This window comes from Polaribacter glomeratus, from assembly GCF_002954665.1.
In the GTDB taxonomy this organism is placed as follows: Bacteria; Bacteroidota; Bacteroidia; order Flavobacteriales; family Flavobacteriaceae; genus Polaribacter; species Polaribacter glomeratus.
In genome coordinates this window covers 574,427-1,035,799 of the sequence record NZ_MSCM01000002.1, presented here as the reverse complement: position 1 = coordinate 1,035,799, position 461,373 = coordinate 574,427, and the positions used below count along the sequence as shown (strand labels likewise).

Here is a 461,373-nt window from a genome sequence, read left to right as displayed (position 1 = left end):
CTCTTCAGAAAAACCAGTAAGTATTTATACTTTTTCTAATTTTTCGAATGGTAAAAATAATTTCTCTGCGATTAACAAAAAACTAAAATTAGCCAATTTGAATTTCGTTTTTGTAGATGGTGTTGCTATGGATTTAAATCAGTTTTCTGTTGATTTTACAAATCTAGGCAAAACACCAACGGCATTTATTTATGATGATTATAAAAGGTATCAAGACCAAAATTTACTAAAGGGTTTTTTACTTAAAAACGATCCAACTCGCTGGAATTTGCAATGTTTACCGCCAAATTTACAGCCGTAAGCATATTTTAAAATCAACAAAAACAAGAGACTTCATCACAATTTATGTATTTGTAAAAAATCACTCTAAATTTATATCGTTTTCGTAATTAAATAAGCGATTATTACCAAAAAGCAAGGTTCTTTATTTTTGCTTTTTTGTAAATTCACGAAATAAATTTTAGAAGAAATGTCTGATTTACCAAAAATTACAAGATTTAACGATAATGTGCTGTCTAAATATCAAATTTACAACAGTATTTTTATTACACTTCCTTTCGACACCATAAATAATACAGGTGTTTTACTACCTCTTTTTCATAAAATTTGCGAAAATGGTTTTCAACAAGGATTAAATCCAACAGAAATTGTAGAAAAATTTTTTAATAAATACTTAGAAAATCCTACAGAAAAAGGTAAAAAAGATTTACTCTTTCAATTTATTCAATATATAGAACGTCAGGTAGTTTTGTTTGATGCTGTTGAAGACGCCGCTTTTCCTACGGTAAATAACATGGATGGTTTGGGTACACTTAGAAACTCTGAAGAAACTGCGCTTTTAAGTGGCAAAAAAGAAGATTTAAAAAAACATCTAGAAGACTTTAAAGTACGTGTTGTTTTAACGGCACATCCTACTCAGTTTTATCCTGGTTCTGTTTTAGGAATCATTACAGATTTAGATACAGCGATTCAAAATGATGATTTGCTACTTATCAAAAATCTTTTAGCACAATTAGGAAAAACTCCTTTTTACAAAAAATCTAAACCTACTCCTTTTGATGAAGCGGTAAGTTTAATTTGGTATTTAGAAAATGTATTTTATCATTCTGTTAGTAAAATATACAACTATATTCAGCAGCACGTTTATGACGGCGGCCCAATGCAAAACGAAATTATAGATCTTGGTTTTTGGCCAGGAGGCGATAGAGACGGTAATCCTTTTGTAACTACACAAATTACCTTAGATGTTGCCGAAAGATTGCGTCAATCAATTTTAAGAAATTATTACAGAGATGTTAGACGTTTAAAAAGACGTTTTACGTTTGATGGTGTTCAAGAAATTTTAGCAGGATTAGAGAAGCGTTTGTACAAACACGTTGTAAGAAGTTATGCAAAAGTTAATTTTTCTCAGAAAATACTTTTAGAAGAATTGTATGCTGCCAGAGAAATTGTAGTGAACAAGCATCAATCTTTGTTTGTAGAAGAATTAAATGACTTTATTAACAAAGTTAGAATTTTTGGTTTTCATTTTGCAACGTTAGATATTAGGCAAGATAGCAGAGTGCATCACGATGCGTTTACGCAAATTGTAACAGACTTAATTGAAACTGGCGACACTACATTCCCTAAAAATTATCATCATTTATCAGCCGATGAACAAATAGATATTTTATCGTTGGTAAAAGGAACGATAGACCCTTTAATTTTGTCTGATGAAATGTCTGTAAAAACAATTGAATCTATTTATGCTTTAAAAACAATTCAACAAAGAAATGGCGAACGTGGTGCAAACAGATATATCATCAGTAATAACCAAAGTGCACTAAACGTAATGCAAACTTTTGCAATGCTAAATTTATGCGGCTTTGAAAACGAATTACCGGTTGATGTAATTCCGCTTTTTGAAACGGTAGATGATTTAGAAAATGCAAGCGATGTAATGCGCACATTATATACAAATAACACGTACAGATATCATTTATCAAAAAGAAAAAACAAGCAAACAATTATGTTAGGTTTTTCTGATGGAACAAAAGATGGTGGTTATTTAATGGCAAACTGGGGTATTTTTAAAGCGAAAGAAGCTTTAACAAAAATTTCTAGAGAGTTTGATATTGATGTAATTTTCTTTGACGGACGTGGTGGACCACCTGCAAGAGGAGGCGGAAAAACACATAAATTTTATGCTTCTTTAGGACCAACAATTGAAGATAAAGAAATACAGTTAACCATACAAGGACAAACAATTAGCTCTAATTTTGGAACTTTAAACTCATCGCAATACAACTTAGAACAATTAATAAGTTCTGGTATTAAAAACGAAATGTTTAACAAGGATCAAATAAACGATAAAAACAGAACTATTATTGAAGATTTGGCAGTTACAAGTTATAAAACATACGTAGATTTTAAAAATCATCCGCAGTTTTTACCGTATTTAGAAAAAATGAGTACGTTAAAATATTATGCTAAAACCAATATTGGTAGCAGACCAAGTAAACGCTCAACTTCTGATACTTTAGATTTTGCTTCTTTAAGAGCAATCCCTTTTGTTGGCAGCTGGAGTCAATTAAAACAAAATGTACCTGGTTTTTATGGTGTAGGAGCTGCCTTAAAAAAATACGAAGAAGCTGGTAGATTTGATGAAATTGTAGAATTTTACAATGCATCCGATTTCTTTAAAACCTTGCTAGAAAACAGTATGATGAGTTTAACAAAGTCGTTTTTTGGTTTAACAGCTTACATGGCAGACGACCCTGTTTATGGTGAATTTTGGAATTTAATTCATGAAGAATACCTAACCACAAAACGTTTGTTATTAAAACTGGCGGGTCATACAGAATTGATGGAAAATCATCCGGTAGGAAAAGCATCGATAGCAATTAGAGAAAACATTGTTTTACCTTTATTAACGATACAACAATTTGCGTTAAAGAGAATTCAAGAACTTCAAAAAACGGAAGGAAATACGGCAGAAATTGAGGTTTATGAAAAAATGGTGATGCGTTCTTTATTTGGGAACATAAATGCGAGTAGAAACTCGGCATAACAACAAAAAAACTTATTTATAGAAAAATGCAATCAAATTTTTGGTTGCATTTTTTTTATTTCTTTATTTCATCTAACTTTAAATAAAAATAAGATAGCTATTTCAGTTATTATTGCTGAATCATAAATTCATGAAAAACAACTTTTAGACGTCAATAAACAAAGCCTTGAACAAATTCAATTTTAAGAAAATGAAAACAATTAATCTAGTTTTACTATTTTTTATTTTACTGTCATGTAATGGTAAAAATAATGAAACTCAAAAAGGGCAAACTATTATAACATTAGAACTAAAAGAAGGTAATTATTCTTTTTTTGAACCTATTGAAAATACAATACAATTCTCATCTCAATATGAAAAATATCCAAAATATTATCAAGATTTAATGAGTAATTCTCATTTTGATTTAAAAGACTCTCTCATTATTTCTACTTTAAAAACAAATTATTTTTCATATATTTTTGAATTATTTAAAAAGGATTATTTAAGTAAAGAAGAATTCATGCGAATAGGTATTGATTCTCTTAAATATCAAAACACTCCCAAAGACAATAAACTTTTGGTTGGTATTCAATTTAAAAAAGATCGCCAAATTTTATATGTAGATCAAAATAAAAACGGAAATTTTAAAGACGAAAAACCTATTATTTTTAAATCAGATTTCAGAAATCATGATTCTGACAGTGTAGATTTGAAAAATATTCCTAAAATAGACTATAGTTATTGGGCCGAAGAGGAAGGTGTTATTACTCGTTTTAAACGAAAAGCAATTATTTATCCCTCTTTAAATGATTACAGATTTTCTGAAACGAATGATGAAATTTCAAAAAAATCTAGGCTGTTACTAAAGTTCAAAGATTATTGGGAAGGAAATGTTGTTTTAGATGAGCTCGAATATGTTTTTATTGTTCAAGGTACTTCCAGAGGTAATTTTTCGCTTTACATAAAACCATCAACACAAAATTTTGATGATAAAAATCCAATAATAAATCAAAATTTTAAATACGAAATAAAAGATTCCATAAAACTTGGAAATAAAGTTTTTGTTTTAGAAGATATTTCTAACGATTTAAATAATCTAAAAATTAAAGAAATTAAAGGTAAAAAGTTTATTTACGGGAATAAGATTGGTCAGAAATTAAAAAATTTAACTTTAAAAAAAGAAAAATTAGCAGATATTTTAAAGAAGAAAAAATACACACTAATAGATTTTTGGGGAACATGGTGCAAACCTTGCAGAGAACAAATACCAACTTTAAAAGAATTTTTTAATAAAAATAAAGGCCAAATTAATTTAATAAGTATTGCTTACGATAAAAATTTGAATGATGTAATTCAATATACAACCAAAAACGAAATGGATTGGCCGCAGTATTTCTATAATAGAAGTAATGGAAAAGGTATCATTAAAGATCTTCGAATTACATATTACCCTACTTTACTATTAGTTGACAATGAAATGAATATACTTTATAAAGAAAGTGGCACAAGTAATTTTAAGGAGTTGAAACGTATTATAAATTTAAAAAAATAAAATTTAAGTATTTATAGGCAATACTTTTTTTATTGATTAAACAAAAAATATTGTTGCAACGATTGTCTAACTTACTCAATGGATATTAAAAGCTTAAGTTATTTTAATATCTTTAAATTTTAAATTATGAAAAAACAAATTTTAAACATTGGTAAGGCTCTTAATAGAGTTGAACAGAAAGTGGTTTTGGGAGGTTTGGTTCTTTTAGGAAAGTGTTGGGTATCATGCAAAGGCGGTGGAACTTACGAAGCTTTAGATTGTGACGGCTGGGCCGTTGGTGTGTGTCAGCCATTTGATGGATTTTCATCGTGTTCATGTTGGTAGTAATCTATAAAATAACAGGGGTTAAAAAATCCCAGTTTCCATTATATAATTAACTTAATTTTAAAGCTCTAACATGAAATTTAGATATATTATTTGTGTAATAGTTTTTTCATTATTACTTCATTGTAAGAAAAATACGTTGCCAAAAAAAGAGGCTTTAAAATCAAACAGTTTTATTGAAAATAGAGATTCTAAATTAAATAAAGTTGTAATTACTGGAACTACTGATGATATTATTGCATTTGAATACCTTAGCATTATGAATAGTACTTATCTATTTGGAAGACCACATTTAGATGCTACAAAAGAAATTTTTGCTGATTCATTACATATGGTTTTGAATTCAATAGATAAACCATTGTTTTCAGAAGTTGTTCTAGGAGGTGGTAAAGCATTTTATCGTGGTTTTATTTTTCTGATTCCAGGAGACACAATTAGCATCAAAATAAAAGATGGAAAAGTATTGTTTTTTGGTAAAAATGCGATACAAAATAATTATTATTCAGAAATGAATCGTCAAACGCCTGAATATCAAAAAAACCCTTATACAGGTAATCTAAATTTGTACAAAGAAAGTATAAAGTCTATTTACAATAAAAGAATTGCTTTTTTAAATCAATATGTTAAAAAGAATAACATTCAATCTAAATATTTTATTAATACTATAAAAAGTAATCTAAAGCATGAATATTTATATTCTCTTATCAATCCTGTAAATGTTAAATCAAGTAGAGATGGCTATTACTTTAATGAATTTGATGGATTAATGCCAATAATTCAAAAAGAAACGATTAAAAATTCAGAAGTTATTTTTGATTTGTCTAATTATTTTGGAAAAATATCAATTGAAGAATTCAAAGATGTAATTGCCCTTAATAATAGTACGTACTTTAAAAATAATATTAATCCATACATAAGATATTATTTTCTCGACTCAAAATATTTACCCTATTCAAAAGAAAAGTTCTTAGCAGAAAAAGAATTTATTCAAAAAAACTTTGATGGTGAAATAGAAAATTATGCCATTGCAAGAATGATAAGAGATTATCATTTAAAAGGGTTTGGAAATAGTATAAATAGTATTGAACTCTTAAAAAGTACTATTGATGAGTACCAAGAACAATTTACAAAACCATCTTATATTGAATTTATGAATGGTATAAAAGCAGATTTAGAATCGTATGATTTTAAATTATCAGAATCCGCTTTAGACTCTAAATTTATTAACAATATAGGAGACACTTTAACTTTACGAAAAATTTTTGCGCGATCTAAAGAAAGAATAAAAGTTGTTGATTTTTGGGCAAGTTGGTGCCCACCTTGTATAGAACAAATTAAAGAAGGCAAACCTTTTAAAGATAGACTTTTGGTTGAAAATAATGTTGAGTGGATATATATTTCGCCTGAAAAAGATTACAAAAAATGGTTAGTAGCTAATAAAAAATTTGAAAATGTATTAAATTTTAACAACTCTTTTTTTCTGTTAAAAGGGCGCAAATCTTCTTTGGCTAGTTTTTTTAAAGTGAATGAAATACCACAATATGTTATTTTTAATAAAGAAAATAAAATCATCTTAAATAAAGCTCCTTCTCCTTCTGATGAAGTCATTTTTGAAAAAATTATTGATGAAATATATAATAAATAGTTTTCAGAAAAATATAATTGAAAAATTAATGGATAAAATTATAAAGTATTTGGTAAGTTGATAAACTTGCAAAGTTCATCTTAATTTTAACGTTGTTTTGTATCAAATGTTGCGTTTTTGTGAACGAAGAATTTCCAACAGAAATTCAGAAGTTGGCAAAAAAGCGATAAGCTTTAGTTTATGTAAATACAGCAATATTTTACACACGGTGATGGCAACTGTAATTTTTAAATCAGAGAATATTTTTTAAATCTTGTCTTCCAATTATTGCCATAATTTCTAGAATATTATTATTTACTTTGTAATAAATACTATCTGAACCAGAAACACAACGTCGATATCCTATTTTTATATAGTCGACGGCTTCAAAATAAAATGGATTTTCCGCTATAATGTCAAAGTTTTCAAAGAAAGAATCGAAATATTTATCAGCTTGAATCATTCCGAATTTTTCAACTCCGTATTTATGCATTCTTATTAAGTCTTCTTTCGCTAAATTACTTATTTTATAATTAGGCATTAAATCAACGACTTTGATTCCGCTAATATTTGTTCTTTACTCAAATTCGTAAATCCGCTATTTTCAGCTTTCTCCAATTTAGCACTAATCCAGTCAATTTGTCTTTGTTGTTTTCTTGCTTGTCTAATTAAATCGTTTACAAGTTCACTTTTAGTAGAATACTCTTTTTTATCAACTTGATTTTTTAGCCATTCATCATTTGGTTGAGTGAACGAAATACTTTGTCTTCCCATAATATTTTATTTTGGTGCTAATTTACACCAAAAAAATCAATTTAGCAGATTTAATGTTCAACCTGAGTTTCGTCATTTTTATAGTTGCCAACGGCTTATATGGCAGACGACCCTGTTTATGGTGAATTTTGGAATTTAATTCATGAAGAATACCTAACTACAAAACGTTTGTTATTAAAACTGGCGGGTCATACAGAATTGATGGAAAATCATCCGGTAGGAAAAGCATCGATAGCAATTAGAGAAAACATTGTTTTACCTTTATTAACGATACAACAATTTGCGTTAAAGAGAATTCAAGAACTTCAAAAAACGGAAGGAAATACGGCAGAAATTGAGGTTTATGAAAAAATGGTGATGCGTTCTTTATTTGGTAATATTAATGCGAGTAGAAACTCGGCTTAGTATAAAATTAAAATTTTAATATAAAATGCGAGCAAATTATTTTGCTCGCATTTTTTTATTCGGCTAGATTCTTTATCTTTAAAGAAAAAAAATGCTAGTTAAAGTTTATGGTTCTGCCGTTTTCGGTATTGAAGCCACCACAATTACCGTCGAAGTTAATATAGATAAAGGAATTGGCTACCATTTGGTTGGCTTGCCAGACAAAGCAGTTAGCGAAAGTTCGTATCGGATTTCTGCCGCTTTAAACAACAATAATTACACGCTTCCTGGTAAAAAAATCATCATAAACATGGCGCCTGCGGATATCAGAAAAGAAGGTGCTGCTTATGATTTAACTTTGGCTATGGGGATTCTTACCGCTTCCAATCAAATAAAATCTACCAATATTGATGAATATATTATTATGGGCGAGCTTTCTTTGGATGGAAGCTTACAACCTATAAGAGGTGCTTTACCTATTGCCATAAAAGCGCGCGAAGAAGGTTATAAATATTTTATTTTACCAAAAGACAACGCTAAAGAGGCTGCTATTGTAGATAATTTAGAAGTTTTAGGAGTAGAAAACATCATGGAAGTTATCAATCATTTTAATGGTGATAAAAAAATTGAACCCACAATTGTAGACACAAGAGCTGAATTTTATAAAAATATCGATTTTCCAGAGTTTGATTTTTCGGATGTAAAAGGGCAAGAATCTATAAAACGTTGTATGGAAATTGCAGCTGCTGGCGGGCATAATATTATTTTAATTGGTCCTCCGGGTTCAGGAAAAACAATGTTAGCAAAAAGATTGCCAAGTATTTTACCACCAATGACGTTGCATGAAGCGCTAGAAACCACAAAAATTCATTCTGTAGTTGGTAAAACAAAAAACAATGGCTTATTATTTCAAAGACCTTTTAGAAGTCCGCATCACACCATTTCTGATGTTGCTTTAGTTGGTGGTGGCCAATATCCGCAGCCAGGAGAAATTTCTTTATCGCATAACGGCGTTTTATTTTTAGATGAATTACCAGAATTTAAAAGATCGGTATTAGAAGTAATGCGTCAACCTTTAGAAGATAGGGATGTTACAATTTCTAGAGCAAAATTTACGGTTACCTATCCTTGTAGTTTTATGTTGGTAGCAAGTATGAATCCGAGTCCGAGTGGATATTTTAATGATCCAAGCTCACCCATGACCTCTTCTCCGCAAGAAATGCAACGTTATTTAAGCAAGATTTCTGGCCCTTTACTAGATAGAATTGATATTCATATAGAAGTAACTCCTGTTCCCTTTGAAAAATTGACTGAAGAACGAAAAGGAGAATCTTCTGTCGTTATTAGAGAAAGAGTTACAGCCTCTAGAGAAATACAATCCGAGCGTTTTAAAGATTTTGAAAACGTGCATTACAATGCTCAAATGAATGTGAAGCAGATTCGAACATATTGTAAATTATCTACAGAAAGTTTATCGCTTTTAAAAACTGCCATGGAAAAATTAAATCTTTCTGCAAGAGCGTATGACCGAATTTTAAAAGTTTCTAGAACAATTGCAGATTTAGCAAATACAGAAGATATTTCTCCAGATCATATTGCAGAAGCCATACAATATAGAAGTTTAGATAGAGATGGTTGGTTAGGGTAAAACTATTTATATTTGCTTTTTATGAAAAAACATTTTTTATTCCTACTTTTTATATTTGCTTTTTTATCAAATTTAAATGCACAAATTACTTTAACGCATAATGTTGGTAACACACCAATTAAAACTGATTGGGTTTCTTGTGAAGATGAAGAATATTGGGCAAGAACTTTTACGCTTTCTGAATTTGGAATTTCAACCAATGAACAATTTATATTAAAGTCAGGACAATTTGCTATTAGCAATGCACAAGAAGGCGCAAGACTTATTTTAAATGTTTATAGTATCGATGATAACTTCCCAGATTCAGAGCCTAAAATAATGAGTTATGGCAACTATTTAGAAACACCTTTAATTGGAGACACACCAAAAATTTTAACTATTAATTTTACTACTCCAATTGTAGTTACTTCTGGGATAAAAAAAATTTTAATAGAAGTTACTCAAATGAATATCAGTACAATTGGAGTAAAAAAGGTTCTTATAGCTGGTACAAGTCAAGATAATGATACTTCTTGGTTTAAAGGTTGCACAGATGTTTATCCATATAAATCTACAGAAAACCTAAATGTACCAGTTTCAAATGCTAATTTTTTTATAAATGTTACTGGAGAAAAAAGAAGTATCATTAACACAAACTCTAATGTTATTTTATCTCATAATATTGGAGATAATGTTATTAAAACAGAAATGTTTTCTTGTACTTCTAGTTATTTATATTGGGCTAGAAAATTCAATTTATCAGAATTTGATATAGGTGAAAATAAGGAATTAATTATAAATACAGGTAATGTTGGTATTACAGGTGCAGGATGGTTGGCAACACTTCAATTTAATATTTATAAAGTAGATGAAAATTTTCCAAATTCCTTTTCAAAAACCGATTTAATTGGTAGTAGTCAAATAGTTGAATTATCTCCTTTTTCTTGGAGTTCTACAAGTTCTAGAATTATTACAATTCCGTTTGATAATCCTGTAACCGTTCCTTTAGATGTTAAAACTATTTTAGTTGAGGTACATAAAGGAATAAGTTATGGAGATGCAAATGCCTTTATTGCTGGCACTGAAAGTGATAACGACTCTTCATGGTTTAAATCTGAAGGTTGTGAATCATCAACATACCAAACTACAAAAGAAATGAGGTTGGCAAGACCTAATGCTAACTTTTATATCACAGTAAATGGCCAAGCAAAAACAATTTTTCCTTTTACAATTACCAATGATAATACTTGCTTAAATTTTTCAAACAATTTTAGTTTAACAAATCTATCAGAAATAAAATCTGTGATTTGGAATTTTGATGACCCAAGTTCTGGTGCAAATAACTCATCAATTGCTGTGGATGTGAATCATCAATTTTCATCCGCAGGCGTTTACAATGTTACTGCAACGGTTGTTCATACTGATAATACAAGCTATACAATTCCTAAAAAAATAGAAATTTTTGATGCACCAAATATCAACACTTCAGTATCTCTAAAACAATGTGACAATGCTGATATTAATGGTTTTAGTTTCTTTAATTTGAATGAAGTAAAAGAAGAAATTATTACAAATTCTGATGCTTATACAATTACTTTTTTTGAAGAAAAAATTGATGCAGAAAATAATGGAGTTTCCATAACCAATGTTACAACTTATAAAAATGAAATAGTTAGTGTTGATAAAATTTGGGCAAGAGTAGAAAATGATAATGGTTGTTATCGTGTAAGTGAGGTTAACTTGCTTGTTTCTACAACTCAAATCCCAACAACTTTATTAAATAGTTTTTATGAATGTGATAATGGAACAAGTTCTACAGACGGAATTGCAATTTTTAATTTTAGTTCAGTAACAACAGAAATTGAAAATTTATTCCCAATAAATCAGCAGTTAATTATTAAGTATTATAGAAATGAAGCTGATGCTTTATCCGAAGAAAATTTTATAACAGATATTACAAACTATCAAAATATCGGCTATCCAAATCAGCAAAATATTTATATTAGAGTTGATAGTAAATTTGATAATGATTGCTTGGGTTTAGGTGCTCATATTTCTTTACATGTAGAAAAAGTTCCTGTTGCAAATCCTATTATTATAAATCCAGCATGTGATAATGATAGAGATGGTTTCTTTTCTTTTGACACCTCAACTTTTCAAAATAATATTATTGGTAATCAAACCAACGTAACTATTAGCTATTTTGATGAAAACGGAACGCAGCTTTCCAGTCCTTTGCCAAATCCATTTGTTACAAAATCTCAAAAAGTTACTGTAAAGGTAGAAAATACAACTTCTAAAGATTTTGATGGAAAATGTAATGACGAAACCATTCTAAACTTTGTGGTAAACTCAGTTCCTATTGCAAATACAATAACTGCTCAAGAAGAATGTGATGACGATTTTGATGGAATTATAAGTTTTAATACGGCAACAATTGAAAGTACAATTCTTGGAAACCAAACCAATTTAATTGTAAAATATTTTGATGAAAATGACGTTGCTTTACCAAGTCCGTTACCCAATCCATTTTACACCGCTTCGCAAACTATTACGGTTCGTTTAGAAAATCCTGTTTATGATGTTTGTTTTGAAGAAACAACAATCGATTTTATTGTACGAGAAAAACCAACTGTAAATTTAATTCCAGAAGATATAATCTGTATTACCAATAATTCTAATTTAGAAGTTAGAGTTGACAACCCAAATGCAGATTTTACGTACACTTGGAGAGATATAAATGGACTTGTAGTAGGAAATTCAGCAACTACAACTATTAAAAAAGGAGGCGTTTACAAAGTAATTGCTACTTCTGTGTTTGGATGTAATTCTGAAGAGCAACAAATTGTAATTAAAGAATCTTCTATTTCATCAATTACTATAAATGATGTTTTGGTGCAAGATGATTCTGATAATAATTTTATTAAAGTTAAAACTGATAATTTAGGTTTAGGCGATTATGAATTTAGACTTCTAGATATCAATTCTACTATTATTTATGATTATCAAAGTGATCCCAATTTTGAAAATTTAGGAGGAGGAATTTATATTTTAGAAGTAAATGATTTAAATAATTGTGGCTCGATTCCTTTTGAAATTTCCTTAATTAGTTTTCCTTCTTTTTTTACCCCAAATGGTGATGGTGATAATGAGTATTGGCAAATTAAAGGACTTGACAATAGTTATTACAAAAGCGGAATTATAAACGTATTTAATAGATATGGCAAGCAAGTTGCAACCTTTACAATAAACGACCTTGGCTGGGACGGAACCTATAATGGAAAAAACCTACCCCAAAATGACTATTGGTTTCAGGTGGTTTTGATTAATCAAAGTGATGAAGTAAAAAATAGAAGTGGTAACTTTAGTTTAATTAGAAAATAGTTAAAAAAACAACGGAATTACAAATTGATAATACAAAATTAATAAAACCACTGCTATTAGGTTTAAAACGATTCCTGCTTTTACCATTTGATTCACTTTTATATAACCACTTGCAAAAACAATTGCATTTGGCGGTGTTGCCATTGGCAGCATAAATGCACAACTACTTGCAATCGTAACCGGAATTAATAAATTTAAAATAGGAATATTTAAACCAATAGCAATACCTGCAACAACTGGCGCCATAACAGCAACCAAAGCAACATTACTCATTAACTCTGTCATAAATAACATTAAAACGATTAGTAACGAAACTGTTGCTAAAACATTAAAATTCCCTGCAGCAATTGTATCGGTAACTAGAGCAACCAAACCACTAGATTCCATAGCATTTGCAAGTGCTAAACCACCACCAAAAAGCAATAAAATTCCCCAAGCTAACTTTTCTGTATCTTTCCATTTTAGGATAAAATTTCCTTTATTAAAATTCATAGGAATTGCAAATAAAGAAACCGCACCAATTAAACTGATGATAGTATCAGATAATTTTAAATCAGGAAAAATACTGTTGATAATTGTTCTTGTAACCCATAAAAAAACGGTGATTGCAAAAATTAATAAAACTCTTTTTTCTTCTTTAGATATTTTACCAAGTTTCTCCACTTCATCCGTAATTAAATTTGCGGATGATGAAAATAGAATCCCTTTACTTGGAAACATCAATTTTACCAACACAAAATATACCGCAACAATCATAAGTATTGAAAACGGTAAACCAAAACTCATCCAAGTTAAAAAAGAAATTTGAATGTTGTATTGATTTTCTAAAAGACCTATTAAAACCGAGTTTGGTGGTGTACCAATAACAGTAGCAATTCCGCCAGCATTTGCTCCAAAAGCGATACCTAACATAATACTTAGCGCAAAATTTTTATCTGCTTTTGTAAAGCCATCTTTATCATCAATTAAAAGTTTTATTACTGATATTGCTATTGGCAACATTACCACTGTAGCTGCCGTATTACTAATCCACATGCTCATAAAAGCAGTTGCAATCATAAAACCCAACACTACTTTATTGGGGGTTGTGCCTGTAAATTTTACAATATTTAAAGCGATTCTTTTATGCAGATTTACTTTTTCTAAAGCCAAAGCCAATACAAAACCTCCGAAGAATAAGAATATAATCGGACTTCCATAATTTGCGCCAACAGCATCAATTTCCATGACTTTTAAAAGCGGAAATAAAATTAATGGCAACAAAGCAGTAACAGCAATATTTACGGTTTCTGTAATCCACCAAATTACCATCCAAAGTGCAACAGCAATCACGGCATCTCCTTTTTCTGATATCAAAAAAAATGGAAGATTTATAATGATAAAAAATAATATTGGACCCAGAAGGAGTCCTATTTTTTTGGTTATGTGCATTTTAGATTGAATAATTTTTGCGCTAAAGTAGCAAAAGTCTTAGAAACTTTTTTAATAATTTTTTAAAACAGCTAAAATTATTTAACTTACTTTTAATCAGGGAAATAAAGCCGTGTAAAAACGAAAAGCTGCGTTAAGGATAGAAACGGCATCCTTTTTTGTTTTTTCAAAAAAGATATAGTGGATAGCCTGTTAAAACGCCCAAATTCTTGATACAATTTTTCCGTAAAAAAGTACTCAACATAAAAAAACCTTCTCAAATTAATGAAAAGGTTTTGTTTTTATAAAATTCCTAAATCGCCTAAAAAGGCTCTTTCTAGAATGACAGTTAACGTTTATAAATTGCGGTTATACTAGTAACCAACAACTAAAAACCAACAACTATTTAGTATCTGTAATGTTCTGGCTTAAATGGCCCTTCTACAGTTACACCAATATATTTTGCTTGGTCTGAACGCAATTCTGTAAGCTCTACTCCTATTTTTGCTAAGTGTAAAAATGCTACTTTTTCATCTAAATGTTTTGGTAACATGTACACTAAGTTTTCATACGCATCTCTGTTTGTCCACAATTCTATTTGCGCCAACGTTTGATTTGTAAATGAATTAGACATTACAAAACTTGGGTGACCTGTTGCACAACCTAAGTTTACCAGACGACCTTCTGCTAAAAGAATAATATCTTTACCGTCGATTACATACTTATCAACTTGAGGTTTGATGGTATCTTTTGTATGACCATGGTTTTTGTTTAACCAAGCCATGTCAATTTCATTATCGAAATGCCCAATGTTTGCAACGATAACTTTGTCTTTCATTGCTTCGAAATGGTGCCCTTGAATAATATCTTTGTTACCTGTAGTGGTAATAATAATATCAGAATTTGCAATAACAGTTTCTAATCTTTTTACTTCAAAACCATCCATTGCTGCCTGTAAAGCACAAATAGGATCGATTTCTGTAACCGTTACAATAGAACCTGCACCTTTAAATGAAGCTGCTGTTCCTTTACCAACATCACCGTAACCACAAACCGTTACACGTTTACCTGCTAACATAATATCTGTTGCTCTACGAATTGCATCTACTGCAGATTCTCTACAACCATATTTATTATCAAACTTAGATTTAGTAACAGAATCGTTTACGTTTATTGCTGGCATTGGCAAAGTTCCTGCTTTAACTCTGTCGTACAATCTATGAACTCCTGTTGTAGTTTCTTCTGATAAACCATTGATTCCTGCAGCTAATTCTGGATAACGATCTAAAACCATGTTTGTTAAATCTCCACCATCATCTAAGATTAAGTTTAATGGTTTTTTATCTTCACCAAAAAATAAGGTTTGTTCTATACACCAATCAAACTCTTCTTCGGTCATGTCTTTCCAAGCATACACTTCTGTTCCTGCAGCAGCAATTGCAGCAGCAGCTTGATCTTGTGTAGAAAAAATATTACAAGAACTCCAAGTAACTTCTGCTCCTAAAGCTTGTAACGTTTCTATTAAAACAGCCGTTTGAATCGTCATGTGTAAACATCCTGCAATTCTTGCGCCTTTTAAGGGTTGGCTGTCTTTAAATTCTTCTCTCAAAGCCATTAATCCTGGCATTTCTGCTTCGGCCAAATTCATTTCTTTTCTTCCCCAATCTGCCAAAGAAATATCTTTCACTTTAAAAGGGATATAAGTAGCGGTTTTTGTGCTCATATTTTGTATATTTAAATTCTATTTTTTGCGACTGCAAAGTTACAACATCCATTTTAAAAATTATGGCTCTTTACAAAACATTAACGATTGGCAAAACAACTAAAGTCCTTATTTGGAAGATAGAAGAATCTATTGACGAATTACAAAAAGGAATTATTTTATCTAAAAATAGTAAAACCAGATTGGATTCTATGAAGTCTGATTTGCATCAAAAAGGTTTTTTAAGCATCAGACATTTACTAAAAGAAATTAATTTAACGGATGCTGATATAAATTATGATGAATTTGGGAAACCTCATTTAACCAACGGAAGGCATATTTCCATCACTCATTCTTTTACTTTTACTGCCATTATTTTTTCTGATGAAACTCCTGTAGGAATCGATGTAGAAAAACAGCGTGAGAAAATCTTAAAAATTGCGCACAAATTCACGCCAATTGAAGAATACAAAACCATTGCAAATGTTGATGCTTTAATTAGTAAACTAACCATTGTTTGGGGCGCAAAAGAAAGCTTGTATAAAATATACGGAAAGAAAAAACTGCTTTTTTTACATCACATTTATGTGCATGATTTTAATTTTGAAGATCAAAAAACTATCGGGGAAATCCGTTTTGACGGGGAATTAACTTCTTACAAAATCGAGTTTTTAGAGTTTGAAGGATTTACATGTGTTTTTGGGTATTAAAGGTTCAAGATTTAAAATTCTAAATTCAAAGTTGGGGTTTTATAAAATTGTGTTTTAAACGATAGGAGAAATCTCCATTATATTTTAACTTGATTTTCTAAGTGCTCTCTATTTCTATTGTAACGAAAAAAAACATCGAAATTAAAATGAACTTCTTACTTTTGACTTTTTATAAATCTCTATAAAATAAAATGACAGAAATTTTTGATTTCTTTTTTGGTCAATATAAAACCTATTCAACCACCGAAACTACTTTAGAAATTATTGCCGTAATTTTTGGTTTCTTATCCGTTTGGTATTCTAAAAACAATAAAATTTGGGTGTTTCCAACAGGAATGATTAGCACTTCTATTTTTGTATATCTGCTCTTAAAATGGGAACTTTTAGGCGATATGATGATTAACGGATACTATTTTATTATGAGCGTTTATGGCTGGTATATATGGACTCGTAAGGTAGATGAAACGCATGTTACTCCTATTTCGAGAATTACTCCTAAAGAGAAAAAAACATCCATTTATATCTTTTTTGCAACCCTTCTATTTGTATTTATCGTTTATAATTATTTTGAAAAATGGACTTCTTGGGTTGCGTATGCAGATACTATTACCACCGCAATTTTCTTTGTGGGCATGTGGTTAATGGCAAAACGTAAAATAGAAAATTGGTTATTTTGGATTGCGGGAAACATCATTTCTGTACCTTTATATTTTTATAAAGGATTTACTTTTACCAGTTTTCAATATTTAGGATTTACATTTATAGCAATATTTGGTTATTTAGCATGGAAAAAAAGCTTAGACAAAACCCAGTTAACATCGTAAAAGTTGTTTTATTTGGTCCAGAATCTACAGGGAAAACGACACTCTCAAAACAATTAGCACGGTATTACAACACGGTTTGGGCACCAGAATTTGCAAGAGATTACCTGCAAAAAAAATGGAATAATGAGCGTAAAACTTGTGAAGCAGAAGATTTAATAGAAATTGCTATCGGGCAAATGCGATTAGAAAATAAATTGGCTAAAAAAGCTGATAAAGTTTTAATTTGCGATACCGATTTGCTAGAAACAAAAGTCTATTCAGAAGAATATTATGGAGGTTTTGTAGATGAAAACTTAGACAAAGCTGCGAAACAAAATAAATACGATTTGTATTTATTAACCTACATAGACACACCTTGGGAAGAAGATGATTTACGAGACAGACCAGGTTTGCGTTTAGAAATGTTTACCGCTTTTGAAAACGCTCTAAAAAAACATAATTGCAATTATCTTTTATTAAAAGGTGATAAAGAAACTCGATTAAAAAATGCAACAAAAGCGATTGATAAAATTATTGCGGATAAAGAAAATCTAAGTTCATTCTCTGATTCTTTGATAATTTAAACTTGCGTATTTTTTATCAAAATTTAAGTAATTTTACAATTCTTATTAGTATTAATTAAGAGGAAGAAAGATAGCTATTTTTCTCATCTCTAGCGTCTTTGCAAAAAAAATGAACACAGAAAACATCCTAAAAGAGTTAAATTTTAAAGCCATCAGAAGTTCTGGTGCTGGTGGGCAACATGTAAATAAAACATCTTCTAAAATTGAATTAACCTTCGATTTAGAAAACTCCTTTGCTATTTCTGAAGTAGAAAAAGAACTTTTAAAAACCAAGCTTTCATCAAAATTAACAAAAGAAAATGTACTGATTGTATTTTGTGAAGAAACACGTTCTCAACATCGAAATAAAGACCTTGCTATTAAACGTTTTTTAACGTTAATCAAAACAAATTTACGACGCCCAAAAATAAGAAGACCCACAAAACCAAGTAAAGCATCTCTTAAACGAAAATCGGAGAGCAAACAAAGAAATTCTGTAAAAAAAGCTTTGAGAAAAAAGCCGAAACCCGATTAAATAAAAAAGTCACTTTTTTGTTTCCTATTAAAAATTTCCAACTTAATTTTGCAGCGTTCTCATAAAGGGGTGCTTTTTTTAGTATTCAGTTTGCAGTTGCGGTTTACAGTGAAAACTTTAAACTTAAAATTTTAAACTTTGAATTAAAAACGGCTGAGATCATACCCATTGAACCTAGAACAGGTAATGCTGTTTAGGAAACGAGCTTGCTAAAAAATCTGGTAGATCTTTTTTAGCGAGTGCAGAAGCGGCAGCTTCAACAAACTAATTATTCAATATTAATCACAAGAATAATTACCTCTTTTTATTCGTTTTAAATTTTTTTAAAATGAAAAAAAACATCTTTTTTTTATTCTTGTTTACAAGTATACTTGTAAACGCCCAGACATTTACACTTAAAGGAAAAGTAGTAGATCAAAACAATGAATCTTTACCAGGAGCAACTATTTTGGTTAAAGAAGCTAAAAAAGGAACATCCGCAGATTTTAATGGAGCGTTCAGTTTAATTCTTCCAAAAGGGAAGTACACAATTCAAATTTCATTTATTGGTTACAAAACGGTTTCTAAAGAAGTTTCTTTTATCAAAAACGATGAAGTCAAATTTACTTTATTACCAGATTCAACAGTTTTAGAAGAGGTATTGGTTTCTGCAGTTCGTGTAAATGCAGATGTACCTGTTACGTTTTCTAACTTATCAAAAAAGGAAATTGCAAAACGTAATTTAGGGCAAGACATTCCTATTTTACTAAACTACATGCCTTCTGTGGTTTCATCAAGCGATGCTGGAGCAGGAGTTGGTTACACGTACATGAGCGTGCGTGGTTCTAATAGCGAACGAATTAATGTAACTGTAAACGGAATTCCTTACAACGATGCAGAAAGTCATGGAACTTTTTGGGTTAATTTAGGCGACTTTGCTTCTTCTACAGAAAACTTGCAATTGCAGCGTGGTGTTGGTACATCTACAAACGGATCTGGTGCTTTTGGCGCAAGTTTAAATATTTTAACAGATGCTGTTTCTGAAGAATCTTTTGGAGAAATTTCTAATTCTTTTGGCTCTTTTAATACAAGAAAACACACGGTTAAATTTAGTACAGGAAAGGTTAACGATCATATAGAAATTGCAGGTCGTTTGTCTAATATTTATTCTGATGGCTATGTAGATAGAGCTTTTGCTGATTTAAAATCGTACTATTTGCAAGGAAGTTATACAGATGAAAACACATTGATAAAAGCAATTACTTTTGGAGGAAAAGAGAAAACATACCAAGCTTGGGAAGGATTAACGAAAACTCAATTAGAAGAAGACAGAAGACAGAATCCGTATACCTATGATAATGAGACAGACAACTACGAGCAAAATCATTATCAATTGCATTGGAATGAAAAGCTAAATGAAAGTTGGTCTACAAACGTTGCTTTAAACTACACAAAAGGTTCAGGATATTTTGAACAATTTAAAGAAGAACGAGATGCTCCAGATTATGGTAATTTAATTAAAGACGAAACAGATGTAATTGTAAGACGTTGGTTAGACAACGATTTTTATGTTTTTAACTTTAACACGAATTATAAAACTGATAAAGTTAATTTTATAACAGGAATTTCTTATTCTCATTATACTGGAGATCATTTTGGAGAAGTAATTTGGGGAGAAGATTTAGCGCCAAATGTAAATATTAGAGATCGTTATTATTTTTCTGATGCTAAAAAAACAGATTTTTCTGCATTTGCAAAAGCAACTTTTAGTATTACCGATAAATTATCTGGTTATGCAGATATACAAGGACGATTTGTTAGCTATCAAACAGCAGGAATTACAAATGATATTGTTCCTATAAATGTGGATGCAAACTTTAATTTCTTTAACCCTAAGTTTGGATTTACATACAAAATCAATGAAAGCAATAATCTTTATACCTCTTTTGCCGTTGCAAATAGAGAACCAAATAGAAACGATTTCGAAAATGGCGTTACTACTCCAGAAACCTTACATGATTTTGAACTCGGTTGGCGTTTAAAAGATGAAAACATCAAAATAAACACCAATATTTATTATATGGATTATAAAAATCAATTGGTTTTAACGGGTGCTTTAGATGATGTTGGGCAACAAATTAGAGCAAATTCTGAAAGCAGCTATAGATTAGGTTTAGAAATTGATGCAGACATTCGTTTAAGTGAACAATTTTCGATTAGACCAAATGCCGCTTTTAGCACAAATAAAAATAGAGATTTCTCCATTTTAAGAGACGGTAATAAGACACCACAATCTTTAGGAGATACAGATATTTCTTTTTCTCCTGATGTAATTATTGGAAATATGTTTACCTATATGCCATCAGAAAATTTACAATTTACATTTTTAACAAAATATGTGGGTCAGCAGTTTATGAGTAATTTTAGCAGTGCCATTTCTGATACCGATGTTTTAGATAGCTATTTTACATCAGATATAAATATAGTTTATGAGTTAAAAACAACTACAGTTTTTAAATCGGTAGTGTTTTCTGCTTTGGTAAATAATATTTTTAATGCAGAATATGTAGACAGAGGTTATTATTATACATATGATGACGATTGGTCTGATCCAAATGCTATAACTACGTTAGATGGTGCAGGATATTATCCGCAAGCAACAAGAAACTTTTTAGTTGGTGTTACTTTAAGATTTTAAGAAAAAACTATTTTTTAATCATATTTGATTAAAATTGAGTTAAAAAACAAATAAAACGAGGGTTTTCTGCCGAAAATCGCTCGTTTTTTCGTATATTGTAAATTCATGAAAAACCATTGTACTTACAATAAAAAAAACATCCTAGTTTATAATTTTGATTTTTTGATTATTCAAAGTCATGTTGGTAAACTTATCCCTACTGTTTTCTAGTTTTTTTATCTCACATTTTTTTTAAGAAATTACACACATTTTAATACTAAATTCTTAATTAAAGAGTGTCTTGCACTTTTTAAAACCTACTTATGAAAATATTTCACATTAAGAGAAAAATTCAATATCAAAAATACTATTCTTCTGCAATGGGAATGTTAAACTCAAGAGTTACATACATCAAAAAATATTTTTTAGGCATTCCGTTTAAAACAATTTATACGCAAAGAGTTACTTATTACGGAGAAATTAAAAAGAGTGATGACTGCAACCTATTTATTTAAAATTAACTTATAAAAATAATCAAAATAATATATGAGACAACTTAAAATTGTTAAACAAGTAACCAACCGTGATTCAAAATCTTTAGAGAAATATTTTCAAGAAATTAGTAAAATTGGGCTTATTACTGCCGATGAGGAAGTAGAATTAGCTTTGAAAATAAAAAAAGGTGATGATAGAGCGTTAAACAAACTTGTTAAAGCAAATTTAAGATTTGTTGTTTCTGTAGCTAAGCAATACCAAGGCCAAGGTTTAAAACTATCCGATTTAATAAATGAAGGTAATTTAGGTTTGGTAAAAGCTGCAAAACGTTTTGATGAAACTCGAGGTTTTAAATTTATTTCGTATGCCGTTTGGTGGATACGCCAGGCGATTATGCAAGCTTTAGCAGAGCAATCTAGAATTGTACGTTTACCATTAAATAAAATTGGAAGTATTAATAAAATACGAAAAATATATGCTAAACTAGAGCAAAATGAACAGCGTATGCCTACTAACAAGGAAATTGCAAAACAGTTAGACATGACTGAAACAGAAGTAGCAATGGCTTTAAAAAATTCTGGCAGACATGTTTCTATGGATGCGCCTTTTAGAGAAGGCGAAGACTCTAATTTATACAACGTATTGCAGTCTGATGAATCTCCAAGACCTGACAAAAACTTAATGAAACAATCTCTAACCATAGAAATCGATAGAGCTTTAGATACGCTTTCTAGTAAAGAAGCCAACGTAATAAAAATGTTTTATGGCATCAACCTGCCATCTGCTCACAGTTTATCAGAAATTGGAGAGATATTTGATTTATCAAGAGAAAGAGTTCGTCAAGTAAAAGAAAAAGCAATTAGAAATTTAAAATCTAAGTCGAGAACACATCTTTTAAAATCTTATTTAGGATAAAAATTTGTCTAACAAAGAATCAATAGAATATAAAAATGTACTTAATTTAAATCCCAAGTGTAAAACTTGGGATTTACCTTTCTATAAAGGATGTTTTCCTGCTGATACTCTCTTCAAAAAAAGTTAACTTCGTTACTCTATTATATGCATGAATTAGAAATCAGCATATCATTTTAAGCTAAGATGAAAGATAGAAGTCAAAATTTTAAAAATGCAAAAAAACTATTAAGTATTGGAATACTATGAAAATATTTAGGAAGAATAAAACCTTAGTCCGTTTGTTAAAATATTTAACGAGCTTTATATTTTTAGTGTTTTTCTTACTATTCCTGTTATTCTCATTAGTCTATTTAGATGTATTCGGGCGTTTGCCAGACAACAAAAAATTGTCATCTATCATAAACGAAGAAGCTTCTTTGGTTTATTCTTCAGATACCATAATTATCGGTAAAATCTTTGCAGAAAATAGGACGAATATTAAACTAGAACAAATTCCTAATCACCTAAAAAAAGCATTAATTGCTACAGAAGACAAGCGGTTTTATTCACATTTAGGCTATGACAGCAGAAGCTATTTAAGAGTTTTATTTAAAAGCATTCTGATGAGAGACCAAAAAGGAGGTGGAGGAAGTACCATTACTCAACAATTGATTAAAAATCTATACGGTAGGCAATATTCGGGCTTTTTAAATCTGCCAGTAAATAAGATAAAAGAACTGATTACAGCAAAGCGAATAGAGAAAATATATACCAAGGATGAGATATTGTTGTTATATCTTAATTCGGTACCTTTTGGAGAAGATATCTTTGGAGTAGAATCCGCCGCTAATCGTTTTTTTAACAAATCAGTTAGTGAATTAAAGGTTGAAGAATCTGCCGTATTGATTGGTATGTTGAAAGCCAATACATATTACAACCCAAGATTAAAACCCAAAAATTCTTTAAATCGTCGAAATACTGTTCTTCAGTTAATGAATAACGAACAGTATTTAAGTTATCAAGCTACAGACAGTTTACAGAAATTACCGCTTACATTGAACTATGAAAATGTGAACTTAAAAACAACAGCTGGTTATTTTGTTTATCAGGTAAAGAAAAAAGTCACTGAAATATTAGAGAGCGTTAATGAGACCAGAAATAAAAATTATAATTTAGAAACTGAAGGTTTAGAGATACATACAACCTTAAATTATAGCATTCAAAAAATTGCAGAGAAAGCTGCAAAAGAGCAACTTATTAGTAAGCAAAAGCAATTAGAGATAGAGCTAAGGTCAAATAGTATAAAAGCCAAATGGTTTAAAAAACAAGAAGGTAAATCGCTATCGTTAGAAAAAGACAAACAAAACAGAAATGCGGAGTTGTTCGATTGGGACAGCACTAAAATTATAAGTGGTACTAAGTTTGACATTCTTTGGCACTATGCAAAAATGCTTAACGCTTCGGTTCTCATTACGAATCCAAAAAACGGAGCCGTCATTAGTTGGGTTGGCGGAAACAATTTTAGGATGCTTCCCTTTGATATGGTATTATCTCATCGTCAAATAGCTTCGGCTTTTAAACCGGTTCTGTATGCTACAGCGATAGAAAACGGATTTTCTCCATGCGACTATCTTGAAAACGAAGAAAAAACTTATCCAGAATTTGAAAACTGGAAACCACAAAATGCAGACTATAGTTCAACTCCTGACAGTAAAGTTGCCCTATGGTATGCATTAATTCATTCTATGAATCTTCCAACAATTGATCTTTATTTTAAGCTAGAAAGAGAATTATTGATCAATTCATGTAAAAAATTAAAATTCCCAGAAATTACTGGTAATGCTCCCTCAATTGCTTTAGGTACTCTTGATCTGTCTCTTTTTGAAATAATAAGAGCCTACGGAACTTTTGCTAATAAAGGTGAAATGAACGATTTATATATGATAAGTAAGATTACTGATAAAGCGGGTAATATCATCTATGAAAGTAAAGAGGAAAAAGCCGAAAGAATATTTAAAACGGAAAGTTGCCAGACGCTAACTGCCATATTACAACAAGCTGTTGAGCAAGGAACCGGTTCAAATATTAGAAATAAATATGACATTAAAAGTCAACTAGCAAGTAAAACGGGAACCGCACAAAGTTATACAGATGCCTGGTTTATTGCTTACACGCCCAATATTGTTTTTGGAACTTGGGTTGGAACTTCAGAAAACTCGATACACTTCAACAGCGGAAAAGGTTCTGGCTCTTCATTGGCTTTGCCTATTATAGCAAATATTCTTAAAGAAATAGAAAAAGATACGCAATTGAAAAACAAATATCTTACTTCTTTTGATATCCCAAAAGAAATCTATTCGTCTATACAATGCCCGCCCTATAAACAAAAAGGAATTAAAGGTTTCTGGAATAGACTTTTTAAAAAGAAAACAAAATAAAAATTTGTTGCGTCTTCTAATAATTAACAGGTTGGATTAATTTTTTTTTATGAAATGAGTAAAACGCTAAACGTTTTACATAAAATAACAAAACTTAAAGCCGATACTCGTCATTTACAACAGTAACATGGCAGTGGCAACAGTTACCAATTTTTTAAAAAAATCATAAAAAAGGGGCGCAAAATTGCTCCTTTTTCTTATGATTCTATTCTACCAACAGCGCAACTCACAAACGATTTTGCTTTGTGTAAAACCGTATTTTTATCGCCAACTTCTGGATATCCCAATTTAGATAATTTTTCTTTAACTGTTTCTAAAACATCTTTTTGAGATATAACAGAAACAATCGATTTTTCAACATCAACATTAACGCTTTCTATATATTCTATACTTGTTAATCCTTTTTTAATCGTTGCAGCACATCCGCCGCATTTTAAATTTTCTATTTGAATAGCTGTTGTTATCATTTTTCTTAATTTTCTTGTTGCCATTTATTAAATCCGCCTAAAACATTATAGACATTGTATCCTTTTTCTTGTAATATTTTTGCTGATTTGCTACTTCTATTTCCGCTTCTACAATACAAATAAACGGGTTTACTTTTATCTAATTTTGCTGCTGCATCTGTAAAAAAATCATCTTCAAAAAAATTAGCAAATTTTGCCGTTTTTATAAACCCTTGTTCAATTTCTTCTGGAGTTCTAACGTCTAATAATTGTATGTCTTCTTTTTCTAACAATACTTTTAATTCTGATGTTGAAATGGGTTTTATCTCAGATTGTGAATTACAATTGATAAAAAAGAAACACATCAGTAAAAGGCTAAAAATAGTTTTCATTTTATTTATTTTAAAGTTGATGGGCAAACTGCCGCTGTTCTTTCTATAGTTGTGTTTTTAATAGCTGCATAGCCACCCGCAACATTAATTATGTTGTGAAAACCTCGTGCTTTTAAAATAGATGCGGCTATAACAGAGCGATATCCACCAGCACAATGCACATAAAAATCTTCTTTTTTAGGGAACTCAGAAATATGATCGTTTAAAAAGTCTAAAGGTGTGCTTTCTGCTATTTTAACATGCTCACTTTCAAATTCGCCCGGTTTTCTAACATCAAAAACCAATGCATTTTTGTTAATTTTTTCTTCTAAAACATCCACAGAAACAGATTGTAATGTATCAATTTCTTTATCGGCTTTTTGCCAAGAAGCAAAACTGCCATCTAAATAACCAATAACATTGTCAAAACCAACTCTAGATAAACGGGTAATTGTATCTTCTTCTTTTCCTTGTGGTGTTACCAATAAAATTGGCTGTTTTATATCTTTAATTAAAGCGCCAACCCAAGGTGCAAAACCACCATCAATACCTATAAAAATAGATTGCGGAATAAAACCTTTTATAAATTCTGATTGATGACGAACATCTAAAATTACAGCATCTGTATCATTAGCAATCAGCTCAAAATCTTTAACTGATAAAGGTTTTGCACTATTTTTAATTACATCTTCTATATTTTGATATCCTTCTCTATTTAACTTCACATTTAAAGGAAAGTATGCAGGAGGAGGCAATAAACCATCAGTAACTTCCTTGATAAACTCCACTTTAGTCATGTTTGCTCTTAGTGCATAATTGGTTTCTTTTTGATGACCAATTGTGCCAACAGTTTCTTTGCTTAAATTTTTACCACAGGCAGAACCTGCTCCATGAGCCGGATATACAATAACTTCATCTGCCAAAGTCATTACTTTAGTTCGTAAACTATCAAAAAGAAAACCTGCTAAGTCTTTTTCTGTAACGTTTCCTTTTTGTGCTAAATCGGGTCTACCAACATCGCCTAAAAAAAGTGTGTCTCCACTAAAAAGCGCATAATCATTTCCATTTTTATCTTTTAATAAATAACATGAACTTTCCATAGTATGGCCAGGAGTGTGTAAAACTGTAATTGTGATATCACCTACCTTAAAAACTTGATTATCTTTTGCAATAATTGCATCAAAACTGGTTTTTGCTGTTGGCCCAAACACAATTTTAGCACCTGTTTTTTCAGCTAACGTAACGTGTCCGCTAACAAAGTCCGCATGAAAATGCGTTTCAAAAATATACTTTATTTTTGCTTTGTTTTTACTTGCTTTATTTATATAATCTTGCACTTCTCTTAATGGATCTATAATTGCAACTTCCCCATTACTTTCTATATAATATGCACCCTGCGCTAAACAGCCAGTGTAAATTTGTTCTATAATCATATTCTTATTTTGAATTATAATTGACGTTCAAAGTTATATTTGAAACTTTACTTTTTAACTGATATGTATCAGTTCTATTACTAATTATTTGTATGCTTGATGTATGTATTTCGCATACTTTTCTTGGTGTTTTCTATCACCAGTTTTATAATATTTGACGGCATCGTTTGCTCTCATAAAAAAGTGATTGATATCTATGATTTGTAAAATTCCGCTTCTAAAAAAGTCATCTCTTACAGGCCCTTTAACTCCTGCAAAGTAAAAAACGATATTTTTTTTCTGATAATATTTAATGCGTTCTTTTAACATTTCTACCCCAGTGCTGTCTACCCTATTTATACTCTCTGCATCTAGAACTATCAATTTTAATGCCTTCCCTTTTTTATGTGCCATTTCGTCTAAATTATCTCTAAAATAGCCAGAATTTGCATAAAAAATTTGAGCATCAAATCTAAAAATTAAAATATCTTCTTCTATGATTACTTCTTCGAAACGATTTTTGTTTCTATAAAAATTTGAGTTTGGAACTTTACCTAACTCGGTAACGTAGGGTCTTGACGTTCTAAAAATCAAAACAATTAAAGACAAACCTACACCAACGGTAATTCCGTATTCAATGCCTAACAAGAGCGTTGCTAAAAAAGTGGATAACATCAACCAAAAGTCTAAATTATTGGCTTTCCATAAAAAAGCAGCCTCTTTAAAGTTTATCAATCCAAAAACAGCAACGATAATAATTGCAGCTAAAACTGTTTTTGGTAAGTGATAAAATAAGGGTGTTAAAAATAATAGTGTAATTACAACCATTAACACAGAAATTAATGCGGCCATGCCTGTTTTTGCCCCACTTTCGTGGTTAATTGCAGAGCGTGAAAAACTTGATGCTGATGGATAAGCCTTAAATAAAGAACCTACCATATTACTTAAACCTAAAGCAATTAATTCTTGGTTTGGTCTAATTCTGTATTCGTCTTGTTTTGCTTCTAAAGACTTCCCTATAGAAATCGTTTCTAAATAACCAACCATTACTAAAGTTAATGCGATAGGCAGTAATTCTCTAATTTGATCTAAATCGAAATCAGGAATACCAAAAACAGGTAAACCAGACGGAATTTCTTTTACAATAGAAACATCAGAAAAACTTTTGCCAAAATATTTCATTATTAATATACCAAGTATTACAACAATTAATGCGTTTGGTATTTTTTTATTGATTTTTCTAAAAAAAATAATTATCACTACGGATATCAAACCTATTATTGAAGTATGCCTGTTAAAGGATGAAATTTGCAACCAAATATCTTCTAAAATATACTGTATTTGATCGCTTTGAATAAAGTCTACACCTAATAGATTTCGAAATTGATTAAACCCAATAATTAACGCTACGGCGGATGTAAAACCAGTAATAACAGGCTTTGAAAGGAAATTTACAATAAAACCTAAACTAAAAATACCCATTATAAACTGTATGGTTCCCACCATTAAACCTAATAGTATGGCGATAGAAATATAACTATTAGAGCCCGCTAAAGCTAAAGTTGAAACCCCTGTTGCAACTATTAACGAATCCATCGCTACAGGACCAATAGCGACCTGTCTTGATGATCCAAAAATTGCGTACATAATTTGCGGAACTAGTGCACAATACAAACCATAAATAGGCGGCAAACCTGCAATTAATGCATACGCAATACCTTGCGGAATTAAAATAATACCAACAGTTAATCCCGCAACTAAATCACCTTTAAAAAGGGATTTATTGTAGTTGGGTAACCACTCTAAAATTGGTATTATTTTTTTTATATTCATCTATTTAAAGAAGTTTACTTTTGATTTTTAGCTATTTAGTTTTCGTAATTGGATAACTATTAAAAAATATTTTTAAAACAATTCCCCTTGATTTCTTGGCTTTGTTCTCCCTAAATGTTTGTAAGCTAATTCAGTAACTTCTCTACCTCTTGGGGTTCTCATAATAAATCCTTGCTGAATTAAAAACGGCTCGTACACTTCTTCAATAGTTTCCGTGTTTTCACTTACAGCAGTTGCAATAGTGCTTAAACCAACTGGACCTCCTTTAAACTTATCTATAATTGTCATTAAAATCTTATTATCCATTTCGTCCAATCCATGCGCATCTACATTTAGAGCTTTTAAAGCATATTTTGCAATTTCTATATTAATTGTGCCATCCCCTTTTATTTGTGCGAAATCTCTTACTCTACGCAAAAGGGCATTTGCAATTCTTGGTGTTCCTCTACTTCTTCCAGCAATTTCAATAGCTGCTTCCATAGAAATAGGAACTCCTAAAATATGTGAACTTCTCTGTATAATAGTTGTTAGTAATTCTGTTGAATAATACTGTAATCTACAGCTAATTCCAAAACGTGCGCGCATTGGTGCTGTCAGAAGCCCTGAACGCGTTGTTGCCCCGATCAAAGTAAATGGTTCTAAATTGATTTGAACTGTTCTGGCATTTGGGCCAGATTCAATCATAATATCAATTTTATAATCCTCCATCGCTGAGTATAAATACTCTTCAACAATAGGACTTAATCTATGAATTTCATCAATAAATAAAACATCACGTTCATCTAAGTTTGTAAGTAAACCAGCTAAATCTCCTGGTTTATCTAAAACAGGACCTGAAGTAACTTTAATACCAACTTGTAATTCGTTTGCTAAAATATGAGCCAAAGTTGTTTTACCTAACCCAGGAGGTCCATGAAATAATGTATGATCTAAGGCTTCACCTCTTTGATTGGCTGCTTCAACAAATATTTTAAGATTATCTAATGCTTGATCTTGACCTGTAAAATCATCAAATGAAAGTGGACGCAACTTTTTTTCTGCATCTAAATCTTCATTTGATAAGTTATCATTTTCAGGATTTAAGTTTTCGTTCATAACTACAAATATAAGAGATTTTGAAACAGGTTAAATGTACCTTTTGTTACAGAACAAAAAACCTTTCCAAATTGGAAAGGTTTTCATGAAATTTTAAACTTTATTAAGATTGCTCTTCGCCTTCTAATAAAGGTGTTGTTTGTAATACATAATCTTGACCATGTAAATAATCACTTTCATCATCATTTGGATCTACACGTTTACTATAGTCATAAGCCCATCTATGAACTTCTGGTAGTTTACCTGGCCAGTTTCCATGAATATGCTCTACTGGAGTTGTCCATTCTAACGTATTAGATTTCCAAGGGTTCTGAGTTGCTTTATCTCCTCTGTACATAGATATAAAAAAGTTTGCAATAAATATAATTTGAGCAATACCACCTACTAAAGCGAATATAGTTATTACTTTATTGATGTCGGCTAAATCATCGAACATTGGAAATGCAGTGTTTGAATAATACCTTCTTGGTAAACCTGCTAAACCAATAAAATGCATTGGCCAAAAGACACCATAAGCACAAATTATGGTAATCCAAAAGTGCCAGTAACCTAATGTTTTGTTCATCATTCTACCATACATTTTGGGAAACCAATGATAAATACCTGCATACATTCCAAATATTGCAGATACACCCATTACTAAATGGAAATGCGCCACTACGAAATACGTATCGTGAATTGCGATATCTAAAGCTGAATCTCCTAGAACCAGACCTGTTAAACCGCCTGTTACAAATGTAGATACTAAACCGATAGAAAATAACATTGCGGGGTTTAATTGCAAGTTACCCTTCCATAGAGTAGTTACATAATTAAATGCTTTTACCGCTGATGGAATAGCAATTAATAGAGTTGTAAAAGTAAACACAGATCCAAGGAAAGGATTCATACCTGAAATAAACATGTGGTGACCCCAAACAATTGTAGATAGAAAAGCAATTGCCATGATAGACATTACCATTGCTCTATATCCAAAAATTGGTTTTCTTGAATTTGTTGATATAATTTCTGATGTAATTCCTAGTGCTGGTAACAAAACAATATATACTTCCGGGTGACCTAAAAACCAAAATAAGTGTTCAAATAGAACTGGCGAACCTCCTTGATAATGCAATACTTCACCAGAAATAAATATATCTGACAAATAAAAAGAAGTTCCAAAGCTTCTATCAAAAATTAATAATAAAGCTGCAGATAATAGCACTGGAAAAGAAACTACACCAATAATTGCTGTAATAAAGAATGCCCAAATAGTTAAAGGCAATCTTGTCATTTTCATTCCTTTAGTTCTTAAATTAAAAACAGTTACAATATAATTTAAAGCACCAATTAAAGAAGAAGCTACGAAAATAGCCATAGAAACTAACCATAGTGTCATACCAGCGCCTGAACCAGGAATAGCTTGCGGTAATGCACTTAAAGGTGGATAAATTGTCCAACCTGCAGATGCTGGACCAGCTTCTACGAATAAAGAGATTACCATTATTACACTTGATACAAAGAATAACCAATATGATACCATATTTAAGAAACCAGAAGCCATGTCTCTGGCACCAATTTGCAATGGAATTAGTAGATTAGAAAAAGTACCACTTAAACCTGCTGTTAATACAAAGAATACCATAATAGTACCGTGTATTGTAACTAAAGCAAGATAAAAATCAGGATTCATTATCCCATCAGTTTGATGAGGCCCTAAAAAGGCTTCAATAATTGTAAATGATTTATCTGGCCATGCTAATTGTAAACGGAATAACATTGACATAAATACCGCAATAATCCCCATAAACATTCCTGTAACCAGAAATTGTTTAGAAATCATTTTATGATCTTGGGTAAAAATATATTTTGTTACAAACGTTTCTTTATGATGATGTTCTGACATAATCTTATTATTTGTATTGTATCTTTTAAATTAAAATTATTGAATTACTGTTGCTAAGGTTGGTTGTTCTGAAATCCACTTGTCATATTCATCTTGCTCTACAACCGTAATTTTCATTTGCATGCTGTAATGAGAAGCTCCACATATTTTATTACATAGTAAAAGATAATCAAACTGATAAACATCTTCACCTTTTGCCTTTCGTATTTTATTAATTCCAGCTGTTTTTGCTACAACTTCAGATTGTTGTCTCATTTCATCCGTAGTAAACTTCGGCGTAAAACCAAACTCTGTAACCATACCTGGAACACAATTCATTTGAGCTCTAAAGTGAGGCATGTAAGCAGAATGAAGCACATCTTGAGAACGGAATTTGAAATGTATCTTTTTCCCTTTAGGCAAATACAACTCTGTAACTTGTTTGTCGTCTTGTGCATTTTTATCATTCATATCAACACCCATAGTATTGATTCCCTGAATAAAATTAACATTTCCACGTCCGAGGGTATTATCTTCACCTGCATAACGAGCTTCCCATCTAAATTGTTGAGAATAAACTTCTATTACAATGGCATCGTCATCAGATAAATCCATAATATTGTTCCACTGCCATAACCCGTAACCTATTAATACTACTAAAACAATTGCTGGTGTAACAGTCCAAATTAATTCTAACTTGTGACTATCTGCATAAAATTTTGCTTTTCTGTCTTTATTACCCTTATACTTATAAGTAAAATAGAATATTAAAAATTGCATTGCGAATTGAACTACACCTATTAGTATAAAAGTAATATTAAATAAGTTGTCATCATGCTCCCCTTCAATTGAAGCAGATTCAGGCAACATTATAACGTTCATGTAGATTAAACAGTAAATCATCATTGCATATAAAAATGCCATGAATAACAGTGCATTTCTACCTTGTTTTGTGTTATCTTCATCTGTAGCAATGACACCTCTAAAATTCATGATTCTAGTAATCTGCCAAAAACTTACACCTATTGCAACACCTATAAAAATATAAAATAGAGCTAACATATTTATCTTTTCTTTATTTGTTTAATTTCTTTGTTTATTAATGGTGATCTGCTGATCCTTCACCTCTATGTTCAATGTTGTAATAGTGAAAATGTTCACTTTCTTTTAAGAAAGGATTCCCTTTTGGTATTGGATTCGCTTTAGCGAATGCGCTAAAAACTGTATAAATAAAAATACCTAAAAAGAATAGTAATGCACTAATTTCTGCAATACCAAAAGACCACTGAGAACCAACTGTAGCTGGCATAACCATTATAAAAACATCTATATAATGACCTCCTAAAATAACGATTCCCCCTATTACGATAAACCAAGGAATGCTCTTAAAATCACTATTTAATAATAGTAATATTGGAAAAGCAAAATTCATAACAACCATTGCTAAAAATGGTAATTTGTATTCGTTAAATCTCATTACGAAATACGTGGTTTCCTCTGGGATATCTGCATACCAAATTAACATAAATTGAGAAAACCATAAATATGTCCAAAATATTGAAAAACCAAACATGAATTTTGCTAAATCATGAATATGACTATCATTAACACCTGGTAATGCACCTTTAGAGCGCAAGTAAATTGTTACAAATGCAATTACTGTTAAAGCACTTACCAATAAACTTGCTAAAACATACCACCCAAATAATGTAGAGAACCAGTGAGGATCTAATCCCATAATCCAGTCCCATGACATCATAGATTCTGTAATCATAAATAAGAAAATAAATCCAACAGATACGTTATAATTTAATTTATAGGTTTTAAGTCCATCATTTGCAGTATCTTCCTTAATAGAATTTCTGCGGATAAACCATCGGTAGGCATTCCAAACTGCTAAATACACAATACTTCTAATAGTCCATCCTGGAGTATTCATCCACCATGATTTACCATCAATAATAGGATCATAATTTGGACTTGAGGGATCGAAAACACCTTCTGCCATCCAAGGAAACATATGATTAATATGCAATACTGAAGCTGATAATATAACTAACAACATAATAATTGACGTTGGTACTAAATTAGCAGATATCGCTTCCATTACTCTAAAAAGAACAACGGACCATGCAGATTGAGCAACTCTTTGTGATGCATAAAATACTAGAACCAATAAAGAGATACCTAAAAAGAAAAACAAGGATACATATAATGCAGACCAAGGTTTGTTTTTTAACTGATGATACACATGTTCTGCATGTTCATCATCATGGTTTTCACCATGAACTTCTGAAGCAGCATGAGCATCTTTAGTTGCTTCATGATGAACTTCTTCACCATGATTTTCAATTTCACCATGAGCAAGGGAATCCCCCTTAACTTCGGTTGCATGTTTTTCTTCTTTAACTTCTTCATGAGAAATTGCATGACCACCATCATGTGAAGTTTGTTGCGCCATAATTTCTTTAGCGTCTTCAATTGATTTTGGTGCAGTATAAAAACTGAATGCAATCCCTAGTGCTCCTAATAAGATTAGGGCAATTGAGAATGTTTTTAATTTACCTGAGAATTGATACATATCTTTCGTATTCTATCTTTTTGTAATTTATTTTAACAAATCTGCGCGCAATACTTCTACGTATTGTACAATTTGCCAGCGTTCTTTATATGTTAATTGAGATGAGTGAGAACCCATTAAATTTTTACCATGCATTAAAACATGATAAATACTTCCATCTGTAATATCTCTATCTTTATAGTTAGGAATCCCAACAAATTTCTCTGCTTCAGATAAATAACCATTTCCATCTCCTTTAACTCCATGACAAGATATACAGTAAATAGTATACATTGCTTTTCCGTTTTCTAAATTTACTTCAGAAACCTCATAAGGATTCTTTAACTCAGTTTTTGCCTTTTCATATCCTTCATTTGTATCAGGTATGTCGTAAGCAGGATGACCTCCTCTTGGAATAGAACCTGCAACCGGCCTAGAATTAACTGGATTTCCCCTTAATCCGTTCTCGCCGTCTGTGTCATAAGGCACAGATATATACATGTCTGGCATGTATTGCAATTGTGGTGTTCTTTTGTTGCTACAAGAAATAAAACTTGCAAAAACAACTAAGGCGATAATTAATTTAACATTTTTCATCATCTATATATTAGTGCTTGTCTACTATATTAATTTCTACAGCTCCTGTTTTTGATAATAAAGCTGTTAATTCAGCCTCATTATTATGTACAGGTATTTCCATTAAAAAATGATCATCTGTAGTTCTTGGATCTGGATTTTCTGCTTCTTTAAAAGGCCAAATTCTACTTCTCATGTAAAATGTAATTACCATTAAATGGGCTGCAAAAAACACTGTTAATTCAAACATAATTGGCACGAATGCTGGCATATTTTCTAACCATGAAAAACTTGGTTTACCTCCAATATCTTGGGGCCAATCTTGAATCATCATGTAATTTGTCATCCAAATTGCAAATGATAAACCTGTAATTCCGTAGAAAAAAGCAGTAATTGCTAATCTAGTTGGTGCTAATCCCATTGCCTTGTCTAGACCATGAACTGGAAAAGGGCAAAATACTTCTTCTATATGATGATGTTCTGCTTTCACAGCTTTTACTGCGTCCATTAGAACTTCGTCATCAGTATAAAACGCATGAATAACTTTTGATGATTCCATAATTATTCTTTATTATTTTTATCAGATGTACCTTCAGCACTTGCTACATTAATAGCAGGTTTAGTAGGTATACCTTGTTCGCTTCTCTTCTTGTAAAACTCACCAGAAGATTTTAATATCGTTTTTACTTCCGCTTGCGCGATAACGGGGAATGTTCTTGCGTATAATAAGAATAACACAAAAAAGAATCCTATTGTACCTATAAAGATACCAACATCTACAAAAGTAGGTTCAAAACGCCACCAAGTTGAGGGTAAATGACCTTTACTTAATACAATTGCAATAATATCAAAACGTTCAAACCACATACCGATGTTTATCGCAATAGATATAATGAATGTCCAAATAAAACTTCTTCTAATTTTTTTGAACCATAACAATTGTGGTGTTATTATATTGAATGTAATCAATGACCAAAATGCCCATGCATAAGGTCCTGTTGCAGCACCTACTGATAAATATGTGTAATTTTCGTAAGGTGATCCAGTATACCATGCAATAAAAAATTCAGTTGCATAGGCTACAGCTACGATTCCACCAGTTAAGATAATTACAATATTCATATATTCAATATGCATACGTGTGATATAGTCTTCTAGATTTGTAACTTTCCTCATAATACCTAACAGCGTTTGTACCATCGCAAATCCTGAAAAGATAGCCCCAGCAACGAAATATGGAGGGAAAATTGTTGAGTGCCAACCTGGATTGATAGAAGTAGCAAAATCCATAGATACAATTGTATGTACAGAAAGCACCAAAGGCGTTGCTAAACCTGCTAATACCAAAGAAACTTCTTCAAAACGTTGCCAATCTTTAGCTCTACCAGACCATCCGAAAGATAACAAAGAATATATTTTCTTTTGAAAAGGCTTCACAGCTCTATCTCTAATCATTGCAAAATCTGGTAATAAACCTGTCCACCAGAAAACTAATGATACAGACAAATACGTTGAGATTGCAAAAACATCCCATAACAATGGAGAGTTAAAGTTTACCCACAACGATCCAAATTGATTCGGAATTGGCAATACCCAATATGCATTCCATGGACGACCCATGTGAATGATGGGAAACAATCCTGCTTGAAAAACGGCAAAAATTGTCATTGCTTCTGCAGAACGGTTAATTGCCATTCTCCATTTTTGACGGAATAATAAAAGTACTGCAGAAATTAATGTTCCTGCGTGACCAATACCAACCCACCAAACAAAGTTTGTGATATCCCAAGCCCAACCTATGTTCTTGTTTAATCCCCAGACTCCAATACCAGTTCCTACTGTGTAAAAGATACAACCAAATCCCCAAAGCATTGCTGCTAAGGAAATATAAAATGCGATGTACCAGTTTTTGTTTGCAGCACCTTCTATAGGTTTTGCAATGTCTTCGGTAATATCGTGATAACTTTTATCACCTAGTACTAAAGGTTCCCTTATGGGTGCTTCGTAATGAGACATATTTTTATATCTTAAATTTTAATTACGCTTGGTTTGTATTCTTAACTTTCACTTGATAGATTACATTCGGTTTCGTCTGTAAGTAATCTAAAACGTTGTAAGCTCTCTTATCTTCTGCTAATGCAGTCACTTTATCCTCTTTATTATTAACATCTCCAAAAACTAAAGCTCCTGTTGTACATGCTGATGAACAAGCAGTTTCAAACTCATCTGTATCAACTGGTCTTCCTTCTTTTTTAGCTTTTAAAATTGTTGCTTGTGTCATTTGAATACACATAGAACATTTTTCCATAACTCCCCTAGAACGAACTACAACATCTGGGTTTAAAACCATTTTTCCATATTCGTTATTCATGTTGAAATCAAACTCGTTATTATTTGCATAATTAAACCAGTTGAATCTTCGAACTCTATATGGACAGTTGTTTGCACAATATCTTGTACCAACACATCTGTTGTATGCCATGTGATTTTGACCTTGTCTACTGTGAGTTGTTGCTGCAACTGGACAAACAGTCTCACAAGGAGCATGATTACAGTGCTGACACATCATAGGCTGGAAGGTAACCTCAGGGTTTTCTGCTTCAGTTTCTAAAGCTTTATATGTATCTGCGATACCTAAGCCTAATTCTTTAGCATCTTCTCTCGTCTCTACTTGCGAAGAATAGTATCTATCAATACGCAACCAGTGCATATCTCTACCAACTCTAACTTCGTTTTTACCTACAACGGGCACATTGTTTTCTGCATGACATGCAACTACACACGCACCACAACCAGTACAAGATGTTAAATCTATTGATAAATTAAAGTGATGACCCAATTCTCTATTGTGTTCATCCCATAAATCTATTGTTTTTGCCTCAACTTCTTTATGGTCGTAAGACACATAAGCAGGTTTGTTCCAACCATTATCATGGTCTTTAGGCGCAACAGTATTATAATCTTTTAAAGATGCTACTTTTAAAATATCATGACGACCTGCAATCGTTTTTTGTACTTGAGTACAAGCAAATTGATGCGTCCCTTCAACTTTATCTATTGTAACATTGTATTGAATATTATTACCACCTTTGTATAAAGGATATGCATTAACACCCACTTGCATTTCTTCTTTTAAACCAAAAGTTTTTCCAAAACCTAAAGCCAAACCTACAGAGCCTTTAGCTTGTCCTGGTTGAATTAATACAGGAACAATAACTTCTTTTCCGTTAACAGATAGCTTAGCATAATCTCCGTCAATTGCACCATTGTCTTTTACAGGATTAGTAAAACCTAAATCTCTGGCATCAGCCATAGACATTGTTAAGTAATTATCCCAAGAAGCTCTTGTAATTGGATCAGGAAACTCTTGTAACCAAGGGTTATTTGCTTGTTTACCGTCTCCTAAACCTGTTTTTGTATATAAATTCAACTCAAAACCTGTAGCTTTTTTTGCAGAACTTGATAACTGATTCCCAACTTCCGAAATTGATACTACTGATTCTAAATTTCCTGAAACTGCATTAGTTTCAGCAACACCCATACTGTAAAATCCATTATGTAAAGCTGTGTTCCAAGAACTCCCTCCTAAAATAGTAGCAGTAGCAAAAGCTTTTAGATAATCATAATATGGAGTTGTATTTCCAGACCAAGTTAATAACGTTTCTTGTACTTGACGTGTTTTAAATAATGGCTGAATAGTTGGTTGCACTAGACCATACGTTACAGAATCAAATTGAGTATCTCCCCAAGATTCTAAAAAATGTGGTGTTGGTAATGCATAATTAGAAGCGTTTACCGTTTCATTATTTTCTGTTGATAATGCTACTGACAACTCTAATTTTTTTAATCCTTCAGAAAAATCTGATGAATTTGATAAAGTATAAACAGGATCTGTGTTGTAAGAAATTAATCCTGCAATTTTACCTGCTTTCATGTCGGCAACAAATTGAGCAACTTCTGCATCATTTCCTTGACGGATATTTAGTGTATTTACAGTGTCCATAATTTCACTGCCAATTGCTTTGTTGATTGCAAACGCTATTAACTGTGCATTTTTATCATTTAATCCTGTTAGAACAACTCCTTTAGAACCAGCTTTTTTTAATTCTGATGCTAATTTTTTAATATCACCATCTACAGCAGTTGCTTTAGATGAAATATTTAGTCCGGTAACTGCATTATATAAATTTAACAATGCAAAAACTTGCTCCGAAGGTTTAACAACTATTCTTTTATCAGAATTTGCGCCTGTTAAAGACATATTGCTTTCGAACTGCACATGATAAGACATGTTACCAGTTTCTGGCTTTCTTCCGTTAACATATGCTTTTTCAAATCCTCCGTGAAAATCTCCAAGAAAATCAGCACCAAAAGAAACAATAGTTTTAGCGTTTTGTAAATGATAGTTTGGTAATGTACGCTTACCATACATCGCCAACATTGCATCTGCTGCTCCAGATTCTGAAACCGCATCATAAATAATGTGTTTCACATTTGGATATACCACACTAAATTCTTCTACAATTTTAGATGTAGAAGGACTTGCCATAGATCCTGTTAATAAAACAACAGGCTTATTTGCTTCTTTTAAAGTGTTTAATTTTGCAACAATTTCCTTATCTACATCAGTCCAAGAAATTGCTTCTCCAGCTTTTGTTGGTTCTTTTAAACGTAATTTCTCGTCATATAAGGATAAAATCGAAGCCTGCACTCTCGCACTTGTTGTTCCGTTTGCATCTTTATTTGGCATTATTTGAATAGGACGACCCTCGCGTGTTTTTACTAACACATTCGCAAAATCGTATCCATCAGCCATAGAGGTCGCATACCAATCTGCAACACCAGCGATAATATCATCTGGTTTTACAACATAAGGAATCGACTTAATCACAGGACCTTCACAAGCTGCTAATGAAGCTGCAGCTGTAGTAAAACCTACATATTTTAAGAAATCTCTACGTGAGGTAGAAGAATTTTCTAACGTTTCTTTATCCCCTAAAAACGCATCTGTAGAAATATCTTGTACAAACTCGTTTTTACTTAACGTTTCAACAATAGAACTATCTTTTAGTTCCTCAACACTTTTCCAGTATTTTTTGTTTGAAGCCATTTATATTTAGTTATTAGTTGTTAGTTTATTTGTTTCTTTAATATAAAACACAAAACTATCTTTCTTCTTTAATTAATAGTGACATTTACCACACTCTAATCCACCAAGTTGTGCAGCAGTAACTTTTTCTACTCCATACTTTTCTGCTAATTGCTTGTGAATTTTAGCATAATATTCATTTTCTTTCAATTCTACATTTGTCTCTCTGTGACAATCTATACACCAACCCATTGTTAATGGAGAATATTGGTACATCTCTTCCATTTCTTCTACAGGACCATGACATGTTTGACATTTAAGACCTTGCACTGTTACGTGTTGTGAGTGGTTAAAATACACAAAATCTGGTAAATTATGAATACGAACCCATTTAATTGGCTTTTCTATACCTGTATATTCTAAATTCTCTACATCCCAACCTGCAGCTTTGTAGACTTTTGCTATTTCTTTATCCAACTCTGCCTTTCCTAAAACCACACCATCTTCTAATTCAACTACAGTAGTTTCTGCAACTTCAGCAATATTTTTATGACAATTCATACAAACGTTTACAGAAGGAATCCCTGAATGCTTACTATGTTTTGCTGATGAGTGACAGTACTGACAATCAATTTTATTATCACCAGAGTGAATTTTATGAGAAAAAACAATTGGTTGAATTGGCTGATAGCCTTGATCTACACCAACTTTATATAAAGTTCCGAAAAGAACGTATATAGTCATCAATATTAAGAAAACAACTGACAAAGCTTTTAAGAAAGTGTTGTTTTTAACACCAATCCAAAGCTCTTGTAAGTCTCTTTTTAAATTTGACTTTGATTCGACTTTCGTATTTCCTTTTAATTCACTTACCTGCTTTAACAGGTTTGCAATCATTAAGAAAGCAACGATGATAGCAGCAGCTAAAATATAGATTAACCATTCTGGCGCACTTGAAGTAGAACCACCACCTGTGGCAGCTACCCCAGCCTCTACTACATCTGGCTTACTAATTTCGCCAACAGTTGTATAATATAAAATATCATCGATATTTTTATCTGTCAACTGAGGGAAAGCAGACATGTTAGACCCGTTGTACTCTTCATAAACTGCAATAGCATCTGCGTTACCAGAAGCTCTGAACTCTGCATTATTTTTAATCCAAGACTTTAACCAATCATTTTCTCTACGACCCTCTATCCCACCTAACATAGGACCTACTAGTTTTTTATCTAACTTATGGCATGAAGCACATAAAGATTTAAATAAACTCTTTCCTTCTTTTTGGCGTGCTTCATCCATATCCTGAGAAAAAGAAGATGCGCTAAAAGCAAAAAGTAAAAGAACTGTAAAACTTATACGAAGTATTACGGCTAGTCTATTGTGCAATTCTACACTTTTCATATTTACAAACTATTTTTAGTGTTGTGTATAAAACAGGTCAAAAAAACGCTTTTTGAACTCTTTGACAAAAGTACTACATATTGCTAAATTTTGAAAAAGGAAAAGAATGATAAATAATAATTTATACTTATTCTAAATAACGAGCTTCTGAAATTTATTCTAATCTAACACGTTACTTTTGTAAAAATATTTTTACAATGAAAAACAAATTTTATTTAGCGTCTTTTTTATTTTTATTTATAGCCGGTAGTTATTCAATTTCTGCTCAAAACACCACTAATAGCAGCACACAAGTAAAAAATTTAATGGTTAAGAAAAGAGCCTTCAACAGTAAGTTTGGTTATGGTTTTCGGGTTCAGATTTTTTATGGTGATGAAACAAAAGCAAGAAGCTTGCAAAATAAATTTAGAGGTAATTATCCTAATGTGTATACAAAACTTGATTATGATCAACCTTATTGGAAAGTTCAAGTAGGTAATTACAAGACAAGGTTGGAGGCTGATAAGGCAATGGTTAGTTTCTCTGAAAAATTTTCTGGATTAATTGTAATCCCTTTAGGGAAGTAAAATATAAAGAATCATAAAATAAAAACGCCAAAATTAAAATAATTTTGGCGTTTTTTTTATGATTTAAAAGAGGTTTATTTCAACTTCTTTTTAACTGCTATTTCTTTGTATGCTTCAATGATATCACCTTCAACTATGTCATTATAGTTTTTAAGTTGTAAACCACAATCATATCCTTTAGCTACTTCTTTAACGTCGTCTTTAAATCGTTTTAAAGAAGATAAAACCCCATCATGAACAACAATTCCATCTCTAATAATTCTAATCTTAGAATCTCTGTATACTTTACCAGACATTACCATACAACCTGCAATGTTACCAACTTTAGAGATTTTGTACACTTCTCTAATTTCAACATTACCGCTAACCTCTTCTTTCATTTCTGGAGATAACATTCCTTCCATGGCGTCTTTTAAGTCGTTAATTGCATCATAGATAATTGAGTACGTTCTAATATCCACTTCTTCTCTATCTGCAATCATTCTTGCATTTCCTTGAGGACGAACGTTAAACCCTACTATAATAGCATCTGATGCTGTTGCTAGTAAAACATCACTTTCTGTAATGGCACCTACTCCTTTATGTAAAATATTAACTTGAATTTCTTCAGTAGATAATTTTTGGAACGAATCTGTTAAAGCCTCTACAGAACCATCAACGTCTCCTTTAAGGATAATGTTTAATTCTTTGAAATCTCCAAGTGCAATTCTACGCCCAATTTCTGCAAGTGTTAATGTTTTCTGAGTTCTTACAGACTGCTCACGTTGTAACTGAGAACGTTTAGAAGCAATTTGTTTTGCTTCTCTTTCGTCATCAAATACATTAAATTTATCACCTGCTTGTGGTGCACCGTCTAAACCTAGTATTGAAACTGGTGTCGATGGACCTGCTTTTTTCATTTTATTGCCCTTATCGTCAAACATAGCTTTTACTTTACCACTATGTTTACCTGCTAGTAAATAATCACCAACATTAAGTGTTCCTGCCTGCACTAAGATAGTAGTTACATAACCTCTACCTTTGTCTAATTGTGCTTCTACCACAGTACCAATTGCATTTTTCTTAGGATTTGCTTTTAGCTCTAAAATCTCTGCTTCTAATAGTACTTTTTCTAATAAGGCCTCAACTCCTTCACCAGTTTTTGCTGATATGTCTTGAGATTGTATGCTTCCTCCCCATTCTTCAATTAAAAGATTCATTGCAGATAACTGTGTTTTAACGTTATCTGGATTCGCATTTGGCTTATCAATCTTATTAATTGCAAATATTATTGGAACCGATGCTGCCTGCGCATGAGATATTGCCTCTTTTGTTTGTGGCATTACATCATCATCTGCCGCAACTACAATAATTACTAAATCTGTTACTTGCGCCCCACGTGCACGCATTGCCGTAAAGGCTTCGTGACCAGGAGTATCTAGAAAAGCTATTTTTTGATCACCTACATTTACTGAATAAGCTCCAATATGTTGCGTAATTCCACCACTTTCACCATCTATTACATTTGCTTTTCTGATATAATCTAACAGCGATGTTTTACCATGATCTACGTGACCCATTACCGTAATAATTGGCCCACGAGTTACTAAATCTTCTGGTTTATCTTGTACATCTTCAATAGATTCCTCTACTTCTGCACCTACAAATTCTACTTTGTGATTGAATTCTTCTGCAACGATAACTAATGTTTCTGCATCTAAACGCTGATTCATTGTTACCATCATTCCTAGCATCATACATGAAGAAATAATTTGAGTTACAGGAACATCCATCATTGTAGCTACTTCACTTACTGTAACAAACTCTGTTACTTTTAAGATTTTAGTACCTAATGCTTGTGCTTCTAATTCAGCTTCAGTATGCTCTCTATGCGCATCTCTTTTATTTCTACGATATTTGGCACCTTTGCCTCTTGAAGATTTACCTTGAAGTTTCTCTAAGGTTTCTCTTACTTGTTTTTGTATATCTGCTTCTGTTGGTTCTTCTTTTTTAATCGGAGTTCTAGGGCTTGGTTTTCCTCTAAATCCTCCTGGTCTACCAACACCGCCTGTTCTTGGAGCGCCTGGTGCTCCTCTTTTAGCCGGAGCTGTTCTAGCACCAGTTGCAGGCTTACTTATACGTTTACGTTTCTTTTTCGCATCTGCATTCGCATCTTTTCTAACTTCTGGTTTTTTCTTTTTAGGTCTTTCAAATTGTTTTAAATCAATTTTCTTACCTGTAAAATTGGGACCATCAAGTTTTTTGTATTGCGTTTTTATAGCTTCAGCGTTTTCTGCCGTTATTTCTTCTGGTTTCTCATCTTTTTTAGAAGAATCTTTTTTAGAGTCATTTTTAACGTCTCTTTTAGAAGCTTCTTTTTCAATCTCAGAAACAGGCTTTTTAACTTTAGGAATTTCCGCTACGGGTTCTTCAACCTTAGGAGTAACAACAACCTTTACAGGTTCTACTTTTACCTCTTTAGCTTCTGGTACGATTTCAACTTTTTGCACAACTTCAACCTCTTTTGCTTTAGAAGCTTCTTCTACTTTTGGAACTTCTTCTACTTTTTCAGTTTTATCAGCAGGCTTTTTACCTAAATTTTCGATGTCGATTTTACCAACAGTTTTAAATTCTAATTTATCTGCTTTGGCTCTTAGAACATCTTCCTTTTTAGCTTCTTCAGCTCTCTTCTTTTCTAATTTAGCTTCAACCTCTAAACGAATTGCCTCTTTCTCTTTACGTTTTTCTTCACCAACTTCTTTAGACGCAGCTTTCTTGTTTGCGTCTTTTTCAAAGCCATCTTGTAAAACTTGATAAACATCACTAGAAATTTTAGTAGTTGGCCTTGAATCTATTTCATGACCATGCTTTGCTAAATATTCTACTGCTCTATCAAGAGAAATGTTTAATTCTCTTAAAACTTTATTAAGCCTCATTGTTTTGCCTTCAGACATATATTATTTTTTAGCCTTTAATTCTGTAAAAATATGCTTTTTACTTTAATTTTATTATAATCGATTACTCTTCGAATTCTTCTTTAAGGATTCTTTGAACATCTAATATCGTTTCTTCTTCTAGATCGGTTCTTTTTACAAGTTCTTCTACACTAGCTTCTAATACGCTTCTTGCCGTATCTAAACCAATCTTTTTAAATTCTGTAATAACCCAATCTTCAATCTCGTCCATGAACTCTGTTAACTCAACATCTTCCTCTTCTAAACCTTCTCTCTTAACATCAATTTCATAACCTGTTAATTCACTTGCTAAACGTATGTTTACACCACCTCTACCAATTGCTTTAGAAACCTCTTCTGGCTTTAAAAGAACACTTACACGTCCTTTTTTACCATTTCTAGGTTCATCATACATCTCTATTTCCATTGATGTCACTTTTGCAGGACTCAAAGCTCTAGAAATATATAATTGTTCGTTTTTAGTATAGTTAATAACATCTATGTTTTCATTACCTAGTTCGCGAACAATACCGTGTATTCTTGACCCCTTAACACCTACACAAGCTCCAACAGGATCTATTCTATCATCATAAGAATCTACCGCTACTTTTGCTTTTTCACCTGGAATTCTAGCAACACCTTCAACAGTAATTAAACCATCAAAAACTTCCGGAATTTCTTGTTCAAACAATTTATTTAAAAATGCTGGTGACGTTCTAGACAATATAATTGCTGGCTTATTACCTCTTAATTCTACTGTTTTAATAACGCCTCTAACAGAATCTCCTTTTCTAAAGAAGTCTGAACGAATTTGCTCACTTTTAGGCAATACAATTTCGTTACCATCATCATCTAATAAAATAATTGCATTATGACGAATGTGATGTACTTCTGCAGTATATAACTCTCCTTCTAAATCTTTAAATTGTTTAAAGATATTTGTACTGTCGTGTTCATATATTTTTGAAATTAAATTTTGGCGTAAAGCTAAAATAGCTCTTCTTCCTAGATCAATTAATTTCACTTCTTCAGAAACATCCTCACCAATTTCAAAATCTGGCTCAATCAATCTAGCTTCAGCTAATTCTATTTCTTCATTGTCATCTTCAGAAAAACCATCTGCAACAACAACTCTATTTCTCCAAATTTCTAAATCTCCTTTATCAGGGTTAATAATAATATCAAAATTATCATCAGAACCAAACTTACGTTTTAATGCGGCTCTAAATACTTCTTCTAAAATAGACATCAATGTTACTCTGTCTATACTCTTATTATCTTTAAATTCTGAAAACGAATCGATTAATGCTATATTTTCCATTAAGTTTTTTGCTTAAAATAAAATTTTTACTCTTGCTTCTTTAATATCTTTATACTCAATAGTTACCGTTTTTTGAACTGTAACTTTCCCTTTACCCAACGGTTTTGCTTCTCTGGCCTTCCAAGTTAAAACAATCTTATCATCATCTGCTTCTTGTAAAGTCCCTTCAATTTCATCATCATCAGTCTTTACTTTTAATATCCTGTTGATGTTTTTAATATACTGTCTTTTTAATTTTAACGGATGTACAATGTCTGGTGTTGAAACTTCTAACGAGAAATCTTCCGTTTCTCTATCTAAACTATTATCAACAGCTCTACTTATTCTAATACACTCGCTTAGAGCAACGCCATTATCGCCATCAACAACAATCTGAATTTTGTTATTAGTAGAGATTGATACATCTACTAAATACAATGATTCATTTAGTGCTAAAGCCTCGTCAATTAAATCTTTTATCTGTTTCTGATCCATATAAACCTTAAAATAAAGTATAAAAAGAGGGGACTTTTAGTCCCCTTCATTTCGTCATTTATTATGATTTTCGGTGCAAAGATACTAAATGTTTATGATTTACCAAATAGAGTTACATTCAAATATTTTTAATACCTTTAAAATCATGATTTTCTAATTTAAATTTAAACAAGATGAAAAAAATTTTAGTCCCAATAGATTTTTCTGAAAAATCTGAATACGCATCAAAAATGGCAGCAAAAATTGCCGAAAAAACAGGTAGTATTGTATATCTATTACATATGATAGATTTACCAACAGGCGCCATAGATATGGGTTCAAGAAGTAATTACAGCATCCCCGAAAGTATGCTATACCTCAGAAAAGTGAAAGAAAAAATTCTTGAATTTAAAGAAAATTTCTTCTCTAAAACAACAGAAGTTTATTATTCAATACGGTTTCAAAACCCACACCAAGGAATTCTAAAATATGCAGAAAAAATTAATGCTGATATTATAATTATGGGCTCTAAAGGCCTCTCTAATTTTGAAGAAATACTAATTGGCTCTAATACAGAAAAAGTTGTAAGAACTTCTATAAGACCAGTTATTGTTGTAAAAAAAGACAGTAAAAAGTTTAAAATGAAGAATTTAGTTTTTGCTTCAAGTTTTAAAAATGAGGATAAGAAAGAAGTTTTTAGAAAATTTCTTGATTTTGCAAACCAATTTAACAGTAAAATACATCTATTAAAAGTAAATACGGCCTCCAATTTTGAAAGTACTCAAAGCGCTCAATTAAAAATTAAAGAATTTATTAAGGATTTCAAACTACCAAAGCATTCTATTAATATTTATAATGATGTTTCTATCGAAAAAGGAATTTTAAATTTCTCGAAAGAGATTAACGCAGATTTAATTTCTTTAAGCACAAATGGAAGAAGTGGACTATCTCATTTATTTTCTGCAAGTGTTACTAAGAAATTATCAAAAAAAGCTTTAAAACCTATCTTGACCATCAAAGTTTAGTGTTAATGTGATTAAAAAAATTAATTTGATTTTATATTTTCAATAAACTCATCAACCGAAAAACCTTTATCAACAGAAAAACTCCCAATTTTTGTTCTTCTTAAGGCTGATAAATGAGCACCAGAATTTAGTGCGTTTCCAAAATCAAAAGCTAAAGAACGAATGTAAGTACCCTTACTACAAGTGACTTTAAAATCTACATTAGGTAAATTAATATTTGTTATTTCAAATTGGGATATGGTTACCGTTCTTGCCTTAATCTCTGTAGTCTCTCCCTTTCTTGCTAACTCATACAAACGTTTTCCATCTTTTTTAATTGCTGAAAAAATGGGTGGCTTTTGCTGAATATCACCAATAAATTGTTTTGTAGTTTCTTTTAATAAATCATCAGAAATATGGTCTATTGAAAAAGTCTCGTCGATTTCTGTTTCTAAATCGTAGCTTGGCGTGGTTCCTCCTAAAGTAATTGTGCCTGTGTATTCTTTAACCTGACCTTGATAAATATTAATTTCTTTAGTTTGTTTGCCTGTACAAATAATCAATAAACCAGTTGCTAAAGGATCTAAAGTACCTGCATGACCAACCTTAATGTTTTTAATATTGAACCGTTGTTTTATTTCCCAACGAAGTTTATTAACAACTTGAAAAGAAGTCCAATTTAAAGGTTTATCAATCAATAAAACTTGACCATTTTTAAAATCGTCTTCAGTCATTTATGCTGAATTTAGTGTATTATTAAGTTAAAAGAGCGTAACCAATTGCAATAGTTCCTACAATTGCACAGTAAATTGCAAAGTAAGAAAGTTTGCTTTTCTTCACTAACGAAATCATCCATTTACAAGCTAATAAACCTGCTAAAAAAGCAGCGATAAAACCTGCTGTAACAGGAATCATATCTGATGAGTGAAGGTTTAAATCTCCACTTAAAACGTCTTTTCCTATTTTTCCAAAAATCAACGGAACCACCATTAAAAAAGAGAATTTTGCAGCTTTTGTTCTGTCAACTCCTAATAAAACAGATGTCGAAATTGTTGCGCCAGACCTAGAAATTCCTGGCAACATTGCTATTGCTTGCGAAACACCAATTAAAACAGCGTTCCAAAATGAAACTTTCTTGTCGGTGTTTTTTGCTTTGTCTGCCAATAATAATAACAAAGCTGTTAACAATAACATACAACCCACCAATAATATTTTTCCTCCAAAAAAAGATTCTAATTCTTTTTCAAAAAGTAACCCTACAATTACTGCAGGAATCATAGAAATAATAATTTTTAAAGAGAATTTAAATTCCTCATTCCATTTAAATTGAAACAATCCTTTAAAAATTTCTAGAACTTCTTTTCTAAAGATTACTAGGGTGCTTAATGCAGTTGCAAAATGTAAAACTACAGTAAATGTCAAACTTTCTTCTGGCACAGAAGTGTCGCCTAAGATTGCTTTTGCCAATTCTAAATGACCACTAGAAGATACGGGTAAAAACTCTGTTAATCCTTGAATTACACCAAGAATAATTGCTTCTAAAATATCCATAACTTATTTTCTTGGATTTACAAATATTGCATAAAACTCTATTGCCAATCCTATAATTACTAAGGTTGGCGCTAAACGAATTCTTTGCCAGTTGTATATTTCTTCATTAAAAACTTCTGGATTATCACTTCCACCACCAGCCATAAAAATAAATCCTAAGGCTATAAAAACAATACCGATTAACATAATGATATAATTTTTTTTGCCAAATAAAAACTCTTTTTCTTGTATGTTTTCTTCTTGCATGATTTTAATAATGAAGTTCGTCTGTTTGTAAATTTAAAAAACGCTGTGTAGCGAAAAAGGTACTAAACCAAGTAATAATAAATGCAGTTAAAAACACACCACTAACTAAATACCCTAAAGTAAGGTAATCTTTTAAAAGTTCTAAACTAGGTATGTATTTATCTACATAATAAACTACAAAAGCTAAGCCAATTAAGGCTAAAAAAGCACCAAAAAATCCTAATTTAATACTACGTAAAATAAATGGCTTTCTAATAAAACCTTTTGTTGCACCCACCATTTGCATGGTTTTTATGTTAAAACGTTTAGAATATATAGACAATCTTATAGAGCTATTAATTAAAATCATTGCTACCAAACCAAAAAAGCTGCTACAAACTAATAACCAAAAACTAATTCTTTTAATATTTTTGGTTAATAAATTAATTAAAGGTTTGTCATAAGAAACATCTGCAACAAAAGCATTTTCTAGAAAACGTGTTTCTAATTCTTGCATTTTTTCTGGAGTTACAAAATCTGCTTTTAGGTAGATATCAACTCCGTTTTTAAGCGGATTTTCTCCTAGAAACTGCAAGAAATCTTCGCCAATTTCTTCACTATATTTTTCTGCGGCCTCCTCTTTACTTGTGTACACTGCACTTTTAGTAAACTCTTCTTCTAAAAGAGATTCTGTAAATGTTTTTATTTGATTTTGAGACACTTGGTCTTTTATAAAGAGTGTAATTGCTACTTTTTCTTTAACATGGTTGGCAACTTTTGTAGATTTTAAAAGTATCAAACCTAGAAAACCTACCATAAAAAGTACCAAAGCAATGCTTATTACAACAGAAATGTAAGAAGATTGTAACCGTCTTTTATGATAAGAATCAAACTTAGATGACATTATTTTTGCTTTTAAAAATCGCTGCAAGATAATAATTAGTAATCAGTTGACAGTAACTGTTTGCAGTATTTTAACGTATGTTCGTTAAACATTATAAAATCTAATTGGTATCAACTATTTCTTGGCATAATTCTATTAAAACACCATTGGTTGTTTTTGGATGCAAAAAAACTACTAATTTATTGTCTGCTCCTTTTTTAGGAATTTCATTTAAAACAATAAAACCCTCACTTTGCAGTCTTTTTATTTCTGATTTTATATCATCAACCGCAAAAGCAATATGATGAATTCCTTCTCCTTTTTTCTCTAAAAACTTAGCAATTGGACTCTCTGGGTTTGTAGCTTGAAGCAATTCAATTTTATTTGGTCCGCTTTTAAAAAAAGAAGTTTTTACACCTTCGGATACCACTTCTTCTTCTTTATAGTGTTTTTCACCAAATAAGGATGCAAACAATTTATTTGAAACTTCAAGATCTTTTACAGCAATACCAATGTGTTCTATTTTTTTCATTTGATAAGAATATTATTTTGCAATAATAGTGATATTATCTAATTCATACGTTCCATCAAAATTAACATTACCAGTTCCTGTATATTTAAAGGCGATAAACACTGTGCCAGAATACTTAGATAAATTTACATATGTAGAGTGAATCCAGTTTTTAAAACCCTCGCCATCAGAAACTATTTTTGCGGGTAAAACATCCCATTTTGCTAAAGTTATGTTTGTTGCTGTTCCATCCCAGTTTGCAGAAATTAGCACTTCTAAATTACTTCCGTTTGCAAAGCTATTAGAGGTTTCAAACGACAAAAACTCTTCTAAAGTTGTTTCTAAATCCACTCCTTTTGTAATTAACCAAGTAATTGTGCTAGCATCATTAGAGTTTTTAGAACCTATTCTTGCTGCTTTACTTTGCGAATAAGTATCTGAGTAAGATCGCCAAGATTTTGTACCTTCTTCTCTATAATTTTGCCAACCTGTAATTTTTATTTCCCCAGATAATGTCTCAAAATCTTCTGTTAATAAAACTGTTTTAAAATCGGCTTCAGACCGCGTTACACATCGTTCACCAATCATTTGAACATCATCCGTAGAATTTAAAACCAATACCAAAAAATTACCATTATAATCTTTAGAAACAACCGCATTTATAGTGCCACCGCCCATTGGCAAAGCTTCATTTGCGAAACTTGCAAACGAACTAGTTTCAATTAATAAATCTGCGTAACCTACTGTTTGACAAGTTTGTATTTTTCGTTGTGTATCAAAATCTTCTGTTGGGTCTACAAACGCTTTTCCTGATAAATTAGAAGGAAAAATAACTTTATTTACAGTTATAAATGTGCCAATATCAGATGCATTTAAACTTGCTAGAAAAACTTTCTTTGGTATAATTATTTCTGTGTTTTCTGAACGAAAAAAATGAGTATCAATTTGTCTTGAAGATACACTTTGTACTTCTTTTTGATCTGTTGCACTAACTTTACCGCCAATAGAAACTACACCATCGCCAGAATTTGTTTCTCCAATATACAAACCTTTTAAGCGAATATAAATTTCTCTTCCAAAGTTAAATTTATTGTAACTATTGTTTAAATTAATGGTTATTTTAATTCCTGCAGTTGGATTTTCTGGAGCATCTTGCATATAAAATTCTCTAAAATAATTCCCTTTTGCATCCGAAGAAATAACATATCCTTTTACAATAATATCAGAAACTATTTTTACAGGATCATTTCCTGAAATATATAAACTTTTTAAATCTTTTATGGATTTTAATTCTAGCTGATTATTTTGAACACTATCTAAAAGTGAATTTAATTTTAGGTTTTCTTCAACGCCTAAATTCTGCGGAACTTTAAAATTATTATCGTCTACGCAAGCTGTAAAAAAGATACTTACACATAAAGCGAGTAACAGGTTGATTGTTTTATATTTTTTCATATTCATTTATTTATTTTTTAAAAACTAATAGTTGCATTCATGTAGTAAGTTGTGCCTCTACCATACCAATATTTATTACCAAAAACAGGTTTTTCTAAAGATTTATCTGTTCTTAATTCGTTGTAGTTTGCATTTCTCCCTTGCTCAAATCCGCCAGATTTATACTCGGTATTTAACAAATTATTTACCGTTGCAAATACGCTAATATAATACCCAGCTATTTTCCAAGATTTACCTCCAACAAGGTTTATAACCTTATAATTTTCAAATTTTTCTTGTTGTAATAATTCGCTTGCAACCTCTAAATCATAATCTGGAAAGGTTAAACCATCTGCATCTGTGTAAAAATTGCTGGACCTTGTTAACGGCGCAATGTCTATAAAAGTGTTGCTAAAAAAGTTTGCCGTTGCCCCAACCCACCAATAATTGGGATCTCTATATTCAAAACCGATAGAATATGCGGTTTGCGGACCAGCTGCAATTCTATAATTTTTTAAATTGGATGTATAATCTCCTGAGCGTCCATTTTCATCAAAAATTCCGTCATTCGTAACATCAGAAGTAAGATATAAATCAGGATTATTTGCATAGGTAAAACTACCAATAGAAGCAGCTCCTTTTAATTTTATGGTAGATGTAACTTGTGCTTCCATCCCAAATTCTAGTCCCAAATGTTTCTTTTCTATACCTGATAAAATTTCTTGAACAAAAGCGGTATTATCACCGCCAACTCCATCCGCAAAATAAAAAGAGATTTCTGTGGCATCTTTTATTGAGGTATAATAACCCGTAAGCCTAGAAGTAATTATTGAACCTCTATAAATATAACTTACATCTGTAGAAAATACTAGTTCACTTTTTAAATTATCAACACTATTATTATTTTCTCTAGAATTAGAAAATGAGTTTCTAATGGTTGGCGATTGCGTTACATAGGCAACATTTGCATCTATTAAATTACGACCATTTATTTTATAGGTTGCACCTGCTTTTACACCATAATTGATAAAATTTAATGCATCAGATTCACCTAAAGAATTATTTTCAAAACGCCCATTTTGATACAAACCTTCTCTTTGATTTGTTATTTGAGAAGCATTTACTGCAGCATAAAAATCTACTTTATTGTACTTAAATTGTGCTTGTAAAAAGGCATTTAAAAAATCTGAACTTAAATTAAAATTGTATCTAAATTTATCACCAATGCCAACTACTCTATTCGGGTATAACACATCATTTTGCATTTGCATTTCTGAATCTGCAAAATTATTAATATCCAAATAACCTGTTCCGCCTAATAAATCGAGAACTTGGGCAAAGTTTTGAGAACGTAAACGCTTGTATTCTACTTTTCCGTTTATAGAAATATTTTTGTTTATGTTCGAATTGTATATCGTATTTATCGTTACTTGTTTGTCTTCATTTCTATCTTCGTACAAAACATAAGCATTATTTAACCCGATGCTTGCATTTGTTGTGTTTGCATCAAAAATACGGTTCCAGTCTAATTGCCCATTTTTTACAAAATTTTCTTGTGCAGTATAAGCGCCAGCTAAATCGTTATTTCTTAAAAAGTAACTTGGTAATGTTTGATAATAGGTAGGACTTGGATTGGAGCCACCATTAAAATCTAACCGACTATTTCCTATTTTACCAAACTGATACGATACATTCGTTTGTAAAGTAGTGTTTTCCGAAAGATCCCAGTAATGATTTAGCATTAAAATGGGTTCTACTACTTCTTTAATTCTAGAATTTATTTTTTTATCATTCAAATTACCCCAATATTCATTGTATTCAATTCCTTTTAAATCGAAAACTTCTTGCGTGTTTGGCGATGATTTACCTCTTCTATTTGGTGTAAAAATTCCTGTAAAATTAATACTGTGTTTATCGTTAATTTTCTTTTCTACGGATGCAAATAACGAATATGCATTATAAGGTGTACCTTGATTAAAACCTTCGTTTCCAGCTCTTCTACTCGCAGAAAAAGTTATAGACCAACCACTTTTAGAAATATCTGTAGTATGCGTTGCCATTACTCTGTGTTCATAACTTCTGTTAGATGAGGAATAATAAATTCTTGTTCCTGGTCTTTGTTGTGAAGCTCTGGTATCCATATTTGTAGAACCAAGAACTCCGCCAAAAGTAAAATCCGAAGGTGCTAAACCATTGCTAAATTCCTGATTTCTTAGCACATCATTTAATCCGCCCCAATTGCTCCACTGTGCTCTACCGTCGTAAATTTTATTCATCTCAATTCCGTTAATCAGAACTTTACCATTCCCAGAATCTAATCCTTTTACTCTAAAAAATGAAGAACTAAATTCGAAAGCTGCTGTTCGTAAAAAGATATCTTTTGAAGCCTGTAAAAGACCAGAAATATTATCGGCAGCACTGGCATCGTCGTTTAGTTCATCATCTGTAATTGTTATCAAGCTTAAATCTTGTTCTTCAATCATGACTTTGTACAATACAATTTGTCCTAAATCAATTGTTTTACCAGAAAGTACTACAGGAAAACGTTGGGTTTCATAACCAATTAATTTAATTTCTAAAATATAAGAACCATTTTGAATGTTCTTAATTATAAATGTGCCGTCTATGTTAGTCGTTTTAGTTAAAGTTGAATTTAAAACACTAACCACAACATTTTGAAGCGGTTTATCTGAATATCTTTCTACAATAATTCCTTTTACACTATTCTGCGCAACTATTGCTGTTATAAAAAACAAGAATAGAAGTTGTGTTAGAATAAACTTTTTCATAAAATTTTTCATAAATTTAGAAACAAGAACTGATAAAACGTAACGGGTTTCCGTAATTACGGATTAAAAAATAAAATTTTTAACGTTTAAATGTTGATTTACCACCCAAGTTTGCATCAAAAATTAAAAGCTATGAAAAAATTATTTACATTTATTACCTTCTCATTACTAATGATTTGGACTGTTTCTTCTCAAAGTAAAGAGAAAAAATACCATATTAGAACTATTGCTTTTTATAACTTAGAAAATTTATTTGACACCATAAATGATGTTACTATAAATGATGAAGCAAGCCCAATTATGGAACTAAAAGCAAATAGATCTAAAGTTTATTGGGATAAAATTGACAAACTTGGTAACACAATTGCGCAAATTGGTGCAGATATGGCAAATACAAGTCCGGCAATAATTGGAGTTTCCGAAGTAGAAAACCTTGGTGTTTTAGAAGATTTGGTAAAATCTAAACATTTAGTAAAAAAAGAATACGGAATTATTCATTACGATTCTCCAGACAAACGTGGTATTGACGTAGCTTTATTATATCAAAAAAAATATTTTAAACCTGTTTTTCACGAAGTTTTTAATCCGAATATTTATAGAGACAATTTTAAAGTTTTTACAAGAGATCAATTACTAGTTTCTGGTTATTTAGATGATGAATTAATTCACATAATTGTAAATCATTGGCCTTCTAGAAGTGGTGGTGAAGCAAAAAGTAGGCCTTTACGTGAAAAAGCGGCATATCAAAATACCAAAATTATTGCACAAATTAGAGAAAAAGATTCTGATGCAAAGATTCTTACTATGGGCGATTTTAATGACGACCCAACAAATGCTAGTTTTAAAGAAGTTTTAAAAACGAAAAGCGAAAAAAATGACGTTGGTAAATTAGATATTTACAATCCGTATGAAGAAATGTTTAGAAAAGGCTTTAATACTTTAGGCTACAGAGATAATATTAATTTGTTTGATCAGATATTAATTTCTGAATCTTTGCTAGACAAAGGCGAAAAAGATTTCTCGACCTATAAAATGTTTAAAGCCATGGTTTTTAACAAACGTTTTTTAACAATTAGAAAAGGGCAATACAAAGGATATCCATTTAGAAGTTTTTCTAATGGTGGTTACACTGGCGGATACTCTGACCATTATCCTGTTTATATGTATTTGATTAAAGTAAAGAAATAGTTTTAGACAAGTTTAGACTAAAATTTAGAAAATTAAAGTTTTATTTAACTTTCTAAATGTGAAAAAATCGAGCAAAAAAACTTTATAAAGCACAAAACCCCGCAACTTTTAAGTTACGGGGTTTTTTGATAAAAAATTATTGCCTTAGTTACGGTCTAAATTATTCTTTAGAAGATTGAAATTTATAATGTAAGTATGTGTAAGCATCTCTAGGTACAATTGTAATCCACTTTTTGTGTTTTAAATACCATTTAAAACGAATTGAGTTTACTCCTTTGGTTAAATAAGATGCAATAAAAGGATGAATGTGTAATTGTATCTTTTTATTGGTTGATTTATTACTAGAATTTAAAATAAATTTCTCTAAATCCGATTCTATTTTGTCTAATAAAACTATTGGAGCTTCTACTTGTCCATTTATATTTGGGTCGGCTTCGGTAGTTTTTATACTTAACTCTGGTCTAACCCTTTGTCTTGTAATTTGTACCAATCCAAATTTACTTGGAGGTAATATTTTGTGTTTTGTTCTATCAAAAGACATTTGTTCTTTTAAATATTGAAACAGTTTATTTCTGTTTTCAACTTTATGCATATCTATAAAATCAACTACAATAATCCCTCCCATATCACGCAATTGTAATTGACGTGCTACTTCTGCTGCTGCAATTAAATTTACTTCTAATGCAGTCTCTTCTTGAGAGCCCGCTTTATTAGAACGATTTCCGCTATTTACATCAATAACGTGTAAAGCTTCTGTGTGTTCTATAACTAGATACGCACCTTTACTCATAGAAACTGTTTTTCCAAACGAAGTTTTAATTTGTCTCTCTATTCCGTATTTTTCAAAAATAGGAGTTTCGGACTTGTGCAACTTTACAATTTTCTCCTTTTCAGGATAAATTTCTTGCAAGTATTCTTTAATTTCTACTTTCAAAGTTTCGTCATTAGTTACTATGTTTGTAAAAGTTTCATTCATAACATCTCTTAAAATAGAAGATGCTCTATTTAACTCACTTAATATCTTAGTTGGTGTGTTAGTGTTTGGTATACTTTTACACATCGTTTTCCAACGTTCTAATGAGTTTTGCAAATCTTTATCTAATTCTGCTACCTTTTTACCTTCGGCAACAGTTCTTAAAATAACGCCAAAACCTTTTGGTTTTATGCTTTTTGCTAGTCTTTTTAAACGTTCTTTTTCTTCTGGGTCTTCTATTTTTTGTGAAACAGAAACTCTGTTAGAAAAAGGAACTAAAACCAAAAATCTACCAGCTATAGAAAGCTCAGAGCTTAATCTTGGGCCCTTTGTAGAAATTGGTTCTTTTACAATTTGCACTAATAGGTTTTGTCCTGTTTTTAGTGCATTGTTAATACTACCGTCTTTGTTAATGTCTTCTTCCTTTCGGAAATTCTTTAAAGTGAATTCTTTGTACTTACCTGTGCTTACTTTCTTAAGGAACGAATTTAATGAATTTACTTGCGCGCCCAAATCGTGATAATGTAAAAACCCATCTTTTGGGTATCCTACATTTACAAAGGCTGCGTTTAAACCTGTTAACACTTTTCCTATTTTGGCTAAAAAAATATCGCCAACAGAAAATTTGTTTCCAGTTGTTTCATTATTCAATTCAATAAGTTTTCCATCTCTTAATAAGGCAAAATCAATATCAGATGAATTTGAACGAATTATTAATTCTGTTTTCATTCTGAAATGGTTTTAACACTACACTTCATTGTGTAGATGGTTTACTATTGTCAGGTATTTGCAATACCAGTGAGGTTAATTAAACCTCGATGTCAATGAACTTTTTTGTTTTTTTTTGGCTAAACAACAAACGAAAAAGTAAGCGAATGCTTACTTTTTCTTGTGTCTGTTTGCTCTAGCTCTTTTCTTTCTTTTGTGTGTAGAGATTTTTGCTCTCTTTCTTTTTTTACCACTTGGCATAATGTTCAGATGTTTTTTAAACCCTTAAGGTTTTGATTAATATTGTGTTACTTTACCGCTACTTTATTTTTTACTCCTTCTGTAAAAGTCTTAGCTGGTTTAAAAGCTGGAATATTGTGAGCCGGAATTTTGATAGTTGTATTCTTTGAAATATTTCTACCAGTCTTTTCTGCTCTTGTTTTGATTATAAAACTACCAAAACCTCTTAAATAAACGTTGTCACCATTTTCTAATGCACCCTTTACCTCAGTCATAAATGCCTCAACAGTTGCTAAAACATCTGTCTTTTCTATACCAGATTTGTCTGAAATTTTTGATACGATATCTGCTTTCGTCATGATTCTATTTTTACTATTTTTTTGTTAAATTACTTTCAAAAATGCGGATGCAAATATATGATAATTAATCAATTCCAAAAAGATATACACTTAATTTTATCTTAATTTTAAAATGTAATATTGCAATTCTATTTTTTATTCATGAAATTTTCTAACACTTTAGTTTACTGGCAGTTACAAAACAACAGGGAATTGCCTTGGCGTAAATCTAAGAATCCTTATTTTATTTGGCTAAGCGAAATTATGCTGCAACAAACAAGAGTTGCTCAAGGAATCTCTTATTATTTAAAATTTACAGCTAGTTTTCCAACTGTTTTTGACCTCGCCAAGGCGGATGAAAGCACCGTTTTAAAAATGTGGCAAGGTCTAGGATATTATTCTCGGGCAAGAAACCTACATTTTACAGCAAAACAAATTGCAAATGAGCTAAATGGCCAATTTCCATCAACTTATAAAGAAATAATTAAGCTAAAAGGAATTGGAGATTACACCGCTTCTGCAATTGCGTCTATTTGTTTTGATGAGCCAACGGCTGTTGTAGATGGCAACGTTTACCGCGTTTTATCAAGATATTTTGGTATTAAAACCGCTATAAATTCATCCGCAGGAATTAAAGAATTTAAAATTTTAGCACAAACCTTGCTTGACGAATCAAAACCAGGAACTCACAATCAAGCATTAATGGATTTTGGTGCGCTTCATTGCAAGCCTCAAAATCCGCTTTGTGAAACATGTCCGTTTGCAGATAGTTGCGTGGCTTTAGAAAAAAAATTAACCAAAGAGTTGCCTGTAAAAGACAAAAAAGTTAAGGTTAGAAATAGATATTTTAATTTTCTTGTAATAAAAACGGATGATAATAAAACAATTTTATCAGAAAGAAAAGGAAAAGGAATTTGGCAAGGTTTGTATCAATTTCCATTGATTGAGAGCGAGAAGAACATCAACAAAGAGGAAATTATTTCATCAGAAAAATTCGTTAGTTTATTTCGTAACGAAACCACTATCTCACTTTTTAATACAAAAGAAATTGTTCATAAATTATCGCATCAACATTTATATACACAGTTTTGGATTGTAGAAACGGTAACTTCATCCAAAGCAAAAATAAACTGGATAGACATTAAAAAATATCCGGTTCCTGTTTTAATTGCTAATTTTATTGAAGAATTTGAGTCTTAAAGTAATTGATATTTTTAGTACATTTGAACTGTAAATAAAAAAGCGATGGCAAGCACCGTAAACAAGGTAATTTTAATTGGTAATTTAGGTGATGATGTAAAAATGCATTATTTTGAAGGAGGCAATTCTGTTGGAAGATTTCCTATTGCCACTAGTGAAAGTTACACCAGCAAACAAACGGGAGAAAAAATTATAAATACAGATTGGCACAATATTGTTGTTCGAAATAAATTAGCAGAAATTTGCGAAAAATATTTATCTAGAGGCGATAAAGTGTATTTAGAAGGAAAACTTAAAAATAAACAGTGGGAGCAAGATGGTGTTAAACGCTACTCAACAGAAGTTCATGTAAATGAAATGACTTTTTTAACAACTAAAAAGAGTCTTGAAACCACAAATATTCCGCAACAAAAACAGCAAACTACAGCAGATAAAAAAGCTGTTACACCAGATAAAAAAGACGATTTACCATTTTAATTTTAAAACTTTAAAACTTGGACCCAGATCCTGAACCATTATTTTTATTATTTACTTCAATTAATTTTTTAACAGCAATTAACTTTATTGTTTTAATTGTTTTATTAGCAAGTTCCGCAGTTATATCCGGAACAGAAGTTGCCTTTTTTTCACTTTCTCAAAAAGATTTAAACGAACTTTCTAATGACGGAAAAGAAGAAAATATTATTGTAAAATTACTAGAAAGACCTAGAAAATTATTAGCCGCAATTCTAATAACAAATAACTTTATAAACATTTTAATTGTTTTGTTATTTGCTTCAATTGCAGACACCGTTTTTGGTGATTTCAATTACGAATTAAATCTACATTATTTTTTAATTCCGGTTCGTTTTTTAATAGAAGTTATTTTAGTTACCTTCTTAATTCTCTTATTTGGTGAGGTTTTACCAAAAGTATATGCCTCTAGAAATGCGCTTCCGTTTTCTAAAAAAATGGCGAAGTTTATATTGGTGATAAATGTTTTGCTAACTCCTTTTAGCATGCCTTTAATTTCGTTAACAAAATTTATTGAAAAAAAATTAGGGAGTAAAAATACCAATTTTTCTGTAGAAACTTTATCGCAAGCTTTAGAGCTAACATCAGACGGAGCAACTACCAAAGATGAACAAAAAATTTTACAAGGAATTGTGAATTTTGGGAACACAGAAACGGTTCAAATAATGAAGCCTAGAATAGATCTTTTTGCGCTTTCGGATACAGAAACGTATGAAAATGTTCTAAATAAAATTTTAGAAAACGGGTATTCTAGAAACCCAGTTTATAAAGATAATATAGATAATATTATAGGCGTTTTGTTTGCAAAAGACTTGTTGGCACACTTAAATAAAAAAGATTTTAAATGGCAAAGTTTAGTACGTGAAGCTTTTTTTGTGCCAGAAAACAAGAAATTAGACGACTTACTAGATAACTTTAGAGCGCGTAAAAACCATTTAGCAATTGTTGTTGATGAATATGGAGGCACAAGCGGCTTAGTTACCTTAGAAGACGTTATTGAAGAGATTGTAGGAGACATTAACGATGAATTTGATGATGAAGATTTAGCGTATTCTAGAATTGACGAAAATAATTACATTTTTGAAGGCAAAACAAGCATTAAAGACTTTTGTAGAGTTTTAGATGATGAGGACGAAGAAATTTTTGAACAAGAAAAAGGCGAAAGTGAAACGATTGCAGGCTTTATATTAGAGGTTTCTGGTAAATTCCCTAAAAAAGGAGAAAAAATATTCTTCAAGAATTATACGTTTACTATTGAAGCGTTAGATAAAAAACGCATTAAACAAGTAAAAGCAACCAGAAATGCGTAACTTTTTTCTATTCTTAATTTCACTTATTTTTATTGCTTGTAATACGGCTGTTTTACCAAAACCAAAGGCATATTTAAGTTTAGAATATCCTAAAAAAGAATATACTAAGCTAGCATTAAAAAGACCTTATACTTTTGATGTTCTAAAAAACACCACAATTATTGATGATAAAAATAATTGGTTAAAAATTGAATATCCAAACCTAAAAGCATCGATCGACATTACCTACAGACCTGTAGAAAATAATTTAACTGAGCTTTTAACAGAAGCAGAAAAGCTTGTTTTTAAACACGCTGTAAAAGCAGAGCAAATTATACCAAAAGACTTTGTAAACCCTAAAAGACGAATTTTCGGGAGTTTATATGAAATTACTGGTAATGCAGCTTCTCACATACAATTTCATGTTACAGATAGCACAAATAACTTTATAAAAGGTTCTTTATATTTTTACGTAAAACCCAACTACGATTCTATTTTACCAGCAGTTTCTTATATAAAAGAAGATATTTTACGTTTGATTGAAACTTTGGAGTGGAAAAAGCCTCTTTAATTTCTGAAGAAAAAACACTCTTCATGAAAATGCATGTTCTTTAACTTGGTACAATTTAACTTATCCATAAATTTCTAAGAAATCTATTTTCTATGGAGTTAAAAAAAACACATAGGCGCATAGCAAACATAGGTTTGTAATCTTGGTTCCTTTTAGTATTGTTTCTAGATTCTCTTTTCTCTTTCTTAAAAGAACTAAACAATCTTCATTTTCTTTAATAAAAAAGAAGCATTCATGTTTTTACAAACACCATTTTTTAAGATATAATCAAAATACAATTCATCATTTATAATTTCTGCATCAAAATAGTAGTTTTTAATGTCTAAAAATTCGTTCTCTAGCTCACATAAACTCACATCATGCGTTGCAATAATTCCTGTGGATTTCGATTTTGTTAATTTTTCTACAAACTTTTTAGAACCAATTGCTTTGTCTTTACTATTTGTTCCTTTTAAAATTTCATCTAAAATGATAAAATAATCTTCCGTTTCAATTTGATCAACAATATACTTTAAACGTTTTAATTCTGAATAAAAATAAGATTCATCCTCCGTTAGAGAATCCGAGGTTCTCATACTTGTAATAAGCATTATTGGCGAGTATTTAAAACTTTCTGCACAAACAGGTAATCCGCAGTTTGCCATTACAATAGACAATGAAATTGTTCTTAAAAAAGTGCTTTTCCCTGCCATATTTGCACCTGTAACAATAAAAAATTGTTCGTTATCAATAGTAAAATTATTATCAATTCTTTTACTAACTGCTAATAACGGATGGCCTAAATTAGTAGCTTTTATAACTCCTTGATCATCAGAAATTTCTGGAAACACAAAATTTGGGTGATTAAAATTAAAATTAGCAAGCGAATTGTGCGCATCGAAAAAAGCAACAACTTCAAACCATTTCTGCACCGTGTGTTTATAGTTTAAAATCCATTTTTCTACTTTGCAAGCATTGTAAACTTCAAATAAAAATAAACCGTTGCCAAGTAATGCAATAACATCATTATTTCTTTGATCAAAAATGTCCAAAATTTTAGAGAATTCTTTAAAAACTGTCGATGCTTTTTTCTCTTCCGTTTTAATAATTTCTCTTTTTTCTTTTAATATTTCTGATGTAAATTCTTGATTTTCAATCTCCGTTAACAATTCGTGGTATTGCCTAAAAGTATCACTAATCTTATCTGTCTCTATGTAAATTTGTTGTGTTTTTTTTATGAATCTGCTTGCTATAAATAATCCGATAAAAAACCAAATAACTAAAAAAACAAAAGAAATAAATCCGAAAGAAATAAGACCAACTAAAAACAAGGAAATTATTGAAAAGCTAACTTGAATTTTTGATGCATGTTTCGATAGAATCGAAGTGTAATTTGCAATCCAGTTTACAATAGATTTTGAGGTGTTTTTAACAACAACCAAACTTGCCAAAGCAGAAAAATGCTGCCTCCAATTTACCTTATCTGCAAGCTCTTTTATCGCAATTTGTTTTTCTAAAATGAATGTTGTTTTATTCTCCGTTAAAATAGTTGCTAAAGCTTCTTTACCCTCAATTGTAGCAGTTCTATTCATAAACTGAAAGAAAGAACCTTTACCAAACAAATCGATATCGTTACTATAAAAATGTGCCGAACTTACAAATTCTTCTCCTGTTTTTAACTGATGAAAAACGCTGTTTAAAACTTTAATTTCAGTTATATTAATATTTATTTTTGCCTCAATAATCTCTTTTTCTCTTTTTAATTTGATGTATTTCAATATCAAAAAAGTGAAAACCGAAAATCCGATACCAGCAATTATAAAGAGCTGAATAAAATTACTAAAACTTAAATAGATTAAGAAGCAAGTTGCAGAAAAAACAGTGAATCTTAAGATTCCAAAATTGACTAATTTCTTTTTTAAAGAAGAAGCTTCATTCTCAAGTTCAGTTTTTTGCTGCGTGTAAAATTCTAAAGGAGTGTTCATAAAATAATATTAATTATAGTTCGAAATTCCGCCAGTTAAACTTAAAACTTTCAAATCAGGGTATTTTTTTTTCATTTTTTCCACAGCTTTATAACTGTTAAATCCTCTTTGACAAACCATTACATAGGTTTTACTTTTATCAATTGTAATTTTATTGGCATCAAATTGATTTATATGAATAGTTTGTTGCACTTCAAAAGGCAATTTTAAACCATTTAAAACGGCAATAATTTCAAGGTTTCTAAACTCCGTTTGATGTAATAATTGCTCTTTTAACTCTTTAGCAGCTATTTGCCAATCAGGGTTTTGACCAGCACAAGCTAAATCGACATAGGTTTGAATTTTAAATATTTTAGCAATTTTATCTTTTAAAACAGTTGGTTTTAATTTCATTTTTAGCTGCGTATTTTGAAGCGAATTATAAATTAATAATTCGTTTGTTAAGGGTGTTCCAATTCCTGTAATCAATTTTAAAACTTCATTTACTTGCTGCGTTGCAATCATGCCCACAATAGAATTTAAAGTTCCTGCTTCTTCACAATTGGGAATATCTTGTCTTTCGAGCGAAGTCGAGAAATCGGGAAAAGCATCTCTTAAATTTGCTGAATAAGTTCCATCTTTTTGCAACACATTAAATGTAGCCACATACCCATCAAATTTATACAAAGAACCATACACTAATGACTTATTTTTGATGACACAAGCGTCATTTAATAAATATTTTGTTGGCAGCGAGTCTGTACCATCAACCACAATATCCACATCAGAAATCAACTCAAAAACAGTTGCTTTTGTAATTGGCTTGTTGGTAAAATTGATATCTGTGAACGGTGCTCTTTTTACTATAAATTGAGATAAAACTTCTGCTTTTGATTTACCTACATCCTCTAAACTATAAAAAACTTGTCTGTGTAAATTGGTAACATCAATGGTGTCAAAATCTATTAAATGGATTTTACCAATTCCGCTTGCCGCTAAATAAACAGCAATTAAACCTCCTAAACCGCCACAGCCAACAACCAAAACAGATGCATTTTGTAGTTTTTGTTGCCCAACTTCACCAATTTCAGATAAAGTAATTTGACGTTTAAAAAGTTGATTTTTTGTTGGTTTCATTTTTTGTCATTGCGAGGAACGAAGCAATCTCTCCATTCTACGTTCATTATTAATTAAACAGATTACTTCGTTCCTCGTAATGACGATATCACCGCCTCAAACTCTTCGGGAGTATTTATATTTCTGATAAAATCATCGTCAATTTCTACAATTTCAACATCAGAATTTATTAACACTTTTCTAGGACAAGAATATCCTTGCGCTAAATATTGCAACAAAATAGGATATGCTTTCGGTTCGTAAATCGTAATTAAAGGCTCTACAAACTCCTTGTTCTCCCCTTTAATTGCTGTGGCAACTTTACTAGGGTTTCTGTGTTTTAAAACTAATTGAATAATGGTATCATCTATAAAAGGAACATCTGTAGCCAGCACAAACCAAGCTGCATTCGGGTCTTTTTGAAACGCCGAACAGATACCGCCAAAAGGACCTAAATTCAAAAATTTATCAGAAATTTCGGCTACTTTTTCTGATGTATTACGAACAGAATAAAACGTTTCTAACTTATTATTTTCTAACAATTCTTTGGCAAATTCCTTTTGAGGTTTTCCAAAATAATTCAATTCAGATTTATCTTGGCCCATTCTTGTACTTTTTCCGCCTACTAAAACCAAGCCTTTTATAGGAGCAATTTTTTCTTGAATGAGATTGTTAATGTGGTTTGAAATTTGATCAACCTCATCAATTGTATAACAAGTGATGTTTTTTATCTGCGGATATTTTTCAAGTAAAAAATCAAAATAGTTAGTGTCTTTTGTCAATTTTATAACAAACTGAATGCGATCTAACTGTTCTAATCTTTTTAAGACGGAAGCTTCTTTCGCTTCGTCTAAAATTAAAATTTGTTTTGCTCCTTGATAATGATTTCCATTAATAAAAACATAGTCAAACTGCGCAAAATCTAAACGCTGCTGAAACTTATTTACGCTTCCAGAAGTTGTGATTTGTAAATTACCTTCGTGATGAAAAACGAATTCAGACAACTTATTTTCTTCCACATCTTTAGCATGAGAAGCATCAAAATACCCCAATTTATAATTAGATAGTTTCTGAGAAACTTTATGAACTACATCAGAAATAATTCCACAGTTTGTGCCCAAAATTGCAATTTCATTTGGGGCAAAATTATCATTATTTCGTCTTTCTAAATTTGTATGTTTTGTGTGTGTTTTAGCCATTTTTAATATCCGATTTTCCGCCTGTTTTTTCTACTAATTTCACTTCTTTAATTATCATTTTCTGACTGATACTTTTACACATATCATAAATAGTTAAACAAGTTATATTTGCGCCAGTTAACGCTTCCATTTCTACGCCAGTTTTCCCTTCAATAGTAACTTCGCACAGCACTTCTACATTTTCTGAATCTATGATTTTAATATCAATATCAACGCCATTAATCAACAAAGGATGACACATTGGTATTAAGTCGGATGTCTTTTTTACACCCTGAATTCCTGCAATGATTGCCGTTTGAAAAACAGGTCCTTTTTTAGTAATTAACTCATCATTTGTAAAATGAGCAATCACCTCTTTTCCTAAAAACATGGTTGCTTTTGCAATTGCTGTTCTTTTGGTAATTTTCTTATCAGAAACATTTACCATTTTAGGATTTCCTTTAGAATTTAAATGTGTAAAAGTCATTTAAATAGTTTTTAGTTTTAAATGTTTAATTTTTAGTTAAATTAGTTTGCGAAGTTTTAACAATAAAAGTTAAAATTCTAATTAACTCGTGAATGTCCAAAATTAATGAATTCACATCTATATTTGTTAAATCACTTTCTTTTAATAATCGTAACCAATATTTCGTTTCTCTAGCTTCTTTTTTAAGAGATAGACATTTTTGCAATAAAATCTCTTTTACTTTGTCCTGCTAAAGCCTCTTCAATATTTGCACCAATTGAAGTGCCACTTCTCAAAATTTGATTTGATATTACAAATTCTTTTTCTTGTTGTAATTGCTTGTATAGAGCAATAATTTTGAAGGAAAATTCGAAACTCTTTTTTTGAACGATACTTTCTTTCATAATCATTTTCTTGTACTAAAAACTCAAAACTAAGCACTTAAAACTAATAATTAGCGATAGCTTACTATCGGATAAACTTCTCCTTTTTTAAATTCAATTTTATCACTCGGCAACTGAATAAAAGCATCGGTTTTTACCAAACTTGCTAAATCTCCTGAACCATTTCCTAAAATTGGAAACGCCGTTAAAAACCCTTTTTCTCTTTCTAATTTTACTTGTAAAAAATAGGTTAAATTAGGTTTAAACGTAACATCTTCTCCTAAAATTGCTGTTTCTTCATTTAATTCTAATCCTACTGATTTGTAATACCAAGGATAAAAATACGCCAAACAATTTACAAAAGTAGAAATCGGATTTCCTGGAAAAGCAAATACTGTGCACGTTTTTGTAGTTCCCATCCAAAAAGGTTTTCCTGGTCTTTGTGCAACTGTATGAAATAATTTTTCAACACCCAATTCGTCTAAAACTTCTGGCAAAAAATCAAATTTACCTTTACTAACGGCGCCACTAAAAAGCAATACATCATATTCTTGTAAATAACTTTCTATTTTAGACTTCAAAACTTGCTTATCATCGGTTATATGTGCAGTTTCGGAAGGAATATTCAACCTTTCTAGCAAAGAAACTAAAGTGAACACATTACTTCTTCTAATTTGATGTTCTAACGGAATTTCGTCAACTCCTACCAATTCATCGCCTGTAGAAACAATCATTACTTTTGGTTGTTTTGCAACTTTTACAAACGATTTTCCAACCGTTGCTAAAACACCAATTTCTGCTGCTGATATTTTTGTGTTTTGAGGAATCAAAATATCGCCAACTGCACCGTCTTTGCCTTTAATATGAATATTTTGACCGTCATTTATAGCATCAATATTGATGGTTGCCACTCCGTTTTCAATAGTTACATCTTCGTATCTAATTACCGAATTTGTGTTATTTGGCAAAACTGCACCCGTCATCACTTCGATACAATTCTCTGAATTTTTAAGTGTGATTTGTTTACTTCCTGCAGCCTGAATTCCTTCAATATTAAAACTCAATTGTTTGTTTGAGCGAAGTCGAGAACTAAATTCGTTGAAATCAACTGCAATTCCATCCATAGAAACTCTGTTAAACGGTGGAAAATCTCTATCCGCAGTAATTTCTTCTTTTAAAATTCTACCAAAAGATTTTATAAACGGAATTTCTTCAACTCCGAAATTTTGGGTTGAATTTAATACGGTTTGTAAAGCTTTTTCTACTGAAATCATTTGAAAATGTGTAATTTTTTAAACCTTTCTAACCTCCAATTGTACTCATACTCTCCGAAGCACCACCATCTTTTCTATTTGCCTCTGCAATAAAACCATTTTCTGGCTTTTCTTTTACTAACGATAAAAAAAGTTCTTTTAAATCATCGTTAGATGCGCCTTCTCTGATAAAATCTCTTAAATTAAAAACACCGTCATCAAACAGACAATTTTTAAAAGTTCCGGTGGATGTAATTCTAATTCGATTGCAATCGTTGCAAATTGTTCTTGTAAATGCAGGAATAATACCAACAGTTCCTAAATGATTTTCTATTGAGTAATTTCTAGAGGTTGATGATTTTTCTGATTGAACTTCAGTAACATCAAACTCGGTTTTTATCTCGTTTAAAATCTTTTTAAAAGTCCAGTTTTCTTTCATTTCACGCTGCCCTTTTCCGTTAAAAGGCATTTCTTCTATAAAACGTATTGCAACATTCTTATCTTTGGTCAATCTTACAAAATCAACAATTTCATCAGTATTAAAACCAGATTGCACCACTACATTTAGTTTTAAGTCTAAACTACTTTGTTCAAGCAGTTCAAAAGTTTTGTAAACTTCAGGAAAAACATCTCTTCTTGTAATTTTTGCGAACTTATCTCTATCTAAACTATCAATACTAAGGTTTATTTTTTTTACTTTTTTAAGCTTTTCAATTGTTGAAATATGATGAGAAATTAAGGCTCCGTTTGTTGTAATATTAATTTCATCTAACAAATCATTGTAAGACAACATTTCTAAAAAACCCACAAAATCTTTTCGCACAAAAGGCTCACCACCTGTTAAACGCACTTTTTTAACACCTAATTCGGTTAAAACACGAACCAGACGATACATTTCTTTAAAACTGAGTAATTCTTGTCTTGGTACAATGTCTATTCCATGAGCAGGCATGCAATATTGGCAACGTAGATTACAACGATCTGTAACCGCTAACCTTACATATTCCATTTTTCTTCCAAAACTGTCTATTAATTTGCTCATTTGGTTTGCTAAATTAGCTTCTTTTAAATTATTGAGATATGACAATAATCACTTTAATTTGGTAATTTTTTGCTCAAGACTCCATATATGAAAGCTCCTAAAAGTGCTCCCGCTAATAAAATAAGCGCCGGAATTAATTTAAACCCAAGAATTACAAATATCGGTGCTGCACAAGCTCCTGAAATTCCCCAACCTAAACCAAACAAAGTTCCACCTAAAATAGTACTAACAAAACCCTCTTTTTTAGGTTTCGGAACAATTTTATTACCGTTGATGTCTTTTATCTTTCCGTGTTTAAACAATTGCATAAAAATCATAGAAATTACTACCGCTCCACCAATAATGCCGTACATATGAAAAGACTGAAATTTAAACATTTCATAAAAACGATACCACGAAATAGCTTGTGATTTACTTAGAACAATTGCGAAAAAAATTCCTAAAATTAAAAATTTGATGTTTTTCATTTTATTATATTTTTAAACTTCGACAAGCTCAGTTTGACACTCAGAATTTCAATTGACAAAACATATGTTAGCCTGAGCTGGTCGAAAACTTTTTATACTATTTAACCAAACAAAATTGGAATTATAACCCACGTAGCAATAATGCCTCCAATAAAAAAGCCAATTACAGCCAATAAAGAGGGCAATTGTAAGCTACTTAAACCCGTAATTGCGTGGCCCGATGTGCAACCGCCAGCGTAACGCGTTCCAAAACCTATAAGTAAGCCAGAAACTAAAAGAATTAAAAACCCTTTTAAAGAAAAAACCACCTCATCACTAAATATTTCATCAGGAAAATACTGATTTCCAACATTAGCAAATCCTAAATCTGTAAGTTCTTGAACCGTTTTTGGGTTCAAATCTATTGCTTGATTTGGAATTAAGTAATTAGCAGCTATGAAACCACCAATAATTAATCCAATCACAAAAAACAATGCGAATTTTTGATCTTTCCAATCTTTTTTAAAATAATCAGATACTTTATCCGCCCCAAAAATGGTGCAAATAGTTTCAAAATTTGTGGAAGCTCCAAAGTTTTTACCAAAGTAAAAATACAATAATAGCGAAATTGCTATGAGCGGACCACCAACATACCAAGCCCAAGGTTGTAGTATAAAATCCATATTTTTTTCATTTTTTTCCTCGCTACCACACTCAATAAAGAATGAAACAGAACGGATATTAATTTATAATTTATCTTTTAAATAATCCATAATTTTTTTGGTTGCTCCAAGATTTTCTTGAATATAATTTTGATTGATTTCCCCTGTTGATTTTCTATAATCTTCATCCATTTTTAGTCTATCAAAAATACTAGAAAATTCATTTTGATTGCTAATTGAAATACATCCTTTTAACTTTACTAAATCAACAGCTTCTTTAAATTTACTGTATTTGTTACCAATAATTACAGGAATCCCGAAAGTTGCAGGTTCTAAAATATTGTGCAATCCTGTGTTTAAACCTCCACCAACATATGCAACATCCGCGATAGCGTAAATTTTAGTTAAAATACCAATAGTATTAATAATAAAAACTTGATATTCTGATAGGTTTTTATCCGCTTTATCAGAAAATAAAACCGTTTTTTTGTTGATAGATTTCTGTAATTCTAAAATTGCTTCTTGCTTAATAGTATGAGGCGCAATTATAAATTTCTCGTTTTCTGATGCTTTGTTGTTAATATAATGTATTAACAATTCTTCGTCTTCGTGCCAAGTACTTCCTGCTATAATTGTGTATTGATTGTTTTTAAATTCGTTAATAAAATCTAGTGAATTATCTTGTTCTAAAATTTTAGAAACTCTATCAAAACGAGTGTCACCCGCAATGCTAACATTTTTAAAGTTGATAGCATTTAATAATTCTTGAGAAGTTTTATTTTGCACAAAGAAGTGATGAAAAGCTTGTAAGGATTTTCGCATAAATCCGCCATAAAACTTAAAGAAAATTTGGTTTTCTCTTAAAATTCCTGAAACTAAAATTGTAGGAACCTCTTTCTTTTTTAATTCGTTTAAAAAATTTGGCCAAAATTCATATTTTATAAAAATTGCCAAAGTAGGATTTACTTTTTTTATAAATTTTATTGCATTCGCCTTACTATCTACCGGCATATAACAAACAACATCTGCTAAATTATAATTTTTGCGGATTTCATATCCTGAAGGTGAAAAAAAAGTAACTAAAATTTTATATTGATTATACTCTTTTTTTAATCTTTCTATAATTGGTATTGCTTGCTCAAATTCACCTAAAGATGCCGCGTGAATCCAAATTGTATTTTCATTTTTTAATGCAGCAGTTTTAGAAAAAGTTTCTTTTCTTCCATCTACAAAAAGCCTTAATTTTTTATTAAATAAAGCGAATAGTGAAAGTAGCATTGTTGCTATAAAAACAAATATGTTATATAAGAAACTCATTGGGGTAAAAATACAAAATAGAAGTTGGTTTGTTGCTTATATTAGCAAGCATAAAAAAGTTACTTTGAAAAGAGTATGGTAATTGTAAACCTTATAAGTTTAAAGCGTAAAAGAAAATTGCACAGAAAACATTATAAGACAAAAACACTCAAACAATTGCTTGTTTGAGTGTTTTAAAATAACTTTTAAAAGTCTTAATTTCTTAAGCTTCGAATGGAGTTATAGATACATAAGACTTGTCGTTTCTTTTCTTTCTGAATTCAACAACTCCGTCTACTTTTGCATGTAAAGTATGATCTTTACCCATGTAAACATTTTCTCCTGGATTGTGTGTTGTTCCTCTTTGACGAACAAGGATGTTACCAGCTATTGCTGCTTGACCTCCAAATATTTTTACTCCTAGACGTTTCGATTCTGATTCTCTACCATTCTTCGAACTACCTACTCCTTTTTTATGTGCCATGATGTTATGGTTTTAAAATTGAATTTTTTATTTAGTTAAAGCTTCGATTAATTCAGCTTTCTTTAAAGAAGTATATCCAGAGATACCCTGTTCTTTAGCAGCATCTTTTAATTCTGCAACAGTCATAGAATTATAATCTGTTGTAGCTTCTTCTTTTACATCAGCTTTAGGAGCAGCTTCCTTTTTAGGAGCTTCTTCTTTTTTTACTGATTTTGTACCACCAGTAGCAGCAATAGACTCAATTTGAATCTCGCTTAAATACTGTCTGTGTCCGTTTTTCTTTTTGAAACCTTTTCTTCTTTTCTTTTTGAAAACGATTACTTTATCACCTTTTAAGTGACTTAAAATTTGAGCTGTTACAGAAGCTCCTTCTATAGCTGGGGCGCCAATTGTTACATTACCAGCGTTATCAAGTAAAAGAACGTTATCAAAAGTTACTTTTGATCCTGCTTCTCCTTGTAAACGGTGAACGTATACTTTTTGGTCTTTTGCTACTTTAAACTGCTGCCCTGCTATCTCTACGATTGCGTACATACTTTTTGTTTTGCGTATTAATACTTAATTAATTCATTTTCAATGCTGAAAATGCGGATGCAAATATACATATTTTTTAATATTGAACAATATTGTTTGTAATAAAATAATTTTATCTGCAAAACCCTTGTTTTATCAGCATTTAAAAGGTTATTTATCTTCTTGTTTTTTTGTCGCAATCTCGTTCTTCATTCTTCCTAAAGAAACTACTTCTTCTTGTTTACCAAATAGACGCCAAACATTATAATTATAGCCGCAAAAAATTGCAATAAATCTAATTTTTCTCCGTCTAAAATCCCCCAAAAAACAGCAACAATCGGTATTAGATAAGTTACAGAAGATGCAAATATAGGCGATGCCAAGTGCACCATTTTATTATAAAACACTTTTGCAACACCTGTTCCTAAAATTGCTAAAATAGTAAGATAACCTAGCGCCGTCATTTTAGTTTCTGTATACTCAAAGGTGCTAAAAAAGTCTGTACATGCTAAAACTATAAAAGCCGGAATTACCAGTAACAAAAAGTTGCCTGTAACAATACTTAACGCACTAATATCATGCAAATACCTTTTTACAATATTCACATTAAAAGCATATCCAACAGAACCTATTACTACTAATATAGAAAACCAATAATTTTGATTCGGGTTTAAATCTGCGCCTTTTAAAATTAATAATAAAGTACCAATTAAACCGATAATAATCCCTAAAAATTGCTGCTTTTTAAAAGAAAACCCAAAAACCAACACACCAACAATAAAGGTGTTAAAAGGGGTAAGCGAGTTTAAAATAGCCGTAATAGAACTATCAATGCCAGAAACAGCAAATGCAAATAAAAATACTGGAAAAAAAGTACCCAAAAGTGCTGTGTAAAGAATGTATTTATAATGTCTCTTCCTAATTTCTTTTAAACTCTTAAAACCTATCATCAGCAAAAAAAAACCAGCAATTAAAATACGCAAAGCACCTAATTGAACAGGTGTTAAACCAATTAAAGCTTTTTTCATCAGGATAAAAGAACTTCCCCAAACCAATGAAAGTAACACCAAATACAACCACTTTTTTTGCTGATTATTCATATGTTGGATTAATTTTTTTGCAAAAGTCCAATAATTATTCAAATACATCCTTTATTATTGATAAATTTGTATAATGAATCGATCATAAAATCTGATAACCCTTTTTTAACGTTTATCAATAATTATAAAACCCTTAAATTCTATCCCATGAAAATAAAAAAAATAATATTCTCAGTTGCAATTGCTTGTTTTATTTTAACAGGATGTCAAAAAGAAGTAAAAAAAGAAACTATTTCTTTAGCTATTTCTGGTATGACTTGCGAAATTGGTTGTGCAAAAACCATTCAATCTAAATTATCTAAAAAAGAAGGAGTTTTAGGTGCGAAAGTTATTTTTACAGATAGCATTGCAAACATTGAGTTTGATGCAAATAAAACATCTAAAGAAGATTTAATTGCTTTTGTGGGTGCAATTGCAGGAGGCGAATTGTATAAAGCCTCAGAAAGTAAAGTTAATACAAGTGCAAAAGCACATACTTGCTCTGATGCTTGCAAAGAAAGTTGCGAAATGAAAGCAGAAAAAACAGCTTGTAAAGAAGACTGTAAAATGGCTTGTTGTGCTGATAAAAAGAGCTAAATTAAACCTATTACAAACACAAAAAAGCAGACTTTAGAAAGTCTGCTTTTTTTATTATTTATAAGTTTCTAACGAGTTAAAAAGAATATCCTGTCCAAGCAAATACAGATTTATCTGCACCGCCACTTGTACCAGCTGTTAAAACAATCGTTGCTCCACCACTTACTGTATTTTTTATATCTGTAATATCTAAACCGTTTGCAATACTAGCAACCGCTGTTATTTTAGTTGCATCATCTGCATCAGATTTAGAATCTTGTAAATCAATTACATCTCCAAATTTTGCTCCAGAACCTAAAACTAAATAAGCATTTGTAACGGTAGCAGTAGCACCTCTTCTGATTTTAATTCCGTCAGACATTTCTACACCATCTGCATTGTTAATAATTGTTACACCATTAATTGTAAACTTAGATTCGTTGATATCCGAAGGAGAGTTACCATCTAAATTACCATCTGCTTCAATTCCTCTTGGATCTGAAGTTACAGCTGTATAACCGTTTTCTCTAATACCATATAAGTTAGTACAAGTACCCGCATAACCTTGGGTAAAATCGAACATATCGTCCTTAGCATTTACCACTAAAATGTTTGATGCATTTACTGTTCCTCCAAAAAACTCAATACCGTCATCATCGCCATTTAAAATAGCAATGTTAGAAATAATTGTACCAGAACCAACACCGTTTAAGGTTAAACCATTGTGTTCTGCTTCGTCATCAATTCTTGCTCCTGTAAACTCTAAAATTACGTAATTTAAAATTCCAGAATTATCTGCAGCATCAGAACCACCAAATAAAATTGAGTTTTTTACTTCTGTTGCAGCATTACTTTGTGAACCAGATTGGCGACTTAAAGGCGCATTACCGTTTAAGATAATTCCGCCCCAATCACCAGCTTTTGGGCTCGTTGCGCTAGAAGTAAATTTAATTGGGTTTGCAGCCGTTCCGTTTGCAATTAATTTACCACCTTTTTCTACCAAAATATACACATCGGTACCACCTGCCAAAGCATTAATAGTTGTACCAGCTTCAATTGTTAAGGTTGCGCCATCTTTTACTAAAAGAGCTCCTGTTAAATTATGAGCAATTCCAGATTTTATGGTTAAATCTGATGTTAAGTTTCCTGCTAAATTTTGAGGTGTAACAGTTCCTGAATCAACCGGTGTGTTATCATCTTCACTTAAAGAACATCCTGTAAATACTAAAGAAGCAATTGTTACGATTGATAAAATTGTTTTTTTCATTTTTTCTTATTAATTTGTTTAAACTATTAGTTTGATTAACTTCTACAAAGTTGAACTAACAAGGTTTATTTTACTTTAACTAAACCTTAAAGAATTGTTATTAAAATTAACTAAAACCTATAAATTGTAAGAGAAACCTATACTTAGGTTAACACCTTTTTTATAATTTCTTAACACTACATTATCACCTCCATTAAAACCTGCTCTAGATATCTGAAAGTCTGGGTTTAATAAGTTAATCGCCTTTAATTTAATACTATAATGTTTATTAAATTCATAAGAAGAAACCAAGTCTAACGTTGGAATTCCTTTTTCTAATACATTTTCAAAACCTCTTGTACCTATAGAATAAACTCTCTCGCTGAAATAATTAAATACTATTGACGAGATAAACGTATTGTCTTCAATCTTTTTGTTGATAGAAATATCTGCATTTAATAAAAATGGCGTTGCGCCTTCTAAATTACTGGTTGCATTTGTAAATTGAGCAACAGAACTTTTATCTAAATTAACATTAGACATTAACAACGAAGTATTTAAACCTGCCATAATTTCTAAGTCTTTATCTTCTATTTTGTAAATGCTTTTTCTTGCTTCTAACTCCAATCCATAAACACTTGCGTCATTACCAACATTTAAATACGTTAACGTATTACCACCAGAAGGAATTTCACTTCTAGCAATTGGGTCTTTTATAAATTTATAGAACCCAGTAACTGTTATCAATTCTGATGAAGAAAAATAATACTCATATTTAGCATCTAAATTATAATTGTCTGATGGTTTTAAATCTGGATTACCTTGTGATGAAAAACTAATATCTTGATATTTAAACGGTGCCGTTTCTTTAAACTGAGGAAAAGTATACGATTGGCTACCTGCAATTCTAACAATACTGTTTTCGTTAAAATTATATTTTATATTAAAACTTGGCAAAACATACGTTCTATCTAAGTTAGATGCGCCATCAATAGCAGATTGTGCTATATTGGTATTGTAAGTAACTAGCTGCTGAATTTTCTCAAATCTTGCACCAAAAGAAGCAATAAAATTATCACTAAATTGATATACTAAATTACCAAAAGCACCAAATATTTGTCTTTTCCCTCTATATGTAAAAGGTATAAATGCATTAGGATTATTTGCACTTCCTCTACCTGTTTCTAATTCGAAAATAGAATTGTCTATAGAATTTTGATTAAAAATGGCATCCGGGTTTTCTAAATCAATAGCAACTCGGCTAGAAAAATCATGATTAAAAATTGTTGCAGAAAACAAACGTTCTGTATATCTGTAATCTCCACCAAGTTCTAAAACACTAATGTCTTCACCTTTTTTTAATTTGTAAGAAAATTTACCGTTAGCCGCGTAATCATTTTCTTCTAACTTGGCAAAATAACGCTCATTTTCTCCTGCAGAACTTGTTTGAGGACTATAATAATCGTCTCTTAAAAGATATTTGTTCGTTCTTCTATCTGGCTCATTTCCTCTAATAAAATTTAAAGAACCTTTTGTTTCGAAATTTAATCGATCAGAAAACTTATAATTTGCAATTAATTGATTTACATACAATTCATTGTTATTCGTTTGTTGTCTTCTTTGAAACTCTAAATCGCCATCTTGCTCAGGATTGTTAAATCCGAAGTAATCACCCACAGATTGTTTGTTGTTATGTATAAATAAATGATTGTATGCAATATTATGACCAGCTTCAAACTTATAATTTAAGTTTGCCATGATCATTTGAGAAACCGTATAATCGTATTTCGTGAAATCTTGGTCTTGAAAAACCTCACCAGAACTGGTAGTTTGTTTAATGTTACCATCAATATAATTATAACTTCCATCAAAACCACCAACGATATAAAAGCTAAATGTATCGTCTTTAATATCATATTTTCTTCCTCCTGCGAAAGAGAAATTATTATTTAATTGAAAATTCTGACTTTCTGGTTTCCATGAATTACTGAAACTATACTTTGTTAAATCATTAACAGGAATTCCTAAATTTTGAGTACCAAATTTATTTGTGCCAGCAATTGTTAAAAAATCTTTAGAAACTGTTTGCGTATTTGCGCCAACAGAACCACTAATAGTAAACATGCTTCTTTTAACTAATTCTTTTGATGAAATATTGATATTTGCGCCACCAACATCACCACTTAAATCGGATGTAAAAACCTTATTGACTTCAATATTTTTTATAATACCTGTATCAAAAAAGTCTAAAGAAATATTTTTATACTCAGGATCTTCCGATGGCAAAGGCAATCCATTTAATGTAGTTGAGTTATATCTATCTCCCAAACCCCTAACAATAACATTTTTTGCTCCTTTAGAAACTCCGGCTGTTTTAGTTACTGCGCCTTCTGCGTCAGAAACTCCTTTTATAGCCAATTCTTGAGCACCAATTGTTGTTTTGATTGATACTGCTTTCTTTTGCTCTAAAATTAAAGCTGTTGCAGTTTCTTTACTTGATGTTGTCGTTATAATAATGTCATCTAAAGCAACACCTTCTTCTGCAGATAATAATTGATTAATTACTACCGTTTCACCAACCTTAATTGAAAAAGATTTCTCTATAGATTTATATCCTAAAAAACTAAAAACTACAATATGGTTTCCTGCAGGAACTTTAATAGAATAGTTACCATCAAAATCTGTGGTTGTACCTATAGTAGTACCTTTAATAAGTACGTTTGCAAAAGGTAAAGACTCATTATTCGTTTCTTTATCTGTTAACGTTCCTTTTAATGTGCCTTTGTCTTGAGCATTTATAAGTTGACTCAAAATTAACAAAGCAATACATAAAATTTTTCTCATTTTTATCGTTTAATTACTTCTGCAAAATTGTATCTACTTTGTAAACTCTATGTTATTTGTAAATTATGATTCAGTTAATAATCTGTTAAGTAATTGTTACCTAAGTTGAGAGAAAATGAGTATTTTGGTGAAAAATTTTTTAGTTAAATTTCCTTTAAGACAATGTGTTTTTAATGTAATTTTAACTAAAATTTCATAACATTAAGATAACGTCTCAAAAATAATGACTAATTAACTTTGCTTCGTTTAATATTTAAAAATAAAAATGGGAGATCCTTATATTTTAATGCTTGTTGCTTTAGCTGTTCTTGCTATCGTAGACTTAGTTGTAGGTGTTAGTAATGATGCTGTTAACTTCTTAAATTCTGCAATTGGCTCTAAAGCGATACCAGTAAAAAAGATTATGATCATTGCCAGTTTAGGTGTTTTTTTTGGTGCAGTAACCTCTAGCGGAATGATGGAAGTTGCTCGTAAAGGAATTTTTAACCCTAATATGTTTATGTTTCAAGACATTATGATCATTTTTATGGCTGTAATGATTACAGATATTCTTTTATTAGATATATTTAATTCCCTTGGAATGCCAACATCAACAACCGTTTCTATAGTTTTTGAATTATTAGGTGCTGCTGTTTGTATTTCTTTACTTAAAATTTACGCAAACGATTCTGAATCAATTTTAGATATTTGGAACTACATTAACCACGAAAAAGCATTTGAAATTATATACGGAATTCTCCTCTCGGTTGTTATCGCCTTTTCTGTTGGTGCACTTGTACAATTTTTTTCAAGATTAATTTATACTTTTAATTTTGAAAAAAGAGCAACCTATATAAGTGCTCTTTTTGGTGGTTTTGCAATAACCGCAATTACCTATTTTATTATTATTAAAGGTATAAAAGGAACTCCTTTCTATGAAGAAGTAAGTCATTTAATAGAAGGAAATACTTTCGTTATAATAACAGGAAGTTTTGTTGCTTGGTCTGTTATTTCGCAGCTATTAATTCAATATTTTAAAATTAATATTCTAAAATTAATTATAGGAATTGGTACATTCTCTTTAGCAATGGCATTTTCTGGAAACGATTTGGTAAACTTTGTTGGTGTACCAATTGCTGCTTTAAATTCTTATCAAGATTGGGTAGGTTCTGGTATTGCTGCAGACGCATATTCTATGGGTAGCTTAGCAGATAAAGTACCATCAAATGTTTGGTTACTACTCCTTGCTGGTACAATTATGGTTATTACTTTATGGACCTCTAGCAAAGCGCAAAATGTAATAAAAACAGGTATCGATTTATCTCGTCAAGGTGATGGACATGAAAAATTTCAACCAAACGGATTGTCAAGAATAGTGGTAAGAGCAGCCATGTCTATTAATACTGGTATTAGCTATTTAGTACCAAAGTCTACATTAGATTTTATAGATTCTAAATTTCTTAAACCTGTTATAAAATTACCCAAAGACAGAAAATTTGAATTGCCTGCTTTTGATATGATTAGAGCATCTGTAAACTTAATTGTAGCGGGAATCTTAATTTCTGTTGCCACTTCTATGAAATTACCTTTATCTACAACATATGTAACTTTTATGGTTGCAATGGGTACTTCTTTAGCAGATAGAGCTTGGGGCCGAGAAAGCGCTGTTTATAGAGTTGCAGGTGTAATTAACGTAATTGGTGGTTGGTTTTTAACCGCAATTGTTGCTTTTTTTGCTGCCGCCTTGGTTGCTTATTTAATTAGTTGGGACATGGTAATGATCCCTATTTTATTAGTATTAGTTGCTGTTTTAATGGGTAGAAATACTTTAATTCTTAGAAATAAATCTAAAGAAGTTAAAAAACAACAATACATAGAAAGAGAAGAATTAATTACAATTAACGGGGTAATTGAAGAAAGTGCAGATCATATATCCGAAGTAATAAACCGTGTAAATAAATTATACACAAATGTTGTAGATGACTTAACAAATCATGATTTAAACAAATTACGTAAAACAGACAAGCACGTAGAAAAATTAAATAATGAAATAGATAATTTAAAAGACGGTGTTTTCTATTTTATTAAATCTTTAGATGATACCTCTGTACAAGCTAGTAGGTTTTATATTATGGTTTTAGGCTACTTGCAAGATGTTGCCCAATCTATTAGTTATATTTCTAGAGCTAGTTTTAAACACGTTAACAACAATCATAAAAACCTTAAGAAACCTCAAATTAAAGATTTAAAAGAAATTGATGTTGAGCTATCTGCTTTATTAACAAAAGAAGCAGCTGTTTTTGAAAGCAGAAATTTCGATGATCTTAATAATCTATTAAAAGAGAAAAATCAATTATTAAAGAGCGTTTCTTTATCAATAGAGAAACAAGTTGCAAGGATTAGAACTGATGAAACAAGTCCTAAAAACACCACTTTATATTTTAGTATTTTACTAGAAACAAAAGATTTAATAAGTGCATTAATAAGTTTATTACAAACTTATGAAGAGTTTTACTTAAGCACAAAACAAATGAAAAAATAATAAGCTCATCTTCTTAATAATAAAAAAACCGTGAAGCAATTCATGGTTTTTTTATTAAAACCAAAACCCTAAATTAAACAACCAAAAATTTTGATTAATCTCTGGCGACCAACTGTATTTAATTTCTAAAGGACCTATTAAGCTGTTATAACTATAACCTAAAGCATAGCCAGACTTAATGTCTTTAAATAGGTCTATATTTTTAAAAACATTTTCACCCAATCTTCCATAATTTGCAATAAAAATGGCGTAATGATTATCTGCAAGGGCATATCTAAAATTAAACTCAGACTTTACAAAAGTATTGTTAGAAAGTTCTGCAAAATCATACCCATAAAAGGCAACAAAAGTATTTATATAATTTTGATTGTATCCGCCTAAATAAAAGTCAAAAACCTCTGAATCAGGGTTTTTTAAAGTAAAACCAGCTTCATTCGTTAACTGAAAAGTAAGTTTATCCCAAAATGTTTTTGCAAAACCTAAAGTACCTTTCGTTTGTCCAAAACTTTGAAAGTCATTATTATAATCCGAAGAAGCTAAATACCATTTAAAATTTAAGTCGGCAAAATATCCTTTTGTAGGAAAGTTTTTTTTGTCATAGGTATCTAACTTTAAATAACCATAGGTATTAAAATAATTACTTTTATCGATAATTATTGCTTGATCGTTTATCGTTATTGTAGCCGTTGTTGCTTTTATGTATTTATGTTCCGCCCCTAAACCTAAAGCAAATTTTCTATCAAAAGTGGTTTGAATAAAAAATTGATTAGTAATATCGGTATATTTTAAATTGATATTATTAACGTTCGTAAAACTAGACACTATTGGGTTGTACTTTGAGTTAGATGTAAAATGATTATACCTAGATCTAAAGCCATAACTAATATAAAACCCATTGTCTACAAAATAATTTAAGTTATACCTTAAATTATCTCCTAAAATCATATCTAGAGAAAACTTATCATTGTCTACTAATAAATGTTTTTGACTGTAATTTGCTAACAAACTAGACTTATATAAAAAATCGTAATGAACCCCCAATTTTAAACTGGCATTTTCTTTCGTTTCTTGTAAGTAAAAACTTAATAAATAAGATTGATCTATCTTTTTAATTAAATTGTACTCTATACGATCATAATTTTTGGTTGCTGATAACAGATAAATCTTTTTTGTTATTTCTCTTCTTGTAGTACTATCTCCTTCTTTTAACTTTAATTTACCTAAAACAAAAGATCTTGTATAATCTTTTGATCCGTCTATAGCAATACTAGAAATTAACAACTTTTCGTTACTTAGTTTTAATTCTTCTCTTTTTCTTTTTACCTTTTGTTTCGCCGCTAATTCTTTAAAAACTTCTGAATATTTTGCGGCTTCATCAATTCCTATTTTTAAAATTTCATCTTTTTTATCAAAATCAACCACACTAAAGTTGTTAATATCTGGATGAATATAAACATCAATTTTCTCTTTCTCTTTGCTTGTTTTATTGTACATCTGATAACTCATTATCTGATTCATAATAGCTATGGCAGAATTTAAATTTTCTTTTTTATACAACCTTCCCTCTACATCTACCCCAATAACAATATCGATTCCTTTGGATTTCATGACGCTTACAGGAAAATTATTTGCAATTCCTCCATCAACTAATAATTTACCATTTAAAACAACTGGGTTTAATAAAGTAGGAAAAGAACCACTTGCTCTTAATGCCAAGGGTAAAGAACCTTTTTCTAATATCACTTCTCCCCCAGTTTCAACATCCGTAGCAATACAAAAAAACGGAACGGATAATTTAGAAAAATCTTGATTTCCATCTAATGAATCAAATAGTTCTAATAATAAATTAAGTACATTTTGCCCTTTCGAAATTGCCCTTGGTAAACCAATAACACCTCTTTTTACAGGTAACGTAATCATGGTGTTTTCACCATATTCTTTCTCAAAAAAGGTTTCTGAATTTCTTGGTAATTGATCTCTTACTAGCGATAAAAAATCGGTTTCTTTAATAATCACTTCTATTTGATCTGCAGAGTAACCAGCAGCATATAAGCCACCAACAATAGCGCCCATGCTAGTACCGCCAATATAATCTAACCTTATGCCTGCTTTGTCAATTTCTTTTAAAACACCAACATGTGCAAACCCTTTTGCACCACCACCACTTAAAACCAATCCTATTTTTGGTTGTTTTTCTTGACCATAAAAACAGATAGAAATCAATAAAAAACAGGTTGCTATAAACTTTTTCATTCTTTTTTGGGATGATAATATTCGTGTACTTTTATAGCTCTCGCGTTGCCAATTGTTTCAATTAAATCTGCAAAAGAAGCTTCTTTTACGCGTTTTGCCGATTTAAATTTACGCAATAAAGTTGTAATAGTCTGTGCACCAACATCAGGAATTTGCTCTAACTCAGATTGTATAGCGCTTTTACTACGTTTATTTCTATGAAAAGTAATTCCGAATCTGTGTGCTTCGTTTCTTAAATACTGTGTAATTTTTAAAGTTTCAGACTTTTTATCTAAATATAAAGGTATTGGATCATCTGGATAATAAATTTCTTCCAAACGTTTTGCAATTCCGATAATGGCAATTTTACCACGCAAACCCAAAATATCTAGGCTTTTTAAAGCAGACGATAATTGTCCTTTTCCTCCATCTACAATTATTAATTGTGGCAAAGGTTCATCTTCTGCCAATAAACGCTTGTACCTTCTATACACAACTTCCTCCATAGATGCAAAATCATCTGGACCTTCAACCGTTTTTATATTGTAATGTCTATATTCTTTTTTACTTGGTTTTCCATCTTTAAAAACTACGCAAGCAGCCACAGGGTTTGTACCTTGAATGTTAGAGTTGTCAAAACATTCTATATGTCTTGGCTCTACAGAAAGGCGTAAATCTTTTTTCATTTGCGCCATAATTCTCTTTACATGCCTGTCTGGATCTACAATTTTAATTTGCTTAAACTGCTCCATTCTAAAATACTTTGCATTTCTTTCAGACAGTTCTACAATACGTTTTTTATCGCCTAAAACAGGAATAGTAACTTTAATACCCTCACCAATATTTACTTTAAAAGGCACATAAATTTCTGGCGATTGCGAGTTAAAACGTTGCCTAATTTCTACAATAAAAAGCTCTAGTAGCTCTTTATCTGTTTCGTCTAATTTCTTCTTGATTTCTGTAGTGTGAGATTGAATAATTGATCCGTTAGAAATCTTTAAAAAATTTGCGTATCCGTGTGTTTCATCAGAAATAATAGAAAACACATCTACATTATTTATAGACGGATTTACGATTGTAGATTTTGATTGATAATTGCCTAACAAATATAATTTCTCTTTAATTTTTTGCGCTTCTTCAAACTCCATTTTTTCGGCAAAATGAAACATCATTTCTTGAAATTTCTCTAAACTTTCTTTAAAATTACCTTTAATTATATTTCTAATTTCTTTGATAGAATCATTATAGTTCGCTTCGGTTTCTAAACCTTCGCAAGCCCCTTTACAATTTTTTAAATGATATTCTAAACAGACTTTATATTTGCCTTCGCTAATGTTATTTTGACTTAAATCGGATGTACAAGTTCTTAAAGGATAGAGTTCTTTTATCAAGTCTAATAAAACTCTTACGGTTCTTACAGAGGTATAAGGACCAAAATATTCTGAGCCATCTTTGATAACTCTTCTGGTCATAAATAATCTTGGAAAACGCTCTTTTTTAATACAAATCCAAGGATAACTTTTATCGTCTTTTAAAAGAACATTGTACTTTGGTTTGTACTTTTTAATTAAGTTATTTTCTAATAAAAGTGCGTCTGTTTCTGTATTTACAACAATGTGCTTTATGTTGACAATCTTTTTTACAAGAACACGCGTTTTACCATTTTCGTGGTTTTTGTTAAAGTAGGAAGCAACTCTTTTCTTTAAATTTTTGGCTTTGCCGATGTAGATTATTACATCTTCTTTATCAAAATATTGATACACTCCAGGTTCACTTGGTAAGGTTTGTACTTGAAGTTCTAAAGATGCAGACATGGTCAAAAATAACGTTTTTACACTAATAAACTAGTCTAATCTGTTGCCTAAATTTACTGAAAAACCAGAATTTGTATTGTCTACAACTTCCCAACCGTAAATAGCTGATAATTGATAAATTTTAGATATTTCCTCAAAAAAACGAGTTATGGCAGCAGTTTTTAAATTCGTTAATTGTATTGTTTGCTTAATTTTGTCAATGCTTTTCTTATTTATTTTATTTAAATCTTCTTTAGAAAAGGTGTTAAACTGACTTTGTTGTAAATCGAAATATTTTACATCTGGCGAAATGGTAATTTCTTCCTCCGGTATTTTATTAATGTAAATTTTTTTCTTTAAAGAATCTATTTGAATTTCTAATTTAGACAAATCATAACCAACCTCAACATTAGCATTTACTGTAATAATGGCTTTTTTATCAAAAGAAACATAATCGTAAAAGTATTTTTTAGAATCCGAATAATTATAAATTTCAGAGAAGTTTGCTTTAGAAACAACTAGCTTACTAATATTTTTAATCGAATTTACAACAACTTGTATCTCCTCTTTTTGATGATTTTCCTCTTTTTTATCATACCAAAATTTAGCAATGAAAAAACCGATAAAAAAAACGATAATATATTTTATAGTATGCATTTTAATGATGTTATATTTTTAGACAAAAGTAAAAAACTTCTCGATACAAATGTGATGAAAAATCGAATTCACTCTAATATAAATAGTTTTGCCTAAGTGTTTACAAGAGTCTATAAACTAGCCGTAAACACTTATAAATCAATTTCAAGCAATTAATTACATAAAGAACATATGCTCAATAACCTGGCTAATTTGTGGCTTTTTTATCTAAAAACTATGCTTCTATTTTCTTTTCTTCTTTAGGAAAAGCTTGTTTGCTAAAAATAAAAAGCAATGCTACACCAATAGTTATGTAAGCATCCGCAGGATTAAAAATATATTGAAAAAAAGTATATGTTTCTCCGCCCATAAAAGGAATCCAACTTGGTAAGTTTCCACTCCAAATAGGAAAATAAAACATATCTACCACTTTACCATGAAAAATAGAACCGTAAGGTTGGTCTGCAAACAACGTTGCTACTTTATTGGTAGAATCGTCAAAAATTGCACCATAAAAAACAGAATCTATAATGTTACCTATTGCACCTGAAAATATTAATGAAATAGCAATAATTACTGCATTGTGTACTTTTGTTTTTATAGTACCAATTAGCCAGTACATAATTGCCGTAACTGCAAACAATCTAAAAACAGTTAAGAAAAGTTTGCCCGCTTTACCACCAAACTCAAAGCCCATTGCCATACCGTTGTTTTCTACAAAATGGATTTTAAACCAATCGAAAACCACGACCTCTTCTCCTAAAACAAAGTTCGTTTTTATATAGATTTTAATAACCTGATCTAAAATAATAGTACATAAAATAGTAAGAATTGCGAGGTTCTTTTTCGACATTTTTATAGAATTTGTGCACACAAAAATAAGAATATTATTGCGTTTTTTGAGTAGTTAAGTAAATATTAGCTTTTAGACTTGTTACAGCGAATTTTTTTTGGTTTTTTTCTGATTTATTTTGATATGTTTTTTCGTACAAAATATTATCAACTTTTATTTTTCCGAGCTTAGAAGTTAGCTCAATATTTGCATTTTTAAGCGATGCATAAATACTGCCTTCATATAACTTTATTGCTGTATCTGCTTCAATTTCATGTAATTTTAAAATCCCTTCATCTATAAAAACAGCTAAACTTCCTTGATAACTTTTAGATTCTATATTAATGTTTTCTCCAAAAATTGTTACTTTTTTTCCTTTAGGTATTTTTACAACTACAGCTGCTCGTTGTAATCTTTTGGTAATAAATTTTCTAAAAATTGTTTCTTCTGTTTGTAGTTCTTCAATTACAAATGCAATCTTAACCACATTGTTTTCTGTATTTAAAAGAATATGCTGCTCATTTGGGTTTTCTGCAAACAGCGCAATTTCAATAAATTCTGAAGTTGAATTCTCTAGTATAAGATTATCTAAACCAATCGTAGAAACTTCAATTTCTTGTAAATTAGTTTCAAACTTTTTTACAGCTCTCTTTTGAGAAAAGAGTGCTATAGAAACAAATAAAAATATTATTGAAATTATTTCTTTCATAAAAAAAGCTTCTTGTAAAGAAGCTTTATAAATTTTAATTAAACTAGTTATTGAGCTCTTTTGGCATCAATACTTAATGTAGCATGAGGCACTAATTTTAAACGCTCTTTCTGTATTAATTTACCAGTAACTCTGCAAACACCATAGGTTTTATTTTCTATGCGCATTAGTGCGTTTTTTAAATCTCTTATAAACTTTTCTTGTCTAATTGCTAATTGCACATTTGATTCTTTGTTCATTACTTCAGAACCTTCATCAAAAGATTTAAAAGATGGCGATGTATCATCTGTACCATTATCTGAATTATTTTTATAAGCGCGCTCTAACAATTCTAAATCTTCTTTTGCTCTGGCAATTTTCTTATTTATAATTTCTTTAAATTCTTGCAGGTCTGCTTCTGAATATTTTACTTTAATATCTGACATTTTTCTAAGCTTTTTCGATTAATATTCTACTTTTAATGGTATCAAATTCAATTTCTGTACCATCGTTTAACACATCAACAAAAACCAATTCTTTAGTTAATGTTTCACTCATTATGTACTCTTTATTATCAGTGATTGATTGTTGTAAGTTTTGATTGTTTAAAACTGTTAATTTAATTTTATCCGTTACATCTAAACCAGCGTCTTTACGTGCATTCTGAATTCTATTTACCAATTCTCTGGCAACACCTTCTTTACGCAATTCCTCTGTAATCGTAACATCTAAAGCAACTGTTAACGAACCTTCGTTTGCAACTAACCAACCTTCTATATCTTTTGATGATATTTCTACATCTTCAAGATCCAAAGTAATATTTTTTCCATTAATAGAAAGTACAATGTTTCCAACTTTCTCTATTTTGTTAATATCTTCTTTTTTAAAGGCACCAACTGCTGCTGCAATAGCACGCATATCTTTACCAAATTTAGGTCCTAATGTTTTAAAATTAGGCTTAATTTGTTTAATTAAAATACCTGAAGCGTCTTCTAATAATTGAATTTCTTTAATATTAACTTCGTGTTTAATCAAATTAACAACTGCTAAAATCTCTTCCTTTTGTTGATCATTATCAACCGGAATCATAATTTTTTGCAATGGCTGACGCACTTTTATCTTTTCTTTAGCTCTTAATGAAAGTACTAAAGAAGATATAGTTTGTGCACTTTCCATTTTACGTTCTAAAGATTTATCAACAAAACGTTCATCATAAACCGGGAAATCTGATAGATGAATACTTTCTGATGATTCTTTACCTGTAACAGAATTTAAATCTTGATATAAACGATCCATAAAAAAAGGTGCAATTGGCGAACCTAATTTTGCAATCGTAATCATACACGTATATAATGTTTGATATGCAGAAATTTTATCTGTTTGATAATCTCCTTTCCAAAAACGTCTTCTACTTAAACGTACATACCAATTACTTAAATAATCTTGTGTAAAGTCTGATATTGCTCTCGCAGCTCTTGTAGGTTCATATTCTTCATAGAATGTATCTGCTTTATTAATTAAAGTGTGTAATTCTGATAAAATCCAACGGTCTATTTCTGGTCTTTTTTCTAACGGAATATCTGCTTCTTCATAAGCAAAACCGTCAATATTTGTGTATAAAGTAAAGAACGAATACGTGTTGTATAAAGTTCCGAAAAACTTACGTTTCACTTCTTCAATTCCTTCTAAATCGAATTTTAAATTATCCCAAGGGTTTGCGTTTGCAATCATATACCAACGTGTTGCATCTGCTCCATAGGTTGCTAATGTTGTAAAAGGATCTGTTGCATTTCCTAAACGTTTAGACATTTTATGTCCGTTTTTATCTAAAACTAATCCGTTAGAAACTACATTTTTATAGGCAACAGAATCAAAAACCATCGTTGCAATTGCGTGTAAAGTATAAAACCAACCTCTTGTTTGATCTACACCTTCTGCGATAAAATCTGCAGGAAAAGATTCATTCTCATCAATTTTTTGTTTGTTTTCAAATGGATAATGCCACTGTGCATAAGGCATAGAACCAGAATCGAACCAAACATCAATTAAATCATTTTCACGATTCATTGGTTGGCCAGATGGAGAAACTAACACAATTTGATCCACAATATTTTTATGTAAATCTATTTTCGCATAGTTTTCTTCCGACATATTTCCGACTTCAAAATCTTCATATATATCAGATTTTAAAATGCCCGCCTGAACGGCGCGTTCCATTTCTTCTTTCAATTCTTTTACAGAACCGATACAGATTTCTTCTTTTCCGTCTTCCGTTCTCCAGATTGGTAACGGAATCCCCCAATAACGAGAACGCGATAAATTCCAATCGTTTGCATTTGCCAACCAGTTTCCAAAACGACCAGTTCCTGTAGACTCTGGTTTCCAGTTAATCGTTTTGTTTAACTCGTGCATTCTATCTTTTACATCCGTAACTTTAATAAACCAAGAATCTAACGGATAATATAAAATAGGTTTATCAGTTCGCCAACAATTTGGATAACTGTGCTTATATTTTTCTACTTTAAAAGCCTTGTTTTCATTTTTAAGTTTTAACCCAAGTCTTTCATCCACAGATAAATATTTATCTTGATTTTTTAAAACTTCCGTTAAATTTTTTTGCTGATTTTTTAATTCTACTTCAAAATCAGCTTCATTTAAATATTCTGATTTTACATATTCTCCTGCAAAACCATAAATAGGATCGTTTACTTCTGATCTAAATTTTCCTTGTAAATTAACCAACGGAACTAAATTATCGTTCTCGTCTTTTACCAACATTGGCGGAATTTCTGGCACCGCTTGTTTTGCAACAATTGCATCATCTGCTCCAAAAGTTGGCGCTGTGTGTACAATTCCTGTTCCGTCTTCTGTAGTAACAAAATCACCAGCTATTACTCTAAAAGCATCTTGCGGATTGTCGTTTGGAAGACAATAATCTAATAATTGTTCGTACTTACTATTCACCAAATCTTTACCAATAAACTCTTTAATTACATAAAAAGGGATTTTTTTATCACCCGAATTATAAGAACTTAATTCCTCTGAAGTTTCGACTAGGAAACTATTTTTACCACCAAATTGTTTTCCAACTAACTTTTTAGCTAAAATTACTTTTATAGGTTCAAATGTATATTGATTAAACGTATCGACTAAAACATATTCAATTTTTGGACCAACCGTTAATGCAGTATTAGAAGGCAAAGTCCAAGGTGTTGTTGTCCAAGCGATGAAATAAATAGTTCCTTGGTTTTGTAAAAATGCCGGAAGTGTGTTTTCTATCGCTTTAAATTGTGCTACAACTGTTGTATCGGTTACATCTTGATAGGTTCCTGGCTGATTTAACTCGTGAGAACTTAAACCTGTACCTGCTTTTGGTGAATATGGCTGAATTGTATAGCCTTTGTAAATTAATTTTTTGTTATAAATTTCTTTTAAAAGCCACCAAACAGACTCCATATATTTTGGTTCGTAGGTAATATATGGATCTTCCATATCTACCCAATATCCCATTTTCTGGGTTAAATCGTTCCAAATATCTGTGTAACGCATTACTGCTTTTCTACAAGCTGCGTTGTAATCTTCTACAGAAATAGTTTTACCAATATCTTCTTTGGTAATTCCTAATTCTTTTTCTACACCTAATTCTATTGGCAAACCATGCGTATCCCAACCAGCTTTTCGCTTTACTTGGTAACCTTTCATGGTTTTATAACGTGGAAAAATATCTTTAATAGCGCGCGCTAAAACATGGTGAACTCCTGGAAGTCCGTTTGCAGAAGGAGGTCCTTCAAAAAAAACATAAGGTTCTGCACCTTCTCTTGTAGTTACACTTTTTTCAAATATGTTATTCTCTTGCCAATAGTTTAGAATTTCTTCTGCTACTTTTGGTAAGTCAAGACCTTTATACTCAGGAAATTTCGCGCTCATTTTCTATCTTTTCTAATAAGATTGCGAAATTACTGAATTTCTTGGAATTTTGGACAGTTGAAACTAGCAAAGTTGAAAAGGCTAAAAGTTATAGAAAATTGAAGTCTTAAGTTTAGTTCTCAGTTATTTTAAGCCTTAAAAATGCCATTTACATTGCGCGTTCATTTTTTATTTTTTCATACGCAGATTGTATGCTTTGAAATTTTTCTTGCGCTCCGTTTATGTGCTCTGGCCCTAAATCTTGTAATTTATCTGGATGGTATTTTTTAGCCATTACGCGGTATGCTTTTTTAACTTCGTCGTCTGTAGCCTCTTTTGCAATCTCTAAAATTTTATACGCTGCGTCAGATTCATCATAAAACATTGCCTTAATAGACTCAAAATCATTTTGATTGATATATAAATAGCCAGCAATTTTTTTTATTTCTTCAATTTCTGACGGAATTACAAATCCATCCGCTTTAGCGATACCAAACAAAAAGTGTATTAATTGTAAGCGAGACGAATGCGGCATGTGCGTTCTAATTTGAATACAAACTTGGCGTGCAGAAACTTCTTTTTTAATAATTCCTTTAAAAAGTTTAAAAGCGCTATTTGCTCGTTCTTTGCCATACATGCTAACAAACTGGTTGCGAACGTAATCTAATTCTCTTTGATCTACTTTTCCATCAGATTTTATAACGATGGAGGCCAATACTAAGAGACTCATTTCAAAGTCTCCAGAATTGGTGTTTGCATTTCCGTTATTTTGACCAACTCTTTCTTCAAGGCTTTTTCGCTCACCTTTTATATCCTCTAAAGAAACCCCATCTACAAAGCTACCAACGGCAAAGCCAATTGCTGCTCCTATTGGACCTCCTAATGTAAATCCTAAACCTGCACCTAACCATTTTGTGAAACTACCCATAAAAATTATAAAAAATTAAGTCCAAATATAAGAAAACATGCGTGTTTTAAAATAAAATATCAATTTTATTGATGTGCCTATTGTATAACTATTAATTTTCACCTTGAATTTTGCTTATTTTATTTTTATCTTTGCAATCTAAATTTATAATTATGTATCCAGAAGAATTAGTAAAACCAATGCGCGACGAATTAACTAACGCAGGTTTTAAAGCATTATATACTAGTGAAGATGTAGAGCAAGCCATCGCAAAAAAAGGAACAACTTTAGTAATGGTAAACTCTGTTTGCGGTTGTGCAGCTGGTACTGCAAGACCAGGAGCAATTGCTTCTTTAGGTGCAGATAAAGTGCCTACAAACTTAACAACAGTTTTTGCTGGTGTAGAAAAAGAGTCTACTCAAAAAGCAAGAGAATTTATGATTCCTTTTCCTGCATCATCACCTGCAATTGCATTGTTTAAAGATGGTAGCTTGGTTCATATGTTAGAGCGCCATCATATAGAAGGTAGATCTGCACAAATGATTGCACAAAATCTTGCTGCTGCTTATAATGAGCACTGTTAATATTTTTTGTAGCACCATTTTATAGTATTAAAATACAAAACTAAATCCACGTTTTTACACGTGGATTTCTTATTTTTAAGAAAACCCAACACATGGCTTCAGTACTATCTACCTACACAGAAAAAGAATTAATAAAGAAATTGAAAACGCAGAAAATAATGTTAATTATTCAAGGAATTGTTCTCTTTTTGATGGTTGTTTTTTCTGTTTTTTACACGCTAGAAAATGGCATTTCTATTAAAACCTTTTTACCTTTATTTTTTGCCCCAATGTTATTTGTAATGCTTTTTGAAATAAAAAATATTAAAAAAGAACTCGCCTCAAGAAAATAATATGAATCAAGAAAAAATTATACAAAACACCATCGAGTTTGTTAAAACCGAATTAAAAAATGCAGAAGGCGGCCATGACTGGTTTCATATTGAGCGTGTTTTTAAAAATACTGTTTTAATTTCTAAGGATGAAAATGTTGATATTTTTGTAGTTTCTTTAGGTGCTTTGTTACACGATATTGCAGATCCAAAATTTTATAACGGTGATGAAACTATTGGTCCTAAAATGGCTGCTGAATTTCTTAAAAAAGAAAAAGTTGATGCCAAAACTATTACACATGTACTTAATATTATAAAATTCATCTCTTTTAAAAACTCACTTTCTAAAACTGATAAAAAGTTTACATCAAAAGAACTAGAGGTTGTGCAAGATGCAGACAGATTAGACGCAATTGGCGCTATTGGTGTTGCGCGTTGTTTTAATTATGGCGGTTTTAAAAACAGAACGCTTTACAATCCTGAAATTCTACCAAATTTAGAGATGGCTAAAGAAGAATATAAAAAATCTGATGCGCCAACTATTAATCATTTTTATGAAAAATTGTTGCTTTTAAAGGATAAAATGAATACTAAAACTGGTAAAAAAATCGCATTAGAAAGACATCAATTTATGGAAACTTTTTTGGCGCAATTTTATAATGAATGGAATGGTGAGCTGTAGTTTTTCAGTACTCTGCATCAGAAAAAAGGCACGATATTACGCTGCTTATAGAAGTAAAAACTAAGACTCACTGATCGTTTAAAGTAAATTTTAACTTACTTTGGCTACTTCTAACGCTGTAATTTTAGATTCTAAGATAGATAACTCTTCTCCTTTTTCTATTATTTGCTCAACAGTTAAATTATCATTAGAATTTATAAAGTTTAAAATCTCTTCACTTTTAAAAGTATAGTACTCAATTGCTTTGTCTATTTTAGTTTTCATCTGTATTTACTGAATTAAATTTTTCATTTCACTTCTATACTTCGAAGCACTTTTTCCTGTAAAGTTTTTAAATAATTTATTGAAATGAGAAAAATTATTAAATCCGCATTCAAAACTTACATCTGCAATACTAGAGTTACTTTCTGCTAATAATTTAGTTGCATGCACTACTCTGTATTCGTTTACCAATTTTGTAAATGTTTTTCCTGTAGATTTTTTAAAATATCTACAAAAAGCAGGAACCGTCATACTTACCAATTCAGAAATTTCATCTAAACTTATATGTCCGCTAAAATGTTGATTAATATGATTGTAAATAACCTCTATTTTATTGCTGTCTTGCGGGCTGGTTTCAAAAGCAAAACCGTTTGCATTTAGCAGCGTATAATCATCCGTAGTAGCTAAATCATTCAAAATTTCTAAAAAAGAGACAATTCTTTGAACACCATCTAGTGCTACTAAAGCCTCTATTTTAGCACCTATTCTTTGCTTTATTTCAATATTAAATCGAATTCCTTTTTTTGCACGTTCAAAAAGCGCATCAACTGCCATCATCTCTGGAATTTTAAAAAATTCAGATCCTAAAAAATCTGGCTTAAATTGTATTAAAGTTTCAGAACCATTGGTAGTTAAACGATCTATATAACCAACATGTGGCAAATTAGAACCTATTAAAACTAATTGACTATTATTAAAATAACTAATATGATTGCCAATATGTCTTTTCCCTTTTCCTTTATTAACATACACTAATTCTATTTCTGGATGAAAGTGCCAAAAAGGGGTTTTCTTTTTTAAAAACTCCTCATGTTTTTTAACCAATAAAGAACTACCAAAATTGGGCGTTATTTTTTCTAAAGTTGGTTTTATCTGTATCATATTTAATGCAAAAATACAAAAGAACCAAATAAGTATCTATATAAATTTATCCACATTGTGTGTTATTTTAACTCTACATAAAATTAACATTAAGTTTACAGTTAAAATAAGACACAAATACACCAATTGTGTTGTTTTTAAAACTAGAGTACTATCCTAAATTTGCAGTATAAATTACTAAAAATTTATAATATGAAAACAATTAAAAGAAATGTATTAGTAGTAGTATTTATGTTAGGAACATTATTTAACTACGCAAACAATGAAAAAGATTTTAAGACAACTGTAGATGCTAAAAAAGTAAAAGTAGTATTTAAAGATGTTAAAAAAGGACAACTATTAACAGTAAAAGATAAAAACGGAGTTCAACTACATTCCGAAACTGTTTCTATACAAGGCGAATTAATCAAATTTTTTGATGTATCGTCTTTAAATAACGGACTTTACACTATTGAATTAAATAAAGAATATCTTATTATTATAAAGTCGATCACGGTTAAAGAAAATAAGGTAACTTTTATAGAAGACTCCGAAGAAATAATTTTTAAACCAATCATAAGAAACGAAGAAAGTTTGGTTTTAATTTCTAAAATCAATTTTGATAAAAAACCTATCTTAATTACCTTATTTTATGAAGGAGAAGAAATTTTTTCTGAAACTCTAAAAGATCAAGAAATAGTAAAAAGAGCTTATAGACTAGACGATAATCTAAAAGGAAATTATAAAGTTATTGTATACTGTAATGCTAAAAGTTACATTAATGAATTTAAAATTTAAATTGATTAGTGAGGTTAAATTGTGAATTTAAAAAAAACGAGCCTTAATTGGCTCGTTTTTCTTGTTACTATTTTTTGATAATAATCCTTATTTACCGGGAAAATTAGGCTTTCTTTTTTCTAAAAAAGCGGTTGTTCCTTCTTTAAAGTCGTTGGTGCCAAAACATTCTCCAAATTCTTCAATTTCTACATCAAAACCATTTGTGCCATCTTCAAAATTTGCGTTTACAGCTCTAATTGCAGCAGAAATTGCTACAGATGAATTTCGCATAATTTTACCAGCAATCTTTTCTGCTAAAGGCAATAATTCTTCTGGCGTTGTTACATGATTTACCAAACCACAACTAAAAGCTTCAGTAGCAGGAATCATTGTTGCGGTCATAATCATTTCCATTGCTTTGCCTTTACCTACCAATTGCGGCAAACGTTGTGTGCCGCCATAACCCGGAATTACGCCTAACGAAACTTCTGGCAAGCCCATTTTTGCATTGTCTGATGCGATTCTAAAATGACACGCCATTGCCAATTCTAAACCACCACCTAATGCAAAACCATTAATTGCAGCAATAACTGGCGTTGATAAATTTTCAATTAAATTAAACAACATTTCTTGTCCTTTTCTTGCTAAAGTTCCGCCTTCATCAACAGAAAAATGAGCAAATTCAGAAATATCTGCACCTGCAACAAAAGCTTTATCTCCGCTTCCTGTAAGTACAATTACTTTAATATCTTCATCGTCTTCTAAAGCTACAAAAGCTTCACTTAATTCATGAATTATTGCGCTGTTTAAGGCATTTAATTTACTAGGTCTGTTAATGGTTACTTGTGCTATATTATTGTTTTTTGCTACTAAAATGTTGTCAAATTTCATGTTTTATAGTTTAAGATAAAAAATTGTTATTTTTATATTTTTGGTAAAATTACCGTAAAAACAGTTCCAACTCCTTCTTCGGATGTAAAAGAAATTGTGCCATCATACGCTTTTATAATATTTTTAATCATAGCTAAACCTAAACCCATTCCGCTTGATTTTGTTGTGAATTTTGGTTCAAAAATTAAGTCTTTTACTTTATCTGGTATTCCTTTTCCATTATCAGTAACCGTAATTTTTACATTATTTTTTTCTGATGAAACAACCACATCAATTATTGGGTTTTCTTCACTTTCTGTTGCTTGCGTTGCATTTTTAACCAAATTTGTAACAATTCTTATCAGTTGAGTTTTGTCTAAATTGGCATATAGTTCTTTTTCTTTTGGATTGTAGCTAATAAAATCTTCGTTAAAAATCTCTAAAGCTAATTTTACAACACTAATGATTTCTATCTTTTCTTTTTTTTGAGTTGGCATCTTCGCAAAATCAGAAAAAGCAGATGCAATAGAACTCATTACATCTATTTGCTGAATTAATGTTTTACTATATTCTGCTAATTTTTCTCTAATATCTTTATCTTCAGGGTTAAACTTTCGCTCAAAACTTTGCACTGACAGTCGCATTGGTGTTAGTGGGTTTTTAATTTCGTGTGCAACTTGTTTCGCCATTTCTCGCCAAGCTTGTTCACGCTCGCTTTTTGCTAACTTTACAGCACTTTCTTCTAGTTGATCAATCATATTATTGTACGCTTCTACTAAAACCTCAATTTCTGAACTTGCTGCATTTAAGATTATTTTTTCGTTACGTTCATTTAAACGCGTTTGTTGCATTTTATCAGAAATAGTTTGTATGGATCTTGTAATATAACTAGATAATAAATATGCCATTCCAATGGCAATTATAAACATCAGCAAATACACCAAACCTAATCGATACATAAATTCGGTTAATTCGTCTTCTATTTCTGAATTGTCTTGCGTAAATTGCAATTCTAGAATACCAATTCTTTTAAATTTAGGATCATTTATATATGAGTATGATGTTTGATACCCAACACCATCATCTTCTCTACTTTTTAATATTTTATGATTTGAATTTTGAGATAGTTCGTTTAAAACAACGTTATTTAGCGGTTTTATTTTAAGCTCTTCAAAAGCATTTGTTTTGGAGGAAATTAACAAATTGCCATATAAATCAAAAATGGATATATTTAATTTGTTAATAGATGAAATTTCATAAATACGTTCTTGAAATATTTTTGATAAATTTTCTGTATTTACTAAATAACTAGTTTTATTGGTTAATTCTAACTCAATTGTTTCTTGTGTTGTGGCTTCTTTACGCTCAAAACGCTGAATATTATAATCTTTTGTTTGTTCGTCATATTGATAAACGGTAACTGCTAAAATTAAAATGGATGCCAAAAGCACCAATAAAATCATAGATAAAAAAATGCGTATTCTAAGTGATATGTTTTTAAATATTCTCAAGTAATTTAGTTTTTATACATTTTGTTTTCCTAAATAAAAGTCTTTAAAAAATTAAAGGTGATAAAAAAATAAACAAAATAAAATTCATTTTTCTCTTTACAAACAACAATAAGCGTTCCAAAAAACAAGAGGAATTCTAAATTTTAAATTCCTATTTTAAAGCGAACAAAATATACAAATAAAAAAGTCATTACAGATAGCGTAATGACTTTTAAAATTTATGAAAAATAAAATATTTTTTAGTTTACTTTAATTTTAATTGAATTATAACCATCTGCTCTTAGGCCAATTAAACCAGAAACGGTTTCTCCTTTTTTAATAGTAGCACCATTTATATTATAGTCTAACAAGTTTTGTTCAAACTTTTTATTTGCAGAAGTTGCCGCAATCATATTACCACCAGCTAAACCAGGACCAACTATAAGACCTATTGGTGTAGAACTTGTTTCTGTTTGAAAACCGTTCTGCGATTTGTTCGTGTATAAATTCATTGGTGTAAGCAATAAATACCATAAATAAGTTGCAGGTTTTTGCTTTAAAGAACTATAAACTTTATCATTATCCATGATATATAATTTAGAACCATCGTCGTATGTTAAGCTAATGTCGTCTCCAAAAACTAAGTCTTCGTTAGAATTATTTGTAATTTTAATAGCAACTAATCGTACGCCTTTTGCTACTTCTTTCTTTTTGTACTTCTTATCTAATAATTCGTATTTATACTGCAATGTAACCGATTTATCAGCAGCGCTAGAATAATAATTAATAGTACTAGGATTAATTGCTTTGTAACCAGAAGCACAACTTCCTAACAAAACAAGAACTGTTAATGATAAAATAATTCTTTTTAAATTCATTTTTTTTTATGTATTAATGTCCTGCGAACTTAATTAATTTACTAAAATTATCCTAACAAAAATACAATTTGAGCTAATTTTAGAATCATTCTTTATATCGTTAAAGGTATAAACTTACTTCTAAACTTAATAATTAATGGAATCCCTCTTGCTAAAATCCAAAGCGTAAAAGCAATCCAAATAGCCATTAATTTATAATCTAGCCAATCAAAAAAGAACAGTGTGGGTATAAAAACAAATCCTGTAGAAAGAATTAACACATTTCTTAAGTATTTCATTTCTCCCATTCCTTTAAACATTCCGTCAAAAATAAAAGTAACGGCACTAATGGGTTGCGTTAAAATCACAATCCAGAAAACATCATAAAATTGTTCTAAAACTAACGGATCTTTTGTAAAAACTTGACCAATAGAATAATAAAATAAAAAGGAAGTTGCTGCAATAGCCGCACCCATAAAAAGGCCATATTTTAATAATTTATTACTCAATATTACCAATGTTGTATACTCTTTTGCGCCTAATAATTTTCCTGATAAAATATTACCTGCACTAGAAAATCCATCAATCATAAAAGCACCTAACATCCAAAGGTTTAGGCCAATTGTGTAAGCTGCAATGTATTCTTTACCGTACCCTGTGGCAAAAGAAGTTGCAAAATATAAGGCTGTATTTAAAGCGATTGTTCTAATGAACAAATTACCAATCATTCCCATTAAATTGGGTATTTGTTCATGAAAAGGAAAGCTTATTTTTAAGGAAATCGATGTTTTTTTCATCAGCAAAACCAATGCAATTACTGCCATCGTAATTTGAGCAATTACACTTGCATACGCTGCGCCTTCTATATTCATTGCAGGGATAAATCCTTCAATTCCGTATACAAAAGCAACATCTAAAACAACGTTTAATAAAGCGCCAACAATTGCTATTATCATAGGATAAAAAGTGTTTTGTAAGCCTCTAAAAATTCCGAATACAGCAAACACAAAAAGCGAAAAAGGAAATCCAAAAATTCTAATTTTAAAATAAACAACACACGCATCTAAAACAGCACCTGATGCATTATAAAATTGAAAAATCTGTGCCGCAAACGGATAAGAAATTGCTAAAATTAATAAACTACCTAACACAACAATCGCAATTGCTTGCGCTGGCAACGATTTTATTTCATCCAATTTATTGGCACCAACATACTGAGAAATTATAGAAGAAATAGCACTTCTAATTTGGCCAAAAACCCAAATTAACATAGAAATAAATGCGCCAACAATACCTACAGCTGCTAAACTTTCTGTTGCATTTACATCTATATTACCAATAATTGCGGTGTCTGTAATAGATAACAAAGGCTCTGCAATGCCCGCAATTAAAGCCGGAATCGCCAATTTATTAATATGCTTAAAGCTAATATTAGTTTTCAAAAATATATTTTTGGTAAAGGTACATATCTAAAAAGTTTGAAGTTGCTTTACTTTCTGAAAAATGAGTAACTTTGCAACCTATAAAATTATAGTATGAAAAACATTTTAGTACCTATCGGATCTACAGAAAGTGCACAAAACACTTTACAATTTGCTATTGACTTTGCCGCAGAAGTAAATGCTAACATTCTAGTTTTTAGAGCATATAGCGTGCAATCTAAAGCGGGAGTTATGATAAATGTAAATACAATTATTGAACGCGAAACCAATTTGTATTTGCGTGCAATTGTAAATTCTGTCGATAGAAAAAATGTAACAGTAAACTTAATTTCTGCAAAAGGTTCTCTAGTAGACAGTGTGGAAGCTATTGACAATGAATTAAATGTAGATTTAATAATTGTTGGCGCTAGAAGTAATTCTATAAAAGAAGAAATTTTTTTAGGAAAAACGGCTGGTAAATTAGTTAAACAAACAGATTTACCAATTTTGGCTGTTCCTGACGGATATAAATACACACCTGTTAAAAATATTTTAATGGCGTTTAATTCAGGAATTGTAAAAAGCAAAACGGCGCTAAGACCGCTACAATTTATAGTAAAGAAATTTAATTGTGAAGTAAACTTATTACAAGTAAAAACGGCTGACTATACTGATGAAGATTTAGTTTTAAGTAAGGAGTTAGAAAATCTTAAATCATCGTTAACAATTACTGAAAATGCGACAACTTTTCAAGGAGTTTTAGAGCATTTTCAAAAGCATCAACCAGATATGTTGTGCGTTTTTAGACGTAAAAGAGGTTTCTTTAAAAAACTGTGGGAAAAAAACACCGTTTTAAAAGAAGAGTTTTACACAAATGTGCCTTTATTGATTTTAAAAGGAAAATAATTAATACTTTAAATCTGGCGGCTCGATAAAACCAATTGCTGGGTTGTAAATTTCTTTGATGTATTCTTTTATTCGAACTAAAAATTCTTCTAGTTTTTCTTGGGTAATTGTATAATCTGGATTTCTATAGTTTGATGAAAAGTTAATGCTTAAAAAACCTTGGTTTAAATTTTTGAAAGAAAATATTCCTGCTTTTAACGTTTTAGAACTATCAAAGTTTTTACTTTTTGTAAATAAATAGCCATACAATAAAACCTGAATTGCTTTATACTGCTCTTTTGTTCGTAATTGTTCAAAGTCTAGCACTTTTAATTCCGAGCTTTGCACCATTCCAGATTTATAATCAATAATTCTAATTTCGCCATTTAATTCATCAACTCGATCTACATTTCCATGAATTTTAATAGGGAAATCAATGCCATCAATTTCTATTTCTGCGGATAAGTTTTCTTCTGTAGCAATAATTTTTAACTGATTTTTTTTATCCTTTAACAGCAACTTTTCTTGGGATAAAAAGTTAGTAACAAATCTATTAGCTACTTCAAAAATTAAACGATTTTTCCCTGTAGATAAATCGCCATTTTTAAATTGGATTTTAAAATGTTTTACCACCAACTCTTTGGCTATTTTTTCCATTTCTAAAATGTCATCCGCAGTTAAAAATTGACCAATAAAAGGTTTGTACAATTCATCTAAAGTTTCGTGCACAACGGTTCCTAACGTATTGTACGCAACAGTTTCTTCTACATCATCAAATTCCTTGATTCGCAGAATTTTCTGTTTGTAAAAAGCAACAGGATTGTATAAATAGTTGGTTAAAGAAGATGGCGAAAAACCTTGTTTTGCCAATTCTTTTAAGCGTTCAAAAACCAACTCATTTTTAGCAATTTCTTTTAATTCGGTTTTTTGCGCAACTACTTTTGGCGAAACAATTTTATGAACAATATCTGTTCTCATCATTTCTAATTGTGTTACAAACCTACTTTTTTCGCCACTTCCAAAAACATCATGTTCTGTGTTGTAGAGTATAAAAATATTTTTTGCTCTTTGAATTAATCGAAAAAAATGATAGGAGAAAATAGCGTCTTTTTCTCTGTAGGTTGGCAAACCAAATTCGACTTTTACATCAAACGGAATAAAAGAATTTTGCTGACTACTTGCTGGCAAAACGCCTTCGTTTGCAGATGCTAAAATGATGTTTTCAAAATCTAAAACGCGCGTTTCTAACATCCCCATTAATTGCAATCCTTTAAGCGGTTCTCCTTGAAACGATAAACTTTCTGAACCTATTAATTGTCTAAAAAAAAGCGATAATGTTTTTAAATCTGTAAAATACTCAAATTCATTTTGCAAAGTTTTTAACTGCGTAAAAACGGTGTAAAAACGGAATAAATATTCCTTTTCTAAATCGTTTATATCCTCTTTTAAAAGGTTGATTAAATCTAAAATTCTCTCAATAAAATTTGACACAGTATCAAAGCTTTTAAAGAGATTTAAAATTACCTTTTTTACTTCTATTGGCTGATTTTCTAAAAACTTGGCAAGCAACTTTTCACTAATAAAGGTTTGATTCTCTGCTGCAATTTCTGATGTAAAATCATCAATATTAGAAATCAACCCATAAATAGATTGGTGTTTAAAAAAACGAATTACATCTTTATAATAATACTCATTAAGCATGCTTTTTTGCAATTTTTCTTGCGAAACAAACAATTGAAAAACAGAAAACAATAAACTTGTTGTTGGGATATCTTTTAAAGGATACCCCATGGTAATATTAATTGCCTTTATGTTTTTAGGCAATGAATTTAACGTAATTGGCAGCAACGTTTCATCCGCTAAAACCAGCGCTGTGTTTTTAAAATCAGGGTTTTCTTCTAAAATTTCGCCAATATATTTTATTTGAGTATTATTTTTTGCAGCACCAATAACTTGTATTTTTTTTGGTGCTGAAAATGAATTTCCTAAAGATTTAAGTTTGTTTTTTTCAAAATACTTCCACTCTTTTTTATATTTTCTGACAAATTTACCAGCTTGGTGATTCGAGTTAAAAAATGCTTCATCAATATCCCAATAAATTTCTGAATTCCCATTTTCTAAAACTTTCTGAAATAAGAATTCTTCTGCTTTATTAAGTGCATTAAAACCAATAAAAAAGAACTTTTTATCGGCGTTTTTGTCTAAATAGGTAGCTACTTTTTTAGAAGCTTCTCTATACATTAAACCTTGATACCCTATATTTTCATCCAATAAAAACTGATAAAAAGCAGTGTAATAATTATTTAGTTTCTCTAAAAAAGAATAATGATCTTTTATCAATTCCGTTTCTTTAAACGTGCCTTTTACAGACCATTTTCGCAAACGTTCAATATCTCTTAAATAGGTAAAAATCTCTTTTGTATTTATAAGATGCTGGTCAATTTCATTAAAATCTTGTAAAACGGTTAATGCCCAAGTAGAAAATGTGTCAAAAGAATCTGGATTCTTATCAACACTTTTGTAAATGGTGTAAAAATGAAATAATAACTGAATGTTATCTGCTTTTTGCACGCCAGATATTTGATGTATAAACTGCTCTATATTTAGCATTTCTGGCAAAAACCCTACAGAAATTTTGTCTTTAAAGGTTTGTTTTACAAATACTTTTGCTCTTTGTGATGGCAATATAAAAACAACGTTTTCAAACGATTTTGTAGTTTGTAAAATATCATCTAAAGTTTCAGAAATAAAAGATTGCATAGCTTTTTTTTGGTTTCCTAAATTACAAAAACTTACATTTATAGCGCTGTAATCTTTAAATTTATTTTAATGAAAAACGAATTACATGTTGTAGGTATTCAGGCGGATTTATTTTGGGAGAATCCGACGAAAAATTTAGCTTTTTTTGAAGAAAAAATAAACAGTTTACCAGAAACTACCGATCTAATTGTTTTACCAGAAATGTTTACCACCGGTTTTACCATGAACCCTAAAAAAGTAGCTGAAAAAATGGATGGAATTTCAGTTTTTTGGATGCTAAAAATAGCAACAGAAAAGCAAATTGCCATAACCGGAAGTTTGGTGATTAATGAGGGTGAAAATTATTACAATAGATTGGTTTTTGTGCATCCGTCAGGAAAAATTGAAACTTACAATAAAAGACATTCTTTTACCTTGGCTGGCGAACATAAAGTATACACTTCTGGCACAGAAAAGTTAATTGTTACCTACAAAGGATGGCGAATTTGCCCCTTTATTTGTTATGATTTACGTTTTCCTGTTTGGGCTAGAAATACCGAAAATTACGATCTTTTAATCTTTATGGCAAATTGGCCAATTACAAGAATAAAAGCTTGGAAAACACTTTTAAAAGCGCGTGCCATAGAAAATATGAGTTACGTTGTTGGTGTAAATAGAACAGGCACAGATGCTAGTAATTACGAATATTCTGGAAACTCTTTAATTATTGATTATCTGGGCGAGGAACTTTCTAGTTTGACCAAAAATGAGGTTGGAGTTATTAGTGCAACCGTCAATAAAAAAAATCAAAATACGGTAAGAGAAAAATTAGGTTTTTTAAATGATATGGATTCTTTTCATATTAATTATTCTAAATAAAATCATGGAAATTAAAAATGTAACAATTGCAGATATTGATACCGTATTTGAATTTTATAAAACAGCGTCCGAGTATCAAAAAACGAAAGACAAAGTGATTGTTTGGCCTAATTTTAAAAGAGAACTGGTAACCACTGAAATTGCAGAAAACAGACAATTTAAATTATTGATACATAACAAAATTGCATGTATTTGGGCAATTACTTTTAGTGATGCTCAAATTTGGGAAGAAAAAAATAAAGATCCAGCTATTTATATTCATAGAATTGCCACGAACCCTAAGTTTAGAGGAAATAATTATGTTGTTACAATTGTTGAATGGGCAAAAAAAATGGCATTCGAGAAAGGAATTCAGTTTATTCGATTAGATACGTTAGGAAAAAACATCAAATTAATTGAACATTATAAAAATTCTGGTTTTAATTTTCTTGGGATGTTTAATTTAAAAAACACCGACAGTTTACCCGAACATTATAAAAAAGATGCAGTCTGTTTATTTGAAATTAACTTAAACATTTAAAGTTTTAATTAAAACTAATCTATAAAAAAACCCTTCGAGATTTTTACATCCAAAGGGTTTATACCATTTTATATACTCAGAATTATTTTTAAGCTGGTATCATCCATTTAAACTCAAACTTTGTATTCGGAACTTTAATTCTCTCTGTAATTCGCTGCATTCTTTCTGGCAGTTTCATTAGGTAATCTCTTGCTTTTTCTGCTTCTGGAGTAAGGTTTGTTATTTTGTCTATTTCCCAACTTACAGTCAATTTTTTTAGAATATCAACATAATCAAAGCCAGTATACACACCGATTCTTTGCGCAACCGTAGAAAAATCATCAAACAAACTACCTTTTGCACCAAAAGATTCTCTTAAATGCAAAGCAGGCATTACAATTTTATGTTTCATCATGTGTTGAAAAGCCAACATCATTTCTGACGGATCTATCTTAAAAATCTCTTTTACAAAATGAGAATATGCCTGGTGATGACGCATTTCGTCACCTGCAATAATTTTAGACATTTTTGCTAACGATTTATGACCTTTTTGTTTTGCAATTTTTGCTACATTGTTGTGAGAAACATAGGTTGCTAGTTCTTGAAAACTTGTGTAAATAAAGTTTTTATAAGGATCAGTTGCGGTACCTATATCAAAACCATCAGCAATTAAATGCTGCGTAGAAATTTCTACTTCTCGCATATTTACACGACCAGATAAATACAAGTATTTATTTAAAACATCGCCATGTCTATTTTCTTCGGATGTCCAAGCTCTTATCCATCTTGCCCAACCATTGTCTGGTTGTTGAGAAATTCCGTCGATGTCTAATAACCAAGATTCATAGGTTGGTAAAGCTTCTTCGGTAATTGTATCACCCACTAAAACCACCCAGAAATCGTCGTGTAATTCTTTAGATAGTTCTCTAATTTCCTCTACTTCAGAAATAAATGAGTCTTTTTGTGAGTTTGGCAAAAAATCTGTTGGTTGCCATATTTTTTCTGCTGGAATTAAAAATTGATCTACAAAACTGTCAATGTTTTTTTCCAGTGTTTGCATTACTTCCATTCTGATATTCTTTATAGACATAATTGTATCATTTTAGGTGTTCTTTTATCACTTTTTCTGTTTGTGCTAATAATTCATCAAAAGGTAAAGAATCGATTTTTATTGGTTGGTGTGTTGTAATCGTAATTGGACTAAAAATTCCTAAAGGAAACTTTCCATATTTAAAAACTTTCCAAGAGTTGTGAATAGTTAAAGGTACAACAAATCCTTCTTTATTATATTTTGTAAGCACTTTTAATCCGTTTACAGCAAAATCTTTTGGTTTGCCGTCTCTGCTTCTTGTTCCCTCAGGAAAAATGACTGCCGACCACTTATTTTTATGTATCTTTTTGGCAAAATCACTTAAAGCAGAAATTGCTTGTTTTGGATCTTTTCTGTTAATCAAAGCCGCTCCTCCATGTCTTAAATTAAACGAAATACTAGGTATACCTTTTCCTAACTCTATTTTAGATACAAATTTTGGATGGTACTTTCTAAATGCCCAAATTATTGGCGGAATATCAAACATGCCTTGGTGATTAGAAACAAAAATTAGAGTTGTATTTTCTGGCAACTCTTGCTTATTTACTACGGATACTGGCGTACCTAAAATTAATAATGATTTTGTTAAAACAAAATTCATATAATCTACTACAAATTTGTGTCCATTGTAACCAAAAACTTTTAACCCAATCCATTGTAAAGGATGAAAAATAATTAAAAGTACATAAAACACCAATGCAAAAATTGATGATAAAATAAAGCTTATAATTTTCATACTTAAAACCAGTTACTCCAAGGAATTTTAGATAGTATTAGTAACAAAGCTATTCCGTAAAAAATTGCAAATGTTTTAAATTTGGCTGTATCTTCTGTTTTTTTCTTGTGTTTAGACCAACCAATTGTTATAAAAACAATTGCTAAAATCATCATTACTGGATGTTCTACGGCTAACAAACGTGCTGCTTTGTCTTTCATTACTGATGCTGCATCTGTTTTTAGCATTTGAAACCAAGGAGACATAAAATACCAGCCTAAACCTATTAATAATTGAATGTGAGCTACTATTAAAGTAAATAACCCAATTCGTAAATCTTTATCTTTAAATTGTTTTTTTTGAGTAAACCCTATGATAGCATTTACAACTGCAAAAACTAAAATTGCCAAGACTAAATACGCCCAATAAGAATGAATGTCTTTCATAATAATGTTGTTTAATTTTAATACTGTAAAGTTACTAATTTTATACATAAAAAAACCACCTCAAACGAGGTGGTTTTTTATAAAGTTTATGGTTAATTGCTTATTGTTTTACGTAAGCATTTCCTTCTTTAATAACAGCTAAACTCCAAACATCATTAGCTCCATTGTAAATGTTGTAAGAAACAATGTATTTTTGACCATCTGTTGATGAAGGGAAATTATTTAATAAAATTGTGTTTATTTTTTCCAATCGTTTAGTTTCTGGCTCTTCTGCTTTACCTGTTCTTACATCAAAATTATTATATTGACCATTACCAACTAAAGTATAATCTGCATTAGTTAAAGTATATTTTACAGTATTATCTGGAACCCAACTTATACCATCGTGACCAAATTTTATAGTTTGATTAATTACATTGTTATATTTAGCCCAGTTTGCACCGTCATAAATAAAAAACACAACATAACTTTTTACAACTCTATCATTACTATCGTATAACTTATACATAACGCCTTCGATATCACCTGCCTTTGGTGCTTCATAAGCTAATTTATTTTTTAAATAAACTGGTATTTTAACTAGGGCTTCATCTTCACTAGAAAATTGAGCTCTAGACTCTCCCATTGCTTTGTATTCATCTAGAGTAATTCCACTTGACTTCTCCCAAGTTCCATTAGAATAAATAAAGCCATCTTCTACTTCACTATTTATACCACTATCGCGTTCTGTGTATGTTAAAGACACTAAAACTCTATTATCAGGTGTAGGATATAAAGAATTTAATAATTGAAGCATTTGCTCATAATTAGATATATTAGGAAACCTTAGTCCTGCATCTGTATAGTCTTGATCGTTTGCTTTATAAGTAATTAAACTTTTTTGATCGTTTTTCTTATTGAATAACTTGAAAGTTACGGCTGCTAAAGATTCTTTACCCCAAGCAGGATACTTTCTAGATAAAAAAGCAGGCAACATTGTTTTAGCATCATTTAAGTTACTAAAATTTCCAAAATTTAATTTTAAAGCTGTATAGTCAGCATCTGATAATGTGTATACTGATTCTCCAGAAATTACTACTTCTTGAGCATCAATTTCTGCATAAATATCTTCCATTGGGTTACATGATGTAAACAACAAAGAAAGGATTGCGAAAGAATAAAATATTTTTTTCATTTTTTTAAAATTTATTAAAATTTAATTTTTAAATCTAAGCTAAAAGTTCTACCAAATCCAAACCAAACTAATGGGTCAGCAGCATCTAGAGCATCAGCTACATATTCTGTGTCTAACAAGTTGTTTACACGAACTGTAACCGTAGTATCGAATTCACCAAGGTTAAAACCATGACGGAAACTTGCGTCAAATGTACTATAGTTAGGTGCTTTCCATGCGTTACCTCCTCTTACTGAAGGAGTACTTGGATCAAAATCAGCTCTATCTAGAGGATTAATTTGCGCATACATATCTGCAAAATAATTATAATCTACTGTAATAGAAGATTTGTCCCAAAAATTGTATAACATTCCCAAAGCAGCGGTTGTTTGTGCAGCATCAGAAACTTTTAATCCATCAACAAGTAAATCTAACGTACCTCTTTGAACTTGATTTTCATCAAAAATTGGCACATCTATTAAATCGTTAGCATTCGTCCAGTCTCCTAAAGAAAGCATACCTGTAAAATTTAATTTATCTGAATACTTGTACGTAAAATCAAACTCAACACCTTGATGTAGAGCATTAACGCCTAAAAGATTTGCTGTAAAATCTTCTGAACCAGTAACTGTAGGATCTGCAGGTATGCTTCTTGAGAAACTTCTGTCATTCCATTGTGTTCTGTAAATATTTATGTTTGCAGCGAATTTCTCACTTCTAATTCCGTATCCTAATTCCATACTAAAAATCTTTTCATTTTCAGCATTTGCATTTACGTTTGTATTATTAAATCCTTGATATACTGCATCAAAAATTGCGGGTCTTTCAAAGTAACCAATGTTTGCAAATATGTTTTGAACATCATCTATTCTATAATTTGCTCCACCTTTTATACTATAACCATCTAAATTTACTTTATCAGTAGTAGCTAAGTCTCTACCAGCTTCTGTACTTAAATCATATTGAAAATAATCTACTCTTTGATATGAACTTCTTTGAACAGAAGTAGATAAAAAAGCATTAAAATCATCAGTTCCATATTCTAATTGACCAAAGAAACCTAACCAACCTACATTTCCGTCATTATTATAACCCATTTTATCACCAACTTGAAGAGCGTCACTAGAACGGTTTACATTATTTCCAACACCTCTACTATTAACATCTAAAAAGTAGTCACCTCCTAATAAATCGGTAACCTCTCTGTAGTGTCTTCCTACATAAGTTCTCCAATCTACACCAGCAATTAAGTCTAAATTATCATTTAATTTTGTTTTAAATGTAGACAATACTCCATACCATTCGTGATCATTTCTAGAAGCTCTTAAAATAGCTTCAGAACCTAAAGAACCATTTGCTCTATTTATAGCAACAATATTATCGAAATCTACGGGTTGATCTGCACCACCTAATCTTTGATTAAATAGATCTCTATTAGTACCTGCTGTACCACCTCCACCACCACTACCATATGAAGCGTATGCTGCAGTTGATAATGATGTTACATCACTAATAGTCCAATAGTGGTTTAATGATGTTTGCGATTTATGGTAAAAATTATCCTCTATATGTGTTACTTGGCCATTTTTATAACCCCAATCTGGATTAAAACGAATCCCTGATTGTGCATTTCTAATTGTAGCAATTGTACTTCTGTTTTGTCTTTGACCATGTCTTTGAGGCGAACCAAAAGTTGTAAAAGATAATTTATGACTATCGTTTATATCCTTAGAAAAGTTTACAAAATAGTTATAACCTTCAAACTGAGTACCATCTACATAACCCTCTCCAGAAGTCTTTGAAAAAGACACTGTAGAAGCAAAACCATTATCCATTAAACCTGTTGATAATGTGAAACCATATTTTTGGAATCCATTATTACCTGTTGAAGCAATAATATTACCACCTTTTTCTACATCAGAAGTTTTAGATAAAATATTAATTGTTCCTCCAATAGAAGGTACAGCTACCTTAGCAGCTCCAAGACCTCTTTGCACCTGCATAGCAGATGTAACATCTGATAAACCAGCCCAGTTAGACCAATATACTCTTCCGTTTTCCATATCATTAACTGGAACTCCGTTAATCATAACCGCAACATTTTCTGAGTTAAAACCACGCATGTTAATACGACCGTCTCCAAAACCACCACCAGATTTGGTAGCATATACCCCTGGAGTAGATTTTAAAATTTCAGGAAATTCTTGCGTTCCTAATTTTCTTTCAATATCCGACGCTTTAATTGTAGAAACCGCAACTGGGGTTTTTCTATCAATAGCAAATGATGTAGCCATTACAACTATTTCATCCAAAGAACCTGCATCTTCAGCTAATTTAATAGTACCAATGTTTGCTTTAGACGAAGAGAAAGCAACTTCTTTTCTGGTGTAACCAATAAAAGAGACTACAAGAACACCAGAATTTGATTTAGGAGTTAATGTAAAATTACCATCAAAATCTGTTGTAGTACCATTTTTAGTACCTTTTTCTAAAACACTTGCTCCTGGCAATGGTTGATTTGTTTCATCAACGATAATACCCGAAATTTTAGTTTGTCCTAAAACTGTAGCCGTTACAAAGAACAAGGCTATAAATAATAAGTTTTTAAAATTTTTCATTGTTTAATTATATGTTATTAAATTTCTGCAAAAATCTTTCTTTTACAGCACTGGTATGTTAACTTAATGTTAAATTTTAACGCGAAATTAAGATAAATAAATGTAAAAAAAAAATGCTTTTTGGTTAATTACCAACCTGTTAAATATGAACAACTTATTAACACAAAATTAAGAGCTTGTTAAATTACTGATTAACAAGGATTAAAACCTAAAAACTACTGGGTTTTTAATAGTTTTTTCGCAAGTTCTTTACCTAATTCAACTCCAAATTGATCAAAACTATAGATGTTCCATAATATACCTTGGGTATAGATTTTGTGCTCATACATTGCAACTAATTTACCTAAAGACCTAGGTGTTAATTTATCAAAAAGAATAGCATTACTTGGTCTGTTTCCTTCAAAAACTTTAAAAGGTAATAATTGATTTATTTTATCCTCATCGCCAGAGAACTTTAATTCTAAATGAACCTCTTCTTTGCTTTTACCAAAAGCTAAAGCCTCCATTTGACCATAATAATTTGCCATTAATTTTTTATGGTGATCGGTTAATCCATATAAGGATTGCTTATAACCAATAAAATCTGCAGGAATTAACTTTGTACCTTGATGCACTAACTGCATAAAAGCGTGTTGCATATTTGTACCTGTACTTCCCCAAACAATTGTTCCTGTTTGATAATCAACTTTATGTCCGTTTCTATCAACACCCTTTCCGTTACTTTCCATAATTGCTTGTTGCAAATAATCTGGAAGTTTCTTTAAATACTGAGAATATGGCAAAACAGCTTCGGTTTCTGCTAGGTAAAAATTATTGTACCAAATGCTGATAAGCGCTAATATAACAGGAATGTTTTTATCAAAATCTTCATTTCTAAAGTGGATATCCATTTCTTCTGCACCTTCTAAAAGCGCTTTGTAATTATCATAACCCACAGATAAACTGATAGACAAACCAACCGCAGACCATAAAGAAAAACGACCTCCAACCCAATCCCACATCGGGAAAACGTTGCCTTTATCAATCCCAAAATTATCTACGGCTTCTAAATTGGAAGAAACTGCTACGAAGTGTTTTGGAATGTCAAAAATAGTTGCCGATTTTAAAAACCAATTCTTTAAAGTTTCTGCATTTGTAATGGTTTCTTGTGTTGTAAATGTTTTAGAAACGATTACAAACAAGGTGGTCTCTGGGTTTAGTTTCTTGATGATTTCAGAAACATGATCTCCATCAATATTAGAGACAAAATGAGTTGTTAATTGGTTTTTATAAAACTGTAAAGATTCTACAATCATATCTGGTCCAAGATCCGATCCACCAATTCCAATATTTACAATATCAGTAATCGATTTACCGGTATATCCTTTCCACTTACCTGAAATAACTTTATTACTAAAGCTTTTTATCTTTCTTAAAGCAGTTTGTATTTGTGGTTTTATATTTTTTCCTTCAACCAAAACAGGAACATCAGAAGTACTTCTTAAAGCAGTATGCATAACTGCTCTATCTTCTGTTACATTTATTTTTTCACCAGAAAACTGACTCTCAATTGCGTCTTTTAATCCTACTTCTTTCGCTAATGCTACTAATAATTGAATCGTTTTTTTTGTGATTCTATTTTTAGAAAAATCAACCAGTAAATCATCAAATTGAATAGAAAAATCTTCTTTTCTGTTCTCGTCTTTACTTAAATCTTTAATATTGATGTTTTCAATATCTTTAAAATGATTGGTTAATTCTTTCCAAGAATTGGTTGTAGTTGGGTTGATGTTTTTTAAAGCCATTTTTTATTTTTTTGCAATCGTTTCAGTAAGTTCTTGGGGTTTTTTTACTGGAACTTTTTTATTTTCTAGTTGATATTTTAAAGGTTGTATAAACTTATAATATGCAGGTTTAATACTAGCTGGCAAATGCTCTGCTGTTGGTAACTTTTCTTTTAAAGGATCTACTTGTTTACCAAATTTCCAAAATCGATAACACACGTGCGGTCCGCCTGTATTACCTGTCATTCCTACCCAACCAATTACATCTCCTTGTCTTACATGATTACCTTTGTTTACCTTTCTTTTACTCATGTGCAAATATTGCGTAGAATAAGTGCTGTTGTGTTTAATTTTTACATAGTTACCGTTACCACCTCTTCTTTCGGATTCAATAACTGTTCCACTGGCAGTTGCAATAATTGGCGTACCAAGATTTGCAGCAAAATCAGTACCTTTATGAGGTCTTATTTTGTTACCGTAATAAGCAATTCTTCTAGTTAAATTATATCTTGATGAAATTCTATATTGAAATTTGATTGGAGCTTTCAAAAACTGACTACGCAACATATTACCTTTTTCATCATAATATTCGGCAATGCCAGATACTGAATCTTTAATATATCTAAAAGCATATAAGTATTTACCCTTGTGTTTAAAAACTGCAGACTTTATATTACCATAACCTGCAGAAATAGTATCGTCTATGAATTTTTCTTCATAAATAAATTTAAAAGAATCTCCTTTTTGAAGTGCATAAAAATCTAAAGTCCATGCATAAATATCTGCAATTTCCCAAGTTAAGTTAGGTCTTAATCCCAAACCATCCATAGTTTCAGAAAGACTTGAATTTATGACTCCTCTTGCTTCTTTTTCTACAACATTAATGGGTTTTTTAAAATGCCTTGCAGTAATTAACGAATCTTTAAAATCTACAACTGTTGCATTTATTTTATCGTGTTTATAAATAAAAATCTGAGCTTGTTCTGTAGAATCTTTGCTTGCTAAAATAAGATAAGGCTTACCTGCTCTTACTCTTCTAACATCAAAAATACCTGTAATAGAAGTTGCAATTTCATTTATCTTTGGATAATAAACGTGGTGTCTGTCTAAAATTTGACCAAAACTTACACCATTTTTAATAGTGTCTTGAATCACTTTATAATCATCTAACTTATAACCAAATTTAATTTCTGGTTTTTTCTTTTCGATTTTAACTGTAGGCTTCTTTTCTTCTTTTTTACAAGCTGAGAAACTCAAAATAAGCGCTAATAAAACTGCTATTTTTTTCAAAAATTTTATAGTTTTTTGGATAGATTTCAAAAGTACAAATAAAATTGATTTATTTTGAGTCTAAAAACTAGAAGTTGACAGCGTAGTTTTGTTAAACTTTTCTAAAAACTTTGAAAAGGATTTGCCAAACCTCTATAACCTTCCAATTCTGCTATTAAAGAACCTACTCTTAAAGAAGCTGCCATTTTTATTGGAATTTTATTTGCATCATCCGTTATCCAAAGTGTTACGCTTTCTTGCTCTTTAAAAATCCTACCCGATTGAACCAAAGGTCTAAAAATTAAAGTATTGACTTTTCCAAAATTAGTTTTTAACACTTCTTTCCCTAAAAAACGAAGCTTAAAAGGGTAAACTTGAGCATCTAAAAACAAATCTAGTTTTATTTCGTCTCCAACTTTTAAATCTTGAGTATTTGTGTTTCTTAAAAAATAGAAAGAAGACAGCATATCTTGCACATTGGTAAAAGCTACCGAAGTGTCTTTTTGTGTTGTAAAATCTTGAACGTAGGCTTTTTTAGATTCGTGATTAAAAGACGTTATTCTATGCTTTTTATAACCACCTTCATCAATCTTTCTCTTAAAAAGATAAGGCTTTACATTGTCTTTATCAAAATAAGACTCATACAAATCATCTACTTCAAAAAACCATTTAATCATACCAGAAGTCCAACCAGTACCTTTAGAGTAAAATACTTTTTTACCATTATATTCTTTCTCATTAACCTCTAAAACTGCAGTTCCAGCTCGTATAAAACCACTATAACTCATTTTATAGCGAAGCCATTCTCCACTTTTAAAAGCAACGGGTTTTTCTTGACTAAAAGTTGTTGTCAAAAAGAATAAAACAAAAAGTAATAGGATATATTTTTTCATAAAAGATCAAACTTATAAAAAAGGAATGACAATTACCGTTCCAAAAACAAAAAAAGTCGTTTCAAATAATTTGTAAACGCCTTTTTAATATAAATTTATGATTTTTAGAATGTACCCCAATTTTTCAATTCTTCTTCACTCCATAAAAAAGGATAGAAGATTCTTCGCTGGTATTTTGGATGCATATATTTTCGCCAGCTACTGCCTCCTGTTGCTTCTAAATCTTTATCTTTACCGCCTAAATACTTACCAGCAGCATGGTAATGGGCCATTACCCATTTTACATTTACTGTGTAATCGTAATGACGCATTGCTTTAATTAGATCTTCGTTTTCTTGCGTTTCTTTAGGAAGTTGTTTAAATTTTAAAGACAAATTAATATCATTATAATCTTCCATAAAATCGATAAAATCTCCCATATATTTTTTTTCAAAAAGATTTAAGAGAGTTGATTTTTGACCCGTAGTATAATTCTTACCTGCAGCTTGCCAATACAAATGATTGTATGCATTTTTAAAAGATGAATTTCTATCAATATCCGCTCTAAAACGCGCATCAATTAAATTAATTAATTCTGTGGATGCAAATTCAATTTTACGGTATTGTGCACTTTGAAATCCGCTTGCGGGCGTTAGGGTATTTCTAAATTTTAAATATTGTTCTTTTTCCATGCCGTCTGCCATCACATCAAAAGAGCTGCAAAGCATATCAAAATACCTACTGATTCTACCTAAATGCATAGAAAATTTATCGGCAGAAACTTCTTCGGTTTTTGCAACTTGATCAATTTCCCATAAAATCATTTTAAACAACAGCTCATTTACTTGATGATACATGATAAAAACCATTTCATCTGGCTGCGTTGTTCTTGGTATTTGCAAACCTAAAAGTGCATCTGTTTGAATATAATCCCAATACGTAATTGGTGTACTCCAAAGCAAACCTTCTAACATAGCATCTACAGGAACACCTAGTTTATCGTACTTTTCTTCTATCGCTTTTAAAACTTCTTCTCTTTCCATTTTCTTTTTAGATTCAAAATGATTTGTGCCAAGAACCATTATGATTTTGACTATTGGATTTGCTCGCAATTTAGAATAAAAATTGAGATTTATAGAATTACAAGTAAACTCAATAAGTTTCGTTTCTAAAAATCCTACTTTTATTTTGTACTATAAATACATAACAATTGATGCACAAACTAAAAAAACACAAAAAATTAAAATTGCAAAGATTAAAATTCTTAAAATAGGATTTCCCTTTGTTAGCTTTTCAACCAAGTTTAGTAATGCTTTTAATGGTTTGTTCATTTTTTTAAAACTTATTCTCTCTCAATTCGTTGATATAACAGTATAAAAAAATAGTTTCTCTTTTTCTTACTATTCTTTAACGCCATTTAAAGGCACGAAGCAATCTGCTAATAATTACTACTTATTTTGACAGATTGCTTCGTGCCTTACAATGACCTAACTTTTATAAAGTTCCTCTTTTAGCTTGTTCTCTTTCTATAGATTCAAACAATGCTTTAAAATTTCCTGCACCAAAACCTCTTGCGCCCATTCTTTGAATAATTTCAAAAAACAAGGTTGGTCTGTCTTCTAATGGTTTTGTAAAAATTTGTAATAAATAGCCTTCTTCATCGGCATCTATCATAATTCCTAAACCTTTTAACTTTTCGATATCCTCTTTTAATTCGTGACTAAAAGTTTCTAATCTTCCAGGAACTGCTCTGTAATATGCTTCTGGTGGCGTTGATAAAAACTCTATTCCGTTTGCTTTTAATTGCGACACAGTTTTTATAATATCATCTGTAGCCATTGCAATATGCTGCACACCTGCACCTTCGTAAAAATCTAAATACTCTTCAATTTGAGAGCGTTTTTTCCCTTTTGCTGGCTCATTAATTGGAAACTTAATTCTACCGTTTCCGTTAGACATTACTTTACTCATTAATGCAGAATATTCTGTGTGAATTTGTTTATCATCAAAAGATAAAAAGTTAACAAAGCCCATTACATCTTCATAAAACTTTACCCAAGTATTCATTTGATTCCAGCCAACATTACCAACCATATGATCTATATATTTTAACCCTGAACTTGGCGGATTATACTCTGATTCCCATTTTACAAATCCTGGTAAAAATGCTCCAGTATAGTTTTTACGCTCTACAAACATGTGCACCGTTTCTCCGTAGGTATAAATTCCTGCTCTTACAACTTCACCAAATTCGTCTTTTTCGACAGTTGGTTCCATGTACGAATTTGCACCTCTTGATATAGTTTCTTTGTAAGCTTGTCTTGCATCTTCAACCCAAAGCGCTACTACTTTTACACCATCGCCATGTTTTACAATATGATCGTTTATTGGTGATTTGCTATTTAACGGTGTTGTTAAGATAATTTTGATTTTATCTTGCGTTAGTACATAACTAACTGAGTCTTTAGAGCCGGTTTCTAAACCTTTATAGGCATGCGATTGAAAACCAAATGCTGTTTTATAAAAGTGTGCAGATTGTTTTGCGTTACCAACGTAGAATTCTACGTAATCTGTTCCTAATAACGGAAGGAAATCTTGTGCTCCTTCAAATATTTTTTCTAAACCGTAGTTTACTGATTCTATTTTTTTTGACATCTTTTTGTTTTATAGAAAAGAGAGAATAGATGCAAGAATAGAGAAAATTAGAGCTTATTTTGTAAACCCATTGTCATCTTTTAAAATTCTTGAAATTTTTCTTCAATCTTTATTTATTGATATTTATTTTTTAGACCTCACATGTTTTTAAAACCTGTGAGGTCTTTGTGTTTTAAAATTTGCGTTTAAAAATTAGCTATTTCTTAATTAAAGCCATTAGTTTTAAACAAGCTTAGCCCTGATTGAAACGACATCCTTTTTTCTTAGTTCGAGTGAATTTGCTTTTTCGCAAATTTGTATCGAGAACTCAGAAAAAAGATATAGTGGAAAGCAGGAAATATCTTCTAATGCTTATTCTCTTCCAACCAAGATTTATAATACTCTTCATCGGCAATTTTCATGGCTTCTTCTGTAACCATCAACGGCTTAAACGTATCTACCATAACCGCTAATTCTTCGGTTGCTGTTTTACCAATACTACGCTCGGTTGCTCCTGGATGCGGACCATGCGGAATTCCTGCGGGATGTAAAGAAATATGACCTTGTTCAATGTCGTTTCTACTCATAAAATCGCCATCTACATAATACAAAACCTCGTCTGAATCGATATTACTATGATTGTATGGCGCAGGAATTGAATTTGGATGATAATCGTACAAACGCGGCACAAAACTGCAAATTACAAATGCATTTGTTTCAAAAGTTTGATGCACTGGTGGCGGTTGATGAATTCTACCCGTAATTGGTTCGAAATCGTGAATTGAAAATGCATACGGAAAATTATAACCATCGTAACCAACTACATCAAAAGGATGTGAAGCATACACCATTTCTATAATTTCGCCTTGTTTTTTTACTTTGATTAAAAAATCGCCTAATTCATCGTGCGTTTCTAACTCGTAGGGTCTTCTTAAATCGCGTTCACAAAAAGGCGAATGCTCTAATAATTGCCCAAAATAGTTTCTGTAGCGTTTTGGCGTGTACACCGGCGAATAGGATTCAACAATAAAAAGTCGATTATTTTCATCGTCAAAATCTAGTTTATAAATAATTCCACGCGGAATTACTAAATAATCTCCATATTTAAAATCGATGTTTCCAAGATGTGTTCTTAATTTTCCGGTTCCTTTATGGATAAAAATAACTTCGTCTGCATCTGTGTTTTTATAAAAATAATCGGTTGTAGCTTTTTTTGGTGCAGCTAAAATAATATTACAATCTGAGTTTGTTAAAACAATTTTTCTGCTTTCTAAGTAGTCGTTTTCTGGCGGAACTTGAAATCCTCTGAAACGATACGATTGAATATTATTTGCTTTTGCAATTTTCGGCTTTACAGAATATTGTTTACGAATCTCTTTAACCATGGTTGGTCTGTGTTCGTGATAAGAATTGGTAGACATTCCGTCGAAACCAATTGTACCAAAGAGTTGTTCGTAATATAAAGTTCCGTCTTTTTTACGAAATTGCGTATGTCTTTTGGGTGGAATTTTCCCTAATTTGTGATAAAAAGGCATTTTATTAATGTATTAAAGAGTTCATAAAACAATATAACAATGCTTTTTTGAGCGCGCACTTATTATATTTTTACATTGAAAAATTGATACAATAAACCCTCATTCTGGGTTGCGCTTAATTAGGAATTTTAAATGTGTTAATAAGTCTAAATACATCTCAATCGATTTAGTTACATTAACAAAGGTACAAAAAGGAACGTATATTTTTAAAAAACCTAGTAAATAGAATTTGCGACAGCAAAAAGTTGATCTACGGGAATGAGAACTACAAAAGTAATAAGTACAAACACTAAAATTTTTAGCAATGATGATGATGTTGCGCTTTGTGTAATCAAAAAATTAGCATCGTTACCACTTGATTATAGTAAAATATCTTTTGTTTGATATATTGGATTGGAAAATTCACTTACTGAATTAGTGCTTTTTGGAATTTTGTTATAATATAAATTCAATATAAGAATAACAACAAAAAACCCTAAGCCAAAAAAAAAAGTAAACCAAATAAGTCTAATCCGAATTCATAAGGACTAAAATGAAATGAATTCAAAGCTATCATAATTCTATTTTTTATCTAAAATAAGGAAAAAAATTAAATAAAAGAGTGCTTCGTAAACTCTTAATAACTAGATAACTTACTCAATCTTTTTAATCACAGCTTTTGGTGCTTCTTTTCTTGTACCATCAAAACCATCAACTCCGCCAACAGTTGTATATTTCATTACATACTTTTTATCAGGAAAAATACGTTGAAAAGCACTTTGACACATTAAAGTGGCTTCGTGAAATCCGCATAAAATTAATTTTAATTTACCCGGATAGGTATTTACATCACCAATTGCATAAATTCCTGGAATATTGGTTTGGTAATCTAAAGCGTTATCTACTTTAATAGCGTTTTTCTCTATTTCTAATCCCCAATTTGCAATGGGACCTAATTTTGGTGACAAACCAAAAAGCGGAATAAAATGATCTGTTTCAATCGTAAATTCTTCGCCGCCTTCTTGCACCACAGAAACGCCTGTTACTTTATCAGTACCAACAATTCCTTTAACTTCGGCAGGCGTAATCATGGTTATTTTACCTGCGTCTTTTAATTCCTGTACTTTATCAACTGAATCTAAAGCACCTCTAAATTCGTTTCTTCTGTGAATTAAAGTTACTGATGACGCAATATTGGTTAAAAAAATTGACCAATCTAAAGCAGAATCTCCTCCACCAGAAATAACGACTTTTTTATTTCTATAAAATTCTGGGTCACGAATAATATATTCGACACCTTTATCTTCAAAATTTGTAATATTAGGAATTGGCGGTTTTCTGGGTTCAAAACTACCTAAACCACCCGCAATTGCAACAATTTTCGCCTGATGTTTTGTCCCTTTATTTGTAGTTACAATAAAAGAACCATCTTCTTGTCTATCAATCGTTTCTGCGCGTTCGCCAAGTGTAAAACCTGGTTCGAATTGTTTGCACTGTTCTAGTAATTTATCTGTTAAATCGCCTGCTAAAATTTCTGGATATGCAGGAATATCATAAATTGGTTTCTTCGGATAAATTTCTGAACATTGACCGCCAGCTTGCGGCAAAGCATCAATTAAATGACAACGTAGCTTTAACAAACCCGCTTCAAAAACGGTAAACAAACCTGTTGGTCCTGCGCCAATAATTAAGATATCTGTTGTAATCACTTTTTTTATTTTATTAAATAATTATAAGAAACGAAGCAACCTTCTTGTCTATAAAGAGATTACTTCGTTTTTTATAATTACATGTTTTTTATGTTGATGAGCGCGTTAGGGATTGGAGTGGCATCCTTTTTTGTTTTTTTCAAAAAAGATATAACGAAAAGCCCGACCTTTTTAGGGACCGCCCAAAGTTATACTATTGTTAAAATTTAAAAACTAATTTTCATCAGTTAGGCAACATTAATAACTTCTTGAATTTGAGGCGCGTATTTTTTTATAGTTGCTTCCACTCCGTTTTTTAACGTCATTTGATTTACAGAGCAACCCGTACAAGCGCCTTGCAATTGTACTTTTACAATAAAATCTTCTATAGAAAGCAACTTGATATTGCCACCATCATTCATTAAAAAAGGACGAATTTCATCTAGTGCTTTTTCTACATTATCTATTGTTTCTTGTGCTGTCATGTGCTTATTTTTTTACTGAACTACAACCACTCATTGTGGTAATTCTCACAACTTCTGTTGGTGGTAAATTAGAATTTCTTTTTAATAATTCTGAAACGATTTCTTTGGTAATATCTGTAAATGATTTTTCTAGAACAGTACCTTCTTGTAAAGCTACTGGATGCCCAACATCTCCTGATTCTCTGATACTTTGTACTAACGGAATTTCGCCTAAAAATTTAGTTTTAATATCGATTGCCAAGTTTTTTGCACCGTCTTTACCAAAGATATAATACTTGTTATTTGGCAATTCTTCTGGTGTAAAATAGGCCATGTTTTCGATAATTCCTAAAACGGGCACATTAATACTTTTTTGTTGAAACATTGCAACTCCTTTTTTGGCATCTGCCAGCGCAATATTTTGAGGAGTTGAAACTACAACTGCACCATTAATTGGTAAAGCTTGTACAATTGATAAATGCACGTCTCCTGTTCCTGGAGGTAAATCGATTAAAAGAAAATCTAATTCGCCCCAATTACCATCAAAAATTAACTGATTTAATGCTTTTGATGCCATCGGTCCACGCCAAATTACAGCTTCATCTGGATTTGTAAAAAACCCTAAAGACAATAATTTTACGCCGTAATTTTCTACAGGTTGCATTTTTGAACGACCATCAACTTTTACAGAAAGTGGTCTTGCTTTTTCTACATCAAACATTATATGTTGTGACGGTCCATAGACATCTGCGTCTAAAACACCCACACTAAAACCCATTTTAGCTAATGAAATTGCAACATTTGATGTGATGGTAGATTTACCAACGCCACCTTTACCAGATGCAATTGCTATGATGTTTTTGATGTTAGGAATCGCTTTTCCTTTAATTTGATTTGGAGTTTCTTTTGATTCAGGTTTTTCAACTTTTACATTGATTTTCACCTCAATTTTTTCTCCAACAGCGGTCTTAATTGCTTTCGAAATTTCTGACTCAATTTTCTTCTTTGCTTGTAAAGTTGGGTTGCTGATCGTTACATCAACAATTACTTCATCGCCAAAAGTGACCACATTTGTAACATTATTGTTTTCTATTAAGCTCTTGCCTTCCCCCGGTGCTGTGATAGTTTCTAATGCTTTGTAAATATCTTGCTTTGTAAAACTCACGTCTTATTTTTATTTAATCTTGATTACAAAGATACGCCTTAGTATTAAGAAAATAAAGTGAATAGATTGTGATTATTTATTTGTTGATAAGTGGAAGTTATAGTTTAGTAGTTTATAAAGTTCAAAGTTGTAATGTTAACTTTTTTTGTAATTATTTGTAAATTTTTTATAAATTAGGAAATATTAGGATAAAACGTATATTTGTAATTATTTGTAAATTTTACAAAAATTAGGAAATAACGTATATTATGATTGAAAAAGCACCAGAATTTGAGAAGAATGAAAAATATAAAAATCTTTCAGATGTTTATTTAAATGAAATACTTTTTATAATTGGAGATTTAAATTATAAGATTGAGGATAAATACTACTATTGGGATAAAATAAAATACTTAAAAAATGAAGACTTAGAAAGTTTTATAAATTTTGATGGAATTAAAGATCATTTTATAGGATTAAAATCTGAAGAAATTATTTGGAAAGCAATTAAAAGTAGAAGGAAATCAACACAAATAAGAAGATATCTGTGGAACTCAAATTTCAATTATATAACATTTTATTATAATATAAACATTCCGCTCCAACAAAAACTCCATTATTTAGACTTCAACTTTGGTGCAGGCTTACAAAAAGAACAGCTATTATCAGAATTAAAAAAACAACAATATTTAAAAAATGCTTTAATGGAAGAGGCTGTGTTCTCATCTATGATTGAAGGTGCAACAACAACTCGTGTAAAAGCGAAAGATATGTTACGTAAAAACAAAAAGCCAAAAACGCATTCTGAACAAATGATATTGAATAATTATAAAACGATTCAATATATAAGTGAGCATAAAGAAGAAGATATTTCTATAGAAAAATTATACGAGCTGCATAGATTGGTTACAGAAAACACTTTGGAAACTGAAAGTGTTGGTGTTTTTAGAAAAAGTAATGATGTAAATGTGGTGAATGAAATTACAGATGAAATAGTTTACACGCCACCAAAATTTGAAAACCTGGATGGTTTGATGCTATCTTTTGTAGATTTTTTTAACAATAACCCAAAAGAAGATTTTATTCACCCAATAGTAAAAGCGAGTACTTTACATTTCTTAGTTGGTTATATTCATCCTTTTGTAGATGGTAATGGAAGAACTGCAAGAGCGATATTTTATTGGTATTTATTAAAAAATGGATATTGGCTAACAGAATATTTATCGATTTCTAGAGTAATTATGCAAACTAAAGTTCAGTACGAGAAAGCTTATATATACACAGAAATTGATGATATGGATGTCACTTATTTTATTCATTATCAAGTAAAAGTTTTAATAAAAGCTTTCGAAGATTTAAAAGAATACGTTGCAAAAAAGAAAAAAGACGAAGTAAATTTATTAAAATTTTTAAAATTTGAAGGGATTAATGAAAGACAAGCTGAAATTTTATATAAACTAGAGAAAAACGGGGCAAAGCTTTTCACTATTAAAGAAATTGAAAATACATATACTGTTACAAATCAAACAGCAAGAACAGATGTTGAAGAATTAGTCGAAAGAGGCTTTTTAAAGAAAGTTGCCATCAACAAAAAGAGTTTTAATTATTGGAAAGGAGAAAAATTTAATGAAACTTTTTTATAACTCCTCAGTAGGACTCCAAAACACTTTTTCTAAATCTTGAATTTGATTATCAATAACCACAATGCCTTCGTTTTCTAGCAATTGTTGCATTAAGTTTGTGCCATCGAAATGGTGTTTTCCTGTCAATAATCCTTTTCTATTGACAACTCTGTGCGCAGGAACATCATCTAAATTATGAGATTTATTCATTGCCCAACCAACCATTCTTGCCGATTTTGCGGCGCCTAAATAAATACCAATTGCGCCGTAACTTGTAACGCGGCCAAAGGGAATTAAGCGTGTAACTTGGTACACTTTATCAAAAAAATTGTCGGTTTCTTTCATGTAGTGAAGATATAAAATTTGATGTAATAGTTATGACACAGAGTTCCGCAGAGAAAATTGGAGATTCATCAAACGCTATAAAGGCTCAAAAATAATTAAAAAAAATCTTTGTAAAATAAAGAACAGATTGCTTCGTACCTCGCAATGACGATACTAATATTTTAATCTAAACTTAATATATGTAATCGGTTTACCAACTTCTAAATATTGGTTTTCGTAGAAAGTTTGTGTTTCTGTAACTTCTTTTGGCGCACCATCGTTTTTATAAACAGTATGATTTGCATATAAAATTTCGTGTCCTTCTCCATGCAACAAACCTAACGTATAACCATGCATAAATTCTGAATCTGTTTTAAGATTCATAATTCCGTTTTCATTTAAAATATGATGGTATTTTTTTAAGAAAGTAGCATTTGTCATTCTATGCTTGGTGCGCTGAAACTTTATTTGTGGATCTGGAAAAGTAATCCAGATTTCTGAAACTTCATTTTCAGCAAAAATAAAATCGACCAACTCAATTTGAGTTCTTACAAAAGCCACATTATCAAGATTTTCTTCAATAGCAGTTTTTGCTCCTCGCCAAAAACGAGCGCCTTTTATATCAATTCCTATAAAGTTTTTATTCGGATTTTTTTTAGCTAATGCAATGGTGTATTCTCCTTTACCACAACCTAGCTCAACAACAATAGGATTGTCGTTTTTAAAAAAAGAATGCCATTTCCCTTTTAAAGAAAAATTAGTAACAACTTCTTCTCTAGTAGGTTGAATGACATTTTGAAACGTTTCATTTTCTTCGAAACGCTTTAGTTTATTTTTGCTTCCCAATATGCAGGTTTAAGACTTGTCTTCTGTTCCTTCTCTCAAGAACTTTGTACATTCTTTCATCCAATAAGCAAATAAAACTAATAAAACGCCTAAAAAAAGCCAGTTTATAGTGTTTGCAGACCACCAATTAAAATCTCCCTTGCGTAATGTGTTAAAAGGGATAAATAAAATTTCGGTAAATAAACTACCAATCCACTTAAAAATATTGCTTGCTATCATAACTTAATTATCTTTACGTTGCAAAAATAACAAAAGAAACAATGCTAGCCAATTTTTTAAACAAATCTAAACCTATTAATTTTATAGGTATACTTGTTTTCTTTCTTGTCTGTTATTTAATAGCTACTGTTTCTACTTTTTTTACAGTTGGTTTTTCTGCGGATAAACTACTACAGAGCTTTCTATTATTACTACTTTTTTTAAGTGTATTTTTCTTTTACAACTTTATACTCAATAAAAATAAACTAACTTTTGATAATTCGTATGCTTATTTTCTTTTTACACTTTTCGTAATTTGTGTTTTACCTGAATTAAGCAATTATAAAACCCTTATTTTAGTAACAATTTACTTGTTTTTTTTACGCAAACTCTACAGTTTACGTTCGTCAAAAAAAGTAATTCAGAAATTGTTTGATAGCGGCTTTTGGCTAGGAATCTTGTTTATTTTAGAACCTATTTCTATTTTATTTTTTATTCTAATTTTTACTGGTATTTCTTTACATCAAAAAATAACTTTACACACTCTTTTTACTCCTATTGCAGGTTTTATAACACCTTTATTTATTTATTTTACTTACTTTTTTTGGTTTGATAAAACGAAGGTATTTACAAGCCTTTTTGATTTTAATCTCAATTTTGATATTGAGCTTTACACCAAAACAAAATTTAGCTGGTTTTTTGTTTGCATATTTATAGCTTCGTTATTTTCTATAATTTTTAAATCAGCAAAAACGATAGGCGTTAGTAATACATTTAGAAGAAGTTGGAATTTACTAATCACAAATTTTTTAATTGTACTTATTTATTTAGCTTTATTACCTGCTAAAAATGGATCGGAAGTTCTTTTTATATTATTCCCTGCTTCTGTAATTATTACAAACGGAATTCAATTAATTAAAAAAAACAGTGTTAAGAATTTAATTTTATACGGCTTTTTAGTTGGCAGTATTTTCTTTTGTTTTTTTCTATAGTTTTTGACCAAAAGCCAAATCTCCTGCATCGCCTAAACCAGGCACAATATATCCTTTTTCGTTTAGTTCTTCGTCAATAGCAGCAATCCATAAATGGGTGTTTTCTGGAAAATGCTTATCTATAAATTCTATACCAGCTCTAGATCCAATAACTACAACTACATGTAATTCTTTGGGAGTTCCGTATTTCTTAATAGCTTCGTAAACAGCCACTAAAGATTGACCAGTTGCCAGCATTGGGTCTGCCAATAATAAAGTTTTATTCTCTATTTCTGGTGATGCAAAGTATTCTACAATAATCTCAAATTCCTCACCATTGTTTGGATGATGTCTATATGCAGAAATAAAAGCATTTTCTGCTTTATCAAAATAATTTAAAAGCCCTTGATGCAAAGGTAAACCCGCTCTAAGTATAGAACATAAAACCAAGTTATTATTTGGCAATTGTACGTTTTTTGTAGCTAAAGGAGTTTCAACAGAAACACTTAAATAAGACAGACTTTTACTTAATTCATAGCTTAAAATTTCGCCAATTCTTTCTATATTTCTTCTAAAACGTAAAGAATCTTTTTGAATTTTTTTATCTCTTATTTCGGCTATAAAAGTATTTAAAACTGAATTCGATTCGCCAATATAGTGTATCTCCATTTTAATAAATTATGGCAACAAATATAGTATTATAAAATTTGTATCTTGCAAGTGACAAAAAATCCGAATTTAAATTAAAAATGCTTGCATTAAAGTGTTGTTAACGAATAAACTAAAAAAAACAATTTTTAGCCTTATAAGGATTCCACCTTTGGTGGACTAACCAAAAGTTAGATAACCAAAGTAAAAAGAGTTTCAATAAAATTGAAACTCTTTTTTTGTGCCTCAATTTTAAAATTTATCATCAACTTTGTGCCTAATTTTAGAGCTCATTTACCTAATGGATAAAAGAATAGTAGCATTAATTGCCGTTTCTATTGCTACCCTAATTTACGGAGTAACATTTACAATTGCGAAAGAAGTAATGCCCTTATACATAAAACCGTATGCTTTTATTTTTTTAAGAGTTTCTGGCGCAACCATCGTTTTTTGGACAGCTGGTTTGTTTATTAAATCGCAAAAAGTTGCAAAAGAAGATTATAAAAAAATATTGTTTGCTTCCTTTTTTGGCATCACCTTAAACATGCTTGCCTTTTTTAAAGGATTAAGCTTAACAACACCAATAAGCGCCTCTGTAATGATGGTAACTAGCCCCATAATGGTGCTTATTTTTTCGAGTATTTTAATAAAAAAACCCATTGAAAAACAGAAAATTTTAGGAATTTTTATCGGTTTAATTGGCGCAGTTTTGTTAATTACGTATGGTAGCTCTAACAACGCAAATGCTACAAATAGTAATTTAGGAAACTTTTTGGTTTTTATAAACGCCGCTTCTTATGGATTGTATTTAGTTTTAGCAAAAAATTTAATTGCAAAATACCATCCAATTGTTTTTGTAAAATGGTTGTATTTATTTGGTTTAATTTTTGTTATTCCTTTTTCTTACAACGAATTAACAGAAGTAGTTTGGCAAGAAATACCAACAAAAATGTATCTAAATATTGGTTTTGTAGTCATTTTTACAACCTGTGTAACGTATCTTTTTAATCTGTATGGTTTAACAAAATTAAGACCAACAACGGTTAGTGTTTTTATTTATCTACAACCAGTAATAGCAACTATTTACGCCTTAATTGTTGGTAGTGATTCTCTAAGTTTAGTAAAGATTTCTGCAACAATCATCATCTTTTTTGGCGTGTTTTTAGTTACCAAACAAGTAAAAAACACTACTAAGTCTCTAAAAACGTAAGCAGTAATTTACACTGATCAATTCCACGAAATAAAACTTATATTTGCCCCTCATTTAAAACAACGATTGCATGATTCAATCTATGACAGGTTACGGAAAATCTGTGTTGCAACTGCCAACAAAAAAAGTAACCATAGAAATAAAATCCCTAAACAGTAAAAATTTAGATTTAAACGTTCGAATTCCTTCTTATTACAAAGAAAAAGAATTAGATGTTCGTAAAAAACTAGCCAGTGCTTTAGTTAGAGGTAAAATAGATTTTTCAATTTATGTAGAAATGACTGCGGATGAAACTTCTACAACAGTAAACAAAGCGGTTGTAAAACAATACGTAGAGCAACTAAGAAGCATCTATTCTATTGGCTCAAGTGATGATGTCGAGTTATTAAAAATGGCAATATTAATGCCTGATGCCCTAAAAACTGAACGCGAAGAATTAGATGAAAACGAATGGAACCTCATTAACCAAAATATTGATTTAGCAATTAAAGAAATTGTACAATATAGAATTGATGAAGCTGGTTCTTTAGAAATCGATTTTAGAGAAAGAATTACCAATATTAAAAAATATTTGGAAGAAGTATATTCTTTTGATGCAGATAGAATTGAAAACGTAAAAGCGCGTTTACAAAAAGCTATTGATGATCTAAAAGTAGAAACAGATCAAAATCGTTTTGAACAAGAATTGATTTATTATCTAGAAAAACTAGATATTAATGAAGAAAAAGTGCGTTTGGCAAATCATTTAGAATACTTTTTACAAACTTTAGAAACTGAAGATTCTAATGGAAAAAAACTAGGTTTTATTGTGCAAGAAATGGGACGAGAAATAAATACAACAGGTTCTAAAGCTAATTTTGCACCAATGCAAAAAGCGGTAATTCAAATGAAAAACGAACTTGAGCAAATTAAAGAACAGATTTTAAACGTACTTTAATTGGTTTTTAGTTGATCGTTTTTAGTTATTAGCAAAAACCATCAACCAAAAACCAGCAACCAAAAACTAAATTATATGTCAGATTTTAAAGGAAAATTAATTGTGTTTTCAGCACCTTCAGGTTCTGGAAAAACTACTATCGTTCGCCACTTATTAAAACAAGAAAAACTTAATCTAGAATTCTCTATATCAGCAACTTCTAGAGAACCAAGAGGCTTTGAAGAAAACGGAATTGATTACTACTTTATCTCTCTAAAAGAGTTTAAAAACCACATTAAAAGTGATGCATTTTTAGAATGGGAAGAAGTTTACAGAGATAGTTTTTACGGAACTTTAAACAGTGAAATTGAACGTATTTGGGCACTTAAAAAACACGTTATTTTTGATATAGATGTTGTTGGTGGTTTACGAATTAAAAAGAAATTTCCAGACGAAACACTATCGGTTTTTGTAAAACCACCAAGTGTAGACGAATTAAAAATACGTTTAAAGAAGCGTAAAACAGAAAGTGAAGAAAAAATTAATATGCGTATTGCAAAAGCTTCTGTAGAATTAGCAACAGCACCGCAATTTGATAAAATTATCAAAAACTACGAATTAGAAGTTGCTTTAAAAGAAGCAGAAGAGTTAGTTGCTGATTTTTTAAATAAATAAAAAAAGACTGAAACCTGGAGGAATAAAATTTAAAGAAAGTTAAGCTAAATTTTCTTATTTAAACTTTAGAATTCCTGCTTCAAACTTAATAGCATGAGTAAAATAGGATTATACTTTGGCACATTTAACCCAATTCATATTGGTCATTTAATCATTGCAAATCATATGGTTGAACATTCTGATTTGGATGAAATCTGGATGGTTGTTACACCTCATAATCCGTTTAAAAAGAAAAATTCTTTATTAGACAATCACCATAGATTTGAACTTGTTTACAAAGCAACAGAAGGTTATAAAAAAATTAAACCATCTGATATTGAGTTTAAATTGCCGCAACCAAATTACACGGTTTTTACATTAGCACATATTTTAGAAAATTATCCTGAGAAAGAATTTTGCCTAATTATGGGCGAAGACAATTTAAAAAGTTTTCATAAATGGAAAAATTATGAAACTATTCTAGAACATCATCATATATATGTGTATCCAAGAATTGCAGAGGGAACCGTAGAACATCAATTTAAAAATCATCCGAAAATTCATTTAGTTAATGCGCCAATTGTGCAAATTTCGTCTACAATGATTAGAAACGGAATTAAAAATAAAAAGAACGTAAAACCGTTATTAACCAAAGAAGTTTGGGAGTATATTGATGAAATGAATTTTTATAAAAAATAGTTTCGCTACTTTTACGTTGTATCTAAATATCAATAAAAACACTATTTTGTGGGAAAGCATAAAAAGAAAAAAGGTAAGTTAAAACAAAGATTAACCAATAAATATAGGTTGGTTGTTTTAAACGAAGGTACTTTTGAAGAACGTTTTTCTTTGCGTTTATCTTTGTTAAATGTTTTTGTTTTAGGCGGTGTACTTTCTTTTTTATTAATTTTTGTTACCACTTTTTTTATCACTTTTACACCCATAAAACAATATATTCCTGGTTACTCATCTACAGAATTAAAAATAAAAGCTACTAAATTAGCAATTCAGACAGATTCTTTAAAGAAAAGACTAACCATTTTACAAGATTTTACAAAAGCTTTACAACCAATTTTAACAGGAGAAATAAGAGCAGAAGTACTAGATTCTTTGCAATTATCAGAAAGTATTAAAATTCAGGATAGTTTGTTAAATGCTTCTAAAGAAGATTCTATTTTTAGAGAAAAAATAGATGTAGAAGATCGTTTTCCTATTCAGAATAATGCGTTAACAAACGTAAAAATTGTATTTTTTGCGCCTTTAACAGGTACAATTTCGCAAGGTTTTAATCTTAAAAAAAATCATTTAGCGTTAGATATTGTTGCTAAAACAAATACAGCTGTTAAGGCAATTGCAGACGGAACTGTTATTTTTTCTGGCTGGACAACTGAAACGGGTTATGTAATTATTTTAAAACATGCCTACGATTATATTTCTGTTTACAAACACAATGGTAATCTTCTAAAAGAGCAGGGCAATCTTGTAAAATCTGGAGAAGTAATTGCCAGCGTTGGTTCTACCGGTGAACTTTCAACTGGGCCACATTTACATTTTGAACTTTGGAGTGGTGGTTACGCCATCAATCCTACAAATTTGATCGATTTTTAACTATGAGCATAAAGTCTGTATTTGCAATTCCGTTTGCTAAAATTGCAACAAAAAGAGTTTTTAAGTGGGCAAACAATCCGCATAAAACACAAGATAAAGTGTTTAAAAATCTAATTAGCAAAGCTAAAAATACTGCTTTTGGTAAAGATCACGATTTTAAAAATATTGTTACTTACGATGATTTTAAAAAACGTGTAAAAGTTTCTGACTACGAAGGTTTACGATCTTATGTTGACAGAATTGTAGCTGGTGAATCTGATGTTCTTTGGACAGGAAAGCCGCTCTATTTTGCCAAAACATCGGGGACAACATCGGGCGCTAAATACATTCCTATTACAAAAGAATCGATGCCAACTCACATTAAAGCGGCAAGAAATGCTTTATTGTTTTATATCCTAGAAAAAAAAGATGCAAGTTTTGTTGATGGTAAAATGATTTTTTTACAAGGAAGCCCTGTTTTAAGTGATAAAAATGGCGTTAAATTAGGCCGATTAAGTGGTATTGTAGCACATTATGTTCCTAAATATTTACTCAAAAATAGATTGCCAAGTTGGGAGACCAATTGTATTGAAGATTGGGACACCAAAGTAAATGCAATTGTAGAAGAAACCATTAATGAGGATATGTCTGTAATTAGCGGCATTCCGTCTTGGGTACAAATGTATTTTGAAAAATTAATTGAAAAAACAGGAAAATCAGTTTCAGAATTATTTCCGAATTTTAACTTCTTTATTTATGGAGGTGTAAATTTTGAACCTTATAAGAATAAATTTGAGAGCTTGATAGGTAAAAAAATAGATTATATAGAACTGTATCCTGCATCCGAAGGATTTATTGCCTATCAAGATAGTCAAACAGAAAAAGGAATGTTGTTGCAATTAGACTCGGGAATTTTCTATGAATTTATTCCGTCTACAGAATTTTTTGACGAGAATCCTACAAGAATTTCTTTAAAAGATGTAAAAATTGGAGTGAATTACGTGATCATTTTAAATACAACTGCCGGCCTTTGGGGATATAATATTGGGGATACAGTAGAATTTACATCAACAAAACCTTATAGAATTAAAGTTACGGGTAGAATTAAACATTTTATATCCGCCTTTGGCGAGCACGTTATTGGTAAAGAAGTTGAAAAAGCGCTAAACGATTCAATTTCTAATACAAAGATAAATATTAGCGAGTTTACAGTTGCGCCGCAAGTTGATCCAGCAAAGGGTTTGCCGTATCACGAATGGTTTATAGAATTTGAAAATGAGCCAGACAACTTAGAAGAATTTGCATCCAAAATTGATGCTTCTATGCAAGCACAAAACATTTATTATTTAGACTTAATTACAGGTAAAGTTTTACGACCTTTAATCATTAGAAAAGTTAAAAAAGGTGGTTTTCATGAATATATGAAATCTATTGGTAAATTTGGAGGACAAAATAAGATTCCGCAATTGTCCGACAATAGAAAAATTGCTGATGTTTTACAGGATTTCATAATAGATTAACAACATAAAGTTACAAAATGGGAGGAGATTATTTATTTCTAGTTTTAGCAATAGGATTGGTTATTGTTTATTTTTACAACAAATACAGAAGAAGACGCTAATGAGCACAATTAGAATTACAAAACAGTTTAATTTTGAAACTGGACACGCATTATATGGTTATGACGGAAAGTGTAAAAACGTTCATGGACATTCTTACAAACTCTCTGTAACGGTTTCTGGAAAACCAATTGCAGACAGCAACAATGTAAAGTTTGGAATGGTGATTGATTTTGGCGATTTAAAGAAAATTGTAAAAGAAGAAATTGTAGATTTATTTGATCATGCAACTGTCTTTAATCAAAACACACCACATATCGAATTGGCAAAAGAGTTAATAGACAGAGACCATCACGTTATTTTAGTTGATTATCAACCAACTAGTGAAATGATGGTGATAGATTTTGCTCAAAAAATAAAAAGTAGATTGCCAAGTAACATCAAATTACATTCTATAAAATTATCAGAAACAGATACAAGTTTTGCAGAATGGTTTGCTAGTGAAAATTAATATTTTAAAAAAGTTGATAGTAAGCAAAAAAAGATTTTTAAAATACGTTTTAAACTTACGCCTCTAAAATATTAAAAATTAGCTACTTGTAAAAATATAAAATCTGTAGTTGAAAATTATTTTCAAAAAGGACTAAAACATTGATAAAAAAATGAAAATTTATTTGTCAGATAGTCAAAACTTGTTATCTTTGCACCGCTCTTAACAAGAACAATTTTAATTTTCATTTAGAGTTTTAAGAAAGTTACTAAAAAAGAGCAAATTAAGTGTTAGGCTTAAGTTCATTAACATAAAGACTGCGAAAGTAGCTCAGGGGTAGAGCATCACCTTGCCAAGGTGGGGGTCGCGGGTTCAAATCCCGTCTTTCGCTCTATTCAAAATACCAATGCTGAAGTGGTGGAATTGGTAGACACGCTGGACTTAAAATCCAGTGGTCAGTAATGGCCGTGCGGGTTCAAGTCCCGCCTTCAGTACAATAACCGTTGTTAATCTTTTGATTTTCAACGGTTTTTTGTTTTTAAGAACTTCTATTTGTACGGTTTCTGTACGGTAAATTATTAGTTGTACTTTTTCTTTTCTCAAATTTCTTGTTTTGTTATCCCTCTGTATAACAACATTCATTTAAAATATAATTCGGCTTTGAATTAAATTACAACAAAAACCATAAGAATATAATAAGGTTCTAACAATAGTTATCAGAATAGAAAAAAACTAAAAACCTAAAAAATATTCAATACAATATAGACCCCATAGGGTGCATAGGTCTGTTTTCCTTTTTCTGAATTAACCGCCAAACACTATAAGGCATCCCATAAAAACGTACATAGTTGATTTTTAAAATATTGGCTTTATAGTTTATGTACACGAAACTAAAATAATAAAAAGTGTGCCACATAAAAGAACAGACAAAACTAAAAATAAAGTAGATTTTACGTAAGTTCGTTTTATGAAGTATATTAAAATTATTGATTTCTATTTTTTGAAATAATGAGAGTTAGTTTTTTTAAGTGGCATTTATACAGGTGGATTTGATAGAACTATTGCATACCTTCGTAGCAATTAGATATATTTTCATCATTAAATTTATATCTATGATAAAGATATGTGGTCTTATTAACTTCTATATCACCAGTACTTAAACTTATTTTATAAGTACAAACGGAATTACTACAGTTCGTTTGAGATAAACCAGTAAAATAGATACATTCATCATCATTTTGAACAGGATAAAAGGAGTAAAGCAAATATTAATAATACTGATTTTTTCATAACATTTTTATTTAAACACGAATTTAGTAAAATTATTTGGTGTATTGATTGCATTATTTTTGTTGATCTCTTTATTTTAAAAACCAATTCCAATAAATTCAATATTATTATCAGCAATTATTTTATTTACTGTTTCAATATACTCAAAATAATCTTGAAACAATTCTAAAGTAACACTAATATTATTTCCATTTTTATCGGCATAATTTAAACTTGTTAAAATGTTGATGTTTTTATTAAGTTCTGGTTTTGCCTTTAATAGCATAAATACACCGTCTGTAATATCTTTGAGGTATAATTCCATAAATTGAGAATATCCACTTAAAAGAGAAATTCTAAACCCTTTATTTCCTTTATCGATTAATAATAATGCTTCTGTAAAATTTGAATTTGTATTCATCTAATAAGTTTGCTTTTATACTCTTAGGCTTAATTGATTATGATATACTTTTGATTTATAACCTATGTTTTTTATCTGATTAGAATTATAAAATCGGTTTCTTACTTGTTTGTATAAATGTGAAATTATATCACTTTCATATTTTGTATGATATGGTTTTGAATTATTAAGAAGTAAACTACAAACTTCTGCAAACCTCTTTTTATCGAATTCTCTTAAATATTTTAACGTGGTGGTTTTTATGTATTTTGAACCCTCTTTTTCTTTGCTTAAATCTAAACCGGTTACACTACATTTTTTAATATTGTTTAGGGTGCAGTTTCCAATTATATATACATCTGAAATTGCACACAGTTTTACTATTTTTTTTGGTGTGGAAATTGCACACGGTTTCAGTAGTTCGTTTAGTTTTTCATCTATGATAAAATTAAGTTTACTATGGATATTGTTTTTAGTTTTATCTAATAATCTAAAATAATCAATCTTATGTTTACTAAATAAGTTTCTACTGCATTGTAAAGACTTAATCCATTTAATTGTATTTAGATATTCATTAAGTTTAAAATGTTCTTTATTCGTTAGATTTTGAACTTTGCTTGTAATATCTAATATCAATACTTTTTTAAATTCTAATCTTATAACGTCTGCTAATGTTTTATAAGTTTCAACCTTTAATAAATCTGCATAAGTTTTGATCCCTAATGTTTTTATATACTTACTTTCTTTGCTCTTAACTTCAAATCTAAAAGTATTATTGTCTACATATTGTGAAAACTGAAAACCCTTAGCATAGAACTTAATTTGCTTGTATTTATTTGCTTTACCGTCTTTATGATGTTTAAAACTAATTTTACTAAATCTTAGAGAATCACTTGAATTTATAAACTCGTTTTTTTCGTGGTATATGGCACAAGATATTAAATCTCTAATATCAATTGGACTAATTGCATTTAAGCCAAATTCTAAATTTAAAATATATAATTCACTTGCAGGAAACTTAAAAGTATTTTTGATTTCCGTTAGTGTTTTTATACAGTCTAAGGCGGTAAAATCATTTGCATTATGCAGATTGTCATTAAAATAATAATGTGGCTTAAATAGTATTTCTAACTTAGTGAAAACCTCATCTTTGGTATAAAAACAAAATAGAATTTCTTTGTAGGATTTGATATATGTAGATTTTATATTTTTATTTTCCTGGTCTAATTTATTACTGAATTTCTGAATATTAGAAAACGTTTTTAATAACGGATTTTTATACAAAGTTTCTGCAAATTCAATATCATAAGACAATATTTTTAGAAAGTCTGTCATAAATTTGTATTTTTGATTGTAGGGTATGCGTTGCCACAATTACCCCAACATTTTGAACACAATAAAAGAGGACGTTGAACATCCTCTTTTATTTGTTTCTATAAGTTTTTAATTAATAGATCTAAATTTCTTGTGAAGTAGTTTTCAAAATAATAGACTGTTAAACACTCTTGATTATCTTTAAAAACAAATAGTATTAGGTGCTGATAACGACCTCTACAACCCCAATAAACATTTTCTCTATTGGTTGGAAATAAACCTGTTAAATTAGGTTTAAACCATTTATTTTGTATTCTTTCTTGACACCAAAACAAAGGTTTTGATTTTGCAAAATCTCTACTTGCGGAAATATTAAGTTTGCTTGAAAGTTGAGGTTTTAAGTTTTGTGAAATTAAAGAATAATGAACAGTAGTTTTAAAATACTTTGTAGCCTTGTATTCGTATTTTTTATGTTGCGTTGCCATACAATTATTTTTTAAGTTTAATAATTGCATTTTCTACTTCAGAACGTTTGTAAAGTACACGTCCTCCAATTTGATACTTTGTGAGTATACCTTTTTTTGTGAGATTATGAACCGTACTTAAATCACAATGTAACATTTCATCTGCTACATAATTACGTGTGATAAATTGAGTAGGTTCTTTTGGTTGGTAGAATTTTTTTAATTCTTGTAATTGATTTTTTACACCGTTGATAATTGCGTTCTGAAGTTGCTCTGGTGAAATACTAATAAATTGTACTTGTTGCATCTTGTTAAATATTTATAATTAATATTCAGCAAAATTGCATTGCTTTAAAGGTGTTGAAAGATTACTAACTTTTAACTAACTAAAAGTTTTTATCTAATTTATTTGTAATGTATTGAGATAGAGTGGTTTTTAATGTGTCTAAAAATTTAGTATCGTTTTCTCTTGTGTTAAACTTAGTAATTGCTTGGTCTATATTTTTAAGTTCAATATTGAATACTTGTTCTACTGCTTTATATATATCTTCTTGATTACCTTTTAGATTTCCGTTTTCAATTAGTGCCTTAAAAAGTTCTATTAATTCAGATTTTGTACCAAACCATTTTAAATTTGTGTTTTTGTAATTATTTATATTTGTTTTTTTTGTTTCTAAATTTTTTGTTGGTAATCTATTAAGTTTGATATTTAAGTTTTCTAATAAATATTTTTCTTGTTTCAATTCTTTTTCTATCCGTTTCTTTTCAATCTCTGAATTAATAAAAAGTTCGTTAGTTATAAATCTATGATTGGGATTTTCTTTTATTACTATCTCTTTTAAAACATCATCACTCAATTTAGTAGTAAAATTATTATAATAATCTTTCTCTTTGATAATCTCTTTTAAGTCCGTAATAATTAAGGTTAAAAAATTTTGCTCATTTTCTGTTTCGTTTTCTCTCAAAAATTTTGCTAATAATCTATTGTATTCAAATTCTTTAAACTCAATACTAACGTGTAATAATCTGTAGGTAATCTGTTCTGTCTGCGTTGCCATTTTATAATATTTTGAATATTAATTACACTTAGTTATTCATTGCTTTTATTTTCATTTTTCAAGTCCTTTAACTGTTTGCCTAGTTGGCGCACCTTTAAGCGTTTCACCGCTTCTGCTCGAATCGATTCCTGTTCTGTCTCTTCCTCCATCATCTGTTGATTTTTCTCTGACATTGCTATCACTTTTTTCTTGAACTCTGGATTGGCCTTCATTTTTCTTAATACTTGAAGTTGTAGGTACGCTTTCAATCCCGTTGTTAATTGTTTTTTCATAATCGTTTTGTTCTTTTTCTAAAATTCATAATTAACAAGCATTTTCAATAATATCCGATACAATATTTAAAGAGTAATTTATATCCGTTATTTCTTTGTAGGATAATATGCTACTATTAACTTCTATAAATAAATTACTAATAATTTCTTTGTATTGTTCGCTTACTAAATCTTTGTGTAATAATGCTTCTTTAATTTCTGTTAATAAAGTGTTTTTTTAATGATTTTGTTTTGCAAGTTCTTATAATTTAATAATTAATTCTTGCGAGTTTTTATAATCTCCTAAATATTCTTGATTGTTTTTCATTTTATTATTTTTTGATTCTGATTAGAAACGTTTTTAATGATGTTTAGTTGGGATTCTTTATTCATATATAATTTTTCCACGTACTCAATAACGTGGTAAATTTTATGTTATTTTTTCCACGTTATTAAAACGTGGTAAATATTTGTAATTATTTACTTTAAGATTTATTAACCAATACTTCAATTAAACCAGTATTAATGTAATAGTTAGATTTTCCTTCTTTTGTTTTTTCTAATAACCCTATTTTAGTAACTGCATCTAAATAATTTAATGCGGTTCTTTTGCTTACCTGCAATTCAGTGACTAAAAAATCAGTTTTAGTGTATGGATTTTTAAAGAAAATATTTAAAAGATCTTGACTATATATTTTTGGTAATTCAGTACGTAATTTCTTTTTGTACGATTGCATTAATTTTTTAATTTCAATAATCAAATCTATAGTTTGCAATGCCGTAACCTCAACACCTTTTAGTATATATAAAACTAAACTTTCCCAATCATTTTTAGTTCTTACATTTTGTAAAACAGCATAATATTCGGCTTTATTTTGTGTAATATATCTGCTTAAATATAAAATAGGAATATCTAACAAACCCTTTTGTACTAAATAGAGAATATTAATAATACGACCAGTTCTACCATTGCCGTCATAAAATGGGTGTATGCTTTCAAATTGATAATGAATAACCGCCATTTTAATTAAAGCATCTACATCAGAAAAACTATCATCATTAATATACTTTTCAAGATTCCCCATTAAGTCTAAAATTTCTTTTGGATTCTGTGGCGGTGTATAGACAACCTTACCATAACCATCAACTAATTTTGTGCCGGCTTGGGTTCTAAAGCCTGCATTATTTTCTAATAATTCTTTTTGAATAATTAAGATATGTTTGTTTAAAAGTAACTTTTCTTTTCGCACAATCTGGAATCCTAAACGCAAACCACGTGCATAATTATACACTTCTTTCGCATTATTGTTTTTGCTTTCAATCAAAATATTTTCTTTATACAAATCATCGTGCGTAGTAACAATATTCTCAATTTCACTACTGTCTTTTGCTTCTTGAAGTGTAAGCGTATCAATTAAAATATTTTCGTTTGGGATTGTTTTTGCAGTTCCCTTTAATTCTGCTAAACTTTTGTGAGCCTTAACTAATTGTTTAAAAATTTTTGATGTTTCTAAATCTGTTTTAGGTGGTAAAATTGGTAGGTTGAATTCCATTTTATAGGTTTGATACATTTTTAATGATATTTAGTTGAGGTTCTTTTTTATCCTTTAAGGCTTGCAAAGTATAAAAATCTGCTATTTGTTGTGCAAAGTCTAAACTATCTTTACCAATATAATTTAATAGCATTTTCTCTGAACTGTGAGCAGTAATACTCATTATTAAAGGCGTTGGTAGTGTACCGTATAAGTTTGATGCAAAAGAACGCCTACAAACGTGCGAAGACATTAATTCCCATTTTGCATATAAGTCGCTTATTTTTCTTTTCTGTTTATTTCCTTTACCTTTTTCGATTACAGTAATCTTACCTCCTTTTATCTGTTCGTTAATTTCTGAAAGTTTGCAAATTTCTTTAATGTGTTTATTGAATTTCTGAATTGATATTTTATAAGGTAGACCACTTTTAATAATTTCTTTTGTTTTTGCTAAAACTGGGATTGTTACGTTCTTATCTGTTTTTTGTTGTTTCAGTTCTATAACTTCTAAACCGTTTCTATTTATAAAGTTAGTTTCATCTAATTGCAAAAGATCTCCCCCTCTTTGACCAATGTTGCATCCTAACAACAACCATTTACGAGCGTTTTTAAGTGCGTCATTTAATAAAACCGTATCTTCTATTTGTTTTAATTCTTTAGGGTTTAAATAAAGTATGTTTTCATTCTTTGCCTTAGTGCTATCAATCTTTTTTAATTGTGAATTTGTTTCAACTCCATAAAATGAAGCATCATTACAAACAGTTTTTAAGTCTGCTATTTTTTTAAGGGCATAACTCTTTTGATACTTCTTCGTATTGAGTAGGTATTTTAAAAAATCCTTTGCAAATTTTACATTTACATCTTTAACTTTAAAATTATTTTGCTTTTGATAATTTGTAAGAATATTTTTTAAAGAAACATAAGCATTTACTCTACTTTTTGACAAACCTAAACCACCTTTGCCATTTTTGCGGGTTGGTGCTTCATCAATTATACTTTGTATTGCATCTGTTAATAAATCACTTTGTTTGTTTTCTGATATTGGATTGTAGAAATTATAAATTTGCTCTTTTAACCAATCATTTGAAGTTAAATCAAAATTAGTTTTATTGAACTCATTTAAAATATAGTTTGTAATTGGTTTTAATTCTGCTTTAACCTCTACTTGCTGGTTTTTTACCTTAGGGTTTCTTGAGTTGGTATCGTGTATTTTCCAATACTCTTTTTCTACTTCATATTTAATTTTAGAACTAAAAACAAAGTCTTTGCCATTTTCTCTGTGCAATAAACGTAGTGTTAATGGTGCTTTTTCTCTTTTTGAACGATATAAAAAATTGATTGTTGCCATAATGATAAGTTTGAACCGTACAAATATAATAAAGTTGTACGGTAAATGTACGGTAAATTTAAATCTGTTTCAATTTCATTCAATTTAATTAAACAACCATTAACCAATGAAAATAGGGGTTTTAATAGAGAAACAAAGGCATATCGTAATGTTAAGGGCATTTTTAAAAGCAGTAAAATAGATGATTTCAAGTCCCGCCTTCAGTACAATAACCGTTGTTAATCTTTTGATTTTCAACGGTTTTTTGTTTTTGTAAACTTAATCTTGCCAACCATTTACATGATTCAAGCCTAAAATTATTGATTTTTTAAATAATTTCACAACTTTTTGTGTTGATTCCAAGTTTACCGTATTCTTATTTCTTTAAAAAATCTAGCACACCAACTACATTATAATTTTGCACATGATAGGTTTCTATACCTAAATTTTGGGCTGCTTCAATGTTGCTTAAAGCGTCGTCAACAAAAAGAGTTTCTTCTGCTTTTAAATTACTATCATTTAAAATAAAATTAAAAACTTCTGCATCTGGTTTTCTAATTCCGATTTCGTGAGAATAGTACGTTTTTTTAAACATTTCATTAAACGATGTTTGATAATCCGCTTTAAAATCATCTAAATACTTTTTTTGATGAATGCTATTTGTATTACTTAAAAGAAAAAGATTGTACTTCGTTTTTAAATTATGTAGAAAATCAATACGCTCTTTTGGCATATCTAATATCATTTTATTCCATGCTTCTGTTATTTGCTGATGCGTTGGTTCTTGATCTGATAAATTGAATAAAGACTCTAAGAACTCATCTTCAGAAATCTTACCTACTTCAAGTTCGTAGAAAAAAGGATGTTGATACGCATGCCCTGTATTATTAACAATATTATCGATACCAATTTCTTTAAAAGCTTTGATCGTTTTAGGAACATCTAAATTCATAATTACGCCTCCTAAATCGAAAACTATATTTTTTATTTTTGTCATTTTTAAAGTGTTTTTTTTTGAGTTGAATTACTTTTAAATAGGTTCTATTGCAATAACACCTCAATTAGTATCTAGTTTAAAATTACTAAAATATTTTGTATTCTGGAAGAGTTTTGAAGATAATATAAAAAAACAACTCTTAGAAACCTTTTTTTAAACAAGTCTTTACACACTTATTCTAAAGACAAACGTTGATAGACTTTCTATAAAGCTGATTTATCTGATTCCTTCGTTTTAAACTATTTAAAAAACCAAAAAATAAACTAAATATGGCTTCTATTAGTTTAAAGCAAATAGCCCAAAGGTTAAACCTTTGGGCTATTTTAATTATGTTATTAATAAGTTAAAATTTTGTAAGAATTATTTATCTATTTTATCTAAATTTCTATTTCCAGGATTGTCTTTGTACCAATCTATAAACTGTGAACCACCTGATTCTGCCCAAGTTCCGAAAAAATTATACGCGTTTGTTATATCTATTTTCTCCTTTGGAACTTTAAAATCATGAATGATACTTATTGCCCAAGGAAAACCATTACTTGAAACAAAATTACCATCAGGATCTTTGTTGACTCCTGTAAAACTGATACTTCTATTTCCTAAGCTTGTAATATTTCTATATGGTAGATGAATTTCTTTTTCTCTTACTTTGTTAGCAATTATAAAAGGATTAAAAGGTGCAACACCTAATTCTGATGTGCTAATTGGTGTTACAAACTTCACAGAAATAGTGGTTTCTCTTAATATATTATCAACATCATCTGCTAAAATAATAACAGCATTTGCTTGATTTGCTTCAGTACCATTCGCGTTTAAGTTTATAAAATTCTGAGTTAAAACTGCACCAGTAACACTTTCTACTTTAGAGGGTGCTAAACCTTCAATTTCAAATCCTATTCCGTTAGTAAATCCGGCTCCATTTGCTTTTATATTACATATAAAATCTAATCTCACAGCCTTATTATCCGCATTTAAAACTGCAATTGCCTGATAACTTAAAGCAGCATCATTAAAATCGTAATCACCTGTAGATGGCCATAAATCTTCGAAAGCAATGGTGCCTTTTCCGTATTTACTTGGCGTAAAGAACTCAAAAGCGGCTTCTGCATCCGTTGGAAAAGCATCATCTTGATCTAAAATTCCGTCTCCATCAGTATCTGTTTGATCAATTACATCAGAGTATACCCTAAAAGTTGTTAAATCATTTATTATTCTTCCAAAATCAGTATTATTATTAGCACTTGCTCCGTATTTATATTTCCAACCACCTGTTTGAGTATCCATTATAATTAAATCTGCACTGCTAGAATTGTCAGCTAACCATAATTCTTTATTAGAATCAAAAGTCATAGAGGTTGGACTAAAAGGTAAGTTATCTGAACTTATTCTGGTACTTTGATACTTATTATTTGCATTTAAAACTAATTTATAAAGCCCAGAAAATGTGCATAAAAATAAGGTTCCATCCTCTGCAAATGCCAAATCCCCACCGTTTGTGTTATGAAGACCTAATATGTCCCAAACACCTAAATTAGCGCCTGTAGTAGGGTTGTATGTGTAAATTTTATCAGCTGTAGAAAAATACAGTAAACCATCGACCTTATTAAAATCTAATCTTGGTCCACCTCTACCTATATTTGCGACAGTTACCCAAGTATCATTTGTGATAGAATATTTCATTAAAGGATAAGGACTGCTTCTACCTATTGAGTATAATTCTTTTTTTTCTTGATCAATTGCACAAGTATAACTACCCATTGGCATGCTTGATAAATCTGTAAGAACAGCCGTTAAAGGGTCTACTTGAAATAATTGTCCTGAACCATTTACACAATATAAATAATCGGTTACATTATTTGCCGATTTAGATTTTGTTGCACTTTTAAGTCCAGAAAAATTATAATTCACTTCATTATTAACAATATTTTTTACTGATGAAGAAAATTTTAAGTTTTCATTTCTTCGGATGTAAACTTTATTATAAAATTTAGGTAAATTAATTATTTGCTTTAACACTCCATTGCGCGAAACACCTGAAAAAATTAATTTTTCTAAAACATCTGATTTAAAAACAACTTCAGTAACCATTTGTCCTGATTCATTTTCAAAAGTTTCTGTTCCAGAATTATATAATTCATCGGAATATGCATACACGTCGTATTTGGCGTATTGCCCATTATCAACAATATTAATAGTTACTGCATGATGGGTACTAAAATCGAATCCGGCAGGAATCGCTAAAGTGTTTGTAGCAGAATCTATCGGTTCAATTGCTTCTGGTGAAGAAAAGTTGCAGCCATATAATAACAAGATTGCAAAATTGATTTTTAAAAAATTACTAAATGTGTTTTTCATGATATTTGGGAGTTAAAATTGATAAGTGATTTTAAAGGATTAAATTACGACATTCTTTGATAATAACAAAAAAAATAAACTTTATGGAATTGTACTGTTTTAAGGTTATTTTACTTTGTTCTTAGCTTCTTTAATAGAACTTATAATCGCTTTATTCAAGTATCATATTTATTTCGTATACAAAAATATAGCGATTTCAAGAATAAAAAATTAAAATTAGATGACTACATTTTAGCCATCGTTTAATGGAATAAAAGTAGCGATTAAAGAAATTAAAAGTGGTTTTAGATCTGAGTTATTCTTTGATACCAGCTTACCCCGAGCGTCTTGTTCTTTTACTCTTTGTAGTTATAAACCTCGATCTAGGGATGAATTTTAAATAAAATCCCCTGAGGTTTTTCCTCAGGGAATTATTTTTGAATCTTTATAACTTATAAAAAATTAAAGACAATTATTCTAATAATCCAGAATTTCTATTCCCTGGATTATCTGTGTACCAATCTTGAAAGTTTACACCTCCAGATTCTGCCCAAGCTCCGAAGAAATTATACGCATCTGTAATCCTTATTGTACTTTTTGAAACTTTAAAATCCCCAATTATATGTATTCCCCATGGGTAACCATTCTCTGAGATATAGTTTGCATCATGTTGCTTTAACCCATCTAAGGTGCCATTAAAAATGTGATTATCCCAATTAAAAGTACTATTACTTATATAACTTGTTGCGCTCATAAATGGTAAGTGTACTTCAAATTTTCTAACCATACCTGCAGGATACCTTGGGTCATTCTGTATGTTCATGTGTACTTGATACTTCGTTTCTATATTTAATATCAAAAAAGGGTTAAAAGGTGCAACTCCTAAATCTGCAGTATTTATAGGGTCTACAAATTTAACTGAGACTTCCTCAACTTTAAAGTTAGAAGCCTCCTTTATGTAAGTACCCCATTGTAAATGTGTGAATTCATGCTCGATATTACGAACATCATCTGTTAAAATAATAACAGCTTTTTCTTGATTAGCTTCTGTTCCGTTCGCATTTAAGTTAATAAAATTTCTAGTTAAAATTGAACCTGTAACACTTTCAATTTGAGAAGGGAGTATATTGTCTAATTGAAATCCAATTCCATTAACACCTGTAGTGTTATTTGATGAAACAAGGTACGCAAAATCAAAACCTACAACTAAATTGTCAGCATTTAAAAAGACTTTAGCTTGATACTTAAAAGCAACATCATTAAAGTCATAGTCACCTGTCGATGGCCATAAATCTTCAAAGGCGATTGTACCTATATTATTATCACTAGGAGTAAATAATATAAAAGCTTTTGTGGAATCAAGTGGAAATGCATCATCTGCGTCTAAAACTCCATCGCCATCTGAATCTATATTTGCACTTTTACCAGCTGTTTTATTGGCAGTACTTTTTGCTTCTGATGAATTAAAATTCACCTCTTTATTCGCAATTTGCTTCGCAGTTAATGATATATTTTGATTTTCATTTCTGCGGATGAATACTTTGGTAAAATAAGCAGGTAGATTAATTGTCTGTTTTAAGACTCCGCTTTTAGGGACTCCAGAAAAAACTAATTTTCCAGAAAGTTCAGCTTCTGTTGGTGTTTTGCCTGATGCATCATAATATGCATATACATCGTATTTTGCATAGGCTGCATTTTCTGTAATATTGATATTTACTTTTTGATGCGTGCTAAAATCAAATCCCGCAGGAATTGATAAAGTAGTATTGGAAGTTTCACTTACTTCTACAATCTCTTCCGGAGACGACATATTGCAGCCATATAATAAAGCTACACTTAAACTGATTTTAAATAAATTAATAATTGAACTTTTCATAGCATTAGGGTTTTAGAAATAATAATTGAGTTACTTATAAAATATCAGCATCGCTGCATTTCTGACACAAAAATAAACCTCAATAAAACTAAGAAAACTAATATTAGATAAAAGTAATTTAAGTGTAGATTAATGGAATATAACTGCAGATAAAAGAAGGTTTTATTCTACAAACGCTAGTGCATCAGGCACTTTCCCTGTGCCAATAGTACTAACAATATTGAATGTTTTCATGTCTATGACAACAATTTTATTTGCATTAGAATTAGAAACAAAAGCATATAACCCATTAGGGTGTATTAAAATATTTACTGGTCTAGGAGTATGGTACAATATTCTCTCTAATAAGGTTGTTTTACCGTGAAGAACAATCGTCTTAATTTTCTTTTTAGATTGTTGATTATACACAGAAATAGTGCCTTCAATAGCATTTACAACTAAACAATACCTACCATCTTTCGAAAATTTTAATTTTAAGGGCTCATCGCCTGTTTTTAAAGTATCTACCACTTTATAAGTAGACGTATTTATAATCGTAATTGAATTTTCTTTTGTGTTTGTAACCCATATTTCTGAACCATCTGGTGTAATATCAATACCTTTTCGCCCCAATCCGCAAAAAATAATTTTAATTACTTTATTATTATTCAAGTCGATTACGCTTACAGAACCTGAATTTATATTGGTTATATACGCAATTGGTTTAGTAGGATGAATTACAACAAGGTGGCTCTTTTTTTGTTGAGTTGGTATTTGCTTTTCGATACTATCAGTTTCAATATTAAGTACAAATAAGGTGTTTCTAACATAGTCAACTACCGCAACTTTATTAGGTTCTGGATAAGCAGCAATACCATTTGCTAGTATATCTTCTTTTAAACCTACTGTCTTTTTTAGCTTATTTGTTTTTGTATTTATAACTTTAATCACGTTACCATCTGTAGCACCATAATTTGTAAGAACAACACTATTTTTATCTACAGTGGTTATTGCTTCATGAGAAAGCATATCTATTGGTATTTCTGCAATTTCTTTTCCTGTAAACAAATTAAAGACTTGAACATCTTTACTTACTTTACTTACAATGTAAAGTTTACCACTAGTTTTAATGGTATAAGATGGTAATCTTACAATCATAATTGAAATACGTAATACTAAAAAAAGTACTACAAATGATATTAATACATACTTTAAACGCTTCATAAACAACTTAAAAATAAATTAAATAAAGGCTCGACTATTATAGGTAAGTGAGCAAAAAGGGTCCAATTAATTCACAAAAGCCAAACCATCTGGCATTTTCCCTACTTTAATACTGCTAACAATGGTAAAAGTTCGCATATCAATAACCTCAACTCTACTTGCCGTAAAATTAGAAACAAATGCATACAAACCGTTTGGATGCATTAAAATGCCAACAGGACGAGGCGTATGATATAACAATTTATCTACTATATTCTTTTTACCAGGAATACTAATGTTTGTAATTTGTTTTTTTGTTTTACTGTCGTAAACAGAAATAGTTCCATCACTAGAATTAGAAACTAAACAGTGTTTTCCATCCTTCGAAAACTTTAATCGTAGAGGCTCATCGCCCGTATTTATACGATCTGTAATTTGATAATTATCCGTATTAATTACCGAAATAAAGTTTTCTTCAATATTTGTTACCCAAAGTTCAGAACCATCTTTTGTGATGTCAATTCCTTCTGCACGCTTACCAATAGAAATAATTTTAACAACAGAATCTAATTCAAGATCAATAACAGACACAGAACCAGATTTAATATTTGCCACATAAATAAAAGGTTTTTTTGGGTGATGAACCAACAAATGACTAAAGTCTTGCTGTGTTGCTATTTGCTTTTCTACAACACCTGTTTTTACATTAACGATTGATAAATCATTCCCGATATCTGTAACAACACCTACTTTATCTGGCTGCGGCAAAGATATAATTCCGTGTGGTCTTAAACTTTCGCCAAGTGCTATCGTTTTTTCTATGGTATTGGTATCCGCATTAATAACCGTTATGGTTTTCCCACCAACCTCTGGTGTACCGTAATTGGTAACGATTACTCTATTCGGATTTGTTAACGTTGTTGCTTCGTGTGGCTCTATTTCTATAGGTAGTTCCTTAATTTGTTTTCCTTCAAACAAATCAAAAATCACAACACTTTTACTTACTTTATTAACTACATATAATGTGCCTTCTGTTTTTATGGTGTAAGCTGGTTGTTTTATAAAATAAAACGCCACGAGCGATAAAAAAATCAAACTAAAAAGGATGGCTACTATTTTTAAATTTTTCATAACTGATCTGAATTAAATTGTTGAATAGCAAACTTACATGCTCTTGCTGTAAGTGCCATATAAGTTAAAGACGGATTTTGACATCCGGATGAAGTCATGCAACTTCCGTCTGTTATAAATACATTTTTAACATCGTGCATTTGATTGTTTTTATTTAGCACAGAAGTTTTAGGATCATCGCCCATTCTTGCTGTTCCCATTTCGTGCACTGCAGATCCTGGAGGCGGGCTGTTTCTATAACTTCCTACGCTTTTAAAACCGGCTTTTACTAATATATCTTCGCTAGCTTTTGTCATATGATCCATCATTGCTAAATCATTAGCACCATATTCAAAATGAACTTTTACGAGTGGTAATCCCCATTGATCTTTCTTTTTAGGATCTAAAGAAATTTTATTTTCATAATTTGGCAATACTTCTCCGCGGCCGCCCAATGAAATTTTCCATTTTCCAGGAGTTTCTAATTGTGCTTTTAATGCTGCACCAAAACCTTTTACAGGTTTAGATTCCCAATTTTCTCTTTCTCCTTTTCCTTGAATTCCGTATCCTCTAACAAAATCAGTATTTTCTGTCTTCGTATCTAAATTTTGAAACCTCGGAATGTAAATTAGGCCTGGAGTTCTGCCTTCGTAATATTTATCTAACAATCCGTCATAAGTACCATAAGTGCCTTCATTTACTACGTGATCCATTAAATTATGACCCACTTGTAAACTAGAATTCCCTAATCCTTTAGGAAAAGATGTAGAGGTAGAATTTAATAAAATAGATGCCGTTGCAATTGCAGACGCATTTAAGAAAATTAATTTTGCATAATAGGTAATTTCTTCTTTGGTAATTGCATCAATTATTTTTACTCCTACTGCTTTTTTAGTGGCTTCATCATACACAACTTCTTTTACAATTGAGTTTTCTCTAAGCGTTAAATTACCACTATCATAAGCATCTAAAAGTGTAGAAGAATTACTACTAAAATAACCAGAAAAAGGGCATCCTCTGCTGCATAAATTCCGATTCATACATTGACCTCTTCCTTCTTTATATGATGTTAAGTTTGCGAATCTACCATTTATAATAACGCGATCTGTATATTGCTCTCGTACACTCTCTTTTAAATGCTGTTCTATAGCATTCATAGGTATTGCTGGTAAAAAAACACCGTCTGGTAAGTGTGGTAGTGCTTCTAAACTTCCACTAATTCCAACATAAGCTTCAACATAATCATACCATTCTTTTAGATCCTCATATCGAATAGGCCAATCTACACCATGACCATCTTTTTTATTTGCTTCAAAATCTAAATCAGAAAATCGATAACTTTGGCGGCCCCAGGTTAAAGATCTACCACCAACTTGATAACCTCTAATCCATTTAAAAGGTTTTTCTTGAACATACGGATGCTCACTATCTTTTACGTAAAAATGTTTGTCACCAGCATCACAATGACTACTTTGAACTGGTCTTTCTTTTAACTCTTCTTTTGTTAAATGGGTTCTATGTTTAAACTCCCAAGGGTCTTTAAGTGCTGTTATATAATCGGTTACATGCTCTACATTTCTACCTCTTTCTAACACAAGGGTCTTTAACCCACCTTCTGTAAGTTCTTTAGCAGCCCAACCACCACTTATGCCAGATCCTACTACAATGGCATCAAAAGTGTTTTTTTCTGTTTGATTTTTCATCGTATATTTATCTTGTTGCCCACGCTTTTTGATTAGGCGCTAATGTTGTAATTGCTTTGTAATTAACAGGAACAGGAACGTATGCTAACAATTCTGTTGCACCAATTTCTGAGGAACAATACCCTTCTATTGTTAGTGATTTTAGAATAACAAAGAAAGAACGACCTCTTATTTTATTGTCAATTTTAGTTAACAAATCGTTATCGCCAGAGTTGATATCTAAAATTTCTATTGCTTCTATTTTTTGAGCCATTGTGCAGGCTTCAAAATTAGTGTCGTATTCGCTTAAACACGTTTCCTGCAAATCCGTTAATCCGTTTAAGAAATTATTATATTCTTTGTTGGATGAACAAGATTCCATATAATCAATAACATAAACTTGCACTTTTGCTTCTTTTGCACCTGGCGTGTCTGTAGCCGGGATGATAACAGCTACTAATTCTGAGATTAAGCTTTCATAATTTTTAAGCTGCCCTCTCTTTGCTTTTGAATTTCCATAAAAAAACTTAAATCCTGCAAAGGAAGCAACACCAACTCCGGTGAAGGCTAAAATTCCGCCAATAGCTTTTCTTCTATCCATATTTTTAATTAAACGGCCCTTTTTGAGCGTTCCCAATTTACCGATTGTGTATTTTTCATGTATCTAAAAAATCCTAAAACTACAGATAAATTCATAATAAAGAAATAATAGGGAATAAATAGAATTTTAACTCTCGTTTCTCTATTTTCTAAAAACCAACCCAATAAAGCGGCTGCATAAAACAACAGTTGCAACCAAAAGAATATTGCATACAAACCAAAAGAAAGAAAACCATCATTTGCAGCAAGTATCGTTAAAACTGGAATTAATAACACCAAACATAGAGGAGTTAAACTCCAACGTAAAACACGATGCGAAATGTATTGAAATGATAAAGTGCCGTATTTAAAAATATTTAGTAATGATCTTAATCTTACAATAGACTGAATTCCGCCTGCAGAAATTCTAATTTTACGTTTTAATTCTTCTTTTACATTTGCCGAAGCCGTTTCAATTGCATACGCTTCTGGATCATATTGTATGGTATAACCATCTTGCGCAACGCGTAATGAAATCATAAAATCGTCTAATAAAGTATCTTTTTCTACATGTCTGTACAATTTGGTTCTAATGGCAAACAATTCGCCTGCTGCACCTACAACAGAATATAATTCTGCGTCCCATTTTTTTAGTTGCGATTCGTATTTCCAATACATTCCTTCGCCGGCACCAGATGCTACATCACTTTCTTTATCAACAATTCGTTTTTCTCCAGAAACACAGCCAACTTTAGGATTCCCAAATAAGTTTACAATACGTCGTATAGATTCTTTACCCAAATTGGTATTTGCATCACTAAAAATAACGATAGGTGTTTTTACAAACTCCATACCTCTATTCATAGCGCCAATTTTACCATTTCTTGCATCTAAATGATGTACTGTTGTATTTGGATAACCTTGTAATAAATCTGGAGTGCCATCATTAGAACCATCTGTAACCCAAATAATATTTATTTTTTCCTTCGGATATTCGAGCGATAAGGTATTTTTCATTTTGGCTGCTACATAATCTTTTTCATTATAAGCCGCAATAAATAAAGTTACTTCTGGCTCGTACGTTGGATCGATTTCCAACTTTTTTCCGATTTTAAAAAAGCGTCTTATTTTAATGATGGCAAACAATAAAATACCGTACCCAACATAGGTGTACACGATTATAAATAAGAATATCCAAAATAAAATTTTTAATGTTTCCATAGGCTATTTTTATACTTTTTCCCAAGCTTTTGTTTCGTGATTATATTTTTTAAGCACTCTTGCAGGGTTACCAACAGCAACCGAATAAGAGGGTATATTTTTAGTAACAATACTTCCTGCAGCAATTACACAATTTTTACCAATGGTTACACCTGCCAAAACAACCACGTTTGCACCAATCCACGTTCCGTCTTCAATAGTAATTGGTGATGTAGAAACACCTTGTACATGAATTGGAAGACTTACATCTTCGTAATTATGATTTAATCCTGAAAGGGTAATATTTTGTGCCAAACGAATATCATTACCAATTGTAACGGGACCAATAATAGTATTGCTTAAACCTATTTTTGTTCGATCACCAATAATTACAGCACCAACACCGTTGTTAATTGCAGAAAAATCTTCGATTGTAGAATCTTCTCCCATTTCGAATTTATTCCAAGGCACAACATCCATTCTTGTTCTAGGTCTAACAATAGCTCCTTTTCCTTTTTTATGATAAAAAGGATTTACAAACCATTTTATCCATAATCTTGGTCTTGTTTGTTTCGGAATAAGAATTGACCAATGAACTAATTTTTTTAATTTTTCATTCGATTTTATTTTTTCTTTTAGTCCCATTCTCCTTATTTTTTAGTTGATTTTAAAAATTAGTAGTTATGCTATTCTTATTTTTTTTGATTCCATGTCAATTTTAAACATTCACCTGCGTATGTTTAAAGAATAATAAAAGTAACCAAAATAAACTTTTAAATGTATTCATAATATATTTTTATACTTTTTCCCAAATTTTGCTATCATGATTATACTTTTTTATTACTCTAACTGGATTGCCAACAGCAACCGAATAGGATGGTATATCTTTCGTAACCACACTTCCTGCTGCAATTACACAATGTCTACCAATCGTTACACCAGCCAAAACAACTACATTTGAACCAATCCAAGTAGCATCTTGAATCGTTACAAGTGATGTAGAAACTCCTTGCAAGTGAATAGGACGACTTATATCTTCATAATTGTGATTTAAACCTGACAACGTTATGTTTTGAGCTAGGCAAATATCGTTTCCAATAATTACTGGACCAATAATAGTATTGCTTAAACCTATTCTTGTACGATCACCAATAATTACAGGGCCAACTCCATTATTAATTGCCGAAAAATCTTCGATTGTTGAATTTTTACCTAGTTCAAATTTATGCCAAGGAGCTACATCCAAACGAGTTCTTCTTCTAATACAAGCTCCTTTTCCTTTTTTATGATAAAATGGATTTACCAACCACTTTACCCATAACCTTGGTCTAGCTTGGTTTGGGATAAGAATTGACCAGTGCACAAGTCTTTTTAAACCTTGATTTGATTTTATTATTTCTTTTAGGCTCATTTTAGTTTTAATTTAAATAACTTTAACTACTTACACTTTTTGTATTCTTCCTGGATACTTTCATCACTAATTTGTATCTTCTTCATCGACATACGTATGAGTCGTATGGCCAACATTTGCATTTACCCCACTAGCTTTAAATAAAGTAATAAAAACACCAAAGAAAGCTTGTGGTAAACTCATAAATGCATGCACCATTTCTATAGAGTAAAACCTTCTTGGTATTGAAATAGCATATGATAATACGTTAACAAGAAAGATTCCTAACCAAACATAAAAGTAAAGTTCAGGGCTTAGAAAAAAAGCAATTATTACGGCAGCAAATAAAAAGCCGTGTAAAATTAACCTAGGAGGCAGCATCATTTGAAATGCTTTATCAAAATAATCTATATTTCCTTTAATAATTAAATGCCAAAAGGCTGTTAAAAAGTCTTTTTTGAAATAATGAAACTGAGCTGATATCCATCTAATTCTTTGATTATTAAACACCTCAGATTGACTCACTTTTTCATCATAACAAATAGCATCATCTCTATATTCAATCTTATAACCCCTTTTTAATAATGTTAATTCTAGCTCTTTATCTTCCCCAGCTACAACAACATCAACATTTTTCATGATCTCTTTAAATAATTGATATGAAACTGCCATACCAGACCCAACTAACCTAGAAGACAAACCAATAGCACGATGACCTTTACTAAAGATATTGTTATTTATTTCTTCGCTCATAGCGTCCAACATTGCAAAAGCACCTTTGGTATTTTTAGCAGTTCTATGACCTTGTACCACATGAAAACCGGCGTTAAATGACTCATTTATTTTCGCGATAAAATCAAGAGCCAAAACATTATCCGCATCTAATATTAATGCTATATCATATAAGGTTTCAGGCAATTCTTCCATTGTTTTATTTAATGCTTTCGCCTTGGTACTCTTAATAAAAGAAACTTCTTTTACAATTATTGGTAATAAGTTTAAATCATCTAACGTTTTTTGTTGAAACGAATCAGCAATAACTATAATATCAAATAATTCTGATGGATAATCTTGATTTAAAGCTTTTTTAGCAACACCATAAATAACAGCATCTTCCTTATATGCAGGTATAAATACAACAAATCTATTCTTTTTGCTATTTAGTGGTTTTTTTATCTTTCTATGAAATTTTCCAAGGATTGCATAAGAAATTAGAAACAAGACTGATGCTCCCAGATAGAGCACTAAAAAGAAATTTAGTATTTCGAACACTATCATAACCGAGAATTTTTGTTGATATTATAATTGCAAATATTCCAAGTCACGCCTCTGAATAAAGCAGATAAATGGGCTGATTTGAACAAATATTTGATAGTGTTTTTTGGGAAAGAGATCGTAAAAAAATAGGTAATAGCAAGTAAAAAGGTAATCCCACTGCTATTTCTTCTTAAAAATAGCAACCTATTTCTATTCATATAATAAGTTTTTAGAACACTATTTTTACCCGTAGAAATAGATTCTTTGTGAAGAATGGTAGAGTTCGGTTGGAAATAAATTTTATATCCCGCCCGCTTAACTCTTTCCGCAAAATCAAGTTCCTCATAATACAGAAAATAACCTTCATACAACAATCCCAATTCTTCTAAAACACTTTTCCGTATCATCATACAAGCCCCATGAGGATAGCATGTTTCTGTTATTTTATTAAATTGACCTTTATCTATTTCTTTGTGCCCATAATGTCTTCCTCTAGAAGTAATAGGATTAATGGGTGATGAACCCGCGTATTCTATTATGTTATCTTCATAGAAATAAAGGATTTTTGAGCTGACAATTCCTATTTCTCTATTTGACTCCATCAATTGGACTAAGCTTTCTAAAAAGTCTGGTCGTACTTCAGTGTCATTGTTTAACAACAAAACATAATCACCTTTAGCTAGTTTTAAAGCAATATTATTGCCCCCAGCAAAGCCCAAATTTTTCTCACTTAATAGTAATTGAACTTCTGGATACTTTTCTTTGATACAATACGGGGAACTTGTAGGAGACGCGTTATCTACTATTAATATTTCAAAATTAGAATAAGTTACTTTTCGTAAAGATTCTAACATTTCACAAGTAACCTCGGGTTGGTCGTAATTTACACTTACAATAGACACCAAAGGTTGCTTACTTTTTTCTTTTTCAATACTTTCTTTCACAATTTTTCTATATTCAATTAATTAATAACATCTTAGCCAGTCTTCGTGCTGTCTTTGGATGATTTAAGGATAGCATCATAAATAGCTTTTACATTATTTGTCCAAGTATGGCTTTTTGCATATTCTATTCTTGCTTTAATTCGATCGTTTGTATTTTCTGCAATTGCTTTGTCAATTAAAGTAACATAATCTTCTTTCGTATCCGCTAAATACACATGTTCTTTAAACATTTCCATCGTTTTGGTGTTGGTAGCCACAATAGGTTTTCCCATGGCTAAATACTCATCTATTTTTCTAGGATAATTCCCAATCGTTAAATTATTTTTTAACTGCGGATTTGTAGTAACATCAAACCCCTTTACGTAATTTGGAAGTTCAAAAGCATCTTTTCTTCCCAAAAAATAAACGTTAGACATATTATGTAAATTAGAATTTTTGAAGCCCTCATCTTCGGGCCCTACTAAAACAATGCTCCAATCTTTCTTTTGTTCTGCAACATGCTCTAACAATTCGATATCTAAACGCAGTGTGGTTAAGAATCCCAAATAACCAAAAACTGGTGATGGTATGTTTTTAAACTCTTCTGGAATTGCAATAGTACCCTCTTCGTCATTAAACAAAGACACATCACATCCTTGGCCAACCATATAACTATGCGGATTGTATTGTCTGCAAAAATCTTCAAAAAACTCTGAATTGGTTAAAACCACATCTGCATTTTTTACAACTTGTGGCTCAATACGCTCGCCATGTTTTCCCCAATATGGCACTTTCACCAAGTAATCTCGCATATAATATGCGTAGGTTTCTGGCTGTAAAAGTGCTTTTAAATGCAATCCTAAAAACATAGAACTATCATTAAAAAGAATCACATTTTTAAAACCTAATTTAGCACTTGCCGCTTTTATATCATTTGCGTAACCAACAGCATTTCTTTTATTTAGTACTTTAAACAACGTATGAATTGGAACCCAATTAATAGATTCTACTAAGGTTTTTGGATATAAATTCCATAAATTTTCACCTATTTCAACTAAACTTTCTTCCTCACCATTTTTTATTCGTATTCTTTTTTGAATGGTTTCTTTGTGCTTTTGGTCTCGCATAACAGAACGAACCATTGGCGGATTTACATAAATAACACGATTGTTTTTAGAAAACTCTAAGGCTATATTTTTACAATTACTACCTATTTCAATATCCCAAGCTTGGATGCCAACTACGATAATGTCTTTACCTTTTATCATGATCTATTATTTTTTTGAATGTGCTGAGTAAATTAATTCATATTGTTTCAAATATGCTTTTGCCATATTGTTCCAAGAAAATTGTTTGCTGCGCTCTAAACCTTTTTCACAAAGTAATTTTCTATAAGCATCATCATTTAAAATTTTAATAATCCCTTGTGTAATTTCTTCGGATTTAAAAGGATCTACAATATGCGCTGCATCGCCTGCAACTTCTGGCATTGAAGATGTATTTGAAGTAATAACTGGCACATTACAAGACATTGCTTCTAACATTGGGATTCCAAAACTTTCTCGAAGCGAAGGATATAAAAAGACATCGCATTGCGCATATATTGCGGGTAAATCTGTATTTACAACATAACCTGTTAAAACGATATTATCGATTAGGTTTGTGTCGTTAATTTCAGCTAAAAGTTTATTGAGTTCAATTTTATCATAATCGAGCATTACCAATTTATGATTTGAACCCGTTTGCTTTAAAAAGTCTGAAAAAGCTTTTAGAGTTCCAATAGTGTTTTTTTTAGGATCTGTATTTCCCAAAAAAAAGAAATATGTATCGGGTAAATTGTATTTTTCTTTTACTCGTTTTAACTCATCAGAATTCGTTACCGGTTTAAAATGCTCACTTACGCCGTTATAAATAGCATCCAACTTATCATCGCCTTTAATTCCAAAGAATTCTCCTATTCTGTTTTTCTCAAAATGAGAAACCGTAATTACTTTTTTACTGTTTTTTACAACGCGAGGCACCACAAGTTTTCGGTAAATATTTCCAAATTTTTGATAAGTACTCGCACTACTTTTTAATATTTGCAGATAACTACTTTCCATATAAATAATATCATGTAAAATGGTAATTAAAGGAATATCTGTAAAAAATGGCGCGGTATTACTTGTACAATGTAAAATATCGCAACCATATTGTTTTGCTGCCTTTGGCAATGCTATTTGTTCCCAAGTAGGATAAGGCCCACCATTTAATTCTATGATTTTAAAATTTGATGTTTCTTGAAGCACAGCACTGTCTTCATCTGGTTTTACAAAGATGAAGTATTCATTTTTATGGTCTATAAGTTGAAGGTTTTTAATAAGTTCCAAAGCAACCATGTCCATGCCATGTTTCTTTTTACGAAAAATTCTTTGTGCTTCTATAGCTATTTTCATAATAAATTGTTTTAAACATTAATTAAGAAATAACTCCGTAGTCGTTTTCTAATTTGACCATAAATAACTACCTCAATCAGATAGGAAAAAAGGAACATTAGAAGAATGTAGAGAGTATATTCAATTATTTTATTGTTGATAAAACCTAGATATGATGCTTCAATAACTAGATAATGATGAGAAATATAAATTCCGTAAGAAAAAGGAGCCAAATACTTAAAAACCCCAAATAGTTGATTAAAACCAAACCAATTTAACTTGTTCCAAATAATGCCAGCAAACATTGCCAAAAAAGCAAAAACAAAATGTCTTAATTGAATAAACGGATATGCGACCAAAGGATAATCGTACTCTTTCGTAGCCTCAAAATTAATGTAAAAATTGATTCCTAAAATAGCAATGATCGCCATTAAAACATAACTGTACATTTTTATCGATTTAAAAGTATAAACTTCTCCTTTAAGGTAAATATCTGCAAACCGAACACCAATCCACCAAATTGCAAAATACATTACAATTCTATTTAAAATAAATGGATATATCAAATAAGAAATTGCGGCTACTATAGTCAAAACATTTACCCAAGTATTAAGTTTAGATTGCGGTATTTTTTTTGATAAAAGTAAAAAGAGCATATAAAACCACCATTCGTAAGAAAGTGACCAAAGCACGCCATTGCTCATATAAACAGGAGAAATTACATTTGGTTTTAATGAAATTACATCTTGTAACATAAAGAAATTACCCAAAAGTGTTCTCCATTCAGGATCTGCTAAACCTCCTTCTGTGTAGCTTTTTATAACATAGGCTAATAGAAAAATAAAGAAAAGCGGAATATAAATTCTTAAAAACCGTCGTAAAAAATATTTTTTAAAGGACTTATCTGCTGATTTTTCCCAAGAGTATTTGATAACAAAACCACTTAGAATAAAAAACATAATTACCGCCTCTGAGCCAAAACGAAAAATAAAGCCCACATTGATGCCCAAAAACATTATTTCTTGTGGTAACATATGAAAAAACACGACATATAATGCGGAAAATCCTCTTATAGCTTCTAGTTTTTGTAGCTTATTATTATTCTTCATTCGTTCTTGTTAGGGGGATTTTAAATATTTATTTAGAACTTATTTCATCTGAATTTGAGGTATGTTGTGTGTGGATAAATGTCTTATTTGCACCTTTTATTTTAAGTAGAGACAATAGCATTGTAAACATCCCTTTTGGTAAACTCGTTAAAGCTCCTAAGGTTTTTGAATTGTAAAATGATCTTGGTACCGAAAAAACAAATGATAAGATACAAGTTACCAATAAAACAACCCAATAAATAACATATAGATTTTGATTCTCTAAAAAGTAATTGGCTAGAACAAAAACAAAACTAAAAAGTAGTACTGCTCCTAATAATAATATTCTTGGTGGCTGTATAAATTGAATGGCTTTGTCAAAATAATCTACATTTCCTTTTAGAACTAAATCTTTAAGCGCGCTTAAAAAATCTTTTCTAAAATAATGAAACTGCGCAGATAACCAACGTCTTCGCTGGTTCCCAAACACCTCTGCTTTTTGAATTTTTTCATCAAACACAAGCGCATCATCTAAATAAACAATTTTACGCCCTTCTTTTAACATTTTGAGTTCAATCTCTTTATCAAATCCGCCAATAGCTGTTACGGTTGACATCAATGATTTAAAATAATTATATCTAAAAGCCATTCCAGAGCCAATAATTGCAGATGAAAGTCCTAAAACTCTGTGCCCTTTTCTGAATATATTATTGTTGATTTCCTCGCTAATTGCATCCAATATCGCCCAAGAATTATTTGTGTTTTTTGCTGTACGATGTCCTTGAACAGCAATAAAATCATGCTCGAATGCTGCATTTATTTTCTTTAAAAAATCTGGTGCCATCACATTATCCGCATCTAAAACTACGGCAATATCATATGCTCTGGTTAAAGCAGCCATTGCTTTATTTAAAGCTTTAGATTTTGTGCTCTTATCAAAACTTACTTCAATTAATTTAATAGGTAATGCTTTTAAAGCCGCTAAAGTTTCTTCTTTAAAAGAATCGGCAATAATAACTACATCATAAAGCGTTGAAGAATAGTCTTGCTCTAAAGCTAATTTTGCAACTTCAATAATAACTTGATCTTCTTTATAACCAGGCACAAGAACAGCAATTGTTTTCATGTTGCCGTTATCTGCATATATTTTCTGTTTGTAAAAAAGGCTTGCTATCGAAAATATAAAAATATACAGCGTTGCTAAACCCAATAAGGTTAGCAGAATGATTTGTATGATATTAAATAGAAACATAGTAAATATTTAGAATTAAAAAACTATTTGAAATATGATAGATTTATTTTCTGATGCTATCCCTTTATTATTTTCCTTAGTTTATTTCTCACTTTTAATGCAAATTCTCTTAAAAAAGGAAGGTGTTTTCCACTTTTAAGGTTGTACATAAATGATTCTGATTCAAATATCATTTCAAAATTTGCAGTACATAAAACTGGTTTTTTTGATATTCTATTAATTTCAATTGCTTGATTTAATTCGCTTTCAATAAATAACACATAAGGTTTAGACATGTAGGCACTCGCTTTATGACCGCCATGGTTATTTGCTTTTTGTCTGGCTGCCATATCTGGTAAATCTAGCATTACTAAATCATTATATTTTATATGGTTCGCTTCTAACCAAATTACAGTTTCTTTTCTATATTTTTCTAGTCGAGAAGTTACTATTGTACCTATTTTACTACCAGGAATAAATAATGGTGGTGCGTTTAAAATAAAATCGATGTACTTTTCTCCGTCATCATTTTGCTCTGGTAAAGGATCGGCACATAAAACGCCATCAATATCAAAACAAGCTTTTTCTAAAGTTGTATGATTCAATATATTCCATTGAAAATATCTTGGCAAAGGCACCAATTCAAAGAAATAGTCTACCATTTTCTCTTTGCCAGGAACTACATAAATAGCGCAATATTTTAAATCGAACTTACCCTCAAGATGTTTTAAACTTTCTTTAACCTCAATCATAGCAGAACCAGAGGCAATACTATCTTCTACCACTAAAACTTTTTTATGTGCTCCTGGTTCAAAAAACTGACTTCTTGCACCTGCTTTATAAATATGACCATTTAAGAAGGAATCAATATCCGTATACGGCCTATTAAGATATAGCGATAATAAATTTGCCGGAAGCATTCCGCTTCTTGGAACACCAACTATTAAATCAAAATCTCTAGGAATAATGCTTAATCTTTGAAGTATTATGTTATTTAAATCTTTTATGTTTCTGTAATTCATGGTGATTTATTTAGGGATTTATATGATAGCTATTCTATTTTAAATACTGTTTAAATGTATTTTATATTATTTTTATGTTGAAATTAATGGTGTTTGGTTTCGGTATTCAGGATCTTCGAAAATTTCTGGATTTGACATCAGTGCCATCGAAGCATAAATTAATAATGCGGTTGGCATACCACCTAATATTGCGTTTCCATAAGAAGCTAACATAACGCCAGCCATTCCAGAAATTAATGCGCTCATTTTAAATTTTGTTATGGGGTCTCGAATTACGAACATTACTTTATAAGTTGCTTTTCCCATCACATAAAATAAAACAATTAAATGAAGTGTTAAGCCAATAATACCTAATTCTGCCCATATTAAAACATACCAACTATCGGTTGCTACATTAGATAGAAATGCGTTTGGTAAAAAGCGCTGGGCTTTATCACCTGCATGACCAATACCACCGCCAAAAGGTCTAGAAGCAAGATATCCTTTTAAAATTTTTTGATTATCGAGTCTTACTTTTAATGAAGGTTCGTTTGGGTCAAAGGCGCTTCGCATTCTTCTTACTTGATCGTTTCCGTTAGCGATCATTGTAAACTTAAAAAACACAAAGATCACCGCAACAAATAGTACACCTACACTAAGTATTTTTACGTTTTTTCTTAGCACAAAAAAGGTCATAAAACCAGCAAAAGGAACTGCGATAGATCCTCGAGTACCAGATATCATCATGCCATATAAACCTAATATACCCACTGTTAAAAAGAAAATTTTTGCAAATCCTTTTTTGGCCATCGAGTATATGATAAACACAACACCAGCGTATCCTTGGTTTCCACCAAATTGACCCGCATCACTAAAAAATGAAAAAACCCTTAATTTTCCAAATAGTATATGCGTTTCTGCGCCTCCGTTGTCTAACCAAGCTTGCTCTGCATAATCTACTCCAAAAAGCATTTGTATGGTTCCTTTAAATGTTGCTAGCAAAGAAAATGCTCCCCAAAAATATAGAAATGCATCTAATTTTTTATTGTTGTCAATGAGCAAAAAAGTAAGGATTACAAAGAAAAAGAAATAGAAACCTATGCCTCTACCAGCAATCCAAGGTTCTATCATTCTAGCTTCTGGATTAACCAATTGAAATATGCAATACCCCAACCAGATAGCTGCTAAAATTGTAATATCCTTATTGGCTGGAGACCAATCTACCCGTTCTCTAAATCTAGAAAAAATAATTGCTAAAAAGGTTAAAACCATGATGCCATCGATAGCAAAACCCAACGGCAAACCTTGAACGTATCTTCCTATTCCTAGAATAACAAAATTTAAACCAATTGCTGTAAAAAATCCAATAATTGGATTCGTAAATAAAAGATATAGATAAACTGCTCCAAAAATTAGCGCAAATAAAATACCCACGCCGGCAACTTGTAATTTTGCAAGTATAAGTGCTACAAGTAAGATTCCTCCTAACAACAACAAAAGTCCCTTTGGTTTTGCTAAACCAGCAGAACCTGATATTTTATCAAAAGGATTTGTATTATTTGTAGTCAATTTATTTATTTTAAGCGATTATGTAAAACGATTATTAGTTACTTTATTAAAAAGATTTTTATAGAAAGTAATTCCACTAGAAAAAATTTCTTTGTAAGAAAGTGTTAATTCTTTGTTTAAGAAATACATACCCATCCAAATACCAATTATCGTAAATGCGATAGATGCGACTGCCACAAGAATTAAAGATTTAAAAACAAAAATTGCTATAAAATCTCCTATAACGTTTGCAGCTACCATTACAAATACTTTTATGGCATTTATATTTGGCTTGTTAATACTGTCTAGCCCAATACCTGTCATTCTATCGATTGGTAATAAAAGACCGTAAATTGAAAATACACGAACAATATCAACCACATTAAAACCTGTAATTGGGTCAACGACTAAATATTGCTGCCCGGAAAGAATTAAAACTAAATACTCTGCAAATACAAACGTGAACAAACTCATGATCACAAATAAATAGGTAAGTGCTCCTGAATATGTGTAAAATAAATCTCTTACCTCTTGTACTTTTCCTTGCACGCTTGCTTTAGACATTTTTGGAAATGCGGTAGCAACAAAACTTCGTAAAGGAATTTGTTGTAATTCAGTTAGTTTTAAAGGTATACTATAAAGTGCCACGGCAGCATTTCCCATAGGGCTTAAACTTATAATTAAAGTATCTGCACTTCTTAATAAGTTTGTCCCTATTAAAGTAAACGTGGTATATTTTCCGAAATCTAGTAATGTTTTATTGGTTTTTCCCGTTGCTTTTGTAATCAATTTTGTGCCATCCCAACCCAAAATTATAGTAATAAGAGAAGTAAACGCGTTTATAATAACTAAAGCAATAACTAGTTGATTTAACTGCATTTCGATAAAAAAGAAATTAAACAAAATTACCATAAAAAACAGCCCACTATTTATTGATTTTACAATTAATATTTTACCATATTTTCTGTCTGCCTGCAAAACAACCAACGCATTATTCCATGGAAGATTAAAAAAAGCTAATAATGGATACCATTTAAAAAACAAATTATACCCAGAGTTACTAATTGCATCATTAAAAAAAGTGTAGCACGAAACCAAAATAACTGCTATTAAAATTGTTGCTCCTAAACCAATTAAAGCATTTGATCCTATTAATTTATCTCTAGAGTCTTTGTCTGCACCAGATAAAAAACGTATTAGGCCAGTATTTGTAATACCAAATCGAAACATTTCTACAAAAGAACCACCTGTTATAAATAAAACCCATTCACCAAAAACATCTAACGTTAAACTTCTTGCTAACAAGGCAAAACCACTAATACCTAAAATTGCAATAACAAGGTTTCCTGTTAAAGACAAAAAATTATCCTCCCGAACTATTTTTTTAAGCATTTTCATTTTTGACTATTAAATTTTATTTTTTGAAAAAAACTGAAACTTGAACATCGATTTTACTTTTTCTCTTAACTTAGAACGATTTTTTGGTAAATCTCCTAATACAGATTCTATCTCATTTATGTTAACTCCGTTTACCAGTATATTAAGTTTTGAGGCACAAGCTTCTCTTAGATTAGCTACTGCAGACTCGTCTGAATCTGACCAAATTCTGTTAGAACGACAAACGAGTAGATCCAAATCGGCATTTATAATTAGTTCTGCTGGGTAATTATGATAGATAATTGCAGGCAGTTCTATGATTACAAAATCTGGTATAAAATCTAGTAAAATATTGTTTGATTCTAAAATATCGGTATAACTTTTTGCATCATAAAACTTATTATTCATCTTATAAACCTTATTTTCTGATGGTTTAAGATACGAAGACACATCCGCTAAAAAAGGATTGTCAAAATCTATACGAGAATCTGGATAGCGTAATATTTTATTTAAAATGGGCGAACTTTGTTTTTGATTAATTGATTCTTGTTTGTCATTATAATTTAACAGCAATACCTTTTTACCATCTTTTTTTAATGTCTTTGCAATATTGCCAGCTATAACCGTTTTACCTTCTAATTTTTGAGTACTAAATACAATAATTGTTTTTGGATTTTGATTTGCCTTTTGCTCGCCAAAATATTGTAATATATTTTGTGTAATGATTTCTATAACTCTGTTTTGAATAAAAGGTAAATTAATATTGCCAGGATCTAGTATTATTTTGGGCATCATTCCTAAAGATGGAAAGCCTGTTTTTTTAGTTGCACGGATAGAATTTTTAAGTGTATCGTCAAAATATTCCATCACAAAAATAATTCCTAAAGTGATAATGCCTCCTAAAAATGCAGCCGCAATAATTAGTATAGATCTTTTTGTTGGGTTTGGTGATAAAGGAAAATAAGGTGTGTCAATGGTTTTTAAATTAGATGACATTTCACTGTCTTGCAGTTTTAACTTTGCTAAATTTAATCCATGAAGAATCTCTAAATAACCTTGCTCTGCAACAGAAATCTCTCGCTCCAATCTTTTCATGTTGGCGCCTGCAGGCGCATATTCTGCGTATACTTCTTGAAAATCGTTGTTCTGACCATTTATAACTCTAATCTGTGCTTTCAAATTTTCAGATTCAACCACGTTATTCATCCAGTCTGGAAGTACTTTGGAAACGGGCAAACCATCTATTGAGTTTTGATATGTATACAATTCATCAACCCCTTTTTTAATTTCATCAATTAATAACTGCGACTGATTTTTTAAAGTTGTAATTTTTTCAATATCCGCTGCCCCATTTCTAGATTCAATTTCGGCTTGTGTTAAACCAATTTTAAAATTTAAATCGCCTAATTCTTTCTTTTTACCAAGAATGGTATTACTCTTTTGCTGTATAATTTCTTGAATGCGTAATTTTTCTTCTAGTTTTTTGGTTCCTGCTTCAACACCTGCTAATTCTGCAGTAATCTTCTTGTAATTCACCATCATATCTTCCTTAACTACAGCAACTGCTTTACTTTGTTCGTAGTAATTTATAATATTAGAGCTCTTACTAAATTCAAGAAGTCTGTCTTCTGCTTCTTTTAAATTCTCTCTGGCCTTAAAGAGTTCATTTTCAAAATATTTAACAACGGCATCAGATCTATTTTCTTTTATATGTTTATAATTAATAATACAAACTTGGTTATAAATAGCAAGCGTTTGCTGACAAATACCCGGGTCATTAACAGTGTAACTTAACTTAATTAAATCGCTACTATTTATTCTTTGAGCTTTTATACCAGAAATAGCTTTCAAGGAATAATGGTCATCTTCATCATAATTTAGCAACTCATATACAAAATTGGTATTGCTACTTTTCATTAAAGAAGTTAAATTTAAAACTGTTTGCTCATAATCTTTTCTATTTATTGACTCTGGAAACGGGGTAAGTTCAGCATCACTTTCTTGTACAGAATTATTGACTGTTGTGTTACCTTTTGCTACATATTTGTATAAGTCTTTTGGAATTTTTTTCTGAAATTCATCAAAAAGTTCTTTCGATATAAATTTAGAGTTTGCTTCTGGTAACATTAAGTGCTGTGCTAACAATCTAATTGCTACTTCCTCTTGAGTTTCTCTTGAGTTTATGATGTTTATTAAATTATCGAATGCAGTGTTTGTAGCTTGATAATTAAAGGTCTTATCCATTTCAATAGATGAACCTGTTGCAAGACCAGTATATAGTAAAGTTTCTGAAGAATACTCGAAAGATGGGTTCATTGTAAGTACAATAACCATAGTGCCAAGAAGCAACGGAACTAGTATTAACAATACCAGGTGCTTTAAAATTAATCTCACAAAATCAACTATAGTCATCTTCTTAATTTGAAAGTGTTAAGCCAAATACAAATCCAGCCATGTCTTCTAACAACTGTTTAGCTGTAATAAATTCAGACATTGCTTTTTCGTAATCTGCTTCCATATTTGCAGTCATACCATTTATCCTAACATATTCTGATATTGGTACAACGCCATTTCTAAATTCTTTTTCAACCATTTCCATATTCACTCTACCATCGCCCAAACTTCTTGATCTTATTTGAAACAATTTCTGCTTTAATATTAAATCTTGATAAAGTCTTATAACGGTTTGCCTTATTTCTTCCTTTGTAAATTCGGCCATACTTACAGCTTCTTCTACTTCTAACTTTGCTAGTTTTAGTTGATGCTTTCTATTTAAAACATCAAAAACCGGAAATTTCAAATAAAACCCTATACTATAATTAAACTGCTTGGCAGTTGTTAAAGCTGCTGTATTAGAAACACCATCGTTATTGGTAGCAAAATTACTTAAGTTACCATATCTAGAATCTCCTTGAATCCCTACGTTTCTGGTCCAATATATGCGCTCTGATGCTAATGTCGATTCTACAACTCCAATATGATGCTTTCTAAAACTAAGCATAGCGCTTCGTTTTATAGCAGAATCTATAACAACTTGAAGTGGCGGAAATTTAAACTCAATCGCTTTTGATGAATTATCTTCAAATTCTGATGTTTGAGCTTGAATACTGTTACAACAAATAACAGTTAAGCACAAAATTGATAATACATATAAAAACTTGTTCATTTTATTTGGGCTATAAATTTATACGCTGTCAGATTGAAATAATGCAGGTATTGTTCTTAAAATAAGTTTAATATCATACCAAAAAGAATAATTATCACCAACAAACTGGTCTGCATATTCATTATCTAATCGCATTCTTTCTTCTTCAGACATTTTGCCCCCTTTACCTCTTAGCTCTACTTGCCATAAACCTGTAATTCCTGGAGGTGCTAAAAATCGTTTAGATAAATCATCACCAGTTAATAGTTCTGCCTCATAAACTGGTAAAGGTCTGTTACCTACAATAGACATATCTCCTTTTAAAACATTTATTAACTGTGGCAATTCATCAATACTCGTATTTCTAATAAATTTACCAACTTTAGTAATTCTTGGATCATCAACAATTTTTACAAATGTTGAGTTGTTTTTTGCTGCTTCTCGTTTTTGAACATTAAACCAATAATCACATATTTGATGTGTATCGATATGCATAATAGGTGAACAAGTCTCGCCGTGTGGCAAAATAGTACATCTTGGACACGGAGTACCTATCGTACTATCTTCAGAATTTACTTCTTCTTTTTTATATTGATTTTTTTCTGCGGCTAGTTTTTTAAGTAATTCGTCAGATCCTGTTCGCATAGATCTTAGTTTATAAAAGTCGAATGTTTTTCTACCAACACGTTTTGATATATAATAAACTTTTCCTTTAGACTCTAGTCGTATTGCTAAAAGAATAATAAGTAAAAATGGAGATGCAACCAAAAGCACTGAAAATGCAACCAAAATATCAAAAATACGTTTTGAAACAGGCATTTTATACCCTTCTTCTTTAACTCTTGGAGTTTCTACTTTACCCTTTACCCTTTTGTGTGTGCATAAAAATTCTACACGCATTAAAATATCAGTTGATTTGGTAACAGACGGTACATAAAAATCATCAATTTGCTTTTTAAATGCAGCTTTATATACATCAACATTAAACTCTCTTGAAAGTAGTATAAACGGAATAGCATCGTATCTAGCCTGCGCTCTAATCCAATCATAGAAAAATATACCATTGTTTCCTGGTATATTATAATCGCAAATTATAGCATCTATATTTTTAGTAGCTTCTAGATATTTTGTAGCCTTAATACTATTTTCTAAGGAAGTTATAGACCAGTTTTCATAATCATCTAGCTCAAAGTAGTTTACTAAACTACCAATGTATAAAATATTCTTATTTGAAATCATTTACGTACTCTTATTAAGTTGCGATTTTTTATTTAATTGTTAAAATTTCCCGACTTTTTAATTCGCTTATTTTAAGGGAGTTTTGAAAATATTTTTTATTAAAAAATGCTTTCTATTTTACTTGTCTAGGTTTTCTGCACCAAAGACTTATACAAAACTACCATTCTATAGCATAATGAATTGGATACAGATTTTTCTTTACCAACTCTTCAAGCTCTTCTGGGTTAAATGGTTTTGTAAGATAATCTTGTGCACCAAGTCTGTAGCACTTTATACGTTCTTTACTTTCTGCTCTACCAGACAACATTACAATAGGCGTGTGTTTTGTAAAACCTCGTTGACGCACTTTGGTTAAAAATTCGTAACCATCCATTTCAGACATTTGAATATCCGAAATAATAAGATCTGGAAGGTTATCTTCTAGCCATTCAAGAGCCTCTAATGCGCTATATATTGTTATAACATCATAGTCTCTCGAAAGAAAATTCTGCAACAACATACAGATACTTATTTCATCGTCTACAACTAGTATTTTTTTCTTCATTATTTTATATATTAGGGATATTAAAATCTTTTTTCATTTGACTAATAACTTCATGTATCAAAAAATTAAGATTTGCAATTTTTAGATCTAATTCTGATGAAACAATTTCTTTTGAAAAAAGTTCGTCTGTAAGAATAAACTCTTGTTCTAATTTAGAAGTTCCAAAATAAGTTAAAAGCGGTTTAATTTTGTGAGTCAACTTTTTAATTTTTAAAAAGTCTTTTTCAGAATATGCTGTCTCAATCTCTTTTATGGATTGCGAAATTTGGCCGATAAATACTTCAACCATTTTTAAAACTTGTTCTTCGTTAGCACGACACATTTGGCTAACTACCTGTAAATCGTATAATTTAACGGATGAAGAGTCTGAGTTTGGGGGTAAATTCATAATAGTATTTATTTAGTACTACGTTTTTTAAATGTACAAATTAAAATTTAAAACGGATTTAAATAATTAGATATTAATAAATTGCTACTATTGATAGTGTAGTAAGTTGTTTGTACAACTAATTCTATAAAACATTAAATAAACAAACCTATTTTGATTTTTTTAGCGAATTTTTTTTAAAAGATTCAATAAAAAAATCAAAATAAGTTTAGGTATTTATTTTGCTCCTTACTAACTATTTTAAGCAAATTAAAATTAAATAACTGTCTTAAAGAAGCTTATCGTTTTTATTAAACCTTCATCTAATTGCACCTTTGGCGACCAATCTAATTCTTTTTTAGCAAGAGATATATCTGGTTGTCTTTGCATAGGATCGTCTGACGGTAATGGTTTGTAAATAATCTTAGATTTAGAACCCGTTAGTTTTATTACTTTTTGAGCCAGCTCTAAAATTGTAAATTCATTAGGATTCCCAACATTTACAGGTCCAGTAAAACCGTCTCTAGAATTCATCAATCTAATCATCCCTTCAACTAAATCATCCACATATTGAAAACTACGTGTTTGATTTCCTTCACCGTAAACTGTAATATCTTGATTCTGTAAAGCTTGTACAATAAAGTTTGAAACTACACGACCATCATGCGGATGCATATTTGGTCCGTAAGTATTAAATATTCTAATAATTTTAATATCTACATTATTTTGTTTGTGATAATTTACAAACAAGGTTTCTGCAGATCTTTTTCCTTCATCATAACAAGCGCGATCTCCAATAGGATTAACATGTCCCCAATACGATTCTGTTTGAGGATGTACTAATGGATCTCCATATACCTCACTTGTGGAAGCTTGCAATATTTTTGCATTAACTCGTTTTGCTAATCCTAACATATTAATAGCACCCATAACAGATGTCTTCATCGTTTTAATAGGGTTGTACTGATAATGAACAGGTGAAGCCGGGCACGCTAAATTATAAATTTGATCTACTTCTATAAAAAAAGGCGTTGTAACATCGTGACGGATTAATTCAAAATAAGGATTGTCTAAAAGATGAATTACATTCTTTTTTTGACCTGTAAAGTAATTGTCTAAACAATACACCTCATTACCTTCATTTAATAAACGCTCACATAAGTGCGAACCAACAAAACCAGCTCCGCCAGTTATAAGAATCTTTTTTCTCATGGTTTATTTATTTTATTATAATAGAATCACTATCATCTGTAGTGTTAACACCAATACAGAAATACTCAAAACCATTTCTTTTAATTTGCTCTCTATCATAAATATTTCTACCATCAAAAATAACTGGTTCGGTTAATAGTTTTTTTATGATTTTAAAACTTGGAAATTTAAATTCTGGCCATTCTGTAAGTATTGCCAAACAATCCGAATCGATTAAAACTTCATACTGTTCATCATAATACGTAATAGTGTCGCCAAAATGATGTTTTGCTTCATTATTTGCTACAGGATCGTATGCTTTAACATGGGCTCCTGCTTTTAAAAGGCTGTCTATGATATATAACGACGGCGCCTCACGCATATCATCTGTTTGAGGCTTAAAAGAAAGACCCCAAATACCGATGGTTTTACCTTTTAAATCTCCTTTAAAGTACGTGTTTATTTTATTAAATAAAACTAGTTTTTGATACTTATTAACCGCTTCAACGGCCTTAAGTACTTGTAAATCATAATTATTTTCACTTGCTGTTCTAATTAACGCTTGAACATCTTTTGGGAAACAAGAACCTCCATATCCAATTCCTGGATAAATAAATTTAGGTCCAATTCTTGAATCTGATCCAATACCTTTTCTTACTTTATTGATATCTGCACCAACAATTTCGCATAAATTAGCAATATCATTAATAAAACTAATTTTTGTAGCAAGCATTGCATTTGCTGCATATTTTGTCATTTCTGCGGATACAATATCCATGAAAATTACAGGATGACCGTTAAGTGTAAACGGGTTGTATAAACTTGTCATTAAGTCTTCTGCTCTCTGGCTATCTAGACCAACTACAATTCTATCTGGTTTTAAAAAGTCATTAATTGCAGCTCCTTCTTTTAAAAATTCTGGATTTGAAGCAACATCAAACTCAATATCAACATTTCGTTTGTCTAACTCTTCTTGTAATGCTTTTTTTACTTTTTTTGATGTTCCTACTGGCACTGTACTTTTAGTTACAACCAACATATAGTCGTTCATGTGCTTACCACAATCTCTGGCTACTGCAAGTACATATTTAAGATCTGCACTGCCATCTTCATCTGGCGGTGTACCAACTGAAATAAATAAAACTTCAGAATCCTCTAAAGCTTCAGCAATATTAGTTGTAAAACTAAGTCGCCCTTTTTTCATATTTCTAGTAATCATTTCCTCTAAACCAGGCTCATAAATTGGTATGATTCCATTATTTAGATTTTCAATTTTCTTTTGATCTATATCGACGCAAGTAACGTCAATACCTACCTCAGAAAAACAGGCGCCAGTAACAAGACCAACATAACCGCTTCCAACAATTGTAACTTTCATAATTATATTTTAGGGATTTTAAATCGTTTAAATATACAATAATATCTCAAAATAAAAAATATGAAAATAAAAACATAGACAGTATTAAAATTTTAGATACTTAAAGCCTTTATTATCAATTGTTTATTTTACCCTAAAGGTATGTTTTGAATATTTGAATCTATTTTATAGCTTTAAATAAAAACTCAATCACCTGATTATCAAATGAAGTTTAAAAAAATTAATTGCTGTTTTTATATGTCAATCTTTTATTCCTAGCGTATTAGTCAGTTTTAAAACTTATTTTGAGTCATTTATAACAATCTCTATTTCTGTGTTTTAAAATTATTATTTGAACTAAAATTATTTTAAGGTTTTTTTAAATGATTTCCTACTATTTTAGTAATTTTAAACCTTGATTATAAACAATAAACGAACTATGAATATTTCTACTTGTAAATTTTTAGGCAACAATACAAGAGCCTCTAATAAATTGTCGTTTATACTTAATGATGTTCTTGGTTCCTTAAAAACAAAAGCAGATAGACTCTCTTTTAAAGAAAAAAGCCTTGAATCAAATTCTACAAAAAAAGATATATTAAGTACAGCACAGCAGAATAATGAAAAAAAAGAAGTAAAAGATTCTATAAAAAAAGACACTACAACTAAAGCTTCTATTAACAGTTTAAAAAGTAAAAAAGTACTTGTTGTTGATGATAATATTATGAACAGGATGTTAGCAAACGTTATTTTAAAGGAATTTGAAGTGCATGTATCAGAGGCAAATGATGGTGAAGAAGCTGTAAATTATTTACAAAATAATAGCTGTGATTTAGTGCTGATGGATCTTCAAATGCCAGTTTTAAACGGTTATGAAGCATCAGAAATAATTAGACAAAAACTAAAGTTAGATATCCCAATTATTGCTTTAACGGCAAGTGATATAGAAGAAGAAAAACAAAAGTGTTTTGAGGTAGGAATGAACGATTATTTATTTAAACCCTTTAATAGAGAACAATTTATTGAAATTATTTGTAAATGGATAACTAAGTAAAAGTTTCGTTTAATACCTTTATAGAGCTTTATGAAAAATATAATTTTGTAACATAAAACTTCATCTTTATCTTCTGACAAAAAGAATTAAAAAAACTTGAATATCTTATAATTAAAAAAGGGCTGAAGAATCAGCCCTTTTCGTATCAATTTATAAATCCCCCAACTTATAATTGCTTAATAGTAATATTAAAATCACTTCTGCAAAACTACTATAATTACAACAAATAAACGACTAAGTATCGTTTATTTACTATTTAGTTACGACGAATTACACTTAAGTAATGATTAATAAAATAATTTATAAGAGATTTAACCTTTTCATTAGTTCGCTTTTATTAGATCTACTAACAGGCACAACAACTTGACCAATTAAAACACTGTTATCTTCTATATCTATAATTTCTGAGAAATTTATAATAAAAGATCTGTGCACTTTAAAGAATAAATTTGATGGTAATTTATCTTCTATCTTTTTTAAAGTAGAATGTACAAGGTAATTTTTATCATTTGTTTTAATGCTAATATAATCTCCTTTGGCTTCTATTAAATAAATACTTGCAATATTTATTTTAACTAGTCTTTTATCAACACTCACAAAAATATAGTCAGATAGTTTTTCTTCCTTTTGTAACGATTTTTCGACTGTTGAAGTAGCCACTAATTTTTCTAAAGATTTTTCGAATCTCTCTTTAGATATTGGCTTTAGTAAATAATCAACAACACTTTTATATTCAAAAGCTTCTAAAGCAAAGTTTCTATCCGAAGTGGTTAAAATAATTTTTGGTAGATTTTTTAATGTCTGAATAAAATCAAAACCAGAAAAATTAGGCATATGAATGTCTAAATAAACCAAGTCTACACTATTATTATTTAAATATTTTATAGCATCAATTGCCGAAGAAAACTCCTCAAGAACGTTTATTTGTTTTGAATTAATGCAATGCTGTTTTATAATTAGTCTGGCAGTGGCATCATCATCAATAATTATACAATCCATAATAGAAATTTGAGAGTTATTTACTCAAGTAAATATAAGTGAATTTTGTGTAAGATTTCTAAAAACTCAGGATGTAGCGCAGTATTTCCATTTTTTAATTCATTTTCAAACTCATAGGCAATCTCAAAACCTTCTTCTAAACCTAATAAACTAATTTTATGTTTTAATTTATGCACATTCGTAGAAGCTTCTGTGTATTTTTTTTGAGAAAAATTTTTAGTAAAAAGGCTAGCCTCCGCAGGAAATTCTTGCTTAATGATATCTATAAGACTCTTTTCGAAAGCCTTGTCATCGCCTACAATTTCTTTTATAAATTTTAAATTAGGTTGCTCCATTTTATCTTTTATCCTTTAAACCTTCTTGTATAACCAACGTATTAAAGGAGTTTAATTTTTTATTGATATCTACAAAAATGAAATAAAAAAAACCTGTTGTTTCATTTATTTGACAAGTCGTTTATAAATCTCTTTAAAAGGTAAAATTTTATAGTTAAAGCGTTTTTTATCTAAATAGATATCTGTCTATCAATCTGTTGGTCTAAAGAGATAAAAGTTTCTGTTCTAGACACCCCTTTTATATTTTGAATGTCCTTATTTAAAAGATGCATTAAATCTTCGTTATTTTTACATAAAACCTTAATAAAGATAGCATAATTACCTGTTGTATAGTGACTTTCTATAATTTCAGGAATTTCTTTTAATCGCTTTATAGCTGATGAATATAAACTAGAAGAATCTAAAAAGACACCAATAAAAGCAGTTGTAGAGTATCCTAAAATTTTAGGGTTAATTACCATTCTATACCCATCTATTAATTTAGATTTTTCTAATTTTCTTAATCGCTGATGAATTGCAGCTCCAGAAACACCTACTTCTCTTGCAATACTAAGAATAGGAGTTCTAGCATCCGTTACCAAGCTTTTAATAATTATTTTATCAATACCGTCAATTTTCATAGCAATAAATTTTAGCATAAAGATAAAAAAATAGAGAATACAAATATGTATTCTCTATTTTAAATATAAGATTGAAAAAATATTTTAAGCTTTCATTACAAAATCTTCCATAAATTTAGTGGTGTAATTACCCGCTACATAATCTGGATGATCCATTAATTGTCTATGAAAAGGAATGGTCGTTTTAATACCTTCAATAACAAATTCATCTAAAGCTCTTTTCATTTTATTAATTGCTTCTTCTCTTGTTTGAGCAGTAACAATTAATTTAGCAATCATAGAATCGTAATTTGGTGGTATTGTATAACCTGCATACACATGTGTATCCATTCTTACTCCGTGACCTCCAGGGGTATGTAAGGTTACTATTTTTCCAGGAGACGGTCTAAAATTATTATAAGGGTCTTCTGCATTAATTCTACATTCTATAGCATGTAACTGTGGATAATAATTTCTACCTGAAATTGGTACACCTGCAGCAACCAAAATTTGTTCGCGAATTAAATCGTAATTCACAACTTCTTCTGTTATTGGGTGCTCTACTTGTATACGCGTATTCATTTCCATAAAGTAGAAATTTCTATGCTTATCAACTAAAAACTCTATGGTTCCTGCACCTTCATAATTGATAAATTCAGCCGCTTTTACAGCTGCATTTCCCATTTGTTCTCTCAACTCATCGGTCATAAAAGGAGAAGGTGTTTCTTCTGTTAACTTTTGATGACGTCTTTGTACAGAACAATCTCTTTCTGATAAATGGCATGCTTTTCCGTAAGAATCTCCAACAATTTGAATTTCAATATGTCTTGGCTCTTCAATAAGCTTCTCCATGTACATATCGTTGTTACCAAAAGCAGCTTTACTTTCATGTCTAGCAGAATCCCAAGCGTCTTTTAAATTTTCTGCTTTATAAACAGCGCGCATTCCTTTACCACCACCACCAGCAGAAGCTTTTAACATTACAGGATATCCTGTAAGTTTTGCTAATTTTTCGCATTCTGCAAAATCGGCAATAATACCTTCAGATCCCGGTACACAAGGTACACCGGCAGCTTTCATGGTCGCTTTAGCATTTGCTTTGTCTCCCATTTGGTCAATCATCTTACCTGTTGCACCAATAAACTTAATGTTATGTTCTTCACATAAATTAGAAAATTTAGCGTTTTCAGATAAAAAACCATATCCAGGATGGATTGCATCTGCATTGGTAATTTCTGCAGCAGATATAATATTAGACATCTTTAAATACGATTCTGCACTTGATGGCGGTCCAATACAAACAGCTTCATCAGCAAATCTAACGTGTAAACTTTCTGCATCTGCCGTAGAATATACAGCAACAGTCTTTATACCCATTTCTTTACAAGTTCTAATTACACGTAGTGCAATTTCACCTCTGTTGGCAATTAATATTTTTTTAAACATCTTTAAAAGTTTAGATTTGATTAAATAATTGGATTGTTTGATTATTTAGCGTCTAAAACGCCTAAATATCTAGAAATCTAATACTCTAAAATTAAGATGGATCTACTAAAAATAATGGTTGATCATATTCTACAGGAGAAGAATCATCCACTAAAACTTTAACGATTTTACCTGAAACCTCAGATTCTATTTCGTTAAATAATTTCATTGCTTCGATAACACAAACAGTGTCACCAACGTTTATTTCTGAACCAACCTCTACAAAATTAGATTTATCTGGAGATGGTTTTCTGTAAAAAGTACCAATTATTGGCGATTTTACAATTAGGTATTTAGAATCATCATCAGCCTTAATAACTGTAACTGTTTCGCCATCTGAATGCGAAGTTACAGGAGCCGCTGCTGCTTGAGGCGCGCCAACCATTGGGGCAGCTTGCACTATGGTAGTTTCTGTACCTGTTTTAATGGTAATCTTAATATCTTCCATTTCTAACTTTACCTCGCTAGCGCCAGATTTAGCTACAAATTTTATAAGATTTTGAATTTCTTTAATATCCATGCTTCTTATTGTTTAGTTGTTTTTTTGTTTATGAATTATATGCCCATTTTAAATAGATAGCTCCCCATGTGAAACCTCCACCAAATGCTGCAAAAATTAAATTATCTCCTTTTTTTAATTGATCTTCATAATCGGCTAATAAAAGGGGTAAAGTTGCTGATGTTGTATTACCATATTTATGGATATTCATCATCACTTTTTCTGGAGCAACGCCAACTCTATTAGCGGTAGCTTCAATTATTCTTTTATTAGCTTGATGTGGCACTAACCATTGAATATCTTTTTCTGTAAGATTATTTCTGGTTAACATTTTTTCTGATACGTCTGCCATATTAGAAACCGCATATTTAAAAACCGTTTTACCTTCTTGATATACAAAATGCTTTTTATCTTTTACAGTTTGTTCTGTTGGTGGCATAATAGACCCACCAGCTTCTATTCTTAAAAAATCTCTTCCAATTCCGTCGCTTCTTAAATACTCATCTTGCAAACCTAAACCTTCATTATTTGGCTCAAATAAAGCAGCTCCTGCTCCATCACCAAATATAATACAAGTTGCTCTGTCTGCATAATCTATAATTGAAGACATTTTATCTGCACCTATTAAAAGTATTTTTTTGTATCGACCAGATTCTATATAACTAGCGGCAGTAGACATCCCATATAAAAAACTAGAACATGCAGCTTGTAGATCGTACGCAAAAGCATTTGTTGCACCAATTTCTGAAGCTACATAAGCAGCGGTTGATGCTACAGGTAAATCTGGTGTTGCAGTACCAACAATTACCAAATCAATGTCTTCTGGTTTTGTATTCGATTTTTTTAATAAATCTTCTGCGGCTTTTATTGCCATGTAGGATGTACCTAAACCTTCGCCTTTTAGAATCCTTCTTTCTTTAATTCCTGTTCTTGATGTAATCCATTCATCATTAGTATCTACATATTTTTCTAACTCTTTATTAGTTAGAATATAATCAGGAACGTATTTTCCTACGGCTGTAATTGCTGCAGTGATTTTAGTCATAAGTGAGGTTTAAAATCTAAAGTTTAGAATAGTCAAAAGTAGTGAAAAATATTTCACTTTTTTGGTTAAAAATCATCAAAAGAGATGGTTTTTACCTGAAAAACGTAAAAAAACCCTCAAAATTGAGGGTTTCGGTGTATTTTTAAAAGGATATTTTTAAACTTCTGCTGTTGTAGACTCTAAAACAACTTGACCTCTGTAATATAATTTTCCTTCGTGCCAGTGAGCTCTGTGATATAAATGAGCCTCTCCAGTTGTTGGGTCTGTAGCAATTTGTTGATCAGCTGCTTTATAATGTGTTCTCCTTTTATCTCTTCTTGTTTTAGATATTTTTCTTTTAGGATGCGCCATTTTATGTGTTTTTTTCTGTTATTAAATTCTTTAATTTATCCCACCTTGGGTCTGTATTATCTACAGTTTTCACTTCTTTTATTTGTAATTCTTTTAATTTCTTTAGTGCTTCAGATTCCATTGTACCATCCAAAACCTTTGGATGAATTCTTTTATTAGGAACTGCTAAAACAATCATTTCGTAAATAAATTGAGAAACATCTAATTCATATGCTTCATGAGGTAAAATTAAAATATCCTCATTGTCGTTATTATATTCAGGGCCAAAATTTACTACTATTGGTAATTTTGCATCTATTTCTTGATGATATAACTCATTTGATATATCACAAGGAACTTCAACAGTACCTTCTGCAGCAAATCCAAGCTCAAATAATGTGCTCTTTTTTACGAATGTTAGCAAAACTTTTATTGATGAGCTATTAAAATCATCATAATTAAAAGTTTCAAAGAACTTATTATCAATTGTATAATTGAATAGGTGTTTGCCTTCTTTTAACCCTACAAACGGTATCGTGAATTCTTTCAAACCTTTCATTATCAAACATCAATTGAGCGGGCAAAGATACAAAAAAATGTATTTCTGCAATATTTTATATCAAAAAAAGAAGAATCTTTATTTTTATTTTATAATCAACGGATTATGAGTAAGTTCTAAATACTCTTTTCTTGTTTTAAAAATTTTAATTCCGGTAAACAATGCCTCTGCAAATGAAGACGGATTTGCTTTATTTTTACCTGCAATATCATAACCTGTTCCGTGATCTGGCGAGGTTCTTACTGCATTTAAGCCTGCTGTAAAATTAACTCCTTTGCCAAAAGACAACGCTTTAAAAGGCGCTAAACCTTGGTCGTGGTAGGTTGCTAAAACGCCATCAAATTGTTTGTATGTTTCCGATCCAAAGAAGCCATCCGCAGCATAAGGACCATAAACTAACTTGCCAGTTTCTTTAATTTCGTCTATTGTTGGCTTAATAATTTCGTCATCTTCTGCACCAATTACACCTTTATCGCCACAATGCGGATTCAAAGATAAAACAGCAATTCTGGGTTTATTAATTCCGAAATCTTGTAATAATGATGCATGCATCGTTTCCACTTTGCTCTTAATTAATGCTGGCGTAATAGATTCTGCAACTTTAGCAATAGGAATATGACCTGTTATTAAGCCAATTCGCAATTCATCCGTCATTAAAATCATTAAACTTTTACCTTCTAAATTTGCTTCTAAATATTCTGTATGACCAGGAAAATTAAATGTTTCTGATTGTATATTTTCTTTGTTAATAGGTGCCGTTAACAGCACATCAATTGTATTCTCTTTTAAATGCGCTACCGCGGATGCTAATGATTTTGCAGCATAATCTCCAGAAATTTTAGTGGCAGTACCCAATTCAATTTCAACTTCTTCTTTCCAAATGTTTAAAACATTAATTTTAGAATGGTTAATTTGATTTATTGATGTAATTCCGTGAACTGCAGTTTCTATTTCTAAGGCTTTTTTATGATAGGAAATTACTTTTGTAGATCCAAAAAGTACTGGAGTACAAAAATCCAACATTCTTTTGTCTTCAAATGTTTTCAAAATTACTTCAATGCCAATTCCATTTAAATCTCCAATTGAAATTCCAACGATTATTTTATCAGATTTATCCATATAACTCTTGTAATATTGCTATTTTTGATGTCTACAAAAGTAACGAAAATTTAGGGATATGTTTACAGGAATTATAGAAACACTTGGCACAGTAACAAACGTTGTAAAAGAACAAGAAAATGTTCATTTAACCATAAAAAGTAGCATCACAAATGAACTAAAAGTAGATCAAAGTGTTGCGCATAATGGCGTATGTTTAACGGTTGTTAACATTAATAAGGACGAATACACTGTAACTGCTATTAAAGAAACGTTGGATAAAACTAATACAGGAAAATTAAAACTAGCCGACATTGTAAACCTAGAACGCGCAATGAAATTAGGCGACAGACTAGACGGGCACATGGTTCAAGGACATGTAGATGAAACCGGAATTTGCACCAACATGAAAGATGAAAACGGAAGTACACTTTGTACTTTTAAATATACCTCTAGCAAAAACAACATCACCATAGAAAAAGGTTCTATTACTATAAATGGTATCAGTTTGACGGTCGTGAATTCTAAAAAAGACGAATTTAGTGTTGCAATAATACCTTATACTTGGGAACATACCACTTTTAAAACGCTACAAGTTAACGATGTTGTAAATTTAGAATTTGATGTAATTGGCAAATATGTAGCAAGATTAACTAATTTATAAGTTCAATTTTAAAAACGGAAGGAATTTTAATGGCAACGAAACCTAGAATTAAATACTGTGAAATATGTAAAAAAGATTTCTCAACTATGTATAGAATTCAGTATGAGTTTACCAAAAAATGGATTTTTGCCTGTAAAGAATGCTTATTAAATTTAAAAAAAGAAAACCCAAATTATGTTTACGGTGGCACTTGGAAAAAATAAATCTACCTAAACTTTTTCTTCTTTTTTATGTAAGAACCGCGTTAATTTCATAGAAAGATCTAGCAAAATAATTTTGGCATTTCCATTTCTTTCTATGTGATACATGGCATCATTTAACTCTTTTTCTATCTCTAGAATATTTCCAGAATGTACAAAAGGTGCAAATTTAGAAAGGTCAAAGCTAGATTTTGTTTCCATAAAAACCAACTGATCAGACTTATAGTTTAATAAAAGTGCTTGTCTAAAGAATTGCAAACAATACTCTAAAAACCGTTTCTGAGTTTCTCTACCTGTTTTTGCTATTGTATCAGACCAAGAAATTAATTGTTGCACAACGGCTGCGTTTCCTTTGGCTCTAAAAGCAGTTCTAATCCAAGCAATAAACCATTCTTCAAAAACCAAATCAGCAGCATCATTTTGCATTAAATGCAGTGCTTTGTTAAAATTTCCTTCTGCTTGGTGCGCAATATTCGCAGCTTCGTTATCCTTAACTTGATGGTTTACCACCAATGCATTTGCAATATCTTGCTCGCTTAAAGCATTAAAATATAACGCTTGGCAACGAGACCTTATCGTATTTATAATCTGTTCTTCATTTTCTGTAATCAGCAAAAAAACAGTTTTATTTGGTGGCTCTTCAATAAGTTTTAATAATTTATTGGCAGCAGCAATGTTCATTTTTTCTGCCATCCAAATAATCATTACTTTAAAACCGCCTTCGTAACTTTTTAATTGTAGTTTTTTTACAACAGCTTCGGCTTCATCTACCCCAATTAATCCTTGTTTGTTTTCTACACCAATTTGCTGCAACCAATTAAATAAACTTCCGTAGGGTTGATCGGCAACAAAATGACGCCAATCTTCTAAAAATAAATCACTTACAGGATGTTTTTTTACAGCATCACTTGTAGTTACAGGAAATGCAAAATGCAAATCTGGGTGTTGCAATTTGTTACACTTTATATTACAAGAATCTAAAGCTTCAGAAAAATTACACAATAAAAACTGCGCATAAGCAATCGCCATTGGCAACGTCCCAGAACCTTCTTTACCCACAAATAATTGTGCATGCGGCACTCTGCCATTTTCAGCAGATTGTTGCAAATGTTTTTTAATATGTTCTTGACCTATAATTTGGTTGAAAAGCATCTACAAATATAAAAATTTGTTCCGCACTAATTCTAGAATTCAAAGCAAATTTTAAACAATTTAAATTACGCAAACGTTATCTTAAATTTTAAGTTATCAATTTTAATACCCGTAAATAAAAAAGTATTTTTGTTAAAAATATCAACAATAATGAAAACACTGAAAGATTTTAATTTCGAAAATAAAAAAGCAATTATACGTGTAGATTTTAACGTGCCTTTAAATGATAAATTTGAAGTTACAGATGCTACTAGAATTGAAGCTGCAAAATCAACTATTATTCAGATTTTAGAAGGCGGAGGAAGTTGCGTTTTAATGTCTCATTTAGGGCGCCCAAAAGGAAAACAAGACGAATTCTCTTTGCGTCATATTGTTGATGAAATTACAACTATTATTGGTGTAAAAGTAAAGTTTGTTGATGATTGTGTTGGCGCAAAAGCAGAAGAAGCGGTTGCCAATTTAGAAAACGGAGAAGTTTTATTATTAGAAAATCTTCGTTTTTATACAGAAGAAGAAAAAGGTGATGTTGCTTTTGCAAAACAACTTTCTAAATTAGGAGATATATATGTAAATGATGCTTTTGGAACGGCTCACAGAGCACACGCATCAACTACAATTATTGCGCAATTTTTTGAAGGAAATAAATGTTTTGGTAACTTATTAGCAAGAGAAATTGAAAGTATCGATAAAGTTTTAAACAACTCTGAAAAACCAGTTTTAGCAATTTTAGGAGGCGCAAAAGTATCTTCAAAAATTACAGTAATTGAAAATATTTTAGACAAAGTAGATCATTTAATTATTGGTGGCGGAATGAGTTTTACCTTCGTGAAAGCGCAAGGCGGAAAAATTGGAAACTCAATTTGTGAAGACGATAAAATGGAATTAGCGCTTGAAATTTTAAAACAAGCAAAAGCTAAAAATGTGCAAGTTCACATTCCTGTTGATGTAGTTGCTGCGGATGATTTTAGCAACGATGCAAATACACAAATTTGTGATGTTGATAAAATTCCTGATGGATGGGAAGGCGTTGATGCTGGCCCAAAATCTAGAGTTATTTTTGACGAAGTTGTAAATAAATGTAAAACTATTTTATGGAACGGACCTTTAGGTGTTTTTGAAATGGAATCGTTTGCTGCAGGTACAATTGCACTTGGTCATTCTATTGATAAAGCTACTAAAAACGGAGCCTTTTCTTTAGTTGGTGGTGGAGATTCTGTTGCCGCTGTTAAACAATTTGGTTTTGCAGAAAAAGTAAGCTATGTTTCTACTGGTGGTGGCGCAATGTTAGAAATGTTAGAAGGAAAAACGTTACCAGGAATTGAAGCTATTTTAAAATAGTTGTTGAATTGTTATTTGTGTAATCGTATAATTGTTAGATTTTAGATACACATTTATAAACCAACTACATATTTAAAACTTAGATTTAAGTTTTAAAAAATAATAGAAGCGTGTAATTGTAAAAAATTACACGCTTTATTTTTTGATTGAAATAATAGTTTTTAATTTAGCAATCAGTTTTTTTACAATTCAACAAATAAACAATTACACGTTTACACAACAATATGAAATACACAAAACTACCAAATACAGATACAAAAGTTTCTAAAATTTGTTTAGGAACCATGACTTGGGGAAATCAAAATACAGAAGCAGAAGCTTATGATCAAATGGATTATGCGCTTGACAAAGGGGTAAACTTTTTTGATGCCGCAGAATTATATCCTGTTCCTGCAAATGCAGAAACCTATGGAGGAACCGAAAGAATTATTGGAAATTGGTTACAAAAAACAGGTAATAGAGACAAAGTTGTTTTAGCAAGTAAAATTGCTGGTGGTGGCGATTATACAGCCCATATTAGAACTGGCGGATTCAACAAACAAAACATCACAGAAGCATTAGAAGGAAGTCTTAAACGTTTAAAAACGGACTATTTAGATTTGTATCAATTGCACTGGCCAGATCGTGGTGTAAATTGTTTCGGAATAAGAGATTATCCTTTTAAAACGGCTGAAAAAGAAGCAGAAAATCATTTCGAAATTTTAGAAACTTTACAAGACCTCATCAAGCAAGGAAAAATAAAAAACATCGGCTTGTCTAACGAAACACCTTGGGGAACCATGAAATATTTACAGACTTCAACCGAGTACGATTTGCCAAGACCTGTAACCATACAGAATTCATATTCTATGATTCATAGAGGTTATGAAGTAGGTTTAAGCGAAGTTTCTATGCGAGAAGATATTGGTTTATTGGCGTATTCTCCTTTAGCACAAGGCGTTTTATCTGGTAAATATTTAGACGGTAATTTACCCGATGGTGCACGAGGAACACTATTTCCAAGGTTTATTGCTAGATATAAAAATGAAGGATCAGAAAAAGCTGTGATAAAATATTTAGAAATTGCTAAAAAACATAATTTAACGCTTACACAAATGTCTTTAGCTTTTATAAATCAGTTGCCATTTGTAACTAGTAATATAATCGGAGCAACAAGAATGGATCAGTTAAAAGAGAATATAGAATCTATTTATGTACACTTATCTGATGAAATTATAAATGAAATAAATGCAGTTCATGCAGAAATTCCGAATCCTGCACCTTAGCTTGTAAGTTGGCAGTTTCAGTTTTTAGTGGGCAGTAGGCAGTGTAAAAAAAATCCGAAGTACTTATTTTACTTTGGTTTTTTTTATGGAAATAATTTATAAATATCATTACGTTTTAAAAACCGAGCGACTGTTACAATTTCATCTGAATAAAAAATTCCCAATCTATAATCTCCAATTCTAATTCTGTAGGCTTCTGGGTGACCAGATATTTTTTTTACACTACTAATTTCTGATAAATCATTAGCACTTTTAATATCAGAAATAATTTCAGCTAATTTAGTTTTCAGTTTACTATTTTTAACTTTGTTTACATCTTTTAATGCTTGTCTCAAATAAAGAATTTCCATTATTTTAATCCTTCTAAAAACTCTTCTTCACTTACCATATCTCTTCTATCTGCTTGTTGCATTAAGAGTAAAAGGCCTATATCTTCTTTTTCTTCTTTAGATAAACTGTCTAATTGTTCCTTTTCTTTATTCTTTACAAACAACTCAATAGCTTTTTCCATTAAAGCCTTTACGCTTAATCCCTCAAAAGCAGATAATATTTTTAGTTTAGTAAGAATAGAATCATCTATTTCTATTATTTTTTTCATATAAACAAGCATTCTAATGAATTACAAATATATATTATATATACAATATATAAAAATGTTTTTATAACTTTTCTACGTTATTTCCTTTAAGCTGATACTCTTCACCACTCTCTTTACAAGTTGCAAAACCTTGTTCGTTAAATTCTAATCGATGTCCAAATTCGCTCACCCAACCAATTTGTTTTGACGGATTTCCAACAACCAACGCATACGGCAAAACCTCTTTTGTAACCACTGCGCCTGCGCCAATAAAAGCAAACTCACCAATAGTATTGCCACAAACAACGGTTGCATTTGCGCCAATAGTTGCGCCTTTTTTTACAATTGTTTTTAAATACTCGTTTTTTCTGATAACTGCACTTCTAGGATTAATCACATTTGTAAAAACCATTGAAGGCCCTAAAAAAACATCGTCTTCACAAATAACACCGGTGTAAATAGAAACGTTGTTTTGCACTTTTACATTTTTACCCAAAATAACATCTGGAGAAATCACCACATTTTGTCCGAGGTTGCAACTTTCGCCAATAATACAATTGGACATAATATGGCTAAAATGCCAAATTTTTGTGCCTTTACCAATGTTGCAATTAGCATCTATAATTGCCGTTTCGTGTGCAAAATAATCCATATAAAAATTAATGTTCTAAGTTGCTATTTTCTTCTTTGCTACAAATTTCTTTTGCAGATGATGTTCCAATTCGGTCAACTCCCAAAGAAATCATCTTTAAAGCCGTTCCGTAATCTCTAACACCGCCTGCGGCTTTTACTTGCAATGGTTTTGCGTTATCTGAAATTAGTTTCATGGTTTCAAAAGTTGCGCCATTTGGTTTGTTGTCTTCGGTTTTAAAAAAGCCAGTAGATGATTTTACGAACACTTTTTTAGCAGCAGTTTCATCAAAATTAGTAAGAACAACTTCTTTTATCAATTGTGAAATTACAATAATTTCTTCTGATGTTAAGGCCGCAACTTCTATAATCCATTTTGCAACTTTATTGTTTTCTAAACACAATTTAGTGGCCGCAAAAACCTCTGCTTTAATCAGGTTAATTTTCCCTTCTTTAAAAGCCGTGTAATTCACAACAAAATCAAGTTCGTCCGCTTCTAAAGCAATTGCTTTTTTAGCTTCTTCTAACTTTTTTTCTTTGGATGAATTTCCTTCTGGAAAATCAATAACAGTTCCTACTAAAACATCCGCATTTGCTTTTAAAAGTATTTCTTTTGCTAAGGGAATGTATTTTGCACGAATCATTACTAATTTATAACCGTGTAAAATAGCTTCATTTAGTAAGTCAACTACTTTTTGTTGATTCTCTTCTTCAGAAATATTGGCCTGTGATGCTGTTTTTAAATACGTAGCATCTAAAAATTGATTGATTTTCATAAAGTCAAAAATACGGAATAATAAAAAAACCCAACTAAAAGTTGGGCTAAAATTTTAATCTACTTGAAAAGAAATAGGCAACGTATACTTAACTTTTACTGGTTTCTCTCTTTGTTTTCCTGGAGTAAATTTAGGCAGGTTTTCAATTAATTGTTGCGTTTCCTTTTTTAATTTGTGGTGTGGCGCTCTAATTTGTATGTCTACCACATTGCCTTGATTGTCAATAATAAATTGTGTCTGAATTTTATATTTTCCGGGTTGTAAACCTATTTCACTTGCCAATTGTAAATTAAAATTACGTTGTACAAATTGCTTCATTTTTTTATCAAAACAAACTTTATTTTCTTCTTTTGATAAACCTTCACAACCTTTAAAAACAGGTGCAAATTCAATGTTTATAAAAGGTACAGTTTCTATTATTTCTTCTCTTGGCTCTTTAGCTTCGATGATATCATTAGGATTTATTTGAACAACCTTTTTTATTGCTACATTAATAACTGCTTCTGTACTATCATTATTCCCTTTTTTAATTGGTTCATCAGGAATAAAAATATCTTTTTTTGGCAACTCCGCTTTAGGCTCTTCTTTAAGTTCTCTTGTAAATTGAATAATTTGATCTGGTTGCAAAACAACAATTTCTGGCGGATCAAAATCTACAACTGCAAATTTCTTTTGCGGTGTTTTGTGTTCTAAAGTTAGGTAAACGATAAAAAGCACTACTACAAGAACTAACTGTGTAAAAATGTTAGAGAATTTTTCTAATTGTTTGGTTGGTAATTTTTTTAAGTTTTTCATAATTAGAAAGTTTTTAAATGTTAAGACTTTGTTAATTCAAAGAATGTGCCATAAAAAAACAGCATCAAAAAATTTGATGCTGTTTTAACAGTCTAACTATCTTTTAAAAAATTATTTTACGTGTTTTTCGGCTACTTTTTCTAATTCATCATACCAATTTTGCCCAAATTTACGAACCAAAGCTTGTTTCACAAACTTATAAACTGGCACTTGCAGCTCTTTTCCTAACGTACAAGCGTCATCACAAATATCCCACTTATCGTAATTTACCGCAGAAAACTCGCTGTAATCTTTAACTCTTACTGGATATAAATGACAAGAAACTGGTTTTTTCCAACCTATTTCTCCTTGATTATACGCTTCCTCTATCGCACAAAGTGCTGTCTTATTTTTATCAAAAATTACATAAGCACAATCTGCACCATCTATCAAAGGCGTTTCTAACTCACCATCTTTACCTGTAACCCAAGTACCTACATTTTCTATAACCTCTATACTTTTTTTTCGTAAAAAAGGTTTTATCTTCGGATAAATTTCTTCTAAAATTGTGGTTTCTTCTTTCTCTAGCGGCGCACCAGCATCACCATTTACACAGCAAGCTCCTTTGCAGGCAGATAAATTACACACAAAATCTTTTTCGATAATATCTTCCGAAACAATTGTTTTTCCTAGTTGAAACATATTCACAAAAATAAGATTATTTTTTTCAATTTTTTAGCAATTCCGTAAAGTTAGTTGACTAGTTTTGCATAAAATTAAATTCTTTTATTATGGATTTTAACTTCAAAGAAATTTTAACTGCTTTTATGGTTTTGTTTGCAGTAATAGATATTATTGGAAACATACCTATCATTATAGATTTGCGTAAAAAAGTAGGTCATATTCAGTCTGAAAAAGCTTCTCTAATTTCTGGCTTAATAATGATCGTTTTCTTGTTTTTGGGACAAAGTTTATTACAATTTATTGGTATTGATGTAAATTCTTTTGCCGTAGCGGGTTCTTTTATTCTGTTTTTTATTGCTTTAGAAATGATTTTAGGAATTACTCTATATAAAGACGATGGCAATCATGGAGCTGTAACTGCAACTGTTTTTCCTTTAGCGTTTCCTTTAATTGCTGGCCCAGGTAGTTTAACAACATTACTCTCTTTGCGAGCAGAATTTGCTGTGCAAAATATTATAATTGCTATAATTTTAAATGTTATTTTTTTATATATCGTTTTAAAAACTTCGTCTAAAATAGAACGTTTAATCGGTGCAACAGGAATTCAAATTATACGTAAAGTTTTTGGTGTAATTTTACTTGCAATTTCTGTAAAGCTATTTACTCAAAACATAAAAATGCTTTTTATCTAAATGATTTTTGATGCTTTAATTATTGGTGGTGGTGTTTCTGGAATGCAATGTGCATTGGTTTTAGGTTCTGCTAAAAACAAAGCTTTTGCTGCGGATAAAAAAATAGCAATTATTATGCATCAACGCGCTTCTCATTTAGAAAACGCCTTGTTTAACAATGTTTTAGGACTATCACCTAAAACACTAGGAAAAGATATTTTAATAAATGGAAAGGCACATTTATCAACTTTATATCCTGCTGTTTCTCAAATTGAAAATGAGAAAGTTTTATCCGTAGAAAAAATTAATGGTATTTACACCGTTGAAACGAATAAAAATAATTATAAATCTAAAATTATAGTGCTTGCTTTAAACTATTCGAAACCATTTGCAATAAAAGGTTTAGATGCGTTTATTATTCCGCATCAAAAAGCAAACCCTGATAAAGATAGAATTCAATTAAAAAACGAAAATCATTTTATACAACAAGGCTTGTATTGTTGTGGCACAATTGCAGGATGGAGAAGTCAATTTGCAATAGCAGCAGGAAGCGGAGCTAGCGTTGCAACAGACATTCTTACACTTTGAAACGATAATAATCCTACTAAAATTCACGACAAAGTATGATGAAAATCATATTTTAAGCTGCTTTTAATCTTTAAATTTATATACGTCAAAAGACTTGGGCGCCATTGATTTACAATCGCTCATTAAATACTTGACTATCTATATTTTTTTAGAATTTTAAAAAGCTAAAAGATGGAAATTAAAAAATACCCAAAACTACAATTAGAAAATTACAGTAAAATTTTTATGCAAATAGGTTTAGTTCTTACCTTATATGTTACCTATATTTTCATGGAACACAAAACCTATGAAAAAATAGTTACAACAAATACTGTGGTTAAAACAAGTATGATTGCAGAAATGGCACAAGACATTCCTATTGTGCCAATGCAAAAAATTAAACTAACCCAAACAGGTGCGCCGCCGCCGCCGCCACTTGAAAACTTTCAAGTTGTAAAAGACAATGTTCGTATTATTGAAACTATTTTTAATTCTACCGAAACAGATGAAAACGAAGTTGTAACCAATGCTTTAATTACTACTGGCGATGTTGGTAATGTTGTTGAAGTAGCAGAGGGAGAAGAAATAATTGAAGACATCCCTTTTATTTTAATTGAAGATGTGCCTGTTTACCCTGGTTGTAAAGGAAACAACAAAGAACTTAAAGATTGTTTTACAAAAAAGGTCACAGAATTTTTTGGCAAAAGATTTGACGTGAATTTAGCTACCGAGTTGGGTTTACAAGTTGGTAAGAAAAAACTATTTGTTGTTTTTACAATAAGCAAAACAGGCAAAGTAATTAATGTAAAAGCTAGAGGACCACATCCTGTATTAGAAAAAGAAGTTGGTAAAATTATTGGTTCTTTACCAGATATGATACCAGGTAAACAAAGAGGAATGCCTGTAGGTGTTAGTTATAGCATACCTATTACATTTGAAGTTAGGTAGTAAAATAAGAAAATTACCTATAGTAGTATTTTAAAATATTAAATATACTTGTAGTAATATATTTATAAAGAACATAATTAGTAGCACTTTAAATTCATACCCCCATGAAAAAAGCAGAAGAAAGTTTCCAGGGTTCTAACGACCAAAACATCGAGTTTTTTATGACTTCACTTAGTTTAATAATTTTTATTACTAGTATCGCGTTTTTAATAGAATCGGTGTTATAGTTCAGAAAATAAATACTAAAGTATAAATTAAGAGCATAACCTATTGGTTAACTTTCTAGCATTAAATATATTTGTGGTGCTAAACTGATTAAATATTTGCCGATAAAAATAAAAACAAAAGATTACTATATAAAATTAAACAATTAGTACTTTTAAGAATAAAGATTACGAGTGTCCCCCAATGTATGATAAGTAAAGAAGCTAAACTACCACCATAGTTTAGCTTTTTTAATTTAAAATAAAAATAACGTGTGTTCTTTAAAACCTTAGGTCAACTCTTCTCGTAAGTATATATGAGAATCAAAAAGAACTCACTTAAAATTTCCCCCAATGAGAAAAGCACAAGAAAATTTCCAAAACTCAAAAGACATAAAAATCTAGGTTTTTACGAGTTCACTTAGTTTAATAATATTAATGATTAGCATCACTTTTTTAATAGAATTGGTCTTTTAGTAATTTATGTAATGCAGAAAATCTAAACTGGCAAATAAGCAGAGTTTTTACGATTTTAAGCTAAACATCTAAATTAAGGAGATTGCCTATTGATAGCCTTCGCAATATTAAATAAATTTGTAGTGTAATTATTTATGAACCCTTTAAATTCATCCCCCCATGAAAGAAGCACAAGAAAATCTAGAAGAATCCAACGATCCAAGAATCGAATTTTTTACTATTTCACTTAGTTTAATAATTTTAACTGCTAGTGTAGCATTTTTAATAGAATCAATATTTTAAAACTTTATATAATACGCATCCCCCAGAATGTTGAAAAAGCTAAATCACACCTATGGTTTAGTTTTTTAAATTTAAAACTACTTCAAGTACGATCGCAAAGTATAAATTAAGAAGTTTACCTATTGATAGCCTTTGAAATAATAAATATATTTGTAGTGTAATTATTTATAAACTCTTTAAATTCATCCCCCCATGAAAAAAGCACAAGAAAACCCACAAGACTCCCGCGATCAAAATATTAATTTTTTTAAAATTTCACTTAGTTTAATGATTTTAATGACTAGTGTAACATTTTTGGTAGAATCAGTATTCTAATTATCCCCCAGCATAAAAAGCTAAATCACACCTATGGTTTAGTTTTTTAAATTTAAAACTATTTGAAATATAATATCAATTTATAAACTAAGAAATTTACCTATTGATAGCCTTTGAAATAATAAATATATTTGTAGTGTAATTATTTATAAACTCTTTAAATTCATCCCCCCATGAAAAAAGTACAAGAATACCCCCAAGACTCCCGCGATCAAAATATTAATTTTTTTAAAATTTCACTTAGTTTAATAATTTTAATGACTAGTGTAACATTTTTGGTAGAATCAGTATTATAGAGGTTTAGAGAAAAAAATTAATTCTAATTTGAAGTCAAACGAAGGCTATCAAATCTTTAAATTATATTTATCCCCAAATATATTTTTGCAGAAAAGCTAAACGACTAAAATTGTTTAGCTTTTTTTAATTAAAACCTTACTGAAATTAATTTTTACATTCTTAATTTTAGTATTTAGTAACAAAGAATTTATGTTCTACTGAATTAGAAAAGCGAAACTAAAAGGTATATTTTTTTTCTTACTCATTTTTAAGTGCCTCAATTAATTCATCTAAACCATTCGCTTTATCAAAAAAAGCAAAGGCTCCATATTTTAAACAAATTCGCTTTAACTCTATGCTAGACGAGAAAATAAAAACCTTGGTTTCTTTCTGATTTTCTACACAGTATTTAAGTAGTTCTATACCATTGCCATCTGGCAAATTCAAATCAAGCACAACAAACTTAAAGTTTATATTGCTAAAAAAAGAAATAGCTTCTTTTAAAGATTTAGTTACATAAACTTCTTGAAACCTTTTTAGTTCTTTAGCAGCACTAACTATCTCTTTACCAATGTAAAGGTTATCTTCTAGTATTAATAAGTTCTTTAGTGTTGATTTCAATATAAGATGATATCTAAAATAAATTAAGTTTAAAAATAGTCCATTTTTAAAACTAATTATATAGGTAAAATGCTTGTTTTTAAGTTTAAATTAAACAAAACAATAATAAAGTAATTATTAAATATCTAGCGAAGTTAGCCCTTTTTGAATGGCATATTTTGTCAATTCGGGAATGGTATATAAATCTATTTTTTTCATGATATTATTTCTATGAACATCCACAGTTTTTGAGCTTAAAAACAATACTTCTCCTATTTGTTTAGACGAATTTCCTTCCGCAATTAATTGCAGCACTTCGTTCTCTCTAGCACTCAATACTGCTTTTGAAATAGCTTCACCCTTTCTAAGTAGTGGTAAAAACTCTTGATCAATATCTTTAGAAAGATATTTTTTATTTTCCATTACAGTAGTAATCGCTATGATTAATTCATCCGCATCGCCATCTTTTAACAAATATCCAAAAGCACCTGCGTTAAACATGCCTTGAATAAATTGCTTACCAGAATGCATAGAAAGACCTATTATTTTTATACCTGGGTTATTTTTATGAATTTGAGTTGCTGCTTCAATACCATTTAAACCAGGCATGGCAACATCTATAACCAAAACATCTGGCTCTAATTTTAAACATATTTTTATTGCCTCTCTACCATCCGAAGCTTCGCCAACAATACGCATGTTAGACCTTTGCTCTATAATATTTCTCAAACCATCTCTAAGTAATTTATGATCGTCAACTAATATTATTTTAATTTCGCGTTTATAGGTCATGGAGTTAAAGGTATAAAAATTTTAACTATTGTGCCTACATTTATTTCTGATACTATCGTAAACTTTCCTTGTATGTTTCTTATGCGCTCTTTAACTGTAAATAAACCAAAACCTGACCCAGAATGATTATGGTAATTATTTAATAAAGAAGTATCAAACCCAACACCGTTATCTGTTATTAGAATACCAGCACCATCACTTTCTTTATCAAAATTTAGCGTTATTAGAGATGCTTTTGCATATTTTATAGTATTGGTTAGCACTTCTTGTATACTTCTAAAAAGTAAAATTGAGCTTACATCATCTAGTTTAATAGTATTTATATTGCTGTTAAATCTACACTCTATTTTATGCGTAGCTTCTACATCGTCTAGTAACCAATTTAATGCAGCAACAATACCTAATTGATATAATACAGGTGGTGAAAGTTCGTAAGTAATTTTACGGCTATTCTCTAAAGCTTCAGAAATATGTGTTTCAATAAATTTTAAATCTTCATCAATTATTTTTAACTGCGGATTTTTTTTAAGCTCATTAATTCTCATTTTCGAAATAATTAAAGACTGGCTTAGATGATCGTGTATGTTTGAAGCAATTTCTTTTTTTTGTTTTTCTTCTAACAAAGAAGTTTCTATAGTTAATTTTTGAAGTGATGTTTGATATTCTTGAATTTCTTGTTTTGCCAACATCCATTGAGTAACATCTCTTGCAGAGGTAACAAAATAACTAACTTCATTCTCTACATATACAGGAGATGATAAAAATTCTAACCAAATAAAATGACCGTTTTGATGGCGAATTCTAAAAGTATAAGCTTCTATTTGTTCACCAATAAACACTTTTTTCTTCATTGCCGCTTTTAAAAGCTCAATATCATCTTTATGCACAATACTAAAGACTGTTTTACCTAGAAAATCTGATTGTTTGTAGCCCAATAAGTTTTCTATAGACGGACTGATGTATTTAAAAGTACTATCTGGTTCTTGCAAACAAATTAAATCGGTAGAATACTCTGTTAAAATACGATACATTTCTTCGGCTTTTTCAATTTTATCTAATACTTGCTTTTGCGATGTAATATCTTGTGTAGTACCAGCCAAGCTAACCACTTTACCATTATTGCCAAAAACTGGTTGACCAATAGCTCTTATTATTTTTTGCTCACCATTTTTAAGACAAATTCTATGTTCAATATCGTACGATTTTCCTAAACTAACAGCCTTATCAACAACGCTATTAAATAATTCTTGATCATCTACATGAACTAAATTAACCACAGCATCAAATTTAGGAGCTCCTTTCTCTGGATCAAAACCCCAAATATGAAACGTTTCATCAGACCAATCTATTTTTTGAGTTAAGGGGTTAAACAACCAACTACCAATACGAGCTAATTTTTGCGCTTCATTTAATTTATTTAAAGATTCTCTATTTGCAGATTCAGCATCTTTTATGCTTTGAATACTTTGAATACTAGCGGCAACTATCTTTTGTTCTAGTTTTGTTTGCGGAATAGCAATTGAAAATAATGCAGCAAACTCATCTCCTTTTAAAGTTTTATAATTTACTTCGGATGTAAATGTTTTCTCATTATTCCAAATAGATTCTATAAGGTTTATAAATACTAAACTAGCCCCTTCCCCAAATGTATATTGTACATTATCTAAAAACTCTTTACTACTTTTTGCCTTAAATAATTTTAAAGTAGCACTATTAACATTGTTTACTTTTACTTTTTCTAGCATTGAAAAAAAAACATCAGTGTGTTGTTCTAAATATGTTTTAATGTTAGGAATATTTAGTTCTCTAAGCTCTTCTATTTGTTTAAATACAAGGCTTAAATCTTCATTCCAGATAGAAACCGTGGCAGTATTAAATAATCTCTTATAACTGTCTTTTACCCTAAAGTGTTCTTCTTCAATTTTTTTTCGTTCGGTAATATCCATCGTAACTCCAAAAACACTTTCTTCAGATTTTTTTTCGAGTGCTACAATATATAAAGTTCTAATTTCACCAGACGGCCGCTTTATTCTAAACTCAAAAGGAGTAACTATTTCACCATTTAGTAATGAGCTAATACCTTGCTCAAGTTTATACAAATCTTCGGGTAAAACGGTTTTTGTTACATTTTCGTGACTAGGATAAAAGTTACCTTTAGTTACCCCGTAAATATTATACATTTCATCAGACCATTCGGCACGATCTAACTCCATATCCCAATACCAACTTCCAATATGGCTTAGTTTTTGCGCCTGATTTAAAGCTTTATTTAAATCATATAGCCTTTCATTTTTATGGTCTAATGCTTTTTGAATTAATTTTCTTTCGGTAACATCTTGTGCTGTTCCATAACAACCTATTACTATATTGTTAGCATCTTTTAAAACTCTACCTCTTGAAATTATATGTTTTATAGCACCATTTAAAGTATAAATATCTAGCTCTATATCATAAGGTATTTCATGTTCTATACAGTTACTAACTGCTTGTTCCATGATCTTAAAACTTTCTTCTGTATAAAGTAATTTATGCTCAGAATAATTTGGAGCCCCTAATTTATAGGAGCGTTCAAAAATATTAAACAACTCTTTAGACCATGTTACAGAATCAGTTTCAATAAAATACTCAAAACTTCCTAAATGAGACAATTCTTGCGCTTCGTTTAAAGCATTGTTTAAATCCCGTAGTTTTAGACTTTTAAGATCTAATTCATTTTGTTTTATTTTTTGCTCTGTAATATCTTGCGAAACTCCTCTTCTACCAATAATTTCATTTTTATCGTTATATATTGGCTCACCAATATTTCGTATCCAACGTACTTCGTTTTTTGAATTGGTTAACTGTAAATCAATATCAAAAGGAACTCCTTTATTTGCAATAATTACCGTTGCATTTACTAATTTTTTTCTAGATTCTTCTTCAAAAAAACTAAGAATTACATCAATTTCTGGTACTTCCTTTTTAGGATCTGTACCATAAATTTGATGAATAGCATCAGACCAAAAAATTGTATCTGTTAACTTATCGTATTTCCAATAACCTATTACAGCCATTCTACCGGCTTCTTTTAATGAGTATTCATTTTCCTCTACTAGCTCTAAAGCGCTCTGAATCTTTTGTTTAGAGAGCTCTAATTCTAATTGCGCATTTTTAGAATCTGTAATATCTTGCATTACGCCTCTTTTACCAACAATTTCGTTTTGTTGGTTAAATATTGGCTGGGCCACATTTCGTAACCAAACCTCTTTATTTTTAAGATTTATAAATTTTAATTCAATGTCGTAAGGCTTACCTTTTGTAACAATATCTATGGTTGCTTGCTCAAGTTTTTCTTGAGATTCTTTATTAAATCTTTTTAAAATATCATTTTGTGAAGGAATTCCTGCTTTAGGATTCGACTCAAATATTTGATACACATAATCAGACCAGATAACAGCATTTGTTACTAAATCGTGTTCCCAATATCCAATTTTGGCTATTTTACTTCCCTCATTCTTAGAATATTCGCTTTTTTCTACTTGCTCTAAAGCGGCTTGAATTTTTTGCTTAGAAAGTTCTAAAGCAAGTTGCGTATTTTTAGAATCTGTAATATTCTGCAAAACACCTCTTCTACCAACTATTTCATTTTTATCGTTGTATACAGGTTGCGCTACACTTCGTGCCCAAACCACTTCTTTTTTATGGTTAATAAATCTCAACTCAATATCATACGGCAAGCCCTTATTAGTAAGATCTAGTGTTGCTTGCGTTATCCTTTTTTGAGACTCTTCATCAAAAGTTTTAACGGTTTTAGATAATTGTTGAGGTCTTTTTTTAAAATCGACCCCAAAAATATTATAAATATACTCAGACCAAGTAACGATATCGGTTAGACTATTGTATTCCCAATATCCTATTTTAGCTACTTTACTTGCCTCTTTTAAGGAATAATCTCTTTTTTTAGCTAGTTCTAGAGCCGTTTGAATCTTTTGTTTAGACAATTCTAATTCAAATTGTGAAATCTTTATATCTGTAATGTCTTGTATAAGACCTCGCCTACCAATAATCTCATTATTTTCATCATAAATTGGCTTACCCAATATTCGTATCCAAGTAATAGGCTTTTCTTCAAGTTCTATTTCAAGTTCTGTATCAAAAGGGATACCTTTTTCCATACATATTTGCACATGTGTAGCTAAAAGAGCCCTCGATTTCTTTTTAAAAGCCTTTCTAATTGCTTCAAAAGCATGCTCTTGATCTAGCTCTAAATTAAAAATACGATACATTTCATCAGAAAAATACTTGGTATCTTTTTGGGTGTTAATTTCAAAAACCCCAAATTTTGCCATTACACTTCCTTCTTTAAGTAAAAATTCGCTTATCTGAACTGTTTTTAAGGATTTTTCTAACTCATTTTTAGATTGTCTTAACTCTTCTTGATCATTCTTTAATTTGGTAATGTCTCGCATTACGCCTCTGGCACCAATAATTTCGTTTTTATCATTATATAAAGGCTCTCCAATATCTTGCACCCAAAGCTTTTGGCCCTCTAAGTTATTCATTTGCAAATCAATATCGTAAGGAGCACCGTTAACGGTAAGTTCGTAGGTTGCTTTAATAGTTTTTTCTCTTGATTCTTTATTAAAACAATTAAGAATTATATCTAGCGATGGTCTACCGTGTTTTGGGTCGCTGCCAAAAATTTGATGAATTGCCTTAGACCATCTAAATTCGTCTGTTTTCTTATCATATATCCAATAACCTATTTTTGCCATTCGGCCGGCTTCTTTTAATAAGAATTCGTTTTCGTCTACTAGTTTGTCTATGTTATCTTGAACTAATTGATGTTTTTTTAATTTACGTTTTACAACTTTAATTAACTCTTCTGTATTAAAAGGTTTTACTAAATAGTCTTCGGCACCTAAATTCATACCCTTTCTTAAGTCTGCCAATTGAGCTTTACCTGAAAGAAAAATAAAAGGAATTGATTTTGTAGTGGGTGATTTTTGAAGCTCTGCTAATAACTGATACCCATTTAATTTTGGCATTAAAATATCTGAAAGAATTAAATTTGGTAGTTCTTTTTTTGCCAATTCTAAGCCTCTTTCACCATCCTCAGAATAAATAACTTCAAAACCTTCAAACCTAAGAATGTCACAAATTTCGTCTCTTATACCTTCGGAATCTTCAACTACTAAAATTTTACTCATAATTATTTGTTATTGGAATGTTGAAATAAAATATTGTTTGCTTTTGAGGGATACTTTCTACATGTATTTTTCCTTTATAATTAGAAATAATTTTTTCAACAATACTTAAACCAATTCCTAAAGATTTATTAGACTCAACTGTTTGAAACATTTCAAATATTTTTTTGTGGTATTTTTCGTGAATGCCAACACCATTGTCTTTAATTGAAAAAAGATAATCTTTTTTAGTTATTTTACAATCAATTTCAATGAAACCCATTTCTTTATCTATATGGTTTACAGCATTTTGAATTAGTATCTCAAATAATTTTTCTAACATCTTTTCATCCGCAAACAAGTTAGGTAGTTTATTCTTTATTTTTATGCTAATATGAGAAGGTTTCTCTATTTTATTTGCCACACGCTCTACAAGTGTATCCGTATAAATTAAACGATCTCTAAAACAAGCAGGTGTTATGTTTTTATAAAGTTCAATTCTCACTAATAATAACTCCATTTTTTCTATCTTATCCTGCATCAGCTCAATCATAAGACTAGAATTTTCAAAATTATTAGTTTGTGCTGCTTCTTCTTTAGTCCAAGCCAAAAGGTCTGAAACATTTCTTACCGAAGATTTTAATTCATGAGAAATTAGATGAGAATAATTCTCTAGTTCGTTTTTTTGATTCTCAAGAATAGCGTTTAGAGTGGCTGTTTTATCACTAACCTTTTGATCTCTAAGCACTTTCTTTTTAAGTTTATTTTCAACCGCATTTAACAAATTGTTAATTTCTATTGGTTTGGTTAAATAATCTTCAGCACCTAAATTCATGCCAATTCTAATATCTTCTTTTTTACCTTTAGCAGAAAGAAAAATCAATGGTATATCTCTTGTTTTCTGATGCTTTTGTAATTTATCTAACATTTCAAAACCGCTAAGATTTGGCATTAATATGTCTGAAATAATAAGATCTGGATTTTCTTTCAAGGCCATTTCAAAACCAACTTTTCCGTTTTCTGCCTTAAAGACTATATAACCCTCCATTATTAGAATATCGAAAATTTCGTCTCTTATTGCCAATGTATCTTCTACAATTAGAATTGTATACAGCATATTTTTTAAATTTTAGGAATTTTAACAGTAAAAGTGGCTCCTTTGCCAATAATACTTTGAACTTCTATTTCTGCGCCTATTATATCTATGGCTCCTTTTACAATTGATAAACCAAGTCCTGTTCCCTGAATTAAATCAACATTATTTCCTCGACTAAAAGGAATAAATATGCTTTTAAGTTTAGATTTTGGAATTCCAATTCCAAAATCTGTAATTGAAATAACAATATAATTTTCTTCGGATGAAACATTAACAATAACTTTATTAGCATCCGGAGAAAATTTTACAGCATTGTTAATCAAATTAATAAAAATATTTCGACCTAATTTTTCATCAATAAAAATAGTACCACTTTTTAATTTTTCTGTATCTATTAACTCTATTTTATGCGATTTTTGAGAAGAACTTTGTACTTCATCGATTATTTTAAGAATAAAATCTCCAAGATTTACATACAAAGGCTTGTTGCGAGTTTTACCAGCATCTGCTTGTCCTACAATTAAAATATCTTCTATTAATGCGGTCATATGCATTGCTTGAGTTTCTATTTTAGCTAGTTTTGCATCTATCATAAAAGGCGCCATTTTAGAACGGTATTTTTTAATAGATCCAGCAGCAAAAATAATTACAGACAATGGCGTTCTAAATTCGTGAGATGCTGTTGAAACAAATCTCGATTTTAATTCATTTAACTCTATTTCTTTACTTAACGATAATCTTAATTTGCGCTCTATAGTAAGCAATTCTATAGTTCGTTCTTTTACTTTTTCTTCAAGGTTGTTATTTAACTCTTTTAGTTGTTTTTGGGCTATTTTTTGTTCTGAAATGTCAATACCATAACCTATTATATATTGAAAAACAGCATCAATAAAAACAGGATAAAAATTACGCATTAAATAAACGGTTTTGCCTTCTTTCTCATATTCCTCTACCCATTCTATTTGTTGCTTTGTTTTAACAACTTTATTAAAAATATCTCGCCTACGTTGGGCTATAGAGTCATCAATCCCTCTAAGGTTACAGTAATCAAAATCAGTTTTTCCAATCATCCATTTTCTAGTTTCTTTGTCTCGAATACCATTTGGATTTATATATAAATAATTATGATCTTTATCAAAAATAGCAAGATCTGCAGGAATATTGTCTAATATTGATTTATTAAATTTTTGAACTTTTAGTTTCTCGGTTTCGTTTTTGGTAATATCCGTAAAAGAAACGCCCACCCTATTTTTAGAAATTTTCCATGCTGTAACAAAATAATATTTATCAAATTCAGCCCCATAATTTTTAAAACTAATCGTTTCGCCTGTTTTATCAACGCCAGCAAAATAAGAAAACCAACTGTCTTCTATAATATTAACTATAGAAGATACTTTTTTATTTATTAATTGCTCTTTAGGTTTACCTAGCAGTTTTGCTAGAGAAAGGTTTATATCTCTAATATAGAAATCGATAGGTTCATTGTTATTATTATAAATTAGTTCTATAATTTCTACCATTTCTGGCATAGAATCAAAGAGCGTTTTATACTCTTGATTTTTTGAAGAACTATTTTGAGTTTTTTTTAACTCCATAAGTTCCTTCTCTAATTCTTTGTACGAAAGTTTACTCATAGCTCATAGTATTTTTTAAATTAACCCCAATTAAGAGTGTTAAGTTTGGTTAAGTTAGGTCTTTAGAAGTTAAACCTGTTTTTATTTAGCTGTTAATTTTTTTAATTTCAAAGCTATTTATAAGATTACTAAGTAAATTGACTTAATTTTAATAAATAAAATATCTAAACCTTTTATTTTTTTTAATCAGCAAGCACTATTTAGGTTCGTTTTTATTTAAAAAAACCCAAAATTTAAAGGTCTTTTAATAATTTAGTTAGCTTAATAACTTGGCTCTCTAGTGTATCTATTTTACCTTTCTGATTTTCCACAAGGTTAGATAATCTTGCTGTTTTATCAATAATATTTTGATCTATAATAGATTTCTTTTTAATTTTATTTTTTACAGCATTTACCAAATCATCTATATTTATTGGTTTGCATAAATAATCTTCAGCCCCTAAATTCATTCCAATTCTAATGTCTTCTTTTTCGCCCTTAGCAGAAATAAAAATTAAAGGAATACTCATTGTTCTGGTATCACTTTGTAATTTTTTAAACATTTGAAAACCATTAAGTGGTGGCATTAATATGTCAGAAATAATAAGATCTGGACTCTTTTTTAAAGCCATTTCATAACCAACTCTTCCATTTCCTGCTTGAAAAACTACATAACCTTCCATTTCAAGAATATCGCAAACCTCTTCTCTTATAGCCAATGTGTCTTCTACAATTAATATTTTATGCATAGTGGTTTTATGTGTTTGTTTTAAATATTTAAAATTTTTACAATAAATGATGTTCCGTTACCATTGTTACTTTTAACAATTATTTTTCCTTTCATAATATCTATTGCTTCTTTTGCAATTGATAAACCAAGGCCAGTTCCCTGAATTAAATCAACATTACGGCCTCTAGTAAACGGCTCAAATATATTTTTTAATTCTGTTTTAGGAATTCCTATGCCGTAATCTGTAATTGAAATAACGATATACTCTTCTTCGGATGAAAATTGAATTGTAACTTTATTGGCATCCGGAGAAAATTTAATAGCGTTACCAATAATATTTATAAAAATATTTCGACCTAATTTTTCATCAATAAGAATATCACCATTTTTTAATTTTTCATGATCGATTGTCGAAATTTTGTGAGATTTTTTATATGAACTATTAACTTCTTCAATAATTTCATTAATAAAATCTCCAAGATTTATGTGCAAAGGTTTATATCTAATTTTACCAGCTTCGGCTTGACCAACAATTAAAATATCGTCTAGTAATTTTGTCATATGCTTTACTTGATCTTCTATTTTATGTAGTTTTTTATCCATAATAACTGGGTCCATTCTAGTCCAATATTTTCTAATCGAGCCTGCAGCAAAGTTAATTGCAGATAACGGTGTTCTAAACTCATGAGATGCTGTTGAAACAAATTTTGATTTTAATTCGCTTAGTTCTTTTTCTTTTTTTAGCGCTTCGATTAACTCTAAGGTTCTTTCATTTACTTTTAACTCTAGCTCTTTACGATACCCAACTAACTCTGTAATATCTTGTCCTACGCCTAATACACCTGTAATTTCTCCACTAATATCGCGGCGTGTACTTGAGTTTAATAAAACCATTACTCTTTTATTATCTTTAGTAAATAACGGAAACTCATAATTGGCAGTTTCTTTGCCAAGTAAAGCATCATCTAACACTTTTTTTACAGATTCTCTATAATCTTCTGTAATATAGGTTTGTACCAAATCTTTACCTAATACATCGTGTTTTGTATAGCCAGTAATTTTTTCGGATGTTTGATTCCACTCATTAACCAACCCTTTACTATCAATACCAAAAATAGGTGCATTGGCTGTTTCAATAAACTGTCTTAGCTCTTCAGCTTGCTTTATAAGGGCTTCTTTTTGCTCAACTTGTGCAGTTATATCAAATCGAATACTTACATATTTAATTATTTTACCGTTTACATCTTTAAAAGGCATAATAGTAGAAACTACCCAGTAAAATTCTTTCCCTCCTTTTTTCTTGTTTAATAAATTACCTTTAAACACACCTCCATTACTTATCGTTTTCATCATATCCATAAATAAAGCATCAGGTTGTTTACCGCTTTTTAATATTCTATGGTTTACGCCAAGTAATTCTTCTCTTTTGTATCCAGAAATTTCACAAAATTTATCGTTCGCAAAAATAATGTTGCCTTCTGCATCTGCTTCAGAAACAATAGCTGCTTCATCTAAGCAAACTATTTGTTGTTCTAATTCAACTTTAAGGTTGGCTAACTCTATAGTTCTCTTTTCTCTTTCTTTATTTCGATAGGCTTGTTCACTTTTTAGCGTTTTTTTTAAGGACTCCATATTCATGACATTAATACATTTTATTAATCAGTTTAAGTTTATAGTAGTGCTACTATATATTGAACTAATCTTATTGTCGATGAGCTCTAAAATTTTAATAGGTACAATTTTTTGGATGATTTTTACATCAAAAATTAATTGTGAATAAAATAGTAGGGAAGCGTTTAGGGTGTTTCAAAAAATACAGTAAAAGTAAATTGTGCTAGGAGTTAAGAACGCTTAAATGTACCATAAATGTACATAATTTATTGGAACTGCATAACTAATTCTTAGAAGATGTTGTAAATATTAAGAAGTATACACTCATTAAATGAATAAACACATATACTAGTAAAATTTATATATTTTTTTTAAAAAATCAATAAGCAAGCTACTTATTTTATAAAAAATTATTAAAATAAATTGTTTTAAATATTCTAAAAAAAGTTCAGAAATTATTTAAAAGTTGCTTGCATTACTTCTTTTATTAAAAAAGAGGGTTGCTCAATTTATATTTTATAGGTAATCTGTATTTAAGTTTTGGGCATTTTAACAGTAAAACAAGTTCCTTTACCAATAGCACTTTCTACACTTATTTCGCCTCCTATTATTTGTATTGATTCTTTTACAATTGATAAACCTAAACCTGTTCCTTGAATTAAATCAACGTTTTCGCCACGCGTAAAAGGTTTAAATATATTTTTAAGATCAGATTGGCTAATACCAATTCCGTAATCTGTAATTGAAATAATTAGGTTGTTTTTTTCTGATATTAATTCAACGGTAATCTTTTTAGCATCCGGAGAAAATTTTATAGCATTGCCAATTAGATTTACAAAAATATTTCGTCCTAATTTTTCATCAATCAAAATATTAATTTTTGCTAGCTCTTTAGTATCCACAAGCAATATTTCGTGAGATTTATTAGAAGAACTATAAACTTCTTCAATTATTTTATGAATAAAGTTTCCAAGATTTAATTTTAAAGGCTTATTTCTAATTTCACCCGCTTCTGCCTGACCAAAAATTAAAACATCTTCTAATAATGCTGTCATATGTAAAACTTGACCTTCTATTTTTGTTAATTTGCTCTGTATCATTTTTGGCTCCATTCTGTTCCAATATTTTTTAATAGATCCGGCAGCAAAGTTAATTACAGACAACGGCGTTCTAAATTCATGAGAAGCTATTGCAACAAATTTCGATTTTAATTCATTTAATTCTATTTCTTTTTTTAACGATTCATTTAATTTTAAAGTTCTTTCATTTACCTTAAACTCTAAATCGTTACGATAACTAACCAGCTCTGTAATATCTTGCCCAACTCCTAAAACACCCGTAATATCGCCAGCTGCATTTCTACCGGTAGTTGAGTTTAACAATACCATAATTCGATTTCCTTGTTTTGTAAACATCGGAAACTCAAAATTCGCAGTTTCTTTACCTATTAAAGCATCTTCTAAAACTTTTTTAACGGCCTCTCGATAATCTTCGGTAATATAGGTTTGTACTAAATCTTTGCCTAAAACCTCCTTTTTTGTATAACCAGTAATCTTTTCAGAAGTTTGGTTCCATTCATTAATAAGACCTTTGTTATTGATTCCAAAAATAGGCGCATTTGCCGTTTCAATAAAGTGTCTTAATTCTTTTGCTCTGTTCTCTTTCTCTTGATTTTGATAGGCAAGTTCTGTGTTTGCAAGCGCCAATTCGTCTGCTCTATTTTGTTTCTCTTTATTTTGAAAAACAAGTTCTTTATTAGCAATATCAAGTTCATCAGCTCGTTTTTCTTTCTCTTTATTTTGATATGCTAGTTCTTTGTTTGCAACCGCTAGCTCATCTGCTCTATTCTCTTTCTCTTTATTTTGAAAAACAAGTTCTTTATTAGCGAGTACCAACTCATCGGCTCTTTTCCCTTTTTCTTCATTTTGAAAAACAAGTTCTTTATTAGCAATTGCTAGCTCATCGGCTCTTTTATCTTTCTCTTTATTTTGATACGCTAGTTCTTTATTGGCAACCGCTAGCTCATCTGCTCTATTCTCTTTTTCTTTATTTTGATACGCTAGTTCTTTATTAGCAACCGCTAGCTCATCTGCTCTATTCTCTTTTTCTTTATTCTGATAATCAAGTTCCTTATTAGCAAGGTCTAATTCATCTGCCCTGTTTTGTTTTTCTTCATTTTGATAAGCAAGTTCTATGTTTGCAACCGCTAATTCTTCTGCACGGTTCTCTTTCTCTTTGTTTTGATAAGCAAGTTCTTTGTTAGCAATGTCTAATTCTTCGGCTCGCTTTTCTTTCTCTTTATTTTGATAGGCGAGCTCTGTGTTTGCAACAGCTAATTCAGAGGCTCTTTTATCTTTCTCTTTATTTTGATACGCAAGTTCTGTGTTTGCAACAGCTAATTCATCAGCGCGCTTTTCTTTCTCTTGGTTTTGATACGCAAGTTCTGCGTTTGCAACAGCTAATTCATCAGCGCGCTTTTCTTTCTCTTTGTTTTGATACGCAAGTTCTGTATTTGCAACAGCTAATTCATCAGCGCGCTTTTCTTTCTCTTTGTTTTGATACGCAAGTTCTTTATTAGCAAAATCTAACTCATCAGCACGTTTCTCTTTCTCTTCATTTTGAAAAGCAAGTTCTATATTAGCAAGCGCTAATTCAACTGCACGTTTCCCTTTTTCTTTATTTTGATACGCAAGTTCTATGTTTGCTAGCGCTAACTCAATTGCATGTTTACCTTTCTCTTTATTTTGTAAAAGAAGCTCTTTATTAGGAATAACTAATTTTGCTACACGTTCTTTTTCTACTTTTTTCACTTTATGCACTATCGCTTTAAGTTTTCGGTTGTAAATAAAGGGTTTAAACACATCGGTTAACTTAAAAAAAGCGGTTTTTTTAGCTACAGAATCAAAATACGTTAAATAAAAATAAAACACAACGCTGTAAAAAACAGTAAAAATACCTCTTGAAATTAGCCCTGTTAGTACAATTGTATTTAGGTTGTTAAAGTTCCAAAAAACTATAATTGAAAAAAATAAAGTATCAAAACTTATAACAAGAAGCATTGTTAAACAAATTTTCAAGAATAAGGGTCGTACATGTTTAGATAAAAATTGAAAAATTATTATAAGTAATAACGAGTCTAAAAATAAAGTTATGGTACTAACAAATAAAATCCAAGCACTACTATTAAAAAGGTTAGTTGACTCATAAACAGTATTAAACACATTCTCGTTAAAATTAAAACTAAATAATTTTATAAAAATTGTCATTACTATATTAATAATAAACAAAGCATATATAAGACTTCTCGTTTCACGGGCATCCTCTTTAATATAGATTATTAATAAGGCAAAAAGTGTAGCAATAACTAAAATGGAAGAACCAGGCGAAATAAGAAAGTTATCAGTATTTGATGCATAAATAGTAATCAAAAGAAATACTTGTAAGAACTGAAATAAACCCAAACAAGCAAATAAAATTCCAATTCCAAATTGTCTACGAAGGCGAAATAATAAAAGTATTATAAAGGCAACTATAGTACTCTGTAAAAACAAGGGAGCTATCTGATTATAAATCATAGTTTAAAATTATCTAAAAATAGTCATTAAAAACGTATTACACAGATAATTCATTACAATGCGTTTCAAATAGTTACATTTTTAAATAATTTAGAGTAATTGAAATTAATTTTTAAAGCTGTTTTAAGTACTACTCTTGGTTCGTTTTATGATCTAACATTAGATCTAATTAAAAACTTTATAAACTAAAAAATACTAAAAGCATTATGTAATTTATAAGTAATAATAGTTAAAGACTATTTTAAAGCACTAATTAAATAGAAACATTCTATTTAGAAATTATTATAACTACCTTTATACACAAGGTAAAACTATTTAACTCTTTTCAAAAACCTATAATCTAATAAGATTTTTTTCTCTCTAAACCGATACCTCTTTGCATGAAAATAGAACATAAATTTTTTTTAACCATGGCAATTGTAATGATTGTTTTAATAACAATCGCTGGGTTTTCTTTTCAAAGTATAAACCAATTAATCAAAAATAATAGTTTAGAGCAAGATTCACGAAACGTAATGAAAGTCTTAAACAACACCTTGTCTGCTATGCAAAATGCCGAAACTGGGCAGCGAGGCTTTATTATTACAGGAGAAGAAAGTTATCTAGGACCTTACAATAAAGGAGTTCTAGAAAGTGCACAAACAATTAATCAACTTTATGAGTTTGCAGTTAAACAGAATACACCAACACAAATCTATAAAATAGATACTTTAAAAAATTATGTGGCTTTAAAAATTGCTGAATTAGACAAAACAATTTCGTTAAAAAAGCAAGGTCAAACAGAACCGTTAATGCAAATTATTCTTGAAGGGTTTGGCAAACAAACTATGGACAACATAAGAGATGTTATTCTTAGAATGGAGAATCATATAGAAAAAGTAATCGCCGAAAGAAATAAAAAAACACAACAAAGTATCTTTATAACCAAAATATTTATTTTTTGGGGAAGCCTTTTATCTAGTCTTACTGTTATTGTTTTAATACTTATTTCTCGCAAAGATTTATTAAATAAAATTAAGTTAAAAGAAGAACTCATAGAAGCCAAAGAAAAAGCTGAAGCTATTACAAAAGATTTAAAAGAAGCGCAAAAATTAGCAAATATTGGAAGCTGGAGCTTTAATACGCTTTCCCAAAAAGCAGAATGGTCGGAAGAAATGTTTAACGTTTGGGGCTATAATTTAAAGCAAGGGCCGCCTGATGTTGATTCTCTTCGCAAAAGAATTCATCCTGATGACGTTGCGTTATTTAGCAACTCTTACAACAAAGCTGTAACACAAGGAACTCCATTTGATATTGAATTTCGAATTTATCTTCCTAATGGAAATCAAAAAACCTTGAGAACTATTTGTCAAACAGTATTGGATGAAACTGGCATAACAACCCATTTAACAGGAGCTAATCAAGATATTACCTCACAAAAAACATTTGAAAAAGCCCAAATTAAACACGAAAGAATAAAAGCAATCGGAGAAATGTCTTCTTCGGTAGCGCACGATTTTAATAATTCGCTACAACAAATAACAGGGAACTTAGAAATGATTAAATTTCAAAAAAATATTACACAGATTGCCGCAGAACGATTAAAAAACATTGAGTCTATTATTGATGATGTCGCCGAAAGAGTGAGTGCCTTACAAAAATTTGGCGATACAGAACACGATGCAAACGACGCACAACTTATTGATTTTAACAAGTTAATTAAAGAAAGTTTAAATCAATCGCGTCCTCTCTGGAAAGATAGTGTTGAAAAAAAAGGCTTAAAAATAAATATTATCACCGATTTTGAAGATATTCCCAAAATTAGCTGTAACAAAGGCGAATTAAAATTAGCTATCTATAATTTAATTAAAAACAGTGTTGAAGCTATGCCAGAAGGTGGAAACCTTACTATTAAAACGAGTAGAAAAAACAAACGTGTGTTCGCCACTTTTACAGATACAGGTGTCGGTATGAATGAAAAAACTAAAATAAAAATATTTGAACCCTTTTTTACAACAAAAGGCTTCGAATTAGGCAGAGGTTTGGGTATGAGTGGGGTTTTTACTACCATTAATAAATACAACGGTACTATATATATTAAATCATCTGAACTATCTAAAGGAACTACCTTTGAAATAGTTTTTCCAGAAAGCCAGCTAGAAGTTATTAAAATACTCCCTGAAAATGAGCAAAAAGAAAAAACTTCCTATACTATTTTGTGGGTAGACGATAATAGTTTTATAACAGAAGATATTAGTGATTTGATGGAGTTAATGGGACATAAATGTACAGTTGCAGATAACGGAAAAAGTGCCTTAGAATATTTAAATAAAAAAAAATACGATATTGTATTTACTGATATTGGTATGCCTGGCATGAATGGATGGGAGTTAATCGCTGCTATTAGAAATGATTATGGAAACAAAATAAAAATTATAACGGTATCTGGATGGGATATTGATAAAAAAACGAAAGAGAAACACACTATAGATTTTGTGCTGCAAAAACCATATACCGTGCAAGAACTTGAAATGTTATTTTTAGATTTATAATTTCATTTTAATTAAGATTGAAGATTCTAAAACAAAAAAACCAGCTGAAGAGCTGGATTTTTTCTTATGATTAAACAACATAAATTACTCTACAGTAACCGATTTTGCTAAATTTCTAGGTTGATCTACATTTCTTCCTAACATTACAGCGATATGATAAGATAATAACTGAAAAGGAATTGTAGTTAATAACGGCGTTAATGCTTCTTCTGTATCAGGAATTTCAATTACATGATCTGCAATATCTCTAACCTGTGTGTCGCCTTCAGTTACAACAGCAATAATTTTACCTGCTCTTGCCTTTATTTCTTGAATATTACTTACTACTTTTTCATAATGACCTTTGTTTGTTGCAATAACAAAAATTGGCATATTTTCATCAATCAAAGCAATAGGACCATGTTTCATTTCTGCAGCGGGATACCCTTCTGCATGAATATAAGAAATCTCTTTTAACTTTAAAGCACCTTCTAAAGCAACAGGGAAATTAAAACCTCTACCTAAGTATAGACAGTTTTTAGAGTCTTTATAAACAGCTGCAATCGATTTTACATGTTCGTCAATCTTTAACAATTGCTCAACTTGTTTTGGTATCATTTGCATTTTATCTAGATAGTTTTTAAAGACCTCGTCTGATAAAGATTTGTTAGCTTTTCCTAATTTTAAAGCGATTAAAGTTAACACTGTAATTTGAGTTGTAAATGCTTTTGTTGATGCTACTCCAATTTCTGGACCAGCATGTGTATAAGCGCCAGAATCTGTTTCTCTAGCAATAGAAGAACCAACTACATTACAAACACCATAAACAAAAGCTCCTTTAGATTTTGCTAATTTAATGGCAGCAAGTGTATCTGCAGTTTCACCAGACTGTGAAATTGCAATAACTACATCTTTATCTGTTATAATAGGGTTTCTGTATCTAAATTCTGATGCATATTCTACTTCTACAGGAATTCTTGCTAAATCTTCGAAAAGATATTCTGCAACCAAACCAGCATGCCAAGATGTGCCACAAGCCACTATAATAATTCTATTTGCATTTAAAAAACGATCGAGATTATCTTCTATACTAGACATCTTAATCATATTTTCTTCCGCTAACAATCTACCTCTAAAAGTATCTGTAATTGCTTTTGGTTGCTCATGAATTTCTTTTAACATAAAATTTTCATAACCTCCCTTTTCGATTTGCTCTAAACTCATTTGAAGTTTTAAAACAATTGGATCTACTCTAGTATCATCATTAATTTTACGAACTTTTACTCCTTTACCAATTTTAATAATAGCCATTTCTTCATCTTCTAAATAAATGGCGTTTTTTGTGTATTCTACAAAAGGAGATGCATCCGAAGCTACAAAAAACTCTGTATTATCTTTTCCTACTCCAATTGCAATAGGGCTTCCTAAACGTGCAACAACTATTTCATCAGGTTTTGTTTTATCAAAAACAGCAATTGCATATGCACCAACAACGTTTGTTAATGCCAATTGTACCGCTTTACCTAATTTACAACCTTCGTTCTTTTTAACTTCTTCAATTAAGTTTACTAATACTTCTGTATCTGTATCGCTTTTAAAAGTATAACCTCTTGTTATTAATTCTTTTTTAATGGTGTCATAGTTTTCTATAATTCCGTTATGAACAATAACTAAATCTCCCGATTGCGATAAATGCGGATGAGAATTCACATCATTAGGAATACCGTGCGTTGCCCATCGTGTATGCCCTATTCCAATAGTTCCTTTTTTTCTTTTTTCATCTTTGTCGGTAATCAGTTCTAAGTCAGATACTTTTCCTTTAGTTTTAGATAATTGCATTTGCTGACCATCATAGATCATTATTCCTGCACTATCATAACCTCTGTATTCTAATCTTTTTAAACCGTTAATTACGATTGGATAAGCTTCTCTGTATCCTATATAAGCTGATATTCCACACATAACAATTACTTTTTAGGTTAAGTTTGTTTATTTTATTAATTCTTCTTCTCTGAATATGAAATTTTTAACAAAGCTCTTTTGCTTCCATTAGCGGCATCTTGATTAAAAAGTGTAACTGCTTTTGGACTCCAGCTATAATTTGTAAAGAGTGAACTAGATAAGGGAGCATCGCTTGTATTATAAACTTTTAGCTTTAAAATTGGTGACTCATCTTGTTGACCACTTAAAAGATCAGAAATATAATCTGTGATTTTAAAAGTATATTTTAGGTTTCCACTTGAGTCTTTTCCTAAAAGTCCTCCAAAAGTAGCCTCTGAATAAGTGTCTTTTATTTGAGTTAAACCAGTTGTTAATTTACCTGCTGTTCTATACATATACAATCTGTAGGGTAATGCAGTAATATCTGCAGATTCATTTACATAAAATGTTAAAGACGCTTCGTTAATTAACCAATTTTTAGCTCTTAAATCTTCAATTTTATCAGCAATTCCGTTATTATCAACATCTGGGCCAAAAAGATCTATTGAAGCTTCACTTCCTGCTGTACCTTGTAATTTTATTTCGTTATTAACTGGATATGTTTTTTCTTCCATTTTATACAAAGCACTTCTAATTCCAGACAATAAAAAAGAATTATTTTTTCTAAACGTTTTAATTGTGTCACCGGTTTGGGTGTTGATAGCGGTATTGGTATAATAAACCTCTATAGATGGGTTTAAAACTGCAAGGCGATTACTAAAGTCAAACGAAATTAAGGAACCTTCATTCCCTGAAGCTTCAAGTATAATTCCTTTAAAATATTCGTTAAATGCATCTTGAGAGTTAAAGTTCGAAGACCCATATTCATCTAAGAAAATTTTTTTAAACTTATCTTCATTTAAAGGAATTGCAGCAAATGGAAGGGGTGTTCCAGATGCTGTAGATGTTGGGCCAGAAGTTGCAGTTGCGCTTGTATATTTTATAACATCTGTTTTAACGAGTGTTTTATTACTAGCCCTTCTTTTTATAAACATTACAGTATCTGTAGGTTTAGGAATAAATTGAAAATTAGAAACTGCATTTAAAGCATTTCCTTTTTTATTAAAAACACTATTAGAATTGTAACTATTTACTTTTGAAGGATCTGCCGGGTTTAACCTACTTAAATAAGTACTCGTTTCATATGCGTTAAAGGTAAAGGCCTTCTCTTGATTACCAACAATAGAGTCTAAGGTGTAAACTGGTCCTGTAGCGGCATTATCGGTTAAAGTAGCTTGATATGGCAATTTTATAAAAACAGTATCTATGGTAGTAACGATAGAAGTTGTACTTGTTTGGTATTTTACAATTGTATCTGGCTCAATTAAGGCTAAATTTGTACTTATTGCTATTTGAGAAATAATCGAAGCTTCTAGCTTTTCATAATCTGCACTGGCATAAACTCCTAATAAATATTGCCCAGGTTCTCTAGTAATATTATCTGCTTTTATTTTATCTACAATACTATTTGCTACCGTAATTTCTACAGTATCCACATTTGTATTAAATTTTGTATTACTTATAACATTAGATCCAATGTCTGTAAAATCCTCTTCACATGATATAATTGCTGAAAAAAAAGTCAACAAAACTCCCACATAAACACTCTTGATAATAATTTTTTTCACTTTATAAACAATTATTTAGCTGCTAACAGTTCAGCGTAAAAATTTAAATAAGACTCCTTTAAATTCTCTGATTCATATTCTAAAACTGGCATTCCTTTTTCTTCAATAAAAGAACTTAGTTCGTCAGAAATAGTTTCACTACCATGAATAATAGCATCAGAATTTTCTATTGCACTTTTTAAAATATTGGTGTGGTTTGGTACTTGTATTGTTGCTAATTTATCAGATTCTGATAAATCAAACTTCACTTTTTCTGCCAAATCTGCATTTAATTCACCTTCAAAACCGTTACTGTATAAAGAAGTTACAATTTTGCTTTCTGTAAACAGAGGCTCTTCTTTGTAAAAAACTCTTAAATAAAGAGGTAATAAAGAAGCCATCCATCCATGAACGTGAATAATATCTGGTGCCCAGTTTAATTTTTTTACAGTTTCTACAACACCTTTCGCAAAGAAGATTGCACGTTCATCATTATCAGAAAACATTTCATCGTCTTCGTCTGTAAAAACGGCTTTTCTTTTAAAATATTCTTCATTATCAATAAAATAAACCTGCATTCTTTCTTTAGGAATAGAAGCAACTTTAATTATCAAAGGCATGTCTATGTCGTTTACAACCAAATTCATTCCTGATAAACGAATTACCTCATGTAATTGATGTCTTCGCTCATTAATTACACCATATCTTGGCATAAAAATACGGGTTTGAACTCCTTTAGAATGAGCGTTTTTTGCCGAAATAAAAGCGGTAGAAGATAGTTCTGTTTCTGGTAAATAAGGAACTACTTCAGATGATACAAATAAAATTCTCTTGTCCTTCATTAATTCAAACTCTTTTTATAAGATTTGCGAAAATACAAATTATTATGCTAATATCGTGTTAAAATGGTAAGTTTGCATACATTTCCTAAAGTTTTAGAATGATAATTTTTAAGAAAAAAAACGAGTTAAAAGTATATTTACAGAGCCTAAAAGCACAAAAAAAGACCATTGGTCTTGTACCAACAATGGGCGCTTTGCATAAAGGTCATTTATCATTAATTAGTCAGGCTAAGAAGATAAATGATATTATTGTAGTAAGTATTTTTGTAAACCCTACTCAATTTAACAATACCGAAGATTTAACAAAATATCCTAAAACCATAGAAAACGACACTAAATTGCTAGAAAGTGTTTCTTGTGATGTACTTTTCTATCCATCTGTAGAAGAAATTTACAATACAAATGTAGTTGCAGATTCCTTTGATTTTGATGGATTAGAACATCAAATGGAAGGAAAATTTAGAGATGGTCATTTTAATGGTGTTGGTACAATTGTAAAAACATTGTTCGATATTGTAACTCCTCACAGAGCTTATTTTGGCCAAAAAGATTTTCAGCAATTGCAAATCATCAAAAAAATGGTAAAAAAACATCGCATCAATATAAAAATTAAAGGATGTGCTATTTTTAGAGAAGCAGACGGCTTGGCAATGAGCTCAAGAAACATAAGACTTACAAAACAACAAAGAGAAGCAGCACCTTTTATTTATAAAACCTTAAAAGAAGTTCGCAAAAAGTTTGGGTTAGAAAATGCCGATGAAGTTACCCAATGGGTAGAAGATCAGTTTAAAAAACAGCCTTTATTTAAATTAGAATATTTTACCATTGCTGATGAAAAAACATTAGAAACTGTAAAAAATAAAGAATCTGGTAAAAAATACCGGGCTTTTATTGCGATTTTTGCCGGAGAAATCAGATTAATTGATAACATTCGATTACATAATTTGTAAACAAAAAAATAGTATTTTTGCAACATGCTAGTACAAGTAGTCAAATCTAAAATCCACCGTGTAAAAGTTACAGGTGCCGATTTAAATTATATAGGAAGCATTACCATTGATGAAGATTTAATGGATGCAGCCAATATTATAGAAGGAGAACGCGTTCAAATTGTAAATAACAATAATGGTAACCGTTTAGAAACCTATGCAATTCCAGGACCAAGAAAAAGTGGCGAAATCACTTTAAATGGTGCTGCTTCGCGTTTAGTTGCCGTAGGTGATGTTTTAATCTTAATTGTGTATGCTTTTATGGAGTTTGAAGAAGCTAAAAAGTTTAAACCTTGTTTAGTTTTTCCAAACGAAAAAGACAACACACTTACCTAAAAATCTTGAATATTAAAAAAGTATTAAAAATAATAGTACCTCTCATCTTGGGAGGTTTTTTGGTTTGGTATTCGCTCTCTAAAATTTCTATAGATGTACTTCTGGGATATTTTAAAGAAGCCAATTATAGTTTTATTTTTCTTGGATTGTTCTTTGGTATTTTAAGCCATCTTTCTAGAGCGTATAGATGGAAGTTTATGCTAGAACCTTTAGGTTTTAAACCAAAATTTACCATTAGTGTTTTGGCGGTTTTAGTTGGCTATTTAGTAAATTTAGCCTTACCAAGAGCAGGCGAAGTTTCTAGAGCTACCGTAATGGCAAACTACGAGAAAATTCCGTTCGAAAAAGGATTCGGAACCATTGTTGCAGAAAGAATTGCAGATTTAATTATGATGCTTTCTATCGTTGCAATTACACTTTTTGTTCAGTTCGATTTTATTTACAATCTGCTTACAAAAAACTTTAATCCAACAAAAATTATCATCTTTTTAGCCGTTTTAAGTATTGGTTTTTTCATTTTTTCATCCTTTGTAAAAAAAGCAAAATCAGGGTTTTTGTTAAAAATTAAAACCTTTGTTGCGGGTTTAATAGAAGGTGTTACAAGCATCTTTAAAATGAAAAACAAATGGGCATTTATATTTCATACGTTGTTTATTTGGGTAATGTATGTGGCAATGTTTTGGGCAACAATACCTGCAATTAATGGTTTAAACGTTCCTTTTGGCGGAATTTTAATTGGCTTTATCGCTGGCGGGTTTTCTATTGCTGCAACCAATGGCGGCATAGGTTTATACCCAATTGCAGTTGCTGGCGCATTGGCTTTGTTTGATATTCCTACAGAACCTGCAACCGCTTTTGGTTGGATTATGTGGACCGCACAAACTGCTATGATTATCGTTTTTGGCGGTTTGGCTTTTGTATTCTTACCAATATATAATAAGAACAAATAACTTCGAATAGTTTTTTAAAAAAAATGTATCGAGAAGTTGGGCGTTCCTTTATCCTGATAAAAATCAGGACCAGGTCGCGCTTTACACTATATCTTTTTGCAAAAAAAAAAGCAAAAAGGATGTCGTTTCAATCGCTAACGCAACTATTTGCCAGCTTTTAGAACAATTTATCAACTTTAATAATTACTTATAAATTGGTATCTTTGGTAAAATGCATCGTATTATGAACCTAGAAGAAAAAAGACAAGCTTTAGCAAAATGGATTTTAGAAACTGATGAAAACGTTTTAAATGAAGTAGAAGCTGTGTATAATGTACATTGTAAAAAAGAAGAAAAAAATAAAGAAATTGTTGCATATACCGTTGATGGAAAGGCTTTAACCAAAGAAATGTATATTGAAAAAGTAAAAGAAGCTGAAAAAGGTACATTTATATCTTCAAAACAATTACAAAAGAAAATACTTTCTTGGTAAATGAGAATTAAAGTTGAATGGTCTGAGAAAGCAACATCGGATTTACAAGTTATCTTCGAAAATGTAAAAGAATTAACATTTTCAGAAAAAACAGCTTTTAATGTAGTTAATGATATTTATGAAGCCGGTTTCAATATTAATTTTGTAAATCAATATCAAATTGACGAATTTCTTGGCGATCCTTATAGAAGAATGATCATAAGAGATTATAAGATTATTTACATCATTCTAAGCCAAAAGCATATTAAGATACTTCAAATTTTTAATACTTTTCAAAGTCCTTCTAAACTTCGTAAATAATTAGCGTAAATTTGTGCAATTCGTGTCATAAAAATTCTAAATGTCAAAAATCAAAACAACTTTTTTCTGTCAAAATTGCGGAACTCAACATGCAAAATGGGTTGGCCAATGTGGTGCTTGTAAAGAATGGAATACCATTGTAGAAGAAGTAATTCATAAAGAAGAAAAACGTGTTTGGAAACAATCTACCACAGCAAAACAAACCGTAAACAAACCTTTAAAAATTGCTGATATTCAGTTAAATCCAGAAGAAAGAGTTGTTACTAATAACAACGAATTAGACACGGTTTTAGGTGGCGGATTGGTAAAAGGTTCTGTAACGCTTTTGGGCGGTGAACCCGGCATTGGTAAATCGACTTTATTGCTCCAAGTTGCTTTAAACATCCGTCAAAAAGTATTGTATGTTTCTGGTGAAGAAAGTCAGTCGCAAATAAAAATGAGAGCAGAAAGATTAGAAGGCAAAAACTCTAATTGTTTAATTTTAACAGAAACCAACACGCAACAAATCTTTAAAAATATAGAAGAAACTGAGCCAGAAGTTTTGGTCATAGACTCTATACAAACACTACACACAAGTTCCATTGAAGCTTCTCCTGGTAGTATTTCTCAAATTAGAGAAACAGCTGCAGAGTTGATAAAATTTGCAAAAGAAACTGCAACTCCGGTTTTATTAATTGGTCACATAAACAAAGAAGGAAACATTGCCGGGCCAAAAATTTTAGAACACATGGTAGATGTTGTTTTACAATTTGAAGGCGATAGAAATCATACCTATCGAATTTTACGAAGCCAGAAAAATAGATTTGGTTCTACATCAGAATTAGGAATTTACGAAATGCTATCCAACGGGTTACGTGAAATTTCTAATCCGTCAGAAATACTAATTTCTAAAAAAGACGCAGATTTAAGCGGAACGGCAATTGCCTCAACTTTAGAAGGAATTCGTCCTTTAATGATCGAAATTCAGGCATTGGTTTCTACCGCTGTTTACGGAACTCCACAGCGTTCTACAACAGGTTACAATCTAAAACGGTTACACATGATTTTAGCTGTTTTAGAAAAAAGAGCCGGTTTTAAATTAGGTGCAAAAGATGTGTTTTTAAATATTACAGGTGGTATAAATGTAGACGATCCAGCAATTGATTTAGCAGTTGTTGCAGCAATTTTATCATCCAATGAAGATATTGCCATCAATCCAAATGTATGTTTTGCTGCAGAAGTTGGTTTGGCTGGCGAAATTAGACCAGTTTCTAAAATTGACCAACGAATTTTAGAAGCCGAAAAATTAGGTTACAAAACTTTTGTAGCATCAAAATATAATAAGATTGCCAATAAAAACCATGGAATCAAATTAATCCTCGTTGGCAAAATTGAAGAAGCTTTTGCGACACTTTTTGCTAGCTAATTTTTACACGAACCAAATTAAACACTATTTTTAAAAGAGAAATACTGATAAAAAAAAAGCGAGAAATTTAAAAATTTCTCGCTTTTCTAAATTTACTATAAAATTTTATATTTAGATCACAACAAATGTTCCTTTCATAGAAACATAATGTCCAGGGAAAGTACAAATAAATCTGTAAGTTCCTGGTGCTGGTGCATCAAACTCGATTGTTGTTTCTTCACCTCCACCAATTAAATTGGTATACGCAATAACATCTTGGGTATTTTCTGGTATATAATTATTTGAAACTGCCTTAGCTGCTTCTTTACCAAATGTAGCCATGCTAACTCCGTCTTTAAGCAAAACAAAGTTATGCCCCATTACTTTTTTGTCCATTTTTCCAGTATGTTTAAAAGTAAGTTTCACTTTTTTACCTCCCTCAACCTTCAAAACTTCTTGACTATACACAGATGCATCACTAGAAGTCAACAAAATATCGTTAGACGCCTCAATGTCACTGTACAAATCAACTTTTGGTTCTGCTTTTTTTGGAACTACAACTTCGTTTTTAGGAGTTGATTCTTCCTTTTTTTTATCGTTTCCTCCACAACTTGTTAGTGCAAATAAAAAGATAAATAAAACTGATAGTTTAAATAATTTCATATTTTTTTGTTTTACGTTTATAATATTTCGTTAAACAAAAATAAGGATTATCTCTCTAAAGAAATAAACTAAAATCATAAAATTTAATTAAAAAATCTAAATCAAATCTAAAAATTGTAAATAGATATTTAAGATTTTAAAAAAAGTAGAGATTTTTTATTTCTAGAATCTGGAAACTGAGCTTTAAGTGTTTTAATCTTTGAATAATTCACATTTAATAAAGAGATTAATATTGATAAGTTATAAATATTTGCAAAATGTTTTTAGTAATAATAACCTGTTGTGCATTATGATTTAAGTTAAAATAGTTGCTCATCTTACTGAAAATCAGTAAATTGATTTAACCACAAATCATTTACAATGAGCAACATAAGTGCAAATTACGAAAGAATATTGGAAGTATTAAGAAAAATATCAAAAGAGCAACTTTTAACCTATCAAAGGCGTAAACCTAAATTAAGTGATTTAGAATTGATTTGTTTAAGTCTTACTGCTGAATTTATGAGCATAGACAGCGAAATGGATTTATTTAGACAGTTACCAAAAAGTATTTTAAATAAAATAGAGCGAAGTGTTTACAATAAAAAAAGAAGGAATTTAGTGAATCACCTGAATGAAATTCGACTAAAATTAGCCTCAAAGTTTAATGAATTTGAGGAATATTTTATTGTTGATAGTATGCCTTTAGAGGTTTGCAAACTATCAAGAAGTTCACGTTCTAAAATATTCAAGGAAGTGAGTTATAGCTATCCAGACAGAGGATATTGTGCTTCTCAATCTTCTAGTTATTATGGTTACAAATTACATGCTGTTTGTTCTGTAAGTGGTGTTTTTCAAAGTATTGATTTAAGTCCAGCTTCTGTCCATGATATCCACTATTTAAAAGATATTAGAAATCAAATTAGTGATTGTGTTTTAATAGCAGACAAAGGATATTTATCAGCAGAAGTCCAATTAAATCTTTTTGAAACATGTAATATAAAATTAGATACTCCAATGAGAAAAAATCAAGAAAACTTCAAAAAACAACCTTATATATTTAGAAAGAAAAGAAAAAGAATTGAAACATTATTTTCGCAATTATGTGACCAATTTATGATTAGAAGAAATTACGTTAATATTTTAATGTATTTAAAACTAGAGTATTATCTAAAACAACAGCGTTAACAACTATTCAATATATCAACAAATTTGTATTTAATAGAAATATAAACAATATTAAAATTAGCATTATTTAAAATGCACAACAGGTTTATTTCGTAACTTTTAAAACATCTGCAATAATGCGTTCTAATTCTTGTTTTGGTAAAGCGCCATTTGCCATTTCTGGCTTACCTTCTAAAGGGCAAAATAACATAGTTGGGATACTTCTAATTGCAAATGCCGCAGCCAATTCTTGTTCTGCTTCTGTATCTATTTTGTAAACATCAATTTTATCGCCATATTCTTCTGAAATTTGTTCTAAAATTGGCGCTAACATTTTGCATGGTCCACACCAATCAGCATAAAAATTGATTAGCACTGGTCTTTTTCCTTCAAATTTCCATTCTTTGTTTTCTTCAAAATTAAAAACCTTTTTTAGGAACGTTTCTTTTGTTAAATTTTCTGTCATAGTATAAAAATATTTTTTATCATTTCTGTGAAAATAGTCGTTTTACAACTAAAAACATTACAAATAGTGTGTTTAAGATCTTAAAAATTAATAAAAACTTGATTTCATACAACTTATAAGCTTCTATTTTAATTAAATTTGAGAAACTTTTGAAACTTAAAATTAAGAGCCAAAAATTATTTTATTCTTCTTTTGGCGTGTCTAATTTTAGTTTATTGTAAAGAGAAAAAAATCAAATAAATAAAAGCGTGAAGTACCCAAAAACTAGAAAAAACCCAGTTATAGAAACTCTTTTCGGAACAACAGTTGTAGACAACTATAGATGGTTAGAAGATGATAAAAGTGCAGATACAGAAGCTTGGGTTAAAGCCGAGAATGAAGTTACTTTCGATTATTTAAGCAAAATTCCTTACCGAGAACAATTAAAAGATCGATTGTCAGAATTATGGAATTATGAAAAAGTAGGAATCCCATCTATTGAAGGCGATTACACTTATTTTTCTAAAAATAATGGATTGCAAAATCAATCGGTTGTCTACAGAAAAAAAGGTGACGCCGAAGCAGAAGTTTTTTTAGATCCAAATACTTTTTCTGAGGATGCAACTACGTCTTTAGGTTCTTTAAGTTTTTCTGAAGACGGAAAAACAGCTGCATATTCTATTTCTGAAGGCGGTTCTGATTGGAGAAAAATAATTATTATAGATTCAGAATCAAAAATAATTAAAGAAGATACTTTAGTAGATATTAAATTCTCGGGCGTTTCTTGGTACAAAAACGAAGGTTTTTACTACTCAAGTTACAACAAACCTAGAGGAAGCGAATTATCAGCAAAAACAGATCAGCATAAATTATATTATCACAAATTAGGAACCTCACAAAAAGAAGATGAAGTTATTTTTGGCGGAGTGCCATCAGAAAAACACCGATATGTTTTTGGTTCTTTAACCGAAGATTATAAGTATTTGGTAATTTCAGCACAAGTTTCTACTTCGGGAAACAAGTTATTTATCAAAGATTTATCAGAAAATAACAGTAAATTAATTACAATTTTAGGCGATGTAAAAACTGATACACATATTATTGATAACAGAGGAAGTAAATTGTATTTAGCTACAAATTTGAACGCTCCAAATCAAAAAGTGGTTACTGTAGATGCGGCAAATCCTACTCCAGAAAACTGGAAAGATTTTATTCCAGAAACAGAAAATGTGTTAAGTACGTCAACTGGAGCAGGATATTTTTTTGCAACCTATATGGTTGATGCGGTTTCAAAAGTATTGCAATACGATTTTGACGGAAACTTACTTAAGGAAGTAAAATTACCTGGTGTTGGTTCTGCCGGTGGTTTTAGCGGAAAAACAACTGCAAAAGAATTGTATTTTTCATTTACAAATTACAATACACCTGCATCTTCTTTTAAATTCAATCCAACAAACGGAACCTATACTTCGTATTGGAAACCCTCCATCGCTTTTAATGCTGATGCTTTTAAAAGTAAACAAGTTTTTTACACATCAAAAGACGGTACAAAAATACCCATGATAATTACGTATAAAAAAGGTTTGGAATTGAATGGGAAAAATCCTACTATTTTATACGGTTATGGCGGTTTTAATGTGAATTTAACGCCTGCTTTTAGTATAACAAACGCTGTTTGGATGGAACAAGGAGGCATTTATGCTGTGCCAAATTTGAGAGGCGGAGGAGAATATGGAAAAAAATGGCACGATGCAGGAACTCAATTAAAAAAACAAAATGTTTTTGATGATTTCATCGCTGCTGCAGAATATTTGATCGCAAAAAAATATACTTCATCAGAGTTTTTAGCAATAAGTGGTGGGTCAAATGGAGGTTTATTGGTAGGTGCAACAATGACGCAAAGACCCGATTTAGTAAAAGTTGCATTGCCAGCAGTTGGTGTTTTAGACATGTTGCGTTATCATACATTTACTGCTGGCGCAGGATGGGCTTATGATTATGGAACGGCAGAAGACAGCAAAGAAATGTTTGAATATTTAAAAGGATATTCGCCAGTGCACAATGTAAAAAAAGGTGTAAAACATCCTGCAACCTTAATAACCACTGGTGATCACGACGATAGAGTTGTGCCTGCCCATAGTTTTAAATTTGCGGCAGAATTGCAAGACAAACAAAGCGGAGAAAATGTTACGTTAATTAGAATAGAAACCAACGCGGGTCATGGTGCGGGAACTCCGGTTACAAAAACCATTGCCCAATACGCCGATATTTTTGGTTTTACGCTATTCAATATGGGTTTTGATCAATTACCACATCCGCCAAAGGCGAAAATAAAAGGTTAAAATTTTATTCTGATAAAATATAAAAAGCACTAAAAGAGATTGTTTAATGCTTTTTTATATAATTGAAATTTCGATTTAAAAATTAGATTAGACTTTTCTTAATCCTACTTTATGACCAAAGAAAGCGTAATACAGAATCGCTAAATAACAAGGTAATAGAATCCAATATCCAAAAGAAGCCGCTTCTGCTAATGCATTTGCCTCGTGTATTCCTGTTGAAATTAATTCTGCTTTTCTGTGATCTACCAAGGCGCCATATAAAGGCGGAATTATTGCACCTCCAGAAATAGCCATAATTAATAAAGCTGATCCTGTTTTTGTAAATTCTCCCAAACCCGTTAATGCCAAGGGCCAAATTGCAGGCCAAACTAAAGCATTTGCAATACCCAAAGCCGCAACAAAAAGTACAGATGTAAATCCGGTAGTAAAAACGATACAAAATGACAATAAAACACCTAAAACAGCACTTGCTTTTAATGCAAAAGACTGACTTATATATTTGGGAATTAAAAAAACACCTAAAGCATACGTAGCAACCATTGCCATTAAAGTAAATAAGGTAAAAAACTTAGCCTCTTCAACAGGAATGTTTAAAGAGATTCCGTAAGAAATAATGGTGTCTCCAGCCACAACTTCTACTCCTACATATAAAAACAATGCAAAAACACCTAACCATAAATGTGGAAATTGAAAAATACTCGTTTTTGCTTTTTCTCCGGATTCTGAAGCATTTATAGGTTGCGCTTCTACATTAGGCAAAGGTGCTTTTCTGATTAAAATACCCAATAAAAATAAGACAATTGCCATTACAATGTATGGTGTAATAACGCTGTCTGCCATTGTATTTAATAAATTTTCTTTTTCTATTGCATCTACAACATTTAATTTTTCTTTGATACCGTCAATTCCTGATAATAAAATTGCCCCAAATATTACAGAACCAAGAGCGCCCGCAACTTTATTGGCAATACCCATAATAGCAATTCGTTTTGCTGCACTTTCCATAGGTCCTAAAATGGTGATATACGGATTAGATGCTGTTTGTAATAAAGTCATTCCCGCTCCCTGAATAAAGATTGCAACTAAAAAAACCCAATATGTTCTTGCTTCTGCCGCAGGTATAAATAATAGAGCACCAATTGCCATAATTATTAAGCCTAAAGACATCCCTTTTTTGTAACCTATTTTATTGATAATATAAGAAGCCGGCAAAGCCATTACAACAAAAGAAATATATGAAGCAGATGCCACTAAATACGATTGTGCATCTGTTAGTTCGTTAATGGTTTTCATAAACGGAATTAACGCTCCATTTATCCAAGTTACAAATCCGAAAATAAAGAATAAACCTGCAATAATAAGGATAGGAACTAACGTACTTTTTTGTTGATTTTGTGTCATATATAATTTATTGACTTGTTGGTTACACCATTTTATAATTTGATTATATGTACAAATGAATATATTATGTTCATAAAAATAAATATTAAAAATATATTTATAATGATGAAATTCAATGTTTTGACCTAATCAAAAATCATTTGCAATGAACAAATTATAAAAGATTTTTCTAAGTTTTAATAAAATTATAAAAAGTGTTTGTTTTACTTTGAGAAAGTTTGGTTCATTACTATTCATTTATAAAAAAACAACCGCAAAAATGGTAATCTTACATTTTAACAAAAGATTAATTTACACTTTATTTAACAACTAAAAAGAAAAAACCCTTATAAATCATTGATTTACAAGGGTTTATAAATTTAAATGTGGTCCCACCTGAACCACTTACAAACAAAATTACACTATATTAAAAACACTTAATTACATTGACAAACCCCTTTAAACACAAACAATAGCAAGCATTAACAAAGATATTGATATTTATTTAGTTTGCAATAGTTTGAAACAATTTTCATTTTACCGTACAATTATAATACAATTTTATTATTTTTGTATTGTTAAAATAATATAAGTATGGCATCAGTTAATTTTTTATACCGTTCAACAAAAGAAAAGTCAAATCTAATATTGCGTTTATTGTATCGCTACAATAGTACTGATTATGTTTTCGGAGCAAAGACAAAGTTTGAAATTGAAAAAATCTACTGGAGCAAACAGCATAAAAAAAAATCAAAAGATATTGACATCACTAATAAACAAACCGAAGTAAATACAGAACTCAACAAAATAGAAAACCACGTTTTAAAAGCTTTTAATTCTGTAAGTATAGAAACCATAAACAAAGAATGGTTACAAACTCAAATTGACTATTATTATAACCCACCTAAACAAGAACAAACACTATCTACTGAATTACTAAAATACTTTGTTTACTATATTGCTTGCAAGAAAACCAAAACTACAATTGGCACTCAAAAAAAATACAACTCTACTATGCGTTTATTAGAGCGTTATCAAAAAGAGAAAAAAGTAATTATTCAAATTATAGATATTAACGAGAAATTTAAAAATGAATTTGAAAACTATTGCATAAAAAACAACTATGCACAAAACACAATTTCTAAATTCTTTAAAACGATTAAAGGCGTTTGTAATCATTCAGATTATAATGGTATTGAAACAAGCCACCAACTAAAAGGCTTTAAAATAGAGCAACATAATGTTGAAAAAATATATTTAACCCTTGAAGACTTAACAAAAATAGAGAATATCAGTAAAGAAAAATTAACTGATAGTTTAGACAATGCTAAAGACTGGTTAATTATAAGTTGCCATACAGGGCAAAGGGTTTCAGATTTTATGCGTTTTACTGATGAGCAAATAAGAATTGAAAACGGTAAACATTTAATTGAATTTACTCAAAAGAAAACAGGCAAAAATATGACAGTTCCATTACACCCAAAGGTTTTAGAAATACTCAATAAAAGAAATGGAAAATTTCCCTATTCAATTTCAGACCAAAAGTATAATGACTTTATAAAGGTGGTTTGTGAACTGGCAGAAATTAACCAACTAACAAAAGGTAGTAAATTAATTGAAACCGAACCTGAAAGCAAAATATTTCGTAAAAAAACAGGAATGTATAAAAAACATGATTTGGTTACCTCGCATATTGGTAGACGTAGTTTTGCAACTAATTTTTATGGTAAAATACCAACAACATATTTAATTTATGTTACAGGACATAGCACCGAAACAATGTTTTTAAATTACATAGGCAAAAGCAATAAAGATTTGGCACTTGAAATAACAAACTATTTTTAACCTAAAAAATAAAGTTGTTTTTTGATGTGCATTTCGTACATTTCTTACATAAAATAAAATTGGAATGAAAAAAAATATTGTTTTAAAGCTTAATGATGAGGTTCTTTTATTTACAAAAAACATAAAATGGGATATTTCAGAAAACAAGAAATACAATTATTTAATTGTAGCATCAAAACCATTTTTTATAATTGATAAACTAAAAACTTACTTAGTAGAATACGAACCAACAGATTTTGCGAAAAAACAATTAAAAATATTATTAGAAAATTGTAATACTTTTTTAAATTTAAACAAAGATTACAATGCTATTAAAACAGATAAAACAAGTTCTATTGTTCATTATATTGATGAAGCTAACGATAAAGAATTTAAAGGGAATGTAAATAACAAAAAGCTTGTTTGGTTTACTGGTAAAACTTTATTAGAATTAAATGAAGATGAGTTTGTAAGAACATACAGAAATAAAAATATGTTTATTTATTCTCATAATTATTTTACACTTTCAATAAATGAAGTTAAAAAACTCGCATCATTAATTTTGGAATTTATCAATATAGAACCACAACAAAAAGAAATTGACAAACCAAAAGGAGCGATTCAAAACTTATTTAATTTTATCGACTTCTTACATACTAATATTGATAACTTCAATAAATACAATGACATTAAAAACGAACTAAATTTACTTAATTCTGAACGTGATAATTTAGAGCCTGAAAATAGTTTTAATGACAAATTACGATTTGATGAGATTCAAAAAGAAGTAGAGCAAAAATTTAATATTATTCATAAAAACATTATTCAGTTAATAGAAGACAAAGCAACTGAAAACAGAATTTTTGAATTTAATAGAACTCAAATTTTAGAACTAAAACAAAATTCTAACAGTAAAGATTTAGAAATACTTTTAAATTTAAGAGATAAATATTTTGCTTTCTTAGAAAAAACAAATAGTGAGTATTTTCCAAAATTTTTATTTTCAAACCTTAATAGGTTGTTAAAAGAGTTATTCGATTTTTTTGATAAAAGTTATAAAAATGAATTTAAAATGTTCGAAAGTTCAACTATTGTTAGACATTTTAGAAACAAAGATTTTACAAAAATTGAAGACATAGAACCTCAACAAAAAGAAATTAAGATACCTGATGAGGTTAAAAAAGGATTACACACCAATATTTTTAATGATAACGCCTTTGATATTTGGCAAAGTATGTTTGATGAATTTGAAATAAAAGAAAGTAGTTACTCTACTAATTTAGATTTTATGTTTAACGTGATGCAAAATCAAGAAAATAAATTTCTAATTCATAAAGCTATTAGTAAAATAAGAATGGTAGAATGGATAGATGAAGTTTATCAAATAACATTTACTAAAATAAGGTATACAAATCACAAAGCAAATTCAAATAAAAATAGATTAATTATTTTCAATCAAATAACCTCTAAATAAAACAAAGGTACAAAGTGTGCCTAAAAAGGCGCAAAACATAGTCTTTAGAGGTACAAAACCAATACAATATTTGTCATTCAATATTAAATATATTAAATATGACAAATAGTATTTTACTACAAAATGTAAGTCTTGAAGACTTAACAAAATTATTCAAAGAGATTGTAAAAAGTCAATTTGAAAAATCTAAAGAAATTTCTCAAACTCACAATCCTGATGAGTTACTAACGAGAGAGGAAACTTGTAAATTTCTACAAATCGATAGCAGTACGCTATGGCATTGGACTAACAAAGGCAAAGTTTTAGCCTATGGAATTGGAAACCGCAGATACTACAAAAAAGCGGAATTATTAGAGAGTTTAAAACCATTAAAAAAATAACAAGGTTATGAGTAGTAGAAATACACAAAACCTTGTTAGTAAGAGTTATAAGCAAGGTAAAGATACAAAAAAATGTTATAAAAAAGAACTACATAAACTTCTTTATAAAAAACCTATGAGCCGTAGAATGGTTGCTACTGAATTAGGCTTTACAGACCAAACCTATATTGTTACTCAATATATTTTTGACTGGATAAAAGAGGGCAAAGCCTATGTAATTGGTGTAATAAAATGTAGTCGTTCAGGTCGTTTTGTTCAGGCAATAACTACAAACCCTGATTTGTTCCCACAGTCGAACCAATTAAAAATGTTTTAGGTTATGGAGTTAATAAAAAACAACTTAGATACTATCATTAAGAATGAAGTACTAAAGCTTTCAGAAAACTTTGAGCATTCAGAAAAAACAACTGATGACATTTTACAGGAACTTTCAAAAAGCATCAATAAAATTGACTTTCAAATATTGGCGTTTCCTGATATTGAAAACGTAAAAAAACAAATTGAAGACTTAAAAAAGTTTGTTTATAATGAAGACGGCACTTATAACAAAGACAATAAAGCAGAATTTGAGAAATATAGAAAGTTAGATAAAGAGCTTAATAGTTATAAGCTTTCTAAAAATCATTTTTTAGTACTTTGTATTGAGCAACTTTTAAAAATAGCCAAAGCAAACAACTGGGGTTTATGCAAAAAGAACGGTTTTATTTATTTGTATAATGGCAGTTACTGGAGCGAAATAAACAAAGAGAGTTTTCAATCTTTTTTAGGTAACGTTTCTTTAAAAATGGGTGTAGAAAAATTTAAATGCAAAATACATACTTTTAAAGATGAACTATTTAAACAATTTATGGCAGATGCTTATTTGCCAACGCCAAAGACTAACAAAAAGAATGTATTAATCAATTTAGAAAATGGTACGTTTGAAATAACACCAACTAAAAGAGAGTTAAGAGGGTTTAACAGAAACGATTTTTTAACGCATCAGTTACCATTTGAGTACGAACCCGAAGCCAAAGCACCACTATTTAAAAAGTACTTAGATGAGGTTTTGCCTGATGTAGATAAGCAAAGAATATTTGCAGAATATTGTGGATACATTTTTATAAAGCCAAGTGTTTTGAAACTTGAAAAGATGCTTATTTTATACGGAACTGGAGCGAATGGAAAATCTGTTTTCTTTGAGATAATTAACGCCCTTTTAGGTAGTCAAAATATTAGTAACTACTCTTTACAAAGTTTAACGAATGATAACGGCTATTTTAGGGCAAAAATTGCGAATAAGTTAGTCAATTACGCATCAGAAATAAATGGTAAACTTGAAACCGATATTTTTAAACAAATGGCATCAGGCGAACCGCTCGAAGCTCGTTTACCTTATGGCGAACCTTTTATTTTAAATGAGTATGCAAAACTTATTTTTAACTGTAATGATTTGCCAAAAGACGTAGAGCATACCAACGCATTTTTTAGACGTTTTTTAATTATTGGTTTTGATGTAACCATACCCGAAGACAAACAAGATAAGGAACTCGCAAACAAGATAATAAACAGCGAATTATCAGGCGTTTTTAATTGGATTTTATCAGGACTTGAAAGGGTTTTAAAACAAAAGAAATTTAGTAAATGTTTGGCAGTCGATAACGCTCGAAGCGATTACGAAAAACAAAGCGATAGTGTAAAAATGTTTATTGATGAGTTTGAATATGAAACCTCGACTGATTATACAACAATTAGCGAACTTTATAGACAGTATAAAGATTTTTGTATTGAAGACGGTTTTTACAAAGTAAACAAATCTAATTTTATGAAACGTTTACGACATTTTAAAATAATTGTTGAACGCAAAAGTATTGGAAATGTAGCTTATGTTTCTACTAACAAAAATCATTTATCAAATGGAAACTTTTAAATATTCATTAGATAAAAGTAGTAAAAAGAACCTTTGCCCTAACTGTAATAAAAATACGTTTGTTTATTACGTTAATACAGAAACGGGCAACAATTTAACTACTGATTTTGGCAGATGTGATAGGGAGCAAAACTGTAATTATCACAAAGCACCACCAAAAGGCAAAAGAGGGTATTTAATACCCTTTTTAGCCTTACAGGACATAAGTATTAAAGCTTTTAAATTAGTTGATGTAAATGGCGTTATTTCTATAATACCAAAATCGCAAATACTGGAGCAAAACAAAGAAAATTGTTTTATTTCTGAATGGTATTTAAAAACCTCAACTATCAATTATCTAAATAATGAAAGTAAGTATTTTAATACTGATTTAACACCCTTTATAAATGAAGTAAGAGCCTTAAAACAACCTAAACAAGTTGAACCAAGTTATCACAGTTTACAGCTTCAAAATAAATTAATTAATCAATACAATAATCAAAAGAATGATGACAATTTAACCGCCTTTTTACTAAACAACTTTACATTTGATGAAGTTCAAAAAGCAAGTCAAGATTATTATTTAACAGGTGCAAATCTATGTTGGAATGATGCAACGATATTTTGGCAAATAGATACAAGCGAACAAATAAGAAGTGCAAAAATAATGCTATACAATAAGTATACAGGCAAAAGAATAAAAGAACCTTATAATCATATTAATTGGCTACATAAAGCCATTAAAGAGCCTAATTTTAATCTTTATCAATGTTTGTTTGGTTTACATTTAATTAATGAAGATTATCAAAAAAATATTGCAATTGTAGAGAGCGAAAAAACCGCTATAATTATGAGTATTTTTTTACCTGAATTTATTTGGCTTGCTACTGGTAGTAAAAGCAATTTTAAATTTGAACTGTTAGAACCCTTAAAAAAAAGAAAGTGTTTTGCGTTTCCTGATAAAGGCGAATTTAACAACTGGAGCAACAAGGCAAAAGAATTAAAAACAAAAGGCTTTAAAATTGAGGTAAGCAATCTACTGGAGCAAACAAGTTTTAAAAATGGTTTTGATTTAGCAGATTATTATTTTAATAGAAATTAACTATTAATTTTTCAATAGTTGATTTGTATTGATGTTTTTAATAGTTAGATTCTATTTGAATAATCAATTTTTTTCAAGTTAAAATAAAGTTCGTTAGTATCTGACGCGCGCGTATTGTTTAATTAAACTTTTACTAAATACTTAAAAAGATTATTAATGATTTTATTTGAATTTTAGGAAACCATAAAATAAAATATATTCAACTATCTGTTCGCGTGTGTAAATAAAGTACTTAGAATTAGTAAGATTTTAAAAACTTCGGGGTTATCTGTTCGCGTGCGCGTATTGTTTTGATTTTATAAATTTATTTCAGATTATGGAAACCCGTAAAGATTATTAAAAAATAGGTTATAGATTTGTTTTTTATTCTTATTCATACAGAATAATTTATTTGAACTAAAACCACTTTTAACGAGGTGGTTTTTTCTTTTTATCTTGATTAATTAATGTTTTTCAGGTTTAGGAATGTAAGAAGTGTACGAAATGAACGCTATAAAAGAACTTTATTTTTACATTTATTTTTATAGAATATAAGACTAAAAGCAATTTACAATACATAAATCGTACAAGTATTAAAACCAAAAAACCTCAACTTACTGATTAACAGATTGTTGAGGTTTATTTCTGTGGTCCCACCTGGACTCGAACCAGGGACCACCTGATTATGAGTCAGGTGCTCTAACCAACTGAGCTATAGGACCAATTTATTAGGCTGCAAATGTACTATTATTTTTAAATTATTTGCAAATAAAATTAAAGAATAATTATACCGTTCTATTCATTAACCATAAACCAAACGTTTTTAAATTTTCTTTATTAGCATCCGTAATATCCATACTTGTTAGGGTGTTAAATGCTTTCTCTGTATAGTTTTCTATTTCGTTTTTCATTAAAACAGGAATATCATTCAAATCAAAGATTCTAGTTACTTCTGCTATTTTAACGGAGTTATCGTCTAATTTTCGTTTGTAAAAATGCTGTAACTTATTTCTATCAGCCTCGCTAGAAACCTCTAAGCACTTTAAATATAAAAAAGTTTTTTTATTAACTATGATATCGCCTCCTACTTGTTTCCCAAATGTTTCTGGGTCTCCAAAGGTGTCTAAATAATCATCTTGTAATTGAAAAGCCAAACCTAAATTTAATCCAAAATCATAAATTAAATCAGCATTTTGTTCATTTGTTTCTGCTACAATTGCACCCATTTTTAAAGCAGCTGCCACTAAAACGGATGTTTTTAAACGAATCATATTTATATATTCGTCAATAGTTACATCGTCTCTAGTTTCAAAATCTACGTCTAATTGTTGACCATCACAAACTTCTAAAGCTGTTTTACTAAATAACTTTGCCAATTTATGGAAAACTACAGGCTCGTAATTTTCAAAATATTGATACGCTAAAATTAACATTGCGTCTCCAGAGAGTATACCTGTATTAATATTCCACTTTTCATGAACGGTAACTTTACCTCTTCTTAACGGCGCCTCGTCCATAATATCGTCGTGTATTAGCGTAAAATTATGAAAAACTTCTACTGCTAAAGCTGCTGGCATTGCTTTTTTATAATCCGAAGAAAAAATATCCGCAGCCATTAATGTTAATACAGGACGTATTCTTTTACCTCCTAATTGTAAAATATAATCTATGGGTTCGTATAAGTTTTTAGGCTCATGTACCCAGTTTTTAGATTTTAAATACTGCAAGAATTCTTGTTGATAGTGTAAAATGTTCAAACCTTTAATTTTTTGTAAAAATAATGTAAAGAAATTCTTCTTTTTAATCTTAATGTTAAAAAAACATTAAAACTTTGGAAACTTTTTTTGTTTCTAAAGTTTCCGTTTGTATATTTGCACTCGAATTATGAAAGATAAAATTTTAGAGAAATCGAACGAACTCTTTTTAAACCTAGGTTTTAAGAGTGTTACTATGGATGAAATTGCTAGTGCTTTGGGGGTTTCTAAAAAAACACTGTACAAGTATTTTAACAATAAAACAGCCTTAGTTAGTGCTGTTACAGACTACATGTTTGATACTATTTGTTGCAGTATTGATGCAATTTGTAAAGAAAAAATGAATCCCATAGACGAAATGTTTCACATTAAACGCGTGGTTATGGAGCATTTAAAAGATGAAAAGTCGTCACCATTGTATCAACTTCAAAAATATTATCCACGAATTTATGCTTCTTTAAAGCAAAAACAGTTTCATGTAATGCAAGAAATGATTCAAGACAATTTAAAAAGAGGTGTAGAATCTGGTTTATTTAGAAATACAATTGACATCGATTTTATTAGCAGAATTTATTTTAGCGGAATGTTAGGCATTAAAGACCAACAACTTTTTCCGTTAACAAAATATTCTATGAATACCTTAATAAGCATTTATTTAGAGTATCACTTACGAGGAATATCAACAGAAAAAGGTTTGCAACAATTAGAACAACAATTAAAAAATAATCAAATATAAATGAAGAAGTACATATACCTAATTTCTTTTTTTGCTTTTACTATATCATTAAAAGCACAAGAAAAAACGATGGAACTCTCTCTAAAACAGGCAATAAATTTTGCATTAGAGAATAGTTACAATACAAAAGCCGCTAGAAATGACATAAGATCTGCAAACGAAAAAGTTTGGGAAACAACGGCTATTGGTTTGCCCCAAGTTAACGGAAGAGTAGATTATCAAAATTTTTTAAAGCAACCTGTTTCTTTATTACCAGCAGCCGCTTTTGATAACAGAGAATCGGTTGTTCAAACAGTAGAAGATTTTTTTGACATCACTAGAGAAAGTAGCCCAAATGCACCAGACGGATTTATTCCTGTAGTTTTTGGTACAAAGCAAAACATAAATGCTTCTGTAACCCTAACGCAATTATTGTTTGATGGTTCTTATTTAGTGGGTTTACAAGCTTCTAAAACATTTTTAAAAATATCTAAACAAGCAGAAGAAAAAACAGAGCTACTAACTAGAGAAGCAGTAATAAATGCATACGGAAACGTTTTGGTAACAGAAAGTAGCATTGCAATTTTAGAAAGTAATATTACCATTCTTCAAAAAAATTATAACGATGCTAAAAAAATCTATGAAAATGGATTGAATGAAGAGGAAGATGTTGAGCAACTAGAAATTACGTTAGGAAATTTAAAAAACCAATTGAGTAGTGTGGTAAGAATGAAAGAAATCGCATATCAAATGCTTAATTTATCGCTTGGTAATCCTATAAACACAAGTTTAATTTTAACCGATACTCTAAATTCATTAGTAATAAGCAATATGGCGCTAAGTTTAGTTTCAGAAGATTTTAACGTGAACAATCATATCGATTTTAAAATTTCTGAAAACGATAGAGAAACAAAACGTTTAATGATGAAACTAGAACAAAGCAAAGCTTTACCAAGTTTAAATGCTTTTGTTAATTATGGAAGTCAAGGTTTTTCTGATTCTTTTACATTCTTCAATAGCGGCCAACAATGGTTTGATTCTTCTCTTTTGGGTGTAAGTTTAAATGTGCCTATTTTTAGTAGTTTTAGTAGAAAGTCTAAAACCGCTCAAGCTAAAATAGCTTTAGAAAATGCAGATTTACGTTTAACGGAAACTAAAGAGCGCTTAAGTTTATTAGCAGAAAAAGCAAAAAGCGATTATCAATTAAGTATTGAAAATTACACTACCGCTCAAAAAAATCTTGGTTTATCAGAAAGAATAGAGAAAAAACAACGCATCAAATTTTTTGAGGGAATTTCTTCAAGTTTCGATTTATTACTAGCACAAAACCAATTATACACACAACAACAGAATTACATACAATCTATGTTAGCTGTAATTTCTAAAAAAGCAGCATTAGAAAACGCCCTAAACTTACCAATTAAATAATTACACGTATTATGAAAAACATATATATATTAGTAGTAACAGCCCTTATTTTAAACGCTTGCGGAAACAAAAAAGAAGTTTCCATAGATCAAATTTTGGCTACAGATGATGTAACTCAAATAAACTCTAAAAAACTAGAAATTGACACAAAACTGCAAACTTTAGCTGATGATTTAAAAAAATTAAATGATAAGTTAGATGCTTTAAACAAAGATAAAAATACGCCATTAATTACAACGTTAACTATTAAAGAAGCTGTTTTTACACACTTTATAGAATTACAAGGAAATGTACAAACAAAACAAAATATTTTAGTGTACCCAGAAATGCCGGGTATTTTAAAAAGTGTTTTTGTTAAAGAGGGCGATAAAGTAAGTAAAGGTCAAATTTTAGCAACTATTGATGATGGCGGAATGTCTCAACAATTAGCACAATTAGAAGCAAATGCTCAGTTAGCAAAAACTACATACGAACGTCAAAAAAGATTATGGGAACAAAAAATTGGATCTGAAATTCAGTTTTTACAAACAAAAACAGCTTTTGAAGCGCAAACAAGTACTGTAAATCAATTAAAAAGTCAGTTATCAAAATCTACAATTAGAGCGCCTTTTGCCGGAATTATAGACGCCGTTTTTAAAGAAAGAGGAACTGTTGTTGCACCAGGACAGGGAGCAGAAGTTTTTAGAATTGTAAATCTTTCTAATATGTATATAGAAACAGAGGTTCCAGAAACATACCTTGGCAGCATTACAGAAGGCAAATTTGTAGAAGTGAGTTTCCCTGTTCTTGGCGAAACTTTAAACTCTAAAATAAGACAAGTTGGTAATTACATCAACCCAAGTAATAGATCTTTTAAAATAGAAATTGATGTACCTAATTTAAAAGGAACCATCAAACCAAACTTAACAGCAAAATTAAAATTGAACGATTATACAAATGAAAAAGCCATTTTAATTCTGCAAAGTATCATCTCAGAAAATTCTAAAGGCGAACAATTTATTTATGTCGTAAAAAATAAAAAAGAGAATAACGAAGGAATTGCTGAGCGATTAATTATAGAAACAGGCAAAACCCAAGGTGATTTTATTGAGGTGGTAAAAAATCTTACCGCAGATACAGAAGTTATTATAGAAGGCGCTAGAAGTGTGAATAACGGACAAGTTGTAAAAGTGATTAATAAATAGAAGAAAAGATGTCTAAAAAAACCAAAAAAATAGAGAAAGAATTTAAACTTTCTTCTTGGGCAATACACAATAAAACGACTATTTACGTTTTAATGTTTTTGATCCTTTATCTAGGAGTTGCGGCATATTTTTCGATGCCTAGAGAAAATTTCCCTGAGATAAACGAAACTAAAATTTATGTAAGTTCTGTATATCCTGGAAATACTGCAGAAGACATAGAGAAACTAATTACAAACCCTTTAGAAGACAAATTAAAGTCGGTAAGTAACGTTATAAAAATAACCTCAACTTCTCAAGAAGATTACTCGATTATTACCGTAGAATTTGATGAGAAAATTGACCCAAATAAAGCAAAACAGAAAGTAAAAGACGAAATAGATCAAGAAACAGCAGGCGAAGATTGGCCAACTTTTAATGGCGCAAAGGTAACTCCAAATGTTTTTGAGTTAAGCATGTCTGAAGAAATACCGATTCTAAATATTAATATTTCTGGAAACTACCCTGTTGCTAAATTAAAAGAATACGGAGAGCATTTACAAGACGAAATTGAAGATTTAAAAGAAATTAAAAAAGTAGCTATTCGTGGTGCGCAAGACAAAGAAGTAGAAGTTGCCGTAGATATTTACAAAATGATGGCTTCTAAAGTTAGTTTTGATGATATTACAAATGCTATCAATCGTGGTAACGTAACCATGTCTGCAGGTAATTTTATTACAAGCAAACAAAGAAGAACTATTAGAATTATTGGTGAAATTGACAATCCGTCAGATTTAGGAGATTTTGTAATCAAATCAGAAAACGACAATCCTATTTACTTAAAAGATGTTGCAGAAATAAACTTTAAAGACAAAGACAAAACCACATACGCAAGAGAAAACGGTGCACCTGTTGTAATGTTAGATGTTAAAAAAAGGTCTGGAGAAAATATGGTTACTGCCGCAGATAAAATTGGAGTAATTGTAAAAAATGCAAAAGAAATTACTTTTCCGTCAGACTTAGAAGTTACAATAACGAACGATCAATCTCCAAAAACGATTGGTCAAGTGGATGATTTGGTAAACAATATTATTTTTGGTGTTATTTTAGTGGTGATTGTTTTAATGTTTTTCCTCGGATTTAAAAATGCCATTTTTGTGGGTTTTGCAATTCCGATGTCTATGTTTATGTCTTTAATGATATTAGGCGCAATGGGTTACACATTAAACACTATGGTTCTTTTTGGGTTAATTATGGGACTGGGAATGCTAGTAGATAACGGAATTGTAGTTGTTGAAAACGTTTACCGTTTAATGGATGAAGAAGGAATGAGCAGAAAAGAAGCTGCTAAAAAAGGAATTAGCGAAATTGCTTTTCCGATTATTATTTCTACAGCTACCACAGTTGCTGCCTTTATTCCCTTAGGACTTTGGCCAGGAATTATGGGGCAATTTATGGTTATTTTACCTATTACATTATCAATTGTTTTAGGTTCGTCTTTATTCGTAGCAATTTTCTTCAACTCGGTATTGGTTTCTCAATTTATGAGCACAGAAGATAAAGACATGCCTGTAAAAAGCATCATCCGTTTAACAAGTATTATGGGTGTTGTTGGTTTGCTTATTTTCTTTTTTGGTGGCGCTTATAATGCCTTAGGTACTTTAATTATTTTTACCGCAATTATGTTGTGGGTATATCGATTAGTTTTAAGAAAAGCTGCAAATTATTTTCAAGAAAACACCTTAGTTTCTTTAGAAAACTGGTACGCAAAACAGTTAAAAACATCTTTAACTGGTTGGAGACCCTATATTTTGGTTACAGTAACTTTTGCACTACTTATAGCTGCATTTATGGCATTTGGTTGGTCTTTGAAAGAACAAAGAACAAAAGTTGAGTTTTTTCCAGACAACAAACCAAATCAGATTATTGTGTATATCGAATACCCTGAAGGAACCGATATCGAAAAAACGAATCAAATTACATCCGAAATTGAACAAAAAGTATATAAAGTTCTAAATCAGGATATGTATACCGACGGCGATTATAATTACATGGTAGAAAGTACGGTTTCTCAAGTTGGTGAAGGTGCAGGAAACCCGCAAACGGATGGAGGTTCATCCGCAGAAATGCCACACAAAGGAAAAATCACGGCTTCTATGCGTGAGTATAAATTTAGAAAAGGAGAAGACAGTGAAATTTTACGTCAAAAAGTGCAAGCCGCTTTAGTTGGTATTTATCCAGGAGTTTTAATTTCTGTAGAAAAAGATGCAGCAGGTCCGCCGGCAGGATCGCCAATTAATATAGAACTAAACGGCGAAGATTATGAGGAATTAATTTTTACTGCAGAAAGAATGCGCGATTATTTAAATACGCAAAGTATTTCTGGTATTGATGAGTTAAAAATAGATGTAAACAAATCGAAACCAGGAATGCAGGTTTTAGTCGATCGTAAAAAAGCAGGAGAATTAGGCGTTAGCACAGGGCAAGTTGGGCAACAATTAAGAGCTTCTATTTTTGGAAATAAAGCCGGAATTTATAAAAAAGACGGTGAAGATTATGATATTTATGTTCGTTTTAATAAAGAAGATCGCTACAACAAAAGCGCTGTTTTTAATCAAAAAATAACATTTAGAGATCAGGCTTCTGGTAAAATTAAAGAAATACCGGTTTCTGCTGTAGCTACTCAAAAAAATAGCTCTGGTTTTAGTGCCATTAAACATAAAAATGTAAAAAGAGTTGTAACTGTATATTCTGCACTTTCGCCAGGAGAGACGGATGCAGGCGCTGTAGTTGCTAGAGTTCAAAATTCAATGAAGAACTTTAAAAATTTACCTAAAACTGTTAAAATTGATTATACAGGGCAAATTGAAGAGCAAAACAAGCAAATGGCATTTTTAGTGGGTGCTTTTTTTACAGGTCTAATGTTAATATTCTTTATTCTAATTTTCCAATTTAACTCGGTTTCTAAACCTGGAATTATTATGTTAGCAATCTTTTTAAGTTTTATAGGTGTTTTTGGAGGATTGGTAATCTCTGGCGCTCCGTTTGTTATTATGATGACGATGGTTGGTATTATATCTCTTGCCGGTATTGTTGTAAACAATGGAGTTGTTTTATTGGATTATGCCGAGTTATTAATTAACAGAAGAAAACAACAAGATGGTGTTTCTGAAGAAGAGTATTTGCCGTTAGATGTGTTATTTGATACCATTGTACAAGCTGGTAAAGCGCGTTTAAGACCCGTTTTATTAACTGCAATAACTACTATTTTAGGGTTAATTCCGTTAGCAATTGGTTTAAACATTAACTTCTTTACGTTGTTTAGTGAGTTTGATGCCAATATTTATATGGGTGGAGATAATGTTATTTTCTGGGGACCTTTGGCAAAAACCGTTATTTATGGTTTGTTTGTTGCCACCTTCTTAACATTAATTGTAGTACCAATTTTATTCTTTTTAGTTACTAAGTTTAAAATGAGAATTAAAGGACAATTAAAAGCAGATAGTCAAACCGCCAAAATGGAAAGTCAGATTCAAGAAATAGGATAAAAAACTATAATTTATATAAAGAGGGTGAAGTCGTGATGATTTCATCCTCTTTTTGTATTTTCGAAATCATGTTTGAAAAGAAGAAGAAATCATACACAGTAAACGAAATTAAACGCAAAATAGAGAACTATTGTGTGTATCAAGATCGATGTCATAAAGAGGTTGAGCAAAAAATTCGCGATTTTCAATTAATTCCCGAAGCTAGAGAACTCATTCTTTTAAGTTTGATGAAAGACGACTTTTTAAACGAAGAACGTTTTTCTAAAAGTTATGCTAGAGGTAAATTCAGAATTAAAAGCTGGGGAAAACCACGAATCGTTAGAGAGTTAAAATTTAGAGATATTTCTGCCTATAATATAAAAACGGCACTTAAAGAAATTGATGAAGAATCGTATTTAGAAACTATTTACAGAATTACAGAAAAAAGAAACGAGGTAATTTCTGAGCCCAATATTTACAAAAGAAAGAAAAAGCTGATTGATTTTTTAATGCGAAAAGGTTTTGAAACTGATTTGATTTATAAAACCGTAAACGAGGTGGTTTCTTAGTGTTTTACTAAAATGAACTTCGGTTGATTAACAACAAATATTAAAAATAGTACAGTAATAAAATTACTGCTGCGCTTCCTTTAAGAAATTTTTATTGAGTGTTTTTCTATCATTCAATACCTTTTTGATTGATTTTCTTGAAACACTGTCAATTTTTGTAGAATCTAATCCTATAAAAGCAATATCTAAATCTATTTCGTCTTCAAAACGTTCTTTTAATAAAATGGAATTTATTTTAGAATTAATCGCAGAAAAGGCATTCATAATTTTATCTGTTTGTGTAGTAACTTCTTCTGCTTTAATAGCTGGTATAAAAGTCATATCTGCCAAACGTAAGGTTTCATTTTGCAAAATGTCTATGCGGGTGTTAAAAGATGCGCTTTCAAATAATATTGGTTTTATGCTGTCTTTTAAAGATTGCACTAATCCTTTTAGCTCTAGCGCATTGCCTAAAATTTCGTTCGGAGAAACTTTTTTAAACCTCGATAAAAAATTATCAACTGCTTTTAATTCTTTCCAAGTTTCTATCTGTTTCAAAAAAACTAGATCTACTTTTTCTTTAATAGTATAGTTTTTAACCGCGCTTAAAAGAGGTTTTAATTCTTGTTTTTGCAACACCTCTACTTTCTTCTTATTACAAGAAAGAAAGACAATAAAAGCCAAAAAGAATAAACTATTTTTCAAATTTTAAAAATTGATCTGTAAAAATAAGCATTTTTATATTTATGTTTTGTTAAAGTAAGTGAAACAATAAAATAATGTAAGTTGCAGTTCATTTTTACGTCTAAAATTTTACAATACATCTTATACCAATTATGAAAAACATCCTAGAAACGAGTTTAAAAAACAGCCTTTCTTATCAAGAATATTTAGACCTCGTTAAAAATCTATTAGCCGAAAATAAATCTACAGGTCCAAATCAATCCGAAGATTTAACAAATTATAGTTTGTTAAACTCAACAAGAATGAAGCGACTAGACAAAACCATTAAAATTACTGATGAAACTTCTGCACAAATTCAGAAGATTAATGAACCTACAACTTGGTTGGTACTTACCGAAGGTTGGTGTGGTGATGCGGCTCAAAATTTGCCTGTTATCAATAAAATGGCAGCTTTAAATAATAACATTACATTAAAACTAGTTTTACGCGATGAAAATCTAGATTTAATGGATTTGTTTTTAACAAACGGCGGAAGAGCAATTCCTAAATTAATTGCTTTAGATAAAGATAATAATGTAATCGATACTTGGGGACCAAGACCAGCTGTAGCTACAAAACTGGTTACTGATTACAAAGCCAAACACGGAGCCTTAGATGCTCAATTAAAAGAAGATTTACAAGTTTGGTACAACAAAGATAAAGGGATAAGCACACAAGAAGATTTTATAAAATTATTGCAAAAAAACTAAAAAAAACACCTCTTTAACTTTTAAAGGATACTTTTTAAAAACTGCAAATTTGAAACATAAGTTTGCGGTTTTTCTTTCTGTATCTTTGCAATATAAAATGTAAGTTATGTTTGTAGATTATAGTACACTACCAGAAGACGCTAAGGTTTGGGTTTATCCTTCTAGCAGAAAATTTTATCCAACAGAAATAGAAGAAATTGAGCAAAAAGTTAAAACCTTTGTAGAAAATTGGAAGGCTGATGACGAAAACTTCAAAGCTTCTTATCAATTTTTACATAATAGATTTATCATATTTGTGGCAGATGTTTCAGAAACTACCATAACAAATGCCGATATTGATGCTTCGGTTTCCTTTATTTTAGAACTACAAGAAACCTACAAAGTTGAACTTTTAGACAAAATGAATGCTTGTTTTAAACAAGGTGAATTTGTGCAGTATAAAGAACTAAAAGACTTTAAAAAGTTAGTTAAAAATAAGGCTGTAACAGGAAAAACAATCATTTTTGACAATTTAATAAACAACAAAGAAGATCTAGAAAATTTTTGGGAAATTAGCATAGAAAATAGCTGGTATAATAGATTTTTATAAAACTGTATGCTGCAAGTAAACAACGTTACTTTTGGGTATTCTAAAAAGAAAATTGTTTTAAACAATTTTAACTTCACTTTAAATGAAGGAGAACACCTTTGCGTAATGGGCGAAAGCGGTTGCGGAAAATCTACACTTTTAAAAGCCATTTATGGTTTAGTAAATTTAAAAAAAGGTGAAATTTACTGGAAAGAAATAAGGGTTTTAGGCCCTAAATTTCATTTAGTTCCAGGAATGGATTTTTTTAAATATGTTGCTCAAGATTTCGATTTAATGCCGTACACTTCCGTTTCTGAAAACATTAAGAAATTCTTGTCGCGGTTTTATCCTGAAGAAAGTGAACAACGTACGCAAGAATTATTAGAAGTTATCGAAATGAAACCTTTTGCAAACACAAAAGTTAAAAATTTAAGCGGCGGGCAAAAACAACGTGTTGCTATTGCTAGAGCTTTGGCAAATGAACCTGAACTGTTATTGCTAGATGAGCCTTTTAGTCAAATAGACAACTTTAAAAAGAACTCTTTAAGAAGAAATTTATTTACCTATTTAAAAGAAAAAAATATAGCTTGTATTGTTGCTACGCATGATAAAAATGATGCACTGTCTTTTGCGGATCATTTAATAGTACTCAGAAATAACAAAATTTTAATAAACGACACACCAAGTAAAATTTACCACAATCCAATAGAAAAGTATGTTGCTGCTTTGTTTGATGATATAAATGAAATTACTATTGACGGGAAAATTGTTTTATTATATCCTCATCAGATAAAAATAGTAGAACATTCTAACTTGTCTGCAGTAGTTCTTGAAACCTATTTTAAGGGTTCTTTTTGGTTGATTGAGGCCGAATTTAAAAATCAAAAAATATTTTTTAATAACTCTGCAGCATTGCAAAAAAGAGCAGCTATTGCACTTTCTTTTACAGAATCTCTCTAATTTTTATTTCTTTTCCATTAAAAGAAAGCGCTTTATTTTCATTGCTTCCTAAAAGGATTTTTCCGATTGGAGAAGATACCGAGATCGCAAAAAAATCATTTTCATCAACTGTTAGTTTACCTGCAGAAATACTTAAAAAATAATTGGTTGTATCTGTAAAAATAATGCTTCCTAAATGAGCAATTTTCGAGGTTTTAGTAGTGTTTATTTTTGATAAAATTTCTTTCATTTCTTGAATTCCGGCAAATTGCTGACTCGCTTTTTCCATTTCTAACTGCAACATTGCTCTTCCTGTTTCGTGCTTATCTCCAGCAGAACTCTTAGCTTCAGATTCCAACGCATTTTGATTTGATGAAATAATTTCATCAACCGTTTGTGCTCGTTTATTTACAAACGCTTCACATTGTTTAAAAAGTTCTTGTTTGATATTCATTAGGTATTTAAAAAAGCAAATCCACCATAATTTCCATGATGAGAAGTTGAAACAGAAATTGGTAATTTTTTTTCTTGCTGATATAAAAACGGAACTCCGAATTCGTTTTTTTGAACCACAACATCATCAGAAAAATAAGACAACATTTGCTGATTTGTAGCTTTGGTTTTAGAAACTTTTTCTTCTATAAAAAACGAGTCTGAAACCATTTTACTGTTTTTATTTTTAAAAGCAAAACTCTGAATGTAATATTCTGATATTGAAAATTTTATGTAATATAAATAATTTTCTATTTCTACAATTCCTTCTGATTTAGAAAGTATTTTACAACTAAATTTTTTAGGTGCGAAAAAACGTTTTTGAAACTCTTGTACATAACATTTATAAGCGGCTTCTTTCATGCTCCAAAACAACCAAACTTGCAAAAACGGATTTTCTGAATTTAAAATACTTTTTTGTTCATCAGCTGTAAATTGTTTTTCTAGAAACCCTTTTCTTTGCCAATTACTTTGGGTTTTTGCCAACTCTAAATCAACAATATCATTCCCAATCATTATGCAGATAATTTTTCTTCAATAATTTGCATCGCCGCTTTTACAGAAAGCATTTTCTCCATAGAATCGTTGTCAATTTCTATGTTAAACTCATCTTCTACATCTAAAATAACATCTACTAAATTGGCGGAATTTATTTTTAAATCATTAATAAAATCGGTTTCTTCTGTTAAGTTTTTAAAAGCTTCCTCATCTTGAATGTATGGTTTTACAATCGCTTTTAATTTTATAATTAATTCTTCTTTTGTCATTTTATTGAATATATTTTTTAAAGATAACACATGCATTTACATCACCAAAACCAAAACTTGCTTTTGCTACAATATTTATATTTTTTTCAATCATTTTAGTCGGAATTTTATCCGAAGAAATCAATGCTGTTATTTCTGGATGAATGTCTTCACAGTTGATATTCGGAAAAATAAACTGTTCTTTAATTTGCAACACAGAAGCTACGGATTCTATCGCGCCAGCTGCAGCCAAACAATGCCCAACCATAGATTTTAAAGAGTTTATGTAAGGAAAATTAGTACCTTTTCTCTGTAAAGCATTCGACCAGTTTTCTATTTCTAAACCGTCTTTTGATGTGGCGGTTAAATGGCCATTTAGTACATCAATTTCTGATGCTTTAATTTTTGAATCTAGCAACGCATCCGAAATGCATTTCTGAACTGCTTCTGGGTTCGGAGCGGTTAATGTTCCGCTATTTCTTTGTCCGCCAGAATTGATATTTCCTCCTAAAACCTCTGCATAAATGGTTGCGTTTCTTGCTAAAGCACTTTCTAAAGATTCTAAAACCAAGGCTCCTGCTCCGCTTCCTGGCACAAAGCCTGATGCCGTTTCACTCATCGGTCTAGACCCTTTTTCTGGAGTTTCGTTATGTTTGTAAGTCATCACTCGCATCGCATCAAAACCTCCCCAAGTATATAAACTACTATCGCTAGAACTGCCTACTAACATTCGTTTTGCTTTCCCGTTTTTAATGCGTTCAAAACCTAATAAAAGCGCTTCTGTACCCGTTGTACACGCAGATGAATTTGTAGTAACTTGATTCCCAAAACCTAAAATTCCGCCTAAATATGCAGAAATTCCACTTGCCATCGTTTGCACCACAGAAGTACTTCCTAAGCGTCTTACTTTTTGTTCGTCAATCAAATAAATAGACTCTCTAAATTTCTCGATTCCGGATGTTCCTGTTCCGAAAATTAAACCTGAGTCGTAGTCTAAATTTGAGTTTTCATCCACCAAAAAACCAGCATCTTTCCAAGCGTCAATTGCTGCCATGCAACCATATAAAATAGACGTACTGTTAAACCCTCTAAGTTGCAAAGGCGTTAAATATGCTAATTTTTTTTCTTCTGAAACTTCCGGAATTCCGCCAATACAACAAGAGAAACCTTTGTCTTGTAATTCTTGATGAAAAGTAATTCCTGATGTTCCTGTTTTTATGGCTTTTGTAAACGCTTCAAGTCCGACTCCATTTGGTGCTACAACCCCTAAACCTGTAATTACAACTCTGTTTTTCATTTATGCTGAATTTATTTCAGTAACTTTTTCTTATTTTTGATAAGGATTACACGGATTTTTACGAATCTGAAATGCACTAATTTTTCTATAAATTAAATCTACTTTGCGATCATCATTCCAGAAATAGTTCCTCTGCAAACCAATTCGTCTTTTGTATTGTACATTTTTACGGCACACTTTAATTTGTTAAATCTAAAATATTCTTTTTCTGAAACAACTCTTACTTTTTCATTCGGATACACAGGTAAAAAGAAATCAATTTGATTTGAGGTTAAGGCTATTTGCGGTTTTTTTTCTGATAAAATATCCTCTTTTAACAAATAAATCCCAAGGCAAACTAACCCTATTTGCGCCATCGTTTCCGTTAAAATTACACCCGGCGTTATCGGATTTTCTTTAAAATGGCCTTTGTAAAAAAACTCGCTTTCACTAAATGTATAGGTTCCTGAAACGCCATTTTCTGACACTTCTAAAAGTTCATCCACAAACAAAAAAGGCTTGCTATAAGGTAAATATTGTATGATGTTTTTTTTATCCATTTCTAATTTAAACTTTCGCCGCCATCAACTTTAATAATCGTTCCGGTAATCCACGCAGCTTCGTCTTTACTTAATAAATAAACCACGTTTGCAACATCATCCGGAGTTGTTAATTTACCAAACGGATTTCTTTTTAACGTATGATTTTTGATGCTTTCACTATCTGGAATCATATTCAAAGATGCAGTATTTGTAACGCCAGCCTGAATGCAATTGGCTCTAATTCCGAAAGGCGCAAACTCTAAAGCAATGTTTCTAGAAATAGCTTCTAAAGTAACTTTTGCCGCAGAAACTGCTGCATAATTTTTCCAAGGTTTTGTATTTCCTTCACTTGTAAAACTAATAATTCTAGCATCATCCGCAAATAGTTTATGATCAAAAATTGCTTGAAACCAATCATACAAACTAATTGCCATTGCATTAATTGTTATTTGAAAATCGTCGTTTTGTAATACTCCCTTCGTCAAGCTTAGGGTTTCATTTTCAGAAACCATTGGTTTTAAATTGCCTTTTGCAATAGAATGCACCAAGGTTTTCACTTTGCCTTTTGATCCTAATTTCTCTTTTATTTCTGATAAAACACATTCTCTTTTTTCTGAATTCAAAGCGTCTACATTAAAAGAAATAAATGCTATATTTTCTTTTCTAATTTCATCAAAATTTTTTTCATTTTCTTGAATTTGAGCTCTCGAATTTCTGTGAACAACACAAATGTTCATGCCGTGCTTAGCCAACTTTTTTGCTGTTGCCAAACCTAATCCACTAGAACCTCCTAAAATAATTGCCCACTCATTTTTATCTTGAAACTCTCTCATTTTTTATGTATTTCACTTCGAAAAACTCAGTGTAACAGTAAAGTTTACTTCTGAAATTACCACTCTAACAAAATTCTTTGTGCAGAAAAACCTGGACCAAAACTAAGCATTAATCCGCGTTCTCCTTTTGCAGGATTTCGATCCATAAAACGTTCTAAAACATATAAAACGGTTGCGCTAGACATGTTACCGTACAATCTTAAAACCTCTTTTGTATCGTCTATATTTTTACCTAAAACTCCAAATAAAGCTTCTACAGTTTGCACAATTTTTTTTCCTCCGGGATGAAATATCAAGTGATTAACGTCTTCAATCGTTAAGTTATTTCGTTCTAAAAACGGATGTACAATTGCCGGAAAATGATCTGAAATTTTCTGCGGAACTTCCTTATCCAAAATCATTTGTAAACCAGAATTTACCAAATTAAAACCCATCATATGCGTTGCATCATAAAAATGATACATGGCTTCGTCTATTATTACAGGTCCTTTATCATCTTCATAAGAAGACAAAATTACTGCGGATGCACCATCACCAAAAATAGCGGCGCTTACAATATTTGCCATCGAATAATCTTCTAATTGAAACGTTGCTGTTGGCGCTTCTACCGCAACTACTGCTGCTCTTTTATTTGGATTTGATTTTAAAAAATTCTTAGCGTAAATAATGCCCGAAACTCCTGCTGCACAGCCCATTTCTGTAACTGGCAAACGCACAATATCTTGCTTCATTCCCAAAGAATTTATCAAATAGGCATCCATAGAAGGAATCATAATTCCTGTACAACTTACGGTAATAATGTAATCTAAATCTGTGGCTTTTAAGTTGGCTTTTTCTAAGGATTTTTTTAAAGATTGTTCTGCCAATTGTACCACTTCTCTTGCATAAATATTGTTTTTATCTTCAAAAGAAGTCGCTGTAAAAACCTCTTCAGGATCCATAATTGAGTAACGCCTGTCTACACCAGCGCCTTCAAAAAGCTTCGTTACTTTTCGTTGAAAACGAGTGTCTTGATCTTGCATCCATAGTTGTACAAACGGAATGATATCTTTTGTTTCTCGGTAATATTTTGGGAGTTGCTTTGCAACCGATGTTATTTTTACTTTCATATTTTGTTATTACACAGAGAATCACAAAGCTTTTTCGCAGCGATTCTCGGAGTTTTATTTTATATCTTTTTTTGACACGGCTTTCTCGGATTTTCTCTGATTACAGAAGCCTAAATTCCTCTAATTTATTTCAACTTTGAATTTGAAACTTAAACCTTTGAACTTTTTAAAATCCATAAATATCGAAATGCCCATTTCCAAGAAATAGTAGGTTTTACATTTATTTTTTCTGACAGTTCAATTAAATCGGTTCTTTTAAATCCTCTTAAAACAGAAGTTAATCCGTCTTCGATAATCATTTTATTACTTATAAAAATAGATAATAACATAAATAAATAATACGCTAATTTATGTCTGTGTAAATCGTTTACAACAATTCCTATTTTAGTTTGTTTTAAAGTAGTACCTAAAAAGGAAACCAATTCTGGCTCTTTAAAATGGTGTAAAAATAAAGTCGCTAAAACTACATCAACCTTTCTTTTTTTAAATTCATCAGAAAAAATATCTTGGGTTTCAAAACTCAATTCTGGATATTCTATAGACAATTCATTTGCATATTCAATCGCAGTCGGGTTTGCATCAATACCAATTAACTTAAATTGATAGCCATTTTTTCTGCCAAACTTAGCAACATCTCGCAAAATATCTCCGTGACCACAGCCGATATCTATAATTGTAATTTCTTGCGATTTTGAGCTGTTTTTTAAAATTGTTATTAATCCGTTTACGGTTACTTTATTTCCTCCTAACCAACGATTTATATTTTCTAATTTATCTAAAGTATCTCTTAATAAATCGCCGCCTATAGAAAAATCGTCCATCAATTCTTCTTTGTCAGTTCTGTTTTTTGTGCTGATAAAAAACTCCATTATAATTTCATCGGTTTACCGTGCGTTTGTTTAATAATCATCGGAATTAAAAAAGGAACTCGTCTTAAAATTTGTAATAATATGTTGGCAATTGTATCTTTTCTAAATAACATTGCTATAAAATGCCCTGCTTTTAAACGCCATTTAAACTGTTGATTCCACTGTCTAAGATACTGCTTTTCGAGCTCACTTCTTGATGAAATAACACCTTCGTAATAATTTAGAATCAATTTAGATGCTATTTGTGCAGATTGAATTGCCATACTCATTCCGTTGCCACAAAGCGGATGAATCATACCCGCAGAATCGCCACACATCATCATGTGGTTTTCAATTGGTTTTTTTGTTTCAAAAGAAATCTGACTAATAGAAAGTGGTTTGTCAAATATTGGATTTGTATTTTGGAAAATTTCTTTTAAAAATTGATTTTTAAACACAACATTTTCCTGAAAATCATCAATATTTTTATACTTTTTAAAAGCTGAATAATTCGTAATATAACACAAATTAATAGCATTATTTTCTACTTTAGAAACACCGCAATATCCTCCTTTAAAATTATGAAGCGCCACTAAGTCTTGCTGAAAATCTCCTTTTACATGAATTTTTACGCCTAAATAAGGGGATTTTTTTTGAATAAAGTCACGATCCATTTTTACATCTAACAAAGAACGTTTTCCAAAAGCGCCAATCGCAATTTTTGATTTAAAGACATTGTTTTCTTTTGTTTCAACATGAAAAACATCCTCTAAAAAATCAACATTTACAACGGAATCTTGCAAAATTTTTACGCCATTTTTGATTGCTTTTTTTGATAATTCTAAATCTAACGTATAACGAGAAATCCCAAATCCGCCCAAAGGTAACTTGGCTGAAACTAGCTTATTTTTTGTAGTTGAAAGTTGAAAATTATCAATTTTTACAGCGCCAAAATCAAAAGGATTGATCTCTAAAAACCTCAAATATGGCAACACTTCATTCGAAATATATTCACCACAAACTTTGTGTTTTGGATATTCATTTTTCTCAATTAATAAAACTTTTTTACCAAATTTAGACAAATGAATGGCATTGCACAAACCTGCTAAACCGCCTCCAATTATAATAACATCAGCAAAAAAGTTGCTATTTAGTTGATTTTTAGTTTCAATAATTTTCTCCATTTATTTTAATAATTCTGCCAATTCTTTACCAACCAAACTGCCAATTGCAATTCCCATTCCGCCTAAACGCACTCCGCAAAAAACATTTTCCGAAACTTGTTTTACAATTGCTTTTTTCTGATTTCCAACACCCATAATTCCGCTCCATCTGTGTTCAATTTCAAAATTGGTGTTTGGTAAAATAGTTTCTTTTACTATTTTTTCTAATTCATTTTGAATGATTGCTGTCTCACCAAATTCGGTAGTTTCTTCGGTTTTAAAATCGAGATTTCTTCCGCCTCCAAAGAGAATTCTATCATCAATATTTCTGAAATAATAGTAGCCTTTATCCAAATGAAAAGTTCCTTTTATGTGTAAGTTTTTAATAGGTTTGGTAATCAAAACTTGCGCTCTTGCTGGCTGCACATTTTCTTGTAAAAGCTGCGAAGCAAAACCATTTGTTGCGATAAATAGTTTAGTGGTTGTAAAATTTATTTTATCGGTTTTTACTTCAATCTTGTTTCCTGCCTCAGTAAAACCGTCCACAGAAATAGTATTTACTATTTTAACACCTAATTTTTGGACTTTCAATAACAGTTCTGCTGCCATTTTACCCGTATCAATCTGACCTTCAAAATTATTTACAATGTATTGCTGATGTACTTTTTGAAAACTAAAAGCATTATCGGAAACAGAAAAAACGTCTGCTTTAAAAATAGGTTTTAACAACTGATTAATTTCCTCTTTTTGAGAGATACATTCCTCAAAAAAAGCTTGATCTTTGCACAATTCAAAGCCTTTATTTTGCTGAAAATCGATGTTCTTATCTCCTAAATTTGCACGCAATAATTGTACTCCTTTCCAGCGCTGATCTACCAAATTAAAAACCTCTTCTTCTGTGTGAGAATTTAAATCGTCAATAATTTCTGACAAACTTCCAAAACAAGCAAAACCTGCATTTTTTGTACTTGCGCCTTGTGGTAACATTCCTTTTTCAAGAATTAAAATTTTTGCTTTTGGATGCTTTGTTTTTAGCACTAAAGCGCAATTTAAACCTACAATTCCGCTACCAACAATTGTAAAATCGATGTTGGTAAACCATTCTTTTAATTCCCAATAACTGTAATTCATTTATATCTTTTTTTGAAAACAAATACTGTTTTCCATTTCTTTGTATTGGCCGTAATTTGGCATCACATTATAGTTGCATTTCTGATAAAACTTTACAGCTTCAAGTTGTCTTTTTCCCGTTTCTAAAACGCAATTTTTATAGCCTAATTCTTTTGCCCAAATTTCTAGTTCTTGCAATACTTTTTGTGCAAACCCTTGGTTTCTAAAATCCGAAGAAACAAACATTCTCTTTACTTCCGCAGCATTTTTCAATTGTGCTGAACTTGTTTCAGCATCAAACTTTTTAATTGCTCCGCAACCAACAGCTTTGTTATCAGCATAAACTACAACCACGTTTTTAATGACGTCAATATTATTAAACTGATTGTAAAAAGCGTGTTCATCGCCATCCGTAATTTTTAAATACGCATCTAAATGCTGAATCAGAATAACGAAATCTTGGTTTTCTGAATTTGTTCTTAGTATTTCTGTTTTCATTTTTATATAGGTTTCGACTACGCTCAACCAAACATTTAAACCATTTTTCTGTAAAATACAAAAAGACACTGCGCGTTAAAACTCAAACTGTAATTGCACCCAAACTGGTTCCTTTTTTTCTGTGTTTAAATTTCCGAAAGAAATCCCTAATAAACGTACAGAATTTTTTAATTTTTCTTGAAATAGCAATTCTTTTACCACCGGGAAAAACTCGCGTTTCGTTTGCATAAAAACTGCTTTTGTTTTGCTTCTGGTTTGCTGCGTAAAATCTGAATATTTAATTTTTAGCGTAATCGTTTTTCCTTTCGTGTCAGATTTTTTCATGCGTCTTTCTAATTCATCAGCAATTTTCTCTAATTTATCAATCATAAAAATTTCTGAAGAAATGTTTTCATTAAACGTTCTTTCTGCAGCAATAGACTTCTGAATTCTATTCGGTTTTACTTTGCTATTATGAATTCCTCTAACAATATTATAATAATTTGTTCCTGCTTTTCCGAAGAATTTAACTAGCTCTTCTAAAGATTTCTTCTTTAAATCATTTCCTACAAAAATACCTAAATTATACATTTTTGCGGCAGTAACTTTACCAACTCCGTAAAATTTATTGACGGGTAATTCTTCTAAAAACAGAATTACTTCATTTGGATGCACTGTTTTTTGTCCGTTTGGTTTGTTAATATCCGAAGCTACTTTTGCTATAAATTTGTTGATAGAAATTCCTGCGGATGCTCTTAAACCAATTTCATCAAAAATTCGTTGTCTAATTTCTCTGGCAATATCATTTGCAGACGGATTCCCTTTTTTATTTTCTGTAACATCTAAATACGCCTCATCCAAAGAAAGAGGTTCTACCAAATCTGTATACTCGTAAAAAATGGCTCTAATTTTTGCTGATATTTCTTTGTAACGCGCAAAATCGGTTTTTACAAAAATTAAATGCGGACATTTTTGTTTGGCTAAGTTGCTGCTCATTGCAGATTTTACACCAAATTTACGCGCTTCATAACTGGCTGCAGAAATAACACCTCTTAATTCGTTTCCGCCAACAGCAATGGCTTTTCCTCTTAATTCAGGATTGTCTAATTGCGCTACAGATGCATAAAAGGCATCCATATCTACATGAATTATTTTGCGAAAAGGAGGTTGCAATTCCATCTCCCGAAATTACAAAATGAGACCCAAATTTTACATATTTTTAAAAGTTTTGTGATTCTTTTAAATGTATTATAAATCGAATCAATTCTAAAAATATTTATACCTAAGAATTCTATGCATCAAAAAATTATGTATATTTGAATTTTAAGAAATGTACTTACGAAGTGTTTTTTAATTCAATTGATTAAAAATGACTTCTCAATATAATTTCGACGAAAAATCGAAATCAATTGAAGTGAAAGTAGAAATTTAAGTTTAGTGATAAACAAATAACAGATTGCTTCGTTCCTCGCAATGACTAGTAATTACACATAAAAAAATGGGAAATCAGAAATTATACAAAGGGTCTTTGCAAACCATCATTTTAAAATTATTAGAAACCAATGATAAAATGTACGGTTACGAAATTACGCAGCATGTAAAAGAACTTACCAAAGGCGAATTGCAAATTACAGAAGGCGCTTTGTACCCAGCTTTACACAAATTAGAAGCTGATGGTTTGTTAGCTGTAGAAGTTGCAAAAGTTGGTAACCGACTTAGAAAGTACTACAAACTCACAGAAAGTGGCACCAAAGAAACTGCCAATAAGTTGGAAGAAATGCAGGAGTTTTTAAAAACGATGCAACATTTGGTGAATCCTAAATTTAGTATGGAATAAGATGGAATTAACAACAGAGCAACTGCAAAAAGTAGAAGACTATTTGAATTTAAAAGACATTACTTATATCGATTTAAGAATGGAAGTTTTTGACCATATTATTTCTGATATTGAAGTAAAATTAGTCGATGAAAATGTAGATTTTGAAACTATTTTTTACCTAGTTACAGATATTTGGGATAAGCATTTAAAACAATCATCAAGCTTTTATTTTGGGGTTGCATACACTGCACCAAAAATTGTGATTGATAAAGCAAAAAAGTATTTTAAAAAATGGTTTTTCTTAATTCTACCAACTTATTTTATTCCTTATTTTATAATAGTAAAAACAAATACTTTTTTTACGGAAATAATAAAAAACAGTATTCATTTATTTTTTCAAATAGTAACAGTTTTGTCTTTTATGTTCTTCCTTTTATTATTATTTAAAAAATATAAAAACGAGAAAAAAACTACTTATAGTTTTATTTTAAAAACCCAAAGTTTAAATGCTTTAGTAGGTTTTTTGTTTTTAATTAATCTAAACTTCCTTGATAATGATGGGTTTATTGATGCTTCTAAATCAGGGATTTTAATGGCATTTATTTTTAGCACTTACAGCTATTTCCATTTTTATAAAAAACACCTAGAAGCCATCAAAAAACATAAAATTTCATAAACTATGGAACTTTCAACAGAACAAATACAAGAACTCTACATTTTTACTCGTAAACATTATGTAGAATATTATGATGTACAAACAGAATTAGTAGATCATTTAGCAAATGATATTGAACAAATTTCAGAAGAAAACCCTAATTTATCCTTTGAGCAAGCTAGAGATACATCCTTTAAAAAGTTTGGGGTTTTTGGTTTTATGGATATTGTAGAAAGTAGACAAAAACAATTAGGAAAAAAATACAATAAAATTCTTTGGTCTATTATGAAAGAATGGTTCACTATTCCTAAAATAATGATTACTGCCTCAATTTTTATGTTTTTTTATCTATTGATGTCTTTAAATATTAACATTCATTATTTATCAGTTTTAATGCTAATTTTAGCTTTTATTGACATTTTCTTAGCTTCAAAACTTTCAAAAAAATCAAAAAAAAGATTTAAAGACAATAATAAAAAATACCTTTTAGAAGATATAATATTTAAAGTAAGTGCTTTTAGCAGCGTCATAATTTTCTCAAATATTTTTAATTTATCAGCTTTTTTAAGATATTCAGAATCCTTATATACCAAAGTATTTGTGGCTAGTTTAATAACTTTAGCAATCTTATATTCATATATTTCTCTTATTGTTATTCCGCAAAAAGCAGAAGAATTGTTGCAAGAAACCTATCCCGAATATAAATTTATAAACAATCTGTAACAAAACACGTTTTTCAACTACTTATTAGCAATCAAACTAATTTACTAAACTTATGATTTCACACTTTTTAAAATTAGAATGGAAACAATATTTTAGGTCTGCAAATTGGCAAAAAAGTGTTTTTTTAAATATTCTTTTGGTACTCTTTGCGCTCTATTTTACGGCTTCCTTTTTAATAATTGGTATTGGAGGGTTTTACATCCTAGAAGAACAATTCCCAGATAAAGATCCACTTATTTTAGTCAATTCATTTTTGCTTTTTGCAATTGTTGGCGATCTAATTTTTAGATACATCATGCAAAAATTACCTGTAATGAACATTAAACCGTTACTAACCTTAAACATTCCAAGAAATAAAATTGTACACTTTATTTTAGTAAAATCGTCATTTTCATTTTTTAATATCATGAGTTTGTTTTTTTACATTCCTTTTTCAGTCGTTTTAATCAAAGAAGGTTATGAAGTTACCGGCGTATTAGGCTGGCTAGCAACCATGATTTTATTGATTCAGTCTGCTAACTTTTTAAATTTTTTAATCAATAAAAATAATATCGCCCTTGGCGGATTAGTAACCTTGTTAATTGGTGGTTTTCTAGTGCAACAGTATGAAGTTTTTAATTTGGCTGGTTTTGTGGGTGAAGGTTTTGATTTTATTTGCCAGAACCCAATAACCGCAATTGCATTTTTAGTTTTACTGATTGTTCTTTACGTATTAAATTATAAACAATTAAGAAACGAGGTTTATTTGGATGCATTAATATCAGAAAAAACAAAAGAAGCAAACGCATCCGATTTATCGTTTGCAGATAAATTAGGTGATTTAGCGCCCTTTATAAAAAATGATTTACGTTTAATGTGGAGAAACAAGCGCACAAAATCATCAACTTGGATGATTTTAATGGGTTTATTATATGGTTTATTCTTTTATCCGCAGCCAATGTATAGAGAAATGCAATTTATGTATGTTTTTGTAGGAATATTTTCTACCGGAACCTTTTTAATTAATTTTGGGCAATTTATTCCTGCTTGGGATTCTGGCTATTACAAAATGTTTATGAGTCAAAATTTTAAATACCATCGGTATTTAGAATCTAAATTCACAATTATGACGATTAGTGTTGTGGCTCTTTTTGTATTGGGAATTCCTTATATATATTTTGGATGGAAAGTTTTATTGGTTCATTTTGCAGCCATGATTTATAATGTTGGTGTAAACACACATGTAATTTTATATGGAGGAACTTTTAATAGAAAAAAAATAAATTTGGATGAAAAAGCGGCTTTTAACCTTCAAGGAACAGGCGCTGTACAATGGCTAATCGGTTTACCTTTAATGCTATTACCAATGGGTCTTTTTGCACTAATTGATTGGCTCGTAAGTTTCGAAATTGCAGTAGTCGGTATTGCAGGTTTAGGCTTTATCGGTATTGCTTTTCATCAAAAATTAATGGCTTTTATCACCAAAAAATACATTACAAATAAATATGTAATGATTCACGCATTTAATCAAGAAAACTAAGACACAAAATAATGATACAAACTACGCAACTTTCAAAAAAATACGGAAAAACGGAAGTTTTACATATCGATTCATTAGAAATTCCTACAGGTCAAAGTTTTGGTTTGGTAGGTAATAACGGAGCAGGAAAAACGACCTATTTTAACATACTACTAGATTTGGTAAGGCCAACTACTGGAGCAATTGTAAATCATGATATTCAAGTAAATAAAAGCGAAGAATGGAAAACATTTACAGGTTCTTTTATTGATGAATCTTTTTTAATTGGGTATTTAACTCCGGAAGAATATTTTGAGTTTATTGGCGATTTAAGAGGAATGAACAAAGCTGATGTTGCAAAATATTTAGAACAATTTGATGATTTTTTTAACGGAGAAATTACAGGAAAGAAAAAATATTTAAGAGATTTAAGTAAAGGAAATCAAAAAAAAGCAGGAATTGTTGCCGCAATGATGGGAAACCCAAAAGTGGTTGTTTTAGACGAACCCTTTGCCAATTTAGACCCTACAACACAAATTAGATTAAAAATAATTATTAAGGAATTAACTAGAAACAAACAAGTTACCATTTTAATTTCGAGCCACGATTTAACACACGTAACCGAAGTTTGCGAAAGAATTGTGGTTTTAGACAAAGGAAATGTGGTAAAAGACATCCAAACATCCACAGAAACTTTAAAAGAATTAGAAAGCTATTTTTCAGTTTAAAGAGACTATTCTTATTTTATTACTATTTTTACGCTCTTATGTATACTTTTTCCCTTAGAAAATAGTTTTATATAAGAGTTTTTAGTTTCTTTAAAATATTTTTTAATTTAGATGCATCCGTGTGAAAAAATACACTCAAAAAATAATTGTGATTCTTATTCTTTTTATTGCTGCATATTCTTGTAGCACAAAAAAAGATACTGTTATCAACAGAAATTTTCATGCGATCACCACAAAATTCAACGTTTTATTTAACGGCCAAGAAGCCTTTAACAAAGGTATTGAAGAAATAAATACGGGTTATAAAGACGATTGGTTTAATCGCTTACCAATTGAACCAATTGTTTTTGAAGAAGATAAAATAGTTTTAGAGTCTTTTAACTCGAACCCTGGAGCTGGTTTTGGAGCAGCATCTGGAGAGGAAAAAAAAGAATTAACCACTTTTGAAAGAGCCGAAGAAAAAGCCGTAAAAGCCATTCAAAAGCACGGTATGAATATCGATGGAACAGAACACAACAGACAAATTGACAACGCTTATTTATTGTTGGGAAAATCTCGTTATTACACACAACGTTTTATTCCTGCAATAGACGCTTTAAACTATGTAATTGCAAATTATCCGCAAGCGGATTTAATTGCAGAAACTAAAATCTGGAGAGCAAAAGCAAATACAAGAATTGACAATGAAGAAACTGCTATTGAGGCAATGAAATTGTTATTGATTGTTAGAGATTCTTTAGAAGCTGATTTACCAGATAAAATTAAAGAACAGGCCCACACAGCTCTAGCGATGGCGTATGTAAAAAGTGATAGTATGCAAAATGCTAAAAAGCACTTACAATTAGCAACTAGAACTTTAAAAAATAGAGCGCAAGGAGCAAGAAACTTATTTATTTTAGGGCAAATTTATAGTGATGAAAATAAAAAAGATTCTGCCTTTTCTGTTTTCAATAAATTGGCAAACTTTAAAAAAGCGCCTTATAAATACAAAATTCACGCAAATATAGAATTGGCAAAAAATTTCTCTAAAGATTCTTTATCGAACACTTTATTAGAAAGAATGCAAAAGCTGATTAAAAACAGAGATAATAGACCTTATTTAGACGAGTTGTATTATCAAACTGGTGTTTTACATCAAAATAATGACAGTATTAAATTAGCTTTAAATAATTATAATAATTCTTTAAGAGCTAAAAACGGAAGTGACAAACAAAAGACTTTTACCTACGAAAAACTAGGTGATTTGTACTTTAAAGATTCGGAATACCAATATGCCAGTGCTTATTACGATAGTGTTTTACAAGTTTCTAAAGACAGTGTAGATATTAGAATTAGACGAATTAAAAGAAAGTATAGAAACCTTTCTTCCTTAATTAAGTTCGAGAAAATTGTTACTACAAATGATAGTATTGTAAAAATTGCATCTTTATCTAAAGACGAGCAAAAACAATATTTTGAAAATTATATAGAAAAACTTAAAAAAACGGATGAAGATGCTGCTCAACTGCGTTTAAATCAAATGGCATTTGGCAATTCTGGCCCTGGTTTGCAATCGGGTAAAAAAGGTAGTTGGTACTTTTACAACAATCAATCGATGTCTTTTGGTAAAACCGAATTTCAAAAAATTTGGGGTAACCGAAGGCTGGAAGATAACTGGAGATGGTCTGAAAAAGCAACAATCGGAAGCAAAGCAACAAAGGATTCCGTACAAGTAAATACGGTAAATTTAAGATATGATTTAAATTCCTATTTAAGTACTATTCCTTATAAAACAGCAACTATCGACAGCCTAAAGATTGATAGAAATCAAGCTTTATATGAATTGGGATTAATTTATAAGGAGCAATTTAAAAATCAGAATTTAGCAAAATCACGCTTAGAAAGATTGGCTACTTTAAATCCGAAGAAAGAATTAATTTTACCTATAAACTGGCATTTGTATCAAATTTATAACAGTTTAGGCGATGCAGAAAAATCTGAAATGCATAAAAACCTGATTCTTAAAGAATATCCAGACACCAAATTTGCGCAAATAATTTTAAACCCTAATGAAATAGTAACGGAAGAAGTTGCTCTAAATAAGGTAGAAAAAGAATACAAAAAAATGTATTATTTGTATAAAGAAGGTAAATTTGAAGAAGCTGTTTTAAAGATTGATGCGTTTATTACCACCATACCAAATGCTAATTTAACGCCAAAATTTGAGCTTTTAAAAGCATATGCCATTGGTAAATACAAAGGTAAAGAGGCTTATAAAATTGCTTTAGAGTTTGTTGCTGTTAGCTATGGTAACACAGAAGAAGGTAAAAAAGCAAAAGAAATTATACTACAAATAGAAAAATAGTTTTAAATAAAATAAACCCAAAACTATGGAAAGAAACGTAATTGCTAAAAACACTGTTATTGTTGGTGATATAAAAGCGGATGGAGATTTTAGAATTGATGGCACTTTAGAAGGCAATTTAACCATTAAAGGTAGGGTTATTATTGGTGCTACAGGAAGTGTAAAAGGAAACATTATAGCTGCTGTGGCGGATATTGAAGGCGAAAGTTCTGGAAACCTAAAAGTTGAGAAAACATTAACAGTAAAATCAATAGCAAAAATTTCTGGAGACGTAGTTGTTGGCAAACTTTCAATAGAGCCCGGAGCAGATTTTAATGCAAGTTGTATAATGACAGGAATTATTAAAAAGGCCGAAAAAACGGATGGAAAAGAATCAAAATTCAAAAAAATCTTTAAATAAAGCCCTGCAACTTTCTGGAGCAGGGTTACAAATGGGACTTATCATTTATCTTGGCTTTCTTTTAGGGAAATGGTTAGACACCGTTTTTGTAACTGCTTTTTTAACACAAACAGTTACTCTTCTTGCTATTTTTTTAGCAATGTATTCATTAATAAAACAAGCTAACAGAATTAATGATTAAAACACTTTTTCTGTATACTGTAGTTTTCTTTTCTATCTTTTTAGTGTGTTTTTCTTTAAATGAAAACATACTTGAAAAACAACAGATTATTTTACCTTTTTCTTTGCGTAAAGTATACCTATTTCACTTAGGGTTTTCGCTCTTAATTTGTGTCAATTTTAAGGTCTTGTCTTCTGTTGATAAAATTTTTTCTCAACTTGGTTTTATCTATTTAGGTGCTCTTCTTTTTAAAATTTTGCTTTTCTGTGCAATCTTTTATCAACCTATCTTTAATGAAGAAAATTTATCTCAAATAGCACGATTATCGCTACTTACACCTACGCTACTTTTTTTATTAACAGAGGCTTTTTTTGTTGCTAAAATCCTAAACAAACAAGAATAAAAAAAAATCAATTAATAAATGTTTTATACTTTTGAATTATTACATACCTTTGCGCCGAATTTAGAAAGCGTATTTCAATAATGAAGATTGCACAAAAAACAGTCAAATTTCTTACAATAGTAGTATTAGCCCTATTTACAACGGTAGGTTATGCTTTAGAATCTGACACAAAATACGACAGCTCAAACGATGGTGGGCGTGTAAACACAAAAACTGAAGTTGAAGAGTATATTCTTCATCACCTTAAAGACTCGCACGATTTTTCTTTGTGGTCTTACACTAGTGTTGAAGGAGAAAGAAAACATGTTGGTTTTCCTTTACCTGTAATTTTATGGTCATCGAATGGACTTGTAACTTTTATGTCATCAGAGTTTCATCATAATGATGATGGTCATGTAATTGTAGAGAAAAACGGATTAAAATTTGTTAAAATCCATTCTAAAATTCATGAATTAGATCAAGAGGCTGCAACTGTGTCCTCTGATGAAACACACCATGCTACAAATGCACACAAAGTATTAGATTTCTCTATTACTAAAAGTGTTGTAGGAATCCTTCTTATTGGCTTCTTATTGTTGTTTTGGTTCTCAAGGTTAGCAAAACAGTACAAAACAAAGCAAGTACCAACAGGTTTTGCTAGAGTTTTAGAGCCGTTAGTTTTATACGTTCGTGATGAAATTGCAAAACCAAATATTGGTGAAAAACATTACAGAAGATTTACAGGGTATTTATTAACAGTGTTTTTCTTTATCTGGGTTTTAAATTTAGTAGGGTTAACACCATTAGGATTTAACGTTACTGGTCAAATAGCTGTTACTGCTTGTTTAGCTATCTTTACTTTAGTAATTTATACTTTTAGTGGGAATAAAGATTATTGGATGCACATGATTTGGATGCCAGGTGTACCTGTTTTATTTAGACCAATTTTAGCGGTTATAGAGTTAATAGGAGCTTTAATAATCAAACCTTTTTCGTTATTAGTACGTTTGTTCGCAAACATATCAGCAGGTCATATTGTGATAATGAGTTTAATTGCAATTATGTTCACCTTAAAAGAATCACTTGGTGTGGTCGGTGCAACAGGATTGTCTTTAGTATTATCATTTTTTATATTATTAATTGAGATTTTAGTTGCTTTTTTACAAGCATATATCTTTACAATGCTTTCAGCATTATTTATTGGTATGGCAGTAGCAGAACATTCTGAAGCTCATTAATGCAAATTTGTTTAATTTATTTTTAAATCATTTAACATGGTAACTTACAATTTAATTGGAGCAGGATTAATCGTAATCGGAGCAGGAATTGGACTAGGTCAAATTGGTGGAAAAGCAATGGAAGGTATTGCTAGACAACCAGAAGCGGCAGGAAAAATTCAAACAGCAATGATTATTATCGCTGCATTATTAGAAGGTTTAGCATTTGGTGCATTATTCTTAGGAAAATAATCCAAACAAAAACAAAAAACAACATTCTGTAACGGTTGGTTACAGAATGTGTTTTAACATCAAAACAAAGAACAAAAAATATAATTAGTTCATAAAATGGAAACTTTATTAAACGATTTTTCACCAGGTTTATTTGCAGTATCAACAATATTGTTGCTTGCATTAATAGCATTAATGGTGAAATTTGCTTGGAAACCAATTTTAAACTCTTTAGAAGAAAGAGAAACTGGTATTTCGAATGCATTAGCAGCTGCAGAAAATGCGCGTAAAGAAATGCAAAATTTAAATGCAGACAATGAAAGATTGCTTAAAGAAGCAAGAGCAGAAAGAGAAGCAATGATGAAAGATGCTAGACATATTAGCGATAGTATGATTGCTGAAGCAAAAGAAGATGCAAAGGAAGTTACATCTGCCTTAATAGAAAAAGCACAAGCTTCTATTCAACAAGAAAAACAAGCAGCTTTAGCAGAACTTAAAAAATACGTTGCAGAATTATCAATCGGTATTGCAGAGACTGTAATTAAAAAAGAATTATCTTCTAAAAAAGATCAACTTGCATTAGTTGAAGAAATTTTAAAAGAAGTTACTTTAAATTAATATTTATGAAAGACGCAAGAGCAGCATTACGTTACGCTAAAGCAATTTTAAACCTTGCAAAAGATACTAAAGAGGAATCTGCAGTATACGAAGACATGCAGTTTATTGCGGCTACTATTTCTGAAAATCCAGAGTTTGAAGTAATGTTAAAGAGTCCTGTAATAAAATCATCACACAAAGTAAAGGTGTTAAATGCTTTATTTACTGATAAAGTAAACCCAGTAACTCTTGGTTTATTTCATTTATTACAAGAAAACAAAAGAATAGAAATGTTGGCCTCTATTACAAAACAATATGCTATAATCTACGATTATCTTAAACATATACGAGTAGCTAAGGTTACTACCGCTGTTCCTTTAACAGAAGAAGTAGAAGCTTTAGTTTTAGCAAAAATTGTATCCTTAACGGGTAACAAAGCAAATTTAGAAAACGTTGTAAACCCTGCTATTTTAGGAGGATTTATTTTACGTGTAGGAGATATCCAATATGATGCAAGTATCTCTAATTATTTAAATGAATTAAGAAAGGAATTTGACAATAGTCATTACATTCCAAAAATATAAGTAAGTTGTAAGCAATATGCATTGCGCATAAAGCCTAAATAACAAAGCACAAAGCAAATTTTAAAAAGATGGCAAGTATTAAACCAGCTGAAGTATCAGCAATTTTAAAAGCACAATTAACGAACTTTGAAGCACAAGCTTCATTAAGTGAAGTAGGATCTGTATTACAAGTAGGAGATGGTATTGCTCGTGTTTACGGATTAGCGAACGTGCAATATGGTGAATTAGTAGAATTCGATAATGGATTAGAAGGTATCGTTTTAAACTTAGAAGAAGATAATGCAGGTGTTGTATTATTAGGTGCTTCAACTGAAATTAGAGAAGGTTCTACCGTAAAACGTACAGAGCGTATTGCATCTTTAAGAGCTGGTGAAGGAATTATTGGTAGAGTTGTAGATACTTTAGGAAGCCCAATAGACGGTAAAGGACCAATTGAAGGAAAAACATACGAAATGCCTTTAGAGCGCAGAGCGCCTGGAGTTATTTATAGAGAACCTGTAACAGAACCATTACAAACTGGTATTAAATCTATTGATGCAATGATTCCTGTTGGTAGAGGTCAACGTGAGTTAATTATTGGAGACCGTCAAACAGGTAAATCCACTGTCGCTATTGATACCATTTTAAATCAAAAAGAATTTTACGATGCTGGTAACCCAGTGTATTGTATATATGTAGCTATTGGTCAAAAAGCTTCTACTGTTGCAGCTATTGCAAACATGTTAGAAGAAAAAGGAGCTATGGCGTATACAACTATCGTAGCAGCAAACGCATCAGATCCTGCGGCAATGCAAGTATATGCACCATTTGCTGGAGCTGCGATTGGAGAATTTTTTAGAGATTCTGGAAGACCTGCCTTAATTGTTTTTGATGATTTATCGAAACAAGCAGTTGCTTACCGTGAAATTTCTTTATTATTAAGAAGACCACCAGGACGTGAAGCATATCCTGGAGATGTATTTTATTTACACTCAAGATTATTAGAACGTGCTGCAAAAATTATCAATGATGATAAAATTGCAAGTGAAATGAACGATTTACCAGATTCTTTAAGAGAAATTGTAAAAGGTGGGGGTTCTTTAACTGCATTACCAATTATTGAAACACAAGCAGGAGACGTATCAGCATATATACCAACAAACGTAATTTCTATTACGGATGGTCAAATTTTCTTAGATGGAGATTTATTTAACTCTGGTGTAAGACCCGCAATTAACGTAGGTATTTCTGTATCTCGTGTTGGTGGTAATGCGCAGATTAAAGCGATGAAAAAAGTATCTGGTACTTTAAAATTAGATCAAGCACAATATAGAGAATTAGAAGCATTTGCTAAGTTTGGATCTGATTTAGATGCAGCTACGATGAATGTAATCTCTAAAGGACAACGTAATGTTGAAATCTTAAAACAAGCTCAAAATGATCCTTTTACAGTAGAAGATCAAGTAGCTATTATTTATGCAGGTTCTAAAAACTTGTTAAAGGAAGTTCCTGTAAATATGGTTAAGAAATTTGAAAAAGATTATTTAGATTATTTAAACGCAAAACATAGAGATACTTTAGATTCTTTAAAGTCTGGTAAATTAACAGACGAAGCAATTGCTGTATTAGAAGCGGCAGCTAAAGAAATTTCTAAGCATTTTAATTAGAAGTTAGTGTTTAGTAGTTGGCCCATAATAGCTTACTACAAACAACTAATTACTAACAACTAATTACTAAAATATGGCAAACTTAAAAGAAATAAGAAATAGAATTACCTCTATAAAATCGACAATGCAGATTACATCTGCCATGAAAATGGTATCTGCTGCAAAGTTGAAAAAAGCGCAAGATGCAATTACGGCAATGAGACCTTATTCATCTAAACTAACTGAATTGCTGCAAAATTTAAGTGCAACTTTAGATAGTGATGCTAGTAGTGAATATTCTAAACCAAGAGAAGTTTCTAAAGTTTTAATCGTGGCAATAACGTCTAACAGGGGTTTATGTGGTGGTTTTAACTCGTCAATTACAAAAGGTGTTATTAGAACTATTAATGAAAAATATAGCGATGTTAAAGTTGATATATTTTCGATTGGTAAAAAAGGTGGTGATGTTTTAGCAAAGAAAGTAAAAGTTGTAGAAAAAAGAAATGCTATTTACGATGATTTAACTTTTGACAATGTTGCTGCCATCGCAGAAGAATTAATGGTGTTATATACAAGCGGAACGTATGACAAAATTGAATTGGTTTACAATCAATTTAAAAATGCAGCTACTCAAATTACACAAGTAGAACAGTTTTTGCCTATAAAACCTATAGAGGGTGGAGATGCATTAGCAGTTAATTCTGATTATATTTTTGAGCCCTCAAAAGAGGAAATAGTTTTAGCTTTAATTCCTAAATCTTTAAAAACGCAATTATATAAAGCGCTAAGAGATAGTTTTGCTTCGGAACATGGTGCCCGTATGACCGCAATGCACAAAGCAACAGACAATGCAAAAGATTTAAGAGACGATTTATTGCTAACTTATAACAAAGCCCGTCAAGCAGCAATTACTAACGAAATTTTAGAAATTGTTGGTGGTGCAGAAGCTTTGAAAAATTAGACAGCCGCCCAGTTAGCAAAGTAAAATGTTAAAAGCAAAAAGCGTTTAAAAGTTAAATATTTTAGTTTCAACGTTTACACAATAATATAAAGTACAAAGAGCTTATCAAATTTTGATAAGCTCTTTTTTTATATCTTGGCATAACAATTGAAATTATATACAAAAAACAAAAAAAATGAAGACACTAAAAATTTTAGCAATACTTATAACTACTACTCTACTTTCTCAATGTGGCAGTACCAAGTTTGAAGAAAATCCGCCATTTGCAATTACGTCTGCTATATATAATAATTGGACTGGTGGCGTACCAGGAAATAAAGGTATAACTGTTAACATTTCATATACTGCTCTTTATCCTATAAAATTTGATAGCATCTTCTTTTTAGAAAAAACAGCTATATTAGAAAGTAGTAAAACCAAAGACAAAAAATTTATAGCTGCTAATTTTATGACGTCAAAAAAAACAAGTGTAACTTTAGCAAAAAATGCATCCGAAGAAATAAATAATACTGTTACTGCTATTAAAAAATTTCCTTACGAATTGAAACAAAATGAAGCAATAATTAGCTACATCGTAAAAGGAAAAACGAAGTACTTTAAAGTAAAATCTATCAAAAAAGGGAAATCTATATTTTATCCTTCTACACGTAAAGACAATGATATCAAATAGTTAAAATTTAATTATTAGTGTTTACTATTTTTTGGCACACATATTGAATATATATAAGCGTAACTTATAAACTGGAAGCTTATGAAGACTCTAAAATTACTTTTCGCAATTATTATTACAGGAACTCTTCTAAATTCTTGTACAACAGTTTATCAAGATTCTTATAATGAGTATCAACCAACTTTAGAAGAAGTAGTATCTGAGTATGATTTATGGTATGTAGATTATCATAGAACTTCAGGTAACGGAGATATTCCTTTTGTTTCTAGAGCTTTTACCCTATCGTTTTTAAACGGTATTCTATACGCAAATAATAATATTGTAGCTATTGGTAGAACAGGAAATGGTTTAGGAATTGATGTTGGAACTTACAATACTTTTAATGGTCTGTTAGAAACAAATCATGATTTAAATGGTGCAAACGATTTTGAAGTAACAATTTTATCAAATAATGAAATTATATTATATAACCGAAGACAAAATGTAAGCTATTATTTAATAGGATATAGTATTAGAAATTTTAATTACGACAAACTATTTTATGAAAATATAGAGTATTTTTTACAAGAATATGAAGCTTGGGGAAAAATAGAGACTAGAGACGGAACTCCAAATAACTTTGATGATGAAAATTACCTAGAGTTTACACCAAATAACATAACAACATTTAGGAGTTCAAAAGACAACTTTGGCACACAAATTGATTATATAAGATGGAGTTATGTAGGAGGATATGAAGTGTTTGATGTTACGGGTTATGAAGACCTAAAAATTTTAACACTTAATTATGATGGTGGAGATATAGAAGAGTTCGAGTTAAGCGTTACAAATGAAAATAACATTCGTTTATATCATATAAGCTCAAAGACAACGTACGACTTTAAAGGATATGGTTTTTTACCATACTTAAAAAGTGAAAAAAATGTTAAAACCGAAATACCAACTGTAAGGAATAACAATAGAAAACGTACTAAAGTAGAAAGAAAGACAAAGGTTAGAAGATTAGAAAATATTTAAAATAAGTTTGGTTAGTTGATTTTTGGTTGGTTATTTCTCAATAACCAATTGAAAGAAGAACCGTCCTGAGGAGGACGGTTTTTTCTTTGCTTATAACTAAGAAAATAAAATAGTGTTTCGTAGCATAAAACAAGTTGTTTTTATACTTTTATGATAAGATTTATATTTTTTATAAAACTGATATTTAAAAGTACCAGTTCATAAAAAAATCATCCTAATTAAAAGATAACAAATGAGAAAAACAGCATTTATAACCGGTGCAACTTCGGGTATTGGTAAAGCAACTGCAGAATTATTTGCCAAAAACAACATCCGTTTAATTCTTTGCGGCAGAAGAAGCGAAAGATTAGATAAACTTCAAGAATTATTAAGCGATTTAACAGAAGTAACTACTCTACAGTTTGATGTTTCTAAAAGAGACGAAGTATCTGCTGCTATTGCATCACTTCCAGATAAATTTAAGAATATTGATATTTTAATTAACAATGCTGGTAATGCGCATGGGTTATCTAGCATTCAAGATGGCGATTTAGATGATTGGGATGCTATGTTAGACATTAATGTAAAAGGTTTGTTGTATGTTTCTAAGGCAATCATTCCACAAATGATAAAAAATAATGATGGTTTTATTGTAAATATAGGTTCAATTGCCGCAAAAGAAGTATATCCTAACGGAAATGTATACTGTGCTTCTAAACACGCCGTAGACGCTTTAAATAAAGCCATGAGAATCGATCTAAACAAATATAACATTCGTGTTTCCGCAATTCACCCTGGTGCTGTAGAAACCGAGTTTTCTGAAGTTCGTTTTAAAGGTGATACAGAAAAAGCAAAAACAGTTTACACAGGCTATAAAGCTTTACAAGCAGCAGATATTGCAGATATTATTCATTTTGTAATAACGAGACCTTATCATGTAAATATTGAGGATTTAGTTGTGTATCCGTCGGCCCAAGCGAGTGCAACTATTATGAATAAAAAATAGATTTAGACGCAAGTAATTTATTTAACCAATCATCTAAATTTAAAAATCAGAAGCAAAAAGTACAAAGTTTGAATAACACGAATGCCAATAAATAATAATTAGTGATTAACAAAAGACTTTTGATCAAAAACCTACTTTCTCAAAATGATGAGAATAGTTTTTATGATAAAAAGCAAAAATTATCTTTAAGTAATAAAGAAGGAAAGGCAAAGTTTCTAAAACATATTTGTGCGCTTTCCAACTCCAATCCAGAAAACAATTCTTACATCGTAATTGGTATAGAAGATGAAGAAAATAAAATTCTTGGCGTCGATTTTTACGATGATAGTAAAATTCAAAATTTAGTAAATGCGTATTTGGTAAATCCGCCTAAAATTCAGTACGAAAATGTACCTTTTCCAAGGTTACCAAGGCACAAAGTAGTTGGTTTGGTTACTATTCACCCAAATAATCAAATAACCTCTTTTTTAAAAAACACTTGGAAGTATAAAAAAGGAACCCTTTTTCATAGAAAAGGAAGTAATTCAATGCCTTTTTTGAAGACAACTTTTGAATTAAAAAACACCAATAAATCAATAGTAGAATCCATTGAAAATAACGCAAGAAACAATATTGAACTTACTTTAAACGGAGTCTTCGATTTTATAAACAATCATAAACCAGCAAACAATCCTCAATACAAAGTTTTTAACGAACAATTTGTACTGTGTTGGGCTGGAGAAAAGAAAATCATCAACCAAGAAGAATATTTTTCTAGAGTAGATATTGAGTTGATTAATGAACAAGTTAGATTGTTTTTTTCTGCTTTGGATGATGTTCAAATCAGTTATAACAGTCATTCTTTTATAATAACAGAATTTATATTATTAGGTATTGACGCCAGTGAAACGTATTATCCTTTAGAAAAAACGATCATTAACTTTAAAGATAATGGTAAACATGATATTGTTACTGAATTTTTGTTTAAGCCACCAAAATATGATGAAATCGTTATGAATCATATTTATACAAACAGCAACAAAATTATTTCTAAAATTATAAATGAGACTCCGCTTTCTGTTCTAGAACATGAGGATGTGTTTAGGTTGCCAACCAATTATTTAATCTGTTTTTTAAATGGATTTTTAGATGCAGCAAATCAACTTAAAAAGGCAAAGAATTATATGCGAAATTTAGAAGATAAAACTACATACATTAAATACAAAGAGGCGATACGTGTTATTAGAAAAGTGAAGTATGGCTAGAATTTACTTAAGGTTTTAAATAAAGAAGCCAAAAAAATTAATCGCTTTTTTAATAAAATGAATACGAAATAAAACAAATTTTAAAAATTATTCAATAATTTCGTAATCGATATCTAGTTTTCGCAAAGCTCTAAGCGCAGAACCAGCATTTTTATCTGTTACTTCTATATCAACAGCATCTCCTTCTAAGAGAATATCTGTAAGTTCATTTGACAAGCTTTCCGAAATATTAGATGAAACTTCTGCAATACATTTAGCAATCGCTCTTTTATCTGGTCGCTGAGAATCGCAAGACAATAAATTTAATTTCATAATAATCGTTTATACTTGCAATATACAACAGTTGATTTTAGATAGCACTAAATTGTAATTCTTAAACGAGTATTCAATTAAATATAACAGAATTATTAGAAGCAATAATTTAATCACCAAAAATTAAGAACTAAATAAAATCCAATTTAGAAAACGATTTATTTAAGATTGCAACGTCATCAACTTGTAACCATTTGTCTAAAATTGTAGCATAAATTTCTCTAAAATCAATTTCATATTTTAAGTTTCCGTTTTTATCCAAATCGCCCAAATTAGGCAAGTTATTATACAAACCTTGTTTCTTTAAATTTTTACCAACTACAAAAACAGTGTTCGCAGCTCCATGATCTGTACCTTTAGATTCATTTTGTTTTACACGTCTTCCAAACTCAGAAAAAGTAAGAATAATAACATCGTCAAAAGCATTGTTTTTTTCTAAATCATTTACAAAAACCTCCATGCTTTCTGCATAAATTTTTAACAATCGCTCTTGCGTATTTGCTTGATTTGCGTGTGTATCAAATCCGCTTAAACCCGCATAATAAACTTGGGTTTCTAAACCTGAATTTATAAAACCGGCAATGGTTTTTAACTGTTTCCCAAAAATATTTTTAGGATACTCTGCAACCGTTGATTTCGCTTTTGTTTTTTCTAAAATATATTTTGCTGATGATTTTGCATCAATCATAGTATTGTATAAATACCCCAAATTATGCTCGTTTAAATGCGGATCCTTATAACTCTGCACCACATTATTAAAAAAAGGTTCACGCATCGATTTATAAAATAAATTAGGATCTGTAATTGCCAAACCATTTTGCGTTCTTCCTTTCAACATTAAAGACAAACTTTCGTCAACCTCTATAGCATTGTAAGGGTTTCCTTTGGTATAATCTAAATATCTACCAACCCAACCATTTTGCAAATATTCATTACTATCACTTGCCGTTTGCCAAATATCCGTAGCTCTAAAATGCGATAAATTAGGATTTGGATAGCCCACGTTATTGATAATACTTACAAAACCTTTATCGTACAAGTTTTGTAAAGGCTGTAAACTTTTATGAAGACCAACTTCATCAGAAATTTTAAGAAGATCCTTTTTATTGATTGCAATTGTACTTCTTTGCTGATAATAAATATCATTGTTAAAAGGCACAACTGTATTTAAACCGTCATTACCACCTTTTAACTGAATAATCACCACTTTTTTATTGCTAAACGTTTTGGTTGGATTGTTCTCAAAAGCTTTTAAAAATTGCGGAACAAAAAACATGCCCGATGCAAATGTGGTTTGTTTTAAAAAATCTCTACGTTTCATAGTTTTAGGTTTGTTTTCTAGGGCGCTGTTGAGAGGTTAACAAAGTTGATATTCTGGCAAACTCATTAATTGTACACAAAAATCTTGCTTGGGCATTTGCATATTGTTCAGTAGCATTTGTGCTGTACCTGCATTTAATTTTGTGGTAATTACTTGTTGCATTAATTCTTGATGAGAACTGTTTTTATAGTTTTCATCAAAGGTTTTCCAAGCTGTTTTTGTTTTGATAAATGCTTTTCTTCGTAATTTTTTTTCGTCAAAATTAGCATCTGTAGATTCTTCGTCTCCTTTATCAGAATATGTAATTTCTGCATTATTTAGTAAAACCGATGGCAATCGCAAGCGCGTAACAATGGTATTGCTGTCAATCCAATTTCTGCCTGTTTTCCAGCCTGCCACATTTGGCGGACTCATTAAAACCTGACCTAATAATTTCTGAACTAACAAAATTTGTTGCTCTTTTTCAAAAGTAAAAGGCACAATTGTGTTAATGCCCACAATAAATTCTATTGGCGATTTTATTTTTACACCAATATTTTCATCCGCATAAAACCACTCAGAAAGCAACACAAAACGCATTAATTTTTCGATATTATACTCTTTATAAAAAACAGCTGTCATTTCTTCTACATGACTTTTATTAATCTTTTCATTTACAAAATAACTGTATATTTTTTCTGATATAAATTTAGCACATTGCTCCTTTTCTAGGATAATATCAATAATAGCATCACCATTAAAATTACCTGTTTTTCCTAAAAAAGTTTTCTCATTTTCGTCATGATCTTTTTTTCTTAGAATAACTTCTCCTTTAAAATTATGAACATAGCCTGTAAAAGCTATTGCAGATTCTTTAATATCAGTTTGTGTGTACTTATCTTGACCTAATGTAAAAAGCTCCATTAATTCGCGCGCAAAATTTTCGTTCGGGCTTTTTTTCTTATTCTGTTTGTTGTTAAGGTAATTCAACATTGCAGCTTGTTTTGAAACGATTTTTGTAAAATCGCTAAAATTGCCCAGCGCATTTGTACGCAAAACATTATTATACTCTTGAATAAATAAGATGTTTTTATTTTCGCAGACAAAATGATTTGTCCAAAACAACGTCATTTTTTCACGTAAAATTTCAGAAGGATTCATCAATCTATACACCCAGGCAACAGAAAATTCATGTACTTTTTGTCTGCTAATTTTTTGAAGCTCTCTTTGCTTTTGTTTATCCTTATAATCTTGTGCAGTTATGTCCTTTAAAAAAGAAATATCAATAGTTAAAGGAGTTATTTTCTTAGAAGAATTAAATAGCTCATTGATCACATTTTTTTTACTTTTCTTAGCCAAACGCTTCAATTCTTTTGGTGTAATACCAAAACCAATCCTGTTATATAAATGTTGTATGTGTATTGATTTCATGAGCTTTAGACTTAATAAATTAAAGATAGTTTAATTTTATAAGAAAAATTAAATCCTATAAAAACAACCTTTTAAACTTCCTTTTCACACTATTTTTAGGTATTTAGACTACTTTGCAACCAAAACTACTCTTTGTTTTTTTACGGAGTTGGCGCAAATGCTCACTATTTTTTTACTTTAACTGACATACTTGCTGATTAGATTCTTTTTTAAACAGTTATTTTAAAAAAGGCGAAAAATATGATACTTTGAGTTCATCAAAGGGCTACGTGCCTATTTTTACATTTTAAAATGATCAAAACATCAATTTATAAAATTTCATTCCTGTTTTTGCTGTTTTTGGCTTGATTTTCGCGGCTAATCTTAGTATAAGTTTAAATTAAAATGTTTGCTGCGTAAGAATTATGCGAAAAATATTTTTAAAAATTAAATAACATAGTATGATGATTCAAGTCAAAGAAAACAACACAGTGAAAGTAAATTATACAGGTAAGTTATCTGATGGACAAATTTTTGATAGTTCTGAAGGAAAAGAACCATTAGAGTTTACGTTAGGACAAGGACAGATAATACCTGGTTTTGAAAAAGGGTTGATCGATATGAAAGTAAAAGAGAAAAAAACCATTACAATTGCTAAAGAGGAAGCGTATGGAGAAATTAATAAAGATCTAATACAAGAAGTGCAAAAAAGTGAACTTCCTCAAGATATGACGCCAGAAGTTGGAATGGGTCTTGTTTCTAAAACACCAGACGGCCAAGAAATGAATTTAATGGTTGTTGAAGTTAAAGAAGAAAGTATTGTTATTGATGGTAATCATCCTTTAGCAGGTAAAGATTTAATTTTTGATCTTGAAGTTGTAGAAATTTTAGAAACTGAACTTAAAAAATAAATTTTTTATTTTTTAACCAAAGTTAATTTTAGAAATAAATTCTAAAGCATAAAAAACCCAACTTTAAAAAGTTGGGTTTTTCTATTTTTACAAAAAGCTTAGAACTTTTTAAAGATCAAATTTAATTCCTTGTGCTAAAGGTAATTCGTCTGAATAATTTACGGTGTTTGTTTGTCTACGCATATAAACTTTCCAAGCATCAGAACCAGATTCTCTACCTCCACCAGTTTCTTTTTCACCACCAAAAGCACCACCAATTTCTGCACCAGATGTTCCAATATTTACGTTTGCAATTCCACAATCTGAACCAGCATACGATAAAAACTTCTCAGCTTCCTTCATTTCATTCGTCATAATTGCAGAAGATAAACCTTGCGCAACTCCGTTTTGCTTTTCAATTGCATTTTCTACTTCACCAGAATATTTCATTAAATATAAAATAGGTGCAAAAGTTTCATGTTGTACAATTTCAAAATGGTTTTCAGCTTCAATAATTGCTGGTTTTACGTAGCAACCAGACTCAAATCCTTCGCCAGTTAAAACACCACCTTCAACCAATACATTACCACCTTCAGCTTTCGCTTTTTCGATAGCGGCTAAATACGTATTTACAGAATCCTTATCAATTAACGGCCCAACATGTTTCGTTTCATCTAAAGGATTTCCTATTTTGATTTGTTTGTAAGCACCAACAATGGCATCTCTTACTTTATCATACACAGATTCGTGAATAATTAATCTTCTTGTAGATGTACAACGTTGCCCACAAGTACCTACAGCACCAAAAACAGCGCCAGGAACCACTACTTTTAAATCTGCAGTTGGTGTAATAATAATCGCATTGTTTCCTCCTAATTCTAATAAAGATTTTCCAAAACGTTGTGCAACAGTAGTACCAACAATTCTTCCCATTCTTGTAGATCCAGTTGCAGAAATTAACGGAATTCTAGTATCCGTAGTCATCATTTCACCTACTTTATAATCTCCATTTATAATAGAAGAAATACCTTCTGGTAAATTATTTTCTTTTAAAACGCCTGCAATAATGTTTTGACAAGCTACCGTACATAAAGGTGCTTTTTCAGAACCTTTCCAAACACAAACATCGCCACAAATCCAAGCTAAAGCGGTATTCCAAGCCCAAACTGCAACTGGAAAATTAAAAGCAGAAATAATACCAACAACCCCAATTGGATGCCATTGTTCTCTCATTACGTGTCCTGGTCTTTCCGACGGAATTACTTGCCCATTTAATTGACGTGATAATCCAACAGCAAAATCACAAATATCTATCATTTCTTGAACCTCTCCATAACCTTCTTGCAAAGATTTTCCCATTTCATAAGAAACTAATTTTCCTAAAGGTTCTTTTAATTCTCTTAATTTGTTACCAAACTGACGTACAATTTCTCCTCTTTGTGGAGAAGGCATGTTTCTAAATGATTTAAACGCTTTTGTAGCTGTTTCCATCACTTTTTCATAGTCTTCTTTTGAAGTTGCTCTTACTTTTCCAATCAGTTTTCCATCAACTGGAGAATAACTTTCTATCAATTCGCCATTAGAAAAATTGTTAGAACCTGTAGAAGTTCCTTCATTTATATCTTTTAGGCCTAACGTTTTTAGTGCTTCTTTAATTCCAAAATCTGTCATTTTGCTGTTTCGTTTTTGTTGTTTATATTCGATGTACGAATTTACGAATAATTTAAGACATATATAAATTAAACAAAAACAATTAAACTTGTTAAATATTAAACAACAACGTAATGAAAACATTTCTATCTCTTTTTATCTTATTAATGCTTTTATTTGGATGTAAAAATGAAACGACAAACTCATCCGAAGAAATAAATACGGAAGTACAACAAAACGAGTTTGCAATTATAATTCATGGAGGTGCCGGCACTATTTTAAAAGAAAACATGTCTGATGAATTAGAAGCAGAATACAAAGCAAAACTTGAAGAGGCTGTAAAAGTTGGTTATACAATTTTAAAAAATGGAGGAACAAGTCAAAATGCTGTTCTAAAAACGATTCAGGTAATGGAAGAATCACCTTTATTTAACGCAGGAAAAGGAGCTGTTTTTACAAATGAAGGCACCAATGAATTGGATGCTTCTTTTATGGATGGAAAAACCTTGAATGCTGGCGCTGTTGCCGGAGTAAAAAATGTAAAAAGTCCGATTGAATTAGCCATAAAAATTATGACAGACTCAGAGCATGTAATGCTTTCTGGCGAAGGAGCATCTGTTTTTGCAAAAAAAAAAGGCTTAGAAATTGTAGATCCTAGTTATTTTTATACTGAAAAACGTTTTAAATCTTTACAAAGAATTAAAGACAGAGAAAAAACGGAACTTGATCATGATGATAAAAAAGCTGCTTTTTATGATGCTGATATAAAAAATAGCAAATTCGGAACCGTTGGCTGCGTTGCTTTGGATAAAAAAGGAAATATTGCTGCTGGAACGTCTACTGGCGGAATGACCAATAAACGTTGGGGACGAATTGGCGATGCACCAATTATTGGTTCTGGAACGTATGCAAATAACAAAACATGCGGAATTTCATCTACCGGATGGGGAGAATATTTTATTAGAACTCAAGTTGCCTACGATATTTCTGCTCAAATGGAATATCAACAAAAAACGTTAAAAGATGCAACCACAGATGTTATACAAAATAAACTAACAAAATTGGGCGGTACAGGCGGTGTTGTGGCTTTGGATAAAAAAGGCAATATGTCTTTTGAATTTAATACCGCAGGCATGTACCGAGCTTCTATGAATGATAAAGGTGAATTAATTTTAAAAATCTACAAAGAATAATCGAGCCATTTTTCTGGCAAAGACTCTAAAGAAAGTTCAATAACTTCTGATTTTAATCTCTTTTTTATGCCTAATTTTGAAATTACCGGAATCGATAAATTAATATTATTTCTTTTATTTATCAATTCTAAAACCTCTTCTATTGTTCTTTTACCACACAAAACCAAGCTATTCATCATTGAGTTCGATTCTTTTTCTAAATCAAAAAAGTCTACAAAAAACTTAGGTTTATCATCTTCATAAATTAACCATTGTGTTTCTTTTTTTCTGATAATTTCAACAACTTGTTTAGTGCCGCTAAAGGTTCTGTATGTAGAGAGTTTAAGTTTCATTATTGTAGGGAGTTAAATTTTATTATTTATTGTTTACAAAAAACAACTATTAATTAAACAAAAATAGCGACATTTTATTTAATGAAATGTTAATATTATTAAAAATCAATACCCAAAAGTACTGTTTGTTTAAGTATCTAGTTGTTTATTTCGATAACTTGTTGACTATCATTGTTGAACTCGTTAATATTTAATATAGGCGGTAAAAATTTAAAAACGATAATTAATACCTGTGTAAACAGCAATAAAATAAGGCTGAAATCCATTAGAGTTTTTATTATACGTATTTAGCTGTGTTTTAAACATTGGGTTTAATTGCAATGACCATCTTTTATTAAAAAGATATTTAAAATCTATTCCTAAATTTCCACTAAAATTAAGACCGTTTAAATTATTTGCTTCTCCTGTATTTTGAAAATTTGAGGTATTTAAAAAAACTTCATTTTTATTTAAAAATAGCGAACTAAAACCAGTAACAATTTGGGTTTCTATTTTGTTAGTTTCAAATAAATTATATTTAATTTCTAAAGGAATTTCTATATACCCAAAGTTTTGACGCATATTTCCGTTAAAACTTACAGTATTTAGATTTAATAAATTTGCATCAAAAGATTCTCTTGTAGTACTATTTAATATAAATTGACTTCCTGAATTAAAATTGATGTTAGAAGCCTTTGAATTTGATGTTACAACAGCAATATTGTTGTTTGAATACTGTATTTCTTGCAAGTGAACACCCGATTGAAAAGACCATTTATTATTGATTTTATAAGTGAATTGTACACCATAAGAAACACTTTTATTTCCTTTTGTAGAACCATCCAAATTACTATCTAGAGGAGATTTTTTTGAGAATGAATTAGAACCAATAATTCCTAAAACAGGAGAAACAGCCCATTTTTTCTGTAATTTATCTTCTTTTAATTCTTTGGTGTTTTCTGCAACAGCAGCTAATAAGTCAAGCTTTTTAAGGTGGGTTTTGTTTTCTTCTTTTTTTATGACATTAATTGAATTCTCAATTTTTTCTTCCCTATTAATTGTGTTTTTTTTATCACTTGTAATATTGTTATTTTGAGTAAAACTAATAATATCATTTAAAGAATTATCAACTTGAGGGTTTTGTTTTTTGACCATGTTGGTAAACAGTTTTTGCTGTTTTTTGTAGCTTAATAAAGTTATTTTTGTAGCTGTTTTTCTAATTTTACTTTTAATAACATTCGCAGCCGTTTCTGTGTTCTTTGTATCAACTTTGTCACTTTTAACAATAACCGTTTCTACCTCTTTTTTACGTTCTATTTCGTATTTTTCTGTATTAGGTTTTGTAACCACATTTTCTGGCAATGGTTCTATTTTATTGTTAATATAATTTACAGGAAACAACAAAAAACCCAAAATAAGGATAGCCGCAACACCACTAGACATCCACCAAATTGGCAGCACTTTTTTTTTCTTTTTTTGAAGCGTTGCTTTGGTAGCGTCCCAAACTTTTTCGTTTGGCATCACCTCAAAAACTTTTAATTTATCCTGAAATAATTTGTCTATGTTTTTCTGTTCTTTCATTACATTTAGACTGTTTTTTGTTGATGAGCTTCTAATTGCTTTTTTAAAATATACCTTGCTCTAGAAAGGTTCGATTTAGAAGTTCCTTCAGAGATTCTCAGCATTTGGGCAATTTCTTTGTGAGTGTAATCATCTAAAACATAGAGGTTAAAAACTAAGCGGTATCTATCTGGTAATTTCTGAATTAACTCTAGCAAAAAGTTTACATCAAAATCAACATTTTCAAAACTCTCCTCTTCTAAATCTAGCGTTTCTACTTCCTTACTTTTAATATATAAAGGTTCTTTTTTTCTATACTTTTGAAGTGCCGTATTTATAGCGATCCGTTTTAACCATCCTTCAAAAGAGCCTTTACTTTTATATTGTTTTATTTTATCAAAAATTGTTAGAAAACTATCTTGTAAAGTATCTTCTGCATCTTGATAATTTCTAGAATATTTTAAACAAACAGGAAACAGCTTACCAGCAAATAACTGATATACTTTAGATTGTGCTGTAAGATTTTGTTCACAGCACTCTTCTATGAGTTTTTCTAGATTGATAAGTTTAATTTACAGGAACCACTATTTCTTCAAAAGTATCTTCTCCGTTGCTATCTTTCCCTTTCCAAAATTTAAAAAGATAATCTTCTTTTTGAGTAACATTTACAACAAACTTATATTCTTCTTGTCTAATATTTAACGTACAAGCATTCTCTAAAGACAACAAAGCTCTTACTGCAACCACTCTTACTGTGTCTTGATATTCGTAGTATAAATTATCAAAAGAATAACAGCCATTATTTAAAGTATATTTAATGGCAATTGTATCTCTCTCACCAAACTTAAAACTTGCAGGTACAATGGCTTCATCAATAGGTAAAAACTCAAAAGTATAACTAGGTTCATTATTATTTAAACAAGAACTTAATGTAACGATTGCAAAACAAAAGGTTAGTATTTTTTTAAACATCATCTTTATTTTTTATTAATATATAAGTGTTGGATATCCGTTTTGACATTCTACTGATTTTGGTGAAGCGGCTAAACTACAATCCGAAATAATGCCCCATTTAATGTTGTATTCTTTTTCTGCTTCTGTATACTTTTCTATTTTTTGAAGAAATGAAACCGTGTCAATACTTTTAGAATACGGAATATATCCTTTAGGACCGCCACAAGCTTTAGCACCATAAGGAGCAAAAGTCCAATCTAAATCATTTAAGCAAGATTCTGCGTAGGTTAAGTTCTCAATTTCTACATACAAATCTATTAACGCACTATGCTCAATTTCTTGTTGAGTTAACTCTCTTTTAATAACTAATTCTTCTTTTGTTAATGATATAATTCTCCAAGCATAATTTGTTGGGTAACTATGAGTAGAAATGCTAATAAGTGTGTTTTCTAATTGAAAAGTGCCCTCGATCTCAAAAAAGGTTAAAGGTGGCGTGCCACACCAACCAGAGGTTTTTTCTTTAAAAACACCCTCTTTGTTAAAAGAAACTCCGTACGCTTCTTTTGGTAAATTAGCGCCTCTTTTAAAAGTGGTGGTTTCAGAATCGTATTCTGGGCTTACCCACGATCCATATAATAAATTATTAGTATCTATTTCTATTTCGTTGCTTTCGCAAGAAAAAAGTGTAGTTGCAATACATACAAACAAAATGATTCTTAGTTTCATGATTATATATTTTTTAGTTAGGTAAGTTTTTAGATGTTTTTTCGGTTCTTGAAATTACTTTAATTAATGTGGTTTCTATTGATGATGCATCTTGCGGCGAGTTTTCAATTCTTTTTTCTGATACTAGAATTTCATATTCAAATCCTTCTAGGTAAGTAAACCCAACAATTGAATCGTAAAAATATTCCCAGTTTTGTTGATTCTTTTCTTTGACCATCAAACATTCTTGAGAAAAAAGACCCATACAATCTACCTTTTTAGAAGCAACATATAAAGTCTTTTCATTTTCTTGTAAATTGTTATTTTCACAAGCTATTACTACAAAAAACATAGTTAAAAGAAGTAGTGCTTTTTTCATAATTTATCGTTTAAAAATATAGGCAATATCGTCAAAGGCAATACCAAAATCAATCGTTAATTCAGAATCGGTTAGTGTAATAGTTCCTTTTCTTTTATCAACAAGTAAGTAATCTACTTTATTTTCTGTACTAATATCAAAAGTGTAAACACCACCTTGATCATTTGTAAATGTTGGGGCATATAGCGTATTAAAAACATCTTTATTATTAATTGTAACTGTTTTATTATCCAAATCGAAGAACCAAGTAAACGCTCCTTCTTCATAATTTTTTGCCGGAGAAAAACCGCCTATAATTTGTACAACATTCCATTTACCCTGAATCGTGTTTTCAATTTCTGTGTTTTTTTCACAAGAAAAAAAGCACACGCTTAGCAGCAAAAAAAGTATTATTTTTTTCATTTTAATTATAGTTTATTTGAGTATTCCATCCTTCTAAATTTAAATTTACGCTAGATAAACCTTCCTTTAAAACTTTAATGTTAAAGGTAAATTCTCTCTCAACAATTGCAAAACACATTTCAGTATTTTCTAGGGATAATTTTATATTGCGTTGTACAGGATTAGATTCTAATATTTCATTAGCATCAATTAGTGCCGCTTTCCAAGAAATTCCGCTACAACCACCACTACTTATTTTTATGGTAATTACATCACCAATTAACCGCGCATCTAAAATTGTATAATTATCAGTTTCTGACTCTTTATAGCGGTTGTTATCTATAATAACCTGCTTGTTTTGTAAATCAATAACCTCTTTATTATCAGTACAAAAAATAAAAGAAAACACAAATAGTGTAAAAATTAGTGCTTTTTTTATGTTTAATTTTCCCATAAAAGAATTTCGTTAGTTGCGTATTTATCAAAATCAGGACACGTATTTACACCTGCTATTCCTCCAAATTCGCAAATTACATTTCCGGTACAATTATAAACAGCTGTTAAATTATCTGCGCAATTATTGCAAATATCAATTAAAAAAACACTTTTATTTTGATATGTATATTGTATAATTTTCTTTTTTGAGAAGAATGATGATTGCTCAAAACCTATTTTAATTTCTTTTAACCAAACCAACTCTTCAAGCGGATTTATTGTATTACAAACGGTTATTTTATCTGAATTATCTACACAGGAAACAAATATAATAACTGATAAAAAAAGATGTTTAAATTTCATTTTAATTGTCATTTTTAGGCATTCCTATTTTACCAATAAAGCAGATAGAACCGGTTTCGTTTTCTGTGATAGAAAACAAAAAAGGTTTGTTTAATGTCATTACTTTTTTTGAAGGATCTATGGATGTTGTAGAAATACCAACAGCAGTTACAGCGGCAGCTTCTGTACCTTTTTCATTTACTTCTATAAATGTTTTTTGAATTACAAAAGAAACAGAAAGGTTTTCGTTGCTAATTCCTTTAAAATTTGCATCCGCAGAAAAAGCATTGCCCAATCCTAAATCTATCAAGGAGTTGTTTAATAATTTTTCGTAAGAAAACTTAAATTTCGGCATTTTTAATACGACTTCCTTTGTAGAAAAAAGAGTATTCCATGCATACCATTTTTCAATATTTAATACCTCTAAAATATCAGAAGTTGTTTTAGATTCATTTGGCAAAAAAAGAGTCATTGTATATTTATCATTTTTGTAAGGTAGTTTTACCGCCATAAAATGCTCATTTTCATAAAAAGATAAATCATTAGTAAGATTCATCATTTTTACACTTTGTGTACTATTTTCTCCATAAAAAGGAGCGTCTTCTGTATCTTTTACATTAAAAGTATATTTCCAATCGCTTTTAAAATAGAGCGCATTTATAAGAAACATAACATCTAACGAATTTATTTTTTCTAAGATTTTAGGAATCTTTTGATTCGTTTTATCAGAAACCCAATCGTTAATAATGTTTAATGAATTAATGTCAGAAAAATCTAAATTTCTAACCTCTGCGTTGTAAAAATTCTTGTTTACGTCTAAAAAGTCTTCTTTTACTAAAAATTCTTTTTTAACCCAAATTGAGTTTGCAATTTCAAATAAGGAACCTGAAGAACTTGAAGCTAAATGATGAATAATTTCTTTATTTATCGTGTTAATTTCTGCGGCGTCAAAATTAGAATAATTTAAAGTATTTTCAAACGCTGCTTTTGTTACACCTTCAGAACCATTATAGGTCATTGCTAAAGCTAATGATAAACTAACAGGAGAAATCATCGTGTTTTCTTTCGTTTCTAGATTTGAAACTTTTTTAAAAATATCAAAAGCAAATTTATTATTCGCTTTTATAAAAGTTTCACCATTTGTAACGGTATCAAATTTTTTTTCTTCCTCAATATTAGAAGTACATGATTGAAATACAAAAACAATACATAAAAGTTTTATTAAAATTAAATTTCCCTTATTTATCATAGCATTGAGTTATTTACTTATAAGATACAAAAAGAATAAAAAGGTTGCGTATAATAATCTTATTTTTGCAATATTCTATGCAAGAAACTATTTTCAACATAAAGTCTACTGAGCAGTTTACTAAAACTGCACTTGAAGTTTTTAAACATCAGTTTAAAAACAATAAAGTGTATCGATCTTTTTGCGATTTAATTAACAAACATCCTTCTGATATAACAAAAATTGAAGAAATTCCGTTTTTACCAATTCAGTTTTTTAAGAGCAGAAAAGTACTTTCTTCTTTAAGTGAAGTTCAAGAAACATTTACAAGTTCTGGAACAACAGGTAGCATTACAAGCAAACATTTTGTAACGGATATTAACCTTTACAAAGAAAGTTATTTAAAAGGATTTGCCAATTTTTACGGAAATATTGAAGAATATACGGTGCTCGCTTTATTGCCAAATTATTTAGAAAGAGACGGTTCTTCTTTGGTTTTTATGGTAGATGATTTAATTGCAAAATCTAAAAATTTTGAAAGCGGTTTTTACCTCAACAATTTAGATGAATTAGCAAAAAAACTCATAAATCTTGATAAAAACGGACGAAAAATACTACTAATAGGTGTTTCTTTTGCATTATTAGATTTAATTGAAAAATACCAATTCAAACTTAAAAACACCATTGTAATGGAAACTGGTGGCATGAAAGGTAGAAGAAAAGAACTCATTAGAAACGAGCTGCACCAATTGTTGCAAGATGGTTTTGGAGTAGCTAAAATTCACTCAGAATACGGAATGACAGAATTATTAAGTCAGGCGTATTCTAAAGCAAATGGCATTTTTGAAACGCCGCCTTGGATGAAAATTTTAACAAGAGACACCGAAGACGCTTTAACTATTTTACCAACAGAAAAAGCTGGCGGAATTAATATAATCGATTTGGCAAACTACAATTCTTGCTCATTTATTGCTACGCAAGATTTAGGGAAAGTTTACGAAGACGGATCGTTTGAAATTATTGGCCGTTTTGATAATTCTGATATTAGAGGTTGTAATTTGATGGTGCTATAGTAGCAAAGAAAAAAGAAACTATGAAATTTAAATTATTAGAAGAATTTAAAGAGTTTGCCGTTAAAGGAAACATGATCGATATTGCTATTGGTGTTATTATTGGTGCTGCATTTAATAAAGTGGTAAATACCTTGGTAAAAGAAGTTTTAATGCCACCATTATCTTTTATGACCGATGGCACAAATTGGGAAAACAAAGAGTTTATTTTAAGAGAAGCTGTTTTAATTGACGGAACGGCAAAACTAGAACAAATTGCCATTGGTTACGGGAAATTAATAGAAGCCGGTATCGATTTTATAATTATTGCATTCACCGTTTTTCTAGTTGTAAAAATGATGAATTCTATGAAGAAAAAAGCGGAAGACCCAAAAAACAGAACAGTTGCAACACCTAAAAACATTGAGTTGATGAACAAAACCAATGAGCTTTTAGAGAAACAAAATGAATATTTAATGAAAATGCTGTCTAAAGATAAATAAAAGTTTCTGTAATTTTTTTTAATTGGTTTCGACTTTATTAAAAACAAAAACTCGATGAAAAATTTTATCACACTTTTATTATTTTCTATTTCTACTACTTTTTTTTCTCAAAATTACAATACCAAACAAGGGTTTGTGGCAGAAGGCTATGATGTTGTTTCTTATTTTAATAACAAAGCCGAAAAAGGAAATAAAGAGTTTACAACAGAATTTGACGGAGCAAAATTTAGGTTTTCATCAAAAGATAATTTAGAACTATTTAAAAAATCTCCTAAAAAATATGTTCCTCAATATGGAGGTTATTGTGCATATGCAATTGGTTTAAAAGGAGAAAAAGTAGACATCAATCCTAAAACTTTCGAAATTAGAGATGGCAAATTATACCTGTTTTACGATTCTTGGGGAACGAATACATTTGAATTGTGGAAAAAAGAAGGTGCAGAAAAATTGCAAAAAAAAGCGGATATTAATTGGATAAAAATTAGCAATAACTAAGTTGATACATCTATATAAAAAAAGCGTTGAATTTAAAATTCAACGCTTTTTTTATATAGTTTTTTTATGTTTTACTCAACACTCAATAAAAAATAACTCTTTTTACCTCTTTGTAAAAGCACATATTTATCCGCAATTAAATCTTTTGCAGTAATTACAAAATTTTCGTCTACCTTTTCTTTATTTACAGAAACAGCATTTTCATTTAACGCTCTTCTGGCATCGCTATTAGACTTTAGAAAGTTTGTTTTTGCAGCCAAAGCGCCAATCATATCTAAACCTTCTGCAATATCTGCAGCTGTAACCGTAGCTTGAGGAACGCCATCAAATACATCTAAAAACGTTTGTTCATCTAACGATTTTAAATCATCCGAAGTTGAGTTGCCAAATAAAATATTAGAAGCTGCAATTGCTTTTTCATATTCCTCGTTTCCATGAACTAAATTGGTAACTTCTTCTCCTAAACGTTTTTGTAAAACACGTTCATGAGGCGCTACTTTATGCTCTTCAATTAAAGAATTAATGGTTTCTTGGTCTAAAAAAGTAAAGATTTTAATGTACTTTTCTGCATCTTCATCCGAAGTATTTAACCAATATTGATAAAATTTATAGGCGGATGTTCTTTTCGCATCTAACCAAACATTTCCACCTTCAGATTTCCCAAATTTAGAACCATCTGATTTTGTGATTAAAGGACACGTAATTGCATATCCTTTTCCGTTTCCAATTCTTCTAATTAACTCTGTACCAGTTGTAATATTTCCCCACTGATCAGAACCACCCATTTGCAAAGTGGTTTCCATATTTTGAAACAAGTGCAAGAAATCATACCCTTGCACCATTTGATAGGTAAACTCTGTAAAAGACATTCCTTCAGAAGATTCAGAACTAATTCTGTTTTTTACAGAATCTTTAGACATCATATAATTTACGGTAATATGTTTACCAACGTCTCTAATAAACTCTAGGAATGAAATATTTTTCATCCAATCGTAATTATTTACAAGAATTGCTGCATTTTGTTCATCCGAAGAAAAGTCTAAAAAATGACCTAATTGCGCTTTTACACATTCTTGATTATGTCGTAAAGTTGTTTCATCTAACAAATTACGCTCAGAAGATTTACCAGAAGGATCGCCAATCATACCTGTTGCACCACCAACCAAAGCAATTGGTCTGTGCCCACATCTTTGATAATGAGCTAGTAACATTATAGGAACCAAGTTACCAATATGCAAAGAATCTGCCGTTGGATCAAAACCCACATATGCACTTCTCATTTCTTCTAATAAATGCTCTTCTGTTCCTGGCATGCTGTCGTGCAACATTCCTCTCCACTGTAATTCTTCAATAAAATTCTTCATTGTTACCTTAAATTGATTCAATTCTAAAATATGTTTGTTAAACTTAGCTTGTAGAAGTTTTTTTATCGATTTCTAAACCCTAAACGAAACATTGTTAAACAAGCAAAATATGCACTTTTTAACGGCGCAAAGATAAACTTATCAATGAAAAAATCATAAATTAGCAGTATGATTTTAGTTACCGGAGGCACAGGTTTAGTTGGTTCGCATTTATTGTATCATTTAAGTTTACAAAATGATGTAATTAGAGCTGTTTATAGAACAAAATCATCTTTAAAAAAGGTGAAAAATGTTTTTTCTTTTTACACTTCGGATACAACTTTATTCGATAAAATTGAATGGTTTTTAGCTGATATTACAGATGTTCCTTCTATGATTCCTGCTTTTATTGATGTAAAACACGTATATCATTGTGCGGCGTTTATTTCTTTTAATCCAAAGGATTATAGAGAAATGCGTAAAGTAAATATTCACGGAACAGCAATTATTGTAAATCTTTGTATTGATGCAAAAATTGATAAATTGTGCTATGTAAGCTCTATTGCCACTGTTGGAAGTTCGTTAAAAGGAGACCTTATTACCGAAGAAGACGAATGGAATAAAGAGCTAAATAATAGTGGCTATTCTATTACTAAATTTGGTGCAGAGATGGAGGTTTGGCGTGCAAGTCAAGAAAACGTTGATGTGGTAATTGTTAATCCTGGAGTTATTCTAGGAAGTGGTTTTTGGTCTGCTGGCTCTAGTAAATTATTTTCTCAAGTATATAACAAACTTCTATTTTATACAGAGGGAATTACAGGTTTTGTGTCTGTGCAAGATGTTGTAAAACCAATGATTTCATTAATGAATTCTGATATAAAAAACGAACGTTTTATTCTAGTTTCAGAAAACAAATCGTTTAAAGAAATTTTCTTTTTAATTGCGGATGCTTTTGGTAAAAAACGACCTTCAAAGAAAATAAAATCTTGGCAAACAACTATCTTTTGGCGAGTTGCTTGGTTCTTATCAAAAATTACAGGAAAAGAACCTTTATTAAGTAAATATTCCGCTAGATCTGCCCATGCAATTTCTGAATATTCATCAGAGAAAATAGAAAAAACATTAAATTTTAAGTTTGATAAAATAGAAAAGTCAATTGTAGAAATTTGTAAAAACTACCTTAAAGATCTTTCTTAACTTTAAATTCTTTTTTATTTAAAACCAAACTATCGTCTGTCATAAAATTTTTCTTCTCTTTTTTAAGTTTTTTCAGAGAATCATTTCTTATAGAGTCTCTTCTTGTATTTCTATCACTATAGAATTTTTTTTGCTTTTCTAAAGCGGTTTTTGCATCTTCAAAAATTTGTTGATACAAATCTATTTTAGACATATAATACAAGTTACTATTTTGAAAACGAACACTATCAATTTTAAATTGATCGTACACTAAAGGCATGTATTCAACTTTAGTTTCTAGGTTTTTATTTTTCATGTATTTAGCAGAGGAAGCAATCATCATTTCTTGAATTAAAAGCCGCATCGAGTCTCTAGGAATTAAGTCTTTCGGTTTTTCAAGAATAGTATTACTTGTGCACGAAAACAAGAATGTAAAAATTAACAAATAGCTTATTTTCTTCATTTTAACGATTAAAAGTGATACGTTTTCCTTTAATTTCATCATTAAAAACACCATTATTATAAATTAAATTTCCATTTACAAAAGTATGTGTTATGGTTGATGAAAATGTTGTTCCTTCAAAAGGAGACCAACCACATTTGTACAACAAATTGTCTCTAGAAACGGTTTGTGGTTTGTTGGCATCAATTAAAACGATATCTGCAAAATAACCTTCTTTTATAAAACCTCGTTTTTCAATTTGAAATAATTTTGCAGGATTATGGCTCATTTTTTCAACTGCTTTTTCAATTGAAATTACACCTTCTTTTACTTTCTCTAAAATTGCAACGATTGCATGTTGCACAAGCGGCCCACCACTTGGCGCTTTTAAATACTTGTTGCTTTTTTCTTCTAAAGTGTGTGGCGCGTGGTCTGTAGCAATAACGTCAATTCTGTCATCTAACAAAGCTTCCCATAAACCCAATCTGTCTGCTTCTGTTTTTACCGCAGGATTCCATTTTATATGGGTTCCTTTTTCTTCGTAATCTTTGTCTGAAAACCATAAATGATGAATACAAACTTCTGATGTAATTTGCTTTTCTTCTAAAGGAATATCGTTTCTAAAAAGATGCGTTTCTTTGGCTGTTGATAAATGAAAAACATGCAACCTTGCTCCCGTTTTCTTAGCCAATTCAATTGCTTTGGATGAAGACAAATAACACGCTTCTTCGCTTCTTATTATTGGATGATATTTTAACGGAATGTCCTCGCCATATTTCTCAATAAATTCTTGAGTGTTTTTTCTGATGGTTGCTTCGTCTTCACAATGCACAGAAATAATCATTTTGGTTGATGAGAAGATTTTCTCTAAAATTTCTTCATTATCAACTAACATGTTTCCTGTAGATGAACCTAAAAATAACTTAATTCCGGCTACTTTTTTTGGATCTGTTTTTAATAATTCTTCTAAATTGTCATTTGTTCCGCCAAACATAAAAGAATAGTTTGCATACGAATCTTTAGCTGCAATTGTAAATTTATCTTCTAATAGCACTTGTGTTGTAGCTTGCGGCACTGTATTTGGCATTTCTATAAAAGTAGTAATTCCGCCAGCAACAGCCGCTTTACTTTCTGTTGCAATAGTTGCTTTGTGCGTTAAACCAGGTTCTCTAAAATGCACTTGATCGTCTATAAAACCGGGAATTAAATATTTACCTTCAGCATCTATAACCTCTAGATTTTGCGTAGCTGCTATTTCTGATGAGATTTCTTTTATAATTTCGTTTTCAATGAGAACATCACCTAAAAAAGTAGTATTTTCATTTACAATTTTTGCATTTTTTATTAAAATAGATTTCTTCATTTTTAGTATTATTTAAAAGCAATTACACAAAGGTTTTCGCAAAGTTCGCGAAATTTACTGTTGATTTTTTTACTGTTCTAATTAAAAAAATTAAATATCCATTCTCATATTTACTAAACTTTTGGCAAATCCAAAACGTTCGTAAGCTTTTATTGCGCCAATATTGTTGCTATACACGTCTAACCTTAACTCTTTAAGGTCTTTTTTTGTTGCCCATTCTTTTAAAGATTCTAAAATTAGACTGCTAATTTTTTGGCCTCTAAAAGCCGGTTTTACAAATATAAAACCAATATAACCATGTTTTGGATTTTTATGGTATTCTTTAGAATCTTGTAATCTAATATATCCGGATGCTACTAATTCATCATTTAAAACACCAACAATTAGGTGACTATTTTTTGAAGTAATTAATTGCGGAATATTATAATAAAACAGATCACCATCTGCCAAAAAAGAATCTAAGGGTCTTTCAAATTCTATAACTCCTTGCTCAAATTGCAACAAAGTTTCTAAATCATCAAGGTTTGCGGTTCTAATAGAAATTAATTTGTTTATCATTATTTTGGCAAGCCTTTTAAACGCATTCTTATTACTCCAAAAAGTGCTTCATACACAATGTTTCCGCTCATTTTAGAAGTTCCTAAAGTTCTATCAGTAAAAATAACAGAAACTTCATTGATATTAAATTTATGTTTCCAAGCTTTAAATTTCATTTCAATTTGAAATGCGTAGCCAACAAATCTAATTTTATCTAAATTAATGGTTTCTAGTACATTCCGTTTCCAACAAACAAAACCTGCTGTTGTATCAAAAACAGGAATTCTGGTTACAAAACGCACATATTTTGATGCAAAATAAGATAAAAGCACCCTTTTCATTGGCCAATTAACAACATTTACACCTTTAGAGTATCTAGAACCAATAGATACATCTGCACCGTTTTTATGACATGCATTATACAAACGAATTAAATCTTTAGGATTGTGCGAAAAATCGGCATCCATTTCTATGATATAATTATATTTTCTAGCAATTGCCCATTTAAAACCGTGAATATAAGCGGTACCTAATCCGCTTTTGCCAATTCTTTTTTCTAAAGAAAGTTGTTTTGGAAATTCAGTAATAAGATTTTTTACAATTTCAGAAGTTCCATCGGGAGAATTATCATCAACAATTAAAACATGAAACGCTTTTTTCTGCTTAAAAGTAGCTCTAATTATGGCTTCAATATTTTCTTTTTCGTTGTAAGTGGGGATGATTACTAATGTATCAGACATAAATAAATAATATATGTAAGTAAGTAAACAAATATACATTATATAATTACTAATTTTGTGTTAATCATTACGAAATGAAAACCACTTGCAAGCAATAGAAAAAATAATTACTACCAATAGTTGGGTCACTGCATTAATATTGCTGCTTTTTATAAGTATCGTTTTATTAAAAGCACTAGATACTAATAGACTAAAAGGAAGTGTTTTTAGTTTGTTTAATATCAATTACATAGAAACAGAATCTGAAGAAATTTCAAGTTTTTTAGATCCTTTTAAAGTTGTAATGTTTCTATTTACTGTAGTTGTTTTATCGCTTTTAACTTACAGTTTTAAAACCTACAATTCACCAACAATTGCTGTAAGTTTTGCATCTTATGTTCCTGTTTTTTTAAGTTTACTATCTTATTTTGTAATAAAAAGAACTTTAGAGTACTTACTTTTTAACCTATTTTTAATCAAAAAAGAGGTGCGTTTATTTGTTGTGTCAAAAGTTAATTACTTACATACAGTTACCTTTTTATTATATGTAGCAATAGTTTTAAGCGAATACGCAGGTTTTAAACAACGCTACTTATTTTATCTTGCAGCCTTGTTATTTAGTGTGCGATTTATAATTCATTTAGTAATTAACAAAAATCTGATTTTTAATAAGTTGTTTTATTTTATTTTGTACATTTGCGCCTTTGAAATAGCACCGCTATTTCTTCTGTTTAAAATGATGTTTTAATTATAAAACGAACGCGTATGAAAGTGAAAACGATTTTAGTATCACAACCTGCACCAAAGACAGAAACTTCTCCTTATTTTGATTTATCTGATAAACAAAAAGTAAAAATCGATTTTCGATCTTTTATTCATGTTGAGGGGATTACAGTTAAAGATGTAAGACTACAGAAGATTGATTTTAAGAACTTTACTGCAATTATTTTAACAAGCAGAAATGCTGTAGACCACTTTTTTAGAGTTGCGGAAGAAATGCGCTTTAAAGTGCCAGATTCTATGAAATATTTTTGTCAATCTGAAGCCGTGGCTTATTATTTGCAAAAATACGTTGTGTATAGAAAGCGTAAAATTTACGTTGGTACAAGAACGTTTACAGATTTAACCAAACTCATAAAAAAACATAAGACAGAAAAGTTTTTATTACCTTCTTCGGATAAATTAAAACCTTTAATCCCTGCTGAATTAGATGAATTAGGAGTAAACTGGCAACGTGCAGATTTATATAAAACTGTTGTTAGTGATTTATCTGATTTAGAAGATGTTTTTTATGATGTTTTAGTGTTTTTTAGCCCTTCAGGAATCGAATCTTTATTTCATAATTTCCCAAACTTTAAGCAAAACGAAACAAGAATAGCTGCATTTGGTAATTCTACAGTAAAAGCAGTTACAGAAGCTGGTTTAACATGTAACATAGAAGCACCAACACCAGATACACCTTCTATGACGATGGCTTTAGATAAATATATTAAAGAAGTAAATAAGAAGTAATTTAGTCTAAATTATTATACTCTATTTATTAGCGTGTGATTTTATAGAAATATACCAAAAAATCGAACATTTCTGTTCGATTTTTTTTGTTTAAAACAATGTATTTACTTCAAAAAATCTACACAAAGTTTTATGGTACTTTCTAATTCTTTTGACGCCTTTTTTTCTTTCCACGGATGAGAAGTATTAAAAACATGATTTGCATTTTCAATAATTTGATATTCACTTTTTAAATTCCATTTATGCAAATTTTCTGCTTCCTCAATCAAAACAGACGTATCTGCATCTCCGTGAATTATCAGATGCGGAATTTCTATATTCTCCGTTGCTTTTTTGATGTTAAAACGTTCTTTATTTTTGATGAAATCTTCATAAAACTGATAAAAATGTGGCATCTGCTGTTTTGTTCTTCCATTTAAAACGTGTTTAACACCGTCTTTTTTCCATTGTTGTAAATCGCCAATAGTAGCAGTTCTTTTCTCAAAATCACAAACTCCTGCTAACGTAATTACTTTTTTTATACGAGCGTCTTCATTCGTTTTTAACAACACGATTCCTCCTCCTCTACTATGACCAATCAAAGAAATAGCTTCTAAATTAAGTTCTTTTTTAATATCCAAATTGTTAGAAAACCAGTCAATAACAGTTTCTAAATCATCCAATTCTTTAGTGTAATTATTATTACCAAAAGCTTCTAAATCAGAAAAATCTATTGGGTTATTAGCAGTTCCTCCGTTGTGTGAAAAATTAAATTTAATAAAGAAAAACCCTGCTTCCGCAAAAGTTTCCGCCATAATATTCCACGCGCCCCAATCTTTAAACCCTTTGTAGCCATGGCAAAAAACAACTATTTGTTTTGGTAGATTTGTTTCTTTATAAAAAATATCCACTAAAATTGGTTTATTGTGTTTTCCTTGAATAATTGTGTTTTTAATTATTTTCATATACTTTTAAATAAGTGATTTTATAATTGTAAAAACGGCGACTAAACCTGTTAAAATAGATAGAATTAAATTGATGTCTTTAGTCAGTTCACCTGTTTTTTTCTGAATTATTTTTGCAAATTTTCCGTACAAATAAAGAATATAAAACGTACCGATTAAAGAACCTACAACAAAAAATAAAACAGCGCTAGAGTTAAAACTAAATAGCTTAAAAGCATCTAAAGTGGCCACTGATCCGCAGAAAAAAGGAATCGAAAACATGTTTAAAACGGATAACGTAATTCCTGCTAAAAAGGCATTTTCTTTTTTAACAGCAGTTGTTTCAATCTTAATTTTACTTTTTTTAGATTCTCTATAAAAATAATAGGATAAAAAAATAAAAATTACAATTCCTATCTTCTCCAAAATTTCTAAAATTGATGGATTTTCTACAATATGCTTAGTTAAAAAAACAGCTATATAAACTTGCGGAATTACAACAAGCGATACACCAATTGCATATTTATTAAGTTGCTCTTTTCCGTTTTCTAAACTAATTTTTAATGCTGTCATGTTTAGCATACTTGGCGTTATTGAGCCTAAAAAAGAAAAAATAAATCCGAAAAAAAAATGTGACACTAAAATCATTATTTTAAAGTTAATAGGTTAAATAATTTTTTAAAAACTACGATATTTATGGTTCTAAATAAAAAAACGCATCAAATAAATTGATGCGCTTCTTAGATTTAAACTTACTACTGAATCTTTATACGACTCCTTGTGCTAACATGGCATCTGCAACTTTAACAAAACCTGCAATATTTGCACCTTTGATATAGTCTATGGAACCATCTTCATTTTCTCCATATTGCACACAAGAATCATGAATATCTTCCATAATATCTTTTAATTTATCATCCACCTCTTTACGAGACCAACTTAAACGCAATGAATTCTGACTCATTTCTAAACCAGAAGTTGCTACACCACCTGCGTTTGAAGCTTTTCCTGGGGCAAATAATATTTTTCCTTTTTGAAACTCGTGAATCGCCTCTGGTGTAGAAGGCATATTTGCTCCTTCTGAAACACACATACACCCGTTTGCTATTAATGCTTTTGCCTCATCTCCATTTAACTCATTTTGCGTTGCACATGGCAAAGCAATATCGCATTTAACAGACCAAGGTCTTTCTCCTTCAAAGAATTTTGCATTTGGGTATTTTTCTACATATTCACTAATTCTGCCACGTTTTTCGTTTTTAATAAACATAACGTGTTTTAGTTTTTCTGAATCTATACCGTCTTCATCATAAATATAACCTTGAGAATCTGATAATGTTAAAACAGTTGCTCCTATTTCTATCGCTTTTTCCGCAGCATATTGTGCTACATTTCCAGAACCAGAAATAACTACTTTTTTACCTTCAAAGGTGTCTTCTTTGCGCAATAACATGTTTTGTGCAAAGTAAACTGTGCCATAACCAGTTGCTTCTGGTCTAATTAAAGAACCACCCCAAGACGCACCTTTACCAGTTAAAACGCCGGTAAACGTATTGTTAAGTTTTTTATACATTCCAAACATAAAACCTATTTCTCTAGAACCTACACCAATATCTCCTGCTGGAACATCTGTATTATGGCCAATATGTCTGTATAATTCTGACATAAAAGAGTGACAAAAACGCATAATTTCATTGTCTGATTTTCCTTTAGGATCAAAATCAGAGCCTCCTTTACCTCCACCCATTGGCAAAGTTGTTAAAGAGTTTTTAAACACTTGCTCAAAAGCTAAAAACTTTAAAATGCTAGCATTTACTGTTGGATGAAAACGCAAACCACCTTTGTAAGGACCAATTGCAGAATTCATTTGTATTCTATATCCTCTATTTACCTGTATATCTCCGTTATCATCTACCCAAGAAACTCTAAAAGAAATTAATCTTTCTGGCTCTACCATTCTAAGTAAAATGTTTTTACCGTTATAAATATCGTGATTTGTAATATAAGGAATTACAGTTTCTGCAACTTCTTGAACGGCTTGTAAAAATTCTGGTTCATGGTTATTTCTTTTTTTAACCATTTCCATAAACTCTTTAATTTTCAATTCCATAATTTTTGGTGTTTTTTTTACGAATTATATAAAAATTTAACGTTGTAAAGATAAGAATTTTTGAATATCATAAAATAAAAATGATTATTCTTTTTAGTTTACAAAAATTTATATAATATTACTTGATATTTCTGTAAAAAGCAAAAAAAAACGCATCAAAAAAATTGATGCGTTTTAATTTTTAATATATCTATTTTACACAACTCCTAAATCTAACATAGCATCTGCTACTTTTATAAAACCGGCAATATTTGCTCCTTTAGCATAATTAATATAGCCATCTTCTTCTGTACCGTATTTTAAACAAGCAGTATGAATAGAATGCATTATTTGATGCAGTTTGTCATCTACTTCTTCTCTGGTCCAGTTTAGTTTCATTGCGTTTTGAGACATTTCTAAACCAGAAACACCAACACCACCTGCATTTACTGCTTTACCTGGTCCATATAAAATTTTAGCATTATGAAATACATGAACAGCATCTGCAGTACAACCCATATTAGAAACTTCTGCAATATATTGCACACCATTTTCAACTAATTTTGTTGCATCTTCTTCATTTAACTCATTTTGCGTTGCACAAGGCATTGCAATATCACATTTTACACTCCAAGGTTTTTCATTAGGATAAAATTTTGCTTCTGGAAATTCATCTACATAAGGCGAAACGATGTCGTTATTAGAAGCTCTTAAATGTAATAAATAACTTATTTTATCATCATCTAAACCTTTTTCATCATAAATATATCCATCAGGACCAGAAATAGTAACTACTTTTCCGCCTAATTCTGTAATTTTTAAAGCTACACCCCAAGTTACATTTCCAAAACCAGAAAGTGCAATTGTTTTACCTTTAAAGCTATCGTTTTTAGTTTCTAACATTTGTTTTGTAAAGTAAACACCACCAAAACCAGTTGCTTCTGGTCTAATCAAGCTTCCTCCCCAATTTAATCCTTTTCCTGTAAAAACACCAGTATGTTCATGCTGTAATTTTTTATACATACCGTACATAAACCCAATTTCTCTACCTCCGGTTCCAATATCACCAGCTGGCACATCTGTACTTGGGCCAATCATTCTCCATAATTCTAACATAAATGCCTGGCAGAAACGCATAATTTCGGTGTCTGATTTTCCTTTTGGATTAAAATCAGAACCTCCTTTTCCACCACCCATTGGTAATGTTGTTAAGGCGTTTTTAAATATTTGCTCAAAACCTAGAAACTTTAATATGCTTAAATTTACACTTGGATGTAAACGAATTCCTCCTTTATAGGGTCCTATAGCATTGTTATATTGTACTCTATGACCTAAATTTACTTGAACCTGCCCTGCATCATCTATCCAAGAAATTCTAAATGTTAAAATTCGATCTGGTTCTACCAAGCGTTCAATAATTTTAGCCGCTTCGTATTGTGGGTTTTCATTATATATAGTTTCAATAGACTCTAAAACTTCTTTAACAGCCTGTAAATATTCTTTTTCACCAGGGTGTTTAGTTTCCAAATTTGTTAAAATTTCTTTTACATTCATAATGATATAATTAATAACTTTTTATTGAATAATTTTAAGATCAAAAATACATTTTAAAATTGATTTTGAAATAAAATATCTATCGTGTTTTTTAATATTTAACAATAATTTATCCGTTTTTTACGAATCTTACTGTTTTTTTATTTGTTTAAAGTGCTTTTTTTATTATATATACATTTTAAATAAATCCTTCTGGAGGTAATTCTTCAAATGATTCTTCTATATTCGAAGTACTATTTTTTAATGAAATACCTTCTTTAAAAATAGCTGCTTTATTCTTTTCTCCATCAATAATAACTGTAAGTTTATTTTTAAAAGAAATATGTCTTAAATAAGAATCTTCAAAAATAGCTTCGTGTTTATTTAAATAATCTACATCAAAAAAACCATCATTTATAAACGGATTTATCGTTAAATACCCCACTTTAAATGAAGTTAAATTTTGAAAAAAATGAGTTCCTTGACTTGGGTCTATTCTAAAATTATTTAAACCAGATTCTACTATTATTTTTGCTGCCGAAATTTGAGACCAAAGCACCGGAATTCCTAACCAAGGATCGCTTGACCCCCAGCGCCCCGGACCTACCAAAATATAAGGTTTATCTAAAGCCACAAATTTTTTATTAATTTCTTCAACAGCATTGGCAATATCTCTTGTATTGGCAGAATTAAATGTTTCTGGTTTTACATAAACTACATCGCAAATATTTTCATATTTACCATTTCCTAAAGCAGATTCAGAATAAATTATGGTCTCAGAAATATCTAAATCTTCGGGTAATTTACTAACCGTTTCCATGCTTTCTATAATGGGTCTTATCTGTAAAAAACTAAATTCTTTTGGTTTTCCAGACGGTACATCTAGTTTTACGGCAAACTCTATTTCTATTGGGTTTCTCATTTCTCGTTGCCCAACGCGCAAGAGTTCTTGTAAAATTTCTGGCAACGGAAACGTGTTGTATTTTAAAATATTATCAAACGTAATTACACGAATACCATCATGCATTACCCCAGGTCTTATTGTATTATTTTGTAAATCGTATGTGGATGCTACAAATTTTAAAGATCCATGTTTTTCTGCTTGCCTAATAGTTACTTTCTTTTTGTTGATTGCTTCGGATGTTGATATTTTATAACTATCTGGATCTAGATCTAAACCATAAAAATGCTGTTGCGTATCTCTTTGTGTTGAGCCTGGCGAAGATAATTGTAACACTTTTTTTGGATAATAAGGCGAAAAACGCAATGTTTGACCACCTCCAACAATTATTTCTCCTAAACCTAAAGCAATATTCGCAATTCCTTCGCTTGCCTTTTCATCGCCAATTGGGTAAAAATTAATAGAACGTGCAACTCCAGAAATGTTTGGATAATATACATCTTGGTATTGTTTACCTGTAACTTCTTGTAAAATTACAGCCATTTTATCTTCTTCTATAGTATGCGCTATCGCTTTTAAATAAGATTTACTGTTTTCAAAAAAAGCAGAAGCTATAACAGACTTAATAGCATTTGAAACCATTTCAACTTTTTTGTTTAAATCAGAATCCGGAATCATATACGTTGCAAATACGCCCGCAAAAGGCTGATAATTAGAATCTTCTAACATACTAGATGAACGCACAGCAATTGGGCATTTGGTTGTTTTTAAAAATGCTTTAATATCTTCTAGCGCCCATTCTGGTAGATCTTTTGAAATAAATTCATGTAATATTTTATCATCATCTGTGCATTCTGCAGCAAATTTAATTAGTTTGTGTGTATCTATAAACTGATCAAAAACATCGGTACTTATTACAACAGTTCTTGGTATTGTTATACTTACGTTTTCAAATTTATTATATAAACTATTTCGTTTTAAAAAGGAATCTATAAAAGCCAAACCTCTTGCTTTACCGCCTAGAGCACCTTCGCCAATTCTTGCATAGCCAACAAACTCATCGTATTTATATTTATTAAATTTTACAATTACACCTCTAGATCTGTAAACTCGATAGGCTTTAATAGCGTTAATTAAAAAGTCTCTTATTTGATCATTGTTTTCAAATTCATCATATTCTATAACGCTTAATAAATCTGCTAAAGAAAAAAGGGCTCTTGATTTTAACCATTTAGAAAACTCGCTTCTTGTTGCGTGATACATCAAACAATCTTCACTAACGTTCTTTATCGCTCTTTGAAATTCACCTAAATCTTTAGCTGTTGCTAACACTTTCATTTGGGTAGGATCCCAAAACTCGAAATCTCCAAAAGCAAAGTATTTCATAATATAATTTTTTATATCAACACCCAAAGTTTCTGAGTGTTTGTATAAAAACTTCCCTTTAAGTTCTAAGGCACGTTTTTCGTTCCCTGCATTAGATGATTGAATTAAAAAAGGAAAATAACGCTTATAATTTCTTACATAATCTAAAAACAAGAATCCAGCTTCTTTGTTTCTAACACCGTCCTTATAATAATTAACATCGGATATTACACCTAATAAATTATCCTTATACTTATCAAATAAACCAATACCCTCTTCATAAGTTGTTGCTAGCAAAATTTTTGGCCTTCCGCGCATTAACATCATTTTTCTATGCTCATTTAAGCCTTCAGACATTAATCCTTGTGTTTGTTTAAGAATTACTTTATAAATAAGAGGAATGTATCTAGAATAAAATTTTAGCGAATCTTCTACCAATAAGATGGCTTTAACACCAACAACATTAATATCAACTTCGGCATTCATTCTATCTTCTGTTAATTTTATAATTGCTAAAAAAATATCTGCATTTCCATTCCAATGAAAAACAAAATCTATACTATCTGTATTTTCTTTTTGTAGCTTACTTCTTAACAGCGAAGAATGATAACTTAAAGCTGCAATTGGCACATCAGGAAATGCTTCTTTAATTTTTTTTGAGGTTTCAAAAGCATTATGATTACCAATATCTAACCAAGTAATAACAATGTCTATTTGATGAGACTCCATCATTATAATGGCTCTTTTTGCAGAATTTGCATGAATAAAATTTGGTGGATGCCTTAAATTTAAAGAAGTGTATTCATTAAAAATTCGTTCCTCGATTCTACCATCTTCTTCAAGCATATAATAATCGTAATTAGAACAAACTATTAATACCTTATTAATTCTATTTTGCATTAATTTATCAAAAGTAACCTCTTTAAATGCGTATGTTTTTAAATTAGTTAAGATATTTTCTTTCATTTTAATTCCGTTTTTATGAGGTACAATATATTAATTTTCTAGTTTATAAGTTTAATATAATTTAAGTATTCAACTCAAAAATTAGATTCAACAAAAATAAAAAGGTGTAAATTCGCCACATAATTTAGTATGTAATGTTAGATAAAGTAAAAGAGCTTATTGGTGATGTAAAATCTTTTAAGGCAACTACAAAAGACGAAGTTGAAACTTTTAGGATAAAATATTTAGGTTCTAAAGGTTTGTTAAAAGATTTATTTGCAGAATTTAAAAATGTGGATGCAGCGTTGCGTAAGGATTTTGGACAAGCATTAAACAGTTTAAAAACCTCTGCAGAACATAAAGTTGCTGAATTAACAGCCACTTTAGAGGGTTCTACCAGCGAAAAATCTTTTTATGGAGATTTAACGCGACCGTCAGAACCAATCGAGTTAGGTTCTAGACATCCAATTTCATTGGTTAGAAATCAAATTATTGAGGTTTTTAATAGAATTGGTTTTACCGTTTCTGAAGGGCCAGAGATTGAAGATGATTGGCACAATTTTACGGCGTTAAACTTGCCAGAATATCATCCTGCAAGAGACATGCAAGACACGTTCTTTATTGAGCAAAATCCTGATATTTTATTACGTACACATACCTCTTCTGTACAAGTGCGTTATATGGAAGAAAATAAGCCGCCAATACGAACAATTTCTCCTGGAAGAGTTTTTAGAAATGAAGATATTTCTGCAAGAGCACATTGTATTTTTCATCAAGTAGAAGGTTTGTATATTGATACGGATGTATCTTTTGCTGATTTAAAACAAACACTTTTATACTTTACAAAAGAGATGTTTGGGAAGTCGAAAATTAGATTACGCCCTTCTTATTTCCCTTTTACAGAGCCAAGTGCAGAAGTAGATATTTATTGGGGATTAGAAACAGAAACTGATTATAGAATTACAAAAGGTACCGGTTGGTTAGAAATTATGGGTTGTGGAATGGTAGATCCTAATGTGTTGAAAAACGCTAATATTGATCCAACAAAATACTCTGGGTACGCATTTGGAATGGGCATAGAACGTATTGCAATGTTGTTATATCAAATTCCTGATATTAGAATGTTTTACGAAAATGATAAACGCTTTTTAGAGCAATTTAAATCTGTTATATAATGAATTACTTTTCACAATTTTGGGACGAAAATAGAGATGATGAATATGCAGATTGGGGTTTCTCAACTTGGTATTTTGAAACGAATGATGCAGACGAAGTTTTAAAACAAATTACGGTTTATAAAAACGAAAAAGTTACTAAATACGATTTAGAAAATCAAGAAGATGAATTTGGTGGTTTATGCGAAGGAGCATTAACGATTGATGACTGTGATGGTGATGAAATTTCTAAAGAAGAATTTTATAAGCTTTGGTAATTATTTAATTATTAAAACAAACTTTGGTTAGGTTTACACTTAAAAACTTCACTTAAAGGCATCATATCAATACCTTATCAACTATTTTTATATTTTAAAGCCGATACTTCTATCGGCTTTTTCTTTAACATTTTTTTAACATTCGTTTAGTTCGGTTTATTACGAACCAATTGTACTTTTGCAGACTATTTTATATCAATCTAAAAAATTAGGTATTTAAAGGTAAAAAAATGAACGAAAACATTTGCAAAGAAAAAATGGCTTTGGTTGAAAAACTAGGAGTGCATTTAGAAAATAGAGAACAGTTAGCTCCTGTTGCTGCCCGTATTTTATCGTATATAATTCTTACCGGTAAAAAAGGAACCACTTTTGACGATATGGTAACTATTCTTTGTGCAAGTAAAAGTACCATCTCTACGCACCTAAATCATTTACAAGACTTAAAAAAAATTCAGTATTTCACCAAAACTGGCGATCGTAAAAAATACTTCGTCATCAATAAAGATACCATCATTCAACATGTTGATAAAATGATTAATGATTGGAAAGAAGTACGTGAATTGCACTTAGAAATAAAAAATTATAAAGACCACCAAAACCATCAGAAAATAGAAAATAAAGAAGAAAAATTCGATTTAAATTTTCATAACGATTACATAAAATTTATAGACGGTGCTTCTGCTTCTATTGAAGAATTAAGAATAAAACTAAGAGACAATCAATTCGATATTTAAACTAAAACAAAAAATGAATCATACTAAATTAATAACATTACTGGCACTTTGTAGCTTTTTAGTTATTTTAAGTTGTGCTAATAAACAAGAAAATAATGCTGGTGCTAAAGAAACACCACCTGCAACTTTTCCTGTAACTCAACTACAAGCTAAAACGATAACAGGCTATCAAGAATACCCAACAAATTTAGAGGGAATAATAAACAGTGAAGTAAGAGCAAAAACTTCTGGTTATATTCAAAAAGTATTTGTTGATGAAGGCCAAAAAGTAAAAAAAGGACAAGTATTATTTCAATTAGAAACGCAATCTTTAAGTCAAGATGCTGGTGCTGCAAAAGCGCGTGTTAACGTTGCTCAGGTTGAAGTTAATAAACTAATACCGCTAGTAGAAAAAAATATTATTAGTGCTGTTCAATTAGAAACTGCCAAAGCAAATTTAGCACAAGCAAAAGCAAATTACAGCAGCGTTTCTGCAAGTATTGGGTACGCAACAATTAAAAGTCCTATTGATGGTAATATTGGTGCAATTAATTTTAGAGAAGGTGCATTAGTAAGCACAAATGATGCTATATCATTAACTTCTGTAAGTAATATTACGCAAGTGTATGCCTTTTTTAGTCTAACTGAAACGCAATATTTAGACTTTTTACAAAATTCTGAAGGTACAAACGTATCAGAAAAACTAGCAAATTTCCCCGCAGTAAATTTAATTCTTGCAAACGGAACTATGTTTACTGAAAAAGGAAAAATTCAAACAAGTACAGGACAAATAAACAAAAATACAGGAACTGTAAGCTTAAGAGCTGTCTTTAATAATCCTACTCAATTACTAACAAACGGTAATAGTGGTACAATTCAAATTCCTATTATTTATAAAGATGCTATTGTAATTCCGCAAGCAGCAACGTATGAGCAACAAGGCAATATTATGTTATACAAATTAGGGAAAAATAATACCGTGTTAAATACAATTGTAAAAGTAAAAACTGCAATAAATCATTTATATGTTATAACATCCGGACTAGATTTAAACGATAAAATTATTGTTTCTGGTGTTGGTAAATTAAAAGACGGAATGACAATCTCTCCACAAGAAACTTCTTTTGAAGAAGCAATGAAACCTATAACAACTTTATTTAAAAACTAGAAATCCACAAATTATGTTAAAAACATTTATTGAAAGACCTGTACTTTCAACGGTAATTTCTATTATTATAGTTGTACTTGGTATTATAAGTATCACAAGCTTACCAATAGAAGAATACCCCGATATTGCACCACCAACAATTAAAGTAACAGCATCGTATGCAGGAGCCAATGCAGAAACAGTTTTAGAAAGTGTAATTATACCCATCGAAGAGCAAATAAATGGCGTAGAAGGTATGACCTACATTACCTCTACTGCATCTAATAACGGAACTGCAGAAATTACCGTTTATTTTAAGCAAGAAATGGATGCAGATATTGCTGCTGTAAACGTTCAAAATCGTGTAGCAAGAGCAAATCCTTTATTACCGCAAGAGGTTATTCAAACAGGAGTTACCACACAAAAGCAAGAAACAAGTGCTTTAATGTTTATTTCAATGTATTCTGATACTGAAAATTACGATGCTACATTTATTCAGAATTACTTAAAAATAAACGTTATTCCTGCCATGCAACGTATTAGCGGTGTTGGTGATGTTAGTGTATTTTCTCAACAAGATTATGCAATGCGTATTTGGTTAAAACCAGAAAAATTAGCCGCATATAAATTAATACCTTCGGATATCGCAGCCGCTTTAAAAGAACAAAATTTAGAAGCTGCAGCAGGCTCTTTAGGCCAAAATAATGGCGAAGCTTTTTCATATACATTAACCTACAGTGGCCGTTTTAAAGAAGTAAAACAATATGGGGATATTGTTATCAAAGCATTGGGTAATGGAGAGTTTCTTCGATTAAACGATGTTGCAACCATAGAATTAGATGCACAATCCTACTCGTCTAATGCAATGAGTTTAGGAAATCCTGCAGTATTTATGGGGATTTTTCAAACCAAAGGTTCTAATGCTAGAGAAATTATTGAAAACATTAAAACCACTTTAGAAACAGTTAAAAAAGACCTTCCAGAAGGATTAAATGTTTTTGTTCCTTATGACACAAGTCTATTTTTAAATGCTTCCATAGAAAAAGTAATCACCACTCTATTAGAAGCTTTTCTACTCGTGTTTTTAGTAGTATTTCTATTCTTACAAGATTTTCGTTCTACCTTAATTCCGGCAATTGCAGTACCTGTTTCTATTATTGGTACATTCTTTTTCTTGAATATTTTTGGATACTCTATAAACCTATTAACGCTATTTGCATTAGTGCTCGCCATTGGTATTGTGGTAGATGATGCTATTGTGGTTGTAGAAGCGGTGCATGCAAAGATGGATGAAGGCGAAAAGAATCCAAAAAAAGCAACATTAGTAGCTATGAACGAAATTTCTGGCGCTATTATATCGATTACATTAGTAATGGCTGCGGTATTTATTCCGGTAACTTTTGTAACCGGACCAACTGGTGTATTTTACGAACAATTTGGAGTAACCTTAATCATCGCAATACTTATTTCTGCAGTAAATGCTTTAACCTTAAGTCCTGCATTATGTGCACTATTATTAAAAACACATAAAGAAGATGAAGCGTTAAAAGGTAAAAGTCCCTTAAAACGTTTTTACACGCTTTTTAATCGCGGCTTTAGCGCAACCGTAGAAAGATATGGTAAATCTCTTCAGTTCTTATATAGAAAGAAATGGATACCTGTTTTACTCTTAGTTTTAGCAATTGTAGGCATTTTCTGGGCATCAAAAACAACACCAACAGGTTTTGTTCCTAATGAAGATAGAGGTATTATTTTTGCAAATATAGAATTACCCGCAGGTGCTTCTTTAGATAGAACAAATGCGGTATCAAAAGATTTATATAAAAAAATAAAAGATATAGATGGTATTGTTGCAGTAAACTTTATTAAAGGGAGAAGTTTAATTAGCGGTGCTGGTAGTAATTATGGTTTCGGAATAATAAAATTAGCGGATTGGAGTGATCGAGAAGATCCATCTTTGTCTGTAGAAGCAATTACAGGTAAATTATTTGGTGTTGTATCTACAATGCCAGAAGCAAATATTATTTTCTTCTCACCACCAAGTATTCGTGGTTTTGGAAATTCTGCCGGATTTGAAGTAAATCTATTAGATAAATTTGGCGGAGAGTTTACCGATTTAGACAAAGCTAATAAAGAATTTGCGATGGCTTTAATGAGTCATCCAGAAATTAAGTACGCACAATCCTCTTTCAATACTAATTATCCGCAGTACGAAATGGAAATTAATGTGCCTTTAGCAAAAGAAAAAGGAGTTCCTATTAATAGTATATTCTCAACTTTACAAGGGTATATTGGTGGTGTTTATGCTTCTGATTTTTCTCGATTCGGAAAACAATTTAGAGTATATATTCAAGCATTACCAGGAGACAGAGCAGATGTAGATGATTTAAATAGCATGTATGTAAGAACAGATTCTGGCGAAATGACGCCCATTACGCAGTTTGTAAACTTAAAACGAGTATATGGCCCACAATCGGTAACACGTTTTAATTTATTTAATTCTACCGCTATCACAGGGGCAACAAACGAAGATTATAGTACAGGTGATGCTATTAGAGTTATTGAAGAAGAGGTAACGAAACTACCAAGTAATTATACAGTTGCATATTCTGGTTTAACACGAGAGGAAGTAAATGCAGGAGACCAAACTACGTTTATTTTTATCTTAAGCATCTTATTTGTGTACTTCTTGTTAAGTGCGCAATATGAAAGTTATTTATTGCCATTGGCAGTAATATTCTCTATTCCGTTTGGTGTATTTGGTGCCTATTTAAGCACCAAATTTTTCGGATTAGAAAACAATATTTATTTTCAGATTGCCCTGATTATGTTAATTGGTCTGCTCGCTAAAAATGCCATCTTAATCGTGGAGTTTGCGGTTCAAAGACGAAAAAACGGAGAAACTATTGTTGATGCAGCTATCAACGGAGCAAAAGCACGTTTACGTCCTATTTTAATGACCTCGTTTGCTTTTATCTTAGGATTAATGCCATTGGTGTTAGCAAAAGGTGTGGGTTCCGAAGGAAACAATTCTATTGGTACAGGTGCTGCAGGCGGAATGTTAATAGGAACTGTTTTAGGAGTATTTGTAATTCCTATTTTATTTATATTCTTTCAATGGTTGCAAGAAAAAGTTTCTAGCAAACCAGCAGTTATCGCTCAACAAAATGAAGATTAAATATATGATATCAATTATAAAAAATAAAAGCCTTCAAAAAGGTCTCATTTTAGTTGTAATGGGTTTTACATTGCAAAGTTGTTTTGTTGCTAAAGAATATAAAAGACCAGAAATTACAGCAACAGAGAACTTGTACAGAACAGATAATTTGCCATCAGATAGTATATCTATGGCAGCTATATCTTGGAAAACCTTGTTTACAGACTCGTATTTAAAGAAGTATATCGAAGAAGGACTTCAAAATAATATGGATGTTCGTATTGCTATTCAACAAATGGTAGCTGCGCAAGCGTATGCAAAACAAGCTAATTCCAGTTTTTTACCATCCGTTAGTATCGGCGCAAATGCTACACATCAAGAACTTTCTAGAAATAGTCAATTTGGATCCTTATTTAGCGGAGGTATAGATCAGTATGATATTACTGCAAATCTATCTTGGGAAGCAGATGTTTGGGGAAAAATTAGAAGTAATAAACGTGCTTTTGCAGCAAATTACTTGCAAAATGTTGCGGCACATCAAGCGGTAAAAACAGAATTAATTGCTAGTATCGCTATTACTTATTATCAGCTTTTGGCTTTAGATGCGCAATTAGAAATCACAAAAAAAAGTATTGAATCTCGCAAAAATGGTGTGGAAACCATCAAGGCTTTAAAGGATGCTGGTTTAACAAATCAGGTTGCTGTAGATCAAAATATTGCACAATACAATAATGCAAGAGCATTAGAAGTAGATATTGAAACCGCGCTTTTTAAAACTGAAAATACATTGAGTATTTTACTAGGAAAAAACCCGCAAAAGTTTGAAAGAGGTAGCTTAACAAAGCAAACCATAGATACCGATTTAAAACTAGGTGTTCCTTCAACTTTATTAAGTAACAGACCAGATGTAATGGCTGCTGAGTATAATTTAATTCAGTCTTTCGAATTAACCAACGTAGCTCGCAGCAACTTTTATCCTTCCTTAAAATTAACAGCTTCTGGAGGTTTTCAAAGTTTAGAGTTAGATAGATTGTTAAATGTAAACTCTTTGTTTGCAACAGTTTTAGGAGGCTTAACGCAGCCTATATTTAACAAAAGAAGCTTAAAAACACAAAAAGAAGTTGCTTTAGCCCAACAAGAACAATCGGTACTTCGGTTTAAAAAAGCCTTATTAGTTGCCGGTAGCGAAGTATCTAACGCTTTATTTACTTACAAGTCCGAAACTAAAAAATTCGAGTTTAGAAAAAATGAAGTTGAGGCATTGCGCCAAGCAGAACAGCATTCTAATGAGTTACTTAAAAACGGATATGCAACCTATTTAGAGCTATTAACCGCTAGCCAAAGTGCTTTAAACGCAGAGCTTACTATAATTGACAGCCAACTAAAGCAATTAGTATCAATTGTAAATTTATATGAAGCTTTAGGTGGAGGTTTAAAGTAATTCTTAGATAAAATACCTTAAACTTTATCAAATTTGGAAGCAAGCTTTTTTCTATAAAACAGCTTGCTTCTCAACTTAAACTCTCTAAAAATCGTTCGTTTCGAGTGGATATTAAAAAAGAGTATCTTCGCAAAAAATCTAAGTAGTTTTTAGTTTATCAAAGTACAAATACGCAAACAAATTGTTTTCTTGATTATTTTTTATGAAAAAAGACATTCAAATACCCGAAGTTACCAACGTAGAAATTGCCGTTGTTTATGAATATAATGATATTTATAAAACAGATGACTGGAATGTGTATATCATCAATAATAAAAATGTTGATTTAGAAATGATTGTTATTGTTACTCAGGGTTTTTCTGATACAAAAATAACCTCTTTGTTCCGTAAAAAAATTGATGTACTACCAGCAAACTCTTTTGCTAAAATAGAACTCATTCAGCCCGAATTATTCGCACTAAACAACCGTTTTCAAGTTACTTTTTTTGAAGGAAATACCTTGTTCGAAAAAACATATCTCTTTAAAGAAAACACGATTAAAGGAGGGGCTTTGCGTACAATTACTGCGCTAAAAAAACGTGGAATTTTAGCGAGCTAGTCCTTAAAAAATGCAGCAACGCAGCACTCCAACCAAACTCTTTTAGCATTCTTATACAAATTCTAACTCCTTTTAAAAGTTAGCACAAAATTGTATTAAGTAGTCGCTTAATTTAATTAAACTGATGTACGCCTTTAGTTGAGAGTTGCCCAATTTTAACACACGCCCACCTTTATTTAGTGCATTTCATGCATGATAAAAGACAAAGTCACCTAATTGAATCATAAAACCGACAAGATTAACCACAAAGTCACCTAGTTTGATACCAAAATGGCCCAACTTAACAACAAAACCCTCAAGATCGAAGACAAAGCCACCTAGTTTAATGATAAAGCATCATAACTTAAACACAAAACATTCTTATGTTGCGCAACTTGTTTGTAAATCAACCAAAAAGTGTCTGTAAAAGCCGTTAATTAGCCCATAAAACCAATAATCAAATACATAATGGTTGTAATTGCACCGCCAACCAACGCATAAGGTAACTGCGTTTTTACATGATCTATATGATCGCTGGCGGAAGCCATTGAAGAAATAATAGAAGTATCCGAAATTGGCGAACAATGGTCTCCAAAAATCCCTCCTCCTAAGGTAGCCGCAACCACAATTGTTATATCTGCTCCATGAATTGTTGCCATAGGCACAGAAATAGCCAACATAATGGCAAACGTTCCCCAAGAAGTTCCGGTAGAAAAAGCTATGAAAGAACTAATAATGAATACAACGGCTGGTAACAATTCTGGAGACAACCACTCTTTCGTGGCATTTGCTACATAGATTCCCGTTTCTAATTCTTTACAAGCGTCGCCAATTGCAAACGCTAACAGCATCAGCAAAGCCAATGGCATTAACTCGCTAATTCCTTTTAAAGTTAACTCGATCGCTTCTTTAGGTTTCATAATTCCTTGAATAAAATACATCACCATTGCCACTAATAAAGAGGTAATTACTGCGTATAAGACGGATGACGAACCAGAACCTTCGCCAATTGCTTGCGAAGCATGATTTAAAAAGGAGGTAGATTCTTTAACCGCACTCCAACCTGTATACATTAAATTAATGGGCATCATACAAACCATAACCAAAAGCGGCACAATCATATTATACGCTTTGGCAGGAATACCTTCTTTCGGCGGAAAGGAGGTTACGGCATCCGAAACCATTGGTGTTGAATCTGGATTCATTAACTCACCGGTTTCCTTAGTTCTTTTCTCCGCTTTTTTCATCGGACCAAAATCTTTCTTAGAAAAAATCACAATAAACACCATCGCAATGGCAATCAAAGGATAAAAGTTATATTTAATAGATGCTATCATCACAGCAAATGGTTTCTCGATTCCTTGCGTTAGCAAAAGCCCCATAATGAACGCGCCCCAAGCATTAAACGGAATTAAAATGGATGAAGGCGCAGAACTTGAATCTGCTATATATGCCAGTTTCTCTCTCGGAATCCCTAATTTATCAAAAATTGGTCTGTATAAAGTTCCCACGGTTAAAGAACTAATACTCGTTTCTACAAACAACAGCAAACCAGTTACAGTTGCTAAAACCTGCACCATTACTCTGCTGTACCCTGTTTTTTTCTCTTCTAATTTTACCAATCGTCTGTTTAAAATATTGATAAAACCCTCTACTCCTCTAGAATATTGAATAAATATCAACAACGCACCAACCAATGCACTAAACATAATCGTTCTTGTATTTCCTTCGGATTGAAAAACGTTTACCATGCCTTCAATCATCCCTAAAGTACCGTCTAAAAGATTCCATCCTTTAATAATCAACCAAGAAAACCAGATTCCGAATAACAAAGCAATGTATACTTGTTTGGTTTTTAACGCTAAAATAATGGCAACAATTGGTGGTATTACTGATAGAAATCCATATTCCATAAAAAGAGTGTTTATTTTGGTTAAAGGTAATAATTTATATACATGTTATTTTGTAAATTGCTGTTCATCTTTTACAATCCAAATGTCAAAAAAATATATTCTTGCTTTAGATCAAGGAACTACGAGTTCTCGCGCTATAATTGTTGATGAAAAAGGAACTATTGTTGGCATGGAGCAGCAAGAAATTCAACAAATATTTCCTAAATCTGGTTGGGTAGAGCACGATGCTTTAGAGATTTTAGAAACGCAGTTATCAACTTTAAAAAAAGTAATCCAAAAAGCAACTATTAGCAATGTTGATATTGTTGGTTTAGGAATTACAAACCAAAGAGAAACAACTGTTATTTGGAATAAAAACACCGGAAAACCTATTTATAACGCTATCGTTTGGCAAGACAAAAGAACTGTAGCTGTTTGTGAAACATTAAAGAAAGAAGGATTAGAAAAGCATATAAAACAAACTACAGGTTTAGTAGTTGATGCGTATTTTTCTGGAACAAAAATTCATTGGATTTTAGAAAATGTACCGAAAGCAAGAAAAGAAGCAGACAAAGGAAATTTACTTTTTGGAACCATCGATTCTTGGTTATTATGGAATTTAACGGATAAAAAAGTACATGCAACAGATTACAGCAACGCATCAAGAACGATGCTTTTTGATATCAAAAACTTATGTTGGGACGATACAATTTTAGCAGCCTTAAACATCCCTAAATCGATTTTACCAGAAGTAAAACCATCTTCTTTTCATTTTGGTGATTATGTTTTAGATGGACATCAAATTCCGATTGCAGGAATTGCAGGCGATCAACAAGCCGCTCTTTTTGGACAAGCTTGTTTTAAAAAAGGCGAAGCAAAAAACACCTACGGTACAGGTTGTTTTTTATTGATGAATACGGGTACGGAACTTCAGTTTTCTAAAAACGGTTTGTTAACTACCATTGCATGGGGGATTGACAATAAAGTCTATTATGCTTTAGAAGGCAGTGTTTTTGTGGCTGGCGCTGCGATACAATGGTTAAGAGACGGTTTGCAAATTATAAAATCTGCAGAAGAAAGTGAAGCTTTTGCAAAAGAAGTTAAAGGCGAAAACCCAGTCATTGTTGTACCTGCTTTTGCGGGTTTAGGCGCTCCTTATTGGGATATGTATGCAAGAGGTGCTATTTTTGGTTTAACACGCGATACAGGTAAAAATCACTTAATAAAAGCCACTTTGCAATCGTTGGCTTATCAAACAAAAGACTTATTAGTTGCCATGCAAAATGATGCAGAAACGCCGTTAACTTCTTTAAAAGTAGATGGTGGCGCAAGTGCCAATAATTTATTGATGCAGTTTCAAGCCGATATGTTAGATGTTGTTGTTGAGCGTCCTAAAATTACAGAAACAACCATTATGGGTGCTGCTTATTTAGCAGGAATTTGCGTGGGCTTATGGAAACAAGAAGAAATTTTATCGCATCGAAAAATAGAGCAAGAATTTACACCAAAATATACATCAGAAAAAAGAGAACGTTTATATAAAAAGTGGTTGAAAGCATTAGAGCGCTCTAAAGATTGGATTGATTAATTTTAGTTTAAAAACTGTTTTACCGAGAAAAAAAGAGTGTTTGTCTAAAAAATTTCTTTTTTACGTGCTTCTACCCTTTTTTTGTAGCAAATAACTATAAATTCATACTTATGAAAACTAGAAACGTACTTTTAGGAATTTGCTTCATATTATTTACTTCTTGTGTGGTAAAATCGTTACATCCTTTTTACACCAAAGAAACCATCTCTTTTGATAAAAATTTTATTGGTGACTGGAGAGATTCAAAAAATGGAACTTGGAAAGTTGTTTCATTTATAAGTGAAATGACCAAAGACAATCCAGTTGCTAAAATGAAAGAAGATGATTTAAAAATCTATAAAGAGTATAAAAATAGCTATTATATTTTAAGAGAATTTGAAGGCAAGAAAGTGCTTTTTATTGCTACACCGTTTAAAATTAACCATCAAAAATTTTTAGATTTTTTCCCTTTAGATCATCAAGAAGATATAGATAATTTATTAGAGAGTCATTCTGTTTACACGCATAGTTTGGTAAAATATGATGTTCAAAAAAACGGTGAAATAGAAATAAAATGGCTAGATGAAGACAAAATTAAAACACTTTTTAAAGAACAAAAAATTAAAATAAAACACGAAACGTTTGGTTTAATAAATGAAGACTATTTGCTAACCGCTAACTCTAAAGAGTTACAAAAATTCGTTGAAAAATATATGGCTTCTGCCGATGTTGAAAAATGGGAAACCTCTACACAATTTACATTACATAAAGTAAATGCAAGAAACTAAATCTCTTTTAACAAAAACAAATACACACCATATAGTAGTTTTTAATACTATTTTATGGTGTTGTACTTTTCTAATACTATTGTTTCTTTTTTCTGGAAGCTCATCACCCTCAAAAATAGATTATATCTACACAGCTAGTTTTATTTTTACACTGGTAATTCCTAGTTGTATTAATTTATATTGGTTGGTTCCAAGATATCTTAAAAAGGAAAAATATGCGTTTTTTGGTGCCCTTTTTATTTTAAACCTTTTGGTTTTTGCACAACTAAATCCGTGGCTTTTTAATGTGTTGGTTGCAAACTTTTTTAGCGATTATTTCTTTATTTCTTATCATAATACCATAGAAATCTATTTTATTTTTTCGGTGTTTTTTATCCTTTCTGTTCTTGTAAAACTTGCAGAAGATTGGGTTTATTTAAATCAATTAGAAAACAAAACACTTAAAATTCAGAAACAGCAAATAGAAAATCAGTTGTATTATTTAAAAGGTCAGATAAATCCGCATTTTTTATTTAATTCTTTAAACGTTTTGTATTCGTTGGCAATTGATGAAAAAAAAGAAATTACCAATGCCATTTTACAATTATCAGATATTTTAAGGTATGCTATTTATGATGTAAATGCTGATAAAATAACGATCAGAAAAGAAATTGAATTACTTCAAAATTACATCGAATTTGAAAAAAATAGACATGTAAATGATTCTACAATTTCATTTAATTTTAAAGTTGATGAAGATTTAGAAATCTACCCAATGTTGTTATTGCCTTTGCTAGAAAATAGTTTTAAACACGGATTAAAAAGTGGTGTAAAAAATCCTTATATTGATATACAATTATCAGCCAAAAACAAGAAAATAACTTTTGAAATTTCTAATAATTTTCAAAAAAACATACATTATAACTCAAAAACAGAAACCGGAATTGGTCTAAAAAACATTAAAGAAAACCTAGCCATTATTTATGCTGATAAACATCTTTTTTCGGTTGAAAATACTGAAACTATTTTTACAGTAAAACTAACAATAGATCTAAAAAAATGAATGTAAGTTGCTTAATAATTGATGATGAACCTTCTTCGCAAAACGTGCTAAAATCATTTATACAAAAAATTGAGTATTTAGAGTTGGTTCATGTTTGTAATAATGCTTTAGAAGCTTTAGAATATTTAAAAAACAACACGGTAGATTTAGTTTTTTTAGACATAAATATGCCACAACTTTCTGGAATCGATTTTTATAAATCACTTAAAAATCCGCCAAAAGTAATTTTTACAACGGCTTATTCTGCCCACGCTTTAGAGGGTTTTGAAGTTGATGCAACAGATTATTTACTAAAACCTTTTTCATTTCAGCGTTTTATAAAAGCAGTTACAAAAGTTAAAGATTTAAATGATGTTAAAATAGATTATATCATAGTAAAGGCCGACAAAAAATTACATCAGATAAAAATAGAAGACATTTATTTTATTGAAGGTTTGGGAGATTATATTAAAGTTCATTTAAAAAATAGCTTTTTAGTAACTTATAAATCCTTAAAAATGATGCATAATTCGCTGCCAAAGTCTATTTTTATAAAAGTTCATAAATCGTTTATCATCAATAAAAATAAATTAGATTATATAGAAGGAAATTTAGCAATCATTAACACAAATAAAATACCTTTAGGACAAAAATATAAGCAAGAATTTCTTGATCATTTTAATGTTTAAATATGTCTAAGTTTTACAAAAAAATCACTTCAAAACTTCAAAAGTTTATTGAAGCCCAAAAAATATTCTTTGTTGCAACTGCACCAAATTCAGGTAGAATAAATTTATCTCCTAAAGGAATGGATTCTTTTAGAGTACTTGATGAAAACCGAGTTTTATGGCTAAGTGTTACGGGAAGTGGCAATGAAACTGCCGCTCATTTGTTAGAAAATGAGCGTATTACAATTATGTTTTGTTCTTTTGAGAAAGTGCCAAACATTTTACGTTTATATGGAAAAGGAAAAGAAATTAAACCAACAAGTTCATCTTGGAACGAATTAATTTCACTTTTTCCAATAACACCTGGAACGCGTCAAATTTTTGAAATAACAATACAAACCGCTCAAACTTCTTGCGGAATGTCGATTCCGTTTTTTGAGTTTAAAGGAGAAAGAAACGACTTAAATGATTGGGCTGCAGAACAAGGTACAGAAAATATTGAACACTATTGGAAAGACAAAAATCAATCAAGTATTGATGGTTTACCAACCAATATTCTAAAATAAAACCCTTAAATACTGCCTATCTTTTTAATCGCAACCGTAAAACTAACTAAATCGTTGTCTTTTATAACTAATTGAATTGCTTCATTGCATAATTTATCGACAGTGTCAACCGGAAAATGTAATCCTATAGCAACTTTACGTAATAACACAACCTGCAATTCATTTACCTCACCGTCAGCAACAATCATTTTTGTTAAAAAGAATAAACGCTCAATTCTTTCTTCGTAATTTACAGGAGGATTTATTGGAAATTTATCTGGATTCTCTAAAATAATTTTAAACTCTTCTGTAGTAATATGTAATTTCTTTGCCGATTTAATTAACAAAGCTTCTTCTTCTTCGCTAATTTTACCGTTTGCTTTTGCCATTTTTACAATATTGGAAAAATGACCTATTTCTTGTTTGTGCTTTCCGCTAGAATATAAATCTGATATTGACATTTAAAAATAATTAAATGGGTTAAATTATTGCTTTTTTTGTACTTTGTTGGCAAATATAATCTTTTCGTTAAACTAGCAAACATTTTTAACTTTTTCTATGCACAATTTTTCATATTTCAACAGAGAAAATATCACCAAAGAGTTACAAACCAAAGAGTTCGATGTTTTAATAATTGGCGGCGGAATTACAGGTGCAGGAATTGCTTTAGACGCAGCCTCGCGTGGAATGAAAGTTGCCTTGATAGAAAAAAACGACTTCGCTTCTGGTACAAGTAGCAAATCAACAAAACTAATTCATGGAGGTTTGCGCTACTTAAAACAATTCGATTTTTGGTTGGTAAAAGAAGTAGGCACAGAGCGTGCAATTGTACACAAATTAGCACCACATTTAGTAATTCCAGAAAAAATGATTTTACCTTTAATTGATGGCGGAACCTATGGTTCTTGGTTAACATCTATAGGTTTAAAAGTCTACGATATTCTGGCTTCTGTAGAAGGAGAAGACAAACGCAAAATGCTTACAAAAAAAGAGGCGCTAGAAAAAGAACCTTTACTGCCTAAAAAGATTTTAAATGGCGCTGGTTATTATGCAGAATACAGAACTGATGATGCTCGTTTAACAATCGAAGTGTTAAAAACAGCGTTAAATTATGATGCAAAAATTATTAATTATACCGAAGCTACCCAATTTATTTATGAAGAAAATAGAGTAGTTGGTACCACTGTAAAAGATGCGTTTTCTAGCGAAAATTACTCAATTAAAGCGAAATACGTAGTAAATGCTTGCGGGCCTTGGGTTGATGAATTACGCCAACTAAACAATTCTAAAATTGGGAAACGCTTACACTTAACAAAAGGAGTACATTTAGTAGTTGCACATGAAAAATTACCTGTAAAGCAATCTGTATATTTTGATGTGCCCGATGGCAGAATGATGTTTGCAATTCCGAGAGGAAAAGTTACCTACTTTGGTACCACAGACACCAATTTTCAAAAAGATAAAGACCATATAAAAACAAGTATTGTTGATGCATCTTATTTAATATCGGCCGTTAATAATATGTTTCCAAAAATAAATTTAACACTAGAAGATGTGCAATCTTCTTGGGCTGGTTTGCGTCCTTTAATTCATGAAGAAGGAAAATCGGCATCAGAATTGTCTAGAAAAGATGAGATTTTTGTTTCTGATACAGAACTGATTTCTATTGCGGGCGGAAAGTTAACTGGCTACAGAAAAATGGCAGAACGTATTGTCGATTTAGTTGCTAAGAAATACAACCGTCGTTTTGACAAGGAATTTGAAGACGTAAAAACAGAAAAATTAGTGCTTACAGGCGGAACTTTTAAAAACTTTAATGAAGTAAAAAGCTATACAGATGCTATCTATAATAGAATTGCAGAAGTAGATTTTTCTCAAAAAGATGCCGAATATTTAGTATATAATTATGGCAAGCAAACAGATCTTATCTTAAAAAAGTTTGATGAATTTACAGAAGAGGATCAACAAAAAAAAATGATAAAAGCAGAGGTTTGGTTTACCATAAACTATGAAATGGCTTGCAATTCTACAGACTTTTTTATGCGAAGAACTGGCAGATTGTTTTTTGACAAACCAAGTGTAGATTTATACAAAGAATATGTTACGCAACTGTTTGAAAAACAGCTTCATTTAGATGAAAAAACAAATGCAAAAAATGTTAAAATGTTAGATGAAAATTTAACATCAATTTTAACTTTCAATTAAAAAAATTATTACATTTGACACGATTTTAATATTCATAAACAAATGAAAAAATTATTTACTGCAGCCTTAGTGCTGTTTATCGCAGTTTCTTTTTCTGCTAAAAAAGTTACAATTCAAGAAAATAAATTAGTTGCTACTTTTAAAGGTGTTACAGAAAATGATTACTACAAATTTATTGATGATCAAAAAGTAGAACATTTATTTTACGATTTAGACGAAAACGTAGAATTAGGTTTAGAAGATGATGAAAACATCGGTAAAAAGTTTTCAATTACTTGGAGTTCTAAAGAAATTGATGAAATAAATAATGACGGTGATGAAACAGGCGTTAAGTTGACTGTAAAGACCATCTTAACCATTGTAAAAGTAAAATAATATCTCAAAACCGGTTGTTAAATTTAACAACCGGTTTTTCTTTTAAGTTCCTTCTCTTAATAAGGTTTTGTAAGTTTTCCTCAACTTCGTTGGATGAACTCCCAACCTGTACTTTAAAAACATATAACCATTTATTAAGTTTACTTTTAACCAGGAATTATTCTCGTATTTTCTTGCACTTACAGTAGCTTTAGATTGTATAATAGCAAACGGAATTTTAGCTTTTCTTACTCTATCGAACATTTCAAAATCTTCCATAATACAAAACTCTTCATTGTAACCTTTTAAGGTTTCAAAAGCTTTTTTTGTAAAAAAATGACATTGATCTCCACCACCAGCAAAGAAGCCATCCGTTTTTGTAAACTTGCTATTAAAATTTAACAAACGTGTGTTTTTATCAAATTGATACGCAAAAAAACCTGCTTCATTCCCTGCTTTAATTGTGTTTAATATTTGATTGTAAAAGTCATCTGGCAATTGAACATCTGCATGTAAAAACAATAAAACAGCTCCAGTTGCTTTACTTGCAGCAAAATTCATTTGTGCCGCTCTTCCTTTTTTAGTACTATTTAAAAATAAAACTTTAGTGTGTGGTTTACAAATAGATGGTGTTTCGTCAAAGGTTTCTGGAGAATTAGAAACAATAATTTCTAACAAAAATTTGTTAGCTTGTGCACTTAAAAACGACAACCTTTTTAAAAGGTTTTCTTGTTCGTTGTAAACAGGAATAATTACAGATATTTTCACTTTTTAAAATTACATTTTTTATATGAAACAGCTTTTATTTTCTTTCTTTTTTTTATCAATATTTGCGGTTAGTTCTCAAAATAAAGTTGATTATAACCAAGTTTCTCAAAATTTGCTACAAAGCATTATTGATGGAAAATCGGTTGAAAACCAAATTGATATTTTAGCTAAAAGTTCCTTATCAGATTTAGAGAATCAGCTAAAAACCGATTCGCAAAAAATTGCTTTTTGGGTAAATGTATACAATGCTTTTATTCAAATTTCATTATCAGAAAACCCCGAACTTTATAAAGATAAAGGAAAATTCTTTGGCGAAGAAAGAATTAAAATTGCAGGTGAAACCTTATCTTTTGACGATATAGAACATGGAATTATTAGAAAATCTAGAATTAAAATTAGCTTAGGTTATTTACGAAAATGGTTTGTACCAAAATGGGAACGTAAACTACGCGTTAAAAAAATAGATTGGCGCATTCATTTTGCGTTAAATTGTGGCGCAAAAAGCTGCCCGCCAGTTGCAATTTATACTCCCGAAAACTTAGACAAAGAATTTAATTTTATGACAACGGCTTACTTAAAAGAGCAGACTTCTTATAATTCTGAAACTAAAATAGCAAATTCTGTTGCTCTATTTTCTTGGTTTAGAGGCGACTTTGGAGGAATTTGTGGCGCAAAGAAAATTCTAAAAAAGTACAAGATTACATCAGAAAAAACTAAAAAACTAGATTTTAACACCTACGATTGGACTATTTTATTAGGAAATTTTAGAACAATACCAGAATAATTAATTAACCGTATTCAAGGTTTTTACTCTAATTGGTTTTGTTTTAAAAAACTCAGAAGCCTCGATACTGTAAAAACCGTTTGAAGGTGCTTTTCTATAATCCTCTACTTGGTAACCACCAATTAAATATAAATTTTCATTAAAGAAATGCATGTTTGCTTCTTTTAAATTTAAATCAATTTTATACTCTTTTAAAATGCTTGTTTTAGGTTCAAAAGTTACCATTTTACCATCTTCTTGCAAGTAAATAAATTCGTTATCTTTAGTGATTGAAGGTTTTTTCATACCTCGAAAAAGAGCTCCTTCAGTTTTCCACATTCCTGTAATCAAATTAAAAGACTCTATTTCTGCTAAGTTCTTTTTATTAAAACCGCCAAACAAATATAATTTCTGGTCAAAAACAATACCTGTAACTTCTTTTCCTTGAGTCATTTTAGTTAACAAATACCAATACCCAGTTTTTAAATCGTAAAAATGAATCTCATCAGAAAAATTAAGGCTTTTATTTTCGTTTTGTTTTATAGAACCGCCAAAAACGAGTAATTTATCTTCATATAATGCAGCTCCAAAATCTACTGCTTGATGCGGATTTGTTTCATCATTTTCAATGAATAAATCCTTTAATGAAACATGCTCTATTTGATTTGCAAGTAACTCTCTCGACTTCTTTTTAGACTGTATTTTACCACCAATTAGCATAACAGTATCATTGTAAAAAACAGCTTTATGATAGGCTCTTTTTATAATTCTATCCTTTTCTATTTGCCACTTTTTTTGCTTTGTATCATAAAATTGAATGTCTCCTAAAAAATTATTAAAACTAATAGGTTTTGGCTTGGTTAAAAATTTCATTATTTCTGCTTGAGAACTAACCTGAAGCTGACTCATTCCTTCTTTGTTTTTTTCGTATTCACTAGAAACATCGCCGCCAAAAACATAAATTTTACCTTCATTTATAACAGATCCGAAAGAGTAAACCGCTTTTGGCAACTCTTCTAATTTTTTGAAATCAATAGTATTTTTAAGTTTCCTTTTTGCGTTAATTTTTATAGCGTTCAACTGTTCTTCTCTTTCATCTAGATAAATTATGAGTGATGAATCGCTAATTTTAAATACAGTTTCTTGGTTTTCATATTTAAGATGTGTAATACGAATTGATATGCTTTTTTGATTTTGTAAATCAACCAAAAATGCACCATTTTCGTCAGTATAAATAGCCTCATCTCTAAAAAAAACGTGCGCTTTTTCTATTGCTTCTTGAGTTGAAGACGATAAAACTTTCAAAGTAATTTTTTGCGAAAAACAAATTGATGACCAAATTAAAAGGAAAAGGAAGCAAAATTTTTTCATAAAATATTTTTATTTCTTTACATCATCACTGGCGCCTTCAAAAGGAAAAATTATTCTTTTTCGCTTTCCTCAATATCTGCTGTAAGATCTAAATTTCTAATTGTTGGATTTAAAGCTGCTGTGGCAACAACCGTAACTAAAGTCATGGTTCCGCCAAAAACCACTGCTGCAACAGGGCCAATTAACTTGGCTGCTAAACCACTTTCAAAAGCGCCTAATTCGTTAGAAGAACCAACAAACATCGAGTTTACAGAAGAAACTCTTCCTCTCATTTCATCGGGTGTTTTTAATTGTAAAATTGTTTGTCTAATAACCATCGAAATTCCGTCTGCCGCGCCACTTATAAACAACGCTAACACACTTACCCAAAAGATAGAGGATAACCCAAAAGCGATCATACTTAATCCGAAAATAAATACTGAAATCAACATTTTTTTACCTGTATTTCTGTTGATAGGAATGTAGGTTGTTAAGAGCATGGTAACAATACTTCCCATAGAAATTGATGCATTTAAAATACCGAACCCTTCTGGACCCACTTTTAAAATATCTTGCGCAAAAACGGATAAAATAGCTACTGTTCCACCAAATAAAACGGCAATCATATCCAACGTTAAGGCACCTAAAATGGCTTTATTTTGAAACACAAATAAGACTCCAACTTTTAAACTTTGCATAATCGGCTCGCCAATTTTTGTGTTTAAAATAGGTTTCTTTTTAATTTGAAAAAGAAAAATAAATGATAAAACTACTAAAACAAAAACCAAACATAACGTTTTGTCAACACCTATCCAGCTAATAAAAAAACCACCAAAAAGAGCTCCAGAAACAGTTGCTGTTTTCCAAGTACTTGTACTCCAAGTTGCTGCATTGTGGTATATTTTTTTAGGAACTAAAAGCGCTACTAATGAAAAAATGGTGGGTCCAAAAAACGAGCGTAGAAATCCGCCGAAAAAAACCAATGCATAAATTGAATATAATGTGGAGTTTGTAGACCAATGACCCGTAATTGCATCAGAAGTTAAAAAGAATAAGCCTAAACTAATCAAAGAAAAAGCAGCAGTACAAATCGCTAACAAATTTCTTTTTTCTTTCTGATCTACAATATGACCCGCAAATAAAGCCATAGAAAAAGCCGGAATAATTTCCATTAAACCAATAATTCCTAGCGATAATGGATCTTTTGTAATGCTATAAACTTCCCATTCTATTACAATAAATTGCATAGACCAACCAAAAACGAGTAAAAATCTAACAAATAAAAAAATATTGAATTCTTTTATTCTAAGTGCTGCATACGGATCTCGTTTAGCCATGTATTAGCTTAATTTCATGTCCATTAAAATAGCAAATGTTTGATTGATGTCTTCCTCTTTTACAACAATTGTCATTTCATTAGTGGTAGAAATAATTTCTTGTAAAGGAATATCTGCCCAAGCTAATTGCTTTAAAATGAAGTAGTAAATACCTGATTGCGCTTGGTTTTCTTTTGGCAATTTTATAGTAATTGATGCTAAATCTAAAACACTATTGATTAAAGTTTCTGGTTCAAAAATTTCTTCTACAAAAGGTCTTAAGTTTTTACTGGTTACTATATTCGTTTCAAAAATTCCTTGGGAAACTGTTAAAAAATAATCAGAATTTTCTGAAGATTTGGTTAGAATTTTAGCAATTTCACGCAATAAAGAGGGTGTGTTTTTAAATGTAAAATCGCACAAATCAGAGCGTACAATTACATCACCCAAATCTAAAGCTAGCTTTTTTATATTTTTTCTTATGCGCAATTCGCTTGCCGGTGAAAGCCTGTTAATCGCCATCATTACAGCACCAACCTTCACATTTTTCTTTAAAACAGCAGAAACTTCTGGTAAAATAATTCTAGCTAAAGAAGAAACATTTATCAACTTTTCGTTCAAAGCTTCTTCTATAAAAGGAGTTTTTCTAATGGTACTTTCTACGACTTCTTGTATGGTTTTCATTATAAAAGTTTAAAAATATAAATAATTGTTCAAAATTAAACATTTAATCCAATTTATTCGTCAACTTTTTAAATTCTTTTTTCGGATTTTTAGCATCATACAAAACATTGTAAACAGCATCTATAATTGGAGTTTTTGTGCCATTATCTTCCTTTATTTTAAAAGCACTTTTGGTAGCGTAATAGCCTTCTGCAATCATACTCATTTCCATTTGCGCAGATTTAACTGTGTACCCTTTGCCAACCATATTTCCGAATTGCCTATTTCTACTAAAAGTTGAATAGCCAGTTACTAACAAATCGCCCAAATAGGCAGAATCATTAATGTTTCGTTTCATTTTATGTACTTTTTTAATGAAACGTTTCATTTCACGAATTGAATTGCTCATTAATACCGATTGAAAATTATCACCATATCCTAAACCATGCGCAATTCCGGCTGCAACAGCATAAATATTTTTTAAAACAGCTGCGTACTCTGTACCAATAATATCATCAGAAATCTTAATTTTTATATAATCGCTTTCTAATGCTTTCGACATTTTTGTTGCTTTTTCTTCATCTTTGCAAGCAATTGTTAAGTACGATAAACGCTCCATCGCAACCTCTTCTGCATGACAAGGACCTGTAATTACGCCTATATTTTCTAACGGAATCTCATACACTGTATTAAAATGTTCGCCAACAATTAATCCTGTTTCTGGAACAATTCCTTTTATAGCAGAAAAAATAGTTTTTCCCGCCAATGATTCTTGTAGTTTTTCAAGTTCTGTTGTTAAAAAAGCAGACGGTATGGCAAAAATTAACACATCATAATTGGCAACCATGTAATTTATATCATTCGATAAATCTAAATGATTTGCATCCAACTCTGCAGAACTTAAGTATTTTGGGTTGTGGTCATTTTCCTTAATATATCGTATTGACTGTGTATTTCTCATATACCAGCCCACAGTTTCCAAATTTTCTGTCAACATTTTAACAATGGCAGTAGCCCAACTTCCTCCTCCAAAAACCGCAATTTTCTGATGCTCGCTCATATATTTAACTTTATGCGTCAAAAGTAACAAAACTATTAACTTATAAGGATTCCTTGACTCTTTTATTATCTTTGCCCACCATAACTAAACATTTTTGAGCACATTAAAACGCTTTTTTAAGGATACTATTATATACGGAATTGCCGCTGTTTTACCACGCGCAATCAACATATTTCTAGTAAAACTGCACACTTCAACTTTAGATGCAGAAAAATATGCAGTAAATACAGATTATTATGTGTACGCTGCGTATTTAAACGCGCTTTTAACTTTTGGCATGGAAACGGCCTTTTTTCGCTTTTTTTCAAGGGAAAAAGAAAAAGGAAAAGTGGTTTCTACGGCGTTTATCAGTTTGCTAATTTCTACTTTAATTTTTCTGTTTTTAGCCTTGTTTTTTAATGACGCCATTTCTGCTTTCTTCGGATTTAAAAATCCTTTATTCTTTAAGTTATTGGTGTATACAATTACGCTAGACACGCTAGTAGTTGTGCCTTTTGCTTATTTACGCGTAACCAACAAACCCTTAAAATTTACAGTTATTAAACTCATAAATATTGGGGTTTTTGCCATTTTAAACATTTTCTTTTTATGGTTTATGCCGTATGCAATTAACAACGGAATTTCGTTACCAAATTGGCTCGTAAATTACTACAACGAATATCCTAAAGTAATTCACATTTTTGTTGCTGGTGCAGTTGCAAGTTTATCCACTTTTTTATTGATGATTTCTGCTATTTTTAAATTCAAATTCAGTTTTGACCTTAAACTCTTTAAAAGGATGTTCATTTATAGTTTTCCTATCATGATTGGTAGTTTGGCTTTTGTAACCAACGAAAACTTAGACAAGCTTTTATTAGGCGATATTTTAGGTGAAAAACAAATGGGAATTTACGCTGCTTGTTACAAGTTAGGCGTTTTTATGACTTTATATATTATGGCTTTTAGAATGGGCGCGGAGCCTTTTTTCTTTAACAATGCTCACAAAGAAAATGCCAAAGAAACCTATTCTAAAATTTTAACTTGGTTTACCATTTTTGGCGCTTTTTTCATGCTCATTGTGGTTGTTTTTATTGATTTGTTTGCAAATATTTTATTAGGCAAACCAGAATATTTCGAAGCGCTTTCTATTGTGCCAATTATACTTTTAGCCAACTTATTTTTAGGTATTTATAACATTTTATCAATTTGGTACAAACTTACAGACAAAACAAAATACGGAATGTATTTCTCTATCATTGGCGCTTTTATAACCATCGTTTTTAATATTGTAATGATTCCTGAAATTGGCTTTATGGCTTCTGCCTGGGCAACTTTATGTGCATTTGGAACAATGATGATTATCTCTTATTTTGTTGGTCAAAAATATTATCCGGTAGCGTATAAACTCAAAAAGATTTGTTATTATTTGGTTTCGGCAACGGTTTTTGGATTAGTTTCTTTTCGATTATTTAGAGGACAATATTGGTTTTCTGTATTCACTATTTTTCTTTTCTTCGGATTAATCTACTTTAACGAGAAAAAAGAAATTAAACAACTTTTAAAACGATAATTATGAAGCTAGCAATACTAGTGCTTTTATCCTTTTTATTTCTGATGTTTTCTTTTAAAACATACGCTCAGAAAAAGGAAAGTGCATCAACAAAAACAAAAGAAAAAGAAAAAAAATCTACAAAAACAACAAATGTTTCCATCCTAAAAAAGGAATTTATTATTGATGGCTTAAACGATATTTCTCATAAAATATGGTTGTATTTACCTCCAAATTATACTTCATCCGCAGAAAATTATCCTGTTATTTATATGCATGATGCTCAAAATTTATTTGATAATGCAACTTCTTTTGCTGGCGAATGGGCGGTAGATGAAACGCTTAATGAACTCTATAAAAAAACAGGTAAAAGTTTTATTGTAGTTGGTGTAGAAAATGGTGGCGAAAAAAGGATTGAAGAATATACACCTTGGAAACACGAAAAATATGGCGGCGGAAAAGGCGATATTTATATCAATTTTTTAGCAAACAAATTAAAACCTTTTATCGATAAAAATTACAGAACAAAATCCGAAGCAAACCAAACGGCTATTATTGGTAGCTCTTTAGGCGGATTAATTTCTTTTTATGGAGGATTGAAACATCCAACAGTTTTTGGTAAAATTGGCGCGCTTTCTACCTCTTTTTGGTTTTCTGATAAAATAAATGCGTTTGCAAAAGAAAACGGAAAACAAACCAACACAAAACTCTTTTTATTAGTTGGTGAAAAAGAAGGAGATACTATGGTTCCTGATACTCAAAACATAGAAAAACTATTGTTAGAAACTGGTTTTCCGAAAGAAAATATTAAAACAAAAATTGTTGCCGAGGGAAAACATACAGAGTCTTTTTGGAGAGCAGAATTTTTAGAAGTAATTACATTTTTATATAATTTATAGATACATGAACGTACAAATCATAAACAAATCGAAACACGCAACGCCAGCTTACGAAACTGAGGGCGCAGCAGGAATGGATTTAAGAGCAAATATTGATGCAGCAATCACATTAAAACCTTTAGAAAGAGCGATTGTAAAAACAGGCTTATTTATAGCTTTGCCAATTGGTTTTGAAGCGCAAGTTAGACCAAGAAGTGGTTTGGCGGCTAAAAACGGAATTACCGTTTTAAATTCACCCGGAACTGTAGATGCAGATTATAGAGGAGAAATTGGCGTTATTTTAGTCAATTTATCGAATCAAGAGTTTGTTATAAATGATGGCGAAAGAGTTGCACAATTGGTCATTGCAAAACACGAACGTGTAATTTGGAAAGAAGTAAAAGTTTTAAACGAAACTGAGCGTGGTTCTGGTGGTTTTGGAAGTACAGGCATATAATTTTATGTACATTTACTAACAAAAAATAAAATTATGATTTTAGGAGTATGCGAGTGGCTAAGTACAAAAACACAATTTTCAGCAAAAAATATTAGAATATTATTTGTGTTATTGGTTTTATTAGCTGGTTTTGGTATTGGAGCGTATTTAATTCTTTGGTTGGTAAAAATATTGTCTAAAGAATAATTACTTACAGTTTTTTGTACAATTGACTCATTTTTCGAAACTCTTTAAGCATTAAATCGAAAGGTAAAAATGTATGAGAATGGTATATATACCCTTGATTTTTATAAAACTGAAAAGCTTTTGGCTGCGCATCCATGGCATCTAACCAAATAATTCCGTAGCCTTTTTGTTTAACTTTTTCGTTTAACCAAGCAAGTATTTCTTTTCCTATTCCTTTGCCTTGCGTTTTTTGATGCAAATAAATTCGATGCAATTTTACTTGTTTTTCTGCTGATAAATTAGCTAGTTTTTCATCCCAAACAAATCTGACATTTCCCACAATTTCATTCTTATAAATCACAAAATAATATTCAGCATTTTCTACTGATAGTTCTTTTAAAATATGCGCTTTTGAATATTGTGAGTCTACATACCAATCGCCTTTATCTAACCAAAAATCACTGTAAGCTAAAGGATATACTTCTTTCATCAACTTAAAAAGAGTTGCTGCGTCTAAGCTTAAAATAGGCTTTAATTGTATGTTCTCGGATAGTGTAATCAATGAAGTTATTTATAAATTTATTGCATCAAAAATAATGAATACTACTTTTTATTTTATCAATTTTAATTATTAAAATTGTAACTAAAAAAAACTGCTGTAGATTGATTATTTCTTCAGCAGTTTTAATAATAATAGTTAGAACTTTTAATAACTATTCCTGGTTTTCAATAGCAAGTTTTATTTTCTTTTCTAGCTCATCTGCTAATTCAGGGTTGTCTTTTATCAATCCTTTTACAGCATCTCTACCTTGACCTAATTTAGTTTCACCATAACTAAACCAAGAGCCACTTTTCTTTACAATACCTAGTTCTACACCAATATCTAAAATTTCTCCAACTTTTGATATTCCTTCTCCATACATAATATCAAATTCTGCAACTTGAAAAGGTGGTGCTACTTTATTTTTTACAACTTTAACTTTGGTACTGTTTCCAATAACTTTATCGCCGTCTTTAATTTGTGTTCTTCTTCTAATATCTAAACGAACAGAAGCGTAGAATTTTAATGCATTTCCACCTGTTGTAGTTTCAGGATTTCCAAACATTACACCAATTTTTTCTCTTAACTGGTTGATAAAAATAACTGTACATTTTGTTTTAGAAATTGTACCTGTTAATTTACGCAATGCTTGAGACATTAAACGCGCATGAAGACCCATTTTAGAATCTCCCATTTCACCTTCAATCTCTGCTTTTGGTGTTAATGCTGCTACAGAATCTATTACAACAATATCAATTGCGCCAGAACGAATTAAATTTTCTGCAATTTCTAAAGCTTGCTCACCGTGATCTGGTTGAGAAATAATTAAATTTTCTACATCTACACCTAAATTTTCTGCGTAAAAACGGTCGAAAGCGTGCTCTGCATCAATAAAAGCTGCAATTCCTCCTGCTTTTTGAGCTTCTGCAATTGCGTGTAACGTAAGTGTTGTTTTACCTGAAGATTCAGGGCCATAAATTTCAATAACTCTACCTCTTGGATATCCACCAACACCTAAAGCTAAATCTAATCCTAAAGAACCAGAAGATATTGATTCTATATCATCAACAGCTACGTCTCCAAGCTTCATTACAGCGCCTTTTCCGTATGTTTTATCTAACTTATCTAAAGTAAGTTGTAATGCTTTTAATTTTGCCTCTTTATCTTTGTCTACTACTTTGTCTTTTGCCATGAATCTTGCTGAATTTTATTTTTAAATAGGGAGGACAAGTTACGAAAAGTCTTTCTTTTTTTGCACTATTTTTTTTGTATTTTTATAAAAAATTGAAAAGATGAAAAAAGAAATTATACAAACTTTAGCAGAAAATTTTGAAGATCATTCTCAAACTACTGAAAACGGAATAGAATTTTGGTTTGCAAGAGATTTGCAGCAACTTTTGGGATATTCTGAATGGAGAAACTTTCAAAATGTTATAAAAAGAGCTAAAAATATTATAATACACAAACATATTAATGGAAAAATTATAAAATGTAGTAAAAAAGTTAAACTAGGTTCAAATGCAGAAAGAAAAATTATTGACTATAAAATTGATGAAAATGCTCTAATAATTATAAAAGAGATATCGAGTAGCTTTAAATTAAACAATTTTTTTTCAATAAGGAATGAAACTGTTGTTTTACAATTAGTACAAAAGTATTGTCATGAAAAAAAAATCTTATTTGAACATCAATTCAATCTTGATAAATATTATTACGATTGTATGATTAACAACAAAATACTATTAGAATTTGATGAGCCTCATCATAAAATAAGTCCAAGACAAAAGTTAATTGATAAAGATAAAAACCTGATAAGCAAAATTAATGGTTTTTTAACTTTTAGAGTTAATTTAGAAATGGATATAATCGACATAATTTTATTTTTAGAAAAAAATGTATAACTCAATAATTACAAAAGGCGACCAAGCATTATTTGGTAAATCTACACAACAAATGAAAGCTAAATTAGGAATCTCTAATAATAGAGCTTTAGCGGATTATTTACCAACGATAACCATTAAAGCGAAAGATTTTGCAACAGAAATAACTGTTTTTAACACTAAAGAAAAAGATTTAAAAAACGAACGAAGTATTTCTGCAGAACATATTACTAATAATCGTTCTGTAAGAAAAATATTACTTGAAAGAGGTATTAAACCAGAAAATTTACCTGCAGAAGAAGACATAAAAAAATTGGAAAGAAGAGTTAATTCTGAGTCAAAAAAGTTAGGAAAAAATCCTGATAAATTATTATAATCTATATATCAAAAAAAGTGAAATTATTAATTTTAAAGAACACAAACAGTAAAGTTACCATTGATAAAGGCGAGTTAATTAGTTTTCAAAAAGAGAACCAAGAATATATTCATCAAAAAGGTAGTAAAGGTTGGCGAAATTCTGATATTGAAATGTTTCCTGTAATTGGGCCAACTTCTAAAAATAATTTTAGAATCCATACCAAAAATGGCGATGCCATTCAAGATCAGCATGGTTTGTTGCGCGAATTGGAGTATTCTCTGATTTCTTCGGATGAAAAAAGCGCGAATTTCATCAAAAAATATAAAAAAAGTACACGAGTAAAAAACAGTAAATTTCCAGCAAAATCTACTGAAGAAAATTTATTTTGGCCGTTTGATTTTACTTTTGAAAAGAATTTTACACTCGAAAATGATGTTTTAAAAATAGAATTTATTATCAATTCTAAAGAAGGAATGCCTTTTATGTTGGGCTATCATCCTGCATTTTTATTATCAAATAATGGCAACGAAACATTAGAGTCTAATAACACAAAAATTACCTTGGCTGAAATTTATAAAGCAGGTCATAATGCTTTTCCTGTTTTAAATTCTGATAAAATTATACTACAAAACAGCGACAAAAATCATTTAGAAATTAGCACCACAGGTTTTGATAATTTTATGCTGTGGACAGAAGTTGATAATATGTTATGTATAGAACCAATATCACAATATACGTCGTACACAGACCAAAAATTTTCTGAAGAAAACATGACTTTATCAAAAGGAAAAAACGTTTTTTCTGTCCAACTTAAAGTGTTATAATTTGATAAAAAAACACCGACATTTTATTATTCACAAACCTTGGGGAATGATTTCTCAATTTGTAAATCCCGCAAAGCGGAAGAAAAAGTTATTAGGAGATTTACATGATTTTCCTGCAGGAACCATGGCAATTGGTCGTTTAGATGTTGCATCCGAAGGCCTACTTTTATTAACTACAGACGGAAAAGTATCCGAAGAAGTTAGAAGTAGTACATACGAAAAAGAATACTATGTTCAAGTTGACGGACTTATTACGCAAGAAGCTGTAGAGCAATTAAAAACGGGAGTAGAGATAGGTTTTGACGGTAAAAAATACATGACAAAACCAGGAAAAGCTTTTTTAATTGACGACCCTAAATTTCCATTAAGAAGTCAGAAAATTAGAGATGAAAGACATGGACCAACAAGTTGGGTTTCTATTATTATTAGAGAAGGAAAATTTAGACAAGTTCGTAAAATGACGGCTGCAGTTGGGTACCCAACGTTGCGTTTAATTCGCGTTAGAATTGGAGAAATAGAATTAAAAAATTTAGAAATTAACGGTGTAAAAGAAATTGATGCTTTTATGTGACAAATATCACAAAAAGATAGAAATCATCTTTCTAATTTTGTTGCATGAATAATTCTAACACCACTTTATATATAGTAGCTGCTGTAATAGTTTTACACTTTTTTGCGGGTTTTGGCTATTTAATTTACAAGATGACAAAAAAGGGGGAAAAATAGTTATTTTTTCCCCTTTTTATATCTAAAAATCAAATCCTAAATAGACTTGCCAAACTCTATTTTTTGGTTTGTCTTCGTCATAAATATCGCTTTGTCCTAAATGATATCTTGCACCTAAACTAATACCTGCATCACTTTTAAAACCAGCACCGACATTAACTCCCCAATCAAAATTACTTGGTTCATATTCTTTTGTTGTATCATACAAGACAAAACCAGAATCAAAGGTTTCTTTGTGTGCAATTGAAAAGCCAATCTGTGGTCCAGCTTCTAAAAAAAAACTTTTTACAGGATACAGTTTTAACATTAACGGAACATTTATATAATCGAGCTTTTGTGTATAAGTAGCATTGCCGTCTATAATTTTATATCCTTGTTGAGAGTATAAAATTTCTGGTTGAATAGAAATATTTTCGCTAATAAAAGATTCGCCATAAACTCCTATATGAAATCCGTTTAATTTTTCGGTTTCAGAAGATCCGTCAAAACTAACGGAAGATAGATTATAACCACCTTTAATACCCGCTGTTGATTTGTTCGTTGCTTGTTGTGCATTTACTGATATTATACTTGTAATCAATAATGCGACTGTTAAATATACTCTTTTCATTTTTTTGTTATTTTATTATTATTATTTACCTCCGTTTGCTTTTAAATCTGCTAGACATTGTGCATCTAGTGTTGGTATTTGACCTCCAGAAATCATATTGGTAATTCCTTGACTATTTTCTGCAGCCCAGTACATTAAACAATCTTCTTCAATACAGTGTTTTGGATGTGCTGCGTCTTCATGATCGCTTTGTAAATTTGTTCCTAAATTTGTTAATCCTAAAATATGACCGAATTCGTGATGAATTACCGATGATTCTAACAAACTTCTTTCTGGCTCAAAAGGACTGTTACTTAAACCATGAATTGTTTCTTCATAAATTACAAAAGACGTGTTCCAATATGCAGAACCTAGAATTGAACCTTGATCTGAATCTTTAGACGATTTTCCATTTATAAACAACACCCAAACTGCAATTGTTGTATTTGTATTGTATTGCGTTCTAAATTCTTTTTCTATTGCGACTACTTCATCCAAAGTATATACTGATTTTCCTGTTGAAGGGATTTTTTTTTCAATAAACTCAACTCCTTCTGGTTTAAAAGTTCTATTATTTATAAAATTTTTAAAGTTATTTTTTGCAGTTTCTGATGGTTTAAAACCATCAATATAAGCAACCTCAACAATCATCTTTTTAAAGCTATCTGCAGATAGTAAATCGTTTGCAGAAGAACCTGTTGCTTGTCTGTTTGTTGAAACATTTGTGTTTCCGTTATTTCCGTTATCCAACAGAACATCATTTTCTGATGAACAAGAAAAAAGGATGCTACAAATTAAAACTACTTTTAAAATACTGTATTTCATTTTACTTTTATTTAAAATTTTATGACTAATATGTTTGCACTACTAGTCGTAAAATTATGATCAACTAACCAAAAACCTATTTACATTAACTTTATATCTTCTTTAAAGCCAAAGTTACAGAAGCATCGGTTTTACTTTTTAACGTAATTAGCGTATTGCTATACGTACTTATTACCCAATTATTGCTTAATGCACTTACTGTTGTATTGCTTGCAAAATTGATGTTTACAAAAGCTTCTGTTTCTGAACTTACTGTGTAAGTTCCGTTAACTTCTCCTAAAGCGGAGTTTACAACGTTTTTAGCTACTACTTTTAAGTCATTTTTAAATTCGATAGACCAATTTGCATAGTCGTTTGCTGTATTTGCACCTGCAACCACAAAAGTTTCTACCTTAAATTTTGTTCCGCTTAAAATAGCTTCTACTTCTTCTGCTGTATCTTCAGCAGCGTCTTTTTCGTCTTCAAATTGAACACATTCTGAAATTGCATTTTGAAACTCTGCATCACTTTTAATTTGTACAGTTGTTCCGTTACTTAAAGTTACGCTTATTGGATAATTTACAGCAAACAATTCATCGTCTTGTAAATTTTTCATAAACGTATACAGTTGTTTTTCTGATTGTATAACTACACTTCCTGTTTGTTCTAAACTAACACTATACGTTAACATAGTAACAGGAAATTGAATGTCTACACAAGAAATAGCATCTTTTCCTTGAGATTCTGCAGTTTCACATTCTTGTTTTAACGTATTAAATGCTGATTGCGAATTAATAGTTACATCGGTATATGCGCTTGTTCTAACTCTAATAGGAAAACTAAATGTTACCGCATCGCTATCATTATTAAATTGACCCATAATGTTTAAAACAGCTGTAAAATCTAATTTACTTAATAATGTAATTTGTTGTCCGTTTACATTTGCCGTTAGTGGAAATAATAATTCTGTACATGCATTACCATCTAAAAAATCATCATCAGAACCATCATTCATTGTTGCTCTTTGATAATTTGATGCCGTTGGAGATGTAGATGAATTTGCGTTTGGATTTGTGCCAACTTGTGAGTTTTCTTCAGATTGACAAGAAGTGAATCCTAGTATTGCTGTCAAAGCAATTGCTGATATTATTTTTATTGTTTTCATACTATTAAATTTTAGATATATTGTTTGTTATTTATATTCGTAAAACAACTTTATGTTATTTTACCCTACTTTTTTGATTGGTTAATTTTTCACCCTTCTATAAGTAAAACAACTAAACATTTATTTACCCTACCTTCGCATCAAAATCTTTTATTTTTATTTTCTAAAATCTTTTTATGACTGATAAATCTCTTTGTGATGAAATGTATTTTAACGAATTTTATACTGCTCATATACAGGCTGCTAGTAATTTTGCATACTACAAGTCTGGCGATAAAAGCACTTCTTTAGATTTAGCCCAAGAAGCATTTATAAAAATCTGGGAGAATTGCGCAAAAATAGAGTTTTCAAAAGCAAAATCTTATTTATTTACAGTAGTTAATAATCTTTTTTTAAATATCATTAAGCACAAAAAAGTGGTTTTTGAATATGCAAAAAGTAGTCCGTATTTAGATATAGATAATCAAAGTCCAGATTATTTATTAGAAGAAGAAGAGTTTAAAGACAAACTAAAAAATGCGATTGCAGATTTAACAGAAGGAGAACGAGAAGTTTTTCTGATGAATAGAATAGACGGAAAAAAATACAGGGAAATTGCAGAAATGTTAGAAATCTCTCAAAAAGCAGTAGAAAAAAGAATGTCATCCGCATTAAAAAAGTTAAGAACTAAAATTGATGGTATTTAATTGATATAAGGTAGGGTAAACTACTTTTTAGTTGTTACTTATATAGAAGCATAAAAGATGGAAGATAAAAACGACATACTAAAATGGCTAAACAGAGAAACTTCGGATGAAGATCTTGTGCGCTTAAAAGAAACGGACGATTTTAAAACTTTAGAAAAAATTGCCCATTATTCGGCGCAAATAAAAACACCAAAAGTTGATGTTAAAGAAGCGCTTGCAGCTTTAAAAACCAAAACACAAGGCACTTCTAAAAAAGGAAAAGTTGTTCAATTTAATTTTAAACAATTGTATAAATATGCAGCAGCAATTGTTGTTATATGTACTACCTCGTATTTTCTATTATTTAACAACACCTCTAGTTTTAAAACCGAGTTTGCACAAACGAAAACTTTTAATTTACCAGACAATTCTGAAGTAGTTTTAAACGCAAATTCAGAAATTACCTATTCTAAAAAGGATTGGAAACAGAGCAGAAACCTAACGTTAGAAGGTGAAGCTTATTTTAAGGTTCAAAAAGGGAAAAAGTTTACTGTAAATACAGAAATTGGACAAGTAACTGTGCTTGGAACGCAATTTAATGTAAAAGAAAGAGCAAACTATTTCGAGGTTAAAACCTTTGAAGGTTTGGTAAGTGTTGCCTATAACGGTAAGAAGATAAAGTTACCTAGAGGAACTGTTTTTAAAGTAGTAAATGGTATTGTAGATACCACAAATACTTTTGATGTAAACGAGAAATCTTGGTTGCAAAAAGAATCTAATTTTAAAAGTATTGCTTTGCGTTTTGTTTTAGCGGAAATCGAAAATCAGTTTGAGTATACAATTGAAACAAAAGATGTTGATTTAGATATTTTATATTCTGGTGGTTTTACACATACCGATATAAATATAGCACTGCAATCTATTACAATTCCGTTGCAATTATCATATAAAATTGATGGTAAAAAAATTACCATTTTTAATTATGGTTCATAAAACATATTTTTTTATAATCACATTTTTATTAACAGTAAGTGTTACTTTTACTCAGAATTCTTCTGATAAAGTGGCGCTTTCTTCTTTAATATCAGCACTTGAAAAAACCTATGATATTAAGTTTTCATATTCTGATACAGATGTAAAAAACATTTTTATTGAGCAACCCAAAAAAGGAATTTCAATAGAAGAACTCTTAACTTTTTTAAACGAAAAAACGTTTTTACAATTTAAAACTTTAGACAACAGATACGTTACAGTTTCTTTTTTAAACAAGTCCATTTCTATCTGCGGAACAATTTTAGAATCAGAATTATTAACACCATTTGTATTAGCATCCGTAAAAGTAAATGGGTATAATTTAGGAACAACAACCAACAATGAAGGCGTCTTTTATTTAAAAAATGTTCCTGTAAATGCAATGTTAAGTATTTCTTTTATCAGTTTTAAAACCATAGTAATTGCTGCCAAAGAGTTGTTTTCTAATTCAAGTTGCAAAGAATTATTTTTAGAAGAAGAAACCGAGCAATTATCAGAAATTACAATGCCAAAATTTTTAACTTCTGGTTTGCAAAAAAGTGCAGATGGAAGTGTGGTTTTAAACACAGAAAAATTCGGAATTCTTCCTGGTTTAATAGAACCAGATATATTACAAACTATTAAAATTTTACCTGGTGTAGAAAGTGTAAACGAAAGTATTTCTACGATTAATGTGCGAGGCGGTACAAATGACCAAAATTTAATACTTTGGGACGGAATTAAAATGTACCATGCTGGTCATTTTTTTGGATTAATTTCTGCTTACAATCCATTTTTAACAAAGAAAGTTGCAGTTACTAAAAACGGTACGAGTAGCGCTTTTTCTGACGGAGTTTCATCAACCATAAATATGGAAACTTCAAATAGAATTACAAATACATTTTCTGGCGGAGGAGGTTTTAATTTATTGAGTGCAGATGCTTTTTTACAAGTTCCGATAAAAGAGAATCTAGAAGTACATATTTCTGCAAGAAGGTCTTTTACAGACCTCATAAATACACGAACTTATAATAATTATTTTTCACGAAGTTTTCAAGACAATTCTATCTCTTCTAGTACTATAAATAACGCTGAATCAGATTTTTACTTTTATGATTATTCTTTTAAAGTTTTGTACGATTTAAACTATAAACATGCTATTAGAACTAATTTTATCTATATTAAAAACAGTCTAGATTATAAAGAAAAATACAGCTTTAACAATACAATAATTGAAGAAGATAGTGCTTTAAAGCAAGAAAATTTAGGTGCAAATATTACTTGGAACGCCAATTGGAATTCTAAATTTTCTACCAATTTATCTGCTTTTTTTTCTGATTATAAAATAAATTCATCCGATTATAATAGAGACACAGATCAATTTCAAACGCAGTTAAATAATGTATTAGAAACAGAGATAAAACTGAATTCTACTTATGAGTTTTCTGATGTTTTACATTTTACAAACGGACTTGTTTTTAACGAAATTGGAATCACAAATACCACCACTGTAAATGCACCAACTTTTTCTAAAACACTAAAAAATGTGTTGCTAAAAAGTGCTTTTTATTCTGAAATTGAATATCAAAAAAAGAATACGTTTGCACGTTTTGGTTTGCGTTCTAACTACTTTCATAAGTTTCAAAAACTAGTAATTGAACCTAGAATTAACATCCAACAGAAATTAAATTCAGAATTCTCTTTAAAACTAGAAGGAGAGTTTAAAAACCAAACTACCGCCCAAAAAATAGATTTTGAAGATAATTTTTTGGGCATCGAAAAACGAAGATGGATTCTTTCTGATGACGAAAAAACACCAATTATAAAGAGTAAACAAGCTTCTTTTGGTTTAGAATATTCTAAAAATAAATTTTATATAGATATTACTGGTTTTTATAAAAAAGTAGACGGAATTACCGCTGCAAATCAAGGGTTTTACAACAACACGCAAACCTTTAATTCTATTGGTAATTATGATGTAAAAGGTGTAGAGTTTTTAGTAAATAAACAAACTGATAATTTAAGTACTTGGGTAAGTTATACGTACTCTAAAAACGATTATACGTTCGATATTTTTAATCCACAAACCTTTTCTAATAGTTTAGATATTTCGCATTCATTAAGTGCTGCGTTTAATTATGATATAGCTAAAAATTTAAAAGTTTCTTTTGGTGGTGTTTTAAGATCTGGAAAACCTTATACAAAACCTATTGAAGGTAATGAAACCATCCAAAATGGAAATAGAACCATTGTAAATTATAACAACCCAAACCAAGAAAGGTTAGCTAATTTCTTTAGAATCGATTTGTCTGGAAGTTATGATTTTAATTTTTCGGAAGCTGTAAAGTCTACCATTCGTATTGGTTTTACCAACCTTACTGATAAACAAAATACCATAGATTCTTACTATGTTGTAGATAATTCTAGTACCAATAATGTAAGAAGAGTAGATAATTTTTCTTTGCCTTTTACCCCAAATTTAAGTTTTAGAGTAAATTTTTAGTATTAAAATTTATTCATTCTAATATGCGGAATTCCGTCTTCTAAATACCCTTCTCCAACTTGTTCAAAACCATGAGATTCGTAGAATTTTTTTAAATATACTTGGGCAGAAATCGTTATTTTATCAACTTTAAAATGAGTTTTTACAGCTTCAATAGAAGCTTTCATAAGATCATGACCAAAACCAAATTTTCTTTCATTTTCTTGCACAACAACTCTGCCAATACTTGCGTTTTCAAAATAATCACCTGGTTTAAAAATACGAGTATAAGCAACTATTTTGTCATTTTTTACACCAAAAACATGTACTGCTTTTTGATCTTTAAAATCTAAATCTTGATACACACAATCTTGTTCAACCACAAAAACTTCTGAGCGTAATTGTATAATTTGATACAACTCGTGAATTGTAAATTCGTTAAATAATTTTATTTTAAAATCCATATTTAAGAAATAGGTTTCTGCTTTTGAAGAAATAACAGAAAGATTAACAAGAAATTTTAGTAACTCTATTTTGATGGCGACCACCTTCAAATTTGGTAGTAAGAAAAATATCTACAAAACCAATAGCTTGTTGTAAAGAAACAAAACGTGCAGGAATTGCTAATATATTTGCATTGTTATGCTGTCTTGTTAAGGCAACCAATTCATTATTCCAACACAATGCAGCTCGTATACCTTGATGTTTGTTTGCGGTCATTTGTGCGCCATTACCAGAACCACAAATAATAATACCTAATTCTGCTTTACCAATTTCTACAGCTTCTGCCGTTGGATGAATAGCATCAGGATAATCCATAGAATCATTTGTATCTGTTCCAAAATTTAAAACTGTATACCCTTTATTCTCTAAATGTTTTATAATTTCGAATTTGTATTCTGTACCTGCGTGATCGTTACCAATTGCAATTGTCATAATTTAATTTTAAATTGTCTTTACGAGCAAGAAAAACGAAGTAATTTTTTTGTTAATTAACAGATTGCTTCATTTCATTCGCAATGACTTAGTTATATCAACAAAAGTACAGAAACTAACGGTTATCAACAGTTATAAACAATCAAAAATTCATCATTTTTAATAACCTTTTAATTTTTAACTCTTTAGCTATATTACTAAATTGTTAAGAAGTATCGGTAAAGTTTTACAAGTAAATTTGGTGAATTAAAAAATTATTATAATACAGTGAGTAGTTTAACATACACAACTTTTTTTATGAGTTTTTGATAAAAGTTTATCAACATAAAATTTACATTTTATTTACATTAAAAGGCATGTTAATTATTAAAAAAAGATGGTTAATTACTGTTTATAAGTTTTGTTAATAACTCCATTTTTTAGTTGATTTTAAACTCTTTAAATAACTCATAACATGTAGATGGTTTTTAATAACTCGTTTCTAAAAGGAAAATAGTAAAATTTTATAGTAGCTATTCACACACTATTATAAACACCATTGTTTTTTAAAATTTTAATAAAAGAAATATACTTATAATATAGAATGTTTATAACTGTTGAAAAGGTAATTTTTAAAAATTGGTTAAGCACTGTTCATTTTATTTTAAAGTCTTAAATATACTAGATTTTACAAAGAGGCATTTTAAAATACTTACCTTTAAAATAATTAATTTTCTACTAATTATAAATAACTAAAACAAATTTTATATACATATGAGATATCATAGCTTACTTTTTTACTTTTTTATATTTATAATATCTTTTACTTATGGTCAACACACCAATATTCCTGATATAAATTTTGAAGAAAAATTAATTAATCTTGGTATTGATACTACTATTGATGGTAAGGTTCTAAACAGTAATATAGAAAATATAACTAATTTAAATGTTTCTAATTCTCAAATAACAGATTTAACAGGTATAGAAGGTTTTGTTGATTTAATGCGTTTAAATTGTGATGATAATCAATTACAAAGTATAAATGTAAATACAAATATTTATTTAGAATATTTATCTTGTTCTACTAATAAATTAGAAAGTTTAGATGTTACTAATAATGTTTATTTAAAAGATTTATTTTTCTTTGGGAATCAATTAACTAGTATTGATCTTAGTAATAATACTTTTTTAAAATATATATCTTCTGGTTATAATAATTTAAAAAATTTAGATCTTAGTAATAATACTTTTTTGCAAGATTTATTATGCAACGATAATAGTTTAACTAATTTAGATATTAGTTTAAATACATCGTTGCAATATTTAGATTGTTCTAGCAATAAGTTAGTAAGTATAAATATTACTGACAATAATTTTATTCAAAATTTTTATTGTTTTAATAATAAATTAACAAGTCTAAATTTAAAAAATGATAATAACACAATTTTGGATAATTTTAATGCAACAAATAATTTTAATTTAAATTGTATTCAAGTTGATGATGTAAATTATAGTTCAACAAATTCTAGTTGGATAAAAGATGCTTCTGGGTCTTACAGCGAAAGTTGTTCAACTGCAAGTATAGCTTCTAAAGATATATTAAAAAGCATTCGTTTAATAGTATTAAAACAACAAAAGGTTAAAATAATAACACCAGTAAACGTGAGTTTTAAAATTTATAACATAAACGGATCAGAAGTATTAGAAGAAGAAAATTTAATAAAAAAGAAAACTATTTTAGATTTAAATAGATTTTCAGTAGGCGTATATATTTTACATTTACAACATAAAAACGTTCAATTTAGCAAAAAGTTTATACTGTATTAGAAGATTTGTTATTATAGTAGTTTATAATCAACTAAATTAAATTTTAAATAAACATAAGACCAACTGTACTCTAAAAATGGATAGTTTGCTTAAAGAAATTAAAATAGAGTATCACTTATAAAAAATTTGATATTAACAATATTTTTAAATGCTTTGTAGTTTAACTTAGGTTAAACCGTTTTCTTTTCTGCTTTTAAAAAATACAAAGTGTCTTTTTGAATTTCTACGGTTTGATTAGAATTATCATCTGTATTTAAAGAAGTATTTATACTAAGTACAGTAATAAAGATTCCTGCAAGAAATATAAAGGCGAATAAAGCGACAATTTTTCGTAGATTTTTCATGTTAAAAATATAACTTATTTCTATAAAGACGTTTTTTTTTAGAAATTGTTACAAAAATTTTAAGATTTTTTTAACAAAAAAACCACTTAACTATGTTAAGTGGTTTTTTAAATGAAGTTTTAAAAAGTAATTTACTCTATAATTATTTTTTTAGTTGCTATTTTTCCGTCTTTATTAATATTTAAAATATAGCTTCCTTTACTTAAATTTGAAATTGTAATTTTAGAAGAAGATATTTTTCCTTTTTTAACTACTTGGCCTAATAAAGAATATATTTTAAAGTCACTATTAAGATATTCAGAAGCGATATTAATATAATTTGATGTTGGGTTAGGATACACCATTAAAGTATTCTTAGAAACCTTATTTATAGATAATGTAGCAGGATCTAACATGTATAATTCATTTCCTGTTATACCATCATCACCTTCGAAGTATAATTTACCATTTAATACAACAATATCGTCAATATCCTTAATTGTAGTATCTAATTGCACTGAAGTAGTCCCGTTTGTTCTAAATACATAACCGTTTGTATTATCCGAAGGTTCACCTCTGTAATATATATAATCACCCAAAACAGCATAGTTTGAAGGATCATGATTATTACCACCAGTTGCTGTACTGCCTGTAATATTACTAATATTTGTTACTGTATCTGCAGTTGGGTCATATCTCCAAAGTTGATCGTTTGATTCACCTGTATCACCTTCAAAATATAAACTACCATTCCATACAAAATATTCAGCTGTACTGCCTACTGCACTTGCATTTGCAACAGCTATAGTTCCTGCTGTTGTTCCATCTGTTTTCCAGACATTTCCTAAGGCTTCAAAATAAACTTCAGAACCTATGGTTACAAAATTGCTGATTCCAGCATTATCAGCATTTCCAGTAACATCTTTAATTAATGTGTATGCATTAGTTGTAAAATCGTATTCATACAATTCAATACCAATTGTTGGATCATCTGTAGTGGTTCTTCCATAACCAATTATTTTACCATTTAAAGACGTAAATTGAGCTCCTATAAACTCTACATCTTCGGTACCAGTATTTGCTACTTTTGATTGAGTTGTGCCATCAAATTGATATAAACCGTTGGCATCTAAAGTATTTATATAGTAAATTAATCCATTTAATTCTATCGGATTAAATACAAAACTACCACCAGTTGCATTGGTTCCTGCTTCAGTTCCATCAGAGGAAAATAAAACATTTCCAGAACCTGTATTTGCACTAAAATACATTGTACCATTAAATTCAAAAAAGAAATTTGGTGAAGAATTGTCAGATCCTGATCTTAAATCTTTTACAAATGTGGTACCAGTTTCTGTACCGTCTGTAACCCATAATTCATCTCCAAGATCTGCAGCTCCAGGAGTGTTAGAACCATTTGAATCATCTGCTTGAAAATAAATTTTGTTATTAAATACAAATAAATTTTCTGGTGATGAACTTAATGATCCTGAATCGTTAATTTCTTTAACTTTAACAACTTGTGCGTTGCTTGTTAAAAATGTAATTAAAGTAATTGCTAATAGTAATTGTTGTTTCATAATATTTGTTTTAAGTTAATATTTATTGTGGTAATGTGGGTATTATTGTTCTTCTAGTGGGTGTACTTAGTGTATTTATAAATGCTAAAACAGCATCTATTTCTTCTTTATTTAATTCTAATTTTTTTAGTAAAGGTGATGTTGTAGGTAGTAAAGAATCTCTACCAATACCTATATATTTATTTTGGATAGGAGCCGGGTTTCCTAAGTTATAAAATTCAACAACATCTAATAAAGACGGAAAGTGACCATGATGCATCCAAGGTTTCGTATTGGCAACTTCTCTTATTGTTGGCGTTCTAAATTTACCAATATCTTCTTTTTTGCCGGTAACATTATACCTACCAAAATCTTCATCTTTTGTACCAAAAAGTGTTTGACCATCATTATGAAATTGATTATCAGAAAAATACCCTGTATTGTGGCAATTTATACACCTAGCTTTGGTTCTAAAAATATGCAGACCCAAAACTTCTTGGTCTGTAAATTTATCTGATTTACCAGTTATAAATTTATCAAACTTAGTTAACGGACTTTTTACTGTTCGTTCAAAAGTAGCTATGGCATACTGTATTTTTTGTAATGTAATTTCTTGATCACCAAAAGCTTTTTTAAACAATGGTTTATATCCTTCTATATTTTTTAAATTATCAACAGCATATTCTAAATCCATATTCATTTCTAACTTATCCGGAATAGGAAACCTTGCTTGATCTTCTAAACTAGACGCTCTACCATCCCAAAAAAGTTCTTTAGCGTGCGATACATTTAAAATAGTCATAGAATTTCTGCTACCTGTTTGCCTATCATGACCAAAAGATCTAGTAGAATTATCTGTCCACCCTAATTCTGGGTTATGGCAAGAAGCGCAAGCAATTTGCCCGCTTTTTGATAATCTAGGATCAAAAAACAATGTCTTTCCTAATTGTTTTTTTTCATTTGAATAAGGATTATCTATTGGATATTCTACCTCTGGTAGCACACCAATATCTTTAAAAGTAGCTTTATCAATTAAAGAATCTAGATGTGGTTTTGGCCATTTACTAGCATCTGGTTGAGAATATAATTTTCTTAAATGAGAAATATCTTTATATTCTTCTTTTTCCTTTTTATTATAAGATAAAAAAAGGAATATTGCACAAACAAAAAATAAGGACTTTTTTATCATAATTTTATTTATAAATTAATCATTTCATAACAGTTACTATTAGGCAAATCTGGTTCTGGTTGTCCAGGTAAATTATTATAAACCATTGGCAAAGTAATAATGGTACCGTTTACTTGAGAAAAATCATAGGTAATTTCAAAATCCATTCGCCATAAATTAGTTGCAGCATCTAGTATTTTATAAGTTCCACTTCCGCTAATTGGTACAGAAAAACTTTTATTATCAGAAGTTCTTATTAGAATTAAATTCTGTGCAATTACTGCCATTTTACCACCGGTTGTACTGTTTCCGTTTGTAGGAAAAAACTCTATAGATTCAATTAAAGTTAATCCTGGAGATTTTGAAGATATACCATTAACTAAACTTCTAATAGCAAAAACATTTACACCTAACCCAGTTGAACTTTTAAAACCTATTTTAAAACGATGGTGATAAATATCATCATTTTCATTATTTGGTGTGTTATTATCACTTATAAAAACTGCATTAGCAGCTGTTTTATTAACAACAACAGGAACTGAAAAAATATTTGTTGCAAACCATTCACACTTTCCAGGTATATCTGTATCAGGTCTCCAATATTCTCCTCTTAATCTGTAAAAAACATCTGATGTATTGTAAAAATTAGCTGCCGGATTTCCGTCTCGATCAATTTTAATTGGCTTATTAATTTGTAAAGACTCGTTTGTTCCTTTTTTATAATTAGGAATATCTAAAAGCGATAAAAAAGCATTTAAGGAAACATCATCATTAATGTTTTCATTTACGGTTAGTGTAAATTCTACTTCATTTTCTTTCGTAATTGGTTTTCTAACCACACTATAATTAAAAGTTGAAGGTTGGCTAAACAAAGGAATATTCTCTATATCAGAAGCAATAAATCCGTTAGGAAAAAGCACGCTAAAATTAAAAGTTTCATTTAGTTTACCACTAATTTCTTTTCTGTTAATATTAAATAAATAAGAAAACGCTGTTTCTTTAAAACCGATGGTTAGCTCTTTATTTTGTATTTGTGTATTAGGAGTTCCAAGTATAATATTAGCATCACTAACACTTGTAAGTTCTAGTTTTATTTGTGGATTTTTACTTAAATCCCATCGCTCATTTAGTTTTATAAAAATGGTGTCAATTCTTTTTTCATTGGTAAAAGACAAACTATTTATAGGTGTAATGCTATAATTATCTATACCTGTTACACTCGTATTAAAAGTAACATTTATTGGGTTTTTTATGTTGGCTGTTGTTATGGCAACTGGAATTTTTAAAGTTTTTAAATTGTCTTTTTGATATGTTGTTTTTGCTAAAAGGTTGCCATTTTTTTCTGGAAATTCTAACACATTATTGTTGCTATCTACCAACAAAAAGAAACGGACAAATGAATTATTTTCTCCATTAAATCTTTTACTATCATCATTTTCACAAGAAAAAATAACAAGTACAAGTAAACCGAAAAATAGGTGTTTAATAACCTTCATTTTGTATAATATTTTCGTTAAAATTTATGCTCGAATCTGGAATTGGCAATACAAAAAAGTTCGATGGATAGTTTAAATTACAAACACTTGCCAAACAGTCTTTATCTCTAACAACATTCTTTTTATAACGCGCCAAATCAAAAAATAAATGAGATTCAAAAGCCAATTCTCTTCTGCGTTCTAAAAAAATTTCTTGTAAAAGATTTGTTGTTGTACTTAATGCTGATAAACCAGCTCTTTCTCTAATTTTATTTACATCAATTAAAGCATCGTTTTCTTTGGTTGTTCTTGCATTTGCTTCTGCTCTTATTAAATAGAGTTCAGACAATCGTATGTAATTTGTTCCTGCATCATTTTGAAACTTTTTGGTAAAAGAATAGGGTAAATTAAGTAGCACTCCAGCAACATTTGTTAATAGATTTTGTTTGAGAAATAAATTGCCACGAATATCATTTGATGCATATAAACCTAACAAATCTCCAGAGGCTACAAATTTTGCATAATTTGTTGTGGATTCATAACCAAAATGCTCTCTAATTGAAGAGGATACAGAGTTATCACTATCTCTTGGCGCAGAAAATTCTAGTACAATTTCAGAAATTGGCAGTTCTTCTTTTTCCCATTCTGCAATATAATTTTCTTTTGTAGTAAGTGCAATGCCAGAAGTTGTAATTACATCATTAGAAAAGGTAAATGCTTGCGGCCAATCATTCATTTGCAAAGCAATTCTTGCATACAAAGCTTTTGTAGTCATTTTGTTAAATAACGCATAACTTGGTGCTGTAAAAAAATGGGTATCAGTAAATAATAAAAGTGCAGTATCTAAATCTATTTTCAATAAATCATAGGTCTCTTTCATTGTTTTTCTAAACGGAAACTCTTCGCCAATTAACAATGATTTTGTGTTATAAACAATACCTAAATGAGAAGCATCCGCAGTAAAATTATAGTTTTGTGCATATAACAAACTTACCTGGTAATGTGCAAAAGCTCTACAAACTAATAATTCTGCTTTTAATTGATTTTTATCACTTTCAGATAAAAAAGTATAGGTTTCAAAGCGGTCTAAAATTACGTTTGTTTGATTTATGATACCATAAAATTCTTGGTAGTAACCTTCATAATCAGATTGTTGCTCATCGTCATTAAAAGAATAACTATTTTCAAAAGCTGACGGAATAGCAATTGTTTTGTTAGCAACAGCGGGTGTAAATGTTAAATTACCACCTTGTAAATCTGCGTATACCAAACTATTATTAGATTGTATGGCTTCAATATCTTTGTAAACACCATTTAAAGCTTCTAAAACTCCTGTTTTTGTTGATAATTGCTCATTTATAGAAATTTGTTGATCAGGTTCTTGATTTAAAAAATCATTACAAGAAAAAAATATCAACAAGAAAAAAACGATAAAGAGTTTAGTTGTTTTCATACTAAAATGTTGTGTTTATGCCCAATGTAAAGTTTCTTGATTCTGGGTATTGATTTCTAAATTCTGCTATTCCGTTTTTGCCTTCTGGCGATATATCTTTAAACCAATAATATAAATTTGAACCATTAAATACTACAGACAAACTATTTACAGGAAAATTATATTTTTTAACAGGAAAATTATAACTTAAACTAACCGATTTTAATTTGATGTGAGAATTATCAAACAAATATTTTGTTGAGTTTGTTATTAAAGGATTGTTATTAATAATTATTGGATGAATAGCAATATCTCCAGGATTAAACCAAGCGTCTTCAAAAATATTTACATTAATGTTTCTGTTAGTCAATACATTATAATTGTCATATAAAACTCTGTCTACCAGCATATCTGCACCGTAAGCATAAGACATAATAATGTTTAAATTAAAATTTTTATAACGAATACTATTTCTTAATCCGCCATAAAAATCGTCTTGAGAATCGCCAATTGGTTTCCAATCTTTAGCATCAAATAAGCTTCTAACTTGTGCGCCGTCATAAATTTGATCATTTACATTAAATAATTCTCTACCAGTTGCTGGATCAATACCAATAAAATCAAAACCCCATAATGTTGAGGTAGAAAAGCCAATGGTTTGTGCTCTTGCATTTTCTGCCGCAGAAAAAGCAGAACCTAAACCAACCAAAGAGGTAACTTTATTTTCTATGGTTGTAAAATTAAAGTTTGCACTCCAAGAAAAGTTTTTATTTTTAACAATTTCTGCATTTAATGCAAATTCAATTCCTTGGTTATACATTGCAGCACCATTAATTTCGGCTGATGTAAAACCAGATTCTACAATTACATTTCTAGTAACAATTTGGTCTACAATTACATCTCTAAAAAAATCTGTGGTAAATTGAAACTTACGCAAGAAATTAAAATCTAAACCAACATTAAATTTTTTATTTGTTTCCCAAGTTAAATTAGGGTTTGGTGCAGAAGATAAATTAGCATAATTAAAATCATTATAACCAGCGCCTCTATTTTTTGTATATAAACCCAATGCTCTGTAAGAGCCAATTCTTGAATTACCAGTGGTACCGTAGCTAATTCTTGCGCGTAAAAAATCTATGAATTTATTATCCTTTAAAAAATCTTCTTTGCTAATATTCCAGCTTGCACCAATTCCGCCATTAAAAGCAGTGTTTCTATCATTACCAAAAGCAGAACTTTGGTCTAAACGTAAGTTTATTAAGAAGAAATATTTTTTACTAAAATTATAATTAAACTGACTAAATAAAGATCTACCAGTATTTTCTGAACTATCGTTTTGAAAATCTTTTTTGAAAGCGTTGCTAATAATAGACATTGCATTTGTAAAATCTTCAAAACCATCACCTTTTGAGTATGTAAAATCAACTTTTTCTTGTCGTAATTCAATTCCTAAAATTCCATCAAAATTATGATTTTCACCAAAAACTGTGTTGTAAGCAATGTTAGAGTTCCAGTTCCAACGTTGTGTATTTCTATCTCTTACCACACGTCTTCCTTTTACCAAACCAAAACTATCTGTTGGGTCTCTATAGAAACGAGAATCTTTATCAGTACCAAAATCTCCAGAATCATTTAAACCAGAAAAAAACCTATCTTCATCTTTTTTAGAAAAATCTAAACCAAATAATGAAGATATTTTTAATTTTTTACTAAAAGAGTAATCTGCTTTTAAACTGGTTAAAAAAGCAAAAGTTTTAGCATCAGATATATTTTGATTAGCAACTGCTATAGGATTGCCATAGTTTGCAAAAGGAGTAAAGTCGCCATTTTCATCAAACGGAGCAATATCTGGTTGTAATGCAAAAGAATACAGCTTATTTGGGTCTTTTTTTAAGGTTATTGATGGTGAAAAAACCAAAGATGCATCAAATTTATCTTTTCTATAACCTAAAGAAAAAGAAGAATTTAATTTCTGATATGAATTGTTTATTTGTGCTTCAGCCGTTTTTTGAAAACCTAAACTTACTCTGTATGTAAAGTCTTTTTTACCACCAGAAGCACTAAAGTTTACTCTATTAAAAAGGCCGTCTGTGTTTAATAAATTAAACCAATTGGTATTTATGCCGTTCCAGGGTTGCACTCCTTGTAAATTTCCGCTATTTCTATTGTATTCATTTAAAATAGTTCTGTATTGTTCGCCGTTTAAATATTTTAAACCACTAAACGCTTTGGTAATTCCAACTTGGCTGGAAGCATTAAATTGCAACGCTCCTTTTTTTCCTTTTTTTGTAGTGATTATAATTACACCATTTGCAGCATCTGCGCCATACAAACCAACGGCTGCAGCATCTTTTAAAATGCTAAAACTTTCTATATCATCTACACCAATTTTTGCTAACGGATTTAAAAAGTTTTCTGAAAGGTTACCGTCTCCGCCATCAAAAATAGTATTACCATCTAAACCAACTTCTTCTGCTAAAATAATACCATCAATAATAATTAAGGGTTGGGTAGAGGTGCCTACAACATTTCCGTTTAAAGGCGTTAAAGATCCTTGACCTCGAATATTTATTTTTACAGCCTCGCCAAGACGCGGACTTGTTTCAATAGAAACACCAGCAACTTGCCCTTCTAGTAACTCATCAAAAGAAACAACAGGTTGTTCTACGCCAAGATCTTTGGCGTTTACAGTAGCAATACTACCTACAACTTCTTCTTTTAATTTTTGCGTTCCGTAAGAAGAGGTAATTACAATTTCACTTAAATTAGTAGCACCTTCATCTAATAAAATTTCGAAATATGTTTTATTTTCTAGTGGAACCTCTTTTGTTTTAAAACCTAAATAAGACACTTCTAAAATTACAGAACCTACATCTGGATCGTTAATTAAATATTTAAACTTGCCATCGATATCTGTAACTGCTCCTTTCTTTGTTCCTTTAATTATTATTGTAGCATTCGGAATGCCAAAATTATCAACTTTACTTTTTACAATTCCAGAAATACCTCTTGTTTCAATGGCCGTTTTTTTATCAATAAATAATAGTTGTTTATTTTGTATGATGTAGTCTATATTAAGTTCTTTAGCTAGTATATTTAACACTTCTTTTAAGGGTGTGTTAGTTACATTTAAAGAAATATTTGTAGCATTATTTACTTTTTTTGCATTAAATAATACTCTGTAAGATGTCTGTTCTTCTATAGAATTTATAATTTCTTTTAAAGGTTTGTTTTTTTTGTTGATAGTAATATTTTGCGAAAATGAATGTGCAACGATTAGCATAAAAAAAACAATAAGGAAAAAAGTTTTTTTAATTTTTAAAGATATGTAAGTCGTTCTGTTCGCTATCATTTTTTATAAAAACTAAGGATTATAGATTTCTATAATACTGTTATTTTTTGTGTATTTAAAAGGTGTATCTAATTTAAATAAATCTAAAATAGTTTCAACATCTTTTTCTTTGATTTTTATTGTTCCAGTAAATTCTTGTGAACCTAAAAAAGGATACTTATTTACAATTTTAACATCATAATAACGCTCTATTTTTTTAGCAATATTGTTAAAAGATTCTTTATTAAAAACTAATTCACCGTTAATCCAGGCAGCGTAGTTGTATGGTTTTACTTGTTCTAATGTAAAATTTCTAGCATTTTTTTGCCAAGTTACTTTATCGTTTGGTTTTAGAATGATACTATTTTCTTGGTTTTCTTTTTCTGATAAACGTACAGACCCTTCTGTTAAAACACAGTTTATAAAATTATCATCTTCGTAGTTGCTTACATTAAAAGTAGTACCCAAAACCTCGATATTTACATCATTTGCTTCTACAATAAAAGGATTGTTTTTATCTTTAAAAACCTCAAAATAAGCTTCTCCTTTTAAAATTACTTTTCTAGTATTTGCAACATTAAATTGTTCTGGATACGTAAAAGTTGTTCCTGAGTTTAAATGAACAGTAGTTCCATCAGAAAGTACCACTTTAAACGTTTTTGAAAAAGGAACTTTAATAGTGTTGTAGGTTACTGTTTTAATTGCAGAATTTTTATAATAAACAAGTTCTTTGTTAGTTTGTTTACCTATAATATTGCCTAAGCTATCTTTTATGTTTTTATTGCTTTTTTCTGATATATATTCAATTTTACCAGAACTTTTTTCTAAAACAACATAGTCTTTTAGTTCAATACTTTCTTTTTTATCAGCTTTAAAGTATACGTTTGTAAGGTATCCTAAACTTGCAAATACGATTGCAATGGTTGCAACGTATTTAAGCGTTTTACTATAAAATTTCTTTTTAGGTAACGGAATCTGTGCTTTTATTAGATTCCAATCATATAAGTTTTTTGCATTAGAATTTGGTACTGACAAAACCCAGAGTTTTTTTAATTGTATAAAATCCGCTTTGTTTTTGTCAGATTTTTCAATCCAATCAAAAACTTGTAAAACTTCTTCTTCTGAAGCTTCGTTATTTAAGTATTTATATAATAAATCGTGAATCATTTTATCTTTTAAGGAGAACTACTTTAAAGTTTACATAAGTAAGTACACTTCACTTTTAAAAAACCCTAAATGAAATGTTAATTTAAGATAAAATAAAGTAAGATTGCAGGTAAATAGGCTGATAATTTTTTCTTTAAAACATTTATAGCACTAGAAAAATGAGCTTCTACAGTTTTTATAGAAATATTCATTTCGTCTGCAATTTCTTTGTTTTTTTTATTTTCAAACCTTTTTTTTCTAAATATTTCTTTGGTTTTTTCTGGCAATTCGTCAATAGAACTAAAAATAAGAGTTTCTAATTCTGTAAACGTTAAAGAATCGAATTCTAAAGATTGTAAGATTTCTAAATTTAAAAGTTTCTCTTTTTCAGAAAGTATATGGTTTGTATATTTTTGTTTTACCCTTTTATGGCGTATAATATTTAGGCATTTAGATTTAGAGTAAGTGTACAAAAAAGAAGAAATTCCGTTTACAGTTTCTATTTTCTCTCTTTGTTTCCAGAGATTCAAAAAAGCTTCTTGCGCAGTGCATTTTGCCTCATTTTCGTCATAAATAAATTGTACACAAAAACCAACAATAGTACTGTAGAATTTATAAAAAAAGTACTCAAAAGCAGCTTCATTCCCTTTTTTAAAGAGAACAAATTTTTTAAGTTCTTCATTTTCTATGTTCTTCATTTTTAACAAAAAGTAACGGCTATTATTATACGAATCTAGGTAAAATCAACAGCTTACAAAAGCATTATACAGTAATAATATAAACCTTTTACCCATTCTTAATTTACAAACTCTTTAATCTGCTTGTACAAATGATATAAAAGTTAAAGTGACAATAATAATTTATTTTTGTTTTCTAAGGTTTTACTTTTTAAAGCCCAGAATTTTATCGTTTTATCATTGTTTAAGATTTAAAGAATTAAACAAGGACAAGTTGTTTGGCTATTATAAAATAGCAGTTACTCTTTGATATATTAAAAAACAGTCTATTGCGCTTTACTGTGCTCAAAAAACCTAATTCACCACAAAACGAATCGCCTTTTCTATAATTTTTGCAGTTACTTTTCCGGTTCCAATTAACTCTCCATCTGCTTGAATAAAAGGATTTAAGTTTTTTGGAATAACTGTTATTTCTTTGGTTTTATAGGTTTCAATTTTTTTGTGATTTACTATATTTCCGTTGTATAATTTTTTGATATTGTAGATTAAATCAAACAAATTTAGATTTTTAGCAATGGTAATATCAAAAAAACCATCCGAAGTATTTATATCTTTTGTAAATTGGAGGCCACCACCAGAGAATTTGCAAATTCCAAAAAGGGTCATTAAGCAATTTGTTTCTATTTTTTTATCATCAAAAATAATTGTAAAAACAGACTTTTTATAAAATAATAAACCAGAAACTCCGGCTACCAAATAAGCAATAGCGCCAAAGCGTTTTAGTGAGTTTAGTTTGTTAACAATATAACCATCATACCCTAAACCAGCTACATTATTAAAGTAAGAAATGGAGGTAGCATCTGTTTCTAAAGCGCCAATATCTTGTAAAATTGTTTTATTTCTGTGGATGATTTCTATTGATTTTTCTACATTATTTGGAATGTTATAGGTTTTTATCCAATCATTGCCAGTACCAAGCGGAATTACCGCAATAGTTATATCAGAAGTTTTTACATACCTTTGCATCATTATTCCGTTTACTACATGATGTAGTGTTCCATCTCCACCAATCGAAATAATATTTCTAAAACCTTCTTGAATAGCGGTAGTTACCAATTCAATTTCGTGTTTAGAAAACTGTGTAAAAGCAACAGAAAAGTCTATTTTTTTGTTGGTTAATAATTGTTGAATTTCCTTCCATTGTTTAGAAAAATTCCGGTTTCCAGAAGTAGGATTTGCAATTATAAACCAAGAGCCAGCATTGTGCTTGACGAAATGAGACATAAATAATAATTTAAAAAGCCAAAATACAATAATAGTTTGATAACTATTTTTTAATAAACAATTACAGTAAAAAATTGTAATTTGGTATCATATAACAAGAAGTAAGAATTAATGACAAAAAAAAAGAAAGGTATATTTAAAAAGAAAGGGAATGTTGTAAAAGACTTAACCAGAAATATATTTAAAGTATTAAACGAAGACAGCGAAAAGTTTTATAATTACAAACAAATTGCTGCAAAATTAAAAATTTCTGATACAGATGGTAAAACTCAGCTGTTAAAGAAGTTAGCAGAATTAACAGCTACAAAAAAAGTAAATGAAATAGACCGCGGTAAGTTTCAAATTAATAAAGATAGAAAGTATTCTGTTGGTACGTTAGATATTACATCTAACGGAAATGGGTATTTTATTACCGATGACTACGAAGACGATATTTTTATACCAAATATAAACCTTGGTAAAGGGTTGCATCAAGATACTGTAAAAGCGTATGTGTATTCAAAACGAAGCGGAAAAAAATTAGAAGCAGATGTTGTTGAAATCTTAGAACGTGCAAAAACTGAGTTTGTAGGCGTTTTACAAATGAATAAAAACTTTGGTTTTGTAGTGCCTGATAGTAATAAAATGTATGCGGATATCTTTGTATCGCAAAACAATATTAATGGCGCAAAAGATGGTGATAAAGTACAAGCTACTATTGTAGATTGGCCAGAAAACTCTAAAAATCCGTTTGGTAAAATTACTACAGTTTTAGGTAGACCAGGAGATCATAATACAGAAATGCATTCTATTTTATTAGAATACGATTTGCCTTATGAATTTGAACCAGAAGTAGAAAAAGAAGCAGAAAGTTTATCCATAGAAATTACTAAAGCAGAAATTGCAAAACGTAGAGATATGCGTAAAGATTTAACGTTTACGATAGATCCAAAAGATGCAAAAGATTTTGATGATGCATTATCATTTACAAAATTAGAAAACGGTAATTATGAAATAGGGATTCATATTGCCGATGTTTCTCATTATTTAGAACCAAAAACTATTTTAGATGATGAAGCTTATAAACGTGCAACATCTGTTTATTTAGTAGATAGAGTAGTACCAATGTTACCAGAAATGTTAAGTAACGGTGTTTGTTCTTTAAGACCAAATGAAGAAAAATTAACTTTTTCTGCGGTGTTTGAAATAAATCAAAAGGCACAAATTGTTAGTGAATGGTTTGGTAGAACGGTAACCTATTCTGATCAACGTTTTGCCTATGAAGAAGCACAGTCTATAATAGAAAATTGTAAATTATCTGATGACATTCTGCCATATACAATGCCTGTTGATATTTCTATTATTGATAAAGAATATACAATAATTCCAGAAATTGTAGAAGCAACTTTAAAAATGGATGAACTAGCAAAAATTCTTCGTAAAAAAAGAATGAAAGAAGGCGCAATTTCATTTGATAGAGTAGAGGTAAAGTTTAATTTGGATGAAAACGCAAACCCTGTTGGTGTTTATTTTAAAGAATCGCAAGATGCTAATAAATTAATTGAAGAATTTATGTTGTTAGCAAATAGAAAGGTTGCTGAGTTTATAGGTTTTTCTAAAGGAAAAGCAACAAATAAAACATTTATTTATAGAGTGCATGATGAACCAGATATCGAAAAACTAGCTTCTTTACAAAACATTATTAGCAAATTTGGTTATAAAATAAATACAGATACTAAAGAATCAACATCAGATTCTTTAATCAAGCTATTAAGCGATGTTCATGGTAAAGCAGAATCGAATATGATTGAAACCTTAACCATTAGAACGATGTCTAAGGCTGTTTACACAACACAAAATATTGGTCATTATGGTTTGGCTTTTGGTTACTATAGTCATTTTACATCACCAATTAGACGTTATCCTGATGTAATGACACATAGATTGCTTCAACATTATTTAGATGGCGGAGATTCGCCAAAAGCAGACAAATATGAAGAAAAGTGTAAGCATTCATCAAAAAGAGAAGAATTAGCATCTAAAGCAGAAAGAGATTCTATTAAATACATGCAGGTTAAATACATGCAAGATCATAAAGATGAAATATTTGATGGTGTTATTACTGGCGTTACAGAATGGGGAATTTACGTAGAAATTTCATCAAATAAATGTGAAGGAATGGTTAGAATTAGAGATATAAAAAGCGATTATTATATTTTTGATGAAAAACAATATGCAATTGTTGGGCAATCTACCAAACATATTTATCAATTAGGAAATGCAGTAAAAATTAGAGTAAAAAACACAGATTTAGAACGTAAACATTTAGATTTTAACTTAATTGAAGAATAGATATAAAACACAAACGTATAAAAAATAATAATTAATACTAATGATTTTAACAACAACACCAAATATCGAAAATTTTCAAATAGTAGATTATTTAGGAATCGTTACGGGTACAGCATACAATTCTAGCTATTCTTACAAAGGAACTACAATGTCTTTTAAAGATATGTTTAATACTTCTAAATATTATGAAAACTATGAAGCAGGTGTAGAATCTTTGAAAGAAGTAGCATTTCAAAAGTTGAAAGAGAATGCTACAAAATTGGGTGCAAATGCAGTGGTAGGTATTCAATTAGATATAGAACCTGTTGCAAATTCATCAACTCTATTAGTTTCAATTACAGGTACAGCCGTAAAAGTTAAATAGATTTTAAGTTGGTATTATAATTTTAAAAATAATCACAAACAAATAATTTAAAAATGCATCAATTTGGTGCATTTTTTTTGTTTTGTATAAAATTAATTTATCCATCTTTGCCACAATAAAACACAAATTAACACTTTATACTGGTATACTTATTGATTTAAGTATTTTAAGTAAACTTTAAAATCATGAAAAAAATAATTTTTATAAGTGCTTTATTAATTAGTTTTAATTTTTTAGCACAATCTACCGTAACCAATAATCTAGGAGATTTTACAATTCTAAAAGTTTATAATGGTATTGAAGTAGAGTTGATAAAATCAAAGGAACAAAAGTTAGAAATTACAGGCGAAAAAGCTGAAATGGTAAAAATTAAAAATGTTGATAATACTTTAAAATTATCCTTACCATTTTCTTTAAAACCAGCTAACAATGCAGCAAATGGGCAGGTTTTAATAAAGCTTTATTATAACTCAGCTATTGCTATTATTGATGCAAATGAAGGTGCAACAATTACAGGAAAAGAAATTACCCAAGACAAATTAGAAGTAAATGTGCAAGAAAGAGCGTTTATAAACTTAGTGGTAAACACAAAAAGTTTGAACGTTAGAGCTTCTTCTGGGGGAATTATAAAATTAACCGGAATAACAAAAAACCAAGATGTAGTGGTAGATTTATATGGTGTTTATAATGGATTTGCTTTAAAAGCAAAAGTAAACTCAACCGTGATTGCGGGTACAGGTGCAAAAGCAGAAATTTTAGCTGGCGAAACTTTAAACGCAAAAGTAAGTTTTGGCGGTTCTATTTTTTACAAAGGAGAACCAGAAGTTATAAAGGATAAAAAAGTAATAGGAGGAATTATTCAAAAAAGAGATTAATTAAAACCTTTTCGTATCTTTGTACTCACAAAATTAAATCTTATGAATAGCTTATCTATATATTTAGGAATTGTAGGACCTTGGCAAATAGCGATTATTGTTGTTTTAGTTTTATTAATGTTTGGTGGTAAAAAGATACCAGAATTAATGAAAGGCTTAGGTGGTGGACTTAAAGAGTTCAAAAACGCTGCTAAAGAAAGTAAAGAAGATTCCGAAGAAAAAAAGTAATCTAAATTTATTTTAATAAAATTTAAAAGCTCAATTTGTATAAAACAGATTGAGCTTTTTTAATTTTAAAAAGAATTAAATTAATCTTTCTTTTTAGGTTTTTGGTTTTTCATTGCTTCACCAATTTGATTACTAGCAGTAAAACTTGCAACCATATCATTTAACATAGTACTACCTGCTTGTGGCGTATTTGGTAATAATATTAAGTTACTATTTGTGTGCTGACCAATAGATTGTAAAGTGTCATAATGTTGCGTTACTACAATTAAAGCAGAAGCTTCTTGAGAGTTGATACCCACTTTATTTAAAACCTCTACAGATTCTTCTAAACCACGAGCAATTTCACGTCTTTGATCTGCAATACCTTGCCCTTGTAAACGCTTGCTTTCTGCTTCTGCTTTGGCACGTTCTACAATTAATATACGTTGTGCATCACCTTCAAACTGAGCAGCAATTTTTTCACGTTCAGAAGCATTAATTCTGTTCATTGCTATTTTTACTTGAGGATCTGGATCAATATCTGTAACTAAGGTTCTAATAATATCAAAACCATAATCTACCATGGCATCATTTAATTCAGTTTTTACAGCAATAGCTATATCATTTTTTTTAACAAAAACGTCATCTAATTTCATTTTAGGCACTTCTGCTCTTACAACATCAAAAACATAAGAAGTAATTTGATCGTGAGGATAATCTAACTTGTAAAAAGCATCGTATACTTTTTCAGAAATAACTTTATATTGTACAGAAACTTTTAATTTAACAAAAACGTCATCTAATGTTTTGGTTTCAATAATTACATCTAATTGCTGAATTTTTAAACTCAATCTTCCTGCAACTTTATCTATAATAGGAATTTTTAATCTTAAACCAGACGAGCTAATAGTATTAAATTTTCCAAAACGTTCTAAAATAGCAGCAGTTTGTTGCTTTACGGTATAAAATGAAGCAAATAAAATGAGGCCGATAATAACTATAATAATAATTGCAATTGTTGGCATAATATTGTTTTTAAAAGTTAATAATATATTTAAGTAAAGATACTGAATTTTAATAGGTATCTATTTGACGCACTTTGTTAAAAATGTTACATTTTTTAAAAAAGAAAACCCTGCAAAAATTTCTTTATACAGGGTTTTTATGTAAAAAATTATATTTTTAATCTTGTGTTTCAACTTCAGCTTCAACTTCTTGATTGAAAGTTTTATTTAATTTTTTATTAAATTTAATCCATTTTTTATATTGTTTTTCAGAAAGCGTAGTTTTTAGGGTTGCATCCAACTTTTTATCTTCCTCTTTAAGCGTATTGCTAAGCGGTTCTAAATTTTCGTTCATTTTTTTAATAATCTCTGGTTGCTGAGAAAAATCACCACTTTTCATAGAAATTTTTTGAAAATTTTCAACCATTTCTTTTGTGCTTCTCAGTAAAAAGCTATTAATTCTAGTAATACCTTTAACTACTTTATTATAATCTGTTAATGTTTTAAAAAATAGTTTTCCTTCTTCGGATTTTAATTTTATACTCGATTTCTTAGCTGCTTTTTCAATATCATACACCACAATTCCTATGTATTTTTCAACTTCAAAATTTGGGTCTGGAGCCTTTTGTTGGGTTTGCGGTATGTCGTTTTGACGCTGTCTTTGGCCGTTTCTTTGGCCGTTTCTAAATTGAGCTTCTGCTGTAAATGCACAACACAAAACGATAAGTAAAATAAGTTTTTTCATGATTATAGGTTTTTTATTGCATTTTCAATTCTTTTAATAGTTTCTTCTTTGCCAATCATTTCTATAATATCGAACAAGTGAGGTCCTTTTAAAGCGCCTACTAAACTCAAACGCAAAGGTTGCATTACTTTACCAAAACCAATTTCTTTAGCCGTAATCCATTCTTTAATTTCATTTTCGGTATTTGCAGATGAAAAGTCTTCAATTGTAGAAATAAATGCAATTAATTGCTGCATAAGTTCTGCGGTATCTTCTTTCCAGTTTTTCTTTGATGCTTTTTCATCAAATTCTGTTGGGGCTTCAAAAAAGAAGTTAGATAATTCCCAAAAATCAGCAACAAAAACAGCTCTTTCTTTTATCGATGCAACTACTTTTTCAACGAAAACTTTGTCCTTTGTAATTCCTTTTTCTGACAAAATTGGTAGGTATAAATCAGTTAATTCTGCATCATTTTTTTGCTGCATGTATTGTTGATTAAACCACTTTGTTTTATCAGGATTAAATTTAGCGCCAGATTTACTTACACGTTTTAAATCAAAAGCCTGTACTAATTCATCCAAAGAAAAAATTTCTTGTTCTGTACCAGGATTCCATCCTAAGAAAGCCAGCATATTTATAAAAGAATCTGCAAAATAGCCTTCTTCTTTATATCCTTTCGAAATTTCGTTTGTTTCTTCATTTGTATAAGATAATGGAAACACCGGGAAACCTAATTTATCGCCATCTCTTTTGCTTAATTTTCCTTTACCAACTGGTTTTAAAATTAAGGGTAAGTGGGCAAATTTTGGAGTATACCAGCCAAAAGCTCTGTATAATAAAACATGCAATGGCATAGAAGGTAACCATTCTTCACCTCTAATTACATGGCTAATTTCCATTAAATGATCATCAACAATATTTGCTAAATGATAGGTTGGCATACCGTCACTTTTAAATAAAATTTTATCATCTAAAGTATTGGTATCAATGGTTATTTTTCCACGTATTTCATCCACCATTTCTAAAACTTCATCTTGCGGAGATTTAAAACGGATTACATAATTTTCGCCAGCATTTATTTTGGCTTTTACTTCTTCATCTGTTAAAACCAACGAATTTACAAGCTTTCCTTTTGCTCTATTATGCCAATTATAAATAAAGGTTTTGCCGTTTTCTTCATGTTCTTTTCTAAGAAAATCTAGTTCTTCGGATGTGTCAAAAGCATAATATGCCCAACTTGTATTTATTAAAATAGCTGCATATTCTTTATATAAATCTTTTCGTTCTGATTGTTTATAAGGACCAAACTTTTCGTTCTTATTTGGGCCTTCATCAAAAGGAATATTGCACCAGTTTAAAGAATCTATAATATATTTTTCTGCATTTGGTACATAACGTGTTTGATCTGTATCTTCTATTCTTAAAATAAATGTTCCGTTATTTTTTTTAGCAAATAAGTAATTGTATAAAGCCGTTCTTACACCACCAATGTGTAAAGGTCCTGTAGGACTTGGTGCAAAACGAACGCGTACATTAGATTCCATTTTCTTTGTTTTTTTGAAGTTACAAAGATAGTTTTTCTAAAAAAAATAGGCACGGATTTATAGATTATTCTGTTAAGCATTCTTAGAGAAGCTAAGAAGTTCATTTGTAAGTTAAATAGATTTTAAAAATTGGCACACGACACTTATATTTAGTAAAAGGTTTGTTACTTTTTATAGGATTAAAATACACTTCGTGTGATGTGGATTCAGAAACTAATTGATGTATTACAAGGCTTACTATACTTATTTTTATAGTTTAACATTTTTTGTTTTTTCTAAACAAATCTATTTATAAGTTAGCAAATTAGACTATACTTTAGATTAAAACACATAGCAAACAAACGAATTTGCAGATGCACAAGAAAACAATAGAACTTCAAGTGTTTATTATTTTATAACAAGATATAAATTTAGCAAAAAATAATACGTTTTTTTTTACATGAAAAATACAGGTGAATAAATTTTTAAATCATGATTTTAAGCCAATGCTAGAAAAAGCAGTAGATTTACTATTTAAATAAAACAGCATATTTTGATACTAACTAAAAAAAATATTGGTCTATTTTTAGGCCCAATCACTTTTATTGTAACACTTATTTTTTTTCATCCAGAAGGTTTATCAGAACAAGCAAATGCAGTTTTAGCATCTGCATTGTGGGTAGCTATTTGGTGGATTACAGAAGCTGTTTCTATATCTGTAACCGCGTTATTACCCATCGTTCTTTTTCCGTTAAGCGGAGGTTTATCGCTTTCTGAAACCACAGAATCGTTTGGACACAAATATATTTTTCTATTTATTGGTGGTTTTATTTTATCAATTGCAATAGAAAAATGGAATTTACATAAAAGAATTGCATTAAGTATTATAAAAGTAGTTGGTACAAATGTTACACAAATTATTTTAGGCTTCATGGTTGCCACAGCATTTTTATCGATGTGGATTTCAAATACAGCAACTGCCGTAATGATTTTGCCTGTTGGCATGGCAATTGTTTCACAGCTAAAAGACAATCCAAATACCGAAGAAAACGAAAATATGATATTTGCAAAAGCTTTAATGCTTGCAATTGCATATAGCGCTTCTATTGGCGGAATGGCCACTTTAATTGGTACGCCACCAAACTTAGTTTTGGCAGGTGTTGTGCAAGAAAGCTACAATACAGAAATTACGTTTTCGCAATGGTTTATGTTTGGATTTCCCATAAGTGTTGTTTTTTTAGTATTGTGTTGGTTATATCTTACTAAAATTGCTTTTAAATTCAAACAAAAAACATTTCCAGGAGGCAAGGATGAAATTGACAGACAACTTAAAGAATTGGGAACTTTCTCTTTTGAAGAAAAGTTGATCTTATCAGTTTTCGTTTTAACGGCATTGGCATGGATTACAAGATCTTTCTTTTTATCAAAATTTATTCTGGCAATAGACGATACAATTATTGCCATTATCGCAGCGGTAATTTTATTTATTTTACCAAGTAATAAAAAGTGTGTAAAATTATTAGATTGGCAAGATACCATTAGATTACCTTGGGGAATTTTATTGCTCTTTGGAGGAGGAATGGCATTAGCATCTGGCTTTGAACAAAGCGGATTAGCAGTTTGGATTGGTTCTCAATTAACTTCTTTAGAAACCATACCTCTAATCGTTTTACTTTTTATTTTAATAGCTTCTGTTAATTTCCTAACCGAAATTACATCAAATCTAGCAACCACAGCAATGCTTTTACCTGTTTTAGTTTCTTTAGCAGCAGCAATTGGGGTTCACGAATATTATTTATTAGTTGGCGCTACTGTCGCCGCTTCTTGCGCTTTTATGTTGCCGGTTGCAACTCCGCCAAACGCTGTTGTTTTTGGTTCTGGGTATTTAGAAATTCAGGATATGGTTAAAAAAGGAGTTTGGCTTAATATTGTTTCTATTATTTTGTTAACCTTAATTGTATATTTTGTATTGCCAATTATATGGGGATTTTCTTAAGTGTATTTCAATAAAAAGATAATTTAGTTTATAGAAAAAGTCCTCACAGGTTTTAAAACTTGTGAGGACTTTTAATTTTAGTATTTGTTATTTTGTAATTATTTTACTTGATTTTTGCTTGATTTTAACTTGAATGCAAGTAGTGGAATCTTATCGGAATACCTTTTGTTTACTCTCTGTAAAACCTTGTTAAAACTGTTTTAATGCATTTTGAAACAAATAGTAAATGGGTGAACTTAAAACTTCTTATAAATTCCAAAAGACAAGGCTATTTGTTGTGCAACATTATTACCAAAAAATGCAGCTGGTAAGCTCGCTGTAATACCCAAATCATCTGTAAACTCTCCAATTGCTTTTATGCCAATAACTCCGTATTCTTGGTCATTTACGTACAAACCCGTAGCTAAATTCGAAGCGGGTAAAACGATATCGCCATTTTTAAAAGATTTTTCGATGTCTAGAAAACCAATCAACCAAACGTTTTTAGAGATTTTACCGCCATATTCTCCTCCAATTTTAAAGTTAGAACTATAATTATTTGTTCTTAGTTTTGTGCCAATATAGGTCTGTAAATAGGATTTTTAAAAACTTTTTCCTGCTAAGAAAAGCGGAGAAAAAGTATAAGCATCATATCCTGTTTTTAATCCTGAATTGTTATCAAAAGAACCTGTATTTGCTTCTAAAGAAAGTTGGCCAGAAAGTAACCAATCTTTTTTATAAAAGTTGTGTTTAATTCCGATTTCAATATTTCCTAAAGCATTTTTTTCGTTCGTATATTCTGGGCAAGGAGCAACCAAACACGGATTTACCAAACCTTTATTCTTAATTAATTTATAAGGTAAATTAACTAGGAAGCTCGTTTTATCAGAAATACCATATTCACTAAAAAACTGAAGCGTGTTGTCAGAAATTTTACCAGCAATTGTATAGTCTGGGTTGCCAAATAAGGTGTTATAATACGGAATTGTAGAGAAAGAAATTTGTGTGTAAAATTTTCCTTTTTCTTGTGTCCACGGGCTTTGAGAAAACACAGAAATACTAATAAATAAAAAGAAAAGTTGAGTTATATTTTTCATAGTTTATCATTTTAATCTCAAAAAAATCGATTGGTTACAAATACTTAGTTGTTTCGTTTTTAATATACTTACAAATCGTTTTAACAATTTTTTGATTGCAAATCGTCGCAAAAACAGTATTTTTATTAGTTATTATGGATGGATACAATAACATAGCGCAAAAGTTACATCAATTTACTCGTAAATATTACACAAATGAATTGATTAAAGGAATTATTCTCTTTTTTTCTTTAGGATGTATGTATCTTTTTTTTACCTTATTTTTAGAATATTTTTTGTGGTTAAAACCAACAGCAAGAACTATTTTATTTTGGCTGTTTATTTTAGTGGAAGCTTTTTTACTAATTCGGTTTATTGCAATTCCTGTTTTTAAATTGATTGGTTTACGAAAGGGAATTTCTTTGCAAGATTCTTCAAAAATTATCGGCAATCATTTTCCGGAAGTTCAAGATAAGTTGCTAAATATTTTACAACTTAAAGAAAGTATAAATGACTCTGATTTAATTTTGGCAAGTATCAATAAAAAATCAGAAGAATTAGCGCCAATTCCTTTTTTAAAAGCGATTGATTTTAAGCAAAACAAAAAGTATTTAAAGTATGCAATTGTTCCGATTTTAATTTGGGTAATTAGTTTTTTTACAGGAACGAATAGTGCGCTTAACGAAAGTTTAGATCGCGTTGTAAATTATAAAACAGCGTACAATCCGCCAGCTCCGTTTTTATTTTCTGTATTAAATACTGATTTAAAGGTCATCCAAGGAAAACCTATCATAATTTCTGTAAAAACGATTGGTTCGATTGTTCCAAGTGAAGCCAAGATTTTTTTTAACAACCAAGAGTATTTTTTACAGAATACTGGAAACGCCACTTTTTCGTACACTTTTTCTGATGTGCAAGAATCCATCAATTTTTATTTAGAAGCAAACGGAGTTCAATCTCAGGATTATCAAATTGTGGTGATTGGCACACCAATAATAAAAAATATTTCTCTGGATTTAAAGTATCCTTCTTATTTGGGTAGGAGGAATGAAACCATTCAGAATTCAGGAAATTTAACAGTTCCCGAAGGAACTAATATTACTTGGAAAGTAGCAACGGTAAAAACAAATGCTGTGGCTTTTATCAGCAATCAAAAAAGAGAACTTTTTAAAAGTCTGGAGAATGATAATTTTGAATATTCAAAAAGAATTCAAAATGATATTAGTTATCAAATTTCGTCATCTAACAAAAACTTAACAGATTTTGAAAGTTTACAGTTTTCTGTGGATGTTGTAAAAGATGAAAACCCTTCGATTTCTGTAACATCAAATATTGATAGTATTTCTAGAGGAGTGGCGCAATTTGCGGGTCAGATTTCTGATGATTACGGTTTACGTAAATTACAATTGATATATTATAACGAAGAAAATCAAAATAAAACACAACCTATTGACATTGAGATAACTAAAGAAAATATTCAAACATTTTTTTATCAATTTCCCGATGGGTTAAGTTTACAAAAAGGAATTAATTACGAACTTTATTTTCAAGTATATGATAATGATGCGGTTAACGGAAATAAAAGTGCAAAAAGTAAGATTTTTAAATACAGGCAAAAATCCGAGGAAGAAGTAGAAGAGCAGTTGTTGCAAGAACAAAAGGAAACGATTAATAATTTAGAAAACTCGCTTCAAAAACAGAAAAAGCAGCAAGAACAGTTAGAGACGATTCAGAAAGATTTACAGAATAAAAAAGAGATTAATTGGAATGATAAAAAGAAGGTTGATAATTTTATAAAACGTCAAGAGCAATATAAGCAAATGATGGAGCGTCAAACCGATAAATTGCAAGACAACTTGGACGAAAAAAAGGAACCAAATGAAAGTTTGCAAGAAAAAAAGGAAGACCTAAAACAGCGAATTGAGGAATTAAAAAAAATGGATAAACAACAAAAACTGTTGGACGAAATTCAGAAGATAGCTGATAAATTAAACAAAGAAGATTTAGTAGAAAAGGCGAAAGAATTAGCGCAACAAAATAAACAACAACAGCGAAGTTTAGAAAAAACGTTAGAGTTAGTAAAGCGTTTTTATGTAGAACAGAAAACGATGCAAATTGCAAATAAGATAGAAGAATTGTCTAAAAAGCAAGAAGAACTAGAAAAGAAAGTAGCTACTAGTTTAGAGTCTCAAAAAGAAATTAAAAAGGAATTTGAGGATATTAAAAACGAGTTAGAAGAACTTAATAAGGACAATGAAAAGTTAAAAAAACCAATGGAGTTGCCAGACGTTGAAGATGAAAAAGAAGATGTTGATAAAGAACTAAAGAATATCGAAGAAAATTTAAAAGATCAAAATAGCAAAGAAGCGAAGAAAAGCCAGAAACAATCATCCAAAAAAATGAAAGAGATGAGTGTTAAAATGAAAAAGTCTATGATGGAAATGGAAGGAGAATCGATGGAAGAGAACATGGAGGATCTGCGTAAAATTTTAGAAAACTTGGTAATTTTTTCTTATCAGCAAGAACAACTAATGAATAAATTTAGCGAGACTTCAACAACACATCCCGATTTTGGTAAAGATTTAAAAAAGCAAAATGAGATCAAAAAATACTTTGAACATATTGATGATAGTTTATATGTGTTGGCAATGCGTTTGCCAAAAATATCAACTAAAATTCAGGATGATTTAGCGAGTGTTCATTATAATTTAGACCAATCTTTAGATAATTTTTCTGAGAATTTGTTTCCGCAGGGAATCTCAAATCAACGTTATGTAATGACATCCACAAATAATTTAGCTGATTATTTAAGTAATATTTTAAGCAGCATGAAAAATAATATGTCCATGAAAATGGGGAAAGGAAAGAAAGGCGGAGAAGGTTTTAGTTTGCCAGATTTGATTAAGAAGCAAGAAGGTTTGTCTGAAAAGATGAAAGAGGGAATGAAAAAAGGTGACAAAAAGGGAGAAGGTAAAGAAGGTGAAAAACCAGATGAAAATGGAAAACCCGGAGAAAAAGGCAAAAAAGGTGAGAAAGGAAAAGAAGGTAAATCGGGAGAAAATGGTCAGAAAAAAGGAGATGGCGAAGGTGGTTCTAATGATGATTTAGATGGAGAATTGTATGAAATTTACAAACAACAATCCCAATTAAGACAAGAGTTAAAAGATGCAATAAAAGAAAGCGAAAATGGCAATCCTGGAGGAAATGCAGCAGCAAAGAAGGTTTTAAAAACAATGGAGCAGCTAGAAAATGAAATACTTGAAAGAGGTTTTAATTCTGTTACACTTCAAAAAATGCAAAATCTAAATTATGAATTATTAAAATTAGACAAAGCAGCTTTAGAACAAGGAAAGGAGAAACAACGAAAATCAACTTCTAATCAGAAAGAAACTCAAAAGAATAATTTAAAACAATTAGAGTTTAAGAAGCAGTTTTATAATCAAACCGAAATATTAAATAGACAATCATTACCTTTGCAGCAAATTTATAAAAGTAAAGTTAGAGACTATTTTTCTGACATCAAGAAAGAGTAATATGGTAGAGTTTAATTACGAAACAACTTTCCAATTAGAAGACGAGAATCGCCTAGAAAAATGGATTGAAAATGTGGCTTCAAACAATGGTTATGAGGTTGGTGAAATCAATTACATTTTCTGTGATGATGAATACCTTTTAAAACTGAATGTGGAATTTTTGAAACACGATACGTTAACAGATGTTATCAGTTTTGATAACACGTTAGGAAAACTACTAAACGGAGATATTTTTATTTCTATAGAAAGAGTGTTAGAAAACGCAAAAGAATATAATGATTCTTTTGAAGATGAACTACACAGAGTGATGGTTCATGGCGTTTTGCATTATATGGGCTTTAAAGATAAGTTGGATGCCGAAATTAAGCAGATGAGAACTGCAGAAAATAGTGCTTTATTGCTATTAAACAATTGATATTCAAATTAATAAAAAATAAGTTTCACGTGGAACTATAAGATAATGAGTTTATTTTCAACAACATATGACGTAATTGTAATTGGTGGAGGTCATGCAGGTAGTGAAGCTGCAGCAGCCTCTGCAAATATGGGTGCACACACTTTATTAATTACAATGAACTTACAAAATATTGCACAAATGAGTTGTAACCCAGCAATGGGCGGAATTGCAAAAGGGCAAATTGTAAGAGAGATTGATGCCTTAGGTGGGTATAGCGGAATTGTTACAGACAAAACGGCGATACAGTTTAAAATGCTTAACAAATCTAAAGGACCTGCAATGTGGAGCCCAAGAGCACAATCAGACAGAATGATGTTTGCAGAGTGTTGGAGAACCATGCTAGAACAGACTGAAAATTTAGATTTTTACCAAGATTCCGTGAATGGTTTGTTGTTTGATGGCAACAAGATTATCGGAGTAAAAACAGCTTTAGGTTTAGAGATTAAATCAAAAACGGTAATTATTACAGCAGGTACTTTTTTAAATGGTTTGATTCATATTGGTGATAAAACATTTGGAGGAGGAAGAGCAGGTGAAAGTGCATCAACAGGAATTACAGAAGATTTAGTTTTAAAAGGATTTGAAGCAGGAAGAATGAAGACTGGAACACCTCCAAGAGTTGATGGTCGTTCTTTAGATTATTCTAAAATGTTAGAACAACCTGGAGACGAAAGTCCTGAGAAGTTTTCATATTTACCAACTACAAAATCATTGGTAAAACAGCGTTCTTGTTATTTGACATATACGAATCCTAAAGTGCATGAATTGTTGCGAGAAGGGTTTGATAGATCGCCAATGTTTAATGGTAGAATTAAATCTACAGGACCAAGGTATTGCCCTTCTGTAGAAGATAAAGTAGATCGGTTTGCTACGAAAGATAGACATCAAATCTTTGTAGAGCCAGAAGGTTGGACAACTGTAGAAATGTATGTAAACGGATTTTCAACTTCATTGCCAGAGGATATCCAAGACAAGGCAATACGCGCGATTGAAGGTTTTGAGAACGTAAAGTTTTTTAGATATGGATATGCAATTGAATATGATTTCTTTCAACCAACACAATTAAAGCATTCTTTAGAAACTAAATTAATTGAAAATTTATTTTTTGCGGGTCAAATAAACGGCACAACCGGTTATGAAGAAGCTGCATCACAAGGGTTAATGGCTGGTGTAAATGCTGCCCTAAAAACCCAAGGGAAGTCGCCTTTTATCCTAAAAAGGAATGAAGCTTATATAGGTGTTTTAATTGATGATTTAATTACGAAAGGTACAGATGAACCTTATCGAATGTTTACATCAAGAGCAGAATATAGAACTTTGCTAAGACAAGATAATGCGGATCTAAGATTAACTCCTTTGGGTTTTGAACTTGGTTTAGCCTCAAAAGAAAGAATGGATAGAGTTCTTGAAAAGCAACGAAAAACTGATTTGCTAATTAAATTCTTAGAAGAAACTAGTGTAACGGAGGCAGAAATAAATCCTATTTTAGAAGCTAAGAATTTAGATTTAATTAATCAATCGTTGAAGCTTTTTAAAGTTGCAGCAAGACCACAATTAGACTTTAGTGATTTTAAAGATTTAGAAAAATTAAAAGTTTTTATTGCAGAGAATGATATTGATTGGGAGATTATAGAACAAGCAGAAATTCATTTAAAATATTCTGGTTATATAGAAAAAGAAAAAAATAACGCTGACAAGTTAAACCGATTAGAGAACGTTACAATTCCGACTAATTTTAATTATCAAAAGCTACAATCTATTTCTTTTGAGGCTAGAGAAAAGCTAACTAAAATTCAGCCAACTTCAATTTCTCAAGCAAGTAGAATAAGCGGAGTTTCGCCAAGTGATATTTCGGTATTGTTAGTTTATATGGGAAGATAAAAATCGATATTCTTAAAATGTTCCTCGTGGAACAATTCAAAATACATGACAAAAGAAAAAGACTTTTATCAAAATTTACAACCTTTTTTAAACTGTAAAGACTACACTGTTTCTGGTGAAGTTTATAAAGTGATGTTAAATAAAGAATACGATATGTTGGTAACAACACCGGTTCCTAAAAATTTAGCTACGTATTATAAAAGCGAAAATTATATTTCTCATACAGATTCTAAAAAATCACTGTTAGATAAGGTTTATCAAATAGTGAAAAAGACCACGTTAAAAAGAAAGTTAAAACTGATTGATTCTTTTAAAACATCCTCAAAAAATATTTTAGATGTTGGGGCAGGAACTGGTGATTTTTTAAAAGTTTGTAAAAATAATTCTTGGAATGTTTTTGGCGTTGAACCCAGTTTAGATGCAAGAACTATTGCGGACAAAAAAGGAATTACTTTACAAGAAAATTTATCAGAAGTAAAAAATATACAATTTGATGTAATTACACTTTGGCATGTTTTAGAACATGTAGAAGATTTATCATCATATATTATTACGCTTAATAAGTTGCTTTCAAAAGACGGAAAATTAGTAATTGCGGTTCCTAATTTTAAAAGTGAAGACGCAAAGTATTACCAAGAGTTTTGGGCTGCTTTTGATGTTCCAAGACATTTGTGGCATTTTTCTCAAACATCAATTTCTAAATTGTTTGCATCAGAAAATATGGTTGTAGAAAAAACAATACCAATGAAATTTGATGCGTATTATGTTTCGCTTTTAAGTGAAAAATACAAATCAGGAAAAATGAATCCCATTATATCTTTTTATCGAGGTTTTGTCTCAAATTTAAAAGCAAATAGGACTAAGGAGTATTCTTCTTTGATTTACGTGCTTAGAAAGAGTTAAAAACGATTTTAAAAACCGTTAAGCGATGCGTAATAGCAAAAACATAGAAACCCTTTACTAAAAATTTAAAACCCCTTAAAGTAGTCTTCTTTAAGGGGTTTTTTATCAATAAAATCAATTATTAGTGTCCTTCGGATAGTTTTTGCTGATAAAATTGATTTTGGAATTCAAAACTTAAAATTTACTTTTTTTTACCTTGCTTCAGCATTTAGAGTACTAGGGATCTTTTATCGTCATTTTTATAATAGTTGAGGTTTTGGTTTACTATTTTAAGAAATCAGTTTTCAGAATAATCTAGCCGGAATTACTTATCAACTTACAGATGACCAAAAAGACCATCAAAAAAATGAGATGTTTAATGTTAAAACCATAAGTTTTAAAGTGTATTACAATCGGTAATTTTATTAAATAGAGTGCAAAATATTTTAAAAAAAAACAGTGTAATTATATTAAAAATAAAAGCACTTTTTATTCTACTCAAGAACAAAACGCGTAAACAATCATAGTAATTTAGCTAACTTTTAATTTCATATCTATTTTTAATAAACATCAATTTGTAAATTGTTGTTATCAGAAAATATGGTTGTAAAAAAAGCCAAAATGATATCTAATGTGTATTATACTTCTCTTTTAAGTTAGAAATATAAATCACAAAAAGAGAATCCGATAAAATCATTTTACCGGGGTTTTGTGTTAAACAGAAAAGTAAACATTAAAGTAACTAGGAGCAAAGTATGCTTCTTCTTTGACCTACTTAAAAAGAGTTAAAAACGATTATAAAACTGTTAAGTGGTTTGTAAAAGTTAATGTGCATAATGCTTTACTTGAAATTTAAAATCTCTTAAAATATTCCACTTCAAGAGTTTTTATCAATAAAACCAATTAGTTTTCTTTAAATATTTTTTGCTGATAAAATTACTTTTAAGATTCAAAGTTTAAAATATTGAATAAAAAAATCTTTCGTGTTGTCTTTACACGAGATAAATTTCTGGTTTGAAAAGTTGATAAATAGACTTTTTTGCACAACAGAAACGGAGTTGTGTGGGAATCTTTATCTGATAAAAAAGCATTAAAAATAAAATGATTTCACACGATGTATTTTCTCTAATTAAGATGTGTGTATTTTTTTGCAGTTAAGAGATAATTTAATCTTTATGCGCTTATTTAAAAAGTAAAAAAATAGCTTCTTTTAACGAAGACGTGATTATTTTTAATTCGGATTTTATCTAGTAACGAGCTTGCAACTAACACCAGAAAATTATTAAGGTTCAGAAACAAGTGAATTAAATTATATAAAATCACACTTACTAAAATATGTAAACAACTAAAGATTGTGTCTTAATAATTAATTTAAATAATTATTTCTAGAAAAGTGAGAGACAACCGTTTTGCATTTATTTTACTTTTTTTATCAATAAAAAAGATAGAATAACTGATGTCCCAATTATGACTTAAAAATTAAACATAAGTAAAAATGCTCTTTTGCATATTTAATAGTAAAAAACCTAGCAAATTGGATTTTAGAAAGTGAGTGCTTTTGACAAAGAAATTTTCTAATACAAAAATGAATTTCAAAATCAAATATTAAAAACAAAAACAAAATCAAAAACGAACTCATAACTGATTGGTCTTTGTTTTTATTAAAGTAAGTTGCATGTAAAGGTTAAGTATCTAAGTTTTGGAATAATACTTAGAAAGAATAGAAGTATTCTCTTTTACGATGCAACTACTTGCTTTAAAAAGAGCTAAAATGGATTTTAAAAACAGTTTTTTAGTCTTTTATTTATAAAACATCCAATTGCTTTAAGTAAAAATAAAAACCCTTTAAAACGTAGGTTTTAAAGGGTTTTTTTAATAAGTAATATTTATTGATATAAAAATAATGATAAGTTTTAGCTATTTAATAAATAGACTCCCCAAAGTGCAATACTAAAATAGACTGCTAAAGACATCGCACCTGCATAATCTTTTGCCAAACGCTGTCCTATCAGCAAGAAAATTAAAACAATCGCAGAAAGCTCTACACCTAATAATGCAAATTCATTTGCTTCTGAAGTGTATAATTCATAAACACCAATTAACATTAATAATCCTGCAACAATTTCTAAAATTAAAATAACAGCTAATAAAAGTGGAACGCTATTTTTTAAAGGCGAGTTTTTAAAATGTTCTTTAATAAAAGAAACATTTCCTTTCCAATCTAAAAGTTTGTCTATACCAGATTGTAAAAAGGTAACGATTAAAAAAAGTAATATTAAAACTTCTGTTGGGTAATTTGAAAGTAGATTCATTTATTTAATTTTTTTTTTGATTTGTTTATTGCTATTGAAATATTTTTTGAAAAAATGTTTTTGATTTTTGAGTTACTTCTTTAAAATTCTCTTTTGCTTCTTTGGCAAAATTAGTTAAATTTTCTGCAGTCTCGTGAGTAAATATAGATGCTTTCTTTTTTGTTTCTTCAATATTGTCATCAGTTAAAGTTTCATTTATTTTCTTTTTTGCAATTTCTAAAGCTTCCTTAGCATCCGTTACAACTTCAGTTGCTTTTTCTTTTATGTTTTCAATAAATTCTTTGTTTTTTTTATTTGTGTCGTTTTCATGCATAATGTTAGAACTTTAATTTTATAAATTTTTATTAAGAACTCTTTTTAAAAGTAGTTTCATATACTTCAATCCATTCATTAACAGTTATTTTACTTGCTAATTCATTAATTAAATTATAAGGAATTTCGTCCATTTTTTTAAACCGGATACAACTTTTACCCATGTCTAATTTTCGTTTACAATGTTTTGGATATTCGGATACAAACCAATCTAGAAGTTCTTTTTTAGCGTAAATGCCCATGTGATACAAATTTACCGAGGTCTTTTGAGAAGCAATACTCATAAAAGGTAATGGCAATTTTGGATCACAATGATAACCTTGAGGATATGCTGAATGCGGAACATAATAGCCTATCATTTTGTAATTAATACCTTCTTCAAAACCTGTAGGAAGATTTTTTTTGATGATGACTCTTAGTTTTTCAATAGCTATTTTTCTATCTTCTGGTAGTTGATTAATGTATTCTTCGGGAGTAGTTGCTTCGTAGGTCATCTTATATTTTTTGGTGGATGATTTAAAATCAGTAAGTTAACAAAATTTTAATTTAATTTTATCTACGATTGTTTGTGCCAACTTTTCATTACTTTCAACCGTCCAACCTGCAATATGCGGACTCAATAAAACATTTTCAGCATTTATTAAATATTGAAAAGCTTCTGGCATCTGGGCTGCGCTCGATGTGACATCCTTTTTAAATAGATTTTCGAAAGACGATTTTTCGTATTCTAAAACATCCAATCCTGCACCTAAAATTTTCCCAGATTGTAAAGCAGTAACTAAATCTTTGGTAATAACAGATGTTCCACGTGCTGTATTTATCAACCAAAAACTTTTTTTAAAATCGTTGATAAAACCAATGTTTACCATGTTTTTTGTAAGTTCAGTTTGTGGTGTATGTAAACTTAAAACGTCGGCTTTCTCTTGGATTTCTGATAAAGAAACCTGTTTGCAATTTTCATCTGCTACTCCTGGTTTAATATCATAACACAGAACTTCAACATCAAAACCACGGAGTTTTTTTGCGAAAGATTTGCCCATATTTCCGTAACCGATTAAGCCAATAGTTCTGCCATCTAACTCAATACCTCTGTTTTCTTCGCGCAACCATTTGCCGTTTCTAACTTCTTTATCCGCTTTATTTAATTTATTAAAAAGAGATAAAAGCATTGCTAAAGAATGTTCACCAACTGCATTTCTGTTGCCTTCTGGAGCCGCAATAAGTTCAATGTTTTTTGATGCTGCATATTTGCAATCTATATTTTCTAAACCTGCGCCAACTCTTCCAATAAATTTTAATTTTGTGGCTTTGTCAATAAAGGCTTTGTCAACAGAAAAACGGCTTCTAATGATAAAACCGTCATAGTTGTCAATTTTAGCTTCAATTTCTGGTTTTGAAGACGTATAATCTTCATCATTTGTAAAGCCTAAGTGGTTTAGTTGATCAATTAAAAGGGGATGATTTGTATCTAGGTGTAGGATTTTCATTTTTTTTCTAATTCAAGAAATTCATCATAAGAAATAATTCCTTTTTCTGGTCTGGCTTTTCCATCCAGAACTCCAATAAATTCTAAATAATTCCCATCAGGATCATCAAAATAAATAGATATTGCTGGCATCCAGGCAAAAACCATTGGTCTTTTTGAACCATCATTTAAGAAGTTTCTAAAATCTAAATTCTTATTTTTTAAAAAGTTAACGGATTCATTTATTATCCATTCAGGTTCGCACTTAAAGGCAAAATGTCTTTTAGCAATATCGCCATTAGTTTTTTCCCACAAACCCAACATCTGTTGTTTTTCTTTTCCCATCCAGAAAAAAGCCAATCTTCTATCGTCTTTTGTTCTGCACATTTCTAAACCAAGCGTATTTTGATAAAAATCAATTGCTTTTTCTAAATTCTTAACTTCAATATGTGTTTCAAATAAGCCTTTAATCATACTTTAATATTGCTCATCTTCACTAGGAAAATCTCTGCTTTTAACATCGGTAACATATTGTTCAAAAGCGCCAGTCATATCTGCATATAAATCTAAATATCTACGTAAAAAACGTGGGTTAAATTCGTGCGTCATTCCCAACATATCGTGTGTAACTAAAACTTGGCCGTCAACGCCGTTTCCAGCACCAATTCCGATTACAGGAATAGAGATTGATTCTGCTACTTTTTTTGCTAAATCTGCTGGTACTTTCTCTAAAACTAACGCAAAACAACCAATTCTTTCTAACATTAAAGCATCTTCCATTAATTTTTCTGCTTCTTCCTCTTCTTTGGCTCTAACAGTGTATGTACCAAATTTATAGATAGATTGTGGTGTTAATCCTAAATGGCCCATTACAGGAATTCCTGCATTTAAAATACGTTTTATAGATTCTTTTACTTCTCTACCGCCTTCTAATTTTATAGAATGACCGCCACTTTCTTTCATAATTCTGATGGCAGAGCGCAAAGCTTCTTTTGGGTCAGATTGGTAGCTTCCAAAAGGTAAATCTACAACCACTAAACAACGCTCAATACCTCTAACAACAGAACTTGCATGATAAATCATTTGATCTAAAGTTATTGGCAACGTAGTTTCGTGACCTGCCATTACATTAGATGCAGAATCGCCTACTAAAAGAACATCTAAGCCAGCACTGTCAAGTATTTTTGCCATCGTATAATCATAAGCGGTTAGCATAGAGATTTTTTCTCCGTTTGCTTTCATTTCTACCAAAGATTTTACGGTGATTCTTTTGTACTGTTTTTTTGCTACAGACATATTTTTTTAGAATTTAGAATTTGGGTAAAAATAAGAAATATCGTACGATATTTAACAAGTTAATATTGTAGTTGCAATATTTGCAATAAATCATAAAAATTAGCATTACATTTGGTGAATATCCTAAAAAATGCCTGAAGAAGTAAGCACTTTAAATCCAAATAAATGGATAGATAATTACGCAGATTATCTGTTTAATTATGCCGTTGTGCGCGTAAATGATAGTGATTTAGCAAAAGATTTGGTGCAAGAAACATTTTTTGCAGGTCTAAAATCTGCAAAGAATTTTGAAGGGAAAGCAACAGAAAGAACTTGGTTGGTATCTATTTTAAAAAGAAAGGTAATTGATCATTATAGAAAGATAAATTCTAATAAAGGGAAAGCTGAAGTTAGAATGAATTTTTATGCGGATGGCGATAATGAAGGAAATTGGATTGAAGAAAGAGTACCACAAAGCTGGGACAATGCATCAGAAAAAGACATAGAAAACGAAGAATTAAAAACGCAATTAGATCTTTGTATTTCTAAATTACCAGAAAAATACGCCATGGTTTTTAAAATGAAAACGATTCAAGAATTTGAGACGGAAGAAATTTGTAAGGAGCTAGACATAACTGCGTCAAACTTATGGGTTATCATCCATAGAGCAAGAACTCAGTTACGAAAATGTATGGAAGATAATTGGTTTAATAATTAGTATGATGTTCAAGAAATTTTTAATCAATTGTGATCAAGCAACAACGATCTGTGATAAGAGCCAGTATAACGAAGCTACGCTCTTAGATAAGGTAAAATTAAATATTCATTTTTTAAGATGTAAAATTTGTACGTTATATACAAAACAAAACGTATTTTTGTCATCAATGTATAAAGGTCAGGCAAAAAGTTGCAAACAAATAAAGCATTGCTTAACAGATGTTGAGAAAACAGCTCTTAAAAAAAGCATAGAAAGTAAAATATAGCATTTTTTCGGTTTTTTGAAAACCGTATTTTTTGATTTTTTGTTAGATTGAAACGGAATTTATAGAAATATAGGTTCCGTTTTTTTGTATTTTTGAACCCAGACTAGTCCGCATTTAGAAGATTCATTTTTTTAGAATGAATAAAATTATATAAAAAGCGAAAGATTTAAAAGCCTAATTAATCTTAAAAAGGATGCATTTTTTACCAGAAGAAATAGACAATTATGTTGTAAATCACTCACAACAAGAACCAGAAATTTTGCAGGAGTTAAGTAAAGAAACTTGGCAAAAAGTTTTAAACCCTAGAATGTTAAGCGGTGCTTTTCAAGGCAGAGTTTTGTCTATGATTTCTAAGTTACTAAAACCAACATCTATCTTAGAAATTGGCACGTATACAGGTTATTCTGCCTTGTGTTTAGCTGAAGGAATGGCATCCGAAGGAAAAATTATTACCATAGATAAAAACGAAGAATTAGAAACGTTACAGAATAAGTATTTTGAGAAATCTGGTTTTAGAACTCAAATAGAACAACGGGTTGGAAATGCGGTAAACATCATTCCAAAAATAGACAGGAAATTTGACCTCGTTTTTATTGATGCAGATAAATCTAACTACATAAATTACTTTCATTTAATTATTGATAAAATGAACCCTGGCGGAATTATTTTATCTGATAATGTACTCTGGAGCGGTAAAATTGTAGAAGCGTTAGACCCAAAAGATATTGATACAAAAGTACTTTTAGCCTATAATAAATTATTAAATACGGATGCTAGAATAGAAACAGTTTTGTTACCAATACGAGATGGTTTAACAATTAGTAGAGTAAAATAGTTTTAAACGTAAGCTTATTTTAGTTGGGCTTACTATTAATTTTGCTTGATAATAATGAGGTTTTGAGTAGAACTCAAAAAAGAAATTAAAATGTTATCGATTTCTTTTTATAGGTCCTGTTAAATCATCAATATTGTCTTTTACATCCGAAATACTTTTTTTAATGTCTTTGGTAAAATCAGTATCTAAACCCTGACTTTTTGCACTTTCATTAATATCTCTTTTAATTTCGTTTGTGGCATCTTTTACTTGACGAATTCCTTTGCCTAAGCCTCTCGCAATTTCCGGAATTTTATCTGCACCAAAAACCATTACAACGATTAATAGAATAACCATAATTTCTGGAGCACCAATAAATAAAAAAGTTGTATTCATAATAAGAATAAAGTTGTAACAAAGGTAAATATTATTAGTGATATAAACTTATCAAATAAAAAAATTTGTAAATTGTAGTAAAGAATTTTAAAATAGCTTTATGTTTAAAAAAATATTTTATCTTTTATGCTGTACAGTGGTTTTTATAGGATGTAAATCTTTGAGAATCAAACATAAAATTAACAAAGAAATAGCTTCTTCGTTTTTTGAAAATCAGTTTACAGGAATTTATATTTATGATGTAAATGCAGCAAAAGTTGTCTATAATTACAACGGAAGTAAGTATTTTACGCCAGCAAGCAACACTAAAATTTTTACGCTTTATACAGGTTTAGAACTATTATCAGATTCTATTCCGGCTTTTAAATATGCTGTAGATAAAGACACAATTACTATTCAAGGAACCGGAGATCCAACTTTTTTACATTCTTTTTTTAAAGATAGTACTGCTTTAAAAATGGCGAAGAATTATAAAAAAGTTAATTTAATCGTTAACACTATTACTGATAAAAAATTTGCTGCAGGTTGGGCTTGGGAAGATTTTGATAGTTATTTTAGTCCGGAAAGAAGTGCTTTTCCTATGTATGGAAATGTAGTTACTATCCAAAATGAAAACGAGTTAATAGTAACTCCTCTTTTTTTTGAAAATGAGTTAAAAATTACTGATAAAAATTACGGAAGAGAAGAGCTGGTAAATAATTTTTATTTTGGAAAAAATAGAACCCGAGAAACAGCCATTCCTATGATTATAGATACTATTTTACTAACTAATCTTTGGAATGATATTTTACCAAATAAAGTAAAATTGATAAAAGAATCAGCAATAAAACCATTCAAAATTGCCTACAGTATTCCTTCGGATACCTTATACAAAAGGATGATGGAAGTAAGTGATAATTTTTTGGCAGAACAGCTTTTAATTATGGCTTCGTCTACACTTTCAGACACTTTAAATTCTAAAAAAGCGATAGATTTTATAATAGCAAATCAGTTAAAAGATTTAAAACAAAAACCAAGATGGGTTGATGGCTCTGGGTTAAGTAGGTACAACTTATTTACACCTATTTCTTTTGTGGATGTTTTAATTAGAATGTATAAGGAAATACAAAAAGAAAGGTTGTTTTTATTTTTCCCTGTTGGTAATGCAATCCAAAATTTAAAAGACAAGCGGTTTATTTATGCAAAATCTGGCACTTTAGGAAACAATTACAGTTTAAGTGGCTATTTAATTACAAATTCTAATAAAATACTTGTTTTTAGTTTTATGAACAATCATTTTATGCATACAAATGCTGAAGTAAAAGAGCAGATGCAATTTATTTTTGAACAATTAAGAGATCAATATTAGGCTTGTTTTAAGATGTTTTGTCTAAGAAAATTACTTTAAGTTGCTTTTTAAATTTTTTGATGTTGTTTTATATCATTAAAAAACCAATTCGTTAATTATTTTTAAATTATTGAAAATCATATTATTGTAAAAAATTTCTCCCCATAAATGGGGAGAAAACTCCTTGTTTATAGGGAGAAGATAATTTCATCATTTTTAGGGATTGACACGTGTTTATATATTTTGGAACTTGAAAATATTTTAATTTTTAAAATTCATTATGAACTCTCTAACAGCAACATTACTTTTTTTACTATCTGTAACTTTTTTATCATTTGTAAAAATTGGAGACACTTCATCTAAATTAAAATTAGAAAAGAGTACTATTATTGAGATTCTCATTAAGCAAAAAAACGGATGCAGACCCTCTTCTGAATTTATGTTTTACGTAGAAACAGAGCTTGTTAAAAAAGCAAGAGGCGCCAATACGATTAATGCAAAAATCTACGTTTTAGACAGGGCTAGTGGTTTTTCTAATTTATTGGTAAGCGAAAATATTTTAGTTTCTTCCTTTAAAGGGGAAGTTTTTTTACAATATAAAACTGAAAAAAACTATTGTGGCGAGGCAACTTTACATAATGGAGACAAAATAATTGGTACTAAAGAGAAATCTTTATACTGCTTTAATGAACTTGTTAAGTTTGAATCTATTTACAGCAGTTACTTAAAATCTAAGAACAATTTATTACAGATAAAAAGCCTTTAAATTACGAAGGGTTACTTAAAAAGTATTGGTTAAATAAGTGAATTTAATTGTTATTTCTTCACCAACATTCGCTTAATCTCATTCAATTTAATTAAGGTTTCTATGGGCGTTAATTTATTTTTACTTGATCACACTATTTTTTAATAAATAATATTTCAAAAATTGTTAAAACAACTTAAAGTAAACGAGTTGAAATTTTTTAACATTTGTTGCTATAAATTATAGTAAAAAAACTTTTTTAGGCTCCACAGTTTTTTTATTGAAGTTTAATACTATTAATTTTAATTTTTTTAAAAAAGATAATAAACTGATAATCATAAATGGGTATTGACATGTATGCTTTTTGCTTTTATCTTGCAAACAGAAATAATTGCTAAATTTCTACAGAAAAAGAAAAAAAAATTCGCCTTCTCATGTTTAAATAGTTACAAGCTATAAAAAATAGGTCAAAAACAGTTGGGAGGTTTCTAATTCTAAAAACTGATATTTTAAGCAATAACAGCTAATAATTAGGGATAAAAGAACTAATTATTTAGATGTTGGTGGTTAACTCTAATGCGAAACCGAAACTAAAAATACCTTGCCTATGAAAATAACCGTATTGAAATTGAAAAACATAGTAAAAAAATTATTAAAACTAAGAAATTATAAAAAAAATAAGATTACAAAAATTTATAATCCTCTTTATCACAACTACATTTTTTGTAAGTTGTCAAGAAGATTATATTAACACATCACAAGTTTCAAATATTAAAAATTCGGCAAAAGCATTATTAGAAATTTCTTATAAGATGACAACTACAAGAGATTATGAAATAAACTCGACAACAATATCAAGTTTAGATTTATCAGTTCTTAATCCTAGTAGTGAAAAACAAGAAATAAAAATGGAATTGTTTGAAAGTGGACAACTAGACATAACTATAGAAGAATTAGATTTTAGTCAGAAAATTAGAAATCCACATAAAATATTGCTTGATGACAGTCCTAAAATTGTAAAAACTGTAATTAGTGGAAACACAATTAAGTTTTATGGTGCAAATGGCACATTATTAGGTACTGAGAATATTCCAATCCCAAATCACAGTGATTTAGTAAAAATAATTAAAGATATTGGTAAAGATTTCTCTTCAGAAGATATTAATGATGTCATTACAACAATGCAAGGACATCATCTAATTGATAATTTAGAAGAATTTATTAAAGACCTAGAACAAGATAATAATCATCTTCAAAGATCGTCTGGAAGTCCTATTACAATTATTGAGCAAGGAGACAATTTTGTAACTTTACGTATGCCTTTAAATAATATAGAACCAGCAATGAGCCAAGAATCAGTTTTATTGATAGACAAAACGTTAAATAAAATTGTCGGAACTAGAATATATAGTAATAATCAGCTTTTACAAAGCACTTTTTTTGGATATAATAAAGGAGAAGTACAATCCTTAAATGCAATAAAGACAATACAAAAAATTCAACTTTTATCTGGTAATGAAATAGACATGATAAGCTACTCCAAGATTGATGACATGGAATTTAATTTAAATTTATAAACCTATGAAAAAGATAATACAAAAAATATCACTTTTACTTATATTTACATTTAGCGCACTAAATGCTAATGCACAAGATAGAAACGTAGCATGGGTTCATGGCTTGGACGGAGATGCTAGTTCTTGGCAACATTATGAACGAATTTTTAATGATGAGCGCAAATTAAATAACCTTAGAACTACATATAATACAGATAATGGTATAACAAATGCAGCAAACCAAGTAATTAATTCTATGAATATGCGTTATGGTAATAGCGCTAGTGGTGCAAACAATCCTCAAAATTTAGGAATTGGGCATAGTATGGGAGGTTTAATGTTAAGAGATGCAGATAGAAGTACAGGAAGTGGCACTAAAAAATTTGGAGGGTATATAACCGTTACTTCACCTAATTATGGTGCACCCATTTCTAACTCTTTAATAGATGGCAGTGTAGAAAGAGCCGCTCAAAATGCTTGTAATAAAATAGCAGATGGTCCTTTATCTCAAGTATTTTCTTTACCCTGGGGTATTGTGTCAAATTTGGCAACCAATGTTTTATGCGATCAGTTTATTGACAATGATTTGGTTCAAGGCTTACAAGGTACTCCCGTTACCAATAATGATTTAAAAGTAGGAAGCCCTACCATAGATGCTATAAATGATTACGATAGTAATTTGCCTAGAATTTCTATTTGGGGAGAAGAAAATAGCCCTGTTCATTGGCGTATGATTAGCTCTAACCTGTATGGTAATGACACAAAATTTGTAAATATGGTAAACACAGCTAGAGGTTTGTATAACGGATTTTATGTATACAATACCTCACTAGCAGTTGTTACAGGTGTTGCTGGTTTTTGGAATCCTTTTGCTTGGGGATTTACTGCAACTTATATTTATAGAGCTACCCAATGGAAAAAAGGTAGAAATTGGATAGACGATAGTGAAAACATTTGGAGTTCTTTAATAAAAACCACAAGAACAGAACCACAAACTTATTGGGTAAATACTTGGATACCTTGTGCATATCCTCCAAGAATTGAAGTGGAACTAAGATCAGTAAAACGAACTCCAGATATAGATTGTGGAGAATGGAAATGGGTACAACGCACTAGAAATATTAGCGTAAATTACCCAAGTGATGGGTTATTACCTCAATATACACAAGAATTGCAAGGCATTCCTGCTGGTAATAGATATAAAGTAAGTGGGGCAAACCATTTGGAAGTTAGAAATATGACTACAGATGGGAATGGGGTAGATGAGACTGCTGTTGAGTTTAGAAGAATTTTTAATAGAACTGACTGGTTCAATACTAATTAATTTATTTTCTTATGAAATATATATCAACAGTACTAGTATTTATCATCTTTATGGCATCTTGCCATAAAGATGATAATTCTAATACACAAACAGATGAAGATGGGATTATTACTTCATTACCCTATCAATGGAAAAAATCATTACACAATCAAAACGCTGTATCTAATGGTTACATAAGTGATGCAATCTATTACAATGGTAATATTGCTATACCAACAACTAATGGTAAAAACAGTAAGTTTTTATCAATGGTTAATCCGAACAACGGAGAAATTATTTGGCAATGGAATGATAATTATTTACCTTATTCAAACCAAATAATCATCTTTGAAAAATACCAAAATAATAATTTATTAACGTATCAAACAGGTAATAAAAGTTATTGTATTAATTTAGATGATGGTACTACTCAATGGAAATTTGAGAGAAATGAACCTTTTCTTGTTCATTTATCAGGTTTAAATGCAAGCTATTTTACATTTGGACAATCTACAACCCAGTTTCAACAATATTCAGAAAAAGTTGCTTTTAAAGGCAGTTTAGAAACAGGAGAATTGAATGAGTTTATTATTCCTAATTTTACAATTAATAATATTGCGCCAGGTTATAGAATAGGAGATGTTACAAGAATAGAACCGTATATGTATAGTAGTGTACAACATTTAGTCGTTACTTGGCAAGAACCACAAAACGTAAACTCTATTAATGATTGGCAAACTTATTTAGGTTTATATAATTACGAAACTAATGAATGGGTGTATGAAAAAAAAGAAATGAATGAACCAAATATTAATGGTGTTGTTCTAGCACCACCTGTAATTTATCAAGGTAAATTTTACGCAAATATTGGGCATCAATTAGTTTGTCATGATATCGCAACAGGTAATCAAGTTTGGGTTAGAGATTTTCCACAAGATTTTCTTTTTTCAGGTTTTATCATAGAAGATGATAAAATTATAGCGAATAATGAAGACACTAATACCTATTGCTTAAACCCAGAAAATGGAAATATTATTTGGAAAACAGAAAGTTCTGGAACAAGTGGTAGAATGAGTTATTTAAACGGTATTGTTTATTTTGTAGGCGGATCTACAGGTAAATTACATGCTATAGACGTTAATACAGGTAAACATGTTTGGAAAATTAATGCTGGTAATTTAGAAGAATCTAGTACCAATAATTTTAAAACAAATGCTGTTTACGTGTTTGAGTCAGAAAATGGCAATCCTGCTAAAATTATTGCATTATCACATCTGAATGTTTACTGTTTCGAAGCATATCAATAATAAATTGAATTAAGAAACAAAGTATGCATTACAGGTAACACGGTATATAAAAAATAGCAGTTAAGTGCAAACCATAAAGTTTGTGCTTATCTGCTATTTTTATTTTTAAGCGGAAAGTTGTAGTTAATTTAATCTGCTACTTTTCATATACCCAACCGTTGTGGTTTGTATTTCGCTCATCTAAAAGCTGAATCGAATAATAAAAAGATGACCGCTTATTTACAAAAATTGAATACTAATCACTAACTTTAAAAACAGAAAATTATTAAAAACAGAAAATTGAAAAACTATCTCAAACTTGGAATTCTCTTCTTTGGAATGTCCTTATTATTCTTTAATTGTGAAAAAGAACCTAATCAACTTGATGAAAACATTACGATAAAAAGTTCTAACAATATTATTGTTGAGGAGTTTAGTATAAATGAAAACAATTATCAACCAAAATTTAACAACCTTTTAAATAAACTTACCTCTAAGGTTAGTAAGAATGATTTAAAGAAAAATAATTTACCAAGTTTTAATATTGATTCCAGTAAAGTAAAAAAAGTAACTTTAAATGGTAAAACTACATATACATTATTTATTGAGAGTGAAAATAGTGAAGTTGATAGTTTTGAAAATTTAATTTTAGAAATAGATAGTCTAGATATACCTAAGGCTTATATGGTAAAATATTTTCCTGAAAATAAAATAACATATTATGAAGAACACGACTCCTATACTTTTAGTGGAACTAAAGAAGTAACAGAAATTGATTTTAATTCTAAATTCTTATTAAAAAAATCATCTTTAAAAACTGAGGTCATTTGCGGATATGAAGTATGGTGTTTTTATTCTTACGCACACTTGGCAGGAACTTCTTGTAAAAATGTAGAGTTACAATATGTTTGTAAAGTTACAAGTGGTGGTTCTGGTCAAGGTAATCCAGGTAGTAATAGTGGTAGGCCAAGTAGTGGAGGTGGTTCTTCTAGTAGTGGAAATAGTTCTAGTTCAGAAAGTGCATTTAATACTGCAATTAATTTTTCACCAGAAAAATATACAATTAATAATTTTTTTAATTCTTTAACTACAGAACAGAAATCATTTCTTGAGACTCCATTAGATGGTACTATAAATTATAGTAAACAAATTATTTCAAATTTTCTAGGTCAAAATTACATACCACTATCAGAAGATATAAACAGTGGTAAAATTACAGATGAAGCTTATAATTTTATTATTAAAGCAATTGATATTCTTAGAAACGCCACAAATACAAATACATTAAGTACAGATTTCGAGAATCAGAGCTTTACAAAACTGGTTGGAAATATTTTAAATGCAAAAAATCAAAATATTTTTACCGATTTTAATAGTCTTTTTAACAGTCTAGAGTTCAATAATAGTTTATCAAATAATGATAGGAACTTAATTTCTCGAAAAATATTGGAAATTTATACTATTTCAAATCAATACGACTTAAGTTCTCTAAATGATATTAGCCAACTTTCAATATTCGACCAACAAACAATTACTCAAAATTCTTTGTTTATCAATTTCCTGCCAAATTTTGCATCTTTAGGAATCCAATTACCACAAACGGCAGAAGAATGGCAAGAATTTGGAGAAATTTTAGTAGAAGTAATGTATGAAATTATTCCAGATTTAATACCTGGAATTGCTGAACTTAATTCTCTTAAAAACTCTATATCAGCTTTTAATAGTGGAAATTATACTGACGGAACAACTGAACTAGCCTTTGCTTTAATTGGAGTTTTTCCTGCAGGAAAATTAATGAAAGCTCTTGCTAAATTTGCAAAACTCGCTAAAAAAACTGCTAAAATATTTAAAACTTATCTTAAGCTTTTTAAAATTAATAAATCTCTCGCTAGAGGTTACAAGGCTGTCATCAGTAATAGTAATGACATGTACCACATCTTCGGAAATGTTGGTCACAAATTAAATAATTTAGTAACAAAAGCAGGTGGAGAAAAAGAAGCTTTGTTAAAGGCATATGAAAAAGTAAATGATTTAAATTTAGGTAATACGTTATCCAATGATGAGTTCAAAATATTTACTGGATTAAATATTTTAGGAGAAGTAAATGTCACAATTTATTTATACAAAAATTTAGATGGTAGTTTAATAAAGATTTCTAATATGTTTATCCCATAAGAATGAAAAAATTAAATATAGAAAACAAAAAAGTTAACGATATAATCATAAACCTTGAAAATAATTTTATAAAGATTAGTGGAGTAAATTATTTTTATCCAATTAAAATAAAAAATGTTATAATTGAAGGTTCTTTTAGAAGTTTATGTTCAAATTTCCAAACTTTAACAATAGAAAATACGAAATTCTTTAATAATCCTGAAATAGAACAAAAAAAGGATGACAGTTTTAACCTATTTCGATCCAATTTCATAGGAATCTTTACTGTTAGAAATTGTGAATTCAAAGGGAAAGTAAATATTTCAGCACTTCATTGCTTAAAAGATGTTGTTATAGAAAACTGTATTTTTGAAGAATTTGTAGACTTTGGTGATTGTTGGTTTAGAAATAATACGACAATAAGAAATAATACTTTTAAAAAAGGAACAAATTTAATGGGAAATTCAGATAAAGCTTATAAAGTTACGTTTGACAAAAAGCCTACAATTGAAAATAATATAGGTAATTTAGAAATGAACATATTAACTTAATAAATACAAACCACAACACGGTATATAAAAACCAGCAGTTAAGTGCATACCATAAAGTTTGTGCTTATCTGCTATTTTTGTTTTAAAACTTAAAGTAATTGCATTTTAATACACCACTAAAACTGCAGTAAGCGTTACTTTTTCACCAACATCCTTTTAATCTCATTTAATTTCATTAAAGCTTCAATAGGCGTCAAAGTATCAATATTAATTGTTAAAATTTCTTCTCTAATATTTTCTAAAATTGGGTCATCTAACTGAAAAAAGCTAAGCTGCATTTCTTCATGCTGATTCTGTTTTAAAACGTCTTTAACGTCTTTATTTTTATTGTTTTTTTCTAGTTGTGCCAAAATTTTATTCGCTCTATGAATCACCATATTTGGCATTCCGGCTAGTTTTGCAACGTGAATACCAAAACTGTGATTAGAGCCACCAGAAACCAATTTACGCAAGAAAATAATAGTGTCTTTTAATTCTTTTACAGACACATTAAAGTTTTTAATACGCTCAAAAGTGGTGGTCATTTCATTGAGTTCGTGATAATGTGTAGCAAACAATGTTTTTGCTTTTGATGGATGCTCGTGCAAAAACTCTGTAATTGCCCAAGCAATAGAAATTCCGTCATACGTAGATGTTCCACGACCAATTTCATCTAACAAAACCAAACTGCGTTCAGAAAGATTATTTAGGATGGAAGCCGTTTCGTTCATTTCTACCATAAACGTAGATTCGCCCATAGAAATATTATCGCTTGCGCCAACTCTTGTAAAAACTTTATCAACAATACCAATTTTTGCATTTTGGGCAGGCACATAGCTTCCCATTTGCGCTAGTAAAACAATCAATGCAGTTTGACGTAAAATTGCAGATTTACCAGACATATTTGGCCCAGTAATCATAATTATTTGTTGCTGATTTCTGTTTAAAACAACATCATTTGCAATATAAGTTTGATCTATTGGTAACTGTTTTTCAATAACCGGATGACGCCCATTTTTAATCTCTAAATCTGTACTTTCATCCATTTGTGGACGCACATAATTGTTATCAACAGCTAATACAGAAAAAGATAAAAGGCAATCTATTTTTGCAATTATTTGCGCATTTTCTTGCACAATTTGTACAAACTGAATGATATATTGCAATAATTTAGAAAATATTTCTTGCTCTATTTTGGCAATCTTCTCTTCTGCACCTAAAATTTTCGTTTCGTATTCTTTAAGTTCTTCAGTAATATAACGCTCTGCATTTACCAAGGTTTGTTTGCGAATCCATTCTTGCGGCACTTTGTCTTTATGTGTATTTCTTACCTCAATATAATACCCAAAAACATTATTGAACGAAATTTTTAAACTAGAAATTCCGGTTCTTTCGGTTTCACGCGCCAGCATATCATCTAAATACTGTTTTCCAGTGCTAGAAATTGCACGTAAATCATCTAATTCTTGATGAACGCCAACTGCAATTGCATTTCCTTTATTGATGTTTACAGGTGCATCATCAAACAACGTTTCTGTAATCTTATCAATTAAAACGGTACAAGAATGCAACTGATTGCCAAGATTCTGAACCGTTTTATTTTTACTTTTTTCTGCGGATGCTTTTATGGGTAAAATTGCTTTTAAAGAATTTTTTAAATAGATAATTTCTCTAGGTGATGCTTTGCCAGTTGCTACTTTAGATATAAGTCTTTCTATATCAGAAATTTGTTTTAATTGATAAGAAGTTGTTTTAGAAAACTCATCAGAATCTATAAAAAACTTTACCAATTCATGACGATTTTTAATCTCGTCGATATTTTTTAAAGGAAGCGCCAACCAACGTTTTAATAAGCGTCCGCCCATTGGCGAAATGGTTTTGTCAATTACATTTAAAAGTGTAACGGCATTTGCAGAATTCGAATTGTACAATTCTAAATTTCTTACTGTAAAACGATCCATCCAAACGTAATTGTCTTCTGCAATTCGGCTAATCGCTTGTATGTGTTTTAGCTGATTATGTTGTGTTTCCGATAAATAATACAATACGGCTCCGGCTGCAATAATTCCGTTTTTAAGATCTTCAATTCCAAATCCTTTTAAAGTTTTTACTTCAAAATGATTTTGTAAGGTTTCGTTTGCATATTCAGGTTGAAAAACCCAATCATCTAAATAAAAGGTATAATATCTGTTTTCGAACAATTCTAAAAACTGTTGTTTATGTTGTTTTTGCACCAAAACCTCACTAGGATTAAAATTCTGCAATAATTTATCAATATACTCCGCATTACCTTGTGCAACTAAATATTCGCCCGTAGAAACGTCTAAAAATGAAATTCCGAGTTGTTTATTTAATGCTGAGCGAGTAGAAGTTTCAAAATGAACAGCCGCTAAAAAATTATTGGTTTTAGATTGTAAAACTTCGTCGTTTAAAGAAACTCCTGGAGTAATTAATTCTGTAACACCACGTTTTACAATGGTTTTGGTCATTTTAGGATCTTCTAATTGATCGCAAATGGCAACACGCATGCCCGCTTTTACTAATTTTGGCAAATAGGTATTTATAGAATGATGCGGAAAACCCGCTAAAGCAGTTTCTGTTTCGCTACCTGCGCCTCGTTTTGTAAGTGTAATTCCTAAAACATGTGCGGCTTTTTTGGCGTCTTCACCAAAAGTTTCGTAAAAATCGCCAACTCTAAACAACAGCATAGCATCAGGATATTTTTTCTTGATGGCATTGTATTGTTTCATTAAAGGAGTTACCTTTTTAGCGGTTGATTTTGCCAAGTTTTTAGAAAATTAAAGTTAGTTTTGCGAAGATATAAAATATAGTTGTTAGTGGTTGATTTTTGGTTGTTAGTTGAGCTACCAAAAATTAAAAGCCATGAATCATCAACAAAAATAGTATGAGAAAGTTAAAGAATAACGAATTAGGTAGAATTTCTGTGGATGAATTTAAGGCTACGGAAAAAACTCCTTTGATAGTAATTTTAGACAATGTTAGAAGTTTAAATAATATTGGGTCTGTTTTTAGAACTTCGGATGCTTTTTTGATCGAAAAAATTTACTTGTGCGGTATTTGTGCAACGCCACCAAACAAAGATATTCATAAAACGGCTTTGGGCGCAACAGAATCTGTGGACTGGGAATATGTTGAAGATACTTTAGAATTAGTTGAAAAGTTAAAGGCTGAAAATGTAAAAGTTTTGGCAATTGAACAAGCGGAAAACAGCACAAAATTGAATGCTTTTTATCCAGAGAAAAATCAGAAATATGCTATTGTTATGGGTAATGAAGTAAAAGGTGTACAGCAACAAGTTGTAAATGCTGCCGATTTTTGTATTGAAATTCCGCAAATAGGCACCAAACATTCTTTGAATATTTCTGTAACCACGGGTGTTGTTTTGTGGGATTTATTCTCTAAAATTATCAAATAAATTTTTTGTATCTTGTAAGTACTTGCTCTTAGTTTTACAACCTGCATTTAATCCCTACAACAATGTTAAAAAAAGGATTTTTTTTAATACTAATTTTATTTTACATCCCTTTTTATGCTCAAAATAATGTAGATTCTGTTCAAAAATACATTCATATTTCTAAGAAGCTTTACAATCCTGAAGAGAAAATAAATTACTTAGAAAAAGCCCGTTCTTTTGCTTTAAAAACAGACAATGATAGTCTGCTTGTTAAAACATTTTCAGAAATTGCTTTTCAGAGTATTTTACTTGAGGATAAAGAAAAATTTGAAGCATCTAACGAAACTTTAAAAGGTATTTATCAAGCTAAAAAATACGGATTACCGTTAGGTTTGTATTATCAGAATAAAGGGTTTTATTTTTATAATAATGCTAGCTTAGACAGCGCCTATTACTATTTTGAAAAAGCAGCGATTCAATACAAAAACGCAAAGAATCAAAATCAACTTATTCAAGTATATCTTAATTTATTAGACATTAATTACGTGTCTAATGATTATTTAGCCATTGAAGATTTAGCCATTGAAATCTTTACAACTAAAAAGTTTCAAAAAGAATATAAATTTTTAGCATACACTAATTCTTACCTTGGTTTAGTAGCCTCTGGTTTACATGATTATGATAGTTCTTTAGAATATCATAAAATATCTTTAGAACTTATTAAGAAAATTAAGGATGGTAAAATAAGAGTTATTGAAGAAGCAGCGCTTATTAATAATTTAGGCTTGATGCACCTTGATTTTAATAAATTTGAAGACGCGCTTGGCTATTTTAATGAAGCGTTAGCGAAAACACCAAATTTAAAGACCGATAATTTAGGCTTGTATGCAACGATTATTGCAAATATTGGAATTTGCGAAATAGAAACAGCAAGCAGAGAAAAAGGTGTAAAGAATTTGCAAGAAAGTTTATTAATTGGCGAGGAGTTAAAAGATTTAAATATTCAAATAGTATCTTTATTTGAATTTGCAAGATTTTACTATAAAGAAAAAGACCTTTTAAAGGCTAGGAGTTATATTGATAAAACAATGTTTTTATCAGAAAAAAATGGCTTTAAAAAAGTAGATGTACTATTGTTATCCGCAGAAATTTATACCGGTAAAAAATCAATTGCATTTTATAAAAAGTATGTTGAGGTAAAACAAATTGAAGAAGAACGAAATCAAAATGCAAAGAGAAAGTTTGTTCGTTTTAAATATGAAGCCCAGAAAAAAGAGGAAGAAAATGATGCTTTAAAGCAACAAAATGTATTAACGATAAGTACTTTAAATAGCGAAAAACAGAAAAATAAAATAATTGTATTATTTGCAATCATCGGCTTTTTTACAGCTTTTTTTATTTACGTGTTTTATCTTTCCAAAAAAAGAACATTTACTTATAAAACCAACCTAGAAAAAGCAAAAGCAAGAGAAGAAGAAAGACGTGAAATTGCAGTAACATTGCATGACAAAGTTGTAGGAGATTTATTGTTAATTTATCAAAGAGCGCTAAAAATTAAAGAAACATCTATTACAAAACCGCTATCAAAAGTAAATTCTGAAATTAGAAATTTATCGCATCAGTTGAGCTCGATAAGCTTTAATGAAGTTTCTTTTAAAGATCAATTAATTAACCTAATTAGTGATTATTTTTCGCCAACATTTAATGTTAAAGTAATTGGCTTAGAAGAAATTAATTGGAATTTAATACAACCAGAAATTAAAAGAGCCCTGTATTTAGCGATAAGAGAATCTATTCAAAACAGCAAAAAACACGCTTTGGCTTCTAAGGTTATAATAACGTTTAAGACACAGTTGCATAACTTAGAGTTAAATATTGAAGATAATGGAAAAGGGTTTGAGCTAAGCACTTTAAAGTATGGCTTAGGCTTAAAAAATCAAAAAAAAAGAGTATTAGAATTAAACGGAACTTACAATTTAAAGAGTAAAACAAATCAAGGAATTGCTACAACTATAAAAATTCCCCTAAAAGCATAATAATGAAAAAAATAATTAAAATTTTATTGGTAGATGATCATTTTTTAGTTTTAAGAGGATTGATTGCACTATTGGAAGAAATTACAGACTTTAGTTTTGATATTCATTCTAAAAGTAATTGTGACGAAGCGTATCAAGCAATTATTTTTGGCGAAGCAGCAACACCTTTTGACATTCTTTTTACAGATTTAAGTTTTACAGAAAGTTGTGGCGAAATTAACTCGGGAGAAGAGCTGATGAACCGAGCCAAAAAAATAGCGCCAAATTTAAAAATAGGAGTAATTACAATGCATACAGAAACGAATAGAGTTTTTAATGTAATCCTAAATCAAAAACTATTAGCCTATATTTTAAAAGTTGATTGCACTAAGAATGAGTTAACTTTTGCCATTCAAAAAATGCTGGAAAATGAAAATTACTATACGCACTCAATACATCAAAAACTATTACTAAGAAAAATTGTAGAAATTTCTATGGATGATATTTCTGTACAAATTTTAAAAGAATTACCAAGACATGCGCGATTAAGCAATTTAGTTGGACATATAAAAAATGAAAGCGGCCATATTTTAAAAATAAGGTCTATCGAGAATAAATTAACAGACTTAAGAACCGCCTTAAATGCAGTAAATAATACAGACCTTGTTTTAAAAGCAAAAGAATTAGGCATTGTTGATTAACCCTATTTTGCGGAAAACCACATTTTAAACAGCGCATATTTACATCTCTAAATTTTAGAATCATTGTACATTTAAACTATGATTATACATACAAAATTACCGGAAAATTTTGGGATTGTAGTTATATTTTAAACCGAATAGTGAAAAAGAAATAAGCCCTTCCGGATTTCTAGAAGGGTTTTTTTATGGCTTTAAAACAAGGTTTTTATGTTTTAAAGTACATTTAAATGGTGTCTGGTATATACATTTTAAGCAAAAAAACTAAAAGTAATTACAGTGTTATAATGAAACAAATAATTAAAATTTTACTAGTAGATGATCACTTCTTGGTTTTAAAAGGGTTGATTTCTTTGTTGGATGAGGTTTCTGATTATTCCTTTGTAATTCATGCCAAAACCAACTGCGATGACGCATATGCAGCTATTGTTTTGGCAGAGAAAACAGAGCCTTTTAATATTCTTTTTACAGATCTAAGTTTTATAGAAAGTAATGCTAAAATTAATACGGGAGAAGCGCTTATCAATTTAGTAAAAAAAGCAGCTCCAAATTTAAAAATTGGCGTTATTACAATGCATGCAAAAATAAATAGAATTTTTAATGTACTTTTAAATCAAGACCCATTAGTATATCTTTTAAAAGATAATTGTACTAAGGATGAGTTAGTTTCTGCCATTCAAAAAATGCTTAAAAATGAGGTTTATTATTCCGATTCCGTGCATCAAAAACTACTTAGTAGAAGAGTTGTAGAAATCTCTATGGATGAAGTTTCAATTCAAATTCTAAAAGAGTTGCCAAAACACCCAAAGTTAAACAACCTAGTTGGGCATATAAAAAACGAAAGCGGAGAAAATTTAAAAACAAGAGCTATAGAAACTAAGCTTGCCGATTTAAGAATAGGTTTAAACGCCATAAATAATACAGATCTTGTTTTAAAAGCAAAAGAATTAGGTATTATTGATTAATGTTTAAAAAATTACGCATTTTATAGTGCGATATTATACACTACAAAAACATACAAAACTCTAGTTTTGTATCAGATTTTTCATACATGGTTAGGTGATTATGTATTCAAATTTATCCTGAGGCTTCTAAGCTTTGGGATTTTTTTTTATACCTATAATGTGTTTTGCTTTCACAGAATACATCCAACTTTAAAAAAAGACATTAATTGTAACGTAACAGGCTTTTGTTTTGGATTCGGTACCTACATTTAGTAGCTATAAAATATGAGATTTATTAATAGAAACTTAATTGCCTTTTTTAAGAATAAGTTTACATGCACTAAAAAGTAAGAACCTTATTTTAAAACAAAAAAAAACACACTGTCAATTGATTTATAATTGATTACGAATTTTTAAAGCGATAAACTTTAAACAAATTTGTATTTTTAGGATAAGATTTTTTATACATTGTTGGGTACAATTTATAGAAATTTATCCTGAGGACGCAAAGCCTCGGGATTTTTTATTGCAAGCTTAAGCTTCTTTTTTAAGAAATAAATAAAACGTACTATACTGGTTGCCATGGTTATTTTAGGTGCGTCTTAAAATAGAATAAACGCATAGAAATTTTTTAGAAATTGTATAATGCTATTATTGTTTGATTTCTAAACAATTACGCATTTTTAAGTGCGATTAATATACCGTACAAAACTAGAAAGAGTGGTAACTTTGGTTTAAGATTTTTATAGATTGTTGGGAGGCGATCTATTTAAATCTATCCTGAGGCTATTAGTCTCGGGTTTTTTTAGATTTCAATAATTCGTTATCCTACTAAAAAAATAAAACATCTAATACTACAAGTAATTACACCTTAGAAGTTTTATTATGAATGCTTTTTTGAAGTTAAAGGCGAATAGTATAAAAGCAGAACTTACTTATAAAGGAGTAGATTTTTATAAAATAAACAAAACAACTATTTCTTAAGGTGTTGGTAATGAGCGTTTTTTTTAGATATATGCGTAATTCCGCATTTTTATTTGCAGAAAAATTTTAAAATTAAAACTGAAATTTTTTAATTTTGATGTGTATTTTATACATTGTTGGGGGATAATGTATTTTGATTGATCCTGAGGTTTAAAAACTTCAGGATTTTTTTAGATACCTAGAATAATTTTCGCTATTGAGAAATATATTAAAATTCCAAAAATATCATTACTAGTTGTTATAAAAGGACCCGTTGCCAACGCAGGGTCAATACCTCTTTTGTCTAAAATGATAGGTACAAAAGTGCCAATTAAAGAAGCAATAATAATTACTGACATTAAAGAAATAGAAATGGCTAAACTAAAACTAATAGGAAAGCCTAATATTTTAGTAAACACAATAATTATAATAGAGAGTAAAAAACCATTTATTAAACTTATTGATATTTCTTTTAATAACCTGCGCCACAAACTACCTTTAATTAAATCGTTTGCCAAACCTTGTACAATAATAGCCGATGATTGTACACCAACATTACCAGCAACAGCAGCAATTAGTGGTGTAAAAAAGAATAAGGCTTTGTAATCTGGATTATCCATAATTGTTTGAAAGTTTTGCATGATAATTACAGCGCCCAAACTACCAAATAAACCCAATATAAGCCAAGGCAATCGGCCTTTAACCAATTCGTAAACGGTATCATCTGCTTCTACATCTTGGGTTAAACCATTTGCTAATTGATAATCTTTATCTGCTTCTTCTTTTAAAACATCTACAATATCATCAATGGTTATTCTACCCAATAAAACGTTATTATCATCAACAACAGGTATTGCTTCTAAATCGTATTTAGACATAATTTTAGCAACCTCTTCATCATCCTCATTTACATTTACAGCATCTACTTTATCAATATAAATTTCTGAAATTTTTTGCTCGTTTTTTGCTACAATTAAATCTTTTAAAGAAAGACGGCCTATTAATTTATCTTGTTTATCAACTACGTAAATAGAATGCACTCTGCTTACTTCTTTGGCTTGCGCTCTAATTCTGCGCATACAACCAGCAACCGTCCAAGTTTCATAGACTTTTACTAGTTCTTTACCCATTAAAGCACCAGCAGAATTATCATCATAAGATAGTAATTCTTTTATATCTGCGGCATGTTCTTCGTCTTTTAAGGCAGAAATTACATTTCTTTGACGTTCTTCAGAGAGCTCGCCAATAATATCAGCAGCATCATCGGTATCCATTTCACCAATTTCTCTGGCAATTTCTTTTGCTGATAAATTTTCAAGAATTTTTTCACGAGTATCTTCGTCTAATTCGGTAAGAATTTCTGATGTTTTTTCGCTGTCTAAAAGTTTAATGATATAGATAGATTCATCAAAATCAAGTTCATCTAAAACTTCTGCAATATCTGCATAATGCAAGTCTTCAAATAGCTCTGTAATTGCTGGGTCATTATTAATAGCTATAAGCTCTGTAAGGTTTTCTAGAAAGTCATTGGTAATCTCAAACGCCATGATCTGCTAATTTTTGTGTAAGGGAAATAAAGGCAGCAACAGATAATTGTTCTGGTCTTTTCGCAAATATAGGGTCTTCTTTTAAAGAATCCGAAAGATTAAAGGACTTTAAACTAGAACGCAACATTTTTCTTCGTTGATTAAAAGCGGTTTTTACCACTCTAAAAAACAGTTTTTCATCAACAGGTAAGGTGTAGTTTTCTTTTCTAACAAGCCTAATTACACCAGAATCTACTTTTGGCGGCGGATTAAAAACAGTTGGTGGTACGGTAAATAAATATTCAACATCAAAAAAAGCTTGGGTTAAAACAGAAAGAATTCCGTATACTTTACTACCTTCTTTTTCTGCAATTCGCATGGCAACTTCTTTTTGAAACATACCTGCAAATTCTGGAACAAATTCTCTATGTTCGATTGCTTTAAAAACAATTTGAGTAGAAATATTGTATGGAAAATTACCAATAATCGCTACTTGTTTTTTATCAAAAATTTCCTCAATATTTTGCTTTAAAAAATCTCCTTCTAAAATGGTAAACTTGTCTTTAGAAGTGTCTAATTTTATATGCTCTAACCAAAATGTGTTTTTAAGATAACTTACTGATTCTCTGTCTAATTCAAGAACAGTAATTTTCGGTTTTTTTTGTAATAAATACTTGGTTAAAACGCCCATTCCTGGACCAATTTCCAAAACGTTATCGTAATTCGTTCCTGTTAAAGCATCGGCAATATTTTTTGCGATGGATTCATCAGTTAAAAAATGTTGACCTAAATGTTTTTTTGCTTTTACAGACAAGATGTTTGTTTTAAGATTAAGAGAACAAATGTACTCTAATTTCGGCATAATTTTTGGTTGGTTTAACTTTAAAATCAGCTAAATGCAAAGAATTTTACTAGTTCTACTATTACTTGCCACAGTAAATTTTACTTCTTTTGCGCAAGACGGAAAACTAAAAAAAGCGAAAGAAAGTTTAAATAAATCTACAGCTACAATTTCTACTTCCAATTCTACATCAAGCATAAAAAGAGGTTCTAGAAGGGCTAGAAATGTAAACAACGACGCTACATTTAGCTCTTTTTTTGCAAGTATTTTTATAAATTTATTTGCTTACACAGCATATGGCGTTGCAATAGAATCGCCCTTTGAGCTTGATGGCAGAATGCATGATGCAGAAATTGCAAATTATCCTTACAAAAATTCATCCTATGGAAACTTTATCTACACAGATTCCACGAATTATAAAATAGCAAGGTTTGATGTTACTACTAATTTTGTAATAGAAAACAGTAATTTATACGGTAACAATTTTGGTGCAGATTTTCGTTTTTTAAAACGTTTTGGTTTGGAATTTGACTATTTATATTTAATAGAAAAAAGCAGTATCAATAGAGATCAATTTTCATTGTATTCCGCATTGATAAATTACCACAGAATACGAACTCAAAAATTAGATGTTTGGTTTGGGTTGGGAATGATGCATGTTGGATCGGGTGTTAATAAAACAGGTTTTGGGGTTGGTTTAGGTGCAGAATGGTTTGTTGCAAAACCAATAAGTGTAAAGGTTTCTCATAAATTTACAAACATCAATAATCAAGAAGTAAACAACACAAAATTGTTATTGAAATACTATTTAAAAAACTATCATGTTTCTTCTGGATACGAACATTTTAAAATTGGTGTTTCTAACATTGATGCTTTTTCTATTGGTGTTGGAGCAAGTTTTTAGAAGAACTATATCCTTGAAAATCTGCGAAATTATTTCCCCACAATAGTTACATAGAAAACATAATTTAGCAATAATTAGTAAAATTTGTATCTAATTTCTCTGCGTGAATCTCCGTGTAAACGCTCTGTGCTTCTCTGTGAAATTATTTTCCCACAATAGTTGCATATAAAACATAGTTTAGCAATAATTGGTAAAATTTGGGTCTAGCTTTTTCTTTGTGAATCTCTGCGCAAATGCTCTGTGCTTCTAAGTGAAATTATTTCCCCACAATACTTACATATAAAACATAGTTTAGCGATAATTGGTAAAATTCGTGTCTAACTTTCTCCTCGTGGACCTCTGCGAAAATACTCTGTGATTATCTGTGTAATAACTTCAAAACCAGAAAATTAATTACTAATATTTGTAGGATAATACTCTTTTATCAACCGCAATTCTGTTCTAAAAGTCAACATTTTGTCTGCAAATTTTTTAAGACTTTCTCTGCGTAATCTATCTGCATCTTCCTTGTAATAATCGTCTAAATCTTCTCTTGTATTTGCCGTGTATTGTATAGAATAAGTTTTGCCACCCATCTCCTCATCAACCAAGACTTCTGTAAACTTTGCAGAGGTAAATTTACCGGTGTTTAAAACATCCATAATATGGGTTTCCATCCAAGTTAACCATTCTTCGTGAACAGCTTCATTTATATTTATTGTTACGTTGTATATGTACATAAATCTGTGTAATTGTTTATTTGTGTAAACGTTTAATTGTAGGGTTTAACTTCGTTAAACTTTATCTCCTCTTAATTTTCTAAATTTATTTCTAGCGTCAACCAAATAAATGCTCGAAGGTTGTTCAAATATTATTTTCTGATAATATTCTTTTGCTTTTTCTATATCGATTATATCATTTGCGTACAGTTCTGCCATCATAAAATAAACATCATCGGTTAGCATTCCTTTATTATCAGCAGCAATAATTTTTTCTAAACTAAAAATTGCGTCTGTATATCTTTTTTGTTTGATAAATAATTTTGCCTGAAAAAATAACACATCATCATAAATAACCTCACCAGGTACTAGGCCATTTACCAATATTTCTTTGGATGTAAATAAGGTTTCTAATTCAGCCAAAGCTTCTAAATCTTTATTCTGATACGCCAATAATTCTGCCCTTGCCAATTGTTTTAATCCAGACGGAATAGAATCTACAGGTTCATTGTCTGTAATTTTTAAAAATAAATCTACAGCATCGTTGGCAATTAATTGTGTTGTAGAACCTTTTAATACTTTTAGTTGTGCTTTTGCCCACGTAAAATCACCTTTAAAATAACTTGTTTGGGCTACTTTATAACGCGCTTCTTGCGCCAGTTCATCATCTGCTAATTGTGTTTGAATTTGAGAAAAATAGATTAACGCTTTGTTAAAGTTTCCACTAAAAACCAATACATCGCCTAATTTTAACTTTATTCTTGCTTCGTCAAATTTTGAGCGAGAAAATGTCAATGCTTTTTCTAAAACGGCTCTTGCTTTGTCGGGATCATTTTTTGTGAAAGTTAAAAAATCTGCATATTCAACTTGTAGTTTTATCGTAAATTCGGTGATACCAAATTCTGTAAATAACGACTCGAATAATTTTTCTGTTGCCGGATCTTTTGTTGCCACACCAATTTTTGCCAAGTATAAATTTGCATCAATTTTTTCGTTGATAAAAGAAGTTTTTTGGTTGATAAAATCAAAACATAATAAAGCCGATTCAAAGTCTTTATTGTTAAAGGCTAATTTTCCTAAACTAAATATTTCTGCAAGATCAAAAGCACTTCTAGCATACAATGCTTTTTCTTGAATAAGCGCTTTACCATACTCTTTTTGTTGTGCAAATAACCAGCTCAACAAAATATTCCATTCGTTTTTAGCGTTGCCTACAGACTTTTTTAAAAGTGTTTTTTTAAATAAAATATTGGTTTCATTTTCTGAATCATCCGTAATGTATTGGCTAGCGTATCTTTGTACTAAACTGAGGTAGTTTTCGTTTTTATCAACCAACTCTAAATAGGACTCAAACATTTTTTGATAATCGCCCTTTTCTCCATAAATTTGGGCAATTTGAAAATTATAATTGGCATTGGGATTTTGTTGCATCGCTTTTTCAAAGACTAAAATAGCGTTGTCTAGCAAATTATAAAACTTAAATAGGTTGCCAATTATATTGCTGTATTCAGGATTTTTATCCAAAGAATTTATAGCTTTTTTGTAATTATAATTCGCAAGTTCTACTTGTTGCTGACGGTCGTAATTGTAGCCTAAAAAAACATATAAAAAAGCTTCAGATGCATCTTGCTGAATTCGTTTTTGAAGTAAATCTTGAGCAGATTTAAAGTTGTTAGATTCTTGATAACAGGTAATTAACTTGCTTAAATATGCGGTGTTAAACGGACTTTTATCATATAGTTTTTTAAAAATCTGAGTTGCTTTTTCAAATTCTCCTTGTCTAAAATAGGTGTCTGCCAAGAAAAAATCATTTTGATCTTCTTCTTGACTAAAACTTAAACTACTAATAGTTACTAAAATAAGTAAAAGAAAGTGCTTCATACTATTTCAAAGATACTCAACAAAAATGTTAATTTTTTAATAAAGCCATTTAACTTTCAAGTTTAGCTTGTAACATTTTGGCACGAAACTTGTCTTTATTGTAAGAACGAACCAAAAACTAAAAATCATGAACGACCTAAACTTTAAATACGAAAACGCAAAAATAAATTCTATTGAGTTTATGAAAACCGGACAAATTAGTGCTTACTTTAACGCACTTTTAGAAATGAATAAGTACAAAAGATTACTAGTTGCTGTAATTGCGAATTAGTTTGCAGTTTTCAGTCTCAGTTTTCAGTCAAAGGATAAACTGTATACTGCTACTGAAAACTATTTTATAATATCAAACCCACAATAAGGCACCAAAACATCGGGTATTTTAATTCCGTCTGCAGTTTGATAGTTTTCTAAAATTCCGGCTAAAACACGTGGTAGCGCTAAAGAACTTCCGTTTAAAGTATGCGCAAATTCACTATTGCCTTCTTTATTCTTAAAACGAAGTTTTAATCTATTTGCCTGAAAAGTTTCAAAGTTAGAAGCAGAACTAATTTCTAACCAACGGTCTTGTGCTGTAGAAAACAACTCAAAATCGAAGGTTAAAGCAGAAGTAAAACCAGTATCACCACCACACAAGCGTAAAATTCTATACGGTAATTTTAATTCTCTCAAAATATTTTTGATGTGCTCAACCATTCCGTCTAAAGCAGCATATGAAGTATCAGGATGTTCAATTCTTACAATTTCTACTTTATCAAATTGATGCAATCTATTTAAACCACGAACATGTGCGCCATAACTTCCTGCTTCACGTCTAAAACAAGGAGTGTAACCCGTGCAAAGAATAGGAAACTCAGATTCTTGCATTAAATTTCCGCGAAACATATTTGTAATTGGCACTTCTGCCGTTGGTATTAAGTATAAATCGTCTTCATTAGAATGATACATTTGTCCTTCTTTGTCTGGCAATTGGCCAGTTGCAGTTGCAGACTCAGCATTTACTAGGTGCGGAACTTGTACTTCTGTATAACCAGCTTCAATATTTTTATCTAAAAAATAATTAATTAGTGCACGTTGTAATCTTGCTCCTTTTCCTTTGTAAACAGGAAAACCTGCGCCAGCAATTTTTGTACCTAATTCAAAATCGATAATGTCGTATTTTTTTGCTAATTCCCAATGCGGCAGTGCATGTTCTCCTAAATCAGGAATAGCGCCTTCTATAAAGATTTCTTCGTTATCATCTGCCGATACACCTTGTTTTACAGATGCATGAGGAATATTAGGGATTTGATATAAAAGTGTTTGAAGCTCATCAGAAAAAAGAGTTAATTTGTCTGATAATTCTTTAGAACTTTCTTTTAATTTACCTGTTTTTTCTTTTAAAATAGTGGCTTTTTGAACTTCACCAGATTTAAAAAAAGCGCCTATTTCTTTAGAAAGTTTATTAGATTCTGCTAAAGTAGTATCGAGTTCAACTTGGGTTGCTCTTCTATTTTCATCCGCAGTTAAAACCTGCTCAATAATACTTGCTGCATTTGCAAAATTACGTTTAGCCAGTCCTTCTAAAACAGTGGCTTTGTTTTCTCTAATAAAGTTTACTTGTAACATTTTTCTTAAAATTAAGGATTGCAAATATATAATTTGTCATGTTTATTTTGGTGTAAATCAGAAATAATAAATTTGATAATAGTTGCGCTTACAACTAAAGATAGCAAAAGTAATTAGTAGTAATAGAGAGTTTTTTTGGGCGTTACCACAAGGGTCAGGCTTTCGCACTCGCTTTTTTTGTAGAAAAACAAAAAAGAGCTCAAACAATTGCTCTATCCTTAACGCGAATGATCGTTTTAGAATGTAATTAGTTTGTACAAATTTAATCTTATCAATTATTAAAGCCGTCAGTTTTTTTAAAACAAAATATAGAACTTCAAATTTATTTTTTAATAGAAACTGTTAATCAGTTATTTCAAAATAAGTCTTGTTTCTTGTCTCAATCAGCTAAGCAATCTTGTTTCTTTTATGAATTAGCAATGATTTTTAATATAATTTCTTGCAGTTTCTTCATCTTTCTTAAGTTGTTGAATTAAAATTTCAACGGAATCAAATTTTTCTTCATCCCTTAAAAAATAAATCAATTCTATGGTTAAATTTTGATCATATAGGTTTTGGTTGAAGTCAAAAAAATGAACCTCAATTGTTTGATGATTTCCATTTACAGTTGGTCTATTGCCAATGTTCATCATACCAAAAACAATTTTTTTATCAATGGTCGATTTTACTACATAAACGCCCGTTTTAGGGATTAATTTGTAGCTTTCTTTAACATCAATATTTGCAGTTGGGTAGCCAATTGAGCCACCTAATTTTTTACCGTTTACAACATTGCCATGTAGCATAAAATTATAGCCTAAATAATTGTTAGCAGTTTTTAAATTTCCACTAGCTAAAGCGCGTCTAATTTTTGTGGAACTTACAGAAACATCGTCAATATCTTGTGCCGGAATTTCTTCGACTTTAAAATCGTATAAATGACTATATTCTGTTAATTGGGTAATATTGCCTTCTCTATTTTTGCCGAAGTGATGGTCATAACCGATAATCAATTTTGATATATTTAATTGATTTACCAAAATATCTCGCACAAATTCAAGTGCCGTCATTCTAGAAAACTCCTTACTAAAAGGGTGAATAATTAAATAATCTAAACCTGTTTTTTCAAGCAAAGTTGCGCGTTCTTCAATCGTATTAATTAGTTCTAAAGTAACATCTTTTTGTAACACCATTCTCGGATGCGGAAAAAAAGTTAAAACCACCGATTTTTTATTCGCTTTTTTTGCTTCATCAATAAGTTTTTCTATAATTTTTTGATGCCCAAAATGAACACCATCAAAAGTGCCAATGGTAACATATGTTTTTTCTTTATCAGAAAAATTAGAAGTGTTTTGTACTATTTTCAAGGAAAGAAATTTTTTGTAAAGTACAAATGTACAATAACTGTAACATTAAAATTAAATAAAAGTTGATGTTCTGAGGTTCGTATTTGATAATACTAACAGTATTTTTTTATTAAAACCATAAATTTCTTACTGATATATTCATAAATTCAAAAAAAATTGTATTTTCGTCTAAGTTAACAAATAATTCAAATTATGATAAAAAAGATTTTACTAGTTGCATTTATTGCTCTTGGTAGTTTAGCAATGGTTGGTCAAACCACTGTTACCGGAACAGTTAAAGATGCAAAGACAGGAGATTTACTCCCTGGGGCAAATATTAAAATTTCTAGAAAGGCAGTGGGAACAAGCACTGACTTTGATGGAAATTTTGTACTATCGGTTACCGAAAAACCGCCCTTTACCATTGAGGTTTCTATGATTGGTTTTCAAACCAAAAGTGCAGAAATCACTAAAAACAACCAAAAAGTAGAGATTAACTTAACAGAAAACGAAACGTCTTTAGATGAGATCGTTGTTTCTGCTTCGAGAACTCCAGAACGTATTATGGAATCTCCAGTAACCGTTGAAAGAATGGATGCTAGAGCAATTAAAAACACTTCTTCACCAACTTTTTATGATGGTTTAGAAAATTTAAAAGGAGTAGACGTTAACACAAACAGTTTAACATTTAAATCTGTAAACACAAGAGGTTTTGCCACATTTTCTAATACGCGTTTTATGCAGTTAGTAGATGGTATGGACAATTCATCACCAGCATTAAACTTTGCTATTGGTAACCTTTTAGGAATGTCTGAATTAGATGTTAAAACGGTAGAGTTATTACCAGGTGCATCTTCTGCATTATATGGTGCAAATGCTTTTAACGGTATTATGTTTATGACAAGTAGAAGCCCTTTTGAAGACCAAGGAATTAGTTTTTCTTATAAGCAAGGAGTTACAAGTCAAGAAGCAGCAGGTAATAATGATGTTCATGATCTTAACATTAGAATGGCGTATGCTTTTTCTAATAAATTAGCTGCAAAAGTATCTTTAGCATATTTAAAAGGTACAGAGTGGTATGCAACAGATTATAGAAACACTGCAGACGGTGCTTATGCTCCAGGAACAAGAAGTGAAATTCCACAAAATAGTGATGACCCAAATTATGACGGTGTAAACATCTATGGTGATGTTGCTTCTGCATTTTTAGCACCTGCTATTGGTACTGTTAGTAGAACAGGTTATAAAGAGGTAGATTTAATAGATTACTCAGCAAAGAGTGTTAAGTTTAGTGGTGCTGTTCATTACAGACCTTTTGGTGATGACAGATTGGAAGTTATTGTAAACTCTAAGTTTGGTACAGGAAATACAATCTATCAAGGAGGACAAAGATATAGTATCAAAAATTTCTATTTAGCACAGCATAAATTAGAGTTTAAAGGTAAAAACTTCTTTGTTAGAGGATATACAACTAATGAAAATGCAGGAGATTCTTACAATACTCTATTTGCAGCACTAAACATAAATAGAGCTTGGAAATCAGATGCACAATGGTTTCAACAATATGCTGGTGCCTACCTTGGTTCTGTACCAGGTGTAGAAGCGTCAAGTCATGCAGCGGCAAGAACGTTTGCTGATACTGGTAGATTTATGCCAGGAACTCCAGAATTTGAAGAAGCTTACCAAAGTGTAATTGCAAATCCAGATTTAAAAACAGGAGCAAAATTTAGAGATGAAACTAAATTATATCACGGAGATGTAAATTACAACTTTCAAGATGTTACAGATTGGGCAGAAGTTCAGGTAGGAGGATCTTACAGAAGATATGAATTAAATTCTTTTGGAAATATTTTTACAGATTCAGATGGACCTATTATTTATGATGAATTTGGTGTTTACACACAGGCTCAAAAGAAATTTTTAGAAGATGATCGTTTAAAATTAACAGCTTCTGTTCGTTATGATAAGGCACAAAATTTTGATGGTAATTTTTCTCCAAGAGTATCTATGGCATATGCAGGTGGTGAAAATAAAAATCAAAACTTTAGAGCTTCTTTTCAAACAGGTTTTAGAAACCCAACAACACAAGATCAATATATTGGTTTAGATGTAGGTTCTGCAATTTTAGTTGGCTCTGCAGCCGATAATTTAGATAGATTTTCTGATGAGTATCAAGATGCAAATGGAAATACTTTTACATTAACAGGTAGAGACGCTTATCAAGAATCGTATACAATTGCATCTGTTTTAAGTGGAGCACCAGAAAAAGCAAATGTTTCGCTTGTAGCACCAGAAAAAGTTACAGCATACGAAGTTGGTTATAGAGGTCTTCAAAAAATAGGAGAATCAAGATTTACTATCGATTTAAGTGTGTATTATAACGTATACCAAGATTTTATTTCTGCTAAAGATGTTAGAGTAGTTTTAGACAAAAGTTTAACAGGAAACGATTTAGCGACAGCATTAAATACTAGAGGAAATTATAGAGAGTTTACAACATATACAAATTCAAAAGCAGACATTAATTCTTACGGAGCTTCTATAGGAGTAAATACAAAAGTATTTGGCGGTTTTGATTTTGGTGTAAACTATACTTATGCTAAATTTGATTTTGACCAAGCGTCTGATCCAGATTTTGAAGCAGGTTTTAACACACCAGAAAATAAAGTAAAATTAGAGTTTGGTAAAACAGATCTATTTAAAAACTTTGGTTTTAATGTAAATGCAAGATGGCAAGATGATTTTTTCTGGGAATCTACTTTCGTAGACGGATTAATCGAAGCTAGAACAGTTATAGATGCGCAAGTAAACTATACGGTACCAGCATGGAAATCTATATTTAAAGTAGGTGGGGCAAACTTAACTGGTCAAGAGTTTAGAAGTGCGCCAGGTGTTGGTGCAGTTGGATCTCAGTATTATGTTTCTTGGACAATAAATAATTAAAAAATAGTAAATAGATGAAAAATTATAAATATATAGGTTTGTTTCTTTTATCATTAAGCATTGCTTCTTGTGATGTTAATAATGAATTAGAACCAATTCTTGAAGAGGCGATGCCTCAAGTACAGTTAAATACAAATGGATTAGATTTTACTAGATACATTTCTATAGGAACTTCTTTAACAGCTGGTTTTACAGATGGAGCTTTGTTTAAAGCAGGTCAAGAAAATTCTTTTCCGAATATTTTGGCAGAAAAATTTGGTGTTACAGGTTTTAAACAACCTTTAATGAATGATAATATTGGTGGTTTTGTTTTTAACGGAACAGCAGTTTTAGCCCCAAGATTTTATTTTAATGGAGCTGCTCCTACACCACTACCAGCTTTACCAACAACACAATTTGGAGCTCGTGTTGCTGGGCCTTTTAATAATTATGGTTTACCAGGAGCAAAAAGTTTTCATTTAGGTATTGCTGGTTATGGCGCATTAAATCCTTATTTTGGTAGAATGGCCTCTAGTGCTTCTGCTACCGTTATGGGTGACGCTTTAGCGCAAGACCCAACATTTTTTACGCTAGATATAGGCGCAAATGATGTTTTATTTTATGCAACTAATGGAGGTGCTGGAGCCGACCAAACAGGTAATTTTAATCCTGCAACTTATGGACCAAATGATATTACTGATCCTAATGTATTTGCAAGCCTTTTTTCTGGTATGGTAACTGCTTTAACAGCTAAAGGAGCAAAAGGAGTTGTTACAAATGTACCTAATGTTACAGATGCAGCTAATTTTAAAACGATACCTTTTAATGCAATTCCTTTAAATGCTGCTACAGCAGCTCAATTAAATGGAGCTTTTGCAGCGTATAACGGTGGATTACAACAGCTTTTAGCAGCAAAAAACGCAGGTTTATTACCTGCTCAAGTTTTACCTTTATTAGCTAACTTTAATCAGGCAGAGGTTGATAAAAGAAAAGTTACTTTTGTTGCAGGTCAAAATGCGGTTTTAATTTTAGATGAAAATTTATCTAATTTAGCACCTATTAACCCAGGTTTAACAAAGATGAGACAGGCTACTTCGGCTGATTTATTACTATTAGCTAGTAGACCAGTTTTAGGAACTACAGTTGGTGGAAATCCTCAGTTAATTAATGGAGTTTCTGTACCTTTAGAAGATAAATGGGTTTTAACACCACAAGAACAAGCGTTAATAAAAACAGCTACAGATGCATATAATGCAACTATAGCTGCAGTTGTAGCATCTAATCCAAATATTGCCCTTGGTGATATTAATGGCCTTTTAACAGACGTAACTAAAGGTGTTATGTTTGATAATTATATGTTGACGGCTAACCTTGTAACTGGTGGTTTTTTCAGTTTAGACGGTGTGCACCCAACAGGAAGAGGTTATGCATTGGCTGCTAACAGAATTTTAGCAGCTATGGATGTTAAGTTTGGTACTAACTTTACTACTGCCACTAATGGTTTAGCTAAAGCGGATGATCATCCTACAAACTATACACCATCGTTGAGATAGATTTTAAAAAAAATAAATAATATATAAAAGGTTGAGAATTTTCTCAACCTTTTTTTATTTTATAAAGCTTTGTAATTTATTAAATAATGCTTGTAATTCTTTTGGTGGATTTCCATGATCAAAGGGTGATGAAACATAGCTTGTGTCATTTTTTTTGATAGTAAAATTAGCAATTAACGCACCATCATAAAACCGCTTATCAGAAGGAGCTTTTAAATTGGAGATCTCAGAGAGTTTAATTTTTGAGAGAATCTCGTTTATAGTATTTGCATCAATCTTGCTTAAAACTATTGATTTATCTTCTGTAGTAGATTTAAAAGTAACCGTACGCTCTTTAAAATGAATGTTTATAAAGCTACCTCTCGTTTTAGCCTCATAATAAACATCATAAATTGCGGTATCAATATCCTTTTGAACAGAACAGCTCATAAATAATAGTATAAACGGAATGGTTATTTTAAGTAGAATATTCATTTTCAATTGTTTTTTAGATTTTTAAAGATATAAAAAAGTATTCTAATTTAAGAGTTGGTAAAAATCTATTACTAGCGTAACATACTAAAAATAAGGAGCGGTAAAGTTGGCTAATTTTCATCTTTTTGTGCTTTGAAGATTTGTTAATTGTGCTATTACAACAGCAAAAACCAATAATTATAAAATTAGACACATTTAAGTTTACCTGAAAAGGGCATTTAAGTTTTATAAATAATCTTTAAATAAATGTATTTTTAAACCTAAATATATGATGTAAAGTTATTAAAGTGCAAAGTTACACCACAAAAAAAGTTTGGAAAAAAACAGACTTACTAAATTTTATTTCATCTTTTTTTTAAAATAAAACCTAAAAAAGCCCTGTTTTTCAATGTTTTTCATGAAAAATAGTGCCTTTTTTTTACTAATAGCTTAACTAAACCACATATAAATGAAAGTAAACAATTAATCAATGTACATTTGCAGATCTATAAGAAACAAAATTTACATTTTTTAAATATTATCAATGTCATTTAAAGACCTAGGTTTATCAGATGCTTTAGTAAAAGCAGTAGAAGAAAAAGGATACACTGTTCCTACTTCAATTCAACAAAAAGCAATTCCTGTTATTTTAGAAGGAAAAGATATTTTAGCTTCCGCACAAACAGGAACAGGTAAAACAGCTGGTTTTACCTTGCCTATTTTACAATATTTATCTGAAACAAAACACCCAAAATACAGACCTTTACGCGTGTTAGTTTTAACACCAACAAGAGAATTAGCAGCTCAAGTGCACGACAATGTTAGAGAATACAGCAAATATGTAAATGTAAAATCTGCCGTAGTTTTTGGAGGTGTAAAAGCAGCAAGTCAAATTAAAACGTTAAAACAAGGTGTAGATATTTTAGTTGCTACTCCTGGTAGGTTATTGGATTTACATGATCAAAAAGCAGTGTCTTTTAACAGGATTGATGTGCTAATTTTAGATGAAGCAGACAGAATGTTAGACATGGGTTTTGCTAGAGATTTAAACAAGCTTATTAGTTTTATGCCTGCAAAGCGTCAAAATTTGATGTTTTCTGCTACCTTTTCTAATGATATTAAAAAATTGGCAGCGGGTATTTTAAGAAATCCGGTTTCTGTAGAAACGGCTCCACAAAATTCTACGGCTCAAAAAGTATCGCACAAAGTTTTTAACGTTGATAAAAATGACAAAACAACGTTACTTATTAAACTGATAAAAGACGGAAATTGGACCCAAGTTTTAGTTTTTACAAGAACAAAACATGGTGCTAATAAATTGACAGAAAAATTAATTAAAGCAGGAATTTCTGCAGCCGCAATTCACGGTAATAAAAGTCAAGGTGCTAGAACAAAAGCGTTAAAAAACTTTAAAGACAATAGCATTAAAATTTTAGTAGCAACAGATATTGCTGCTCGTGGTTTAGACATTCCTTTATTACCGCATGTTATTAATTACGAATTACCAAATGTACCAGAAGATTATGTACATAGAATTGGTAGAACAGGTAGAGCTGGTGCTGCAGGAGAAGCAATTTCGTTGGTTTGTAGTGAAGAAACTGAATACCAAAATGAAATTGAAAAAATACTAAACGAGAAATTAAAAACTACCGTTTTAGAAGGTTTTGAACCTACAGATACTGCACCTGCTAAAAGAGCTGCAACGCAAAGTAAAGGTTCTTTTGGTAAGAAAAGCAAGAGCTCTAATTCTCAAGGAAATAGGCCAAAAAACAAACCACATTTTAAAGGAAATAAAACAGAAAGCACCACGGGAAGAGGTAGAACTGGCGCTCCTAAAAAGAAAAGATAGTAAACAAGAATTTTACAGTTTGCACAGGTTATTGTGCTAAAATTTTAAATAGTATATCCTACAAGGTTTTAAAACTTTGTAGGATTTTTTTTACCATAGAAATTTTGAAAACTTCTCAAAACATTCTAATAAATTCCTAATTTGCGTTAGGGATTGAAATGGCATCCTTTTTGCCTTTTTAGGCAAAAAGATATAATAAAAAGCCCGCTCGAACGCCCTAAAAATACCGCTAAATCTATTTTAGCTTTTTAGAATAAACCTGATGATGTGCAGAATCAAGGTCTGTTTGCTTTAATAATTGCTACCTTTGTTTTTAAATTCAGATACGCATGAAATACCATCTAATAGACTCACAACTTTTTATTAAAAACCGTAAAAATTTTGCTTCACAAATGAAGTCAAATAGTTTAGCGGTTTTTAACTCGAACGATATTTATCCAATTGGCGCAGATAGCACAATGCCTTTTGAGCAACACCGCGATATTTTTTATCTAAGTGGTGTAGATCAAGAAGAAAGTGTATTATTATTGTTTCCAGATTGTCCAAATCCAGATTTAAGAGAAGTTTTATTTGTAACAGAAACAAATGATCATATTGCCGTTTGGGAAGGTGAAAAACTAACTAAAGAAGCTGCTTTTAAAACAAGCGGAATTACAACTGTTTATTGGTTGCAAGATTTAGAAAAAATCTTGTTTGAAATGACCACGTATTGCGATACATTTTACATTAATACCAACGAACATTACAGAGCTTCTGTAGAAACAGAAACACGTGAAAACCGTTTTACAAAATGGTTATTGGCAAAATATCCTGCACATGCTGTGGCAAAAAGTAATCCTATTTTACAACGTTTACGAGCTGTAAAAGATCCTATTGAATTAGATTTAATGCAGCAGGCTTGTAACATTACAGAAAAAGGTTTTAGAAGGGTTTTAGACTTCGTGAAACCCGGTGTCTGGGAATATGAAATTGAAGCAGAGTTAATTCACGAATTCATTAGAAATAGATCTAAAGGATTTGCGTACACACCAATAATTGCCTCGGGAAATAATGCCAATGTATTGCATTATGTAGAAAATAATCAGCAATGTAAAGAAGGCGATTTAATTTTGTTTGATATTGCCGCAGAATACGCAAATTATAAAAGTGATTTATCTAGAACAATTCCAGTTTCTGGGCGTTTTACAGATCGACAAAAAGCAGTTTATAATGCTGTAAATCACGTTAAAAAAGAAGCTACAAATATGTTACTTCCGGGAACTATTTGGAAAGAATATCACAAAGAAGTTGGAAACGTAATGACATCAGAATTGTTAAAATTAGGTTTACTAGACAAAGCGGATGTGCAAAGTGAAGACCCAAAATGGCCAGCATATAAAAAATATTTTATGCATGGAACCAGCCACAATATTGGTTTAGACACGCATGATTATGGTTTATTACACGAGCCAATGAAAGCAAATATGGTGTTTACTGTAGAACCCGGAATTTACATTCCTAAAGAAGGTTTTGGAATTCGTTTGGAAGATGATGTTGTTGTTCAAGAAAAAGGAACTCCTTTTAATTTAATGGGAAATATACCTATTGAAGCGGATGAAATTGAGGAATTGATGAATCGTTAATTGATTATTATATTTTAAAAAGCGAGTTTTTTAAAACTCGCTTTTTTTGTTTTAGTACGTTTTATCGATTTAATCTACCAGTAACATTTCCTTCTAAAATAGATAATACATCTTTTTCATTTGCATAGTTAACATCTCCAGAATAGGTGTGTTTTATCGCGCAAGCGGCGTTCCCAAATTCCATTGCTTTGTCGTCATTAAAATTTAATAAACCATGAATTATTCCGGCTGCAAAAGCATCACCTGTGCCAATTCTATCAACAATATGCGTAATATCTAATTCAGTAGTTTCCTTAAATTCTAAGCCATTCCACATTCTTGCTTTTATCTTATGCCAAGAAGAATTAATAGAGGTTCTAATTTTATCAAAAACTTTTTCTATGGATGGAAATTTAACCATTAACGCTTTACTAGCCTCAATAAAATCTTCGTTGGAATACGAATACGTTGTGCCTAAAAGTTCATTCATTTCATTTACTCCGCCAATAAAAACGGTTGAATAATTAATTAATTCTGATAAAACTTCTTTTGCATCTTCTCCATATTTCCATAAACCACTTCTATATGTTGGATCTGCGGAAACGGTCATTCCTTTTTTTCTTGCTAATTTTAAACCTTCTAATAGTGTTTGATGACTGCCATTGTTTAATGCAGGCGTAATCCCTGTCCAATGAAACCATTTACCATTTTCAAGTGCTTTTTCCCAATTTACCATTGAAGGTACAATTTCTGAAAAAGAAGAATGAGAACGATTATAAGAAATAGAACTTGGTCTCATAACTGCACCAACTTCTAAGAAATAAACACCTAAAGGTCTTGAAGAACGAACGATTGATGAAGTATCTAAGTCGAATTTATTTAAGTAAGAAACTGCTGTATCACCAATAAAATCGTCAGAAATGCTAGAAATATGTTTTACATTTCCGCCAAAATTGGCAAGAGAAATTCCAACATTTAATTCTGTGCCGCCAAAGTAAAACTCTACAGCATTCGATTGTATAAATTTTTTGTTTCCGATAGGAGATATTCGCATTAATACCTCACCAAACGTTATAATTTGCTTCATTTTAATTTTTTTTAAAAAGTAAATATAAAAAAATATAAAACTTAAAGAGGTTTAAAAGAATCTAATTTATAGAAGAAATAAAGCGAATGGTTTGATGATTAAAGGTTTGTGGTTGCTCAACATTAACTACATGACCACAATTTTCAATTACAAATAACGAAGAGGTTAGATGTTTAGAAACTATGTTTTTTATTGAAGGCAAAAACAAATGATCTTCTGCACCCATAATATAAAAAGTAGGAATATTTATATCTTTTGTTCTAAAAAAACGCAATAACGGGTTAATTTCTGATGTTAATTTAAACCAACGTATAAACTCTTTTTGATATAATTTTTTAGCTTCGTTAACAAAAAGTAATCTAGATTTTTTATGATTTTTTCTTGGCATTATAATAAATGCAAAGAGTTTATAAAGTAACATATATGGCACTACCGATTTAAAAACGACGCCAACTTTGATAAGTACCTGTGAGCGAAAATTGAGCTTAATAATTGCGCCGCCCATAATCATACTTTTAACTAATTCGGGTCTTTTTTCGGCTAAATTTCGTATTAAAATTGTACCTAATGAAATACCTATAAAGTGCGATTTTTGAATTTTTAAATGTTCAATAACTTCAACAATATCTACCGTAATTGAATCAAATGTATATTTAGAGTTAAACGTGTCTTTTAATTTTGGTTTGCTATTGCCATGACCTCTTAAGTCTAAAATTAAAACATTAAAATGCTTTTTAAAATCGCGAATTTGTTTGTACCAAATAGAACTACTGCCTCCTGCTCCGTGAACAAAGGTTACCCATTCTTTAGAGGTTGTATGTGGATATGAATAGTAGTTTAACAAATAATTTTTTTAAATATATAAAACTAAATACAAAAATAGGGCTTTTAATTTTGATAATTCGACAATGTAAAAAATTGATGTTTTAATATTATTTTTTGATTTAAAATATAGATGTTGAACTATTTAAAGGCTAATTTATTTTACTCTTTCTTAAATTAATTACCCGATAAAAAAGGTGTCTAAAAATGAGTAAACTTTTATTTAGACAATAGACCTTATGAAAGTCACCTTTAGAACATCAGATATCTCAATAGTTTAAATTTTGACTTAAATTATTACAATAAAGGATTAATTTGTCTTTTATTTTTTTTAAATTTGCATAATAAATAGAATTATGTTTTCAAAAACGTGTGAATATGGCTTAAGAGCTGTTATTTTTATTGCTTTAGAATCTAATGTAGATAAAAAAGTTAGTATTACTGCAATAGCCGATGCTATAGAATCGCCACAAGCATTTACAGCAAAAATTCTACAACAACTTACAAAAAATAAAATAGTACAATCTATAAAAGGACCAAATGGAGGCTTTTTTATTGATGATAAAAGTCTAAAAACAGTAGCTTTGAGTAACATAGTAGCCGTTTTAGACGGAGATGCTATTTATACTGGTTGTGGTTTAGGACTGCACCAATGCAATGATAAAAAACCTTGTCCGCTACACTTTAAGTTTGTAGAAATAAGAGAAAATTTAAAGAAAATGTTAGAAAGTACTACATTATTTGAACTTGCTACAGACATGAATTTAAAAGAGTATTTTCTAAAAAATTAAAAAAATTTAACAAAATAAAAGATATAAAGGCCTTTTAATATTAATAATAAATCATAATAATAACACACATGATTACAGCTTCAATAAACGATAATATTATCTATAAGAAAGATAAGCCAGCAATAACCCTGCTTTTAGAAACAGCAACAACTAAAGAAATAAGAATTGTTATGCGAGAAACACAAGAGATGAAAGAGCATTCTGCACCTAAACCAATAGTAATAGAAATTTTTGAAGGCGAGATTCTTTTTGGCGTTCATCAAAAGGAATTACGGCTAAAAAAAGGTGATTTAATTGCCTTAGATGCAAATGTGCCTCATAATTTATTGTGTAAAAAAGATGCAATTGTTAGACTTACAATTGCAAAAACAGACTCTATAAATAGGGTAAATAAAGTGATATCATAATTTATAAAGACAGCATAATGAAAAAAATTTGGATAGCTTTTACAAGCGTAATCGTACTCTCTTTTGCAGTACTAATTTGGGTAGGAACACAGGTGTATCAAAAACAACCACCCATTCCTGATAAAGTTTTAGTGAAAGATACAAATGAAGTTTTTTACACCAAAGAAGACATACAAATAGGACAAAATGTTTGGGAATCTATTGGTGGTATGGAAGTTGGCTCAATTTGGGGTCACGGAAGTTATGTGGCACCAGATTGGTCTGCAGATTGGATTCATAGAGAAGCGGTTTTTATGCTAGATCTTTGGGCTCAAAGAGATTTTAATCAGAAATACAACGCTTTAGATGTAGAGCAAAAAGCAGCTATTAAAGCACGTTTAATAAAAGATGTTAAAACGAATACCTATAATTCTGCTACAAAAACCATCATAATATCTAAAGAAAGAGTAGCTGCCATTAACAATAATATACAGCACTTTAGCCAGGTTTTCTCAAAAGGAAACGAACGATATGCAATTCCCGAAGGTGCTTTAACAGATGAAGCAAAATTAAAACAATTAAACGCGTTTTTCTTTTGGACCTCTTGGGCCGCAAGTACAAATAGACCAGAAAAGGATTATACCTATACTTCTAACTGGCCACATGAGCCTTTAATTGATAATAATATTACAGACAGCTCAATTATTTGGTCTGGTTTATCAATCGTTTTGTTACTTGTTTTTATCGGAATATTGACGTTCTATTACTTGAGAAATCATGAAAAAGGAGAATCTTTAACAAAACCAGATTCAGATCCTTTGGCAAATATGACTTTAGCAAAATCTCAAAAAGCGGTATTAAAATACTTTTTTGTAATCTCTTTGCTAATTGGTTTGCAAGTAATCTTAGGAATCATAACGGTGCATTATACCGTTGAAGGGCAAAGTTTCTTTGGTTTCAATTTAGCAAAATATTTACCCTATTCTGTAAGTAGAACTTGGCATACACAATTAGCTGTTTTTTGGATTGCAGCAACCTGGTTGGCAACCGGATTATTTTTAGCGCCAATGATTTCTAAAAAAGAGATGAAATATCAACTTTTTGGAATCAATTTTCTTTTTGTCGCATTAATCGTTATTGTTTTCGGTTCTATGATAGGTGAATGGTTAGGAGTTCATCAATTTTTAGACTTAACAACCAACTTTTTCTTTGGTCATCAAGGATATGAATACATGGATTTAGGAAGATTCTGGCAAATATTTTTAGGAATCGGTCTTGTTTTATGGGTTGCGATGGTAAGTAGACACATTATCTATGCGATTCAAAAAAATGACGAATCTAAACATTTATTAATTATCCTATTAATATCTGTAATGGCCATTGGTATGTTTTTCTTTTCTGGATTAATGTACGGAGAAAACAGCAGTTTACCTGTCATAAATTATTGGCGATGGTGGTTAGTTCACTTATGGGTAGAAGGTTTTTTCGAAGTTTTTGCAACTGTGGTGATCGCTTTTATTTTCTCTAGAATGGAAATAATATCACCTAAAACTGCTGGTAGAGTTTCTATAGCTTCTGCTTCAATCTTTTTAGCTGGCGGAATTATTGGTACGTTACATCATTTATACTATTCTGGCACACCCATACAAGCAATTGCTTTAGGTGCTACATTTAGCGCTTTAGAAGTTGTTCCGTTAACATTAATGGGATTCGAAATTAGAGAAAACTGGAGTCTTTTAAAAAGTAAAAAATGGATTCAGAATTATAAATGGCCTATATTTTTCTTTATTGCCGTTTCTTTTTGGAACTTTTTAGGCGCTGGGGTTTTTGGTTTTTTAATTAATCCGCCAATTGCATTGTATTATATTCAAGGTTTAAATACCACTGCAGTTCATGCACACACCGCTTTATTTGGCGTGTATGGCATGTTAGGAATGGGCTTTATAATAATCTGTTTGCGCTTTTATTCTGATAGAGTTTGGAGCAGTACAAAACTAAAAAGAGCGTTTTGGTTTCTAAATATCGGTTTGGTAGCGATGGTCGTTTTAAGTTTATTACCCATAGGAATTATACAGGCGTATACTTCAATAACAGAGGGATATTCTTTTGCAAGATCATCAGATCTTCTATACTCGCCAACAATACAAACCTTAAAATGGATGCGAATGATTGGAGATATCCTCTTTTCTATAGGAATCTTTTATTTCTGTTGGTTTACAATTGATGAAGTAATGTATAATTATAAACGAAAAAAATAGTTTTACTAAAAGAGGCGATCAGAAATGGTCGCCTTTTTTTATTTTATTTCTAATTTATAACCAACACCGTGAACATTTATAAGCTGAATAGAAGCGTCATCTTTTAATTTTTTTCTAAGTTTTGAAATATACGTATCTAAACTTCTGCCTACAAAAACACCATGATCTTCCCAAACTTTTTTGGTTAATTCTTCTCTTTTTATAATCTTATTTGGGTTCGCCACAAAGATTTCTAGCAACTCACATTCCTTTTTAGAAAGGCTAATTTCTTTGGATTTTTGCATCAATTTATGTTGCTTCGGATAAAAACTAAAAACACCTATTGAAATAAAATCTGTATCCTTTTCTTCAATTTTAGCAACTGATTTTCTAGTGTAAGAAAACCAAAATCCTACAAGAAAAATAACTACAATAATAAGTAACAAATTCCGATTAAAAGTACTCGTTTTTATATCTGTAAAAATAATTTCTACCTGATAACAATCTACAGGTAAAACCCTTCCAATACAAGGGATAATATTTTTTTCTGATTCGTTTTTAACTATACACAACATCATTCGTAGCACATTGTATAACTTCTACAAAATAATTTTTGGGAAAATCTGATTTTTGGAATGCATTTTTCACAACCGAAACCAAAATTTCTGGATTAATATAAAGGTGCTTTTCAAATGAAATTTGATACTTATTTTCCGTGATTTTATTAACTGGTAAAATTAAAGTAATGGAATCTTTATTTGATAGCAATATTTGATGACCAATAGCTCTTAAAGCTACTTTTACTTTCTTAGAAAATAGTTCATTATTGTTTTCCGATTTAGAGAAATTCCAAAAACAAAAAATAGCAAAAGCAATACATAGCATTAAAAAAATCTTCTTTTTGTTGATCATAAGTGCAAATAACACACAATTGATTCAATTTTTATAACAGTTTACATTTCTTTTACATTTTTTTGACACTTTTTAGCTGATGTTGAGATAGTTTTACAGAAAGAACAAACTCTTAAAAAAACCATATGAAAAAAGCATTTCTAATTATTACCTTATTCTGTTCATTTTTTCTTTCTGCACAAGAAACTGAAAAAGAAAATTTAATAAAATTAGACAGCACTTGGGGAAAAGAAGTATTCCCTTTTCCGATTCGTTTTGCGCAAGAGATTAACTATACAGGTCTTGCAGAAGTTCGTTTTCCACCAAAAGGTTGGCGAACTCCAGAACACATTTTTTTCTGGTCTTATACCTATGCTTGGAGTATTAATTATGATAAAAATATGACAGAAAATCAGTTAGCTTCTGATTTAGAAAAATACTTTGATGGCTTAAATAGTGTTTCTGAAACCAATAATTTAAATCAAAAAGCAACCGCAACAATTGTTAAAACAATAACAGAAAAAACCATCACTTTTTTTGAAGGTAAAGTAGCTACGTATGATCATTTTGCAACAAGTAAGCGATTTGTTTTAAACGTAAAAATAGCAAGTCATTTTTGTGAAAAGACTCAAAAAACGTTACTACTTTTTAAATTTTCGCCAAAAGAATTTACACATAAAGTTTGGCAAACTTTAAATGAAATTGAGTTAGAAAAAGGCTTTTGTAAAAACTAAAAAAGGCGAGCATTGCAGCTCGCCAAACTTAATTTAAACTTACTTTACAATTAAAGTATATTGTGGTGTTGGGTTTAAAGGACAAAAATATACATATTCCCCTTTTTTAAGCGTTACAGATTTAGAGTTTTGCTTTGTGTTGTTCTTTACTTGTTCTGTTACGTATGCATTTTTAATGTGCGCTTTTACATCCGATTTTGGCGCTAATACAAAACCAACATTATGACCAACATTATTATTATTAATTTCAAAAATGTAAGTTCCTTCTGCTAACGTTATTTGTTTCTGTGTAAACTCACCTTTTGTTTGTTCTAAAGAAACTGTTTTTACCTCTTGCGCATTTGTGTTAAATGTAAAGCCAAATGCAAGTACTATTATTGCTACTAATTTTTTCATGTTTTCTGATGTTTTAAATGTTTAAATTTTAATTATACGGTTGCTATTTCTAAAGGTTGTGCTACTGGAAAATCTACTGCAACAGCTGTTGTTTTATGAAAGTAATTGGTAATTGTAATTTCGCCAATTAAAATAATTGCATCTGCTAAATTTCCTTTTGTGTAGCCCGCAGCATATAAGTTTTCAACGGTTTCTTGAGTTGCAGCTCCTCTGTTAATAGTACTATTTCTTGCAAACTTTGCTAATGCATCTAATTTTGCGTCAAAAGTAGCTTTACCAGCTCTTAATTCTAAAATTTGATTTTCTGTAAAACCATTCATTTTTCCAATTGCAGTGTGTGCAGATAAACAATAAACGCATTCGTTTACTTGACTTACAGCTAAATTAATTACTTCTTTTTCTTTTGCTGAAAAACTTGTTTTTCCGTTTCCGATTGCTAAAAAATTACCTAAAGCAGTTTCACTATGTGCAAATGCTGCATATAAATTTGGAACAAAACCCAATCCTTTTTCTAATTGAGTAAAGATTGCTTGGTTATTTTCTGATACTTCGTTTTTTGTTGGTACGTTAAATGTGCTCATAATTTTATTTTAGATTGTTTTATTATTAATTTTTAGCTTTGTTTATATTGATGTTTTGCATTCGCAAAGTTGCTGATTTGGGTTTTGCTCATCGTATGTTTGATATTCCCAACAGTTTGGACATTGCACGTTTTTTATTGTTTTCATTTTTGTTGATTTTTTAATTACTTCTCTTTGACACTGCAAAGGTGCAACCGATAGTAACCTTAAAAATTGGACAAAAGTTCCTTCTGTTTGGACACGGAAAAAAAGCTGGTAAAAAGCACGCGTGAAGGATAGAGCAAATTGTTTGAGCTCTTTTTAAGTTTGATAAAACTTAAAAAAGCGAGTTGCGAAAGCCTGACCTGCAAGGGCACGCCCAAGTTGCTAGTACTATTAAAAAGAGGAATAAAACAACGTTAATACTCTTTTTTAAACTGCAATGGAGATTTTAAAATTGCCTTTGTAAAGAAGCGTGTAAAATATGCAGGATCGTTAAAACCGAGCTCAAAAGCAATTTCTTTTACAGTTTTATCTGTGTAAATTAATTGACGCTTGGCTTGTAATAAAATACGGTTTTTAATAAAAGCTGATGGCGTTTTTGTGCCTAATTTTTGAAAGTGTTTGGTAATCGATTTAGGAGAAATTCCCAATCGATTTGCATAGGCTGTTACCGAATGTAGTGTTTTAAAATTTTGCTCTACTAACAAACTAAAATCTTTAAAAAGACGCGTTTCTGTATCGTCTTTAATAACGCGATTTTCTTTTTTAACACGAACGGCACAAATAATAAATTGCTTTAAATAGGCTTGCAACATATCATAATGCGCAGTTGCCGGCTGCTGAAATTCTTCTATGAGACTTTCTAAAATAAAATTAAGTTTTGCAGCGTCCTTTTTACAAGGCTTTACAAACGGCGTTTCATAAATATTGTTGAAGAGAATTCCGTTACAAGCCACTTCTTGATCGTGGGTTTGTATGCAGTAAAAACCGCTAACAAAAGTTAGCTTGTATGCTGTTTTTATTTGTTCGGAATCTACGGTGAATATTTGGCCAGGAGAAAGAAAAAACACAACATTATCATTAAAAGTATATTGTTCAAAATCGATATTATAGGTTCCTTTTCCTTCCTGAATCCAATAAATAGAATAGGCATTTTGGGACACAGAATGCTCTATTGTACAGGCTTTTTTAAACTGAACTGAACTTAAAGAGAAAGTTTCTTTAAAAGAGTATTTTACGATTTCTTGAATTGCCATATTTTTTGTTGTGGTTTGTTGGTCGTAAAAGTTGGTGAAACTTTAATATTTTTTAACGAATAGATTGAGAATGTAACCTTTTTCAAATTTTTTTACAAACAACTTTTTTGTATCAGCTTTTTATTTTTTTAATTAAGGTGATGTATTGTAAGAGTCTAATGAATTGTAATATTATTTTTAAGACCAAGAAAAAAGGCTCCACTTTTGCAGAACCTTTTTTAGTTATTTTTAATTTAAAATCGCTACGTCAAAAGAGAAGGCGATCGTTTTTTTTGATGATTGAATTCAGGTTTTAATAGCTAGTTAGGCATTTTAACTGAATTCATCTGCAATGTTACTGCTGTTTGTGCTAGCAACCTTCCGTTAACACTTGCACCTGTTTGCACAGCAATTGAAGTTTTACCTAATAAGCTTCCTTGAAACGAACTTGTTGTACCTAAAGTAACAGCACCCGCAGTTTGCCAAAAAATATTTTTAGCCTGAACGCCATTCGTTAAAAGAATTTCAGCTCCAGAACCCATATCAAAAGTTTCTGCAATCTGAAATATAAATATAGAATCTTCGTTACCTTTAAGTTCTAAAACACCATTAAGTAAAACTGCGCTTGTCCATTTATAAACGCCTGGTGATAGTGTCATTCCTGTTATATTACCAGCTCCTAAATTTGTTTTATCTGCACTACTAGCGCGCCCTGCGATATCTGTATATGCAGTTTCCATATCTCCAACAGCGGTTGACAATCTAGAAGGCGCAGTTATTTTACAAGCTGGGCCGGCAGCATTTACGGTGTATATAGTACCTGTTACTTCTTCACAAGTTAATAAAAGTGCGGCACCTGTTATTGGGCTTGTTCCTACATCTCCTTTAATATCAGATTGTCTAACATTCGTAATTCCTGATTTTGTAAGAATTACAAACTCTCCGGCAACACCTAAATTGATTCCTTCCGATTTTTTAGAACTAATAACTGGTTCTAATTTAGTTTTAGTTGATGAATTAATCGGTGTCATCAAAGTAGTTTCTTCTGCTGTATCACAGCTCGACAGTACTCCAATCAAGAACATTGCTAAGATTGGCATTAATTTTAATAATTTCATAATTTTGGTTAGGTTAAGTTAGTGATTAAATAATTTTTATGCTTAAAATTGAGAATTTAACAATTTTTACATATGACAAACTTACAACTAAATATCTCTAAAAACGGGTTATACTACTTTTTTTGCAACTTAAATACCTGAAATACAGCGGTAATAGGTTTTAGCCAAACGCTTTATCGTAAAACCTCTACAGTTTTGTTTTCAAAATGATCTTATTACGAAGTGTTTGTTTCTTTTTAATCTTAAAAAAATGAAGCTTATTAATGCTTTTTTTAGAAGTTTAAATAGCTGAAATATGAAGATTCTTTTTTGTAGTATTAGAAATATTTAGGAAAAAAACTGACTCTTTTTTGTCTATTAAACCGAAAACGACACTTCTATTTATCTTTTCTCCTAAAGAATTTATAAGCCAAGTTTAGAGAACTTTAAATGCTATTGAATTAGTTTATAGCTTCTTAATTTCTATTCAACAACTAATCTTTTAGCTATTTCACCTATCTTAATTATGAAAATTCCTTTCGACAAATTATGCAACTTTATCCTTTCGTTCTTAGAAGTTATTTTTTGACTTTGAATAAGTTGCCCTGTTATGCTATATATTTTAATGGTGGTTTGGTTATTTATATTCATTATTGAAATAGTTAGATAATCTTTTGCTGGATTTGGATACAGTTTAAAACCTGTTTCTATAAATTTATCAGTAGACAATGTTGAATGTGTTCCTGCAATTCTGAATCCAAAATGGTCATTGCCTCTATTTTCTTCGTCAAAAAAACGTATGGCAGTTTGTAAAGTTGCTTCATGATAATTCCAAGAACCACCTCGCCAACATCTTAAAGTAGAGCCGCTAACCTCAACAAAAGGATCGGTAACCGCTGCAGTATCATAAGGTGCAACATAGTTATCTGCAATCCATTCCCAAGAATTTCCTGCCAAATTATAAAGTTCAAAAGGATTTGCTGTTCCGCTTATTGCACTTCTTACATGTCCTGTGGCCAAACCTCCTGCTTTATTCCAATTTGCATCACTAATATCCGCACCATCGTGCACTGCGTCTTGAAAATTAGCGCCTCCTTTTGCCGCAAACTCCCACTGTGCTTCAGTTGGTAGATTTACGCTGTAATATTCTGCAAATGCTTTTGCTCCCCACCATCTAATAAAAGTTACAGGCCAACCAGAAACTTCTGTTTGAGTTGGTAAATTGGTCGCTGCTGACGGATTACTTTCCGTCCATCCTTGTAATTCATCAGAATAATTTTGCCCTGTTCCAGCCCAATCATCAAAATCATTTAAAGTAGCGCCCTCGAATACCATTTGTGTAGTTCCGTAATCTTGATAATTACAAACTGCTATCCAATTAAAATCATTCACATTAAAAGGGTCTTTTACATAAAAAACATTAGCGGTTTGGTTGAAATCTATATAAGCTATATTTAATGGATTTTCTGGTTCTATGCTTCCTGTAAATTGGTTACTATCTCCATCCTCATTGCCATGATCTTTTAATACTCTAATTCCGTCAAGCGTATACAATATCTTGCCGTTATAAGTAGAAGATACTGTACCTTGAATTAATCGTTTACCATTATCTGGGCCTCCTGTGCCAGAAATAATTTTAATTAAACCCTCATTAAAAGCAGCATTTAAAAACACTACATATTGCGCATTTGTAATTTCTGCTTCACTCATCGAGTAAGCTGATACTGTTACCTCGTGCTCAGGAGCAGCCACTTTCTGATCTGGATTACCCGTTAAGCTATTGTTTCCCATTGTAAAAGTACCACCATCAATATCTTTCATTAGTATTTCACTTGGTAACGTTTGCGCCCTTAAAGTTGATTTTGGAATAATTAAAAAGATAAACAGAAGTGCACTAATAATGTGTAATTTTTTTTCCATGGATGTGCTATTAAAGGTTTAGTGTTTTAACTAATAAAAGGGTAGATAAGCAAACACTCTTAAAATGAATTGAAATACTTTTTATGTATGTTTAAATGCTCAAAGCATGCAAACATTTTGGTAAAACCGTAAAAAAAATAGAGAGTGGTAGGAAGTGAAAAAATTAAAGGTTCAATGTACCCAAAAAAATAGCTTAAATAAAATTAATTGCTGTTTAAAAATAAAATGTTTCAAAAAAAACTAGCGAAACCAATTTAAACTGAATTATAAAAGATTAAAAAATTATGAAGTACATCTGCTGAACTAAACTTTGTAAAGGAATTATTAATTTTTTTCAATCTTTTTAAAACGAACATTTTGCGGCAAAGATGAAGAGAGTTCTTTACTTACTATTTTTCTTCTCATTGAAGGTTTATCTTTAAAATGACGAGAAATATTTTTTACAACATCAGAATAATTATCTGAGCCATCTTCTCTTTGATGATAATAAATTTTTATTGAACGACAGTTTTTGTGTTCAAAAATAGTATTTAACATCACCCTGTCTGATAAACCACAAGAATGTCCTAAAACAAATATTTGAAATTTTCCGCTATCGATATATTGTAAAAGTTTATTGTATTTGCTATTTTGAAAATATTTAAACGATTTAAAGAATTTTAAGTATTCATTATCATCTAAGTTTTCGATTAATTTATAATCTTCATCTATTTCATCACCAAAACCAAAAACCATATTATTTAAATCTCCATGAATTTTATTAATAGAATAGTCAGCTGCCCTATTTCCTAATTCTTTGATATAAAATGGAATTGTTGAGGTATAATTAAAATCTAAAAAAAGAGAACTATAAGTTATCTTATTTTTAGTAGACTTTATTAAAGTATCACTTATACTCAAAACATCATTTTTATCATCAGAAAATGAAAACTCTTTAGAATAATTTTCTATTTTTTCTTTAAAATTCAAATGATTTTGAAAAAAATTATTTGATTCAAATATTTCTAAAAATTTTTGTCAACTCTTTTGATTCTTCAATTTGTGTGAAGTCATAAATTTGATTCACCTTGCCTATAAGGTAGTTTTTTAATAAAATTTTTACACTTTCAAATTCTATATTTAATTTTAAAATTTTTTTCCTTGTCTCTTTTTTTGTTTCCTCCTCAGTGAAATTCCCAAACTTTAATTTAGCTATCCTTTTTAGCTGCAAGTAGTACTCGTTTTCTATATCTACCCAATCTTCGATTGAGTTTTTTAAGTTTATTATTTTAAAGAAATCATTTTTGAATTTAAATATATTTTTAAGTTTATCTCTAGCAATAAAATCTTTTTCTTCAAAAATATAGTTATCATTTTTACAATAATTTTTAAGGTTTAATGCCAAATCATCAAACCTTTCTATTGTATTATTCCCGTTATTAAAATAATCATTGTATTGATCGTCTATCGCAATCAAATTTTTCACCTCTTGGTTGTTATAATTTTTAGAAAAATTCTTCCAAAAGTCATTCAAAAAATCACGATAAGAAGTTGGCAATCCATGTGCTAAATCAAAGCCATTGCCAACAAGTAGTAGTTTATTCATCGATGATATTTTTTTTCTTTACCAAATTTAACCCAATAAAAACAAATAAAGAAGGCAAAACCCAACCCAAACTATACTCGGCCAAAGGAATCATGCTTTTAATTCCGGTTAAGTTTTCTTGCGCAATTATAAAGCCTAGAAAATCCGGAATACTAAATATAAATGTTACCAAAACTACACTTCTAAAAACGAGTCTTGAAGCCAATTTGTTTGGCACAATATTTAGTAAAATTAGTACCATTGTAATTGGATATAAAAACATTAAAGCTGGTACGGCAACATCTATAATAAAACCAACATTATAACTGCCAACTATAATACCAATTACTGATGAAATTGCTGCAGTAACTATATACACTCTTTGCGAATCATTACAAATTCCTTTAAAGTAGTCTGCTGTTCCGGTTACAATACCTACGGCCGTTGTAAAACACGCTAAAGCAACCAAAACACTTAAAAAAGTGGTTCCGAAATTGCCTAAAGTTTGTGTGCTTAACCCAGATAAAACTTCAATTCTTGTTGCGTTTTCTGCAAATGTTGAAGAGAATAAAGATCCGCTTAAAATTAAACCACCATAAATTAAAAGCAAACCTGTACCGGCAATAAAACCAGCTTGTCTAATCAGTTTTCTTTTCGCTTCAAAAGTCGTGTGGCTGCTATAATTTAAGGAGATGATAATTACGGCTCCAACAACAACACCGCCAATGGCATCAAAGGTTTGATATCCTTCTAAAATACCATCTATAAAAGGGGTTTTAAAAGTGGTTGGCGTTATAGTTTCTGGTGCTGTAAAAAACGCAACGACAATAATCATCAGTAAAATTAAAACGATAATAGGCGTTAAAAATTTACCAATTAAACCAATAACTCTTGTTCTATTAATAGCAAAAACAAAGACGAATACAAAGTAAATAATACTTGTTAAAAGTGGCGATGTATCAAAGAATGGTTGCACCGTCATTTCGTGCGTTACTGCTGCGGTTCTTGGAGACGGAATTGCAACTGCAATTACGTAAATTAACAAGCAATAAACGGTACTAAAAAGCGGTGAAACTTTCTTGCCAAAATCATATAATGTTCCTTGTAATTTTGCGTGTGCAAAAATTGCCAAAATAGGAATCGTTACTGCGGTTAACACAAAGCCACAGACAACAATCCACCAATCAAAGCCTGATTTTACACCTAAAAAAGGAGGTAAAATTAAATTTCCTGCTCCAAAAAAGAGTGAAAATAGCGCAAAACCTGCAATCCAAATTTCTTTTGTTTTGTTCAAAATTACTTCGTTCTTTTAAGGTTTAAATCATGAAAATCGAAACTAAAATCGGTAATTGGCGCAACATAATTCATCGTGGCATTTGTTGCACTTCCGTTTTCATCAAAAGTAAAATTCACAAAAACATCTGCGTCAAAACTTCTATTGTTCCATTTTGCAACAAATGTGGTTAGATTGTACGGTACTAATTCACCAATTAAAGCAGCAGAACGTTCGCATTTTATATTGTACGTATTTCCATCGTGTGTAATGGTAACGTTTCCAAACCAATTGTCTTTATACGTGCCAACAATTTGATTCGGTTTTGGTAAATTTGGATTTTTTTTTGCAAGTTCAACGTTATTAAAAACACTTGTTTTTATACTGTCATTATACGCTATAAAATCAGCATTTTTATCTCCGTAATTTTTTATCCAATTTCTATCTTTATATCCTAAATAGCTATCTTTGATCGTGTTTGTAATCGTGTTAAAAGCGTTGCCATTCATCTGATTAGTTAACACTACAATTGCCAAATCTAAATCTGGAATCATGGTAAACTGCGTTACTGTGCCCAACAAACCACCTGTGTGATATACTTGCTTGTAGCCACCTTTTACATCCGTTAAAAACCAACCCAAACCGTAGCCTTTAAAATTGGAATTGTAACTGTCATTTTTACCAACTTTCATAGTGGTTTGTAATTGCCATAATTCATGAAATTGTTGCTCACTTAACAAACGATTTCCGTCTTTTGTAATGGCATCATTCATTAAAAATTTTGCCCAAGTTAACATGTCAGTTACGTTGCTTACAATTCCGCCCGCAGCATTTGCAGTTTCGCTCCAATCATGCGGAATCTGAATTATTTTGCCATCCGCCATTGTATGCGCATCAATAATATTGGTCTTATTGGTAACTCGGTTGTAAGACGCTTTGCTATTTGTCATTCCAACAGGTTTCATTATTTTCGTCTCAATAAATTCTTCCCAAGTAAGACCGCTAACACGTTTTAAAACTTCGCCAGCAATAATAAACATATTGTTGTTGTACATAAATTCACTTCTAAATGAACTTTCTGGTTTTAAGTGTTTTACATTGCTGATAACATCTTTTACCGTAAAATCATTTCCTTCAGGAAAAAACATCAAATCTCCTGCGCCTAAACTTAAACCACTTCTGTGCGTTACCAAATCTCTAATGGTAAATTGCGCTGTAACCCAAGCGTCTTGCAATTGAAATTCCGGAATGTGTTTCCGTACTTTATCGTCCCAATTTAATTTGCCTTCATCCACCATCATTGCCAATGCAAAACAAGTAAAACCCTTGCTATTAGAAGCAACACCAACCAATGTGTTTTGGTTCATGTCTTTTTGATTCGTTAAAGAACGAACTCCAAAACCTTTGGAATAGACTATTTTTTCATCCTTTAAAATACCTACAGAAATACCAGGAACCTCAAAAGTTTTTAAGGTTTGTGTTATTAATTTATCGAGTTTTTTCTCATCAATTTGTGCAGTAAGCGATACTGAAAAAATAAAGACAGTTAAAAGTGTGATTTTTTTAAAAAACATAAGATTGGTTTAATTAGATACTTTTCAAATATAGTAAATACTTTATGATGTTTTAAGTTCTCTAAATAGAATCAAATCTTATATTTGTTTCTATGATTCTGAATTTTAAAAACGCCAACATTTTTTATACTGATCAAGGAAAAGGAACTGTAGTTGTGCTGATTCATGGGTTTTTAGAAAATACCACGATGTGGGATAAAATAAAACCAGAACTCATTAAAAAAAACAGAATTATTACAGTTGATTTATTAGGTCATGGAAAATCTGATTGTTTGGGATATGTGCATTCTATGGAGTTGTTTGCAGAAACAATTGATGCCGTTTTAAAACACTTAAAAATCAGAAAATATATTTTGGTTGGGCATTCTTTAGGAGGCTATATTTCTTTAGCGCATGCCAAAATAAACTTCGCCAAAATAAAAGGGCTATGTTTATTAAATTCAACCTCTTACGAAGATTCTGAAGAGCGTAAAAAATTAAGAACGAGAGCAAATAAAATGGTGCAAAATAATTTTGAAAATATGGTTAAATTATCCATTTCAAACTTGTTTCATCAAGAAAATTTAGCTGCTTTTAAAAGCGAAATTACAGCTGTAAAAAATGAAGCTTTGCAAACCTCATTACAAGGTTATATTGCAGCCAATGAAGGCATGAAGTTGCGTGAAAATACAAATTTTGTTTTATCAGAAAATAATTTTAAAAAATTGCTGATTATTGGCAAAAAAGACCCTGTTTTAGAGTACGAAATTTCTTTGGAAGAAGCTAAAAAAACCAATTCAGAACTTGTTGTTTTTCCTGACGGACATATGAGTCATATTGAAAACAAAGTGGAACTTATAGTTGTTTTAAAAAATTTTATTAAAACCTGTTCCTCTAAATTATAAGTATATTTGAGAATTATGAATTACGAATCAATAATTCCTTTTTTGGCGGTACTTATTGTTATTCTTTTTTTTCTTTTTTCGGCTTTTTTGCTATCGGTAAAAACAGAAAAAAAGATAAGCAACCAATTATTAGCGGCTTTTTTAGTTGTAACAGCTATAGATATTAGTGCTTTTTTTTATCATCAGTTTATAGAATTACCACTTGCAATAGAAATGTTGCGCATCAAAATATCAGCATTTAAAAATCCATTACTTTTCTTATATATTTTATCTGTTATTTACTCGAATTTTAAATTAAAAAAGAAGCATATAGTTCATTTATTGCCTTGGTTAATTTCCATTTTAGTTTTAGTTCCTAATTTTTTTTTAGCAAGTAATGAAGCAAAAATTGAATTTTTTAAAAATTACGATGCTAATTTTGAAAACACTTTTTTAGATTATTTAGGAGCTATTTTATCATTTGCTTATTTAGCTGCAGAAATATATTATATTGTTCGATATAGAAAGTTATTGTTAGAAAATTTTACGGATAAAAACGCTTTTAAAAACTATAATTGGCTAAAACAATTAACTATTTTACTTTTTATTGGTCAAGTTTTAACAGTTATAAAAGGTTTTTTTAGAACGAATTCAAATGGCGATTCTTTAGAAATTATAAGAATAATTGTATTGCTTTTTGGTGTGTTTTTTATCTGTTGGTTGTTTTTAAAGGCGGTAAATTCTCCAAAATTATTTAAAGGAATTGAGGTAGATTTAAAAACTTCTCAAGAAATAAAATCATTTAAAGAAGATTCAGAAATAAGCCAACAAGCTATTGTTTTAAAAGATTTTATGAGTGCTGAAAAACCATATTTAAACCCTTCGTTATCTATTAGAAATTTAGCGGATGATATTAAAATGAATACTAGAGATCTATCAGTTTTAATCAATCAAAATTTAAATCAGCATTTTTTTGATTTTGTAAATGAATATAGAATTGAAGAGGCAAAAAGCATCTTAAAAAATCCATCAAAAAAAGAGTTTACAGTATTAGAAATTTTATACGAAGTTGGTTTCAATTCCAAATCTTCTTTTAATACTGCTTTTAAAAAGCATACAGGTTTAACACCAACTCAATACAGAAAAAAATAATAAAAATGGAAAATTTAGACGTATCAGATCTAATAAGAATTATAGCTACCTGTATATCATTGCTTTTGGCATTTTTTATTTTCTCTGTAAAATCTACTAATAAAATTAGCAATAAAATTTTTGCTGCTTATTTGGTATTAAGTGCTTTTGAATATACTTCTTGGTCTTTATTTTTAAATATAACAAGTAATATTATAATTTTTAAAAGCCAATTATCGTATTTAATAATGCCGATTTTTTACTTGTATATTCTTTCTGTTTGTTATTCAGACTTTACATTAAAACGAAAACAGCTATGGCATTTAACACCTTATATTATTGGGAATTTGGTAATGACTCCCAGGTTTTATTTAAGCAATCCATCAGAAAAACTTACCCTTTTTGAAAATTACAATTCGCAATTTGAAATCATCTATTTACATTTTTCTTTACACATTCAATTTGCTATTTACATTATCTTAGGTTTTATTGTTTTAAAAAGAGCCAAGAAAATATTTGTAGAAAATTATTCTAGTGCTACTATACAAACGTACAATTGGTTGCTTCAGCTGTTGGTTTTTATTGGAGCTTTATTCGGCGTTGCTTTTGTTAAAAATTTATTTAAATATTTTGGAGATAACGATTATTTTCAAATTTCAGAAATTGTTTTAAGTATTGTTACTTTATATTTTGTTTGTTGGTATGGACTAAAAATCATGAAACATCCAAACTTATTTAATGGAGTAGATTCTAAAACTAAATTAACTACAGAACTTAATAAAGAAGATCAAAAAAATAATATCGATTTAAAAGAAGTTGAACAATTAACAGCTTATATGAAAACAGAAAAACCTTATTTGAATCCTTCTTTATCAATAAGAAATTTAGCTGAAGAAATTGAAATGAATTCAAGAGATTTATCAGTATTAATCAATCAACATTTGAATCAACATTTTTTTGATTTTGTAAATGAATATAGAATCACAGAAGCTATGGAAATCTTAAAAAATCCATCCAAAAAAGAAGTTACGGTTTTAGAAATTTTGTACGAAGTTGGTTTTAATTCTAAATCTTCTTTTAATACTGCTTTTAAAAAGCATACAGGTTTAACACCAACTGAATACAGAAAAACAGCTTAAAATCAAATACTTAACGTAAAGTCGAACGTTTGTAAAACAAAGTCGAACTCATTTCTAATTTAGAAAAGGGTTCGACTTTGTGTTTTCGGTCGCACAAAACTCTTTTCAATTGCACATTTGTACCATCTAATAAAAAAAGTACAAGATGAATACAAAAATGAAAATCCTTTTAATAATTACTTTATTATTTTCTGGGATAATAAAATCGCAGATAATTAAAGGAAAAGTAACAGATAAAACCGATGTCATCCCTTTTGCAAATGTTATTATAAAAAATACAACTAATAAAATAGTTGCAGGAACAACTACAGATAATAATGGGCTTTTTGAAATAAAAGTAAACCAAGGAAAGTTTATCATTGAAATTAGTTATTTAGGATATAAATCTTTTACAAAGGAAATTGAAATAACTAAAAATATCAACTTAGGAAGTGTTTTACTAGAAGATAACGCGCAATATTTAAATGAAGTTGTTGTAAAAACTGAAAAAAGAGTCATCGAAAGAAAAATAGACAGACTTGTTTTTAATGTAGAAAAAAGCATTGCTGCTGTTGGTGGAAATGGTTTGGATGTTTTAAGAATAACACCTGGAGTTCAGTTGCAAAACAACACACTTTCAATCTTAGGAAAAGGGGCAAGTCAAGTACTAATTAATGGCAGATTATCTCCTTTAGCAGGTGATGATTTGATTGCTTTTTTAAGCGGATTTTCTGCAAATGATATTGTAAAAATTGAGGTAATTACAAATCCGCCAGCTAAATATGATGCAGCAGGAAACGGAGGTTTAATAAATATTGTTTTAAAGAAAGGTGCACAAGATTCCTGGAAAAATGCAACCACACTTTCTTACAATCAAAATAAGTATAATTTCACCTCATTTTCTAATAATTTCTTTTACAATAAGGATAAAATTTCCTTTTCTGGAAGCGTTAATGCAACTAAAGGAGGAGAACAAAATCTAGAAGGTTTACAAATAAATTATCCTGCAAATTTTTGGGATATCGATATTAAAGGAAGAACACAACAAGATCAATTTTCTGGACGTTTTTTAATTGAGTATGTAACAAGTGATAAAACTACTTTTGGATTGCAATATTTAGGAAATACAACTCAGCCAGATATAGTTACAGAAACGATGTTTGATATATTTGACACGAATAATAATCTAGAAAGATCACTACTTACAACAGGTAATAATACCAATGATAATAAGAATCATTCTGTAAATTTCCACTTACTAACACAATTAGATTCTTTAGGTAGAAACATTTCTTTTGATGCCGATTATTTTACATTTACTTCAGATAGAACTATCAATTTTTTTACGGAAAGTTTTAATAATTCAGGAGCTTCACAAGGTGTAAATTCGTCTGCTTTAAACGAAGCAAATCAAGAAATTGAAAATTTTAGCGCAAAAATTGATGTGGAATATCCGTTTAAAAAAGTAAATCTATCTTATGGTGTAAAAGCGAGTATTACCAATACAAATAGTGGTGTTCTATTTTTTGATACCCTTTCTGGAACTCCAGTTTTAGACCCAAGTCAGTCTAACGATTTTGAATACGAAGAAAATGTTTTGGCAGCTTATTTTTCTGGAAATACCAATTTAACAGCGAAATTAGAAATGCAATTTGGCTTGCGTTTTGAAGACACCAAAACAACTGGTTTTAATGTAGATTTAAATCAGGAAAACAGCAATAATTATACTAAATTTTTTCCAAGCTTGTATTTTTCATATTCAAAAAATAAAGCTAATAATTTCAATTTTTCTTATGGAAAAAGAATCAACAGACCTAATTTTAGAAACTTAAATCCTTTTCGTTTTTATATAAATGATAATAGCTATAGTGAAGGAAACCCGTTTTTACAACCTTCTTTTTCTGATAGTTTTAAAATTTCTCATTTGTATAAAAACAACCTCAACTCTAGCTTATCTTTAGACATTATTACCAATGGTTTTGGGGTGTTTTTTAATACAGATGTTGTCAATCAAAACCAAATTGTAACCCAAGAAAACTATTTTACAAAACATACTTTAACGTGGGAAGAAAGTTTTTCTTACAACAAGATTCCTTGGTTTAAAAGCCAAAATAGCATCAATTTATTAGGACATTTTACAGAATTAACTAACAACAATAACGCAGAAGTTAATGACGGAATTCAATTTTTTGCAAGCTCAAATAATACCTTTATTTTAAGTCAAAGCACAAAATTACAAGCCAATGCTTGGTACAGTTCTTTTCATAATGATGGTTTGTTTAGTGTTGGCGAAATGTTCCATTTATCTTTTGGATTGCAACACGATTTTAAAAATAACATTAAAGTATCAATGTTTTTTAGTGATGTTTTAAACACAGGAAGCTTAAATAATTATGATTCTACTGTAAATAATATCAGCCAAAGTTACAGTCAAAACCAAAGCTCTAGAAATTTTAGAATATCACTTTCTTATGATTTTGGAAACAAAAAAATAAATGTAAAAAAGAGAGGTTTTGGGAATGATGAAGAACAAAGAAGGAGTAATTAAACCTTCTTTTTTAACCCAAACAATGCCAATAAAAAGGCAATAATAATCAATACTGATAAAAAAACATAACTCATTACTAAGTTGCTCCAGTTAGAGATTGCCCCAAGAATTACTGGCCCAACTAAAAAACCAACAAAGCCAATTCCAGAAACTATAGATATTGCAAAAGAAGTTTCTATACCTTTTGTTTTACCAGCAATTCTAAAAACTTCTGGCACAATAACAGACAAACCAAAACCTAAAAGTCCGAAACCTAAAACACTAAAATAAAAACTTGAAGAAATTATACATAAATAGGCAATAAAGGCAATACTAGAAGAATAGAGAATAATTTTTTTAGAACCTATTCTGTGGCTAAATCCGTCGCCTAAAAAGCGACCAATAGTCATGGTTAAAGAAAAAAGAATAAAGCCAAAACCTGCTTTACTCTCCGAAACTTTTATTACATCAAAAAGAAATAAATTACTCCAATGTTCTACAGCGCCTTCATTAAACATAATGATAAAAGCAATTATAGAAATTACTAATAAAGGTTTTATGCTGCTAAAAAAAGTAGCATTATGATTGGTTTTTTCTTTTTCTGAACCACTTATTTTTTCGTAATTTTTAGCTAAAAAAAAGGTAGTTAAAATAATAAATACAGAGATTCCAAGCATATGAATACTTGGATTTGAAAACTGACTTATAAATAAACTTCCTATTCCTGCGCCAATAAAACCGCCCAAACTAAAAAAACCATGCGCTGCAGACATAAAATTTTGTTCTTCATTTTTTTCGATATGAGAAGTTAACGCATTTAAAGAAATACTTGTAAAACCAGACAGGAAACCCACACACAATAAAGCAGTGCATAAAGCAATATAACTTGGCGCAAGTAGCGGAAAATTATAGAAAATTGCTAAAAGAATAATTCCGATTTTAGTCGATTTACCAACGCCAATTTTTTTATTTATAATCGCTACAAACGGAATAGAAATTAACAAACCCAAAGCCGTAAAAAACAAAGCGAAACCAATTTGAGCATCATTTAAATCAAATTTACCTTTAATATAAGGTATGTAAAGTATCCAAGTACCTATTAAAATATTGATAGATGAAAAAACCCAAGCAGGCGCAAAATATTTTGCATTAGACAGAATTAAACGCAGTGATTTCATTAAAAGTAACGATAATTTTTAGTGATAAAGGTTTCGTTTAATCTTGTTTATTTAACGAATTCCAACCTTGCGCTTTCAACCCAATTTCTTGACCAGCTCTTGTAATTAATTGCAACCCTTGGTTTTCTGCGGTAACATGACCAATTATTGAAAAATGAGGATTTCCTTTAATTTTATCAAAATCAGCAATGCCAACGGTAAAAAGTAACTCGTAATCTTCGCCACCACTTAAAGCAACCATCGTAGAATCTAACTCAAATTCTTCACAAGCAGAAATTACTTGCGGATCTAAAGGTAATTTGTCCTCGTATACTTTACAGCCTACTTTGCTTTGTGTACAAATATGAAAAAGTTCAGACGATAATCCATCAGAAACATCAATCATAGAAGTTGGTTTTATCTCTAATTCTTGCAATAAACCAGCAACATCTTTTCGTGCTTCAGGTTTTAGTTGACGCTCAATTAAATAGGTGTAATTTTCTAAATCTGGCTGATTATTAGGATCTACTTTAAAAACTTGCTTTTCTCTTTCTAAAACTTGTAATCCTAAATAAGCAGCACCCAAATCACCAGTAACCACAATTAAATCGGTTTCTTTAGCGGTGTTTCTATACACAGCTTCGTCTTTATTTACCTTGCCAATTGCAGTAACAGAAATTAACATTCCTTTGGTTGATGATGTAGTGTCGCCACCAATTAAATCTACATTATACGTTTCACATGCTAACTGAATTCCTGCATACAACTCTTCAATTGCCTCCAAAGAAAATCGGTTAGAAACCGCTAAAGAAACTGTAATTTGTTCTGCAACACCATTCATTGCATACACATCAGATAAATTAACCACTACAGCCTTGTATCCTAAGTGTTTAAGTGGCATGTAGCTTAAATCAAAATGGACACCTTCAATTAACAAATCTGTAGTAACTAAAGTTTGTTTTTCTGATGCATCTAAAACGGCTGCATCATCACCAATTGCTTTAATTGTTGATGAATTTTCAGTTTTAAAATATTTTGTAATATGATTGATTAAGCCAAACTCTCCTAGTTCTGCTAATGATGTTCTTTGTTGGTTTTTGTCTTCTAACATGCTGCAAAGATAGGTAGATTTTAAAATTTTTTTGAAGTACTTTAACAGAGATGTTTATTAAAAAATAGATTTTATATATTACTTTTGACAAAAAACACCCAAACAATGAAAAAAATTACCTTAATAGTTATACTAGTATCCCAATATTTTTTAGCTCAAACACCCTGTGTGAATGGCTTTGCAGGACAATATCCATGTAAAGATTATGATTTACAATCTCACATTTCTATTTTTACCATTGGTAGCTTTGGTGCAGAAGGAAATGATAGCTGGGGTTGGGTAGATCCAGAAACACAAAAGGAATATGCATTGATGGGCACAACAAAAGGAATGACCTTTATTGATATTTCGAACCCAGTAGCACCAATTATTTTAGGCACTCTTAAAACAAGTACTGTAAATAGTCCATGGAGAGATGTAAAAGTGTACGATTCACATGCATTTATTGTAAGTGAAGCTTCTAATCACGGCATGCAAGTTTTTGACCTAAAAAGATTAAGAACGGTTTCGAATCCTCCTGTAAACTTTACAGCAGATACTCATTTTACAGGATTTGGAAGTGCACACAATATTATAATTAATGAAAGTACTGGTTATGCGTATATTGTAGGCGCTAGTAGAAGTTCTACTTACGGTGGTGGACCAATATTTATAAATATTCAAAACCCTACAAACCCTGTTATAGAAGGTGGTTTTGGTGCCGGTGGATACGCTCATGATGCACAAGTTATTACATATAACGGTCCAGATACAGATTATACTGGCAAAGAAATTCTTATTGGTAGCAATGAAAATGAGGTTGTAATTGCAGATGTTACCAATAAGGCGAATCCAATAATAATTTCAACAATAAGTTATACGAATGTAAGGTATGCGCATCAAGGTTGGTTTACAGAAGATTTAAAGTATTTTATTTTAGGTGATGAGTTAGATGAGCAGCAAATTGGAAATAACACAAAAACTATTGTTTTCGATTTTACAGATTTAGACAATCCTTTATATCATTTTGATTATTTCGGCAGCACAGCAGCAATAGATCATAATGGTTATATAAAAGATAATATATATTTTCAAGCAAATTATACGGCAGGTGTTAGAATGATAGACGTGTCAAACGTAGAAAACAAAATTTTTACAGAAGTTGGTTTTTTTGACACGTACCCAAACAACAACAGTACTGCTTTTAATGGTGCTTGGAATGTGTATCCGTATTTTCCTAGTGGTAATATTATTGTTAGCGATATTAATAATGGTTTTTTTGTCATTAAAAAAAATGGAACATTAAGTTTACAAAATCAAGAATTACAAAAATCTTTTTCTGTTTACCCAAATCCAACATCAGGCAAAACAACTATTAAGTCATCAAATAATCAATTTGTACAAAGTATACAGATTTATAATTTATTGGGTCAAAAAATGATCGAAGAAAATAATATTAATAATGATACATACGTTTTAGATACAAAAGGGCTTCAAAAAGGTGTTTATTTTATTAAGATTAATAATCAAAATACGACCAAACTTATTGTTAAATAATCAAAACACTACTATAGATTATATAAAATGATACATTGTAAGATCTTCTTTATGTGTACACGTAACTTTAGACTTAAAAGATAAACCTAGCTAATACTCGTAATTAATAAATGAAAATAATTGGTTATATAATAGTGCTGCTTTTTTTATGCAACTGTTCTAAAGATAAGGTTGAAACAAACCTTGATGTCTTTATAAATTCTGGGCAAGTAAGTAGTGTTAAAACATTTGGTGGTTCTAAAAATGATGCACTAAATTCTATTGTTAAAACAACAGATGGTGGTTATGTCGTTTTGGGTTACACACAAAGTAATGATTTTGATAGTTCTAGTAAAAGCGATGAAAGTTTTGATTTTTGGGTGATGAGGTTTTCTTCGGATGATGAATTACTTTGGAACAAAACGTTTGGTAGTTCTGGAGATGATAGAGGCGTAGATATTATTGCCACAAATGATGGTGGTTTTGCTCTTTTAGGATATGCAAGTACCGCAGATAAAGACGTTTCTTTAAACGCAGGTTCACAAGATTTCTGGATTCTTAAAATTACAGGAGAAGGAGTTCGTTTGTGGGAAAAAAGTTTTGGTTTTTTAGGTTCAGACAAAGGTGTTTCTTTAATCCAAACGTCAGACAATGGATACCTTGTAACAGGTGTTTTAGATGTCTCCGCTTCTGGAGGTCAAGGAAACTCTAAAAAAGCTAAACATGCTGGCGGCGATATTTGGGCGTTAAAATTAGCGCCAAACGGTAATTTACAATGGAGCAAATATTTTGGAGGTTCTTTTACCGATACTCCTTTCGGAGTTGTAGAAACCTTAAATAACGAGTTTATAATTGCAGCTTCTTCAGACAGTAAAGACTTTAATATTACTAACAATAAAGGAGGTTATGATTTTTGGGTTTTAAAAATTACTTTTGAAGGAATCCTTATTTGGGAGAAAAATTTTGGAGGTTCAGAAATTGACGAACCAAGAGCAATTGTAGCTACTGATGACGGAAATTTTATAATTGTTGGCGATACTAGAAGTGCTGATATTGATGTTTCTTTTAACAACGGAGCAGCAGATTTATGGATGATAAAAATAAATACAAACGGAACTCTTATTTGGGAGAAAACAATTGGAGGAACTAGTTTTGATGTTGCTCGGTCTATTTCTAAAACACAAGACAACGGTTTTGTAATTGCAGGAAGCTCAAGAAGTTCTAACCTTGGTTTTATAAATCAAGGGCAAAATGATGCTTGGATTCTTAAAGTAAATTCGTTTGGTGAAATAGAATGGCAAAAAACAGTGGGTGGTTCTCAAATTGACTTTTTGTACGATGCGGTAGAGTTGCAAAATAAATCAATAATTGCCGTAGGAGAAAGTAATAGTGCCAGCGGTGATGTTACAGAAAACAAAGGCTTTTCGGATGCATTAATTATAAAAATAAAATAGAAAATGAAAAAAATAATTTTGTTTTTCTTAACCCTCATTTTCTTTTCATCTTGTGGTGATCAAGTAGAATGTTGTGTGTACCCAGAACCTGTAAATGTTACACTAAAATTCACCCAAAATTGGGATGGAGTTCCTGTAACTTCATCAGATTTTAATGATTTTAAGTTTACGAATCTACATGGCGAAACAATAAGTATTAGTGATTTAAGATACTTACTTTCTACTATTACAGTTGGTAGTAAAATAAAAAATTATCAACTAATTAATATCGGAGAAAACACTGGTTTGCAACTCAATTTTGAGCAAATTGAACAAGGTACAAGTATTTTAAAATTTAGATTCGGTTTTGCCGATGCCGACAATAAAGATGGTGAATATCAAGATTTAAATTCAGTTTCTTTCAACGTTCCTGGTATGTTAGGCGGTGGTTATCATTATATGCAGTTTGATGGTAAATACAAAGACACCAACAACCAAGATGCAAATTTTAATTATCATACTCTTAGAGCTGTAAACAGAGCAGATCCTTCAAAATTAATTTTTCAAGATACTTCTTTCGAAGTTGATTTAGGTACTGTAGAAATCACAAATAATGCAACGATTGAAATTAAAATGAACATTGCAGAATGGTTTAAAAACCCGAATACTTGGAATTTAAACCAATTAAACACCGTTTTAATGCCAAATTTTGAGGCACAAAAATTGATGAGTGCTAATGGTAAATCTGTTTTTAGTTTGGGTGCTATAACGCAGTAAAAATAGCTCGATACAATTTCCTAAAAAAATGAAATCAATCGATCTTAAAGAGCGTTTATAAAGTTTTTGAGAGTACTGTTTTAAGAATTTTTAAAATAAATATGACAAAAAAATTTCTATACCTTCTTTCTTTTTTTCTTCTGATCAATTGCGCATCAAAAGAAGAAGAAATCTATACACCAATTCCATATAATTTAGAAATTCCGGCACTTTTTGCAAACAAATTAATTGCACCCGTAATTCCTTCGAACAACCCTTTAACCCAAGAAGGTGTTGCACTTGGTAAAAAATTATTTTTTGATAAAATACTTTCTGGCGATGAAACGCAATCTTGTGCTTCTTGCCACAATCCAAAGAAATCATTTACAGACAATCAACAACTTAGTGACGGAATTAACGGACTTCTAGGAACAAGAAATTCAATGCCTTTATTTAATTTAGCATGGAATTTTGATGAGCGTTTTGCTTGGGATGGCAAAGAATTTGGTTTAGAAAAACAAGCTTTAGAGCCCGTTTCAAATCCTATAGAAATGCATGCGAACTGGAAAAATATAGCCCAAAAATTACAAGAGCATCCAGAATATCCAACGTTGTTTTTGCAAGCATTTGGTAACTTAAATATCGATTCTGTTGCCGTAACAAAAGCAATCGCGCAATTTGAGCGAACGCTTATTTCTGGTAATTCGAAATTTGATAATTATTTAAAAGGCGAAGCGATTTTAACATCCGAAGAACAAAACGGATTTGCTATTTTTATGGACGAAGCAAAAGGAGATTGTTTTCATTGCCACGGAAGTGATAACAATCCGCTTTGGACCGATAATAAATTCCATAATAATGGTTTAGACGCTACTTTTACTGATTTAGGATTTGGCAATATAACAGGCGATCCTGCAGATAACGGTAAATTTAGATCTCCATCCATCAGAAATTTAGTTTTTACGGCGCCATATATGCACGATGGCCGATTTACAACTTTAGAGGAAGTAATTAATCATTATTCAGAAGGTTTGCAAAGATCATCAACCTTAGATCCTTTAATGAAGAAGGTAAATCAAGGCGGCGTAAACTTAACAACAAAAGAAAAGGCAGATTTAAAGGCCTTTTTGGTATCACTTTCTGATTTTGATTTTGTTAATAATCCAGACTTTCAAGAGTAATCAATAAAACTAATTGTTCCATCACATTTGATAATATAACTTTGCATTAATATGTTAGTTATATTGTATATTTGTAGCCTATTTAGATTTAATCTATTTAAAATTATGATAAAAGTTTCAGATACAGCAAAGAGAAAAGTTATTGAATTAATGACTGATGACGGTTTTGATGCAGCTCAAGATTTTGTGAGGGTTGGCGTAAAAAGTGGTGGTTGTTCAGGATTATCTTACGATTTAACTTTTGATAAAAATCAACTAGAAAATGACAAGGTTTTTGTGGAAAATGATGTAAAAATCATTGTAGACAAAAAAAGTTTTTTATATTTAGTTGGCACTGTTTTAGAATATTCAGGAGGTTTAAACGGAAAAGGTTTCGTTTTTAACAACCCAAACGCAAACAGAACTTGTGGGTGTGGGGAGTCTTTTAGTTTGTAAAGTTAAAAAGTTGATTGAAAAGAAAAAAGTAAAAGAAATGGCTAAATTTAATTCTTTTAAAGAAATCCTTTCATAGCAAAAATCAAGAGATTTAAAGATAACCGTATATCAAGTAACAAATTTAAATGATTTATTTAATAAAGATTTTGGATTAAAAGATAAAATAAGAAGAGCGTCAGTTTCAATTTCATCTAAAATAGCTGAAGGATTTGAAAGGCAGACAACAAAAGAGTTTATTAGATTTTTATATATAGCTAAAGCATCCGCAGGCGAAGTTCGTTGTAAATTATATTTAGCTTTTGATATAAAATATATTAACAAAAATGAATTTGAAGAATTAAAGTTAAAAGTAAATGAAGTTTCAAAGTTGATTACTGGTTTGTTAAAATACCTACACTCAACTGTATAAACTTTTAACTTTTTAACATTATAAACTAATTGTATGAGTAAATATACAGAGGAAGATTTAGAACAAGAATTAAAAACCAAAGAATATGAATATGGTTTTTATACAGAGATGGAAAGCGAAACCTTTGCAAAGGGGTTAAATGAAGACGTGGTTCGTGCAATTTCTAAAAAGAAAAACGAACCAAAATGGATGACAGATTGGCGTTTAGAGGCTTTTCGTGTTTGGCAAAAAATGAAAGAGCCAGAGTGGGCAAACGTAACGTATCCAAAACCAAATTTTCAGGAAATTGCGTATTACTCTGCGCCAAAAAAGAAGCCTAAATTAGACTCGCTAGATGAGGTTGATCCTGATTTACTAGAGACTTTTAAAAAATTAGGAATCTCTATTGATGAGCAAAAAAAGCTAGCAAATGTGGCTGTAGATATTGTTATAGATTCTGTTTCTGTAGCAACAACTTTTAAGAAAACATTAGGTGAAAAAGGTATTATTTTTATGCCAATTTCTGAAGCAATTCAAGAACATCCAGAATTAGTTAGAAAATATTTAGGAACTGTTGTACCAACATCAGACAATTTTTACGCAGCATTAAATTCTGCTGTTTTTTCTGATGGATCTTTTTGCTACATTCCAAAAGGAGTTCGTTGTCCGATGGAATTATCAACCTACTTTAGAATTAATGAAGGCGGAACAGGTCAGTTTGAAAGAACGCTTGTTGTTGCTGATAAAGGAAGTTATGTTTCTTATTTAGAAGGTTGTACAGCGCCAAGTAGAGATGAAAATCAATTACACGCAGCAGTTGTAGAATTAATTGCCATGGATGATGCAGAAATTAAATATTCTACAGTTCAAAACTGGTATCCTGGAGATAAAAACGGAAAAGGTGGCGTTTTTAACTTTGTTACCAAAAGAGGTTTATGCGAAACAAATGCAAAAATTTCTTGGACACAAGTAGAAACTGGTTCTGCCGTAACTTGGAAATATCCTTCTTGTATTTTAAAAGGAAATAATTCTGTAGGTGAATTTTATTCAATAGCAGTAACTAACCATTATCAGCAAGCTGATACAGGAACTAAAATGATTCATTTAGGTAAAAACACCAAATCGACCATTATTTCTAAAGGAATTTCTGCTGGTCATTCTCAAAACTCTTACAGAGGTTTGGTACAGATAAACTCTAGAGCAGAAAATGCGCGTAATTTTTCTCAATGTGATTCTTTATTAATGGGCAATGCTTGTGGTGCACACACGTTTCCTTACATAGAAGTTAAAAATAAATCGGCACAAATAGAACACGAAGCTACCACTAGTAAAATTGGTGAAGAACAATTGTTTTATTGTAATCAACGAGGAATTGATACAGAAAAAGCCATCGCTTTAATTGTAAACGGATTTAGTAAAGAGGTGCTTAATAAGTTACCAATGGAGTTTGCTGTTGAAGCTCAGAAATTATTGGAAATTAGTTTAGAAGGTTCTGTAGGTTAAAATTAATTGACTTAATCGTTTAAAATAATTTATCTAATAATCATAAAAACGAAATATAAAATGAAAAATATACTTTTCTTATTTCTTGCAATTAGTATTGTAAGTTGTAAAAAATCAGAAAAAAAAGTAGAAGAAATTGCGAAACCAGAAGTAAAATTATATCAATTAGTTGGTGGTTCTATTTTGGTAAAAAAATTAGAAGTTTTTTCGCAAGACACTACCTATACGGGTCAAACAAAACAATTTACAGACACATATTATGTAATTTCTCATCCAAAAGGAAATTTAATGTGGGACGCGGGTTTGCCAGAGCAATTGGTAATGACAGATGCTTATAACGAACCAAGTGGTGTTTACGCTATTAAAAGACCAGATTCTTTAGCAAATCAGTTAAAATCGATCGGTTTTAAAATTGAAGATTTTAAATATTTTGCAATGTCTCATTCTCATTTTGATCATACAGGCCATGCAAATTTAATGAAAGATGCTACTTGGATTGTACAAGAAAATGAATACAATTCAGTTGCCGGAGATTCTGCAAAAGTTAAAAATCCTGCGATAGCAGCATTAAAAAATATTCAAAAAATTAAGGGTGATTTTGATGTTTTTGGAGACGGATCTGTAGTTATCAAATACACACCAGGTCATACAATTGGGCATCAAGCTTTATATGTAGAAGTTGCCGGTTTAGAAAAACCTGTTTTATTAACGGGTGATTTATATCATTTTGAAGAAAATAGAGTACATAAAGGAGTCCCATCTTTTAATTACGATGTAAAACAGACTTTAGAAAGTATGGACTTGTTTGAAGCTTTTGCTAAAGAAAAGAATGCAGAAGTAATTATACAGCATTCACCAATTGCTTTTGAAAAATTAGAAAAATTATTAAATAAAAAGTAGTCAAAAGCCTAATGTCTGAAAGTAGAAAGGACATATTAGATTTGATAAAAATAAAAGAATATGAATTTTAAATCTTTCGAAGAAATTGAAAGTTGGAAAAAAGCAAGAGTTTTGAATAAGCTTATTTATACTATTTTCCAACAAGAAAATTTCTAGAGATTTTGATCTAATAAGACAAATAAGAAGAGCTTCTGTACCAATAAGTTCAAATATTGCAGAAGGTTTTAAGAGAAATACAGACAAAGAGTTTGTTTATTTTTTATATGTTGCTAAAGCTTCCGCAGGTGAAGTTAGGTCGCAATTATATTTAGCAAACGATTTAAATTACATAAACAATGATGATTTCAATCAACTTAAAGAAAAAGTTGCTGAAATCTCGAGATTAATAGGAGGATTAATTAAATACTTAAAGAAATAAATTAAAGAGGTATTAGACTTTTGTCTTTTGACTTTTAGACTTTAAACTAGAATATAATGTTAAAAATCAACAACTTACACGCTAAGATAGAAGGGAAATCAATTTTAAAAGGATTGAATTTAGAAGTAAACGCAGGCGAAGTCCATGCAATTATGGGGCCTAATGGTGCAGGAAAAAGTACTTTAGCAAACATCATTGCAGGTAAAGATGACTATGACGTTACAGATGGAATTATTGAATTAAATGGTGAAGATATCAGCGAGCTTGCTCCTGAAGAAAGAGCGCATAATGGTGTGTTTTTATCGTTTCAATATCCGGTAGAAATTCCTGGGGTTTCTGTAACCAACTTTATAAAAACGGCTATTAACCAAACACGTAAAGCAAAAGGTTTAGAAGACATGCCTGCAAAAGACATGCTAAAAATGATTCGTGAAAAATCTGAATTATTAGAAATAGACCGTAAATTTTTATCTCGTTCTTTAAACGAAGGTTTTTCTGGAGGAGAAAAAAAACGTAACGAAATTTTTCAGATGGCAATGTTAGAGCCAAAATTATCTATTTTAGATGAAACGGATTCTGGTTTAGATATTGATGCTTTGCGTATTGTTGCAAATGGTGTAAATAAATTAAAATCTAAAGACAATGCTGTAATTGTTATTACGCATTATCAACGTTTGTTAGAATATATTGTACCAGATTTTGTACATGTTTTATACGATGGTAAAATTGTTAAAACTGGCGATGCATCTTTAGCTTTAGAGTTAGAAGCAAAAGGGTATGATTGGATTAAACAAGAATTGGTTTAAAAAAAGTAGGCAGTATTCAGTCTTAATTCAGCAGTAAAATGCGCTTAAAATTGAAGGCCATAAATTTTAAAAAAGTATCCTGTTTTTATAATATTTAGTTTTAGCAAAATGCTGATAACTATAAACTTAAGACTGAGTACTGAAGACTAAAAACAATGGAATTAAAAGAAAAAATACTATCATCATACGTAGCTTTTGAAAACGGGATTGATATCAATTCTGATATTCATGAAATAAGAACAGAAGCTTTAGAAAATTTTGAAAAGCTAGGTTTCCCAACCAAAAAATTAGAAGAATGGAAATACACCTCTTTAAACGCTGTTTTAAAGAATGATTTTAGCATTTTTCTTAATAAAGAAAATTCTGTGCAATTTGCAGATGTAAAAGAGTATTTTATTCATGATATAGACACTTATAAGATTGTTTTTATTGATGGAAAATACAGTTCTTTCCTTTCTGATGTAACTCATGACGGTAAAGATATTTGTTTACTTTCTTCTGCTTTATCAAAATCTAAATACAGTTCTGTAATAGAAAATTATTTTAATAAAGTTGCAAAGCAAGATAACCTAACGGCTTTAAATACGGCTTTTGCAAATGAAGGAGCTTACATTTATATTCCTAAAAGTGTAGAGGTAGAAAAGCCAATTCAAATTATCAATTTTACAACAGGTTCTGAAGCAGCAACAATGGTGCAGCCAAGAAACTTAATTGTGGTTGAAGAAAATGCGCATGTTCAAATTATTGAACGTCATCAAAGTTTAACATCCAACGCAGTTTTATCTAACGTAGTTACAGAAATTTTTGCTGGCAGAAACGCTACTGTAGATTATTATAAAATTCAAAATGATGAAGAAAACGCTTCTTTGGTTGATAATACTTTCGTAGATCAAAAATCAAATAGCGTAGTTTCTGTTCATACTTTTTCTTTTGGAGGAAATATTACAAGAAACAATTTAAACTTTTATCAAAATGGAGAACATATAGATTCTATCTTAAAAGGAATTACCATTATTGAAGGTAAACAACACGTAGATCATCATACTTTGGTGCATCACATTGAGCCAAATTGTGAGAGTCACCAAGATTATAAAGGTATTTTTAATGATCGTTCTACAGGTGTTTTTAACGGTAAAGTAATTGTAAATAAAGAAGCGCAGAAAACAAATGCGTATCAACAAAATAACAATGTTTTAATAAGCGATAAAGCAACGATTAATGCAAAACCACAACTAGAAATTTTTGCAGATGATGTAAAATGTTCTCACGGTTGTACTATTGGTCAATTAGACAATGATGCGCTGTTTTACATGCAACAACGAGGTATTCCTGTAAAAGAAGGAAAAGCATTATTAATGTATGCTTTTGCAAATACAGTATTAGAAAGTGTAAAAATACCCGAAGTAAAATCTAGAATTACAAAGCTAATTGCCACTAAATTAGGCGTAAATATTGGTTTTGATTTGTAATTAATACGCTAGTTTTTCATAAAATTTAAACCACGCAAATTGCGTGGTTTTTTTTTGTAACTTTATTAAAAAATTAAAAAGATGAATAAAACGATTAAAACAGTATTGCTAATTGTAGGAGTTATTTTACTAGTTTACGGTATTTACACAATGATTACTCCAGAAACACAAGTTTCAATAGGCAATTTAGACTTGTTAAAAGTACAAGACAACACCAATTCTTATATTGTAATTGGATTAGGGCTTGTAGCTATTGTTTTAAGCTTACTAAAAGGGAAAGAGTAATTTAACAGAACATCATTTCTATTTTATACTTTTAAGAATTCCGCTTAAAAAGGTATCAATATTTGCGTTTTTAGTTAATCCCATTCTTACAACTACAAGCTCTTGGTCTGGAAAAATATATACATTCTGCCCTTGATGGCCGCTAAAATAATACATGTTTTCTGGAACGTTTGGATACTCTTTGCCCGCGTTTAACCATATTTGCGCACCATAGGTATTTTTTGAAGTTGGTGTTGGGGTAGTAGCATATTTTACCCATTCTTTAGTAAATAATTCCTCACCATTCCAAGTTCCGTTATGTAAATACAACAATCCTAATTTAGACCAATCTCTAGCAGTTGCCCAGCCATAAGAAGAACTTACATAGTTGCCTGCTAAATCGGTTTCTATAAGCATAGAGTTCATGCCAATTTTATCAATTAAAGCAGCATACCAAAAGTCTAAATACTCTTGATGTGTTTTAAATTGCTGACGTAAAATACCAGACAAAACATTTGTTGTTCCTGAAGAATAATTCCAAGTTTCGTTAGGTTTACTAACCAACGGTTGTTTAATTTGTCTTTGCGTCATATCACGATCTAAGTAGAGCATTTTTACAACATCGGTAAGCGTACTATATTCTTCATACCATTCTAAACCAGAATTCATTTGCAATAAATTATGAATTGTTATTTGCGCTCTTTCATCATTTTTCCACTCTTCAATTGGCGCTTTATTGTGTATGTCTATTTTATTCTGATGTTCTAAAATACCAAACAGCGTACCTGTTATACTTTTTGTCATAGACCAGCCTAACAATTTTGAGTTTTGATTAAATCCGTTGGCATAACGTTCTGCAATAATTTGATTTTTATAAATTACAACCGATGCTCTTGTTTGATTTAAAGGATCGAACAAAACATCTACCGTTTTATTTAATACCGAATAGTTTACGTTCTTAAAAATAGTGTCTTTTTGTGGTCCATTTCCAAACGGAAAAGGAGTCTTATCATCAGAAATTGTTCTTTTTGGTATTAAATATTTTGCATTAAAATCTTTCGCTTCAAAACCCAAAACACTTCCTAAACCTTCTCTGTAAAATGCTTTTTTAGTAACCAAGCCTAAAACATTTGCAGAGGCAGTTTTATCCGAAGTATTTATTTGATCACTAGCTAAATTTATAGGAGAAAAATTAGTGTCTGTTTTATTTGTAAATTCAAGAGTTCTATTGGCAACAAAGACAGAGGATGCCGTATTTTTTGCAGAATAACCAGCAATAATCTTTAATTTAGGATAATTATAAACGATGGCAACAATAAGGATTACTAGTAGTATGAGAACAACTCTTTTAAAATTTTTCATGAATGAATATGGTTTGATGATGTAAAAATAAGAAATTCATATTGACTTTTTTACATCTTTAAAATTGCATGGTTTATCTTTGCACTTCAAAACTATTTTTATGTTGAATGTTGATAAAATTCGAGAAGATTTTCCTATTCTAAAAAGAACTGTTCATGGAAAACCTTTGGTCTATTTTGATAATGCTGCTACTTCCCAAACACCGCAAATTGTTATAGATGCTATTGTAGATTACTATAGCAATTACAATGCAAATATTCATAGAGGTGTGCATACTTTGAGTCAAGAAGCTACAGATAAATATGAAGAGGCACGTATTAAAGTTCAGAAACATTTTAATGCAAAAGAAGCTTATGAAATTATATTAACAGCAGGAACAACACATAGTATAAACATTGTAGCATCAGGATTTACAACACTTTTAAATGAAGGTGATGAGCTTATTGTGTCTGCTTTAGAGCATCATTCTAATATTGTTCCTTGGCAAATGTTATGCGAAAAAACAGGTGCAATATTAAAAGTTATCCCAATGAATGAAGAAGGTTCTTTAGATATGAAAACCTATCATCAGCTTTTAAACACTAAAACAAAATTAGTGTTTTGTAACCATGTTTCTAACGCTTTAGGAACCGTAAACCCAATAGAAGAAATTATTGAAGCCGCCCATAAAATCGGTGCTGCAGTTTTAATTGACGGCGCTCAAGCAACACCGCATATAAAACCAGATCTTCAAAAATTAAACGCAGATTTTTATGTAGCTTCTGCTCATAAATTATGCGGCCCAACAGGCGTTGGCTTTTTATACGGCAAACAAGAATGGTTAGAAAAATTACCTCCGTATCAAGGTGGTGGAGAAATGATTGCTACCGTATCATTTAAGAAAACTACCTATGCAGGTTTGCCTCATAAATTTGAAGCAGGAACACCAAACATTTGTGGAGGAATTGCTTTTGGTGTGGCTTTAGATTATATGAATGCTGTTGGTTTTGAAAACATTGCAACCTATGAAGATGAACTTTTAAAATACGGAACACAAGAACTTTTAAAAATTGAAGGCTTGCGGATTTACGGAACATCCGCAAAAAAAACAGCTGTTATTTCTTTTAATATTGATGGAATTCACCCGTACGATATGGGTGCTATTTTAGATAAGTTAGGCGTTGCTGTAAGAACGGGTCATCATTGCGCACAACCAATTATGGATTATTATAAAATACCAGGAACAATAAGAGCTTCTTTTTCTTTTTACAATACCAAAAAAGAAATAGATATTTTTATTGAAAGCGTTAAAAAAGCACAAATAATGTTGAGCTAAAATCTCAAAAATTAGATTTAAAAACACTATTATTTAAAAAGTAATGGTGTTTTTTTTTGTAAAAAAGTATAAAAATTTTGAACATACCAAAAAAAGTGTATATTCGTATTGTTAATAATTTAAACATTTTTATATGTAATTGTTATATTTATAACATTTTAATTGCATTTAAGTTATTTTTTTAACACATTTTAACTAATTCATTAAAACCCTTACTCAATGAAAAAAGTATTTTTATCATTACTAGTTGCAACTAGTATCTTTATTGGATGTCAAGAAAACAGTACAGACATGCCTAATGAAACACAAACAAAAATTGATATGAGCGATTTTATAGTTCATACAGACGAACCAGAAACTTTTGCTAAAAACGACAAAAATGGTAAAAATTGCTATTCAATGCAAGTTTTAAACAGACAGTTAAAAGAAAACCCAGGTTTGTATAAAAAAATGTATAATGTAGAATATGCTACAAGAAAGTTTATTGCTGCAAAAGGGAAACCCGTAAAACCAGGAGATGGTGGTTCTGGTGGTTCTGGAAGTGGTGATGTAGATGTAGCACCAATAAACGATGGTTTTGGTATCGTAACGATTCCTGTGTATGTGCACGTTGTTTATAGTAATAGCAATCAAAATATTTCTGATGCTCAAATAAACTCTCAAATTGCAGTTTTAAACGCAGATTTTAGAAAAACAAACAGTGATTTAAATTTACCTTCAGGTTCTACATTTGCTAATGATGCAACAGATTCTGAAATTGAATTTACCTTAGCAGGAACTTTTAGAAATGCTAATAGTAATGCTTCTTGGGGAACAAATAATGCAGTAAAGAGTGCATACCCACCAGTTACACCAAACACGCATTTAAATATTTGGATTGCAGAAATTGGTGGCGGTATTTTAGGATATGCTCAATTTCCAGGAGGAAACTCAGCTACTGATGGTGTTGTAATTTCACCTCAATACTTTGGAACTACAGGTTTTGTTGCTGCTCCTTTTAACAAAGGTAGAACTGCAACGCATGAAGTTGGTCACTATTTAAATTTACGTCATATTTGGGGAGATGGTAGATGTCGTCAAGATGATTTTGTTTTAGATACGCCAAGTTCAGACGGGCCAAATTATGGTTGTCCTTCTTTTCCTACAGTTAACTGTAAAACTACAGATATGACTATGAATTATATGGATTATACAGATGACGCTTGTATGTATATGTTTACAGACGGTCAAAGAAATAGAATGAGAGCTATTTTTGCTTCTGGAGGTCCAAGAGCAGCTTTTGCTGGTAATTAATACAAAAGAAATATCTAATTAAAAAAGGGATTAAATACTCATAAAAATTAGAAAAATATTAAATAAGAAGGAGTAAAACGATTGTGTTTTACTCCTTTTTTGTGCTTTATGGTTAATTGGTTATGCTGTTTTATCAGTAAAAACATAAAGCTATAATGGCCGCATAAAGCATATTTATAAAAAAACAATATATCCATAATTTATAAAAAATAGATTTCAATATAAAAGCGATTAAATAAAGTTAAACCTTATTTAATCGCTTTTTTTAAATTAAAGCTAAAACAATGCCAATTTTTAGGCTACTTATTTAGCGTTTTTTTATTTTTTATTGGTTTAGAAACTACCTTCTTCTACCTGCTCCTCTACCTTTTATGATACCAAGAATAAATAAAATAATAATAGCTCCAGAAGCACCTTTTATAATGTCGCTTATCCATCCACTACCAACACTAATACCTAATTGGCCAAATGCCCAAGCACCCACAAAACTACCAGCAATACCAATAATAATGCTTATAATTAAGCCATAGCCGTTATCACTCATCAGTACATCTGCAATGTAACCACAAATTGCCCCAATAATAATAGTATACAATAATCCATCCATAGTGTAAAAATTTTAATTGATTAATTATTGCTAATTTAGTAAAAAAATAATAGTTAATAATTTTTAAAAGAAACAATAGGTTTTCTAATTTAAAAACAATCTTTTAATTTAGTCAGCTACAATAATTATTTACATGAAAAAAATTACATATTATTTATTCTTTATATTTAGTAGTGCATTAATAGCACAACAAGAACCAACAAACGCTAACATACTACAAAAGTCTTTAAAAGAGAAAATTCAATTACAAAACACCTCTTTGGTAAAAAACATCAATTTTACAAATATTGGGCCAACAGTTATGAGTGGACGAGTTGTAGATGTAGATGTAAACCCTAATAATACCACAGAGTTTTATGTGGGTTACGCCTCTGGTGGCTTATGGTATACAAATAATAATGGTACAACTTTTACACCCGTTTTAGACAATTCATCAACTCAGAATATTGGTGATATTGCAGTAGATTGGAGCTCAGAAACCATTTGGGTTGGTACAGGAGAAAAAAATTCTTCGCGCTCTTCGTATGCCGGAATAGGTGTTTTAAAATCTACGGATAAAGGCAAAACATGGACCAATGTTGGTTTGCTAGATGGTCATCATACAAGCAGAATTCTCATCAACCCTAATAATACAGACGAAGTTATTATTGGTGTTATTGGTCATTTATATTCTTCAAACGAAGAAAGAGGTGTTTTTAAAACTTCGGATGGAGGAAAAACATGGTCAAAAACTTTATATATTGATGAAAATACAGGAATTATAGATGTTGCAGTTGCACCAGAAAATTTTAATGTAATGTATGCGGCTTCTTGGGAAAGACATCGTAAAGCGTGGGATTTTGACGGTGATGGTAAAAACTCTGCCATTTATAAAAGTACAGATGCAGGAAGTTCTTGGGCAAAGATTGCTGATAAAAGCGGATTCCCAATTGGCGACGGAGTTGGTAGAATCGGCTTAGCAGTTTTTAATGAAAACATCGTATATGCTTTACACGACAGTCAGTTTAGAAGAGAAAAAAGTAAAGACAGAAAACGTTCTGATGATTTAACAAAAGAAGATTTTAAAACAATGTCTTCGGATGATTTCTTAAAATTAGCAGATAAAAAACTAAACACGTATTTAAAAAACAACGGATTTCAAGAAAAATACAGATCAGAAAATGTAAAACAAATGGTTCGAGTTGGTTCTGTACAACCAATTGATTTAGCTAAATATTTAGAAGATGCAAATTCTATGCTGTTTGATACAGAGGTTGTTGGAGCTGAGGTTTTTAAAACTACAAACGGTGGTAAAACTTGGAAAAAAACGCATGAGGATCATTTAGACGGATTGTATTCTTCGTACGGTTATTATTTTGGGGAAATTAGAGTAGACCATCGAGATGAAAACGGAATTTACATTTTAGGTGTTCCTATTTTAAAATCGAAAGATGGCGGAAAAAGCTTTACATCCATCGGCAAAGAAAATGTGCATTCAGATCATCAAGCATTGTGGGTAAATCCTAAAAAACCGGGTCATTTACTAAACGGAAATGACGGTGGTTTAAATCTTTCTTATGACGACGGTGAAAGTTGGACAAAACTAAATAATGCTGCTGTTGGGCAATTCTATTCTGTATATGCATACAATCAAAAAAATTACAAAGTCTATGGCGGTTTGCAAGACAACGGTGTTTGGGTAGCCAATAATAATGCAAGAATTGATAACAGCTGGCAACAATCTGGTCAAAATCCGTACGAGTCAATTATGGGTGGCGATGGCATGCAGGTTCAGGTGGATGATAGAAACCCAAATATCGTTTATACAGGTTTTCAATTTGGAAATTATTTTAGAATTGATAGAGCAGCAAACGATCAAAAATACATTCAGCCTAAGCACGTTTTAGGCGAAAATCCGTATCGTTTTAATTGGCAAACGCCAATTTTGTTATCGAAACACAATCAAGATATTTTATATTTAGGGGGTAATAAATTACACAGATCTTTAAATAAAGGCGATGACTGGGAAACGATTTCTGATGATTTAACAACAGGTGGTAAAAAAGGAAATGTGGCTTACGGTACCTTAACAGCAATTGCCGAAAGTCCGTTTCAATTCGGGTTATTATACACAGGTTCAGATGATGGATTTGTACATGTTTCTAAAAATGGAGGAGGTTTTTGGACAAAAATATCAGATTTATTACCCCAAGATTTATGGGTTTCTAGAGTAGTCGCTTCGGCTCACAAAAAAGAAAGAGTGTATGTCACTTTAAATGGGTATCGTTTTGATGATTTTACATCGTATGTGTATATGTCTGATGATTTTGGGCAAACTTGGAGAAATATTGGTGAATCGATTCCAACAGCAGCAGTAAACGTAATTAAAGAAGACCCAGCAAACGAAAACTTGTTATATCTTGGTACAGATAATGGTTTGTATGTTTCTTTTAATAGCGGAAATTCCTGGCAAGCTTTCAGTAAAAATTTACCAAATGTTGCAGTGCATGATTTGGTCATTCAGCCAACGGCAAAACATTTAATAGTTGCAACACACGGTCGTAGTTTATACAAAGCAGACATTGAATCTTTACAGCTTTTTACGGATGAGTTAGCAGCAAAATCGGCGCATGTTTTTGCGATTAATTCGATTAGAAAAAGAGATTCTTGGGGAAGTTCTTGGAGTAAATGGTCCGATTTAAATGTACCAGAAATCAACATTCCATTCTATACAAATGAAACTAAAAAAGTAACTGTTGATATTTATTCAGGAACTGAAAAAGTCAACTCAGTTTCTGTGGATGCAGACAAAGGTTTCAACGAAGTAATTTTTGACGCTTCCTTTTCTGATAAGGGCAAAAAAGCGTTTGAAAAAGCAAATAAAGAAGTGAAAATTGAAAAAGCTAAAAACGATGTGTATTATTTGCCAACGGGAAAATATACCGTTAAAATTGAGGAAGCTACAGCTGAATTTGAGATTAAATAAAGTGTAGTGCATTTGAGAAAGAGAATCTACAAAGCAATATTATTCGGAATTTTGGGATCAACAAAAGGCGGAAATGCTAACTTTAGAATTACGGAAAATGAGTTTTATATAGTAGGTTTTTTTAATGATCAGAAAATACACTCAAAGGAAATTTAATAAAAATTAAGGGAAGTGCTTTTATGAAAATGGAGTGATTTTAAAAGTTAACAAAGATTTTCTTAAAATTAAATGGGTTGAATTAGATGTTACTGTTAGCTTATGAAAATTTAAAGATTAAAAAAATGAGTAAATGAAATATGTTATCAAAGTTTGGTTGTTCACAATAATAATTTCGCCTCTTATAATAGCATTAATTTTAGGCGTTATTATTAATGAATCTAGTTTCGATAGCATATTGAATTCTTCTGAAATAATATTTGTAATGATTATTATAGGTTTACTTTCGTCAATGCCAGCTATGATAATTTTTTGGCTAATTAAAAGGAGTTTAAAAAGTAAATTCTCTAATTGGAAAGACAAGATAATATTATCACTTTATTCCTTTTCATCTGTTTGGATTACCTTTTATATAGTCGATAATGGATTTATAACCAAATGGTCAGAACAAACAATTTGGGTGCTAATTTATTCCTTGACCATTGTTTTAGGCGTTTGCATTTTTAAAATTAACAAGAAAGAAATAGTTGAATAAAAACGGTTTAAAAGACTGTATAAAATTAATTACTTAAAACACGCAATGAACAATACAGATCAAGTTAGAAAACATTAAAATCAGAAAATATTGCCAGGAGAAGGAAGTATTCAAGGGATGTTAACTAGTTTGAGTAATAATAAAAGATTACTCAGAAAAAAAAATATGTTTAGACCCGAAAGAACTTTTCTGAGTCTTAAACGTGCATATATAAAATCTGCCGGTGGTGAAATAGAATTAAAAAAAGCGACTAAAAAGCAATTAAGAGCTATTCGTATTCAAATTATCAGAGAAAGAAGGAAAAATTGGCATGCATTTTACAACATATTTCTTTTTTTGTTTTTGATCGTTGGTTTTATTACCTATAATTTTATTCAGAATTATACCATTGCAAAAGAAAAAACTAAAAAAATTGAACTAGATAATAAAATTGAAAGGAGTCTTTTGCTTATTGCAAAGGGAGATTATTGGTTAAAAAAAAGAAGTTGGTATAATGCAATTTTTGAATATAAGAGAGCTTTTGAGCTTTTACCCAATGATTATACTGTATATTATCGGTTAGCCCATGCATATAGCTTGAGATGTGAAAATGAATTCGAAGATTGTAAGAAAGGAAAAAAATTACTCGATAAATTAATAAATCAATTTCCTGAAAAGTCTGAATTATTAGAACTAGAAGAACTTTTGAAGTATGAAAATTAGATTCGTACTAACATGTAAAACGAACATTTGCTAAATTCGTGTTTGTAAAATTGCTAGTTCACAAAAGGGGAACTTTTTATAACGTAGAAGGAATAAATAAAACAGATTTTAATTTTCGTTTTAACGAGTGCCATATATGATTGTTAAAAATAGTATATAAATGAAAAAAATTAGTGTGATTCTGTTTTTAGTATTTACAGTAACAATCAATTCCCAGTCTAATTTTAAAAGTTTTTTTGAGCTTTCTGGCCCTAAAAAAATGTGGGTTTTGTTTCATCCTTTTAAGGCAACAAAAGCATTAAAAATTTCTCAGCAAGCTAATAGAGTTGCAGATTCTATCAAAAAAACAAATTTGTTAGATGGTGATGCTGCAGGCGGACAAGTAGATGCTTTTAGACATGCGTATTGGATGGCAAGATTGCATCAAGAAATTGGCGAATCTGCAGCGCGCTCTTTAGGGAAAGCGCACGAAAAAGAAAATTATAGTACGTTTAAGAAACTTAAATTAGAAGACGGAGTTGTGCCAGATGAAATTTCATCAAAAATGGATTTATTTAATAACGAACAAGGCTTAAAATTGATTTTTAAAGGAAGTAAAGTTTCTAATAATGGACTAATTTATAGAGTGGTAAATGCAATTTTGAAAGGGAAAATGAAAATCATTCAAAAAGATAAAAAAGGATACTTTTTAACTTGTGACGGAATTCTTATTTCAAAGGAATCTTTAATTGGAAAATGGAAAAACAACAAATGTTTGGTGAATTCCAATTTAAAGAAAGAATAGAAAAACACAATTTATTTGGTTTTTTTTACAAAACGATTCTGCAAACTATTTATAACAATTCTAAATACAAAATAATTAGCCTATTATTTATTGGATTGAAAACGATTTCGCCGTAAATTTGTTTAAAATTTTAACTAACTTATACAATGAGCGGATTTTTCAAATCTTCAATTGGAAGAAAAGTCGCAATGGCGCTTTCTGCATTTTTTTTAATGTTCTTCCTGTTACAGCATTTATCAATAAATATTTTATCAGTTTTAAGTCCAGAAACTTTTAACGAAGTTTCACATTTTATGGGAACAAATCCTATAGTTCAATTTGCTTTGCAACCTGTATTAATTTTTGCAGTTGTTTTTCACTTTGTAATGGGTTTTGTTTTAGAGTTAAGAAATTCTAGAGCAAGAAATGTTTCGTATGCAAAAAATAATGGTGCTGCAAATTCAACTTGGATGAGCAGAAACATGATTTGGACGGGACTTACCATTTTAGCATTTATTGGTTTACACTTTATCGATTTTTGGTTTCCAGAAATCAATACAAAATTTATTCAAGGCGATTGGTCTGGAACAATGCAAGGTGTTGATGGTTTTCGTTATCACGAAGAGTTAGTTCATAAATTTGCACATCCGGCAAGAGTTATTGCGTATGTAGTTTCATTTATTTTCTTAGGATTGCATTTAGCGCATGGTTTTACATCGGCATTTCAATCGATGGGTGGAACAGCGGGAAGAAAGAAAACATTACAAACAATTGGTAAAGCATATTCAATTATAATTCCAGCAGGTTTTATTTTTATTGCAATTTATCATCACTTTAACCATTAATCTTATAAAATTATGGCTTTAGATTCAAAAGTACCAAAAGGTCCAATTAAAGATAAATGGACAGATTATAAAAATCATATCAATCTTGTAAACCCTGCAAACAAACGTCATATCGATGTTATAGTTGTAGGTACAGGTTTAGCTGGTGGTTCTGCTTCTGCAACATTAGCAGAATTAGGATACAACGTAAAAGCATTTGCTTACCAAGATTCACCAAGAAGAGCGCATTCAATTGCGGCTCAAGGAGGTATTAACGCAGCAAAAAATTACCAAGGAGATGGTGATTCTACCTATAGATTGTTTTACGACACGGTAAAAGGTGGCGATTACAGATCTCGTGAAGCAAACGTTTATCGTTTAGCAGAGGTTTCTGCAAACATTATTGATCAATGTGTGGCACAAGGAGTTCCTTTTGCACGTGATTATGGTGGTTTGTTAGACAACCGTTCTTTTGGTGGGGTTTTAGTTTCTAGAACTTTTTACGCAAAAGGGCAAACAGGTCAGCAATTATTATTAGGTGCTTATTCTGCCATGAACAGACAAATTGCGCGTGGAAAAATAGAAATGTTTAACAGACACGAAATGTTAGATGTTGTAATTGTAGACGGAAAAGCAAGAGGAATTATTGCCCGTAACTTAGTTACAGGAGAAATTGAGCGCCATTCTGCACACGCAGTTGTAATTGCATCTGGTGGATACGGAAATGTATATTTCTTATCTACAAATGCAATGGGATCTAATGTTACCGCTGGATGGAAAATTCATAAAAAAGGAGCCTATTTTGCAAATCCTTGTTATACGCAAATTCACCCAACATGTATTCCGCGTTCTGGAGATTATCAGTCTAAACTAACGTTAATGTCTGAGTCTTTAAGAAATGATGGAAGAATCTGGGTGCCTAACAACTTAGAGGACGTAAAAGCGATTAAAGAAGGCACTAAAAAACCTACGGATTTAACAGAAGATCAAAGAGATTATTTCTTAGAAAGACGTTACCCTGCATTTGGTAACTTGGTTCCGCGTGATGTTGCTTCTAGAGCAGCAAAAGAGCGTTGTGACGCTGGTTATGGTGTAAATGCTACAGGTGAAGCTGTGTATTTAGACTTTGCAGCATCTTTTGAGCGTTACGGAAAAGAGCAAGCTAAAATTCATAATATCGAAAATCCATCCGCAGCAAAAATTAAAGAATTAGGACAGGAAATTGTAAAAGCGAAATACGGAAACTTATTTCAGATGTATGAGAAGATCATAGATCAAAATCCGTATGAAACACCAATGATGATTTATCCTGCAGTACACTATACAATGGGTGGTGTTTGGGTTGATTATAATTTGATGACTACAATACCTGGTTGTTATGCAATTGGAGAAGCAAACTTTTCTGATCATGGTGCAAACAGATTAGGCGCATCCGCTTTAATGCAAGGTTTAGCCGATGGTTATTTTGTATTACCTTATACTATTGGAGATTATTTAGCAGATGATATTAGAACAGGAAAAATAGCAACGGATACTCCAGAATTTGACGCAGCAGAAAAAGACGTAACCGAAAGAATAGAATTCTTTATCAACAATAAAGGAACCCATTCTGTAGATTATTACCACAAAAAACTAGGTAAAATTATGTGGGATAAATGTGGAATGTCTAGAAGTGCAGAAGGTTTAAATGAGGCTATAGAAGAAATTTCTGCATTAAGAAAAGACTTTTGGCAGAATGTAAATGTACCTGGAACAGCTACAGAATATAATGAGCAGTTAGCAAAAGCAGGTAGAGTTGCAGATTTCTTAGAATTAGGAGAATTATTTGCAAAAGACGCTTTAGAAAGAGAAGAATCTGCAGGAGGACACTTTAGAGAAGAGCATCAAACAGAAGATGGTGAGGCTAAAAGATTAAAAGAGTTTCAATTTGTTTCTGCTTGGGAGTATAAAGGAGAACCAAAAGATGCTATTTTGCACAAAGAGCCTTTAGAGTACGAGAATATAGAAGTTAAAGAAAGAAGTTATAAATAATATAGTTTATGGTTGATGGTTGTTAGTTTATGGAAACAGCAACTAACAACAAACAACTAAAAACCAAAAACTAAATAAAAATGAATTTAACACTCAAGATTTGGAGACAGAAAGACTCAAAAACTAAGGGTCAAATGGTTGATTATAAAGTGACTGAAATTTCAGAACATATGTCCTTTTTAGAAATGATGGATGTTTTAAATGAGCAGTTAGTAAATTCTGGTGAAGAGCCAGTTGCTTTTGATCACGATTGTAGAGAAGGTATTTGTGGTATGTGTTCTATGTATATTAACGGCGAAGCACATGGTCCAGACAGAGGCGTAACAACGTGCCAATTGCACATGCGTATGTTTAAAGACGGCGATACTATTACTATTGAACCTTGGCGAGCAGCAGCTTTTCCTGTTATCAAAGATTTAGTTGTAAACAGATCTGCTTTCGATAGAATACAGCATGCAGGTGGTTATATTTCTGTAAACACTTCTGGTAACACACAGGATGCAAACTCAATTCCTATATCTAAACACGCTGCAGATACCGCAATGGACGCTGCTACTTGTATTGGTTGTGGAGCTTGTGTAGCAACTTGTAAAAACTCGAGTGCAATGTTATTTGTTGGTGCAAAAGTATCTCAATACGCATTGTTACCTCAAGGGCAAGTAGAAGCAGCAGACAGAGTTAGAAACATGGTTGCTCAAATGGATTTAGAAGGTTTTGGAAACTGTACAAATACAGGAGCTTGTGAGGTAGAATGCCCGAAAGGAATTTCTTTAGACAACATTGCAAGAATGAACAGAGAATTAATGAAAGCATCTATTTAAGTAAGTTTTATAGTGCTTTTAGTTCGACTGGTTGCGCTTTTTGGCGTAATTGTATCGAGAAATTTATATAGAAAAAACTCTTTAGTAAACGCTAAAGAGTTTTTTTATGCATTTATTTTCCGTTAAAAGCATTCATGGTATTTGCCAAACCATCTGTACCAAAAGAGGTAATTATTTTTGCAGATGTTGGCAAACGCTCTATTAATAAACTTGTTTCTTCTTTAGTCCATTCGCCTAAAACATAATCTACTTGGCGCCCTTTAGAAAAGTTACCGCTAATTCCAAATCGAAATCTTGGATAAACACTTGTGCCTAATTTTTCTTGAATATCTTTAAGGCCGTTATGACCACCATCAGTTCCTTTGGCTTTAATTCTTAGCGTTCCAAAATCTATATTTAAATCGTCTGTAACCACTAATAAATTATCAATAGTAATTTTTTCTTTTTGCATCCAAAATTTTACAGCTTTGCCACTTAAGTTCATAAAAGTGCTTGGCTTTAGCAAAACAAAAGTTTTTCCTTTAAAACGGAAGGTAGCTACATCACCTAAGGTATCTGTTTCAAAAACTACTTTATGTTCGTCTGCAACTTCATCAACAATTTTAAAACCGATATTATGACGCGTATTTGTGTATTTTTCGCCAATATTACCTAAACCAACAATTAAAAATTTTTTCATCAACGCTTCTCTAGTTTCAACTTTTATACCAATAATTTTATAAAAGGAGTTTATTAAATTCATTGCGCAAAAATACTAAGAAAAAATAGTTTATTTAGTTGATAACAAATCTACTTGTTGGTTGCAATTAATTAAAATCTTCAAAAAATTCTTTTGGTGAAATATCTAATTTATACAAAATACTAAGAAATCTTTGAATGTCTAGTTTTGTTATACCTTTTTCAACTTTAAAATAACCACTATCAGTAAGGCCTAATTTTAAAGCTAAATCTATTTGAGATAAACCGGCTTCTGCTCTTTTGTTTGCTATTTTTCTTAATATTTCAAAATAGTAATTTTCAACTTTTTCTCTCTCTTTTTCTTTCATTTTATTTTCTAAACTCTCAAAAGTAACACAAAAAAACCATTTTTCACGTTCCATTTTGGACTACTAGTTTTTAGGTATAAAACCGCCTCCCCAGAAACCATTAGTCCAAAATGGAAAGCGATTTATTTTTTTTAACCGAAAACATTTCTGAGATTTGATAAAGAGAAAATTGCTATCATTCTTATTTTTGGAGCCCTAAAAACAAGAAGAATTCTCAAAAAATGTATCGATTGTATTTTTATGGAAACAGCATTTGTTTCTAAAAAAGTATTTTAAAACAAAAAACCTCCGCTTGCGGAATTAAGAAATATAAAATTCATTCCGATGAGGCACGAAGAGGAAACTCAATTTAAGTAAGCTTTTTTCTACCAATTTTTTACAGAATTTTAATTTGGTGCAATCAACTAAA

General features: G+C 30.4%; 420 protein-coding genes, 3 tRNA genes and 4 pseudogenes (1 of these 427 running past the window's edge). 184 read left to right on the top strand and 243 right to left on the bottom strand.

The window, feature by feature from the left end; translation table 11 throughout:
* The 4 genes from BTO16_RS14630 to BTO16_RS14610 all read left to right on the top strand — a co-directional run.
* Nucleotides 1-301, top strand: partial view of a hypothetical protein gene (locus BTO16_RS14630; RefSeq protein WP_105022396.1) — the 3' portion only. Its footprint begins 77 nt before the window's first position; the window shows 301 of its 378 coding nt (coding positions 78-378); its start codon lies off the left edge, out of view; it ends in the stop codon at nt 299-301.
* 168 nt (nt 302-469) lie between these two features.
* Nucleotides 470-3,049: a phosphoenolpyruvate carboxylase gene (locus BTO16_RS14625; RefSeq protein WP_105022395.1), complete on the top strand. Its 2,580-nt coding sequence runs from the start codon at nt 470-472 to the stop codon at nt 3,047-3,049.
* Nucleotides 3,050-3,239: 190 nt separating this feature from the next.
* Nucleotides 3,240-4,583, top strand: a complete 1,344-nt coding sequence (locus tag BTO16_RS14620) for a TlpA family protein disulfide reductase (RefSeq protein WP_105022394.1) — start codon at nt 3,240-3,242, stop codon at nt 4,581-4,583.
* A 397-nt stretch (nt 4,584-4,980) separates the two neighbouring features.
* On the top strand, nt 4,981-6,552 hold the full coding sequence (locus BTO16_RS14610) for a TlpA family protein disulfide reductase (RefSeq protein WP_105022392.1): 1,572 nt from the start codon (nt 4,981-4,983) through the stop codon (nt 6,550-6,552).
* Between the two features lie 232 nt (nt 6,553-6,784).
* Here BTO16_RS14610 and BTO16_RS14605 read toward each other — a convergent pair whose 3' ends face one another.
* Together BTO16_RS14605 and BTO16_RS14600 are read right to left on the bottom strand one after the other, a co-directional pair.
* Entirely contained in the window at nt 6,785-7,072 is a 288-nt protein-coding gene (locus BTO16_RS14605) for a type II toxin-antitoxin system RelE/ParE family toxin (RefSeq protein WP_105022391.1), read from the bottom strand.
* Nucleotides 7,072-7,305 (bottom strand): ribbon-helix-helix domain-containing protein, encoded by a 234-nt coding sequence (locus BTO16_RS14600; protein ID WP_105022390.1) that lies wholly within the window; start codon nt 7,303-7,305, stop codon nt 7,072-7,074. The genes BTO16_RS14605 and BTO16_RS14600 overlap by 1 nt, the downstream gene beginning before the upstream one ends.
* A gap of 90 nt (nt 7,306-7,395) precedes the next feature.
* On the opposite strand from BTO16_RS14600, the pseudogene BTO16_RS14595 reads away from it, so the two are divergent.
* The 3 genes and pseudogenes from BTO16_RS14595 to BTO16_RS14585 form a co-directional block, all read left to right on the top strand.
* Nucleotides 7,396-7,710, top strand: a pseudogene (locus BTO16_RS14595) (phosphoenolpyruvate carboxylase); the annotation flags it as partial.
* Nucleotides 7,711-7,801: 91 nt separating this feature from the next.
* Nucleotides 7,802-9,337, top strand: coding sequence for a YifB family Mg chelatase-like AAA ATPase (locus tag BTO16_RS14590; protein WP_105022389.1), 1,536 nt, complete (start codon nt 7,802-7,804; stop codon nt 9,335-9,337).
* Between the two features lie 21 nt (nt 9,338-9,358).
* The gene (locus tag BTO16_RS14585) at nt 9,359-12,700 is read left to right on the top strand and encodes a T9SS type B sorting domain-containing protein (RefSeq protein WP_105022388.1); all 3,342 of its coding nucleotides are present in this window, start codon (nt 9,359-9,361) and stop codon (nt 12,698-12,700) included.
* Here BTO16_RS14585 and BTO16_RS14580 read toward each other — a convergent pair whose 3' ends face one another.
* A complete protein-coding gene (locus BTO16_RS14580) occupies nt 12,701-14,131 on the bottom strand; it encodes an SLC13 family permease (RefSeq protein WP_105022387.1) in 1,431 nt (476 codons plus the stop codon).
* 385 nt (nt 14,132-14,516) lie between these two features.
* On the bottom strand, nt 14,517-15,833 hold the full coding sequence (ahcY, locus tag BTO16_RS14575; RefSeq protein ID WP_105022386.1) for an adenosylhomocysteinase: 1,317 nt from the start codon (nt 15,831-15,833) through the stop codon (nt 14,517-14,519).
* A gap of 62 nt (nt 15,834-15,895) precedes the next feature.
* On the opposite strand from ahcY, the gene BTO16_RS14570 reads away from it, so the two are divergent.
* The 8 genes from BTO16_RS14570 (at nt 15,896) to BTO16_RS14535 (ending at nt 24,906) form a co-directional block, all read left to right on the top strand.
* The gene (locus BTO16_RS14570; RefSeq protein ID WP_105022385.1) at nt 15,896-16,522 is read left to right on the top strand and encodes a 4'-phosphopantetheinyl transferase family protein; all 627 of its coding nucleotides are present in this window, start codon (nt 15,896-15,898) and stop codon (nt 16,520-16,522) included.
* A gap of 191 nt (nt 16,523-16,713) precedes the next feature.
* Nucleotides 16,714-17,346, top strand: coding sequence for a nicotinamide riboside transporter PnuC (pnuC, locus tag BTO16_RS14565; protein ID WP_105022384.1), 633 nt, complete (start codon nt 16,714-16,716; stop codon nt 17,344-17,346).
* Entirely contained in the window at nt 17,307-17,909 is a 603-nt protein-coding gene (locus BTO16_RS14560; protein ID WP_105022383.1) for an AAA family ATPase, read from the top strand. Before pnuC ends, BTO16_RS14560 begins: the two co-directional genes overlap by 40 nt.
* Nucleotides 17,910-18,018: 109 nt before the next feature.
* A complete protein-coding gene (gene arfB / locus BTO16_RS14555; RefSeq protein ID WP_105022382.1) occupies nt 18,019-18,423 on the top strand; it encodes an alternative ribosome rescue aminoacyl-tRNA hydrolase ArfB in 405 nt (134 codons plus the stop codon).
* Nucleotides 18,424-18,751: 328 nt separating this feature from the next.
* A complete protein-coding gene (locus tag BTO16_RS14550; protein ID WP_105022381.1) occupies nt 18,752-21,100 on the top strand; it encodes a TonB-dependent receptor in 2,349 nt (782 codons plus the stop codon).
* Nucleotides 21,101-21,402: 302 nt separating this feature from the next.
* A complete protein-coding gene (locus tag BTO16_RS14545) occupies nt 21,403-21,594 on the top strand; it encodes a hypothetical protein (RefSeq protein ID WP_105022380.1) in 192 nt (63 codons plus the stop codon).
* Nucleotides 21,595-21,625: 31 nt separating this feature from the next.
* The gene (locus tag BTO16_RS14540; protein ID WP_105022379.1) at nt 21,626-22,489 is read left to right on the top strand and encodes a sigma-70 family RNA polymerase sigma factor; all 864 of its coding nucleotides are present in this window, start codon (nt 21,626-21,628) and stop codon (nt 22,487-22,489) included.
* A gap of 242 nt (nt 22,490-22,731) precedes the next feature.
* Nucleotides 22,732-24,906 (top strand): transglycosylase domain-containing protein, encoded by a 2,175-nt coding sequence (locus tag BTO16_RS14535; RefSeq protein WP_105022378.1) that lies wholly within the window; start codon nt 22,732-22,734, stop codon nt 24,904-24,906.
* A 197-nt stretch (nt 24,907-25,103) separates the two neighbouring features.
* On the opposite strand, the gene BTO16_RS14530 is transcribed toward BTO16_RS14535, so the two are convergent.
* The 13 genes from BTO16_RS14530 to BTO16_RS14470 all read right to left on the bottom strand — a co-directional run bounded on the left by BTO16_RS14530 (nt 25,104) and on the right by BTO16_RS14470 (nt 41,556).
* Nucleotides 25,104-25,397 carry a heavy-metal-associated domain-containing protein gene (locus BTO16_RS14530; RefSeq protein WP_245892125.1) on the bottom strand — a complete coding sequence of 98 codons (294 nt, stop codon included), beginning with the start codon at nt 25,395-25,397 and terminating at the stop codon, nt 25,104-25,106.
* On the bottom strand, nt 25,379-25,744 hold the full coding sequence (locus BTO16_RS14525) for a rhodanese-like domain-containing protein (RefSeq protein WP_245892124.1): 366 nt from the start codon (nt 25,742-25,744) through the stop codon (nt 25,379-25,381). Before BTO16_RS14525 ends, BTO16_RS14530 begins: the two co-directional genes overlap by 19 nt.
* A 5-nt stretch (nt 25,745-25,749) precedes the next feature.
* A complete protein-coding gene (locus BTO16_RS14520) occupies nt 25,750-27,156 on the bottom strand; it encodes an MBL fold metallo-hydrolase (RefSeq protein WP_105022376.1) in 1,407 nt (468 codons plus the stop codon).
* An 84-nt stretch (nt 27,157-27,240) separates the two neighbouring features.
* On the bottom strand, nt 27,241-28,968 hold the full coding sequence (locus tag BTO16_RS14515) for a SulP family inorganic anion transporter (RefSeq protein ID WP_105022375.1): 1,728 nt from the start codon (nt 28,966-28,968) through the stop codon (nt 27,241-27,243).
* Between the two features lie 72 nt (nt 28,969-29,040).
* Nucleotides 29,041-30,063, bottom strand: coding sequence for a Holliday junction branch migration DNA helicase RuvB (ruvB, locus tag BTO16_RS14510; protein ID WP_105022374.1), 1,023 nt, complete (start codon nt 30,061-30,063; stop codon nt 29,041-29,043).
* A gap of 103 nt (nt 30,064-30,166) precedes the next feature.
* On the bottom strand, nt 30,167-31,948 hold the full coding sequence (locus tag BTO16_RS14505) for a cytochrome c oxidase subunit I (protein ID WP_105022373.1): 1,782 nt from the start codon (nt 31,946-31,948) through the stop codon (nt 30,167-30,169).
* A 36-nt stretch (nt 31,949-31,984) separates the two neighbouring features.
* The gene (locus BTO16_RS14500; protein WP_105022372.1) at nt 31,985-32,989 is read right to left on the bottom strand and encodes a cytochrome c oxidase subunit II; all 1,005 of its coding nucleotides are present in this window, start codon (nt 32,987-32,989) and stop codon (nt 31,985-31,987) included.
* A gap of 37 nt (nt 32,990-33,026) precedes the next feature.
* Nucleotides 33,027-34,508, bottom strand: a complete 1,482-nt coding sequence (locus BTO16_RS14495; RefSeq protein ID WP_105022371.1) for an FKBP-type peptidyl-prolyl cis-trans isomerase — start codon at nt 34,506-34,508, stop codon at nt 33,027-33,029.
* A gap of 27 nt (nt 34,509-34,535) precedes the next feature.
* Nucleotides 34,536-35,084 carry a c-type cytochrome gene (locus BTO16_RS14490; protein WP_211298240.1) on the bottom strand — a complete coding sequence of 183 codons (549 nt, stop codon included), beginning with the start codon at nt 35,082-35,084 and terminating at the stop codon, nt 34,536-34,538.
* A 10-nt stretch (nt 35,085-35,094) separates the two neighbouring features.
* Nucleotides 35,095-35,622, bottom strand: coding sequence for a DUF3341 domain-containing protein (locus tag BTO16_RS14485; RefSeq protein ID WP_105022370.1), 528 nt, complete (start codon nt 35,620-35,622; stop codon nt 35,095-35,097).
* Nucleotides 35,623-35,624: 2 nt separating this feature from the next.
* Nucleotides 35,625-37,079 (bottom strand): NrfD/PsrC family molybdoenzyme membrane anchor subunit, encoded by a 1,455-nt coding sequence (gene nrfD / locus BTO16_RS14480; RefSeq protein ID WP_105022369.1) that lies wholly within the window; start codon nt 37,077-37,079, stop codon nt 35,625-35,627.
* A gap of 22 nt (nt 37,080-37,101) precedes the next feature.
* The gene (locus tag BTO16_RS14475) at nt 37,102-40,173 is read right to left on the bottom strand and encodes a TAT-variant-translocated molybdopterin oxidoreductase (RefSeq protein ID WP_105022368.1); all 3,072 of its coding nucleotides are present in this window, start codon (nt 40,171-40,173) and stop codon (nt 37,102-37,104) included.
* A 72-nt stretch (nt 40,174-40,245) separates the two neighbouring features.
* Nucleotides 40,246-41,556, bottom strand: coding sequence for a cytochrome c3 family protein (locus tag BTO16_RS14470; RefSeq protein WP_105022367.1), 1,311 nt, complete (start codon nt 41,554-41,556; stop codon nt 40,246-40,248).
* Between the two features lie 197 nt (nt 41,557-41,753).
* On the opposite strand from BTO16_RS14470, the gene BTO16_RS14465 reads away from it, so the two are divergent.
* Nucleotides 41,754-42,122, top strand: a complete 369-nt coding sequence (locus BTO16_RS14465; protein WP_105022366.1) for an SPOR domain-containing protein — start codon at nt 41,754-41,756, stop codon at nt 42,120-42,122.
* 74 nt (nt 42,123-42,196) lie between these two features.
* On the opposite strand, the gene infB is transcribed toward BTO16_RS14465, so the two are convergent.
* The 3 genes from infB to rimP all read right to left on the bottom strand — a co-directional run bounded on the left by infB (nt 42,197) and on the right by rimP (nt 46,850).
* On the bottom strand, nt 42,197-45,055 hold the full coding sequence (gene infB, locus BTO16_RS14460) for a translation initiation factor IF-2 (protein ID WP_105022365.1): 2,859 nt from the start codon (nt 45,053-45,055) through the stop codon (nt 42,197-42,199).
* A gap of 64 nt (nt 45,056-45,119) precedes the next feature.
* The gene (gene nusA, locus BTO16_RS14455; RefSeq protein WP_105022364.1) at nt 45,120-46,376 is read right to left on the bottom strand and encodes a transcription termination factor NusA; all 1,257 of its coding nucleotides are present in this window, start codon (nt 46,374-46,376) and stop codon (nt 45,120-45,122) included.
* Nucleotides 46,377-46,388: 12 nt separating this feature from the next.
* Nucleotides 46,389-46,850 (bottom strand): ribosome assembly cofactor RimP, encoded by a 462-nt coding sequence (rimP, locus tag BTO16_RS14450; RefSeq protein ID WP_105022363.1) that lies wholly within the window; start codon nt 46,848-46,850, stop codon nt 46,389-46,391.
* A gap of 173 nt (nt 46,851-47,023) precedes the next feature.
* Here rimP and BTO16_RS14445 point away from each other — a divergent pair, with 173 nt between their 5' ends.
* Complete coding sequence (locus BTO16_RS14445; RefSeq protein ID WP_105022362.1) at nt 47,024-47,854, top strand: universal stress protein; 831 nt, start codon at nt 47,024-47,026, stop codon at nt 47,852-47,854.
* A gap of 20 nt (nt 47,855-47,874) precedes the next feature.
* Here BTO16_RS14445 and truB read toward each other — a convergent pair whose 3' ends face one another.
* The 7 genes from truB to BTO16_RS14410 form a co-directional block, all read right to left on the bottom strand.
* Nucleotides 47,875-48,567, bottom strand: coding sequence for a tRNA pseudouridine(55) synthase TruB (truB, locus tag BTO16_RS14440; RefSeq protein ID WP_105022361.1), 693 nt, complete (start codon nt 48,565-48,567; stop codon nt 47,875-47,877).
* A gap of 22 nt (nt 48,568-48,589) precedes the next feature.
* A complete protein-coding gene (locus BTO16_RS14435) occupies nt 48,590-49,384 on the bottom strand; it encodes an undecaprenyl-diphosphate phosphatase (protein WP_105022360.1) in 795 nt (264 codons plus the stop codon).
* Between the two features lie 3 nt (nt 49,385-49,387).
* Nucleotides 49,388-49,630 carry a DUF3098 domain-containing protein gene (locus BTO16_RS14430; protein ID WP_105022359.1) on the bottom strand — a complete coding sequence of 81 codons (243 nt, stop codon included), beginning with the start codon at nt 49,628-49,630 and terminating at the stop codon, nt 49,388-49,390.
* A gap of 4 nt (nt 49,631-49,634) precedes the next feature.
* A complete protein-coding gene (locus BTO16_RS14425) occupies nt 49,635-50,513 on the bottom strand; it encodes a cell division protein FtsX (protein ID WP_105022358.1) in 879 nt (292 codons plus the stop codon).
* A 100-nt stretch (nt 50,514-50,613) separates the two neighbouring features.
* Complete coding sequence (mce, locus tag BTO16_RS14420) at nt 50,614-51,024, bottom strand: methylmalonyl-CoA epimerase (protein ID WP_105022357.1); 411 nt, start codon at nt 51,022-51,024, stop codon at nt 50,614-50,616.
* Nucleotides 51,025-51,036: 12 nt separating this feature from the next.
* Complete coding sequence (locus BTO16_RS14415) at nt 51,037-52,458, bottom strand: DUF5689 domain-containing protein (RefSeq protein WP_105022356.1); 1,422 nt, start codon at nt 52,456-52,458, stop codon at nt 51,037-51,039.
* A 17-nt stretch (nt 52,459-52,475) separates the two neighbouring features.
* Nucleotides 52,476-55,226, bottom strand: a complete 2,751-nt coding sequence (locus tag BTO16_RS14410; protein ID WP_105022929.1) for a TonB-dependent receptor — start codon at nt 55,224-55,226, stop codon at nt 52,476-52,478.
* A gap of 132 nt (nt 55,227-55,358) precedes the next feature.
* Between BTO16_RS14410 and BTO16_RS14405 the strand changes: the two genes are divergently transcribed.
* Nucleotides 55,359-56,414: an endonuclease/exonuclease/phosphatase family protein gene (locus tag BTO16_RS14405; RefSeq protein ID WP_105022928.1), complete on the top strand. Its 1,056-nt coding sequence runs from the start codon at nt 55,359-55,361 to the stop codon at nt 56,412-56,414.
* 160 nt (nt 56,415-56,574) lie between these two features.
* Here the strand turns inward: BTO16_RS14405 and BTO16_RS14400 are convergent, their stop codons facing one another.
* Both BTO16_RS14400 and BTO16_RS14395 read right to left on the bottom strand, forming a co-directional pair.
* Nucleotides 56,575-58,116, bottom strand: a complete 1,542-nt coding sequence (locus BTO16_RS14400) for an Rne/Rng family ribonuclease (RefSeq protein ID WP_105022355.1) — start codon at nt 58,114-58,116, stop codon at nt 56,575-56,577.
* Between the two features lie 287 nt (nt 58,117-58,403).
* On the bottom strand, nt 58,404-58,694 hold the full coding sequence (locus BTO16_RS14395; RefSeq protein ID WP_104810592.1) for an HU family DNA-binding protein: 291 nt from the start codon (nt 58,692-58,694) through the stop codon (nt 58,404-58,406).
* A gap of 141 nt (nt 58,695-58,835) precedes the next feature.
* Here BTO16_RS14395 and mutY point away from each other — a divergent pair, with 141 nt between their 5' ends.
* The 4 genes from mutY to gldD are packed head-to-tail and all read left to right on the top strand — an operon-like array spanning nt 58,836 to nt 62,246.
* Nucleotides 58,836-59,873 carry an A/G-specific adenine glycosylase gene (gene mutY, locus BTO16_RS14390; RefSeq protein WP_105022354.1) on the top strand — a complete coding sequence of 346 codons (1,038 nt, stop codon included), beginning with the start codon at nt 58,836-58,838 and terminating at the stop codon, nt 59,871-59,873.
* Nucleotides 59,874-59,918: 45 nt separating this feature from the next.
* Nucleotides 59,919-60,350, top strand: coding sequence for a single-stranded DNA-binding protein (locus BTO16_RS14385; protein ID WP_105022353.1), 432 nt, complete (start codon nt 59,919-59,921; stop codon nt 60,348-60,350).
* Between the two features lie 17 nt (nt 60,351-60,367).
* A complete protein-coding gene (locus BTO16_RS14380) occupies nt 60,368-61,696 on the top strand; it encodes a gliding motility-associated protein GldE (protein WP_105022352.1) in 1,329 nt (442 codons plus the stop codon).
* Nucleotides 61,689-62,246, top strand: a complete 558-nt coding sequence (gene gldD / locus BTO16_RS14375) for a gliding motility lipoprotein GldD (RefSeq protein ID WP_105022351.1) — start codon at nt 61,689-61,691, stop codon at nt 62,244-62,246. The genes BTO16_RS14380 and gldD overlap by 8 nt, the downstream gene beginning before the upstream one ends.
* A 194-nt stretch (nt 62,247-62,440) precedes the next feature.
* Here the strand turns inward: gldD and BTO16_RS14370 are convergent, their stop codons facing one another.
* The 14 genes from BTO16_RS14370 to BTO16_RS14310 form a co-directional block, all read right to left on the bottom strand.
* On the bottom strand, nt 62,441-64,210 hold the full coding sequence (locus tag BTO16_RS14370) for a MutS-related protein (RefSeq protein ID WP_105022350.1): 1,770 nt from the start codon (nt 64,208-64,210) through the stop codon (nt 62,441-62,443).
* 9 nt (nt 64,211-64,219) lie between these two features.
* A complete protein-coding gene (locus BTO16_RS14365) occupies nt 64,220-65,326 on the bottom strand; it encodes a HesA/MoeB/ThiF family protein (RefSeq protein WP_105022349.1) in 1,107 nt (368 codons plus the stop codon).
* A gap of 62 nt (nt 65,327-65,388) precedes the next feature.
* Nucleotides 65,389-66,504, bottom strand: coding sequence for an NTP transferase domain-containing protein (locus BTO16_RS14360; RefSeq protein ID WP_105022348.1), 1,116 nt, complete (start codon nt 66,502-66,504; stop codon nt 65,389-65,391).
* On the bottom strand, nt 66,497-66,970 hold the full coding sequence (gene moaC / locus BTO16_RS14355) for a cyclic pyranopterin monophosphate synthase MoaC (protein WP_105022347.1): 474 nt from the start codon (nt 66,968-66,970) through the stop codon (nt 66,497-66,499). Before moaC ends, BTO16_RS14360 begins: the two co-directional genes overlap by 8 nt.
* A 25-nt stretch (nt 66,971-66,995) precedes the next feature.
* Nucleotides 66,996-67,175 carry a four helix bundle protein gene (locus BTO16_RS18020; protein WP_317045822.1) on the bottom strand — a complete coding sequence of 60 codons (180 nt, stop codon included), beginning with the start codon at nt 67,173-67,175 and terminating at the stop codon, nt 66,996-66,998.
* The gene (locus tag BTO16_RS18015; protein ID WP_317045821.1) at nt 67,153-67,353 is read right to left on the bottom strand and encodes a four helix bundle protein; all 201 of its coding nucleotides are present in this window, start codon (nt 67,351-67,353) and stop codon (nt 67,153-67,155) included. Before BTO16_RS18015 ends, BTO16_RS18020 begins: the two co-directional genes overlap by 23 nt.
* Before the next feature lie 50 nt (nt 67,354-67,403).
* On the bottom strand, nt 67,404-68,606 hold the full coding sequence (locus tag BTO16_RS14345) for a molybdopterin molybdotransferase MoeA (RefSeq protein WP_105022346.1): 1,203 nt from the start codon (nt 68,604-68,606) through the stop codon (nt 67,404-67,406).
* A 28-nt stretch (nt 68,607-68,634) separates the two neighbouring features.
* Entirely contained in the window at nt 68,635-69,627 is a 993-nt protein-coding gene (gene moaA, locus BTO16_RS14340) for a GTP 3',8-cyclase MoaA (RefSeq protein ID WP_105022927.1), read from the bottom strand.
* Nucleotides 69,628-69,680: 53 nt separating this feature from the next.
* Nucleotides 69,681-70,094, bottom strand: a complete 414-nt coding sequence (locus BTO16_RS14335) for a YeeE/YedE thiosulfate transporter family protein (protein WP_105022345.1) — start codon at nt 70,092-70,094, stop codon at nt 69,681-69,683.
* Nucleotides 70,095-70,195: 101 nt separating this feature from the next.
* On the bottom strand, nt 70,196-70,756 hold the full coding sequence (locus BTO16_RS14330) for a YeeE/YedE family protein (RefSeq protein WP_105022344.1): 561 nt from the start codon (nt 70,754-70,756) through the stop codon (nt 70,196-70,198).
* Nucleotides 70,757-70,819: 63 nt separating this feature from the next.
* The gene (locus BTO16_RS14325; protein ID WP_105022343.1) at nt 70,820-72,052 is read right to left on the bottom strand and encodes a 3-deoxy-D-manno-octulosonic acid transferase; all 1,233 of its coding nucleotides are present in this window, start codon (nt 72,050-72,052) and stop codon (nt 70,820-70,822) included.
* Between the two features lie 202 nt (nt 72,053-72,254).
* Entirely contained in the window at nt 72,255-72,515 is a 261-nt protein-coding gene (rpmA, locus tag BTO16_RS14320) for a 50S ribosomal protein L27 (RefSeq protein WP_104810605.1), read from the bottom strand.
* Nucleotides 72,516-72,542: 27 nt separating this feature from the next.
* The gene (gene rplU, locus BTO16_RS14315; protein ID WP_105022342.1) at nt 72,543-73,049 is read right to left on the bottom strand and encodes a 50S ribosomal protein L21; all 507 of its coding nucleotides are present in this window, start codon (nt 73,047-73,049) and stop codon (nt 72,543-72,545) included.
* Nucleotides 73,050-73,255: 206 nt separating this feature from the next.
* Nucleotides 73,256-74,128, bottom strand: a complete 873-nt coding sequence (locus tag BTO16_RS14310; RefSeq protein WP_105022341.1) for a DMT family transporter — start codon at nt 74,126-74,128, stop codon at nt 73,256-73,258.
* Between the two features lie 147 nt (nt 74,129-74,275).
* Here BTO16_RS14310 and BTO16_RS14305 point away from each other — a divergent pair, with 147 nt between their 5' ends.
* Nucleotides 74,276-74,704 carry a cation transporter gene (locus BTO16_RS14305; protein WP_105022340.1) on the top strand — a complete coding sequence of 143 codons (429 nt, stop codon included), beginning with the start codon at nt 74,276-74,278 and terminating at the stop codon, nt 74,702-74,704.
* Between the two features lie 76 nt (nt 74,705-74,780).
* On the opposite strand, the gene BTO16_RS14300 is transcribed toward BTO16_RS14305, so the two are convergent.
* Nucleotides 74,781-75,950 carry a hypothetical protein gene (locus tag BTO16_RS14300; protein WP_105022339.1) on the bottom strand — a complete coding sequence of 390 codons (1,170 nt, stop codon included), beginning with the start codon at nt 75,948-75,950 and terminating at the stop codon, nt 74,781-74,783.
* Between the two features lie 117 nt (nt 75,951-76,067).
* Nucleotides 76,068-78,773: a TonB-dependent receptor gene (locus BTO16_RS14295; RefSeq protein WP_105022338.1), complete on the bottom strand. Its 2,706-nt coding sequence runs from the start codon at nt 78,771-78,773 to the stop codon at nt 76,068-76,070.
* 265 nt (nt 78,774-79,038) lie between these two features.
* Between BTO16_RS14295 and BTO16_RS14290 the strand changes: the two genes are divergently transcribed.
* Nucleotides 79,039-81,294 (top strand): inorganic phosphate transporter, encoded by a 2,256-nt coding sequence (locus BTO16_RS14290; RefSeq protein WP_105022337.1) that lies wholly within the window; start codon nt 79,039-79,041, stop codon nt 81,292-81,294.
* A gap of 54 nt (nt 81,295-81,348) precedes the next feature.
* Here BTO16_RS14290 and BTO16_RS14285 read toward each other — a convergent pair whose 3' ends face one another.
* From BTO16_RS14285 to BTO16_RS14250, 8 genes are all read right to left on the bottom strand, one after another.
* On the bottom strand, nt 81,349-83,547 hold the full coding sequence (locus tag BTO16_RS14285; RefSeq protein WP_105022336.1) for a patatin-like phospholipase family protein: 2,199 nt from the start codon (nt 83,545-83,547) through the stop codon (nt 81,349-81,351).
* The gene (gene uvrC, locus BTO16_RS14280; protein ID WP_105022335.1) at nt 83,544-85,340 is read right to left on the bottom strand and encodes an excinuclease ABC subunit UvrC; all 1,797 of its coding nucleotides are present in this window, start codon (nt 85,338-85,340) and stop codon (nt 83,544-83,546) included. Before uvrC ends, BTO16_RS14285 begins: the two co-directional genes overlap by 4 nt.
* A 30-nt stretch (nt 85,341-85,370) precedes the next feature.
* Entirely contained in the window at nt 85,371-85,976 is a 606-nt protein-coding gene (locus BTO16_RS14275) for a DUF4230 domain-containing protein (RefSeq protein WP_105022334.1), read from the bottom strand.
* A 214-nt stretch (nt 85,977-86,190) separates the two neighbouring features.
* Nucleotides 86,191-86,808 carry a lipoprotein signal peptidase gene (locus BTO16_RS14270; protein ID WP_105022333.1) on the bottom strand — a complete coding sequence of 206 codons (618 nt, stop codon included), beginning with the start codon at nt 86,806-86,808 and terminating at the stop codon, nt 86,191-86,193.
* A 34-nt stretch (nt 86,809-86,842) separates the two neighbouring features.
* Nucleotides 86,843-87,496, bottom strand: coding sequence for a hypothetical protein (locus BTO16_RS14265; RefSeq protein ID WP_105022332.1), 654 nt, complete (start codon nt 87,494-87,496; stop codon nt 86,843-86,845).
* Between the two features lie 47 nt (nt 87,497-87,543).
* Nucleotides 87,544-87,921 carry a TraR/DksA family transcriptional regulator gene (locus tag BTO16_RS14260; RefSeq protein ID WP_105022331.1) on the bottom strand — a complete coding sequence of 126 codons (378 nt, stop codon included), beginning with the start codon at nt 87,919-87,921 and terminating at the stop codon, nt 87,544-87,546.
* 4 nt (nt 87,922-87,925) lie between these two features.
* The gene (gene ileS, locus BTO16_RS14255; RefSeq protein WP_105022330.1) at nt 87,926-91,402 is read right to left on the bottom strand and encodes an isoleucine--tRNA ligase; all 3,477 of its coding nucleotides are present in this window, start codon (nt 91,400-91,402) and stop codon (nt 87,926-87,928) included.
* A gap of 148 nt (nt 91,403-91,550) precedes the next feature.
* On the bottom strand, nt 91,551-92,309 hold the full coding sequence (locus BTO16_RS14250) for a TerB family tellurite resistance protein (RefSeq protein ID WP_105022329.1): 759 nt from the start codon (nt 92,307-92,309) through the stop codon (nt 91,551-91,553).
* 152 nt (nt 92,310-92,461) lie between these two features.
* On the opposite strand from BTO16_RS14250, the gene BTO16_RS14245 reads away from it, so the two are divergent.
* The 3 genes from BTO16_RS14245 to BTO16_RS14235 all read left to right on the top strand — a co-directional run bounded on the left by BTO16_RS14245 (nt 92,462) and on the right by BTO16_RS14235 (nt 93,865).
* Nucleotides 92,462-92,872, top strand: coding sequence for a BrxA/BrxB family bacilliredoxin (locus BTO16_RS14245; protein ID WP_105022328.1), 411 nt, complete (start codon nt 92,462-92,464; stop codon nt 92,870-92,872).
* Nucleotides 92,873-92,964: 92 nt separating this feature from the next.
* The gene (locus BTO16_RS14240; protein ID WP_105022327.1) at nt 92,965-93,204 is read left to right on the top strand and encodes a hypothetical protein; all 240 of its coding nucleotides are present in this window, start codon (nt 92,965-92,967) and stop codon (nt 93,202-93,204) included.
* A gap of 1 nt (nt 93,205) precedes the next feature.
* The gene (locus BTO16_RS14235) at nt 93,206-93,865 is read left to right on the top strand and encodes an HD domain-containing protein (protein ID WP_105022326.1); all 660 of its coding nucleotides are present in this window, start codon (nt 93,206-93,208) and stop codon (nt 93,863-93,865) included.
* 90 nt (nt 93,866-93,955) lie between these two features.
* On the opposite strand, the gene BTO16_RS17675 is transcribed toward BTO16_RS14235, so the two are convergent.
* Complete coding sequence (locus BTO16_RS17675) at nt 93,956-94,129, bottom strand: hypothetical protein (protein WP_170064477.1); 174 nt, start codon at nt 94,127-94,129, stop codon at nt 93,956-93,958.
* 6 nt (nt 94,130-94,135) lie between these two features.
* The gene (locus BTO16_RS14230) at nt 94,136-95,008 is read right to left on the bottom strand and encodes an AraC family transcriptional regulator (RefSeq protein ID WP_105022325.1); all 873 of its coding nucleotides are present in this window, start codon (nt 95,006-95,008) and stop codon (nt 94,136-94,138) included.
* A gap of 192 nt (nt 95,009-95,200) precedes the next feature.
* On the opposite strand from BTO16_RS14230, the gene BTO16_RS14225 reads away from it, so the two are divergent.
* Complete coding sequence (locus tag BTO16_RS14225; protein WP_105022324.1) at nt 95,201-95,785, top strand: hypothetical protein; 585 nt, start codon at nt 95,201-95,203, stop codon at nt 95,783-95,785.
* A gap of 87 nt (nt 95,786-95,872) precedes the next feature.
* Here BTO16_RS14225 and BTO16_RS14220 read toward each other — a convergent pair whose 3' ends face one another.
* From BTO16_RS14220 to BTO16_RS14205, 4 genes are all read right to left on the bottom strand, one after another.
* Complete coding sequence (locus tag BTO16_RS14220) at nt 95,873-96,655, bottom strand: enoyl-CoA hydratase/isomerase family protein (RefSeq protein WP_105022323.1); 783 nt, start codon at nt 96,653-96,655, stop codon at nt 95,873-95,875.
* Nucleotides 96,656-96,687: 32 nt separating this feature from the next.
* Complete coding sequence (locus BTO16_RS14215) at nt 96,688-98,097, bottom strand: sensor histidine kinase (protein ID WP_105022322.1); 1,410 nt, start codon at nt 98,095-98,097, stop codon at nt 96,688-96,690.
* Nucleotides 98,098-98,384: 287 nt separating this feature from the next.
* Nucleotides 98,385-99,002 (bottom strand): hypothetical protein, encoded by a 618-nt coding sequence (locus tag BTO16_RS14210; protein ID WP_105022321.1) that lies wholly within the window; start codon nt 99,000-99,002, stop codon nt 98,385-98,387.
* Nucleotides 99,003-99,094: 92 nt separating this feature from the next.
* Complete coding sequence (locus BTO16_RS14205) at nt 99,095-100,423, bottom strand: MATE family efflux transporter (RefSeq protein WP_105022320.1); 1,329 nt, start codon at nt 100,421-100,423, stop codon at nt 99,095-99,097.
* A gap of 93 nt (nt 100,424-100,516) precedes the next feature.
* Here BTO16_RS14205 and BTO16_RS14200 point away from each other — a divergent pair, with 93 nt between their 5' ends.
* Nucleotides 100,517-101,308 carry a universal stress protein gene (locus tag BTO16_RS14200; RefSeq protein WP_105022319.1) on the top strand — a complete coding sequence of 264 codons (792 nt, stop codon included), beginning with the start codon at nt 100,517-100,519 and terminating at the stop codon, nt 101,306-101,308.
* Here the strand turns inward: BTO16_RS14200 and BTO16_RS14195 are convergent, their stop codons facing one another.
* Entirely contained in the window at nt 101,309-104,047 is a 2,739-nt protein-coding gene (locus tag BTO16_RS14195; RefSeq protein ID WP_105022318.1) for a PD-(D/E)XK nuclease family protein, read from the bottom strand. It lies immediately after the preceding gene.
* A gap of 69 nt (nt 104,048-104,116) precedes the next feature.
* On the opposite strand from BTO16_RS14195, the gene BTO16_RS14190 reads away from it, so the two are divergent.
* Nucleotides 104,117-104,905 (top strand): amidohydrolase, encoded by a 789-nt coding sequence (locus tag BTO16_RS14190; RefSeq protein ID WP_105022317.1) that lies wholly within the window; start codon nt 104,117-104,119, stop codon nt 104,903-104,905.
* Between the two features lie 4 nt (nt 104,906-104,909).
* The gene (locus tag BTO16_RS14185) at nt 104,910-105,425 is read left to right on the top strand and encodes a GNAT family N-acetyltransferase (protein WP_105022316.1); all 516 of its coding nucleotides are present in this window, start codon (nt 104,910-104,912) and stop codon (nt 105,423-105,425) included.
* Between the two features lie 88 nt (nt 105,426-105,513).
* On the opposite strand, the gene BTO16_RS14180 is transcribed toward BTO16_RS14185, so the two are convergent.
* From BTO16_RS14180 to BTO16_RS14115, 14 genes are all read right to left on the bottom strand, one after another.
* Entirely contained in the window at nt 105,514-106,494 is a 981-nt protein-coding gene (locus BTO16_RS14180) for an acyl-ACP desaturase (protein WP_105022315.1), read from the bottom strand.
* A gap of 7 nt (nt 106,495-106,501) precedes the next feature.
* Complete coding sequence (locus BTO16_RS14175) at nt 106,502-107,230, bottom strand: lysophospholipid acyltransferase family protein (protein WP_105022314.1); 729 nt, start codon at nt 107,228-107,230, stop codon at nt 106,502-106,504.
* Between the two features lie 2 nt (nt 107,231-107,232).
* The gene (locus tag BTO16_RS14170) at nt 107,233-107,655 is read right to left on the bottom strand and encodes a hypothetical protein (RefSeq protein ID WP_105022926.1); all 423 of its coding nucleotides are present in this window, start codon (nt 107,653-107,655) and stop codon (nt 107,233-107,235) included.
* A gap of 100 nt (nt 107,656-107,755) precedes the next feature.
* Nucleotides 107,756-108,829: a hypothetical protein gene (locus BTO16_RS14165; RefSeq protein ID WP_146105414.1), complete on the bottom strand. Its 1,074-nt coding sequence runs from the start codon at nt 108,827-108,829 to the stop codon at nt 107,756-107,758.
* 14 nt (nt 108,830-108,843) lie between these two features.
* Nucleotides 108,844-111,426 (bottom strand): TonB-dependent receptor, encoded by a 2,583-nt coding sequence (locus tag BTO16_RS14160; RefSeq protein ID WP_105022312.1) that lies wholly within the window; start codon nt 111,424-111,426, stop codon nt 108,844-108,846.
* A 215-nt stretch (nt 111,427-111,641) separates the two neighbouring features.
* Nucleotides 111,642-113,210 carry a glucose-6-phosphate isomerase gene (gene pgi, locus BTO16_RS14155; RefSeq protein WP_105022311.1) on the bottom strand — a complete coding sequence of 523 codons (1,569 nt, stop codon included), beginning with the start codon at nt 113,208-113,210 and terminating at the stop codon, nt 111,642-111,644.
* Between the two features lie 3 nt (nt 113,211-113,213).
* Nucleotides 113,214-114,479 (bottom strand): M23 family metallopeptidase, encoded by a 1,266-nt coding sequence (locus tag BTO16_RS14150; protein ID WP_105022310.1) that lies wholly within the window; start codon nt 114,477-114,479, stop codon nt 113,214-113,216.
* 101 nt (nt 114,480-114,580) lie between these two features.
* A complete protein-coding gene (locus tag BTO16_RS14145) occupies nt 114,581-115,351 on the bottom strand; it encodes a DUF3108 domain-containing protein (protein WP_105022309.1) in 771 nt (256 codons plus the stop codon).
* A 104-nt stretch (nt 115,352-115,455) separates the two neighbouring features.
* The gene (locus tag BTO16_RS14140; RefSeq protein WP_105022925.1) at nt 115,456-116,373 is read right to left on the bottom strand and encodes a tryptophan 2,3-dioxygenase family protein; all 918 of its coding nucleotides are present in this window, start codon (nt 116,371-116,373) and stop codon (nt 115,456-115,458) included.
* Nucleotides 116,374-116,824: 451 nt separating this feature from the next.
* Entirely contained in the window at nt 116,825-117,985 is a 1,161-nt protein-coding gene (gene hppD, locus BTO16_RS14135; RefSeq protein WP_105022308.1) for a 4-hydroxyphenylpyruvate dioxygenase, read from the bottom strand.
* A gap of 344 nt (nt 117,986-118,329) precedes the next feature.
* Nucleotides 118,330-119,499 (bottom strand): homogentisate 1,2-dioxygenase, encoded by a 1,170-nt coding sequence (locus tag BTO16_RS14130; RefSeq protein ID WP_105022307.1) that lies wholly within the window; start codon nt 119,497-119,499, stop codon nt 118,330-118,332.
* Between the two features lie 632 nt (nt 119,500-120,131).
* The gene (locus tag BTO16_RS14125; RefSeq protein WP_105022306.1) at nt 120,132-121,187 is read right to left on the bottom strand and encodes an NAD(P)/FAD-dependent oxidoreductase; all 1,056 of its coding nucleotides are present in this window, start codon (nt 121,185-121,187) and stop codon (nt 120,132-120,134) included.
* 227 nt (nt 121,188-121,414) lie between these two features.
* The gene (locus BTO16_RS14120) at nt 121,415-121,651 is read right to left on the bottom strand and encodes a NifU family protein (protein ID WP_105022305.1); all 237 of its coding nucleotides are present in this window, start codon (nt 121,649-121,651) and stop codon (nt 121,415-121,417) included.
* A 4-nt stretch (nt 121,652-121,655) separates the two neighbouring features.
* Complete coding sequence (locus tag BTO16_RS14115) at nt 121,656-122,795, bottom strand: Mrp/NBP35 family ATP-binding protein (protein WP_105022304.1); 1,140 nt, start codon at nt 122,793-122,795, stop codon at nt 121,656-121,658.
* Between the two features lie 248 nt (nt 122,796-123,043).
* Between BTO16_RS14115 and BTO16_RS14110 the strand changes: the two genes are divergently transcribed.
* Complete coding sequence (locus tag BTO16_RS14110) at nt 123,044-124,417, top strand: Fic family protein (RefSeq protein WP_105022303.1); 1,374 nt, start codon at nt 123,044-123,046, stop codon at nt 124,415-124,417.
* Here the strand turns inward: BTO16_RS14110 and BTO16_RS14105 are convergent.
* The 3 genes from BTO16_RS14105 to BTO16_RS14095 form a co-directional block, all read right to left on the bottom strand.
* The gene (locus BTO16_RS14105; RefSeq protein WP_105022302.1) at nt 124,412-124,741 is read right to left on the bottom strand and encodes an MGMT family protein; all 330 of its coding nucleotides are present in this window, start codon (nt 124,739-124,741) and stop codon (nt 124,412-124,414) included. The genes BTO16_RS14110 and BTO16_RS14105 overlap by 6 nt on opposite strands.
* A 153-nt stretch (nt 124,742-124,894) precedes the next feature.
* A complete protein-coding gene (trmB, locus tag BTO16_RS14100) occupies nt 124,895-125,566 on the bottom strand; it encodes a tRNA (guanosine(46)-N7)-methyltransferase TrmB (RefSeq protein ID WP_105022301.1) in 672 nt (223 codons plus the stop codon).
* A 9-nt stretch (nt 125,567-125,575) separates the two neighbouring features.
* Complete coding sequence (locus BTO16_RS14095) at nt 125,576-125,785, bottom strand: DUF6341 family protein (protein WP_105022300.1); 210 nt, start codon at nt 125,783-125,785, stop codon at nt 125,576-125,578.
* A 41-nt stretch (nt 125,786-125,826) separates the two neighbouring features.
* Here BTO16_RS14095 and BTO16_RS14090 point away from each other — a divergent pair, with 41 nt between their 5' ends.
* On the top strand, nt 125,827-126,756 hold the full coding sequence (locus tag BTO16_RS14090) for a DUF6427 family protein (RefSeq protein WP_105022299.1): 930 nt from the start codon (nt 125,827-125,829) through the stop codon (nt 126,754-126,756).
* Here BTO16_RS14090 and upp read toward each other — a convergent pair.
* Nucleotides 126,751-127,404 (bottom strand): uracil phosphoribosyltransferase, encoded by a 654-nt coding sequence (upp, locus tag BTO16_RS14085; RefSeq protein WP_105022298.1) that lies wholly within the window; start codon nt 127,402-127,404, stop codon nt 126,751-126,753. The two genes, BTO16_RS14090 and upp, sit on opposite strands and share 6 nt — an antisense overlap.
* A gap of 280 nt (nt 127,405-127,684) precedes the next feature.
* Here upp and BTO16_RS14080 point away from each other — a divergent pair, with 280 nt between their 5' ends.
* From BTO16_RS14080 to BTO16_RS14040, 9 genes are all read left to right on the top strand, one after another.
* Complete coding sequence (locus BTO16_RS14080) at nt 127,685-128,593, top strand: DMT family transporter (protein WP_105022297.1); 909 nt, start codon at nt 127,685-127,687, stop codon at nt 128,591-128,593.
* A gap of 70 nt (nt 128,594-128,663) precedes the next feature.
* Nucleotides 128,664-129,530, top strand: coding sequence for a YicC/YloC family endoribonuclease (locus BTO16_RS14075; protein ID WP_245892123.1), 867 nt, complete (start codon nt 128,664-128,666; stop codon nt 129,528-129,530).
* A 75-nt stretch (nt 129,531-129,605) separates the two neighbouring features.
* Nucleotides 129,606-130,184, top strand: a complete 579-nt coding sequence (gene gmk / locus BTO16_RS14070; protein WP_105022296.1) for a guanylate kinase — start codon at nt 129,606-129,608, stop codon at nt 130,182-130,184.
* A gap of 93 nt (nt 130,185-130,277) precedes the next feature.
* Complete coding sequence (nadD, locus tag BTO16_RS14065; RefSeq protein WP_105022295.1) at nt 130,278-130,862, top strand: nicotinate (nicotinamide) nucleotide adenylyltransferase; 585 nt, start codon at nt 130,278-130,280, stop codon at nt 130,860-130,862.
* 48 nt (nt 130,863-130,910) lie between these two features.
* The gene (locus BTO16_RS14060) at nt 130,911-131,771 is read left to right on the top strand and encodes a M23 family metallopeptidase (RefSeq protein WP_105022294.1); all 861 of its coding nucleotides are present in this window, start codon (nt 130,911-130,913) and stop codon (nt 131,769-131,771) included.
* Nucleotides 131,772-131,773: 2 nt separating this feature from the next.
* Nucleotides 131,774-133,270: a GH3 auxin-responsive promoter family protein gene (locus BTO16_RS14055; protein ID WP_105022293.1), complete on the top strand. Its 1,497-nt coding sequence runs from the start codon at nt 131,774-131,776 to the stop codon at nt 133,268-133,270.
* A gap of 100 nt (nt 133,271-133,370) precedes the next feature.
* Complete coding sequence (locus BTO16_RS14050; RefSeq protein WP_105022292.1) at nt 133,371-133,820, top strand: 6-pyruvoyl trahydropterin synthase family protein; 450 nt, start codon at nt 133,371-133,373, stop codon at nt 133,818-133,820.
* A 298-nt stretch (nt 133,821-134,118) separates the two neighbouring features.
* Nucleotides 134,119-134,190, top strand: a tRNA-Gly gene (locus BTO16_RS14045).
* A 17-nt stretch (nt 134,191-134,207) separates the two neighbouring features.
* Nucleotides 134,208-134,293, top strand: a tRNA-Leu gene (locus BTO16_RS14040).
* A gap of 872 nt (nt 134,294-135,165) precedes the next feature.
* On the opposite strand, the gene BTO16_RS14035 is transcribed toward BTO16_RS14040, so the two are convergent.
* The 34 genes from BTO16_RS14035 to BTO16_RS13870 form a co-directional block, all read right to left on the bottom strand.
* On the bottom strand, nt 135,166-135,489 hold the full coding sequence (locus BTO16_RS14035) for a hypothetical protein (protein WP_105022291.1): 324 nt from the start codon (nt 135,487-135,489) through the stop codon (nt 135,166-135,168).
* Between the two features lie 15 nt (nt 135,490-135,504).
* The gene (locus tag BTO16_RS14030) at nt 135,505-136,803 is read right to left on the bottom strand and encodes a type 2 periplasmic-binding domain-containing protein (RefSeq protein ID WP_105022290.1); all 1,299 of its coding nucleotides are present in this window, start codon (nt 136,801-136,803) and stop codon (nt 135,505-135,507) included.
* A gap of 98 nt (nt 136,804-136,901) precedes the next feature.
* The gene (locus BTO16_RS14025) at nt 136,902-137,267 is read right to left on the bottom strand and encodes a hypothetical protein (RefSeq protein ID WP_146105413.1); all 366 of its coding nucleotides are present in this window, start codon (nt 137,265-137,267) and stop codon (nt 136,902-136,904) included.
* 4 nt (nt 137,268-137,271) lie between these two features.
* Nucleotides 137,272-137,553: a helix-turn-helix domain-containing protein gene (locus BTO16_RS14020; protein ID WP_105022288.1), complete on the bottom strand. Its 282-nt coding sequence runs from the start codon at nt 137,551-137,553 to the stop codon at nt 137,272-137,274.
* 79 nt (nt 137,554-137,632) lie between these two features.
* Nucleotides 137,633-138,304: an RteC domain-containing protein gene (locus BTO16_RS14015; protein ID WP_105022287.1), complete on the bottom strand. Its 672-nt coding sequence runs from the start codon at nt 138,302-138,304 to the stop codon at nt 137,633-137,635.
* Nucleotides 138,305-138,336: 32 nt separating this feature from the next.
* Nucleotides 138,337-138,576, bottom strand: a complete 240-nt coding sequence (locus tag BTO16_RS14010) for a hypothetical protein (protein ID WP_105022286.1) — start codon at nt 138,574-138,576, stop codon at nt 138,337-138,339.
* 464 nt (nt 138,577-139,040) lie between these two features.
* The gene (locus BTO16_RS14005) at nt 139,041-140,108 is read right to left on the bottom strand and encodes a Fic family protein (RefSeq protein WP_105022923.1); all 1,068 of its coding nucleotides are present in this window, start codon (nt 140,106-140,108) and stop codon (nt 139,041-139,043) included.
* A gap of 1 nt (nt 140,109) precedes the next feature.
* Nucleotides 140,110-141,435, bottom strand: a complete 1,326-nt coding sequence (locus tag BTO16_RS14000; protein WP_105022285.1) for a tyrosine-type recombinase/integrase — start codon at nt 141,433-141,435, stop codon at nt 140,110-140,112.
* A gap of 355 nt (nt 141,436-141,790) precedes the next feature.
* Complete coding sequence (locus BTO16_RS13995; protein WP_105022284.1) at nt 141,791-142,411, bottom strand: HAD family hydrolase; 621 nt, start codon at nt 142,409-142,411, stop codon at nt 141,791-141,793.
* A 360-nt stretch (nt 142,412-142,771) separates the two neighbouring features.
* The gene (locus BTO16_RS13990; RefSeq protein ID WP_105022283.1) at nt 142,772-144,766 is read right to left on the bottom strand and encodes an LruC domain-containing protein; all 1,995 of its coding nucleotides are present in this window, start codon (nt 144,764-144,766) and stop codon (nt 142,772-142,774) included.
* A 451-nt stretch (nt 144,767-145,217) separates the two neighbouring features.
* On the bottom strand, nt 145,218-146,621 hold the full coding sequence (locus BTO16_RS13985) for an LruC domain-containing protein (protein ID WP_105022282.1): 1,404 nt from the start codon (nt 146,619-146,621) through the stop codon (nt 145,218-145,220).
* A gap of 162 nt (nt 146,622-146,783) precedes the next feature.
* Nucleotides 146,784-147,758, bottom strand: coding sequence for a YncE family protein (locus tag BTO16_RS13980; RefSeq protein WP_245892122.1), 975 nt, complete (start codon nt 147,756-147,758; stop codon nt 146,784-146,786).
* Between the two features lie 132 nt (nt 147,759-147,890).
* Nucleotides 147,891-148,934 (bottom strand): beta-propeller fold lactonase family protein, encoded by a 1,044-nt coding sequence (locus BTO16_RS13975; RefSeq protein WP_105022280.1) that lies wholly within the window; start codon nt 148,932-148,934, stop codon nt 147,891-147,893.
* Nucleotides 148,931-150,616 (bottom strand): GMC oxidoreductase, encoded by a 1,686-nt coding sequence (locus tag BTO16_RS13970; RefSeq protein ID WP_105022279.1) that lies wholly within the window; start codon nt 150,614-150,616, stop codon nt 148,931-148,933. Before BTO16_RS13970 ends, BTO16_RS13975 begins: the two co-directional genes overlap by 4 nt.
* 7 nt (nt 150,617-150,623) lie before the next feature.
* Nucleotides 150,624-151,196 (bottom strand): gluconate 2-dehydrogenase subunit 3 family protein, encoded by a 573-nt coding sequence (locus tag BTO16_RS13965; RefSeq protein ID WP_146105412.1) that lies wholly within the window; start codon nt 151,194-151,196, stop codon nt 150,624-150,626.
* Nucleotides 151,197-151,204: 8 nt separating this feature from the next.
* Nucleotides 151,205-152,395 carry a glycosyltransferase family 2 protein gene (locus BTO16_RS13960; RefSeq protein WP_105022277.1) on the bottom strand — a complete coding sequence of 397 codons (1,191 nt, stop codon included), beginning with the start codon at nt 152,393-152,395 and terminating at the stop codon, nt 151,205-151,207.
* A gap of 9 nt (nt 152,396-152,404) precedes the next feature.
* Nucleotides 152,405-153,019 carry an acyltransferase gene (locus tag BTO16_RS13955; RefSeq protein WP_105022276.1) on the bottom strand — a complete coding sequence of 205 codons (615 nt, stop codon included), beginning with the start codon at nt 153,017-153,019 and terminating at the stop codon, nt 152,405-152,407.
* 151 nt (nt 153,020-153,170) lie between these two features.
* Nucleotides 153,171-153,785 carry an acyltransferase gene (locus BTO16_RS13950; RefSeq protein ID WP_105022275.1) on the bottom strand — a complete coding sequence of 205 codons (615 nt, stop codon included), beginning with the start codon at nt 153,783-153,785 and terminating at the stop codon, nt 153,171-153,173.
* A gap of 66 nt (nt 153,786-153,851) precedes the next feature.
* Entirely contained in the window at nt 153,852-155,042 is a 1,191-nt protein-coding gene (locus BTO16_RS13945; protein WP_105022274.1) for a glycosyltransferase, read from the bottom strand.
* A complete protein-coding gene (locus tag BTO16_RS13940; protein ID WP_245892121.1) occupies nt 155,039-155,965 on the bottom strand; it encodes a glycosyltransferase family 2 protein in 927 nt (308 codons plus the stop codon). Before BTO16_RS13940 ends, BTO16_RS13945 begins: the two co-directional genes overlap by 4 nt.
* A gap of 32 nt (nt 155,966-155,997) precedes the next feature.
* A complete protein-coding gene (locus BTO16_RS13935; RefSeq protein ID WP_105022273.1) occupies nt 155,998-157,212 on the bottom strand; it encodes a glycosyltransferase in 1,215 nt (404 codons plus the stop codon).
* Between the two features lie 6 nt (nt 157,213-157,218).
* Nucleotides 157,219-158,379, bottom strand: coding sequence for a glycosyltransferase family 4 protein (locus BTO16_RS13930; protein WP_105022272.1), 1,161 nt, complete (start codon nt 158,377-158,379; stop codon nt 157,219-157,221).
* A gap of 11 nt (nt 158,380-158,390) precedes the next feature.
* On the bottom strand, nt 158,391-159,467 hold the full coding sequence (locus BTO16_RS13925) for an acyltransferase family protein (protein ID WP_105022271.1): 1,077 nt from the start codon (nt 159,465-159,467) through the stop codon (nt 158,391-158,393).
* A gap of 28 nt (nt 159,468-159,495) precedes the next feature.
* Nucleotides 159,496-160,698: a glycosyltransferase gene (locus BTO16_RS13920; RefSeq protein ID WP_211298239.1), complete on the bottom strand. Its 1,203-nt coding sequence runs from the start codon at nt 160,696-160,698 to the stop codon at nt 159,496-159,498.
* 56 nt (nt 160,699-160,754) lie between these two features.
* Complete coding sequence (locus BTO16_RS13915) at nt 160,755-161,699, bottom strand: phosphoribosyltransferase (RefSeq protein ID WP_105022269.1); 945 nt, start codon at nt 161,697-161,699, stop codon at nt 160,755-160,757.
* Between the two features lie 72 nt (nt 161,700-161,771).
* Nucleotides 161,772-163,247, bottom strand: coding sequence for an O-antigen ligase family protein (locus BTO16_RS13910; protein ID WP_105022268.1), 1,476 nt, complete (start codon nt 163,245-163,247; stop codon nt 161,772-161,774).
* An 18-nt stretch (nt 163,248-163,265) separates the two neighbouring features.
* Complete coding sequence (locus BTO16_RS13905; RefSeq protein ID WP_105022267.1) at nt 163,266-164,624, bottom strand: lipopolysaccharide biosynthesis protein; 1,359 nt, start codon at nt 164,622-164,624, stop codon at nt 163,266-163,268.
* A 9-nt stretch (nt 164,625-164,633) separates the two neighbouring features.
* Complete coding sequence (locus BTO16_RS13900; RefSeq protein ID WP_146105411.1) at nt 164,634-166,919, bottom strand: GumC family protein; 2,286 nt, start codon at nt 166,917-166,919, stop codon at nt 164,634-164,636.
* A 100-nt stretch (nt 166,920-167,019) separates the two neighbouring features.
* Nucleotides 167,020-167,769 (bottom strand): TolC family protein, encoded by a 750-nt coding sequence (locus tag BTO16_RS13895; protein WP_105022265.1) that lies wholly within the window; start codon nt 167,767-167,769, stop codon nt 167,020-167,022.
* Nucleotides 167,770-167,787: 18 nt separating this feature from the next.
* Nucleotides 167,788-168,987 carry a sugar transferase gene (locus tag BTO16_RS13890; RefSeq protein WP_105022264.1) on the bottom strand — a complete coding sequence of 400 codons (1,200 nt, stop codon included), beginning with the start codon at nt 168,985-168,987 and terminating at the stop codon, nt 167,788-167,790.
* Between the two features lie 157 nt (nt 168,988-169,144).
* Nucleotides 169,145-169,531 carry a response regulator gene (locus tag BTO16_RS13885; RefSeq protein ID WP_105022263.1) on the bottom strand — a complete coding sequence of 129 codons (387 nt, stop codon included), beginning with the start codon at nt 169,529-169,531 and terminating at the stop codon, nt 169,145-169,147.
* Nucleotides 169,532-169,535: 4 nt separating this feature from the next.
* Nucleotides 169,536-169,919 (bottom strand): hypothetical protein, encoded by a 384-nt coding sequence (locus BTO16_RS13880; RefSeq protein WP_105022262.1) that lies wholly within the window; start codon nt 169,917-169,919, stop codon nt 169,536-169,538.
* A 255-nt stretch (nt 169,920-170,174) separates the two neighbouring features.
* Nucleotides 170,175-171,110, bottom strand: a complete 936-nt coding sequence (locus BTO16_RS13875) for a UDP-glucuronic acid decarboxylase family protein (RefSeq protein WP_105022261.1) — start codon at nt 171,108-171,110, stop codon at nt 170,175-170,177.
* Nucleotides 171,111-171,117: 7 nt separating this feature from the next.
* Nucleotides 171,118-172,467: a UDP-glucose dehydrogenase family protein gene (locus BTO16_RS13870; RefSeq protein WP_105022260.1), complete on the bottom strand. Its 1,350-nt coding sequence runs from the start codon at nt 172,465-172,467 to the stop codon at nt 171,118-171,120.
* A gap of 418 nt (nt 172,468-172,885) precedes the next feature.
* Between BTO16_RS13870 and BTO16_RS13865 the strand changes: the two genes are divergently transcribed.
* Entirely contained in the window at nt 172,886-173,500 is a 615-nt protein-coding gene (locus BTO16_RS13865; RefSeq protein ID WP_105022259.1) for a response regulator, read from the top strand.
* A gap of 300 nt (nt 173,501-173,800) precedes the next feature.
* Here the strand turns inward: BTO16_RS13865 and BTO16_RS13860 are convergent, their stop codons facing one another.
* From BTO16_RS13860 to pdxA, 9 genes are all read right to left on the bottom strand, one after another.
* Nucleotides 173,801-174,499: a LytR/AlgR family response regulator transcription factor gene (locus tag BTO16_RS13860; protein WP_105022258.1), complete on the bottom strand. Its 699-nt coding sequence runs from the start codon at nt 174,497-174,499 to the stop codon at nt 173,801-173,803.
* 20 nt (nt 174,500-174,519) lie between these two features.
* A complete protein-coding gene (locus BTO16_RS13855) occupies nt 174,520-174,834 on the bottom strand; it encodes an Hpt domain-containing protein (RefSeq protein WP_105022257.1) in 315 nt (104 codons plus the stop codon).
* Between the two features lie 170 nt (nt 174,835-175,004).
* A complete protein-coding gene (locus tag BTO16_RS13850; protein WP_105022921.1) occupies nt 175,005-175,454 on the bottom strand; it encodes an Lrp/AsnC ligand binding domain-containing protein in 450 nt (149 codons plus the stop codon).
* Between the two features lie 84 nt (nt 175,455-175,538).
* Nucleotides 175,539-176,879, bottom strand: coding sequence for an acetyl-CoA carboxylase biotin carboxylase subunit (gene accC, locus BTO16_RS13845; protein WP_105022256.1), 1,341 nt, complete (start codon nt 176,877-176,879; stop codon nt 175,539-175,541).
* Between the two features lie 91 nt (nt 176,880-176,970).
* On the bottom strand, nt 176,971-177,438 hold the full coding sequence (gene accB / locus BTO16_RS13840; protein ID WP_105022255.1) for an acetyl-CoA carboxylase biotin carboxyl carrier protein: 468 nt from the start codon (nt 177,436-177,438) through the stop codon (nt 176,971-176,973).
* A 28-nt stretch (nt 177,439-177,466) separates the two neighbouring features.
* On the bottom strand, nt 177,467-178,462 hold the full coding sequence (locus BTO16_RS13835) for a beta-ketoacyl-ACP synthase III (RefSeq protein ID WP_105022254.1): 996 nt from the start codon (nt 178,460-178,462) through the stop codon (nt 177,467-177,469).
* Nucleotides 178,463-178,618: 156 nt separating this feature from the next.
* Nucleotides 178,619-178,813 carry a 50S ribosomal protein L32 gene (gene rpmF, locus BTO16_RS13830; protein ID WP_105022253.1) on the bottom strand — a complete coding sequence of 65 codons (195 nt, stop codon included), beginning with the start codon at nt 178,811-178,813 and terminating at the stop codon, nt 178,619-178,621.
* A gap of 1 nt (nt 178,814) precedes the next feature.
* The gene (locus BTO16_RS13825; RefSeq protein ID WP_105022252.1) at nt 178,815-179,351 is read right to left on the bottom strand and encodes a YceD family protein; all 537 of its coding nucleotides are present in this window, start codon (nt 179,349-179,351) and stop codon (nt 178,815-178,817) included.
* An 84-nt stretch (nt 179,352-179,435) separates the two neighbouring features.
* Nucleotides 179,436-180,470 (bottom strand): 4-hydroxythreonine-4-phosphate dehydrogenase PdxA, encoded by a 1,035-nt coding sequence (gene pdxA / locus BTO16_RS13820; protein WP_105022251.1) that lies wholly within the window; start codon nt 180,468-180,470, stop codon nt 179,436-179,438.
* A gap of 58 nt (nt 180,471-180,528) precedes the next feature.
* On the opposite strand from pdxA, the gene BTO16_RS13815 reads away from it, so the two are divergent.
* Nucleotides 180,529-181,113 carry a riboflavin synthase gene (locus BTO16_RS13815; protein ID WP_105022250.1) on the top strand — a complete coding sequence of 195 codons (585 nt, stop codon included), beginning with the start codon at nt 180,529-180,531 and terminating at the stop codon, nt 181,111-181,113.
* 209 nt (nt 181,114-181,322) lie between these two features.
* On the opposite strand, the gene BTO16_RS13810 is transcribed toward BTO16_RS13815, so the two are convergent.
* Nucleotides 181,323-182,465, bottom strand: coding sequence for a DNA polymerase III subunit (locus BTO16_RS13810; protein ID WP_105022249.1), 1,143 nt, complete (start codon nt 182,463-182,465; stop codon nt 181,323-181,325).
* 150 nt (nt 182,466-182,615) lie between these two features.
* On the opposite strand from BTO16_RS13810, the gene BTO16_RS13805 reads away from it, so the two are divergent.
* Both BTO16_RS13805 and BTO16_RS13800 read left to right on the top strand, forming a co-directional pair.
* Nucleotides 182,616-183,803: a phosphoglycerate kinase gene (locus tag BTO16_RS13805; protein ID WP_105022248.1), complete on the top strand. Its 1,188-nt coding sequence runs from the start codon at nt 182,616-182,618 to the stop codon at nt 183,801-183,803.
* A 224-nt stretch (nt 183,804-184,027) separates the two neighbouring features.
* Nucleotides 184,028-185,068, top strand: coding sequence for an NADP(H)-dependent aldo-keto reductase (locus tag BTO16_RS13800; RefSeq protein ID WP_105022247.1), 1,041 nt, complete (start codon nt 184,028-184,030; stop codon nt 185,066-185,068).
* 83 nt (nt 185,069-185,151) lie between these two features.
* Here BTO16_RS13800 and BTO16_RS13795 read toward each other — a convergent pair whose 3' ends face one another.
* From BTO16_RS13795 to BTO16_RS13770, 6 genes are all read right to left on the bottom strand, one after another.
* A complete protein-coding gene (locus BTO16_RS13795; protein WP_105022246.1) occupies nt 185,152-185,418 on the bottom strand; it encodes a type II toxin-antitoxin system RelE family toxin in 267 nt (88 codons plus the stop codon).
* Entirely contained in the window at nt 185,418-185,666 is a 249-nt protein-coding gene (locus tag BTO16_RS13790; protein WP_105022245.1) for a hypothetical protein, read from the bottom strand. Before BTO16_RS13790 ends, BTO16_RS13795 begins: the two co-directional genes overlap by 1 nt.
* 61 nt (nt 185,667-185,727) lie before the next feature.
* Nucleotides 185,728-186,297, bottom strand: coding sequence for an acyltransferase (locus BTO16_RS13785; RefSeq protein WP_105022244.1), 570 nt, complete (start codon nt 186,295-186,297; stop codon nt 185,728-185,730).
* 7 nt (nt 186,298-186,304) lie between these two features.
* Nucleotides 186,305-187,051 carry a deoxyribose-phosphate aldolase gene (gene deoC, locus BTO16_RS13780; RefSeq protein WP_105022243.1) on the bottom strand — a complete coding sequence of 249 codons (747 nt, stop codon included), beginning with the start codon at nt 187,049-187,051 and terminating at the stop codon, nt 186,305-186,307.
* A 54-nt stretch (nt 187,052-187,105) separates the two neighbouring features.
* Nucleotides 187,106-187,846, bottom strand: a complete 741-nt coding sequence (locus BTO16_RS13775; RefSeq protein ID WP_105022242.1) for an energy transducer TonB — start codon at nt 187,844-187,846, stop codon at nt 187,106-187,108.
* Between the two features lie 111 nt (nt 187,847-187,957).
* Nucleotides 187,958-188,527, bottom strand: coding sequence for a DUF3109 family protein (locus BTO16_RS13770; protein WP_105022241.1), 570 nt, complete (start codon nt 188,525-188,527; stop codon nt 187,958-187,960).
* Between the two features lie 89 nt (nt 188,528-188,616).
* Here BTO16_RS13770 and BTO16_RS13765 point away from each other — a divergent pair, with 89 nt between their 5' ends.
* The 4 genes from BTO16_RS13765 (at nt 188,617) to BTO16_RS17990 (ending at nt 191,657) form a co-directional block, all read left to right on the top strand.
* On the top strand, nt 188,617-189,201 hold the full coding sequence (locus BTO16_RS13765; protein WP_105022240.1) for a MarC family protein: 585 nt from the start codon (nt 188,617-188,619) through the stop codon (nt 189,199-189,201).
* Complete coding sequence (locus tag BTO16_RS13760; protein ID WP_105022239.1) at nt 189,202-189,768, top strand: NAD(P)/FAD-dependent oxidoreductase; 567 nt, start codon at nt 189,202-189,204, stop codon at nt 189,766-189,768.
* Between the two features lie 171 nt (nt 189,769-189,939).
* A complete protein-coding gene (locus BTO16_RS13755) occupies nt 189,940-190,695 on the top strand; it encodes an energy transducer TonB (RefSeq protein WP_105022238.1) in 756 nt (251 codons plus the stop codon).
* 839 nt (nt 190,696-191,534) lie between these two features.
* Nucleotides 191,535-191,657: a hypothetical protein gene (locus BTO16_RS17990; RefSeq protein ID WP_262503065.1), complete on the top strand. Its 123-nt coding sequence runs from the start codon at nt 191,535-191,537 to the stop codon at nt 191,655-191,657.
* An 849-nt stretch (nt 191,658-192,506) separates the two neighbouring features.
* Here the strand turns inward: BTO16_RS17990 and BTO16_RS13750 are convergent.
* The 8 genes from BTO16_RS13750 to BTO16_RS13715 form a co-directional block, all read right to left on the bottom strand.
* A complete protein-coding gene (locus BTO16_RS13750; protein ID WP_170064476.1) occupies nt 192,507-192,869 on the bottom strand; it encodes a response regulator in 363 nt (120 codons plus the stop codon).
* A gap of 117 nt (nt 192,870-192,986) precedes the next feature.
* Nucleotides 192,987-193,640 carry a response regulator gene (locus BTO16_RS13745; protein WP_105022236.1) on the bottom strand — a complete coding sequence of 218 codons (654 nt, stop codon included), beginning with the start codon at nt 193,638-193,640 and terminating at the stop codon, nt 192,987-192,989.
* Nucleotides 193,637-198,829, bottom strand: coding sequence for a hybrid sensor histidine kinase/response regulator (locus BTO16_RS13740; protein WP_105022235.1), 5,193 nt, complete (start codon nt 198,827-198,829; stop codon nt 193,637-193,639). Before BTO16_RS13740 ends, BTO16_RS13745 begins: the two co-directional genes overlap by 4 nt.
* Nucleotides 198,822-199,922 carry a sensor histidine kinase gene (locus BTO16_RS13735; protein WP_245892120.1) on the bottom strand — a complete coding sequence of 367 codons (1,101 nt, stop codon included), beginning with the start codon at nt 199,920-199,922 and terminating at the stop codon, nt 198,822-198,824. The genes BTO16_RS13740 and BTO16_RS13735 overlap by 8 nt, the downstream gene beginning before the upstream one ends.
* A gap of 5 nt (nt 199,923-199,927) precedes the next feature.
* On the bottom strand, nt 199,928-201,535 hold the full coding sequence (locus BTO16_RS17900) for a sensor histidine kinase (protein ID WP_105022234.1): 1,608 nt from the start codon (nt 201,533-201,535) through the stop codon (nt 199,928-199,930).
* Nucleotides 201,536-201,768: 233 nt separating this feature from the next.
* Nucleotides 201,769-202,263, bottom strand: a complete 495-nt coding sequence (locus tag BTO16_RS13725; RefSeq protein WP_105022233.1) for a response regulator transcription factor — start codon at nt 202,261-202,263, stop codon at nt 201,769-201,771.
* A gap of 20 nt (nt 202,264-202,283) precedes the next feature.
* Nucleotides 202,284-203,876, bottom strand: a complete 1,593-nt coding sequence (locus BTO16_RS13720) for a sensor histidine kinase (protein ID WP_245892119.1) — start codon at nt 203,874-203,876, stop codon at nt 202,284-202,286.
* A 512-nt stretch (nt 203,877-204,388) separates the two neighbouring features.
* Nucleotides 204,389-207,430 carry an ATP-binding protein gene (locus BTO16_RS13715; protein ID WP_407675519.1) on the bottom strand — a complete coding sequence of 1,014 codons (3,042 nt, stop codon included), beginning with the start codon at nt 207,428-207,430 and terminating at the stop codon, nt 204,389-204,391.
* A 380-nt stretch (nt 207,431-207,810) separates the two neighbouring features.
* Between BTO16_RS13715 and BTO16_RS13710 the strand changes: the two genes are divergently transcribed.
* The gene (locus BTO16_RS13710; RefSeq protein ID WP_105022231.1) at nt 207,811-209,961 is read left to right on the top strand and encodes a CHASE3 domain-containing protein; all 2,151 of its coding nucleotides are present in this window, start codon (nt 207,811-207,813) and stop codon (nt 209,959-209,961) included.
* Between the two features lie 84 nt (nt 209,962-210,045).
* Here BTO16_RS13710 and glmS read toward each other — a convergent pair whose 3' ends face one another.
* From glmS to BTO16_RS13695, 3 genes are read right to left on the bottom strand one after another with little or no spacing between them, the layout of a single operon-like run.
* Complete coding sequence (gene glmS, locus BTO16_RS13705; RefSeq protein ID WP_105022230.1) at nt 210,046-211,902, bottom strand: glutamine--fructose-6-phosphate transaminase (isomerizing); 1,857 nt, start codon at nt 211,900-211,902, stop codon at nt 210,046-210,048.
* Between the two features lie 35 nt (nt 211,903-211,937).
* Complete coding sequence (locus BTO16_RS13700; protein ID WP_105022229.1) at nt 211,938-213,548, bottom strand: DUF4270 family protein; 1,611 nt, start codon at nt 213,546-213,548, stop codon at nt 211,938-211,940.
* Between the two features lie 11 nt (nt 213,549-213,559).
* On the bottom strand, nt 213,560-214,369 hold the full coding sequence (locus BTO16_RS13695; RefSeq protein ID WP_105022228.1) for a glycogen/starch synthase: 810 nt from the start codon (nt 214,367-214,369) through the stop codon (nt 213,560-213,562).
* Between the two features lie 98 nt (nt 214,370-214,467).
* Here BTO16_RS13695 and panC point away from each other — a divergent pair, with 98 nt between their 5' ends.
* From panC to radA, 6 genes are all read left to right on the top strand, one after another.
* The gene (gene panC, locus BTO16_RS13690) at nt 214,468-215,319 is read left to right on the top strand and encodes a pantoate--beta-alanine ligase (RefSeq protein WP_105022227.1); all 852 of its coding nucleotides are present in this window, start codon (nt 214,468-214,470) and stop codon (nt 215,317-215,319) included.
* A 24-nt stretch (nt 215,320-215,343) separates the two neighbouring features.
* Complete coding sequence (gene panD, locus BTO16_RS13685; protein WP_105022226.1) at nt 215,344-215,694, top strand: aspartate 1-decarboxylase; 351 nt, start codon at nt 215,344-215,346, stop codon at nt 215,692-215,694.
* A gap of 5 nt (nt 215,695-215,699) precedes the next feature.
* On the top strand, nt 215,700-216,644 hold the full coding sequence (locus BTO16_RS13680) for a lysylphosphatidylglycerol synthase transmembrane domain-containing protein (protein WP_105022225.1): 945 nt from the start codon (nt 215,700-215,702) through the stop codon (nt 216,642-216,644).
* A 223-nt stretch (nt 216,645-216,867) separates the two neighbouring features.
* Nucleotides 216,868-217,116 (top strand): hypothetical protein, encoded by a 249-nt coding sequence (locus BTO16_RS13675; protein WP_105022224.1) that lies wholly within the window; start codon nt 216,868-216,870, stop codon nt 217,114-217,116.
* Nucleotides 217,117-217,416 (top strand): type II toxin-antitoxin system RelE/ParE family toxin, encoded by a 300-nt coding sequence (locus BTO16_RS13670; RefSeq protein WP_105022223.1) that lies wholly within the window; start codon nt 217,117-217,119, stop codon nt 217,414-217,416. It abuts the gene before it with no gap.
* A gap of 40 nt (nt 217,417-217,456) precedes the next feature.
* Entirely contained in the window at nt 217,457-218,821 is a 1,365-nt protein-coding gene (gene radA / locus BTO16_RS13665; protein ID WP_105022222.1) for a DNA repair protein RadA, read from the top strand.
* Nucleotides 218,822-218,932: 111 nt separating this feature from the next.
* On the opposite strand, the gene BTO16_RS13660 is transcribed toward radA, so the two are convergent.
* Complete coding sequence (locus BTO16_RS13660; protein WP_105022221.1) at nt 218,933-219,463, bottom strand: plastocyanin/azurin family copper-binding protein; 531 nt, start codon at nt 219,461-219,463, stop codon at nt 218,933-218,935.
* 360 nt (nt 219,464-219,823) lie between these two features.
* On the opposite strand from BTO16_RS13660, the pseudogene BTO16_RS13655 reads away from it, so the two are divergent.
* Nucleotides 219,824-220,701, top strand: a pseudogene (locus tag BTO16_RS13655) (IS982 family transposase).
* A gap of 14 nt (nt 220,702-220,715) precedes the next feature.
* On the opposite strand, the pseudogene trxA reads toward BTO16_RS13655, so the two are convergent.
* Nucleotides 220,716-221,081 (bottom strand): annotated as a pseudogene (gene trxA, locus BTO16_RS13650) (thioredoxin); the annotation flags it as partial.
* Nucleotides 221,082-221,323: 242 nt separating this feature from the next.
* On the opposite strand from trxA, the gene BTO16_RS13645 reads away from it, so the two are divergent.
* Nucleotides 221,324-223,396, top strand: coding sequence for a prolyl oligopeptidase family serine peptidase (locus BTO16_RS13645; protein ID WP_317045818.1), 2,073 nt, complete (start codon nt 221,324-221,326; stop codon nt 223,394-223,396).
* A gap of 87 nt (nt 223,397-223,483) precedes the next feature.
* Here BTO16_RS13645 and BTO16_RS13640 read toward each other — a convergent pair whose 3' ends face one another.
* Nucleotides 223,484-224,797 carry a sugar MFS transporter gene (locus BTO16_RS13640; RefSeq protein ID WP_105022218.1) on the bottom strand — a complete coding sequence of 438 codons (1,314 nt, stop codon included), beginning with the start codon at nt 224,795-224,797 and terminating at the stop codon, nt 223,484-223,486.
* Nucleotides 224,798-225,370: 573 nt separating this feature from the next.
* Between BTO16_RS13640 and BTO16_RS13635 the strand changes: the two genes are divergently transcribed.
* From BTO16_RS13635 to BTO16_RS13610, 6 genes are all read left to right on the top strand, one after another.
* Nucleotides 225,371-226,621 (top strand): site-specific integrase, encoded by a 1,251-nt coding sequence (locus BTO16_RS13635; protein WP_105022217.1) that lies wholly within the window; start codon nt 225,371-225,373, stop codon nt 226,619-226,621.
* 64 nt (nt 226,622-226,685) lie between these two features.
* Nucleotides 226,686-228,074 (top strand): hypothetical protein, encoded by a 1,389-nt coding sequence (locus BTO16_RS13630; protein ID WP_105022216.1) that lies wholly within the window; start codon nt 226,686-226,688, stop codon nt 228,072-228,074.
* A gap of 98 nt (nt 228,075-228,172) precedes the next feature.
* The gene (locus BTO16_RS13625; protein ID WP_105022215.1) at nt 228,173-228,454 is read left to right on the top strand and encodes a helix-turn-helix domain-containing protein; all 282 of its coding nucleotides are present in this window, start codon (nt 228,173-228,175) and stop codon (nt 228,452-228,454) included.
* Nucleotides 228,455-228,461: 7 nt separating this feature from the next.
* The gene (locus BTO16_RS13620; protein WP_105022214.1) at nt 228,462-228,770 is read left to right on the top strand and encodes a hypothetical protein; all 309 of its coding nucleotides are present in this window, start codon (nt 228,462-228,464) and stop codon (nt 228,768-228,770) included.
* A gap of 3 nt (nt 228,771-228,773) precedes the next feature.
* Nucleotides 228,774-230,363: a DNA primase family protein gene (locus tag BTO16_RS13615; protein WP_105022213.1), complete on the top strand. Its 1,590-nt coding sequence runs from the start codon at nt 228,774-228,776 to the stop codon at nt 230,361-230,363.
* Complete coding sequence (locus BTO16_RS13610) at nt 230,350-231,444, top strand: DUF6371 domain-containing protein (protein WP_146105410.1); 1,095 nt, start codon at nt 230,350-230,352, stop codon at nt 231,442-231,444. The genes BTO16_RS13615 and BTO16_RS13610 overlap by 14 nt, the downstream gene beginning before the upstream one ends.
* Before the next feature lie 627 nt (nt 231,445-232,071).
* Here BTO16_RS13610 and BTO16_RS13605 read toward each other — a convergent pair.
* Nucleotides 232,072-232,145 (bottom strand) — tRNA-Ile (locus BTO16_RS13605).
* A gap of 63 nt (nt 232,146-232,208) precedes the next feature.
* Nucleotides 232,209-233,180: a polyprenyl synthetase family protein gene (locus BTO16_RS13600; protein ID WP_105022211.1), complete on the bottom strand. Its 972-nt coding sequence runs from the start codon at nt 233,178-233,180 to the stop codon at nt 232,209-232,211.
* A gap of 127 nt (nt 233,181-233,307) precedes the next feature.
* Here BTO16_RS13600 and BTO16_RS13595 point away from each other — a divergent pair, with 127 nt between their 5' ends.
* The 5 genes from BTO16_RS13595 to BTO16_RS13575 all read left to right on the top strand — a co-directional run bounded on the left by BTO16_RS13595 (nt 233,308) and on the right by BTO16_RS13575 (nt 240,576).
* Nucleotides 233,308-233,913: a TetR/AcrR family transcriptional regulator gene (locus BTO16_RS13595; RefSeq protein WP_105022210.1), complete on the top strand. Its 606-nt coding sequence runs from the start codon at nt 233,308-233,310 to the stop codon at nt 233,911-233,913.
* Complete coding sequence (locus BTO16_RS13590; RefSeq protein ID WP_105022209.1) at nt 233,914-235,320, top strand: TolC family protein; 1,407 nt, start codon at nt 233,914-233,916, stop codon at nt 235,318-235,320.
* An 11-nt stretch (nt 235,321-235,331) separates the two neighbouring features.
* Nucleotides 235,332-236,504, top strand: a complete 1,173-nt coding sequence (locus tag BTO16_RS13585; RefSeq protein ID WP_105022208.1) for an efflux RND transporter periplasmic adaptor subunit — start codon at nt 235,332-235,334, stop codon at nt 236,502-236,504.
* A gap of 8 nt (nt 236,505-236,512) precedes the next feature.
* The gene (locus BTO16_RS13580; protein ID WP_105022207.1) at nt 236,513-240,028 is read left to right on the top strand and encodes an efflux RND transporter permease subunit; all 3,516 of its coding nucleotides are present in this window, start codon (nt 236,513-236,515) and stop codon (nt 240,026-240,028) included.
* 68 nt (nt 240,029-240,096) lie between these two features.
* Nucleotides 240,097-240,576, top strand: coding sequence for a regulatory protein RecX (locus BTO16_RS13575; RefSeq protein WP_105022206.1), 480 nt, complete (start codon nt 240,097-240,099; stop codon nt 240,574-240,576).
* A 63-nt stretch (nt 240,577-240,639) separates the two neighbouring features.
* Here BTO16_RS13575 and BTO16_RS13570 read toward each other — a convergent pair whose 3' ends face one another.
* Entirely contained in the window at nt 240,640-241,260 is a 621-nt protein-coding gene (locus BTO16_RS13570; RefSeq protein WP_105022205.1) for a hypothetical protein, read from the bottom strand.
* Nucleotides 241,261-241,391: 131 nt separating this feature from the next.
* Here BTO16_RS13570 and BTO16_RS13565 point away from each other — a divergent pair, with 131 nt between their 5' ends.
* The 3 genes from BTO16_RS13565 (at nt 241,392) to BTO16_RS13555 (ending at nt 243,516) form a co-directional block, all read left to right on the top strand.
* Complete coding sequence (locus tag BTO16_RS13565; RefSeq protein ID WP_105022204.1) at nt 241,392-241,988, top strand: thioredoxin family protein; 597 nt, start codon at nt 241,392-241,394, stop codon at nt 241,986-241,988.
* A gap of 106 nt (nt 241,989-242,094) precedes the next feature.
* A complete protein-coding gene (locus BTO16_RS13560) occupies nt 242,095-242,577 on the top strand; it encodes an ABC transporter ATPase (protein WP_105022203.1) in 483 nt (160 codons plus the stop codon).
* 6 nt (nt 242,578-242,583) lie between these two features.
* On the top strand, nt 242,584-243,516 hold the full coding sequence (locus BTO16_RS13555) for an ABC transporter ATP-binding protein (protein WP_105022202.1): 933 nt from the start codon (nt 242,584-242,586) through the stop codon (nt 243,514-243,516).
* Here the strand turns inward: BTO16_RS13555 and BTO16_RS13550 are convergent.
* The 12 genes from BTO16_RS13550 to dinB form a co-directional block, all read right to left on the bottom strand.
* Nucleotides 243,500-243,949 (bottom strand): 3-oxoacyl-ACP synthase, encoded by a 450-nt coding sequence (locus BTO16_RS13550; protein WP_105022201.1) that lies wholly within the window; start codon nt 243,947-243,949, stop codon nt 243,500-243,502. The two genes, BTO16_RS13555 and BTO16_RS13550, sit on opposite strands and share 17 nt — an antisense overlap.
* Nucleotides 243,949-244,503 carry a 4'-phosphopantetheinyl transferase family protein gene (locus BTO16_RS13545; protein WP_105022200.1) on the bottom strand — a complete coding sequence of 185 codons (555 nt, stop codon included), beginning with the start codon at nt 244,501-244,503 and terminating at the stop codon, nt 243,949-243,951. The genes BTO16_RS13550 and BTO16_RS13545 overlap by 1 nt, the downstream gene beginning before the upstream one ends.
* Nucleotides 244,503-244,754 carry an acyl carrier protein gene (locus tag BTO16_RS13540; RefSeq protein WP_105022918.1) on the bottom strand — a complete coding sequence of 84 codons (252 nt, stop codon included), beginning with the start codon at nt 244,752-244,754 and terminating at the stop codon, nt 244,503-244,505. The genes BTO16_RS13545 and BTO16_RS13540 overlap by 1 nt, the downstream gene beginning before the upstream one ends.
* Nucleotide 244,755: 1 nt before the next feature.
* The gene (locus tag BTO16_RS13535; protein WP_105022199.1) at nt 244,756-246,030 is read right to left on the bottom strand and encodes a beta-ketoacyl-[acyl-carrier-protein] synthase family protein; all 1,275 of its coding nucleotides are present in this window, start codon (nt 246,028-246,030) and stop codon (nt 244,756-244,758) included.
* Between the two features lie 98 nt (nt 246,031-246,128).
* Nucleotides 246,129-246,569: a 3-hydroxyacyl-ACP dehydratase FabZ family protein gene (locus BTO16_RS13530; protein WP_105022198.1), complete on the bottom strand. Its 441-nt coding sequence runs from the start codon at nt 246,567-246,569 to the stop codon at nt 246,129-246,131.
* 2 nt (nt 246,570-246,571) lie between these two features.
* A complete protein-coding gene (locus BTO16_RS13525) occupies nt 246,572-247,384 on the bottom strand; it encodes an SDR family oxidoreductase (RefSeq protein ID WP_105022197.1) in 813 nt (270 codons plus the stop codon).
* A 56-nt stretch (nt 247,385-247,440) separates the two neighbouring features.
* The gene (locus BTO16_RS13520) at nt 247,441-248,493 is read right to left on the bottom strand and encodes a type III polyketide synthase (protein ID WP_105022196.1); all 1,053 of its coding nucleotides are present in this window, start codon (nt 248,491-248,493) and stop codon (nt 247,441-247,443) included.
* A 149-nt stretch (nt 248,494-248,642) separates the two neighbouring features.
* Entirely contained in the window at nt 248,643-249,362 is a 720-nt protein-coding gene (locus BTO16_RS13515; protein ID WP_105022195.1) for a methyltransferase domain-containing protein, read from the bottom strand.
* Nucleotides 249,362-250,525, bottom strand: a complete 1,164-nt coding sequence (locus tag BTO16_RS13510) for an NAD(P)/FAD-dependent oxidoreductase (protein WP_105022194.1) — start codon at nt 250,523-250,525, stop codon at nt 249,362-249,364. The genes BTO16_RS13515 and BTO16_RS13510 overlap by 1 nt, the downstream gene beginning before the upstream one ends.
* Entirely contained in the window at nt 250,526-251,635 is a 1,110-nt protein-coding gene (locus tag BTO16_RS13505) for an NAD(P)/FAD-dependent oxidoreductase (protein ID WP_105022193.1), read from the bottom strand.
* On the bottom strand, nt 251,636-252,112 hold the full coding sequence (locus BTO16_RS13500; protein ID WP_105022917.1) for a GNAT family N-acetyltransferase: 477 nt from the start codon (nt 252,110-252,112) through the stop codon (nt 251,636-251,638).
* 75 nt (nt 252,113-252,187) lie between these two features.
* Complete coding sequence (gene dinB, locus BTO16_RS13495; protein WP_105022192.1) at nt 252,188-253,270, bottom strand: DNA polymerase IV; 1,083 nt, start codon at nt 253,268-253,270, stop codon at nt 252,188-252,190.
* Between the two features lie 319 nt (nt 253,271-253,589).
* Between dinB and BTO16_RS13490 the strand changes: the two genes are divergently transcribed.
* From BTO16_RS13490 to BTO16_RS13400, 19 genes are all read left to right on the top strand, one after another.
* A complete protein-coding gene (locus BTO16_RS13490; RefSeq protein WP_105022191.1) occupies nt 253,590-253,928 on the top strand; it encodes a PadR family transcriptional regulator in 339 nt (112 codons plus the stop codon).
* A gap of 1 nt (nt 253,929) precedes the next feature.
* Nucleotides 253,930-254,586, top strand: a complete 657-nt coding sequence (locus BTO16_RS13485) for a hypothetical protein (RefSeq protein WP_105022190.1) — start codon at nt 253,930-253,932, stop codon at nt 254,584-254,586.
* A gap of 3 nt (nt 254,587-254,589) precedes the next feature.
* Nucleotides 254,590-255,288: a hypothetical protein gene (locus tag BTO16_RS13480; RefSeq protein WP_105022189.1), complete on the top strand. Its 699-nt coding sequence runs from the start codon at nt 254,590-254,592 to the stop codon at nt 255,286-255,288.
* Between the two features lie 52 nt (nt 255,289-255,340).
* Nucleotides 255,341-256,807 carry a DUF5687 family protein gene (locus BTO16_RS13475; protein ID WP_105022188.1) on the top strand — a complete coding sequence of 489 codons (1,467 nt, stop codon included), beginning with the start codon at nt 255,341-255,343 and terminating at the stop codon, nt 256,805-256,807.
* Nucleotides 256,808-256,818: 11 nt separating this feature from the next.
* Entirely contained in the window at nt 256,819-257,514 is a 696-nt protein-coding gene (locus BTO16_RS13470) for an ABC transporter ATP-binding protein (protein ID WP_105022187.1), read from the top strand.
* Nucleotides 257,515-257,635: 121 nt separating this feature from the next.
* Nucleotides 257,636-259,858 carry a type IX secretion system periplasmic lipoprotein PorW/SprE gene (gene porW / locus BTO16_RS13465; RefSeq protein WP_245892118.1) on the top strand — a complete coding sequence of 741 codons (2,223 nt, stop codon included), beginning with the start codon at nt 257,636-257,638 and terminating at the stop codon, nt 259,856-259,858.
* Nucleotides 259,859-259,883: 25 nt separating this feature from the next.
* Complete coding sequence (locus BTO16_RS13460) at nt 259,884-260,258, top strand: bactofilin family protein (protein ID WP_105022186.1); 375 nt, start codon at nt 259,884-259,886, stop codon at nt 260,256-260,258.
* Nucleotides 260,221-260,439 carry an AtpZ/AtpI family protein gene (locus BTO16_RS13455; RefSeq protein ID WP_105022185.1) on the top strand — a complete coding sequence of 73 codons (219 nt, stop codon included), beginning with the start codon at nt 260,221-260,223 and terminating at the stop codon, nt 260,437-260,439. The genes BTO16_RS13460 and BTO16_RS13455 overlap by 38 nt, the downstream gene beginning before the upstream one ends.
* On the top strand, nt 260,432-260,821 hold the full coding sequence (locus BTO16_RS13450; protein WP_105022184.1) for a DUF6168 family protein: 390 nt from the start codon (nt 260,432-260,434) through the stop codon (nt 260,819-260,821). Before BTO16_RS13455 ends, BTO16_RS13450 begins: the two co-directional genes overlap by 8 nt.
* Before the next feature lie 80 nt (nt 260,822-260,901).
* Nucleotides 260,902-262,038, top strand: a complete 1,137-nt coding sequence (gene atpB / locus BTO16_RS13445; protein ID WP_105022183.1) for a F0F1 ATP synthase subunit A — start codon at nt 260,902-260,904, stop codon at nt 262,036-262,038.
* A 36-nt stretch (nt 262,039-262,074) separates the two neighbouring features.
* Entirely contained in the window at nt 262,075-262,269 is a 195-nt protein-coding gene (gene atpE, locus BTO16_RS13440) for an ATP synthase F0 subunit C (protein WP_105022182.1), read from the top strand.
* A 96-nt stretch (nt 262,270-262,365) separates the two neighbouring features.
* Nucleotides 262,366-262,866, top strand: a complete 501-nt coding sequence (locus tag BTO16_RS13435; RefSeq protein ID WP_105022181.1) for a F0F1 ATP synthase subunit B — start codon at nt 262,366-262,368, stop codon at nt 262,864-262,866.
* A gap of 5 nt (nt 262,867-262,871) precedes the next feature.
* Entirely contained in the window at nt 262,872-263,429 is a 558-nt protein-coding gene (gene atpH, locus BTO16_RS13430) for an ATP synthase F1 subunit delta (RefSeq protein ID WP_105022180.1), read from the top strand.
* Between the two features lie 68 nt (nt 263,430-263,497).
* Complete coding sequence (atpA, locus tag BTO16_RS13425; protein ID WP_105022179.1) at nt 263,498-265,075, top strand: F0F1 ATP synthase subunit alpha; 1,578 nt, start codon at nt 263,498-263,500, stop codon at nt 265,073-265,075.
* A 73-nt stretch (nt 265,076-265,148) separates the two neighbouring features.
* On the top strand, nt 265,149-266,015 hold the full coding sequence (gene atpG / locus BTO16_RS13420) for an ATP synthase F1 subunit gamma (RefSeq protein ID WP_105022178.1): 867 nt from the start codon (nt 265,149-265,151) through the stop codon (nt 266,013-266,015).
* A 175-nt stretch (nt 266,016-266,190) separates the two neighbouring features.
* Nucleotides 266,191-266,685, top strand: coding sequence for a hypothetical protein (locus BTO16_RS13415; RefSeq protein ID WP_105022177.1), 495 nt, complete (start codon nt 266,191-266,193; stop codon nt 266,683-266,685).
* An 81-nt stretch (nt 266,686-266,766) separates the two neighbouring features.
* Nucleotides 266,767-267,702: a hypothetical protein gene (locus BTO16_RS13410; RefSeq protein ID WP_105022176.1), complete on the top strand. Its 936-nt coding sequence runs from the start codon at nt 266,767-266,769 to the stop codon at nt 267,700-267,702.
* 232 nt (nt 267,703-267,934) lie between these two features.
* Nucleotides 267,935-268,687 (top strand): SDR family NAD(P)-dependent oxidoreductase, encoded by a 753-nt coding sequence (locus tag BTO16_RS13405; RefSeq protein WP_105022175.1) that lies wholly within the window; start codon nt 267,935-267,937, stop codon nt 268,685-268,687.
* Nucleotides 268,688-268,788: 101 nt separating this feature from the next.
* A complete protein-coding gene (locus BTO16_RS13400; RefSeq protein ID WP_105022174.1) occupies nt 268,789-269,931 on the top strand; it encodes an ATP-binding protein in 1,143 nt (380 codons plus the stop codon).
* A gap of 87 nt (nt 269,932-270,018) precedes the next feature.
* Here the strand turns inward: BTO16_RS13400 and BTO16_RS13395 are convergent, their stop codons facing one another.
* From BTO16_RS13395 to BTO16_RS13385, 3 genes are all read right to left on the bottom strand, one after another.
* Complete coding sequence (locus tag BTO16_RS13395) at nt 270,019-270,243, bottom strand: hypothetical protein (RefSeq protein WP_105022173.1); 225 nt, start codon at nt 270,241-270,243, stop codon at nt 270,019-270,021.
* Between the two features lie 130 nt (nt 270,244-270,373).
* Nucleotides 270,374-271,564, bottom strand: a complete 1,191-nt coding sequence (locus BTO16_RS13390) for a DUF1501 domain-containing protein (RefSeq protein WP_105022172.1) — start codon at nt 271,562-271,564, stop codon at nt 270,374-270,376.
* A gap of 36 nt (nt 271,565-271,600) precedes the next feature.
* Nucleotides 271,601-272,974, bottom strand: a complete 1,374-nt coding sequence (locus tag BTO16_RS13385) for a DUF1800 domain-containing protein (RefSeq protein WP_105022171.1) — start codon at nt 272,972-272,974, stop codon at nt 271,601-271,603.
* Between the two features lie 443 nt (nt 272,975-273,417).
* On the opposite strand from BTO16_RS13385, the gene BTO16_RS13380 reads away from it, so the two are divergent.
* Nucleotides 273,418-273,864, top strand: a complete 447-nt coding sequence (locus tag BTO16_RS13380; RefSeq protein WP_105022170.1) for an FKBP-type peptidyl-prolyl cis-trans isomerase — start codon at nt 273,418-273,420, stop codon at nt 273,862-273,864.
* 108 nt (nt 273,865-273,972) lie between these two features.
* Here BTO16_RS13380 and amaB read toward each other — a convergent pair whose 3' ends face one another.
* Nucleotides 273,973-275,514 carry an L-piperidine-6-carboxylate dehydrogenase gene (amaB, locus tag BTO16_RS13375; protein ID WP_105022169.1) on the bottom strand — a complete coding sequence of 514 codons (1,542 nt, stop codon included), beginning with the start codon at nt 275,512-275,514 and terminating at the stop codon, nt 273,973-273,975.
* Nucleotides 275,515-275,627: 113 nt separating this feature from the next.
* Here amaB and BTO16_RS13370 point away from each other — a divergent pair, with 113 nt between their 5' ends.
* Nucleotides 275,628-276,686: an isoaspartyl peptidase/L-asparaginase family protein gene (locus tag BTO16_RS13370; protein WP_105022168.1), complete on the top strand. Its 1,059-nt coding sequence runs from the start codon at nt 275,628-275,630 to the stop codon at nt 276,684-276,686.
* Here BTO16_RS13370 and BTO16_RS13365 read toward each other — a convergent pair.
* From BTO16_RS13365 to BTO16_RS13320, 10 genes are all read right to left on the bottom strand, one after another.
* Complete coding sequence (locus BTO16_RS13365; protein WP_105022167.1) at nt 276,674-277,018, bottom strand: hypothetical protein; 345 nt, start codon at nt 277,016-277,018, stop codon at nt 276,674-276,676. The genes BTO16_RS13370 and BTO16_RS13365 overlap by 13 nt on opposite strands.
* Before the next feature lie 210 nt (nt 277,019-277,228).
* Complete coding sequence (locus tag BTO16_RS13360; protein ID WP_105022166.1) at nt 277,229-278,578, bottom strand: outer membrane beta-barrel protein; 1,350 nt, start codon at nt 278,576-278,578, stop codon at nt 277,229-277,231.
* A gap of 5 nt (nt 278,579-278,583) precedes the next feature.
* On the bottom strand, nt 278,584-279,036 hold the full coding sequence (locus BTO16_RS13355; RefSeq protein ID WP_407675520.1) for an RNA polymerase sigma factor: 453 nt from the start codon (nt 279,034-279,036) through the stop codon (nt 278,584-278,586).
* 88 nt (nt 279,037-279,124) lie between these two features.
* Nucleotides 279,125-279,532 (bottom strand): hypothetical protein, encoded by a 408-nt coding sequence (locus tag BTO16_RS13350; RefSeq protein WP_245892117.1) that lies wholly within the window; start codon nt 279,530-279,532, stop codon nt 279,125-279,127.
* A 12-nt stretch (nt 279,533-279,544) separates the two neighbouring features.
* Entirely contained in the window at nt 279,545-280,237 is a 693-nt protein-coding gene (locus tag BTO16_RS13345) for a hypothetical protein (RefSeq protein ID WP_105022163.1), read from the bottom strand.
* 13 nt (nt 280,238-280,250) lie between these two features.
* On the bottom strand, nt 280,251-280,595 hold the full coding sequence (locus tag BTO16_RS13340) for a DUF4377 domain-containing protein (RefSeq protein ID WP_105022162.1): 345 nt from the start codon (nt 280,593-280,595) through the stop codon (nt 280,251-280,253).
* 3 nt (nt 280,596-280,598) lie between these two features.
* Complete coding sequence (locus BTO16_RS13335) at nt 280,599-280,997, bottom strand: hypothetical protein (protein WP_105022161.1); 399 nt, start codon at nt 280,995-280,997, stop codon at nt 280,599-280,601.
* Between the two features lies 1 nt (nt 280,998).
* Entirely contained in the window at nt 280,999-281,430 is a 432-nt protein-coding gene (locus tag BTO16_RS13330; RefSeq protein ID WP_105022160.1) for a hypothetical protein, read from the bottom strand.
* Complete coding sequence (locus BTO16_RS13325; RefSeq protein ID WP_146105409.1) at nt 281,418-281,774, bottom strand: DUF6970 domain-containing protein; 357 nt, start codon at nt 281,772-281,774, stop codon at nt 281,418-281,420. The genes BTO16_RS13330 and BTO16_RS13325 overlap by 13 nt, the downstream gene beginning before the upstream one ends.
* A gap of 1 nt (nt 281,775) precedes the next feature.
* Entirely contained in the window at nt 281,776-283,002 is a 1,227-nt protein-coding gene (locus BTO16_RS13320; RefSeq protein WP_105022158.1) for a serpin family protein, read from the bottom strand.
* A 77-nt stretch (nt 283,003-283,079) separates the two neighbouring features.
* Here BTO16_RS13320 and BTO16_RS13315 point away from each other — a divergent pair, with 77 nt between their 5' ends.
* From BTO16_RS13315 to BTO16_RS13305, 3 genes are read left to right on the top strand one after another with little or no spacing between them, the layout of a single operon-like run.
* Entirely contained in the window at nt 283,080-284,054 is a 975-nt protein-coding gene (locus BTO16_RS13315) for a LuxE/PaaK family acyltransferase (protein ID WP_105022157.1), read from the top strand.
* 20 nt (nt 284,055-284,074) lie between these two features.
* Nucleotides 284,075-284,533 carry a large conductance mechanosensitive channel protein MscL gene (gene mscL / locus BTO16_RS13310; protein WP_105022156.1) on the top strand — a complete coding sequence of 153 codons (459 nt, stop codon included), beginning with the start codon at nt 284,075-284,077 and terminating at the stop codon, nt 284,531-284,533.
* A 54-nt stretch (nt 284,534-284,587) separates the two neighbouring features.
* Complete coding sequence (locus BTO16_RS13305; protein ID WP_105022155.1) at nt 284,588-285,028, top strand: YHS domain-containing (seleno)protein; 441 nt, start codon at nt 284,588-284,590, stop codon at nt 285,026-285,028.
* Nucleotides 285,029-285,099: 71 nt separating this feature from the next.
* Here BTO16_RS13305 and tyrS read toward each other — a convergent pair whose 3' ends face one another.
* Entirely contained in the window at nt 285,100-286,392 is a 1,293-nt protein-coding gene (tyrS, locus tag BTO16_RS13300; protein ID WP_105022154.1) for a tyrosine--tRNA ligase, read from the bottom strand.
* A 168-nt stretch (nt 286,393-286,560) separates the two neighbouring features.
* On the opposite strand from tyrS, the gene BTO16_RS13295 reads away from it, so the two are divergent.
* Nucleotides 286,561-287,568, top strand: a complete 1,008-nt coding sequence (locus BTO16_RS13295; protein ID WP_105022153.1) for an SDR family oxidoreductase — start codon at nt 286,561-286,563, stop codon at nt 287,566-287,568.
* Here the strand turns inward: BTO16_RS13295 and BTO16_RS13290 are convergent.
* The 4 genes from BTO16_RS13290 to BTO16_RS13275 form a co-directional block, all read right to left on the bottom strand.
* Nucleotides 287,552-288,010, bottom strand: a complete 459-nt coding sequence (locus BTO16_RS13290) for a DUF4296 domain-containing protein (protein ID WP_105022915.1) — start codon at nt 288,008-288,010, stop codon at nt 287,552-287,554. The genes BTO16_RS13295 and BTO16_RS13290 overlap by 17 nt on opposite strands.
* A gap of 1 nt (nt 288,011) precedes the next feature.
* On the bottom strand, nt 288,012-289,352 hold the full coding sequence (locus BTO16_RS13285; RefSeq protein ID WP_105022152.1) for a dihydroorotase: 1,341 nt from the start codon (nt 289,350-289,352) through the stop codon (nt 288,012-288,014).
* Nucleotides 289,353-289,442: 90 nt separating this feature from the next.
* Nucleotides 289,443-289,910, bottom strand: a complete 468-nt coding sequence (locus BTO16_RS13280; RefSeq protein WP_245892116.1) for a GNAT family N-acetyltransferase — start codon at nt 289,908-289,910, stop codon at nt 289,443-289,445.
* Nucleotides 289,910-290,629 (bottom strand): polyprenol monophosphomannose synthase, encoded by a 720-nt coding sequence (locus BTO16_RS13275; protein WP_105022151.1) that lies wholly within the window; start codon nt 290,627-290,629, stop codon nt 289,910-289,912. The genes BTO16_RS13280 and BTO16_RS13275 overlap by 1 nt, the downstream gene beginning before the upstream one ends.
* Before the next feature lie 85 nt (nt 290,630-290,714).
* Here BTO16_RS13275 and BTO16_RS13270 point away from each other — a divergent pair, with 85 nt between their 5' ends.
* Both BTO16_RS13270 and BTO16_RS13265 read left to right on the top strand, forming a co-directional pair.
* Nucleotides 290,715-291,356: a DUF4271 domain-containing protein gene (locus BTO16_RS13270; protein WP_105022150.1), complete on the top strand. Its 642-nt coding sequence runs from the start codon at nt 290,715-290,717 to the stop codon at nt 291,354-291,356.
* 17 nt (nt 291,357-291,373) lie between these two features.
* Nucleotides 291,374-292,120, top strand: coding sequence for a uroporphyrinogen-III synthase (locus tag BTO16_RS13265; protein WP_105022149.1), 747 nt, complete (start codon nt 291,374-291,376; stop codon nt 292,118-292,120).
* A 104-nt stretch (nt 292,121-292,224) separates the two neighbouring features.
* On the opposite strand, the gene BTO16_RS13260 is transcribed toward BTO16_RS13265, so the two are convergent.
* The 5 genes from BTO16_RS13260 to BTO16_RS13240 form a co-directional block, all read right to left on the bottom strand.
* Nucleotides 292,225-293,064, bottom strand: coding sequence for an alpha/beta hydrolase family protein (locus BTO16_RS13260; RefSeq protein WP_105022148.1), 840 nt, complete (start codon nt 293,062-293,064; stop codon nt 292,225-292,227).
* Nucleotides 293,065-293,070: 6 nt separating this feature from the next.
* Nucleotides 293,071-293,691: a LysE family transporter gene (locus BTO16_RS13255; RefSeq protein ID WP_170064475.1), complete on the bottom strand. Its 621-nt coding sequence runs from the start codon at nt 293,689-293,691 to the stop codon at nt 293,071-293,073.
* A 118-nt stretch (nt 293,692-293,809) separates the two neighbouring features.
* A complete protein-coding gene (gdhA, locus tag BTO16_RS13250; RefSeq protein ID WP_105022147.1) occupies nt 293,810-295,153 on the bottom strand; it encodes an NADP-specific glutamate dehydrogenase in 1,344 nt (447 codons plus the stop codon).
* Nucleotides 295,154-295,348: 195 nt separating this feature from the next.
* Nucleotides 295,349-296,686 carry an NADP-specific glutamate dehydrogenase gene (gene gdhA / locus BTO16_RS13245; protein ID WP_105022146.1) on the bottom strand — a complete coding sequence of 446 codons (1,338 nt, stop codon included), beginning with the start codon at nt 296,684-296,686 and terminating at the stop codon, nt 295,349-295,351.
* Between the two features lie 178 nt (nt 296,687-296,864).
* The gene (locus tag BTO16_RS13240) at nt 296,865-299,897 is read right to left on the bottom strand and encodes a PEP/pyruvate-binding domain-containing protein (protein ID WP_105022145.1); all 3,033 of its coding nucleotides are present in this window, start codon (nt 299,895-299,897) and stop codon (nt 296,865-296,867) included.
* A 134-nt stretch (nt 299,898-300,031) separates the two neighbouring features.
* Between BTO16_RS13240 and pheS the strand changes: the two genes are divergently transcribed.
* The 7 genes from pheS (at nt 300,032) to BTO16_RS13205 (ending at nt 308,364) form a co-directional block, all read left to right on the top strand.
* The gene (pheS, locus tag BTO16_RS13235; RefSeq protein ID WP_105022144.1) at nt 300,032-301,051 is read left to right on the top strand and encodes a phenylalanine--tRNA ligase subunit alpha; all 1,020 of its coding nucleotides are present in this window, start codon (nt 300,032-300,034) and stop codon (nt 301,049-301,051) included.
* Nucleotides 301,051-301,308 (top strand): hypothetical protein, encoded by a 258-nt coding sequence (locus BTO16_RS13230; protein WP_105022143.1) that lies wholly within the window; start codon nt 301,051-301,053, stop codon nt 301,306-301,308. Before pheS ends, BTO16_RS13230 begins: the two co-directional genes overlap by 1 nt.
* Nucleotides 301,309-301,538: 230 nt before the next feature.
* Nucleotides 301,539-302,042, top strand: a complete 504-nt coding sequence (locus tag BTO16_RS13225; protein WP_105022142.1) for a GbsR/MarR family transcriptional regulator — start codon at nt 301,539-301,541, stop codon at nt 302,040-302,042.
* Nucleotides 302,043-302,055: 13 nt separating this feature from the next.
* Nucleotides 302,056-303,189 carry an efflux RND transporter periplasmic adaptor subunit gene (locus BTO16_RS13220; protein WP_105022141.1) on the top strand — a complete coding sequence of 378 codons (1,134 nt, stop codon included), beginning with the start codon at nt 302,056-302,058 and terminating at the stop codon, nt 303,187-303,189.
* Nucleotides 303,190-303,202: 13 nt separating this feature from the next.
* Nucleotides 303,203-306,346 (top strand): efflux RND transporter permease subunit, encoded by a 3,144-nt coding sequence (locus BTO16_RS13215; protein ID WP_105022140.1) that lies wholly within the window; start codon nt 303,203-303,205, stop codon nt 306,344-306,346.
* Between the two features lie 4 nt (nt 306,347-306,350).
* Nucleotides 306,351-307,766 carry an efflux transporter outer membrane subunit gene (locus BTO16_RS13210; protein ID WP_105022912.1) on the top strand — a complete coding sequence of 472 codons (1,416 nt, stop codon included), beginning with the start codon at nt 306,351-306,353 and terminating at the stop codon, nt 307,764-307,766.
* A 202-nt stretch (nt 307,767-307,968) separates the two neighbouring features.
* A complete protein-coding gene (locus BTO16_RS13205; protein WP_105022139.1) occupies nt 307,969-308,364 on the top strand; it encodes a hypothetical protein in 396 nt (131 codons plus the stop codon).
* Nucleotides 308,365-308,780: 416 nt separating this feature from the next.
* Here the strand turns inward: BTO16_RS13205 and BTO16_RS13200 are convergent, their stop codons facing one another.
* Complete coding sequence (locus BTO16_RS13200; protein WP_105022138.1) at nt 308,781-310,256, bottom strand: Na+/H+ antiporter NhaC family protein; 1,476 nt, start codon at nt 310,254-310,256, stop codon at nt 308,781-308,783.
* Nucleotides 310,257-310,338: 82 nt separating this feature from the next.
* Between BTO16_RS13200 and glpK the strand changes: the two genes are divergently transcribed.
* The 5 genes from glpK to BTO16_RS13175 all read left to right on the top strand — a co-directional run bounded on the left by glpK (nt 310,339) and on the right by BTO16_RS13175 (nt 314,845).
* Nucleotides 310,339-311,823 (top strand): glycerol kinase GlpK, encoded by a 1,485-nt coding sequence (gene glpK, locus BTO16_RS13195; protein WP_105022911.1) that lies wholly within the window; start codon nt 310,339-310,341, stop codon nt 311,821-311,823.
* 110 nt (nt 311,824-311,933) lie between these two features.
* Nucleotides 311,934-312,590 carry a hypothetical protein gene (locus tag BTO16_RS13190; RefSeq protein WP_105022137.1) on the top strand — a complete coding sequence of 219 codons (657 nt, stop codon included), beginning with the start codon at nt 311,934-311,936 and terminating at the stop codon, nt 312,588-312,590.
* Nucleotides 312,577-313,632: a sensor histidine kinase gene (locus BTO16_RS13185; protein WP_105022136.1), complete on the top strand. Its 1,056-nt coding sequence runs from the start codon at nt 312,577-312,579 to the stop codon at nt 313,630-313,632. Before BTO16_RS13190 ends, BTO16_RS13185 begins: the two co-directional genes overlap by 14 nt.
* A complete protein-coding gene (locus BTO16_RS13180) occupies nt 313,629-314,300 on the top strand; it encodes a LytR/AlgR family response regulator transcription factor (protein WP_105022135.1) in 672 nt (223 codons plus the stop codon). The genes BTO16_RS13185 and BTO16_RS13180 overlap by 4 nt, the downstream gene beginning before the upstream one ends.
* A gap of 2 nt (nt 314,301-314,302) precedes the next feature.
* Nucleotides 314,303-314,845 (top strand): pyridoxamine 5'-phosphate oxidase family protein, encoded by a 543-nt coding sequence (locus BTO16_RS13175; RefSeq protein WP_105022134.1) that lies wholly within the window; start codon nt 314,303-314,305, stop codon nt 314,843-314,845.
* Between the two features lie 5 nt (nt 314,846-314,850).
* Here BTO16_RS13175 and BTO16_RS13170 read toward each other — a convergent pair whose 3' ends face one another.
* Nucleotides 314,851-315,285 (bottom strand): tellurite resistance TerB family protein, encoded by a 435-nt coding sequence (locus tag BTO16_RS13170; RefSeq protein WP_105022133.1) that lies wholly within the window; start codon nt 315,283-315,285, stop codon nt 314,851-314,853.
* Nucleotides 315,286-315,382: 97 nt separating this feature from the next.
* Here BTO16_RS13170 and BTO16_RS13165 point away from each other — a divergent pair, with 97 nt between their 5' ends.
* Nucleotides 315,383-317,029: a glycerol-3-phosphate dehydrogenase/oxidase gene (locus tag BTO16_RS13165; protein WP_105022132.1), complete on the top strand. Its 1,647-nt coding sequence runs from the start codon at nt 315,383-315,385 to the stop codon at nt 317,027-317,029.
* A gap of 42 nt (nt 317,030-317,071) precedes the next feature.
* Nucleotides 317,072-317,404, top strand: a complete 333-nt coding sequence (locus BTO16_RS13160) for a hypothetical protein (protein WP_105022131.1) — start codon at nt 317,072-317,074, stop codon at nt 317,402-317,404.
* 42 nt (nt 317,405-317,446) lie between these two features.
* Here BTO16_RS13160 and BTO16_RS13155 read toward each other — a convergent pair whose 3' ends face one another.
* The gene (locus BTO16_RS13155) at nt 317,447-318,151 is read right to left on the bottom strand and encodes a TIGR04283 family arsenosugar biosynthesis glycosyltransferase (protein WP_105022130.1); all 705 of its coding nucleotides are present in this window, start codon (nt 318,149-318,151) and stop codon (nt 317,447-317,449) included.
* A 22-nt stretch (nt 318,152-318,173) separates the two neighbouring features.
* Between BTO16_RS13155 and BTO16_RS13150 the strand changes: the two genes are divergently transcribed.
* Entirely contained in the window at nt 318,174-318,935 is a 762-nt protein-coding gene (locus BTO16_RS13150; RefSeq protein ID WP_105022129.1) for a DUF547 domain-containing protein, read from the top strand.
* Here the strand turns inward: BTO16_RS13150 and BTO16_RS13145 are convergent, their stop codons facing one another.
* The 4 genes from BTO16_RS13145 to BTO16_RS13130 form a co-directional block, all read right to left on the bottom strand.
* Nucleotides 318,936-320,219, bottom strand: a complete 1,284-nt coding sequence (locus BTO16_RS13145) for a Kelch repeat-containing protein (RefSeq protein WP_105022128.1) — start codon at nt 320,217-320,219, stop codon at nt 318,936-318,938.
* 116 nt (nt 320,220-320,335) lie between these two features.
* Nucleotides 320,336-321,601, bottom strand: a complete 1,266-nt coding sequence (locus BTO16_RS13140; protein WP_105022127.1) for an MFS transporter — start codon at nt 321,599-321,601, stop codon at nt 320,336-320,338.
* 3 nt (nt 321,602-321,604) lie between these two features.
* The gene (locus tag BTO16_RS13135; protein ID WP_105022126.1) at nt 321,605-322,264 is read right to left on the bottom strand and encodes a hypothetical protein; all 660 of its coding nucleotides are present in this window, start codon (nt 322,262-322,264) and stop codon (nt 321,605-321,607) included.
* Between the two features lie 43 nt (nt 322,265-322,307).
* Nucleotides 322,308-323,303: an NAD(P)H-dependent glycerol-3-phosphate dehydrogenase gene (locus tag BTO16_RS13130; RefSeq protein ID WP_105022125.1), complete on the bottom strand. Its 996-nt coding sequence runs from the start codon at nt 323,301-323,303 to the stop codon at nt 322,308-322,310.
* A gap of 94 nt (nt 323,304-323,397) precedes the next feature.
* Here BTO16_RS13130 and BTO16_RS13125 point away from each other — a divergent pair, with 94 nt between their 5' ends.
* The 4 genes from BTO16_RS13125 to BTO16_RS13110 are packed head-to-tail and all read left to right on the top strand — an operon-like array spanning nt 323,398 to nt 326,352.
* Nucleotides 323,398-324,852: a lipopolysaccharide biosynthesis protein gene (locus tag BTO16_RS13125; protein ID WP_105022124.1), complete on the top strand. Its 1,455-nt coding sequence runs from the start codon at nt 323,398-323,400 to the stop codon at nt 324,850-324,852.
* A 2-nt stretch (nt 324,853-324,854) separates the two neighbouring features.
* Nucleotides 324,855-325,730 (top strand): alpha/beta hydrolase, encoded by an 876-nt coding sequence (locus BTO16_RS13120; RefSeq protein ID WP_105022123.1) that lies wholly within the window; start codon nt 324,855-324,857, stop codon nt 325,728-325,730.
* Nucleotides 325,731-325,734: 4 nt separating this feature from the next.
* Nucleotides 325,735-326,166 carry a dUTP diphosphatase gene (dut, locus tag BTO16_RS13115; protein WP_105022122.1) on the top strand — a complete coding sequence of 144 codons (432 nt, stop codon included), beginning with the start codon at nt 325,735-325,737 and terminating at the stop codon, nt 326,164-326,166.
* 33 nt (nt 326,167-326,199) lie between these two features.
* A complete protein-coding gene (locus BTO16_RS13110; RefSeq protein ID WP_105022121.1) occupies nt 326,200-326,352 on the top strand; it encodes a PspC domain-containing protein in 153 nt (50 codons plus the stop codon).
* A gap of 4 nt (nt 326,353-326,356) precedes the next feature.
* On the opposite strand, the gene BTO16_RS13105 is transcribed toward BTO16_RS13110, so the two are convergent.
* Both BTO16_RS13105 and recA read right to left on the bottom strand, forming a co-directional pair.
* Nucleotides 326,357-326,893 (bottom strand): GNAT family N-acetyltransferase, encoded by a 537-nt coding sequence (locus tag BTO16_RS13105; RefSeq protein WP_105022120.1) that lies wholly within the window; start codon nt 326,891-326,893, stop codon nt 326,357-326,359.
* Between the two features lie 151 nt (nt 326,894-327,044).
* Nucleotides 327,045-328,064 (bottom strand): recombinase RecA, encoded by a 1,020-nt coding sequence (gene recA, locus BTO16_RS13100; protein ID WP_105022119.1) that lies wholly within the window; start codon nt 328,062-328,064, stop codon nt 327,045-327,047.
* Between the two features lie 100 nt (nt 328,065-328,164).
* Between recA and BTO16_RS17745 the strand changes: the two genes are divergently transcribed.
* The 4 genes from BTO16_RS17745 to BTO16_RS13080 are packed head-to-tail and all read left to right on the top strand — an operon-like array spanning nt 328,165 to nt 330,505.
* Complete coding sequence (locus BTO16_RS17745; RefSeq protein WP_211298238.1) at nt 328,165-328,773, top strand: hypothetical protein; 609 nt, start codon at nt 328,165-328,167, stop codon at nt 328,771-328,773.
* The gene (locus BTO16_RS13090; protein ID WP_211298237.1) at nt 328,766-329,128 is read left to right on the top strand and encodes a hypothetical protein; all 363 of its coding nucleotides are present in this window, start codon (nt 328,766-328,768) and stop codon (nt 329,126-329,128) included. The genes BTO16_RS17745 and BTO16_RS13090 overlap by 8 nt, the downstream gene beginning before the upstream one ends.
* 17 nt (nt 329,129-329,145) lie before the next feature.
* Nucleotides 329,146-329,934: an aldose 1-epimerase gene (locus BTO16_RS13085; protein WP_105022118.1), complete on the top strand. Its 789-nt coding sequence runs from the start codon at nt 329,146-329,148 to the stop codon at nt 329,932-329,934.
* Nucleotides 329,935-329,938: 4 nt separating this feature from the next.
* On the top strand, nt 329,939-330,505 hold the full coding sequence (locus tag BTO16_RS13080) for a pseudouridine synthase (RefSeq protein ID WP_262503078.1): 567 nt from the start codon (nt 329,939-329,941) through the stop codon (nt 330,503-330,505).
* Nucleotides 330,506-330,682: 177 nt separating this feature from the next.
* Here BTO16_RS13080 and BTO16_RS13075 read toward each other — a convergent pair whose 3' ends face one another.
* The 3 genes from BTO16_RS13075 to BTO16_RS13065 form a co-directional block, all read right to left on the bottom strand.
* Nucleotides 330,683-331,270 carry a porin family protein gene (locus tag BTO16_RS13075; protein ID WP_105022117.1) on the bottom strand — a complete coding sequence of 196 codons (588 nt, stop codon included), beginning with the start codon at nt 331,268-331,270 and terminating at the stop codon, nt 330,683-330,685.
* 21 nt (nt 331,271-331,291) lie between these two features.
* Nucleotides 331,292-332,074, bottom strand: a complete 783-nt coding sequence (locus BTO16_RS13070) for a membrane metalloprotease (RefSeq protein ID WP_105022116.1) — start codon at nt 332,072-332,074, stop codon at nt 331,292-331,294.
* Nucleotides 332,075-332,165: 91 nt separating this feature from the next.
* A complete protein-coding gene (locus BTO16_RS13065) occupies nt 332,166-333,218 on the bottom strand; it encodes a hypothetical protein (RefSeq protein WP_105022115.1) in 1,053 nt (350 codons plus the stop codon).
* A gap of 176 nt (nt 333,219-333,394) precedes the next feature.
* Between BTO16_RS13065 and BTO16_RS13060 the strand changes: the two genes are divergently transcribed.
* From BTO16_RS13060 to BTO16_RS13050, 3 genes are read left to right on the top strand one after another with little or no spacing between them, the layout of a single operon-like run.
* Nucleotides 333,395-333,904, top strand: a complete 510-nt coding sequence (locus tag BTO16_RS13060) for an RNA polymerase sigma factor (RefSeq protein ID WP_105022114.1) — start codon at nt 333,395-333,397, stop codon at nt 333,902-333,904.
* A gap of 57 nt (nt 333,905-333,961) precedes the next feature.
* Complete coding sequence (locus BTO16_RS13055; protein ID WP_105022113.1) at nt 333,962-334,876, top strand: FecR family protein; 915 nt, start codon at nt 333,962-333,964, stop codon at nt 334,874-334,876.
* The gene (locus BTO16_RS13050) at nt 334,839-337,397 is read left to right on the top strand and encodes a TonB-dependent receptor (protein WP_105022112.1); all 2,559 of its coding nucleotides are present in this window, start codon (nt 334,839-334,841) and stop codon (nt 337,395-337,397) included. The genes BTO16_RS13055 and BTO16_RS13050 overlap by 38 nt, the downstream gene beginning before the upstream one ends.
* Before the next feature lie 2 nt (nt 337,398-337,399).
* Here the strand turns inward: BTO16_RS13050 and BTO16_RS13045 are convergent, their stop codons facing one another.
* Together BTO16_RS13045 and rpiB are read right to left on the bottom strand one after the other, a co-directional pair.
* The gene (locus BTO16_RS13045; protein ID WP_105022909.1) at nt 337,400-337,840 is read right to left on the bottom strand and encodes a GNAT family N-acetyltransferase; all 441 of its coding nucleotides are present in this window, start codon (nt 337,838-337,840) and stop codon (nt 337,400-337,402) included.
* Between the two features lie 43 nt (nt 337,841-337,883).
* Complete coding sequence (gene rpiB, locus BTO16_RS13040; RefSeq protein ID WP_105022111.1) at nt 337,884-338,312, bottom strand: ribose 5-phosphate isomerase B; 429 nt, start codon at nt 338,310-338,312, stop codon at nt 337,884-337,886.
* A gap of 753 nt (nt 338,313-339,065) precedes the next feature.
* Here rpiB and BTO16_RS13035 point away from each other — a divergent pair.
* Complete coding sequence (locus BTO16_RS13035; RefSeq protein ID WP_105022110.1) at nt 339,066-340,121, top strand: T9SS type A sorting domain-containing protein; 1,056 nt, start codon at nt 339,066-339,068, stop codon at nt 340,119-340,121.
* Between the two features lie 170 nt (nt 340,122-340,291).
* Here BTO16_RS13035 and BTO16_RS17665 read toward each other — a convergent pair whose 3' ends face one another.
* From BTO16_RS17665 to BTO16_RS12995, 9 genes are all read right to left on the bottom strand, one after another.
* On the bottom strand, nt 340,292-340,465 hold the full coding sequence (locus BTO16_RS17665) for a hypothetical protein (RefSeq protein ID WP_170064474.1): 174 nt from the start codon (nt 340,463-340,465) through the stop codon (nt 340,292-340,294).
* Nucleotides 340,466-340,596: 131 nt separating this feature from the next.
* Nucleotides 340,597-342,024, bottom strand: coding sequence for a T9SS type A sorting domain-containing protein (locus BTO16_RS13030; protein WP_105022109.1), 1,428 nt, complete (start codon nt 342,022-342,024; stop codon nt 340,597-340,599).
* A 22-nt stretch (nt 342,025-342,046) separates the two neighbouring features.
* A complete protein-coding gene (locus tag BTO16_RS13025) occupies nt 342,047-343,192 on the bottom strand; it encodes a cytochrome-c peroxidase (RefSeq protein WP_105022108.1) in 1,146 nt (381 codons plus the stop codon).
* A gap of 8 nt (nt 343,193-343,200) precedes the next feature.
* The gene (locus BTO16_RS13020) at nt 343,201-344,667 is read right to left on the bottom strand and encodes a hypothetical protein (protein WP_105022107.1); all 1,467 of its coding nucleotides are present in this window, start codon (nt 344,665-344,667) and stop codon (nt 343,201-343,203) included.
* Nucleotides 344,654-346,099, bottom strand: a complete 1,446-nt coding sequence (locus tag BTO16_RS13015) for a RagB/SusD family nutrient uptake outer membrane protein (RefSeq protein ID WP_105022106.1) — start codon at nt 346,097-346,099, stop codon at nt 344,654-344,656. Before BTO16_RS13015 ends, BTO16_RS13020 begins: the two co-directional genes overlap by 14 nt.
* Before the next feature lies 1 nt (nt 346,100).
* Nucleotides 346,101-349,361: a SusC/RagA family TonB-linked outer membrane protein gene (locus BTO16_RS13010; protein ID WP_170064473.1), complete on the bottom strand. Its 3,261-nt coding sequence runs from the start codon at nt 349,359-349,361 to the stop codon at nt 346,101-346,103.
* Between the two features lie 81 nt (nt 349,362-349,442).
* Nucleotides 349,443-350,576 carry a FecR family protein gene (locus BTO16_RS13005; protein WP_105022104.1) on the bottom strand — a complete coding sequence of 378 codons (1,134 nt, stop codon included), beginning with the start codon at nt 350,574-350,576 and terminating at the stop codon, nt 349,443-349,445.
* A gap of 77 nt (nt 350,577-350,653) precedes the next feature.
* A complete protein-coding gene (locus tag BTO16_RS13000; RefSeq protein ID WP_105022103.1) occupies nt 350,654-351,253 on the bottom strand; it encodes an RNA polymerase sigma-70 factor in 600 nt (199 codons plus the stop codon).
* Between the two features lie 333 nt (nt 351,254-351,586).
* The gene (locus BTO16_RS12995) at nt 351,587-352,516 is read right to left on the bottom strand and encodes a diacylglycerol/lipid kinase family protein (RefSeq protein WP_105022102.1); all 930 of its coding nucleotides are present in this window, start codon (nt 352,514-352,516) and stop codon (nt 351,587-351,589) included.
* A gap of 111 nt (nt 352,517-352,627) precedes the next feature.
* On the opposite strand from BTO16_RS12995, the gene rnr reads away from it, so the two are divergent.
* The 4 genes from rnr (at nt 352,628) to BTO16_RS12975 (ending at nt 356,314) form a co-directional block, all read left to right on the top strand.
* Nucleotides 352,628-354,847 carry a ribonuclease R gene (rnr, locus tag BTO16_RS12990; protein WP_105022101.1) on the top strand — a complete coding sequence of 740 codons (2,220 nt, stop codon included), beginning with the start codon at nt 352,628-352,630 and terminating at the stop codon, nt 354,845-354,847.
* A gap of 40 nt (nt 354,848-354,887) precedes the next feature.
* On the top strand, nt 354,888-355,211 hold the full coding sequence (locus BTO16_RS12985; RefSeq protein WP_105022100.1) for a YbjQ family protein: 324 nt from the start codon (nt 354,888-354,890) through the stop codon (nt 355,209-355,211).
* Nucleotides 355,212-355,396: 185 nt separating this feature from the next.
* Nucleotides 355,397-356,086: a head GIN domain-containing protein gene (locus BTO16_RS12980; protein WP_105022099.1), complete on the top strand. Its 690-nt coding sequence runs from the start codon at nt 355,397-355,399 to the stop codon at nt 356,084-356,086.
* 42 nt (nt 356,087-356,128) lie between these two features.
* Nucleotides 356,129-356,314, top strand: coding sequence for a Sec-independent protein translocase subunit TatA/TatB (locus BTO16_RS12975; protein WP_105022098.1), 186 nt, complete (start codon nt 356,129-356,131; stop codon nt 356,312-356,314).
* Between the two features lie 80 nt (nt 356,315-356,394).
* Here the strand turns inward: BTO16_RS12975 and BTO16_RS12970 are convergent, their stop codons facing one another.
* From BTO16_RS12970 to gltX, 3 genes are all read right to left on the bottom strand, one after another.
* Nucleotides 356,395-357,318 (bottom strand): SPFH domain-containing protein, encoded by a 924-nt coding sequence (locus BTO16_RS12970; protein ID WP_105022097.1) that lies wholly within the window; start codon nt 357,316-357,318, stop codon nt 356,395-356,397.
* Nucleotides 357,319-357,475: 157 nt separating this feature from the next.
* Nucleotides 357,476-358,042: a hypothetical protein gene (locus BTO16_RS12965; protein ID WP_105022096.1), complete on the bottom strand. Its 567-nt coding sequence runs from the start codon at nt 358,040-358,042 to the stop codon at nt 357,476-357,478.
* Between the two features lie 2 nt (nt 358,043-358,044).
* Nucleotides 358,045-359,565, bottom strand: coding sequence for a glutamate--tRNA ligase (gltX, locus tag BTO16_RS12960; RefSeq protein ID WP_105022095.1), 1,521 nt, complete (start codon nt 359,563-359,565; stop codon nt 358,045-358,047).
* A gap of 532 nt (nt 359,566-360,097) precedes the next feature.
* Between gltX and BTO16_RS12955 the strand changes: the two genes are divergently transcribed.
* Nucleotides 360,098-361,540, top strand: coding sequence for an SLC13 family permease (locus BTO16_RS12955; protein WP_105022094.1), 1,443 nt, complete (start codon nt 360,098-360,100; stop codon nt 361,538-361,540).
* Nucleotides 361,541-361,776: 236 nt separating this feature from the next.
* Here BTO16_RS12955 and BTO16_RS17895 read toward each other — a convergent pair whose 3' ends face one another.
* Nucleotides 361,777-362,013, bottom strand: coding sequence for a hypothetical protein (locus BTO16_RS17895; RefSeq protein WP_245892115.1), 237 nt, complete (start codon nt 362,011-362,013; stop codon nt 361,777-361,779).
* Between the two features lie 108 nt (nt 362,014-362,121).
* Nucleotides 362,122-362,616 (bottom strand): hypothetical protein, encoded by a 495-nt coding sequence (locus BTO16_RS17890; RefSeq protein ID WP_245892114.1) that lies wholly within the window; start codon nt 362,614-362,616, stop codon nt 362,122-362,124.
* A gap of 95 nt (nt 362,617-362,711) precedes the next feature.
* Here BTO16_RS17890 and BTO16_RS12945 point away from each other — a divergent pair, with 95 nt between their 5' ends.
* The 4 genes from BTO16_RS12945 to BTO16_RS12930 are packed head-to-tail and all read left to right on the top strand — an operon-like array spanning nt 362,712 to nt 369,369.
* The gene (locus BTO16_RS12945) at nt 362,712-366,128 is read left to right on the top strand and encodes a DUF4175 family protein (protein WP_245892113.1); all 3,417 of its coding nucleotides are present in this window, start codon (nt 362,712-362,714) and stop codon (nt 366,126-366,128) included.
* Between the two features lies 1 nt (nt 366,129).
* Entirely contained in the window at nt 366,130-366,543 is a 414-nt protein-coding gene (ybeY, locus tag BTO16_RS12940; protein ID WP_105022092.1) for an rRNA maturation RNase YbeY, read from the top strand.
* Between the two features lie 45 nt (nt 366,544-366,588).
* Nucleotides 366,589-368,466 (top strand): tRNA uridine-5-carboxymethylaminomethyl(34) synthesis enzyme MnmG, encoded by a 1,878-nt coding sequence (gene mnmG / locus BTO16_RS12935; RefSeq protein ID WP_105022091.1) that lies wholly within the window; start codon nt 366,589-366,591, stop codon nt 368,464-368,466.
* Nucleotides 368,467-368,511: 45 nt separating this feature from the next.
* Entirely contained in the window at nt 368,512-369,369 is an 858-nt protein-coding gene (locus BTO16_RS12930; RefSeq protein WP_105022090.1) for a class I SAM-dependent methyltransferase, read from the top strand.
* Between the two features lie 1,892 nt (nt 369,370-371,261).
* Here the strand turns inward: BTO16_RS12930 and BTO16_RS12925 are convergent.
* From BTO16_RS12925 to panB, 6 genes are read right to left on the bottom strand one after another with little or no spacing between them, the layout of a single operon-like run.
* Nucleotides 371,262-371,660: a DoxX family membrane protein gene (locus BTO16_RS12925; RefSeq protein ID WP_105022089.1), complete on the bottom strand. Its 399-nt coding sequence runs from the start codon at nt 371,658-371,660 to the stop codon at nt 371,262-371,264.
* A gap of 31 nt (nt 371,661-371,691) precedes the next feature.
* Complete coding sequence (locus BTO16_RS12920) at nt 371,692-371,973, bottom strand: hypothetical protein (protein ID WP_105022088.1); 282 nt, start codon at nt 371,971-371,973, stop codon at nt 371,692-371,694.
* Nucleotides 371,974-372,004: 31 nt separating this feature from the next.
* Nucleotides 372,005-372,466 carry a DUF1801 domain-containing protein gene (locus BTO16_RS12915; protein ID WP_105022087.1) on the bottom strand — a complete coding sequence of 154 codons (462 nt, stop codon included), beginning with the start codon at nt 372,464-372,466 and terminating at the stop codon, nt 372,005-372,007.
* A gap of 36 nt (nt 372,467-372,502) precedes the next feature.
* A complete protein-coding gene (locus BTO16_RS12910) occupies nt 372,503-373,459 on the bottom strand; it encodes a 2-hydroxyacid dehydrogenase (RefSeq protein WP_105022086.1) in 957 nt (318 codons plus the stop codon).
* Nucleotides 373,456-373,911, bottom strand: a complete 456-nt coding sequence (locus BTO16_RS12905; RefSeq protein ID WP_105022085.1) for a VOC family protein — start codon at nt 373,909-373,911, stop codon at nt 373,456-373,458. Before BTO16_RS12905 ends, BTO16_RS12910 begins: the two co-directional genes overlap by 4 nt.
* Before the next feature lie 3 nt (nt 373,912-373,914).
* Complete coding sequence (panB, locus tag BTO16_RS12900; RefSeq protein WP_105022084.1) at nt 373,915-374,733, bottom strand: 3-methyl-2-oxobutanoate hydroxymethyltransferase; 819 nt, start codon at nt 374,731-374,733, stop codon at nt 373,915-373,917.
* Nucleotides 374,734-374,863: 130 nt separating this feature from the next.
* Here panB and BTO16_RS12895 point away from each other — a divergent pair, with 130 nt between their 5' ends.
* On the top strand, nt 374,864-375,430 hold the full coding sequence (locus tag BTO16_RS12895; protein ID WP_105022083.1) for a sigma-70 family RNA polymerase sigma factor: 567 nt from the start codon (nt 374,864-374,866) through the stop codon (nt 375,428-375,430).
* A gap of 458 nt (nt 375,431-375,888) precedes the next feature.
* Nucleotides 375,889-376,530, top strand: coding sequence for an O-methyltransferase (locus BTO16_RS12885; RefSeq protein WP_105022081.1), 642 nt, complete (start codon nt 375,889-375,891; stop codon nt 376,528-376,530).
* A 93-nt stretch (nt 376,531-376,623) separates the two neighbouring features.
* On the opposite strand, the gene BTO16_RS12880 is transcribed toward BTO16_RS12885, so the two are convergent.
* Nucleotides 376,624-376,905 (bottom strand): Sec-independent protein translocase subunit TatA/TatB, encoded by a 282-nt coding sequence (locus tag BTO16_RS12880; RefSeq protein ID WP_105022080.1) that lies wholly within the window; start codon nt 376,903-376,905, stop codon nt 376,624-376,626.
* Nucleotides 376,906-377,005: 100 nt separating this feature from the next.
* On the opposite strand from BTO16_RS12880, the gene BTO16_RS12875 reads away from it, so the two are divergent.
* From BTO16_RS12875 to BTO16_RS12845, 7 genes are all read left to right on the top strand, one after another.
* Nucleotides 377,006-378,253 carry a D-alanyl-D-alanine carboxypeptidase gene (locus tag BTO16_RS12875; RefSeq protein ID WP_105022079.1) on the top strand — a complete coding sequence of 416 codons (1,248 nt, stop codon included), beginning with the start codon at nt 377,006-377,008 and terminating at the stop codon, nt 378,251-378,253.
* A 259-nt stretch (nt 378,254-378,512) separates the two neighbouring features.
* Nucleotides 378,513-378,998, top strand: coding sequence for a hypothetical protein (locus tag BTO16_RS12870; protein ID WP_105022078.1), 486 nt, complete (start codon nt 378,513-378,515; stop codon nt 378,996-378,998).
* 791 nt (nt 378,999-379,789) lie between these two features.
* The gene (locus BTO16_RS12865; RefSeq protein WP_105022077.1) at nt 379,790-380,554 is read left to right on the top strand and encodes a hypothetical protein; all 765 of its coding nucleotides are present in this window, start codon (nt 379,790-379,792) and stop codon (nt 380,552-380,554) included.
* A 4-nt stretch (nt 380,555-380,558) separates the two neighbouring features.
* Nucleotides 380,559-381,857, top strand: coding sequence for a lipase family protein (locus BTO16_RS12860; protein ID WP_105022076.1), 1,299 nt, complete (start codon nt 380,559-380,561; stop codon nt 381,855-381,857).
* A gap of 11 nt (nt 381,858-381,868) precedes the next feature.
* Nucleotides 381,869-383,143 carry an outer membrane protein assembly factor BamB family protein gene (locus tag BTO16_RS12855; RefSeq protein WP_105022075.1) on the top strand — a complete coding sequence of 425 codons (1,275 nt, stop codon included), beginning with the start codon at nt 381,869-381,871 and terminating at the stop codon, nt 383,141-383,143.
* A 279-nt stretch (nt 383,144-383,422) separates the two neighbouring features.
* Entirely contained in the window at nt 383,423-385,297 is a 1,875-nt protein-coding gene (locus tag BTO16_RS12850; RefSeq protein ID WP_146105408.1) for a hypothetical protein, read from the top strand.
* A 2-nt stretch (nt 385,298-385,299) separates the two neighbouring features.
* Nucleotides 385,300-385,827, top strand: a complete 528-nt coding sequence (locus BTO16_RS12845) for a hypothetical protein (protein WP_105022073.1) — start codon at nt 385,300-385,302, stop codon at nt 385,825-385,827.
* Nucleotides 385,828-385,961: 134 nt separating this feature from the next.
* On the opposite strand, the gene mutS is transcribed toward BTO16_RS12845, so the two are convergent.
* Complete coding sequence (mutS, locus tag BTO16_RS12840; RefSeq protein ID WP_105022072.1) at nt 385,962-388,592, bottom strand: DNA mismatch repair protein MutS; 2,631 nt, start codon at nt 388,590-388,592, stop codon at nt 385,962-385,964.
* Nucleotides 388,593-388,711: 119 nt separating this feature from the next.
* Between mutS and BTO16_RS12835 the strand changes: the two genes are divergently transcribed.
* The 4 genes from BTO16_RS12835 to BTO16_RS12820 all read left to right on the top strand — a co-directional run bounded on the left by BTO16_RS12835 (nt 388,712) and on the right by BTO16_RS12820 (nt 392,899).
* Entirely contained in the window at nt 388,712-389,242 is a 531-nt protein-coding gene (locus BTO16_RS12835; RefSeq protein ID WP_105022071.1) for an RNA methyltransferase, read from the top strand.
* A gap of 62 nt (nt 389,243-389,304) precedes the next feature.
* Nucleotides 389,305-391,257, top strand: a complete 1,953-nt coding sequence (locus tag BTO16_RS12830; protein ID WP_105022070.1) for an ATP-binding protein — start codon at nt 389,305-389,307, stop codon at nt 391,255-391,257.
* Between the two features lie 2 nt (nt 391,258-391,259).
* Nucleotides 391,260-391,937, top strand: a complete 678-nt coding sequence (locus tag BTO16_RS12825) for a response regulator (RefSeq protein WP_105022069.1) — start codon at nt 391,260-391,262, stop codon at nt 391,935-391,937.
* A 284-nt stretch (nt 391,938-392,221) separates the two neighbouring features.
* Complete coding sequence (locus tag BTO16_RS12820; RefSeq protein WP_170064472.1) at nt 392,222-392,899, top strand: response regulator transcription factor; 678 nt, start codon at nt 392,222-392,224, stop codon at nt 392,897-392,899.
* Nucleotides 392,900-394,032: 1,133 nt separating this feature from the next.
* Here BTO16_RS12820 and mgtE read toward each other — a convergent pair.
* Nucleotides 394,033-395,388: a magnesium transporter gene (gene mgtE, locus BTO16_RS12815; RefSeq protein ID WP_105022067.1), complete on the bottom strand. Its 1,356-nt coding sequence runs from the start codon at nt 395,386-395,388 to the stop codon at nt 394,033-394,035.
* The gene (gene rsmA, locus BTO16_RS12810; RefSeq protein WP_105022908.1) at nt 395,378-396,181 is read right to left on the bottom strand and encodes a 16S rRNA (adenine(1518)-N(6)/adenine(1519)-N(6))-dimethyltransferase RsmA; all 804 of its coding nucleotides are present in this window, start codon (nt 396,179-396,181) and stop codon (nt 395,378-395,380) included. The genes mgtE and rsmA overlap by 11 nt, the downstream gene beginning before the upstream one ends.
* 82 nt (nt 396,182-396,263) lie before the next feature.
* Here rsmA and BTO16_RS12805 point away from each other — a divergent pair, with 82 nt between their 5' ends.
* Entirely contained in the window at nt 396,264-397,112 is an 849-nt protein-coding gene (locus BTO16_RS12805) for a hypothetical protein (RefSeq protein ID WP_105022066.1), read from the top strand.
* Between the two features lie 389 nt (nt 397,113-397,501).
* Here the strand turns inward: BTO16_RS12805 and BTO16_RS12800 are convergent, their stop codons facing one another.
* Nucleotides 397,502-397,831: a DUF4286 family protein gene (locus BTO16_RS12800; RefSeq protein ID WP_105022065.1), complete on the bottom strand. Its 330-nt coding sequence runs from the start codon at nt 397,829-397,831 to the stop codon at nt 397,502-397,504.
* Nucleotides 397,832-397,885: 54 nt separating this feature from the next.
* Complete coding sequence (locus tag BTO16_RS12795) at nt 397,886-399,691, bottom strand: tetratricopeptide repeat protein (protein ID WP_105022064.1); 1,806 nt, start codon at nt 399,689-399,691, stop codon at nt 397,886-397,888.
* A gap of 127 nt (nt 399,692-399,818) precedes the next feature.
* Between BTO16_RS12795 and BTO16_RS17660 the strand changes: the two genes are divergently transcribed.
* Nucleotides 399,819-399,962: a hypothetical protein gene (locus tag BTO16_RS17660; RefSeq protein WP_170064471.1), complete on the top strand. Its 144-nt coding sequence runs from the start codon at nt 399,819-399,821 to the stop codon at nt 399,960-399,962.
* Nucleotides 399,963-400,021: 59 nt separating this feature from the next.
* Here BTO16_RS17660 and serS read toward each other — a convergent pair whose 3' ends face one another.
* Nucleotides 400,022-401,296: a serine--tRNA ligase gene (gene serS, locus BTO16_RS12790; RefSeq protein ID WP_105022063.1), complete on the bottom strand. Its 1,275-nt coding sequence runs from the start codon at nt 401,294-401,296 to the stop codon at nt 400,022-400,024.
* Nucleotides 401,297-401,709: 413 nt separating this feature from the next.
* Nucleotides 401,710-402,642, bottom strand: coding sequence for a bifunctional riboflavin kinase/FAD synthetase (locus tag BTO16_RS12785; RefSeq protein ID WP_105022062.1), 933 nt, complete (start codon nt 402,640-402,642; stop codon nt 401,710-401,712).
* 192 nt (nt 402,643-402,834) lie between these two features.
* On the opposite strand from BTO16_RS12785, the gene BTO16_RS12780 reads away from it, so the two are divergent.
* Together BTO16_RS12780 and BTO16_RS12775 are read left to right on the top strand one after the other, a co-directional pair.
* Nucleotides 402,835-405,564, top strand: coding sequence for a TonB-dependent receptor (locus BTO16_RS12780; protein ID WP_105022061.1), 2,730 nt, complete (start codon nt 402,835-402,837; stop codon nt 405,562-405,564).
* Between the two features lie 14 nt (nt 405,565-405,578).
* Nucleotides 405,579-407,096: an SGNH/GDSL hydrolase family protein gene (locus BTO16_RS12775; RefSeq protein WP_105022060.1), complete on the top strand. Its 1,518-nt coding sequence runs from the start codon at nt 405,579-405,581 to the stop codon at nt 407,094-407,096.
* Between the two features lie 54 nt (nt 407,097-407,150).
* Here BTO16_RS12775 and BTO16_RS12770 read toward each other — a convergent pair whose 3' ends face one another.
* Entirely contained in the window at nt 407,151-407,570 is a 420-nt protein-coding gene (locus BTO16_RS12770; RefSeq protein WP_146105407.1) for a hypothetical protein, read from the bottom strand.
* Nucleotides 407,571-408,093: 523 nt separating this feature from the next.
* On the opposite strand from BTO16_RS12770, the gene BTO16_RS12765 reads away from it, so the two are divergent.
* Both BTO16_RS12765 and BTO16_RS12760 read left to right on the top strand, forming a co-directional pair.
* Nucleotides 408,094-409,398, top strand: a complete 1,305-nt coding sequence (locus BTO16_RS12765) for a DEAD/DEAH box helicase (protein WP_105022058.1) — start codon at nt 408,094-408,096, stop codon at nt 409,396-409,398.
* Between the two features lie 329 nt (nt 409,399-409,727).
* Nucleotides 409,728-411,020 carry an aminopeptidase P family protein gene (locus BTO16_RS12760; protein ID WP_105022057.1) on the top strand — a complete coding sequence of 431 codons (1,293 nt, stop codon included), beginning with the start codon at nt 409,728-409,730 and terminating at the stop codon, nt 411,018-411,020.
* A gap of 61 nt (nt 411,021-411,081) precedes the next feature.
* Here BTO16_RS12760 and BTO16_RS12755 read toward each other — a convergent pair whose 3' ends face one another.
* Both BTO16_RS12755 and BTO16_RS12750 read right to left on the bottom strand, forming a co-directional pair.
* Nucleotides 411,082-412,086 (bottom strand): sugar kinase, encoded by a 1,005-nt coding sequence (locus BTO16_RS12755; protein WP_105022056.1) that lies wholly within the window; start codon nt 412,084-412,086, stop codon nt 411,082-411,084.
* 61 nt (nt 412,087-412,147) lie between these two features.
* Entirely contained in the window at nt 412,148-412,930 is a 783-nt protein-coding gene (locus BTO16_RS12750; protein ID WP_105022055.1) for an alpha/beta fold hydrolase, read from the bottom strand.
* A 334-nt stretch (nt 412,931-413,264) separates the two neighbouring features.
* Between BTO16_RS12750 and BTO16_RS12745 the strand changes: the two genes are divergently transcribed.
* The 3 genes from BTO16_RS12745 (at nt 413,265) to BTO16_RS12735 (ending at nt 416,343) form a co-directional block, all read left to right on the top strand.
* Nucleotides 413,265-413,699: an RrF2 family transcriptional regulator gene (locus BTO16_RS12745; protein WP_105022054.1), complete on the top strand. Its 435-nt coding sequence runs from the start codon at nt 413,265-413,267 to the stop codon at nt 413,697-413,699.
* Nucleotides 413,700-413,767: 68 nt separating this feature from the next.
* The gene (locus tag BTO16_RS12740; protein ID WP_105022053.1) at nt 413,768-414,106 is read left to right on the top strand and encodes a cupin domain-containing protein; all 339 of its coding nucleotides are present in this window, start codon (nt 413,768-413,770) and stop codon (nt 414,104-414,106) included.
* Nucleotides 414,107-414,123: 17 nt separating this feature from the next.
* Nucleotides 414,124-416,343 carry a nitric-oxide reductase large subunit gene (locus BTO16_RS12735; protein ID WP_105022052.1) on the top strand — a complete coding sequence of 740 codons (2,220 nt, stop codon included), beginning with the start codon at nt 414,124-414,126 and terminating at the stop codon, nt 416,341-416,343.
* Between the two features lie 38 nt (nt 416,344-416,381).
* Here the strand turns inward: BTO16_RS12735 and BTO16_RS17885 are convergent, their stop codons facing one another.
* Both BTO16_RS17885 and BTO16_RS17880 read right to left on the bottom strand, forming a co-directional pair.
* Nucleotides 416,382-416,900, bottom strand: a complete 519-nt coding sequence (locus BTO16_RS17885; RefSeq protein WP_245892112.1) for a winged helix-turn-helix domain-containing protein — start codon at nt 416,898-416,900, stop codon at nt 416,382-416,384.
* A complete protein-coding gene (locus BTO16_RS17880; RefSeq protein ID WP_245892111.1) occupies nt 416,881-417,234 on the bottom strand; it encodes a hypothetical protein in 354 nt (117 codons plus the stop codon). The genes BTO16_RS17885 and BTO16_RS17880 overlap by 20 nt, the downstream gene beginning before the upstream one ends.
* 125 nt (nt 417,235-417,359) lie before the next feature.
* Here BTO16_RS17880 and BTO16_RS12725 point away from each other — a divergent pair, with 125 nt between their 5' ends.
* Nucleotides 417,360-417,947, top strand: coding sequence for a hypothetical protein (locus BTO16_RS12725; RefSeq protein ID WP_105022051.1), 588 nt, complete (start codon nt 417,360-417,362; stop codon nt 417,945-417,947).
* 39 nt (nt 417,948-417,986) lie between these two features.
* Here the strand turns inward: BTO16_RS12725 and BTO16_RS12720 are convergent, their stop codons facing one another.
* The 9 genes from BTO16_RS12720 to BTO16_RS12680 all read right to left on the bottom strand — a co-directional run bounded on the left by BTO16_RS12720 (nt 417,987) and on the right by BTO16_RS12680 (nt 427,569).
* Complete coding sequence (locus BTO16_RS12720; protein WP_105022050.1) at nt 417,987-418,343, bottom strand: cupredoxin domain-containing protein; 357 nt, start codon at nt 418,341-418,343, stop codon at nt 417,987-417,989.
* Between the two features lie 32 nt (nt 418,344-418,375).
* The gene (locus BTO16_RS12715) at nt 418,376-418,924 is read right to left on the bottom strand and encodes a carboxymuconolactone decarboxylase family protein (protein ID WP_105022049.1); all 549 of its coding nucleotides are present in this window, start codon (nt 418,922-418,924) and stop codon (nt 418,376-418,378) included.
* A 398-nt stretch (nt 418,925-419,322) separates the two neighbouring features.
* Nucleotides 419,323-420,162: a helix-turn-helix domain-containing protein gene (locus BTO16_RS12710; RefSeq protein WP_105022048.1), complete on the bottom strand. Its 840-nt coding sequence runs from the start codon at nt 420,160-420,162 to the stop codon at nt 419,323-419,325.
* Nucleotides 420,163-420,461: 299 nt separating this feature from the next.
* The gene (locus BTO16_RS12705; protein WP_105022047.1) at nt 420,462-421,259 is read right to left on the bottom strand and encodes an ice-binding family protein; all 798 of its coding nucleotides are present in this window, start codon (nt 421,257-421,259) and stop codon (nt 420,462-420,464) included.
* A gap of 462 nt (nt 421,260-421,721) precedes the next feature.
* On the bottom strand, nt 421,722-423,158 hold the full coding sequence (locus tag BTO16_RS12700; RefSeq protein WP_105022046.1) for an SUMF1/EgtB/PvdO family nonheme iron enzyme: 1,437 nt from the start codon (nt 423,156-423,158) through the stop codon (nt 421,722-421,724).
* A 324-nt stretch (nt 423,159-423,482) separates the two neighbouring features.
* Nucleotides 423,483-424,127, bottom strand: a complete 645-nt coding sequence (locus BTO16_RS12695; RefSeq protein ID WP_170064470.1) for an AbiH family protein — start codon at nt 424,125-424,127, stop codon at nt 423,483-423,485.
* Between the two features lie 25 nt (nt 424,128-424,152).
* Entirely contained in the window at nt 424,153-424,743 is a 591-nt protein-coding gene (locus BTO16_RS12690) for an AbiH family protein (RefSeq protein ID WP_105022044.1), read from the bottom strand.
* Nucleotides 424,736-426,016, bottom strand: a complete 1,281-nt coding sequence (brnQ, locus tag BTO16_RS12685) for a branched-chain amino acid transport system II carrier protein (RefSeq protein WP_105022043.1) — start codon at nt 426,014-426,016, stop codon at nt 424,736-424,738. The genes BTO16_RS12690 and brnQ overlap by 8 nt, the downstream gene beginning before the upstream one ends.
* A 2-nt stretch (nt 426,017-426,018) precedes the next feature.
* On the bottom strand, nt 426,019-427,569 hold the full coding sequence (locus tag BTO16_RS12680; protein ID WP_105022042.1) for a serine hydrolase: 1,551 nt from the start codon (nt 427,567-427,569) through the stop codon (nt 426,019-426,021).
* 92 nt (nt 427,570-427,661) lie between these two features.
* Between BTO16_RS12680 and BTO16_RS12675 the strand changes: the two genes are divergently transcribed.
* From BTO16_RS12675 to BTO16_RS12660, 4 genes are all read left to right on the top strand, one after another.
* Nucleotides 427,662-428,453, top strand: a complete 792-nt coding sequence (locus tag BTO16_RS12675; protein ID WP_105022041.1) for an alpha/beta fold hydrolase — start codon at nt 427,662-427,664, stop codon at nt 428,451-428,453.
* A gap of 15 nt (nt 428,454-428,468) precedes the next feature.
* Nucleotides 428,469-429,584 carry a helix-turn-helix domain-containing protein gene (locus BTO16_RS12670; RefSeq protein ID WP_105022040.1) on the top strand — a complete coding sequence of 372 codons (1,116 nt, stop codon included), beginning with the start codon at nt 428,469-428,471 and terminating at the stop codon, nt 429,582-429,584.
* A gap of 5 nt (nt 429,585-429,589) precedes the next feature.
* On the top strand, nt 429,590-430,702 hold the full coding sequence (locus BTO16_RS12665) for a helix-turn-helix domain-containing protein (protein ID WP_105022039.1): 1,113 nt from the start codon (nt 429,590-429,592) through the stop codon (nt 430,700-430,702).
* A 145-nt stretch (nt 430,703-430,847) separates the two neighbouring features.
* A complete protein-coding gene (locus tag BTO16_RS12660) occupies nt 430,848-433,229 on the top strand; it encodes a TonB-dependent receptor domain-containing protein (protein WP_105022038.1) in 2,382 nt (793 codons plus the stop codon).
* Here BTO16_RS12660 and BTO16_RS12655 read toward each other — a convergent pair.
* Nucleotides 433,226-434,386, bottom strand: a complete 1,161-nt coding sequence (locus tag BTO16_RS12655; RefSeq protein ID WP_105022037.1) for an MFS transporter — start codon at nt 434,384-434,386, stop codon at nt 433,226-433,228. The genes BTO16_RS12660 and BTO16_RS12655 overlap by 4 nt on opposite strands.
* Before the next feature lie 37 nt (nt 434,387-434,423).
* The gene (gene thiL, locus BTO16_RS12650; RefSeq protein ID WP_105022036.1) at nt 434,424-435,476 is read right to left on the bottom strand and encodes a thiamine-phosphate kinase; all 1,053 of its coding nucleotides are present in this window, start codon (nt 435,474-435,476) and stop codon (nt 434,424-434,426) included.
* A gap of 105 nt (nt 435,477-435,581) precedes the next feature.
* Between thiL and BTO16_RS12645 the strand changes: the two genes are divergently transcribed.
* The 12 genes and pseudogenes from BTO16_RS12645 to BTO16_RS12590 all read left to right on the top strand — a co-directional run bounded on the left by BTO16_RS12645 (nt 435,582) and on the right by BTO16_RS12590 (nt 446,565).
* Nucleotides 435,582-437,012, top strand: coding sequence for a choice-of-anchor B family protein (locus tag BTO16_RS12645; protein ID WP_105022035.1), 1,431 nt, complete (start codon nt 435,582-435,584; stop codon nt 437,010-437,012).
* A 110-nt stretch (nt 437,013-437,122) separates the two neighbouring features.
* Entirely contained in the window at nt 437,123-438,445 is a 1,323-nt protein-coding gene (locus BTO16_RS12640; protein ID WP_105022034.1) for a hypothetical protein, read from the top strand.
* Between the two features lie 3 nt (nt 438,446-438,448).
* Nucleotides 438,449-439,201, top strand: coding sequence for an MbnP family protein (locus BTO16_RS12635; protein WP_105022033.1), 753 nt, complete (start codon nt 438,449-438,451; stop codon nt 439,199-439,201).
* A 101-nt stretch (nt 439,202-439,302) separates the two neighbouring features.
* Nucleotides 439,303-440,361, top strand: coding sequence for a cytochrome-c peroxidase (locus BTO16_RS12630; protein ID WP_211298236.1), 1,059 nt, complete (start codon nt 439,303-439,305; stop codon nt 440,359-440,361).
* Nucleotides 440,362-440,466: 105 nt separating this feature from the next.
* On the top strand, nt 440,467-440,796 hold the full coding sequence (locus BTO16_RS12625) for a HesB/IscA family protein (RefSeq protein WP_105022032.1): 330 nt from the start codon (nt 440,467-440,469) through the stop codon (nt 440,794-440,796).
* A gap of 88 nt (nt 440,797-440,884) precedes the next feature.
* A pseudogene (locus tag BTO16_RS12620) lies at nt 440,885-441,205 on the top strand (four helix bundle protein); the annotation flags it as partial.
* 33 nt (nt 441,206-441,238) lie between these two features.
* Nucleotides 441,239-442,687: a Fe-S cluster assembly protein SufB gene (sufB, locus tag BTO16_RS12615; protein ID WP_105022031.1), complete on the top strand. Its 1,449-nt coding sequence runs from the start codon at nt 441,239-441,241 to the stop codon at nt 442,685-442,687.
* A gap of 60 nt (nt 442,688-442,747) precedes the next feature.
* Nucleotides 442,748-443,587 carry an N-acyl homoserine lactonase family protein gene (locus BTO16_RS12610; protein ID WP_105022030.1) on the top strand — a complete coding sequence of 280 codons (840 nt, stop codon included), beginning with the start codon at nt 442,748-442,750 and terminating at the stop codon, nt 443,585-443,587.
* A 115-nt stretch (nt 443,588-443,702) separates the two neighbouring features.
* Nucleotides 443,703-444,005 (top strand): four helix bundle protein, encoded by a 303-nt coding sequence (locus BTO16_RS17875; protein ID WP_317045827.1) that lies wholly within the window; start codon nt 443,703-443,705, stop codon nt 444,003-444,005.
* A 56-nt stretch (nt 444,006-444,061) separates the two neighbouring features.
* Nucleotides 444,062-444,811 carry a Fe-S cluster assembly ATPase SufC gene (sufC, locus tag BTO16_RS12600; RefSeq protein ID WP_105022029.1) on the top strand — a complete coding sequence of 250 codons (750 nt, stop codon included), beginning with the start codon at nt 444,062-444,064 and terminating at the stop codon, nt 444,809-444,811.
* A 155-nt stretch (nt 444,812-444,966) separates the two neighbouring features.
* Nucleotides 444,967-446,280, top strand: coding sequence for a Fe-S cluster assembly protein SufD (gene sufD / locus BTO16_RS12595; protein ID WP_105022028.1), 1,314 nt, complete (start codon nt 444,967-444,969; stop codon nt 446,278-446,280).
* An 81-nt stretch (nt 446,281-446,361) separates the two neighbouring features.
* Complete coding sequence (locus BTO16_RS12590) at nt 446,362-446,565, top strand: hypothetical protein (protein ID WP_105022027.1); 204 nt, start codon at nt 446,362-446,364, stop codon at nt 446,563-446,565.
* Between the two features lie 18 nt (nt 446,566-446,583).
* On the opposite strand, the gene BTO16_RS12585 is transcribed toward BTO16_RS12590, so the two are convergent.
* Complete coding sequence (locus BTO16_RS12585; protein WP_105022026.1) at nt 446,584-447,906, bottom strand: serine hydrolase domain-containing protein; 1,323 nt, start codon at nt 447,904-447,906, stop codon at nt 446,584-446,586.
* A 100-nt stretch (nt 447,907-448,006) separates the two neighbouring features.
* On the opposite strand from BTO16_RS12585, the gene BTO16_RS12580 reads away from it, so the two are divergent.
* Both BTO16_RS12580 and BTO16_RS12575 read left to right on the top strand, forming a co-directional pair.
* A complete protein-coding gene (locus BTO16_RS12580; protein WP_105022025.1) occupies nt 448,007-449,221 on the top strand; it encodes an aminotransferase class V-fold PLP-dependent enzyme in 1,215 nt (404 codons plus the stop codon).
* A 219-nt stretch (nt 449,222-449,440) separates the two neighbouring features.
* Entirely contained in the window at nt 449,441-450,514 is a 1,074-nt protein-coding gene (locus BTO16_RS12575; RefSeq protein ID WP_105022024.1) for a zinc metalloprotease, read from the top strand.
* A gap of 340 nt (nt 450,515-450,854) precedes the next feature.
* Here the strand turns inward: BTO16_RS12575 and BTO16_RS12570 are convergent, their stop codons facing one another.
* A complete protein-coding gene (locus tag BTO16_RS12570) occupies nt 450,855-451,121 on the bottom strand; it encodes a GlsB/YeaQ/YmgE family stress response membrane protein (RefSeq protein WP_105022023.1) in 267 nt (88 codons plus the stop codon).
* A gap of 133 nt (nt 451,122-451,254) precedes the next feature.
* On the opposite strand from BTO16_RS12570, the gene BTO16_RS12565 reads away from it, so the two are divergent.
* From BTO16_RS12565 to BTO16_RS12535, 7 genes are all read left to right on the top strand, one after another.
* The gene (locus tag BTO16_RS12565) at nt 451,255-454,086 is read left to right on the top strand and encodes a VPS10 domain-containing protein (RefSeq protein WP_105022022.1); all 2,832 of its coding nucleotides are present in this window, start codon (nt 451,255-451,257) and stop codon (nt 454,084-454,086) included.
* Between the two features lie 289 nt (nt 454,087-454,375).
* Nucleotides 454,376-454,777: a hypothetical protein gene (locus BTO16_RS12560; protein ID WP_105022021.1), complete on the top strand. Its 402-nt coding sequence runs from the start codon at nt 454,376-454,378 to the stop codon at nt 454,775-454,777.
* Between the two features lie 90 nt (nt 454,778-454,867).
* On the top strand, nt 454,868-455,479 hold the full coding sequence (locus tag BTO16_RS12555) for a hypothetical protein (protein WP_105022020.1): 612 nt from the start codon (nt 454,868-454,870) through the stop codon (nt 455,477-455,479).
* 160 nt (nt 455,480-455,639) lie between these two features.
* Nucleotides 455,640-456,263 (top strand): DUF6973 domain-containing protein, encoded by a 624-nt coding sequence (locus BTO16_RS12550; protein WP_105022019.1) that lies wholly within the window; start codon nt 455,640-455,642, stop codon nt 456,261-456,263.
* A gap of 146 nt (nt 456,264-456,409) precedes the next feature.
* Complete coding sequence (locus BTO16_RS12545) at nt 456,410-457,087, top strand: succinate dehydrogenase cytochrome b subunit (protein ID WP_105022018.1); 678 nt, start codon at nt 456,410-456,412, stop codon at nt 457,085-457,087.
* 12 nt (nt 457,088-457,099) lie between these two features.
* The gene (locus BTO16_RS12540; RefSeq protein WP_105022017.1) at nt 457,100-459,097 is read left to right on the top strand and encodes a fumarate reductase/succinate dehydrogenase flavoprotein subunit; all 1,998 of its coding nucleotides are present in this window, start codon (nt 457,100-457,102) and stop codon (nt 459,095-459,097) included.
* Nucleotides 459,098-459,177: 80 nt separating this feature from the next.
* The gene (locus BTO16_RS12535; protein WP_105022016.1) at nt 459,178-459,918 is read left to right on the top strand and encodes a succinate dehydrogenase/fumarate reductase iron-sulfur subunit; all 741 of its coding nucleotides are present in this window, start codon (nt 459,178-459,180) and stop codon (nt 459,916-459,918) included.
* A 112-nt stretch (nt 459,919-460,030) separates the two neighbouring features.
* Here BTO16_RS12535 and pth read toward each other — a convergent pair whose 3' ends face one another.
* Nucleotides 460,031-460,597 carry an aminoacyl-tRNA hydrolase gene (pth, locus tag BTO16_RS12530; RefSeq protein ID WP_211298247.1) on the bottom strand — a complete coding sequence of 189 codons (567 nt, stop codon included), beginning with the start codon at nt 460,595-460,597 and terminating at the stop codon, nt 460,031-460,033.
* Between the two features lie 127 nt (nt 460,598-460,724).
* Entirely contained in the window at nt 460,725-461,018 is a 294-nt protein-coding gene (locus tag BTO16_RS12525; protein ID WP_245892110.1) for a helix-turn-helix domain-containing protein, read from the bottom strand.
* Between the last annotated feature and the right edge of the window lie 355 nt (nt 461,019-461,373).

Excerpts from the sequence above, each read along its gene's own strand:
- BTO16_RS14625 (WP_105022395.1), top strand. The coding sequence starts at position 470 with ATGTCTGATTTACCAAAAATTACAAGATTTAACGATAATGTGCTGTCT.
- BTO16_RS14620 (WP_105022394.1), top strand. The coding sequence starts at position 3,240 with ATGAAAACAATTAATCTAGTTTTACTATTTTTTATTTTACTGTCATGT.
- BTO16_RS14610 (WP_105022392.1), top strand. The coding sequence starts at position 4,981 with ATGAAATTTAGATATATTATTTGTGTAATAGTTTTTTCATTATTACTT.
- BTO16_RS14605 (WP_105022391.1), bottom strand. The coding sequence starts at position 7,072 with ATGCCTAATTATAAAATAAGTAATTTAGCGAAAGAAGACTTAATAAGA.
- BTO16_RS14600 (WP_105022390.1), bottom strand. The coding sequence starts at position 7,305 with ATGGGAAGACAAAGTATTTCGTTCACTCAACCAAATGATGAATGGCTA.
- BTO16_RS14590 (WP_105022389.1), top strand. The coding sequence starts at position 7,802 with ATGCTAGTTAAAGTTTATGGTTCTGCCGTTTTCGGTATTGAAGCCACC.
- BTO16_RS14585 (WP_105022388.1), top strand. The coding sequence starts at position 9,359 with ATGAAAAAACATTTTTTATTCCTACTTTTTATATTTGCTTTTTTATCA.
- BTO16_RS14580 (WP_105022387.1), bottom strand. The coding sequence starts at position 14,131 with ATGCACATAACCAAAAAAATAGGACTCCTTCTGGGTCCAATATTATTT.
- ahcY (WP_105022386.1), bottom strand. The coding sequence starts at position 15,833 with ATGAGCACAAAAACCGCTACTTATATCCCTTTTAAAGTGAAAGATATT.
- BTO16_RS14570 (WP_105022385.1), top strand. The coding sequence starts at position 15,896 with ATGGCTCTTTACAAAACATTAACGATTGGCAAAACAACTAAAGTCCTT.
- pnuC (WP_105022384.1), top strand. The coding sequence starts at position 16,714 with ATGACAGAAATTTTTGATTTCTTTTTTGGTCAATATAAAACCTATTCA.
- BTO16_RS14560 (WP_105022383.1), top strand. The coding sequence starts at position 17,307 with ATGGAAAAAAAGCTTAGACAAAACCCAGTTAACATCGTAAAAGTTGTT.
- arfB (WP_105022382.1), top strand. The coding sequence starts at position 18,019 with ATGAACACAGAAAACATCCTAAAAGAGTTAAATTTTAAAGCCATCAGA.
- BTO16_RS14550 (WP_105022381.1), top strand. The coding sequence starts at position 18,752 with ATGAAAAAAAACATCTTTTTTTTATTCTTGTTTACAAGTATACTTGTA.
- BTO16_RS14545 (WP_105022380.1), top strand. The coding sequence starts at position 21,403 with ATGAAAATATTTCACATTAAGAGAAAAATTCAATATCAAAAATACTAT.
- BTO16_RS14540 (WP_105022379.1), top strand. The coding sequence starts at position 21,626 with ATGAGACAACTTAAAATTGTTAAACAAGTAACCAACCGTGATTCAAAA.
- BTO16_RS14535 (WP_105022378.1), top strand. The coding sequence starts at position 22,732 with ATGAAAATATTTAGGAAGAATAAAACCTTAGTCCGTTTGTTAAAATAT.
- BTO16_RS14530 (WP_245892125.1), bottom strand. The coding sequence starts at position 25,397 with ATGGCAACAAGAAAATTAAGAAAAATGATAACAACAGCTATTCAAATA.
- BTO16_RS14525 (WP_245892124.1), bottom strand. The coding sequence starts at position 25,744 with ATGAAAACTATTTTTAGCCTTTTACTGATGTGTTTCTTTTTTATCAAT.
- BTO16_RS14520 (WP_105022376.1), bottom strand. The coding sequence starts at position 27,156 with ATGATTATAGAACAAATTTACACTGGCTGTTTAGCGCAGGGTGCATAT.
- BTO16_RS14515 (WP_105022375.1), bottom strand. The coding sequence starts at position 28,968 with ATGAATATAAAAAAAATAATACCAATTTTAGAGTGGTTACCCAACTAC.
- ruvB (WP_105022374.1), bottom strand. The coding sequence starts at position 30,063 with ATGAACGAAAACTTAAATCCTGAAAATGATAACTTATCAAATGAAGAT.
- BTO16_RS14505 (WP_105022373.1), bottom strand. The coding sequence starts at position 31,948 with ATGTCAGAACATCATCATAAAGAAACGTTTGTAACAAAATATATTTTT.
- BTO16_RS14500 (WP_105022372.1), bottom strand. The coding sequence starts at position 32,989 with ATGTTAGCTCTATTTTATATTTTTATAGGTGTTGCAATAGGTGTAAGT.
- BTO16_RS14495 (WP_105022371.1), bottom strand. The coding sequence starts at position 34,508 with ATGTATCAATTCTCAGGTAAATTAAAAACATTCTCAATTGCCCTAATC.
- BTO16_RS14490 (WP_211298240.1), bottom strand. The coding sequence starts at position 35,084 with ATGAAAAATGTTAAATTAATTATCGCCTTAGTTGTTTTTGCAAGTTTT.
- BTO16_RS14485 (WP_105022370.1), bottom strand. The coding sequence starts at position 35,622 with ATGGAATCATCAAAAGTTATTCATGCGTTTTATACTGATGACGAAGTT.
- nrfD (WP_105022369.1), bottom strand. The coding sequence starts at position 37,079 with ATGTCTCATTACGAAGCACCCATAAGGGAACCTTTAGTACTAGGTGAT.
- BTO16_RS14475 (WP_105022368.1), bottom strand. The coding sequence starts at position 40,173 with ATGGCTTCAAACAAAAAATACTGGAAAAGTGTTGAGGAACTAAAAGAT.
- BTO16_RS14470 (WP_105022367.1), bottom strand. The coding sequence starts at position 41,556 with ATGAAAAGTGTAGAATTGCACAATAGACTAGCCGTAATACTTCGTATA.
- BTO16_RS14465 (WP_105022366.1), top strand. The coding sequence starts at position 41,754 with ATGAAAAACAAATTTTATTTAGCGTCTTTTTTATTTTTATTTATAGCC.
- infB (WP_105022365.1), bottom strand. The coding sequence starts at position 45,055 with ATGTCTGAAGGCAAAACAATGAGGCTTAATAAAGTTTTAAGAGAATTA.
- nusA (WP_105022364.1), bottom strand. The coding sequence starts at position 46,376 with ATGGAAAATATAGCATTAATCGATTCGTTTTCAGAATTTAAAGATAAT.
- rimP (WP_105022363.1), bottom strand. The coding sequence starts at position 46,850 with ATGGATCAGAAACAGATAAAAGATTTAATTGACGAGGCTTTAGCACTA.
- BTO16_RS14445 (WP_105022362.1), top strand. The coding sequence starts at position 47,024 with ATGAAAAAAATTTTAGTCCCAATAGATTTTTCTGAAAAATCTGAATAC.
- truB (WP_105022361.1), bottom strand. The coding sequence starts at position 48,567 with ATGACTGAAGACGATTTTAAAAATGGTCAAGTTTTATTGATTGATAAA.
- BTO16_RS14435 (WP_105022360.1), bottom strand. The coding sequence starts at position 49,384 with ATGGATATTTTAGAAGCAATTATTCTTGGTGTAATTCAAGGATTAACA.
- BTO16_RS14430 (WP_105022359.1), bottom strand. The coding sequence starts at position 49,630 with ATGCAAGAAGAAAACATACAAGAAAAAGAGTTTTTATTTGGCAAAAAA.
- BTO16_RS14425 (WP_105022358.1), bottom strand. The coding sequence starts at position 50,513 with ATGTCATCTAAGTTTGATTCTTATCATAAAAGACGGTTACAATCTTCT.
- mce (WP_105022357.1), bottom strand. The coding sequence starts at position 51,024 with ATGAAAAAAATAGAACACATTGGTATTGCTGTAAAAGATCTTGAAGTT.
- BTO16_RS14415 (WP_105022356.1), bottom strand. The coding sequence starts at position 52,458 with ATGAAAAAATATAAAACAATCAACCTGTTACTCGCTTTATGTGTAAGT.
- BTO16_RS14410 (WP_105022929.1), bottom strand. The coding sequence starts at position 55,226 with ATGAAAAAGTTTATTCTAACACAACTTCTATTCTTGTTTTTTATAACA.
- BTO16_RS14405 (WP_105022928.1), top strand. The coding sequence starts at position 55,359 with ATGAAAAAATTATTTACATTTATTACCTTCTCATTACTAATGATTTGG.
- BTO16_RS14400 (WP_105022355.1), bottom strand. The coding sequence starts at position 58,116 with ATGAAAACAGAATTAATAATTCGTTCAAATTCATCTGATATTGATTTT.
- BTO16_RS14395 (WP_104810592.1), bottom strand. The coding sequence starts at position 58,694 with ATGACGAAAGCAGATATCGTATCAAAAATTTCAGACAAATCTGGTATA.
- mutY (WP_105022354.1), top strand. The coding sequence starts at position 58,836 with ATGAAATTTTCTAACACTTTAGTTTACTGGCAGTTACAAAACAACAGG.
- BTO16_RS14385 (WP_105022353.1), top strand. The coding sequence starts at position 59,919 with ATGGCAAGCACCGTAAACAAGGTAATTTTAATTGGTAATTTAGGTGAT.
- gldD (WP_105022351.1), top strand. The coding sequence starts at position 61,689 with ATGCGTAACTTTTTTCTATTCTTAATTTCACTTATTTTTATTGCTTGT.
- BTO16_RS14370 (WP_105022350.1), bottom strand. The coding sequence starts at position 64,210 with ATGAACACTCCTTTAGAATTTTACACGCAGCAAAAAACTGAACTTGAG.
- BTO16_RS14365 (WP_105022349.1), bottom strand. The coding sequence starts at position 65,326 with ATGAAACCAACAAAAAATCAACTTTTTAAACGTCAAATTACTTTATCT.
- BTO16_RS14360 (WP_105022348.1), bottom strand. The coding sequence starts at position 66,504 with ATGGCTAAAACACACACAAAACATACAAATTTAGAAAGACGAAATAAT.
- moaC (WP_105022347.1), bottom strand. The coding sequence starts at position 66,970 with ATGACTTTTACACATTTAAATTCTAAAGGAAATCCTAAAATGGTAAAT.
- BTO16_RS18015 (WP_317045821.1), bottom strand. The coding sequence starts at position 67,353 with ATGAAAGAAAGTATCGTTCAAAAAAAGAGTTTCGAATTTTCCTTCAAA.
- BTO16_RS14345 (WP_105022346.1), bottom strand. The coding sequence starts at position 68,606 with ATGATTTCAGTAGAAAAAGCTTTACAAACCGTATTAAATTCAACCCAA.
- moaA (WP_105022927.1), bottom strand. The coding sequence starts at position 69,627 with ATGAGCAAATTAATAGACAGTTTTGGAAGAAAAATGGAATATGTAAGG.
- BTO16_RS14335 (WP_105022345.1), bottom strand. The coding sequence starts at position 70,094 with ATGAAAAACATCAAATTTTTAATTTTAGGAATTTTTTTCGCAATTGTT.
- BTO16_RS14330 (WP_105022344.1), bottom strand. The coding sequence starts at position 70,756 with ATGGATTTTATACTACAACCTTGGGCTTGGTATGTTGGTGGTCCGCTC.
- BTO16_RS14325 (WP_105022343.1), bottom strand. The coding sequence starts at position 72,052 with ATGAGTTTCTTATATAACATATTTGTTTTTATAGCAACAATGCTACTT.
- rpmA (WP_104810605.1), bottom strand. The coding sequence starts at position 72,515 with ATGGCACATAAAAAAGGAGTAGGTAGTTCGAAGAATGGTAGAGAATCA.
- rplU (WP_105022342.1), bottom strand. The coding sequence starts at position 73,049 with ATGTACGCAATCGTAGAGATAGCAGGGCAGCAGTTTAAAGTAGCAAAA.
- BTO16_RS14310 (WP_105022341.1), bottom strand. The coding sequence starts at position 74,128 with ATGAATAATCAGCAAAAAAAGTGGTTGTATTTGGTGTTACTTTCATTG.
- BTO16_RS14305 (WP_105022340.1), top strand. The coding sequence starts at position 74,276 with ATGAAAATAAAAAAAATAATATTCTCAGTTGCAATTGCTTGTTTTATT.
- BTO16_RS14300 (WP_105022339.1), bottom strand. The coding sequence starts at position 75,950 with ATGAAAAAAACAATTTTATCAATCGTAACAATTGCTTCTTTAGTATTT.
- BTO16_RS14295 (WP_105022338.1), bottom strand. The coding sequence starts at position 78,773 with ATGAGAAAAATTTTATGTATTGCTTTGTTAATTTTGAGTCAACTTATA.
- BTO16_RS14290 (WP_105022337.1), top strand. The coding sequence starts at position 79,039 with ATGGGAGATCCTTATATTTTAATGCTTGTTGCTTTAGCTGTTCTTGCT.
- BTO16_RS14285 (WP_105022336.1), bottom strand. The coding sequence starts at position 83,547 with ATGAAAAAGTTTATAGCAACCTGTTTTTTATTGATTTCTATCTGTTTT.
- uvrC (WP_105022335.1), bottom strand. The coding sequence starts at position 85,340 with ATGTCTGCATCTTTAGAACTTCAAGTACAAACCTTACCAAGTGAACCT.
- BTO16_RS14275 (WP_105022334.1), bottom strand. The coding sequence starts at position 85,976 with ATGCATACTATAAAATATATTATCGTTTTTTTTATCGGTTTTTTCATT.
- BTO16_RS14270 (WP_105022333.1), bottom strand. The coding sequence starts at position 86,808 with ATGTCGAAAAAGAACCTCGCAATTCTTACTATTTTATGTACTATTATT.
- BTO16_RS14265 (WP_105022332.1), bottom strand. The coding sequence starts at position 87,496 with ATGAAAGAAATAATTTCAATAATATTTTTATTTGTTTCTATAGCACTC.
- BTO16_RS14260 (WP_105022331.1), bottom strand. The coding sequence starts at position 87,921 with ATGTCAGATATTAAAGTAAAATATTCAGAAGCAGACCTGCAAGAATTT.
- ileS (WP_105022330.1), bottom strand. The coding sequence starts at position 91,402 with ATGAGCGCGAAATTTCCTGAGTATAAAGGTCTTGACTTACCAAAAGTA.
- BTO16_RS14250 (WP_105022329.1), bottom strand. The coding sequence starts at position 92,309 with ATGGGTAGTTTCACAAAATGGTTAGGTGCAGGTTTAGGATTTACATTA.
- BTO16_RS14245 (WP_105022328.1), top strand. The coding sequence starts at position 92,462 with ATGTATCCAGAAGAATTAGTAAAACCAATGCGCGACGAATTAACTAAC.
- BTO16_RS14240 (WP_105022327.1), top strand. The coding sequence starts at position 92,965 with ATGGCTTCAGTACTATCTACCTACACAGAAAAAGAATTAATAAAGAAA.
- BTO16_RS14235 (WP_105022326.1), top strand. The coding sequence starts at position 93,206 with ATGAATCAAGAAAAAATTATACAAAACACCATCGAGTTTGTTAAAACC.
- BTO16_RS17675 (WP_170064477.1), bottom strand. The coding sequence starts at position 94,129 with ATGAAAACTAAAATAGACAAAGCAATTGAGTACTATACTTTTAAAAGT.
- BTO16_RS14230 (WP_105022325.1), bottom strand. The coding sequence starts at position 95,008 with ATGATACAGATAAAACCAACTTTAGAAAAAATAACGCCCAATTTTGGT.
- BTO16_RS14225 (WP_105022324.1), top strand. The coding sequence starts at position 95,201 with ATGAAAACAATTAAAAGAAATGTATTAGTAGTAGTATTTATGTTAGGA.
- BTO16_RS14220 (WP_105022323.1), bottom strand. The coding sequence starts at position 96,655 with ATGAAATTTGACAACATTTTAGTAGCAAAAAACAATAATATAGCACAA.
- BTO16_RS14215 (WP_105022322.1), bottom strand. The coding sequence starts at position 98,097 with ATGATTTTATTGGTGCTTTTGGCATCCATTTTAATTTTAGCAGTTACC.
- BTO16_RS14210 (WP_105022321.1), bottom strand. The coding sequence starts at position 99,002 with ATGAATTTAAAAAGAATTATTTTATCATTAACAGTTCTTGTTTTGTTA.
- BTO16_RS14200 (WP_105022319.1), top strand. The coding sequence starts at position 100,517 with ATGAAAAACATTTTAGTACCTATCGGATCTACAGAAAGTGCACAAAAC.
- BTO16_RS14195 (WP_105022318.1), bottom strand. The coding sequence starts at position 104,047 with ATGCAATCTTTTATTTCTGAAACTTTAGATGATATTTTACAAACTACA.
- BTO16_RS14190 (WP_105022317.1), top strand. The coding sequence starts at position 104,117 with ATGAAAAACGAATTACATGTTGTAGGTATTCAGGCGGATTTATTTTGG.
- BTO16_RS14185 (WP_105022316.1), top strand. The coding sequence starts at position 104,910 with ATGGAAATTAAAAATGTAACAATTGCAGATATTGATACCGTATTTGAA.
- BTO16_RS14180 (WP_105022315.1), bottom strand. The coding sequence starts at position 106,494 with ATGTCTATAAAGAATATCAGAATGGAAGTAATGCAAACACTGGAAAAA.
- BTO16_RS14175 (WP_105022314.1), bottom strand. The coding sequence starts at position 107,230 with ATGAAAATTATAAGCTTTATTTTATCATCAATTTTTGCATTGGTGTTT.
- BTO16_RS14170 (WP_105022926.1), bottom strand. The coding sequence starts at position 107,655 with ATGAAAGACATTCATTCTTATTGGGCGTATTTAGTCTTGGCAATTTTA.
- BTO16_RS14165 (WP_146105414.1), bottom strand. The coding sequence starts at position 108,829 with ATGAAAAAAATATTTTATTCTTTCGCAATCCTTTCTTTGTTGTTTACA.
- BTO16_RS14160 (WP_105022312.1), bottom strand. The coding sequence starts at position 111,426 with ATGAAAAATTTTAAAAACTTATTATTTATAGCCTTGTTCTTTGTAACG.
- pgi (WP_105022311.1), bottom strand. The coding sequence starts at position 113,210 with ATGGCTTTAAAAAACATCAACCCAACTACAACCAATTCTTGGAAAGAA.
- BTO16_RS14145 (WP_105022309.1), bottom strand. The coding sequence starts at position 115,351 with ATGAAAAAATATATCCTATTACTTTTTGTTTTATTCTTTTTGACAACA.
- BTO16_RS14140 (WP_105022925.1), bottom strand. The coding sequence starts at position 116,373 with ATGGAAAGAGAAGAAGTTTTAAAAGCGATAGAAGAAAAGTACGATAAA.
- hppD (WP_105022308.1), bottom strand. The coding sequence starts at position 117,985 with ATGTCAAAAAAAATAGAATCAGTAAACTACGGTTTAGAAAAAATATTT.
- BTO16_RS14130 (WP_105022307.1), bottom strand. The coding sequence starts at position 119,499 with ATGCCTTTTTATCACAAATTAGGGAAAATTCCACCCAAAAGACATACG.
- BTO16_RS14120 (WP_105022305.1), bottom strand. The coding sequence starts at position 121,651 with ATGACAGCACAAGAAACAATAGATAATGTAGAAAAAGCACTAGATGAA.
- BTO16_RS14110 (WP_105022303.1), top strand. The coding sequence starts at position 123,044 with ATGATTGAAAAAGCACCAGAATTTGAGAAGAATGAAAAATATAAAAAT.
- BTO16_RS14105 (WP_105022302.1), bottom strand. The coding sequence starts at position 124,741 with ATGAAAGAAACCGACAATTTTTTTGATAAAGTGTACCAAGTTACACGC.
- BTO16_RS14095 (WP_105022300.1), bottom strand. The coding sequence starts at position 125,785 with ATGATAGCAAGCAATATTTTTAAGTGGATTGGTAGTTTATTTACCGAA.
- BTO16_RS14090 (WP_105022299.1), top strand. The coding sequence starts at position 125,827 with ATGCTAGCCAATTTTTTAAACAAATCTAAACCTATTAATTTTATAGGT.
- upp (WP_105022298.1), bottom strand. The coding sequence starts at position 127,404 with ATGGAGATACACTATATTGGCGAATCGAATTCAGTTTTAAATACTTTT.
- BTO16_RS14080 (WP_105022297.1), top strand. The coding sequence starts at position 127,685 with ATGGATAAAAGAATAGTAGCATTAATTGCCGTTTCTATTGCTACCCTA.
- BTO16_RS14075 (WP_245892123.1), top strand. The coding sequence starts at position 128,664 with ATGATTCAATCTATGACAGGTTACGGAAAATCTGTGTTGCAACTGCCA.
- gmk (WP_105022296.1), top strand. The coding sequence starts at position 129,606 with ATGTCAGATTTTAAAGGAAAATTAATTGTGTTTTCAGCACCTTCAGGT.
- nadD (WP_105022295.1), top strand. The coding sequence starts at position 130,278 with ATGAGTAAAATAGGATTATACTTTGGCACATTTAACCCAATTCATATT.
- BTO16_RS14055 (WP_105022293.1), top strand. The coding sequence starts at position 131,774 with ATGAGCATAAAGTCTGTATTTGCAATTCCGTTTGCTAAAATTGCAACA.
- BTO16_RS14050 (WP_105022292.1), top strand. The coding sequence starts at position 133,371 with ATGAGCACAATTAGAATTACAAAACAGTTTAATTTTGAAACTGGACAC.
- BTO16_RS14035 (WP_105022291.1), bottom strand. The coding sequence starts at position 135,489 with ATGAATACAAATTCAAATTTTACAGAAGCATTATTATTAATCGATAAA.
- BTO16_RS14030 (WP_105022290.1), bottom strand. The coding sequence starts at position 136,803 with ATGACAGACTTTCTAAAAATATTGTCTTATGATATTGAATTTGCAGAA.
- BTO16_RS14025 (WP_146105413.1), bottom strand. The coding sequence starts at position 137,267 with ATGGCAACGCAACATAAAAAATACGAATACAAGGCTACAAAGTATTTT.
- BTO16_RS14020 (WP_105022288.1), bottom strand. The coding sequence starts at position 137,553 with ATGCAACAAGTACAATTTATTAGTATTTCACCAGAGCAACTTCAGAAC.
- BTO16_RS14015 (WP_105022287.1), bottom strand. The coding sequence starts at position 138,304 with ATGGCAACGCAGACAGAACAGATTACCTACAGATTATTACACGTTAGT.
- BTO16_RS14010 (WP_105022286.1), bottom strand. The coding sequence starts at position 138,576 with ATGAAAAAACAATTAACAACGGGATTGAAAGCGTACCTACAACTTCAA.
- BTO16_RS14005 (WP_105022923.1), bottom strand. The coding sequence starts at position 140,108 with ATGGAATTCAACCTACCAATTTTACCACCTAAAACAGATTTAGAAACA.
- BTO16_RS14000 (WP_105022285.1), bottom strand. The coding sequence starts at position 141,435 with ATGGCAACAATCAATTTTTTATATCGTTCAAAAAGAGAAAAAGCACCA.
- BTO16_RS13995 (WP_105022284.1), bottom strand. The coding sequence starts at position 142,411 with ATGACAAAAATAAAAAATATAGTTTTCGATTTAGGAGGCGTAATTATG.
- BTO16_RS13990 (WP_105022283.1), bottom strand. The coding sequence starts at position 144,766 with ATGAAAAACACATTTAGTAATTTTTTAAAAATCAATTTTGCAATCTTG.
- BTO16_RS13985 (WP_105022282.1), bottom strand. The coding sequence starts at position 146,621 with ATGAAAAGTTCAATTATTAATTTATTTAAAATCAGTTTAAGTGTAGCT.
- BTO16_RS13980 (WP_245892122.1), bottom strand. The coding sequence starts at position 147,758 with ATGATTGTAAGATTACCATCTTATACCATTAAAACTAGTGGTAAACTT.
- BTO16_RS13975 (WP_105022280.1), bottom strand. The coding sequence starts at position 148,934 with ATGAAAAATTTAAAAATAGTAGCCATCCTTTTTAGTTTGATTTTTTTA.
- BTO16_RS13970 (WP_105022279.1), bottom strand. The coding sequence starts at position 150,616 with ATGAAAAATCAAACAGAAAAAAACACTTTTGATGCCATTGTAGTAGGA.
- BTO16_RS13965 (WP_146105412.1), bottom strand. The coding sequence starts at position 151,196 with ATGGATAGAAGAAAAGCTATTGGCGGAATTTTAGCCTTCACCGGAGTT.
- BTO16_RS13960 (WP_105022277.1), bottom strand. The coding sequence starts at position 152,395 with ATGGAAACATTAAAAATTTTATTTTGGATATTCTTATTTATAATCGTG.
- BTO16_RS13955 (WP_105022276.1), bottom strand. The coding sequence starts at position 153,019 with ATGGGACTAAAAGAAAAAATAAAATCGAATGAAAAATTAAAAAAATTA.
- BTO16_RS13950 (WP_105022275.1), bottom strand. The coding sequence starts at position 153,785 with ATGAGCCTAAAAGAAATAATAAAATCAAATCAAGGTTTAAAAAGACTT.
- BTO16_RS13945 (WP_105022274.1), bottom strand. The coding sequence starts at position 155,042 with ATGATAGTGTTCGAAATACTAAATTTCTTTTTAGTGCTCTATCTGGGA.
- BTO16_RS13935 (WP_105022273.1), bottom strand. The coding sequence starts at position 157,212 with ATGATAAAAGGTAAAGACATTATCGTAGTTGGCATCCAAGCTTGGGAT.
- BTO16_RS13930 (WP_105022272.1), bottom strand. The coding sequence starts at position 158,379 with ATGAAAATAGCTATAGAAGCACAAAGAATTTTTCGTAAAAAGAAACAT.
- BTO16_RS13925 (WP_105022271.1), bottom strand. The coding sequence starts at position 159,467 with ATGAAGAATAATAATAAGCTACAAAAACTAGAAGCTATAAGAGGATTT.
- BTO16_RS13920 (WP_211298239.1), bottom strand. The coding sequence starts at position 160,698 with ATGTTTCTATTTAATATCATACAAATCATTCTGCTAACCTTATTGGGT.
- BTO16_RS13915 (WP_105022269.1), bottom strand. The coding sequence starts at position 161,699 with ATGAATTACAGAAACATAAAAGATTTAAATAACATAATACTTCAAAGA.
- BTO16_RS13905 (WP_105022267.1), bottom strand. The coding sequence starts at position 164,624 with ATGAAAATGCTTAAAAAAATAGTTCGGGAGGATAATTTTTTGTCTTTA.
- BTO16_RS13900 (WP_146105411.1), bottom strand. The coding sequence starts at position 166,919 with ATGAACCCATCTTTCGAGTATTCTTCAGAAACTTTACTATATACTGGT.
- BTO16_RS13895 (WP_105022265.1), bottom strand. The coding sequence starts at position 167,769 with ATGAACAAGTTTTTATATGTATTATCAATTTTGTGCTTAACTGTTATT.
- BTO16_RS13890 (WP_105022264.1), bottom strand. The coding sequence starts at position 168,987 with ATGATTTCAAATAAGAATATTTTATACATTGGTAGTTTAGTAAACTAC.
- BTO16_RS13885 (WP_105022263.1), bottom strand. The coding sequence starts at position 169,531 with ATGAAGAAAAAAATACTAGTTGTAGACGATGAAATAAGTATCTGTATG.
- BTO16_RS13880 (WP_105022262.1), bottom strand. The coding sequence starts at position 169,919 with ATGAATTTACCCCCAAACTCAGACTCTTCATCCGTTAAATTATACGAT.
- BTO16_RS13875 (WP_105022261.1), bottom strand. The coding sequence starts at position 171,110 with ATGAGAAAAAAGATTCTTATAACTGGCGGAGCTGGTTTTGTTGGTTCG.
- BTO16_RS13870 (WP_105022260.1), bottom strand. The coding sequence starts at position 172,467 with ATGAAAGTTACAATTGTTGGAAGCGGTTATGTTGGTCTTGTTACTGGC.
- BTO16_RS13865 (WP_105022259.1), top strand. The coding sequence starts at position 172,886 with ATGAATATTTCTACTTGTAAATTTTTAGGCAACAATACAAGAGCCTCT.
- BTO16_RS13860 (WP_105022258.1), bottom strand. The coding sequence starts at position 174,499 with ATGGATTGTATAATTATTGATGATGATGCCACTGCCAGACTAATTATA.
- BTO16_RS13855 (WP_105022257.1), bottom strand. The coding sequence starts at position 174,834 with ATGGAGCAACCTAATTTAAAATTTATAAAAGAAATTGTAGGCGATGAC.
- BTO16_RS13850 (WP_105022921.1), bottom strand. The coding sequence starts at position 175,454 with ATGAAAATTGACGGTATTGATAAAATAATTATTAAAAGCTTGGTAACG.
- accC (WP_105022256.1), bottom strand. The coding sequence starts at position 176,879 with ATGTTTAAAAAAATATTAATTGCCAACAGAGGTGAAATTGCACTACGT.
- accB (WP_105022255.1), bottom strand. The coding sequence starts at position 177,438 with ATGGATATTAAAGAAATTCAAAATCTTATAAAATTTGTAGCTAAATCT.
- BTO16_RS13835 (WP_105022254.1), bottom strand. The coding sequence starts at position 178,462 with ATGACTAAAATCACTGCAGCAATTACAGCCGTAGGAAAATACGTTCCT.
- rpmF (WP_105022253.1), bottom strand. The coding sequence starts at position 178,813 with ATGGCGCATCCTAAAAGAAAAATATCTAAAACAAGAAGAGATAAAAGG.
- BTO16_RS13825 (WP_105022252.1), bottom strand. The coding sequence starts at position 179,351 with ATGAAAGGTTTGAAAGAATTCACGATACCGTTTGTAGGGTTAAAAGAA.
- pdxA (WP_105022251.1), bottom strand. The coding sequence starts at position 180,470 with ATGGATAAATCTGATAAAATAATCGTTGGAATTTCAATTGGAGATTTA.
- BTO16_RS13815 (WP_105022250.1), top strand. The coding sequence starts at position 180,529 with ATGTTTACAGGAATTATAGAAACACTTGGCACAGTAACAAACGTTGTA.
- BTO16_RS13810 (WP_105022249.1), bottom strand. The coding sequence starts at position 182,465 with ATGCTTTTCAACCAAATTATAGGTCAAGAACATATTAAAAAACATTTG.
- BTO16_RS13805 (WP_105022248.1), top strand. The coding sequence starts at position 182,616 with ATGAAAACACTGAAAGATTTTAATTTCGAAAATAAAAAAGCAATTATA.
- BTO16_RS13800 (WP_105022247.1), top strand. The coding sequence starts at position 184,028 with ATGAAATACACAAAACTACCAAATACAGATACAAAAGTTTCTAAAATT.
- BTO16_RS13795 (WP_105022246.1), bottom strand. The coding sequence starts at position 185,418 with ATGGAAATTCTTTATTTGAGACAAGCATTAAAAGATGTAAACAAAGTT.
- BTO16_RS13790 (WP_105022245.1), bottom strand. The coding sequence starts at position 185,666 with ATGAAAAAAATAATAGAAATAGATGATTCTATTCTTACTAAACTAAAA.
- BTO16_RS13785 (WP_105022244.1), bottom strand. The coding sequence starts at position 186,297 with ATGGATTATTTTGCACACGAAACGGCAATTATAGATGCTAATTGCAAC.
- deoC (WP_105022243.1), bottom strand. The coding sequence starts at position 187,051 with ATGAAAATCAATCAATTTTTAGATGCTACGTATTTAAAAACAGCATCA.
- BTO16_RS13775 (WP_105022242.1), bottom strand. The coding sequence starts at position 187,846 with ATGAAAAACTTAAAAAAATTACCAACCAAACAATTAGAAAAATTCTCT.
- BTO16_RS13770 (WP_105022241.1), bottom strand. The coding sequence starts at position 188,527 with ATGTTTCAACTAGGAAAAACAATTGTTTCGGAAGATATTATCGAAAAA.
- BTO16_RS13765 (WP_105022240.1), top strand. The coding sequence starts at position 188,617 with ATGGATTTTAACTTCAAAGAAATTTTAACTGCTTTTATGGTTTTGTTT.
- BTO16_RS13760 (WP_105022239.1), top strand. The coding sequence starts at position 189,202 with ATGATTTTTGATGCTTTAATTATTGGTGGTGGTGTTTCTGGAATGCAA.
- BTO16_RS13755 (WP_105022238.1), top strand. The coding sequence starts at position 189,940 with ATGGAAATTAAAAAATACCCAAAACTACAATTAGAAAATTACAGTAAA.
- BTO16_RS17990 (WP_262503065.1), top strand. The coding sequence starts at position 191,535 with ATGAAAGAAGCACAAGAAAATCTAGAAGAATCCAACGATCCAAGAATC.
- BTO16_RS13745 (WP_105022236.1), bottom strand. The coding sequence starts at position 193,640 with ATGACCTATAAACGCGAAATTAAAATAATATTAGTTGACGATCATAAA.
- BTO16_RS13740 (WP_105022235.1), bottom strand. The coding sequence starts at position 198,829 with ATGAGTAAAATTTTAGTAGTTGAAGATTCCGAAGGTATAAGAGACGAA.
- BTO16_RS13735 (WP_245892120.1), bottom strand. The coding sequence starts at position 199,922 with ATGCTGTATACAATTCTAATTGTAGAAGATACATTGGCAATAAGAGAC.
- BTO16_RS17900 (WP_105022234.1), bottom strand. The coding sequence starts at position 201,535 with ATGAGTAAACTTTCGTACAAAGAATTAGAGAAGGAACTTATGGAGTTA.
- BTO16_RS13725 (WP_105022233.1), bottom strand. The coding sequence starts at position 202,263 with ATGCATAAAATATTAATTGTAGAAGACACATTGGCTATAAGAGAAGAG.
- BTO16_RS13720 (WP_245892119.1), bottom strand. The coding sequence starts at position 203,876 with ATGGAGTCCTTAAAAAAAACGCTAAAAAGTGAACAAGCCTATCGAAAT.
- BTO16_RS13715 (WP_407675519.1), bottom strand. The coding sequence starts at position 207,430 with ATGATTTATAATCAGATAGCTCCCTTGTTTTTACAGAGTACTATAGTT.
- BTO16_RS13710 (WP_105022231.1), top strand. The coding sequence starts at position 207,811 with ATGAAAATAGAACATAAATTTTTTTTAACCATGGCAATTGTAATGATT.
- glmS (WP_105022230.1), bottom strand. The coding sequence starts at position 211,902 with ATGTGTGGAATATCAGCTTATATAGGATACAGAGAAGCTTATCCAATC.
- BTO16_RS13695 (WP_105022228.1), bottom strand. The coding sequence starts at position 214,369 with ATGAAGGACAAGAGAATTTTATTTGTATCATCTGAAGTAGTTCCTTAT.
- panC (WP_105022227.1), top strand. The coding sequence starts at position 214,468 with ATGATAATTTTTAAGAAAAAAAACGAGTTAAAAGTATATTTACAGAGC.
- panD (WP_105022226.1), top strand. The coding sequence starts at position 215,344 with ATGCTAGTACAAGTAGTCAAATCTAAAATCCACCGTGTAAAAGTTACA.
- BTO16_RS13675 (WP_105022224.1), top strand. The coding sequence starts at position 216,868 with ATGAACCTAGAAGAAAAAAGACAAGCTTTAGCAAAATGGATTTTAGAA.
- BTO16_RS13670 (WP_105022223.1), top strand. The coding sequence starts at position 217,117 with ATGAGAATTAAAGTTGAATGGTCTGAGAAAGCAACATCGGATTTACAA.
- radA (WP_105022222.1), top strand. The coding sequence starts at position 217,457 with ATGTCAAAAATCAAAACAACTTTTTTCTGTCAAAATTGCGGAACTCAA.
- BTO16_RS13660 (WP_105022221.1), bottom strand. The coding sequence starts at position 219,463 with ATGAAATTATTTAAACTATCAGTTTTATTTATCTTTTTATTTGCACTA.
- BTO16_RS13640 (WP_105022218.1), bottom strand. The coding sequence starts at position 224,797 with ATGACACAAAATCAACAAAAAAGTACGTTAGTTCCTATCCTTATTATT.
- BTO16_RS13635 (WP_105022217.1), top strand. The coding sequence starts at position 225,371 with ATGGCATCAGTTAATTTTTTATACCGTTCAACAAAAGAAAAGTCAAAT.
- BTO16_RS13630 (WP_105022216.1), top strand. The coding sequence starts at position 226,686 with ATGAAAAAAAATATTGTTTTAAAGCTTAATGATGAGGTTCTTTTATTT.
- BTO16_RS13625 (WP_105022215.1), top strand. The coding sequence starts at position 228,173 with ATGACAAATAGTATTTTACTACAAAATGTAAGTCTTGAAGACTTAACA.
- BTO16_RS13620 (WP_105022214.1), top strand. The coding sequence starts at position 228,462 with ATGAGTAGTAGAAATACACAAAACCTTGTTAGTAAGAGTTATAAGCAA.
- BTO16_RS13615 (WP_105022213.1), top strand. The coding sequence starts at position 228,774 with ATGGAGTTAATAAAAAACAACTTAGATACTATCATTAAGAATGAAGTA.
- BTO16_RS13610 (WP_146105410.1), top strand. The coding sequence starts at position 230,350 with ATGGAAACTTTTAAATATTCATTAGATAAAAGTAGTAAAAAGAACCTT.
- BTO16_RS13595 (WP_105022210.1), top strand. The coding sequence starts at position 233,308 with ATGAAAGATAAAATTTTAGAGAAATCGAACGAACTCTTTTTAAACCTA.
- BTO16_RS13590 (WP_105022209.1), top strand. The coding sequence starts at position 233,914 with ATGAAGAAGTACATATACCTAATTTCTTTTTTTGCTTTTACTATATCA.
- BTO16_RS13585 (WP_105022208.1), top strand. The coding sequence starts at position 235,332 with ATGAAAAACATATATATATTAGTAGTAACAGCCCTTATTTTAAACGCT.
- BTO16_RS13580 (WP_105022207.1), top strand. The coding sequence starts at position 236,513 with ATGTCTAAAAAAACCAAAAAAATAGAGAAAGAATTTAAACTTTCTTCT.
- BTO16_RS13575 (WP_105022206.1), top strand. The coding sequence starts at position 240,097 with ATGTTTGAAAAGAAGAAGAAATCATACACAGTAAACGAAATTAAACGC.
- BTO16_RS13565 (WP_105022204.1), top strand. The coding sequence starts at position 241,392 with ATGAAAAACATCCTAGAAACGAGTTTAAAAAACAGCCTTTCTTATCAA.
- BTO16_RS13560 (WP_105022203.1), top strand. The coding sequence starts at position 242,095 with ATGTTTGTAGATTATAGTACACTACCAGAAGACGCTAAGGTTTGGGTT.
- BTO16_RS13555 (WP_105022202.1), top strand. The coding sequence starts at position 242,584 with ATGCTGCAAGTAAACAACGTTACTTTTGGGTATTCTAAAAAGAAAATT.
- BTO16_RS13550 (WP_105022201.1), bottom strand. The coding sequence starts at position 243,949 with ATGAATATCAAACAAGAACTTTTTAAACAATGTGAAGCGTTTGTAAAT.
- BTO16_RS13545 (WP_105022200.1), bottom strand. The coding sequence starts at position 244,503 with ATGATTGGGAATGATATTGTTGATTTAGAGTTGGCAAAAACCCAAAGT.
- BTO16_RS13540 (WP_105022918.1), bottom strand. The coding sequence starts at position 244,754 with ATGACAAAAGAAGAATTAATTATAAAATTAAAAGCGATTGTAAAACCA.
- BTO16_RS13535 (WP_105022199.1), bottom strand. The coding sequence starts at position 246,030 with ATGAAAAACAGAGTTGTAATTACAGGTTTAGGGGTTGTAGCACCAAAT.
- BTO16_RS13530 (WP_105022198.1), bottom strand. The coding sequence starts at position 246,569 with ATGGATAAAAAAAACATCATACAATATTTACCTTATAGCAAGCCTTTT.
- BTO16_RS13525 (WP_105022197.1), bottom strand. The coding sequence starts at position 247,384 with ATGAGAGAGTTTCAAGATAAAAATGAGTGGGCAATTATTTTAGGAGGT.
- BTO16_RS13520 (WP_105022196.1), bottom strand. The coding sequence starts at position 248,493 with ATGAAAGTAAAAATAACATCGGTTGCAAAGCAACTCCCAAAATATTAC.
- BTO16_RS13515 (WP_105022195.1), bottom strand. The coding sequence starts at position 249,362 with ATGGAGTTTTTTATCAGCACAAAAAACAGAACTGACAAAGAAGAATTG.
- BTO16_RS13510 (WP_105022194.1), bottom strand. The coding sequence starts at position 250,525 with ATGGAGAAAATTATTGAAACTAAAAATCAACTAAATAGCAACTTTTTT.
- BTO16_RS13505 (WP_105022193.1), bottom strand. The coding sequence starts at position 251,635 with ATGAATTACAGTTATTGGGAATTAAAAGAATGGTTTACCAACATCGAT.
- BTO16_RS13500 (WP_105022917.1), bottom strand. The coding sequence starts at position 252,112 with ATGAAAACAGAAATACTAAGAACAAATTCAGAAAACCAAGATTTCGTT.
- dinB (WP_105022192.1), bottom strand. The coding sequence starts at position 253,270 with ATGGAATTGCAACCTCCTTTTCGCAAAATAATTCATGTAGATATGGAT.
- BTO16_RS13490 (WP_105022191.1), top strand. The coding sequence starts at position 253,590 with ATGGGAAATCAGAAATTATACAAAGGGTCTTTGCAAACCATCATTTTA.
- BTO16_RS13485 (WP_105022190.1), top strand. The coding sequence starts at position 253,930 with ATGGAATTAACAACAGAGCAACTGCAAAAAGTAGAAGACTATTTGAAT.
- BTO16_RS13480 (WP_105022189.1), top strand. The coding sequence starts at position 254,590 with ATGGAACTTTCAACAGAACAAATACAAGAACTCTACATTTTTACTCGT.
- BTO16_RS13475 (WP_105022188.1), top strand. The coding sequence starts at position 255,341 with ATGATTTCACACTTTTTAAAATTAGAATGGAAACAATATTTTAGGTCT.
- BTO16_RS13470 (WP_105022187.1), top strand. The coding sequence starts at position 256,819 with ATGATACAAACTACGCAACTTTCAAAAAAATACGGAAAAACGGAAGTT.
- BTO16_RS13460 (WP_105022186.1), top strand. The coding sequence starts at position 259,884 with ATGGAAAGAAACGTAATTGCTAAAAACACTGTTATTGTTGGTGATATA.
- BTO16_RS13455 (WP_105022185.1), top strand. The coding sequence starts at position 260,221 with ATGGAAAAGAATCAAAATTCAAAAAAATCTTTAAATAAAGCCCTGCAA.
- BTO16_RS13450 (WP_105022184.1), top strand. The coding sequence starts at position 260,432 with ATGATTAAAACACTTTTTCTGTATACTGTAGTTTTCTTTTCTATCTTT.
- atpB (WP_105022183.1), top strand. The coding sequence starts at position 260,902 with ATGAAGATTGCACAAAAAACAGTCAAATTTCTTACAATAGTAGTATTA.
- atpE (WP_105022182.1), top strand. The coding sequence starts at position 262,075 with ATGGTAACTTACAATTTAATTGGAGCAGGATTAATCGTAATCGGAGCA.
- BTO16_RS13435 (WP_105022181.1), top strand. The coding sequence starts at position 262,366 with ATGGAAACTTTATTAAACGATTTTTCACCAGGTTTATTTGCAGTATCA.
- atpH (WP_105022180.1), top strand. The coding sequence starts at position 262,872 with ATGAAAGACGCAAGAGCAGCATTACGTTACGCTAAAGCAATTTTAAAC.
- atpA (WP_105022179.1), top strand. The coding sequence starts at position 263,498 with ATGGCAAGTATTAAACCAGCTGAAGTATCAGCAATTTTAAAAGCACAA.
- atpG (WP_105022178.1), top strand. The coding sequence starts at position 265,149 with ATGGCAAACTTAAAAGAAATAAGAAATAGAATTACCTCTATAAAATCG.
- BTO16_RS13415 (WP_105022177.1), top strand. The coding sequence starts at position 266,191 with ATGAAGACACTAAAAATTTTAGCAATACTTATAACTACTACTCTACTT.
- BTO16_RS13410 (WP_105022176.1), top strand. The coding sequence starts at position 266,767 with ATGAAGACTCTAAAATTACTTTTCGCAATTATTATTACAGGAACTCTT.
- BTO16_RS13405 (WP_105022175.1), top strand. The coding sequence starts at position 267,935 with ATGAGAAAAACAGCATTTATAACCGGTGCAACTTCGGGTATTGGTAAA.
- BTO16_RS13395 (WP_105022173.1), bottom strand. The coding sequence starts at position 270,243 with ATGAAATTAAATTTATTGTCTTGCGATTCTCAGCGACCAGATAAAAGA.
- BTO16_RS13390 (WP_105022172.1), bottom strand. The coding sequence starts at position 271,564 with ATGAAACGTAGAGATTTTTTAAAACAAACCACATTTGCATCGGGCATG.
- BTO16_RS13385 (WP_105022171.1), bottom strand. The coding sequence starts at position 272,974 with ATGAAATCAATACACATACAACATTTATATAACAGGATTGGTTTTGGT.
- BTO16_RS13380 (WP_105022170.1), top strand. The coding sequence starts at position 273,418 with ATGATTCAAGTCAAAGAAAACAACACAGTGAAAGTAAATTATACAGGT.
- amaB (WP_105022169.1), bottom strand. The coding sequence starts at position 275,514 with ATGACAGATTTTGGAATTAAAGAAGCACTAAAAACGTTAGGCCTAAAA.
- BTO16_RS13370 (WP_105022168.1), top strand. The coding sequence starts at position 275,628 with ATGAAAACATTTCTATCTCTTTTTATCTTATTAATGCTTTTATTTGGA.
- BTO16_RS13365 (WP_105022167.1), bottom strand. The coding sequence starts at position 277,018 with ATGAAACTTAAACTCTCTACATACAGAACCTTTAGCGGCACTAAACAA.
- BTO16_RS13360 (WP_105022166.1), bottom strand. The coding sequence starts at position 278,578 with ATGAAAGAACAGAAAAACATAGACAAATTATTTCAGGATAAATTAAAA.
- BTO16_RS13350 (WP_245892117.1), bottom strand. The coding sequence starts at position 279,532 with ATGATGTTTAAAAAAATACTAACCTTTTGTTTTGCAATCGTTACATTA.
- BTO16_RS13345 (WP_105022163.1), bottom strand. The coding sequence starts at position 280,237 with ATGAAACTAAGAATCATTTTGTTTGTATGTATTGCAACTACACTTTTT.
- BTO16_RS13340 (WP_105022162.1), bottom strand. The coding sequence starts at position 280,595 with ATGAAAAAAGCACTACTTCTTTTAACTATGTTTTTTGTAGTAATAGCT.
- BTO16_RS13335 (WP_105022161.1), bottom strand. The coding sequence starts at position 280,997 with ATGAAAAAAATAATACTTTTTTTGCTGCTAAGCGTGTGCTTTTTTTCT.
- BTO16_RS13330 (WP_105022160.1), bottom strand. The coding sequence starts at position 281,430 with ATGGGAAAATTAAACATAAAAAAAGCACTAATTTTTACACTATTTGTG.
- BTO16_RS13325 (WP_146105409.1), bottom strand. The coding sequence starts at position 281,774 with ATGAAATTTAAACATCTTTTTTTATCAGTTATTATATTTGTTTCCTGT.
- BTO16_RS13320 (WP_105022158.1), bottom strand. The coding sequence starts at position 283,002 with ATGATAAATAAGGGAAATTTAATTTTAATAAAACTTTTATGTATTGTT.
- BTO16_RS13315 (WP_105022157.1), top strand. The coding sequence starts at position 283,080 with ATGCAAGAAACTATTTTCAACATAAAGTCTACTGAGCAGTTTACTAAA.
- mscL (WP_105022156.1), top strand. The coding sequence starts at position 284,075 with ATGAAATTTAAATTATTAGAAGAATTTAAAGAGTTTGCCGTTAAAGGA.
- BTO16_RS13305 (WP_105022155.1), top strand. The coding sequence starts at position 284,588 with ATGAAAAATTTTATCACACTTTTATTATTTTCTATTTCTACTACTTTT.
- tyrS (WP_105022154.1), bottom strand. The coding sequence starts at position 286,392 with ATGAAGAATTTTATTGAAGAATTACAGTGGAGAGGAATGTTGCACGAC.
- BTO16_RS13295 (WP_105022153.1), top strand. The coding sequence starts at position 286,561 with ATGATTTTAGTTACCGGAGGCACAGGTTTAGTTGGTTCGCATTTATTG.
- BTO16_RS13290 (WP_105022915.1), bottom strand. The coding sequence starts at position 288,010 with ATGAAGAAAATAAGCTATTTGTTAATTTTTACATTCTTGTTTTCGTGC.
- BTO16_RS13285 (WP_105022152.1), bottom strand. The coding sequence starts at position 289,352 with ATGAAGAAATCTATTTTAATAAAAAATGCAAAAATTGTAAATGAAAAT.
- BTO16_RS13280 (WP_245892116.1), bottom strand. The coding sequence starts at position 289,910 with ATGATAAACAAATTAATTTCTATTAGAACCGCAAACCTTGATGATTTA.
- BTO16_RS13275 (WP_105022151.1), bottom strand. The coding sequence starts at position 290,629 with ATGTCTGATACATTAGTAATCATCCCCACTTACAACGAAAAAGAAAAT.
- BTO16_RS13265 (WP_105022149.1), top strand. The coding sequence starts at position 291,374 with ATGAAAGTGAAAACGATTTTAGTATCACAACCTGCACCAAAGACAGAA.
- BTO16_RS13260 (WP_105022148.1), bottom strand. The coding sequence starts at position 293,064 with ATGAAAATAATTAAAAACACAATTATTCAAGGAAAACACAATAAACCA.
- BTO16_RS13255 (WP_170064475.1), bottom strand. The coding sequence starts at position 293,691 with ATGATTTTAGTGTCACATTTTTTTTTCGGATTTATTTTTTCTTTTTTA.
- gdhA (WP_105022147.1), bottom strand. The coding sequence starts at position 295,153 with ATGGAATTGAAAATTAAAGAGTTTATGGAAATGGTTAAAAAAAGAAAT.
- gdhA (WP_105022146.1), bottom strand. The coding sequence starts at position 296,686 with ATGAATGTAAAAGAAATTTTAACAAATTTGGAAACTAAACACCCTGGT.
- BTO16_RS13240 (WP_105022145.1), bottom strand. The coding sequence starts at position 299,897 with ATGAAAGAAAATATCTTAACTAATTTAAAAACATACGCATTTAAAGAG.
- pheS (WP_105022144.1), top strand. The coding sequence starts at position 300,032 with ATGTTAGATAAAGTAAAAGAGCTTATTGGTGATGTAAAATCTTTTAAG.
- BTO16_RS13230 (WP_105022143.1), top strand. The coding sequence starts at position 301,051 with ATGAATTACTTTTCACAATTTTGGGACGAAAATAGAGATGATGAATAT.
- BTO16_RS13225 (WP_105022142.1), top strand. The coding sequence starts at position 301,539 with ATGAACGAAAACATTTGCAAAGAAAAAATGGCTTTGGTTGAAAAACTA.
- BTO16_RS13220 (WP_105022141.1), top strand. The coding sequence starts at position 302,056 with ATGAATCATACTAAATTAATAACATTACTGGCACTTTGTAGCTTTTTA.
- BTO16_RS13215 (WP_105022140.1), top strand. The coding sequence starts at position 303,203 with ATGTTAAAAACATTTATTGAAAGACCTGTACTTTCAACGGTAATTTCT.
- BTO16_RS13210 (WP_105022912.1), top strand. The coding sequence starts at position 306,351 with ATGATATCAATTATAAAAAATAAAAGCCTTCAAAAAGGTCTCATTTTA.
- BTO16_RS13205 (WP_105022139.1), top strand. The coding sequence starts at position 307,969 with ATGAAAAAAGACATTCAAATACCCGAAGTTACCAACGTAGAAATTGCC.
- BTO16_RS13200 (WP_105022138.1), bottom strand. The coding sequence starts at position 310,256 with ATGGAATATGGATTTCTATCAGTAATACCACCAATTGTTGCCATTATT.
- glpK (WP_105022911.1), top strand. The coding sequence starts at position 310,339 with ATGTCAAAAAAATATATTCTTGCTTTAGATCAAGGAACTACGAGTTCT.
- BTO16_RS13190 (WP_105022137.1), top strand. The coding sequence starts at position 311,934 with ATGAAAACTAGAAACGTACTTTTAGGAATTTGCTTCATATTATTTACT.
- BTO16_RS13185 (WP_105022136.1), top strand. The coding sequence starts at position 312,577 with ATGCAAGAAACTAAATCTCTTTTAACAAAAACAAATACACACCATATA.
- BTO16_RS13180 (WP_105022135.1), top strand. The coding sequence starts at position 313,629 with ATGAATGTAAGTTGCTTAATAATTGATGATGAACCTTCTTCGCAAAAC.
- BTO16_RS13175 (WP_105022134.1), top strand. The coding sequence starts at position 314,303 with ATGTCTAAGTTTTACAAAAAAATCACTTCAAAACTTCAAAAGTTTATT.
- BTO16_RS13170 (WP_105022133.1), bottom strand. The coding sequence starts at position 315,285 with ATGTCAATATCAGATTTATATTCTAGCGGAAAGCACAAACAAGAAATA.
- BTO16_RS13165 (WP_105022132.1), top strand. The coding sequence starts at position 315,383 with ATGCACAATTTTTCATATTTCAACAGAGAAAATATCACCAAAGAGTTA.
- BTO16_RS13160 (WP_105022131.1), top strand. The coding sequence starts at position 317,072 with ATGAAAAAATTATTTACTGCAGCCTTAGTGCTGTTTATCGCAGTTTCT.
- BTO16_RS13150 (WP_105022129.1), top strand. The coding sequence starts at position 318,174 with ATGAAACAGCTTTTATTTTCTTTCTTTTTTTTATCAATATTTGCGGTT.
- BTO16_RS13140 (WP_105022127.1), bottom strand. The coding sequence starts at position 321,601 with ATGGCTAAACGAGATCCGTATGCAGCACTTAGAATAAAAGAATTCAAT.
- BTO16_RS13135 (WP_105022126.1), bottom strand. The coding sequence starts at position 322,264 with ATGAAAACCATACAAGAAGTCGTAGAAAGTACCATTAGAAAAACTCCT.
- BTO16_RS13130 (WP_105022125.1), bottom strand. The coding sequence starts at position 323,303 with ATGAGCGAGCATCAGAAAATTGCGGTTTTTGGAGGAGGAAGTTGGGCT.
- BTO16_RS13120 (WP_105022123.1), top strand. The coding sequence starts at position 324,855 with ATGAAGCTAGCAATACTAGTGCTTTTATCCTTTTTATTTCTGATGTTT.
- dut (WP_105022122.1), top strand. The coding sequence starts at position 325,735 with ATGAACGTACAAATCATAAACAAATCGAAACACGCAACGCCAGCTTAC.
- BTO16_RS13110 (WP_105022121.1), top strand. The coding sequence starts at position 326,200 with ATGATTTTAGGAGTATGCGAGTGGCTAAGTACAAAAACACAATTTTCA.
- recA (WP_105022119.1), bottom strand. The coding sequence starts at position 328,064 with ATGGCAAAAGACAAAGTAGTAGACAAAGATAAAGAGGCAAAATTAAAA.
- BTO16_RS17745 (WP_211298238.1), top strand. The coding sequence starts at position 328,165 with ATGAAAAAAGAAATTATACAAACTTTAGCAGAAAATTTTGAAGATCAT.
- BTO16_RS13090 (WP_211298237.1), top strand. The coding sequence starts at position 328,766 with ATGTATAACTCAATAATTACAAAAGGCGACCAAGCATTATTTGGTAAA.
- BTO16_RS13075 (WP_105022117.1), bottom strand. The coding sequence starts at position 331,270 with ATGAAAAGAGTATATTTAACAGTCGCATTATTGATTACAAGTATAATA.
- BTO16_RS13070 (WP_105022116.1), bottom strand. The coding sequence starts at position 332,074 with ATGAAATACAGTATTTTAAAAGTAGTTTTAATTTGTAGCATCCTTTTT.
- BTO16_RS13065 (WP_105022115.1), bottom strand. The coding sequence starts at position 333,218 with ATGAAAACAATAAAAATAATATCAGCAATTGCTTTGACAGCAATACTA.
- BTO16_RS13060 (WP_105022114.1), top strand. The coding sequence starts at position 333,395 with ATGACTGATAAATCTCTTTGTGATGAAATGTATTTTAACGAATTTTAT.
- BTO16_RS13055 (WP_105022113.1), top strand. The coding sequence starts at position 333,962 with ATGGAAGATAAAAACGACATACTAAAATGGCTAAACAGAGAAACTTCG.
- BTO16_RS13050 (WP_105022112.1), top strand. The coding sequence starts at position 334,839 with ATGGTAAAAAAATTACCATTTTTAATTATGGTTCATAAAACATATTTT.
- BTO16_RS13045 (WP_105022909.1), bottom strand. The coding sequence starts at position 337,840 with ATGGATTTTAAAATAAAATTATTTAACGAATTTACAATTCACGAGTTG.
- rpiB (WP_105022111.1), bottom strand. The coding sequence starts at position 338,312 with ATGACAATTGCAATTGGTAACGATCACGCAGGTACAGAATACAAATTC.
- BTO16_RS13035 (WP_105022110.1), top strand. The coding sequence starts at position 339,066 with ATGAGATATCATAGCTTACTTTTTTACTTTTTTATATTTATAATATCT.
- BTO16_RS17665 (WP_170064474.1), bottom strand. The coding sequence starts at position 340,465 with ATGAAAAATCTACGAAAAATTGTCGCTTTATTCGCCTTTATATTTCTT.
- BTO16_RS13030 (WP_105022109.1), bottom strand. The coding sequence starts at position 342,024 with ATGAAACAACAATTACTATTAGCAATTACTTTAATTACATTTTTAACA.
- BTO16_RS13025 (WP_105022108.1), bottom strand. The coding sequence starts at position 343,192 with ATGATAAAAAAGTCCTTATTTTTTGTTTGTGCAATATTCCTTTTTTTA.
- BTO16_RS13020 (WP_105022107.1), bottom strand. The coding sequence starts at position 344,667 with ATGAAGGTTATTAAACACCTATTTTTCGGTTTACTTGTACTTGTTATT.
- BTO16_RS13015 (WP_105022106.1), bottom strand. The coding sequence starts at position 346,099 with ATGAAAACAACTAAACTCTTTATCGTTTTTTTCTTGTTGATATTTTTT.
- BTO16_RS13010 (WP_170064473.1), bottom strand. The coding sequence starts at position 349,361 with ATGCTAATCGTTGCACATTCATTTTCGCAAAATATTACTATCAACAAA.
- BTO16_RS13005 (WP_105022104.1), bottom strand. The coding sequence starts at position 350,576 with ATGATTCACGATTTATTATATAAATACTTAAATAACGAAGCTTCAGAA.
- BTO16_RS13000 (WP_105022103.1), bottom strand. The coding sequence starts at position 351,253 with ATGAAGAACATAGAAAATGAAGAACTTAAAAAATTTGTTCTCTTTAAA.
- BTO16_RS12995 (WP_105022102.1), bottom strand. The coding sequence starts at position 352,516 with ATGTCTCATTTCGTCAAGCACAATGCTGGCTCTTGGTTTATAATTGCA.
- rnr (WP_105022101.1), top strand. The coding sequence starts at position 352,628 with ATGACAAAAAAAAAGAAAGGTATATTTAAAAAGAAAGGGAATGTTGTA.
- BTO16_RS12985 (WP_105022100.1), top strand. The coding sequence starts at position 354,888 with ATGATTTTAACAACAACACCAAATATCGAAAATTTTCAAATAGTAGAT.
- BTO16_RS12980 (WP_105022099.1), top strand. The coding sequence starts at position 355,397 with ATGAAAAAAATAATTTTTATAAGTGCTTTATTAATTAGTTTTAATTTT.
- BTO16_RS12975 (WP_105022098.1), top strand. The coding sequence starts at position 356,129 with ATGAATAGCTTATCTATATATTTAGGAATTGTAGGACCTTGGCAAATA.
- BTO16_RS12970 (WP_105022097.1), bottom strand. The coding sequence starts at position 357,318 with ATGCCAACAATTGCAATTATTATTATAGTTATTATCGGCCTCATTTTA.
- BTO16_RS12965 (WP_105022096.1), bottom strand. The coding sequence starts at position 358,042 with ATGAAAAAACTTATTTTACTTATCGTTTTGTGTTGTGCATTTACAGCA.
- gltX (WP_105022095.1), bottom strand. The coding sequence starts at position 359,565 with ATGGAATCTAATGTACGCGTTCGTTTTGCACCAAGTCCTACAGGACCT.
- BTO16_RS17890 (WP_245892114.1), bottom strand. The coding sequence starts at position 362,616 with ATGAAAAATATAACTCAACTTTTCTTTTTATTTATTAGTATTTCTGTG.
- ybeY (WP_105022092.1), top strand. The coding sequence starts at position 366,130 with ATGGTAGAGTTTAATTACGAAACAACTTTCCAATTAGAAGACGAGAAT.
- mnmG (WP_105022091.1), top strand. The coding sequence starts at position 366,589 with ATGAGTTTATTTTCAACAACATATGACGTAATTGTAATTGGTGGAGGT.
- BTO16_RS12930 (WP_105022090.1), top strand. The coding sequence starts at position 368,512 with ATGACAAAAGAAAAAGACTTTTATCAAAATTTACAACCTTTTTTAAAC.
- BTO16_RS12925 (WP_105022089.1), bottom strand. The coding sequence starts at position 371,660 with ATGAATCTACTTTCAAATTACCCAACAGAAGTTTTAATATTACTTTTT.
- BTO16_RS12920 (WP_105022088.1), bottom strand. The coding sequence starts at position 371,973 with ATGCATGAAAACGACACAAATAAAAAAAACAAAGAATTTATTGAAAAC.
- BTO16_RS12915 (WP_105022087.1), bottom strand. The coding sequence starts at position 372,466 with ATGACCTACGAAGCAACTACTCCCGAAGAATACATTAATCAACTACCA.
- BTO16_RS12910 (WP_105022086.1), bottom strand. The coding sequence starts at position 373,459 with ATGAAAATCCTACACCTAGATACAAATCATCCCCTTTTAATTGATCAA.
- BTO16_RS12905 (WP_105022085.1), bottom strand. The coding sequence starts at position 373,911 with ATGATTAAAGGCTTATTTGAAACACATATTGAAGTTAAGAATTTAGAA.
- panB (WP_105022084.1), bottom strand. The coding sequence starts at position 374,733 with ATGTCTGTAGCAAAAAAACAGTACAAAAGAATCACCGTAAAATCTTTG.
- BTO16_RS12895 (WP_105022083.1), top strand. The coding sequence starts at position 374,864 with ATGCCTGAAGAAGTAAGCACTTTAAATCCAAATAAATGGATAGATAAT.
- BTO16_RS12885 (WP_105022081.1), top strand. The coding sequence starts at position 375,889 with ATGCATTTTTTACCAGAAGAAATAGACAATTATGTTGTAAATCACTCA.
- BTO16_RS12880 (WP_105022080.1), bottom strand. The coding sequence starts at position 376,905 with ATGAATACAACTTTTTTATTTATTGGTGCTCCAGAAATTATGGTTATT.
- BTO16_RS12875 (WP_105022079.1), top strand. The coding sequence starts at position 377,006 with ATGTTTAAAAAAATATTTTATCTTTTATGCTGTACAGTGGTTTTTATA.
- BTO16_RS12870 (WP_105022078.1), top strand. The coding sequence starts at position 378,513 with ATGAACTCTCTAACAGCAACATTACTTTTTTTACTATCTGTAACTTTT.
- BTO16_RS12865 (WP_105022077.1), top strand. The coding sequence starts at position 379,790 with ATGACAACTACAAGAGATTATGAAATAAACTCGACAACAATATCAAGT.
- BTO16_RS12860 (WP_105022076.1), top strand. The coding sequence starts at position 380,559 with ATGAAAAAGATAATACAAAAAATATCACTTTTACTTATATTTACATTT.
- BTO16_RS12855 (WP_105022075.1), top strand. The coding sequence starts at position 381,869 with ATGAAATATATATCAACAGTACTAGTATTTATCATCTTTATGGCATCT.
- BTO16_RS12845 (WP_105022073.1), top strand. The coding sequence starts at position 385,300 with ATGAAAAAATTAAATATAGAAAACAAAAAAGTTAACGATATAATCATA.
- BTO16_RS12835 (WP_105022071.1), top strand. The coding sequence starts at position 388,712 with ATGAGAAAGTTAAAGAATAACGAATTAGGTAGAATTTCTGTGGATGAA.
- BTO16_RS12830 (WP_105022070.1), top strand. The coding sequence starts at position 389,305 with ATGTTAAAAAAAGGATTTTTTTTAATACTAATTTTATTTTACATCCCT.
- BTO16_RS12825 (WP_105022069.1), top strand. The coding sequence starts at position 391,260 with ATGAAAAAAATAATTAAAATTTTATTGGTAGATGATCATTTTTTAGTT.
- BTO16_RS12820 (WP_170064472.1), top strand. The coding sequence starts at position 392,222 with ATGAAACAAATAATTAAAATTTTACTAGTAGATGATCACTTCTTGGTT.
- mgtE (WP_105022067.1), bottom strand. The coding sequence starts at position 395,388 with ATGGCGTTTGAGATTACCAATGACTTTCTAGAAAACCTTACAGAGCTT.
- BTO16_RS12805 (WP_105022066.1), top strand. The coding sequence starts at position 396,264 with ATGCAAAGAATTTTACTAGTTCTACTATTACTTGCCACAGTAAATTTT.
- BTO16_RS12800 (WP_105022065.1), bottom strand. The coding sequence starts at position 397,831 with ATGTACATATACAACGTAACAATAAATATAAATGAAGCTGTTCACGAA.
- BTO16_RS12795 (WP_105022064.1), bottom strand. The coding sequence starts at position 399,691 with ATGAAGCACTTTCTTTTACTTATTTTAGTAACTATTAGTAGTTTAAGT.
- BTO16_RS17660 (WP_170064471.1), top strand. The coding sequence starts at position 399,819 with ATGAACGACCTAAACTTTAAATACGAAAACGCAAAAATAAATTCTATT.
- serS (WP_105022063.1), bottom strand. The coding sequence starts at position 401,296 with ATGTTACAAGTAAACTTTATTAGAGAAAACAAAGCCACTGTTTTAGAA.
- BTO16_RS12780 (WP_105022061.1), top strand. The coding sequence starts at position 402,835 with ATGATAAAAAAGATTTTACTAGTTGCATTTATTGCTCTTGGTAGTTTA.
- BTO16_RS12775 (WP_105022060.1), top strand. The coding sequence starts at position 405,579 with ATGAAAAATTATAAATATATAGGTTTGTTTCTTTTATCATTAAGCATT.
- BTO16_RS12770 (WP_146105407.1), bottom strand. The coding sequence starts at position 407,570 with ATGAATATTCTACTTAAAATAACCATTCCGTTTATACTATTATTTATG.
- BTO16_RS12765 (WP_105022058.1), top strand. The coding sequence starts at position 408,094 with ATGTCATTTAAAGACCTAGGTTTATCAGATGCTTTAGTAAAAGCAGTA.
- BTO16_RS12760 (WP_105022057.1), top strand. The coding sequence starts at position 409,728 with ATGAAATACCATCTAATAGACTCACAACTTTTTATTAAAAACCGTAAA.
- BTO16_RS12755 (WP_105022056.1), bottom strand. The coding sequence starts at position 412,086 with ATGAAGCAAATTATAACGTTTGGTGAGGTATTAATGCGAATATCTCCT.
- BTO16_RS12745 (WP_105022054.1), top strand. The coding sequence starts at position 413,265 with ATGTTTTCAAAAACGTGTGAATATGGCTTAAGAGCTGTTATTTTTATT.
- BTO16_RS12740 (WP_105022053.1), top strand. The coding sequence starts at position 413,768 with ATGATTACAGCTTCAATAAACGATAATATTATCTATAAGAAAGATAAG.
- BTO16_RS12735 (WP_105022052.1), top strand. The coding sequence starts at position 414,124 with ATGAAAAAAATTTGGATAGCTTTTACAAGCGTAATCGTACTCTCTTTT.
- BTO16_RS17885 (WP_245892112.1), bottom strand. The coding sequence starts at position 416,900 with ATGATGTTGTGTATAGTTAAAAACGAATCAGAAAAAAATATTATCCCT.
- BTO16_RS17880 (WP_245892111.1), bottom strand. The coding sequence starts at position 417,234 with ATGATCAACAAAAAGAAGATTTTTTTAATGCTATGTATTGCTTTTGCT.
- BTO16_RS12725 (WP_105022051.1), top strand. The coding sequence starts at position 417,360 with ATGAAAAAAGCATTTCTAATTATTACCTTATTCTGTTCATTTTTTCTT.
- BTO16_RS12720 (WP_105022050.1), bottom strand. The coding sequence starts at position 418,343 with ATGAAAAAATTAGTAGCAATAATAGTACTTGCATTTGGCTTTACATTT.
- BTO16_RS12715 (WP_105022049.1), bottom strand. The coding sequence starts at position 418,924 with ATGAGCACATTTAACGTACCAACAAAAAACGAAGTATCAGAAAATAAC.
- BTO16_RS12710 (WP_105022048.1), bottom strand. The coding sequence starts at position 420,162 with ATGGCAATTCAAGAAATCGTAAAATACTCTTTTAAAGAAACTTTCTCT.
- BTO16_RS12705 (WP_105022047.1), bottom strand. The coding sequence starts at position 421,259 with ATGAAATTATTAAAATTAATGCCAATCTTAGCAATGTTCTTGATTGGA.
- BTO16_RS12700 (WP_105022046.1), bottom strand. The coding sequence starts at position 423,158 with ATGGAAAAAAAATTACACATTATTAGTGCACTTCTGTTTATCTTTTTA.
- BTO16_RS12690 (WP_105022044.1), bottom strand. The coding sequence starts at position 424,743 with ATGAATAAACTACTACTTGTTGGCAATGGCTTTGATTTAGCACATGGA.
- BTO16_RS12680 (WP_105022042.1), bottom strand. The coding sequence starts at position 427,569 with ATGTTTTTTAAAAAAATCACACTTTTAACTGTCTTTATTTTTTCAGTA.
- BTO16_RS12675 (WP_105022041.1), top strand. The coding sequence starts at position 427,662 with ATGATTCTGAATTTTAAAAACGCCAACATTTTTTATACTGATCAAGGA.
- BTO16_RS12670 (WP_105022040.1), top strand. The coding sequence starts at position 428,469 with ATGAATTACGAATCAATAATTCCTTTTTTGGCGGTACTTATTGTTATT.
- BTO16_RS12665 (WP_105022039.1), top strand. The coding sequence starts at position 429,590 with ATGGAAAATTTAGACGTATCAGATCTAATAAGAATTATAGCTACCTGT.
- BTO16_RS12660 (WP_105022038.1), top strand. The coding sequence starts at position 430,848 with ATGAATACAAAAATGAAAATCCTTTTAATAATTACTTTATTATTTTCT.
- BTO16_RS12655 (WP_105022037.1), bottom strand. The coding sequence starts at position 434,386 with ATGAAATCACTGCGTTTAATTCTGTCTAATGCAAAATATTTTGCGCCT.
- thiL (WP_105022036.1), bottom strand. The coding sequence starts at position 435,476 with ATGTTAGAAGACAAAAACCAACAAAGAACATCATTAGCAGAACTAGGA.
- BTO16_RS12645 (WP_105022035.1), top strand. The coding sequence starts at position 435,582 with ATGAAAAAAATTACCTTAATAGTTATACTAGTATCCCAATATTTTTTA.
- BTO16_RS12640 (WP_105022034.1), top strand. The coding sequence starts at position 437,123 with ATGAAAATAATTGGTTATATAATAGTGCTGCTTTTTTTATGCAACTGT.
- BTO16_RS12635 (WP_105022033.1), top strand. The coding sequence starts at position 438,449 with ATGAAAAAAATAATTTTGTTTTTCTTAACCCTCATTTTCTTTTCATCT.
- BTO16_RS12630 (WP_211298236.1), top strand. The coding sequence starts at position 439,303 with ATGACAAAAAAATTTCTATACCTTCTTTCTTTTTTTCTTCTGATCAAT.
- BTO16_RS12625 (WP_105022032.1), top strand. The coding sequence starts at position 440,467 with ATGATAAAAGTTTCAGATACAGCAAAGAGAAAAGTTATTGAATTAATG.
- sufB (WP_105022031.1), top strand. The coding sequence starts at position 441,239 with ATGAGTAAATATACAGAGGAAGATTTAGAACAAGAATTAAAAACCAAA.
- BTO16_RS12610 (WP_105022030.1), top strand. The coding sequence starts at position 442,748 with ATGAAAAATATACTTTTCTTATTTCTTGCAATTAGTATTGTAAGTTGT.
- sufC (WP_105022029.1), top strand. The coding sequence starts at position 444,062 with ATGTTAAAAATCAACAACTTACACGCTAAGATAGAAGGGAAATCAATT.
- sufD (WP_105022028.1), top strand. The coding sequence starts at position 444,967 with ATGGAATTAAAAGAAAAAATACTATCATCATACGTAGCTTTTGAAAAC.
- BTO16_RS12590 (WP_105022027.1), top strand. The coding sequence starts at position 446,362 with ATGAATAAAACGATTAAAACAGTATTGCTAATTGTAGGAGTTATTTTA.
- BTO16_RS12585 (WP_105022026.1), bottom strand. The coding sequence starts at position 447,906 with ATGAAAAATTTTAAAAGAGTTGTTCTCATACTACTAGTAATCCTTATT.
- BTO16_RS12580 (WP_105022025.1), top strand. The coding sequence starts at position 448,007 with ATGTTGAATGTTGATAAAATTCGAGAAGATTTTCCTATTCTAAAAAGA.
- BTO16_RS12575 (WP_105022024.1), top strand. The coding sequence starts at position 449,441 with ATGAAAAAAGTATTTTTATCATTACTAGTTGCAACTAGTATCTTTATT.
- BTO16_RS12570 (WP_105022023.1), bottom strand. The coding sequence starts at position 451,121 with ATGGATGGATTATTGTATACTATTATTATTGGGGCAATTTGTGGTTAC.
- BTO16_RS12565 (WP_105022022.1), top strand. The coding sequence starts at position 451,255 with ATGAAAAAAATTACATATTATTTATTCTTTATATTTAGTAGTGCATTA.
- BTO16_RS12560 (WP_105022021.1), top strand. The coding sequence starts at position 454,376 with ATGAAATATGTTATCAAAGTTTGGTTGTTCACAATAATAATTTCGCCT.
- BTO16_RS12550 (WP_105022019.1), top strand. The coding sequence starts at position 455,640 with ATGAAAAAAATTAGTGTGATTCTGTTTTTAGTATTTACAGTAACAATC.
- BTO16_RS12545 (WP_105022018.1), top strand. The coding sequence starts at position 456,410 with ATGAGCGGATTTTTCAAATCTTCAATTGGAAGAAAAGTCGCAATGGCG.
- BTO16_RS12540 (WP_105022017.1), top strand. The coding sequence starts at position 457,100 with ATGGCTTTAGATTCAAAAGTACCAAAAGGTCCAATTAAAGATAAATGG.
- BTO16_RS12535 (WP_105022016.1), top strand. The coding sequence starts at position 459,178 with ATGAATTTAACACTCAAGATTTGGAGACAGAAAGACTCAAAAACTAAG.
- pth (WP_211298247.1), bottom strand. The coding sequence starts at position 460,597 with ATGAAAAAATTTTTAATTGTTGGTTTAGGTAATATTGGCGAAAAATAC.
- BTO16_RS12525 (WP_245892110.1), bottom strand. The coding sequence starts at position 461,018 with ATGGAACGTGAAAAATGGTTTTTTTGTGTTACTTTTGAGAGTTTAGAA.